The following is a 450529-nucleotide window of genomic DNA, read 5'->3' as shown; positions in this document are numbered from 1 at the left end:
TGGGCACGATGCGCGTGACCGAGTTGTGGATGCCGCCGCGCTTGCCGGTGATCTGGCTGCCCGGCGTGTTCACAATCTTCTCCTGCGCATGATACATGAACATCGAGCCTTCCTTCATCCGCTGGCTCACGACCGCGCGAGCGGTAATGACGCCGTTGCTGTTGAAGACCTCGACCCAATCGTTGTCGACAAGTCCCGCCTTCTTGGCGTCAACCTCGGAAATCCAGACGACCGGTCCGCCTCGGTTAAGGGTCAGCATCAGAAGATTGTCGGTGTAGGTGGAATGGATGCCCCATTTCTGGTGAGGGGTGAGGAAGTTCAGCACGACATGCGGCTCGCCGGCCGCGAGCGACCTCGTCGCCGCCTCGCCGACGGTCTTCAGGTCCACCGGCGGACGCCAGGTTACGAAGCCTTCGCCAAAGGCGCGCATCCATTCATGATCCTGATAGAGCTGCTGCCGCCCCGAGACCGTGCGCCATGGGATCAACTCGTGCACATTGGTCCAGCCGGCGTTGTAGCAGACGTCCTCGCTCTCGATTCCCGACCAGGTGGGCGAGGAGATGATTTTCCTCGGCTGGGCGGCGATGTCGCGGAAGCGGATCTTCTCGTCTTCCTTCACCTCCGCCAGATGCTTGTGATCGCGACCGGTCGCCTTGGCGAGCGCCTCCCAAGCCTTGACCGCGACCTCGCCATTGGTTTCCGGTGCCAGCATCAGGACCACCTCGGCCGCGTCGATCGCCGTGTCGATCCGGGCCATGCCCCTGGTCGGCCCCGTTTCGGTCACGGTGCCGTTCAGGGCCTTCAGGTGATGCACTTCGTCCCTGGTGTCCCAGGCTATTCCCTTGCCGCCATTGCCCGACTTCTCCATCAACGGTCCGAGCGCCGTGAAGCGCTTGTAGACATTCGGATAATCCCTTTCGATAGTGATATAGGAGGGAGCCGTCCGGCCCGGGATCAGATCGCATTCGCTGCGCTTCCAGTCGCGCACTGTCCCTTGAGCGATCTCGCCCGGGCTGTCGTGCTGGAGAGGCAACTGCACCACATCCGTCTCTACGCCCAGGATCTCGGGCGCGACCTCGGAGAACTTCTTTGCGATGGCCTTGAAGATCTCCCAGTCCGTCTTCGATTCGTAGGCCGGGTCCACGGCCGCTTGCAGCGGGTGGATAAACGGATGCATGTCGGACGTATTCAGGTCGTCCTTTTCGTACCAACTCGCCGTCGGCAGGACGATGTCGGCATAGACGGCGGTGGTGGACATGCGGAAGTCGATGGTGACCAGGAGGTCGAGCTTCCCTTCGGGCGCCCGGTCGTGCCACACGGCCTCGACCGGCTTGGCCCTGCCTTCCACGCCGAGATCCTTGCCCTGCACGCCGTCGTCGGCGCCGAGCAGGTGCTTGAGGAAATATTCATGTCCCTTGCCTGAGGAGCCGAGCAGGTTGGAGCGCCAGACGAACAGGTTGCGCGGCCAGTTCTCCGGCGCGTCCGGGTCCTCGCAGGACATCTTCAGCGCCCCCGACTTCAGGCGCTCGGCGACATAGTCCTTCGCGTCGACACCCGCCGCTTTCGCCGCGCGGCCGACCTCCAGCGGATTGGTCTTCAATTGCGGGGCCGACGGCAACCAGCCCATGCGCTCGGCGCGGATGTTGTAGTCGATCAGGCTCAGCCGGTCCCAGTCGCCCTTGGGTGCTGTGGGTGAAAGCAGTTCGCGTGCCGTCACCGTCTCGTAGCGCCACTGATCGGTGTGGGCATAGAAGGCGGATGTCGAGTTCATGTGCCTTGGCGGGCGCGCCCAGTCGAGAGCGAAGGCGAGGGCGGTCCAGCCAGTCTGCGGCCGCAACTTCTCCTGTCCGACATAGTGCGCCCAGCCGCCACCCGACTGGCCGACGCAGCCGCACATCACCAGCATGTTGATGACCGCCCGGTAGTTCATGTCCATGTGGAACCAGTGGTTCATCGCGGCGCCGATGATCACCATGGACCGGCCCTTGGTCTTTTCCGCGTTGGCGGCGAATTCCCGCGCGACCTGTACGATCTTGTCGCGGCGAACGCCGGTGATGCGCTCCGCCCAGGCCGGCGTGAACGGCACGTCGGCATCATAGTCGCGCGCGACATGCTCGCCGCCCAGCCCCCGGTCCAGGCTGTAGTTGGCGCAAAGAAGGTCGAAGACCGTGGCGACGAGGACCTCTTCGCCGCCGGCGAGCTTAAGGCGTTTTACCGGCAATTTGCGGGACAGCACGTCGCCGCGGCGGTCCACCGCAAAGCCATTTGTCGCCGCACCGCCGAAATACGGAAAATCGACGTCCGCCACCTCGTCATGATCCTGCTCACGGATCAGGCTCAGCTTGAGCTGGACCTCACGCTTGCCGGCCTTCTGTTCGAGATTCCACTTGCCGGTCTCGCCCCAGCGGAAGCCCACAGAGCCGTTGGGGACCACGACCTCGCCGGATGTTTCGTCGATGCCAACTGTCTTCCAATCCGGATTGTTTTGCTCTCCCAGAGAATCGTTGAAATCGGAAGCCCGCAACTGCCGGCCGGGAACCAGATGCTCGCCCTGCCGGTCGAGGCGCACCAGCATCGGCATGTCGGAATAGCGGCGGCAATAATCCTCGAAATAGGGCACCTGGCGATCGAGGTGGAATTCGCGAAGGATTACATGGCCAAAGGCCATGCCGAGTGCCGCGTCAGTTCCCTGCTTGGCGTTCAGCCATATATCGGCGAATTTGGCGGCTTCGGAATAGTCCGGGCAGATGACCGCGCTCTTGGTGCCCTTGTAACGCGCCTCGGTGTAGAAATGCGCGTCGGGCGTGCGTGTCTGCGGCACGTTCGAGCCCCAGAGCAGCAGATAGCCGGCATTGTACCAGTCGGCCGATTCCGGCACGTCCGTCTGCTCGCCCCAGGTCTGCGGGCTTGATGGCGGCAGGTCGCAATACCAGTCGTAGAAGGACATGCAGGTGCCACCGAGCAGCGACAGATAGCGCGTGCCGGCGGCGTAGGAGACCATCGACATGGCCGGGATCGGTGAAAAGCCGAACACCCGGTCGGGCCCGTATTTGCGCGTCGTATAGGCGTTGGCGGCAGCCACTATTTCGGTCGCCTCGTCCCAGCTCGCGCGCACGAAGCCGCCCTTGCCGCGGATGCGCGTGTAGCTGGCGCGCGCCGCCGGATCGTTCTGGATCGCCGTCCACGCTTCGATCGGGGTCATCGTCCTGCGCTTCTCGCGCCACAGCCTCATAAGCCGGCCGCGGATCAGCGGCGTCTTCACCCGGTTGGCGCTGTAGAGATACCAGCTGTAGCTGGCGCCACGGGCGCAGCCGCGGGGTTCGTGGTTCGGTAGATCGGGCCGGGTGCGCGGATAGTCCGTCTGTTGCGTCTCCCAGGTGACGATCCCCGATTTGACGTAGATCTTCCACGAGCAGGAGCCGGTGCAGTTCACGCCATGTGTCGAGCGCACAATCTTGTCGTGCTGCCAGCGGCGGCGATAGGCGTCCTCCCAGTCACGGCTTTCGACCGTCGTCTGTCCGTGACCCTGGGCGAATGTGTCCTTGCGCAGCGTCGTGAGGAAGTTCATGCGATCCAGAAGGTGACTCATATCTCTTTCCTAAAATTCATTCGGCGGGTACAGCGACAAGCCGCTCCCGTCCGCGTTCGATGTCATGGAGAAGTCCGCCGCGACGCGTGTAAACAACCCAGGTGACGGCCAGGCAGAGGACGTAGAAGGCGCAGAATGCCCAGAGCGCGGCGAGCGGCGATCCGGTCAAACCGATCGACGTGCCGTAGGCTTTCGGAATGAAGAAGCCGCCATAGCCGCCAATCGCGCTGGTGAAAGCGATGATAGCGGCCGCTTCGCGCTCCGATTGCCGTTGCAGGTCGACCGGATCCTGGCGAGGCGCAAACCGCGCGATCTCCTTGCGCATGATCACGGGAATCATCTGGAATGTCGAGGCGTTGCCCACGCCGGTGAAGAAGAACAGCGCCATGAAGCAGGCGAAGAAGCCGATGAAGGATCCGAGCTGGAGAAACCAGATCACTCCCAATACCGATGCAATCATCCCGACAAATACCCAGAAAGTGACTCGCCCGCCGCCAATCCTGTCCGACAGCCAGCCCGTGCCGGCGCGGCTCAGCGCACCAACCAGTGGGCCGAGGAAGACATATTGCAGCGCGTTGATGTCGGGAAAGGCCAGCCGCGACAGCAGGGGAAAGCCGGCCGAGTAGCCGATGAAGCTGCCGAAGGTGCCAACATAAAGCAGGCACATCACCCAGTTGTGCGTGCGGGTGAAGATCACCGCCTGTTCCCGGAAGCTCGCCCGGGCATCGGCTATGTCATTCATGCCGAGCCACGCGGCCACGGTGGAGGCGAGGATGAAGGGCACCCAGATGAAGCCGGCATTCTGCATCCAGATCCTGCCACCATCCGAAAGTGCCTGCGGGGCGCCACCCAGCGCGCCGAAGACGCCCGCCGTGATGACGAGCGGCACCAGGAACTGCATGACCGAAACGCCGAGATTGCCCAGTCCTGCATTCAGCGCCATGGCGTTGCCCTTCTCGGCGCGCGGGAAGAAGAAGCTGATATTGGCCATGGAGGAGGCGAAGTTGCCGCCGCCGAGCCCGCATAGCAGCGCCAGGACGACGAAGATCAGGTAGGGCGTGCCGGCATCCTGCACCGCATAGCCGATACCGACCGCCGGGATCAGCAGCGAGGCGGTCGAAAGCGTCGTCCATAGACGGCCGCCGAAGATCGGCACCATGAAGCTGTAGAAGATGCGCAGTGTCGCGCCCGACAGCGCCGGCAGCGCCGCCAGCCAGAAAAGCTGGTCCTGCGTGAAGGCGAAGCCGATGGAGGGCAACCGCGCCACGACGACGGACCACACCATCCACACCGCGAAGGCCAGTAGCAGCGCTGGGACCGAGATCCACAGGTTACGGCGTGCGATGCGTCGGCCCTTATCGGCCCAGAACCGCGCGTCCTCCGGCCGCCAGTCCTCGATCAGGTGCGGCATCACCGTCCGGTCGGGATCGTGCACGTCCTTCAGCTCCGGGAAGCCCGGCAGGCGGTCGAGCTCGGCGCCATGCGCCTGCCGCTCCATGATGCGGATCGACAGATGCATCCAGCCCAAGGAGACCAGCACGATCAGAAACAGCAGCGCGAAGGATGATGTCCATACCCCGGTCACATCCAGCAGCGCACCGAAGATGATCGGCAGGATGAAGCCGCCGAGACCTCCGATCATGCCGACGAGGCCGCCGACCGCGCCGACATGCTTGGGGTAGTATACGGGGATGTGTTTGAAGACCGCCGCCTTGCCGAGGCTCATGAAGAAGCCGAGCCCGAAGAGTGTGGCGACGAAGGGCCAGAGATCCATCTCGGTCGAGAAGGCGATCGGGCCGTCCTTCCCGCGGATCACGTAGTCCGTCGGAGGGTAGGACAGCATGAGGAGAAAGACGAGCGAGAAGCCGAAGGTCCAATACATGACCGTCCGCGCGCCAAAGCGGTCCGAAAGCACGCCGCCGTAGGCGCGGAAGACGCTCGCTGAAAGGCTGAAGACGGCGGCAGCCATGCCCGCTATGCGCACGTCGACTCCATATACCTGCACGAGATAGTGCGGCAGCCAGAGCGCCAGCGCCACGAAGCCGCCGAAAACGAAGAAGTAATAGAGGGAGAAGCGCCATACCTGCAGGTTCTTCAACGGGGCGAACTGCTCAGCCAGGCTCGGTGCCGCTACCCCGCGGGCGCGGCGAGCGGTGAGGTCCGGATCATCCTTGGCGAGGAAGTAGTACAGTACGCCCATCAGGGCGATGACCGCCGCCCAGATCTCGGCCACCCCCTGCCAGCCCCAGGCGACCAGCACGAAGGGAGCGAGGAACTTCGTGACAGCGGCGCCGACATTGCCCATGCCGAAGACACCGAGCGCCGTGCCCTGTCTTTCCTTCGGATACCATTTGGAGACATAGGCCACGCCGATGATGAAGGAGCCGCCGGCGAGTCCGACGCCCAAGGCGGCTACGAGAAAGGTGATGTAGCTGTCCGCCCAGGTGAGGGCGAATGTCGCCAGCCCGGTCAGGATCATCTGCGCCGAGAAGACGAGGCGACCGCCGAATCTTTCGGTCCACACGCCGAGAATGAGGCGGGTCAGCGAGCCGGTCAGAACGGGTGCCGCGATCAGCACCCCGTATTCGAACTCGGAAAGTCGAAGTTCGCTCCGGATCGAGAGACCGATGATCGAGAAGATGGTCCAGACGGCGAAGCATAGTGTGAAGGCGACCGTGCTCAGCCAGAGCGCTTTCTGCTGGTCGGCAGAATTGGGTGTCGTCGTCTCTGCCATGGTTCTGCTCCGGCAGTTGTTCGTTGTCGGCGCCAAGTCGCCGCCGTGACACCCCTACGCCGCCTCGCGATTCCGGGCATTGATCCAGATCAAGGAGGATGAGCTTCCCTGTGATAAGCTTCGCCATCTCGGCATCGCTCGCAAGGCGTTCCACTCATTCATGTTTGCATTGGCCGGGCACGTCTCTCGATTGATCTGGCGCGGATCATCGATTGATATTTATCAAGTGACCAAGGAATATCAGATGTACGACCATTCGATGCGAGAGCTCAGACGTCTCCCGCTGTTCAGCGAGATGATGACGCAGACCTTCGACAGCCTGATGCAGATCTCTACCTGGCAGACCGTTCCGCCGGGGCAGCAACTGATCAGCCAGGGGGATTATGCGGAGTTTCTGCATATTCTCGTCGAGGGATCCGTTGAATTGCAGGCTGACTGGAATGGTCGCGCCTCCGTCATGGGGCTCGTGCAGCCGGTTTCGACCTTCATTCTGGCTGCCTGCGTGTGCGAAGCTCCCTATCTGATGTCGGCCTCGACATTGGCGCCGTCGCAAGTCGTCATGATCCCCGCGGCGGACGTCCGTGTCATGCTGCGTCGCGATGCGGACTTCGCGATGGCGGCGATGCGGGAACTGGCGAAAGGGTATCGCTCATTCGTGCGACAGTCGAAGAACATGAAATTGCGCAGCGCGCGCGAGCGTCTCGCGGCCTACATACTCTACCAGTCACAGCTCGCCGGCGGCGCCGATGAGGTGGACTTGCCGGTGGAAAAGCGTCATCTCGCTCTCTATCTCGGGATGACGCCCGAGAATCTTTCACGCACCTTGAGAGCGCTGCAATATGTCGGCGCAAGGACCGACGGAACTCGAATCCATATCACCGATCGCACCCGACTCGTGAGCGTTGCGCTTCCGGATCGCCTTATGGACGGGGCGGATTCGCACGGCGCACAAGGCGATCAGAGCTCGGCGTAATAGCCCGGTGCGCTCGCATAGTCGAAGAAGATCGGCACCGGCCGCTCGGTGATCCAGACGGGCTGTGTCTCGCCCCGGAGCAGAGCGACAGCCCGTTCCGTGTCGGCGACGGCGCCGCCATAGAGCCGGTTGGCGAGGTTGAGCATCGCCGTCTCATGCATCGCCTGCGTGCCGCTGCCGCAGGCGTCCTTCACCAGGAGGACGCGCAGGCCGAGCGCCATGGCGTCGCGGACCGTCGCCGCGACGCAGGCTTCCGTCCATACGCCCGATATCACGAGCCATTCGATACGCGCCGCGGCCAGGAGGGGCGCCAGATCTCCCTCGCAGAAGGCGCTCGCGTCGTTCTTGTAGATGACGGTCTCGCTTGGGAGAGGCGCCACTTCCGGGCAGATCCGGGTCAGGGGGTTCGCCGCGTCGCTGAATGTTGCGCCGCCGTCGGCGCTCACCGGCTCGAATGGACGGAGCGCGCGCCGCGCATAATCGCGGCGATAGGCGGCGTGGATTATCAGACGCGGCACAGACCGCGCCGTGGCGAGCAGCCGTCCGGCATTGGCAAGCACCGTCTCGATGCCGAAGGCCTTGTACAAAGGATCGTGTCTTTGCTCCTCCTGCAGGTCGATCAGCAGGAGCGCGGTCCGCTCGGGAAGCGTCAGATTCTGTCTCATGCGCGGCTCCGCATCACATAAATACCGGCCCCGATGATCATACCGATGCCGAGAACAGTCCAGATATCGGGCACGGCGCCGAAGACCACGATGCCGAACAGGACGGCGCCGATGATCTGGGCGTAGCTGAAGGGCGCCAGGCGGTTGGCCGGGGCGAGGGCGAAGGCGCGGATGGTGAAGATCTGTGCCAGGCCGAAAGTGAAGCCGAGGGCGATCATGATGAGCCAGTTCAAGCCGGAAAGCGGCTCCCAGGCCGCGACCGCCATGGGCGTGGCGACGATGGTGCCGATGGCGAGCGTCCAGGCCAGCGTCGTTTCCGGCAACTCGCCCGCCGCACCCAGCTTGCGGGTGAAGATCTGGAAGAAGGAATAGAGGACGGCGGCGGCGAGCGGGAAGAGCGCATAGAGGCTGAGCTCACTCAGGCCGGGCCGCGCGACGATCAGCACCGCGAGGAATCCGATGCCGACACCGATCCAGGCCGACAGCCTCACCGTCTCGCTCAGCAGTGCCGGCGCCAAGGCGACCACGAGGAGCGGTCCCAGATAGAGGATGACGGTGGCCTCGGCGAGCGGCAGATAGCGCACCGCCAGCACCATCATGATGCTGATGCAGAGCGGGATGAGTCCGCGAATGATCTGGGTGCGCCGCTGTCTGGTGCGAAACAGGGCGCGCCATTCGGCGCTGGGACTGGCCCACAGCAGCACGGGAATGGCGAAGGTGTAGCGGGCCCAGACGATCTGGCCGACCGACTGCTCGGTGGCGAGGATTTTGCTCAGGCCGTCGAGCATGGCGAAGATCCCCGCCGCGGCGACCATCAGTGCGACGGCCCTGAGCCAGGACGCGTTGTCGGAGGCTGGCGTCACTCTAGGGATTTGCGCATTGCTTCGCACCTGCCGGCCTGATGCTCTGGCGATCAAGTAGCCTGTATACGGAGACGTGCGAACGTGACTCGGCGGTGAATGGCGCCCCGCTCCAATCTGCGGACCTGGTCTCGAGCTCGAAACCGGCCAGTTGAGCCATAAGGTCCAGTTCTGCTGGCCAGATATAGCGATGGGAAGAGCGCACCAAGGTTGCCTTCCGATCGTCGCCATATCTGATATGGTGCGACATGACGAGCTGACGCACTACGTCATATGTGTCCAAGCCGATGTGACCGGGTTCCAACTGCCAGACGACGGCTTCCTGGGTGGGCGGCAACTTGCGCAGCTCGGGAACCCAAAGCTCGATCACGAATCTTCCACCGGGATCGAGATGCCGCGCAGCGTTTCGAAAACACTCCACTTGCTCCTCCTGCGTCAGAAGATTCGATATGGTGTTGTAGACAAGATAGACCAGCGCATAGCGCCCTGATGCGGACGTCGTCGCCATGTCGCCCACAACGACCGAGATATCTGATTCGCCGGCCTTGGTGCGCAACTGATCGATCATCGCCGTCGACATTTCTATTCCCGTGACAGAAATGCCTCTCTCACTCAGCGGAATGGCGACACGCCCAGTCCCAATCGCAAATTCGAGAGCGCGCCCCTCGCCAGCCAGTTCGGCGAGCCGATCGACCGTAGGTCCCAGCAGTTCTGGCGAAAACATTCCAGTGCCAGGAGTGTCGTAAGCTTTGGCTGTCTCGCTGTCCCAGAGTTCGTCCGTACGCATGCGACCGTTCCGTTTCCTCCGCTGGCAGCTCCTGGCTTCTTTGCCACGAGTTCCGAGCCTAAATCACGATGAGTTTGGATCGAGTCGATCCAAACTCATAAAGGCGATCAATTCTAACAGCTACAGCATCGGCCCGAGAAGTGCGTATGGGAGCATGATCGCTGTAGGGAGGCAATCGTACTGGCCTGGCGATCAGGCCCCGCTCTGAAGCTCGGCGGCGCGCCGGCGCAGCTCGTATTTCTGGATCTTGCCAGTCGAGGTCTTCGGCAACGGGCCGAAAACGACACTGCGCGGCGCCTTGAAACGCGCCATGTTGGCGCGGCAGTACCGGATCACCGCGTCGGCGCTGAGTTCGGCGCCTTTCTTGAGGTCGATGAAGGCGCAGGGATGCTCGCCCCAGGTCGCGTCGGGGGCGGCGACCACGGCCGCCTCGAGAATGGCGGGATGGCGATAGAGAACCTCCTCGATCTCGAGCGAGGAGATGTTCTCGCCGCCCGATATGATGATGTCCTTCGAGCGGTCCTTGACCTCGACATAGCCGTCGGGATGGCGCACGCCCAGATCGCCGGTATGGAACCACCCGCCGGCAAAGGCCTTGGCGCTGGCTTCAGGGTTCTTGAGATAGCCCATCATGATGGTGTTGCCGCGCAGATAGATCTCACCCATCGTGCTGCCGTCGGCCGGACATTCCGCATCGGTCACGGGGTCGGCGACCCGCACCGCTTCGAGTGTCGGGAAGGTCACGCCTTGCCGGGCGGTGAGCCGCGCGCGATCGGCGAGCGGCAGGTCCGTCCATTCATCGTGCCAGGCGCAGACCAGCGCCGGCCCGAAGCTTTCGGTCAGGCCATAAAGATGCTTCACGCGGAAGCCGGCCTCCTCCATCGCGGCGATGATGGCGCTCGGAGGTGCCGCACCGCCGGTCAGCACGTCGACCGGACGATCTAGTCGCCAGTCCTTCGGCCGCTCGGCGCGCGCCAACATGTTGAGCACCACCGGCGCGCCGCAGAAATGCGTCACGCCGTGCTCCTTGATCTTGGCGAAGACGATGCCGGTCTCGACCTGGCGCAGGCACACATGCGTGCCACCGACCGCGGTGACGGCCCAGATGTAGCACCAGCCATTGCAATGAAACATCGGCAGGGTCCACAGATAGACGCTTGTGGACTCGAGGCGGGCCTCGAGCGCATTGCCGAGCGCGTTGAGATAGGCGCCGCGATGATGGCAGACGACACCTTTAGGATCCCCGGTGGTTCCCGACGTATAGCCAAGGCTGATCGGCGCCCATTCATTGTCGAGCGGCGGGAACTCGTCGGCGGGATCACCTCCCGCGAGGAGTTCCTCATAGGCATCGCCGATGACCACGACGGCGATCGAGCGGCCGGTTTGCGCGAGGGCGGTCTCGATCACGCCGAGGAACTGCGGATCGACGATGACGAGCTTCGCCTCGCCATGCCTGAGACAGACGGCGATGGTCGCCGAGTCGAGCCTGATGTTGAGGCAGTTGAGAACCGCGCCCGCTAGGGGAACCGCGAAATGCGCCTCGATCATCGCCGCGCTGTTCGCAGCCATGATGGCGACGGTGGAACCTGTTCCGATGCCGCGCTGGCGCAAGGCGGAGGCGAGACGGCGCGCGCGTTCTTCGAGCTCGCGATAGGTGTAAGTCCGCGCTTCGTCGATCACCGCGACCTTGTCGGGAAAAACGAGCGCCGAGCGCTTGAGAAAGGAGACGGGCGACAAGGGCGTGTAGTTCGCGGCGTTGGGCGCAAGCCCTTGCTCGTAGATATTGGTCACCTCGTCACCCTCTTGTCAGTGATCGGCAGATCTCAGCGCAGGTCATCCTAATGCGCGATCGTCGCATGGGTAAGATTTTAGTAACCGCAACCCAGAATTGCGGGAACGTTTCGCGCCGGTCTGCCTTGTCCTTACATGAACCAGATGGCAACAGATCTCCGCGCCGCCGCCGCTTCAGCACGAGCCTTCGCCGACAATGTCGACTCGTCAGAACTGCGGCACAGCTTTCTCGGCATGGCGCGCCGCTGGGAGGCGGAAGCCGACCGTTGCGACCGGCGCAATCGCGATGATGATGCCGCCAAGCCCGCAGCGGAACATGCGGGTCTCCCTACGTCAGCAAATTTAAAGCATCGGTAAGGTGGCACTGCGACGGAAATCCGGGCATTAAGCCGTCCTTGGATTGCGAGAATGGCTGAGCGCGCCTTTCGCGAAGAACGGCGCCGTACTGCGGAGAACTAAATGAAGAAGCTTTTGATGACTCTGGCCGTGGCGGCCCCGATAGCCCTGGGCTTCGGGCTTGGCGGTGCCAGCAGCGCCGAAGCCAAGACGAGCGTCAATATCTATATGGGTGTTCCCTATTATGGCTATCAGGTCGGGCCTGACTACCGGTACCGCCGGGGTTATGGCTGGTACAGGCCGGGACGCTATCCTTACAGGATGAGCTGCAGCCGGGCGCGCGATCTCGTGCGCGACAGAGGCTACCGTAATGTCAAGGCGCGTGATTGCAGCGGCCAGACTTACTCCTTCCGCGCCACGCGCAACGGACGGGGCTTCATCGTCTATGTGAATTCCCGCACCGGCGCCGTCTGGCGCGGCTGATCGGACAGCTTCGAAGAGTGAGAGGGAGCCCGCCGTCACGGCGGGCTTTCCTTATTGGCGTATAGGGTCTCCCCGGCACGACGCCCGACAGCCGGAAGGTCAGAAGCCGTAACGGATATGCTCGGCCCAGTAGTGCTCGAGGCGCTTGAGCGCCGAAACCAGGCGCTCGAGATCTTCGGCGGTAACGCCTTTTTCCTCGAGGACCGGCACGTGGCCCTCATAGATGGCGGCGACCATGGCCCGGATCTGCTGGCCCTTGTCGGTGAGGCTCAGGCGGACGACGCGTTTGTCCTGGGGGGCTCGCTCATAGTTGAGATAGCCGCCTTCGACCAGCCTGGCGATCGTGTAGCTGAGGTTGGAGCCGGTGTAATAGCCCCTGACCCGCAGCTCCGTCGCGGAGAGCTTGCCGTCGCCGATATTATAGAGGAACACCGCCTGGGCGCTCGTGACCTCTGAATCCTCGATCTGGCGCTCGAGTTCCAGCTTGATGAGTTCCAGCAGGCAGCGATGCAGGCGTTCCAATTGGCCGAGGGCACGGACGAAATGGCTCTTCAGGAGCCGGTTTTCGACCTTGGAATCCTCGCCGGGGGCCTCCGGCTTCGGGTTTTCGGGAATCGGTTTTGCTGCCATACCGTCGGCTGTAACGGTCGCTTGGTTAAGCCAACATCAATAGAATAGTTAAAATTGTCATTATCCCCAAGGAGATAAGGGTTGCCGGCCGCGGGCCGGGAGCATACTCTCCAAGGTTGCGGTGGGGCGAGACACATTGACAAATCAGGCCCAAAACCTCATCTAGACCGGGTTCGATCTATGGCCTTGCTTGGCGTTTGCCCTTTCGGGCTCTTCTCAAGACATTGCGGGTTCGAATACGGGGACATGAGACGGTCCACCGGTTTGGTCACAACTCGAAAGGTACTCCTATGCCGACAGGCAAAGTTAAGTGGTTCAACCCCCAGAAGGGCTTCGGCTTCATCCAGCCGGATGATGGCTCCAAGGATGTGTTCGTTCATATCAGCGCCGTCGAGCGCGCTGGTCTGTCGACGCTCAATGAGGCGCAGAAGATCAGCTACGAGCTCGTCACCGAGCGCGGCAAGACGAGCGCCGGCCATCTGAAGATGGTCTAAGCTTCCTTCGGAAGTTGTTTTGGTCAAGGGCCGGGACGAAAGTCCCGGCCCTTGTCTTTGGCAGCCCCCCTCTGCGGGAGCCGCATCCGCGCCGGCGCGGGAATGAGAGACAGCATCGCTGTCTTTTCTTGATTTCTTAGTGATGTTTTTAAACTGAAACGGCAGAGATAAGGCAGGGAACTCCCGTAATCAGATCGAGTTTGTTGCTTTTCCCCGTGGGTGAGAAGTTATCCACAGGGGGCATTCAATCTGTGGACGGAGAGAATCGGCATATCGACTTATGCCGCGATCGGCGTGACACTCTTCCTCACACGACGCCGATATTGTGATCCAGATCGCAGCCGGGTCCATCCAAGATATAGGCGCCGTCTCATGGCCGGACTTGCTGGCAACAGTTCGAGGCCGGGCAGCGACATGAGGCCGATGATGCCATAAACGGCGGCTAATCCGTTTGATGGTCGGATAGATGGATCGCAAGGTCCGGATATCTGGCGACCGGCAGCCAGGGTTGCAAAATCAAGGCCCGTCAGGTCGCTTCAAAGTGGAGCCCGTGGCAGGGATCATCCTCGTGATGGTCTGAAACCAATGGGCCAACTTTGAACAGGGAGGCGTGGGCACTTCGGTGTACCGCGCCTTCTTGTTATTGGCGCTGCACGTGCCAATATTGAGTGTACAGGCGGTTTTCATCATGGCGCATGTACGAGATTCCCGGAAAAATATCGAAGAGAAGCTAGACGAGGCTCTGCGCGAGACCTTTCCCGCGAGCGACCCTGTATCCGTCGGCCGCAATGACCGTCCCGGCCAGCCGGCAACGCCGCCTGCGGAGAAGCCCGGCACGGGTGATTGAAGCAACCCGTCAGCCGAAGGGCCTCAGTGAAGCAGCCAGCCGGGCGGGTGCGCGTCCTTGTCGGGGAGCGGTTCGGCCCTCCGCTGATCCAGGTCACCGTAGACGCAGACGCGGTTGCGGCCGCGCGCCTTGGCGGCATAACAGGCTTTGTCGGCTTGGTGCAGGATCTCGCTGAGTTCAGGCGAGGCGTCGCTTATCATGGTCGCGCCGATGCTGGCGCCGATGCGGAAGAGGTCGAGTTCCCAGCGGAATTCCATGCGCGATATCGCGGCGATGATCCGCTCGGCTGTGGCCTGCGCCTCGGCCACGTCGCAGTCACGGATGAGGAGGGCGAACTCGTCGCCGCCGAGGCGCGCCGGCACATCCTTCTTGCTGCAGTTGAGCGCGATGATCTTGGCGGTCTCCTTGAGGAGCGCGTCGCCCGCGGCATGGCCGGCACGGTCATTGACCTGCTTGAAAAAATCGAGGTCGATGAAACAGAGCGCATGGGTACGGTGCTCCTGGCGCGACTGCGCGATCGCGTCATTCAGCCGCGCCAGGAAAGCCGAGCGGTTCGGCAGACCGGTCAGCGCGTCGTGGAAGGCCGAATGGGCGATTTTCTTCTGGCGGGCATGGGCTTCGGTCACATCGCGGAACACCAGCACCGCGCCGATCGAGCCCTTGGTCGGGCTGCGCACCGGGGCAGCCGACATCTGAATGTCGCTGACGCCGCCGGCGCGGTTGACCAGGAACACGCCGCCGTCACGCTGATGGCAGTCATTTGTCTTCAGGCATTGGGCGACCGGATCGGCGGCTCGGTCACCCGTCGCCTCGTCGACGATGTTGAAGACGGCGGCGAGCGGCACGCCCGCGACCTCGGCCGATGACCAGCCGGTGAGCTTCTCGGCAACGGGATTCATGAAGGTGATCATGGTCTCGGCATCGGTGCAGATCACCGCATCGGCGATCGAGGCGAGCGTGATGCCGAGGCGCTCCTTCTCCTCGAATGCCCTTTCTGTCATCCGCTTCTTGTCGGTGATGTCCCAATTGGCGCCGACGGCGCGGGTGGCCCGGCCAGTGTCGTCCCGGAAGATGCGGGCGATACTGTGAATATAGCGCGTCTCGCCATCCGGACGGATGATGCGGAACTCGTCCTCATAGTGGTTCTGGCTCCTCTGCGCCGTCTCCCAGTTGCTCAGAACATGGGCACGGTCGTCGGGATGCAGGATGGAAATCCAGGAATCGAGGGTGCGGACGATGCTGCTATCGGTGCCATAGATTTCGTGCAGGCGGCTGTCCCAATGCGGAATCCCGCCCACGAGATCATAGTCCCAGACGCCGATATGACCGGCGCTGATGGCGAGGTCGAGCCGTTCATGCAAGCGCGAGATCTGCTTCTCGTAACTCTTGATCGAAGTGATGTCGGTATGGGTGCCAATGATGCGACGCGCCTTGCGGTCGGGCGTCCAGGCGACGGTGCGGCCGCGGCTGAGGATCCAGACCCAGCCGCCGTCCTTGTGCCGCATCCGGAACTCGCATTCGATCTCGTTGATCTCGCCTTCCGTGTTGCGGAGCATGACGTCGATCATCCGGTCGCGGTCGTCGGGATGGAGGAGATTTTCCCACGACTGCCGCATGTTGGGAATCTCCGCCTCGCCATAGCCGAGCATGGATTTCCAGGTCGGCGAAAAATAGATCGTGTCGGTGGCGACGTCGTAGTCCCAGACACCCTGATGGGCGCATTCCAGCGCGAAAGCCCAGCGCTGCTCGCTGAGGGCGAGCTTTCGCTCCGCCTCCTTCTGCGCCGTGATGTCGACCAGCTGTGAGACGATGAGCGGCTGCCTGCCCTCGCCGCGCAGGACGGACGTGGCGCCCTGGACATGGACGATGTGGCCGTCCTTGTGGATGTAGCGGCGCTCGAAGCTGTAACCGTCGCTTCGGCCTTCCCCGATCTCTTTGAAATTCCGCTCGATTTCGTTGACCTCGGCGGGCGGTATGAAATCGTCCAGCCGCAGCAAGCGCAATTCGTCGATGCTGCGGCCGAGCAACCGGGCATAGGCTGCGTTGGCATAAGTGATGTGGCCGTCGAGCGAGAGAATGACGATGCCAATCAGAGTGTTGTCGAAGAGGCTTCGGAGAAGCTGGTCGTCGTTGCCGGCAACGGAAGGCGGAGCGAATGGGGAGGTGGGAACCATAAGACCACTATGTTCGGTCTGCCTTAATAATGGTGGTTAATACGAATTTCAATTTTAAATAATAAGGCCCGCAGCGGAGGGATTCGCTGCGGGCCATCGACAGGGGATGCCCAGGGGGAATGGGCAGGGGACCTGGCCTCGGGTAGGCCATTGCACTGTAAACGCCGCGGTCCCCGAAAGGTTTCATGCCGCAATCGAAAAAGTTCGGGCCGACGGGCAGTCAGCGTTTTTTCCTAATCGTACCGGCGGGTTGGAACTCATCCTGGTCTAGTGTCCCGAATCCGAAGTGCGCCACAGCCAGCGCTAGCCGCCAAAGGCGATATTTCTTCCATCCTCCCAGGTCGACTCCAGATCGTCGTCACGGTCATCGACGCCGTAGACATGGACGCAACGGCGCCCGAGACTCTTAGCCGAATAGCAGGCAAGATCGGCGCGATGCAGGACGACCGCGCTGTCGGATGTGTCGTTGGTGATCTCGGTGATGCCGATGCTGGCGCCGACGCGGAAAACCATGGACTCCCAGCGGAATTCCATTGCGCTGATTGATTCAACCAGGCGTGTTGCGGTGTCGCGCGCCTCCGCCGCGTCGGCGTTGCGCAAAATGAGCCCGAACTCGTCGCCGCCAAGGCGGGCGGGGACGTCCTTCTTGCTGCAGCTCAAGGCGATGATCTTGGAGATTTCCTTGAGCAGCGCATCGCCCGCGGCATGGCCGCCGCCGTCATTCACGGTCTTGAAGCGGTCGAGGTCGATGTAGCACAAGGAATGAGGCCCGGAGCCGTTGCCGGTCTCTTCTATCGCCTGCGCCAGCTTCGACTGGAATGTGGCGCGGTTGGGCAAGCCGGTCAGCCCGTCATGCTGGGCGTTGTGGGTGATCTTTCGCTGCGCGGCGCGATGCACCGTCACGTCCTGGAAGATCACGACGCAACCGATCATCTCGCCGTCGGCGCGGCGCACCGCCGAGGCCGACAGCTGGATGTCATAGACGCCGCCCATCTGGTTCAGCATGAAGATGCCGCTGGCGCGGTATTGCGCGGCCGCATGGGCAAAACACTGGCCGACCGGATTGGGAGCGGGATCGCCGGTCGCCTCGTCGATGATGCGTAGAACATCGACCAACGGCTCGCCAATCGCATCGGCGACGGAAACGCCGGTCAGCAGGACACTGGCGCTGTTCATGAAGGTGACATTGGCAAGCGCATCGGTGCAGATCACCGCCTCGCCGATCGAGTCGAGCGTGATCTTCAGACGCTCCTTCTCCTCGATGATCTCGGCATTGAGCTGCTTGTAGCTCGAGACGTCCGAGTTAGTGCCGACGGCGCGCAGCAGCGCACCCTGGTCGTCGCGGACGAACTGCGCCAGCGCCTTGATGTGGCGGACCTCCCCACACGGCCGGACGATCCGGTATTCGGCGCTGAAATGACAGGAGTTTTCCGTTGCGCGGCGCCAATCGGCGTTCACTCTCGCGACATCGGCGGCATGGATCATGGCCATCCAGTCGGCAAGACGGCCGCTGAACGTGCCAACGGCGAGCCCATAGAGCTCGTGCATCCGCGCGTCCCAGTGGTAGTCGTTGTCGGCGAAGTCGACAGCCCATACACCGGCGCCGCTCGCCTCCACGGCAAGCTTCAGGCGCTCGTGCAAAGCGGAGTTTCGCGCCTCCGCCTGTTTCTGCGCGGTGATGTCGCTGAGCTGGATGATGGCGATGTCCGGCTCGCCCGCAACGCTGGCGCGGTGAACCGACACGGCGCCCAATGCATGCAGGATGCTGCCGTCCTTTCGGATATAACGCCGCTCGAGCTGATAACCCTGCGTTTCGCCGGCAAGAATTCGTTCAAAGCTCTTCCGCGTGGCGGGATAATCGTCGGGGTGAACCAGTGCGTCTAGGCCGCTCGCCATCAACTCGGCCTCGCTGAACCCGATCATCGCCGTGAAGGCGCGGTTGGCCCGGAGCACATGGCCGTCGAAGGTCATGAGGATAAAGCCGATCGCGGCGCTCTCCATGATATTGGTCAGGAGGGCGGCGGGGTCGAATGCCGACAAAAGATCCTTCTGGTGTTGGACGACGGCTGGCATAACCTATCGTCACATAGCCGCGTTAAAGCCGGCTGGCGGAACTCATTCAATTTGTCGCTTTATCCGCGACAGACCGAAAACACGGTCAGCGCGTGATGTTCTTTTGCAGCGCCTTGATGCGCTGTGCGAGGGAAACCACGTTTCCGGGGAAGCGCGACGGCGTCTGATGGGGGGCGGCCGGCTTTTCGGTGCGCTTGCCGGTCTTGCCTGAGCCATTCACCGGGCGTGCCGCCGGCTGGGCTTCCGGCTCGCCGGCGGTCTCGCTTTCGCTGAAGCCCAGCCCGGTGAGTTTCTCCGGCCAGGCCTGGTCCATGGCACGGATCTCGGCGGCAAGCTTGTCGCTCTGCTCGCCGGCCTCGGTGAGCCTTTCCTCGATCGGCTGGCTCTTCGTCTGCAGCTTCCAGATCTTGCTCTTCAGCCCGGCAATATGATCGGTGCGCTCGTTGAGCTCGTTGTCCTTCGCCTGCAGCTTGGCGGCGAGCATCTGGGCGGTTTCGGCACGCTGGGCGAGATCCGCCTCGAGGTCGGCGATATGCTGTTGCAGGCTGGTGATCTCGGCGAGATGGCTGGAACCGACCTTCTCGCGCAAGCTCAGATCGGCGGCGAGTATCTCGATGCGGTTGCGGTGACGCGAGACTTCGGCGGTCTGCTCGGCAAGCTTCGATTTCAATTCGCCCAAGCGCACTTCGAGCTTGCGCGCCAGCATGGCGTTCTCGGCGCGCATGCTGTCGCGCTCGGTCTGCAATTCGGAGACGGTGCCCGGCACCTTGCGCGCCATGCGGCGGGCGCCGACCCGGACGCCCGAGCGCCAGGCGGCGCGGCCCATGAAAAGGGCAATCAGGCTCGCCACCGCGAAACCCAGGCCGAACCACAAGAGCGTCTCAAGCTGAGACATGAAATCCTCTACACAGCACCGTCATCGGTCCCGCAATCATACAGGACCGTCACGCCCTACCATAGCGTGGCGAAAGCGGCGGTGCGACGGCTAATTCGCGCCGACGGGATCAGAACGGGTTCCATGTGGGCTTACTCGTATATTTGAGATAGCCGACATTGGCGCCGAGCCTCGCCCCGACACCGGTGCGAATGGGCGCCAGAATAATATCCTTGTTCTTCTGGAAATTCACACCGAGGCCGCCGACCAGATAGGCCGATCCTTCCACGCCACCGAAGCGCTCGTCATAGATGTCGCGCGGACCCGAGGAATTATAGACCAGCACCAGCGTGCGCGATCCGTTGCCGCCGAAATCGAAGCCGACCGAGGGACCCTGCCAATAGACCTTCTGGCGCGTGCCGTTCTTGTAATAGATCACACCCTCGCCATAGCGCAGGCCGCCGACAAAGGCGCCTGCGCCCTCCTCGCCGACGATATAGGCGCTGGGTTCACCTTGGCTCGAGAACACATATTCGACCGCTTCGGCGACGCCGCGCGTGGTCTTTCCGAAGAATTTCTGTCCGGCATCGACGATCTCGCCGGATGAATAGGTCTGCTTAGGCTTCGTCGCCGCTTCAGCACCGATGAGGCCCGTGACACCGACGACGAGGCCCATCCCCAGAAGCGTCAATACCTGGCGGCGGTCGATAATCCTGCTCATGTCACAACTCCTTCAGCACATCCAAAACAGGCATATCCGCGAGCGCGCCATGCTGTCCGAACTGCTTGAATCCCACCTGCTATGAAACCTTACTCTAAGACCCGCTTATGGCGGCTTTGAGTCGAGGATTTCAGCCAAATAAAGTGGCGTTCTTTTGGTTAACAGGCCGCTAAAGCGCGATGGCTTTCGAGTGCGCTACATCTTTTAGTTGCGCGGTGACCTCAGCCGCCCTTGGCGATGAAGGCGGGATTGTCATAGCCGCGTTCGGCCTTGCCGTAGAGGAGGGGCTCGCCCGTCTCGATCTCGACATGGCCGCCGGCGGCGGCAAGGACGGCGTGTCCCGCCGCGGTGTCCCATTCCATGGTGCGGCCGAAGCGCGGATAGAGATCCGCCTCGCCCGCCGCCAGGAGGCAGAATTTGAGCGAGGAGCCGGCCGAGACGATCTTCTTGACTTTCAGGCCCTTGAGATAGGCCTCGGTGCGCTCGTCGCGATGCGAGCGGCTGGCAACGACGACGGGGCCGTCCACTGCGGCCCGGCGTGTCTTGAGCGCCCGCCAGTCGCAGGCCGCGAGGTCCTGGTCGGCCTCCAGTCTTGCCTCGAAGGCGCCCTGGCCGGCCTCGCCACAGAAGATGCGGCCGATGGCCGGGGCGTAGACGATGCCGGCGATGGGCCGGCCGCTGTCGATCAGCGCGATGTTGACGGTGAATTCGCCATTGCGGCTCAGGAACTCCTTGGTGCCGTCGAGCGGGTCGACGAGATAGAAGCGCTGCCCGGTCTTGGGTATGAAGCCCGCCGCCGCGGCCTCCTCGGAAATGACCGGTGTTCCGCCATCCTGAGCCTTGAGCCCGGCGAGAATGATCGTCTCCGCCGCCTCGTCGGCCTCGGTCACCGGCGTCAAATCGGCCTTTTCGCGGGCGACGACGGGTTTGGCGTAGATGACCATGATTTCCCGGCCGGCCGCCATCGCGAGGTCGGCGAGCGCCAGGAGGCGGGGCGAGGGGCAGGTTGCGGTCGTCATCATGAGGCCGCTATGCCCTGAAGCGCACATCTCGGTCAATGCGGAATTGTTCGGTGTGATCTGGTAAAACGGGAGCACGAATCACCTTTCTCCAGGATAGTCCCCGCCGATGCAGCCCAGCCACCTGAGCGATCTCGACCTTGCCGCCCTTCTGTGCAGCCGCGTCTGCCATGACGTCATCTCGCCGGTGGGAGCCATCACCAACGGGCTTGAGCTGCTCGAGGTCGAGGATGACGAGGTTATGCGCGCGATGGCGATGGATCTGGTGCGCAAATCGGCGAAGCAGGCCTCGGCCAAGCTGAAATTCTGCCGTATCGCTTTCGGGGCCGCCGGCTCGGCCGGCGCCATCATCGACATGGGCGAAGCGGGTGACGTGGCCAAGGCCTTTGTCGGCGAAGAAAAGATCAAGCTCGACTGGCAGGTGCCGCGTGAGAACCGGCCCAAGCAGCAAGTCAAGCTCCTGCTCAACATGATGATGATCGCCATGGGCTGCATCCCGCGCGGCGGCGTGGTCAAGGCGGAGGCGGTTGAAGGCGGCTTCGCGGTCAGGGCCACGGGCGAGGGCGCCAAGATCTTCGAGAAGACCGATCAGGTCCTGAAGGGTGCGGTAGAGCTCGAGGAGATCGATGCACGCCTGATCCAGCCTTATTATACCAAGCGCCTCGCCGAAGCGGCGGGCCTGCCGCTCAGCTTCGCCCTCGACGGCGCCGATGTGGTGGTCCGCGCCATCGCCGCGGCCGAAGATGCCGCTCCCCTGGCACAAGCGGGGTAGTCGGCGCGAGAGAACGAGGCAGAGCGCCGGGGCATCCGAAGACCGCTCCGCAATTCTCGGACTCTCCAATGAAAAATCCCGGCGCCTCGCGGCACCGGGATCTGTCTTACCCCTTCTGCACGTCTAAACGGATCAGGCGCTTTCGCGGATCTCGTCATCCTGAGGCGCGCCTTCACGCAGCACATAGCCGCGTCCCCACACCGTCTCGATGAAATTCTTGCCGCCCGCCGCAGTCGCGAGCTTCTTGCGCAACTTGCAAATGAAGACGTCGATGATCTTGAGCTCGGGCTCGTCCATGCCGCCATAGAGATGATTGAGGAACATCTCCTTGGTGAGGGTGGTGCCCTTGCGCAGCGAGAGCAGTTCCAGCATCTGATATTCCTTGCCGGTCAGATGCACGCGCTGGCCGCCGACTTCGACGGTCTTGGTGTCGAGATTGACGAGCAGGTCGCCGGTGGTGATGACCGACTGGGCATGGCCCTTGGAGCGGCGCACCACGGCGTGGATGCGGGCGACGAGTTCGTCCTTGTGGAAAGGCTTCGTCATATAGTCGTCGGCGCCGAAGCCGAGACCGCGCACCTTGTCCTCGATGCCGGCGAGGCCGGAGAGAATCAGGATCGGCGTGTTGACCTTGCTGACGCGAAGCGTCTTCAGCACCTCGTAGCCCGACATATCCGGCAGATTCAGGTCGAGAAGAATAATGTCATAATCATAGAGCTTGCCGAGATCGACACCCTCTTCGCCGAGATCCGTCGTGTAGACGTTGAAACCCTCCGACTTGAGCATCAGCTCGATGCTCTGCGCCGTCGCTGTATCGTCCTCGATCAGCAGAACTCTCATGCGTATCCCCTTCATCCGCCCCGGACTGCGACGCCTCCGGCTGCGAGCCCCAAGAACCCCGCCGCGAAACGGTCAGTTAACGTTGATCGTTAACATACGCCCGGAAAGGTTAACAAAACCTAATAAACCTGACTCAAGATCACTGGACCCCCGCCGCCTGATGCCCGGCTTTACCCGGTCTTAAGGTTACGAGCCCAAGATGTGCTCCGGAGGGTCGAATCTCCAAATTAGGTGATTCGTATTCCGATGCCTAGGGAGGGCCGGGACGTTATCTCGCGCCGTCGGGCACCCGTGTGTTGTGTTTAAGAGGGTTATATGCGTTCGTCCCGTGAGACGCTTCTCAGGCTGCACCGTTTCCGCACAGAAGAAAAACGCCGGCAGGTCGCCGACATCGAGGCGATGATCGCGGATCTGATGCGCAAATACGACGATCTCGACGCGCAGATGAAGATCGAGGAACAGCGCACCGGCGTCAACGACCCGGCTCATTTCAATTATTCCATGGCGGCCAAATCGACGCGCGGACGGCGCGACAACATCCTCAAGACCGTCGGCGACCTGAAGGACCAGCAGGCGAACGCGCAGGGCCTGCTTCAGGAAGAGGAATCGGAGCTGCGCAAGCTCGAGCTCCTGGCCGAGAAGGAACTGGACCACCGTCCCACCACGCGTGGCGCACCGACCGGTTTCGCGGCGCGCCAGGCGATGAGCTGAGGCCGCCATCGTCCGCTTCGCCACCCTTGCCGACATAGCGCCGCTCGCCGGACTTCTGCGTTTGATGGATGAGCATTACCGGCCAAGCGAGGCTTTGCCTGCAATGGCGGCATATGCGGCCATTGCCGAGGCGACGATCAGGACGCAGGAAGGCACGCGTTTCGTTCTCTGCTTCGCGGATGACGAGCCCGCCGGGCTCGCCTGTTTCGCGGTGCTGCGGCCCGGACGCGATCTCAAAGGGCTGATCTTCATCAAAGACCTGTTCGTACGCGCCGAATTGCGCAGCCGGGGATTGGGTCGGGCGATGATGCGTTTCATCGCCGAATTCGCGCTTGGTCACGGAATCGGTCGCATCGATCTCGCCGCCGGTACCGACAATCCGGGCGCGCGGAAGCTCTATGAGGAGCTGGGTGGCCTGGTGCGCCCGGCTGTCTATTTCAATTTTCCCGAGGACACGCTCAGGAAGCTGGCAGGGCGCTAAGTCAACTCAATCTCCCTCCGCCGCGCGAAGCGCGGGGAGGGTGGCCGCCCATGGGGCGGACGGGTGCGGTCCCTCCGCCAACTAATGTTCATCAATGGGCGTGAACAGCTGGCAAGTTCCTTGGCTGATAGATCTCCCTTGCGGAGAGACCCCACCCGTCGCGCGTTCCGCGCGCCACCCTCCCGCCTTCGGCGGCGGAGGGAGAGTTGGTGGGCAAGTCGCTAAAGCTTGTACTGCCATAACCGCTGGTAATAAGGCCGTGCCGCTTCGGCGATCTCACCCAAAGGCGGGCTCAATTCAGTGGCGCGCATCTCAGGCTTGCCGAAGCCGGTCGAGGCCCAGACCGCGTTGTACCAATGCGGCGCCCATACCCCGTCGAAGCTTTTGGGTCCTGGGGGCCAGCTCAGCATGTGATCGTCGAAAGCGATGCCGCACGCCTCGCAGAGTTTGCCGAGCGTGCGGCGCGGATCGGCCAGCACATCATCGGCATCGATGACGGCGGGGGCGCGGCCCAGATGATCCGCAACGAGGTCGAAGATCTCCGCCTGTTCGACGAAGCCGATGTCACGCAAGGAGACGTCCGCCCATTTGCGCGTGTAGCTCGCCAGCACGCGCTCGGGCCTGCGGATCAGAAAGGCATTGGTGAGTTCGAGCAGCCAGCTGCGGTCGAAGCCCTTCAGCATGTGATGCGTCATATGCTTCTGATAAAAGACTTTCTTGCCGGCGGGCGGCGGGGCGAGGCAGGCGGTGACGAGCTTGTCCCAGTCGCTTTCATGATGGGCGATGATCTCGTCGCGCATCGGATGGTCATTGCCGTGGACTTTCAGCGAGAAGGCGTAGAAGGGCTCGTCCCAGGCGACGCAGTCGGGCCGGTTGCCGAAGGAATACATCATGGCGGTCGAGATGTTGCGCGGCCCCGACCACATGGCGATGCTGACGGGCCTGGTCACAGCGTGCGCTTCGCTTCGCGCCGCGCCAGTGCCTGATAGAGCCCGGTCAGCTTCGCCGTCATCGGGCCGATGCCTGGCCAGTCTCCCTTGGGCTCGAGCGGATGCGCCACCGGGCGTCCATCGATCTCGCGCACCGGCACGAGGCCGGCGAAGGTGCCGGTGACGAAAGCCTCATCCGCGCCATAGACGTCATAGAGCGAGAACTGCTTCTCGAAGACCGGAATGCCGTTCTCCCTGCACACGCGGATGACGGCTGCGCGGGTGATGCCCGGAATGCAATACTGCCCGTTCGACGTCCAGACCTCCCCGCGTCTGACGATGAAGAAATGAGTCGAGTTGCAGGTGGCGACGAATCCTAGGGGATCGAGCATCAGTGCTTCGTCGGCGCCGGCATTCATCGCCTGTACGCAAGCCGTGATGCAATTGAGCTTGGAGTGCGAATTCAGCTTCTGGTCCTGCACGTCGGGAGCGCCACGGCGCACATTGACGGTGTGGAGCTTGAGGCCTTTGGCCACGACCTCCGGTTTGGGTACCTTCCATTCCGGAATGATGACGATGGTGGCCGGCGATATCGTGGCGCGCGGATCCTGATAGGGCGTGGCCTTGATCCCGCGTGTGACCATGAGGCGGATATGAACGCCGTCGGTCATCTTGTTGGCGTCGAGACAGGCGAAGAGGCGCGCCACCAGCTCGTCGGGCGTCACGCCGATATCCATGAAGATCGCCTTGGCGCCTTCGTAGAGTCTCTCGATGTGCTCGCGCAGGAAGGCGATGCCGCCGTCATGCAGGCGCAGCCCCTCCCATACGCCGTCGCCGAGCACGAAGCCCGAATCGAAGACCGAAACCACGGCCTTGTCGCGCGCAAGAAGCTCGCCATTGACCGATATCAGTATGTCGCTGTTGCGCGGGTCTATCTTGAATTCTTGCGTCACGATGCGGCTTTCTCCTCATTCTCGCTCATGCTGCGCGGATCGCGCGCGGCGTCGGGCTGGGTGTCCCAGGAACGGTCGGGCATGAGTTCCGGTTGCGGGCTTTGGTCGCCCGACAGGACCCGCTCGATCTCGGCTTGCGCGGCGCGCGAAATATCGATGATCGTGTCGAGATCGCCGGCATGCCGGGCGGTGCGGCGGACCAGTTCCTCGTCGTGCTTGCGGAAGACGCGCAGGGCGCGGCTGGCTTCGTAAGGGTGCGCCCCGAGCGCCACCATGGCATCGCCGGCCAAAACGAGGGAGGATTCGTAGACCTCGCGGTAGACATGCTGGACACCGGCATTGATCAGCTCGTAGGCGTGGGTGCGGTCGAAGGCGCGCGCGAAGATCTCGAGATGGGGGAAGTGGCGCTTCGCCGTCTCGACGATTTGAACCGTCTTGTCGCGGTCGTCGATGGCGACGATGAGTATTTTGGCGTCCTTGGCGCCGGCGGCTTCGAGCAGGTCCTCGCGCGAGGCGTCGCCATAGAAGACCTTGAAGCCGAAGCGGCGCAAGGCGTCGATCTGCTCGGCATCGTGATCGAGCACCGTGGCGCGCGAACCATTGGCGGCGAGCACGCGGCCGATCGTCATGCCGAAACGCCCATGCCCCAGGATGATCGCCGACGAGCCTGAGGGATCGATGCGATCGGCCTCGCGCGCGACGACATGGCGCGCGAAGCGCGGCTGCACGATCCTGGCGTCGAACATCATCAGCAAGGGAGCGACCGCCATGGAGAGCGCCACGACGGCGATCAGCATGCTGGACTGGGTCACCGCCAGGAGTCCGAGGCCAGCCGCGAAGGAGATCAGCACGAAGGCGAATTCACCGCCTTGCGCCAGCGAGAACGAGAACAGCGAGGCGCGCGGCCGCTTCATGCGGGCAAGACGGGCGATGGCATAGAGCACAAGGAACTTGAGGGCGACGAAAGCGATGACGCCGCCAAAGATGGTGACGGGTTCCGATGCGATCAGCTTGAAGTCGATGCCGGCGCCGACGGCGATGAAGAACACCGCCAGCAATATGCCCTTGAAGGGCTCGAGGTCCATTTCGAGCTCATGGCGGTATTCGCTTTCGGCGAGCAGCACGCCGGCAAGGAAGGTGCCGAGCGCCGGCGACAGCCCCACGGTTTCCATGAGCAGCGTGATACCGACGACGAGGGCCAAAGCGAGTGCGACGAATATCTCGCGCAGACCGGTCTTGGCGATGAGGCTGAAGAGGGGGCGCATCAGGTGGCGCCCGGCGAGCACGATGAGGCCCACCGCCGCGAAGACGATGAGCGTCTGCTGCCAGGCGGGCAGGCCCGCGACGAAGGCGTCTTCGCCATGCGCCGATGCCGCGCCGCCGCTCGCCGCGAGCAGCGGCAGGAGCGCCAGGATCGGGATGACCGCGATGTCCTGGAACAGGAGCACGGAGAAGACCGCCTGGCCACCGGAGGTCTTGAGCTGGCCGCGCTCGGCGAGGCTCTGCAGCACGATCGCCGTCGAGGACATCGCCAGAATGAGGCCGATGGTCAGCGAGGTTTTCCAGGCGATGCCATAGAGGATCAAGGCGACGGCGATGCTGGCCGCGGTACCCACCACCTGCAGGCCGCCGAGGCCGAGGATCGGCCGGCGCAATGTCCACAGTTTCGAGGGCTGCAGCTCGAGGCCGACCAGGAACAGCATCACGATGACGCCGAATTCGGCGAAATGCATGACATCCTGACCCTCGCTGCCGACGAGGCCCAGGACCGACGGACCGATCAGCATGCCGGCCATGAGGTAGCCGAGCACTGAGCCAAGGCCCAGCCGCGTGGCGATCGGCACCGAGATGACGGCCGCGCTCAGATAGATGAAGGCACCGAGGAGGAAGCTGTCCAGGCTAAGTTGCATGGCGCTTCTTCTGGGACCGATGCCCCTCGAAGGCAAGCGGCAAGGTATAGCCCTTGGCAAGGCGCGTCAGCGGGTCGATATGGCCGTCGCGCAGGCCCTCGATGAGACCCTGATAATCGCTTATCCGCAAGGCGAGATCCTCGCTCGTCATCCAGTGGCCGGCGAAAACGGCGAATGGCTCGAGATAACCCATGCCGCAAAGGTGAGCCGACTGGTTGAACGGACTCAGCAGGTCGGCGATCTCGAAGCGGTTGCGGCCACCATGGTGATAGGCAGCCGCATCGCCGCCGGTCGAGATCGCATTCATCAGGAATTTGCGGTGCAGCCGGTTGCCGCCCGGGCCATAGGCCCAGCCGATCTCGAGAACGCGGTCGAGCCATTCCTTGATGATCGCCGGCGAGGAGTACCAGTAGAAGGGATGCTGCAGGACGATGACGTCGTGCGCCAGCAGGCGCTCCTGCTCGCGCTCCACATCGATCTCGAAATCGGGGTAGGCGGCATAGAGATCGTGCACGGTGATGCCGGAGAGCTCGCGCACCGCGTCATAGAGCATGCGCTGGACGAGCGAGCGGGAGGGACGCGGATGGGCGAAGAGGATGAGGACCTTCATACGGCCCGAGGATAGGGCCAAGGCCAGGGTCAAGCCAAGATCCAACCCTTTGCCGTCACCCGAGAACCCCAAGCCGTCACCCCGCTGAACGTCGGGGTCCATTGAATTCGTGCAACGCGAGCTTCACTGCTCGGGCGGAGGGGCTTTTGTGGATCCCGGCTTTCGCCGCTATCGGATTCACACATCTGATGACCGGCCTGCCGCATTACCCTCTCCGTTAAGGCGCGTCGCTGTCCAGGGAAATTGAGTCGTCCCGTGCAGGGCCTGACCTGGTTTCCCCTTCTCCCGCCTGCGGGAGAAGGTGGCCGAAGGCCGGATGAGGGTGTTCTCTCAGCTTCTTTGGAGCCGCAAGCATGCGAAAGTGTCGAAGCTTCGTCATCTCATTTTCTTGAGGAGCTCTCGTGAGCTGAACCAACACCCTCATCCGCCCTATCGGGCACCTTCTCCCGCAAGCGGGAGAAGGCGAATGATGGTGAGTTCCGAGTCTCATCATGGAGAACGCTTCTTCAATCCCAATCTTCATGTGGTTCTCTTCGACATCTCCCAAATTTTCCCCGGACATCCCTGCGCCAAAGCGGGGCGAGGGGAAGGGCGCATCCCTCACGAGATGTGTGCACGTGATAGCGTCGCAAGCCGGGATGACGGTGTGGGGCGAACAGAGCTCTCAAAACTCCCGCTGCTCGCGCTTCGCCTTGATGACGTCTTTCGAAATCCTTCCGAAAGCCCGGCTGCGGGCGCGTCGCTCGGCGAGGCTTTCATTGTTATGGGCTTCCTCGGCGGCGAGCTTGCGCCAGCGCCAGAGGCGGTCAGGATCGATCGCCCTTCGGCGAGAGCGGCGGTGACGGCGCAGCCCGGCTCGCTCTCATGCCGGCAGTCGCTGAAGCGACAGGATCGCGCCAGCGCCGTGACATCGGCAAAGACGCTATCGAGGCCCGAGGCGGCGTCGGTCAGCTGCAATTCGCGCATGCCCGGCGTGTCCATGAGCCAGCCGCCCATCGCCAGCCGATGCAGAGCGCGGCCGGTCGTGGTGTGGCGGCCCTTGTCGTCATCACTGCGGATGGCTTGCGTCTCGATGCGGCCTTCGCCGGTCAACGTGTTGATCAGTGTCGACTTGCCGACGCCGGACGAGCCGATGAAGGCGACCGTCTGGCCTCTCTTGCACCAGGGCAATAGACAGGCGGTGCTTTCGGCATCGCGCCCATCGACCGTCTCGACGAGCAGGCCGGGCAGGAGCTTCGCCGCCTCATGCACGTAGTCTTCGGGGGGCCTCGCTGAGGTCGGCCTTGGTGAGGACGACGACCGGCATGACCTGCGCCTCTGCGGCGAGCACGAGATAGCGCTCGAGGCGGCCCTTGTTGAAGTCCTGGTTGCAGGAGGACACGATGAACAGCGCGTCGACATTGGCGGCGATGAGCTGCAGCTTGCGCGCCGTGCCGGCGGCGCGACGCTTGAACAGGCTGCGGCGGTCAAGCAGGCGATGGGCGCGCTGCCGCTCGGGCTCGAGAAGCAGCCAGTCGCCGACGGTGGCCTGCGCTTCCTCGTCGCTTTCATCGGCGATGAATGGCGCGATGGTCGTATCGAGTTGGGCGCCCGTCACTTCGAGGCGGTCGCGGTGGACCGACATCACACGGACGGGACTCAGGGACGTATCGGATTCAAGTTGCGCGGCGAAAAAGCCGCTCCAGCCGAGATCGGCGAGATCGAGATTCTGGGATTTCATTTCTGCACCAGCTTCGGCGCCTCAGGAGAGGCGCGGATATAGGATCGGCTCCCGCCAAAGCGGGCTCCGGTTTGGGGCTGGGGCGCATGGAAGAAGCGACATCGGCCGTGCCGATGCGCGGTGGTCAGATCGCTTTCCGAATGGCTCCAGCCAGACGAGACATGAGGACAATCATCACGGGCCTCCTTTCGAAAAAATGCCGGCTTCTGTTTCGCCGGTCTCCACATTTCCGGATCAAGCAGTAAGATGTGGCGGAAATGAGCACTCCCCGCAAGCCCCGCGACGTCTTCCTGGCTCTGGTCAACGGCATTTGCGACGGCCGTTTCGACGATGTCGTCGAGCTCTATGCGGAGAAGGCCGACATCTCGCATCCCTTCGACCCGTTGCACGGCAAAAGGCTGACGAGCCGGGCCGAGCTTGCCGAGCATTTCTCCCGGCGTCCGGCCCGTAGCGCGCTGACCGCGCGGCCAAGCAACATCAACGTGATCGAGACGACCGATCCGGAAGTCATCGTCGCGGAATTCGCCTATGCCGTCACCAATCTGGAAACCGGCAAGACGTTTTCCTATCCGTGCATATTCGTCATGCGGGTGCGCGACGGCGAGATCGTCGAATCGCGCGATTATGTCGACCATCTGGGCTCGGCCGAGGCCAGAGGCGGCCTCGCCGGTCTCTTGCTCGAAATCGGCAAGCGTCGGTCACGCAACGAATAAAGCCTGCTGATGCAGGCTCATTCATTCCCGGAAGGATGCGTTACTGGCGGTACTGCTGGATGCGCGTGGTGCGCAGGCCGGCGAGCCCATGCTTGTCGATCGAGCGCTGCCAGCTCAAATATTCCTCGACGGTCAGCGTATAGCGATCGCAGGCTTCCTCTAGGCTCAATAGCCCGCCCCGGACAGCCGCCACGACCTCCGCCTTTCGGCGGATGACCCAGCGCTGGTTTCCGGGGGGCGGTAGATCCGCAATTGTCAGCGGACTGCCATCGGGCCCAATGACGTAATTAACGCGGGGACGCAACTGACCGTTCATCACCTTACTCGACTGGGGTACTCAAAACTCACTACAGAGGCCGAGCCTAGGGGAGTTCACTTAAAATTGGGCTAAGCAGTTCCGAACAATTTGCAAATCTGAGGCGTGGAATGCTCCAAATCAGGACAGCCATGTCAGTTTGGCGTTTACAAGCCGGGTACGAGCCGCCATCTATCCGCCCATGACCCCAACCGACACCCTGAGCGAGCATGTGCGCCAGACCATCGGCCTTGCGGGCGATCCCGGCTCGATCCGGATCGTGTGCGCCATGTCGGGCGGCGTCGATTCTTCCGTTGCGGCAGCTTTGCTGAAGCGGGCGGGCTATGATGTCGTAGGCATCACGCTCCAGCTCTATGACCATGGCGAAGCGGTCAAGCGGAAGGGCGCCTGCTGCGCCGGCCAGGATATCCATGATGCGCGCCGGGTGGCGAACCAGCTCGGCATTCCGCATTATGTGCTCGATTTCGAAAGCCGTTTCCGCGAGGCGGTGATCGACGATTTTGTCGACAGCTATGTCGCGGGCTTCACCCCGGTGCCCTGCATCCGCTGCAACCAGACGGTCAAGTTTGCCGACCTCCTTGGAAGGGCCCAGGAGCTCGATGCGGCGGCCCTGGTCACTGGCCATTATATAGAGAGCCGGCCGCGCGCCGACGGCTCGGGCCGGCGCGATCTCTTTACCCCCGCCGATATCGCCCGCGACCAGAGCTATTTCCTGTTCGCAACGACCCAGGCGCAGATCGACTATCTGCGCTTTCCGCTGGGCGCGTTGCCTAAGGCTGAGACGCGGCGCATCGCCGCCGAGATCGGCCTCGCGGTGGCGGACAAGCCTGACAGCCAGGATATCTGCTTCGTGCCGGAGGGCCGCTATGGCGACCTCATCGCCAAGCTCAGGCCCGATGCGGCCGAGCCCGGCGACATCGTGCATCAGGATGGCCGGATGATCGGGCGCCACAAGGGCACGGTGAATTATACCGTCGGCCAAAGGCGCGGCCTCGGCGTCGCCGAGGGGGAGCCGCTTTATGTCGTGCGGATAGAGCCGGAGACGCGGCGCGTTGTTGTCGGCCCGCGCGAGGCGCTGTTGCGGCACGAAATCGCGCTCGGCCAGGTGAACTGGCTGGGCGATCAGCCAATTGATTCGCAGGGACACGCGATTTTTGCTAAGATTCGTTCGACGCGGCCGCCGGTCGAGGCGGAAATCCGCCGGAGCGAGGAGGGGGTGCTTGTCGCCATTGCCGCAGGCGAATACGGGGTCTCGCCAGGACAAGCTTGCGTTTTTTATGAGAAGCCGGGCCCCGGGGCGAGGGTTCTGGGCGGTGGTTTTATATCCCGTAGTTTTCCAACGGCGGGAAATCGGCGCTTGCCAGAAGCCTTGTCCATTGTCACATAATCGGGAAACGGGAGCAGGAGAGAGAAATGCAGGGCAATGCCCGCGCGCTCGCTGAAATCGACAATCACGACGTGATGCGTGCCTATCGGCGCTGGGCGCCGGTATATGACGCTACGTTCGGCAAGGTTGTCGAAGCCGGCATCAAGCAGGCCACCTCGCTCATCAACCGCTATCACGGCAAGGTCCTGGAAGTCGGCGTCGGCACCGGCCTGTCGCTCAGCCATTACAAGCATTCGCTCAAGGTCACCGGCATCGATCTCTCCCCCGACATGCTGGCCCGGGCGCGCGAGCGCGTTGAGCGCAAGCGCCTGCGCCATGTCGAGGGGCTGCTCGAGATGGATGCGACGGCGCTGGAATTCCCCGACAAGAGTTTCGACGTGACTGCCGCCATGTTCGTGATGACGGTGGTGCCCGATCCGGTGCAGGTGATGAACGAGCTTATCCGCGTCACCAAGCCCGGCGGCCACATTCTCATCGTCAATCATTTCAGCATCGACAAGGGCCTGCGCGCGGTGGTCGAAAAGCGCCTCGCGCGATTCTCCGACATTCTCGGCTGGCGGCCGGATTTTCCGGTCGAGACGCTGATGGTCAGCGGCCAGCTCAAGCTCGAGGAACGCCGGCCCTTGAAGCCGTTCGGCTTCTTCACTTTGTTAAGGTTCCAGCGACTCACCTGATGAAGAGATCCGACCTGTTGTTCTGGCGGCGCTACCTGCGCCGCCCGCTCGGTGTTGGCGCGGTGGTGCCCAGCGGCCCCAGCCTGGCCAAGGCGATGGTGACCACATTGGCCCCCGGGCCTGAGGATATCGTGGTCGAGATCGGGCCCGGCACCGGGCCCTTCACGCGCGCTTTGCTGGCAGCCGGCGTCTCGCCGTCTCGCCTCATCCTGGTCGAGTTCGACAAGGAATTCGTGCGCCATCTGCGCCAGAATTTTCCGGGCGTCACGGTGCTGCACGGCGATGCCCAGGAGCTGCCGCGGCTCCTCAAGGAACACGGGCATGAGAAGGTGCCCTGTATCCTGTCGGGATTGCCGCTCCGGAGCATGCCGGAAGCGATCCGCACCGGCATCACGCGCGCCATGGCGGCCTCGCTGGCAGATGGCGGCAAGCTCGTGCAGTTCAGCTATTTCCGGGAGCCGCCGCTGGCCGAGGCCGAGGTCCGGGCGGCCGGCCTCACGGCGCGTCGCGCCAGGACGATCATGGCCAATGTCCCGCCGGCTTTCGTCTGGCGCTACGGGCGGGAAAGCTGACGGCGCCAGCCCGGATCAGGGCCTTCCCGCTTCATAGTCATGAGGGAAAAACGGTATCGGAGATCTGTTGCCGACAGGTATTGCAGGTGCTGGTCACACAGGGGGGCCGAACTCATGTATCGCTGGCCTCGATCTCTTTTCCGCCGGAACACTCCAGACGGCGTTAGGCGGAAATTCAGCAATATCGCAGCTGTTGTGATTTACACACAGCAGGCGAGATATTACTCCACGTTGCAAGAGAGAAACGCATGGTCCGATCGTCAATTCGTCCTCTTTGGACGGGTAGTTTTTGCGTATTCTCAATCAGTATGCTCTTCCAGGCACGCAAGGGCTGACGGCCGAAATATCCGCGAAGAGGAAGAAATCTTCCCGTGAGGCCTGGATCATCTCGGTTCATACGAAGAAAATCCATTATAATCAGTATATTACGATAAGAATGGCGACGAAAAAGGGAAATCTGACCACCCGCTCAACAGTACAATCAACACGTTATCGCCCCCCGATAGCCCTCCCGAGTCCTCAAACTGGCCTCCACTTTGGATGCTTCCGAAGTAGACGGTCTTGATGTTGCGTGACTGGCTGATAGTATCCTGCCGGGGTAGGGAGACATTCGTGCCTCGGGCGGCGCACATACTAGAGTTGGCAATTGTCACGCCGCTCCTCGATGGATGCGGTCGGCGGAAGCGGTCGCAACGAAATCGACCTGCACGCAGCGCTCCCGTCAGAGAAATTTCATTCAGTCTCGCTCAGCCGGTCTTGACGTCCTTCGGCGGCTTCGCCGCCAGACGTCAACCAATCGGTAGCGTGGGGCCCATTTCAGGGGAAATATGATGTACGGAAGGCTCAATCGGCGATCCCTTCTTGTGCTTGCGACGCTGAATGCACTTGTGGGAACCCCAGCTTCCTCGCAAGAGCCTGTGAAGCGGGTCATTCTGGATGCCGGGATGGTTAGCGCGATTGCCACCCGATTGCTTTCCGCAGCACAAGCAGTGGCGTCGAAATTCCGTGGTCGGCCCGAGTCCTCCTGGGTCTCTCAGCTTGCTGATGACGCGATGACCCTGGCGATGGTTGTCACCAAGGCCGAAAGGGTATCGAGTTTCTATGGAGAGATGCTTGCCTATGATGCGATGTTGTTGGAAAAGGCCCACATCGAAGTCGATTGGGGAAAAGCGCTCCACTATGTACGCGCCGCCTATGGTGATGTTGGCAAGAAGGTCGAGGCGCTGAAGGCCTATTCAAGCGGCGAGATTGACGTCCCTGTCGAAGTGAATACGGTCCGCAGGGGAGGGCCTGTCAACAACCTTCTCATTCACTTCTATATGAGTGGTCTGCCTGATACCCCGGCACCTTATATGATCTTCAACCGGCCAACGACGCCGACAGAGGAGCGCGTGCCGCCCGGCAGGTATTTCATCCATGTTCTCAGCAGCAATTCGAAGCTCCGACTGGTGCGAGAGGCGGATGTCGGCGGCAGCGGCCAGCTCGTAAAGATTGAGATTGCATTTCCATAATGGGGCGGGCGCCGTCGCGGTTGTGACATCTCAGCTTGTCCATTGTGAGCCTAAGCGTCTCGGTAGACACGTTGTCTCCAATCGACTGAACGTGAAAATCTGAGCTACGCTCAGGTTCGGTCTGCCTGTGACAGAGGCCGGCGGCCGGTAAGTCGGAAAAACGCGTTCGATGTCACAAGCACTTCAGGATTGGCGAGGTGGTTTTCGAGGGCTGTCACGTCACTGTCGAGTTCAGCACGTCCGATGAAGCCCTCGCTCACAAGCCTGTCTCGAACATTATTGATGAAGTCTCGAAAGATCGGCCGTCGCTCGTGACCGGGTGGGTAGATATGGAGGACAGCGTCGACGTGGATGTCGACAACACCAGCATCACGAAACAGCCTGTGCGTACGTCGGCCCACGAAGAGATCAACGCCTTGCGCTGCTGAATATGCCTTGTATGCATCCAACAGACGGGTCAAGGCGGGTAGCGGCGGATCGTAGCTAGTGCCCATGAAGTCAGCCTCGAAACTCGCTACCCAGCCGCCCGGGCGCACCAGAGAAACCATCTCACCTACAATTCTCTCAGGCTGCGGTACATTCACGAGGACGAGCCGCATGTGCGCACCGTCAAACGATCTTCGCGCCAATCTCGTATCGTACGCATTTCCTTCGCGGACCTCGACCTGTGACAGGGAGTTCACCGCGACGAAGCGGCGCGCAAGATCAACAAAATGGGGACTGCGTTCAATGCCAAGCACCGAGCCAGCGCTGCCGACGCGTTTAGCCAACAGGTGCAGGACACCCCCCGGGCCGCAACCTAGATCGACTACGCGCTCGCCTTGCTTGATTCCGATCCTGTCAAGCTGGGCATCGGAATCCGGCGCGAAATTGGCAATCTGGCGCTTAAGCCGCTCTTCTTCGGCTTCGCCGCGTCCGAGCAAATAGATGCTTTGCTCACTCACCTCTCGCTCCTCTTTCCGTAGAAGCACGAAACGAGGCCGCCACAGTGGGACAGCCGGTTCGTCAGGGCTGGAACGCCTCGGGATAGGCCACTATTCCGCTGTCGATCAAGGCTGCGGGAGCCGAGCCGGGTCGATGCGCCTCCTCGCGGCTTGGCGAAGACAACCCGGAGCTGGATTGTTGCACTGCGACTATGAAGCTTGTGTCGCAACCCCAATTTAGGACCAGAACCGATCCTCGCGTTGCTCATCGCCTTGGTACTCGCGAAACTCCACCGCCTTTCCCTCATGCAGCCGCCAGACATGGACCTCCTCAAACGACGCGGAGATCCCGTTCCGCTGCGCTCTGACTGTGGCGAGCACCACGACAAGATCCTGCTCGCTGAGGATATTCTGCAACTCGATGCCGAATGCGCCGTCGGACAGTGCCATCGTCCGCTGGAAGAAGCCTGCGACCTGGTCATGGCCCGTATAGTCGCCCGATAGCGGGCTGTGGCCGGGAACGTGCCACTTGATGGCCGTGTCAAATGCGGCAAATACCGCAGGGAAGTCTCCGTGGGCGAAATCTTCATAGGCTTTGCGGATGACCGCGTGAGAATCGTCCATCTCATCGTCCCTTCCCATCGGAATTGAAGGGGAACAAGTGGCTAGTCGTAATTTTCGGCCGATTTGAGGCGTATGTGTTATGGCGATTGACTACGGATGCCCACCGCCTTTGGGGCGCTCCTGTACTGCCATTTCGCCTGTACATTCGCAGCGTAGTTGGCAGTGGACTGTCATTCCGTTTGGTGTACGTTTTGGCGGTCCAGCATGATCTCCCGCCCCGAGCTTGGAGTTCTTTTGTGAGCACCACCGCTGTTATATCCGGAACGTGGAAACTGGAGTCCTGGCTTACAGAAGTCGTTGAAACCAAGGAGCGCCTCAAAATCTTTGGTGAGCACCCGGATGGATATATTATTTTCACCGGAGATGGACGGACATTCGCATTACTGACCGCCGAAGGCCGAAAACCGGTCAAGTCTGAAGCTGACCAGATCAGCGCCTTCAGCACAGTTGTTGCCTATACTGGTCGCTACCGGATCGAGGGCGAAACGCTGATCACGACCGTTGACGTCTCTGCCGATCCCGCTTGGGTCGGCATTGAACTCATCCGATATTTCAAGTGCGAGGGTGACAGATTGGAAATCACAACGGCACCTTTCGTCAGCACTAAACCCAACCTGGCACTTGGAGACAAGCTGCTGCAAAGCTTTCTTGTTTGGAAGCGCGATACTTCTGAACTGTAGCATATCTTATCACGCGAAGAAATTTTTCAAAGCCATGGCCTGCCCGGAACGAAGGCCTCACCGCTCGATCACCTCACCTTGAGCCTGGGAAGGGCTCGCTCGCCGGCTTCTGCCAACCACGTGGACCCGACCGATCTGCTCGGTCCACAACCGGAGATTTAGCGTGGCTATAGCCGAAAGTAGGCCATGGTAAGTTAAACGCGAACGCCGCCGGCGTGACCCTGACTAGAGCGCAGCTCTCGTCCACCTTGACTTTGGCGCGGTGTAGGTCCGATTTCCATCCTTTGCCGTCGTTAGCGTGCTTGGCTTACGATGGCTGCTCCAGCGGCCACACCTCAACGACACCGTGCGCAACGGCGCAGGGCGTTTTTGATACCAACTCTATGGCCTCGGCCAGATCGGCAGCCTCAACTATGGCAAAGCCCGCCACTGGCAAGGAAGATCTCATGAACGAGCCGTTCGCCGTTTCAACCTGAGTGGCGTCGGGATTGCGCACCTGCACTGGGGTGCCTGCAATGCCCATCAACACTCCGTCTTTCCGCAATTTCGCATCATGCGCATGGGCTGCTTCCCTGACGGCCACTGCGGTACGGTCGTACCCCTGTTGGTCGCCATATCCGATCGTCACAAATCTCGGCATGGATATTCTCCTTCAGCTTGCTGAAATCAGGGAAGTTTGTGCCCGCATAGACGGCCGCTTCCGGCCCAAATGCGGAACTTGAGCTTAAGGCTAAACGAATGGGGGACCGAGCAGTTCACTCGGGATGCGAGCAATGAATCCCGGACGTCATCCAGGCTGACGTCATTAGGCTGTTGTGCCCCCGGGGCGGGCGCGAGCCCGCTGTGCCCGACCCGCCGCTGTCGGGTATTGGACTGCTCGGACGAACACTGTCTGAACGCCCGACGTCTTCCCCCAGGTCGCGAAAAGCAGTTGACCGCGTCGCGTGGGCATCACTCTCACAGCCGCGCGTCATGTCTTGTTTCAGGATATGGACTGGGTGCCCGCCAACCATGCCCAGGCCGAGGACCGGTGCTACCGCCTCGGACAAACCAGAAGTGTTACGGTCGAATACTTCCAGGCGGCCAACTCGCTCGACGCGTATATTGCCGAGTTCCTCGAACGGAAGATTCAGCCGATCGCGGCGGTAGATGCCGACGAGCTTCCCGATGCCTCGATACTGGAGGAACTTCAGGTTGGATTGCGGACGCTCGCACCGGCAATGTTCGAGGAAGTCAGGCTCGCCCGAAGCGGAGCGACGCCTGCCGCGACCGTCGAGGCGCTGACCCGATCACTCCGACCTGGTGCGCCTGTCGAGACCGAGATCGAAGCGAATGGCTGCTGGGAATTCCCAGTTCTCGGAATCCGCGCGAAATCTATCGTGTGACCTTCGGATGCGCTGGGCATCTGGAGCGCACGTGCAAGTTATCGAGTTCCGGGGAAACTGCAAGCATGTGCAAGAGGTGCGGGCCGGGGGCAGTGCCGGCAAATGAGGCGAGAGCGCCTTATCAATCTGCTGGCTGCACACTGGCGCTGTCACAGGTTGCCGTGGCAGCGGAACCCTTCTAGGCACACCGATGCATTCCGGAATGCTGAGGCCATCGCGAATTATAGGCACAACACGCTCCCATTGTGAGGGACAGGATGCCGCGAGCGCTATACCCGACACGAGGACGGCCCAAGACCTGTGAAGGCGAACGCTGCTGTTTATAAGACCTTGCCAGACGAGCGCTGAATTTGGGCTTCTCGGCCGTTTGCCATCACATCCTCGGTGCCTCGCCAATCCTACGAACTCTGCTTTCTCGTCGTAAAGAGATTTAAGTGGGACGGAGCTTAACGTTCTCGCACCGCGCCCAAATCTGCGCCTCATCGCGACATTTCCCATTGCATCGACACCGCGAACCTGGAGACCAATCGTGGCAACATGTTCCGTGGGCGGCCTCCCTTTGTGGCGTTGGCGGGCGCCGGTCTCGGGCCCGATTGCGCTGGGCACGGCGCTCTCTTTCCTGACCTTGAGTGCCTTGTTTCTCATCATGGACATGGGGTTGGTTTAGGTGTTTACATCTCCGCCTTGATGATCATGCGGGCAAAAAAGACAAAAAGCCTACGGAGCGCCACCAAGCCTCGGCAAAAACGCGTCGGGCAGACCGACAAGCGCGTCCATCGCAATCTCTATGCCGCAATCATCGATCACAGCCTGTCGCCGGGCACCGCCCTTCAGGAGGATGCCCTGGCGACGGCTTTCGGCGTGAGCCGCACCGTCATCCGCAAGGTTCTGCAGCAACTCGCCCTCGAAAGGCTCGTCGATATTGTGCCCAATCGCGGCGCAGCGGTCGCCAAGCCCACGGCCGAGGAAGCCCGCGAGGTCTTCGAAGCGCGCCGCGTTGTCGAGCGCATCCTGGTCGAGAAGGCCGTGATCCACGCGTCTGATGCCGAGGTCGCCGAGCTGATTGCGACGGCGAAGTCGGAGCAATTGGCCTTCGATGCCGGCAACAAGCAGGAGCGCGTCAAGCTCTCGGGCGACTTCCACCGCAGGCTTGCAAGGCTCGGCGGCAATCAGGTGCTGGGCGATTTTCTCAACGAGCTCATCTCGCGCACATCGTTGATCATCGCCCTCTACGAATCGCCCGGCGCTGTCCCTTGTTCACACAGCGAGCATCTCGAGATCGCCGATGCGATGAAGCGGCGCGATGTCTTGAAGGCGGTGCAATATATGGAACACCACCTCTTGCATATCGAGGCCCAGACCGACCTCACCGACGTCGATCAGAAGGTTGACTTCCGATCTCTTTTCGGCGCTGCAGAGTAGCTATCTTGCCGGCGGCGCATAGGCCGAGAGCGCGCCTTTGTAAGGCTTGTGTAAGGGGTAAGCGAGATCCCCTTTCTTGCTGGTCCTCAAGCCCAGCCCCACCAGAGCTTCGGCGAACTTGACTGCTGCGGCAACGCCGTCGATGACCGGGACCCCGAGTTTCTTTTCCAGATGCCGGACGAGGTCCGCCATGCCGGCGCAGCCCAGGACAATGGCGCCCGACTTGTCCTCGGAAATCGCTCTTTCGCATTCCCTGAGGATCAATGCGCGGGCCTCGGACGCCGGATTCTCAAGCTCGAGGACCGGGATGTTAGTGGCGCGCACTTTTCGGCAGTGGTGTTCCATGCCGTAATTGCGCACCAGATGCTCGGCGATCACCCGCGTGCGCTCGAGCGTCGTTACGACCGAGAAGCCGGTGGCAAGGAAGCTCGCCACATGCATGGCGGCTTCGGCAATGCCGAGCACCGGGCCCAACGCGATCTCGCGCGCGGCGAGCAGCCCCGGATCGCCGAAACAGGCAATGACATAGGCGTCAGCTTTCGGGTCCTGGTTGATCGCATCGATGAGCCCGACGATGCTCATGGCTTCGTCATAATGGCCTTCTATCGAGACGGCGCCGGCCCCAGAGGTGACGGCCACTATCTCCGTGCCGGGGGCGGCAACCGCCCTCGCTGCCGCGCCGATCGTCTCGGTCATCGATGGGGTGGTATTCGGGTTGATGATTCTGATCCGCATGGCCGCCGGGGTCTCACTATTGGATCCACAATTGTATACACAGATGTTTTTTCATTGCATATTTCCGCGATCAAGTCCAACTTGATTGCCGGCCATCGCGAACGAAGCCGCGCCCTTAGCGGCGGGAGTTAAGGCCCAGGGAATGAACCCCGCGCTGTATCAGGAGGTTTCCATGTTTCGATCACACATGACCCGCCGAGCTCTCTTAGGCCCCGTCAGCGTTTTGGCCCTTGCCGTTGCCCATGGATCCGCTGCGGCGGTATACATGAAATAAATTATTGAACACGCCTTTCCACGCCCAAGGGAGCAAGTTGGGTGAAGGACGTCGCAGAAGCTGTACTTGCGGTCCGCCAGCTCAAGACCGCCTTCGAGACCCCGGCAGGGATCGCCAGGGCGGTCGACGATGTGAGCTTCTCGGTTCATCCCCATGAAATCTTGGCGATCATCGGCGAGTCCGGATCCGGCAAGACGGTGACCGCACTATCGTTAATGAAGCTTGTTCCGACGCCACCGGGCAGATATCTCGGCGGCACCGTCGAGATTGCAGGCGTAGACCTGCTCGCGCTCGATGAACGGTCGCTGGAGGATGTTCGTGGCAAGATCATCGGCATGATCTTTCAAAATCCGCGCGCCTCGCTCGACCCGTCATTCACGGCGGGGTCGCAACTGATCGAGACTCTGCAGCGGCATGAGCCTGCACTCGACCAGAATGCGGCGCAGAGGGCTGCACACGCGGCGCTTGTGGAAGTCGGCTTCGGAGATCCGGAACCGGGTGATGGCAAGCTACCCGCATCAATTGAGTGGCGGCATGTGTCAGCGCGTTGGTCTCGCCATGGCGCTGGCCTGCAAGCCGCGGTTGCTCATCGCGGATGAGCCGACCACAGCGCTTGACGTGGGTGTTCAGGCCAAGATCCTGCTGCTCCTGAAGAATCGCAGCAGGGAAACAGGCCTGCCGATCATAATCATTACCCACGACATGGGTGTCGTGCGCGCCGTGGCAAGCCGCGTGCTCGTCATGTATGGTGGTCATGTCCAGGAATCAGGTGATGTCGATGACGTGCTGACGTCGCCTCTCCACCCCTATACCCAGGCTCTGATCCACTCGATTCCGGATCCCGACGAGCCGCGCGAAACGCGAGCTCATATCCGTGGCGAGCCACCCAATCTGCTGGCCCCACCCCCGGGTTGCCGCTTCGCACCGCGCTGCGACAGCGCCTTTGCGCGCTGTCACGAGGAACTCCCCGAACAACACAGCCCGAAGCCGGGGCGTTGCGTGCGTTGTCATCTCTACGATCCGGGGATGCGCCGATGACCCCCGGCACTCTGATCGAGGTGCGCCACCTGTCCAAGACCTTCGTGGTGAGGCGCGGCGCCCTGTTCCGGCACGCGGTGGCAAGCACGAAGGCTGTCAACGATGTCAGCCTCGACATCAAGCGTGGCGAGATCCTCGGCTGTGTCGGCGGGTCAGGCTCCGGAAAATCCACTTTGGGCCGGATGATCCTCCGACTGATCGAGCCCGACAGCGGTGAGATTCATTATGACGGCACCGATCTGCGCGCGCTGTCGCATGAAGAGATGCGCGAATTCCGCAAGCGGATGCAGATCGTGTTTCAGGATCCGCTGCAGTCTCTCAACCCTCGCCGGACAGTGGCGGAGAACATCGAACGGCCACTCCTGAACTTCGGCGTGACACGCGCGACCGCTCGCCGGCGCGTCGAAGAGTTGCTGGACCTCGTCGGCCTGGATTCCGGCCAGTCCTATCGGTATCCGCATGAGTATAGTGGCGGACAGTGCCAGCGTGTCGCGATAGCTCGCGCCTTGGCGCTCGAGCCGGAATTTCTGTTCCTCGATGAACCCGTATCCGCCCTCGACGTCTCCATCCAGGCCCAGATCCTCAACCTGCTGGCCGATCTCCAGAAGAAGCTCGGTTTGACATTCCTGTTCGTTTCGCACGACCTGAAGATCGTCAAGCAGTTTTGCGATCGAACCATCGTGATGTATCGCGGCAACCTGCTGGAAAGCGGCGCCAGCGAAGCGGTATATCGCGAGCCCAAGCACCCGTTCACGCGCGACTTTTTGCGCACCGTGCTGCATGTCCATGGCGACGGAAGCTGGGAACAGGCAGCGGAGCGCGCCGAAGACCTGGAAGGGCTCGCCGCGCCATCGGGCGCATGCTGCGCCTACGCCGGCAATTGTGCGGAATGCTTCGACGACTGCCGCAACGCGCCGCCTCCGCTCTTCGACATCGGCGATGGGCGCGACGTCGCCTGCTTCCTGTATCGCGGGAAGACAGCGGAGCCGAGAAGACCGTGACCGATAACCAAAAGAAAATGCAAAACCAACAATGGAGAGGAAACATGACACAAGAACTACACCGGAAGCAGCCGTCAGCCCGTCTCAGGCTGAATCGCAGGCTGGCGAGCCTCGCATTTGCACTCGCCGCAGGTGTTGCGACATTCGCTGGCGTGCTCCCCGCTTTCGCGGCCGGCAACACCATTGTGTTCGCCGTCGAGTCAGACTTCAGCCGCCTCGACCCCCACGCGTCGCGAACCTGGAACACGTTCAAGGTCATCCGCCACATCTTCGAGACTTTCGTGGAGGAGGATCTGACCAAAGGCGGCAACGAGCCCCCCCAGATCGTGCCGGCGCTCGCCGAGAGCTGGGATGTCTCCCCGGACGGGAAATCATATACATTCCATCTGCGCAAGAACGTTACGTTCCACGACGGCACGCCGTGGAACGCAGACGCGGCGAAGTTCAACATGGACCGCATGACCAACAAGAGCTTTGAGTTCTTCCAGCCGCTATCGCCCGGTCTCATGGGCTGGATGTGGCAGGATCTCGACAGCTACGAGGTCGTCGACGAGTTCACCTTCAAGATAAACCTGAAGCAGCCGAATGCGGAGTTCCTGCGCCGCATGGCGGCGGGCGGCTCTGGCTCACCGCGCATGGTCAGTCCGACCGCGGTCAAGACTTACGGAAACGAGCAGTTCGAGCAGCATCCGATTGGAACGGGGCCGTTCAAGTTCGCGGAGCGTGTCGTCGGCGAAAAGCTGGTGATCGTGCGCAACGACAACTACTGGAATGACGCGCGCAAGCCCAAAGCGGATCAGATCATCCTGCGCGGCATTCCGGAAGTGGCGACGCGTGAGCTGGCGCTGGTGAGCGGAGAAGTCGATGTCATCGGCACGCCGTCGCCCGACTCGCTCGAGTTCCTGAAGCAGCAGGGCATGCAGATCATCACCGGCGAGAGCCCGATGTTCTATGTCATGTGGATCAACCTCAAGGATGAACATTTCAAGGACGTCAAGGTGCGCAAGGCGATGTGCATGGCCATCAACCGCGAGGAAATGGCTAAGCATCAGCGTAAGGGCCTGGCAAAACCTGCCTATGGCGTGTTGAATTTCGGCGGCCCCGGCTTCGATCCCAACTACAAAGACTGCGAATATGATCCGGAAGGGGCCAAGAAGCTGCTGGCGGAAGCGGGCTACCCTGACGGTTTCACGACGCGGCTGGACTGGACCTTTGGCGCCGGATCCGACGTCAATACCAAAGGCGACGCGGAATGGCTGCAGCGTGACTTCGAGAAAGTCGGCATCAAAGCTTCGATCGAAATGTTCGACAACAACACCTTCTGGGACATGATGTCGAAGGGCATGCGCGAGGGCACCGGCTTGACCTCCGCTTCATGGGGTGAGAGCACCTTCGCCTGGCTCGACCAAGTCCTGACCAAGGGTGCGCTTCCGCCGAGCTGCTGCAACTCGGGCTATTATGACAACCCCAAGGTCGACCAGCTTCTTTCGGAAGCTAGAGCATCGGCTACGCAGGCAGATATGGATGCCAAGCTGCATGAGGTGCGCGACATCATCGCCAACGACATGGCCTTTACCTCCTATTACACGGCGATGTCGGTCTATGCGGCGCGTCCCGAAATCAAGGGCTTCGTGTTGGCACCGCAACACTGGTTCGACCTGACCAGCATCACGAAGCAGTAACCGCCGGTTGTGTGCCGGGCCCTTCGTGGGGTCCGGCACATCCTGCAACGGAGGCTACTCTTCGTGTCAGTGCTCAACTTTATCGGTGCCCGGCTTCTCTATGCCATTCCGGTGCTCATCGGCGTGACGGTGATCGTATTCCTGTCACTCCAGCTGGTTCCGGGCGACATTGCCCTAACCCTGCTCGGCCGCATGGCCAGCGAGGCTGATCTGGAGGCGCTGCGCGAGAGACTCGGTCTCAACCAGCCGTTGATCGTCCAGTATGTGCGCTGGCTGCTTAACCTACTCCAGGGCGATATCGGCAACTCGGTGTCCCAGCAGCTGCCGGTCATGCATATCCTGGGGCCGAAGGTCGTCAATTCACTGATCCTAATGGCCGGCAGCCTGGTGCTCGTACTGGCCGTGGGCTTCATACTCAGTGTGCTGTCGTCATCGCGTTTCCGCAGCATCACGGACCGCTCGATAGTCGGTCTTACGTTGATTCTGGCCAGCCTGCCGGTTTTCTGGTTGGGCATCGTGCTGCTCTATTTCTTCGGCTTCAAGTGGAAGCTGTTTCCGATCTCCGGCATGTACAACACCATAGATCCCGGAGGGATCGGACAGCTGCTGCACCACATGGTGTTGCCGGCGATTACGACGGCGGCGTCATCGATCGCAGTGGTTACGCGCGTCACCCGATCGCGCATGATCGATGTGCTCGGCCAGCCCTACATACTGGCGGCGCGTGCCCGTGGCTTGACCCGCAATCAGGTCGTGCTGCGCCACGCGGTGCGCAACACACTCCCGACTTTCGCCAATATTGGCGGCTTGCAGATCGGCTATCTATTCGGCGGGGTGATATTCTCGGAGATCATCTTCAACTGGCCGGGCATAGGCCTTCTCCTGTTTGAAGCGATCCTGCAGCGCGATGTTCCCGTCATTCAGGGTTGCGTGCTCGCCGTGGCGGTCGTATTCGTGCTCGGCAACATGATTTCCGACCTCGTCGTGCATTTGCTCGACCCGAAGCGGCAGTGAGGTCGCGATGCGCAAGGCTTCAGCACTCGATCCGAACGCGGCGCCGGCCCGGCCCGCCGGACCCGCCCGAAGATCGAATCTCTATTTTGTCTGGCGCGGCGTCCTGGGCGACCCGGTCGCGCGCATCGCGGCATTCATCATCCTGCTTCTGGTCTTGATCGCGATCCTGGCGCCGTTGCTGGCACCCTATCCGCCCAATGAAGCGTTTTCGGATCTGCGGTTGAAGGGGCCGGGCACCAGCGGCCATCTCCTCGGACTAGACCACCAGGGGCGCGACATTCTCTCGCGGCTGATGTACGGCGCGCGCCTCACCCTCGTTTCGGGCGTGCTGCCGGTCATTCTGGGCGCGGCGATTTCCATTCCTCTCGGCCTGATCGGCGCCTGGTATCCGCGGCTCGGCGAGGTCGTCATGCGGCTGATGGACATTTTGTTCGCATTCCCGATGGCGCTGCTTGCCATCATGCTGGCAGCGCTGATGGGGCCGGGCCTCGGCAACATGATGATCGCGCTGGTGGTGACGCTCATTCCCTACAATACGCGCGTCGTCTATGCGGCAGCCAGCCAGGAACGCGAGCTCGCCTACATCGAGGCGGCGCGTGCCATGGCCACGCCCGGTCTGAAGATCCTCTTCGTGGAGATGCTGCCGAACGTGGTTGCGGCATCCGTGGTCTACAGCTGCACCATTATCGGTGCCGTCGTGATCACCGCTGCCGGCTTGAGCTTCCTGGGACTCGGTGTGCAGCCGCCGGTCGCCGAATGGGGCATCATGACCAGCGAAGGCCGCAGCTACATCTTCGTCGCCCCGCACATCTCCGCCTTCTCGGGGCTGGCGATTACGATTCTGGTCATGGCATTCAATCTCCTGGGCGACTCGCTGCGCGACTCGCTCGACCCGAAGACGCGACTTCAACTGGTCAAACACCGCGCGCAGCCGGAGACGGCGGCAAAAGGCAAGGGATAACGCCGTGCTCACCGTGATCAAAGACGCTCGCATTCTGACGCTCGATGCGAAGGACTGCGAACATGCCTCGGCCGACATCGTCATCCGCGGCGACGCGATCGAAGCCGTTGGTCCAGGGCTTGCGAAGGGAATCGACGATGCGCGGACAATCGAGGCGAGCGGATTGCTCGCCATGCCCGGGCTGATCAACGGACATTTCCATTCCCCAGGCAACTTCATGAAAGGCGCGCTCGCCAACTGGCCGCTGGAACTCTTCATGCTCTATGAGGTACCGCCGCTCATGGACAAGTTGGTGTCGCCGCGCTTCGCCTATGTGCGCACCATGCTTGGCGCCATCGAAATGCTCAAACAGGGCGTTACCGCGGTGCATGACGATTGCTTTTTCGTGCCCGAGGTGACCGACAGCGAAGTCGACAGCGTGATGCAGGCCTATCTGGATTCCGGCATGCGGGCCACGGTGACTCTCGACCAGCCGAACGTCACGGAGTATCAGAAGTATCCGTTCCTGAAGGATCTTCTGCCGCAGCGTCTGGTCGCTTCGATGGATGCCGTGCCATTGATGAGCGATCATGAGTTGCTCGAACATTACCAAAGTTTCCTTGGCAAGTGGCACGGGCGCGGTGCCGGCCGGCTCCGCTCTGCCGTATCCTGCTCGGCGCCCCAGCGCGTCACACCGGCTTATTTCCAGTCGCTTGGGCGCATCGCCAAAGAGCGTGATATCCCGTTCAACATGCATATTCTCGAGACCAGATTGCAGCGGGTTTTGGGTCAGGAAAAATTTGGCAAGTCCCTGGTCCGCTATGCGCATGATATGGGGGTGCTGAATGAGCAGGCCATGGTCATTCATGCCATCTGGATCGATGATGACGACATCCGCCTGTTGGCCGATTCAGGCTGTTCGGTGGCTCACAATCCCGTCTCCAATCTGAAAATCGGCAGCGGCGTGATGCCCTACCGGCGGTTGCAGCGCGCCGGCGTGAACATCTGCATCGGCAATGACGAAGCGTCCACTGACGATGGAGTCAACCTGTGGACGGTCGCTAAGATTGCCGGCCTTGTGCACAATGTCTGCGGCACGGACTATGACGACTGGCTCCAGCCGGTGGAAATCCTGAACGCACTGACGTCGGGCGGATCGGCGGCTATGCGCTTGCCGCGGCCTGCGGGGCGCATAGCCGAAGGCCACACCGCCGATATCATTTTGTTAGATCTCAATTCGCTAGCCTTCACGCCGCTCAACGATCTGCGCCGCCAACTAGTCTACTGTGAGAACGGCTCGTCGGTGGTAACAACGATCGTGGCCGGCGAGGTCGTCATGGAGGACCGCAAGCTGCTGACCGTGGATGAGGAGGCGCTCAAGGCGGAGGCTCGTTCCCTAGCCGAAGAATTCGCCCAATACATGGCCCGTTGCAAGTCGGCGGCGGATGAGCTCAAGCCCTACTATCACCAGATGTATCTCAAGTCGCTGGACGTTCCGGTTCCCATGCGTCGCTGGGCCGGGCCCATGAATCCCTAGACTCTCTCCTGACAGCTCAAACTCACAAGGCTGATGACATCATGACAACGACACGGGTAAAGGCGCGCTATGTCATCGGTTATGACGGCACAGGACACCGGACGCTGAGGGACGCGGAAGTCGTCTACCGCGGCGACAGCATTATCTTCGTCGGGCGTAACTATGAAGGGCCGGTCGATCACGAGATCGACGGCGGCAACGCCGTTCTTGGCCCGGGCTTCATCGATCTCAACGCATTGTCCGATCTCGATACCACGGTTCTCGCATTCGACAATCAGCCCGACTGGGCCAAGGGTCGGGTGTGGCCCGAGGATTATCTCGTATCGGGCCCGATCGAGATGTATTCGACTGAAGAACAGACCTTCAAGATGAAATATGCGTTCGTCCAATTGATCCGTAATGGCATCACCACGGCCTTGCCGATTACGTCGATGTTCTATCGCAAATGGGCCGAGACCTATGAGGAGTTCGCGCGCTCGGCCGACAGCGCGGCGGAAGTGGGCATCCGTGCATATCTCGGTCCATGTTACATGACCGGCGTCACCATCATCCGCGCGGACGGCAGCTTTATGACGCACTTCGATGAGGAGCGCGGGTTGCGGGGGCTGGACCAGGCCCGGGACTACATCAGAAATTTCGACGGCGCGCATGGCGGGCTTGTTCGTGGAATGCTGTCGCCGGACCGAATCGAGAACTGCACGCCCGAGCTCATCCGGCGCACCGCGGCGATCAGCGAGGAGTTCGATTGCCCGGTCAAGCTGCATTGCTGCCAGGGCCTGGAGGAATTCCATTCGATCGTGGAGCGCTACGACAAGACGCCGATCGAATGGCTGGCCTCGCTCAACTTCCTGTCGCGGCGCGCGCTGCTGCCGCATGGTGTGTTCATCACCGGGCATAGCGCTGTAGAGCGCAAGGGAGACGACGCCGGCCTGGTCGCGGCCGCAGGCGCGACGTTCGTCCATTGTCCTTTGGTCCTTTCGCGCTATGGCGGCGCGATGGAATCGTTCATCAAGCTGAAGAAGAAGGGGATCGCCATAGGCCTCGGCACCGACACCTTTCCGCCGGACATGGTCGAGAATATGCGGATCGGAATCGGTCTTTGCCGCGTCGTCGAGAATGACGTGGCCGCGTGCAGTTCCGCCGATTTTTACAATGCCGCGACGATCGTCGCCGCCGACGCGATTGGCCGCCCGGACCTTGGTCGGGTTGCGGTGGGCGCGAAAGCCGATATGACCTTGTTCGAACTTTCCGCATTCGAGCTTGGTCAGGTCATCGACCCGATCCAGACCATGATGCTGAGCGGCACCGGGCGCGATTTCAACACGTCGATAATCAATGGCCGGATCGTGATGCGGGATCGCCAATTGCCCGGCATCGATCTCGACGAATATCGCAAACAGGCGCAGGCGCAGTTCGAGAGGCTCATCGCCAAATATCCGATGCGGACTTGGCGTCATCCACCCGTCGAGGAAATCTTCCTGCCGTCATTTCCCTTTGGCTAGCCGAGGAGGGATATTATGGACTGGTGGCAGAGTCAGCAAATTGGGTCACCTTCGATGCCTAATTCGGTGAATGGTGACTATTGCGCGAATGGCACCGAAAATTCGAACCACCCGATGTAGGGTTCTCCGGCTTCGCGGATTTGGGCCTGCAATTGTAAGCACGCTTTGCCAGACCCGCCGCTGTCGGGTATTGGACTGCTCGGACGAACACTGTCTGAACGCCGGTGTCGCGCCTAAGTCATTGATTTTGAGAGAATTTTGGTAGCGGAGGAGGGAGTTGAACCCCCGACCCCAGGATTATGATACCGGGGTGAGACTTAGACAAACCCGGGCATTCGCTGACAAAAATCGCGAGGAAATGCCCATTCCATCGCATTTACTGCGTGATTGTCGTCGTCTGTCTACGACACTTGCGGACATACCAAGACAACCCTATGGTGTTACCCCAGCGTTCCCCCGGGAGGAGCCCAGATGCCGCGCATTTTGACGACCCGCACCCTCGAGACCATCAAACCCGGGCCCCAGCGCAAGGAAATTCCGGATCAGCGGATGCCTGGCCTTTACCTCGTGGTGCAGTCATCGGGTCACCTGAGCTGGGCGATACGATATCGCCTGGGCGGGCGCTCCCGCAAACACACAATCGGCCCGTATCCAGCCTTCGATCTCAAGACAGCCCGCGAGCTCGCGGCCAAGGCGTTGCGGGCAGTGGCTGAAGGCCGTGATCCCGGCCAAGAGAAGATTGCGGCGCGCAACGAGCGTCCGGATACCGTCGGGGTGGTGGCACAGTTGTTCGTCGAGCGACATTGCCTGCGGGTCAACAGGCCGAGCACCGTAGAATCGACGCAGCGTCTCCTCGACCTGCATGTGCTGCCGCTCTGGCGGCGTCGGCTAATCAAGGACATTACCCGACGCGACGTCCTCGACCTGCTCGACGGCCTCGTGGGGGCCGGTCGGCCGGTCGCGGCTAATCGTGCGTTGGCGGCCATTCGCAAGCTGTTCAGCTGGGCAATGGAGCGCGACATCATCGCCTCGTCGCCGTGCACCGGGGTAAAGCCGCCGACGCCCGAGCAGTCGCGTGACCGCATGCTCTCGGATTCCGAGCTGCGCAACGTCTGGTTTGCGGCCGACAAGCTTGGCGGACCGTTCGCGGCACTCGTCAAGCTGTTGGTGCTGACCGGTGGGCGGCGCGAGGAAGTTGCGCGCATGAGCTGGAACGAAGTCGACTTGACGAATCGGCTGTGGACGCTGCCGAAGGAACGCAGCAAGAACGGCAAGCCGCACGACATTCCGCTGAGCGATCCCGCTATCGCGATCCTGGAATCGCTGCCCCGGATCGGCGACACCTTCGTGCTCACCACCGACGGCAAGGCGGCATCGAGCAACTACAGCGCTAATAAGCGCCGGCTCGACGCTCTCCTGCCGGCCGACATGCCGCCGTGGTGGCTGCATGATCTAAGACGCACGACGGCGTCGGGCATGGCCCGACTCGGCGTTAGCCTGCCGGTAATCGAGAAGGTTTTGAACCATTCGTCTGGAACGTTCGCCGGCGTCGTCTCCGTCTATCAGCGCCACAACTTTACTGACGAAAAGCGCCACGCGCTTGAGCGCTGGGGCGTCCATGTCGCCGATCTGGTTTCGGGTCGTTACGGCCGGAACATCGTCAGGCTCGAGACGCGGACCTAACTCCCGTGTGGATGCCCCTGCACGAGGCGGTGGCGCGCGCCGGGACGCTTGAGGCCTTGCTGCCACATTTAAGCACCGGTCGTATCTTGGCGTGCGCGGTGGGCTTCTACACTTCGGAAGGCTCGCCAGTGCAGCAAAAAGACCGCCGAATTCCTGCGTCGTGGTGGGGGAATGCGCATGACATCGATCCCCCGACCGGCAGGGCGTATTTCAGCATGGGTCTTGCTGCCATCGATGACAAAGTTGTCACCTACGACATATTGGTGATTGGAATTAAGTTCGAGCGCGCGGCTGTCGACGCACTGTGGTCAGTCAAGCCGAAGGCACCGGGGCGCAAGCGAGGTGTGAAACCGTCCCCGATATGGCAACAGATCTTTCGCCACTTTGATCCTGTCGTCGATTGTGATGGCAGGTTTCCTAGCGTTTACAGTGCTGCTTCCACGGTGGAAGCCTGGCTGAAGAAGAACAACAAAAACCTCTCCCGTAGCGCGATCGAACGGGGAATTTCGAAATATCGGCCTGATTGGATAACCGCGTAATTCAATTACGCCGTATTACGCCGTATTACGCCGCTATTTTTTTGTAAGTCCAGCGCGCACGCTCTATCGCGAAATGTCAGCGACATGGAGCGCAAAAATGTCCACCTGGATACCGCAAAGGCGCCTCATCGGCACTCGCGCTGTTGGACAGCGCTACGGCGGTAAAAATCCGCGGACAGTCCAGCGGTGGGTGGATGAGGGCGTGCTTCCGCCGCCGGATCTGAAAATCAAAAATCGAAACTACTGGTACGAAGACGGCCTCGATCAGCACGATCGCCAACTCGTCGCCGAGCGTGCCGGTAAATGAGAAGTGCCGTGCCGTGCCGACGCGTCTGGCATCCCGCCAGACGTGAATGAGCCCGCGCGAGTTGGCGCTCGGCGGGCCCCAAAGAAGGAAAGTATGGAAATGCACGCTCCTTGTAAAGACCTCATCCTGCTTGTGCAAGACCTCGACTACGACCTCTTCCTCCTCGCACAAGACCTCTTCCTGCTAGCGCAAGATTGCGACTTGATCCACGACCGCCTGATGACCGCGCACAGCCCGAGAAGGGCTGCCGCGCGGATCAAGAAGGTCGCGGCCCGCATCGACAAGGTCAGGAATTCGCTTGAGCGTCGAGCGGAGAGTCTCGCTGCTCAAGCACCGGCGTCGCAGGTCACCGCCAACATGAACGGCGAGACGCCGGTCACTCTAACCCAAACATCAATGCTTTGATCATGGAGGAGGGCCCGCTGCGGGCGCTTCCCCGGGCCTTCCTCTCTCTTCATCGAGTATGACAAATGATTTCCGAGTCGATCCGCGCCAAGATCAAGAAGCTCTCTCTGATGCTGAGCTCGGCAGAGCCCAATGAAGTGATAGCGGCGCGCAATGCGATCGATCGTATGCTCGATAGCAATGGCTTGAGCTGGCACGACTTCGGCGAACTGATCGATTCGCCGGCACCACAGCCGCCAGAAGCACGAGAGCCATCGCGCTATGGCGGCGCTCGACCATGGCAGCAGGTGGCGGAAACCTGCCTGGTCAACGCGGCTCGTTTCAGTAGCAAGGAAGTGAGGTTTTTGCACGACATGATGCATTGGTACGCGCAGCCATCAAAAAAGCAGTTGGACTGGCTCGCATGGTTGCATCAGCGAAACCATAATGAACGGGCGGATGTATGATGGACCGATATCAAGTTCCAACCCAACACATCACCTATCTTGAGATCGTCAGCGATCCCGACTTCCACGCGGGAATGAGCGACTTCCTCAATGGTTGTTCATTACCGCCATTCAATCGCCAGTGGGGATATGAGCGCGGCCGATTGTTCGCCTGTTCATTTCTTAGGGATTGTCCTCATACATCACCGTTGAATCTGAGCCGGAAGGAGCTTGCCTCTATTGCAGCGCGGTATTTTTTATCGAGGGAGATTCTGTGATGCCGGAATTGATGCTCCCATATGCACGAGACTATGCCGCGCAAGACCTCTACGTCTTTCCATGCGCGTTCGACAAAAGCCCTATCACTAAGAACGGCTACCGGGACGGATCGAAAGACATTGCGCAAATCGAGCGATGGTGGGGCCAAAATCCATACGCAATGATCGGGTGCGTCACCGGTCCCAGGACTGACGTTATCCTTCTCGATGTCGACATCAAGCGTGGCGTTGATGGCCGCGCTTCGCTCAAGAAGCTCAGGATCGACGTCTCCGGCTGTCCTCAGGCTGTCACCCCTAGCGGTGGATCGCATTACTACTTCCGGCTTGGCGGCAAGACGTTGCGAAACAGCCAAGGAAAACTTGGCCCAGGCCTGGATGTCCGCGGTCAAGGCGGATATGCGATTCTCCCTCCTTCAACGCCCGATCCGCGCCGCCCAGGCTATGCATGGGTCAACGATATTTCACTAGCGGCGGCACCCGTCATTTCTCCTGAGCTCGAAGCGCTGCTCAAGGAAAAAACCGACGAACTTACCGCCGAATGCAACAAGATTCGCGCCGCCAAGCCCGGGGAGCGCAACGCCGTTCTCAATGCCTGCGCCTTCAAGATTGCCAAGATCGTCCTCGGTGGCCGGCTGCAGGAAGCTGGTGCGCGCGAAGCGCTCACCGAAGCCGCACTCGAAATTGGCCTCGAACGTGAGGAAATCGATAAGACTTTGAAGAGCGCGTTCGAAGCACGCGAGCGAGAGAAAGAAGGCAAAGGTGGTTCATCCGCAAGGCAGGGTCGCCGGGTCATGTTTCCCGATGTCGAGCCATGGGACACCGAAGTCGAAGGAGAGGAACTCCTCGACGAGATCGCTGCCGCAATCCATCGGCACATCATCATGAGCGATGACCAGGGACTCGCCACCGCACTGTGGTCGATCCACAGCTATTGCATCGATGCCGCCACCCACAGCCCGCGCCTGCACCTTTGGGGTCCAACAAGGAGGTGCGGGAAGACCCAACTCTGCGAAGTTCTGTATCATCTCGTCCGCAAGCCGCTGCTCAGTGAGACGATGACGATCAGTGTCTTGTTCCGCGTTGTCGATGCTCATCAGCCGACCATCATCGTCGACGAAGCGGATCTTCTTCTGAAAGACAACGACGAGCTGAGAGCTGGACTGAATGCCGGCTTCCAGCCGACCGGCATGGCGCACCGTATTGTCGGCGACGACCTCGAGCCGCGCGGATTCTCGATGTGGTCGCCGGTCGTCATTTCGGGAATCGGCAAGCTGCATCCTACCCTGGCCGACCGGTCGATCGATATCGATCTCGTCCGCAAGAAGAAGTCCGAGACGATCGGCAGGCTCGATGCTGCAGCCAAGAGCGAGCTCCTGACCATCGGCCGGCGGATCGCTCGCTGGTCTAAGGATCATCTCGATCGTCTCAAGGCGGCGCGGCCGGAATTGCCGAGCTCGATCAATGATCGGGCCTGCGACTGCTGGGAGCCACTGCTGGCGATAGCCTCGGAGATCGGAGAAGACGTCCGGCGCAAGACATTCGCGGCCGCAATCGCTCTGACGGCGGAGGATGCCGACGAGGCGGAGGCGGGAATCGTGCTGCTCTCCGATATTCGCGCTGTCTTCGATTCACGCGTGGCCAAGAACATCGATGATGCCGACAAGATCGCCAGCGCCGCTCTGGTGACCGAGCTTATCAATATGGAAGGTCGGCCCTGGAGCTCCTGGCGCAAAGGGAAGGCGATTACCCAGAACGCGATCGGTCGGCTGCTCAAGCCATTCGGAATCAGACCGGGGAATGTGTGGTTCGCCGGTAATGCTACACAGTTCAAAGGTTATCTACGGGAGCACTTCGATGAAGCATTTTCTCGATATCTGTAGGGATCCGGGGGATTCCATCCGTCCAACCGTCCAAAGCCCTGCGGAACAAGGGTTTCTCTGACTTTCAATCCGTCCAAGACAGACGATCTTTGGACGGATTGAAAATGGCAAAAACCCCGCAGCGACAACGCTTTGTACGGTTGGACGGATGAAAAGCCCCCGGAGGGTGAAGAAGACAAGATTCCCGGCAACTGCGGACAGCCGGATGCAATGTCCGCGTGCATATGGAGGACGCAGTGGCAGAGCATGAAAAGAGGGATGACGAGAAGAACACGAGACAACCGAAGAAATGGAGAATTCAAGATGACCAACGAACATGACGACGACGACTTCGATATCAAGTTCGAAGCCCAGCAGATGCGAGCAGTGAACTTCCTAGAGCCATTCCATGGAACAATTTGCAATATCGACAGGCACTGGTTCGAGTTCGGCGAGCGTATTCGCATCTGGTTTGACGAGTTCTAACGACTTCTATCTGCCTTACGACTCCGATCTCAGCAGCATCTCGCAAGGAGTCGGATCGATAAAGAAGAACACCTGGATCGGCGTTGAACTCGAGCTCACACCGACAACCTATAAGAACAAGGTCGGCGAGACGAAGCATATCTTCGTTCCCCGGGTCGTGAAGGCTCCGATTCCCAAGGCTGAAGAGTCACCGGAGTCAGACGCCTCAAAGGCGCTCGTCGAGTTCGATGACGCAGTCCCATTCTAATAACAATGAGCCTCCAGGCCGCAATCCTGGAGGACTCACCCATGAGGAGGCCACTATGCCAGACAACCCGCTCATAACAATCCGCTCCGAAATGATGAAACTGGCCCCGGAGTTTCAGGCGGCACTGCCAGCCCACATCAAGATCGAACGTTTTCAGCGTGTCATCATGACGGCGATCCAGACCAATCCGGCGCTCCTCAACTGCGACCGGCGATCACTGTGGAACGCCTGCATGCGCGCCGCACAAGACGGCCTGCTTCCGGACGGGCGGGAAGGAGCGATCGTTCCCTATCGCATCATGGGAAGACTCACGGCGCAATGGATTCCGATGGTCGCGGGCTTGCGCAAGAAGGCACGCAATGCTGGCGAGATCAGTACCTGGTCCTGCTACTGCGTCCACGAAAAGGACGAGTTCAGCTTCGAGCTCGGCGACGATCCGCATATCCGGCACCGTCCCTACCTCGGTCCCGAGCGCGGCAAGGTGATCGCCGCCTATTCGATCGCGAAGCTCAAGGACGGCGAGAGGTCCTACGAGGTCATGGCGATCGACGAGATCGACGCGATCCGCAAGCTGTCAAAAGCCGAGAAAGGTCCATGGGACACCTTCCCGGAAGAGATGATGCGCAAAACGGTATTGAGACGGCACGCCAAGTCCCTGCCGTTCTCGTCCGATCTCGACGATCTCGTTCGCCGCGATGATGAGTTGTACGACCTCAAGGAAGCACGGGAGAATCCAGGCCGCCGCCAGCTTCCTCATTCGCTCAAGGAGTTTGCCACCATGCCGGAGCCTGAGGAAGCCAAGGACCAGACGAACAGCACTCCTGTCGCATGACCGCCAACACCTTCCGGTCTGCGCAGCCTCACGCGATCTTGGCGGGCGGCACCGCCTGGAGCTTAGCGACGCATTCCTGTTCTAGCCGGTCAGCCAGGAATTCGGCTCTGAGCTTCGCCACCTCGTGCTCGAGCTCGGCGCGGTGCCTCGTCCGGTCCTGGGCCAGCACCTCTCCGACCGCTGTCATCGCGAGTTTGAGCATGCGCTGTTCGGCTGGGCACAGACTCAACCGTTTCGCGATCCTCGCGACCTACAGAACCCAAAAACCCGAAGGGCCAAGGGACGATGGGAGGGCGCTCTAGCAACCAGTAGTTTCGTTTAAGGTGACACTAAGTTTGATTATTTCGATGATTCTAGAAATATGGATTGACATCCTTTAAGTCGATCTCTTAATTATTGAGCATGAAACTTGTCGATGCTGCGGCTCAGCTCGAAGCTCTGGGCAATCCCACCCGCCTTACTATTTACCGCACCCTGGTGCGCGTGGGGGAAGTCGGTCTGTCTGTAGGGCAGCTTCAATCTCGCCTCGGTACTGCGGCCTCAACGCTATCCCACCATCTACAGAAGCTGATCCAGGTCGATCTGGTCACCCAGGAGCGGCAATCAACCACCCTGATCTGTCGGGCCAATTATCCCGTAATGGCGGCTCTGGTCGGCTTTCTCACGGAGGAATGCTGCATCGAGGAAAAGGAGAATACCTGCCGTCCCGACGCCGCATGATTTTTTTGCTCCATTAATTCGGTGATTCTAGAAATTTGGAGATATGTAAATGGACAAGACCCTTCCAATCGCCATTATCGGAGCCGGTCCGATCGGCCTTGCGGCTGCGTCTCACCTCATATTACGCGGCCAAGAAGTTCGTGTCCTCGAAGCCGCAGATCAGATTGCACCAAACTTGCGTGACTGGGGCCATGTCCGTCTCTTCTCGATCTGGGAACAATGCGTCGATGAGGCGGCCGTGGAGCTTCTGAAAAAGAATGGCTGGGTCAGTCCGCCCGCCAGCGCGTTACCGGTGGGCCAGGATCTGGTCGAGCACTATCTCGAGCCCCTGGCGGCGACGCCCGAACTCGCCCCCATCATCGAAACTAATGCGAGCGTCGTAAGAATCTCGAGGCTCGGGCGCGATCGGATGAAGAGCCGCGACCGCGAAGCCACTCCTTTCATCATCACGCTTCGCGACAAGGCCGGCAATGAGCGCGAGGTTCTCGCCCGCGCCGTCATTGACACTTCCGGCACCTGGCAAAACCCAAATCCCCTGGGCGCAAATGGCTGGCCGGCGGTCGGCGAGAGCGCGTTCAGGGATCGCATCTCCTATGGCATCCCGGATGTTTCTGGCGCAGATCGTGAAGTCTATAGCGGCATGCGGACGCTCGTCATGGGCGGCGGCCATTCGGCAGCCAACGCCCTTCTCGATCTTGCTTTGCTTGCGGAGGACGAGCCCGCAACCGCGCTTACCTGGGCCGTGCGCGGCAATTCGCTGGCCAAGGTCTTCGGTGGAGGCGCTTCCGACCAATTGCCGGCGCGTGGTCAATTAGGCGACAGGCTACGCGCTCTGGTCGAGGATAAGCGTCTCACCATCCAATTGTCCTTCGCGGCGCAACGGCTCAAGATGAATGGCAATGGTGTCCTGATCGAAGGCATCACCCCAGAGGGCATCCGCCGCATCGGTCCGTTTGACCGGATCGTCGCCGCGACCGGCCAGCGTCCGGACTTCTCCTTTGCCCGCGAATTACAGCTCGACTTGCATCCCGTCGTCGAGAGCACGCGAGCTCTCGGGCCGTTGATCGATCCCAATGAGCATTCCTGCGGAACGGTTCCCGCGCATGGCTGGCGCGAACTCGTCCACACCGAGCCGGGATATTTTGTTGCCGGCATCAAAAGCTACGGCCGCGCACCGACATTCCTCCTGCTCACAGGTTATGAGCAGGTGCGTTCGATCTCGGCGCATCTCGCCGGTGATCACGCGGCGGCCGATGATGTGCGTTTGGTGCTTCCTGAGACGGGCGTGTGCAATGCCACGCTCGACCAGGTAGCGCCGGGCGGAGCCTGCTGCACTGGTGCAGAGCCCAATGCGGAAGAGCCCTGCTGCGAAAGGCCAGCGGCGCGAAAGGGCACTACTTGCTGCGGCCCGGCCAAAGTCGATGTAGCGAAAACGATCCTTGAAAAAGCAGGAAGCTGCTGAATCTGCGCCTCAATGACTGAAAGTTCAATCACAGCAGTCGATAGAGCGTTAGATAGCAAACGCTTGATCGCCATCCCCATCATCGGCCTCGGCGTCACGCAAGTCGTGGGCTATGGGACGCTCTACTATGCCTTTGCTGTACTTGAGCCCTACATCTCGCGCGAATTTGGCTGGCCGTCATCCTGGTCCTTCGGATGTCTGTCGCTCGCGCTGCTGATCGGCGGACTCGCCGGCCCATTCGCCGGCCGGCTGATCGATGAGCGCGGAGCCCGGCTCATAATGTCCTGGGGATCGGTCGCCTCGTCCATCGCTCTCGTCGCGCTGGCGGTATCGCAAAACCTTATCACCTTCGCGCTCGCTCTCATAATCGTTGAAGTGACCTCGGTTCTTGTCCTCTATGATGCCGCTTTCGCGGCAATCGCCCAGATCACTGGGCGCCAGGCGGCCAGGCGCGCAATTACACAGATGACCTTGCTAGGCGGATTTGCCTCGACCGTCTTCTGGCCAATTACGCATTTCCTGGTCGAGACGATGGACTGGCGATCAGTCTATCTTATATTCGCCGCCATAAACCTCTCCGTTTGCCTTCCCATTCATCTCTGGGTCCTCAGCCAAACGGCGGAGCCGATTGCGAACGGCCTTATAGCGCGAGAGGACGGCGACGAACAGTCGACGCTGCCTCCTCAGGACAGAATGCGCGCGATGCTATGGCTCATCGCCTATTTCTGCCTTACCGGCTTCGTCTATTCGTCCTTCAACATCCAATGGGTCTCCGCCTTGCAGAATGCCGGCTTCACATCGGCGGTGGCGGTCGGCGTCGGCGTGCTGATGGGCCCGTCGCAGGTCGCCATCCGCTTCCTCGACATGCTGTTCGGCAAGACATTGCACCCTCTTGCCACCGGAGCGATCTCATCGCTCTTTCTGGTCGTAGCGCTTGCGGCGCTGATGTTGGCGGGGGCTGGCGTCGCCGCAGCGGTCGTCTTCGCCGTCTTGTTCGGCTTGAGCCAGGGGCTCTCGTCGATCGTTAGGGGCACGATCCCGCTCGCTCTCTTCGGACGCAGCGGATATGGCGCGAGGCTGGGTCGAATCTCCGCTATCAGCGTGGCGGTCAAATCATGCGCGCCTTTCGTCTTCGCGCTCATCTTAGGGAGTGCGGGGCCAACGACAGCATTCGCTGCCACTGCTGTGCTAGCCGGGCTTTCGCTGGTCGTGCTACGCCTTATACCACGCCCCGCCTGATCACCCCACGCGGCGCGATTCGACCACTTCGCCGTCTTCCTTGACGAAACGGCCGATATTCGGATTGGGGAGGATTTCAAGAACCACCTCCGATGGCCGGCACAGCCTAACGCCCCTGTCGGTGACGACGATCGGGCGGTTGATCAGGATCGGATGCATCATCATGAAATCAATCAGCTCATCAGATGCCCACTTGGGATCGCCGAGGCCAAGCTCGCCAAAGGGCGTACCCTTCTGGCGCAGAAGATCACGCGAGCTGATCCCCATCGCATGGATCAGTTCCTTGAGCTTCTCACGGCTCGGCGGGTTCTTCAAATATTCGATGACAACGGGCTCTTCGCCGCTCTGGCGGATCATTGCCAGCGTGTTGCGCGACGTGCCACAAGCAGGATTGTGATAGATAGTGACGGTCATGCACGAGCTTTCCGGTTTTGTGTCTTAGTATCTGGCTGCGACCGCAAGAGCCATGTCATCAGAATCATACCGATCAGGGCCCCAACAAGCTCCGCCACGATGAACCCCGGCAAGTCGATGGGACGAATGCCTGAAAATGTATTTGTGAAGGAGCGTGCTATCGCCACGGCCGGATTGGCGAAGGAGGTCGATGCGGTGAACCAATACGCGGCCGTGATGTAAAGACCAACCAGCCAAGGCACGGAAGAGTTGGCAAATTTGATGCCGGCGAGGATCGTCGCGACTAAGCCGAAAGTGGCGACCGCTTCCGCCAGCCATTGCGCGATACCGGTTCGGACGGTGAGCGATGACTGTATCGCGGACAGGTCGAACATCAGATGAGCGATGATCGTGCCGATGATGCCTCCCACAATCTGGGCTACAATGTAGGAAGCCGCGTCCGAACTGTTGATTTCACGTCGGAGCGCGAAGACCAGCGAAACCGCCGGGTTGAAATGCGCCCCGGAGATTGGTCCCAGGATCGTGATCAGCACGACCAGGATGGCGCCAGTGGGCAAAGTATTGCCCAAAAGAGCGAGTGCCGTGTCATCCGTCAACTTGTCGGCCATAATGCCCGAGCCAACGACGGTCGCAACGAGGAGGGCGGTACCGAGAGCCTCTGCGGTCAATCGGCGAGTGAGATCGTAAGTAGACATTTGTTCAGCTTCTTCCAATATCGACAAGCTTCTGCTGCAGGCTGAGTCGATCGAGCGAGCGAACTGGCAGATTAACGAAGGCGGTTATGCGGTTGCGTAGCATGCGGTAGGTCTCCGCGAAAGCAAGGCGCTTCTCGGCTTCATTTCCCTCGACCGCCGCCGGATCGGGCATACCCCAATGGGCGGTCATCGGCTGGCCTGGCCAAATGGGACAGACTTCATTCGCGGCGTCATCGCAAAGAGTGAAAACAAAATCGAGTTTCGGCGCTCGCTCCTGCGCAAACTCATCCCAGTCCTTGGAACGCAGATCTTTCACAGGGTGGTTCAGCTTGCTGATGAGATCGAGCGTATAGGGGTGAACCAACCCCTTGGGCGTGCTGCCGGCGCTATAGCCTCTGAATTTACCGATGCCTTCGCGGTTGAGAATGACCTCTCCCATGATCGAGCGAGCGGAATTGCCCGTGCAGAGGAAAAGTACGTTGAAGATATGATCAGGCATGGTGTTTCTTCTCCGGCACACAGCACGGGGTCAGACCTGAAATCAGGGGTGTGCAGATTTCGGGACGGCCGCCGCAGCAATCCTTGACGAGATAGGTCAAGGCCTGGGTCAACGTCGCGAGACTGGCTCTATAGATGATGCTGCGGCTGCGACGCTCGCCCCAAACCAGCTCCGCGCGCGTGAGAATGGCAAGATGATTGGACATCGTGTTGTGCGGTACGCCCAGGGCTTGCGCGATTTCTCCGGCCGCGAGGCCTTCTGGTTCCGCAGCCACGAGAAGCCGAAATACCTCAAGTCTTGTCGTTTGGGCCAGGCACCCTAGGGTGTCGACAACCGCTGTCTTGTCCATATGTCCGGATATAACGACACCATGTTACAGTCCTGTGACAATTGCCGTGACGGTGGATTGTGCAGCGCAACATGGGGGTCAGCCCTTCTGCGGGTCTAGTGAGCGCGGTGGAGTTGGAGCAGATCCCATCCGAGCCTAATATCCTGCCCATGCGTGATCCATCGAGCCCATTTGCCAGACGAGCCGAGACCACTCCGAAAGGGTTTTCACGTCGCGCGTTCGGTCTTGGGGTGACGGCCCTAACAGCGACCCACGCGATAAAAGCCCGGGCAACAGAGGGCACGATCAGTTTTGGATTAACTCCCGTCTTCCTCACTAATGATCTCGAATTGCTGACCAAGCTCAAATCCTATCTGGAACGCAGCACTGGTAATGCCGTTCAGCTCGTGCAAAGGCGTACCTATGAGGAGATCACTTCTCTACTGCTGTCCGGCCAACTGCAGGCGGCCTGGATATGCGGTTATCCCTTCGTCCAATATCGCGACCGCCTCTCGCTCGTCGCCGTCCCCATTTGGAGGGGAAAGCCGCTTTATCAGTCCTATCTGATCATCCCGAAGGACCGTGAGGCAACCGATTTCGAGCAGCTGAAAGGGGATCTTCATGCCTTTTCCGATCCCAACAGCAATTCGGGATATCTGGTCACTGCTGCTCTGCTAGCCCGGCAAAGGCTTCGGCCGGAGCAATTCTTCCGGCAGACCTTTTTCACTTACGGACATCGCAATGTCGTGAGAGCGGTGGCTGCTGGGCTCGCGCAAAGTGGTAGCGTCGACGGTTATGTCTGGGAAGTAATGTCTGCAATCGAACCTGAACTCACCGGCAAGACCAAAGTTTTGCGAAAATCCGAATTGCTCGGCTTCCCCCCAATTGCCTGCACCAGCGCCGAAAAAGATCGCAATGCCGTCCTGCTGATCAAACAGGCGCTGCTTGGCGTGAAAAACGATCCGGATGGCCAAGCCGTATTGAACTTGCTTCGCCTCGACGGCTTCAGCAGCGAGGATGATAGCCTTTTTGACTCCATTGCCGATGAAATGACCCTCGTGCGGAGTGTACCGGCATGAAGTTCTCCGCGTCGTCTATAGCCAGGAACCCCATCTCGTGGCCGATCACCGTCAAAGTCCCGATGCTGGTCGTTCTGCTCATGGTCATTATTAGTGCCGTCATCACCAATCGCGTACTTGCCCGCCTTGCGGACACTCAGGAACGACATCTTGAGCAGCTTGGCGCGGCATATTTGGATGGCCTGTCCGCCTCCCTTATACTGTCCGTGGTCCGTGAGGATATCTGGGAAGTCTTTGACGCGCTTGACCGATCGCGTGAACGCTATCGCGGCCTCAACGTGGAATGGGCGGTCGTGACGAACGGGAGTAACAATGTCCTTGCAGCGACCGATCCAACACGCTTTCCGTCTGACAGGCCACTCGCGCCGGAGATTCTTTCGCAGTTCTCAGATGCCGGTGTCGAACTGGGGGAGCAACTGACGACGGCGCATTTGGCTCGCCCTCTGATCTACCAAAGCCGTGAGATCGGGCATATCTATGCCCTAGCCGATATTCGCCTGCTTTTGCAGGAGCGGGCGGATGTGTTCGCTACTCTTGTTCTCACAAATATCATTCTCACTTCGGTGCTCGCGGCGATAGGCTATTTCGCCGTTCGGCGTATGGTTCAGCCGATCCGCATCCTTTCTGTATATCTTGACCGAAGCACACAGGGGCCTCTCGAACCCATTCCGCCGAATGTGCTGGGCTTGCATGGCGGCGAATTCCGCCGATTGTTCACCCGCTACAATGCGCTGGCTCGCGCGGTGAACGAAAGACAAGAGCTGGCAGCCAAACTGGCGGAGGAAGAAAAATTGGCTAGTCTGGGGCGTCTTGCTTCTGGCCTCGCGCATGAGATCAACAATCCGCTCGGAGGCATGTTCAACGCGCTCGATTCGTTGCGTCGTCATGGCAACCGCGAAGGGGTGCGGGCGACATCGGTCAGGCTACTCGAACAGGGATTAGCCGGTATCCGCGATCTAGTGCGATCGACATTGGCGGTTTATCGTGATGGCGGCGACTCACGAAGCCTCATGCCTGGCGATATCGACGATCTGAAACTGCTGATCGAACCCGAAATCAAGCGTAAGCACCTAAATGTCCGTTGGACGAATGACATTTCGACGTCAACCCCACTACCGGCCGCTCCTGTACGTGATGCCATACTCAACATCCTCTTGAACGCCTGTGAAGCCTGCGGCGAGGGAGGGGCGATCTCGCTAACAGCGCGAACTGATGGAAATAGTGCCATCTTCGAGGTGGCAGACAACGGCCCAGGGCTGCCAAGTCACTTGAAAGACTATCTGGAACACCCGGACGCGGGTTCGGCGCCAATTGGTCGACGATCAGGCTTAGGCCTATGGATGGTCAAGCGCCTCTGTCAGGAGCTGGGTGGCAGGATCTATCCACTCGACAACGAACATGGTGGCGCGCTCATCAGGCTGGTGATGCCGTTTATGGGTGAGGAGCTAAGTCATGTCGCTTGAGGGACGCGTAATCGCGCTTGTCGAAGATGATCCCATCATGGGGGAGTCGCTGGTCCAATGCCTTTCACTTGAAGGCTGCCATGTGGACTGGTGGAGGACAGGCCACGAGGCGCTGCGCGGCCTACGCAGCAGCAGTCCTGATCTTGTCGTCTGCGACATTCGTCTGCCGGACACGAACGGCGAGGTTCTTTACAGGCAATTGGCGGCAACATCCTTCGTCCCGCCTTTCCTGTTTGTGACCGCTTTCGGCAATGTTGACCAGGCAGTGTCTTTAATGCGAGCCGGCGCCGGCGACTATGTGACGAAACCTTTCGAGACCGGCGGTTTTATCGCACGAGCGCAATCCCTCATTCAGCGTCACCCGGTAGGCCGGAAGGAGGATGCTCTCGGTGTTTCAGCCGGCATGCGAGAGGTCGAAGCCGCCCTGCGGCGCATAGCCGATCTCACAATTCCCTTACTGATAACCGGAGAAACGGGCAGCGGTAAGGAAGTATGCGCTCGCTTCCTGCACGGTATCTCGGCACGGTCTAAAGAGCCGTTCATCGCGGTGAATTGCGCCGCAATACATTCGGACCGCATGGAGTTCGAGTTGTTCGGAAGCAAGGGGGCAGGTGGGCAAGGCTTCCATCGCGGCTTCGCCGAGCGGACACGTGGCGGGGTTCTCTTTCTCGATGAAGTATGCGAGCTGCCCGTCGGCCTGCAAGCGAAGCTACTTCAGCTCGTCGAAGCGCGTGAATTCCATCGCCTCGGGGGAGAGCAACTTGTCCAATTCCACGGCCGCATAATATGCTCCACCAACGTCAATCTCAAAGAAGCTGTCAATCTGAACCGATTCCGGCAAGACCTGTATTACAGGATAAACGGATTCCGCATCGAGGTCCCGCCGCTCAGGCAACGCGCCGAAGACATTCCCTGGCTCCTCGACCTCTTCTTCGATCGCTTCAAGGGCGCGGGCCAGGTTAATCTGCGCGGAATAAGCACAATGGTCCATGAGATCGCTTATGAGCATGCCTGGCCCGGTAACGTGCGTGAGCTGCGTAATCGGGTTGAGCGGGCCGTGGCGATGGCCGCGGCTGACTGGATAATGCCGGCCGACATGTTCCCCGACCTCGAATCCGACCTGCATCCCATATTAGCGGCCTTTTCCACCTTGGCAGAAGTTCGCGAATCCGCTGAACGACGGCAGATCGAGCGTGCGTTGAAGCAGACCAATGGCCAGATCATCGAGGCAGCCAAGCTTCTCGACATATCACGCACGACTTTGTGGGAGAAGATGCGGCGGTTGTATATTGCCGGCTACAACGAACCTTAGGTCCTGCCGTTCAGCTTTCCAGACCTTCGGCATCGCATCATGTTCGGATTTCCGAACATCCTTTTTGCCAAGACATTGATTTTCCGCCCGTTGCGATTTTTTGCATCGCAATAAAGATCCCCCGCTTGTGACGAGTAGCATCCTCTGATCGCGTACCCTGCGCGCAATGGGAGAACGTCATCATGAAGCGGTGTGACAAGCTAGTTGAAGTCGGGCGTCGTCGATTTTTGACTGGGGCCTTTGCGGTGGCTGCCGCTGTTCCCGCGGCGTCCGTCTTTCCGGAGAAGGCAAAAGCCGCGATCCCTGGCGCGAGAGTGGACTATCCGTCCAACCGCCTTGCCAATATTTCGGAACTCAAGCCAAACGAAGCATTGCAAGTCACTTATCCGGACGAGGACGCTCCTGGTGTTCTCCTTAAGCTCGGAAAGCACGTGCAGGGCGGCGCCGGACCCGACGGCGACATAGTTGGCTTTTCGACCGTTTGCCCGCACAAGGGCTTCCCGCTCAATTACAGCGCCGAAAGCCACACTATGAATTGCCCTGGCCACTATTCGGTCTTCGATTGCGAAGCTGGAGGCCAGGAAGTATGGGGCCAGGCGACGCAAAACCTTCCGCAATACATGCTGCGCGTCGATGGCAAGGGCGACATCTATGCCGAAGGCATCGATGAATTGCTCTACGGCCGCCTGTCCAACGTGCTCTGAGGGAGGGACCCATGGCATTCAAGAGAAACATAGATCGTTTGCCGATCATTCCCGCCGACGCCAAAAAATTCAACGTAACCTGCCATTATTGCATCGTGGGCTGCGGTTATCACGCCTATACCTGGCCCGTGAACAAACAGGGCGGAACAGCGCCAAACGAAAACGTCTTCGGCGTCGACCTGTCGAAACAGCAGGAGGCCGATACGGTCGCCTGGTATTCCCCGTCCATGTATAACATCGTCAAGCAGGACGGGAAGGATGTGCATCTCGTCATCAAGCCCGACAAGGATTGCGTGGTGAATGGTGGGCTGGGCTCCGTGCGGGGCGCCCGCATGGCCGAGAATCGCCGCTCCGACATAACGGGCACCCAGCAGCAGCGCCTCACTGAGCCAATGGTCTGGCGCTACGGCACTTGGCAGCCGACGAGTTGGAATGACGCGCTTGATCTCGTGGCCAGGGTCACCGCACGCGTTGTCGACAAGGACAATGAGAACGATCTCTTCGTTTCGATGTTCGACCATGGCGGTTCGGCTGGGGGCTATGAAAATACCTGGGGCACTGGCAAGCTTTATTTCGGTTCAATGAAAGTGAAGAACTGCCGTATTCACAACCGGCCTGCCTACAACTCCGAAGTCCATTCGACCCGCGACATGGGTGTTGGCGAACTCAACTACTGCTACGAGGACTATGAGTTGACCGATACGATGTTCCTGATCGGTGCCAACTCGCTCGAGACCCAGACGAACCTTTTCCTCAATCATATGGTTCCGGGTATGCGAAAAGGGGCCAAGGTCATCCTCGTCGATCCAAGGAGGACGGTCACGGTCAATGCCTGCGAGGTGGAAGCGGGTAAGGACAACGTCCTATACCTACAGATTAACTCCGGTACCGATCTCGCATTATTCAACACGCTCTTCACCTACATCACCGACCAAGGCTGGATCGACAAGGACTTCATCGCCAACTCGACCTTCCAGGGCGATGTGGCCCAATCTCTCGATGAAGCACACCCCGCGGCGCTCGGCGGGTTCGAAGCCGCACGTGTCGAGTGCAGGATGTCACTCGCCGATGGCGCAAAGATTTGCGGCGTTTCCGAAGCGGACATCGCGAAGGCCGCCGAATGGATCGCTAAGCCAAAGGACGATGGTTCGCGTCGCAAGTGCGTGACTGCCTACGAAAAGGGCATCATCTGGGGCAACGACAACTACCGCACCATCGGGGCGCTCGTGAACATCGCGCTCGCCACCGGCAATGTCGGCCGCGAGGGAGGCGGTGTCTGTCGTCTCGGCGGCCATCAGGAGGGATACATGCGGCCGTCTGATGCCCATGTAGGTCGCCCGGCCCCCTACATCGATCAGCTGCTGATCGCGGGAAGGGGCAAGGTGCACCACATATGGGCCAACGACCACTACAAGACCACACTCAACGCCAGCGCCTTCAAGCGGGAGTACAACCGCCGCACCAATATGGTGAAGGAGGCGATGGACGCGCGCACCGGAGCCACCCGCGAAGAGTTGGTTGAAGCCATTGTCGCAGCGATCGAGGCCGGCGGCCTCTTCTCGGTGAACGTCGACATCATACACAGCCAGATCGGCCAAGCGGCTCATGTGATCCTGCCGGCTGTAGAATCGGGCGAGATGAATCTGACTTCCATGAATGGCGAGCGACGCATGCGGCTCGTCGAGAAATACATGGATGGTCCCGGCTCGGCCAAGCCCGACTGCCTGATCGCTGCCGGTATCGCCCAGAACCTTGAACGGGTTTTGCGAGAACAAGGCCGCAACGAGTACGCCGACCAGTTCAAGGGCTTCGACTGGAAGACTGAGGAAGACGCTTTCATGGATGGCTATCATGCCAACACGGGCAAGATCGTCACCTATGAACGGCTGCGGAACATGGGCACCAACGGTGTCCAGGAGCCGGTCGTCGACTTCAAGGACGGCAAGCTGGTCGGGACGAAGCGTCTTTATGCCGACGGTAAGTTCGACCGGCACGGCCGCGACGACAAAAAGGCGTTGTTCCTTGCAGGGGCTTGGCGCGGGCTGCAGGCACCGGGCAAGGCCTCGCAGCGGGACAGCTATCCCTTCCTCATCAATAACGGTCGGTCCAATATCAACTGGCAGAACTGGTTCCTCGATAGGGACAATGACTTTGTAATTGACCGCTTTCCCTATCCTTACATTCAGATCAATCCTGAGGACATGAAAGATCTTGGACTCAAGGCGGGCGATCTGGTCGAGGTCTACAACGACGTCGGCGCGACCCAGGCCATGGTGTATCCTGAGCCCACCGCCCGGCGGAAGGAAACGTTCATGCTCTTCGGCGCCGAAAACGGCGCACAGGGCAACGTCATCAATGCCGGAGTCAACGAGCTGATCCTGCCGAACTACAAGCAAACCTGGGCGAACATCCGGAAGATTTCGGATGCGCCTGCCTCGGTGGCGGACCTTTCGTTCAAGTCCTGGAATTACGTCGCCTCGTAGCGAGGTAGTGTGCAGGCTGGCTCAGACGCCGGCCTGCATCTGATATATGTGGGTGCCAGGGAATGCCGTCACATGAATCAGATGTTACAGCCCTTTGTTGCGGCCCGTGCCGCGTCGATGATCGACTCGTTCGGCCGCCCCATTACATATTTGCGCGTTTCGGTGACCGACCGCTGCGACTTCCGCTGTGTGTACTGCATGGCGGAAAATATGACGTTCCTGCCCAAAAAGGAGCTTCTTTCGATCGAGGAGCTTGAAAGAATTTGCGGGGCATTCATCCGCCGCGGCGTGCGCAAGATCCGGCTTACCGGTGGCGAGCCCCTAGTGCGCCGCAACGTGATGTCGCTGATCGAGAATCTTAGTCGCCATGTGAAATCAGGCGCACTTGAAGAGCTCACCCTCACCACAAATGGCAGCCAGCTTGCCCGCTATGCAATGCAGCTCCACGAGCACGGGGTGCGACGGATCAATGTCTCGGTCGACACGCTGGACGAGCAGAAATTCCGCGCCGTCACCCGCTGGGGCGACCTCAAAAAAGTGAAGGAAGGCATATGCGCCGCCCGAGCCGTAGGCCTTGCCATCAAGATTAATGTGGTTGCCCTCAAAGGCGTCAACGACGATGAGATCCCCGAAATGATCCGCTGGGCCCATGGCGACGGCATGGACCTGACGATTATCGAGACGATGCCGCTCGGCGATATCGACGGCGACCGCACCGAACAGTATCTGCCGCTCTCGGTGCTGCGGGCCAGCCTCATGGACCAGTTTACACTCGAGGACATCCCCTTCAACACCGGTGGGCCAGCCCGCTATGTGAATGTCAAGGAAACGGGCGGACGGCTCGGCTTTATCACGCCTCTCACCCATAATTTCTGCGAGAGCTGCAACCGCGTTCGCCTCACCTGCACTGGGACGTTGTTCATGTGTCTCGGCCAGGAAGACGCGGCGGATCTGAGAGCCCCGTTACGTGCCTCGGAAGCCAATGATCTTCTCAATACTGCGATCGATGAAGCGATCTCGCGCAAGCCCAAGGGGCATGACTTCATCATCGACCGGCGCCACAATAAGCCCGCTCTGTCGCGCCATATGAGCGTCACCGGTGGTTAGCGCGCTTTTCGCCCTCCAAAGTAGCTGCTGGCAGGTTGCATGGTAGGGCCGCCCAGCGAGGCTGATTGATTATTGATGTATTCCCAATGGAATAGCGCCGAACTTGGGTGGAAAGAGTGTCCGCCATGCTCACGTTTTTACACGCAAGGAGGGCTTCTTCAGCTAACTCATGCTTTGAGTATTGAGGCCAAAAGGTTGAAAAGAGCCAAAATGTCCTGCTCGTCATTATACACGTGCGGCGATATCCGCACCTTACTGCCCCGCACGGTAACATAGACGTTGTTCGCCCTTAGCTGGGTCGCGAGATCCGGGGGCACGTGGTCGCCGAAATCCAGGATCGAAATATGCGGAGCTCTGAGCGGGTTCGGCTCGCGGATCAGTTCACGGCCGACCGCTTCTTTCCAGGCGAGATCGTTGAGATGCCGCAATCGGGCGAAGGTGTTTTCGACACCCCACCCGTTCAGCAACTTGAGCGACTCGATGGCGACTGGCATCACCGCGAAGTCCGACCGCTCCCCCATGTCAAACCGCCGAGCACCAGGAAGGAAGGCGGGAACCTCCACCCTGTAGAAATCGGACTTGTCACCACCGACGCGGTTCCACGAATGATGCTCGATGGGCTTGCCCTCGCCATGCCAGCGTTTGTCGGCATAAAGGAAAGCCAGGCGATAGGGGCCAAGCAGGAATTTATAAGTAGCAAAAACAAGAAAATCCGGTCGCACGGTTTTTACATCGAAGGGGAGGGCGCCGACCCACTGCGTGCCGTCCACGACCAGACATGCGCCTGCCGCTCTGCTGGCCTGGGTCACGGCTGTTAAATTGATTGCCGTTCCTTCGAACCAATGCACCATAGTTCCCGCGACCACGGCGACAGGGATGTCGCAATCGGCAATGGCCTTCACGAACGCCGCCGTCCAGTCGCCGTCCGAGGGTTTGTCGATGATCCGCACATGCGCCCGACGCTGTTCTGCGAGTTCGTGCCAGATATAACGATGCGAGGGATGCTCGTTCTCCATCAAGAGGATCGCTGATCCTGGTGGCACCGGTACGTTCCTGGCCGCGACAGCCATGCCGTAGCTTGTAGCCGCTGCGATCGCGATGTCTTCTGCGTCGGCTCCAATCAACGATGCCGCCAAGGCTCTCGCCTCTTCGACTTCATCGTAATAGGAGGCAATCGTCATCTTCCAGGGCTCGGTCTTGACCGCGGTGCCAACCTTGCCAGCCTCGAGCGCCGCCAGAGGTATGGGCGACATATAGGCTGCATCGAGATAAGCAATATGCCTCGGCAGTGCGAATTTATCCTTTTGGCAAACAAGCATGGCTATCCTCCGAACTTGACCCGGACTCCGGTACCGGACCTGGCCGCCGCTTCGTACAGGAAGTTGGCGAGTTCTATGTCCTGCGCCGGGACCCCAAGCGAGCGATACAACGTGATCTCCGACGCCGACTGACGGCCTGGTATCTTCTTCTCAAAAACCGCCCCGATCTCTCCGCAAATATCGGTTTCCTGAATGATGCCTTCCCGCACAGCCTGGATCAGCTCGGCGGCCGCCGTCAAAGCCATTGGCATGTAATCAACCCACACCCGTGCGCGCCGCAGGCATTCGACATCAATCTCCTGGCAACTTGGAACGCTGGCGCCGACCGCGTTGACGTGCGTTCCAGGCGTCAACCATTGACCAGATAGAATCGGGGTTTGGGCCGTGGTGACAGTACACACGATATCCATTCCCGACACCGCCTGGCCGGCACTTTCGCAAACCTTGGCATCAAATCCGGCTTTGCGCTGCGTTTTTGCGAAAAGCTCCGCCTTTTCGACATCCCGCCCCCAGACGCGGATGGTGCGAATTGGCCGTACCGACGCAATTGCCTCGACGTGCCTTTGCGCCTGCTCGCCATAACCGAGCAAGGCCAGGGTCGAAGACTCCGCCCGTGACAGCGCCCGCGTTGCCGCGGCGCTGGCAGCGGCCGTGCGCCACGCGGTCGCCTCGCCGCCATCCACCAGCGCAACGGGCCGCCCGCGCTGCCGTTCAAACAGCAGGATACCGCCGCGGTGCGACGGCAGTCCGTGGGCGAAATTCCCCGGGTAAACGGAAAGGACCTTGGCCCCGAAAGCAGGCAGGTCGTTGACATTCGCATACATGATCGACAGGCACCTCCCGGTCTCTCCGAACTCGAGAACACGTCGGATGTCCTGGATAGCGGTACCGTTGGATGTCTTTTTCAGCGCTCTTTCAGCGATATCAATCGATTGGCTGATATCGATCAGGGATTTGACGGCATTTGCATCGAGGATGAGAAAATCGGCTTCCTCAGGATTTTCGGCCGTCGACTGGTCCATTGCGCCCGTTCCGATAAAGCGTACCGGTGAACGCTAGCATTCCACGCTGTGGCGACGGCGGCCAAATTCATAACTGCGATGATCAAACTTGATGCCCGGCATCATAGTGGAGGGCCACCCGAAGGTGCCAGGACCAGTTCATAACTGCAGCCGATAAACGGCTCTTGTTCGGTACGTTGACTTCGAAGCCCGCCTGGTGAGTTATAGCTACGGAAAGCCCCCGGAATTGGATTGTGTGGATTACATCATGCACATAGTTGTTGTTGGATCAGGTATTGTTGGCAGCTCCGTCGCTTACGAATGTGCGAAAGCCGGCGCCAGGGTGACCATTTTCGACAGCGGGCGGCTCGCAGGTGGAGCGTCCGCCGTCAGTTTCGCCTGGACAAATGCCACCACTAAAACGCCCCGGTCATATTTTGCGCTGAATGTCGCCGGCATGCGAGCTCATCTCGAATTGAAACGCGACTTCGGCGACGTCCCATGGTTCGTGCAGACCGGAAGTCTTGAATGGCGGACGACCGCCCCCGGATTGAGTCAGCAGCGGGAGGAATTCAAGCAGTTGCAGGAATGGGGATACGCGGTCGAGTGGATCGACGAGAACGATCTTGCCCGGATAGAACCGGACATCGATGTCTCAGCCGTCGGCGGTGCTCCTGTCGCCTACTACCCGGAAGAGGGATGGGTCGATCCCGTTCTTTATTCTGCATCGCTACTGCGTAAGGCGTCCGCGCGCTGGAATACCATTGTCCGCCTCAATCAGCCTGTAGCAGCGGTCGAGACGCACAACGGACAGGTGAAAGGCGTGCGAACGGCTCCGGGTGAACTCGTTGCGGCCGACGTCGTCATCAATTGTACGGGCAGCTTTTCAGATCGCGCACTGGGCAGCGTACCGGCGGTCCCGATGGCATCGACGATTGGCGTGCTCGCCTTCACACTTCCCATGGGACTTACACTTCGCAGGCAGTTCCACGCCGATGACCTGGATGTTCGTCCCGATGGAGCCGGCAGGCTCATGATCCACAAAGTCTCGGTTGATCAGACCCTGTCGGAGGCGAAGCAGCTTCAGCCCGGTGGCGACGAGGCGACTACACTGCTCGAAGCCGCGCGCAGGGTTGTCCCGGCCTTGAATTCCGGGAGCATTGAGGCCATTCGGACCACCGTGCGTCCCGTCCCGCGCGACGGTTACACCTGCGCCGGCCCGATGCCGGATGTCGCCGGCTACTATGCCGTTGTAACCCATAGTGGTGTTACGCTCGCTCCCTTTTTGGGCCGCGCAATGGCCGATGAAATCATTCGCGGAAAGATGCGCCAGGAGCTTGAGACGTTCCGCCCCGCTCGCTTCTTTGCGCCGGATTCCGGTTTCGGCAGGAGAAAAGCTGCGAACGCCGTCCCGGCCTGAAACGAAATGACGGTAACGAACACACCGCCCGGCTGCCGAAGTTCAGTCAGGACCGCGCCAAATCCTTGATGCCAGCATCCACGGCATCAAGGTAGCTTCGCGTGCTCAGGACAAGATGATCAGTGAAGGCATCGGCAATCGTTGATGCCATGACACCCCAAGGCCGGTATACGCTAAGGCTCAGATCAAGGTGCGGATGGAAGTCCCTGATCTCAATAGGCAGGTCTTTCGCCATCCAGGCTGAGAGACGGTCAACGACTGAAACGCCCACGCCACACGCGACCAGACTTAGACAGGCACTGGACAGGCTGACGTCGACTTTCAAGGAGCGTTTGACGCCACGCTCCTCGCACAGGGCGTCCAATTGCTGGCGCACCGGGTCACCCGGCGCCATGGAAACGAAATCCAGGCCGTCGAGATCTTCAGCTTGCACCACCTTAAGCCTCGACAAGGGATGTCCGACTGGCATGACACACACCGGCGGTGTCGAGGTCAGCGTCCGCCTTGCAATCGAAGGTGTTTCTTCGGACGACGTTACTCCAATACCGATATCCAGCTGATTGCGGCCGGCTCGCTGGATTACTGTCACCGAACTGCGGATATCGAGGGAGATCGCAAGAGCGGGGTGTAGCCGTGCAAAGCTCGAAATGATCGAGGGAAGCAAGGTCAGTCCGAATGCTGGCAGCGCGCATATACTAAGCCGGCCGCGGCGCAACTCGCGGATATCCCGAGCTGCACGCGAAATGCTTCGAGCAGACTCAAAAACCCGCTTCACCTCGGCATATAGCATGTGAGCTTCCGGCGTAGGGATCAAACGCTGCCGGTTCTTCCTGAATAGCTGGAATCCGGATTTCCTGGCCAACTGAATGAGCGCCTTGCTCACCGCAGGCTGGGTGATGTTCAGGGCATCCGCCGCCCTGGTTGTGGTGGCATGCAACATGACAGCCGCGAAAATCTCGATTTCGCGCGGGGAAAGTTCAGAGTCGTGGTCTGAAAGTTCAGCGGAGCGCTCTTGAGCCGGCTTTCGCTCCTCCTTCACACGCTTTTGATTCCGCCCGGCGGTCTTGCGCATATCCATGCTCCTGGATTGGGCTGCCTAAGCCTTGGCTGGCAAAATTCTGTCTGCATTTGCTCGCACAATGTGGGCAAGGACAGCAATCAGATGCGTACTCCGTATTCTTTGCTCAAAGCGCTCCGCAGCGCAGAAAAGGTCGGTTCAATCTCGGGCACCCGACTCCCTGGACCTGGCGGATCCTTGAAACCGCAGGACGTCTGGATCGCTACAACCGGGCCTTCGAACTTCCGTCCTGCGGCAACTGCCTGCTTCACGCCGGCAAGCGCTGCCGCGGCCGAGAATTCGGGCCACAGTCCCGCCTTGCCTGATTCCGCGCACGCATCGGCGATTTCCTCATCCGAGACCGCCCGCGCAAAGCCGCCACTCCTGCTCACGGAAAGATGGCCACGCCAGGAGCTGATGGTGCAGGCAATCGCGAAAGCATTGGTCGGAGCCGCCTCAACTTCCGCGAAGTCTGCGTTAATCCCCACAGCTTTGGCAAGCGGCGCGCGCGCCGCCGGCTCGCAGGCAACGATTTGCGGAATTTCCTTGATCAGACCGAATGATTTGAGTTCGTTGAAACCCTTCCACAGACCGAAGAGCAATTCAGCATAGCCTGTCGGTGCGAAGACCGCAGCGGGTGCCTTCTGTCCAAGCTGGCAGAACAGTTCGTAGGAGATGGTCTTGTACCCTTCAGGCCCGAACGGATTACCGGTATGTCTTTCCGTCACACTGCTCACCGGCATGTAGCCCGTCTCCCTGACAACCCTGAGAAGAAGCTCGCGTCTTGTTTCGACCGGAACAGAGACGACGGCAGCGCCATAGGCGCGCATGAAAGCCTGGGCGCCAGCTGACGTCCCATTTGCCGTGATGAGGATGCAGGGAATGCCCGCACGCGCCGCATAGGCTGCAGCGGACGCGCCATGATTGCCGCTCGAGGCAACGGCAATTCCGGGCGCTCCCGCGGCCAGAGCGGCACTTATGGTGCAGAGATTGAGCCGATCCTTGTGACTGAAGGTTGGATTGCGGCTCTCGTCCTTGACGAGCACTTCACAACCTGCCCATCCGCCGAGCGACCGGGACTCAATGAGAGGCGTGCCGCCCTCGCCGAGGGAGAGTTGCGGCGCGAGCGCCGGCAGGATTTCCTGCCATTGTTCGAGGCCTGATGTGGTCTGGCGTGCAAAGTAGCCGGCCGGCAGGTTGCTTAGGTCAAACTCGATTTCGAGAGGGTAGGGACCCGGGTACTCAAGACATTCATCGCCATCCGTTTTCGGCGGATAGAGGTTGAATGGTGCGGAGCCTGGTCCAAGCGAGCGTTGCCGGCGAGCCAGAGACCTAGTGCTGTTCACCCATTCGAGCGCGTTCGTCATGACAGGGTGTGGTCCATTTGCCAATGCGTATAAATACATCTATACATATTTCGGAATAGCGGGGAAGCGTCACTTCACGGAATTGCCGCCTCAACCCGCTGGCGTGAACGCCAGAAGAAAATGGGAAACGTGGGGCATGTCGTGAAACGAAGAAAGCCGCAGTCAAAGCCTGTTAGCGGAGCCGTTTCTGAACGGATTCTGCGGGATATCGAACATCACATACTATCTGGCATCTGGGCACCGGGTCACCGCATACCGTTCGAGCATGAGTTGATGATCGAGTATGACTGCTCGCGCATGACGGTGCACAAGGTGATCAGCGCGTTGTCGACGCGTGGTCTTGTCACCCGCAGGCGGAGAGCAGGGACATTTGTCTCCGCCCCTCAGATCGAACAGTCTCTGTTGGAGCTGCGCGATTTCGAAACCCAGGCCAGGCTCGCGGGTCTCCTCTACAGGTATGAACTCATCGAGCGCAAGATTGCCCCGGCGAACGAACTGGAAGCAAAGAGCCTTGACCTTCCTGTTGGCCACAAGGCCATTAAAATAAGGGCTTTGCATCGCATCAATGAACTTCCCGTCGCACTTGAGCAGCGCGTGATTAATCCGCATGCAATTCCCAGTGCGCTGGAAGAAAGCTTCGAAGACGTTGCACCCGGCACCTGGTTGCTCAAGATGGTGCCGTGGACGGAAGCTGAGCATCTTATTGGCGCGATGCCGGCAGACAAGGCTACGGCGAAGCTTCTTCAGGTAGCAGAGGGTAGCGCCTGCCTTGTCCTTGACCGCCATACATGGCGATCGGGAATGCCGGTCACGGAAGTTCGGCTCATACATCCCGGCGACAGATATCATTTCATCGGACGATTTCAGCCAATGGCGGCAGGCGCCGTCAACCGAAATGGCAAGGAAAGGAAGACGAAGGGTGGTATCACGCGCGCTCTCCACCTAATGCGCTAGCGCGTTCAGATCATAACCAGCCCGTTGAAGATACGCAGTCTAGATTATGATCTGGGCCCGGCCGAATACGTATATGCATATTGACGCAAAATCCCGTTTAAGTAAATATTGGCCCAACGAGGCGATGGCGCACAACAGCTCCGGACAAACGCCCGAAAGAACAAAAACTGGAAGGGAAGGAAACGACGATGAGAATCACACGACGTCTATTCTTGTCAGGTGCGGCTGTGGCTTCCTTGACGGGTGTTTGCGGTGGCGCTGTTCCGGCCCTTGCGCAAGACGCCAAGGTCCTCAAGCTTCCACTGGCGCGGGCTTCCGGAAACCTGGACCCGCAGCGCTATGTTGGCGTGTTTGCTGTCCAGGACATGATCTTCGATCCGCTGGTCGATTATACAAGGGGCGGCAAGATCGAACCAGCGCTCGCCGAATCCTGGACGATCAGCGACGATGCCAAGGTATTCACATTCAAGTTGCGGCCAAACGTGACCTTCAGCGACGGCGAGCCGTGGAACGCCGATGCCATGAAGTGGAATCTGGAAAGGTGGATTCCAAAGGAGAACTATAACTGGCTTCGGATATCGGCGAACTTCGAGAAGCTCGAGATCATCGACCCGATGACAGTGGCCGTCCACTTCAAGGAGCCGACGCCGACGGGCCTGGTTGAATTTTCCTACGTTCGGCCTGTCCGCTTCCTCAGCCCGAAAGCGGTTGCCGCCGATGGCTCCTACAAGGATCCGATCGGGACCGGTCCGTGGAAAGTCGAGAAAGATACACCGGAAGGGACCGATCTGGTTCCGAATGAAAAATATTGGGGCGAGAAGCCGCAACTTGAGCGGGTGAGCCTGGTCGTCATCCCCGATGCGCGCAGCCGCATGTCGGCGCTCCGCGCCGGAGATATCGACGCGGCCGGAGGAAAGTTCATCGCGGCGGTAAGCCCGCAGGATGCAACCACGCTCAAATCCGCCGGCATGACGATCGCCACCGACGTCGGGACGGACACGATGATACTCGGATTCAACCCGCGCCGGCCCGTATTCCAGGATGCCAAGGTACGTGAGGCCATCAGCCTGCTGATCGACCGTGAGGCGATCTGCAAATCGCTGCTCAAGGGCTTCGCTACACCGACGATGAACTTCTATCCTGAAGTCATCGCACATTCCGGAAAACGGTATGACGTTCCGAAACGGGACGTCGAGAAGGCCAAGAAGCTGCTGGACGAGGCCGGCTGGACGGGCGAGGGGGTTCGCTCAAAGGATGGGCAGCCGCTCAATCTGGACCTCGTGATTTCGGAAGATGCGATCCCCGGCTCGCGCTCGCTGGGCGAAGTTCTGCAAAGCATGCTTTCGGAAGCGGGCCTCGGGATGACATTGCGCAATGTCGATCACGCGGCGAGGCACGGTGAAATCCCGCAGTTCAAATACGACATTTCCCTGTTCGTCACCAACGGAGCACCCTACGATCCGTTCAATTCCCTCCAGCAATTCTTTCTCACCACGCTGGAGCCCGGGACTGACGGGCATTTGTGGGAAGACAAAGAGCTTGATCCGCTGATTCTTGCTGCCGTCAGCGTGCCGGAAGATCAGCGGCCGGAGGCGTTCCAGAAAGTGTACGACTTCCTGCATGACGGCACGAGGATCGCTCCGCTTTATCACGAGATGAGAATCTGGACCTATGGCGACCGGATCAAGTCCTTCGTCATCCCTCCGACCGAATATGAGATGCCCCTGCCGGGCTTGTCTCTCGCTTAAGCCGCAGACCGGTGAGGGGGTGCCGCAAGGGCTCCTCCTCGCTTTTCGACGCTGCCAAGCCCATCGAGCCTGGAGAGATGGATGCTACGCATAGTTCTCAATCGAAGCATGTCGGCCGCGATCCTGATCGTCATCGCGTCGATCTTCTCATTCATGCTAATCGCTGCCTTTCCCGGCAATGTGGCCGCGCTGATAGCCGAGCTGAGGGGCGGTTTCGTTTCTCAGAAAGTCGTTGATCAGGTCGCGAAGGAATATCATCTCGATCGGCCGCTGATCTTTCGTTATGGCTACTGGCTTTCCGACGTGGTCCAGGGAGATCTGGGCAAGTCGCTGCGGACCGGCGAAGAGGTTTCCGCAGCGCTTGCCAAGCGGCTAGAGCCCACAGCCGTGCTGATCGCCGGTGGCGGCTGCGTCACCCTGATTGTGGCACTGGTCCTGGGCTTTGCCGGTGCCTTGTGGCCGGGTGGCCTCGTGGACAGGTTCATTCGCGGCGTGGCGATCGTGAACATATCGATCCCTAAATTTTTTCTGGCGGCGATGCTCATCTATGCCTTCGGCGTGGTGATGAATGTGCTGCCCACCTTTGGGTTTCGGGGTCCGCTATCATGGATCCTGCCCAGCATAGCGATCGGAGTCGTGCCGGGCGCACTTCTCAGCCGCGTCGCACGTGTCTCCCTGGAAGAAGTCATGAGCAGACCGTTCATAACGACTGCCATGAGCAAGGGGTTCGCACGCCGGCGCATATTGTTTAGGGATGCTCTTCCCAACATCGTTCCGGTCGTGCTGACGGCGTTTGGAATGGATCTGGCGTTCATGGCGCAATCGGCGCTCATCATCGAGCCGATTTTCTCTTGGCAGGGCCTGGGCGCCTATTTCGTCGAGGCGGCACGCTTTCGCGACCTCCCCGTCCTGCAGTCCTGTTTGCTGATCTTTTCCATCCTGTTCATCATCGTGAACCTGATTGTCGACCTTTTGGTCATGATCATCGACCCGCTCCAACGCCGGGCTGCAAGAGGATAAAATGGAAAGAGTCACAAAGATGATCCGCATCCTCGGGCTGCCGGCGGTCATTATCGTGAGTGCATTTCTTGTGATCGCCATCTTTGGGGCCGTCCTCCGTCCCTATGACCCGAATGCACAGAGCCTCATGAACATCAATGAATCGTTCGCCTGGGCGCATCCATTGGGCACCGATCATCTGGGACGCGACACGCTGAGCCGGCTGATTGCTGGCGCCCAGACGACACTGATCGGCGTGACCATAATCCTGATCATGGCCGGCTGCCTTGGCCTGGTGATCGGAACGATATCGGGCTATTTCGGCGGATGGATCGATGAAATCCTAATGCGTATCGTCGACTTCGGCCTGAGCGTCCCGAGCCTCGTGGTAGCTCTTGCGATCGTCGGCGTCTTCGGACCGAGCTACTGGAACATGATCATAGCCCTGGCGCTGGCTTGGGTTCCGATCTATGCCCGCCTGACTCGCGGCGCCGTGGCTTCTGCCGTAAATCAACCCCACATTGAAAGCCTCTGGGTGCTTGGCGCCAGCCGTACCCGGATCATTTCGAAGCATCTGGCACCGGTCGCCCTCGGATCAGTACTCATCTATGCGAGTGCCGATGCCGGTATGCTCGCGCTCGCCATCGCAAATCTGAGCTTCCTTGGGCTTGGCGTTCAGCCTCCGCAGGCCGAATGGGGCCAGATGCTGGTGTCGGCTCTGCCCTACCTTGAAGAATCGCCGCGCCAGGTGATCCTGCCGGGCCTGGCACTCACCATCATGGTTGTCGGCTTCAACCTTCTCGGCGAAGCGATTGCCTTGGCCAAGAACCCCAAACCGCTGAATCCGCGCGTCCTGACTGCCCGCCGCAAGCAGTTCCAGCAAGAGGCTCTGGCATGAACATCCAAAGCATCAGCCCGAATACGCTGCTTGAGGTGCAGGATTTCACCGTCACCCTCTATACGGAGAAGACGACGGTTCGCGCGGTCGATCATGTCGACTACACGGTGGACAACGGTGAGGTACTGGCGATCGTCGGCGAAAGCGGCAGCGGCAAGACGATCCTCAATCTGGCGCCGCTCTGGCTCCTGCCACGCGGCGTCAATGCAGACCTCGAGGGCAAAGTCAGGTTTGCCGGCAAGGATCTGCTGCAATGCTCCGAGCGGGAAATGCAGTCCATAAGAGGCCGCCATATCGGTGTGATTTTCCAGGATCCGCTGAGCGCCCTGAATCCCGTCAGGAAGATCGGCGCCCAGATCAGCGAGGTTGTGGAAAAGCACCTGAAGCTCACTGCCCGTGCAGCAGACACCCGCTCGCATGAACTGCTGTCCCTAGTTGGAATCCCGGACGCCCTGGGCAGGATGAAGCAGTATCCCCACGAATTGTCGGGCGGCATGCGACAGCGTGTGGGTATCGCCATGAGCATTGCCGGCGAACCTCAGCTGCTGATCGCCGATGAGCCAACCACCGCCCTTGATGTCACCGTGCAGGCCCAGATCGTCAGCCTCCTTAAAGACCTTCAAAGGCGGCTGAAGATGGCGATCGTACTGATCACCCATGACATTGGCGTCGTATCGGGCCTCGCGACAAAGCTTGCCGTCATGTATGCGGGGCGGCTGGTCGAGGTCGGTTCGGTTGACGACGTGCTTTTGCGCCCGGTCCATCCTTACACGAAGGGTCTCCTGGCCTCGGTCCCATCGCTCAACGCACCGATCGGATCGCGGTTCAGCGGCTTGCGGGGCAGCCCTCCCGATCTTTCCAGACTGATCCGCGGCTGTCCATTCGTGCCGAGATGCGACTATGCGGTGGCACAGTGCAGCGCGGACAGACCTCCGCTTGTCTCGGTTGAGGCAAATAACCGTCGCCATCGCGCTGCATGCCCTGTCGCCAGCAAGGGAAATGGCAATCTCACCAAAGTGGTAGGTCACTGATGTCCGCACTCCTGGAAATCTCGGATCTCAAGACCCATTTTCATGATCGCAAGACCGGCGCGCAGATAAGGGCGTGTGACGGCGTCGATCTGACGATTGGCGAGGGCGAGATCGTCGGGCTGGTCGGCGAGTCCGGATGCGGAAAATCGACGCTCGGCCGCAGTATCGTTGGTCTCGAGCGGCCGATCGAAGGCCGGATCGTCTACAATGGCGTGGATGTGCTCGGCCTTCGCGGCGATGCGCAGAGGGCGGCTCGAAGAAGCATCCAATACATATTCCAGGATCCCTACAGCTCGCTGAGCATCCGGCAAACGATCGGGCAGGCGATTGACGAGGCGCTACTGATCAACGGTGAAAAGTCCGCGAGCGCGCGCAAGACAAGGGTTGCCGAACTGCTCGATGCCGTGGGCCTTCCAAACCAGATCGCGGATCGCTATCCGCGAGAAATGTCCGGCGGCCAGCGCCAAAGGGTCTGCATCGCAAGATCGCTTGCGGCAAATCCGAAGGTGCTGATCTGCGATGAGCCCGTCAGTTCACTTGATGTTTCGATACGTGCGCAGATCATGAACCTGTTCCTGAAATTGCGTGACGAAATGGGAACGGCATGCCTCCTGATTGCGCACGACCTGGCGGTCGTTCGTCAGGCGGCGCAGCGAGTCTATGTCATGTATCTTGGACGGGTGATGGAGTCGGGAAAGAGCTCTGCCGTCTACAAGGCGCCATCACATCCTTATACACAATCGCTGCTGAGCGCCGTGCCCGATCCTAATCCCACGGTCGAACGGGATCGCAAGCGCATTTTGCTCAAAGGCGACGTACCAAGCCCGATCAACCCGCCGAGCGGCTGCCGCTTTCGGACACGCTGTCCGGCATCGCAGGCCGTGTGCGAAACCAATCCGCCGTTGCGAGGCCTCGGAGACGGCCATCTGGCGCTGTGCCATTTCGCCGGCGAAGTCATTCTGGCGCCGACGCAAATCTGACCATGCCGCGTCCGCCAGGGCGCGTATTGAGGCACTATTTCAAGAAGGAAAGAATATGAGAGCGATTGTCATCGGAGCGGGCGTGGTCGGAACGTCTGTCGCCTATCACTTGGCAAAGAAAGGCGTCGACGTAACCATCCTGGAACAGGATTACGTCGGTGCCGGTACATCGGGGGCGACCTTTGCATGGACCAACGCCAATCGCAAGCCGCCGCAGATGGTTGAACGTCATCACTTCCCAGAGTCCGGACCTGTTCATTCCGACGGCTCCGACTGTCGGGATGCTGATTTACACGCCGCCGACACCCACGACATTGAGCCGCCCGGTGCATGCGCCGGACGTCCACATAAGGCCGGACAACCAGGCGCATTGCGAAAACGGCTATGAGGTACAGTAATGGATCATCAAATTGATGTAACAAATATGAGCGGCATGTATGCGACGCGGTCGGGATGGAATGCCTTGCTCGAGCCCCGCGTTCCGATGCCGCCTTTGGTGGGCTCGCATGTTTTTGACTATGTGGTCGTAGGCGCAGGGTATTCCGGATTGGCGGCGGCCCGTCAACTTGCGCTCAGAGATCAGCTCAAACGCATTGCGCTGATCGAAGCAGATGTCGTTGCCGAAGGGTCGTCCGGCCGAAATTCCGGGTTCATGTCGCCATCCCGGGTTTCGGCTAAACCAGGTGCATGGGACGCCGTAGCCGAGTTCGCTCAGGCTGGCATCGATCAGGTTTGCAAGCTTGTGGAGGAACTTAAGATCGATTGCCAGCTGACCAAATCCGGCGGCTACCGCTGCAGCGTTACGGAAAAAGGTCAGGCAGAACTCAGGAATAATATTCGCTATCTCGATGAGCAGGGGACCAAATACTCAATTTTGGACGCTAATGGCCTAAGAGAACGCATTGGAACGTCCTATTACAATTTTGGTATGTTCGTCCCGGACACCTATGTGCTTCAGCCGGCCGCTCTCGCGAGGGGACTTGCCGCCAATCTACCAAGTCAGGTGACACTTTTCGAAAGGTCTCCCGTGAGGCAGATCCGACGAACGAATAAGTGGCTGGTGATCACTGAAAAGGGTGAAGTCACGGCAGATACGGTGATACTCGCGGCAAACACCAATATTCGCGTTCTGGGGCATCTGAGTGGGTATTTGATGGCGGTATATACTTATGCAGGCCTGACGACCGCTTTGAGTGAGGCGGATCTCCGGAACATGGGATCAGACGCCACCTGGGGAGTATCGCCAACATTCAAATACGGCACCACGATGCGGCGCCTGGCCAACAATCGGATCATGGTTCGCAGTCTCTATTCATACGAAAAGGAGATTGATCGCGAGACTGCGCGTATCGGCCTCGCCAAGTCGCTGCACAAGCACTTTCCTCAACTGTCGCATATACACCTCGAGCATGTCTGGGGCGGCATCCTGAGCATCACATTGGGCAGGGCACCGGTCGTCCAGGAGGTGGATGAGAGGCTTTATGCAATAGGTGGCTGCAACGGCTCCGGCATCGCGAAGTTCGCGTTGCTTGGAAAGGAATTGGCCGACAAGGTGATCAGCGATAACGAAAGCCGAAGGACTATTGCAGCCTTCGGGAAGGCGCGTTGGATGGCGCCACATCCGTTCAGAAAGATCGGTTTCGATATTGCTTCCACCTTGGGCAAGCGGATGGCCGGAAAAGACGTTTAGGTCCGGAAGTGGAACAACGCCAAGAGAGGACACCGCTGAACGTAAGCACATCGTAACAGGCCTCTCCGGAGCTAGCGCATTGTAAATGGGGCTGGCTATAAGAGTACTATTTGCATCAGTCATGCAATTGACTTGGCGACCCACCGTGAGTTCGGGAAACCATCTCGCTCCGGTAGGCTCAACGGTAGGGCAGAAGCTTGTGTAAGAGCGAATTCCATGGATTTGGGAAGAGTTTAACTGCCCAAAGGAGCGGAGAATGCCTCCGCTAAAGGATCAAGAGCCTCTAATTCTGGAGTTGCAGATTGCGGTGGCAATGCCTGATGCGAGATCGTCCGGGCGCTTCTCCCCTAACCGATGTTAGCGATAATCTCCCATTCCCCTGTCCTCTGGCACCTACACCCGCGCGATGCGCTGCAATAACGGACATTGGCGAGTTGTTACTTCTCTAGCCTACGCCTGCCGTAGACGAGTGTGCATCGCTGGGATGAACGCCGGGATACGGGCGCTCGCGATCAGCACGACTCTATCAATTTCAATGCGTTAGCGTAGAAATTGGGCTCCATCGTTTCCGCGCTGAAAGCTTCGGTCTCACTTGAGCTTAGTTTTGGTCGCTGGGAAATTGCGCCAGAAGCTGCCGGTGCCTTTCTGGATAACTTTGTCTTCAGGCAGGATTTCGAACGGAGTGTGAGTCGGCAGAGTGCGGACCTCATTGAACAAAGCGATGATATCCACCCGTTTCAGCAGATCAAACAGATCTTCGAAGCGATCGATGACGAAGTATGTCGATTGGAAGTCATCGATATAGTAGCCGGTGCGTAAGACGCGCTCAAGATCGAAGGCCAGCTGATGGGCGGAGGCATCGTGCGCCACATATTTCGCCTCGCCGAACGACGAGACGATTCCCGCGCCATAGATGCGCACTCCTTCACGCTTGCGGATCAGCCCGAACTCGATCGTGTACCAATTGAGGCGGGCGAGAAACTTCACCGCCTTCTTTTCCATCGCGTCGAGCCCGATCCGGCCATACTCGTTCATGTAGTCGGCATAGGCGGGATTAGTGAGGAGTGGTACATGGCCAAAGACATCGTGGAAGATATCGGGCTCCTCCAGATAGTCGAGCTGTTCGCGGCTGCGGATGAATGTCCCAGCCGGAAACTGGCGGTTGGCGAGCATCTGGAAAAAGGGCCGCGACGGTATGAGCCCCGGCACTGCGACAACTTCCCAGCCGGTAATTCGCCTGAGGCGCGCATTCATCTGATCGAAATTTGGCACGCCTTCGGGGCCGATCTCGAGCGCTTCGAGGCCGTCCAGGTATTCCTGCGCGACATATGCTTTGAGTGTCTGCTGCTGGCGTTCAAAAAGGGCCCGCCAGATAGAGTGGTCCTCGGCACTGTAGTGCTCCCACCTCTGATCGATGATGCAGTCTTCCACTCGTTGAGCATTCAAAACGGTATGCGCCGGCATCACGCTCACTCCTCAGTGCCTGAAAATCCTGATTCGGCTGCGAAAGGTCAATCCAGGGGTTGTGCACGAAGATCTGGATAGCGGTGTACCGCATTTTCGGCTAGGCGTGGAGCCAGAGTTCTTGAAATGGTGGACAAGACGGCAACCTACGGCCGCGAGCATAGCATGGTCCGATTGCCGCTGGATTCTAGAGGCACACGCTAGGGCTGGAATGGAATGCCATTTACCGCTGTAGTGGGTCCGCAAGGACGGCGAATTTCAGATTTTGGCTATCGAGATAACCTCCAACCAGATCGGCCGTCCTAGAGTCGTTTGCAGAACCCATGTCGGCAACCCGTCTTTCATTCTCCGCGCGCATATTCATTACCAGCAAGGATAGATGGTAACTATCATTCCGGATCGCCATCCCGCCGGACGCCGGTGACCATTACGAAGGTGGCCGGCTCAGCGACGGAATTCCTCGGCAGGTGGTGCCTGTGGCGGTTTGCCATAACCTCGGACGAAGATTTCGCGGATGGCCGCTATTCGGACCAGTTCTGGGCTTTTGGGGTCCCGGACGATGCGCAAGAGCGTGCTAATACACTCAGAACCATAAACACGGGCCGCCGCTTGGAGTTCAGCAGCGGTGTTGATAGACGTCTCAGCCTTGCGGCTAGCGGTTTATGTCCGTTTCCTAGGCATGGGCATTGCTCTGACAACCTTGGAACCATCACCGGTAAGATCGCCAAATTGCACGATCTCGACAATGATGGGCTGATCTTCGCCGCCGCCGAGCTGGGTGGGTATGACCCTACCCAAAAGCTGTGCGAATGCCCTAGGCTGGCCCCTTGCCAGAAGCCGGCAATAGCCGACAAGACCGTCAGTGCCTTCGCCATCAAGCCCGTGAAGCTCGGCTGCCGTCAAGATGGCGTACCTCAGCAAGGCAGTCGTCTTGTTGAGCGAGCCTTTCGGCCGGCCTTTACCGGCGTTACCCTATTCGGGCCTATTTTAGGCTCGCTAGGCGCTGCTCTTGTGGACATTTCAGCCCTCCGGATTGCCATGGCACGGAACGCCAGTCACCAATGCGCGCGGCTGACCTTCACCAGATAACCACAATACCCGACTTGGCCATCTTCTCCCATATCATCGGTCCGCGTTTTCGCGCGGCACACCCGCTATTCCCTGACCGGCGGTCAGCGTCCAGCCGTCCTCGGTCCTCTTAATCGCTTAGCCCGGTTGGCGGGCGAATTTTAATGATGTTTCCCAGAGGCCCTGAGGAAGCGACCAAAACGCCGTTCGCCTTCATATGATCCTCGTGCGTGGCCATAAGCCGTCCTCCGGGTCACCATGCGGCTGCGGTGCCCGCTCTCGACGAAGCGATAAACCGCAGGTAAGTATTTATGATGTCGAACCCTCGAAAACCAGCAGCGATCCGGCGCGCGGAAGGTAATCGCGGCCATCGACCTATTCCTGACGAGGTGGCCGGATTGGGAAAACCGGAGCCGCCACCGCACCTCACGGCCGAGCAACTAGCTCGCTGGCACGACATCGTCGAGTCGTTGCCGGGTGAATTGCTTTCGCGGGCGGACAACCAAGTGTTAGAGCGCATGTCCATTGCGTGGGCGGCGTTCCGGGAGACCAGTGTGGCGATCAATGAAAGCGGCCTGTTGACCCTCGGACAGAACGGCGAGCAGGTGCGCAATCCGCTGCTGTCGGTGCGGCGTCAGGCGACACAGGAGATGCACCAGTGCGGCCTAAGTCTGGGCCTGTCGCCCTACGCGCGCACCCGGCTAGCGACACAGCAAACGGAAGAGGACGACTTACTTTCGGCACTGATGGCCCGACCGATCAGGCCGTCACACAACAATTGAACCGCGTGAAGTGGAGGCTTGCTGGCTACGCGACTGTCACCAAGGGTCAGCGGCAGGAGCGGCGTGATCGAGGGACATTCGCAGGCGGTGATGGCCCACAAAAAAATAATTCAAGTGCGATTTTTCGAAAAGAATTGCACACGCCGGTAGGGGTGAAAGCGCCGTAAAATTGGAGCCAGCCCCCCGATGATCTTGTCGAATTCTACAGCAAATTTGACTCCCCGATTCGCACAGCGAGTCACTGGCGGCGTTTCAGCAACGGGCTGCCTTTGGACATAGGGTCGCCAAGGATCGCCGCCAGCGGCCGTCACAGACCCGCGCAGGCTATGCTAGTCCGCCTTTACTTCGCGCCATGGGTTTTGGGTGTAGGCTCGCCAAGCATGAAGGACGACCTCACTTGGCTTGACCATCTCAACCATGCCGCCGGGTTTTCCAGCCTCGTGACGGTTGCCGCAGCGAAAGTTGCAGATGATAAAACGCGATTGGCGCTGCTGACGACGGCGCAAGTGATCGGCCAACACATCGAAAAGGCATCGGCAAGGTCGAGGCCGAGCTCATAGAGATGGCCGGCTTCCCGCCCCGGTTAGGGCCAGCGCTGCCGGGCCCAGCCCGACCGTATAAGCTGCTTGCATTCGGTCCTATGCTTGGGCCGTCCGCCCCGCCGTTACCCTCGACGCATGCGGCCCCCCTGGAAATCCCTGCCACGGTCCCCGTCGGCGGGCCTTCTCTCGTTCGGGCGGCCGCCAAAGCGCAGGGCCCGCCGGGGCGCGGCTTTGTTAGCCCGCTGTTACCCCAGGTGTTACCCTAGAGCTTGAGCGTTGGATTGTCACTTCCCTAAGTATTTGATTTATTTGGTAGCGGAGGAGGGAGTTGAACCCCCGACCCCAGGATTATGATTCCCGTGCTCTAACCAACTGAGCTACTCCGCCCCAAGATCGTGACGGCGATATAGGGTTGGGGCGCGGGGCAAGTCAAGTCATGGACTGGTTTTTCACATCGGCTCGCGGGAGTATTCTGCGCCATGGAACCAGGACGGGCCTGGCACCGTCATGGTGAGGATTTCAGATGACAGGTTTCATTCTGATTGACAGTTCAATCAAAATTAGGACAGGCTGACGCCCGCCTGTCGAGGAAACGACGCTCCATGAACAAGCCGCATCAGCCCGCTCCGTCTTCGCCGCTCCTCGGCCACTGCCCGGCGACGCTGCCGGCCGGCGCCTATTACGATCCCGATCATTTCGCGCGCGAGTTGAAGACGATCTGGGCGCGGAACTGGATCTATGCCGGACGCGCCCATGACATGACACCGATGTCGATGCGGCGTCTTACGGTGGCGGGCGATAACCTCATCCTGGTGAAGGACGCCCAAGGCGCGTTCACCTGCTTCCATAATACCTGCCGGCATCGCGGCGCCGAGCTTTGCGCCACGCCTGAGAAGCGGCTCAAATCCAAACTCATCTCGTGCCCCTATCATGGCTGGACCTATGACCTCACGGGCCGGTTGGTGCGCACGCCTTTCGTGTCCATGACGGCCGATTTCAGGAAGGAAGAGCACGGTCTCTTCGACGTGGCGGTGATGGAATGGAACGGCTTCGTCTTCGTGTGCCTTAGCGATGGGCCCCCCGAATTCAGCGGTGTGCCTGATCCTGCGGCGGACGGGCTCAACAACTGGCCGATGCGCGATCTCGTCACCGGCCATGTCATGGTCAAGGAGATCGCCTGCAACTGGAAGATCTTCTGGGAGAACTATAACGAGTGCCTGCATTGCCCGGGCATTCATCCCGAGCTCTCGGACATGGTGCCCGTCTATGGCCGCGGCTATATGGCCGCGAATGAAGCGCCGGACTGGACCCCCGATACGCCGCCTCCGGCGCATGGCCTCAAAGACGGGGCCAGGACCTGGTCGATGACCGGCGCGCTGTGTGGGCCGCCTTTCTCAGAGCTCACGCCGGAGCAACTCGCGGCGGGTTCGACTTTCGTGACCTTGCTGCCGACGATGTTCGTCGTCGCCCATGCCGATTATGTGCGCGCCGTGTCATTGCGGCCCCTGGGACCTGAGCGCACCGAGCTTCGCGCCGAGTTCCTGTTTCCGCCTGAGACCTTGCAGGCGCCGGGCTTCGATCTCGACGATGTCGTCAGCTTCGCCACCACCGTGATGCTGCAGGACGGCGAGGCCTGCGAGATCAACCAGCGCGGTCTGCGCTCCAGCCGCTACAGGCACGGCACGCTGATGCCGCAGGAATTCGAGGTCCATCGTTTTCACGAATGGGTCCGTCGCCACGATCAGGATTGAACCAGGAGGATTTGCCCCATGAAGCCCGTCAAGCCGGAAGACCGGCGCGTCGCCAATATACACTCGGCCAAGTTCGAGCCCTTCGTCTATCCGGACGGCGAGGCGCTGGGCGACGGCATATTGCAGCTCGCCGACGATCTGCCGCTCGGCACCGGCTTCCATGTCTATCGCATGCCGCCCGGCATGACGACGCGCCCGCACCGCCACAATGGACACGAGCAGTTTCTCATCCTCGAAGGCGAATTGATCGAGAATGACGGCACTGTGTTCAAGAAGGGCGATCTCGTCTGGCTGCGCGACGGGACGGAGCATTGCTCCCACACGCCCAATGGCTGCCTGCTCGCGGTGCATATCGCCGGACCCGAATTCGCGGTGGACTGAGCGCTTGCGCATTCGTACGCGCCACTCGAAAAGTCCTCATCATCTTCCCGACGCGGCCATGGGCGCTTGACATCGTGGGCCAGATGGCAGGATTTTGGAAATATCAAGTTGAGGAGTTGCGTTCGGACTTCAACTCCTGAGTCCGACCGAACAGGCTCTTCCATCCGAACTCCGATAGGATCAAGCGAATGATTCTCGGCCTCCGAATAATCCGTGAAATCGTGCAAGCTCTGCTGCGCGTATGGAACAAGAAGGATGAGGGTAATCGCAACGGCAAGCCCGCGCTTGCAGGCGATGGAGCAGCGAGCCAATCGCCCGGAACTCCATCACAGCTGGCGAAGGTACAGACCATCCATGGCGGGCCATTGAATGCGGCCGGATTGTGTGCCGTTGAGCGCACAACACAATTGGTCTTTGGCGGAACAGGGACACATCAACGCGCCGGGAATACAAACAAGGGATCAAGTGATCCCGGAGCTCACATCAAGAAAGCTCCGCACCCGAAGAAGCAGTTGCCGGAAATTCGCTGCAAAAAGTACAGCGAAGTCATTGGCAAGGGCGGCCAGTCCAAGTCTGCTGGCAGGTGTCGCCACGTAAAATTGCGCAAGCGGGTAGGCTGTCCGGATACGAAAAAGCATATACCGGCTTTTCGCAAGAATCCCGCGCTACGGATCGATCACGTCTATGAGCTTGGAGTGATTCAACCCAAACTGATCGTGCTCTAAAGCTAGCGCCGCCGTCCGGCCGCCTTCTTCTTCGGTGCGGGTTTCTTCCGGCGTGGCGCCGTCTTGCGGCCGGACCGGAAGAAGGCGGCGAGAGCCGTGCGGTCGATGAGCCTCGGATTGTCGCCGGCCTCCTCATAAACGGTGGCGAGATCATGGGCGAGATTCTGGCGAAGAACCTCGCCGCCGAAATGCAGCCCGCCGACGCCATAGGGCGAGCGCAGACTCAGGATGGGAGAGCCCGAGCAGCCGCCGAGGGTCGTGGCGTCATGAGTGAAGGCCCAGCCGGCCGCATCGCCGACGACCGAGCCCCGTTCATTCAGGATCCTTCCGGGGCACACATATTTGACGCCGTATTCGTCGCCGAACAGCTCGAAGAAGCGATCCCAGATGGCGGTCGATACCTTGCCGGTGTCGGGATCGATAGCGGCCTCGCGGGGCGGTGGGGCGGGATAGCCGGTGACGATCAGGTTCGATTGCGGGCCGGCACCGGTCCGCATCGGCGCATGGCCTGCGGCCGCCGGCAATGCCGTGCCGGCCGTATTGGTGGTCTCGACTTCCACTATGGCGACATCGAGCTTCGTGAGGTCGACGAACGGTCCGATCCGCGATCGCCCGGCGGTCACGATGCTTTTGATCGCGAAGCGCCGCGTATCGTCGACAGCCGCTTCATCGAAGCAGATTGAAACCTCGCGGCTGAGAAGGAAACGCTGCCTGCCGCTTGCAACCGGCATCGGCTCGGCGAAGACATCGATGACATGGCGGTTCGTCAAAACCAGACCTTTGCCGATCACCGTGCCGGTGCCGACATGGACATGACCCTGCGCGGTCTTGACGTCGATGCGGCCGACGGCATCGAAGACGGGCTTCAGCGCCCGGCGGGCGGGGCCCAGATAACCGGCCCAGTCCTCGAGCTGCGGATCCTGGGGATCGATCATGCCGCCGACGATGCGCAGCGCCGGCCGGTCGGTGAGGCGAACGATCGCCTCGGTGGCGGCGCGCAGCATCGCGGCCGACCTGCCTTTGGCAGGCTCGCCGCCGGCCAGCGTCGCGATCACCTCCTCGGCGCCGGTCATGAATTCGCGGCGCGCGCCGGCGGCGGCTTCGGTCGCCGCGGCCCTGGATGTCCTGAATTCGAGGGCCCTTTCGATACGGTCCAGCGTCCGCCGGGTACCCGCCTCGGCGACCATCCGGGTGACGGCGACCTCCGGCGACGCTGCCGCCTCGGCGCCGGCCGCCAGAGAAGTTTCGGGCGTGCGCGCGCCGACAAAGGACGTGCGGGGGCTTCGCGCCGCGTACCGTGCCGCCACCGGTGCCGAGGGCGCCTTTGCCTTCCTCCCGAGGGCATCGGCAAGCGCCTGGCTCGGCCGTGGCGGTATGGCGCTTTCCAGGGCGCCGGCGCGTTCGGGGATACGGCGTTGTATGTCATCGGCGGCCAGATAGCCGGCCTCGGCGACGAAGCGCCGGTGATCTCCCGCCGCCTTGAGGATGCCGGCACCGGGATTGGCTTCGGCGGCGGGCGCCACCGCCGGGATGGCGGTGAGGGAGAGGTTCAGCAAATCGAAAGCATCGACGATGCCGGTGCCCATGGAGCTTGCGGGCCAGCCGGGAGGTTTTCTCGCGGTCTTCCTGACGGCGGCGCGGAACAGCTCATGCACCGTCGTATTGCGCCTGGTGGCCTCGTCGCGGACCGTCTGCACGCCATGCCGCGCGAGCCACAGGGCCGCCGCGCCGGCTGTCAAGGCAACGGCGAAGGACGTTCCCTGGCCTGGCTCCACCAGAGCCTTGTTCGTGTCGCTCGGCTTGTTGCGGCGCGCGATATAGACATTCTCGGCGGGCGCCGAAACATCGACCTTCGAGCCGTGGGAGGAGCCTCTCCACTTCTTGTCCTTGATGTTGACACCGGCGACGGCGATCACGTTCCTGTCCCAGCCGGGATAGACCACGAAGGGAACGCAGTTGCCCGCCGCCGCGAGCACGATCATGCCGCCATTGACGGCACGGGCGATCGCGCGCTTGAGATCGGAACCCTCGATGGGGCCGCCGAGACTCATCGTGATGATGTGACAGCCATTCAGCCGCGCATGGTCGATGGCCGATGCAACGGCGCCGCCGGCGCCGATGATCACATTGTTGATGCAGCGAACGGGAACCAGCGTCGCTCCCGGCGCGCTGCCGACGATGGATAGCGAGGCGCGGCTGATCGCGACACTCGAGGTTCCGGTGCCATGGCCGGGATTGGACATCGAGGAGGACAGTGGATCGATCGGTGGGCCTGAGCCTTTGAGGATGTCCTTGCCCTTGGCGAGATCGAGGGCGGTGTCGAGCTCGCGATGATCGGCGACGCCGGTATCGGGCTGGCCTATCAATATGCCTTCACCCTTTGTCCCGAAGGCCGCCCAGGCTTGATCGGCGCGCATCGCCGTGATGGCCCAGCGCTGTTGCCGCGGTGCCTCGGCGTGCGATTTGCAGAGCTCCCAGAAGATGTCGCCGACGGATTCGGGCGCCGGGCGCATCAGCTCGTCGTCCGGAATCCAGGCCGGATCGACATCCGGAACGCAGGAGGCCAGATCGAAATCGTCAACGAGATGTTGTGCCACGTCGAAGAGAAAGCTCGACGACTGTTGCCGTATGACACCCGGAAACTGCAGCACATAGATCAGCGGGTCTTCGCCGGGCGGCAACCGGAAGAACTGAAACCGGTCGCTGCCCATGAGCTCGCGCAACTTCCGGCGTTGCCGGGCCACATTCGGCGGGGCGGCATATTCAAAGGTGAAACGCAGGATTCCCGGTGTCAGAACCTCGGCCTTGGTCAGCTTTGCGGCTCTTGCCGCAGCGCGTAGAAATTCTCGGTACATGTCGGCCCACTCCAGTGTCGCCCTCGGTGGTGGCTATGGATTCGGCGCAGTACGGATTTTCGTCGAGTTTCTTGGCGGTCGCAGCCGGCAGACGCGGCTTCCGGCGTCGTGTCCCGAAACACTCTTTCAAGAGATCTGTCGGCTATTGAGTGTTACGCAACGATATATCAGGCGGCGGCGCTTGAAAAGAGCCGGTTTGGGGGGCGCATCGGATTGGCCAAAACCGCCGCCTGAGTGGACGGATTAATCAAAAGTTAACCGGGCGGCGACCATCGTGCCGTTGGCAGGATGAAACACGCCACCCATCGGCATCGGGAGATTCATAAAGAGCAGGGTGATGCCGCGGAGGAACCAGGGATGGTCGTAGGTCCAACCGCTTCGCGAGCGCTTGCTGCTCTCCAGCTCATCAAATCCAATATACAGACCGGCGCCGTCCCCAAACCTGTTCTGGCCAGTACCCTGGCGCCCATGGCGCAGCCGCGCCCCGGGCCCGGGGTATCCGACGCCCTCTCCAGGATCGGGCAGCCAACAGTCGGCACCAAGCTTGACGATCTTCCCGCTGATCACGCGGCGCGCCTGCGCACCTATGGAGTGGACACGGCCATTCGGGTGCCCAAGCCTTCGGTCAGTGACGAAGAGTTCGAGTCTCGTGTGATGAGCGAAATCAAGGAGAGCTGGGCGGGCCTCGACGGCTTCAGTGAAGCGCTCGCCAACGGCACGGTGAAGATAAATCGGGCAAGCGATGTGCCGGAACTCGGTTACGAGACGATCCAGTACGACATATACAAGGACGGGCACATTTTCGGCGGTACGGGTTGGAGCACGTTCAACAGGAGCTACTACGATGCCCAGGTCGCGGCAGGTGTCCGTCAGGGTGTGGGCTCAATCCAAGGCCTCGATTACTACGTAACGTGGTAGGCGGCGCATCGCCGTTTCGCCCCGTTTGAGGCATCGGCGGATGATGAGCCCCATGCTATACCGGCTCAAATCAAATAGCCCGCGCAAGAGAGCGAACGGACCTCATGACCCAGCCCTGCATCATCACCGTCGCCATCACCGGATCGGTCCCGCGCAAGGAGGACAATCCGGCAGTGCCGATCACCATTGCCGAGCAGATCGAATCGACGCAGGAGGCCTTCGAGGCGGGCGCCACCATCGCGCATGTCCATGTGCGCAAGGACGACCAGACGCCGACCTCCGATCCCGAACGCTTCGCGCGTCTCGGCGAAGGCCTGCGCAAACATTGCCCCGGCATGATCATCCAGTTCTCGACCGGCGGGCGCTCGGGCAAAGGCTCGGAGCGGGGCGGCATGCTGCATCTCAAGCCCGACATGGCGTCGCTTTCGACCGGATCGTGCAATTTTCCCACCATCATCTACGAGAACCACCCGACCCTTATCCGCGAGCTCGCCGACAAGATGAAGGAGCACGGCATCAAGCCCGAGATCGAGGTGTTCGATCTCTCGATGCTCTATCAGGCGCTGCGCCTCGCCGATGAAGGTGTGCTCAGCAAACCCCTGCATGTGCAGTTCGTCTTCGGCGTGAAGAACGCCATGCCGGCGATCCGCGATGTGCTCGATTTCCAGGTGAGCCAGCTCAGAAAGCTCATGCCCGAGGCGACCTGGACCGCCGCCGGCATCGGGCGCCATCAGCTCGAGGTCAATCATTGGGCGCTGGAGCTCGGCGGTCATTGCCGTACCGGGCTCGAGGACAATGTGCGCATCGATCGCACCCGGCTCGCGGCCTCCAATGCGGAGCTCGTCAAGCGGGTGGTGGCGCTGTGCGGCGACTATGGCCGCCGTCCGGCCACGCCTGAAGAAGCGCGGCGGATGCTGGGGCTTGCCGGCACCAGCGCCTGATCAGGAAAAGTGGGCCTCGGCTTTCCGTCCGGCCACGAAGCTTCTCCCGCGCTGCGCGCGGGAGAAGGGGAAACATGGATTCAGACCGAGAGCACGATCGCCGAGCGGTAGCGCGGTTCGCCATACCAGGCCATGCGGTCGAGAACGGAGAGGCGCACCGGCAGGTCATGCGCCTCGGCGCCCGTCTCGAAGGAGGCGCGGTCGATCCACGGATCGTTGATGAGGAACACATCGTCCTTCACCGAATGGGCGACGACCCAGTGCGGCGCGGTGTGGCCATGCGTCTCCATCTGGTCGATGAGGACGACGGCGATGGCGCCGCCGGCGACGGCGTCGCGGATCTCGGCGATGTCGAAGGCGCGCTTCTCGATGGCGATCTCTGCGGCGGACGCCCGGGCCTTGAAATCGGCCTGGACGAAACGCATCAGATCGCGTTTGGCTTCGGTATTGCCGCGGTCGAGCAGCACCGGCTCGTCGGTGCTCATGAAGAGTTTCGTTTCGTGCCCCCGCCGCGCCGCGGCGAGCGCCATGGCATAGGGATCGCAGCCGCCGGGACCTGTCAGACCGAAGACGGTCGTCGCCTCGCGCCACAGCGCGATCTCGAGATGCCGGTCGGGAACACGCCCGGGGTCGAAACCGGCGAAGCTCATGGCGAGCGAGCAGGGGCCGCAGGTGAATTCGGTCGTTTGCGCGTAAAGCGGCACCTCGCGCTTTGCCCGCATGCCGTGATTGGCGAGCCAGCGTTCGGAATAGCCGCGCTTGCCGGTGTCACGCGGCAAGCCGAGCACAAGGCGCATGTCATCCGCGATCTCGGATTCGGTTGTCTCCCCGGCGATGCGCCACGAGAGAATCCCGGCCTCGGCGGAGAGCTCCTCGAGCTTCGCGGCCAGCGCTTGGCTCGCCTCGCGGTCGCCGGCCCACATCCAGGCGACGCGGAACATCTGTGCGGTCGGGCGATGCAGAACCACGAGCACGCCGGTGATCATGCCGGACCGGCGCGCGATCAGGATCTTGCGGCCATGGACCGGCAGATAAAGCGCTAGACGTCCGGCGATGTCTTCCGGCAGGCCTGAAGGCAGGCTGGCGTCGGCAGCGAGGGTGGTCACGTCGATAGAGTCGGTCATTTCAGATCCTTGCTGATTTCGCGGCGGCGGCCTGGCGGTAAAGGGACAACAATCTATGGGTTCGCGGCGCATGCGCAAGCGCCGCATCCGAAGCGGAAGCGGGCGTGATCTCGCTCAAACGATGACAGGCGACCTCGGCGCCGGCATCCGTCGCCGTCAAAGCGGGCACATCCGTCCGGCAGCGCGGAATCGCAAAGGGACAGCGTGTGTGGAAGCGGCAGCCCGAGGGCGGGTCGAGCGGGCTCGGCACATCGCCCTTGAGCGCCACCCGGATGCGCTCATGTCCCGGACGCGGCACCGGGGCCGAGGCGAGAAGCGCCTGCGTATAGGGATGGCGGGCGCCGCCGAAAATCTGCTCCTTGGAGCCGATCTCGACGATGCGGCCCAGATACATCACCGCGACGCGATGGCTGATATGGCGCACCACCGACAGGCCGTGCGAGATGAAGAGATAGCTCAGGCCGAACTGACTTTGCAGATCCTGCAGCAGATTGACGATCTGGGCCTGGACCGAGACGTCGAGCGCCGACACCGGCTCATCGCAAATGATCACCTGGGGCTTGACGGCCAAGGCGCGGGCAATGCCGAGCCTTTGCCGCTGGCCTCCCGAGAACTGATGCGGATAGCGGTCGGCATGGGAGGGCGAGAGACCGACCTTGCCGAGAAGCTCGGCGACAAGCGATCGGGCGCTCGCCCGGTCGGCGAGACCGTGCAGCAAGGCCGGCTCCGCGATCAGTTCGCCCGCCGTCATGCGCGGATTGAGCGAGCCGTACGGATCCTGGAAGACGAACTGCAGCTTGCGCCTGAGGCCGTTGCGATCGCTTTTCGAGAAGGTCGCGATATCGCGGCCCTCGACCAGGATGCGCCCTGCGCTCGGCGTCGTCAGCCCTGCGAGCATCCGCCCGGTGGTGGACTTGCCGCAGCCACTCTCGCCCACCAGCGACAGGGTCTCGCCGGCCTGGAGCGTGAAAGCAAGACCGTCGACGGCGCTCACGGGGTGCTTGCGCCACGGCCAGCCGCCGCGCAGCGGGAAGCTCTTGCTCAAGTCCGTGACTTCGAGAAGCGGCGCCGTCATGTGAGATGATCCAGGAGGGGCGCGCGCCGGCAGGCCGAGAAATGCAGTGGCCGGATCTCGCGCAAGGCCGGCTCCTCGTCTTCGCATTGCGCTTCGGCGAAGGGACAGCGCGGCGCGAAGCGGCAGCCCTTGGGAAGGTCGAGCAGGTTGGGCAGCGCGCCGGTGATCGGCGCCAGTCGCCCCTCCGCGCCGGTCATCGACGGCATGGAGCTCAGAAGGCCCACCGTATAAGGGTGCTCCGGACCTTCGAAGAGCTCCGCCACCGGCGCCGTCTCGACGATGCGGCCCGCATACATGACGCAGACGCGGTCGGCCATTTCGGCGACGACGCCCAGATCATGCGTGATGAGGATGACGGCCGCTCCGGTTTTCGTCTTGAGATCGCGCATCAGGTCGAGAATTTGCGCCTGGACGGTGACGTCGAGCGCCGTGGTCGGCTCATCGGCGATCAGGAGCTTCGGCCGGCAGGCCAGCGCCATGGCGATCATGGCGCGCTGGCGCATGCCGCCCGACAATTCATGCGGATAGGCCTTCACGCGCTCGGCGGGCGAGGGAATGCCGGTGAGCCTCAGCATCTCGACCGCGCGCGCCATCGCCTCTGCGCGGGTCGCATTCTCATGCAGCAGGACGGCCTCGGCGATCTGATCGCCGATCGTGCGCACCGGATTGAGCGAGGTATTGGGCTCCTGGAAGATCATGGCGATGCGCCCGCCGCGGATCCGGCGGATCGCTGTGGGCGATTTCGTCAGGAGGTCGTCGCCTTCGAAGACGATCGCGCCCTTGGCGATGTGGCCGGGTGGCTCAGGAATGAGGCGTAGCAAGGCCAGCGACATGACGCTCTTGCCCGACCCCGATTCACCCACCACTGCCAGCGTCTCGCCTTCACTTACATGAAAGCTCGCCTCATCGACGGCCGTGATCGTTCCTGCCTCGGTCGTGAAGGAAACGGTGAGATCGCGGACATCGAGAAGGGGAGAGGTCATGATCAGCGCCGCAGCTTGGGATCGGTGAGGTCGCGGAAGGCGTCGCCCAGCATGTTGCAGGAGAGCACGATCAGGAAAATGAGCAGGCTCGCGGCGGTCGAGACATGCGGCGCCAGGAAGATGAAGCTGCGGCCCTCCGACGCGATGCTGCCGAGCTCGGCGATCGGCGGCTGCAGGCCGAGGCCCAGAAAGCCCAGGCCGGCGGCGAGCAGGATGGTCTCGCCGAACTGCAAGGTGCAGTAGACGATGATCGGGGCGGCGCAATTGCGCAGGAGATAACGGTGGATCAGCGCCGCGTCGGAGAGGCCGATGACGCGACCCGAATCCATGTATTCGGCCTGCATCACGCTTGCCGCCGCGGCGCGGGCGACGCGCGCGATGGGCGGGGCGGCGGACAGGCCGAGCGCCACTACGAGGCTGTTCATGCCGATGCCGAGCATCGTGGCGAGCGCCAGGCCGAACAGGATCGAGGGGAAGGACAGCATCACGTCGACCAGCCGCATCAGCGGGCCGTCCAGCCGTCTGTAGAAGGCGGCGAGAAGCCCGATGAGACCGCCGAGCACGGCGCCCGTAATAACGCCGGCGAAGCCGAGCGCCAGCGTGGTGCGGGCGCCGTAGAGAAGGCGGGTCAGGAGATCGCGGCCTTGCGTGTCGGTGCCGAGCAGATATTCGCCGCCCGGCGGGCGCAGGCGCATGCGCAGATTTGTCTCATAAGGATCGAAGGGCGAGATGAGAGGGGCGAAAAGCGCCGCGGCGACGATCAGAATCATGAAAACCAGGGCAACCGCCGCGGTGCGGTCCCTTGCCAGTCGACGGAGAAGGATGGTCAAGGCCGCGCTCATTTCGGCCCGCTCCGGACCCGGGGATCGAGCACGCCATAGAGCAGATCGACGATGAAATTCACGATGATGAAGCCGAGCGCCATGAGCAGGATGGTGCCTTGCGCCATAGGGAAGTCGCTCGACACGATGGCGCCGACGGCGAGCCGGCCGATGCCCGGCCAGGCGAAGATCGTCTCGGTGATGACGGCGCCGCCGAGCAGCGAGCCGATCTGCAGGCCGATCAAGGTGACGATGGGGATGAGGGCGGCGCGCAGCGCATGGCGTGTGACGACCTGGAATTCGCCGGCGCCCTTGGCGCGGGCGGTACGCACGAAATCGGCATTGAGCGCCTCGACCACCGTGGTGCGCGTCATGCGCGCCACCGGGCCGATGAACATGACGCCTAAAGTGATGGCGGGGAGGGCGATATGCCTGAGGCCGGCGAGTGTCCAGAGCGGGCCGCCGCGTCCCTGCAGGGGAAAGAGCTGCCAGCGGAAGGCCGCGAATTGCAGAAGCAGAAGGCCGATCCAGAATACCGGCACCGAGACACCGGCCACCGAAAGCGCCATCACGGCGCGGTCGAAGAGGCGGCCGCGCCTGGTCGCGGCGACGGTGCCGAGCAGAATGCCGAGCGGCACCGCCCAGACGAGGCTCATGAACATCAGCTCCAGCGTCGGCACCATGGCCGTCATCAATTCACGCGCCACCGGCGCGTTGTTGATGATGGAGCGGCCGAGATCGCCTTGCGCGACGCGAGAGACATAGAGCCAGAATTGCACCCAGAGCGGCTGGTCGAGGCCGAGCTGGCGGCGGATGACGGCGATCTCCTCCGCCGTGCCGGTTGGTCCCGAGATGACCGTCGCGGGATCGGTCGGGATGACCTGCAGCATCGCGAAGCCGATCAGCAGGACGCCGAACAGCACCGGGATGGAGGTCAACAGCCGCTGAAAGAACTGGCGGATCATGACTGATACGCTCCAGCGGCCGTCATCTCGTCGTGCGGAATGCTCAATTCGCGGCTTCGAGATCGAGTCCGTTGTAGAATGCGGCGCCGCTGACGCCATGCGGCTTGAAGGGCTTCAGGCGGCCGGTGGCGATGACGGTGAGGCGCTCTTCGACCAGCGGCTTCCACAATACCGCGTCATGGATGATCGCCTGGGCCTTGGCGAAGGCCTCATAGCGCGCTTGCGCGTTGACGGCTCCGTTGCCGGCCTTGATCAGCCGGTCGGTCTCGGGATCGTTCCAGTTCATGCGATTGGGGGTCGGCATGTTGGCCGAGAGGAAATAGAGATTCATCGCGTCGCCGGCCGAGAGATAGGGATAGTCCATCTGGAAGAGGTCGAAATCCTGCGTCTTGAGCTTGCCCCACACGATGGTGGCGTCATAGAGCTCGACCTTCATGTCGACGCCGACCTTGCGCAGGTCGCCCTGCATGGTTTCCGCCGTCTGGCGCGACACATTGCCGGTGAAGTCGTAGAAGGTGAGCGACAAGGGCACGCCGTCCTTGGCGCGCATGCCGTCGCCGCCGGCCTTCCAGCCCGCCTCGTCGAGCAGCGCCTTGGCGCGCTCGGGATCGTAGCGGAAGGCATCGAGCTTCATGTCCGCATTGAAGTCGAGCGCCGCCTTAAAAATAGGAAGTCGCGGCATCGGCCTCGCCGAAGAAGATGGTGTCGGCGATGGCGCTCTGGTCGATGGCCAGGCTGATCGCCTCGCGCACGCGCTTATCGGCGAGCTGCGGCCGGGTGATCTTCATGCCGAGATAATGGGTGCGGAAAGCCTGATCGGGATTGAGCTTCTGGATCCCCGGCGTGGCGGTGAGCTGGTCCATCGCCCAGGACGGCACCGCATAGGAGGCGTCGCCTTCGCCGGTCTGGAGTGCGGCGACGAGGGTCGCGTCCTCGGGCACGATCTTCCAGACGACGCTCTCCGCCTTGGCGGGACCCTGCGTGGCCGAAAAGACAGGTCCCCATTTATAGGCGTCATGGCGTTTCAGCACCGTCTCGGTGCGCGGCTGCCAGGACTGGAAGCAGAAGGGACCGGTGCCGTTGAATGCGGTGACGCCAAAATCATCCTTGAGCGCAGCCGCCTGCTCGGGATCGATGATGACGAAGTTGAACTGCGCCGTCTGGTAGAGGAGCTCGGAATAGGGCTGCTTCAGCCGGTATTCGACGGTGTAGTCGTCGACTGCCTTGACGCTCTCGACCTCGCCCGCCTTCCACTTGCTTACTCCCGGGAAATCGGGATTGAGCCAGCGCTCGACGGTGCCGACCACGGCCTTGGCGGTGAAAGGCTTGCCGTCGCAGAAGGTCACGTCCTTGCGCAGGCGGAAAGTATAGAGGAGGCCGTCCGGACTCACCTCCCAGCTCTCGGCGAGGCCGGGGCGAATGGTCTTCAGGTCGCGGTCGACCGTCACCAGCGTGTCGCCCACCATGTAGAGAATCTCGGCGGCGGCCAGCGTGGGGGAGCGCTGCGGATCGTAGCGATCGGCGTCGCTGCTGCGCAGGATGGTGATGGTACCAGCCGTTTGAGCGAAAGCAGGCGCCAGAAGGGCGGTACTCAGGGCCACGCCAAGAGCCAGCGGTTTGAACATCGTGGTTTCCTCCTCTTGCATCACGATCGTCCCGGGTCGTGACGCCCCGAAGAGACGATTGTGATCGAATATTTTTCATTCAACGCATGGCGGTGAGGAGGACAGGTAGCCTGCTTCTCCTGACCGCGCACCGGGTCGGCCGCTTGTCAACAACCCCGCCGCAACGCATCGCCTGATCCCGCCAAGCGCTTGCGCGCCCGACGACGGATGATCGGGTTGTCGATGTTATGAAGGGGCCGATTGGCAGCGGCCAGAGAGTCAACCTTAGCGACGCCCTGCGGGCCGCCCAAACGACTTAATCGCATGATTTCATTCCCCGGCGGAATGAAGTGTCGGTTTACGGCGACGGCGCTGCGGCAGGCCGCCGGACATGGTCGGGACGCCTGCCACTTCGTTCAGCACCCAGTGACGGAAGGCCCGGACGGCGGGTAGATGCTGCTTCCGTTCCGGATAGACGAGATAGTAATGCTGCGGGCTCTTCATCGGCCGGCCGAATGGCATGACGAGGCTTCCCGCCGAAAGCTCCGTCTCGATCATGAAACGCGGCACGATGGCCATGCCGAGGGCGCTCACCGCCGCCTGGATGATCATTTCGAACTGCTCGAAGCGCAACCCTCGGAACGGATTGATCCGCGTTTCGCCGTGAGATTACAGCCAGTCCTTCCAGGCGCGCGGCCTGGCGCGGTGATGCAGAAGCTCGACGTCAGCGATGTCCTCGATGGCGCGCAACGGTCCCGCCGGTGACACCAGCACCGGCGCGCAGACCGCAATCACTTCGTCCTCCATCAGCCGGTCGGATGGGCCGCCGGGCCACGGGCTTTCGCCGAAATAGACGGCGACATCGACATTCTCCTCGACAAGATCGAAGGGCCAGGTGCGCGCACTGATATAAAGGGTGATGCGCGGATGCTGCGCCATGAAACGGGAGATGCGCGGGGCGAGCCAGCGCGTGCCGAATGTCGGCAGCGTGGCGATATTGAGGATGCCGTCCTCGCCTTGCGCCGCGAGCGCTTCCATCGTCGCCGACTCCATGATCTCGAGCGCCTCGCGCACCTTGCCGAGATAGAGCTGGCCGACCTGGGTCAGCACGATGCGCTGGCGCACGCGCTCGAAGAGATGGAGACCTAGGAAATCCTCCAGAGCCCGCACCTGCTTGCTGACCGCACCCTGCGTCATATTCAGTTCTTCCGCAGCGCGCGTGAAGCTCGAATGCCGCGCGGAGGCTTCGAAGATGGTGAGAGAGGGCAGTGAGGGCAAAACGCGGCGCATGGATCAAGCTCTATTGATATCGCGACCAAATGCAAGACGGCGCGTAGCGTCGCCTCGCGCTTACCGACCTCTTCAACTTTAGCGGGTTGTGCTCGAATTGATCAACGGAGACGGCTTCATCCGCCGCGATTCTCATCGCTCTTCTTACCGTCGGTCCGCGCGGCTTTCAGATGCTGCTTGAGCCGGGCAATGTCGTCGGCCGTCCAGCCCGGCGCGCCGGTGACCTCGATCCAGGCGTCGACATAGTGCTCGGGCGCGTAGACATGGCCGAAGCCCATGGGTGTCGTCGTCGCGACAGCCATGTCGAGCGCCAGCTGCAGCATGGTGACGAGGGGATACCAGGTGAGCTCGGGCGAGACGTCGGGGCCGCGCGGGCGCTCCATCCAGGCGGGTGAGCGATAGAGGTCGCGAAAATCGAAGAAGGTAACGGCATCGCTCGCATATTGCAGATAGACGATGCGCATCGGGCCCCAGGGCGCCGCGGGCGTAGCGCCCAGCCCGTTCTGGTTCATGAAGCGCACGAAGGAGCCGTCGCGGAATTGCGGCAGCCAGGCGGGCGATCCGGCGTTGCGCAGGTCGGTCACCGAGCGCCAGCCGCGGCTCGCGAAGGGCGGCCCGCTCCACAGGGCGCCGTCGATGGGATCGCCGATCATCTCGAAGAGCTGCGCCGATTTCTCGGAGTTCATCGCGCCGAGGCTCAGGCCATGAAGATAGAGGCGCGGCCGCCGGTCCTTGGGCAGCGTGGTCCAATAGGCATAGACCTCGCGGAAGAGCGCGCGGGCGGCCTCCTCGCCATATTCGGGCTGCACCAGCAGGGAGAGCGGGCTCGACAGATAGGAATATTGCTGGGCGACGCTCGCCACATCGCCCTCATGCAGATATTCGAGGCTGTCGAGCGCCGAGGGATCGATCCAGCCGGTGCCTGTCGGGGTGATGACGACCAGCAGCGAACGCTCGAAGGCGCCGACGCGCTTGAGTTCGGCCAGCGCAAGCCTGGCGCGTTGCTCAGGGCTTTCGGCGGCATTGAGCCCCACATAGACGCGGATCGGCTCGAGCGCGGCGCGTCCGGTCAGTGCGCTGATCGCCGCTGCCGTGGGACCCGAGGCCACGAATTCGCGTCCCGCGCGCCCGAGATCGGTCCATCTGACGAGCGAGGCGCTGCTTCCGGTCTTGACGGCAAGCGTCGGCTTGGGACTGTCCGGCTCGATGAGCGCGTCAAATTCCCGGAAGCTCGAATCGGCGGCCTGGATCGCCAGACGGAAAAACATGTCATTGGCCAGAAGCCAGAACAGCAGCACGGCCAGAACGACGCCGATCACGTTGGCGACGCGCCTCGGCACGATGCGGCGCATCCTCGCCGCGACGAAGCGGGCAACCTGGCGGAACAGCCGCGCCAGCACGAGCAGTGTGATGAAGGTGAGAAGCGCGATCAGCGAGAGCTTGGTCGGATGGGCGCTGGTCACCGGCTCCATCTGCATCAGGAGGCGGATGGAATTCTGCCACTCCGCCGCGCGCCACAAAAAATAGACTGCCACGGCGGCGCAGAGAATCGCGATGACGGTATTGGCGATCAAGCGGAAGCGCTCGCGGGGCTCGGGCAGCTCCAGATAGGCCCATAGCCAGCGCCAGAAAACGCCGATGCCGTAGCCCAAGGCGAAACAGGCGCCCGACAATACACCTTGCGTCAGAAATGTGCGGGGCACCAACGTAGGGGTCAAGGCGGCGGCGAAGAACAGCGTGCCGAGGAGCAAACCTATGCCTGAGAGAGAGTGCCAAAAATCGAGCCAGCGGCGTCCCATGCGCTATTCCCCGGGGTGAGTAATCCCTCCATTATATCCACCCTCTCCCGCAAACGGCAGGGCTGCTCCGGGAAAACTCGGCGAACCTCAGGGAAGGCCCGGTGAGACGCGCCAAATTCGCCACCCGAAACTAAAACGGCAAAATCAAACCGTCATCCCGGCGAAAGCCGCTATCGTATGCACACATCTCATCAAGAGATACGGCTCTTCCCCTCGCCCCGCGGGAGCGGGGAGAGGGAGGGCCCATTGCGAAGCAATGGGAAGGTGAGGGGCACCCGGCCTCTTGGCGCAATGACTAACAGATCTATCGCGATTGCTGAGTTAGCTAGAAAGAAGGGTAACAAGGATGCCCCTCACCCTCCCAACGCTGGCGCGTTGGGCCCCTCCCTCTCCCCTCTTTGAGGGGCGAGGGGTGACCTGCATCTCTCGTGAGATGTGGGAATGTGATAGCGGCGAAAGCCGGGATGACGACGCTGGGAGAGCTTGGGCGCGCTCCTCACATTAAAATGAGTGACAGCTCAGCGCCCAAACAAGAAGGGCGCCTTGCGGCGCCCTTTTGTTCAGCCTGCGATCGCGTCGATCCATTTGTTGAGCGCGTCGTCATAGTGATCGGCATACCAGGTCTCGTCGCGGATGATCTGCTTGGCGAGATTGGCGGGGAAGCCGGGGTCGATGCGCTGCTGTTCGGGGGTGAGGAGCGCCGAAGCGGCCGGATTGGACGGCGAGTTGCCGAGCTTGTCGAGCAGCACGATCTGGCGCTCGGGCGTGAGCGTCGAGGCGATGAACTGCTGCACCTTGGCGCCGGCCGGATTGCCCTTCGGCACCACCCAGGCGCCGGGGCAGTAATTCGCACCTTCCCAGACCCAGCTGACGCGCTTGTTGGTATCGCGCTCCAGCACGCTGGCGCGGGTGGAATAGATGCAGCCCATGACGATCTCGCCGTCGAGGAACATCTGCTGCGACTCAGCACCTGAGTCCCAGAAGATCAGATGGTCCTTGATGGTCTTCATCTTGGCGATAGCGCGGTCCATATCGAGCGGATAGAGCTTGTCGGCCGGCACGCCATCGGCGAGGAGAGCGCCTTCCGCGGCACCCATCATGTATTTCCACATGGCGCGCTTGCCGGGATATTTCTCGACGTCGAAGAAATCGGTCCAGCCGGTGGGCGCGTTGCCGCCCATTTTCCCGCTGTCATAGGCGATGACGAAGCTGAAGCCGTAATTGGCGATGCCATGCTCCCAGGCCCAGCCCTCGCGGATCATCTTCTTGTCGACGACCGAATAATCGATCGGCTCGAGATAGCCCTTGCGGCCGAGATCGATGGCGATGAAGCCATCGGCGTCGCAGACGTCCCAGATGACGTTCTTCTCGTCGACCTGGGCGCGGATCTTGCCGGGAAGCGGCGCACCGCCGATCACACTGACCTTGGTGCCGGTGTCGGCGGTGAAGGGGGCTCCCCAGGCTTCCGCCATGAAGGTCGCGGCGTCGCCGCCGAAATTGGAGACGACGATCTCGTTCGCCTGCGCCAGAACGTCGTCGGCGCCGAGGCTCAGCTTGGCGAGCGGGGCGGCGAAGCCGAGGGCGCCTAAGAGCTTGACGAAGCCGCGGCGGTCGATGCGGCCGGCTTTGAGATCGTCGATGCCGATCTGCAGGCGGTCGAGCTTGAATGCGTTGCGGGACATGATGGTGCTTCCACTTTTGTTGTTATCTATGATCTTTGGAATCGCCGCGCGTGACATGCGGCGTGATGCGGATGGCGCCGAATGCGTCGCGGGTGAAGCCGCGCACGCCGGCAAAGGAGATGCCGTGGCGGTCGAGCAGGGCGACGGCGTCATCCTCGAGACCTTGCGGCACATAGAGGAAGAAGTGGCGGTTGCCGGTCTCGGTCAGATTGTCGGCGCAGAGCGAGCAGGTCTTCCAGATCGGCGCCTTGGTCTCGTCGAGCGCCTCTTCGACCTCGCCGATCTCGCGCACCTCGCCCCTGGTGTTAACGATGACGATATCGGGGAAGTGCTCAGCCCCTTCATAGGGGATCGAGCGGGTCGGACGCTCGACATTGGTGAGCGTGACATAATCGGCCGGCCAATCCTTCTGGTCGTGGAAGGGGAAGCGCGTCCTGGCGATGTAGTTGACGACGGCGTCGTGCTGTTCACGAGTCATGAGTACTCTCTGATGCGATTGATTACTGGTGGTCGTAGCGGTCGCCACGGGTGAGATAGGGCGTCACCTTCACGTCATCGCCGGCGATCTCGTATTCGCGAAGTCCCGCGAAGGAGATCGCGTTGCTGTCGAGTGCCGCCAACGCTTCCGCGGCGAGACCCTTGCGCACATACACGAAGAGATTTTTCACTCCGGTTTCGTTCATCGTGTCGGTCACGTCAGAACAGAGCTTCCAGCGGGCGATGGCCTCATCGTCCACCTTGTCCTCGACCTCGCCGAGGCGGCAGGGCTCGCCTTTCTCGTTGAGGATGACGATGTCGGGCCAGTGCGGCCCATCCGGTCCTTCGACCGGATGAGTGCGCTTCGTGCCGTTGGTGAGCGTCTGGTAGCCTTCCGGCCAGTCGGTCTGGCCGGGGAAGGGGAAGCGGTTGGCCGCGATATAGGTGATGACGCGGTCCTGGTCGTCCTTCTGCATGATCATACGCCTCAGACCGCGTCGCGGATGAGCGGCGCCGTCGAGCAGTGCGGGCCGCCGCCGCCCGAGCAGACTAGATCATAGGGAACGGTCAGGACCTCGACGCCACGAGCGCTCAAGCGATCGAGCGTGTAGTTGGAGGCGCCCTCGGTCATGATCACGCGGCGCGGCGCCACCGCGAGACCGTTGATGATCCACGGATTGTCCTCGTGATGGACCTCCACCGTCTCGATGCCGAGCGCTTTGAGCTTCTGCAGGAAGGGGAAGGGCGTTTGCGCCGGATTCACCAGGGCCAAGTCGGGAGCGATCATCAGGAACAGGCCGTCGATATGGAGACGGTAGCCGGTGAGATCGATCTGGATGAGCTCGACGCCCTGCGAGCGCAGCACTTCCTCGATCTGGCGGCCGCCTTCGTCATTGCCGCGCGAGGAGCGCGAGAAGACGGCGGTCTTCTCATTGAGCCAGGCGAAGCTGCCGCCTTCGGCGATCGCGGTGCCGGAGAGCGTGCGCAGGATCGGGCAGCCGAGGCGGGCGAGCGTGCGTGTCGCCTGCACTTCCTCGCCACGGCGGATGCGCGGGCCCATGCGGGTGATGATGGCGCCACCGCCGACGCCGATGACGACGTCGCGCGTGTAGACTGATTTCATGCGGCCGGGGCCGGCCTGGTCGAGCATGACGATCTCGACGCCTTCATCCTTCAGGATCTTCACATAGGCGTCGTGCTGGCGCTGCATGCCGGCGAGATCGGGGCCCTGATTGCCACGCCAGTACCAGCCTTGCTGGATGTCGCCGAAGGCACCCATTTCGAGGCGCTTCGAGGTGTCGACGACGTTCACTTCCGGGCCGGGACGGTGCATCAGCACAACGCGCAGGCGGCCGACATCATTGGTGCAGCCCCAGGAGCGGCCCCACCAGCGCTTCAGCAGATCCGCATCCTCGAAAGCGGGTTCCGCTTCCGACGGGAAGATCTTGATCAGCTGGTTGTAGCGCCATTCATTCTCGGTCATCACGCTCATGGTGACATTTCCTCTTCTTGGGTTTTCGTAATCAGATGCCGACGATGGGATCGCCGCCATTGGGGCAGAGAAGCTGGCCGGTCATGTAGCCACCCTTGGGTCCCACGACGAAAGCGATCCAGTCGGCGATTTCTTCGGGCTCCGCCCATCTCTTGACGAGATTGAGCGCGGCCTCCTCCTCGAGCGCGTCCTGGCCGTAGCGCAAGGTCATGCCGGTGCGCACGACGCCCGGCGCCAGTGCGTTGACGAGGATGCCATCGGCGGCGAATTCGCGCGCCCAGGCCTTGGCGAAACCCAGCACCGCCGCCTTGGCGGCGGCATAGTGGCTCGATCTCTCGAAGCCGACCTGGGCGCGGTTGGAGGAGATGTTGAGGATGCGGCCATAGCGCTTCGCCTTCATCTCCGGCAGCACGGCGCGGGTGGCGGCGAGCGTGCCCCAGACATGGATGTCGAACAGGCGCTCATAGGCGGCCTTGTCGATATCCTCGATGACGGCGTTGAAGCCGGGCACGCCGGCATTGTTGATCAGAATGCTGACGCCGCCAGCTTCCACCGCGCTCTTGCGCAGCGTCGCCTCGTCGGCGACGCTGTAGACGGCGGGCAGCGCCTGGCCCTTGGCGTCGCGGATGGCCGTGACGACCGCGTTCACGCGATCTTGATCGACGTCCTGCACGATGACGCGGGCGCCTTCGGCGGCGAGCTTGACTGCGGTGGCGCGGCCTATGCCTGAGCCCGCTCCCGTCACCAAAGCGGTCTGTCCGGTGAAATCACTCATGCTGTTGCTGCTTTCTTCCTCTTGGAGGTTTTGGCGATGACGCCGGTGAAGACGAGGTCGAGATGCTCTTCGACCGTCACGCGCAGCTCCTCGATGGTCATCGTGTCCGACGAGATGAGCCGGCTGAAATGATATGTGCCGATCGCGGTGATGAGATCGGCGAACAATCGGATATCGACATCCTTCTTGATGCTGCCGCGCTTCTGGAAGCCGCCGAGCAGCTGGATGTAGTGGCGTTTGATGATGCCCTGGAAGCGCCGCGACAGGCGATGCTGGGGGCCGTCGGGCTCGCGATAGGGAGCCGAGAAGATGACGCGCCAGCATTCGCGGTTGAGGGTGCGTAAAGCCTGCTCGGTAAGGAGTTTCTCGAAGGCGTAGATCGCCTCGATCGGATCGTCGGGCGGGTTGCGCACGAGGTCGCGCCGTTCCGGATAGGCGGCACGCACATGGCGCACGGCGAGCGCCATCAGGATATTCGGCTTGCTGGTGAAGTAGTTATAGACGGTGCCCGGCGCCACCTGGGCGCTCTCGGCGATCTCCTCGATGCGGGTCGCCTCATAGCCCTGCGAGGCGAATAGCTCGGCGGCGACGTTCAGCATCTGATTGAAGCGTGTTTGCCTGTGCAGAGCGCGCAGCCCGGCCATGCGGAGTGCCTCCCGGTGAGATCGATGGTCCGGAATGATAATCACATCAAATTTGAAGTCGACTCCTTTTTTTTACTTGACTTAAAATTTAACGGAGGGAAACCTAGGGCATCGGCACGAAGGGCGCCTGGCGGTTTTCGGACCAGCCGATGCGAAGACTGAGAACAGGTGGCGGCCAAGAGGTGAAAGCCCTTGCCGCGCCGCGTACATGATGAGAGAAGCACGCCGCAGTTGAAGGCGGCCGCTACCGCAAGGAGAGGATACAAACATGAAGAAACACAGTTTTCAGGCTGATCTCGTCGAGATCGCCGCACAGGAGGTCAAGGCCGGCAGGCTTCATCGCCGCGACTTCCTTACGCTCCTGGCCGCGGCGGGTGCCGCACCCGCGCTCGGCGCCGTGCTCGGCTCCAATCCTGCTTCCGCGCAGGCCAGTGAGATCGTGCTCGCCAATTTCGGTGGCGACGCCATCAACGGCATGAGCGAAGCCTGGGGCAAACCCTTCACCGCCGATACCGGCATTCCGGTGCGCGTCGACGGCGGCAGCCCGCTCGCCGGCAAGATCAAGGCGATGGTCGAATCGAAGTCGGTGATCTGGGACGTCTGCGACGGCGACGGCTTCCTGTGCAATCAGCTCGGCAAGCAGGGCCTGCTCGACGAGGTCGACTATACCATCGTCGACAAGTCGAAAGTGCGCGAAGGCTGGGCCTGGCAGCACGGCATCGCCAACTACACCTACAGCTTCGTGCTCGCCTATAAGAAAGAGCTGTTCCCGGACAAGCCGCCGACCTATGCCGATTTCTTCGACACCAAGAAATATCCGGGCAAGCGCTCCATGTGGAAATACCAGATGGGCGCCATGGAGGCCTGCCTGCTCGGCGACGGTGTGGCGCGCGACAAGCTCTATCCGGCCGATCTCGACCGCGCCATCGCCAAGGCGAAGTCGCTCGGCGACGATGTGATCTATTGGGAATCGGGTGCCGAATCGCAGCAGATGTTCCTCGACGGCGAAGTCGTCATGGGCAACATCTGGAACACCCGCGCCAGCATTCTCGAGCGTGACACGCAAGGCAAGGTGACCTGGACCTGGGAAGACGGGCTCTACTGCCCCTCATCCTTCGTGATGCCCAAGGGTCATCCGGCGCCGAACGAGGCGGTGCAGAAGTTCCTGGCCTCGATTCTCGATCCCGAGCGGCAGATCAAGCTGCTCTCGATCCTCGGCAACGGCCCGACCAACCCGGCCGCGTCCGCTATGTTGCCGCCCGAACTGCGCCGCATCGACCCAGGCTATGGCGACAACGTCAAAGCACAGGCGATCCGCAGCGAGGAGTGGTATGAGATGAACTACGACGCCGCTGTGGAAAAGTGGATCGACGGCATAGCCGGCTGATCATGGCGGCGGGCAGCGCGCTTCCCGCGAAAGTTGCTCGACTTTCGCGACAAGGAAGCGCTCCAAATGTAAGAACCGGTCACGTTTATGGGTTTGGATTGACTCAATCCAAACTCACCGTGATCTAGGATATCCATTATGAGACAGCCTTATATAGGGTTCCTGCTGCCCGCCGCTTTTCTCGTCTGCGGCCTCTTCCTGGTCCCGGTGGGCCAGCTGATCATCCTGTCCTTCGACGGCTTCGCCGAGCCGTCGCTGCGCTGGTACGCGCAGATTCTCGAGACCGGCAGCATCCAGCGCATCCTGTGGACGACCTTCCGCATCGTGACCATCACGACGCTGATCGCGGTGCTGCTCGGCTATGCGGTGGCTTTCGCCATGGCGCATATGGGCCCGCGGCAGCGACTCCTGCTTTTGCTCTGCGTGCTGGTGCCGTTCTGGCTGTCGGTGCTGGTGCGGGCACTCGCCTGGCTCATCCTCTTGCGCAATAACGGCCTCATCAACGAGGGCCTGCTCGCCACCGGCCTCATCGGCGCGCCCTTGCCGCTGGTGCGCAACGAATTCGGCGTGATCATCGGCATGGTGCATTATCTCGTGCCCTATGCGGTCTTCCCGATCTTCGCCACCATGCAGAACATGGACGGCCGTCTGATGATGGCGGCGCGCAGCGTCGGCGCCTCGCCGCTCAGGACCTTCATCGACGTCTATCTGCCGGTGACGCTGCCGGCCGTCTTCGGTGCCGGCCTCCTGGTCTTCGTCTTCGGCCTCGGCTTCTTCGTGACGCCCGCCATTCTGGGCGGCGGTCGCGTCGTCATGCTCAGCGAATATGTCTCGATCTCGGTGCTGCAGACCTTGCGCTGGGGCCTCGCCGCTGCTCTGTCGGTTGTCCTTCTTGTCGCCACGCTCGCCTTGCTATGGATCGTCAGCAAGGTCGTCGGTGTGCGCCGTCTCCTGGGGAACGCGTGATGGAACTCAAAGGCTGGCCCCGCTTCGCCGTTTTCACGCTCGCCTGGACGGTGGCGCTGTTCCTGCTGCTGCCGGGGCTGGTCGCCATTCCGGTCGCCTTCAATGACAGCCGCTTCATCGCACTGCCGACCACCGGCCTGTCGCTCAGGCATTTCGAGACGCTGTTCAGCTCGGGTGGCTGGCTCGCCAGCATCGGCGACAGTCTGGGCATCGCGCTCGCCTCGACGGCGATCGCGGTCTCCCTGGGCACGCTGTGCGCGGTGGGCCTGTGGCGGGTGACGCCGTGGCTCGCCGGGCTCGTCGCGGCGCTGCTGCTCGCGCCGATGATCTTCCCGCCGATCGTCAGCGCGCTGGCGCTCTATCGCGCCTGGGTGGCGATCGGCATCTACGATACCTGGATCGGCGTCGTCCTCGCCCATTCCATTCTCGCCATTCCCTATGTGATCATCACGGTGACGACCTCGCTGAGCCTGCTCGACGGCAGGCTCGAGCAGGCGGCGCGCAGCCTCGGCGCCTCGCCGCTGCGCACGCTGGTCGACATCGTTCTGCCCAATATCCGCACCGGCGTCGCCACCGCGGCGGTCTTCGCCTTCATCGTCTCCTGGGACGAGATCGTGGTGACCATGTTCGTCTCGAGCCGGGCCGTCTATACGCTGCCCCGGCGCATGTGGGACGGCATCCGCGAGAATGTCGACCCGACGGTCGCCGCGGTCGCGACCGCGCTGATCGCTGTCACCGCCATCGGCGTGCTGCTCGCGGTGATGAGTTCCTGGCGCCGCGGCGGCGCCAAAGCGACATGACAGGAAATTCGAAGGACCCCATGCTGCCTCTGATCAACAATCCTCCACCATGGCCGAACGGCGCCCGTTGCGCGGTGTGCTTCTCCTTCGACATGGATGTCGAGAGCCTGCTGCATCTCTATCAGCGCGAGGCCGCTCCCTCGCGGCTCGCCACCTCCTCGGCGCTGCGCTATGGCCCCTTCGTCTCGATCCCGCGCCTCATCGACATCTTCAAGCACTACGGGCTGAAGCAGACCTTCTTCGTGCCGGGCTGGTGCATAGAGACGTACCCCAAGGCGATCGAGGCGCTGCTCGCGGCGGGCCACGAGATCGGCCATCACGGCTGGCTGCACGAGAAACCCTTCACGCTCTCAGCCGGCGATGAAGAACGCGTGCTCGACCGCGCCTTGCAGGCTTTCGACAAGGTCGTGGGCTCGCGCCCGAAGGGCTATCGAGCGCCCGCCTATGCGCTTTCTGAGCACACGCCCAATCTCCTGGTCGAGCGCGGCTTCACCTATGATGCCTCGCTGGTCGGCGACGACATTCCCTATATGCTCAAGGCCGACAAGGGCGCGCTCGTCGAACTGCCGTCCGATTTCGCGCTCGACGACTGGGTGCAATATGTGAACATGAAGGAATTCGGCTTCATGATGCCGATCCAGGCGCCGGAGCGGGCGATGGAGGTGTTCCGCGCCGAATTCGACGCCGCCTGGAATCACGGCGGCCTGTGGATCTCGGTCTGGCATCCCTTCGTATCGGGCCGCCTGGCGCGCGCCGAGGCGATCGTGCGTCTCATCGACCACATGCTCGCCAAGGGCGATGTGTGGTTCGCGCCGATGAGCGAGATCGCCGATCATGTGAATTCGCTGATCAAGACGGGTGTCTGGACGCCACGCACCGATCAGGTGCCGTTCTGGACGGAGCCCGTCGATCATCTCGTGACCGCCAGCCGAGGGTGACATGAAGCAAGCTCAGGAAAAACCGCCGATCGCTCTGTCGATCCGCAACCTCACCAAGAAATACGGCAAGGTGGCCGCGATCGATAATGTGTCGCTCGACATCGCGTCGGGCGAGTTCCTGAGCCTGCTCGGGCCGTCGGGCTCGGGCAAGTCGACCATCCTGATGGCGATCGCCGGCTTCGTGGCGCCGGATTCGGGCGAGATCCTGCTCAACGGCCAGAAGATCGACGCGCTGTCGCCGGAGAAGCGCAATTTCGGCGTGGTGTTCCAGGGCTATGCGCTGTTCCCGCATATGTCGGTGCGCGGCAATATCGCCTATCCGCTCAAACTGCGCGGCATCAAGGGGAGCGAGCTCGACGCCCAGGTCGAGCGCACCATCGATCTCGTGCATCTCTCCGCCTTGGCCGACCGCATGCCGCGGCAATTGTCGGGCGGCCAGCAGCAGCGCGTGGCGCTGGCGCGGGCGCTTGTGTTCGATCCCGCCGTCGTGCTGCTCGATGAGCCGCTGTCCGCCCTCGACAAGAAGCTCCGCGCCGAGCTGCAGTTCGAATTGCGCAGCCTGCATCAGCGCCTCCGCACCACCTTCGTCAATGTGACGCATGACCAGGAGGAGGCGATGACCATGTCTGACCGCATCGTCATCCTGCGCGACGGCGCGGTGCAGCAGATCGGCGCGCCTGACTCGCTCTACAACCGGCCCTCGACCCGTTTTGTCGCCGACTTCCTCGGCCGCGCCAATTTCCTCGAAGGCGCGATATCTTCGGTCAACGGCACCGAGCTCAAGATCGATGTGAAGGGCATCGCGGTGCGCCATGCCAAGGGCAGGGACGCGGCGGCCGCCGGCGAGAAGACGCTGCTCGCGCTGCGGCCCGAGCGGATTTCAGTCGTCTCTCCCGATGCCGCCAAGACGAGCCTCAACCGCATCGAAGGCAATGTCACGACCTCGGCCTTCGTCGGCAGCCAGTATGTTTATGTGGTGGAGACGCCGCTTGGGGTCCTCGAAAGCCAGATGCCGGCCTTCGAGGCAGGCCCGTTGCGCCAGCCCGGAGCTCAGGTTGCGGTGACCTGGTCGCCGGAAGCGGGCGTGCTCGTCAAGGATAAGTGACGATTTCCCTCACCCAGAGGTGCGACCCCGGCCTTGAGCCGGGGGAGCCTCGAAGAGTATGCTGCGGCGTGGGCGCTTTATCCTGAGGGGCGCTTCGAGGCCCGCCTTCGGCGGGCACCTCAGCGTGAGAATAGGAGCATGCTCCCCGTTGTTGTCTCAGCCACGCCGCGCCTTCTCGATCGCGGCGACGTCGATCTTCTTCATCGTCATCATAGCGTCGAAGGCGCGTTTTGCTTCCGCACCGCCGGCGGCCATGGCCTCCATCAGGACCCGCGGCGTGATCTGCCAGGACACGCCCCATTTGTCCTTGCACCAGCCGCATTCGCTTTCCTGCCCGCCATTGCCGACGATCGCGTTCCAATAGCGGTCGGTCTCTTCCTGGGTTTCGGTCGAGATCTGGAATGAGAAAGCTTCGTTATGCTTGAAAGCGGGGCCGCCATTGAGGCCGATGCAGGGAATGCCGGCCACGGTGAATTCCACCACCAGCGCGTCGCCCTTCTTGCCGCTGGGATAATCACCGGGTGCGTGATGCGTGGCGCCCACCTTGCTGTCGGGAAAGACGCCCGCATAGAAGCGCGCCGCGTCCTCGGCGTCCTTGTCGTACCACAGGCAAATCGTGTTCTTGGCCATTGCTTGTCCTCTTCGTCATCCGGATGATGATTTAGCGTCTGTGCTAGCCCCGCCACATTCGATGAAACGTCCAAATGCTGGAGAAAGTTCCGGAAGCCGGCGATCCGGTTCCCACCATGCGAGTGTAAGGACTAAAGCTCCTTCTCCGCAAGCTCCCGGAAATCATCGGGGACCGAACGCGGTGGCCCAAGAGCAACTGAAGCATAACCGACTGCTTCCCAGCCGAAGCGCTGGCGCACTTTGTCGATGGCGCGATCGGCCAGGAAACGAGCCATGCCCGGCCTGGCGCCGGGCAGGCGCTTCTCGTCGGCAAGACCGAAGGGCAATTCGAGTTGAAGCCAGGAGCGGTCATCGAGATGCGATACCGAGATCGCCAGCAGCGAGATGACCGTTTCCCGCGGATGATCGGCCAGCACGCCGCGCATCAGATCCTCGGCGATCTCGGCGAGGATCGCGGTCGCCGATACCGGAGCGTCGAGCGTCACCGAGCGCGTGACGGAGCGCAGATCGGCGAAGCGGACGCGCACCGTGACCGTGCGGCCGGGACGCGATTTTGAGCGCAATCGCGTGGCGACCCGGTCGGCGAGATGGCGCAAAGTTGGGCGGAAGACACGCTCCTCGGCGGGCTTCCTGCCGAGCGCCGATTGGGCGCCGGCTGACTGGGCGCGGTGGTGCGTCCTGATCTCGCGCGGGTCACGGTTCCAGGCGAGTGCGGTGAGTTTCTCGCCCGCGGCAGGCCCGAGCAAGCGCACCAACGCGCCTTTGTGCGTGTTGGCGAGCGCGCCGATCGTCGTGATCCCGAGGCTTGCGAGCCGCGCCTGTGTGGCCGGTCCCACTCCCCACATCAGCTCGACCGGCAGATCATACAGGAAGGCGAGCTCGGCGTTGGGATCGACGATGACAAGCCCATCGGGTTTCGCCACTTGCGAGGCGATCTTGGCCAGATGTTTGGTGCGCGCCACGCCGACCGATATGGGAAGACCCAGCTCCAGGCGCACGCGCCGGCGGATCGCCTCGGCGATCTCGGCAGGGGGGCCGAAGAGATGCGTGCAGCCTTTGACGTCGGCGAAAGCTTCATCGATCGAGATCCGCTCGACGAGCGGCGTGAAATCGCCGATCACGCGGATCGCAGCGTCGCCCAGCCGCTGATAATCCTTGAAATGGCCGCCGACGAAAATGAGACCGGGACAAAGTTCGCGGGCCTTGCGTCCCGGCATGCCGCCCCTCACCCCGAAGGCTTTCGCTTCATAAGAGGCCGCCAGCACCACGCCGCCGCCCACCGCGACCGGCTTGCCGCGGAGCGACGGGTCGAGCAGTTGCTCCACCGAGGCGTAGAAGGCATCGAGATCGGCATGCAGGATCGTGGCGGGACTTTCCATTCCTGGAGCCTTCGCAGCGCTGAGTCAAATTGGAACATAATGAGAACAGATGGAATGACTGTCAATCCACTTCGTCGAGCCGTCGCATGAGGGCACAAGCGCTCACTGCGCAGCCTGCGGAGATCAAGGTCCTGATAACCGGGCTTTCCGGAAACCGACCCAGGTCTCCCGGCCCCTTGTCGGCGGCCTTATTTCCGATCCTGCCTGGATTTGCCCACTTCGACACCGCCGCGCGCCCGTGTTATTTTCGCCGGAGCCACTGCTGCAACAGGGCGATGCAGACATGATCGCTAACCGCCGATTGGTCGCGATTCTGGTTGCCGACGTTGTCGGTTACAGTCGGCTCATGGAGGCGGATGAGTCAGGAACGCTAGCGGCGCTTCTGGACTGGCAAAAGGCAATACTCGAGGTGGTCTTGCGCCGGCACGATGGCCGGCTTGTCAAGCTCATGGGCGACGGTGTCCTCGTCGAGTTCGGGAGTGCCGTCAATGCGGTCGCCGCGGCGCTAGAGCTTCAAGGAAAAATGGCGGAAGCCAATGAGAACGTGGCTGGAGACCGGCAGATCGTCCTTCGGATCGGTATAAATCTCGGCGACGTCCTCGATGAGGGGGAAGACATCTATGGCGACGGCGTCAATATCGCCGCGCGTCTCGAAACGCTATCGGAGCCAGGTGGAGTCGTAATCTCTCGTGCCGTTCATGAGCAGGTGCGCGGCAAGATCGACGCCACGTTGGACGATCTCGGCGAACATTCCCTCAAGAACATTGCCAAGCCGGTAAGGGTGTTTCGAGTAAGTGCCGGGAAGAGCGCCGCACCTTCATTGGGAGCTCGTCCCTCTTCGTCCGAAAGGCCCACCATCGCCGTTCTCCCCTTCTTTAACATGAGCCGTGATCCCGAACAGGACTATTTCAGCGACGGAATCACCGAAGACATCATCACTGAACTCTCGCGCTTTCACGAGCTGTCGGTCGTGGCGCGCAATACGTCATTCCAGTATCGCGGGAAAGCCGTCGATGTGAAGCGCGTCGGCCAGGCCCTGCGCGCACAATATGTTGTTGAAGGGAGCGTCCGAAAATTCGGCAGCTATACTCGCATTACCGCGCAACTCATTGACACGGAGTCCGGCAACCATCTTTGGGCTGAGCGATTTGACCGGGATCAGGAGGATATTTTTGTCGTCCTGGATCAAGTTATCAGTTCGCTGGTTGGCACTCTTGTCGGGCGCCTTGAGGCTATGGGTGCGGGGCAGGGCAAACGGCAATCCACCAGCATGAGGGCGTATGACTTCTTCCTGCGTGGACTGGCGTTGCCCGCTGGAGACATCGCCGCAGAGCGAGAAGCACGCATATTGTTCGAAAAGGCGATCGAGCTCGATCCGAGATTCGGACGAGCTTACGCCATGATCGCTTATCTGCTTGCTCAAGATTGGTTCCGTGAGCCCGCCGATTCGAAGGCAACGCTCGAACAGGCTCTCGAAGTGGCCAAGACAGCGGTACGGCTCGATGATACGAATGGTCACAGTCATCAGATCCTTTCCTGGGTCTACCTGAATCTTCGCGAACTCGAGTCGGCCGAGCATCACTACCGACGCGCCATGGAGCTCAATCCAAACAGCGCCGCGAATCTCACTGGGATGGGAGATCTGCACATCTTTTGGAGCCGAACCCAGGAAGGATTCGAGTGGTATCGCCGGGCAAAGATCGTCGACCCGCATTTCAATCCCGCTTGGTGGTGGCGAATGATCGGTGTCGCGCATTTCAATGCCCGTCAGTATGATGAAGCCGTGACCGCATTCAGTCGGGCGCCTGCCTTACCGGCCTGGGCCCACGCTTATGTGGCCGCCTGTCACGCGTATGGGGTCCGGAACGAGAAGGCGCACGCTTCGGCCGCAGAGGTGCTGAGGTTGTTTCCCGAGTTTTCGGCGCGTCGGCTTGCGGATAAAGAGGCCTACAAACTCCCTAACGACAGGGAGCATCTGCTCGCGGGGCTGCTCAAAGCCGGGTTGCCAGAGTAATTTGGGGAAGCATATGCGGCGGCTGTGGCTACCTTAAATCGCTGGCTCATCTCACAGGTGATCGCGCTCCCTATTTCACCCTCTGGATCAGCGACATCGCGGCGGCGGGCGCCTTGGGCTTGAAGCCGTTGATCATGAAGACGAAGACGTCGCGCGATTTGGGCGGTTTCGCTTCCGGCTTGGCGATGGTTTCGAGATCACCGGGTGCGCCACCCTCGGCCCATGATTTGGCGCGCTTCGCCCAGTCGTCGAGCGCCTTGGGCGCATAGCCGGTCTCGATTGTCTCCGACATGCGCTGCAGGCGGGCATAAACGAAAGGCGCCGTCACATCGGCGATCTCGGGGAAGCTCTCCTTGTCGGTATAGACTGTCGCCACCTTGTATTTGCGCAACAGCTCGATGAATTCCGGCACCTTGAAGCTTGGATGGCGCACCTCGACCACATGGCGCAAGGGCAGACCGTCCTGCGTGTCGGGAAGAAACTTGAGGAATGCCTCGAAGTCGTCGGGCTCGAACTGCTTGGTCGGCAGGAACTGCCAGTTGATGGGACCGAGCTTCTCTTTCAACTGGGTGATGCCGCTGGTGATGAAACGTTCGACCGACTGGCCGGCCTCGGCCAGCACGCGGCGGTTGGTGCTGAAGCGCGTGCCCTTGACCGAAAAGACGAAGCCCTCGGGCGTCTCGTCGCGCCAGCGCGCGAAGCTCTCCGGCTTCTGGCTGCCGTAATAGGTGCCGTTGATCTCGATCGCGGTGAGCTGCCGGCTTGCATATTCGAGCTCGCGCTTCTGCGCCAGGCCTTTGGGGTAAAAGCTGCCGCGCCAGTCCTCGAAGGTCCAGCCGCCGATGCCGACGCGGATCTTTCCGGTGGGGGACTTGGCCATGCGATGATCTCCGGGACTGGGAACGGGCGGTGAGACTACAACAGGATTTTAGAGGTGTCTGCTGTCAGTGTCTGGCAGCAGTCTTGCCATAGGCCTTGAGGAAGGTGTTGACCGCCTGGGTAGCGGCGGCGCGGATCTGCGCCTCCGTCGGCTTGTCGCCCAGCAGCGTGCCGACATAGAGATCGGCATTGACGAGAGCCTGAAACTGGCGCGCCGCGATGTCGGGATCCTCGATTTCGAGATAGCCCAGATGATGCAGTTTGGCGAAGCGGGCACCGATTGCCGCCCAGGCCCGCTCGGGGCCGAGCGTGCGCCAGGGCGCGAAGAGCTCGGGGTAACGTTCGCCCTCGGCCTGGATCAGCTTGCGCAGAATGATGCAGTCGCGGTTGCACAGGCAGTTGGAGGCGAGCTTCGCCGCGAAATCGACAAGTTCAGCGGCCAGATCCACCGGCCGCTCGGGGAAGGCGGCGAGAGTGGCGAAGAGAGTGGCGTTGGCGCGTTCGGTCATGTCCTTGACCACCGCGGTGAACAGCCTCTCCTTGTCCGTGTAGTGATTGTAGATGGTCTGGCGCGACACGCCCGCCTCGGCGGCGATCGTCTCGATGCTGGCGCTGGCGAAACCATCCCGGCAGAAGACCATGGTCGCCGCGTCGAGAATGGAGAGCCGCTTGGCGGCATGGGTTCGGGGCGAGGAGCCTGCGATGGTGCTGACCAGTTCTGTCATGTCGCAGGGATAATAGGGGGGCTTGACAGTTTTGACAACTCTGTCCAATAATTTAGGCTAATCTGTCTTGCGAAGTCGCGCCCACTTGCCCCGACTCCTCGCGCGACCGTGATTTCTGATTGAATTCAATAACTTCGAGGTTGCGCCGGCCTGCCGGCGCGGCCCGCGACGGGGGATCTCTACGCCATGCAGACGCATTTCATCCGCAATGCCGTGATTCTGGGACTGCTTTCGGCGATCGGGCCATTTGCCATCGACATGTATCTGCCGGCGCTGCCCACCATCGGACAGAGCCTCAATGCCGATATCACGTCGGTGCAGCTGAGCCTGATGCTGTTCTTCATCTCCTTCGGCGCCTTCCAGCTCGTCTTCGGCCCGCTCTCCGATATGTTCGGCCGCAAATTGCCGCTCTATATCGGGCTCACGCTCTTCGCCGTCGGCGGCATCGGCTGCGCGCTGGCACCCGACATCACCACGCTCAACATCTTCCGCTTCATCCAGGGGATCGGGGCCTGCGCCGGCATGGTGATCTCGCGTGCGGTCGTGCGCGACCTCCATACCGGCATCGAGGCGGCGCGAATGATGTCGCTGCTCATGCTCGTCTTCAGCATCTCGCCGATCCTGGCGCCGCTCACCGGCTCGATCGTCATCGGGCTCGCCGACTGGCGCGCCGTGTTCTGGGTGGTGACGGTGGCGGCGATCCTCGGCATCGTCATGATCGCGACCATGCTGCCGGAGACGCGGCCGCAGGCACAACGCGTCGAAAGCGGCGTCGGTAGCGCGCTCGCGGCCTATCGGCTGCTGTTTGCCGACGGCAATTTCCTGGCACTCACGTTCATCGGCGGCTTCGGCATTGCGAGCTTCTTCGTCTATCTCGCCAATTCGCCTTTCGTGCTCATCGATCATTACGGCCTCACGCCAACGCTCTACAGCGTCTTCTTCTCGATCAATGCGGTGTCGTTCTTTGCGGTGTCGCAGATGACCGGCAGGCTCGCCGACCGTTTCGGTCTGACACGGGTCGTGCGCGTGGCGGTCGTCGGCTATTTCGTTTCCATTGCGGCCCTTTTCACTTTGTTCGCTGTCGGGGTCGATCGCCTCGATGTGCTGGCGGTGTTGATGTTCATCGGCTGTGGCTTTCTGGGCCTTGTTATTCCGACCACGGCGGTGCTGGCGCTCGAGGATCATGGCGAGATCGCCGGCACCGCTTCGGCGCTCATGGGCACCTTGCATTTTGCGGCGGGCGCCGTTGCTGTTGCCCTTGTCGGCCTCTTCGTTGATGGAACGGCATTTCCGATGGTGGTGGGCATCGCCGCCTGCGCCCTCATCACCTTCGTCCTGACCGAGGCGATCCTGCGGCAACGGAGGGTCGTCGATGTTCCCGCCGAATGAATTGTGCCTCCGATGGGAACCAATACCACTTGGAGCTGTTAATTCAGCAGTCTCGGCAACAGGAGCCGTCCCCCAGCTGAGGCGAGGGTCGCTCCAGGGATGACAAATCCCTGAAGCGACCCTTTGATTTTTGGCACCCCTGAGCACCCTTTTGACAAATCCCCGAATATCGCGAAGCTTGGGCCCTTGAATCACTTCGGGAACCCTCATGCGCGCCAAATCCAAAGCCATCATCACCTGTGCCATCACCGGCTCCATCCACACGCCGTCAATGTCGCCGCATCTGCCAGTGACGCCGTCCGATATCGCCAGCCAGGCGGTCGAAGCCGGCAAGGCCGGGGCGGCGATCCTGCATCTCCATGCGCGCGACCCCAAGGATGGCCGGCCGTCGCCGTCGCCCGATCTGTTCATGGATTTCCTGCCGCGGATCAAGCAGGGCACCGATGCGATCGTGAACATCACGACGGGCGGCGGGCAGGGCATGTCTCTCGACGAGCGCCTTGCGGCGGCGGAGCGGGCGTCGCCCGAAATGACCTCGCTCAATATGGGCTCGATGAATTTCGGCCTGTTCCCGATGCTCGGACGCTACAAGGAGTTCGCGCATGACTGGGAGCGCCAGCATCTCGACCGCTCGCGCGACTTCATCTTCCGCAATACCTTCGGCGACATCGAGCAGGTGCTGCAGCGTCTGGGCGAGGGGCATGGCGTCAAGTTCGAGTTTGAATGCTACGATGTCGGCCACCTCTACACCCTGGCGCATTTCCTCGACCGCAAGCTGGTCAAGCCGCCGCTCTTCGTTCAGACGATCTTCGGCATATTGGGCGGCATCGGGCCCGATCCGCAGAATGTGCTGATCATGCGCGACACGGCCGAGCGCCTGTTCGGCGATCAGTATCACTGGTCGGTGCTGGCGGCGGGGCGCTTCCAGCTCCCCTTCTGCACGATGGCGGCGACCATGGGCGCCAATGTCCGCGTCGGCCTCGAGGACAATCTGTTCCTCGGTAAGGGCAAGCTCGCCAAGTCGAATGCCGAACTCGTCGCCAAGATGCGGCATATATTGGAAGAGCTGTCGATCGATGTCGCGTCCCCTGACGAGGCGCGGCAGATGCTCGAACTCAAAGGTGCTGCGAATGTGAAGTTCTGACCGAGGCGCCGGGCGCCGCCTCAAGTTCAGTGAAAGTTCCAAGAAGCGGAAAGCCCTGATCTTTCGATCAGGGCTCTCAACACTGCTAGCAAGCAAGGAGTTTGCTTCATTGCTGTCTAGCGGCATTGAGTCAATTCAGAAGTCGCCCAATGGTTCCAGACGTCCGGCAGTTTTTCGCCGATCTGTCAAAGCGACGCACGTCCCTGGTTATGGCGGAGCGACCGGCGGGAACTTGGATTTCAGTCACGCATTAAACGATGGAGAGTGACGGAAAGGCGTTGAATTGCCGAAGAAGAGACGATTGACAAAGACCGCACAGCTGGAGCGGCAGATAAAGCGTGCGCGCAAGCTCGCGCTCACGTCAACAGGCCCGGTTGCAGAGCTCTATTTGCTGCATGCCGATATCTGTGAGCGAAAGCGACAGCAATTTCGCCGGCGTTGAATCGGCATCCGGAACTGGGGTCTTCGCATAGCAAGGGATTGCGATTCGACTCGATCGGTCGCCGGGCCGTTCATGTCTGGGCAGATATGCAGTTGCGATGGATGCTCAATTTGAAAGGAACAAACTGGCGCGCGATTTGTTTCCGCTAGTCACTATCCCCCAAACAGGAGTGAAGACATGAATCGCGATCAAGACAAGAAACAGCATGGCCAGGCCGGACAGCAGCAGCAGGGCAATCCGTCTCAACGTCCGGGCCAGGACCAGCAGGGCGGCGGCACGAAGAACCCGGGTCAGCAGCAGCAGCAGAACCCGAATCCTGCTCGTCGTGACGACGAAGAAGATGACCGCACCCCCGGCGGTCAGAACAAGTAGGCCCTAGACGGGAAGCCCGTCTGATCGACGGGCTTCCTGTCGCTCATGAGGCTCCATCGCGCGTGCGAGTACCTGGAACAGATTGCTCGTGGGCGACTGTTCCCCTAGGCAGAGATCCACCGCATGGACCCGCATTTTCTGGAAGTCATCCTCCGGTTGGGTAGCGCGACCGCGGTCGGCGTGGTTATCGGGATCAATCGCGACCTCAACAACAAACCGATCGGGATGCGCACGCTGGGATTGGTCGCACTGGGAGCGGCAGTGATCGCGCTCGCGTCGATCGAGATGGGTGACATGCATCTTCATCCCGACGCGCTGAGCCGCGTCGTGCAAGGCGTGATTCAGGGAGTTATGGCCGGTGTGGGCTTCATCGGCGCCGGCGTCATTCTGCGCGACCCTCAGGCGCAACGCGTGGAAGGAATAACCACCGCGGCCAGCGTCTGGGTCACGGCGGCGCTGGGCATCGCCTGCGCTTTTGCGGCATGGCGGGTTGTGGCGGTGGGCCTCGTCATTGCGGTAGTGCTTCTGGTGGTGCTCGCCTGGATCGAACACTACTCATCGCGCTAATCGGAGTCGTGCCGCCGGTTGCAGGGACTGCAACGTCCGCGCGTTCCGTGTGCTCCCCCAAGACGACATGGAAATGAGTGGCCCGCCGGAGCTGGGGGTTGGGGCGCGCTCCTGGCGGGCCTGGTCGAGCCTGCTATGCGCAGGCGATAGGAAATTCACGAGCTTTCGATTTGTTCCAAATCGGCTTCTTGCCGAGCTTGCTCTGCGATGTGGGGCCATGGTCCAATAGAAGTCCGTCAGCCAGTATGCCTATGCTTAATTGTCCTCAGGTCCCCGGACCTGAGAATAAATGTCATAGGTTTGCGATTTTGGCGCGGAATGACAAGAACTTTTGCTCGCCACGCGCTGGAGTGCCTGCAGGGGTATCCCTTCGTCCGAAACACTTTTGAGAGAAGGCAACTGATGAGGCTAATTCACCACGCCCGGCACGCGCTGCTCGGGGTCATCGCCTTGATCTGCGCATATGGCACGGCGACCGCCCAGGAAGGCCTCGGCGCCTTCATGCCGCATGAGGGAGCCACGGTCACCACCGCCTGGGCCAATGCCTACGGGCCCGATGCGGAATCGTGGATGCGCTTCGCCAATGTCGGGCCCCAATCCTTCGACATCAACTATTCCAGCTCGCGCGGGACAGTTGCGGTGCGGCGGATCTTCGTCTCCGACCGGATGAACGGGCGCACTCTCGTCCTGGGCTACAGTGCGAAGATGCCTCTGGTCATGTCCGGCACAACTACACTCGGCACTTCGGCGGCGGTGCTCGAGGAGCAGCGCTCGAGCGGGCAGGCCTCCTCTAACCTCATGTACAACGCGGCCATGGCGACCATGCCCGGGACGTTCACACTGGTTGAAAAAAGCAAGATGTCCGTCAATCTCGACGGCAACCCGGTGGATGTGCCGGTGATCCATGCCAACGGCAGATTCCAGGATGGGCGGCAAAGCGCCGTCGGCGATTTCTATTTCCTCGACAACAAAAACAATCCGATGCTGCTGCAATACAGTGTCCAGTTCAAAGGAGAGAAGACGCCGCGCAGCGAACGCTATGTCCTGGTGACGCCTTCGGCGGATGAGCGGGCCAAAATGGAGCAGGCGCTTGCGGCCCGCAAGGCCTATACCACCTACGGCATTCACTTCGATTTCGACAAGGCAAGCGTCCAGAACTCCTCGCTTCCGCTCTTGAAGCAGATCGCCATTGCGCTCCGCAATAATCCGCTGTGGACGCTGTCGATCACCGGGCACACGGATTCGATCGGCGACAAGTCATATAATCTGAAGCTCTCCAAGGCCCGGGCAGAATCCGTGAAGGCTAGGCTGGTGAAGCTCGGCGTCGATCCTGGCCGTCTGAGCACCGCGGGAGCAGGCGCCGGCCAGCCTGTCGCGACAAACAATACCTTGCAGGGACGCGCCCTCAACCGCCGCGTCGTCCTTGAGCGTACCGACCGATAATGCCGAGTCCTATGAGGAGTTCATCGAACATGATTCAGGCGACACGTCTTCTACTGGCCGGGCTCGCGCTCTGCGCTCTGGCGGCAACCGCCTCTGCCGCCGATAAAATCGGCAACTGCGAAGTGACAGGCGCCAAGGGCTCGATCCCACTTGCCGCGCCGGCGGTTCCCGGACAGCTGACAGTGGCGGTCTCGCTGCCGGCGCCGGTCTGGTGGAACGGCGATACCGCGGACACGATCAAGGACGGCATGGAATATTGCATGGCGGCCGAAATCGCTTGGCGCGCCGGCTATGACAAACTCAAGGTGGTGCCGGTCGAATTCGTGCCGCTCGTCCAGGGGGAGGTCAAGGACTTCGACCTGGCGCTGTCCGAGATCTCGATCACCAAGGCGCGCAAGAAGGTCGTCGACTTCTCCGTTCCCTATTTCAACTCGGACATAGGGGTGCTGACGCGGACCGACGCGCCAGTCGACCGGAAGTCGATCAAGAAGGTCACAGTCGGAATCCAGCAGGGCACGACCGGTGCGGCCTTCGCGCTCGATGTCCTGAAAGTGACCGACTACAGTGTCTATGCCGAGCGCGCCGATCTGCTCAAGGCGCTCAGCGATGAGGACATACAGGCGGTCCTGACTGACACCTCGATCACGCTTTCCGCCGAAGCGGGCAGCGCCGGAAAAACCAAGGTCGTGGGACAATACAAGACCGGCGAAATCTACGGGGCCCTCTACCCCAAGGGCAACGCAAACAACAAGACACTGGACAAGATCATGCAGGCGATGATCGACGACGGCACGCTGAAGAAGCTTGCCGCCAAATATCTGGCCTCGGCATGGGGCAGGGATCCCGCCAGTATACCTTACTTCAAGCCCTAGATCACGGTCAGCTCAGGTCGGTTTCGACCTGAGCTGATAAATATGATCAAAATCGCAATTTTGGCGCCGCCGGTTGAGTTCCCGGCGGTGGGGTCCTATGAGTGGGCGCCATGGACACCCAAGCCACATCATTGATTTCCCCAACTCGCCACCGGCCCCATTCCGCCAAGGCGGCGCCGTTCCTGCCGATGTCTCGCGCCGAGATGACGGCGCTCGGTTGGGACGCCTGCGACATTGTGCTGGTGACGGGCGATGCCTATGTCGATCATCCGAGCTTCGGCATGGCGATCATCGGCAGGCTGCTCGAAGCCCAGGGCTTCAGGGTCGGCATCATCGCGCAACCCGACTGGCAGTCGGCGGAGCCCTTCAAGGCGCTGGGCAAGCCGGCTCTGTTCTTCGGCGTCACCGGCGGCAACATGGACTCGATGGTCAACCGCTACACGGCGGACCGCCGGCTGCGCCATGACGACGCCTATACGCCGGGCGGCGAGGGCGGCCGGCGGCCGGACCGCTGCTCCATCGTCTACTCCCAACGCTGCCGCGAGGCGTACAAAGACGTGCCGATCGTGCTCGGCGGCATCGAGGCGTCGCTGCGCCGCATCGCGCATTACGACTACTGGTCTGAGAAGGTGCGCCGTTCGATCCTGGCTGACGCCAAGGCGGATCTGCTGCTCTACGGCAACGCCGAGCGTGCCGTCGTCGAGGTGGCGAACCGGCTCGCCGCCGGTGCTGCGCCGCGCGAACTCGACTCCATCCGGGGCGTGGCACTTTTCCGCCGCGTGCCGGATCACTACACCGAACTCCCTGCCGACGATCTCGACTCCGCCGATGAGGGTGCCGCCCGCCAACCCGGCGACACCGTGATCCGGTTGCCGTCGTATGAGCAGGTCGAGCAGGACCGCGAGGCCTATGCCCGCGCCTCGCGCGTGCTGCACCGGGAGAGCAATCCCGGCAATGCGCGCGCCCTCGTCCAGCGCCACGGCGACCGCGACCTGTGGCTGAACCCGCCGCCGATCCCGCTGACCTCGGAGGAGATGGACGCCGTCTACGATCTGCCCTATGCGCGAGCACCTCATCCGTCCTACGGTGACGCCAAGATCCCGTCCTGGGACATGATCAAATTTTCGGTGATGATCATGCGCGGCTGTTTCGGCGGCTGTACCTTCTGCTCGATCACCGAGCACGAGGGGCGCATCATCCAGAACCGTTCGGAAGGTTCGATCCTGCGCGAGATCGAGCTGATCCGCGACAAGACGCCGGGTTTCACCGGCGTGATCTCCGACATCGGCGGGCCGACCGCCAACATGTACCGGATGGCGTGCAAGGATCCCAAGATCGAGGCGGCGTGCCGGCTGCCTTCCTGCGTGTTCCCCGACATCTGCCCGAACCTGAACACCTCGCATGACGAATTGATCCGGCTCTATCGCAAGGTTCGCGAGGTGAAGGGCGTCAAGAAGGTGATGGTCGCTTCCGGCCTGCGCTACGACCTCGCGGTGAAGAGTCCCGAATATGTCAAGGAGCTCGTCACCCATCACGTCGGCGGCTATCTGAAGATCGCGCCCGAGCACACCGAGCGAGGCCCCCTGGACAAGATGATGAAGCCGGGGATCGGCGCTTACGACCGCTTCAAGGAAATGTTCGATGCCGCCGCGAAGCAGGCCGGCAAGAAGTATTATCTGATCCCGTATTTCATCGCGGCGCATCCGGGCACGACCGACGAGGACATGATGAACCTCGCGCTCTGGCTCAAGAAGAACCGCTACCGAGCCGATCAGGTGCAGACATTCCTGCCGTCGCCGATGGCGACTGCCACGGCCATGTACCATACCGGAGTCAATCCGCTGCGGGGCGTCAGGCATGGGGCGAGCGACAAGGTCGAGGCGGTCAAAGGGCTTCGGCAGCGCCGGCTGCACAAGGCGTTCCTGCGCTACCACGACCCCGACAACTGGCCGGTTCTGCGCGAGGCCCTGAAAAAGATGGGTCGCGCCGATCTGATCGGTTCGCGCCCCGACCAGCTCGTGCCCGCCCACCAGCCGCCCGGCACCGGCAAGGCCGCCGGCACGCCACGGCCGATGCGGCGCACCGGCAGGACGCAACGCTTCACTACGAAGGGCGTTCCACTCCCATGAACGTGTGAATGCGTGAGCGCGGGTCACGCGGTCTGATGGGTTCGCTGCCCACCACCCTCACCCTGAGGCGCCTGCCGAAGGCGGGCCTCGAAGGGTGGTAAGCGGCAAGACTTTTGTGCCTGGATAATGCTTCGAGGCTCCCCCGGCTCAAGGCCGGAGTCGCACCTCAGCATGAGGGTAAAGTCATCGCCATCCGTGGTTAATTCGATGTATTGGCCTATCTGGGCATCGCTTCTGACACACTCGAGACGGCGTTGCGCAGTATGTGCCGCTACTCGAGAATATTCTCTGAGGCCCTCCAGGCCGATCTCACGCTTGACGGCAGTTCGGGCACGCTGAGTTCACACCCCAGCAGAGATCACTTGCCGAATATCCGTCAGGTAGCCGAGTTCAGACACGGTATCATCAGCGCGAGGGAGATCAGAAAACTGGACGATCTCGACAATTATAGACTGATCCCCGCCTCGGCGATCTGGGTTGGAATAACCTTGCCGAAGAATTGAGTGAACGCCCGGGGTGGGCTTTGATCTTGGCAACGAGTGGCGTGAAATACTTGCGGGAAATATCGGTCGACGGCCCGCCGATGATGCTCAGCGAGCAGCCCAAAGAAGCCCGCGTTTCAAAATCGTACGCATTTCAGGAACTTGAAACTCTTTACTTGCATGACCCAGGGAAGAGTAAAACACTCGCCCCTGACCATGACGATGCTTCCACACCACTGGCATCACGACGCCTTTGGTCCAGGGTGCGTATTGGCCGGAGAACGTCGTGGTGGCGAGTACCTCGATCGAAGGATCGACGTGCAAATAATACTGTTCGGACCGATATGGAAAATCCTTTATACCCTTCATGATCGGATCATTGGGCTTTGTAATATTGACTGTATAGTCGACATTGTAGTCGTTTTTTGGATCGCCCGGATGGCACACCCACTGTCCTCCGCACATGAATTGATAGTCGACCGCTTCGCGGAAGGCGTCACCCATCCCGCCGTGATAGCCACCAAGGCCTACTCCGCCTTCTACCGCCTTGCTTAGATTATCAACCTCCTTCTTCTCAATCTTTGACTGCGTATAGATTGGTACTATCAGACTGAGTTTCGAGATTGCCGGATCCGCAAAGGCTTCGGTGGAGGACTCCAGGCGTACCTTCATATCCTCTTCTTCGAGCATCTCTTTGATAATGCGAGCGCATGTTTCCGGTTCGTGACCAGGCCATCCACCCCATACGATCATGACTTCACGCATTTGGCTTTCTCCCAATTACTCCAAGTTCAGGACTTATGGGCATCGCTTCCGGTCTTAGTGGTCGGCTTTCAATCATGATGTGCATACCGCGGTCAGACGAATGCTGCAATGCTTCCATCACCTCAAGAACGTGGAACGCGAGTTCACCACTGGCACGGTGGGGGTGATCCGATCGAATGGCATGCGCCATGTCGGCAACCCCAAGTATTCGATAGTTTGCATCCGAATACGCATGTTCGGTAGCAACTGGGGACCACTTACCCGACCCGGTGGAAATTTCTATTTGGCCTCCGAATGTATTGGGATCGGGAACGCTCAGTGAGCCATCGCTTCCATATAGTTCGATATGCCGATGACCGTGGGACACGACGTCAAAACTCATCGCCAGGGTAACTATGGCCCCCGTCGCAAATTCTAGAATCCCCGCAACATGAGTTTGAATCTCCACCGGAATTCTAGTGCCCTTCAGCGGTTCACTTTTTACTGTTCGCTCGTTTCGCGTCCGTGACGCAATCGCAGTGACTCGATTGATTGGACCCAAAAGATTGACCAGGCTCGTAATGTAGTAGGGCGCCATATCGAGTACCGGCCCACCCCCAACAGCATAGTAAAAGGCGGGGTTTGGATGCCATTCCTCGTGGCCCGGGCACATGAAGAATGCCGTTCCGGCTATGACTTGGCCGATAGCGCCATGGTCGACAAGCTTGCGGCAGGTTTGCTGTGCGCCACCAAGAAATGTGTCCGGCGCACAGCCGACCCGAAGTCCCTTTGCTGTCGCCAAATCGATCAGGCGAGAGGCTTCAGCGACCGTGATTCCGAGGGGCTTCTCCGAGTAAACATGCTTTCCAGCAGCGATGGCCTGAAGACCTACTCCGACATGCGCTTTGGGTATGGTGAGATTAATTACGATTTCGATATCGTCATTGTGAAGAAGATCATAAACGCTTTTGGCCGGAACGCCGAATTGATCTCCACGGGCTTTTGCGACTGCGGGGTCGATGTCGGCGACAGCACGTATATCCAGAACAGGGAAATTTTTCGACGCAGAAAGGTAAGCCGAACTGATATTGCCACAGCCGATAAAACCGATTCCGACGGGTCGCATTCCGTTATCCCATACTAATCGATCATATACACTGGCATGAGTGCACTGGAGAGAAAAGGACTAATATCCGTCACCGGTTGCGTGATATTTCGCAGTTACGTCCCGTGCGGCTCCTAGCACCTCACACCCCCGCCGCTGCCTTCACGCAATATGCCGGTGAGCTGCTCTTGAACCGGCCCTTCCCCATCGTCCACCCCCTTCTCAAGTGACCTGCCCCCCCTTTCGGACCAGTTTGCGGGGCTCAGGTCAGTCGCCAGAATGACCGTTATCCATCTAAAAATGGGTCCGGGGGGACTCCATTGAATTCGAGAGTGTTCGGATGGTAGATTGAAGTCCGTCGATATTGGGGGCAACAACCGATTGCCACTCCTAATCTGTGTAAGGACAATCACGAGCTCAGGAGGAATCGATGAGACTTGATCGAAATAGCATCCTGTGGGCCACAACGAAGGCTATAGTAGTGGCTGTGACCGTATTGCTTGCGATCGCGCGCGAACCGGCAGTTTCGAAAGCGGATCCAATCGATATTGTCATGTGGAACAACCCGGTCTCAGAATCCTATACGAAGTTCTGGAAGAACTATGTCGACGAGTTCACAAAGTCGCACCCCGACATCCACATCAATTATGAGGAATTCGATACGGAGACTATGAAAACCAAAGTCCGCGCCGCTCTCCTTGCGGGCACCGAGCCGGACATTTGGTTTTTCAATCCTGGCGAGTTTACGACGATCAATCATCGCCAAGGAAAGATTCGCGGCCTCAACGATATTCTCCCGGTTTCTGACTACACCAAGGGCGGTAGGTCCGCGTGCGGCGATGGCGACGAAATGATCTGCATACCGCTCTACCTCGCCCCGAGTGGTTTCTACTACAACAAAGCCCTATTCGCGAAGGCGGGCGTGGATCCCAGTTCTTGGTCTGACCCAGGCCGTCCAACGCTCACGGAGTTCAATGCAGCTGTTGACCGCCTCCTCGCGGCCAACATTCAACCCATAGCGATGGCGAACTCGGCAAAATGGCCTTTTATGTTTTTCTATTGGGCGGCGCAAAACCGCTACGGCGGAACCAAGGCACTCAGTGACGCGATTTTTGGCCAGAATGGCGGATCTTTCAAAGATCAGAGCTTTGTCAAGGCGGGACACTTTCTTCAGGACCTTGTCAAGCGATCTGCGTTCGGTACTGGTTTCAATGGAATGGCCGAATCTGAGATTTATTCGCAATTCAGCCAAGGAAATGCTGCCATGATCTACATGGGCCCATGGGCTGTTTCCATTACTGGAGAGCAGGCTCCATCGGGGTTCGAATACGACCTATTTGACTTCCCAAGCATTGAGGGCGGTGATCCGGACAGCCAGGGCGACATGATGGCAGGTGTCGATGCGCTTTTCGTATCGAGTTCCACAAAACACCCTAAAGAAGTCGGGGAATTCCTTTCTGGGTTCAGCTCACCAGGTATCGCGCGCCAATTTATGATTGAGACCGATAGTATTTCCACCATCAACGGGGTGCTTGAAGATGTTGTCAAATCTGGCAAGGCCAACGCGAAGATTGCCCGCCTCGCAGAGCAACTTGCGAAGGCAAAGCACACATATCAGTGGTGGGATTGGGCGCTTCCGCCGGCTCCGGCGGAGGAAATGCTGAACCTGTCGCAACCACTTGGCGAGCTTAGTGTGACGCCTGAGGAGGCCGCCGCGCGGATCGAGAAAGCCGCTCGTCCTTGATTGGTTTAGGAACCGGTCGCGGGAGGGACCTTGGAAGGCAGCAATTTGTTGCGGCCGCGCTTTTGAATCTGCCGGCGCTTGGTGTCCTCGCCTTTTTCTTTCTGCTTCCGGCGGCAATAAGCCTGTGGTTTTCTGTCCGCGATTGGAACGGCCTTACCGATCCAACCTTCATAGGACTACAAAATTTCCGAGAGCTTTTACATTCCGCGCGATTTTGGCACGCGTTTTGGATCAACGTGGCTCTGGCCGGTTTCACTTTGATTACTCAAGTACCCCTCGCATTTTTTGTGGCCCTGATTCTCTTTAAGCGCCGTCACCAAACGAAATTGCTACGCTCGCTTGTGTTGTTTCCGCAAGTTTTGTCAATCGGTGCAGCCAGCCTGCTATGGCTTATGATCTACCATCCGACGAGAGGCCTCCTGAACAACGCTCTCACTTTCATCCTGCCGATAGACGTAAAAATCGCCTGGCTCGGCTCATCTTACACAGCCTTGGGTGCCGTGATTTTCGCTACCAACTGGTACTATTTCGGTCTACACACTTTAATTTTCATGGCCGGGATGTCTGGGATTCCTCGAGAATACTACGAGGTCCTCAGATTGAGTACGAACCGCCTTCGTGACGAGCTAATTCATGTAACGCTTCCCCTTTTGCGAGAGCAGTTTTTGGTATCATTTGTGCTCGTCATTGCCGGATCGTTCGGCCACGTGCTCGGCTTTGTATCTATCCTTACGAACGGAGGGCCAGCCGGTAGCACCGAGTTGCTCGGTCTTTACGCCATTGAAATGGGATTTCGAGCCGGACGGTTCGGTCTTGCGAGTGCAATCACCGTCGTGATTCTTGCCGTCGTGCTGTCGATCGTTATTTGGCCCATCGTGCGAATTGCGCGAACTAGGCTCGAATACGCATGAGCCGAGCAGTCACGGCTAGCAGGTTCCCGATCGCTGGCCGTATCGGGAGTGTCGCGTTCACGATTGCGCTTGCGCTGATGACCATCGGGCCGGTCATTTGGCTTTTCTCTGTCTCCGTGAAGAGCAAAAGCGAGTACGCAGCTTCTCCATTCGGCGTTCCGACTTCGCTCAGATTTGACAATTATCTATTCATCCTCACCAACTCTGAATTCCTTCGCTTTGCGTGGAACAGCTTGCTCGTAACCTCCAGCTCAGTGTTCATCATTCTCGTATTGTCGACTCTTGCTGCTTACGCGCTTGCGCGGCTTGATTTTGCGGGAAATCGCCTGCTTTTTGTTGCGTATCTGTTTGGTGAAGTTATCCCGCTCTTCCTGATCCTGCTGCCCCTTTACGTGCTGCTTGCGAATACCGGTCTCGGGGGGACGCTCCTCTCGCTCATTCTCGCCTATACTGCTGCCAGTCTCGGGATATCAATCTTAGTGTTGAGAAGCTATTTCCGGTCAATTCCCACCGAAATCGAAGATGCGGCTCGGATCGATGGCTGCAACACGTTATTGGTGATCTGGCATGTCATTATCCCTCTCACGAGGCCGGGCATTGTTGTAGTCGCGGTCTTCAATACATTCAATCTTTGGAATGAGTATTTGCTCGCGGCATTCCTCTTGCCGAGCCAGAAGTTGTTCACTTTGCCCCCGGGCTTAGCTGCAAGCTTTGTGGCTCAGTATGCAACCAATTGGCCAGCGATGGCAGCGGGCATTTTGCTTTCAGCAATTCCGCTGATTGTTATATTCGTGTTCGCGCAGGACAAGATCGTCGAAGGCTTTTCGTTTGGTTCGAAATGAATTGCAGCTGTCATGCGAAGAGAGGCAGCGGCGTTATGATGGCAAGATAGGCCCGGTGGGTTGGCTTGGCGATAACCAGGCAAAGGGCGCCAAGGAGATAAAGCGCCAGTAAGATGACGCCGCCCAGCAGGCTATCGGCGCCGCCCTGGGTGCAGGTCCCCAAATTGAAGGGCAGGACGCCGTTGAGAGCCGCCAGATACAGGAAGGCAAAACCTGTGAAGGCGAGCATCGCTGCGGCTCCTATGTTTCTATGATCGGGATCTGCGGCGCCGCCTCGCGCGGCATGTGGCCGGTCAGGCGCGGATCGGGATGGATTTCGATCGCCGTCTGATAGGGCGTGAAGCCCGAACGGCGATAGAAGGAAAGGGCGGCTGGGTGATCAAAGCTGCACGTGTGCACCCAGAAGCGCTTGATCGGTTTGGCCCAGGCAAGTCTTATGGCTTCCGACATCAGGAAGCGGCCGGCACCCTTGCCGATCTCCGCCGGCACCAGGCCGAAGAAGGTCAGTTCACATTCGCCGGCAGTGCGGAAGTCGATCTCGAGGAGACCCGCGACGGCTTCGCCGCGGAAGAGGCGATAGAGCCCGATATCGGGATGCTTGAGGATTTCGGCGAGCTTCTCATCCGCCATCATCAGGCGCGAATACCATAGCCATTCCTCGCCGATGGTCTTGAAGAGCGTGCGGTAAGCGGCGAGATCGGGATCGCGCCAGGGCTTGAGAGCAAGCTCCGGTGCGAAGATATGCGGCGGCCGGTGTGCCGGCGGCGCCGTCATTTCGAGGAAGGTCGCCACATTGGCGACGTGACCGGGCGGAACGGCCGAATAGCCTTCGGGCAGGGGCGGACGAGAGAGCGACATGCCGCGTAACCAGCCTGTGCCGCACGAAATGTCAAGTCGAGCAAATCCCGCCAAAGTTTGGCGATAAGGATTTGCTCCAAGATAATGATTTGGCGCGAATCCTTTTCGGCGAAGTGATTTCACTTCGCCGGGATGCGCGCTAGAGACTGACCGACAGTCCGCCATCGACGGCCAGAACATGGCCGTTCACATAGGAGGCGGCGTCGGAGGCGAGGAACACGACCGCGCCGCCAAGCTCCGAGGGCTTGGCCCAGCGTCCCGCCGGGGTGCGGCTCTCGACCCATTGGGTGAAGGCCTTGTCCTCGAGGAGAGCGGTGTTCAACTCGGTCGCGAAATAGCCGGGCGCGATGGCATTCACCGTGACGCCGTGCCGGCCGATCTCGGCGGCCATCGAACGGGTGAGGCCATGGAGACCGGCCTTGGCCGCGGCATAGGCATGGATGGTCGGGCGGCCGAGGATCGCCGCCACCGATCCGGTATTGATGATGCGCCCATATTTATTGGGCAGCATGAGCCGTGCCGCATCGCGCGCGAGCCTGAAGCAGGCGGAGAGATTGACGGCGACGACGCGGTCGAAATCGGCATCCTCCCAGTCGATCAGCGGGCGGCGGTGCTGGATGCCGGCATTGTTGACGAGGATGTCGAGCTTGCCGTGGTTGGCGACGATGTTCGCCAGTGCCTCATGGCATTGCTTTGGGTCCGTCACATCGAAAGCGAGATGTCCCGCTTTCAGCCGGTCCGCCGCCGCACGCAAGGAGACCTCATCGCGCGCATTGAGGATGACTTTGGCGCCATGCTCGCTCAGGGCCTCGGCCATAGCGAAGCCGAGCCCGCGCGAAGCGCCGGTCACCAGCGCCACGCGGCCTTGGAGGGAAAAACGATCGGTCATGTTCTTCTTTTGAGACTAGCGCCTTTCCCGTTTTGATCGAATCAATAGATTCGATCAAAACGGGACAAAAAGGCTCGATTACATATATCTGGAGCGCTTCCTTCTCGCGAAAGTCGAGTAACTTTCGCAGGAAGCGCTCTAGGTGGGAAGAGCAGGCGGGACTAGCCCGCCTGCTCATGAGGCGCGATTATTTGCCGATGCAGGTGTCGGCGGTGTCCGGCGTGCAGACATCGAGGCCGGTATAGGTCGGGTCGGTCGGATTGCCCTTGCCGTCCTTCATATCCTTGAAGAACATCATGGTCTTGTAACCCATCTCGAAAGGCCGCTGACCGACCTGGCCCTTGGACAGGCCTTCCTTCATCAGCTCCATCTGAACGGGAAGCGTGTCGGCGACGACCAGCGCCAGCTTGCCTGAATCGATACGGTCCTTGTATTTGGTGACGGTCGCTCGATAGGCGTCGGGGATGAATTGCGGGAAGCCGCCGGTCGGCACGAAGGCGTCGAGGTCGGGAAGCTTGCCGAGCGTGTCCTCGAGCTGCTGCACCGAGCGCGGGAAGTCATCGTCCGTATAGAGCGGGCAGCCCGGCGCCTCGGTCCAGCCATTCTCACCCTTGAGCGGATCGCCGGGCGACGCCGCCGACTTCTTGCCGGAGAGCGTGTCGCGGATACCCTGCATGCGTTCATTGTGATTTGCGGCGGCCGCACCACCCGACTGGATGCAGATCGTGCCACCCTTGGGCTTCAGCTGCTGCACGATCTTCGCCAGATTGACGCCGATATCGTAGTTCTTGGTGCCGACATAGGCGATGCGCAGGTCCTTGTTCTCGGGCAGCACATCGGAGTCCCAGGTGAACACCGGAATTCCGGCTTCCTTCGCCGCCTGCAGCGCAACGGCCATGGCCGCCGCGTTGGAGGGCGACACGGCAATGCCGTCGACCTTCTTGGCAACGAGATCCTGCACGATCTGCACCTGCTCTTCGCCGCCGCCATGCTCGCCGGGGCCGATATACATGCATTCGAAGGCGCCGTTCGATTCGGACTCGGCCTTCTTGCAGCCGTCGCGCGCCTGATCGAAGAACGGGTTGTTCATGTTCTTTGGCACCAGCGCGAAAGTGAGTTTCTGTTGCGCCATGGCGCCTGCGGCGCCGACAGCGAGAAGTCCGGCGATGATCGCCGTACCAGTCAGGTATTTCAACATTCGGGATCCTCCACTTGCTCTTGCTGAGTTATGTCAAACCCGACGGTCCGTGTTTTCTCTCCTTCGCGAACCGTTGTTCTAGCGGTGCTTCCGGGGCAGAATTTTCTCAAACGTGGCGGCGATCAGGGATTTGCCGCCGCTTTGCATGCCGAGAAGAACCGCGAGAATGATGAAGGCGCCGACAAAGGCTCCTTGCCAATTGGAATCGATGCCCGCCATGAGAAGCGCGTTGCGGATGACTTCGAGCAGGGCCGAGCCGATCACCGCGCCGAAGGCCGTGCCCGCACCACCCATCAGATTGGCCCCGCCGATGACGGTGGCGGCGATGACGCGCAACTCATAGGACTGGCCGAGCGCGTTGATGGCCGAGCCACTATAGCCGAGGATCAGGAGCGAGGCGATGGAGGCGGTGAAGGCAGAAAAAACATAAGCGAGGAACTTGATGCGATCTACGGGCACGCCGGTGAGGCGGGCTGCCTGCTCATTGCCGCCGATGGCGAAGAGGTGGCGGCCCCAGGCCGTGAAATTGAAAGCGAAGCCGGCTGCCAGCGCGAAGACGACCATGGTCCAGAAATGCGAGGACAGCTGCGGGATCCAGGTGGGCAGCCAGCTGTCGGCGGTATGCAAGGGCCAGCGCCATTGGCCGATCGCCTTCACGATCGGGGCGTCGGGACCGAATTTGTAGAGCATCTGGTTGCCGGAAATTACGATCGCCAGCGAGCGCGCGATCGCCATCATGCCGAGCGTCACCACAAAGGAGGACATGCCGACATAGGCCACGAAGAAGCCGCTTACGGCGCCGCAGATCAGACCGGCGGCGAGGCCGGCGCCGAAGGCGACGTACCAGGGATACTCCCAGGTGAGGAAAAGCCCGGCGACGATGGCGACGAGGCCCATGATCGAGCCGATCGAGAGATCGATGCCGCCGGTGATGATGACCACCGTCATGCCGATCGCCATAATGCCGAAGGGCGCGAAATTGCGGGTCATGTTGGCGAAGTTCTCGACCGTGCCGAAGGCGTTGGGCTCGTAGAGCGCCATGCCGATGTAAAGGATAGCGAGCGCCACCGAGACCCAGAAGGACTGGCTGGCGAAGAGCTTGTTCAGCCAGGTCTGCTCGCGGCTCTCGGCGACATCAGAGATCGCGGCGTGGTCGGTTTCGGCGGTGGCTTGAGCGGTTTTAGGCGACACGGATCGCTCCCGTGATGAGGCCGGTGATCTCTTCCGGCGAGGTGTCTGACGTGTGCTTGTCGGCGACCTTGGCGCCGCGGCGCAGAACGATGATGCGGTCGCTCACCGCGAAGACGTCGGGCATGCGGTGGCTGATCAGCATCACCGCCACGCCTTGCGATTTCAAGCGGCGGATCAGTTCGAGCACTTCCGCCACCTGGCGCACCGAAATGGCGGCGGTCGGCTCGTCCATCAGAACGAGCTTGGCCCGGGAGAGCCGGGTGCGGGCGATGGCGACCGCCTGCCGCTGTCCGCCCGACATCTTGCGCACCAGATCGCGCGGTCGGGTCTCGGATTTGAGCTCCTGGAAGAGGGCGGCGGAGCGCTCGATCATCGCCTGCTTGTCGAGGACGCGAAAGGGCCAGACGCCCTTCTTCACCTCGCGACCCAGGAACACATTCTCGGCGGCGGTGAGATTGTCGGCGATTGCCAGGTCCTGATAGACGACCTCGATGCCTTTGCCGCGCGCCTCGATCGGCTTGTGGAAATGGCAGACCTCGTCCTCGACCGCGATCTCGCCTTCGCTTGGCGGGAAATTGCCGGCGATGAGCTTGACCATGGTGGATTTGCCGGCGCCATTGTCGCCCATCAAGCCCACCACCTCACCCGGCTCGAGCGAAAAGCTGACCTCGCTCAGGGCCTGGATGGCACCGAAGTTCTTCGACACGTCACGTATGTCGAGCAAAGCCAAGGGGACCTCCCATCGTGCCTGCTCTGGCGGCCGGCTTCACGAAAAACTACCCGGCCGGGATTTTGCATAGCTTCGACGGGCTTGTCGAGCGCCTTCACACGCGATAGGCATATTTGTCATACTAAAGGCAATCCTTAAGATTTTCCCATCAATCCATCAGCCATTCGGATGAGGCTTCGGACATGCTGAAGTTCGCGCTTTTTGGAGCAGGGCGCATCGGCGCCATGCATGCGGCCAATATCGCCGCCAATCCGCAGGCGGAGCTCGCCTGGGTATTCGACGTCAACAAGGACGCGGCGGAAAAAGTGGCATCCCGGCATGGCGCCAGGACGGCGGCGAGCATCGAGGCGGCTCTTGCTGATGCGTCCGTGGGCGCCGTGCTGATCGCGTCCTCGACCGACACGCATGTGCCCCTGATCACCGCCTCCGCCAGAGCCGGCAAGTCGATCCTGTGCGAGAAGCCGATCGATCTCGACATCCGGAAAGTGGAGCAATGCCGCCGGGATATAGCGGGAAGCAAGGTGCCGGTGCAGATCGGTTTCAATCGGCGCTATGACGCGACGCATCGCGCGGTGCGGCAGGCGGTGGCCGCCGGCGAGATCGGGACGCTCGAAGTGCTCATCATCACCAGCCGCGACCCGGAGCTGGCGCCCATGCCGATCCTCCAGGGCTCGGGCGGCATTTTCCGCGACATGACCATCCATGATTTCGACCTGGCGCGCTTCATCCTGGGCGAGGAGCCGGTGGAGGTCTCGGCCACCGGCAGCGTGAAGGTCGATCCGGTGGTCGCCACGCTCAACGACTATGACACTGTCATGGTGACGATGAAGGCGCAGTCCGGCGCGCTTGTCCACATCAACAACTCGCGGCGCTGCGTCTATGGCTATGACCAGCGGGTCGAAGCCTTCGGCTCGAAGGGCATGGTGCAGTCGGACAACCCGATGCCCAATATGCTGAAGCGCAGCGGTGCTGCCGCGACCCAGGCGCTCGGACCGCTCCATTACTTCTTCATCGAGCGCTATATGCAGGCCTATCTCGACGAGCTCAATGAATTCATAGACCGCACCAACAAGGGCCTGCCGCCGACGGTCGATTTCGAGGACGGCCGCAAGGCGCTCATCATCGCCGATGCGGCCTTCGGATCGATCCGCACCGGTAGGACGGTGAGCGTGAATTACGGACCCACATAGTCGCTATCGGATTCACACATCTTGTGTCGGGTGCGTTTATCTCCTCGCCGCCAACGGGGGAGAGGGAGGGACCCGATGCGAAGCATCGGGAGGGTGAGGGGGAACTGACGGCAATCGTTCCGACATCGCATCAAGATTGTGCCGCTGGTTCCTCCTCACCCTAACCCTCTCCCCCGCTGGGGGAGAGGGATCCTCAATAGCCGTCTCGTGGTCCGACAGCTCCAGATGCTTCGCGATGGATTCTCGCCGAGGCACGGGTGATTTCGGAGGATGAACCGCATTCCCTGGTGGAATGAATTCATGCCTATAAGTCGTTTGACGGCCTGGAGCGGACCCCACTATTTCTGCCGCTTGGTAATACGGGGGCGCTGGATGAATGCGACGACTGGTCGGTCCGGCCACAAGGACGCGAGGATGGCGAAGTCCGTAATTGTCGTGCGACATTCTGATGGCCAGGAAGTCTCGGTCCCGGCGACAGTGCCCGCAGCAGTGAGGGCACGCTTGGCGTCAACGCTATCGGCACGCGGTCGACTGGTCTGGACGGCGCTTGAGGGGGCCGTCGTCGTCGGCTTGATTGTAGGATGCCGACGTCGCACGACCACGATGCTCAGGATCGCCTGCGTGTGGATCAATCCAGATGATGCCGAGGGTGGCATCGCGTGACAACGACGTCCGGGTGTGGCGCATAAGCTCGGATACCAAGGAAGACGACGTTCCGGAGAGCTTTCGGTCGCTCATTGGGATCCCTCCTGCGGCGCCGGGAGCGGTGTATTCCCAACGCTCGATCGGGGACTACAAATCGACGGCAAACTCCGTAGTGCCGATTTATACGCAGTCGACGGGTTTTACCTGCGGACCGGCATGTCTGATGATGGCTTTCGCCAGCTGCAGCAGTGCCGTGGCCATGGACCGATCCCTGGAATTGGCGCTTTGGCGCGAGGCGACGACCATAGCGTCGTCGGACGGGCCCGGTGGGTGCGATCCATATGGTCTGGCCATTGCCGCCGCATCTCGTGGATATCGATTGCACATGCTGATGAGCACCGACGATCCTGTCCTTATTGAGCGGGACGACACGGAAAAGGACCGCGAGCTGATCGGATTCGTCCAGTCTGAGTTCAAGCGGCGTGTATTGGCCGCGGGCGTCAAGGTGGATATTCGTGCGTTCGCGATCGCCGAGTTGAGGCAAACGATCGAGAGGGGCTCGACCGCCATCGTCTTGATTGATCAGATGGAGACACACGGTCGGGTGGTACCCCATTGGATACTGGTACATGCAGTGGATGGTGACCACTTCATCGTCAACGACCCTTGGTTCCAGCCTGACGGGCTTGAAGCTCCGGTCGATGTCGTTGATCTGCCGATCCGGGATTCCATGCTTGAACGAATGTGCTGGTATGGCGAGACGCCGTATCGGGCGGCTCTCATCATAGACAGGTTCCCAGGCTTGTCTCGATGAGCGAACAACGCGAAATCATGTCAGGATGGCGTTGACCACTATGCGTCGGCAGCCTGAATAAGCAGACGGCTCCGCGGCTCCAGAAGTCTGCTTCCCCATCGGCAGCACCCATCAAAAGCACGAGCCCGAGGTTGTTTTTATACAGAACTGACAAGCCTACCACGTAAAGCCGCGATCAGCGGCTGAACAGAACACAGTCGGCAGATTGGGCAGAGAAAGCTCGGGCGCCGGTCGAGAAACGGGGAGCCGATGACTGATATCCGGCCGACCGCAGCCCATGGCGGCGCCATTGGCATGCGCGGCGTCAAGAAATGTTTCGACACTTTCCAGGCCGTCAACGACGTGACGCTGGATATCCACTCGAACGAATTCTTCACTCTTCTTGGTCCATCGGGCTGTGGAAAGACCACCCTTCTGCGGATGATCGCTGGCTTCGAGCTGCCTACCGAAGGGCAAATCCTGCTCGACGGAACCGACATTTCCGCCCTTTTGCCGAACCAGCGCCCGGTCAATACCGTCTTTCAGAATTACGCTCTCTTTCCGCATCTGACGGTCGCCGAGAATATCGGCTTCGGCCTCAGGATGCTCGGCAAGCCGAAGGCGGAGATCGATGCTGCCGTCAAGGACATGCTGAGGCTCGTGCATTTGGAAGGGCGTGGGGATAATCCGGTGACTCAGCTTTCCGGCGGCCAACAGCAGCGCGTGGCACTGGCCCGCGCGCTCGCGCCGCGGCCGAAAGTGCTGCTGCTCGACGAGCCGCTTTCTGCGCTCGACCTCAAGCTGCGCAAATCCATGCAGATAGAACTGAAGCGACTGCAGCTCGAAACAGGAATCACCTTCGTCTTCGTCACGCATGACCAGGAGGAAGCCCTCGCCATGTCCGACCGTATCGCCGTCATATCGGCGGGAACGGTTCGCCAGGTCGGGACGCCCTGGGATATCTATGATCGTCCGGCCGAACGCTTCGTCGCCGAGTTTATCGGCGAGACCAATTTCCTCGAGGCTGAAGTCCTCTCCGTCTCCGGCAACAAGGCTCGCCTGCGGCTCTGCTCCGGCGCAGTTATCTGCGCGACCTATCCGGATGACCTCACACCGAAGGGCAAAGTCGCCATCGCCATTCGCCCGGAGCATGCACGTCTCGGCCCGCCGGGCTCGGGCGTCCTGGAGGGCGTGCTCGACGATCTCGTTTATCTCGGCACGGACAACCATTTCCACGTCAAAGTCGATGGCGGCGGCACATTCATCGTGCGCCAGCAGAACGCCAAGAGCGGCCCATGCGGATTCTCCAGGCAGGAACGCGTCGGAATCGCCGTCAATGACGACGTCGCACGGATATTGAAGGACTAGTCATGTCGATCAGGACCGAGAAAGTCAGCGAACGACGGAAGAAGAAGGAAATCCGGGATCGTTGGCTTCTCAGCGCGCCTGCCCTTCTCCTCATCCTGGCGGCTGGTGCCGGCCCCCTGGTCATCGTGGTGGTCTATTCCTTTCTCGCGCCGGGCAGCCATGGCGACGTGAGGTGGGAATTTTCGACGAAGGCCTGGTTCGACGTCCTCTTCACGCGCGATATATTCGACGGCACGGTCTCGATCGCAGACGCGCACTTCTCGATCTTCTGGCGCAGCGCCAAGCTCGCCTTCGCCACGATGATCCTCTGCCTCGTCTTGGGATTTCCGACAGCCTATTTCATCGCGACACGCGCCCCACGCAGCCGCTCTCTATGGCTGTTCCTCATCACCATCCCCTCCTGGACGAACATGCTCATCCGCACTTTTGCGATCCAGGAAGTGATCCGCGCGGAAGGCATCATCAATACGATCCTGATGAAGCTCGGCGTCACTTCGGCGCCGATCCAGATGATGTTCACCGACTTCGCCATCATGCTGGGAATGACCTATGTGTTCTTGCCGCTCATGGTTCTGCCGCTCTATGCCAGCCTTGAAAAACTGGACTTCCGTCTGATTGAGGCCGGGTATGATCTCTATGCGTCGAGTTTCGGCGTGCTATGGCGGATCATCATTCCGCTGGTGAAGCCCGGCATCATCGCCGGCTCCATCCTTGTATTCGTGCCGGCGCTATCCTCTTACGTGATCCCGCGCGTTCTTGGCGGCGGCCAGGGTCTCATGGTCGGCAATCTGATCGAACTGCAGTTTGGCCAGGGACGAAATTGGCCGCTCGGCGCGGCGCTATCGATTACCCTTGTCATCATCATTCTCGTCGCGATGCTCCTCTATGTCCGCAATACATCGAGGTCCGGAGGTGGCGCCCATGGCTGAATCCTTCCTGATAAAGCGCCAGCCGGGCTTCGCGACGATCGCAGTGTTCTGCTTCTTCCTGTTGTACCTTCCTATCGCTACGCTTGTCGTCTATGCCTTCAACTCGAGCGCGTCGATCGCTGGTTGGGAAAGCTTTTCGCTTCGCTGGTTCGAGAGCGCCTGGAACAATCAAAAGGTCATCGAGGCCTCGCTGCGCTCTCTCCAGATAGCTTCCGTCGCCGCGGTTATCGCCACGGCATCCGCGACGCTGGCGGCCATCGCCACCACCCGAACCGCTCCCTATCGCGGCCTCACCTTCAAATATTCGATGATCAATATACCGCTTCTGGTGCCGGAAATCGTAACGGCGGTGGCGCTGCTGATCCTCTTCTCGCGCATCAAGATATGGACCGGCTATTCCGGACTTGGCTACCTCATCATTGCCCATTCGGCCTTCTGCGTGCCCTTCGCCTATATGCCGATCCGCGCGCGCCTCGAAAGCATGGACCTCTCGCTGGAAAGGGCGGCGGCCGACCTTTACGCGTCGTCCTTCCAGATACTCCGCTACGTGACGCTGCCGCTGCTCTGGCCGGGCATTCTCGCCGGCCTGATGCTCGCCTTCGTCGTCTCGCTCGACGATGTCGTTATCACGGAGTTCGTCAAGTCGGCCGGTCAGGACACGCTGCCGACCTATATGCTGGGGCAAATGCGACGCGTGGCTACACCGGAGATGAACGCCATAGCGACGGTCTTTCTCGTCCTGTCGCTGGCGATCGTCACCATCATCTTCTTCCTGAGCTACACGCCCCGGAAGGGCAAAAACTAGAAAAGGAGTGCGACTGATGAAAACGAAACTAGGACTGTGTACGCTTGCCGTCGGCTTGCTTGCCTCTCCCGCCATTGCCAAGGCGGAGGGAGAGCTCAACATCTTCAACTTTGGCAATTATACGAGCCCCGAATTAGTCAAGAAGTTCGAGGATACCTACAAGATCAAGGTGACAATCACCGATTACGACTCGAACGACACGGCGATCGCCAAGGTCCGGCAGGGCGGACACGGCTTCGACGTCGTGGTGCCCTCGGCCAGCGTCATGCCGGTCTGGATATCGGAAGGCCTCCTGCTCGAATCGCGTCCCGACCAGATGGAGAACTTCAAGAACGTCGATCCCCAGTGGGTGGGCGTGCCCTTTGATCAGGGTCGAAAGTACTCGGTTCCGTGGCTTTGGGGGACGGCGGGTGTCGCCGTGAACACTAAAGTCTACAAGGGCGACATCAACACTTCGTCAATCTTCCTTGATCCACCGGCCGAGCTCGCCGGCAAGATCAATGTCGTTCCGGAAATGGCCGACGTGATGCATATGGCCGTGACCTATGCTGGCGGCGAGCCGTGCACGGGCGATCTCACTGTGCTGAAGAAGGTGCGCGACACTCTCGCTGAAGCCAAGCCGAAGTGGATTTCCATAGACTACGGGAGCATCGAGAGATACGCGAAGGGCGACTATTCGGCTGGCTTTGCCTATAATGGCGCGACGTTCCGCTACCGCCTGGCGAACCCCGATGTCCGCTTCGGTTATCCGAAGGAGGGCTATCCAATCTGGATGGACAATGCGGCGATCCTGAAGGATGCAAAGAACGTCGATAACGCCAAGCTTTTCCTTAATTTCATCATGGCTCCGGAGAATGCGGCATTGCTGTCCGGCTTCGCGCGCTACGCGAACGGCATCAAGGGCTCAGAGGCCTTCATGCCGGAAGATATGAGGGGCGCGCCGGAGATCGTTATTCCGGAAGAGCTGAAGGCAGCAGGCAAATTCAACCTCACCTGTCCGCCGGACGTTCAGGAACTCTACACGAAGCTTTGGACCGAACTGCTGAAGTAGGGCAGTGCCAGGTTCAAGTTCGTTCTCGTGGTGACACGCTTTTGGAGCGCGACGCAGGCAGGGCGTAGCCCGACCGGAGTTGCGCTCCATAAGCGCGGACGAAGTTCATACCGCTGCGCGTGTCTGCGCTGCCGATTCCCCGTCACCTGCCGCATTACCCTCTCCCCGCTAAAGCGCATGGCTGTCCGGGGAAATTCAGTCGACCCGTGCAGGGCCTTACCTGGTTTCCCCTTCCCCCGCCTGCGGGAGAAGGTGGCCGAAGGCCGGATGAGGGCGTTCTCTCAGCTTCTTTGGCGCCGCAAGCATGCGAAAGTATCGAAGCTTCGTCATCTTATTCTCTTGAAGAGCTTTCGTGAGCTGAACCAACACCCTCATCCGCCCTATCGAGCACCTTCTCCCGCAAGCGGGAGAAGGCGAATGGTGGTGAGTTCTGAGTCTCATCATGAAGCGCGCTAGCCCGGACGACGTGCCGGGGCTGGAACTAGTCGTTGTCCGACAGCTTTTCCAGATTCTGGTCGGCGCGGCGCGTGGCCGCCTCGAAGCGCTCTTCCATCGTCTGCATGTTCTTCTTCGGCTCCTGATAGTAAGCCGTGAGCTTCAGAAGCGAGACGAAGCTCTTGTTGAGCGCGCGGCCCCAGAACTTCATCGGCCGGTCGAAGTCGAACAGCAGGATGACGCGTTCCTCGTCGGTGTCGTTCCACACCTCATGCTCATAGGTGTCGTCGAACACGAAGATCTCACCCGGGCGCCAGACCTGGATCTTGTCGCCGACGCGGAGGCGGCACTTTTCGGCGTCTTTCGGAATGATCAGGCCCAGATGGGCGCGCAGGATGCCCTTGGTTACGCCACGATGCGCCGGGATATGATAGCCGGGTCCCAGTATCGAGAACCACGCCGTCTGCAGATTGGGAATGCTCTCGAGGATCTTGGTGGTGAGCGGCGCCTGCTTGCAGTTCTTCTCGAGCTTGTCGCCAAACCCAAAAAGTATGAAGGTGCGCCAGTTGTTGCCTTTGGCGATGCGCATCTGGTCCGGCGAAACGTCCTGGAACAAAGGCACCGCCTCGCGATGCTTGAGGATCTCGACCACCTCGGCGCGCATGCCCTCCCAATTGTCGACGAAGGGCTTGAGGAAGGGGAAATCCTTATTGTCGTGGACGGGCATATCGCCCACCAGCGACTGGCGGCCGAGAAAGTTCGCCAGGCCGCGGATGAAATTCTTGCCGAACCGCTTAACCTTCTTTCGGCGTTCCTTCTTGAATTTTTCGCCGAGCGACATCTCGGTGTTGGCCATCGCAGTCCTCTTTAACCAATAACGGTAACCTAACGGATTCCCCGCCTATAACATACCGTCCCGGAATATCACCTTATCTCGTGTAACGGATGTTGGCACGGGCTGGCGTCGTGCTGGCTCTGGCGCTAAGGGATGTCCGTTGACGAAGGGTATTTAGGCAAATGTGGGTCAGAACGCAACTCAAGATCGGATGGGGGGATCTCCTGGCGGGAGCCTGGAACTGTTTTAAATCGAACGACCGCGAGGCCCTGCGGTGCTCGGTGGAAGGCTTCTTTTCCGATGCCGATGACACGATCGCCGCCTATTCGGTACGCTCCGGCTTCGATCTCCTGATCCAGGCGCTCGAGCTCAAGCCCGACGATGAGGTGATCTTCTCGGCCCTCAATGTCCGCGGCATGGTGCGGGTGGTGCGCGATGCCGGCCTAGTGCCGGTTCCGGTCGAACTCGATGTGGGCTCGATGGGCCCGAGCCTCGCAAGGCTCGAGAAGGTCATTACGCCGCGTTCACGTGTTTTCGTCGCTGCGCACCTCTTCGGGGCCAGGCTCGATCTCGATCCGCTCTTCGACCTCGTGCGGGTCAAAGGCATTGTCGCGGTCGAGGATTGCGCACAGGCCTTCAACGGCAGGGCCTATCCGGGCAGCGACAAGGCCGATCTGAGCCTGTTCTCCTTCGGCCCGATCAAGACCTCGACCGCGCTGGGCGGCGCCCTGATCCGGGTGCGCGACGACAAATTGCGCGGCCGCATGCGGGCCATCCAGGCCACTTATCCGCTGCAGCCCGACAAGAAACATCTGAAGCGCATCCTGCAATTCATGGGGCTCAAGCTGGTCACGTCGCGGCCGGTGCTGGGCGCCATCTACAAATATTACAATGCGCGCGGCCAGGACTATGAGGATTCGCTCGCCGACCGGGTGCGCGATGTCGCCCCGCTCAAGACGGCCAAGAACCTGCGCTTCCAACCCTCGACCGCGATGCTGGCGCTGCTCAACCGCAGGCTCGAGGAATTCGACATCCAGGATATCCGTGTGCGGACGAGCAAGGGCGAGACGCTGCGCGATCTGATCGGCGGCGCTGTGGCGATGCCGGCGCAGGCCAATGTGCATCACGACTACTGGGTGTTCCCGCTCCTGGTGGAGGAGCCGCGCAAATTCATCGACGGGCTCCGGGCCGAGGGCTTCGATGCCGCCGACCTGCCGCGCTCGCAGCATATCGCGGCGCCCAAGGACCGGCCGGAACTCGAGCCCAGGACGGCGGCCGGTGTGATGCGCGATCTCGTGGTCATTCCCTGTTATGACTCGATGCCGGATGCGGAACTCGTCCGCCAGGCAGAGGTCATAAAGCGGCTCGCGGAGAAGCCGGTCGCCCCTGAATTGATCGAATCAAAACAGTAATTTAGGAAGATTTGCGCAGGTTTCGCATGAGCTTTGCGGCGCATGCGCATGATCCGGAAAAGTGGGAAGCGGTTTTCCAAAAAGATCATGCGCAAATAAGAAGATAAAGCGTGATGGCGACTCAAGCCATCACGCTTGAACCTGTCAAATCCCGTGCGTCTTCTGTCAAGCCGCTCCGAGGCCTGAGGGCCTAAGGTCCCATCAGGCAGAATCCCTTGGAGCCCCGCTCGATGAGCAAGGAAAAAGACGACTTCATCGCCCGGTCGAAGCAATTCTGGAATCCCGGCAAGACCTCGGAATGGCAGCGCATGGGTGTCGATCTGGTCATCGACCGGCGCGAGGCCTATTACCTCTGGGATGTCGACGGGCGCCGGCTGATCGACGTCCATCTCAATGGCGGCACCTATTCGCTGGGCCACCGCAATCCCGAAGTGGTCGAGGCGGTGCGCGAGGGCATGGCCTATTTCGACATCGGCAATCACCATTTCCCGTCGATCATGCGCACTCATGTGGCCGAGATGCTGGAAAGGCTGACGCCGCCGGGCCTCAAGCGCACCATCTTCGCCTCGGGCGGCGCCGAGGCGATCGACATCGCGCTCAAGAGCGCCCGCAACGCCACCAAGCGCCGCAAGATCATCTGCATCGAGCGCTGCTATCACGGCCATACGGGCCTCGCGGTCCAGGTGGGCGATGATCGTTTCTCCAAGCTGTTCCTGTCCGAGGCGTCGAACGAGAATGTGGTCAAGGTGCCGTTCAACGATCTCGAGCGTATGCTCGAAGCCATCGCGGTCGGCGATGCGGCCTGCGTGATCATGGAGACGATCCCCGCCACCTATGGCTTCCCGATGCCGAAGCCCGGCTATCTGACCGCCATCAAGGCCGCCTGCGAGAAGGTCGGCACGCTCTATATCGCGGACGAAGTGCAGACCGGCCTCATGCGCACCGGCGAGATGTGGGGGATCGAGACCTATGGGGTTAATCCGGACATCCTGGTCACCGGCAAGGGGCTGTCGGGCGGTATCTATCCGATCGCCGCGGTGGTGGTGAGCGAGAAGGCCGGCCAATGGCTGAGCGAGGACGGCTTCGGCCATATGTCGAGCTTCGGCGGCGCCGAGCTCGGCTGCCTCGCCGCGGCCAAGGTACTGGAAATCTGCGCGCGCCCCGAAACGCGCTCGCAGGTCCATTACATCTCGGCCTATCTCGCCAATGGCCTGCGCCAGGTGCAGGCGAACTATCCCGATTTCTTCACCGGCATCCGCCAGCGCGGCATCGTCATGGGGCTCGAATTCAACCATGACCAGGGTGCGGTCTATGTGATGAAGCACCTTTATCAGAACGGCATCTGGGCGATCTTCTCGACGCTCGACAAGCGGGTGCTGCAGTTCAAGCCGGGTCTCCTGATCGACCGCGAAATGTGCGACGAGATCCTGACCCGCCTCGACACCTCCGTCGCCCAGGCGCAGGCTGAGGTGTTCGGCGGCCGGGCAAAGAGCTACATGACGAGCTCCAAGCCTTCCCATTCGCGCCAGTCGGCGGCCTGATACATGTCATCATCGGATACGCTTACCCATCGGGAGAAGCTCGCTCAGCTGCAGCGCATCGCCGATGCGGCGCTCAAGACCTATGACCTGCCGGCCGGCGCCCGGGCGACGATGATCAACCTGTCGGAGAACGCGACCTATCGCGTCGATGCGGGGGAGAGAAATGGGCCCTGCGGGTGCACCGCGAGGGCTATCACTCGAAGGCCGCCATCGGCTCCGAGCTCGCCTGGCTTCAGGCGCTGCGCCGGGATGGCGCCGTGACCACGCCGGTGCCGATCAAGGGCCAGGACGGCGAGATCATTCAGAACATAACGCTGCCGGGCCTCGCTGAGCGGCATGCCGTGTTGTTCGACTGGGAAACGGGCGCCGAGCCCTCCGAAGCCGAACTGCTCGGGCCCTTCGAAGTGCTGGGTGCTGCGACCGCGCGCATGCACCGGCATGCGCGGCAGTGGCAGAGGCCAGTGAGCTTCGAGCGCCTGACCTGGGATTTCGACGGCGCCTTCGGCAAGGTACAGCATTGGGGTTCGTGGCGCGACGGTATGGGACTCGATGCCGGGAAGGCCCGGCTCTTTCAGCGCACCGTCGATCTCATCGAGAAGCGGCTTCTGGCCTTCGGCAAGGGGGCCGAGCGCTATGGCCTCATTCATTGCGACATGCGTCTCGCCAATCTGCTGATCGACGGTGATGAGACGAAGGTCATCGATTTCGACGATTGCGGCTTCAGCTGGTATCTCTATGACGGCGCGACCGCGCTTTCCTTCATCGAGCACCGTCCCGACGTGCCTGAGCTGATCGCCGCCTGGGTCAAGGGCTATCGCAGCGTGGCGACGCTGTCGCCTGAGGACGAATACGAGATTCCGACCTTCGTGATGTTCCGCCGGCTCCTGCTGGTCGCCTGGATCGGGTCGCATGCCGAAACCGATCTCGCGAAGTCGATGGGCATTGCCTATACGCAGGACACTGTCGCCCTGTGCGAGGACTATCTGCGGAAATTCAGCTAGCTAGATTTCCCTTACGTTATATGTAATGCTAGCCGTTCTTCGGTCGGGTGGACCGGGATAAAACGCCACGAGACGGCATCATGAGGGGTCTGATCAGCCGGAGATCGTTTGCTCTGCTCGCAGCGAGTCTGGCACTCGCGAGTGAACGCGCGTTTTCTCAGGGAAAGCCGGATCTTATCGACAATGAAACCCTGTCCCAGATCACAGCTCGTCTGACAGGTGCCGCCCAAGAGCTCCTGCCGCGTTTCGCCGATCGGTCTGAGAGTGGATGGATCAAACAGCTCGGCGATGACATTAGCCGACTTGTCGGCTACCTGCCTAAATTCGAAGTCTCAAAATTCTACGGCGAGATGCTCGACTATGATGCGGCGACGCTCCGTAAAGCCGCCACTGAAGAAGACATGGACAAGGCTACGGACTATATCCGGATCAGCCATGAGGACATCAAGATCAAGCTCTGGGGCATTGAATTTCAACTGCAGCGCGGCGAAACGAGCACAGACGTTGCCGTTGAGGTGAATACGATCACTTCCTACGACAGAAAGCCGGTCAACGGCCTCTACATTCAGTTTTATATGCTTGGCACCGGCGATTCCATCCCGCCCTTCAGGGTCTTTCCCAAGCTGACCACGCCGACGCAGGACTTCATGCCGCCCGGCTACTACATCATTCATGTCCGCACCGCCAAGGACGCGCTGGTGATCAAGAACAGATGCACGCTCCTGGGCCGGCAACCCGTCGAGAGAATCGAGATCGGAATTCCATGAAGTGGCTGGCCATCTGGAAGGGGGCTTATGCCGTTGCTGTGGCTGCCGTGGCGATTGCCACACCTCTTATCTACACACCGCCGGGACATTCGCTGGAAGGCAGCGCGCTCAACTGGAAGCTCCTGGCGACAATTGCAGTTGCCGCTGCTCTCCTGGCCAGGTTAATCCCGAGCAGCAGTCGGGTTGCCATCTTCGGGCCGTTCATCCTGGGTGTGGTGCTGCTCATCATCTATTTTTACCTGTCGCAGGTCTGGTCATGCGAGGTCGGACCCGGCCGGGTCGTCATCGGTTCGGTGTTGAAATCAGAAGCTGCCACGGTCCTCGCCACAAGCCCGAGCGCCACCTGCACCGACCTGCTGCTCAATTTCGCCAGCGATCCGAGGCGCGTCTATGAGGAGACCGCCATCTATTTGCGCGAAACAGTGCTGGGGGCGCTTTACTTCGTAATGATCGTCCTGTTCTCGGCCGGCCTGCTGGGCCTGACGCGGGGCACCAACCCCAGCACTCCATAGGACAAGTCCCGACAGTCAGGCCTTCTCAGCCCGGTAATTGCGCGGCGACGTGCCGGTCCAACGGTGGAAGGCGCGCGAGAAGGCGGAGAGTTCCGAGTAGCCGAGCAGGAAGGCGATCTCCGAGAAGGGAAGCTCGCGCTGGTTTACATAAACGAGCGCCAGGTCGCGGCGCGTCTCCTCGACCAGGTCTTTGTAATTGAGATTGTCGCGCGCGAGCTCGCGCTGGATGGCGGCGGGCGAGGACTTGATGGCCTCCGCCACCGCTTCGAGGGCCGGATAGCCCTCGGCGAGGCGGGCGCGGACGGCGGAACGGATCTGGTCTTTCAGCGTCTGGCGCGGCACCGGCCGGGTACCGACGCTCATCAGGCACATGCGGGTGATTGACAGAAGCTTCAGGTCGGGCGCCGGCATCGGACGCCCGAACAGCTCGCGCTTGAAGACCAGCGCATTGGTCGACTGGGAGAAATAAACGGGCGCGTCGAAAGCGCTTTCATGCTCGCGCCAGGCCTCGGGCTTGGGGTGCTCGAAATGCACTTCCTCCGGCGCCCAGCTGGCGCCCAGGCATTCGCGGATGATGTTGAGGAACATGCCGAGCGAGAGCTCGGCGTCCTGGCGGCGCGCCAGGATATCGGGCATGCGGATCTGATATTCGAGGCGGGCGAGGCCATTGCCGGCATCGGCGATCGCCATATGGGTCGACTGCTGGTGGAGCCCGAACAGGCCGACGAAATTCTCCAGCGCCGCGCCAAGCGTCGGGGAGGAGACGGCCGTATAGCCGATGAGGCCCAGATCGCGCGGCTTGAAGCTGTTGCCGAACCAAAGGCCAAAATTGGGATTGCGGGTATCGCGGGCGGCTTCCTCGAAGAGGGAGCAGAAGGCGGCAAGCTCGAGACTCAAAGTGGGCTGCCCGACGCAGGCTGGATCGACGCCCGCCGCACCGCAGACCCGGTCGATATCGCCGCCCCAGCGCGCGATATGATCGGCGATGCCGGTCGCTGCCGAGGCCAGGATCCCCGGATTGGCGCTTTCTTCCCTAGGCCGCATAAGACGCCCTTATTTTTCTTTGGGCGGCAGCGTGACATGGAAAAAGCGGCGAGGCAACTTCTCAGAGGTCTGCGCGTTAAAATCAGGGACACCATAGAGTGGAGGAGCGTCCTCGGGTACCTACTTTATCATGTCCCTAATTTAATTTCCGAGAACTGATGTCAAGCTGGCCGGGTTTGGTGTCAAGCCGCGCCTGGCGCGATGCCGTAGCCTCCTTGCATGGCCATACATCCCCTTCTCGAAGATAGAGGCTTCACCAGCTTTCACGCCAAGCAGATGGTGGAAAAGGCGCGCTGGGCGGCCGAAGCCTTTTCCGGCCTCGACCGGGCTGCGGTGTTGCGGATCGCCAAGGCGGCCGGTGAGGCGGGCTATGCCCAGGCCCAGCGTTATGGCCAATGGGCGGTGGAGGAGACGGGCTTCGGCGTCGCCGAGCACAAGCTGATCAAGAACCAGGCCTGCTCGCGCGGCCTCTATGAGCTCTACAAAGACCAGGACTTCACCGGCGTCAGGCTCGATGCCGCGCGCAAGATCCTGGAGATCGCGCGGCCGGCGGGCGTCGTCTTCGCGCTGACCCCTTCGACCAACCCGGTCGCCACCGTCTTCTACAAGATCATGCTGTGTCTTATGACCCGCAACGCCATCATCATCTCGCCGCACCCGATGGCGAAAGGCTGTTGCGCCGACGCGGCCAGGCTCCTCGCCAAGGCGGCCGAGGATGCCGGGGCGCCCGACGGCATCATCCAGGTCGTCGACGAACCCTCGCTGCCGATCGTCGAAACAGTGATGAAGTCCGACCGCATCGACGTGATTCTCGCGACCGGCGGCACGCCCGTGGTGCGCGCCGCCTATAGTTCCGGCAACCCGGCCATCGGCGTCGGGCCCGGCAATGTTCCGTCCTATGTCGACGAGACGGCCGATGTGGCCGAGGCCGCCAAGGCGATCGCCGACTCGAAGTCCTTCGACAACGGCATTCTGTGTACCAATGAAAGTGCCATCATCGCCCATGGCGCCATCGCCGATGGACTCGCCCACGAGCTCAAGCGCAATGGCTGTCATATCTGCAGCGAAGAGGAGCGCGATCTGCTTGAGAAGACTCTGTTCCCGAAGGACAAATTCGACATCTCGCTAATCGGCAAGCCGGCCGAGCTCATCGCGCAGAAAGCCGGCTTCCGGGTGCCGCCGCGCACCCGGGTGCTGGTGGCGCCGCTCGCCCGCATCGGCGACGACTATCCGCTGTCGCGCGAGAAGCTGTGCCCGGTCATCGGCCTCTATGTGGCGGCGACGCGCGAAGCCGCGATGATCGCCTGCCGGGCGATGACCCGGCGCTCGGGCGGCGGCCATTCGGCCTCCATCCATGCGCGCGATCCGCAGATCATCCTGCGCTATGGCGAGGAGATGAATGTGCTGCGCATCAGCGTGAATGTCGGCAACAGCCTCGGCGCCTCGGGCTTCGAGACGCATCTGGCGCCGACCATGACGATCGGCACCGGCTATTTCGGCAGGAGCTCGGTGGCGGAGAATGTCGAGCCGCGCCATCTGGTGCAATGGGTGAAGATGGCGTGGAACAAGGACGACCGCATCCAGATGCCGTCCTTCCAGGCGACCGATCGCATCGAGAAGCCCAGGATCGGCGTGCCGCCGCGCGGCGAGATCGATTACGATTTTGGCAATCACCCTGACAGCGTCGTGTCTTCACCGGCGCCGGCACGACAGGCAACGCAGGATGCCGATATGCGGGCGGAAATCCGCCGCATCATCCTTGAAGAACTAAAGGAAATGACGGCGCGCTGATGGCCAAGCTTCGCTCCTATATCTTCATCGATCAGCTGCAGCCCGGCACCATGTGCTATCTCGGCACGTTCTGCCGGGGCTTCCTGCCGCGCGCCAATATGGCGGCGATCGTGATCGAAGTGGCGCCCGGCCTCGACATCGAGCCCCTGACCGACATCGCGGTGAAGACGGTCGACGTGAAGCCCGGCATCCTGGTGGTCGAGCGACAGTTCGGCTATCTCGAATTCCACTCGCATTCGACGGCGGCGGTGCGCGCGGCGGGCGATGCCATCATGGCCGAGCTCGGCACAAGTGAGAAGGACGCGCTCAAGCCGGAAATCCTGGCATCGAAGATCGTCAAGCGGGTTGACAATTATCACGCGCTGCTGATCAACCGGAACAAGTCGGGCTCGATGATCCTGCCGAGCGAGTCGCTGTTCGTGCTCGAAATGCAGCCCGCCGCCTATGCCATCCTCGCCGCCAATGAGGCAGAGAAGGCGGCCAATGTCAAAGTGGTCGACTACCGGATGATGGGCGCCACCGGGCGCGTCTATCTCTCGGGCGAGGAGAGCAATATCAGGGCCGCTGCCCACGCGGCCGAGCAGGCGCTCGAGATGAGGAGGGCGGCATGAGCGGCTTGTCCTCGACCGAGATCCGGCAACTGGTGCGCGAAGCCTTGCGTGAATTGCTGCCGGCCGTCAGATCGAGTCCCGCGACCGGGGGCGGGGGCTCGCTCCTGTCGCGGCTGCGCTCGGCTCTTGTCGAGCCGAAACCGGCGCCGGTGGAGATCAGGATCGAGACCGCCGGCGATCTCAATACCTTCGCGCGCGATCTGCTGCAGGCGCAGGAGGACGTCAGAACCGGCGTTCTGTCAGGCAAGATCCAGTTCGGCCTTGCGTCGCGTGCTGGCGGCACAGCGAGCGTCGCGGCGTCCGCCACGCCGCGCAGCCCGCATCAGATTTCCAAAGGCGTGGTGACGGAGATCATGGTCACCGAAATCGGCAAGAGCCATGACCGGCTCCTTATCGGCAAGGGCGTCGTGGTGACGCCGCTGGCGCGCGACAGAGCGCGCGAGGTGAAGCTTGAAATCGTGAGGGATCGCTCATGAAGACAGGAATCGTCGTCGGAAAAGTGTGGGCCACCAAGAGGCTCGACGAACTGCCGGGCGGGGCGCTGCTCGAAATCGCCATCGAGGAAGAAGACGAGATGGACGAGCGCATGGTGGCGTTCGATCCCCTGGGCGCCGGCGTGGGCGAGCGGGTGCTGATCACGCAAGGGTCCGTCGCCAAAGCGTGGTTCAAGGACGGAAAAAATGTCGTCGATGCGCTGGTCATCGGCATTCTCGATGAGCAGAGCGCTCCGGCCAAATCCGGCAAGAAGAGTTGATTGGAATAGTCAGGTTGCGAAAAGGAGGACATCATGTCTAACGCAATTGGTTTTGTCGAAACGCGTGGTTTCGTGGCGGCTTTCGCCGCGGGCGATGCGATGGTGAAGGCGGCGAATGTGACCATCATCGGCCGCGAGCAGGTCGGCGCCGGCTTGGTGTCGGTCGTGGTGCAGGGTGACGTCGGCGCCGTGAAGGCGGCGACGGAAGCGGGTGCCGAAGCGGCGCGCAATGTCGGCGAAGTGGTGTCGGTGCATGTCATCCCGCGTCCGCATCCGGATGTGCTCAAGCATTTCGGCACCGCGAAGTAACAGCCTGCCGTGGCCGAACTCCGCGTCTATTTGAAGCTCGAATCCTTAAGGCGGCAGTTCGCCGCCTATATGGGATCGCCGACCCGCGCGCGGGGCTATGTGCCGCTGGAAGGGATGCATTCGCTGATTATCGAGATCGCGCCTGCGCTCGCCATTCATCATGTGAGCGATGTGGCGTTGAAAACGGTGCCCGAAGCCGAGCCCGGCATTCTCTATACCGAGCGGCAGTTCGGCATTCTCGAGCTGCATTCCTTCGATATGGATCATGTCGACCGGGCCGGCGCGGCGGTGCTGAAGGCGATCGGCCAGAAGGCCGAGGACCAGCTCAAGCCGCAGTTGCTCTTCGCCGAGATCGTGCCGGAGGTGACGGACAGCCATGCCGTCATCCTCAATCGCAACCGCGAGGCGTCGATGATCCTCCCCGGCGAATCGCTGCTGCTGATCGAGATGATGCCGGCTTTGTTCGCGGCCTATGCGGCGAACGAGGCGGAGAGAATCGCGCCCGGCGCCACGCTGGTCGACTGCCAGATGATCGGCGCCTCGGGACGACTGTTCATGTCGGGCGAAAAAAGCGAACTTGAAAAGGCGCGCGACCATATCGTGGCGCTGCTGAAGACCGTCAAGGGAAGAGGGTAGTCTGCATCGTCGATAGGGCGTGACAACAATAGTCTCGGATCGGGAACGCGTAACATCTTTGTGCATTGCCCTGTAAGCCACCGGCTTGCGAAGCTTTGCCGTGATGGACATAACCCGCAGGACATTCGTGAAGGCCCTGGCATCGGGCACGGCTTTCGGCCTGGCCGAAAGCGCGCTCGGCGCGACACAGCCGCCCGCGATGCGGGCCATCCCGTCCTCAGGGGAGCAGCTTCCCGCCATAGGCCTCGGCAGCTGGATCACCTTCACTGTCGGCGATGATCCGGTGCCAAGAGTGTCAGCACCACAGAATCCGTGAACAGCAATCGGCCACCTGGTCGAAGCAATCGGCTCCATGCCGACAGTGCGGCAAACCGATCTCCAAGATGAGAGATCGCGTCAATGCAGACAGCGAAGTCAAAGGATTCGTCCTCGAAAGGCAAACGGTTACGGCAATCACACACGACAAAATGCGCTCTGTCGGCGAGACCGCGCTCTAGGGCCAGGCGTTGCGCATATTCAATACCCGGGGCCTCGATATCGACGCCTGTGAGCTTACATCCAGTGCTGGCCACCAACGCTAACGAAGGTCCACCGGACCCGCAGGCGATATCAAGGACATCACAAGACGAGGTGCCGATCAGCTCAGCGATTTGAGCCTGCTCATCAAGTGTTCGCCAACCCTGCTGGCCGAGGTCCTCTCCATAAACCTCACGCCATATTTCGGCTGCAGTATCGGTTCCAAGGCGCGCGTATTGGGCGGAGTAGAATTCGAATCGATGATGAATTCGATCCTCGGCCATACCGTTCATCTCACTCCTAAGTTTCGACAGTAGGTGTCGGTGGACTTTTTATTAGAGGAGCATTACGTCAGGCAGCTGTCCAATCAATCCAGGTCAACCTGCGCGCTGCATAGCATGCTTTAAATCGCTTGATCGATTATTGCGGCTTGAACGCCAATTCTCAAACCCAACTCGGCTATCACGCAGCAACGCTGCATGTCGATGCGCAGATACGTACCAGTTGCCTCTTTGGCCAAATGATCCGCTTCGGGTCATTCGCTACCGGGCCGATCCAGCAGCCAAGTCGAGCCATGTCAGCTATGCCCCGATAGCGACTAAATCCCGCAGAGCCGCGAAGTGACGCGATGGGCCACAACCGGCCGTGAGCAATCGCAGCAAAGCAACACTCTCATTCGATCACCTCGTTGGCCAGGAATTGCGTTTGAGTTGGGGACCGAGAGCCCCAGTGCTTTGGCGGCCTTGAGGTTGACCACGAATTCGAACTTGGTCGACAGCTGCACCGGCAGGTCGGCCGGCTTCTCTCCCCAGATCACCCGCCCGGCGTAGATGCCGCACTGGCGGTATGAATCCCTGAAGTCCGTGCCGTAGCTCATCGGGCCGCCGGCGAGGGCATAGTCACGTGTGGGATACAAGACGGGGATTGTGCCGCGTGCGGCGAGATCGACGATCAGCTTCTCCTGTGTGCCCAGAAGGAGACATGGCCTGCCCAAGAGTTCAAAGCCCTTTAACTCCGAGCAACCTCGACCTGGGCGCCATAATCCGCCTGACCGACCGAAAACGGAAACAAACTGAGCGCGTCTCCGGTCAGAACCGGATCGCCACATGTGAGGTGATTGAGCCCGACCCATCCATCGCGAATCCAGACCACACCTGGGCGCACGTCGTCAGTAACGTGGGCCTTTGCCCGAAACTCTCCCCGCTGATTGTAAATCTTGATCGCGTCACCGTCGGAGAGCCGACGCGCATCTGCGTCGAACCTGGATATCCAAAGTTGTGGGGCAGCATTGTGCTTTACCAGCGACGGCAGGGCTTGTCCCTCGTCGTAGAACGAATGGAAGTGTGTCAGTGTCCTTCCGAAGCTCAACGCCAGCGGATACGGGGAGCCTTGGTCAACCTTGTGCACCGGGAGTGGTGGTAACCCCAATCTCTCCGCTTGAGGCGAGTAGAATTCGATCTTTCCGGACGGTGAATCGAATTTTCGATCTGCATAAGCGACAGCGGGCACTCTGAGCGGCACGAAGCCGCCGGCGGCGCGCAGAGATGCTACCGTCGCATGCCCGGTTGTAGAGTGATCCAAGATGGCATCGAGTACCTCTTCTAACGACCCCCAGGGAAAGAAATCAGTGAGTCCCAGGGAATTCGCGAGTGATCTGAGGATTTCATGGATCGGACGCGTCTCACCCTCTCGCTCGAGGGCGCGCTCCATGAGATAGAGGTGCGTGTTTGTTACCTTGAAACCCAACTCCTCGAGCCAGGCGGTCCCAGGCAGTACGACATCCGCGAACCGCCGAGCGGTCTCATTCATGAACAGATCAACGCAGACCACCGTGTTCATCCTGTCGAGGCCATCGGCGACTTGTCCGGCATCGGCGAATGACGACAGCATGTTAGTACCCAGAAGTAACAAGACCTTCAGCCGCCCGTTGGACAGCGCCTCTGCAATATCGACCATTTGGTTCGGAATGTAGTTCCCCGGTGGACGCTTTTGACCTTCGTTCAGGTTCCGCAAACCTGCGCTCTGCGCGCCATGACGTGGGCCAAGTCCGCCACCCCGAAGCCCGAAATCGCCAGTCAACGCCGGCAGACAGCTGATTGCGCGCGCAGCATGCCAACCGTTGGCACCCTTGTGCATGGAACTGCCGCCGAGCAAGATCATGGCTGGCCGCGTGGAGGCGTACGCCCTGGCGAACGAGATGATTTGGTTTGCTTCAACGCCCGTTTCTTCTGCTCCCCAAGTGGGGGTGAAGGGCAGAATGTGCGTCGACAATTCCTCAAATCCAGTGGTGTGAGATCCAACGAACGCCGCATCATAAAGCTTTTCGGTGACGATGACGTGCATGACGACCAACGCGAGGGCAGCGTCGGACCCGGGCCGGATCAGCAAAACTTCATCCGATTGAGCAGCCGCCTCCGTTCTCCGTACATCAATCGTAATGACTTTGGCACCGCGACGCCGCGCCGAGATGATGTGTCGGGCTGTGTTTGGTTGACTGGAAATGTTTGAGCCCCAAAGAACGATCATTCTTGCGTTCTCAGCCATATCCTCTTTCGTATTGACCTTGAGCGCGCCCGTCAGGCCCACGCCGAACCCGCCGAGCCCCCAGCAGATCATTGCTGGGTGCCAAGCCTGACAGCCGTAGATATTGGAGAAGCGCTGCATCATCTGAATTGTGACTGCGCTACCCGGCGTGAAGCCGCCATGGCCTGCCCACAGGCCCACACTGCCGGGTCCGACTTTCTGCATGCGCCCCACGATGAAATCCAGCGCCTCATCCCAGCTCGCGCGGCGCCAGGCATTCGTGCGGCGGTCATCACGAATTTGGGGGGTACAGCAATCGTTTCGGATTGCCAAAGATCTCGTTGGTGCTGCGGCCGCGCACGCAAAGAAAACCCTGACTGTCTGGATTATCCTTATCGCCGCTGATAGTGTTCAGCTTGCCGCCTTCCACCTCGACCAACATTCCGCAAAATGTTGGATGGCAATTCATGGGACACATAGTCCGCACGACTTTAGCATCGCCAGCGGTCATGGCCATCTCCGCCTTAGGCACTGTCGGGCAATGATCTTACCAGAGATGAGCTGCTTCCGAACGAAAAGAATAGTACACAGGGGATTGCTGCGCTGCGGCATTTCAATCCAGCTTATGTCGCAGATGGGTCAGTCTCTACCGGGTCGAGCCAGGCAACAACTCCGGTCATGTCAGGTTTGCCCCGTTAGCGGCCAAATCCACAGCGTAGCGCAATGGCGCGATGGGCTATGAACGGTCTTTCGCCCTTCTGAGGTACTGATACCTACCGGCTTCTGTTCGCTAGAGGTTGATGATATTTTCGACTGCCGCGGCTCTTTCCAAACGCGACAATAAACCCTGACAGGGGACGGGATATGCCAATTCAGGTGTCGAACCAGCCGGACGCCTTTCGAGACTTTGAGCGAAGCGGATGGAACGCGGTGTCCGAGGGTTACGAAGCTGTCTTTGGTCCGCTGACCGCGCAGTCGGTTGATGCCACACTCGATGCAGCTGGGGTCATTGGCGGATGTGACGTGCTCGATGTCTGCACAGGACACGGCGTGCTGGCCCTAGCTGCCACCGAGCGCGGTGCGAAAGTATCCGCTATCGACTTCTCGGAGGCCATGGTTGCCGCTGCCCGTCGGAACGTTCCGTCGATGGATTGTCGCCAAGGGGACGCGCAAGATCTGCCATATCCCGATAATACGTTCGATGCCGTCGTTTGCGGCTACGGCATTCTCCATGTGCCCGAGCCGGACCGCGCTTTGGCGGAAATGCGTCGAGTTCTTCGTCCCGGCGGCCGTGTGGCGATCAGCGTTTGGGAACGACCCTCACCAGCCAATGGCTTCGGCCTTCTCTTGGGGGCGGTGAAAGCTCACGGGCGTGTTGACGTTCCATTGCCGCACGGGCCCGATTTCTCCCAGTTCAGCGATCAGGAGGATATGAAGGCCGCGCTTACGCAAGCGGGCTTCTCCGATGTCGCTGCAACTACTGTGGCTCAGACGTTGCTGCTGAAAACTGCGACCGGATTGGTCAATTTGGTGTTGCAGGGAGGAGTAAGGTTAAGGGCCCTTTTGCTTGCACAAGATAGCGCAGCTCTCTCGGCGATCAAGGTCGCCGTCGCTGAAGGAATGGATCAGCTATTCCGAAAGGGGGACCACTTCCAGGTCCCCATGCCTGCCACTCTCGGAAGTGGGGCCAAACCGCGGCAGTAAATAGGTCCCACGCCGATTCGCTTGGCAGGTATTTGACCGTTGAGACTTTAACGGCCTACCGCTGACTGCTTTGGGTCATTTGCTACCAGGTCGAGCTCGCGGTAAGTCCGACCAGGTCAGCGATACCCCGATCGCGACTGAATTCTGACTCGCCGCGAAATGACGCGATGGGCCAAGACCGGGCGTCGCAATTGTGTCGCTCTGGGAGCGTGAACCAATATGCTACAAAGTGCCCTAGTTGTCGCTTTCAGCAAGAATAAGCGCTATTCTCGATGTTTCGGGGAGAACGTCTGTGAACCGCCGCCTCGCCGCCATTCTCGTTGCCGATGTCGTCGGCTACTCGCGCCTCATGGAGGCGGATGAGGCGGGAACGCTTGCAGCCCTCAAGGACCGCCGAAGAAAGATCGTCGAGCCGCTGGTCGGCCAGCATGCCGGCCGTATTGTGAAGTTCACAGGTGACGGGGTGCTGGTCGAGTTCGCAAGCGTGGTGAATGCACTTAAGGCGGCACTTGAACTTCAGGGCAGGTTCGCCGAAGCCAACGAAGCTCTTGCCGACCACCGTCGCATCTACCTGCGCATCGGCATCAATCTTGGCGACGTCATCGGTGAGGGTTCGGACATCTATGGCGATAGCATCAACATCGCGGCGCGGATTGAGAGCCTGGCGAAGCCAGGCGGCATCTGCATCACCGGCAAGGTGCACGAGGAAGTGCGGGGAAAGCTTGATTTCGCTGTCGAAGACCTGGGTGAGGTTGAACTCAAGAACATCGCCCGGCCGGTGAAGGCCTACTGGGCCCACGCTGGGGTCAGTTCGAGCATCAGCGATACCCCAACCCTCCTGCCATTGCCTTCAAAGCCATCGATCGCGGTCCTGCCCTTTCAAAACATGAGCGGCGATCCCGAGCAGGAGGTACTTTGCCGATGGCATGGTGGAGGAGATCATCACTGCGCTGTCGCGCATGCACTGGCTATTCGTTATCGCCCGCAACTCGACTTTCACCTACAAGCATCGGGCTGTCGACGTGAGACAGGTCGGACGCGAAATGGGAGTTCGTTATGTACTCGAAGGAAGCGTCAGGAAAGCTGGAAACAGGATTCGCATAACTGGGCAGCTGATCGATACGACGACCGGCGCTCATCTGTGGGCTGAGCGATTTGATAGCGGACTGGAAGATATCTTCGGTCTGCAGGATCAGCTGACCGCAAGCGTGATCTCCGCGATCGCACCCAAACTTCAACAAGCGGAAATTGAGCGGACAAGGCGTAAGCCAACCGAAAACCTCGATGCCTATGACTATTATCTTCGCGGCCTAGCCGCTACCCATCAGTGGACGAAGGAGGCCAACGCTGAGGCAGTCCAGCATTTCTACCGGGCAATTGACCTTGATCCCAACTACGCCGCAGCCTATGGCATGGCGGCCCGCTGTTATTCGCAGCGCAAGGTTGGTGGCTGGGAACTCGATCGGTTATTTGAACGGGCCGAAGCCGAGCGACTGTCACGCCGGGCAGTCCAACTGGGCCCAGACAATGCCGTGGCCCTGGCCACGGCTGGGATTGCTCTGGGCTTCGTTGTCGGCGATTTGGATGGTGGTCGCGACCTTGTCGATCGGGCTACCGCCATTGATCCGAATATGGCCTGGGCATGGCTCTTCAGCGGATGGATACGAACTTGGCTCGGACAACCGGACTTGGCTCTTGATCACTTCGGGCGGGCAATCCGGCTCAACCCGCAGGACCCTTATAGGAGCAGCATGCATGCAGGTATGGCGTGCGGGCATTTCTTCAACGGTCGCTATGAGGAGGCTTTATTATGGGCAGAACGCTGTGTGCGGGGGGGAACAGAGCGGTTTCGCCAACTCGATTTCGATGGTTGCGGCAAGCGCCGCCCTGTTGGGTGATCTTGGCCGGGCGCGCGAGGGGATCGAGAAACTCACTCGAATGGACCCGACAATGTGCATCTCAAAGCTGCAGAACTTCTTCCCTTTGCGACGACCAGAGGATAGGGCCAGATTTTCTGAAGGGCTGCGCAGGGCCGGGCTGCCCGAATAGCCGCTTTGGGTCACTATCGCTATCAGGTCGCGCCTGTCGGCTATGCCCCGATAGCGGACCAAATTCCGCACCGCAGCGAAGCGACGCCAAGGGCCATGTGTGGACGGCTCCGGGCTGTCAAGGTTCTTTTGCATGTCGCAGCGCTGGTCGTAGCAGCCATGTGTTCGGCCTTTGAGCGCGGCTCATAGGGCCGCTGGCCATAATGCCTTCCGCGGATCAGGTCCCGGTCAAAAGCTCGCATTCGACAATGCTGTGGCCCATGTGGGTTGTCCTGATCGCCGGATCGACCGGTTCTGCGTTACCTGCTGTCAGTCCTTTCCAGCCTTCACATCACGCCGTTGCCGGCGCGATCTCGTCCAAAGTCGCCGTGCCCTAGCGAGCCAGCGCGACGGGTTCCCTGTAACGCTCGCCCTTGGCCATCATCGCCCAGGCCATGCGGGCAATCTTGTTGGCGAACGCGATCGCGGCCACCTTTGTCGGCCGCCGCTCCAGCAGCTTGGCAAGCCATGGCCGATGCTTGGTGCCGTGGATTTTCGCGTATCGGATCACCGCCAACGCGCCAGCACAGAACAGCGAGCGCAGGTATCGATCGCCCTGTTTGGTGATATTGCCAAGCCTCTCCCTGCCTCCACTGGAGTTCTGCTTCGGCACCAGCCCAATCCAGGCTGAGAAGTCGCGTCCCGAGCGAAACGCCCTCGGATCGGGAATACTGGCGACCAGCGCGGTTGCCAGCGCCGGACCGACCCCGGGGAGTTCGTCGAGCCGACGGCTGGTCTCGTTTGAGCGATGCCAGGCGTTGATATGCTGGTCGAACGTCAGGATCTGCCGCTTCAGCTGCCATAGTTGACGGCCCAGTGCCTCCAGGCACTCGCGCGCAATCTCGGGCACGCGTCCATCGTCGGGATCGGCAACCACATCGAGCAGCTTCTCGACGCCATTGCGGCCGACTGGTGCGACAATGCCAAACTCGGCAAGGTGGGCGCGGATCGCATTGATCAGCGCAGTCTGCTGGCGAATGAACAGATGCCGCGTACGGTGGAGCATCAGACAGGCTTGCTGGTCGGGTGTCTTGGTCGGCACGAACCGCATGCTTGGCCGCTGCACCGCCTCGCAAATGGCCTCGGCATCGGCCGCATCGTTCTTCTGGCGTTTCACATACGGCTTCACATAGGCCGGCGGCATCAATCGAACCGTGTGCCCGAGTGCCTGCAACTCGCGCGACCAGTGGTGCGAGGACGCGCATGCCTCGATACCAACCACACAAGGCGAAAGCTTCCTGAAGAAACCGAGAACCCGTGACCGCTTGAGACGCTGGCGAATAACCCCCTGGCCGTCTGCGTCAATGCCGTGAACCTGGAAAACAGACTTCGCAATGTCGAAACCGATTGTCGTCACCGCTTGCATATCGAGCTCCTCCGAATCGTGGTCACCTTTTGGCCACCAATCCTATGGCACTTGCGCACCAGGTGGAGGAGCCGTCCACAGCATCATGAGCGGACCTTCGGCTGACGAAAGAAACGTTAGAATTTTGGTGCTCGACGGCGTCGCGATTGTATGACGCGATGGGCCATGTGTGGACGGCTCCGGGCTGTCAAGGTTCTTTTGCATGTCGCAGCGCTGGTCGTAGCAGCCATGTGTTCGGCCTTTGAGCGCGGCTCATAGGGCCGCTGGCCATAATGCCTTCCGCGGATCAGGTCCCGGTCAAAAGCTCGCATTCGACAATGCTGTGGCCCATGTGGGTTGTCCTGATCGCCGGATCGACCGGTTCTGCGTTACCTGCTGTCAGTCCTTTCCAGCCTTCACATCACGCCGTTGCCGGCGCGATCTCGTCCAAAGTCGCCGTGCCCTAGCGAGCCAGCGCGACGGGTTCCCTGTAACGCTCGCCCTTGGCCATCATCGCCCAGGCCATGCGGGCAATCTTGTTGGCGAACGCGATCGCGGCCACCTTTGTCGGCCGCCGCTCCAGCAGCTTGGCAAGCCATGGCCGATGCTTGGTGCCGTGGATTTTCGCGTATCGGATCACCGCCAACGCGCCAGCACAGAACAGCGAGCGCAGGTATCGATCGCCCTGTTTGGTGATATTGCCAAGCCTCTCCCTGCCTCCACTGGAGTTCTGCTTCGGCACCAGCCCAATCCAGGCTGAGAAGTCGCGTCCCGAGCGAAACGCCCTCGGATCGGGAATACTGGCGACCAGCGCGGTTGCCAGCGCCGGACCGACCCCGGGGAGTTCGTCGAGCCGACGGCTGGTCTCGTTTGAGCGATGCCAGGCGTTGATATGCTGGTCGAACGTCAGGATCTGCCGCTTCAGCTGCCATAGTTGACGGCCCAGTGCCTCCAGGCACTCGCGCGCAATCTCGGGCACGCGTCCATCGTCGGGATCGGCAACCACATCGAGCAGCTTCTCGACGCCATTGCGGCCGACTGGTGCGACAATGCCAAACTCGGCAAGGTGGGCGCGGATCGCATTGATCAGCGCAGTCTGCTGGCGAATGAACAGATGCCGCGTACGGTGGAGCATCAGACAGGCTTGCTGGTCGGGTGTCTTGGTCGGCACGAACCGCATGCTTGGCCGCTGCACCGCCTCGCAAATGGCCTCGGCATCGGCCGCATCGTTCTTCTGGCGTTTCACATACGGCTTCACATAGGCCGGCGGCATCAATCGAACCGTGTGCCCGAGTGCCTGCAACTCGCGCGACCAGTGGTGCGAGGACGCGCATGCCTCGATACCAACCACACAAGGCGAAAGCTTCCTGAAGAAACCGAGAACCCGTGACCGCTTGAGACGCTGGCGAATAACCCCCTGGCCGTCTGCGTCAATGCCGTGAACCTGGAAAACAGACTTCGCAATGTCGAAACCGATTGTCGTCACCGCTTGCATATCGAGCTCCTCCGAATCGTGGTCACCTTTTGGCCACCAATCCTATGGCACTTGCGCACCAGGTGGAGGAGCCGTCCACAGCATCAAATGCGGACATTGTCCGTGCCCTGGCGCTAACCGTCAATGGTATTACCGTGAAGGTGCCGGGGGGTAGGGAAATCGACGAACCAAGCGTCATCCTTGCTTTGAGTGTGCGGGGCGGACAGTTTTGTCATCAATACGCGTGCGGAGGCATCCCGCTTTATTCCGGCAGGCCAGCCAGTCGCAGCCCCTCCGCCAGCCTGGCGAGGTCTTCCGGTCGCCTGAGAGGAAAAAGGAACTGTAGGTTGGATGCATTGAGGGAGGGGTCAAGTTGATGCACTCGTCCCATGGCTCTCCTCGCGTCTGCAATGCGCCCCGCTAGCGCACTGCTGGCCGCTGCCATGCAGCCGGGGAGAAGAAAATCGGGTTTCTCGCGCACCGCCATTTCCGCCCAGGATAGAGCTTCTGTAAATCGGCCGGCAAAGAAATGGGCATGCGCCAGGGCGCCGTACATACTATAACTGTGAGGGTCGGTTGGGTTCAAACGCAGGGCGCGGGACACGCGATCGATGGCCGCCTCGGGCTCGCCAAGCCACATTCGGATCCAACCGCTCCAAAGCCAAGCCCATGCCGAGTTGGGGTTGAGTTCTATAGCTCGATCCGTGAGGACTTTGCCCTCTTCGTGGTTACCAACCATGAAGGAAAACGCGATCCCTGCAGTGCTAAGCGCAACGGCATCATCCTTGCCCAACTGGGCTGCTCGCCTTGCCAATCGAACCGCCTCGGCAACTTCAGCCTCGCGATCCGCAACCCATCCACTCCCCTTTCGCAGAACAAAGGTCCGCGCTGCCATGCCATAAGCGGCCGCGAAACTAGGATCAATATGGATAGCGCAGTAGAAATTCGACAGTGCCTCTTCGCAACTCTGTCTGGTCCATTGATGAACACCAGCCAAGCCGCGCAGATAGTAGTCATAGGCGTCCAGGTTCTCTGTCGGCTTGCGCTTGGCCCTCTCGATCTCGGCCTCCTCCAATCTCGGAGAAATCGCGCCAATTACACTTGTGGTCACCTGATCCTGAAAATCGAAGATGTTCTCCAGTCCCCCTTCAATCCGGTCCGCCCAGAGGTGCGCTCCGGTAGAGGTGTCGATGAGTTGCCCGGTGATCCGAACCTTGTCGCCTGATTTGCGGACGCTGCCCTCAAGGATGTAACGGACGCCCAATTCGCGCCCGATCTGCTTTACGTCCACGGCTCGGCCCTTGTAAGCAAAACTGGAGTTCCGCGCGATGACGAACAACCAACGCATACGTGTCAGGGCGGTGATAATCTCTTCAACTATGCCATCAGCGAAATAATCTTGGTCGCGATCGCTGCTCAGGTTGTCGAATGGCAAGACGGCGATCGATGGCTTGTCGGGCAGGGCCAAGGTAGGTTGTTGAAATGCGGGTGCGCGATCGAGTTGTACCTGGAAAACCCGTATCGGATGGTCGATGTTCTTGAGCGTATGCTCGCCCATGTCATGAAACTGGGCGTCAAGGCGATTACCCAGGTGGTCGCGAACCGTCCCCGACACTACGACCCCGCCGGGAGGTGCCATCCCCTCAAGCCTAGCCGCCACGTTTACCCCGTCGCCGAAGATGTCGTCGGCCTCGATTATTACGTCTCCAACATGGACTCCAATGCGCAAGCGAATCGCGCGGTCCTCGGGCAGTTCGGCGGTGCGCGAATGCATCCCGCGCTGGATGTCAATGGCGCATGCAACTGCGTTAACTACGCTCGGGAACTCCGCAAGCAAGCCGTCGCCGGTCGCCTTGAACACGCGGCCCTTGTGCTCGGCGATCCTGGGATCGATCAACTCGGCTCGAACGGCCTTTAGAGCTTGCAGCGTGCCAGCCTCATCCTGGCCCATCAGCCGGCTGTAGCCGACAACGTCGGCGGCGAGAATTGCTGCGAGTTTTCGCTCCATGCTGGCTCCGGACGCAGAGCGACGCCTAGTCAATGATAAGGGAATATCACGTTCGGGCCTAGAGCGGGTCTAGATCGGCTAGACCGGGTCTAGGTCCGCTATGGGTCATTCGCGACCGGGCCGAGCCAGCAGCGAGTCCAGCCATGTCCGCTATTCCCCGATAGTGGCCAAATTCCGCAGCGCAGCGAAATGACGCGATGGGCCATCAGTAGACATCGCTCGAAGCAAAAGGATGCGACGGGCGATGGGCAGCAATATTGGTGCTAACGCCGCGCGTCAGGGCACTGCTTCACCGTACGAGTTCGATCTCACTCGGGCGCCACTCTTTCGTGAAGAATGGTTCTTTCAGCATCGCCAAATCAAGCGCGCACCGCCATATCTGAGTTTGTGCGTCTGTTACCGAACGCCGGTTAGAAGCCTTGCGGTGAATGGCCAGCGAATCTAAGGGGTTATCATCTCAGCGACGCATTGATGCGCTCGAGGACGTCCGAACCGGGGCAAAGATCGCCATCGATCAGTGCGTTGAGGGGCTTGATGACGGTGCCGTAGCGCTCGTGCAGATCCTGCGCCTCAGGATCGAGATAAAGAAGCCCCGTTACGATTTCGCCCTTCGCTTCATGCTCCTGAAGCAGCGTGCGGGCCGCACGCTTGTCGGTGGGATCATAGCCGCTTTCGATCTTGCGCAGTCTGAGATAGGAGCCTTCATGCTGGCGGATGATCACGACCGAGCCCGGCGCGTAATCGGCCACAACCGGCTCCCGACCTTTGACCCCGTCGAAGCTCGGCGCGCCACGGCCATTGGCTGGCATCGGTCATTCTGCATAGAACTGACCAACTGGCGGGGCACTCCCGAGCAACCCGGCCTGATGATGGCGCTAGATCGAGGCGGTCGCTGTAGTGGTATGGCGTTTCGGTTGTTGGATGACAACCGCTTGGCTGAGCTTAAACGAATGGTGCGCCGTGAGATCCTGGCCCGAGAAGATGTGGGCATGGTGCGCTGGATTAAGCTGCAGACTGAAGCAGGAAGGCTCCGGGCACTTGTCTTTTGGGCCGGTCCAAAAGGCGACGGTATTTCGCTGAAGCTCCCGCTGGATAAGGTCGCATTCGTGCTTGCAAGAGCTTGCGGGCACGGCGGATCGTGTGCGGAGTACCTTTACAACACGGTCTCGCACCTCGAAGCGCTTGGGATACGGGATCCTAATCTCTGGCGACTGCAGCAGCTCGTAGCTGAGGAGATTGCCCGGATATACAAGATACCAACGCCTATCGTCAGCCGAGGGATAAGCGCATAGTTTCCGGTGGCTCGGTCACCCGGCGGTTGGCGCTCATTCCGGCAACCCCGCCTCCCGTAGACCCGCCTCAATTCTGGCGATATCTTCGGGTCGCCGAACCGGTATAATGTAGCGCAGATTAGATAGCTTGAAATTGGGATCCACTTCGTGGATCCGTTGGATCGCCTGCGCTGCTTGCTCTTTCCTTCCCATCAAGGCGTGGGTTGCTGCCAACACTCGCAAAGCGGCAGGATGATTGGGCCGATCCCGGAGCGCAGCTTCTGCCCATGATAGCGCCTCGGGGTAACGGCCAGCAAAAAAATGAGCATAGGACACGGCACCCTTCATGTTAAAACTGTGAGCGTCATAAGGGCTCAAGCGCAATGCTCGACCAGCCCGATCCAGGGCCGTCTCCAATTGCCCGAGCCAGATCTTTGCCCAAGCACCAAAATACCAAGCCCAGGCCAGGTTGGGATTTAGATCGAGCGCCTTATCGATCATCGCATTACCGCCCTCAATATCGCCAACGACATAGCCTAGCGCAAAACCCGCGCTGCAAAGCGCTACCGCGTCGTCCCGTCCCTGATCAGCTGCGCGGCTGACCAGCTCAGCGGTCTGGGAAATTTCGCTTTCCGCAATCATCCAGCCACTGGTTTTTCGTTGAGCCATACAGCGCGCTGCCATGCCATAGGCGGACGCAAACGTTCGGTCGTTCTCGATGGCCCGATTGAAACAATCAAGTGCCTCTTGGTTCGCCTCTTTCGTCCATTTGAATAGTGCCGCCATTCCGCGCAAATAGTAGTCGTAAGCATCGAGATTTTCGGTCGGCTTGCGCTTGGACCGCGCCATCTCTGCCTGCTCAAGCTTCGGGGCAATGGCACCGACAACGCTCGCGGTGACCTGGTCCTGGAGTTCAAATATATCTTCGAGGCCACCTTCAAAGCGGTCACCCCAGAGGTTCGCTCCTGTCGTAGTATCAACCAGCTGTCCCGTGATGCGTACTCGGTTGCCGGCTTTACGGACGCTGCCTTCGAGCATGTATTGCACGCCGAGTTCCTGCCCAACCTGCTTCACATCAACGGCGCGACCCTTGTAGGTGAAACTCGAATTCCGGGCGATGACGAATAGTGCCTTAAAGCGTGAGAGTGCGGTGATGATCTCCTCTACCATGCCATCGGCGAAATACTCCTGCTCAGGATCGCCACTCATATTTTGAAACGGCAATACAACGATCGACGGCTTATCGGGAAGTGCCAATGCAGGCTTGGTCAGCACCTTTTGTGCGCCAGCCTGAACCCGAGAAACGCGAACTGGCATGGCGATGTTTTTGAGTTGCTGCGTACCCGCATCTTCGAAAATAACATCTACTTTTCCGCGAACTTGATCATGCACGGCGCCCGAGATCACTACCCCACCGGGCTCCGCCAGTGGCTCCAGCCGCGCCGCGATATTGACGCCATCGCCATAGATGTCGGAACCCTCGCCGATAACATCGCCAAGATTGATGCCGATGCGCAACAGAATGCGGCGCCCCTCGGCCACCCCTTCATTTGCCTCTGCCATCTTCTTCTGGAGTTCAAGCGCTCCCTGAACCGCATTCACGGCGCTCGCAAATTCAACCAATACCCCATCGCCCATGACCTTGACGATCCGACCGCCATGCGCCTTGACCACGGGCTCCAGTACCGCCTTTCGTCTCTCTCGTAGCGTCGCCAGCGTCCCTGTCTCGTCAGCCTCCATCAATCGCGAGTAGCCGACGACGTCGGCTACCATGATCGCGGCGAGGCGGCGGTTGGTGGTCATTGGGGGGAGCCCTCCAAGCACCTCTTGTGACGATAATGGACAAACTTTGACGTGTACAGAAAACCCTCTCGAAAATCCCTGAGCCAGGCCGAGGCAGATCAAAGGCTTACGAGATCGTTATTGACTGTACAATAAACGGTATCTGAAGCGGGCCATCGTCGCTCAGATTGGGCTCGGCGCAAACCTCCCGGAGGATGCGATCTACCCCCTGAACCTTGGTGATGAGACAAGCAAGCCACTCAAGGGAGCCAACAAGTACATACTTCACTTCGAGCAGGCCGGCCTCCCGCCGGTGAACGCATTTTAGTCGGTGACGCTGTACGATCTCGACGGCTTCCAGGTACCCAACGAGCTCAACCGCTTTGCCGTTAGCAGTTGGATGCCGTTCAAGTTCAATGCCGATGGCTCGCTCGACCTCTACTTCCAAAACGAGAGCCCGGGAAAGGATTTGGAGGCCAACTGGCTGCCAGCTCCGACCAGCGGGTTCAACCTGACCGTGCGGCTCTACAGCCCGAAGGCGGACGCTCTTACCGGCAAATGGAACCTGCCGCCCGTGACACGTGTCCACGCGGTGCCAGCCTTGGTCGTGGAGTAGCGCGGGGACTAGGACGAGGGGCGGGCGGCCCCGAAGAGAGCTATTCCCCGCCATTTCTGCAAGGCAACGCAGAGCCATTCCTCTTGTGACTTTGCCCACAGCGCTCTCCAGCATCACGCCTTATGATCTATCCGTTTTCGAAGTCTTGAAATGGAGACTGTCATGCTCAAGCATCTGGCAAATCTCACCATATTCAGATCGATGACCCATAGCGCGATTTGGCACTTCCGTCCGGCATTCAAATGCTGGAGCTGCGCGTCTGTGGTAGCCGCTTTTCTAGTCGCCCCCGCTTTTCTGTCCCCCGCCTATGCCCAACAGAACGGGCTCTTTGAATTCCGATTTGAATTCAAGAAGGACACTGCCGTAAGCAGCAAGCCTCCCAAGGGGACCGCCAAGAAGAAATCGGGGCAGAAGACGGTTTCGAAAAAGGGGCCGCCGCCAGCTTCCACTCCTGGCATTGAGTGGTCCTTTGGCTGGAACTCCACGGGAGCAGCCAACAACAACGGCAACAGCAACAACAACGGCGACAGCAACAACAGCGGCAACAACAGCAATAACAACAAACCTAGGCCTAAGCACTCCAAGTCGCTCACGATCAAGAAGGGCCCGTTGAATTTCATTCTGACCGACGGTATCAATCCTGGACAGTGAACGAAGAAACCAGTGTCGGATGGCAAATTCGTCGGCTGGTGGCTTCTCGCATGAGGGTGCCCCGTCAGCAGCCTCGGTCAGCATTATGGACACCTGGGCAGCATTCTGCGAGCCGAAGACTGCCGGCAAGATCGTGCCCATGAAAAAAGGCGAGATGACCCTTTCTTCGCTTGCGGATTGCGAAGATAAATTCTCAGTTTGTCCGCCAGCGGTCTCTTGCGCTTGCTAAAATCCACCCCTGTACAGATAATCAGGACTTGCGCCGGGTAGACTACTCGTGCGTTGCATGGGATGATCAGGAGCGTTCTTCCTGTTCAAGGCATGTTTGCGGAGAGAAAAGAACATGTCGAGCGGATGACGATATACGGCGACAACCGTCACACCGTCCCAGACGGGAAAGCCATCTGCCGGTGTATGGGTTTTCACCACCCGGCGACCGCGTTGCCGCGCGAGGGCGCTCGCCACCTCTTCCGCGTCGCCGAGCGCCGCATCTACCCAAGGCGAGATCGCGTGAACATGGTCTGGTATATTTCGTCCGCCGTGAAGGAGCATTGCAAGGATCGTCTGTGTCCACGTTGTGCCGCATTTAAGAGGAGTACAGACCACAATGTCGCCTTTTCGCGGCTCCCATGTGGACCAACGCTCGGGCGTTATCACATCTCCACGGTAGTCCGCGGTTGCAGATGCCAAAACAACGGCTCGCTCGCCATTCATCGCTCCCAGTCCCTGTTTTTGCCGGTGGCCCGAGTCAACCCAACGGAATGCTACGTCAAAGTACAAAACGAAGCGAGACCCAGGCAAATTGATGCAGATTGATCGCTTGGGGATGAACGGACTATGTCCGCTATGGGTCAGATTCGGACTTCATGATTATGTCCGCTGCACGGCAGCTTTCCCCTCAAAACCCGGCATGGCAATTGATAACTGGGATGTCGCCTTATAGGGCCATTTCCACACCTTCGAGGGATCCTAACAGGGGCTCGTCCACGCCTTGTCTTTGGCTGGGCCTGCCATCCGCCGCTATTGCTAACTCTTTCCGCTCGTGGATAATTGGCACGGATTTGCCACCGAAGGATCGCCCCCCATGGTCCGTAAAATCGCCCGCAAGCCATCGCAACGCGCCGCCGTGAAATCGCTGATCGCCAATCCCTTGCCCTGGCCGAATGGAGCACGATGCGCCGTCGCCATCACCTTCGACATCGACACCGACAGCTTCCTGCATCTCGAACAGCCCGAGCAGGCGCCGAAGATGCTCTCTGCCCTCTCTTGGTTGCGCTACGACGAGATTGCGGTGCCACGCATCCTGGAGGTGTTCCGGCACTACAGCCTGAAGCAGACCTTCTTCTATCCGGCCTGGTGCATGGAGCGCTACCCGCACCTGGTCGAGATGATCCTGAAGGACGGACACGAGATTGCCGCCCACGGCTACCTACATGAGGAGCCGAACAAGCTGACGCGCGAGCGCGAACACTACTGGCTGCGACGCCAAATCGACGTCATCGCCAAGATGACGGGCAGGCGTCCGCGCGGCTGGCGGGCACCGGTCTACAAGGCCTCGCAATATTCGCCCGAGCTGCTGGCCGAGGAGGGCCTCGTCTACGACGCCAGCCTGATGGGCGACGATGTGCCCTATGTCCTGCGGACGAAAAACGGAGACGTCGTGGAGCTGCCGTCCCATGTTGCGCTCGACGATTGGCCGCACTTCGTCCACTCCTTCGACATCGACTATCGGATGCCCGTGAAGTCTCCCGACGAGGCCTTCGCCTGCTATTGGGCTGAATTCGAAGCGGCCTATGACCACGGCGGCCTATGGATCGGCGTCTGGCATCCATTCGTGACCGGCCGATTATCGCGCTGCGTTCGCATGGCCCGCATGATCGAGGACATGCTAACGAAGAAGCGCATCTGGTTCGCCCCTATGGAGGAGATCGCACGGCACGCCCAGGCCTGCATTGCCGAGGGAACCTGGCAGCCGCGGATCGACCGGATTCCCTACTACGAGGACACAATTCCCGAATTGCGGGACGCCGCGGAATAGGCCGCGTTGTCGCGGCGCGGACCGCTTCGGGTCAGATTCGGACTTCATGACCATGTCCGCTGTACGGCAGCTTTCCCCTCAGAACCGGGCATCGCATTTGCTAGCTGGGATGTCGTCTTAGGGCCACAACCGGACCACAGCGACCGCGGAGCTGAGGCTACTCCGGAAGCCCCGCTTTGCGCAGTCCATCAAGCAGGTGATCGCCCAGCGCTTTGTCGGCATAGCCCAGTTTCTTTGCCACAGAATCGAGCGACGCTTTCGGCCTAGCCTCAAGAAAGTCACCCAGCTCGCGCCGCGCCTCTGTTTCTTGCCCCAGTTGAGCGAACGCTGCGGCCCGAAACATTGGCGTCCAGAAGTGCTTGCCGTGCATCCGCCGGAGCGAGGCGATCGCCTCTTCGTGGCGCCTCAGAAAGTACTGCGTCTGACCGCGCACCTCCCAGATGTAGGTCGGAGGATAGGAATCGCGCTGCAGGAGATCACCCAGATAACCCAGTGCATCATCCAATCTGTTCACATACATCAGCCAGTTGGCCCAATCCACTGCCATGCTCACGTCATGCGGGCTGAGGTTGACAGCCTGATCGAAGTGTTGGCCGGCGAGATCGAATTCCCTCCTCCGAAGGGCAGCCCATCCCATGCTGTTGTGCGCGTATGCATCATTCTCATTGAGTGCCAACGCTCTCTGAGCGTGTACTGCCGCCTCCTCGATCGTCTCCGGGCTTTCGTCGAGCAAATAGCGGAAGCACAACTGACTGGCCAACCAGGCATGAGCCTGGGCGAAGTCGGGATCGAGCTCAGTGGCGCGCCGGAACAATTCGACAGATTGTTTGAGATCGTAGTGATAGTCACAGTTCCGTCCCTGCAGGAAGTAGTCGTAGGCGACCCAATCCTTGGTCGGCTTGTGACGGGAATACTCGGCCCCGATGGTTAAGAGGCGGCCAAGCAACGTTGCCACAATCGCGCGGGTCACTTCGTCCTGGACGGTGAAAATATCCTGAATATTGCGATCATACCGCTCTGCCCAGAGATGGCTCTGACTCACAGCATCGATCAGCTGTGCTGTTACCCGAATGCGATCTCCCGTCCTGCGCACGCTCCCTTCGACGATGTATCGCACGCCGAGCGCTCGTCGTACTGCAGCGATGTCCGCTGCAGGGCCCCGAAATTGGAAACAGGCGTTACGCGCAATGACGAGCAGTGAGCGATCGCGCGCCAGCTCAGTAATGATGTCCTCGGTGATGCCATCGCTAAAATACTGCTGCTCTGGATCGCCCGACATGTTGGTGAACGGCAGCACGGCAATCGAGAGTTTATCTGGTACAGACTTCGGTGCCGCGACTTCGATTGTCGGAGTGTTAGTGACGCGATAGGCGCGCACCGGCTGGGCGATGTTTTTCAACGTCTGCACGCCCATATCCTTGAAGCCGACCTTGATCTTGGTCCCGACATGGTCATGGACTGCGCTTGAGACCAAAATACCGCCCGGCTCGGCGACGGATTCCAATCGCGCCGCGATGTTAATACCGTCGCCATAGAGGTCGCTGCCTTCGACAATTACGTCGCCAAGATTTACGCCTATGCGCAGGACGATGTGGTAATCCTCGGGTTTACCGCTATTGGCAATAGCCATCCCCTGTTGTAGCTCGACGGCGCATTGCACGGCATTGACAGCGCTGGCGAACTCGATCAGCACGCCATCCCCGGTGGTTTTGAAGATGCGCCCCTGATGCTTGGCGACCAGTGGGTCCAATACGTCTTTGCGCCGGACCTTGAGCGCGGCCATGGCGCCGGACTCATCGGCTCCCATCAGCCGGCTGAAACCGACCACGTCGGCAGCGAGGATTGCGGCAAGACGGCGCTGAGTGCGTTCTTCGACCATATGGCGCGACTGATTTCAGAGACCGCAGTGGAATCGATTGTATAGACGCCACGGTGGCGAGTCTATCGTGACTCATGGCCGCTACGGGTCGTTCGCGACCGGATCGAGCCAGCAGCATGTCTCGCCATGTCCGCTATTCCCCGATAGCGGCCAAATTCCGCAGCGCAGCGAAATGACGCGATGGGCCATCAGCAGACATCGCTCGAAGCAAAAGGATGCGACGGGCGATGGGCAGCAATATTGGTGCTAGCGCCGCGCGTCAGGGCACTGCTTCACTGTACGAGTTCGATCTCACTCGGGCGCCACTCTTTCGTGAAGAATGGTTCTTTCAGCATCGCCAAATCAAGCGCGCACCGCCATATCTGATTTGTGCGTCTGCCACCGAATGCCGGTTAGAAGCCTTGCGGTGAATGGCCAGCGAATCTAAGGGGTTATCATCTCAGCGACGCATTGATGCGCTCGAGGACGTCCGAACCGGGGCAAAGATCGCCATCGATCAGTGCGTTGAGGGGCTTGATGACGGTGCCGTAGCGCTCGTGCAGATCCTGCGCCTCAGGATCGAGATAAAGAAGCCCCGTTACGATTTCGCCCTTCGCTTCATGCTCCTGAAGCAGCGTGCGGGCCGCACGCTTGTCGGTGGGATCATAGCCGCTCTCGATCTTGCGCAGTCTGAGATAGGAGCCTTCATGCTGGCGGATGATCACGACCGAGCCCGGCGCGTAATCGGCCACAACCGGCTCCCGGCCTTCGATCACGTCGAGGAAGTTCATGGCCTCGTTGTGAGCTCGCACATAATCGTAGCTCTTGGTCGACTCGGGATGATTGTTGAAAGCGACGCAAGGGCTGATGCTGTCGATGAACGCGGCGCCTTTATGCTCGATCGCCGCCTTGATCAGGGGAACAAGCTGCGCCTTATCGCCGGAGAAGCTGCGGCCGACAAAGGTTGCGCCGAGCAGGATCGCGAGGCTCACGAGATCGATCGGCGAGTCGCGGTTGGCAGCGCCTCTCTTCGATTTCGATTCCCTGTCGGCGGTCGCCGAGAACTGGCCTTTGGTCAGGCCGTAAACGCCGTTGTTCTCGACGATATAGGTCATGTTGACGCCGCGCCTCAGGCAATGGGCGAACTGGCCGAGGCCGATCGAAGCCGAGTCGCCGTCGCCGGAGACGCCAAGATAGATGAGGTCGCGATTGGCGAGCGCAGCGCCGGTCAGCACCGATGGCATGCGGCCATGCACGCTGTTGAAACCGTGGCTCGCACCAAGGAAGTAGTTGGGAGTCTTTGAGGAGCAGCCGATGCCTGAGAGCTTGGCGACGCGGTGTGGCGGGATCGATAGCTCGAAACAGGCCTGGATGATGGCGGCCGAGATCGAATCATGACCACAACCCGCACACAGTGTCGAGACCGCACCTTCATAGTCGCGGTGGGTTAGTCCCAGCTCATTTTGCGAAAGCTTGGGATGCTGGAGCCTGGGTTTGGCGAGGTAAGTCATTCCGCCGCTTTCTGTTGATGTTCGCCGGCACGGACAACGAAATGCCGGGCAATCTCCTCTGTGATGTAACGCGCGGTGATGGGCACGCCGCTATAGTGAGTAACAGGAATAAGGCGCGCGGGATCGAGGGCGCATTCGTTACTCAGTAGCGCCCGCATCTGGGCGTCGCGATTCTGCTCAATGACGAAGACCTGATCGTGCGAGAGGATAAAGTCGGTCACCTCCTCCGAGAAAGGAAAGGCGCGCAACCGCATGTGGTCTAAATAGATGCCCCTTGCTTCAAGCGCGGCGATCGCTTCTTCCATAGCTGCTGACGTCGATCCGAAAAAGATCGCGCCCATTGATGCGGGCTGGCCAGCGGGTCGCATGACGGGTTTCGGAACTAGTGACTTTGCGGTTTCGAACTTGCGTGCCAGGCGCTGCATGTTATCCGTGTAGACCGAGGGCTCCTCGCTGTAGCGGGCGTAGCGATCGTGCGAGGTGCCGCGGGTGAAGAAGGCGCCTTTCGCCGGATGGGCGCCCGGATAGGTCCGCATAGGAATGCCGTCGCCGTCGACGTCAAAATAGCGACCGAAATCGCGACTCGCTTCGAGTTCTTCTGCCCTCAACACTTTGCCACGATCCATACGGCGCCGATCGTCCCAAGCCAGTGGCTCGCACAGCCATTCATTCATCCCGATATCGAGGTCGAGCATGACGAACACCGGCGTCTGGAGCCGGTCGGCTAGATCGAAGGCGAGGCTTGCAAATTCGAAGCACTCTTTCGGATCTTCCGGGAAGAGCAAAACATGCTTCGTGTCGCCGTGGGAAGCATAGGCAGTGAGCAGAATGTCCGACTGCTGGGTGCGTGTCGGAAGGCCCGTTGAGGGTCCACCGCGCTGGACATCGAAGATGACTGCCGGCACTTCCGCGAAATACGCAAGGCCGAAGAATTCCTGCATCAACGATATGCCGGGTCCCGACGTCGCGGTGAATGCTCGAGCACCATTCCATGAAGCACCGATGACCATGCCGATGGCGGCGATCTCGTCTTCGGCCTGCACGACGGCGCAGCGGCTGAGGCCGGTCTCGGGTTCGACGCGGTAGCGCCTGCAATACTTCGCGAAGGCTTCCGCGAGCGCGGTTGACGGTGTGATCGGATACCAGGCGGCGACGGTTGCCCCCCCATAGACCGCGCCCAGCGCCGCGGCATCATTGCCGTCGATGATGATGCGGTTGCCCACGGCATTGGCGCGCTTCACCTTGAGGCCGGACGCTCCCACAAGATGGGCAGCGGCGTGGTCGTGGCCCATATGTAAGGCCTCGAGATTGGCAGGGATTAGCTTGTCCTTGCCCTTGAACTGCTCGGCAATGAGGTGCTCGGTCTCGGCGATATCGATGCCGAGAAGCTCGGCAAGTGCTCCGACATAGATGATGTTTTTGAAGAGCTGGCGCTGGCGCGGGTCGGAATAGTGCTCGTTGCAGATCGCAGTGAGAGGCATGCCGATAACGTTGATGTCGTGACGGAACTTGCTCGCCGGGATCACCCGTGTAGAATCGTAGAAGAGGTAGCCCCCCGTTCGATCTCCCTCATATCCTGGTCCCAGGTCTGAGGATTCATCGCCACCATGAGGTCGATGCTGCCGCCGCGCCGACCGCGGTAGCCGGCCTCGGTCACCCTCACTTCATACCATGTCGGCAGCCCCTGGATATTGGAGGGAAAGATATTACGCGAAGCGACCGGCACGCCCATGCGTAGGATCGAGCGGGCAAAGAGGCGGTTGGCGGAAGCTGAACCCGAGCCATTTACATTGGCGAACTTTGCGACGAAATCGTTGGTAGCGGTGAGCTTCACGATCGACACCCGCCATTCTCATAAGCAAGCCGCATGTCGAGCAGGAATCGCTGCATGTCCCAGGCGCCGGTCGGGCAGCGCTCGGCGCACAATCCGCAATGGAGACACAGGTCCTCGTCCTTCACCATGACGCGGTGGGTCTTCAGGGTGTCCGAAACATAAAGGTCCTGATTCAAGTTCGTTGCCGGCACACGCAGGCGCGAGCGCAGCTCCATCTCCGGCCCATTTTCGGTGAAGTTGATGCAGTCGACCGGGCAGATGTCGACGCATTCATCGCATTCGATGCAGAGCTCGCGGGAGAAGACCGTCTGCACATCGCAATTGAGGCAGCGCTGGGTCTCGGCAAGCGCGCGGGCGCGATCGAAGCCGAGTTCGACCTCCGCCTTGAGGTCTGAGAGTGTCACCTTCTGGTCGCGCAGCGGCACCTTGTAGCGCCGGTCGAGGGAGATCTCGTTGTCGTAGCTCCATTCGTGGATGCCCATCTTCTGCGAGACGAGATTGACCATGGGGGGCGGGCGTTCGGTCAGCGGCATGCCCTGACAGTATCGATCGATGGAGATCGCCGCGTCATGGCCATGGGCGACGGCCCAAATGATGTTCTTGGGGCCGAAGGCCGCATCGCCGCCGAAGAAGACGTTGGGGAGGCTCGACTGCATGGTCTTGGAGTTGAGGCGCGGCAGGCCGGCACGGTCGAATTCGAGACCCACATCACGCTCGATCCACGGAAACGCATTCTCCTGGCCGATGGCGACCAGCACATCGTCACATTCGATGTGGACATCGGGCTCGCCCGTTGCGACAAGCTGCCGCTCGCCGTTCAGTCCCCATTGCGCAGCAACTTTTTCGAAGAGGACGCCGGTGAGGCGGCCACCGTCGTGGGTGAAGGCCTTGGGCACGTGATAGTTGAGGATGGGGATGCCCTCGTGGGTAGCATCCTCCTTCTCCCAGGGTGAAGCCTTCATCTCCTCGAAGCCCGAGCGCACCACCACCTTGACGTCTTCGCCGCCTACCCGCCTGGCGGTACGACAGCAATCCATCGCGGTGTTACCACCGCCGAGAACCACCACGCGGCTCCCGATCCGCTCGCTATGGCCGAATGAGACATTGGCAAGCCAGTCGATGCCAATATGGATGTGCTCCGCTGCCTCGCGGCGGCCCGGAATATCGAGATCGCGGCCGCGTGGCGCGCCACTCCCCACGAAAATCGCGTCGAAGCCTTGCGAAAGCAGAGTCCGCATGCTGCTCACCGGTTCGCCGGTGCGTATTTCGATATGGCCCATATCGACGATGTAGCCAACTTCCTCGTCGATCACCTCCTCAGGCAGGCGAAAGCGGGGAATTTGGCTGCGGATCATGCCGCCCGTCTTCTGCTCGCCGTCGTAAACGATGAGCTCGTAACCAAGCGGAGCGAGATCACGGGCGACGGTCAGCGACGCGGGCCCGGCTCCCACCAATGCGATGCGCTTTCCGTTCTTCTGGCGCGGAGCCTTGGGCAGTACAGTACGGACATCACCCTTGTTGTCGGCCGCTACGCGCTTCAGTCGGCAAATCGCAACCGGCTCCGCCTCAACCCTTCCGCGCCGGCAGGCCGGCTCGCAGGGCCGGTCACAGGTGCGCCCCAGAATGCCGGGGAACACGTTCGAATACCAATTTACGAGATAGGCATCGCTGTAGCGGCCGGCGGCGATAAGGCGAATATATTCGGGCACCGGCGTATGCGCCGGGCAGGCCCATTGGCAATCGACGACCTTGTGGAAATAGTCCGGATTCGAAATATCGGTTGGCGGCCGTCCGGACTTGGCCTTCGCCGCATCGGACGGTGCTGTTTCAGCGTCTTGCGCAATCTCCATCGCCGTCTCGCCGCCGTTTTATCATGCAATTGTAAGCCGTTGAGAACTTTTTGCAAGTTAAGGTAATTTCGACCCGCTAGAAAGCCGTTTTCGCAACCTCAAGGCGGTCTTCAGAAGACCAGGGAGTACGCGCTCTGACCAACAGAGACGCGCGGCAACATTTGCCGATTGCCTGGTTGCGGGTTTTCTTTGTCCGGTGTGGGTCATTCGCGGCCGTGGTCGCGCCAGCAACAATTCCGGCGATGTCAGCTATGCCCCGATAGCGACCAAATTCTGCAGCAAAGACCGGTCTGCCTGTTTCTTCACGAGAAGTAATTTCCGGCATTTTCCTCTTGCAGTTGTGGGCCGGGTCGTGGTGTTTGGAAATGTCAGGGTCCGGAATGTGTCTCCGATCTTTGGATTGTGGCGGGCACGCGTCGCCGAACAAATCCTTTCCCGAATATTCGCCACGTAAATATTCATGACCCGGCGCGGTTCGCTTCAAACCCACAAAGGAATCTCCGAGATGAGCAAGAACGCTGGCGAACCAGGGACGCTCCGCCACTTGGTCGGGCAATGGACAGCACAGATCGGGCGGAGCCTGGAGGCGATCGTCGCGGTCATCATGATGCTGGTGGACAATATGCTCGGCACATCAGGCGGCGTGCGGCCTCATGGAACGCAAGCCCGGCGCATGCCACAGGTGCCCGCTCGCCTGTCGCGGCCGATGGTAGCGAAGCCCCCAAGCCATGGCGCGGCCCGCGAACTCTCCGTTGGTGATCGGCGGGCGAGGACGATGCTCACGCTCATGCCCGTCGGTCCCTTGTCTATCGTTTCGATCCTTCAATTGGGCCGCGACGAAACCCGATATCCGAAGGATGATTATATCGCCACGTAAACTTCCTTGAAGAGAAGGTGATGGTGAATGAGAACATCACCCTCCGTAGGATCAAGCCTGATTGATGGCCTCGATCGACTCGGGCACGATCTGGCCGCCATCGACGATGATCGTCTGGCCGGTCACATAGCCCGCTTCCTTGGTCGCGAAGTAGAGCGCCGCATAGCCGATATCCTCGACCTTGCCGAGGCGCTTCAGCGGGATCGAGGCGGCCATGGTCTTCTCGTAATCGGGGCCAAGACCGGCCAGGCCTTCGGTGGCGATATTGCCCGGCATGACGGCATTCACGGTGATGCCGAACTTGGCGAGCTCCATGCAGGCGGTGCGCATGAAGCCGAGCTGGCCGGCCTTGGTGGCGCCGTAATGCGTCCAGCCGGGGAAGCCGGTCACCGGACCGGTAATGGACGAGGTGATGATGATGCGGCCCTCGCCGCTTCTCTTCAGCGCCGGCAGGCAGGCTTTCACCGACAGAAACGTGCCCTTGAGATTAGTGTCGACGGTCACGTCCCAGGTCTCGTCCGACATGTCCTCGATCTTCACCTGCGGGAAGATGCCGGCATTGGCGCAGAGCACGTCGAGTCCGCCATGCGTCTTGACCGCGAAGTCGGCCGCCTTCTGCATGCTTTTGTAGTCGGTGACGTCAGCGGCGAAGGCGGCGACGGTACCTCCGCCTGCGCTCAGTTCGGCAGCGGCGGCCTTGGCCACATCCTCATTGCGTGCGGTGATCAGCACCTTGCAGCCGGCCTTGGCGAAGACACGCGCAATGCCCTTCCCGATGCCCTTGCTGCCGCCGGTGACCAGAACCGATCTGTCCTTCAATGACGAAAACATGAATGCATTTCCTCTCTCGTTTTTTCATGATTGTGCGCGCCGGTGCAGGGTGACCAGCCAGTAGCCGCCCAGCAGAAGAAGGGCCGCGCCGAAGGTCGATACGGTGCCGAGGACCGGAACACCCGGCGTGTAGCCCGCGACCATCTTGGCGTAGAGATATTTGGGGATGGTCACGTCGGCGCCGGTCGTGAAGAGCGACAGAGGGAAGTTGCCCCAGGACAGAAGGAAGGCGAAGAAGGCGCCGGAGACGATGCCCGGCAGGAGGACGGGCAGCGTCACTTCGCGGAAAACCTGGAAGCGCGAGGCGCCGAGATCGAATGCCGCCTCCTCGAGCGCCGGGTCGAAGCTATAGACCTGGATGGAGATGACCAGCGTCACCACCGGGATGATCCATACGAGATGGGCGAAGATGGCGGTCATCCAGGAGGTCTGGATGCCGAGGGCGTTGAACCAGAGGAGCAGGGCGAGGCCCAGCACGGATTGCGGGAAGAAGATCGGCAGCAGCACGATCTTCTGGAAGGTGGTGCGGCCTTTCCAATTGTAGCGGGCGAAGGCCAGTGCCCCGAAGAAGGCGATGACCACGGCGATCACCATGACGCAGAAGGCGATGGTGATCGAATTGGCGAAGAGCTGGCGGATTTCGAGCGACTCGAAGGTCTTGCGCCACCAGTCGAGTCCCCATTTCTGGATGGGGAACAGAAAGTAGCGGCTCGAGGTCAGCGAAGCGAGCAGGATGCACAGCGCCGGCAGATAGAGAAAGACCAGGACGGCGAGCGTCCAGGTCCAGATCAATGCGCGGCGGCCACGATCAGTCATGGCTCACCTCCGCCCCAGAATGGCGTCGAGATCGAACCGCTTGAGCACCAGCATCACCAGCGTGCCGACGACGAGCATCAGGAGCACGGCCAATGCGGCGCCCAGGGGCCAGTTCTGCGCATAGGTGAAGGCGATCTCGATATCATGGGTGATCGGTATGATGGTCTGGCCGCCCAGCACCTTCGCCTCGGCGATGGCGCCGACGGCGAGCACGAAAGTGAGAAGGAGGCCGATCATGATGCCGGGCATCGACAAAGGCAGATCGACCTCGCGGAAGACCTGGAAGCGGGAGGCGCCAAGATCGCGTGCGGCCTCGCGGGTCTCGTTCGGCACCATCGAGACGCCGAGCGTCATCGGGAACAGCATGAAGGGGAGATAGACATAGACCATGCCGAGCAGCACCACGCCCGGCGTAAACAGAATGCTTTCCGGCTCGATGCCGAACCAGGATTTGAGCGTGCCCAGGAGCACCCCGTTCTTGATGAAGAAGAGGATCCAGCCATAGAGGCGGACATTCTCCGACACGAAGAGCGGAATGGTGAAAAGCAGCGTCAGGATCGGCGACCAACGGCCGAAGAGACACGCCAGGCCGTAGGCGATCGGGTAGCAGATCACCGCCAGAATACACACGGTGAGGGCGGCAAAGAGCATCGACCAGCCGAAGGAGATATAGCTGTTGCTGGTGAAAATATCGGCATAGTTGGCGAGGGTCGGCGTGTGGGTGAGGCCGAAGGAACGCGGCGGCATGAAGCTGTAGGCGATCACCGCGAGGAGGGGGGCGGCGAAGCCCAGGGCCATGAAAATCATCACCGGCAGCGCATTGCACGCGCCCTGCGAGAGGATTTTGCCGTTCTCGTGAAGGGCCGCCATCAGCCTGTCACCAGGATGGAATCCTTCGCGTCCCAGCCGATAAGCACGGTCTGGTCGCGCTGGAGACTGGAGGATTGCTGGCGCAGCTTCTCGACGATGAAGACATTGTCGCCGACGCGCACCTGGTACTGGATGCGCGAGCCCAGCGCATATTCGTTATAGAGCTTGCCTTCCAGCACATTCTCGGCGTCCTTCGCCTGGTCGACGAAGCGGACGAATTCCGGCCTTATGACGAGATGGCCCTTGCTGAAGGACGGCGGGATGGCGGCGACATTGAAGGTCTTGTCGAACGTGTCGGCGGTGATCGTCCGGCTGCCATTCATGTTCACCGGGATGACATTGACGTCGCCCATGAATTCGGAGACGAACTTGTCCTTGGGCGCGGAATAGATTTCGTTCGGAGTGCCGACCTGCACCAGCTTGCCTGAACGCATGACGCCGATGCGATCCGACATCACCATCGCCTCTTCGAGGGAATGGGTGATGTAGACGAAGGTCTTGCCGGTCTCGCGGTGGATGTCCTTGAGTTCCTTCTCCAGCGTCTTGCGCAGCTTGTAGTCGATCGCCGACAAGGGCTCGTCGAAGAACAGGATCTTAGGATCGAAGGCGAGTGCCCGGGCGAGCGCCACGCGCTGGCGTTCGCCGCCAGAGCAGCGCAGTACGGACTTGTCGTAATAATTCTGCGGCAGGCGCAGCTGATCGAGCAATGCCAGCGCGCGCGTTTTGCGGCTGGCCGGATCGACGCCTTTGATCTTGAGCGGAAACTCGATGTTCTCGCCGACGGAACGGTGCGGAAAGAGAGCGAGCGACTGGAACACCATGCAGGTGGGGCGCTTGTTGGCGGGCAGGTCGTTGATGCGCGTGCCGGCCAGGATGATGTCGCCGCCGGTCGCCTGCTCCATGCCGGCGAGCATGCGGATGAGGGTCGTCTTGCCCGAGCCCGAGGGGCCGACAATGGTGAAGAACTCGCCCTCGGCAAAGTCGAGATCTATGCCGTCCACGGCGTTGAAGGTGCCGAAGGACTTGGTGAGGGACCTAAGCTGCAAGATGGGCGGGCGCTTTGACATGCAATCCTTGGGAGCATCTTAAGAAGATTTGGCCCCTCCGGCTCGAGCGGGAGGGGCCTTGCTGGGCGTGACGATCCGGTTCAGCCGGCGGACGCTTCCTTCTTCGCCGCCGTCATGATGTCGAGCAGCTTGTCGTAGTCGGGGACGATGTCGTACTCGACCGAGCGCGCCACTTCCTCCTCGAGCGAATCCCACTGGATGGCGTCGAGCTCCTCCTTGCTGAAGAGTTCGAAGCACGCCTTGTTGCCCATCTGGGCGACGGGATTGAAGGTGCCTTCGGCGAAGGCGACGGTATGGGCGACTTTCGGATCCTGCACATAGTGCAGGAACTCGGTGGCGAGCGGCGACAGCTCCGGATTGTTCACCGGCGAGGTGATCTCGATCCAGACGATGCCGCCCTTGCCGCCTTCCATGGGGCCGGAATTCGGCGTGATGCCGCGGATATTCGCAGCACCGTCGGCGCGCGCCGGCGAGGCCGAATAGGTGCCGCCGGTCATATGGAAGTCGATCTCTCCCGACACCAGTGACTGGTTCATGGTGGCGATGTCACCGACGACCTTGGCGCCCTTGAAGACGCGCTTCGCCGTTTCGGTGAACTTGGCGACCTCGTCGTCGGTATGTACCTTGAAGGGATCGAAGCCGGCGATGCAGCAGAGATTGAAGACATTCCAGTCGTCGGATTCGAGAACGCCGTATTTCTTCTCGTTGGCCGGGTCGTTCCAGAGATTCCAGCCCTGATCCTCGGCGGTCTTGCGGCTCACCTTGTCGGTGTTGACGACGAAGCAATAGGGTCCGAAGCGTTGCGCCATGCCGATGAGCTGCTCGCCCTTCTCGTCCATCGCCCATTTATAGGGGGCCTTGAAGGCCGGCATCATCTTGTCGAAATAGGGTTCGAAGGCGGTGCGATCGAGCGGCTTGATCAGGCCTTCCGGCGCCATGATCTTGCGCGCCCAGGGATTGTTGACGTTGATCAGGTCCCAGATCTTCGTTTCACCGGCGCGCAGCCGGTTGACCATGGTCGGATCGTTGGTGAGGGATTCCGCCTTGACGGTGGCGCCCTTCGACTGGCGGAAGGGGTCGAGTACCTGGGCCGAGTTGTAGCCTTCCCAACACAGGATGTTCAGTTCTTTCTCACGCGCGGCATGAGCCGCGGTGGTGGTGAATTTTGCGCCGGCTGCCATCGCTGCCGCGAATGCGGTCGAGCGTTGCATGAAATTCCGGCGCGACAGGGGTGTCTTCAGCATACGACTTCCTCCGTTGTTGTTTTACCCATCACTTATCGTGGGCTTGGTTCTGGCGTTTCCCATTCGACAGCCTAGGACAGGTCCCTGGCAATCGCTTGACTTTCGAGCGTCCCGATTTGACACCCTCCTTTCCCGACAGGGCTCATTGTAGCTTTCATAGGCCAGACCGCGCACTGTGGAAGACGCGGTATGGCCGGTAAAAATTCCGGCACACGGGGTGTGGCTGATGCCCAGATCAGACGCGGCCTGTTTTCGGTGACGGCGATCTCGTTCGCTGCTGGCGTTAATTGAGGGACAAGTTGAAGCCAGGCAAGGTCGATCGCCGCCCGTTCAGACGTTCCTACAGCATAGACCGGCCGGAAAGATTTCTTCCAACTCATGCCATCTCCCTACGGAAATAGCTTGCGCCATCCATGTTAGATATGCAACATATTTGTTGTGGGTACAACATATAGAGTGGCGACATGGATTTCATCTTCATGCTGACGCATCACGACAAAACGGTCCAGAACTGTCTTGACGTCTACGATACCCTCTCCGGCATCGGCCTCAAGCATGTGGGCTTCAAGGATGTCGGCGTCGACAAGGCCACCCTCAAGGAACTGACCCGGCGCATCAAAGCCGATGGCTGCATCGCCTATGTCGAAGTCGTCAGCCAGACGCCGGAGAGCATCCGCCAGTCGATCACGACCGCGGCGGAGCTTGGTGTCGACAGGGTGCTTGGGGGGCAGGACATCAAGCTCGCCATGGACACTTTCAAGACCGGCGGCCCGTCCTATTATCCCTTTCCCGGCAAGCCCACCGGTCATCCGACAAAGCTCGGCGGCACGGCAGCCGATGTCGAGACGGACTGCCGCAACGCCGTCGCCTCCGGCTGCCCGGGGGTCGACCTTCTGGCCTATCGCGCGACCGACGCCGACCCGCTGGACCTCATTCGCGCGGCGCGGCGGGGCGTCGGCGACGACGGCTATCTGATCGTCGCGGGCAGCATCGACTCGCCCGCCCGCATCAAGGCGGTCGCGGCGGCGGGCGCCAACGCATTCACGATCGGATCGGCGGTATTCGAGGAGGTATTCGCGCAGGGCATCAAGGGCGTGCGCGATCAGTGCAAGGCGGTGCTGCGCGCGGCCGGTGCATGAAATGGACAATCTGAGGAAGCTGCTGGCCGGCGCCTATCGCGATCCCGATACGGGCGAAACCCTCCGCGTGCCGATGAAGGCGCTGGTGATCGAAGCAACGCTGGCCGGACGCGAGGCGGAACTCGTCAAGGCGCTCGATCTCCCGAAGCCTTTCGCGATCCTGTCCGACGACGACACATATGCAGCCCTGGGACAGCGGGTCGAGACGGCGCTCGCCTCCCTCGGCGAAATCATCCCGATCAGACTCGGCAAGCGGCCACATCCCGATGACGAAACCGCGGCGCGCGTGATGCGCGAGGGCGAGCGGGCAGGGGCCTATATCGCGGTGGGCTCGGGCAGCATCTGCGATCTCGCCAAATATTCCGCCGCCCGGCAAGGCAAGCGCTGCGCGGTCTTCGCCACGGCGCCGTCGATGAACGGCTATACATCGGTCAATGCGGCCATCACCGTGCGCGGACACAAGAAGTCGCTCGCCGCGATCTCGCCCGATGGCGTCTTCGTCGATCTCGATGTGCTCGCCAAGGCGCCGAAGCGCCTCATTCAGGCGGGTTTCGGCGATGCGATCTGCCGATCGACGGCGCAGGCGGACTGGCTGATGTCGAGCCGCCTTCTGGGCCAGACCTATCGCACCGTACCCTTCGCCTTTATCGCCGACCTCGAGAACCAGCTCGTCACCGATCCGGGCGCGTTGCTGAAGGGCGATCGCGCGGCGCTCAGCTGCCTGATCCAGATACTGCTTCTGTCCGGCTTCGGCATGACGATCTGCGGCGGCTCCTATCCAGCGAGCCAGGGCGAGCATCTGATCAGCCACCATGTCGAGATGATGCCGCCGCAGGGTTGGGAGCCGGCGCTGCATGGCGAGCAGATCGCCGTCACCACCATCGTGATGGCAAAGCTCCAGGACCAGCTCCTGGCGCGCGACCGGGCGCCTCATCTCGAGGCGAGCAAGCTCAGCGCGGCGGCGCTCAAGTCGCATTTCGGCGACGAGGTCGGCGCCGCCTGCTGGCAGGACATCCAGCCCAAGCTCGCCGACGGCGCCAAGCTGGCAGGCCTCAATGAGAGGCTGCAGGCGATCTGGCCGGGCCTCAAGAGCGAGATCGAGCTGGTGCGCCGGCCCGCGGCCGTCATCGACAAGGCGCTGGCCCAGGTCGAGGCGCCACGGCGCTACCCGGCGATCGGACTTCCCCGGGCGTTCTTCAAGAACGCGATCCTGCATGCACGGGAAATCCGGAATCGCTATACCTTCCTCGACCTCGCGGCCGATTCAGGCCTGCTGGAACCGGAAAGGCTGATCGATTGACGACCTCGCTTGCGCCGCTCGCTTCCTGCCCCTCAAGTGAGCTTAGGGCGGTGAAAGCGGTCCTCACCGATATCGACGACACGCTGACCCTGCATGGCCGCTTGCCGGCGATCGCCTACCAGGCGCTGGAGGATCTGCGCGCCGCCGGGCTCGTCGTGATCCCCATCACCGGCCGGCCGGCGGGATGGTGCGATCACATTGCCCGCATGTGGCCGGTGGATGGCATCGTCGGGGAGAACGGCGCCTTCTATTTCCGCTACGACGACAAGGCCCGCAAAATGTTACGCGTCTATGGCCAGCCGGCCGAGGAGCGGCGGGCCAACAGCGAGAAGCTCGGCAAGATCGGCGCCCGCATCCTCGCGGATTTCCCCGGCACCGCCATCGCGTCCGACCAGGCCTATCGCGAAATCGATATTGCCATCGACTTCTGCGAGGATGTTCCGGCCTTGCCGCTCGCCACGGCCGAGCGCATCAGGCAGGCATTTGAAGGCGAAGGGGCGGTGGCCAAGGTGAGCTCCATCCATGTCAATGCGTGGTTCGGCCGCCATGACAAGCTGACCATGAGCAAGCGCCTGCTCCAGGAGCGTTTCGGAATCGATACAGAAAGCGAGCGCCGGCATATTGTCTATGCGGGCGACTCCCCCAATGATGCGCCGATGTTCGCCTTCTTCCCGAATTCGGTGGGCGTCGCCAATATCAAGCCCTACAAGGAGATCATGGCGCATTTGCCGCGCTATGTGACCGAGGCCGAAGGCGGGGAGGGCTTCGCCGAACTCGCCAAGGCTCTGCTGGAGGCCCGTCATGGATAAGCTGTCGAAGCGCGAGAGACAGGACCGGATCGTCACACGCCTCAACACGACGGTGGCGGTGCGCATCTCCGATCTCGCCGAGGAATTCGACGTCACCACCGAAACGATCCGGCGCGATCTCGACGCCTTGGCCGAGCGCGGCCTCCTGGCGCGCACCTACGGCGGCGCAGCGATGCGCGCGCTTACCGATGAGCCCGGCATCGCGGCGCGCGCCCAGACCTATGTCGCCGAGCGCGAACGCATCGCCCAGAATGCCGCGCAACTGGTCAAATCCGGCGACGTCCTCATCATCGATGCGGGCTCGACGACATCGCATCTGGCCAGGGTCCTGGCGCAGCTACCGATCGAGTTCAAGGCGATCACCAACTCGATCGGTGTGGCGCGCATACTGGGCCACTCCGACACCGCGTCGGTGCTGCTCTGCCCAGGCGATCTGCGGCTCACCGAGGAGGGCGTGTTCGGTCCTGAAACGCTTGACTTCCTCGACCGCTATCACGCCAATATCGCCTTCATCGGCGCCGGCGGCTTCACGGCGAACGAGATCAGCGATGCGGATGCGGCGGGTGCGGCCGTCAAGCGCAAGATCATCGCGCGGGCGGAACGCGTATATCTCCTGGCGGACCAGACCAAGGCCGGCATCACGCAGTTCGCGACGATCTGCGCGCTCGGCGCCATCGACGGCCTCGTTACTGACGCGCGGCCCGATGAGGCGCTGGTCGAGGCGCTCGCCGAGGCGCAAGTCGATCTGCGCATCGCGGAACAGGGGAAGACCGGCATCGCCGCATGATCGTCGGCATCGACATCGGCACGCAAAGTCTGAAGGCGGTCGTGCTGTCGCCGGACATGAAGATCATCGGCCAGCATGCCATCCCCTACGCCCCCTATTTTCCGCAAGCCGGCTGGGCGGAGCAGGATCCGCGTCAGTGGGAAGAGGCGCTGGGTCCGGCTATTGACGGCGCGCTCGCGAAAGCCGGGCGCAAGGCCGACGAGGTGACGGCGCTCGGATTCGGCGGCCAGCTCGATGGCTGCGTCGCCATCGACCGGCATGGCAAGCCCCTGCATTCCTGCCTGATCTGGATGGACCGGCGCGCGCAGACCGATGGCATCGACGCCGACGAGGTGCATCGGCGCTGCGGCGTGGTGCTCGATGCGACCCACCTCGCCGCCAAGATCAGATGGCTCAAGCGGCATGCGCCCGCCGTCACCCAGGCGGTGAAATTTCATGTGCCGGTATCCTATCTGGTCTCGCGTGTGACCGGCTCTCATGCCATCGATCATGCCACCGCCTCGACCAGCATGGTCTACGGGCTCAAGGAGCGCTCGTACGACGAGGGCTTGCTCACGGCATTCGGAATCGGCGCCGATGAACTGCCGGCGGTGCTGGATATGGCCGACAGAGCCGGTCATTTGTCGGGGGAGGGAGCGGCGTTGACCGGCCTTCCCAAAGGAATCCCGGTCGCGACCGGCACGGGGGATGATTTCTCCTCGGCACTGGGAGCAGGGCTCGTGACACCCGGCCGCTTCATCAATGTGCTGGGCACCGCGGAGGTGACGGGCGCGCTGCATCCCGTGTCCGTCATCGATCCCGGCCGGCTGGTTGAAACGCATGCCTTTCTCGACGGTCATTATTTCATCGAGAATCCGGGCTGGCTCTCGGGCGGCGCCTTGGTCTGGTTTCGCGACACGTTCAGGCTTGCGAGCTTCGACGAGCTGACGGCGCTGGCGGGGCAGGTCCCGCCCGGCGCCGAGGGCGTGACCTTCCTGCCTGCGCTATCGGGGGCCATGGCGCCCGAATGGATCGCTTCGGCGCGCGGCGCCTTCTATGGTCTCACCCCCGCGCATGGGACGCCGCATCTGGCGCGGGCACTCCTCGAGGGGCTCGCCTTCGCCATGCGCGACGTCTTCGAACGCGTACATGCGCTCGGTGTCGAAACGCAGGCTTTGCGCATCGCCGGCGGCGGCGCACGCAGCGTTTTATGGCGGCAGATCCGCGCCGATCTCATCGGGCTCCCGGCGGAAACGCCGCTTCATACCGACACGTCCGCCATCGCCGCGGCGGTGCTCGCCGGAAAGGCGGCCGGGCAGCTTGAGGATGTCGGCCGGACGGTAAGCGACCTCAATCCTGTCGCGGATGTGACTTTGCCGCTTGTTCGGCATCGGGAAGCCTATGACAATGCGTATCGGCGCTATCGTCAGCTCTTCGAGTCATTGAGGCCTTTGTTCTGATCCGTATCCTTTTCACGTTTGCCTTGGGTGCCTTGGGCGGCGCCCTCTTCGCCTATCTGCATCTGCCGGCCCCGTGGCTCGCGGGCAGCATGATCGTCGCGATCGTCGCGGTGCTGTCCGGCGTCAAGCTCTCGGTGCCGCATTATCTGCGCGTCATCGCCTTCATCATCCTCGGCGTGCAGATTGGCAGCAGCGTCACACCGGAGACGCTGGCGACAGCGGCGCGCTGGCCCTTGAGCCTGGCGATGCTGTTGCTGACGGTCGTGGCGGTGACGGCCGCCTGCTATGTCTTCTACCGGCGGGTGCGCGGCTGGCCGGTGCCCGATGCGCTGTTCTCGAGCGTGCCGGGTGCCCTCGCCATGGTCGTCGTCATGGCCGACGAGGCCAAGGCCGACATGCGCCGGGTCATCATCGCCCAGAGCATCAGGCTGTTCTTCCTTGTCGCGGCCCTGCCGCTCGTCGTCACCAGCCTGTCGCCCGGGACGGCGCCCCGAATGACAAGCACAGCAATCATCTGGTGGGAGATCGTCCTCGTATTCGTGGCGAGCGCCGCGGCGGCGCTGCTTCTCGAACGTCTCAGATTTCCCGCCGGGCTGTTCATCGGTCCCATCCTGGTGAGCGCCGGCTTCTTTCTCGGAGACATCGCCCATGGCGTCCTGCCGTCACCCGCCTTGATCCTCGCCAATGTGATCCTCGGCACATCGATGGCCAGCCGATTCCAGGATTTCAGTCCGGGCGAATTGTTTTACGGCCTGGCCGACGGTCTGGCGGGCTTCGCCATCGCGCTGGCGATCTCGATCCTGGGCGCCGTGCTCGCCAGCCTCCTGGCCCATCTGCCCTTCACCTTGACGCTTCTCGCCTTTTCACCGGGTGGGCTCGATGCGATGGCGATCATCGCGCTCGCCCTCAATCTCGATCCGGCCTATGTCGGCGCCCATCAATTGGTGCGCTATTTTGTCATGAGCCTCGCCATCCCGCCCCTGGCCGCCTATATGCTGCGCCCAAGACTGCCGCCGCCGTCCGGCGAATAGCGATTCCGGCGAATCGACTCGCGCTGTATACGGCCACCGTTCCGCCTCATTGGGATGGTGCAAGGCGGAAATCGATGGAGTTGAAGTATGTCGATACGGCCCATGCGCGAGATTATGGTCCAGCTCCTGGCGACGGTCATGATCCCGCTCACCGTGGCGGGCACCGGCCTCTATTACACGCGCTGGCAGCAGAATCTTGCCGACCTCAAGACGATGATCGATCTCGTCAGCGACGAGAATGCCGAGAAGCGCAAGTTCGGTATCGCCATGCTCGAATATTTGCTCAAGAACGACAAGGTACCGGTGGAATTCGTAGCGGCCCAGCTCGATTACGCCAATTCGTCCGCCGACAAGCAGATGCTGCCCTTGATGGAGGCTGCTCTGATGAAGGCGTCGGACGAGAATCCGGCGGTCGCCGAGACCTTCCGAAAGGCGCTCGAACGCCTGCCGAGCCGGCTTTTCGTCCACGCCATGAACGACCAGCAGCGCGCCTGCATCGCCACCATGCTCCTGTCTCTGAAGGACGCCGACCGCTCGCAGATCTCGGTGCCGCTGATCGCCCAGGTGAATTGGGACGGTAAGCAGCATGAATTGCGGGTGCTGAAGGACAGCGACGTGGAGCGCGGCCAGGGCATCGCCAATATGTTCGGCGCGCTCGGCCTCGAGCTCAAGGTCATCAACCTGACCACCATCTGGGACGGCGCCAAGAAGGTCCGTCCCAATACTTTCGAATTATGGTTCGGCAACGCGCCACTGCCGACGGTCTGCGGCGGGACGGCGCAGCCGGCCAAGACTCAATAGACGTTGATCGTCTCGGCGCCGGTCTTGGCGCGCAGCTCCTCAGGGGAAAGGCGCATCACGCAGTGCGGTGTGCCAGCCGCCGTCCATACGCTCGCGAAAGCGAGCAGATCGGCATCCATGTAGGTCTTGAGCGGCACGTCATGGCCGAAAGGCGGGATGCCGCCGATCGCATAACCGGTCGTGCCGCGCACATAGGCGGCATCGGGGCGTGCCAGGCGTTCGCCGATCACATCCGCGGCCTTGCGTTCATCGACCCGGTTCTTGCCCGAAACCAGCAGCAAATAAGGGGTGCCCGACTGGGCGCCGCGAAACACCAGGGACTTGACGATCTGGGCGACCGTACAACCACAGGATGCGGCTGCCTCCTCGGCTGTTCGCGTGCTGTTCGCCATGGTGACGATGTGCGGGGAAAGGCCCAGGAGGCGGGCCGCATCGGCGACGCGCCGGGCGCTGGAAGGCAGTGGATTGTCCAAATCGGTCATGGCCTTGCTGGTGCGGGAGTTGCAAGATATGGAGATAGCTGAAGGAACGACTCTTTTCTCGGACTATTTTGGCACAACCGATTCATAGTTCAGGAGTATTTTAGTGGTTTCCCCCCGGTCGACAAGATTGCCAGGAGAGCAGGGTCTGAACGGGGCGCTGCGCCAGGCCCGTCTTGCGGAAGCCGCCCATTTCGAGGCCGTTCTGGAAATCAGGGATGCCCAAACCTTAAGGTTGCAGGTCCTGAAAGACGACCTCGTGCCGATTGTCGCCGGCGGCAGTGCCGCCACCTCCTTCATCGATCTGGCTCTTGTGCCTGGCGATCCGCCGCGTCTGTGGGTGGATCTCATCACCTCGGTGGTGATGGCGCCGGATCCCCGCACCTATCGGTTGGTCCAGGATAGTCCGGCGGGACGCCAGACGCTTTTCGAGACCGCCGATCGGGCCGAGATGGTCGAGCGCGTCACCCAGCACATTGCCCATCGACTTGTCGCGCGTGAGCGTGAAATGACCGCAGTCTCTACCCTAGCGGCAGATTCTAAAGCCGCGATCACAGGCTATTCCACAGGCGCTCTCATCCTCGCCTGGGTTTCCGGCTTCTCCGTCGGGGCATTGGCGCTTTTTGTCGCCGGAATACTGATTTCCCGGCTTATCGGATAGCCTCGTTAATAATCTGAAATACCTTTTGATTTTAAGCTTCCCCCTCTCGCTGATAGCTAAGGGCAGGGGATTTCAGCGAGTCCTGCCCGGTTGCAGGATGCAATCAGTAAATTCGAAGAAGGTTGGATCAATTGCACGGCACGGTGATCAAAGGCGGTTTGAGGCAGAGCGCGGCGGAGTTCGCGCTAACGCCCACGCCCCATCATAACCCGGTGCTGGCGAAAGTGCTTGGTGGTTTTGCAACACTGAGCGCGGGTCTCGACTATGCCGCGCGGGGTGTGACGGGCTTCAATTTCTATTCGTCGCGCGGCCAGCTAGAGCATGTGCTCACCTACCGTGAGTTGCGGCTCAGGGCGCTGAGCACGGCGCGCAAGCTTCTCTCGACTGGCCTGAAGCGCGGTGATCGCGTGGCGGTTGTTGCCGAAACAAATCCCGATTTCATGGCGGTCTTCTTCGGCTGCCAATATGCCGGCCTGGTGCCGTGCCCCATGCCCTATTCGATGTATATCGGTGGCAAGGAAGCTTATGTTTCACGCATCGCCGGCATGCTGAAGACGGCGCGCGCCGGCGCGGTCATCCTGCCGGGCGATCTCATTTCGCATATCGGTGAAGCGGCGAAACTCGCCGACACGGCCATCGTCAAGACGTTCGAGGAACTGGCGGCGCTGCCCGAGAGCATCGACAAGCTCAAGCCGTTCGATGTCGACGATGTGGCCTATATCCAGTATTCCTCCGGCTCGACCTCGAGCCCCAAGGGCGTGCTCATCACCCAGAAGGCGATCGTCGCCAATACGCGCGGCATTCTGCGCGACGGGCTGCGCATCACCAACGAGGATCGCGCCTTCTCCTGGCTGCCGCTCTATCACGACATGGGGCTCGTCGGCTTCTGCCTGTCGCCGATGATGGGCCAGGTGACGGTCGATTTCCTGTCGACCCCGTCATTTGCCCGTCGCCCGGCGCTGTGGCTCAAGCTGATGTCGGAGAATCGCAGCACCATCTCCTACTCGCCATCTTTCGGCTTCGATCTCGCGGCGCGCCGGATCAACGGCGAGGCGGTGACGCTCGATCTGACGTCGTGGCGCGTCGCCGGTATCGGCGGCGACATGGTGCGGGCCGATATCCTGAACAATTTCGCCGAGAAGCTCGCGGTCGCGGGCTTCGACGCCAAGGCTTTCACGCCTAGCTACGGCATGGCCGAATCGACACTTGCCATCACTTTCGCCGACCTCAGCAAGCCGGTGAAGGTCGATACCGTCGACCGCCTGCATTACAAGTTGGCGCAGCGCGCGGTCCCGGCAAGTGAGCAGCTCAAGCAGAGCCCTGAGCGGGTGCGCAGCTTCGTCGTGTGCGGCAAGCCGATCACCGGCCATGACATCGTCATCCGTGACGATGCCGGCCAGGATCTGGGCGACCGCGAGATCGGCCATATCCTGTTCAAAGGCCCGAGCCTGATGGCCGGTTATTTCGAGAATATCGAAGCCACCCAGGCGATCATGACCGCCGATGGCTATATGGACACCGGCGACATGGGCTACTGGCTCGATGGCGAAATCGTCATTACTGGCCGCGCCAAGGACCTGATCCTCCATAATGGCCGCAATATCTGGCCGCAGGACATCGAATGGGCGGCCGAGCGGATCGAGCCCCTGCGCAGCGGCGACGCCGCGGCCTTCGCAGTCGAGGGCGAGGATGGCGAGGACGATGTCGTCGTTCTCGTGCATTGCCGCCTGGCGGATGGCCCGGAAATGGAAGAATTGCGCCGGAATATCGCCGCCGCCGTCCATCAGACGGCCGGTGTCGAGTGTGCTGTCGTACTCGTCGCGCCGAAGAGCCTGCCCTTTACCTCGTCCGGCAAGCTGTCCCGCGCCGGCGCGAAAGACGGCTATCTGGCGGGCGACATCGCCGAGATTTCGCCGTTGGCGCGGCTGCCACGTCCCCTTGACGAGACGCGGCTCGAAGCTGCCCAATAATCCGCGATTGGCTGAGGCCGATGCGAGGCCCGATTGCACTTACAGGAAGCACCGGTTTTGTCGGCAGGCACCTCGTCGCGGCGCTCGATGAGGCAGGATTCTCCCTGAAGCTGCTCGTGCGCGAAGGGCCGCGCGACTGCGGCTTCGGCCGGGCGGAAACAATCATCGGCACCCTCGACGACGAAGCGGCACTCGCGCGGCTGGTTGCGGGAGCAGGGGCCGTCATTCATCTGGCCGGCGCGATCGCCGCGCCTGATCGCGCCAGCTTTTTCGCCATCAATGCGCAAGGAACGGAGAAGCTTGCCCGCGCCGCGATGTCTGCCGGCGTCGAGCGCTTCATTCATGTTTCAAGTCTTGCCGCTCGGGAGCCTCAACTCTCCGACTACGGGGCAAGCAAGCTTGAGGCCGAGGAAAAGCTTCTCGCTCTCGCACCGCTAAACCTCCTCATCGTCAGGCCGCCTGCGGTCTATGGGCCGGGCGACCGCGCCACCTTGCCGCTGATGGCGCAGCTCACCCGGCGTCTTGCCGTCATTCCGGCCAACCGTGAGGCGCGCATCTCGCTCATTTATGTCGAGGATCTGGCAAACTACCTGATCGCACGCCTGGCAGACGATATGGCAGGCCTGCACGAGATCGATGACGGAAGGCCCGGCGGCTATGGCTGGCCGGACCTCTTGAAGAGTGCGGCCGAAACGGAAGGCCGTGAGGCGCGGGCGATCTTCCCGCCGCAATGGCTGCTGCATGGCCTGTCCTATCCGGTGGGGATGCTGGGATCGGCGCTCAAATTGCGGGTTCCGCTGACGCCCGGGAAGGTGAGGGAGCTGTATCACAGCGATTGGGTCGCGCGCGGCGACGGGGTGGTGAATGCCAGGCAGTTCGCCGAGGGTTTCCGCCTTACGATCGCCTGGTATCGCGAACAAGGATGGTTGCCGGCCAGGAGCGCGGTCGATAGAAGGCAATCGCCTAAGTTTTATGGAGAGAGCAGAAAATGAGCGTGAGCGAGGACACATTCAATACACTGTGTCAGCTGCTTGAACCGTTCAACACGGCCAAGATCGCCCTGAAGCCCGACACGGATATCTCAGCCGATCTCAATATCGATTCCGTAACGGTCATGGATTTCGTCATGGAAGTAGAGGACCGCTTCAACATCGACATTCCTCTCAATGTCCTTTCCGAAACACGCTCGCTTGGCGACCTTGTAAAGGTCGTCGATGCCCGGCTGGCAAAGGTGTGAACAGATGACCGATCTATTCGACAAACATCGCGCGATCGCCGAACGTCACGAACGCATGCTCTCGCTCGGCGTCAACGCGGTCAGCCTGACCAATGACCGTATCCTTTCGCCGACACGTGCCATCATCGATGGCCGCGAGACCGTGCTGGCGGGCACCAACAACTACATGGGCATCACCTTCGATCCCGACTGCATCGCCGCCGGGCAGGAGGCGATGGCTCTCTATGGCACGGGCACGACGGGTTCGCGCATCGCCAATGGCTCATATTCCATGCATCGCGATCTCGAGAAGGAACTCGCGGGCTTCCTCAACCGCAAGCACTGCATCATGTTCACGACCGGCTACCAGGCCAATCTCGGCATGCTGGCGGGCCTCGCGGGACCCAAGGACACGATCTATCTCGACGCCGACTCGCATTCTTCGATCTATGACGGCTGCACACTGTCGGGCGCCAAGCTGGTGCGCTTCCGCCATAATGATGCTGGCGATCTCGACAAGCGTCTGGCGCGTTCGGAAGACGAAGGCGGCCGTCTCGTGGTGCTCGAAGGCATCTATTCGATGCTGGGCGACCGCGCGCCGCTGGCGGAGTTCGTCGAGGTGAAGAAGAAGCACGGCTTCCAACTCCTCGTCGACGAGGCTCACTCCTTCGGCGTCCTCGGCAAGAACGGCAGAGGACTGGCGGACGAAGCCGGACTTGAGGACGATGTCGATTTCGTCGTCGGCACCTTTTCGAAGAGCATCGGCGCCATCGGCGGCTTCGGTGCCGGTAACCATCCCCTGTTCAACATGCTGCGATATGCGTCGCGGCCCTATATGTTCACCGCCTCGCCGTCGCCCGCCACGGTGGCAACCGCGCTGGCCGCGATCCGCAAGCTCAGGGCCGAGCCAGAGCGGCGTGAGCGTCTGTCCGTCAATTCCGCCCGACTGTTCAACGGCTTCAAGTCATTGGGGCTGGCGCTCGGTTGCGACAGCGTAAGCCCGATCGTGGCGGTCCATTGTCCCGACGAAGTGTCCACCATCTCAATGTGGAATGCACTTCTCACTGCCGGTGTATATGTGAATATCGCCCTGCCACCCGGCACGCCCGGGAAACAGTGCCTGCTGCGCTGCTCGGTATCGGCGGCGCATACATTCGAGGAAATCGACCGGATCATCGCCCTGTTCGGCGAAGTCGTCGCGCAAGGGCTCTACAAGAAGGCGGTTTAGACCGCCACGGGATCGGCTCGGTGCCCCCGTCTCTTTGATTTGCGCATCGGGTTCTCCGAAAACCGCGCCGCACTTTTCGGCCCGATGCTTATGCACTGACCTCGCGCATGCGCGCCGATGCGCGGGCTGCCGCCGAGTCCCATTTCTCAATCAGGGCCAGGCAAGCGAGCTGGTTCACCGGTTTGCTGTACAGATAGCCCTGCCCATAGAGGCAGCCCAGTTCCTGAAGCTCGATCGCCTGTGCCCGGCGCTCGATCCCTTCGGCGGTGGTCGCCAGGCCGAGGCTTTGGGCGAGGCCCAGCATGGAACGCACGATATTGGCATTCTGCCGCGGATCGGGCGTGGGGCGGATGAAAGATTTGTCGATCTTGATCTTGTTGATCAGCAATTCGGAAAGATGCTGCATGCTCGAATAGCCGGTGCCGAAGTCGTCAAGGGCGATGGAGACGCCGAGGGCTCGCATATCTGCCAGCGGCTGGCGCACCGAGTCGAAGTTGGCGGCGAGGGCATCTTCGGTGATCTCGATCTCGAGCCTGTTGGGCGCGATGCCCGCTTCCATCACGATGCCCCTTATCCGCGCGGATATGTTCGGATTGGCGAGCTGCGTCGGCGACATGTTCACCGACACTGAAAGATGCGACGGCCATAGCCGCGCATTGGCGCAAGCCTGCCGCAATATGGATAGAAACAGTTCGTCAATGAGACCGGCTTCCTCGGCGACGGAGATGAAGCAGTCGGGACTCATCAGGCCTTCGTCGGGGTGCTCCCAACGGGCCAGCGCTTCAAAGCCAACCAGTCGGCCAGTTGCTAGCTCCACCACGGGTTGGAAGTAGGGCAAGATCAGGTTGCGGTCGATCGCCGCCGGCAACTCGGTTTCGATCCGCGCGCGCGATCTGATCCGATCCTCCATCGACACGTGGTAATGGACGACCATGCCGGACTGCTCGCTGCGGGCGTGCTGGAGCGCGATGTCGGCCTTTCGATAGAGCGATGACGGATCGGTCGCATCCTGGGGCGCCTTGGCGACGCCGAGCCTGGCATTGAGCGATATGGTCCCGGAAGCCGCCGCGATCGGCTTTTCCAAAAGCCTTATGAGCCTGTCGCATTGCGCGTCGAGATCCTGTTCGTCGGTGAACTCGGTGAGGATCACGAATTCGTCGCCGCCGACGCGGAACGTATTGGCGGAGCCGGTCTGGTTGGACAGAAGCCGCTTGGCCAGGGCGGCAAGGATCGTATCACCGGCGACATGACCATAGAGGCTGTTCACCTTCTTGAAGCCGACCATATCGAGCGAGATCAAGGCAAGCTTCCTGCCGCCGGTGATCATGCCGTGCAGCCTGTCGCTGAGATGGTCACTGAGGGCGCGCCGGTTGGCGAGGCCGGTCAGTTCGTCATGCATGGCGAGGTAGCGGATATTGGCTTCGGCCTCGGTGAAGACATCTTCCGAGCGGCGGAGATTGCGATAGAGCGCCCACCACAATATTCCAAGGCCGATCAGCACGAGGCAGAATTTCGACAGCTCCGAGAATCTCGAAACCGACCCGAAGTCCGAGCGCAACTGGTCGCGGGTGGCTTCGACGAGGCGATTGGTCTCGCTGGTGAGGCGCGCCTTCTCCATTGCATAAGTGCGTGAATCCAGAATCGCCTCGGCCTCGGCCTTCTGCCCATTCCGTATGAGGTTCAGCGCCTGGCGCTCCATATTGAACGTCGTCTCATGCGACTTCTTGCCATAGGCCGTGAAGCGCCGGGCGGCGTCTTCCGGCGCCATGGCGATTGCGTCGGCAATCGAACGGTCCAGCAGGGGGACAGTGTTGTCGTAGCGGGTAATCCAGCGCCAATCGCTGCTGGACACGGCCATATGGGCGAACATGGCGAGGCGCTCATCGAAGAGCGCAATCTGATTGGCGACCAGGCCGGCACGCTGCAGCCGGGTGTCGATCCGGTGCGACCAATTCTCGAATATCGACCGTTCGAACATTCCAGCGACCGTGAGCAGGAATGCGCCGAAGAGCGCGATCATGACGCTGCGATGTGCGACCGAGATCGCCCGCCTGACGATCGACTGCTTCATTATCCACCGGACGCTTATTCTTGATGATTACTTATGCCGAGTCGCCCGAAAGGAGAGGCTAACACACGCTATGCAGTATCAGTGTGGCAAATAATCCGTTAATCCTTCGGGCGAGGTGAGCGCATGCCATCGTTTCACTTAATGGCGCCTCGCCACAACAATCTCGGCAGCAGCAGGAAACCGGCGAGAACGGGGTGGCGCCGCTGCCACGGCGAAAGCACGATTTTCTTTCCGCTGTGCCGCTCGATCTTCCATGCCGCGTAGGATGCGCCACCCTCGAACGTAAAAGCGGCCTTCAGCAGTCTTGCGACGGAGAGCGCCTTGCCTTCCCAGCGCCGTTTCGACCATGACACCGGCGGGACATCCGGGTGGCCGATCATCTGCGCCACCGCGTCATAGAAAGAGGCATTCGCGGCGACGAGCTCGCCGGCGCGACCCCCGGATTCGGGACGCAGTTCGGTCAGATAGGTCTCCTCGAAGCCGCTACGCCAAGTATCCGCCGGTGTGCTGTCGCGAGGCGCTGTGGCGATGGCGGCGCGATACATGGTGATGACCGCCTGGGTCACCGCCGCTATGACATGCGCGCGGTTCACGTCGGTCGAGGCGTGCAGAAGTGCGGAGGGTTGCGCAAAGCGTGCCCAGAAGTAGGGATTCGTCGTCTCCGGGCGCATGCGCGCGGCGAAGACCGACAGAGTCACAACGGCATATTTGCAACGCAAGGTTCGGCCCTCATGGAGCGTCTCGGCATAATAGACATTCGGCGGCATGAGGCGGGCGCCCAGACGGCTCAGCACATTCGTGCTCACATCCTCGTCGCGCTCCAGGAGAACATAGAGATCAATCAGCGATTCATCGGTGCCGACCCCGCGCAGGCAGGAACCGTAAGCGAGGATGGCGGCGGCCTTCGCATGCCGGCTGAGCACGTGGTCGGCCATTGCCCGGACATCCGGGGAAAGCGGACGATCAAGCGTCCTGGCGATGAGGCTCGAGAGGTCGGCGGGCGGAGTGGCCATCATCCGCAAACATAGGTGAATTCTGGACCGGTTTCGAGCCTGAGCGGCCCCTCGACCGGCCCTTCGAAGAATTCACCGTCGATGACAAAGGGTGTCTTCGAGGCAATCTCGAAAACCTGACCGGCATAGCTACGGGCGCCTTCGGGCACGCCGCGGTCTTCGCCGCCATACATCAAGGGCAGCAGCCAGCGCACGATGCTGGGGATCGGATAGGGGATGGTCGAGACCCGGATCGGGCCGCTCTTGCCGCCCCAGAAGGGCCTGGTGCCGAGAATGAGCTTGTCGAGTGTGGTCGCGAGAAGGAGGAGATGCTGTCCGTCCAGGACCGCGGCGCCGTCGCGGGCAAGCCCGATGGGATAAGGCCGATCAATCCGCTTGTGATCATGGGGATCGGCGCGGATGAACAGCGCCTTGCCGACTGCCGCTGCCAAGGTTGCAAAGGTGGCGAAATCACCCTTCAAGCCGGTGCCATGGACGACCTCCTGGCAGAAGACGGTGGCCTGCCACACGGCGCCGGTTCCCAGGAACATGCCGTGGCGGACCCGGCCATCCCTGGGGTTGGCGGCGCGCAATGTCGGGCGCGCGACGATCGCGCGCGACTCCCGGTTGGCGATGAAATCCGCCTGGACCTCTACGCTTCGGTTGCGGAAACCCAGATCGGCCGCCGTCATATTGGTGGTGCCGTGCGGCAGAAGCGACAAGCGCGGAAAGAACTTCGGCGCGTGACGTTCGGCGATCTCGGTCTGGATCGCCTGCACGGTGCCGTCACCCGAGCTGATGAAAAGATCGGTCACACCGGCTTCGGCCATTTCCGCAACGAAGGGGTTGAGCTGGGCGAAATTCTCGAGCACCCGGACCATGACATGCGGATGCGCCTTGAGCAGCGAGGCCAGCTTCAGGCCCTTGCCGCTCGCCTTGCCGGATAGCGGGTTGACGATGAGACCGCGGATCATCAGCTCTTCGCCATCCAGGATTCGAGCGGTCCGGCGCGCCTAGCGGCCAGGCCCTGCGCGAGTTGCAGCCCGTGCAGCACGAGACAGATCACCGTCCACCACGCAACCGCGATGAGCCCCCAGTCGGGGCGGCCCCCCAGAGTGAAGGCCGTCAGGATCACGAGATTGGGATTGCGGCGTGCGGTGATCTGGCGAAACACCGTGTCGATCTTGCGCCAGATATGGATCTCGAGTCCAAGCCACTTGATGGATATGCCTTCCATGATCCGCTGCAAGACATAGCCGCCGAGAATAGCCGCGATGACGGTCCAGAGTGTCGTTGCATCGAGGGGATGGCCGGAATGAGCGAGCCCTATGCCCCAGGCGACATACCAGAAGGGTGGGTGGATGAGGTCGAGGCCGTGATCGAAAACGTCGCCCCATTTGCTCGAGGTCAGCGTCGTGCGGGCGAGCTTGCCGTCGACCGTGTCGAGGAAGGTCATGAGCCAAGCCGCTGCAAGGCCCAAGGCATACTGGCCCTGCATGAACAACCAGAAAGCCAGGAAGACCATGACCGCGCCCACCAGCGTCACCATGTTGGGCGTGATGCCGCGCGGCGCCAGCCACCGCGTGACCGCGAAAGCGGGCCGCGGCCAGACATGCTTGGTCACCAGATCGGTGGCGCCCTTGTAAGTGCCCATGAACATCCGCCATTCGACATCCGGCTGGTTGTCGGCCGTCAGGCGGAAGGCATAGGGCGTCTCACGCTTGCGCAGGGCCTTCCAGAATTTGGCATCGAGCTGGTCGGGCGTGCGCGCGAGGAGCTGCAGACCGGACGCCGGCTCGATACCCTCCAGCAATATCTCGGCGATCGCATGGCCATGATGGCCTGGAGCCTGGACCGCCAGCGCCGTTGAGGCTTGGCCGGTGCTGCCGATGATCAGCACATTGGGCCTTGTGACGAGGATAGGGATCAGAGGCTGGTCCAGCACCGCGTCGGCGCGGATGTAGATCACCGGTCCGTTGTGCCGTCCGGCTTGGGCGAAGGAAATCTCCTGCCGCACGCCCTCACGGGCGAACTGGCGGCGAAGGCGCTCGACCGGCGTCAAGGACCATAGGCGGATATCGCTCGAGCCCACGAAGCAAAGCACCGGGCTTGCAGCCTGCCCTGATGCCGGTCGGTCTGGAGCGGCGTTCATTGTCACGTGTTCCACGGTCATAGGCGCTCAGTGCGGAAGGTTATGAAGCCGGCGATCGCCGATAGGCCCAGGATCGGAGCCCAGGCAGCGAACCAGGGGGTCACAAAGCCCAGTTCGCCCATAGTGAGGGCAATGCCGTCGGTGATAAAGAAGAGGAAGCCGAGGCCGATGCCGACGGCGAACATCACCCCGATGCCACCGCCGCGGCGGAAGCGGGCGGCGAGAGGAATGCACAAGGCGACCATAGCGAAGGCGGTGACGAACAGCGTAAGCCGCTTGTGCCACCAGGTCTGATAGACCCAGGCCGGTCTGATGCCGAAGCCTGAATTCTCGACGAAATAGCTCAGATCGCTCATGCTCATCTCTTCGGGATCGCCTGAGCGCGCGCCGGCGGCAGCCGGGCGAAAAGAGCCCGAATAGATCATCTGATCGAGGCGATTGGGCGGAAGATTCTCGCGGTAATAGACGAGCACGTTCGACAGATGCCAGCGATCCTGGTTGAGCACGGCATGCTTCGCCATGATCTGCTCACGCAGGAGTCCCGCCTCGTCGCGGCGGAAGATGATGACGTCATCGAGCTCGGTCGCCTGCGGATTGGCGCTGCCGGCCCTGAGAATGTCGCGGCCGGCACGCATCCAGATCGGATCACTTTCGCCGCCGACCTTCAGCTTCTTCTCGTCATAGTCGCCGATGCCCCACAGGCGCAGCGTGGGCGCGGCGCGCGGCACGGCCTGGTCGTTGAGAAGGAAATGCAATCCGCCGGCCATGATGGCGAAGGGCATCAGCATCATCATGATACGGAAGGGCGAGATGCCGGACGACCAGATCGCCGGCAATTCGTTGCGGTAGCTCAGCTCGATGAGGACCAGGAGCATCGCGATCAGCACGCTGATTGGCAGAAAGGTCGAGAGCGTGCCGGGGGACCGCATCAGGACATAGGTGAAGACCGCTTGCAGACCGCCATCGCCGATGGCCAGGATCTCCTTCGAATAAGCGACGATGTCGAGGGTTATGACAAAGATCGAAATGCCGAAGAGAATGAAGACGAAGCGTATGAGAACCATACGCGTGAGCATCCAGCCGATTATGTTCATACCGCCTCTCCGCGCGAGAAAAGCGTTCGCACGCTGCTGAAGAAGCGCCTTATCAGGGTGGCGAACCGGTCGATGAGGCGGTCGAGCTGATCGGGCTGCAGCGCGAAGCTCACCGACCAGAATCGCCAAGCGGCAAAGGCCGTGACGGCCAGGAAGGGCAGCCACATTGTTAGCCAGGGCGAAGCGCCGTTCGAGCGCGTCGCGATGGCGCCTTGCTCGATGACCTCGTGCAACGCAACGAGCAGGATGAGCGCCACGCCGAACCGGTAGGTCCGCTGGTTGCGGCGTCGGCCGAGCGCGAAAGGCACGGCCAGGAAGGGCAGCATCGGCATGGTCAGCATCGCGATGAATCGCTTGTGCAGCTCGGCTCGCATCTGATCAGGTTCGGCACCCGGGGGCGGATTGCCCTGAAGCGCGATCAGCTCCGGAAGCGTCAACTCCCGTTCATCATTGCCGCGCGGCCGAAATGTCTTGTCCGCCACTTGTCCGAGCGGCGTGTCGGCGGCCTCGAAGTTGCTGACGGTCGAGTTGGGTGGCGGCTGATCGGGGGCGAGGTTCGGCATGCGGTCGATCTGCAGGCGGTGGCCGTTCTCAAGGCGCAGAACTGGCAAGCGCGTGTCGGTATTCTCGATCAGCCGGCCATTCGAGGCGGTCACCGTCTCAATTCCGCGATTGCCGCGATTGTCGAAGAGGAAGATGCGCTCGAAAGTCCCGGCGGAGCGATTGAGCTTGTCGAGGATGAAGGTGCGGGTCCCGGCCTGCATGAAGATGCCTTCCTCGGCGAGGTAGAAGACGTCGACATTCTTCACGTCGAAAAGGACGGCGCGATAGGCGTAGCGGGTATGCGGCTGCAGCCAGCCGACGATCAGGACGGAAAGAGCAGCCAATATGAGTGACAGGATCGCCACCGGCTGGGCAATGCGATGCAGCCCGATTCCCGAAGCCAGAAAGGCATCGATCTCACTGTCGCGCGACATCTTGTTGAAGCTGAACAGAAGACCGAGGAACAAGGCGGCGGGCAAAGCCACGCCCAGATAGTGCGGCACCAGATAGGCGAGCATCTCGAAGACGACGCCGATGGAATTCTTCTTACCGAGCGTCGTGTCGAGCAGTCGCACCATCCGCTCGGCCAGAAGCACGAGCAGACCGATGATAACCGAAGTGATCAGCGGCTTGGCGAGCTGGCGCAGGACATAGCGGTCTACGATGCGAAACACGACGGATCAGTCTCTCGGCCAGTGCTGGCGCACCGCGTCGCGCAGACGCATCTGGGTCTCGGGCGGCAAGGTGGTTGCCCCGGCCATGTTGGGCTGGCCCGGCCAGGCAACATCTGGAAATTCCAGATCCTCGAAACGCCGCGGCGTGGCGTAGCGGGGAATGACATGGAAGTGGACGTGCGGGTCGACCATCATAAGCATCAGGTAATTGATCTTGTCATAGGCATTGAAATTCTTGAGGCCGGTCTCGAGACAACGGGTTACGTGGGCCAATTCCGCAAATGCCTCAGGCGGAATTTGGGAGAACGCCATCCACTCTCCCTTTGCTCCCAATATGAGGGATCCCAAAGTGACCTGCGCCGGACGCAGCATAACAGTCCAGTGCTTGTAGTCCGCGATCAGGGTCGCGGGAAGGCCAAATTTGACGAGCGTGGCATTCGACATAATTTGTAACATGCCCTAGCGTAATTTTGAGAAGGATATTGCCGTCCTTCTACAGGGTAAAACTGCTGTGGGCTACAAAGGCGCCCTTCCGGCCGTCCCAGCTGCGGATATTCACCGTGGTCGACCAGGCCCCCTCCTGGCGGCGGATCTTATATAGGTACCAAGCGGCGGCATCATAGGTGCCATGTCCCGGAGAGGTGGCGGACGGCGCCCCGACAATATGGGCCGCGCCAAAGCGGGTCTGCAGCGAGCTCCGGCCATGGCGATGATTGTGGCCATAAAGGACAAGATCGGTGCCCTGGTCCTCCAGCACCTGCTTCAATTCCTGATCGTCGTCGAGGGCGCGGCGTCTGGGGGTGAGGCCGGGCACCGGCGGGTGGTGGATCAGCACGACCCGGTAGAAGCCACGCTGGCGCAGATCCTCCAGGGTGGCGGCGAGCTCGCTGCGCTGATCGGCGCCCAGACGTCCGCCGGCCCGGAACAGTGATTGCGGAACCGCGCTGGACAGGCCGATCAAGGCGATGTTCCGGCGCTGGCGCACAAAGGGAAAGACCTGCTCGGCCCCCGGGGCGGCGCGTGCCGCGCCCGGCAGCCTGATGTCGCCCGTCATATAGTCGGCCCACAGGCCGGCACCTTCTGCCCACGGGAACGGGCGATAGGCGTCGTGGTTGCCGGGCACCACGGTGATCCAGTCAGGCGGGCCGAAGGCCTTGAGCCATAGTGCCGCCTCGATGAACTCCTGCTTCAGCGCGATATTGATGAGATCGCCGGTCAAGGCGACATGATCGGGGGCGTGCGCCCGGATATCGGCGATCATGGCGCTGGCGATCACCGGATCGTGCAGGAACCGCCGGCGGCGATGCCAGCTGAGCTTGCCCAGCGTCCGCTTGCCCAGATAGTCGCGCCATGATTCCGCTTTGGGCAGTGGCCCGATATGAACGTCGGAGAGATGGGCAAGCGTGAACATGGAGCCTGGACAGTTTCGTTGACTTCCGTCGAATCGGGTGCGATTGAGATTTGCCGTTCATAGAGCCTTTCCGCAGCGGGTCGAACCTTTTTGATTCGGCCCGGATAGGAAATCGGCTCGAAAGCGGGGGTGATCAGCGAGTTCGAACATCGTGAAAGTTATCATTCTTGGCGCCGGGCAGGGGAAGCGACTCCTGCCTTTGACCGCCGAAGTCCCCAAGGCTCTCCTGGATATCGGCGGGCGGTCGCTCATCGGCCGACAGATCGATGCCTTTGTCGCGTGCGGCGTCAGCGAATTCGCCGTTGTCACCGGTTACGCGGCGTCGCGCATGGAAGAAGCGCTGGCGCGCATCGCACACGACAAACGGATCAAGATCAAGACCATATTCAATCCGTTCTTCAGCGTGGCCGACAATCTCGCAAGCTGCTGGATGGCGCGTCAGGAAATGAAGGGCGAGTTCATTCAGGTCAATGGCGACAACCTGTTCAAGGCGGATCTGGTCAAGATCCTGCTGGCGGCGCCCCCGGCACCGGTGACGGTCGCCATCAATCATAAGCCCGCCTATGACGCCGACGACATGAAGGTCATGATGGATGGCGACCGGCTGACCGAGATCGGCAAGACTTTGCCGGCCGAAACCGTCAATGCCGAGGCCATCGGCTTCTACATCTTTCGTGGTGATGGCGCGAAAGCCTATGTCGAGACCCTGGACGGCGCCATGCGCGAGCCGTCGGGCCTTAAGCAATGGTTCCCGGCGGCGGTCGGCATGCTTGCCAAGCGCATCCCGATCGCGACCGTGGCCCTCGACGGGGTGCAATGGTGCGAAGTGGATTTCCCGGTGGATCTGCAACAGGCGCGCCAGCTCGTATCAGGCTGGTAAGGCGCGTCTTTCGGCGAGAATCTTCTCGGCGAGTTCCTTGTCTTCCGGCTTGTCGACATCGACGGCCGCTTCCGCGAAGGGCATCAGCACGGGCCTTGCAGTGAGGCGCAAGCGCCGCGAGGCGAGCGCGAAGGCGCTTTCCAGCGTCAGCATGCCGGTCGCGAAACGCAGCAACGCCACTGGCCCAAAGGCGCCGATTAGACGCCAGGGCTTCTTCCTGTTCTTCTCGAGATCATGCCAGAAGGCGAGGGCCGCGAGGGCGCGATCCGACGTCAAGGCGAAGAGATTGCAGCCGGAAACGCGATCGCGACCGAATTTCAGGAACGTCCGCTTCGCCTCCGGAAAACGCGCCAGTATGGTTTCGGCGCTGGCGAGCCCCGCCGAGAGGTCGGCATCATAACCCGCGGCCTCGGTGAAGAAATAATCCAGCATGTCGGTGGTCAGGAGGGGGTGATCGCCGGTGGTGATGAGCCAGGGGAACTGCGGATCGCCTTTTACCGCGGCGAGCGCCGAGCGCGCGGCACTCTCCTGCGGCGACAAGAAACTCACTTTGCCGGCAAGCGGGCCCAAGGCTTCCACGAGCAACTCGCGCGTTTCAATCACGACACCGATCGACTTGACCGCGGGGTGCGCGTCGAGCGTTCGCACCACACGCGCAAGCATCTTTTCCCCACCCACCTCGACCAGGCATTTGTGCGTGACCCGATAGGCCTTCGCCATCGGATCGTCCGGTCCGCGGCCGGCGGCGAGGACAACGACATTCCAGGCGGCCGCCGTCACGTCAGGCTCTTCTCGTAGATGCGATAGGTCTTGTAGGCCGTGCCGCCATTCGACTCGATAATGCGCCGCATGGGCAGGTTTTCCTCCAATACCCAGGAGAACTCGGCGCGGACGGTGCCGCGGCTGATATGATAGGCTCTGACGCTGTCGACGACAGCAAGCGTCAGCGCCGAGCCGAGTGTCGTCCTATGATATCGGCGGCGAACTCCCATCAGCGGCATGCGTACGGATTGTGGCGGCGTCATCATCAGCCGCCAGGCGAGCTTCGCCCAACCCAACGGCAGAAGCCTGCCGTTCAGATCCTTGATCCAGTCGTTGAGGTTGGGAAGGGTGATGGCCATGGCGGCCGGCTCATCCTTGTAGCTCGCGATCGAAATGTACTCTTCGTTCACAAGCATCTTCAAATTCTTGCCGAGTGCTACGATCTCCTCGTGCGTCATCGGTACGAAGCCCCAGTTTTCCGACCAGGCATCATTGAAGATGTCGATGATGATGGCGAGGTCGCGATCAAGGTTCTTCTTGCTCAGAGGCCTGATCACAAGATTGCCGCGCGCCTTGACCTTTTCGAGCAAGGCCCGCAGCATTTCGGGCATAGGCTGAGCTTCTTCATAATCATAGGCCAAGACGTCCTTGGCTTTGACATAGCCTTGCGATTCGAGATGGCGCGCATAATAGGGCAAAGCATGCCCCATCATCATCGAAGGCGGCGTGTCGAAGCCCTTGATCAGAAGTCCCATCTCGTCATTGATCGAGAAACTGAACGGGCCATGCGTGGCCTTCAGGTCTCTCTTGCGGAGCCAATCCTCAGCGGTTCCGAGAAGTGCTGCAAAGACCCGAGCGTCGTCGACGGCGTCGAGGAAGCCGAATTGTCCATAGCCGTCGCGATGGTGCTCGAGGCGTAGCCGATCAAGCTGAGCGGAGATCCTGCCGACCGGCCTGTCGCCGTCATAGGCGACGAAAAGCTGAGCTTCGGCGTGCCGGAAATAAGGGTTCTTTCTGGGGTCGAGGTGCTCCCGGCGCTCGAGATCGAGCGGGGCGACCCAGTTGGGATCGCCGGCGAAGACCAGATGAGGGACGCGCAGGAACGCCTTCCTGTCCGCCGCCGATCGGACTTCCGCGACCCTCAGGCTCATGCGGCGCTGCCCTCTTTCGTCGTGCTGGATACTGTCGTCTTGATCATGCCGCCACGCTCGACCTTGTAGAGATCGGTCGCCACCTCCGTCCAGGCCGGACGATGGGTGATCGCGACCGTGGTGTATTTGCCGCGCAAGGCCGAAATGTTTTGGCAGATGGCCAGCTCGGATTCCGGATCAAGCGCGCTCGTGACCTCATCGAGGATGAGCAGTTTCGGCTTGACGACCAAGGCGCGGGCCAAGGCAATGCGCTGGCGCTGGCCGCCCGACAGCTTCGAGCCCATGACCCCCACTTCAGTGTCGACGCCGTTGGGCATCGCCATGATGAAATCGCGCGCCCCCGCCTGATCGAGCGCCTCCATCAGATCCGCGTCGCTGATCCCGGTGTCGCCGAGGACGATATTCTCCCTGATCGTCGTGTGGAGCAGACTGAGCTCCTGCGGCACATACCCGATCGACTGCCGCCACTGCTTCATGTCGATGTCCGCGAGCGAAACGCCATCCAGCGTAATCAATCCCTTATCGGGCGTATGGAGGCCGGTGAGCAGGTCTATCAATGTCGTCTTGCCGGCGCCGGATTGCCCCTGCAGCACGGTTATGGAGCCCTTCGAGATGGTGAAGCTGACATTCCTGACCACCGGTGTCTTTGCATGAGCGAAGGTGACGTTCTCGAAGCGGCATTCCTTCTCGAGGATAGGGGGGAGCGTTCCGATGTGCGTTTCGCACTGAGCATTCGCGCTGTTGATGAGCTGCTCGGTGCGGATATAGGCGCCTTCAAATTCCGCCGCCTGCTGCGTGAGCTTCTGCAGCTTGTTGGTGATGTTGATCACCTGGGAGAAGACGACAGCGAGAACGACAAGCTCCGCCAGTGAGAGGTTGCCGACGGTCACCGCGAGATAGACACCGATGCCAAGGGCCAAGGTAATGAGCAGGTCGCCGCCCTGAGTGAGTCCCTGACGGGCGACTTCCCGGGTGACCAGGGCCTTGCGCAAGCGCCTGAGGATAAGCCCCATCTCGCCGACCAGGCCGTCATAGCGGTCCATCGTCTTCAAAGGCTTGATGTTGTTCATCAGGTCGGTGATGAAGGTCGTGAGTTCGGACGTCCGGTCGGCCCGCTTGTAGCCGGCTTTCTTGGCGATCGTCACCAGCCAGCCGAGCGAGCCGGCAATGGCTGCTCCGACGACCAGGCCGAGAACGGCCAGCCTCCAGTCGATCATCAGGGCGACAATCGTGTAGATAACGCCCTGGATGGAAAAGGCCATGATCTGGGCCGCGACGTAATAGGCCATGCCGGCGATGCCGGCATCTCCGCTCATGATGTTGGCGACGCGGCCGGCTTGCAATTGCGTGTAGAAGCTCCAGCGCGCGCCAAACAATGCCTTGATCAGCCGCCGTCGAAGTCCGGTGGAAACGCGGGCGATCGTATAGCCGGCGTAAGACAAGGCGACGAAGGACAGGATCGTCTTCAGCGCGAAGAATACCAAGACGACGAGAATGAGATTGGGAAGATTGGGTGTAATCCCCAGCGCCGACATGAAATTGTGAATGAAGGACATGGCCAGTGAGCCGCCGCCGGACTCAATTCCCTGACTGGCAATCGTCTGGATCGTGGGCAAAAGTGCGGTAATACTGACCGCCTCGGCAAAGCCGGACAGAAGCAGGCACAGCAATACCGCCCAGGGCCGGGCGCCTTCGGCCGACAGAAAGATGCGAAGTATCTGTTTCATTATGCGGCTGGCTTTACTGTGATTGCCCGCCCGACTCAAGGACAGCCCATGTTAAGCCGAATCCTCCTCCTTATGATGCAGCCCTGGTTCAGGCTCAGCCGGGGCATGACGCTAGGGATACGGGCCGCGGTCATCGATGGCGAGGATCGCGTATTCCTGGTGCGGCATGGTTACGCCCCGGGCTGGCTATTTCCGGGTGGCGGGGTCGAGCGAGGCGAAACGGTCTATGACACCGTAAGGCGAGAACTCGCCGAAGAGGGCGGCATCATTCTCGGCGAAAAGCCCGTGCTGCATGGCCTTTTCTCGAACGAGGACAAGTTCCGCGGCGATCATATCGCCTGCTTTGTGATCCGTAATTTCAGCCGTCAGGACTGGGCGCCATCGCTCGAGATCAGAGAGGCCCGCTTCTTCCCGATGACGGATCTTCCTGACGGGACGACAGGTGGCACGCGCCGGCGCGTACAGGAGATCATGGAAGGCAAGGCTCCGCCGGCCGACTGGTAGGTCAGGGGCGCCGCTCTATCTCCCCGATTTGCACGCTGAATCCCCCAAAAGCCGCGCGATTCCGACGAGTTATCTGTTTACGGCAGGTCCGCCCTGTGTTATGGGCGCGGCCATGAAGCGGATTCTGCATATCCTCGGCCATTTGCGACGACGAGAACGATCGGCGCTCGCGCGCGTTTGAAATCGCTCCGGCCGGCGGGTGCTTCCGTTGCCTGGGGCTCATGCAGTCTCACTCCTTCGGAAATCACCATGACCACCATCACCGTCGAAGCGGCGCTTGCCGCCGATCACGCCGCCACGGAAAACCTGCTCGACCTGACCTTCGGCCTGACCCGCTCGACCAAGACCTCATACCGGCTGCGCGAAGGTAATACGGCCATTGCCGGCCTGTCGCTCGTGACGCGCGAGGCGGGCCTTGGATTGACCGGCGCCATCAGCTTCTGGCCGCTCAAGATCGGCACGGCCGGCACCGACGCCTTGCTGCTCGGGCCGCTGGCGGTGCATCCGCAGCGGCAGAATATCGGCATCGGGCGCGCTTTGATGCGCGCCGGCGTCGACAAGGCCAAGGCGCTCGGCCATCCGCTCGTCATTCTGGTCGGCGACGAGCCCTATTATGCGCGTGTCGGCTTCAAGCGCGTGCCTGACGGCCAGCTCGAAATGCCGGGCCCGGTCGATCCCGACCGGCTGCTCTATCTGGAGCTCGTCGAGGGCGCGCTGGCCGAGGCGCATGGCCTCGTGCTGCCGCCCTATCGTTTCGCCGAGCTCTCAGCGGCCTTCGCGGTACCACATGGCGGCAAAGGCCATCAGCAGCAGGCCCAGGCTGCCCAGGGTTGAGAAGAGCGGCACCTCGTGCACGGCGCGGATGCGATGCGCGTCATTCGCCTTGAAAGCGAGCCAGCCTGAGCCGGCCATCTGGCGGCCGGCATCGGCTTTCACGAGGCGTGGCAGGCCCGAATAATCCTCGAGCCAATAGAGGCCACCACCGGTCGCCCGGGTGACCGGAGCGAGCTTGTCTTCGGTCGCGACCGGATCGGCCGTCTCCTTGGGGTCGGCGCTGCCGATCGCCACCGCGGCGGTCAGCTTGCCGTCGGCAAGGCGATGGATACCGGGCTCGGTCACTGGCAGGCTCGCGCGCCACACGCCGGGGGTGACCTGCTTGAGCTCGACCTGCCTGGCGGTTCCGGAGGGCAAGGTCACCGTCACCGGCTCGGCCGTATCGGCCATGGTGCGGCGCTCGATCACAATATTGTCGTTATCCTGCTTGCCGCTCAGATATTCCTCTTCGAGATCCGGCTCCTTCATCAGCCAGTGGGCAAGGCGGCGCAGCAATTCGGTCTGCGGCCCACCGCCTTCATAGCCGCGCGCCCACAGCCAGCCGTGGTCGGAGAGCAACAGCGCCAGGCGGCCCTGGTCCTCGCGCGAGAGGACGAGCAGCGGCTTGTTGTCGAGGCCGGACATGACGACCTCGCCCGATTGCGCCTCGGCGTCGATCAGCCGGAACCAGCGGCCCCAATTGGTCGTCGTCCCTTGCGCTCCCGGCAGGCCACGCGTCACCGGATGGCGCTGGCCGCGCTCGGTGACCTCGGGCTTGAACCCGCCTTGCAGTATCTGGCCAGACGGTACGACCTGCAGGACCGCGTTCAAGGGGGTGTTATAGAGACCATCCTCGGCGGCGAAATCGGGGCCCGCAGCAATCAGCACAGCCCCGCCGCGCTTCACATACTCCGCGATATTGGCGAGATACATCATCGGCAGGATGCCGCGCCGCTGATAACGATCGAAGATGATGAGGTCGAATTCGTCCAGCTTCTCCACGAACAATTCGCGGGTGGGGAAGGCGATCAGCGACAATTCCTTGATCGGCGTTCCGTCCTGCTTCTCGGGCGGGCGCAGAATGGTGAAATGGACGAGATCGACGGAGGCGTCCGCTTTGAGGAGATTGCGCCAGGTGCGTTCGCCCGGATGCGGCTCGCCGGAAACCAGGAGAACCCGCAAGCGGTCGCGGATGCCTTCGATGATCGAGATGGCCCGGTTGTTCTGCGCCGTGATCTCGCCCGGCAAAGCGTCGGCGATGATCTCGGTGATGTTCTGGCCGCCATGGTCGACGAGAACGGGAATCGAGACGCTCTGGCCGGGTTCGACCTCAACCGAATGCTCTTCGCCATTGTTGGTGCGAATGGTGACTCCGATCGGCCCCGGCGCAGCTCCCGTCTCCTCGACGCGGAAGCGGACAGTCTGCTCCTTGCCGACAATGCCGAAACGCGGCGACTGCTCGATGACGATGCGGCGGTCGATCTCCTTGCGGCTGCCGGTGATGAGGCCATGGATCGGCGCGTTGAGGCCGAGCTTGCCGGGTGCTGCCGGCACGTCATGCACCTGGCCGTCGGTGATGAAGACGGCGCCGGCAAAGCGCTCGGGCGGGATTTCGGAGAGAGCTTCGTTCAAGGCGGCGAACAGGCGTGTGCCGTCATTCTCCGCCGAGGCGTTCGACGCGACGGTGACAACACGCAATTCCGTATTGCCAAGGCGCGCCACCGCCTGCTTGAGATCGTTCAAGGCGCGCTCTGTCCTCGCGGTGCGGTCGCCGAAGCTCTGGCTGCGGCTCTGATCGACGACGGCGACGGCAATGTCAGACAGTGTTTCTCGGTCCTCGTTGCGCAGGCTCGGATTGACGAGTGCGGCCAGAAGCAGAGCCAGCGCCACCGCCCGCAGAACCCAGCCGCGTCCGCGTATGAAGACGGAGATGGCGATGAAGGCGAGACCGGCCAAGGCGAGGCCCGCGAGCAGCGGCCACGGCAGAAGCGGCTCTATGGCGAAATCCCACCCCATGTTATTGGCCAAGCCTTTCGAGCAGCGCCGGGACGTGGACCTGATCGGCCTTGTAATTGCCGGTCAGCGCATACATCACGACATTGACGCCGGTGCGGTAAGCGAATTCACGCTGGCGCTCGCCGCCCGGCATCGTCGCATAGAGTGGCTGGCCGCGGCTGTCCTGCGCCCAGGCGGCGGCATAGTCGTTAGCGCCTATGATGACAGAGGTCACGCCGTCGGCATTGCCGGAATTCGCTTGCCCGCCTTCGCCCGTCTCCACCCAGAGCTGGCCGCGCTCGTAGCGACCGGGGAAGGACTGCAGCAGGTAGAAGGCTTTTGTCAGCACATGGTCCGGCGGCACCGGCTCGAGCGGCGGGATGTCGAGCTTTTCGACGACGCGGCGCAGCGCTAGGGTCGCGCCTGAGACCTCGCCCGACAGCGTGTTGAGATCGGTGCCGTCCTCGCGCGTGTCGAAGAAGATCGTGCCGCCATTCTTGATGTAGGTGTTGAGTTTGGCAAGTGCGGCCGGCGACGGCGCCTGCGCATCCGGCAGGATCGGCCAGTAGAGCAGCGGGAAGAAGACGATCTCGTCGCGATCGAGATTGACACTGACCGGCTCGCCGGGCTCGACCGAGGTGCGCTCGACGAGAATGTTGCTGAGGCCGACAAGACCCTGTCGGCTGATCTCGTCGACCTGCGCGTCGCCGGTCTCGACAAAAGCGAGCTTGGTCTGCAAGGTGCTGTCGAGCGCGAACTGATCGGCGGCGGCATCCTGGGCGCGGCTGACGCCGGGCTGCAGCGGGCCGGGCATCAGAAGCGCCAGAGCCAGGATAGCCGCCGTGCCGGCGCGCCGCGCCTTCAGCCGTTGCCAGCTGCCGGCGATCCAGAGCGCGGCGATACAATCCAGAAGGAAGAGGAGGGCCGCCAGCCCAAAGAGATAGGGCGCCAGTGGAATGGCGGGCGCGCGTTCCAGTCCACGCAGGGTGGCGCCGGCAGGCAGCGCCGCCATGGGGGTCAGATCGTCTTCGCCCATGGTGAGATTGATGGCGCGCTCGAGGCTGGCGCGATTGTAGAACCCCGCCGGATGCTGCGGCGTCGGTCTGGCGGCATCGATATCAGCCGCAGCGATGGGTTCCGCATCGGGCGAAGGATCGGCGAAATCGCCGCTTCCGGTCAGCACACGGCGCGGCGTGAAGGCGGCCTCGCTGGCCGCCTCACCGGAGGCCGTGCCGGCGCCACTGCCGGCGCCCGGGGCGAGATCGAGTATGCGCCGCAACATCTCCACGAACATGCCAGACAAGGGAAGATTCGACCAATCGGCATTGGCGGTGACATGGAACAGCACGATCATGCCTTTTCCGCGGCGGTCGGCGGTGACGAGCGGCGTGCCGTCAGCAAGGCTCGCCCAGACCTTCGGGGTGAGATCGGCAGCGGGCTCGGCCAGCACCTGGCGATTGACGAGGACGGAGCTGTCGAGCGCCAGCCCGGCAAAGGGACTCGATTCGGCAAAGGGCTGGAGCGCCTGCGGCGTCTCCCAGGAGAGGGCCGAACCCAGAGCGCGTCCGCCCTCGCGCAAGGTGACCGGGATCAGCGGATCCTGGGCGGCCGCCATGCGGGGACCGGCAAAACGCAAAAGCAGGCCGCCGCGCTCGACCCAGGCCTCGATCATGTCCTGCTCGTCCTGAGGCAGTACGCCGATATCGGCAAGCGCCAGAACCGAGAGGCCGGCATCGAGCTGGTTCTTGAGGTCGGCAGCTTCTTTTGGCTCGGAGACCTCGGCATACGGCTCGAGAGCGCGGGAAACATAGTATAGCGGCGAGAGCAGCGGCTGCGCCGTTTCGAACGAACTGCCGGTCATGAGACTGACCGTTTTGCGGCGCCAGCGGTCGTCGAGGAGATAGATGGCACCGGCGCTGCGCTCATTCGACAATTCCACGCGCTCGACCTCATTGCGCAATTCGAGCGGCAGGTCGATGAAACCTTCCGCGCGCCTCACCCCTGCGGGGAAATTCAGTGCCGTCGCGGCGAGGCTGCGGCCGTTGCCGGCGAGCGCTTTGGCGACGACATTGTTGGCCGGCGATGAAGGGGCGCGCAGAGCCGTCACCTTCATGCGGCCACTATCGATTTCGGGGGCGGCGAGGGCAAGCGGCAGTCCGCTCGCCGGGGCCGCGATCACGTCCAGCACGGCGCGGCCGCCATTAAGCCCCAGCAGCCCCTGGGCGAAGTCGCGGGCCGATCCATGATCGAGGCCATCCGACAGCCATACGATGTTGAGGCCAGTTGTGTCGCGATAAGCTTGCCGCAAGCGCTCGAGCAGCGCCATGCGATCGGGCTGCAAAGCCTTCGGCGTGAGCGCGGTGATCCGGCTCAAGGCCTCGCGTGCGGCTTGCGGAAGAAGATCGGAAGGTCGCGCCACCGGCGCGGTCGAAGCCACTGCCACCGGAGCGCGCGCCTGCTCGGCCGACGCGGCCACATCCTGCAGCACGGCGAGACGCGTGTCCCAGTCCTTGGCCGCCGCCCAGCTGTCATCGACGACGATCAGCACCGGATCTCCAGCGAAGCGCGTGGCGTCACTGGGACTGAGCAAAGGATGCGCCACGGCCAGGATCAGCAAGGCGGCAAGCGCGAGACGCAGCAGCAGGAGCCACCAGGGCGTCTTGTCCGGCTGCTCCTCGCGCGGGATGAGGTCGAGAAGCAGGCGCAAAGGCGGAAAGCGCACATGCTGCGGCTTAGGCGGCGTGAAACGCAACAGCCACCAGATGACCGGCAGCGCGGCGAGGCCGGCCAGCGCCCACGGTGTGAGGAAGGTCAGACCCTGCAGCATCAGAAAGTCCGCGCGCCGCGGGCGCGGCTCTTCTCGCCGCCGATCAGGCCGTGCAGCGCATGCAGAATGCGCAGCGGCGGCTCGTCGGTGCGATGCACGGCGAAGCTCCAGCCGATGCGCCGGGCAATGTCGCGCACTTGCGCGCGCTGTGCCTGGAACTTCTCCTGATAGGCCTCGCGCAGGGCTTCGGTCTTGCCGGCGACATAGCGTAGCGGGCCGGCCATCTCCTCGAACTGCACGCGGCCGGAATAGGGCAGCGTCTCTTCCGCCGGATCCGAGACCTGCACGACATGGCCGGCGACGCCATGGGCGGCGATCGAGCTCAGGGAGCGGGCGATGTCCTGCGGCGGCTCAAGGAAGTCGCCGAACATCAGGACGGTCGAGAATTTCGGCAGCCTGATCACGTGCGGCAATGCCTGCGTCGAGGGCTGGGCAATCAGCATCTGCGCCAGCCGCATCAAAGCGGGCCGCGAATGTGCCGGAAGCATGCCGGTGCCGAGCAGCGAGACGCGCTCATTGGCGCGCACCGCAAGACTGGCAATAGCCAAGGCGAGGAGCTTGGCACGATCCGATTTGGTCACACTGGCGAGATGCGACTGGAAGCCCATGGTGACCGAAGGCGACACCCACAGCCACAAGGTATTGGCGGCTTCCCATTCATTCTCGCGGATGAAAACGCGGTCGGAGCGGGCGGAGCGGTGCCAATCGATCTGCTGCGCCGTATCGCCGAACGAATAAGGACGATACTGCCAGAATGTCTCACCCGGCCCGGCGCGCTTGCGGCCATGTACGCCGATGATCACGGTCGCGGCGATCCGCTGCGCCTCGACGAGAAGCGCCGGCAATGCGCCCGACAGGGTCTCGGCGCGATCATTGAGGGCGAGTGCGGCCCGGTCCAGCATCCGAGGATCAGCTCAGTCGCGACTTGAGGCGGTCGATCACGCTATCGATCGTTTCGCCATCGGCGCGCGCCGTGAAAGTGAGGGCCATGCGGTGGCGGAAGACCGGACCGACAAGGGCCAGCACATCGTCGATCGATGGCGACAGCCGGCCGCCAAGCAAAGCGCGGGCGCGGGCGCCGAGCATCAGGGCCTGGCTGGCGCGCGGCGAGGGGCCCCAACCGATCGTCTTGTTGACGAAATCGTCGGAGTCGGGTCCCGGACGCGCGGCGCGCACGACACCCAAGATCGCCTCGGCGACCTGCTCGCCGACCGGCATCAGGCGCACCAGATGCTGGATCTTTATGAGCTCGCCGGAGGTAAGGATGGTCTGGGGCTCGTCTTCCTCGGCACCGGTGGTGGCGAACAGCATGCGCCGCTCGGCATCGAGGGCGGGATAGGGCACGTCGATCTGAACCAGGAAGCGGTCGAGCTGGGCTTCCGGCAAGGGATAGGTACCTTCCTGCTCGATCGGATTCTGTGTCGCGAGCACGTGGAAGGGACGCGGCAGATCGTGGCGCGCGCCAGCGATGGTGATGTGGTGCTCCTGCATCGCCTGCAGCAAGGCCGATTGGGTGCGCGGGCTGGCGCGGTTGATCTCGTCCGCCATCAGCAACTGGCAGAAGACCGGCCCCGGCACGAAGCGGAACTGCCGGCGTCCATGCTCGCTCTCATCCAGCACTTCTGAGCCCAATATGTCGGCAGGCATGAGATCGGGGGTGAACTGGATGCGTTTCTCCTCGAGGCCGAGCACGCGGCCGAGCGTGGTGGCGAGTTTGGTCTTGGCGAGGCCCGGCGCGCCGACCAGCAATCCATGACCTCCGGCCAGGATGGCGGTGAGCGACAGCTCGATGACATCGGATTGGCCGAAGATCACCTTGCCGATGGCCTCGCGCACCTTCTCGAGGCGGCCGGCCATCTGGTCGAGTTCGGAGACGATATGCTTCTCAGCTTCATTGATGCTTGCCATGGGGCTCACTATAGTTTGGGCCTGATCCGATGCGAAACCAAATCTGGTAGCCCAAGTGCCGATTCCGTTAATGAAATCCTTGTGAACAAGCATGGCCTTATGATGACCAAGCCGGAGCGCGACGCGGGCACCCCCCTGGCCGGCCTCAAGGAGGCCGAACGGGCCTCGGGGAAGAAAGGCCTGCCGCCGGTCCATTTGTGGAATCCGCCCTTTTGCGGCGATATCGACATGCGCATCGCGCAGGACGGGCTGTGGTACTACATGAACTCGCCGATCGGCCGCAAACCCTTGATGAAGCTCTTCGCTTCGGTTCTGCGGCATGACGAGGACGGGAAATATTATCTCGTCACCCCTGTCGAAAAATGCGGCATCAGGGTCGATGACGCGCCCTTCCTCGCCATAAGGATGAGCGTCGAGGGCAAGGGCCGCGATCAGGCCATTACCTTCGAGACCAATACCGACGATCTTGTCACAATTGACGCTGCGCATCCCCTGCGGGTGGCCGTCGAGGAAGGAACCGAGGGTCTCAAGCCCTATGTGCTGGTGCGCGGGCGGCTTGAGGCGCTGGTCGCGCGCGCGCTCTTCTACGATCTGGTGGCGCTGGGGATGGTCGAGGGCGAATGGTTCGGCGTCTGGTCATCCGGCCGCTTCTGGCCGATGCAGCGCGCCGCCGAGATCGGCGCGGTCGCCTGATGGAGGAATTCCGGTTCGATGAGGCGGAGTTTCGAGCCCGCGCCGCCACGAGGCTCCTGCACGAGCCGCCGCAGGACGTGGCGCGCGGCGACGACGATCTCAATCCCGAGCTCAAGGCCATCGATCCGCTCAAGCCTCGCCGCGCCGCAGCCGTACTGGTGCCGATCGTTCTGCATGAGCCGGAACTCACCGTGCTCCTTACCCGGCGCACCGACCACTTGCCGAGCCATGGCGGGCAAGTTGCCTTTCCAGGCGGCAAGATCGAAGCGAAAGACGAGAATGCGCTCGCCGCCGCCCTGCGCGAGACGCGCGAGGAAACGGGGCTCGAGGCGAGCTATGTCGAGCCCGTCGGTTTCCTCGACGCCTATCTGACCAGGACCTCCTTTCAGGTCGTTCCGGTGGTGGCGCTGGTCAAGCCGGGCTTCGTGCTTTCCCCACATGAAGACGAGGTGGCAGATATCTTCGAGGTTCCTCTTCGTTTCCTGATGAGCCGGGAGAACCATGTGCGCCACAGCCGCGAATGGCAGGGGAAGGCCAGATATTTTTATGCCATGCCCTATAACGACAGGTATATCTGGGGCGCCACCGCCGGCATGATCATGAATCTGTTCGATCGTCTCTATCGCGCCCCATGACGAAACTGCCTTCGCTCAGCTCCGAGGCCTGGCTCAATGATCCAGCGCTCCGCCGCATCTTCGCGGCGCTCGCCGCGGCGGGGGGCGAGTCGCGCGTCGCCGGCGGAGCAGTGCGCAATGCACTGCTGCGTGAGCCGGTGAACGATATCGACATCGCGACCACGCTGCCGCCCGAACGCATCATCGTGGCCGGCGAGAAGGCGCGTCTCGGCGTGCATCCGACGGGCATCGCGCATGGCACCGTCACGCTGGTCTCCGGCGGCAAGCCCTTCGAGGTGACGACGTTGCGCATCGATGTCGAAACATACGGCCGCAAAGCGCGGGTCGCCTTCACCGACGACTGGGAGGCCGATGCCCGCCGGCGCGATTTCACGATGAATGCACTTTATTGCTCAGTCGACGGAGGGATCTACGATCCTGTTCAGGGATACAAGGACATTCTGGGCGGCAAGGTCAGGTTCGTCGGCGAGCCCGCGGCGCGCATCAAGGAGGACTATCTGCGCATCCTGCGTTTCTTCCGCTTTCATGCGCGCTATGGCCGCGGTGCGCCTGACCGCAAGGGGCTGGCCGCCTGCATCACATACAAGGCCAAGCTCAAGCAGCTGTCGAGCGAGCGTATCCGTCAGGAGCTGTTCAAGCTTCTGGAGGCGAAGCGGGCGAGCGACACGGTCAAGCTGATGGCGGCGCGCAACGTGCTGAAGGTCCTGTTCGCGCCGGCAGCCGATCTGATGCCGATTGTCCGCATGGCGAAGATCGACGCTGCGCAGGGGCTTGCGCCCGACGCGCTGCTGAGGCTCGCGCTCATCGCCAAGGCGCCGCACAGCTTGCGCGAGCGCCTGCGTCTCACCAATGCGGAGATGAAACGCCTCGAGGTTATCGGCAGTCATGTGACCCCGCATCCTAGCTTGCGCGACAAGGAGCGCCGCGCGGTGCTCTATCGCGTGGGGGCAGAGGCCTGGCGCGACATGGTGAGGCTCGCCTGGGCGCAATCGAAGCAGCGGCTCGGCGACAAGGCCTGGCGCGAGCTTCTGGCCTTCGCCGATCAGTGGACCATTCCGCGCTTCCCGCTGTCGGGACAGGATCTCCTGGCATGTGGCTTCAAATCGGGACCTGAGCTCGGCCAGGAACTGATCCGGCTCGAGGACTGGTGGATCGCGTCGGATTTCACCGAGAGCAAGGTTGCGCTGCTGCGCCGGCTGGAGACGCGAGCGTGACGATTGGCGAAGCCAACGGCCGACTGTCAGGCCGGAAGGACCGCCTCGACAAGACGGATACAGCCTTCGAGGCCATTGTCGACCGCTTCCTGGCTCTGACGCCGTTCCCAGTCGAGCCAGAGGCCGTCCAGCGTCGCCATAATGGTGTCGGTAAGGAGGGGAACCTCATCTACACTGCGGCCGCGCTCGGCCGCGATCGTCGACAGGATCAGCGCGAGGTGCTCCCGGTAGCGCTGGTAAAGGACAAGTTCCGTGTTTGAGATCTCTTCGTGAGAGAGCGCGGCTGACCAGAGATCGACACGGACACGGATATAGTCCTTCTTCAGGATGCTCGGCGTGAAGCCGGCGCGAAGGAAAGCCCGCAGCCGAGCCATCGAGGTCTCTGGCGCTTTGCCGAGATTCTCCATGGTCGCCTCGTACAGGGTACGTGAGGCGTATCTGTATGTCTCGACGAGGACCTCGTTCATGTCTTTGAAGTTATAGGTGATGTGGCCGAGCGATATGCCGGACGTCTCGGCGATCTTGCGGGCCGTGAGCTTGGCGTAGCCGAACTCCTGGAGGCACTTGAATGCCGCTTCGACGATTTCGGCGCGCCTGTCCTCTGCCGAAAGATAAGCGCGGGTTCCCCTTCTTTTCCTGACCAAGACTTTTCTTCCAGATGGGGCCAATTTCAAAGACATAGCTGGTCTATTGCCGAATTCAAACCGTTCCGTCGGGCCGTCCACAATCTGGCCGGCGAAAACCGTTGACAACGTGAATTGGTCGTTTGTACAACAAATAGTACATCTGTACAAAACTATCGACAATCACACTAACAAGTCTGGAAACGCAATATGAATAATGGGAACGGGGAGGCGTTTCGTCTCGCTTTGACGAGGCGATCAGCGCTCAAGGGAATGATGACGCTGGGCGCAGGAGTGGCGCTCGGAGGAGCGTTCGGATTTCCGGCGCTGGCGGCCGAGGAGGCGGTGAGGGGCGGTACGCTGACCATGGGTCTTGCGGGCGCCAACACGAGTGACAGCCTCGATCCGGGCCTCGCCTGGGACGACTTCATGATATCGTTGAGCTATGGGGGCCTGAGAAATAATCTGATCGAACTCGACCCTGACGGAAACCCGGTCGCTGAACTCGCGGAGAGCTGGGAATCCACGGCGGACTCCAAGACCTGGATCTTCCGTATCAGGAAGGGTGTCGAGTTCCACAACGGCAAGACGCTCGGCGTCGATGACGTGATCGCATCGATCAACCATCACCGCGGCGAGAAGACGACGTCGCTTGTGAAGAGCATCTTCTCGCAGATCGCAGACGTTACTGCCGACGGCACAGATGCCGTCAAAATCACGCTGCAGTCGGGCAACGCGGATCTCGCGGTTCTGCTGAGTGACTACCATGTCGCCATCATGCCGGCGAATGCCGACGGCACCGTCGACTGGGCGTCGGGTGTGGGTACCGGAGGCTACAAGCTCGAAAAGTTCGAGCCTGGCGTATCGGCGGCTGCAACACGTTTTGCCAATTACTGGAAGAGCGGCCGGGCCCATGTCGACGCAGTGGAGGTGTTGGCGATCAACGACGTCACCGCCCGCCAGAACGCCCTGGTCACCGGCCAGGTCAAGTGCATAAACCGCGTCGACCTCAAGACCATCAATCTGCTCAAGCGTCAGGGCAAGCTGAGGATCGACGAGGTGAAGGGCTACCAGCATGCCACTCTTCCGATGATCGTCGACGCGAAGCCATTCGGCGACGTCAACGTCCGGCGCGCTCTCAAATACGCCATTGATCGCCAGAAGTGGGTGGATATGCTGCTGAACGGACACGGCACCGTCGGTAACGATCATCCGATCCCGGCAAGCCAGAAGTATTTCGACGCCTCTCTTGAACAACGGACCTACGACTCGGATAAGGCGAAGGCCTATCTGAAGAAGGCCGGGATGGACAGTCTCAAGGTCGATCTCAGCGCTTCCGAAGCCGCATTCGCGACGGCCGTGGACGCGGCCGTGCTGTTCAGGGAAACCGCGGCGGCGGCGGGCATCGACATCAACGTCGTGCGCGAGCCGAACGATGGATATTGGTCGAACGTCTGGGCAAAGAAACCTTTCTGCACCACCTACTGGACGGGCCGCTCGACACCGGACGCGGTGTTCTCGATGATCTACGCCAGGGGCGCATCCTTCGGCGACACCCGGTGGGATAATGAGCGCTTCAACACGCTTCTCTTGGAAGCCCGTCCTGAAAAGGACGAGGCGAAGCGGAAGGAGATGTATGGCGAGATGCAGAGGGTCCTGAACGAGGACGGCGCAACGATCGTGCCGATGTTCATGAACTACGTCAACGCGATGGCCGAGAATGTGCGCACGCCGGAAAGGCAGAACGCCGACCTGCCGCTCGACGGCATGAAGGCGATCGAGCGCTGGTGGATCGCCTGAACCGACAGCGTAGCGCGCCCGGCGCGCTACGCTCATTTATCATGGAGATGAAAGATGCCCGAGATCGTGTGGCAGACCGCCGCCGATTGCGATCGGCGTGCGTTCCGAGACATGCTCGGTTCGTTCATGACGGGCGTGACCGCTGTCGCTGCCAGGGCCGCGGATGGATCGACTCGCGCATTTACGGCGAACTCGTTCACGTCGGTTTCCCTTGATCCACCGCTGATCCTGGTGTGCCTCGCCAAGGCGTCGTTGAGCTACGACGTCTTCTCGACGGTACCTGAGTTCAGCGTCAGCATTCTGGGCGACTGGCAGCGCGAGTTATCGAGCGTGTTCGCGACGCGAAGCGCGGCGAAGGAGGAGGCCCTGCGGTTGCTTGCCGTCGACGGCTCCCCCTATGTCAACGGGGCTCTCGCGGTGATGCTCTGCTCACGCCATGAGCTGATCGACGCGGGCGATCACGTCATTCTCCTGGGCAATGTGACCAAGTTCACCACGGGTGCCGGGCTGCCCTTGGGCTTCTTCAAGGGCGGATATGTCTCCTTTGGTCTCGTGGAGCGCCAGCTCGAGCGGTTGTCTTCTCCGCTTGTAGTTGGCGGACTGCTCGACGTCGACGGTCAGGTCCTGCTCTGCCGGCGGCCAGGTTCTCCTCACTGGGAGATACCCCGGAGGGCGGCCGCGCAGGGGGAGCCGCACAGCAAGCTGCTTGAAGACCTCTTCACCAGGCTCGGCGCCTCCGCTCAGTCGTCCTTCCTGTACTCCCTTTTCCAGGAATTGGGTGACCGCCACATGACCCTGATCTTCTCGATGGAGAGCGCCAGGGCCGACCTGCGGCAGGCCCCGGAGGAGGGAGTCGAGGTCGGTTACTTCGGCGAGGCCGACGAGCCCTGGAAGCTGGTGCGGGGCGCGATGAGCGAAGGCTTGCTCCAAAGGTTCTTCCGCGAGCGCGCCGCCGGCTGTTTTGGTCTCTACTACGACACGTCAGATGGTGGCCGCGTGTCACCGCTCGGCGGAAAGGCAATGCATTGGACCCAATGGCTTCCCGAACCGTCGGCCACGCCGACCTACTCCGCAACACGACAAGGATTCTGAAAAGATGCACTTCAACCATTTCCTGTCCAGTTATCTGCCCGACCCCGCCTACGGCGGTACCCGCCTTTACAAGGATATGGTCGAGCAGGCGGTGCAGGCCGACACATGCGGGTACCGCGGGATCTCGATTCCCGAGCACCATCTGATCAATATTCTGCTGGTGCCTTCGCCGCTGCAGATGGCCGTAAAGGTCGCTTCGGTGACGAAGTCGATCGAGATCGTCACGTCCATCGCTGTCCTGCCGATCCGCGACATGCGAGTCTTTGCGGGCGAGGTGGTGCAGGCCGCTATCCTCTGCGAGGAAAGGCTTGTGCTTGGCGTGGGCCGCGGAGCCTTCGCCTATGAGATCGAACGGCTGGGAGTGCCGATGACCGAGCTCAAGCGAAAATTCGCGGAATCGTTCGCTGTTCTGGAGGCGCTTCTCACCCGCGAGGACGTGTCCTGGGACGGCGAGTTCTACAAGTTCGAGCCAATCACCGTCATGCCGCGACCTGAACGGCCGGTCGAGCTCATGCTGGCCGTCATGGTGCCCGAAGGCATCTACCATACGGCGAAGAAGGGCTACCATGTGCAGACGACGCCGCTCGGCGCGTCCCACGAGGTTCTTCTGGAACAGACGAGAGCTTTCCACCGCGGCAAGGCCGAGGGAGACAAGAATGCCGCGAACCGCTTGTCGCTCCAGCGTGGTGTGTTCCTCGCGAAGAACGCGGCGGACGCCCGGGAAAAGCTCGAGCGTGCTCACGACTACTACAGCCGTTTCGATAATGTCTGGAGTGGGCCGGGAATCGTCGAGAAAGGGCTTATCAAGGCGATTCCGCGCAAACAGACGATAGAGGAACTGGGGCGCAGTCTGCTGATCTGTGAAGCCGGGGAGATGGTTGACCGACTCGGCACCTATGTGGAGGCCGGGATCGACGAGGTCATCATGACCTCCAACTTCGGCCAGAGTCAGTCCGACACGCTGGACATGATGGAGCGCTTCGCCGTGCAGGTGATGCCGCACTTCACGGACGCGCGCCGGAAATTCGTTGCTTAATCAAGACAAAGGGAAGTCGAATGCCAGTTATCAAGGTTGACATGTTCAAGGGGCGCACGGTCGAACAGAAGCGCCAGCTCGCGAAGGTCCTGACCGACGGGTATGTCCAGGTCTGTGGCGGCAAGCCCCAATCGGTCTGGATCATTTTCGAGGATACCGACAAGTCGAACTGGTCGATCGGCGGCGAACTCTGCTCCGATCTCTATCCCGACCAGCGGGCGCAACCGAGCAAGTGAGGCGCCGCCATGGGTAATGCGATTGATTGCGCCTATACCGTCGAGGGGAAGGGGCCCGCCCTGTTCTTCATCCACGGCATTGGCGCCCGAAAGACCGCCTGGAGCAAGCTGACCGAGCATTTGAAGGGCGACTTCACCTGCGTCGCCTACGACCTCCGCGGCCATGGCGAGTCGCCGTTGCCGGGGAGCCGGTTTGGCCTTGATGAGCTGGTCGATGATCTCGAGGCGCTGCGCGCGAAGCTCAGTATAGAAAAGGCGCATTTCGCTGGCCACTCGCTCGGTGGCATGATTGGTCCGGCCTACGCCCGGCGATACCCTGATCGTGTCCTGTCGCTCGGCCTCTATTCGACGGCCGCCTTCCGCACGGAGGACGACAGCGCCAAGGTCAAGGCGGTCGTCGCCGCGATGCGCGAGAAGGGTATCGGCCAGGTGCTCGACACTCTGACTGCACGCTGGTTCACCGACGAATTCGCGGCGGCGCGGCCAGACGTCATTGAATGGCGCAAGCGCCAGGTCATGGAGACCAATCCGGACGTCTTCCTCAATGTCTTCGACATCTACGCGGAGACGGAGATGGAGCCCTGGCTGCACGAAGTGACGGCGCCGTCCCTGGTGCTCACCGGCGAACTGGATGGAGGCTGTAATCCCCGCCTCAACAAACAGATCGCCGCGGCGCTCCCGGATTCGGAGCTGGTCATCCTCGACGGCCTCAAGCACGCGATCCTGATCGAGGCCACCGAGCGGGTCGCCCCGCCGGTCAAGGCCTTCCTCGAACGCATTGGATAACCCATCCGTATCGCGGCGCGCTTGCAGCGCGCCGCGTCCCGGCCGATAACATGAACACGATCGCCAAACTCATCGCGACGAGAATCGCCTCGGGCATCATCACCCTTTGGCTTGTCTCGCTGATCATTTTCCTGGGCGTGTCGGCGCTGCCGGGAGACATCGCAACCGAGATTCTCGGGCAGTCGGCAACACCCGAGACGATCGCCGCCTTCCGCGAGCGGCTCGGCCTCGACCTGCCCGTGGTGCAGCGCTATCTGGCGTGGCTGTCGAGCATCGCGCAGGGCGATCTTGGCGTTTCGCTCGCCAACAACCGACCGATAGCCGAGCTGGTCTCGCTGCGCCTTATGAACACGCTTTCGCTGGCGGCTCTCGCAGCGGCCATGTCGGTGCCTTTGGCGATCGTTTTGGGCATCGCTACGGCGCTGTTCCGGAACGGAAAATTCGACCGCGGTGCCAACCTGGCGGCGCTTACCTCGATTTCCTTCCCCGAGTTCTTCGTAGCCTACATCCTGATCCTGTTCTTCTCGGTGCAGTTGGGCTGGTTTCCGAGCCTCGCACGGGTCGACGTTACGTCGTTTCCTCAGTGGCTGCAAAGCATGTTCCTTCCGGCTCTGACGCTCACTCTGGTGGTCGTCGCCCATATGATGCGGATGACGCGAGCCGCGCTTCTCGGGGTGCTGTCCAGCCCGTACATCGAGATGGCGAAGCTCAAGGGGGCAGGCCGTCTCCGCATCATGACGCGCCATGCGCTGCCGAACGCGCTTGCGCCCATCATCAACGTAGTTCTCATAAACCTCGCCTACCTGATCGTCGGCGTGGTCGTTGTCGAAGTCGTCTTCGTCTATCCGGGCCTTGGCCAATTGATGGTCGACAGCGTGGCGAAGCGGGACATTCCGGTCGTGCAGGCATGCAGCCTGATCTTCGCGACGACTTACATCACGTTGAACATTCTCGCCGATGTGTTGGCCACAGTGACCAACCCGCGTCTGCTGCACCGTTGAGGAGCGTCGATGGAAGAACTTGGAATGTCATTCAAGGAGCCGGCGACGCGCGCAAGAAATGTCGCACAGGCCGCCGTCCAGCAGAATCGCAAGCTTCGGCGCTGGCTATCGGCTCTGTCAAAGGCGCCATGGAGCGCCAAGCTTGGACTTCTGGTGATCGCGCTCTACGTCTCGGTCGCCGTGTTCGCTCCGTTCCTGGCTCCATTCAAAGAAGGCCAGATCGTCGCCAGGGAGTTTGAGCCTTGGGGAGCGCAGTTCCTTCTCGGCACCGACAACCTCGGCCGCGACATGCTGAGCCGTCTGATCTATGGTGCGAGGAACACGATCGGAATCGCCTTCTTGTCCACGATCCTGGCTTTTCTGATCGGAGGCCTGCTGGGTCTCCTTTCCTCAGCGGCCGGCGGCTGGATCGACCACATCCTGTCTCGCTTTGTCGATGTCCTCATGGCCATTCCGCAACTGATCTTCGCCATGTTCCTGCTCACGATCTTCGGCATGTCCATTCCTCTTCTCATCGCGGTGATAGCCGCGCTCGACGCGACACGCGTCTATCGCCTGTCACGGGCGCTCGGCATGAACGTCGCGGTGATGGAATTCATCGAGGCCGCGAAGTTGCGTGGGGAACGGCGCTGGTGGATCATCCGCAGGGAAATCTTGCCGAACATCATGGCGCCTCTGGTCGCCGAGTTCGAGCTTCGCTTCTGCTTCGTGTTCCTGCTGATCAGCGCGCTCAGCTTCCTCGGTCTCGGCATCCAGCCGCCGAGCGCCGACTGGGGATCGATGGTGCGCGACAACGCAACCCTCATAACCTACGGCGACATCACGCCACTGCTTCCTGCGGCCGCGATCGCGATCCTGACGGTGGGCGTCAACTACGTCGTTGACTGGTTCCTCGACCTATCGAGCGGGCTTCGCAATGATCAGAAGTAACTTCGACAAGAAACGGCAAGCTGACAGTCCGTTGCTTGTCGTCGACGGCTTGCGCATAGAGGGCGAGAGCTCCGGCGAATGGCGCGAGATCGTCAGGGGAGTGAGCTTCACGCTCAACCGCGGCGAGGTCATCGGCCTCATCGGCGAATCGGGAGCCGGCAAATCGACGATCGGCCTCGCGGCTCTCGGCTATGCGAGGCCCGGATGCCGATTCAGCGGCGGGCGTGTTCTCTATGATGGCCAGGACCTGCTCACCATGCCGAGCGGACCACTACGTGCGCTCAGGGGCATCAAGATATCCTATGTGGCGCAGTCGGCGGCAGCTTTTTTCAATCCGGCGCACCGTCTGATTGATCAGTTCGTGGAAGTCTTCACATGCCACGGAAGCGTGAATCGCGAGGTGGCGAGGCGAAAGGCCGAGCAGCTGTATGAGCTTCTCGGCATGCCCGATCCCAAGTCCTTCGGGAACCGCTATCCACACCAGGTCTCCGGCGGCCAGCTCCAGCGCGCGATGATTGCGATGGCGATGGCGGGCGATCCCGACCTCGTCGTCTTCGACGAACCGACCACCGCACTCGACGTCACAACGCAGGTTGGCGTATTGCTCGCCATCCGCAATGCGGTGCGGGCGCTGGGCACCGCCGCCCTCTATATCACCCACGACCTTCCTGTGGTGGCGCAGATCGCCGACCGGATCATCGTGCTCAGGCATGGCGGCATGGTCGAGGAGGGCGAAACCAAGGCCATGATCTCCGGCGCGAAGGCGGACTACACCAGGCGTCTGCTCGCCGCCGATCCGGAACAACGCCCGGAACGCGAGGGGAAGCCGCCGATCCTGACGGTGAATTCGGTATCCGCCTTCTACGGCCGCAAGCAGATACTTCACGACGTTTCCATATCCGTGCCCTTGGGACGCACGACCGCGATCGTCGGTGAGTCGGGTTCGGGCAAATCCACGCTGGCACGTGCGATAACCGGGCTTCTCAAGTCGATGAACGGCGAAGTCGTCTTCGAAGGCGCGCTCCTGGCGAAACGCCTTGATATGCGAAAGCTCGATACGCTTCGTCGCATCCAACTCATTTACCAGTCGCCGGACACCGCGCTGAACCCCCGGCATACGGTAACCGAGATCATCGGCCGGCCGCTCCAGCTCTATCACAATCTGAAGGGCCCCGAAATTGGAGCACGTGTCGGCGATCTGCTCGAACAGGTGGAGCTGGCTCGCGACTTGGCTGATCGTTTCCCATCGGAACTGTCGGGGGGCCAGAAGCAACGGGTTTGCATCGCAAGGGCGCTCGCGGCCGAACCGGACCTTGTGATCTGCGACGAGATCACCTCCGGTCTGGATCCGCTCGTGGCGAAGGGCGTGTTAAACCTGCTCGCCCGCCTTCAGGAGCGATCGGGCACAACCTACATATTCATCACGCATGATCTGAAGATCGTGGCCGCGATGGCCGACCAGATCGTAGTGATGAAGAACGGCCGCATCGTCGAGGCCGGACGTCGCTCGGAGATCATGTCGCCCCCGTATGTCGACTACACCGAAACCCTCCTAAGCGCTGTTCCCCAGCTCGATGTCACCTGGCTCGATGGGCTTGTCGCGCGGCAAAAGCTGGACCGGACTGCGAATGTCCAATCAAATACGGCTGATGAATGCCTTTCGGCCCGGCGCCTGCAGTTAACGGGCTAAGGGCCCTGTCAGGTCTTGCGATGGCGGGGATATGCTGAAGCGAAATGGGCATTTTCTCGAATTTCGCTGTATCTACCCTGTATTTGCGTCAGGACCAGTTCGGGCGCGCGGGTTTCCCACTATCTCGGTGCTCCACCTTGGTGGGCGCTTGCGGGGGAAAACGCGCCGCACGCGGTCGAATCGGCGAAGTTGGGCTATGACACTCAGGAATCAGCCAATAAGAGGAGATCAGAATGGCCGACATCATCGTCATGAAAACCACCGGCAAGGCGGCGCCGAAGGTTGAGAAGGGGCAGGGCAGCGGACCTTCGCTGATCAAAGGGCCGTACAAGACCAAGACCTGGAACCACTTCAAGGGTGAGAAAGGCCGGCTCTATTCGGGTATCTGGGAATCGACGCCGGGCAAGGTGAAGGTCGCCTACAAGGAGTGGGAATTCTGCCACTTCATCGAAGGCAAGGCCGTTCTCACCAGCGACAAGGGCAAGAAGTGGACGCTCAAGGCGGGCGACGGCTTCATCATTCCGGCCGGCTTCAAGGGGACCTGGGAAACGGTCGAGAAAGTGCGCAAGCACTATGTGATCCTGATGCCCAAGTAAGGGCAATCGGGCGGTGCGTGCGCCGAAACAACAATATTTGTGAGGTGGCACCGGTCCCTGCAAGGACCGGTGCCACACAAATTTCTGTGTGGCCCTTACTGGACGGAATGGGACTTCCCCCTATATGTGACCCTGCGACATTCTGTCAGGAGGGGACCAGATGGCCGACGCCGCGAAGCCTAAACTTCAGCAGAAGACTGACGTTTCCGATGTCCTGACCACCGCCGTGCGGGCGCGCCAGGCTGAGAGCAAGGCGGCCAAGACCGAGGCCAGCGCCGATCCACGCTTCGCCAACATCGCGGCCAACAGCTTCTTCAAGGTGATGTTTGCCGAGAACACCAAGCCCGAGGCGAAGCGGGCGGAAGTCGCCAAGATTCTCACCTTCGAAGGCACGAAGGAGCAGAACCGCGAGCGCATCAAGGAATTCGAGCTGTTCAAGGAGTATCTCCAGAGCCAGCGCGAGGAAATGGCGCAGGAGATCATCCGGCTCACCGATACCGGTACCTTCGCGGAGCTGAAACAGGTCTATGACGATCTCAACAGCTCGTTGATCCAGTTCGACGAGAGAATGCAGCCGCTGACCGACATCATCGATGCGGTCTACACGCTGCGCACCAACGGGCTCACCCTCGACGCCTTCCAGGAGATCCTGCGCGACAGGAAGCGTGAGGAGGAGCTTCTGCGTCTCAAAGAGGAGAAGCAGCAGGAGTTCGGCCAGCTCAAATCGAAGGTCGAAGCCATCCATTCCGATATCGCGGCGCTGGGCGAGCAGCGCAGCTTCTTCGGCCTCGGGGGCGTCAAGGAGGAGGCGCGCATCGCGATCGCGCGCAAGAACGAAGAGCTGAAATGGGTCGTCGACTCGCTCGACACTCTTTCGGACGAGATCCATCAGCTGGACGAGCAGACGCCGACGGAGAGCGAGCTCGGTGAATATGTGGAGCAGAAGAAGAAGCTGCGCGAGCTTCTCGACATCAGCGCCGACGACCACAAGCAGCGCCAGAAGGATCTGGTCGATGCGGCGGTGAATTTCGTGACCACGGCGAAGACACGCGTCGGCTCGGTGCGCGAGCATCTGTCCAAGATGAACGATCAGGTCGAGAACCTGTTCGACGCCAACAATATGATGGGCACGGTCTATGCCATCATGAATGAAGGGATCAAGGAGGCGGCCGACGCTAATCTCAAGACCCGTGACACGCTGCAGCCACCCGCTCAGGGCACTGAGGACATGATCGCGCAGATGGCGCGAGAGCAGAAGAAGATGGCGGTGGAGCAGCACATCACCATGCTCGATGCCTCCGCCGCCGACACGATGGCGACCTATGCCGACCTGACCTCGGGCGCCATCCGCATCAAGACGATGAAGGACGCGGTCGACCAGCAGACGATCAAGGCGCGCGCCATGCACAGCCAGGGCATTTCGGGCGTCGCCGACCGCCTGAGCGTCGTGCTTCAGGCGGTCTCCTCGGCGGCACTCGGCGAAGCGTCGGCCATGGCCAAGGACACGCTGCAGCAGATGGCGGCCAACACCAACAAGGTGGCGCAGAAGGAAAGCATCCGCATCGCCATGGGCATCGAAGAGCAGAACAGCGATCTCTCCAAGGCGATCGACGATCTCGGCGCCTATGGTGAGGTGGTGCGCGCTGCCACCAGCATCACGCGCGAAGGCCTCACCGACATGCGCGCCAAGCTCGACGAACTGAAGAAGCTCGCCGAGGATGTGCAAGGCGACGTGCATGTTGCGATCGCGGTCCATGCCGATGTGGGGCGCCCGCAAAGGGTGGACGTCCAGTCTGATGTCTCAGGCGCCACGCCGTCACCCTTCAAGCTGGGCCAGCATTAGAGAAACGCGGGAGCAGGAGGGCGATGAGTTTTCTCACCCGAGGGGAAGACTATCTGGCCAAGGCGCCGAAATTCCGCCTGGTCGGACGCGCCAGCGAGCTCAAGAAGCTCTCCTCGATCCTGGTCCGCAACATGGCAAATTCCGTGTTGCTGGTGGGGCCGGGCGGGGTCGGCTGCACCGCCCTGTGCATGGGCCTGCAAGCCAGCAAGCACGATCCGGATGCGCCATTCGACATCGTCAACAAGCGCTTCTTCTGGCTCGACACCGATGCGCTGTTCTCCTCGGGCGACCCGGTCGTCATCCGGGATTCCTTCCAGCGGGTGATGGGCACGCTCGACCGCACTCCGGATTCCGTCCTGATCATCGAGGATACGCGCGACTTCATCGAGGCGGCGCGCAATATCGGCACGCTGCATTTCATCAACGCGCTCTGTCTCGCCATCAAGTCGAAGAAAACGCAAGTGATCCTCGAGGCGCGCGATGAAGATCTCGACATCATCCTGAAGAGCCATTCGGACTTGCGGGAGCTGTTCACGCTCGTCGACCTGGGGGAGCCCGAGGGCGACGCCTTGTTCGAGATCGTCTGCGAGCGGGCCGAGCATCTGAATGAATTTCACCGGATCAGGATCGCCGAGAGCGCCATCCGCACCGCCATCGAGCTCACCTCGAAATACCGCTCGCGTGATGCCGGCATGAGCCGGGCGCAGCCCGAGCGCAGCGTGTCACTGCTCGACCGGGCGCTCGCGACCTACAGGCTCGGCGCCCATCGCAAGGCGCATGGCCTCGCCGAGGCGGAAGCCGCCAGAAAGCTGGCCAAGAGCGCACAGCAGATCGCCGAAGCAGAGGCCGCGATGGCACAGGCGCAGGCGAGCTGGTCGGAAAGCCAGGAGAGGATCAAGTCGCTGTACAAGCGCCAGCGCGACGGTGAGATCGCCGTGCTCGAGCTCGAGGAGGAACTCGACAAACAGATGGCCTCCGAAGCGGAGGCACGGAAATTGCCCGAAAACCAGGTGAGCGAAATCACCGGCCGCATCGCCAAATTCGCCAGGCTCGCCACTGGCGCCGGGATCGAATCCGACGAGGTGCGGGGCCTGCGCGACCGCATCGGGAAGTTTCAGAGCGAGATCGCGACCAACCGCGCGGCCTTCGACGCCCTCACCAAGCAGCTGAACGACCATCTCGAGCTCTCGCGCGACATCGTGCTGCGCGAATTCAGCCAGATCTCCGGCATTTCGGTGAGCAAGCTCAACGAGGATGAGCGAGAGAAGCTGCGCAACCTCGAAGCCGAGCTCAAGAAGCGGATCTTCGGCCAGGACCATGTGGTGCGCGTGCTGTCCAATGCGGTCAAGACCGCCCGGGTGGGTCGGCGCAACGCGGATAAGCCGCAGGCCTCCTTCATGTTCCTGGGACCTTCGGGTGTCGGCAAGACCGAGATCGCCAAGGCGCTGGCCGCGAGCCTGCTCGACGACGAGAAGGCGCTCACCCGCTTCGACATGTCTGAATACATGGAGAAGCACGCCGTCTCGCGGCTCATCGGTGCGCCGCCCGGCTACGAAGGTTTCGAGGCGGGCGGCATCCTGACCAATGCCATGCGGAAGAACCCGCTGCGCATCCTGCTCTTCGATGAAATCGAGAAGGCGCATCCAGACGTCTTCAACGTCTTCCTGCAGATCCTGTCGGACGGGCGATTGACCGACAATGTCGGGCGCACCGTCTCCTTCTCCGACGCCATCATCGTCATGACGACGAATATCGGCCAGCCGCATTTCCTCGATCCGAAGCTCACCGCCAAGGAGGCGAATGCCGAGGCGATCCGGGAGATCGAGAAGACCTATCGCTCGGAATTCCTCAACCGCTTCGCCGGCCGCCAGAACATCATCTGCTTCAGCAAGCTGGATCTACCCTCCATCGAGAAGATCGTGCGGCGCGAGTTCGACAGCATCGACCGCACCTACACGCAGGAGGGCATCAAGGTCACGGTGCCCGAGGCCGACCTCAAGGCCTTCTGCAAGGATCACTACGACCCGGCGATCGGCGCGCGCGGCCTGCCGGGCTTCATCCAGGCGAATATCGAGCCGATCATCGTCAATATGATCCTGGAGAGCGATAAGCGCGGCGCGCTCGACCTGACCTACAATCCGAAGCACCGGGCCTTCGAGATCAAAGAGACATGAGCAACCTGCGCGACGAGGTTGAAGCACTTAAGAAGAAGCTCGAGGAACGGGCGGATGAGCGGGCAAAAGTGCACTCGCGCTCGTGGACGGGGCGTACGCAATACAATCTGACCGCATTGCATAGGTTTCTGTTCCAGTTCGTGCAGGCCGTGGGCTGGATCTATGCCCATATTGTGAGACCGGCCGCGCGTCTCCTGTTCAAGCCCGTCTCCTGGCTCTGGCATCTCTACCGGCTTCTGTGGGACAAGGCCGTCTATTACGAGGATGAGCGGCAGGAGCGGCAGTTCTCCAAGACACGTGGCGGCATCTTCCTCGCTTTGTCTGCGGTCTTCGCCTGGTACCTGTTCATTCCGGCGGTCGTCTTCCTCTTTCACGGCATCCTGTTCCTCACCACCGTCAAGCGGGGCGAAGTCGTCTATCTGACCAATTCGCAGGAAATCCTGCCGCATGAGAACGAGCATTCGGTGCAAGGCTGCCACGCGCTGCCCTGCACCGACCAGAACAGCATGTATTTCCGTATCCGGGCCAGCAATTTCAACGAAGTCTGGTCGTTGTTGAGCGGCCGTGGCCTGTTCTTCCCGGATTATGTCGCGGCTTCGGTGCCGGTGGCGGTCAGCCGCTGCACGATCACCTCCTATGGCCTGCGCATCAAGCTCCTGATGCGCGGCTTTGACATCTATCCCGATCTGCTCCAGACAGAGTGCTCTCCGCTCAACGAGCAGCCGTGAAGGTTCCTGACTACGCATGACTGAACGACGCGACTTTGCCGGCGCCGTCCTGATCACCGGCGCGGCGCGCCGGATCGGGCGGCGCATCGCCCTCGATCTCGCGCGCGACGGCTGGGCTGTCGCGATCCACTGCAATAGCTCGCTGGAGGATGCGACGACGCTCAAAGTTGGGATCGAGGCCGAGGGTGGCCGAAGCGCCATCGTCCAGGGCGATCTTGCCGAGGCGTCGGTGCCTGAGCGGCTGGTCGCCGAGGCGACGAAGGCGCTCGGACCCTTGACCTGCCTCGTCAACAACGCCTCACGCTTCGAGCCCGATGAGGCGGGGTCGGTGACGCTCGACAGCTGGGCGGCCCATCTCGATACCAATCTGAGGGCGCCGGTCTTCCTGTCGCAGCATTTCGCGGCTCAGCTGCCGACGGGCGCGCAAGGCAACATCATCAACATCATCGACCAGCGCGTCTGGAAGTTGACGCCCAAATTCTTCTCCTACACGGCAAGCAAATCGGCATTGTGGACGGTAACGAGAACGCTCGCACAGGCGCTCGCGCCCCGCATCCGCGTCAATGCCATAGGGCCCGGGCCGGCGCTTCCCAATGTGCGGATGGACGAGCAGGATTTCGCCAGGCAGGCGCGTCTCACGCTTCTGAAGCGCGGCACGTCGCCCGAGGAGATCTCCGCCGCCGTGAAATACATTCTGTCGGCGCCGGCGATGACCGGCCAGATGATCGTGCTCGACGGCGGCCAGCATCTCTTATGGCAGACCCGTGATGTCACCGAAGTGGAAGAATAGGCAATGAGCGACGAAGCCAAGATCACCCATCATGTGGCGAGCGGAAAAGCGCGACTGCGCCATGTCTTCGTCAAGGACCTGAAAGTGGACGCGCTGCTCGGCATCTATCCTGAAGAAAAGACCACGCCGCAGAAGATCGTGGTCAATATCGACCTTTCGGTGAAGGAGGGAGACGATCCCCTGAGCGACGACATCAAGAATGTCGTGAGCTATGAGATCGTGGTGCGCAAGGTGGAGGAGATCGTGGCGGCGGGCCATGTAGGCCTGGCGGAGACGCTGGCCGAGCTCATCGCCGCGGCCTGCCTGCGCGACAAGCGCGTAATGGCGGCCAGGGTCCGCATCGAGAAGCCGCATATCATCCCCAACGCCCGCAGCGTCGGCGTGGAGATCGAGAGGCTGCGGGATTAGAGCGCGCCTACAGCCCGCGGATGCGCGGGCGCCAGCGGGCGATGATGTCGCTCATCTCCTTCGCCTCGCCGGACGAGTTGGCGCTTCTGTAGACATCGACGGAGATCCCGCGCCCGCTGAGATTGGCGACGGCTCCCGCCATCACCGCATTGACGATAAAGGCGCCGGAGATCGTCGACGTCGAGCCCATGCGCTTGTCGGAATGGGGAATGCTGAGGCAGGCATCGCCATATGGCGCCTGATTGTCGATGACGAGGTCTGCGACATCGGCGAGCATCTTGCCGCTCTGATGGCGCGAAGTGACACGCGCCGCATGGTCGGCCGAGGTGATGGCGATCACCTTGGCGCCCTTCTCGCGGGCGTGCAGCGCCGCCTCGATCGGAAAGGCGTTGCGGCCCGAATTCGAGACGACGAACAGGACATCCTTCGGGCCGATCGGATAATCATCGAGCACGATCTCGGCGTAGCCCTCGAGCCGCTTCGAGGACGGTTGAGCGCTGGGCGCCCTGATGCAGCATGAGGGCAGGGTCGAGGATCGCCTGCACCGCCGCCGCCCCACCGGCGCGGTAAAAGACTTCCTCGGCGATCATATGGGAATGGCCGCTGCCGGTGACATAGACGAGTCCTCCTTGCGCCAACGCTTCCGCGACCCAGTCCTGGGCGCTCGCCAGGGCGCCGCGCTGCGTGGCGACAAGCTTCTTCAACATCCCCGTGATGTTGTCGCAATATTCGTCGATCAGCGTCGTCATCAAGTCACCCTGTTATTTCAGCAATATATTCATAGCGGTCGCCCCGGTACCAGCTCATGGCGTCCTCGAGCGCATTGCCTTGCACGCCATATCCGATGCGGTGGATCGCGAGCACCGCGGTGCCCGGTTTCACGCCCAGATGGCGGGCGATGTCTTCCGGCGCACCGGCGGCCTTGAGGCTCTGTAGGATGCGGCGAGGCCGTCCACCTCGCGCGTCCATGCGGGCATAAAGCGAGCCGGTGCCGTCGAAATCGGCGCCTACGGCCTGGACGGGGAAGATGGAGCGGTCATAGCCCATCACTTCGCCATCCGCCTGGCGCAAGCGTGTCAGCATCATCACTTCGGTGCCGAGCGGCAGACCGGTGCGAAAGGAAATCTCGGGCGGCACCGGCATCACCTTGCAGCCGAGGATTTGAGAGGAGGGCTTGAGGCCGCGGCTCAGCATGTCGTCGGTGAAGCCCGTAAGCCGGGTGATGGGCTTCAGGATGCGCTGGGCGACGAAGGTGCCGGCACCCGGCCGGGTCGCCACATAGCCGTCCTTAGCCAGCTGTTCCAGACCCTGGCGCAAGGTCGAGCGCGAGACGCCGAGGTCGGCCGCGAAGTCACGCTCCGCCGGCAGAGGCTGCCCGGGCCCCAGGGTGCGATCCTCGATCGCCGAGGTCATCGCCATCACGAGGCGGACGCCCAAGGGGCCCGTCAGGCGGTCCATACGGCGGCGGATTTCGTGGGTTTCAGTCATCGGCACCTAAGTGAGATTCGGGGGCCACCTTAATCTGGCCGGCTGGGCAAGACAACACTGGTATGAATTTGGCGTGCATGCAGGAGGTGTTATGATGAGATGTATTTCTAACCTAATGTAATTTTGTGATGGTAGTAAAATCAATATTTTAAGTCCAGATTCAATTTTCGAGATTATTTATGGATAAGGCGTCGCACCCACTGGACGGTTATCCAACAGTCCGATACCATGCCAAAAACATACCAAAATGGAGGTCGTGATGCCGCTCAGGACAAACGTGTTGACGCGCCGTGCTTTCTCTCTCCTGGCCCTGAGTGCGGCGGCCTGGGGCAGCGCGTCACTCCCGTCGGCGGCGGCACCTACCGAGGTGCGCATCACCCATTCCATGACGGGTGGCGCGCAGAAGGAAGTCTTCGACGCCATTGTCGCCGCCTTCGAAGCGGCGCATCCCGACATCAAGATCAAACAGATCGTCTATGACGACGATCTCTATTCCGACACCGGCCTCATCACCCAGCTCAAGAGCTCCTCGCCGCCCGAGATCTATTTCCAATGGGCGGGCGCTCCCATCCAGCGCGACGCGCGCGAGGGCTTCGCCATGGATCTCTCAGAGGCGCTCGGCACGGACGGCTGGAAGGACAGCTTCATCGCGCCCGCCTTCTCGCAGCAGATGGGCGTGCTCAGTGACGGCAAGCCCTATCTGGTGCCCATCACGCTCGATGTCACCAATGTCATCTGGTACAACAAGCAGATCTTCAAGGACGCCGGCGTAACGCCGCCCGCGAACTGGGCCGAGCTCATCGATCTCACCAAGAAGCTCGCCGGCGCCAATCAGACGCCTTTCGTCATCGGCAACCAGGAACTCTGGCCGCTCGGCAACTGGGCATCCCATATTGCCTCGCGCGTCGTGCCGCCCGGTGACTATGAAGCGGCCTTCCGGCTCGAGAAGCCCTTCAACACGCCCGATTTCGAGAAGGCGCTGATGCTCATCGACGAAATCCGCCAGGCCGGCGGCTTCAACAAGGATATCGCCGGTCTCGGCGCCGATCCGGCCATGAGCACCTTCTTCCAGGGCGCTGCCGCCATGCATCCGATCGGTTCGTGGCTCGTCTCCTCGGCGGCGGAACTCGCCGAGAAGGACTTCGACTATGACGAGTTCAACACGCCGCTCATCGACCCGGCGCATCCCCTGAAGGATAGCGTCATCGGCACGCTCACCGGCTTCGCGGTGAGCCCCAAGAGCCAGAATCCGCAGCAGGCGATTACCTTCCTGCGCTTCTTCACCAGTCCCGAGAACCAGGTCAAATGGGCGGAAGCCGGCAGCTTCAGCCCGGTGAAGGGCGCAATGGAGAAGGCCAAGCTCGATCCCAAGACAAAGGCGATGGCCGATCTTCTCAACAGCGCCAGCTCGCTGGTGCCGCCGCCCGACACGACCTATCCGGTCGAAGTCGCGGAGGCTTATTACCAGGCCGCCGCCTATGTGGCGGGCGGCGAGAAATCGCCCAAGGACGCGCTTGTCTGGCTCGACGACCGCGTCAAGTCCATGCGCAAGCCGTGACGATGACGGTCGGCGCAGCGAAAGTTTCGAATTCTGCAGGTGCGACAGGAGCGATAAGGGCCGGTGCGACGGGGTTGATCTTCGTCGCGCCGGCGCTTGTCCTTTATGCCGCCTTCGTGATCTGGCCGCTCGCGTCTTCAGTCTATTTTTCGATGACCGACTGGGACGGCATCAGCCAGGCCCGCTGGATCGGTTTCGCCAATTTCGAGCGTGCTTTCGCCGACAAGATTCACCTCGCCTCCTATCTGCATGTCACGCTCTACATACTGGGCACTCTCGTCTTCGAAGTGAGTTTCGGCCTCTTCATGGCGGTGCTGCTCAACAGCGACAGGCCCGGTTTCGCGCTACTCAGGGCGCTGTTCTTCTCACCCGTGGTGCTGTCGATGTCGGCGGCGGGCGTGCTGTGGACCTTCGTCTTCGACTATCGCACCGGCATCATCAATGCATCGCTGAAAGGACTGGGACTCGCCGACTGGGCACAGCCGTGGCTGTCACAGCCGGCTACCGCGCTCCTCTGTGTCATGCTGGTGTCGGGATGGAAGTTCGCCGGCCTCTATATGATCCTGTTCTTCGCGGCGCTCCGGCGCATTCCGCGTCATCTTTATGAAGCGGCGCGGCTCGAGGGGGCGGGCGGTATCTGGTGCTTCTTCAACATCACGCTGCCGCTCCTCAAGCAGAATGTGCTGGTGGCGGTCCTGCTCGCCGTCACGGGCGGCTTCGCCGGCTTCGATCTGTTTTTCACCATGACCAACGGCCAGCCCTATAATTCGACGGAAGTGCCGGCGACCTGGATCATGAAACAGGCCTTCGACAATGATCAGCTGGGCTATGGCATCGCGCTCACTGTGATCCTCACCAGCGTCGTCTGCCTCATCTCGCTCATCTATCTGCGCTATGCCGAGCGAAGCCATGTCGTCGAATATTGACGTAAAGCCCAGAACGCCGGGCGAATGGCTGCAATTCGGGGCCGGATCGGTCATCGTCGCGGTGATGTGCTTCCCGGCGGTGTGGATGGTGTACTCCGCCTTCAAGTCGAACCGCGAAATCTTCCGATCGCCCTTCGGCCTGCCGGCGGAATGGCGCTGGGAGAATTTCGGCAAGGCGTGGATCGAGGGCGGGCTCGGCTCGCTGTTTCTCAACACCATCATCGTCACCGGCGTCGGCGTGGCGCTGTCGGTCCTCTTCGCCAGCATGGCCGCCTATGCCTTCACCAGACTCGAATTCCCGGGCCGTCGGCTCCTGTCGCGCCTGTTCCTCGTTGGTCTTCTCCTGCCGCCCCCCGCCGTCGCCATCGCGCTCTTCACGCAACTGAGCGCGCTCGGCCTCATCAATACCTTGTGGGCGCTCATTCTCACCAATGGCGCCTGGACGATCGCGCTTACGACCTATCTGCTCGGCGGCTACTTCCGCTCGCTCAAGCGCGAGATGGAGGAGGCGGCCTTGCTGGAAGGCGCCAATCGCTTCCAGGTCTTCTGGTATGTCGTGATGCCACTGGTGAAGCCGGCGATGATCACCGTCGCCATCCTCAATGCCATCAATATCTGGAACGAGCTGCTCTTCGCGCTGCTCTTCATCAGCGACGACGACAAACGCACGCTGCCCGCCGGCATTGTGCGATTCTCGGGCTACCACAGCACCGACTACAGCCTGATCTTCGCGGCGCTGACCATCACCACCATACCGATCATGATCTTCTATTTCATCTGTCAACGCCATGTCATGCGCGGCCTCACTGCCGCGGTCGCCGAATAGCGGAGCTCAAATGTTCTACAGCGGAGTCATCGAAGGCTTCTACGGCAGGCCCTGGTCGGCCGCCCAGCGCATCGAGATGCTGGACTGGATCAGCCAAGCCGGCATGAAGCTCTTTGCCTATGCGCCCAAGGACGACATCAAGATCAGGGCGCGCTGGCGCGAACTTTACGATTGCTGGGAAAGCCGCAGCCTCGTCAATCTCGCCAGCGAGGCGAAAACGCGCAACGTGACGCTCATGGGGGCGGTCTCGCCCTGTCTCGATATCCGCCATTGCGATCCGAGCGAGACCGTGGTGCTCAAGCGCAAGCTGCAGCAACTCGACGACATCGGCATGAGATCCTTCGCCTTGCTCTTCGACGATGTCCCGAGCATCCTCGGGCCCGAGGATGGCAAGCACTTCTCGACCTTTGCGGAAGCACAGGCGCATGTCGTCAACGAGATGCAGGACTTCGTGAAGGCTTTAGGCTCCGATCGCAGGCTGTTCTTCTGCCCGACCGAATATTGCGGGCGCATGGCCGGCGGTGACGTGCGCAAGTCGGCTTATCTCGCAGAGATCGGAGAGAGACTCGCTCCTGGTGTCGAGATCTTCTGGACGGGACCTGAGATCGTCTCGGAAGAGATCACGGCGCAGTCGCTCAGGGAACTTGCCCAGGTGCTGAGGCGCAAGCCGGTGATCTGGGAGAATTTCCACGCCAACGATTATGACATCAGGCGCGTCTATGCCGGGCCGCTCGGCGGACGCAAAACCGAAATCGTGGCGGAGGTCTCAGGCTTCATCACCAATCCCAACAACGAGTTCGAGGCCAATTTCTCCGCCGTCCACACTCTCGGCTGTTTCCTGTCGGATGCCGGCTATAATGAGGCGGAAGCGCTCAAGGCCTCCTGCCGCGACTGGCGGCGGCGCTTCGTCTATGCCTCGAGCGAGCGGCAGCTCGAGCTCGACCAGGTCGAGCTTCTGGCTGATCTCCTCCACCAGCCTTTCCGCCTGGGCCCGCAATCGGCGGCGATCGTCGCGGAAGCGCGCCGGCTTCTGCTGCAGCCCATGGGAGCAGGCTTTGCCGAAGGTGTCGAGCGCATCCGCCATTTCCTCAACCGCGTCTCGAAGCTCTTCGACGACCTCACCGAGATCGGCAACCGTGATCTCTTCTACACGTTCCAGCCTTATCTCTGGGAATGCCGCGAAGAGCTTCTGACCACCGTCCACTATCTCGACTGGCTGGCGACCGGCCCGGAAGCCGGCGCCCGCTTCCCGCATGAAGACCGCATACCCAATACTTATCGACAAGGCTTTGCCGTGGCTCTCCAGCATCTCCTTCCGCGCGACGAGACAGGAGTTTACCGCCATGTCACTTGAGTCCTACCTATTGCGCCACGCGACCCCCGACGACCTGCCGGCGCTCTACAGGGTCTGCCTGAAGACCGGAAATTCCGGCAGGGATGCGACCGCCCTGCAGGACGATCCCGATATCCTGGGCGAGGTCTATGTCGGACCCTATGTAGTGCTGGAGCCGGATCTCGCCTTTGCGCTCGACAGTCCGCATGGACCCATCGGCTATCTGCTCGGCGCCCTCGATACGGTCAGGTTCAATGACCGGCTCGAGCGGGAATGGTTGCCGCGCCTGCAGAAGGCTCACCGCGATCCCGGCGGCGATGCCAAGACCTGGCGAGGCAGCGACTGGGTGCGCCACGTCCTGCATCATCCCTTCCTCGAGGTTCCCGCCGTTCTGGCACCCTACCCCTCGCATGCTCATATCGATCTTCTCATCGAAGCGCGTGGGCACGGGATCGGCCGTCATCTGATGCAGACCATGATGGAGCGTCTCACCGAGCTCGGCTCGTCCGGCCTTCACCTGCAGGTGAGCCCGAAGAATGAAGGCGCGCGGGAATTCTATCACGCCCTTGGCTTTGAAGTGCTCTCTTCACCGGACTTGCCGGGCGACACATTGTTCATGGCGCGCCACCTCGGGGAACTGCATGGCGCGAATTGAATTCGAGCATGTCCACAAGAACTTTGGCGACACGCCGGTTCTCCACGACGTCACACTCAGCATCGAGAGCGGCGAGCTCTGTGTCTTTGTCGGCCCTTCGGGCTGTGGCAAGTCCACGCTCCTGCGCATGGTGGCGGGGCTCGAGACCGTTACCGCGGGCGAGATCAGGCTCGATGGCAGGCGCGCCAATGACTTGCCGCCGCCTGAGCGCAATGTCGCGATGGTGTTCCAGACCTATGCCCTGTTCCCGCATATGACGGTCGCCCAGAATATGGGCTTCGGCCTCAAGATCCGTGGTGTCGCAGGCTCGGTACGAACCGCCAAGATCGCTGAGGTCTCCAGGACCTTGCAGCTCGACGGTCTCCTCCACCGTCGGCCGGCGCAGCTGTCGGGCGGCCAGCGGCAGCGCGTTGCCATCGGGCGCGCCATGCTGCGCGATCCCGCCGTCTATATGTTCGACGAGCCGCTCTCCAATCTCGATGCAGCGCTTCGCATACAGACCAGGCTCGAGATCGCCAAGCTTCACCAGCTGTCCCGGCGCAGCATGATCTATGTCACGCATGACCAGATCGAAGCCATGACGCTCGCCGACCGCATCATTGTCCTCAATCGCGGCCGGGTTGAGCAGGTCGGCTCGCCCATGGAGCTTTACGACCAGCCGGCGAACAAATTCGTGGCGAGCTTCATCGGCGCGCCGGCGATCAATCTCATCGATGCGATTGTCACGGAGAAAGGGCTCGATATAGGGCCAGGGGTCCTTGTCCATCCCGGCATCGCGGCGGCGCCAGGCGCGAAGGTCACCATCGGCATCAGGCCCGAACATCTCGCCATCGCCCGCAGCGAAGGCGAGGCGGCCTTCATCTCGCAAGTCTCGCTCGTCGAAAGGCTGGGGGGCGAAACGCTGATCTATGCGCAAGCGCCGACGGGCGGCGATCTCCTCATCCTCAAGATCCAGGGCAAAACCAATCTCAAGGCGGGAGAGCGGATTGCGCTCGCCGTCGATCAAACGCATCTGCATTTCTTCGGCGCCGACGGGAACAGGCTGTCCTGATCCTCGCTGCAGCTTCAGACATAAGCGATCGAGCGCCCAGCAAGGACTGCCAGAATCCAGATGCCGGCGGAAAAGGCGGCATGATAGCGGGCATTGGCGGGAACCGCCGGCTGCAAGACGGCGCGCCGTTCACCCCAGTGATAGAGGCCGAGATTGGTGAAGCCGGCGGCGATGAAGGCCATTTTGGCCAGAAATACCGGATTCTGTCCGAAGGCTGTCGCCTCGGCGCTGAACATGACGGGCCCACTGAGAAGGAGAAGGATGAGGCCTGTCGCCGCGACGCCGAGTGCGGTCGGCGCTATGGCCGTCGCCATGTGGAAACGCCGGCGCAGAAGTAGAAGGTCGAAGACGAGAATGGCGCCGACGAGCAATGTCGCGCCGACGACATGGGCGAGATTGGCGAGGGGATATAGCCAGACGGATCCCCGCGCGGCAAAGCCGAGACGCGAGAATTCAAGACCCTGGAGGAATGAGTCCCACATCAGCGGTCAGCGCATCTCATAGACCTTGCCGGCGACGGTGACTCGCTCCGCCCGCATTTCATGCGCGCGCCGGGTCGAAGGATATCCTTCCGCTATGATGATAGTTCCGGTCTTCAGCATATCCTCTGTCAAACCCCGGTTCTGCATCCGCGAGATCGGCGCCAGAGTGATTTCCCAGGTCGCGTTGTCGTATTTCAGCATCACGTGGGCGTGCGGGTTTTGCCAGGCGATCATCTCGACCGGCGCTTCGATGGAGAACTTCTTCGCCGAGTCGTAACTGCCCCAGCCGTGATGGGCCGAGGCGACGGCGGTTGCGCCGACGAGGAAGGCGAGGGCGGTGATCAGTCTGTTGCGCATGGCAGTCCTCCTGAAGCCGTCCCCGTCGAGCTTAAGGGCTGAGGCCGCCGGGACAATGCCGGAGAGCGGAGCTCCCGGCATTGTGATGAGGCTTGCACTTCTCATAAGTATGTACTTATATGATTGCCATGATCGAATCCGAGGTTTTTCGCGCGCTGGCCGACCCCACCCGGCGTGCCGTGCTGGAGCGGGTGGCGGCGCGCGAAATGAGCGTCGGCGAGCTGAAGAGCCATTTCGCCGTATCGCAGCCGGCCATCTCGCAGCATCTGGCGGCACTCAAGGGAGCGGGCCTGGTGCGCGAGAGACGCGAAGGCCGCTTCGCCTATTACCGCGCCGATCCGAAGGGGATCGCGCCGCTGTTGAGTTGGGTCGAGCGCTACCGGGCTTTCTGGCCCGAGCGGATCGAGAGACTGAAGGATGTTCTCAAGGGAATGGAACCATGAGCAGCGACAACAAGCCGGAAAATGCAATCATCACCGAATGCGATCTCCATGAGGGACCCGACAAGGTCTGGCGGGCCTTGACCGAACCCGATCTCGTCGCGCGATGGCTGGTGCCTGACGATATCGACTGCCGGGTGATGGAGGCCGATCCCGAAAGGCTGCTGCGCTGCTCATGGAAGAGCCGAGAAGATGAGCGCGACAGCTTCGGCCAAAGCCTCGACACCGTCGTCACATTCGAACTCACCCCGACCCAGGCCGGAGGCACACATTTGCGCATCGTGCATGAAGGCTTTGCCCGTGCCGCGCTTGATGCCGCCAATGACAATCAATCACTGATGATGAGGGCGGCATGAGCAATTTCGTCCCCATCGTCGTCGAGCAGTCGAGCCGGGGCGAGCGCTCCTTCGACATTTTCTCCAGGCTCCTGCGTGAACGCATCGTCTTTCTGAACGGTCAGATCGACGACAACATGTCGGCGCTCATCTGCGCGCAGCTGCTGTTCCTCGAAGCCGAGGGGCCGGGCAAGGAGATCGCCATGTACATCAACTCGCCGGGCGGGGTGGTGACGAGCGGCTTCGCGATCTACGACACGATGCAATACATCAAATGCCCGGTCTCGACGGTGTGTATGGGATTTGCCGCCTCAATGGCGTCGTTTCTTCTGATGGCGGGCGCTCCGGGCAGGCGCATCTCACTCCCCAATGCGCGCATCCTGCTGCACCAGCCCTCCGGCGGCTTCCAGGGCCAGGCCTCCGACATCGAGCGCCATGCCCTGGATATCGTCAAGATGAAGCGGCGGATGATCGGCCTCTATGCCAAGCACTGCAAACGCAGCCTGGAAGAGGTCGAGCGGACCCTCGACCGCGATTTCTTCATGACGGCGGAAGAGGCCAGGGAATGGGGCCTCGTCGATCATGTCTACGAGGTGCGGACCGGCCAGGCGGCTTAGAGCAAAACCCGCCAAAGTTGAAGACTTTGGCGATAAGGATTTGCTCCAAGATATTGACCTCGCGCCGAGTCCTCTTCGGCCGGGATGCGCGCTTAGATCGCTATCTGACGAGGCGTCCTGCCAGTTCCGGGCGGGCCATCGTGCTATTTGCGAAAAGACCGCAGAATCACGATATTGGGCCCCATGGAAGAACCGGAAGACATCATCGCGGATGAAGGCGAGGAGGGTGCAAGGGAAGGTCCCGGCCCGCATGTGATTCGCGCCCATCTAAGGACGCTGCCCAACCGGCCCGGCGTCTATCGGATGTTCGACGCCAAGGGCGACGTGCTTTACGTTGGCAAGGCGCGCAGCCTCAGGAACCGCGTGTCGAATTATGTGCGGCTCGGCGGCCACAGCAACCGCATCGCCGCGATGATCTCGCTGACCGCGAATATGGAGTTCGTGACCACCGAGACCGAGGCCGAAGCGCTGCTCCTCGAGGCCAATCTCATCAAGAAGCTGCGGCCGCGCTTCAATGTCTCGCTCAGGGACGACAAGTCCTTCCCCTATATCCTCATCCGCAAGGACCATGAGGTCGCCCAGATCGTCAAGCATCGGGGTGCGCGCTCGCATAAGGGCAGCTATTTCGGGCCTTTCGCCTCGGCAGGGGCCGTCAATCGCACCATCAACGCCTTGCAGAAGGCCTTTCTCCTGCGCTCCTGCGCCGACAGCGTCTATGAGAACCGCACAAGGCCCTGTCTCCTCTACCAGATCAAGCGCTGTTCGGCACCCTGCACCGGCGAGATCGAGCCTGCGCCCTACACCGAGCTGGTCAAGGAGGCGGAAGCATTCCTCAACGGCAAGAGCAAGACGGTCAAGGCCGAGCTTGCCAAGCTGATGGAGGAAGCCTCCGAACGGCTCGATTTCGAGAGCGCGGCGCGCTATCGCGACCGCATCCAGGCGATGAGCTTCGTGACCTCGGAACAGGGCATCAATCCGCAAGGAGTAGAGGAAGCCGATGTCTTCGGTCTCGCTCAGGAAGGCGGGCAGATCTGCATCCAGGTGTTCTTCTTCCGTGCCGGACAGAATTGGGGCAACCGACCCTATTTCCCGCGCGCCGACAAGTCTCTGCCGGTGGCGGAGGTGCTGGGCTCCTTCCTGGCCCAGTTCTATGACGATAAGCCCATTCCGCCCCTGATCCTCCTGTCGCAGGAGATCGAGGAGACGGCGCTGCTCGAAGAGGCGCTTTCGACCCATGCCGGGCGCAAGGTCGAGATTGCGGTGCCGCAAAGGGGTGAGAAACGGGCGCTGATCGAGCATGCCGTCACCAATGCGCGCGAGGCCATGGGCCGCAAGCTCGCCGAATCGTCCTCACAGGCGAAGCTCCTTGCCGGGGTGGCCCGCGTCTTTGGTCTTGGCGAGCCACCGCGGCGTATCGAGGTCTATGACAACTCCCATATTCAGGGCGCCCAGGCGGTCGGCGGCATGATCGTGGCCGGCCCCGAAGGCTTCCTCAAATCGCAATATCGCAAGTTCAATATCAGGGCCGAGGACCTCACCCCCGGCGACGATTTCGGCATGATGCGGGAAGTACTGACTCGGCGCTTCTCCCGTCTGCTCAAGGAACATGGCGAGCGCGTGCCTGCCGGCGAGACGAATCCCGACCAGCCGCAGGCCTGGCCGGATCTGGTCCTCATCGACGGCGGGCAGGGCCAGCTCAATGCGACGCGCGCTGTGTTGGCCGATCTCGGGATCGCCGATCTCTGTATCGCCGGCGTCGCCAAGGGACCGGACCGCGATGCCGGGCGCGAGCATTTCTATGTCCCGGACAAGCCCTCCTTCATGCTCGAGGCGCGCGACCCCGTCCTTTACTATATCCAGCGGCTCCGGGACGAGGCGCACCGCTTCGCCATCGGGAGCCACCGAGCCAAGCGGGCCAGGGCGATAGCGCTAAATCCGCTCGATGAGATCGCGGGGATTGGCCCGACTCGCAAAAAAGCCTTATTGCAAGCCTTTGGATCGGCCAAGGCGGTGGCGCGGGCCAGCCTTGCCGATTTGGCAAAGGTTGAAGGGGTGAATAACGCTTTGGCCCAGGCTATCTATGACCATTTCCACGAGGGCGCTTTATGAGCGACGCGGTGACAAAATTGGCTCAGAAGGAAAGCCAGCGGCACGCACTGAGCCTGCCCAATATGCTGACCTATGGGCGACTTGTCGCGGTGCCCGTGGTCGCCGGCCTGATCCTGTGGGGCGGGGACGCGGCGCGCTGGACGGCGCTCGCTCTCTTCATCGCGGCCGCCATCACTGATTTCTTCGACGGCTACCTGGCCCGGCGCTGGGGCCAGCAATCGGCGCTTGGGCGCATGCTCGATCCCATCGCCGACAAGGTCCTGGTGGCGGTGGTGCTCCTGGTGCTCACCACCGACCGCACCATCGATGACGCGCATATCTGGGCTGCGATCATCATCCTCACGCGCGAGGTGCTGGTGTCGGGTCTGCGCGAATTCCTGGCGGAACTGCGTGTCTCGGTCCCCGTCACCAAGGTCGCCAAGTGGAAGACCACCGTGCAATTAATTGCAATCGGCTTCCTGATCGCCGGGCCTGCCGGCGACAAGATCCTGCCCTATGTCAGCGAGTTCGGACTGTTCTGCCTGTGGATCGCCGCAGCTCTCACCCTCTATACGGGCTACGATTATTTCCGTGCCGGCATCGGCCATGTGATGGAAGACAAGTGACGAAACTCCTCTATTTCGCCCGCATGCGCCAGATCATAGGCAAAGGGGAGGAGGAGATCACTCTCCCGGCCGAAGTCACCACCGTGAACCTGCTGATCGACTTTCTGAAGAAGCGCGACGAGGCCTATGCCGCGGCTTTCGCCGACCCGCGCATTATCCGCGCCGCAATCAACCAAGCGCATGCGCCCCTCGACGCGTCTATTGCGGGCGCGCGCGAGATTGCGTTTTTCCCGCCGGTAACCGGCGGGTAGGCCGATGCCGGACCAGGCCGTTCTCTTGCAGGAGGCTGTCCGGCAGTTTGGCGAGGCTTGGGCGAGTGGCGATCTGCGGACGCTCGATGCACTGTTGTCGCCGACCTACAGCCATTCGGATGCCTTTGGGAAGCTCTATGACCGTGCCGGCTGGCTTGCCTATGCCGCCGCACGCGCCGGGCGCGGCACGCAGATATCATTCCGGGAAGTCGAGACACGGTATATCGGTGACATTGCCGTGGTCACCGGTGTCAACGATCTCACGGGCGGCGGCATTCGCAATGCGGGAGATCAAACGGACCTGTCCATCCGCTTCACGCAAGTCTGGCTCTTGCGCGACGGTAAGTGGCTGCGGGAGGCATTCCAGGCCACGCCGATCCAGGAGGATTCAAACGGTGCGTGAGATAAAAAGAGGAGCGCGCGGGGAATGAGCCCGCGCGCGACTGGTCGTCAGATGTTCAGAGCGTTCAGGCGGCCTTTTTCTTCGGCTGCACTTCGTTGAGATAGTCGGCCCGCAAGCTGCGGGAAATATCGCCGACGGCGAACTTGTAGGGGCCGATCTCGCCGACCGGCGTCACTTCGGCCGCGGTGCCGACGATGAAGCATTGCTCGAAGCCCGCGAGCTCTTCCGGCATGATGGCGCGTTCGATCACCTTGATCTGGCGCTTCTGGGCGAGACCGATGACGGTGCGGCGCGTGATACCGTCCAGGAAGCAGTCCGGGGTCGGCGTATGGATTTCACCGTTCTTCACGAAGAAGATATTGGCGCCGGTGCATTCGGCAACCTGGCCGCGCCAGTCCAGCATCATGGCGTCGGCATAGCCTTTGCGCTCGGCCTTGTGCTTGGAGATGGTGCAGATCATGTACAGGCCGACCGCCTTGGCCTTGGACGGAGCGGTCAGCGGGTCGGGGCGTCGGAACTCCGCGATATCGAGGCGGATGCCCTTTTCGAGCTGGGTCGGATCGAAATAGGACGGCCACTGCCAGATGGCGATGGCGACATTGATCTTGGTATTCTGGGCGGAAACACCCATCATCTCGGAGCCACGCCAGGCGATCGGCCGGACATAAGCATCGGCGAAGCCCTGACGCTTCAAGGTCTCGCGGCAGGCGGCATCGATCTCGGCCACGGTGTAGGGAATCTTCATATCGAGCATCTCGGCCGAATCGAACAGGCGCTGGGTATGCTCGGTCAGCTTGAAGATCTCGCCGCCATAGGCGCGCTCGCCCTCGAAAACGGCGCTGCCATAATGCAAAGCGTGGGTGAGGACATGGACCTTGGCGTCCTTCCACGGCACGAATTCGCCATTCATCCAGATGACGCCGTCGCGCTGGTCAAAAGGAACGATCGACATGGCTTGTCTCCCATTTATTCGGCTGCCCGGCATTTTTGCACGCAGCCTCGGTTCGGCCTATATGTCATCACGGCTGTCCGAATGTTCAGCCACGATGACGCAACAAGGTTTCTTGCGATTGTGATGTCTTGTAACAAACTTCGGAAAATACGTCAATATGGCTGACATAATTTCTGAGCGCGATGTGAGCGATGAGGATATCGTCAGCCTGATCGAGCTTCTGTTCTTCGCATATCGCGATTTCACCTCCGATCCCGATGCGATATTGGCGGAATGGGGCTTCGGGCGGGCGCATCACCGCGTCGTGCATTTTGTCGGCCGCAACCCTGGCATGACGGTGGCGCAGCTCTTGAGCATCCTAGGGATCACCAAGCAGAGCCTCGGCCGTGTGTTGCGCGATCTCATCGAAAAGGATCTCGTCTATCAGCGTGCTGGCGATACGGACCGGCGGCAGCGGCTTTTGTTCCTGACCGAGGAAGGTGAGGCGCTACGTCTCAAGCTGATGGCGCCGCAAGCCGAGCGCATCATCCGCGCCCTCGGCGAGGCAGGCGATGAGGCGGAGCCCAATTACAGGAAGGTTCTCTATCACCTTATCAGTCCGGAGAACCGTCGCTCGGTGAGCGAATGGCTCACCAGCCGCAGCGCGCGGGGCAAGTAGAGATGAGCGAAGAGAAGCCGCATATACTGGTGATCGACGACGACCGCCGCATCCGTGAGCTGCTGCACTCCTATCTGGCCGAGAACGACTTCAGGGTCACAGTGGCGGCGAGTGCGACGGAGGCGCGCGACAAGATGCGCGGGCTAGCCTTCGATCTCCTCATCCTCGACGTGATGATGCCAGGTGAATCCGGAACGGCGTTGGCGCAGTCCCTGCGTGGCGCGAAGGAGCGCATACCGATCCTCATGCTCTCGGCGCTGTCGGAGATCGAGGATAGGATCAACGGACTGATGGCAGGCAGCGACGACTATCTGCCGAAGCCGTTCGAACCGCGCGAGTTGCTGCTGCGGGTGCAGAATCTCTTGCGCCGTTCCTCCTCGCCGCCCGATCAGCGTGTCGATGTTCGCTTCGGCGCCTGCCAGTTCAACATGACGCGCGGCGAACTCCGGCGCAATGGCGAGCTCGTCAAGCTGACCACGCGCGAGCGCGAATTGCTGCGTCAGTTCGTGCAGAATGCCGGCCAGTCCATCACCCGTGCGGAACTTTCACCCGAAGGGACCGAGGACAATGCCCGCACCGTCGATGTCCAGATCAATCGCCTGCGCCAGAAAATCGAGGAGGATCCCTCCAATCCGGTTTATCTGCAAACCGTGCGCGGAGCGGGCTATACTCTGCATCTCGATTGACAGGACAACGGCATGAGCGTCGCCAGCGAGAGCGAACCCAAAATAGAACATCCCACGCTTTACTGGCGCTTCAACCGCTTCCTCGAGCGCTACCTGCCGGGCGGACTCTATCAGCGATCTCTGATCATCGTCGTGGCGCCCATCGTGCTGCTGCAGAGCATCATGGTCGGCGTCATTCTCGACCGTCACTGGGACAATGTGACGAGAGTGCTCGCCCGTTCGCTGGCACGCGACATTTCGCTGGTCATCGAGCTTTACGGCAAGACGGAAAAGTCGCCCGCCGCGATCGCCAATTTCACCGAGATGGTGAACCGGCGCCTGCGCCTCAGGCTGGAAATCCAGGACAATGCTTCTCTGCCGCCGCCCAAGCCGGCGCCGTGGCTGTCCATTGTCGACACACGGCTCAGCCGTTATCTCGATAACGAAGGCTTGCCGGCCTGGATCGACAGCACCAGCAGCCCTGGCTATGTCGAAATTCGCGTCGAGGCCGGGGGAGGAACCGTCTTTCGCTTTTTGCCGAATGACGAGCGGGCTTTCGCGGCCAATACCAATTCATTGCTGCTCTGGATGCTGGTATCGTCCCTGGTGCTCCTGGCCATCGCCATCGTCTTCATGCGCAAACAAATCAAGCCGATCATCGAGCTCGCGCATGCGGCGCGCAGCTTCGGTCTCGGCCATGATGTCAGTCACTTCACTCCGCGCGGCGCGACGGAGGTTCGCCAGGCGGCGCAAGCCTTCCTCAACATGAAGGAACGCATCGAGCGGCATGTCGAGCAGCGCACGGCAATGCTGGCGGGGGTCAGCCACGATCTGCGCACCATCCTCACCCGTTTCAAGCTCGAGCTCGCTTTCCTCGGCGACAGCGCCAAGGTGAAAGCGCTCAAGGGCGATGTCGAAGAAATGCAGACGATGCTCGAAGCCTATATGAATTTCGCGCGTGGCGCCGGTGGAGAGAAGGCGGAAGTGAGCGATATCGCGCAAATGGTCGCGAGTGCTGCGAAAAGCGGCTCGCGGCCGCGTTCGCAGGTGAAGGTCGACGTGGCGCCGGATCTCGTCGCCAAGGTAAAGCCCAATGCCTTCCGGCGCCTCATCCTGAACCTGGTCGCCAATGCGGCGCGTTTCGGCCAGGAGATCGCCGTGAAAGTGAAGATCAAGGGCAGCCGGCTGGTCGTCACCGTCGATGACAATGGGCCGGGCATTCCGGCCAATATGCGCGAAGATGTGTTCCGGCCCTTCTTCCGGCTCGATGAGGCGCGCAATCAGGACGAGCCGGGAACCGGGCTCGGTCTGTCAATCGCCCGCGACATCGCGCGCGCTCATGGCGGAGATATCAAGCTGGAGGACAGCCCGCTCGGAGGCCTGCGCGCGGTGGTCACGATCCCGGTATAGTTCCGGGTATCCTGATAGAAACCCCGCGCTCAGCGCATATCCTTGCGCTCGACCATCACCTTACCATCGAAGGCGAAGACCAGCTCGCCATTCTGATTGAAGCCTTCGCTATGTTTCGTGGCGAGGCCCCAGCGCGGCCGCGACACCATTTCGCGCTTCGCGGTGATCTCCATCCAATAGGTAACGGTGTCGCCCGGATAAACCGGTTTGATCCATTTGAGATTGGTCACACCGGGCGAGGGGCCATGCTCCGGCAGGACGTCGCCGCGCGCGACCCGCACCTTGCGGGCGGCATCGTCGGCTTCGACATAGCAGCGCATCCAGGCCGACGCGGTATGCCAGCCGGACGCCGCGAGCCGGCCGAAATGGCTTTCAGCCGCCGCCTCGTCGTCGATATGGAATACCTGCGGATCGTAGGCGCGGGCGAAGCGCAGGATCGCTTCCCGGGTGAAATGATAGGCGCCGAGCTGCCATTTCTGCCCGATTTCCGCTTCTTCAAAGTACAGCCCCATCATGGCGCGCGCACCTTGATCAGATTGACGCCGGTCATGTCGATTTTCGCCTCGCCTGCGACGGAATGCGCCTCCCAGCGCATAGTGACGAGCCCCATATCCGGGCGGCTCTTGGACTGACGCTTGGCGAGGACTGTCATCCGTCCGCGCAAGGTCTCGCCCGCGTAGACGGGCTTCAGCCACTTGATCTCATCAAGCCCGGGCGAGCCCATGCCCGCGGTGCGGGCCAGATAGCCGTCGACCATCATGCGCATGAGCATGCCGCAAGTATGCCAGCCCGACGCTGACAGCCCTCCGAGCACGGAGGATTTCGCTCTCTCTTCGTCGAGATGGAAGAATTGCGGGTCGAATTCGCTGGCGAAGGCCTTGACCTCCGCAGCCGTCACTTCATAGGTGCCGAGATCCAGACTCTCTCCGACGGCGAAATCCTCAAAGTGGAGAAGCTCGGCCATCGCACCGCCTCAATTCGCGAAGCGGAAATGCAGGACGTCGCCATCCTGCACGACATATTCCTTGCCCTCGAGCCTGAGCTTGCCGGCATCGCGCGCACCCGCCTCGCCATTGAGGCCGACATAATCGTCATAGGCGATGGTCTCGGAGCGGATGAAGCCCTTCTCGAAGTCGGTATGGATGACGCCGGCGGCCTGCGGCGCGCGGGTGCCCTTGGTGACGGTCCAGGCACGCGCTTCCTTGGGGCCCACGGTGAAATATGTCACAAGGTGGAGAAGCTCGTAGCCGGCGCGGATCACGCGATTGAGGCCGGGCTCGGCTAGTCCGATCGTGTCGAGATAGTCCTTCTGCTCGGCCAGGGGGAGAACGGCGATCTCGCTTTCGATCTTGGCCGACACCACCACCGCCTCGGCGCCTTCCTCCTTGGCACGATCGATCACTTTCGCCGAATAGGCGTTGCCCTTATCGGCGGAAGCTTCCTCGACATTGCAGACATAGAGGACCGGCTTGGAGCTCAGGAGGCCCAGCATCTGAAAGCTCTTCTCCTCCTCCGGCTTCCGCTCGACGAGGCGGGCGGGCTTGCCTTCCTGCAGGAGCACGAGGGCGCGCTTGACCAGGTCATACTGTTCCTTGGCTTCCTTGTCGCCGCCGCGCAGCTTCTTCTCGAGATTGACGGCGCGCTTCTCCAGGCTGTCGAGATCGGCCAGCATCAATTCGGTCTCGATCGTCTCGATGTCGCGGATCGGATCGACGCCGCCCTCAACGTGAGTGACGTCACCGTCCTCAAAGCAGCGTACCACATGGGCGATGGCGTCGACCTCGCGGATATTGGCGAGGAACTGGTTGCCGAGGCCTTCGCCCTTGGAGGCGCCGCGCACCAGGCCGGCAATGTCGACGAAAGTCAGTCGTGTCGGGATGATCTGGCCGCTCTTGGCGATGGCGGCCAGACGCTCGAGGCGCGGGTCGGGAACGCCGACATCACCGACATTGGGCTCAATCGTGCAGAAGGGATAATTCGCCGCCTGCGCCGCCGCCGTCTGGGTCAGGGCGTTGAACAATGTCGATTTGCCGACATTCGGCAGGCCGACAATGCCGCATTTGAAACCCATTAGTCAGTCTCCTTTTTGCCCGGCTTCGGTTTTTCCGGCTCGGGATTGAGTGTCAAATGCACCCTGTTCTGGAAAGTCGCAAAATCGCGTTTGGCGAGCAGGTCGGCATTGTCGGCGAGAGTATCGATCAACGGTTCGAGCCAGAGCTTGTCGGCCTTGCTGAAATCGCCCAGCACATGGATATGCGCCATGCCTTTCACGTCGAGCTTACCGACACCCAGGCGCACGCGGTGATAGCCGTTTCCGATATGCGCGTCGATCGAGCGGATGCCATTGTTGCCAGCGCTGCCGCCGCCGGTCTTCACCCGCACCTTGGCCGGCGGCAGGTCGATCTCGTCGTGCAGCACCACGACATCGTCGGGAGTCAGATTGTAGAAGCGCATGGCCTCGCCGACGGCGCGCCCCGATTCATTCATGTAGGTGAGCGGCTTGAGGGCGAGGATGCGCTCGCCAGCGAGCGTGCCTTCCGAAGTCTCGCCCTGAAAGCGCTTGCGCCAAGCGCCGAAACCATGGCGGCGCACTATGGAGTCCACCGCCAGGAAGCCTATGTTGTGCCGGTTGCCGGCATATTTGGACCCGGGATTGCCGAGGCCCACGAGAAGAAGCATCGAGCCCTCCTGGATCACGATCACTTCAGGTCGGCACGACCTGAAGTGATGTATGTGATCGGAATCCTGAAATTAACGCGTGACCGGATGGAAAACCGGTGCCCATTTTTCCTGATCACGCGCTAAAACTTCCCGCGCCGTTCCTGGACGCGGGAAGCGAAGGGTTACTTCTTCTTGTCGCCTGCCTTGGCAGCCGGCGCAGCGGCGGCCTTGGCGTCCTTGCCAGCGGCAGGGGCGGCACCCGGAGCGGCGGGAGGCGCCTTCTGGGCGGTGGCCGGAACTTCCGCGGCCGGCGCTTCGGCAGCGGCGGTTTCCTCTTCCTTGAGGCCGGCGGGCGCAGCGATGGTCGCGATGGTCAAGTCGCGCTCGCGGGCGGCCGGGGTCACGTTCTCGGGCAGCTTGATCGCCGAGATGTGAACCGATTGGCCGATCTCGAGGCCGGTGAGGTCGACCACGATCTGGTCCGGGATGAAGTCGGCCGGGCAGTAGAGTCCGATCTCGTGGCTCACGATGTTCAGCACGGCGCCCTTCTTGATGCCGGGCGATTCAGCGTGGTTCGTGAAGTGGACCGGGACTTCGACGAGGATGCGGGCATTCTTGCCGAGGCGCAGGAAGTCGACATGGGTGATGAAGTCGCGCACCGGCTCGAACTGGATGTCGCGCGGAATGGCGCGCACGACCGCACCGTCGACTTCGAGGTCGACCAGGGTCGACATGAAGCGGCCGGTATTCACATGCGGCAGCAGCTCGTTATAGGCGAAGGAGATGTTCTGGGGCTCCTTCTTGTCACCGTAAACGACGCCAGGGATACGGCCTTCGCGGCGGACAGCACGGGCGGCCCCCTTGCCGGCCCGGCCACGCGCCGTGGCCTGAAGCTTAATGATCTTGGACATTCTAATCTCCGATTGGATATGGATTGCGCGGACCTTCCTCCAGGGGTGACCGGCGTCCGCGCGCGGGCGGATATACAGACTTAACCCCCGGGACGCAACCCGGGGCGAATTTTGGGATTAATGTCCTTGGCGGCCGACGGAATGGCCTCGGCTCTAATCGAAGAGGCTCGACACCGATTCTTCGCGCGAGGTGCGTCCGATCGCCTCGCCGATCAAGGGTGCGATCGATATGACCCGGATATTGCGGGCGACCTTCACCGCTTCGGTCGGCTGGATCGAATCGGTGATCACCAGCGATTTGAGCTTGGACGAGGTGATGCGCGCCACGGCGCCGCCCGACAGCACGCCATGAGTGATATAGGCAGCGACATCCTTGGCGCCCTGGGCGAGCAGGGCCTCGGCGGCGTTGCACAAAGTGCCGCCGGAATCGACGATGTCGTCGAGCAGGATGCAGGAATGGCCTTTGACATCGCCGATGATGTTCATGACTTCCGATTCACCCGGACGGTCGCGGCGTTTGTCGACGATGGCGAGCGGGGTGCCGATGCGCTTGGCGAGGGCCCGGGCGCGGACCACGCCGCCGACATCGGGCGACACGACGACGGTATTGCGCAGGTCGTAATGATCCTTGATGTCGCGCACCAGCACGGGGCCGGCGAAGAGATTGTCGGTCGGGATGTCGAAGAAGCCCTGGATCTGGCCGGCATGGAGGTCAAGCGTGAGAACGCGGTCGGCGCCGGCACGGGTAATGAGATTGGCGACGAGCTTGGCCGAAATCGGCGTGCGCGGACTGGATTTCCGATCCTGGCGGGCATAGCCGAAATAGGGGATGACGGCCGTGATGCGGTGGGCGGAGGAACGGCGCAGCGCATCGATGATGATGAGCAACTCCATCAGATGGTCGTTGGCCGGGAACGATGTCGACTGGACGACGAACACATCCTGGCCGCGCACATTCTCCTGGATCTCGACGAAGATCTCCATGTCGGCGAAACGCTTCACCACGGACTTCGCCTGCGGCAGGTTAAGATAAGAGGAAATGGCTTCGGCGAGCGGCCGATTGCTGTTTCCGCTGATGATCTTCATGTAAGGGCCGGCCCTCTTTGGGGAAGTGCTGTGCGGGCTCTATATCAACAGGGCGGGCTTGGTGCAAAGGGCCGCGCGCGGATTTTCATCAACAGTCCACAGGAGCCGGGAAGGACTTGAAATCGCGCCGGAATCCCGGGCGAGTGCGCAGAAATGCCGCGGCGCGGGACGCCACGAACCGAAATGTGGGGTGATCAGCGATATTGCGTCACCAGATCGGAGATTCCCCGAGCGGCCGCCTGGGCGGCGAAAACGGCATTGTTGCCAAAGCCCGCCGCGAGCGAGCCCGAAGGGACGCTGTTGGCCTGGCGGACGGTGCCCAGAGTCTTTCCATCCGGAGACTTGACCTCCCAGGCCAGGTCTACTTTCTGTGTTTTCCCTTCGACCGGACCGAGCTTGACGAGGCCGGCAATGATAAGCGCGTCGTGGCGCGGCTTGGACAGGACCGGCCAGCCGGCATCCTGCAAGGTCTCGCGCATCGCCTGGGTCAATTCGGCATTGCCCTTGCCCGGCGCGCCCTTGACGGGGATGACCGCGACGGCGGCGATCTCCTTGCGGTCTGCGGCATCGGACTTAGCCGGTTTTGCCGTAGCGGAAGCCGCCTTTTCGTCCGCGGGCTCGTTGTCGGCTGCATCGGCAAGGGACAGTTGCTTGTCGGATAGCGGCGCCGGTTCAGCGGTACCGGGAACCGGTGCCGGAGCCGCGCCAGCCACCGCGACGGTTGGCGCCGCGGGCGGCTGCATCGGTCCATTGAGGGTCTCGTAGTCGATCTCCTTGTCGGCATTCGGGCCAGCGCGGGCGTAGGTCTCGATCGGCGGCGGCAGGCCGCCGACCTCGGTCGCGTAGCCCAGCTGCGACAGCCGGCTCGACAGGCTTTCGGCCGTATAGGCGGCGACACGCTGGAGCACCGCGGGGGTGACCTGCGCCCAGGGATCGACTCCGGGCAGGCCCGGGGCCACTTCCTCGGCCGAGATCGTGTGCAGGACGGTGCCGTTGGGATCGGTCAGGGTCCAGTTATAGCCGAGCCGCACGGCCGACGTGTCCGGTATGATGTGGAAGTTGCCCCTAAGCGACAGAGTGCTGGCGTCGAGCCGGCTGTCGAGTATGGCCATGTCACGCTTGCCGGCAGAAATGGCCAACGCGTCCCGCAATTGCGGCAGCTTGGTGGCGGGGAGACCGGTCACCTCAGCCAAGGCGATAGGCGGCACGGTCTTGCCGCTGGGGCCGGGTGTGCCGCCCGATTTGGCAAAAGGCTGCGAGCCGCCGCCGCTGCAGGCGGCAAGCGTCAGGAGGCAGAATGCCAGAAAGGCAAAGAATGTCCCGTGCCGCAGGGAGCTAAGACTTATGGTGCGACCTTCGCCCATGGATCAGCGCAGAATCATCCCCAATGGATACTTCGACAACGGCTCAAGTTTAGCATGTCCGATGATGTAAGTCCTGCCCAGGCTGAAGGCATGGCCACTCTCGCTGTCCATCAGGATCATGTGCAGGAAGAAGACCTGGTTCGCGGCTAGTTCCGTCCGATTGCCGGTGAAGAACATCGGATAATCCATCCAGCTTGGCGTGAACTTGGCCCCCAGAGCATAACCGCAGGCATTGTAGCGATGCGCCCTCATGCCATGATCGTCCATCACGCGGGCATGCGCGTCGAAGACATCGCTGGCCACCTTGCCGGGCCGCAGTTCCGCCTCGCAGGCGGCAAGCGCGGCACGGCAGGCGGCATCCATCCTCTCATGCGCCTTGCCGGGCTTGCCGATGATGACGGTGCGCATGAGGGCAGCGTGATAATGGCGGTAGACGCCGGCGAATTCGAGAGTGAGCTGATCGCGCCTCGCCAGCCGGCGCCGGCCGGACTTGTAGCGGCTGAGCAGCGCGTCGGGGCCAGAGCCGATAATGAATTCATTGGCGGGATAATCGCCGCCGCCGGCGAAGATCGCCGCCTGCTGCGCGGCAAGGATGCGACCCTCGTCAGCGCCGGCGCGCGTCTCGGCAATGCCGGCCTCGAGCGCCAGGTCGGCGAGCTTGCCGGCCTTGCGCACATATTTGAGCTCGGCGTCCGATTTCACGAGCCGAAGGCGGTCGACGAGATTTGTCGCTTCGCTCAGCGTGCAGAAGCCTTTGAGCGCCGCGTCGACCGCCTTGCCGTTGAAATGGGTCAGGCCGTAGGAGTTGGTCTCGATCCCGAGGCGCTTGCCCTTGGCGCCGACGCTCGCCAGCAAGTCGCGCAGTTGCGTCGCGGGTTTGGCGCCGGCCTGGTCGGTCCAGATGCGTATGTCTTCGATTATGGAGGTGTGCTGTGCCTGACGCAGATCGGGGGCGCGGGTGAGAAGCGCCAGCTTTCCCTCGGCGCCCAGATACAGGCACTGGAAGAAGCAGAAGCCGAATGTGTCGTAGCCGGTGAGGTAATACATGCTCTCCTGCTGGAACATCAGGAGACCGTCAAGTCCTTCGGCTTCCAGCGCGCCGCGCGCCTTCGCGATGCGTGACTTGTATTCGCCTCTGTCGAAATGAAGAGCCATGTCGCTAATCCGCGTTCAAGACGATCGCCGAGATTTGCCGGCCATAGTCCTGCTCACGGCGATGGGTGGCGCGGCGATAGCTGTAGAACCGATCCTCGTCGGAATAGGTGCAGAGCCCTAGATCGACCACCTTGCCAATCCCCAGTCCGGTCATGCGCCGGGCGAGATAGCCGGGCAGATCGAACATGTGGTGGCGCGCCGTTCCGGACGAGGCGAAGAAATCGGCATTGTCCGCATCCTGGGCGAGGAAGGGCGCCGGGAATTCCGGGCCGACCTCGTAAGCGGGCTGCGAAATTGTCGGTCCGATGATCGCGGTGATGCGCCGGCGCCGTGCGCCAAGCTTCTCCATGGCGGCAATGGTCGCATCGCTGACGCCGGCGAGCGCGCCCTTCCAGCCGGCATGGGCAGCGCCGATGACGCCCGCTTCCGTATCAGCGAAAAGGAGTGGCGCGCAGTCGGCGGTGAGCACCGCGACCGCAAGGCCGCGTTTCGCGGTGACGATGGCATCGCCTTTGGGCGCTGCCAGCGGATCCCATGGCGCATCGGCGACGATCACGTCGGGGCTATGCCATTGCCACACGGTAAGCAGGTGACTCGCGGAAACACCGAGCGCATCACCCGCGGTCGCTCGGTTCCGGGCCACGGTCGGCTTGTCGTCGCCCGACCCGAAGCCGCAATTGAGGGAGGCGAAGAGACCCGCCGAGTGGCCGCCCTGGCGGGTGAAGAAGCCGTGGCGCAGGCCGGTCGAGGATTTGAGGTCGGAAGCTTCGATCATCGCGAACCAAAGGGATAAGGGGTGGAAAGTCCGGGCGAAGTGGCCGCCATGACCTTGAACAGGTTACCCATTTGATTGTCCCCGGCAAGCCGTTCGACGGCGCGGCCGATGACCTTGCGTTCATTGAGCTTGGCTCTCTGGCTAAGGAGGGAGGCGCGCGCTTCGAGTCCCATGCTCAGCAGGAACTGCCGCTGGGTGATGGGGCCATGCGTGACAGCGCCGCCTTGGGCAAGGGCGTTCCGCAGACTTTCGAAGTCGACGTGCGAGGTGAGATCGGCTTCGCCCGGGCGGTCGAGGATGCTGCAGAATTTGTGGCGGCGGACCGCCTGCAGCGTGTCGCCGAAGCCGGAAGCGACATGGCCGTAATCGATAATGAGCGCGGCCCCCGGCCCGGCGACGAAGCGAGCGCCAAGTTCCCGGGCGATGTCGTCACGCGAGGAGCCCATCTCAAGGATCGTTCCGTCGGCGGCCGGCGGCCGGTCGAGCTGTTGCGCCGCAAGTCCGACGACCATACCGCCATCGGCGCCGAGACCGACACGACGTTCCATCCATTGTCTATCGCGGGCCTCAAACTGGCGAATCGGCAGCGCGTCGAAGAACTCGTTGGCGATGACGATCGCCGGGCCCTCGGGGAGGGTCGCAATGCTCTCATGCCAGATGACTCCGGTACCGAGCCTATCGGCCTGCTGTTTGCGCAAGGCGGGGCTCGTCTCGACGAGATGGATGCGTGCGGCGTCGCGGAAGCCGGGCATGACATGGCTGGAACGTAGGATGTCGCTCATCAGCGTGCCGCGACCGGGACCGAGCTCGACGAGGTGAAAGGCTGCGGGGGCGCCCAGGGCCTGAAAGGCGGCGGCGGCCCAGATGCCAATGAGCTCACCGAAAATCTGCGAGATTTCCGGCGCGGTGATGAAGTCGCCCTCAGGGCCGAAGGGATCGCGCGACATGTAGTAGCCATGGACCGGATGGCCGAGGCAGAGCGCCATGTAGCGATCGAGCGGCATCGGCCCGTCCTCGCGGATCATCGCGATGATGAGAGTCTCGAGCGGTGTCGGCTTTCTCATGTCCGACGCGAGCGCACGAGCAGCCAGATGCCGATGGCGACCAGCGGCAGGGACAGGATCATGCCCATGGTGATGAAGCCGCAGAAGTACCCAAGCTGTGCGTCGGGCTCGCGGAAGAATTCCACGATGATGCGCGACAGGCCGTATCCCAGGGCGAAGAGGCCGGAAGCGCGGCCCGGATGACTCAGCGCCTGATAGCGATGCGTGGCAATGCGGATGACGAGGAAGAGCACCAGGCCCTCGAGGGCCGCCTCATAGAGCTGGCTTGGATGGCGCGGAACCTGGAGCGGATCATTCGGGAAGATCATCGTCCAGGGCGCACTGCCCGCCCGCCCGTAGAGCTCACCATTGATGAAATTGGCGAGCCGTCCGAGGCCCAGGCCAACCGGTGTGGCAGCGGCGCCGAGATCGAGAAGGCGATCGAGCGTCATGCCATGCTTCTTGCCAAAGGCGTACAGCGCCACGACCACGCCGAGAAATCCGCCATGGAAAGACATGCCGCCTTCCCACATGCGGAAGATGTCGAGCGGATTGGTGAGGAAGTGCAGCGGATTATAGAAAAGCACATAGCCGAGCCGGCCACCGAGGATCACGCCGAGCGCGATCCAGACAAAGAGGTCATCGATCTGGGACGGCGTGGCGGTCGGCTGGCGCCCAGCCCATAGTGCCTGGGTGCTTACGAGCCGCTTGGCATACCAGATGGCGAAGAGGAGGGCGGCGATATAGGCGAGCGCATACCAGCGCACGGCAAAAGGGCCGATGGAAAAGGCGACGGGGTCGATATTGGGGAATTCGAGCATGGCGGGTGAAACTGGCCGTCCGGCAGTGATTGGTCAAGCCACCCTTGAATTGCGCCTCGCTCACACTTAATTGAAGGGCCACAGGAGCGTGACCCATGACCACGACATCATCCCGGTTCTTCGATGAGCTCGCCAAGCTCGCGACCAATGCGGCCGGCGCCGCGCAAGGTGTGCGCCGCGAGATCGACACGCTGGTGAAGGCTCAGGTCGAGCGCGTGCTCAACGATGTGGGCGTCGTCAAGCGCGAGGACTTCGAGGTCGTGCGCGAAATGGCGCAAAAGGCGCGCGAGGAGAATGATCGCCTCAATGAGCGCATTGCGGTGCTCGAGGCGCGACTCGGCATTGAGCCGCCGACGGCCAGCTCCGCGAAGGAGCAATCCGGCGATAGCGCGGCCGCTGCTCACTAAAGCTATCTCGCATCGGTCTATCCGAAAACCGCGCACAATTCTCGGGCGGATGCCTCGAACGAGCGTCTATCAATGAAATCCGCTGTGGAGGAATCACCTCCATGGTTAATGCCATCTTGATGCGACTCAAACGCTTGGGCACGGTCTCCCAGGGACCGACGAGTTGATTCGTCACTGGGAAATAATGATGGCGAGCCTGCAATCGCTCTTTAAGGATACGTCCAACCCGCTCGACCGTGTCGAGCAGATCGCACATGGCCATGAATGGTTCATCGACCGGTCGGCGGAAGACGAAGTGAACATGATCGTCGCCGCCACCTGGGGCGACATGAGCATCTCGATCCATTGGCGCGAGGATTTCGAGAGCCTGCATATCGCCTGCAGCTACGACCTCAAGGTGCCGCCGCCGCGGCGCGAGGAAATCGGCCGGCTCCTGAATCTCGTCAATGAGCAGCTCTATTTCGGCCATTTCGATATCTGGCGGCAGGACGGCTCGGTCCTGTTGCGAAACAGCCTCATGCTGGCGGGTGGCGCTCATGCCACCGACGCGCAATGCGAGGCGCTTATCCGCGTCGCCATCGAGACCTGCGAGCGCTATTTCCCGTCGCTGCAATTCGTCATCTGGGCCGGCAAGAGCGCCGAGGAAGCGCTCGAGGCGAGCCTTCTCGACACGATGGGTGAGGCATGAGCATTTCCCTCACAGGCACACTGGTGCTGGTCGGCTGCGGCAAGATGGGCGGCGCCATGCTGGAAGGGTGGCTCAAGAGCGGCGTCAGGCCCGAGCAGGTGGTGGCGCTCGATCCGGCACCGCCCGCCGAGATCCTGGCGCTGCTTCAGAAGCATGGCATCCGGCACAATCCGGCGGTCGCGACGATCAAGGACGCCGAGGTCGTGCTCGTCGCGGTCAAGCCGCAGATCATGGAGGACGTGCTGCCGGGCGTCGCGTCGCTGAAGGCCTCACGACCGCTGGTCGTCTCGGTGGCGGCGGGCAAGACCATCGCTTCCTTCGCCCGCCATTTCGGCGCCGATGCCGCGATCATCCGCACCATCCCGAACACGCCGGCGGCGGTCGGGCGCGGCATCACCGCCATGGCGGCCAATGAGAATGTGTCTGCGGCCCAGATCGCGCTCGCCAGGGAATTGCTGTCGGCGATCGGCGAAGTGGTGACCGTCGACGACGAGGCGCTCATCGATGCGGTGACAGCGGTGTCGGGCTCGGGCCCGGCCTATGTCTTTTATCTCACCGAGTGCCTGGCGAAAGCGGGCGTCGCCATGGGCTTGCCGGAGGACATCGCGACGCAGCTGGCGCGCGCCACGGTCGCGGGCTCGGGTGAGCTCATGCGGGTGAGCGGGCTTCCGGCCGCAACGCTGCGGCAGAATGTGACCTCGCCCAAGGGCACCACCTATGCGGCCCTGCAGGTTCTGATGGCCGAGGACGGTCTTTCTCCCCTGATGGAGAAGGCCGTCGATGCGGCAACCCGCCGCTCGCGTGAATTGGCAAGCTGACGGCGGCCCAAGGCTCCGCTACACTCGCTTTATGAGCACTGAGACGCGCGATCTCATCGTCGACGCAGCCCTTCGCCTGGCGGCCGAGCGGCCGTGGCCGGAAATCACGCTCGGCGCCATCGCCGAGGCCGCGGGCGTGAGCCTCGCCGAGCTGGCGCGCCACGTATCCGGGAAGCCCGACATACTGGACGCCTTCGCGCGCCGCCTGGACAGCCAGCTTCTCAGCTCGCTTGCCGCCGATCCGGTCGAGGGCGACGCGCATGACCGGCTCTTCGACATCATGCTGCGCCGCTTCGAATTGCTGGCGCCTCACAAGTCGGCGATCGCCAGCATCGTGAAAGCGCCGGCTGATGGTCCAGTCGAATGGCTGGCGCTCCTGGCGTCGTCGCTGGTCACCCAGGGCTGGATGCTGGCAGCGGCGGATATAAAGCTCTCCGGTTTCAGAGGTGATGCGGCGCGGCTGGGGCTCGCCAAGATCGCCGCCGACACGCTGATGATATGGCTCAAGGATGACGATCAAGGACTCGCGCGCACCATGGCGGCGCTCGACCGCAAATTGCGCGACGGCGAGGCGCTGATGAAACGGCTTGAAACGCCGGTCGCCCTGTGCTCTGGCTTCGCCCGCGTCTTCCGCAGCTTCAGGGAAGAGCGGACAACCAAGACACAGGCCCATGACACAGCCGACTGACAAGCCAGCGCCGATCAGCTTCGACGATTTTCTCAAAGTCGATATCAGGGCAGGGACCATCATCGAGGTGGAGCCCTTTCCGGAAGCACGCAAGCCCGCCTTCAAGCTGAAGATCGATTTCGGCCCCGAGATCGGCGTAAAGAAATCCTCCGCTCAGATCACCAGACATTACAAACTCGATGAGCTGGTGGGGCGACAAGTCGCGGCGGTGATCAATTTCCCGCCACGGCAGATCGGTAAATTCATGTCGGAAGTTCTGACGCTGGGTTTCCCAGATGGCGATGGCGAGGTCGTGCTCGCGGCGATCGAACGCCCGGTACCGAATGGCGGCCGACTCTATTAAGTTTGGATTTTCATAGAATATTCCGTTGTCGCTAATGAGCGACAGAACGTCACGCAAGTGAGAGGAATCTTGTGTAGCCTAGCCGGCAGGATCATACTCCGCTTCAAAAGGAGAAAGCCATGACTGCATCCGCGCGGCGTACTCTTGGATTAAAGGCTCTCGTCGTCGATGACGAATTATCTGAGCAGAGCGCCGCCGGCAGTGCCGTGCGAGGCCTTGTAGCGGAACTCGAACGCAGGGATGTCGAGGTCGTCACCGCCACGGCCGCCGATGATGCCATTGCGATCATCCGCTCGGATCCCGCTTTGCAATGCATTCTTCTCGACTGGGATCTGGGTCCCGAAGGACACGATCTCTCGGCCTCTGTCGTCGAGGCTGTGCGTCAGCGTAACGCCACTATCCCGGTCTTTCTCCTCGCCGACCGCAGCGTCGCCTCGACCGTGCCGGCCAGCATCATGTCAAAGGTCAGTGATTTCGTCTGGATGCTCGAGGACACTGTCGATTTCGTCGGTGGGCGGATCGAGGCGGCGATCCTGCGCTATCGCGGCACCGTGCTGCCGCCGATGTTCGCCGCACTCGCCAAATTCGCGACGGTGCACGAATACTCCTGGCACACGCCAGGCCATACCGGGGGCACCGGCTTTCTCAAGTCACCGCCTGGGCGCGCCTTCTTCGAGTTCTTCGGGGAAAGGCTGCTGCGCTCCGATCTCTCGATCTCGGTGGGCGAGCTCGGCTCGCTTCTCGATCATTCGGGCCCCATCGGCGCCAGCGAGAAATACGCCGCGCGCGTGTTCGGCTCGCATCGCAGCTATCACGTCACCAACGGCTCATCGACCTCGAACCGGGTGATCCTGATGGCGAGCGTCAGCCGCGACCAGATCGCGCTGTGCGATCGCAATTGCCATAAATCGGCCGAGCACGCGATGACGATGTCGGGCGCGATCCCGACCTATCTCGTGCCGACGCGCAACCATTACGGCATCATCGGGCCAATCCCGCCGGAACGGCTCACCGCCGTCGCGATCCGGCAGGCCATCGATGCCAATCCGCTCACCGCCGGCCTGAAAGATCGGCAGCCGAAGCACGCCATCATCACCAATTCGACCTATGACGGCCTTTGCTACAATGTGACGCGGCTCGAGGAGTTGCTCGGCGCCAGTGTCGACCGCCTGCATTTCGACGAAGCGTGGTACGGCTATGCCCGCTTCAATCCGATCTATCGCGACCGGTTCGGCATGCATGGCGATCCGCGCGATCACACTGCCGACAAGCCCACGGTGTTCGCCACCCAGTCGACGCACAAGCTGCTGGCGGCACTGTCGCAAGCCTCCTTCATCCATGTGCGCGACGGAAGGCGCCCCATTCCGCACGGGCTCTTCAACGAGACGTTCATGATGCACGCCTCGACCTCGCCCTGCTATCCGATCATCGCGTCGAACGACGTCTCGGCGGCGATGATGGACGGGCCGGGCGGCCAGGCGCTGACCAGTGAATCGATCGAGGAAGCGGTGGCCTTCCGCCAGATGATCGCCCGGCTCAACAACGAGTTCGCCGACAAGGGCGAGTGGTTCTTCGATTGCTGGCAACCGCCTAAGGTGCGCGATCCCAAGACCGGCCGCACGAGCCTGTTCCACGAAGCTTCGGCCGAGGCGCTGACCACTGACCCGTCCTGCTGGGTGCTGAAGCCAGGCGAGCCGTGGCATGGTTTCGGTGAGATCGAGGACGGCTATTGCATGCTCGATCCGATCAAGGTTTCGATCGTGACGCCCGGTGTCGCACCGGGCGGCGGGCTGATACCGGTCGGCATTCCGGCCAGCGTCGTCACCGCCTATCTCGACGCGCGCGGAATCGTGGTGGAGAAGACGACCGATTTCACCATCCTGTTCCTGTTCTCGATCGGCGTCACCAAGGGCAAATGGGGTTCGCTGGTCAGCGCGTTGTGCGACTTCAAGCGCGACTACGACGCCAATCAGTCGCTCGAATTCACCATTCCCTCGCTCGTCGCCGATCATCCCGACCGCTATACGGGAATGGGGCTCAGGGACCTCGCCGACACGATGTTCCAGGCGATGGACCAGCTCAAGACCACGGCCAACATGGCGGCCGGATTCTCGGTCCTGCCGCGTCCGGATATGAGCCCGGTAAACGCCTATGAGCGACTGGTTCAGGGCGATGTCGAGCAGGTGACGCTCGCCGGACTCGCCGGCCGCACCGTCGCCACCGGCGTCGTGCCTTATCCGCCTGGAATTCCACTGCTGATGCCCGGCGAGAATGCCGGCGCCGCCGACGGGCCCCTGCTTGGCTATCTGAAGGCGCTGGAATCCTATGATCTGCGCTTTCCGGGCTTCACCCACGACACGCATGGGGTCGAGGTGGAGAATGGCGTTTACCGCATCTACTGTCTGCGCTGAGGCGGACTGACGAGAGGGGGCAGGGAATGAGCGTATCAAAATCCAAGATGAATGTCTGGCAGCTGACCATCCTGACAGCTGTCAACATGATCGGCTCCGGCATCATCCTGCTGCCGTCCAAGCTCGCCGAAGTCGGCACGATCTCGCTCTATTCCTGGCTCGTGACGGCCGGCGGCTCGCTCGCTCTCGCTTACGCCTTCGCGCGCTGCGGCACGCTCAGCCGCAAGCCGGGCGGCATGGGCGGCTATGCCGAATATGCCTTCGGCAAGGCCGGCAATTTCATGGCGAACTACACATACGGTGTGTCGCTGGTCATCGCCAATGTCGCCATCGCCATCACCGCGGTGGGTTATGGCATGGTGCTGTTCAATACCTCGCTCACGCCGCTGCAGACCTGCCTCTGGACGATCATCCTTCTCATCGTGACGACAGCCGCCAATTTCGGCGGCGCGCGCATCACCGGCCGTATCGGCGCGGTCACGGTGTGGGGCGTCATCGGGCCTGTGGTCGCCGTGGCGATCCTCGGCTGGTTCTGGTTCAGCGGCACCACCTGGACGGAGGCCTGGAACCCGCGCAATCTCGACTTCCTGCCCGCGGTCGGCAGCTCGATCTCGATCACGCTTTGGGCCTTTCTCGGTCTCGAATCGGCCTGCGCCAATGCCGATGCGGCGGAGAATCCGGAGCGCGACGTCCCGATCGCGGTGCTCGGCGGCACGATCGGCGCGGCGATCATCTACATCGTCTCGACCAATGTCATCGCGGGCATCATCCCCAATGCCCAGCTCGCCCAATCCAACGCGCCCTTCGGCCTCGTCTTCTCCACCATGTTCTCGCCGCTGGTCGGGCAGATCGTCACCACGGCCATGGTGATCGCCTGCATCGGTTCGCTGCTCGGCTGGCAGTTCACTGTGGCGCAGGTGTTCAAGAGCTCGGCCGATGTCGGCTATTTCCTGCCGATCTTCAAGATGGCGACCAAGTCCGGCACGCCGATCGTCGGCATGCTTGTCCTGCTCGTCGCACAGATCGCCTTGTCGCTGATGACGATCAGTCCACAACTGAGCAGCCAGTTCCAGAAGATCGTGGACTTCGCGGTGGTGACCAATCTGGTGCCCTATGTCATGTCGATGGCGGCCCTCATCACCATCCAGAAGATCGCGCGGGTGCCGGCCGGCCCCGCGCTGGTGACCAACATCATTGCCATGATCGCCACCGCCTACAGCTTCTACGCGCTCTACAGCTCGGGCGAGCAGGCGCTGATGCTCGGAGGCCTGTGCGTCTTTGCCGGCTGGACGCTGTTCGGCTTTGTCAGCGCGCGCTTCTACCAGGCCGAGGTCGATGCTGGCGTCAAGAACCCGGGACTATCACTCCAGGAGTGAGAGCATCGGCCCGAAAGGCCGTTGCCGGGTTCGGGCCGGCCAAATGATTCATCTCTGAAGTGTCTCGATAAAGTCGATCAGGCCTTCTATGCGTTCCTGCACGGTCGCATTGTCGCCTTCGACGCCGCCCATCCCCTGTTCGGCATCCAGCTTGAAAATCTGCCCCCAGACCGGCATCTCCCGGTCGACGTGAGTCTTGATATCTTCGCGACCATCAATGATGCGGCGCAGTCTCTCGCGCGGGAACACTCCCTTGTTGTGTGCCGTCAGGGTCGTCAGGTCCGGCGCCTCGACACCGAGGCCGAAGGCCTTCGAACCTCCGCCTCGTCCGTCTTCGCCGTGACAACCCGAACAGGAGAAGCCGAAGTCCGCTTCCGACGACAGCGTGGCGCCAGCGACTACAGTCGTCCCAATGGAATACGAAAGGAGCAAAGTGGACAGAACCGCAAGGCAGTTTCTGTGAGAGAAAGCCGACATCCAAAACCTCTTCGCGGTGCCCGCCATTCAAGTGTTCGGGCACCCGCCTTTTCGTTTAACGGACTCCGTCCCCCAGGTCTTTGACCGAAATCAATCTTCCTCTGTGGATGCGCCAGGCGCGTCAGCCATTGACGAGCTTCAAGCCCTCGTCGGTGTAGCGTTTGCCGGCTACGGCCTCCTTTGGCACGGCCGCCGCGATCATGGCGAGCTCCTTGGCCGTCAGCACGACATCGACCGCCGCGGCGTTGTCCTCAAGGTGATTGATCTTACGGACGCCCGGGATCGGCACGATGAAATCGCCCTGATGCAGCACCCAGGCGAGTACCAGCTGCGCGGGCGTGATCTTCTTGCCGGCGGCGATGCTTTCGAGCGTTTCGACGAAAGCGAGATTGGCCTTGATGGCATCGGCCTGGAAGCGTGGCTGCGTGCGACGCCAGTCATTGTCGGCCAATTGCTCGACCGAGCGGATGGCGCCGGCGAGAAAGCCGCGCCCCAACGGGCTATAGGGCACGAAACCGATGCCGAGCTCGCGACAGGCGGGCAACACCTCCGCCTCCGGATCGCGCGTCCATAGCGAATACTCGCTCTGCACCGCGGCAATAGGGTGTACCTTGTGCGCCCGGCGGATGGTCGCCGCACTTGCCTCCGATAGCCCGATAGCCTTCACCTTGCCCTGCCTCACGAGGTCGGCCATCGCCCCGACCGTGTCCTCGATCGGCACATTGGGATCGACACGGTGCTGGTAGTAAAGATCGATCTGGTCGATCCCCAGCCGCTTGAGCGAGGCCTCGGCCACTTCCTTCACATGCTCGGGCCGGCTGTCGACACCGGTGATCGGCGATGAGCCCGCGCCGGCCGCCCCGAAGGTGAAGCCGAATTTCGTCGCGATCACCACTTTGTCGCGCATGTCCTTCAGGGCCTTACCGACAAGGACCTCGTTCTCGAACGGCCCGTAGGCTTCCGCGGTGTCGAAGAAGGTGACACCGAGTTCGACGGCGCGCCGCAAGGTCGCGATGGATTTCGCCTCTTCCTGGCCGCCATAGGCATAACTCATGCCCATGCAGCCGAGGCCGATGGCGGAAACGGTGAGCTTACCGAGCGTGCGGTGTTTCATGGGATTCTCCTTTTCTCGAAATGGCGGGCGAGGCGTGGACGATACTCGATCTCGCGCAGGAGTTTCAGGCGCATCGTTTCGGCGAAATCCTCATAGTCCCTGACCGCCATCACGAAGCTTTCGGGCCCCGCCTGGACATTGCGACGATAGTAATCGGCAAGATCGCCGACTTCGTTCTGGATCGCGAGGCCGTTGATCACGACACCGCGGCTCAAGGCCATTGCGCGCGCCTGGTCGACGAGGACCGTATATTCGCGCGCCACCGACTCGCGCCCGTCACCCGACACGTCGACAACGGCGCGTTGGGACACGATGTCATTACCGTCGATGGCGCGCAGCGCGGCGGCGATCCCTTCGCCGATCGCCGTCGCGCCGCTCTGTCGGCGCGGGAAGGACTCGACCGTGACGGCGAAGCGCTCGGCGTCCTCATCGGACGCGATGACGAACCAGCCGGTCGTGTCCTTGGGGACCTGCGGTTCCGCCCAGACGAGCAGATCGACGGCGATACTCTTCGTGGGGCCGGAGCGAATTGCCCGACGCACCGCGGCGTCGCGAAAACTTCGTGCGATGCCCTTGAGCTGCAGCGCATATTCCCGGTCGTCGACGCTGCCCGAGGCATCGACGGCCAGAACGATTTCGAGGTCGGTGGTCATGCCACAGGCTGCGTCCGCGAAGGGAAGGCTCGCGGCGAATAGCAATACGGCCAGCAGGTGACGCATGGTGCGCCAAGTGTACAGACCCTCAACGGGGTTGAGAACTTCTCACCGCCGAAATTTTGCCGCGCCGTTGCGGCAGAAGGTGGCATTGGCTACAAAGTCTCGAAATATCCCCGTCCTTTCAAGGAAATCCCATGCGCAGTCAGGCTCGTGTTGTCGTCATCGGCGGCGGTGTCGTCGGGGCGTCGGTGCTCTATCACCTCACCAAGCGGGGTTGGAAAGATGTCGTGCTGATCGAGCGCGACGAGCTTACGTCGGGATCGACCTGGCACGCGGCGGGCGGTTTCCACACGTTGAACGGCGATCCCAATGTGGCGAAGCTGCAGGAATATACGATCAATCTTTACAAGGAGATCGAGCAGATATCGGGCCAGGCGACCGGCGTCCATCTGACCGGCGGCGTCATGCTGGTTTCCAACCGCGACCGCTGGGACTGGCTCAAGATGGCGCATGCGCGCAATCGCTACCTGGGCGTGCCGACCGAACTGATCCCGGTGAAAGAGGCGAAGAAGCACTGGCCGCTGTTGGACGAGAAGCAGTTCATCGGCGCCATGTTCCATCCACTCGAAGGCCATCTCGATCCCTCCGGCACGACGCATGCCTATGCCAAGGCGGCGCGCATCCAGGGCGCCGAAGTCATCCGCAAAACCAGAGTCACCGATACGGTGCAGCGCCGGGACGGCACCTGGGACGTCGTCACCCAGGGGGGCACCATCCAGGCCGAACATGTCGTCAATGCCGGCGGCCTGTGGGCGCGTGAGGTCGGCCGCTTCGTCGGCCTCGAATTGCCGATCCTCGCGATGGCGCATCAGTATCTCATCACGGAAGAGATCCCTGAAGTCGTCGCCTTCAACAAAGAGACCGGCCGCGAGATGCTGCATTGCATCGATTTCGACGGCGAGCTTTATATGCGGCAGGAACGCTCGGGCGCGCTGGTCGGGACCTACGAGCCGAACGGACGGCCGTGGTCGCCGAAAGCGGCGCCATGGGACTTCTCGACCGAACTCCTGCCACCCGATCTCGATCATATCTCCGAGAATCTCGAGCGCGCTTTCCAGCATCATCCGGCACTCGCCAAGGCCGGCATCAAGAATGTCATCCACGGGCCCTTCACTTTCGCGCCGGACGGCAATCCGCTGGTCGGCCCGATCCGTGGCCTGCACAATTATTGGGTGGCTTGCGGGGTGATGGCGGGCTTCAGCCAGGGCGGCGGTGTCGGTCTCGCTCTTTCGAACTGGATCGTCGACGGCGATCCGGGCTTCGACATCTGGGCGATGGATGTGGCGCGCTACGGCTCGTGGGCGAACATGTCCTATACTTCGAAGAAGGTGATCGAGAATTACGGTCGACGCTTCCGCATCACCTTCCCGAATGAAGAACTGCCAGCGGCGCGGCCCTTGCGCACCAGCCCGCTCTATGACCGGTTCAAGGCCATGGGCGCCTTCTTCGGCGCGAGCTACGGGCTCGAACAGGCGCTGTGGTTCGCGCCCAAAGGCAAGAAGCCTATGGAGAAGATCACCTTCCGCCGTTCCAACGCCTTCCCGATCATCGGCGAGGAGTGCCGCGCAGTGCGCGAGCGCGTCGGGGTGATCGAGATCACCGGCTATGCCAAATATGAGATCACCGGGACGGAGGCAGAGAGCTGGCTGTCGCATCTCCTCGCCAACCGCATTCCCGCAAAAGGCCATCTGGCGCTGACGCCGATGCTCAACGAGGCGGGCAAGCTCATCGGCGACTTCACCGTCGCCAAAGCGGATGACGAACGCTTCTACATCTTCGGTTCGGGGCCGGCCGAGAACTACCATATGCGCTGGTTCGAGGCGCGGCTGCCGAAGGACGGCAGCGTCGTGGTGCGCCCGCTCACCGTGGAGCTCACGGGGCTTTCGATCGCCGGTCCACGCGCCCGCGCGCTTCTGGCGAAGCTCACCGATGCGGATGTCTCCAACGCGACGCTGCCCTTCATGGCCTTCCGCGAGATGGATCTGGGCCTCGTGCCGGCCAAGGTGGGACGCGTCTCCTTCACCGGCGATCTCGGCTACGAAATCTGGGTGCGCTCGGACTATCTCGCCGCTCTGCATGACATGATCGTCGAGGCCGGGCGTGAGCTCGGGCTTGCCCATTTCGGTGGCCGGGCTCTGATGTCGCTCCGGCTCGAGAAGTCCTGGGGCACCTGGGCGCGCGAGTACCGCCCCATTTATGGCCTGCTCGAGGCTGGGCTCGGACGCTTCGTCTCCTTCAAGAAGAACGACTTCATTGGCCGCGACGCCGCGCTGCGCGAAAAGGATACGGGCGGCAAGCTCAGGCTCATCACCTTCACCGTCGAGACCAAGGATGTCGATGTCATCGGCGACGAGCCGATCTGGCACAAGGGCGAAGTGGTGGGATGGATCACATCCGGCGGCTATGCCCATTATGTCGGCCGGTCGGTGGCGCTCGGCTATGTGCCGAAGGAAGTTGCCGGTGAGGAAGAAGGCTTCGAAATCGAGATCATCGGCAAGCGCCACAAGGCCAGGCCGCAGCGCGAGCCGCTGTTCGATCCCAAGGGCGAGCATATGAGGAGATGACATGACGGTTACGGACGGGGGCAGCCGTCTCATCCCTAAACGCATATTCCAGACCTGGAAATCAAAGACGGAGTTGCCGGCGAACTTCGCCTATTGGCGGAGCTCGTTCCTCGACAAGAATCCCGGTTATCAGTTCGATCTCTGGGACGATGCCGACAACCGCGCTTTCATCGCCAGATACTTTCCCTGGTTCCTTATGACCTATGACGCTTATCCGGCCGAGATCTATCGCGCCGACATGGTGCGCTACTTCTATCTCTATGTGTTTGGTGGATTCTACGCGGATCTCGACACACAATGCCTGAAGCCGCTCGATCAGGTCCTCGACCGTGGTGGTGTCCTGCTGGGGAGGATGAAAACCGAACCGGCTTCCGTGCATCATTCCATTCCCAATGCCATCATGGCGTCGACGCCGCGCGAGGAATTCTGGCTCTATGTCATCGCTTATGCCGCGGCATTGTCCGAACAACTTGTGCGCCCGGAGGAGATCACCGGGCCTGTGCTTCTGAGGAAAGCGCTTCTCGCCTATGGAGGCGGTCGTCCGCGGCCCGCCGATGTAATCGGCGAGATGCGGCGGCTGCTCCGCCACGATCTTCACCCCAAGCCCGGTTGGTCGGCGATCCACGTCCTGCAACCGGAGGAGTGGTATCCCGTCAGCTGGGACGACGAGCAGGGGCAGGCCATAAGGAAGAGCATTCTGCGTGGCGACCTCCTGAGTCCGTCGCAAGCCGGAGAACTCTTCCCGAGTTCCTCACTCGTCACCTACTGGACCGGCAGCTGGTTTGTCGGTCCGCATCTGCGCTCGTCCACGTGACAGCGCCGATCATCCCTCTGATCGTCTGCGGCGGATCGGGGAGCCGGCTCCAGCCGCTGTCGCGCGACGGCCGGCCGAAGCAATTCCTGCGCCTTATCGGCGAGCATTCGACATTTGAGGAGACGTTGCGTCGTGTCGCCGATGCGAGCCTCTTCGGCCCGCCGATGATCGTCACCCATGGCGATTACGAGGCCGATGCGCGTGTGCAGCTTTCAGCCTCAGGCATGACAGGAGAGATCCTGCTCGAACCGGAAAGGCGCAATTCCGGACCGGCGATTCTCGCCGGCGCTTTGCTTGTAGTCGAGGCGTTTGGCGAGAATGCGCTGGTCCTCGCGCTCGCGGCCGATCACTGGGTGAGGGACATCGAGGGCTTCCGCGAGAGCTGCCGTCGAGGGCTTGCTGCGGCCGAAGCCGGCGCGATCGTCACCTTCGGCATCGTGCCCGATCACCCGGCGACCGCCTACGGCTATATCGAGCCGGGCGAGCGGGCGCACGGGGACGCCCATGAGGTGCGCCGTTTCGTCGAGAAGCCGGATGCGGAAAGTGCGGCCAGCTATATGCAAGAGGGGCTGCTGTGGAACAGCGGCAACTTCCTGTTCCGGGTCGCAACTCTCTTAGCGGAGTATCGGGCATTCGATGCGGCGACGGCCGACACTATCACACAGGCGGTGAAGAATGCCCGCCGCGCGGCGAATGCGCTTCATCTGGAAGATACCGCTTTCGGCCGGGCCGCGAGCCGGTCGATCGATCATGCCGTCATGGAGAAGACGACACATGCCATGGTCGTCAGAGCTTCTTTTGACTGGGCGGATATCGGCTCCTGGCGGACGCTTCATCGGCTTCTCGAGAGTCAGCGGCGGGCACAGGGCCGGCTCAGAAGCTTCACCATCGAAGCGCGCGGCGCCATCACGATCGCCACCCGCCGGCCGGAGCATTGGATCGTGGCGGAGGGCATCGCGGCGTTTGACGGCGCCGAATTACGCGCGAATGAGTTCGTCCGGCTTCAGCCGGGAGAGACGCGCCGGATCGAGAATATGGGTGAGAATGAGCTTCGCTTGATCGCCGTCACGGATGAGACGTGATCACGTCCTTTTTCCGTCGCGCTCGGCCCATTCGATCGCGAGCCACGCCGCGACGCCCAGTCCAGCGAAGCCGGCAACAAGCGGGATGACCGTGCCGTCATAGAGCCGGCCGATCGGCGTGCCGGTGAGGACGGCGATAAGATTCGAGAGGGAACCCACCACGGCTGCGGCGACGCCGGCGATATGGCCCATAGGTTCCATCGCGAGCGCGCTGTAATTGCCGAATTGCAGTCCGTTGCAGAAGAACAGGACCGTCATATAGGCCATGAAGACCCAGAAGGGGGGATGGCCGCCGAGCAGAAGCGCTACGGGCAGGAAGCAGAGCGAGGTCAGGCAGGAGGTGCGCAGTGCCCATTTGGACAGATTGCGCATGCCGAAGCGCATCACCAGGCGGGCATTGGCGAAGGAGGCGATGCCGATTCCAGCGGCCAGTATGCCGAAATAGAGACCGAACAATTGGCCGGTGTCATATTGTTCCTGGAATATCTGCTGGGCAGTGGCGAGATAGGAGATGACGGCGCCGAAGATGAATCCGGTCGCCAGCGTGTAGCCCAGTGTGCGGCGGTGCGACAAGGCCTCCCAGGCCGAGCGCAGGATGCGCGTGATCGACAAGGGCACGCGATCCGCCTTGGCCAGCGTCTCGCGCTGGCGCGTGGCGAGCCACAGGAAGTCGAGGACGCCGACGATCGCCAGCGACAGGAAGATCATGCGCCAATCGGCGACGAGGAGAATAAGCTGGCCGATGGAGGGGGCGAGGACAGGCACCAGGATCAGCACCGTCATGACGAAGGACATGATGCGCGCCATGGAGCGGCCGACATAGAGATCGCGCACCATGGCCATGCCGACGATGCGGGGGCCGGCGGCGCCGAAGCCCTGCAGGATGCGGCCGAGCATCATCACGGTGAAGTCCGTGCTGAAGGCGCAGATTAGGCCGCCGGCGATGAAGCAGACGATGCCGACATACATCGCGGGCTTGCGCCCGGTGCTGTCAGAGATCGGGCCATAGATGAACTGTCCGACAGTGAGGCCGGCGAAGAAAGCGGTAAGCACCAGCTGACGGTCATTCGGATCGCCGGCGCCGAGGTCATGCGCGATCTCGCCCAGCGCGGCAAGCATCCCGTCGATCGACATGGCGATCAGCGAGAAGGTGAGCGCCATCAGCGTGATGAACTCGATGCTCGAGCGGGCAGGGGCAGGTTGTGTCATGCCGGTGATCAGCTGGGCGTGATCACCCGTTTGGGCCGGCCGCGCTCGGCCCATTCGGTAAGGAGGAAGGCCGCCACTTCCATGCAGGCGAAGCCGGCGACGAGCGGGATCACGGTGCCGTCATAGAGCCTGCCGATCAACGTGCCGGCGACGACCGCGATGAGGCTCGATCCGGCGCCGATCACCGCCGCGGCGACGCCGGCGATATGGCCCATGGGTTCCATGGCAAGCGCGTTGTAATTGCCGAAGAGGAGGCCGTTGCAAAAGAACAGGACGACCATGAAGACAAGGAAGAACCACAGGGGCGGATGGCCGCCGAGCAGGAAAGCGATCACCAGGAAACCGAGCGACCACAGGCAGGCGGCGCGCAGCGCCAGCTTGGACAGTGTCCGCATGCCGAAGCGGGTGACGAGCGTGGCATTGGTGATGGAGGCGCAGCCGATGCCGGCGGCGAGCACGCCGAAATAGACGGCGAAGAGCTTGCCGGCGTCATACTGGTCCTGGAATATCTGCTGCGAGGTGCCGAGATAGGAGATGAAGGCCCCGAAGATGAAGCCGGTGGCCAGCGTGTAACCGAGGGTGATGCGGTTGGAGAGCGCCTCCCTGGCGGAACGCAGGACATTCCTGAGCGAGAGGGGGGGCCCGGGCGGAGGGCTCGAGTGTTTCGGGTCGGCGCCTCGCCAGCCAGATGAAGTTGATCGCGCCGACCAGGACGAGGCCATAGAAGATGCTGCGCCAGTCGGCGACGAGCAGGATGAGCTGGCCGATGGACGGCGCCAGGATCGGCACCATGATGAACACCGCCATGACGAAGGACATCACTTGCGCCATGGCGCGGCCGGCATAGAGATCGCGCACCATTGCCGTGCCGACAATGCGCGGGCCGGCGGCGCCGAAGCCCTGCAAGGCGCGACCCAGGATCATCACGGTGAAATCGGTCGTGAAGGCGCAGACGAGGCCGCCCAGGATGAAACAGCCGAAGCCCGCATACATTGCGGGCTTGCGGCCGGTGCTGTCGGAAATGGGGCCATAGACGAACTGGCCCAGCGTCAATCCGGCGAAGAAGGCGGTGAGCACGAACTGCCGGTCATTCGGGTTCGCGGCGCCGAGATCGCGCGCGATGTCGCCAAGCGCCGGCAGCATCGAGTCGATCGACATCGCGATCAGCGAGAAGGTGAGCGCCATGAGCGCGATGAATTCGGCGCCGGCGCGGCTGGGACTGGTTGTCATAAGGGGCTTTCGCGGATGGAGCGGACAATAACCGCGAACCGCTCCCCTGTCACCCTTGGTACCTATGCAACAAGCGCATCCTCACGTGACGAAATTCAGCATCCGTAATATGTCGAAATAATCCGTGGTCGCGAAGCGTATGGTCCGGTCGCCGCTGTGGCTGGCGCCCGGATACCACTGCATCCGATAGGCGGTCACCGGATTGGCATAGGTGATTTCGAGCGTGAACTCCTTGGGCAGCGGAATGAGGGCATCATCGAGCTTGCCCTTGAGGGACGTCTCGGCTCCGGAGCGGATGGCCGTAACGGCGGCCTTCGGCGTGAGGCTGGCGGTCGACTGGCCGATGCCGCGCTTGACGGCACAACGGCCGATCGCCTTGTTGGTGCCCGCCACCTCCGCCATCAGCGCCTCGTCGCCGGTCACGAAGACGGTCGGCACGCCCAGCAGGCTCCCTGCCAGAGCGTGGATGTAGAATTCGGAAGCCGTGCGGCCATTGATACGGATGAGATGCGGCTTGAGGGAAAGCGTATGAGCGAGTGCATTCGCTTCGGAGCCCGCCGCTGCGTGATAGCCGACCATCATCACCGCATCGAAGCTTTCATCGAGCTCCTGCACCATGCAGAGCGGATGGCCGGCCCAGGAGCGGATGAGCCTGATATTGGCGGGCAGCATCGAGGTGATGAGATTGCGGCCTGAAGCATGGGCGTCCTTGACCCAGATTTCGGTGGCGCCGGCGGCCTCGGCGCCCTCGATGGCGGCGACCGCCTCGCGTGTCATCTGCTCGCGGAATTCGCCGTAATCGGCGTGGTTCTTCTGCGCCTCGTCCCAATGGGTAATGCCCGCCACGCCTTCGATATCGACACTGATATAGACTTTCATGATATGCCTTCGGGGTCCCTGCAACGTAGATTGGTCTTGATGAAAATCGACACGACGAACCGAAGCCTCAGCCTCGATCCGCGCGATCCGGTATTCTTCAATGATCCATATCCCATTTACCGGCGCCTGCGCGAGAGCGTTCCGGTCTTCAAATGGGAGCAATATGGCTATTGGTGCTTCGCCCGGCATGACGATGTGGCGGCGCTGCTGCGCGACCGGCGCTTCGGCAGGCAGATATTGCATGTGATGACGCGGGAAGAACTGGGCTGGCCCGAGATCCCTCGACGGCTCAAGCCGTTCTATGATTTCGAGCGGCATTCGCTGCTGGAGACCGAGCCGCCGGTTCACACCAGACTGCGCGGTCTCGTTAACCGGGCTTTCTTGTCACGCACGGTGGAAAGGCTCAGGCCGCGCATCACTTTGCTTGCCCATGAATTGATCGATCACTTCGCCGACAAGCGTGAGGTCGAGCTCCTCGAGGCTTTCGCGACGCCAATCCCGATCACCATTATCGCCGAGCTTCTCGGTGTGCCGGTGGAGACGGGGCCGCAGCTTCTCGCCTGGTCGCATGACATGGTGGCGATGTATCAGGCCCGCCGCGACACGCAGGTCGAGCGCAAGGCGGTGGCCGCAACCCTGGCGTTCAGCGACTTCATGCGCCGCTATGTAAAGGAAAGACGGGCGGCGCCGGGCGATGATCTCCTCTCGCAGCTGATCGCCGCCGAAGCCGAGGGCAGATCGCTCAGCGAGGACGAGCTCATCACCACGGCGATCCTGCTGCTCAATGCCGGCCACGAAGCGAGCGTCCATGCCATCGGCAATGGCGTCAAGGCGCTGGTCGAGACGGGGCAGGCGGGTCCAGGCTTCAGCGAAGGCCATGCCGAGGAGCTGTTGCGCTTCGACGCGCCGCTGCATCTCTTCACCCGCTACGCGCTGGAGGATGTCGAATACAATGGTCTCCGGCTGAAGAAAGGCGAGACGGTGGGGCTTCTGCTCGGTGCGGCCAATCGCGACCCGGTCCGTTTCCCGGAACCCGACCGGTTCGATCCCTCCCGCGCCCCAAATCCGCATGTGAGTTTCGGGGCCGGCATCCACTTCTGCGTCGGAGCGCCCCTGGCCCGGCTTGAGCTCAACGTGGCCTTGCCGATCCTGTTCGAGCGCCTGCCGGGACTGAAACTCGCCCGGCCGCCCCGTTATCGGGATGCCTATCATTTCCACGGGCTGGAACGCCTCGATCTGGCCTGGTGAAGGCGGACAAACCGCGACGTCGTTTCCGGGCCATGCCTAGACGGAAATGCGCCGCCCTGCCGACCCTGTTGAGCGTATCACCCGGGGAGGTGAGATGATTTCAACGGTGTGACGATGTCCGAAGCCCAGACCCTTCCCTCAACCGGCGGCCGCCGGGCCCGTGGTGGTGCGGAGGCGCGCCGGGCGGCGCGCTCGGGCGGCACCGCCAAGCAGCAGGGCTTCATCCGCCGCAATGTTCCCCTCTACGAGCCCTTCACGACCGAACAGCTCGAGCTCATCGAGGCCAATGCCGAGACCGTGCTGCAGGAGATCGGCATAGACTTCCGCGACGATGCCGAGGCTTTGTCGATGTGGAAGGCGGCCGGCGCCGATGTGAAGGGCGACCGCGTGCGCTTCCCCAAGGGCCTGGTGCGCGCGCTCCTCAAGACGGCGCCGCGCGAATTCGTGCAATATGCGCGCAACCCCGAGCGTTCCGTCACCGTCGGCGGCAACAGCACCATCTTCGCGCCGGTCTACGGACCACCCTTCATCCGCAATCTCGACGAGGGACGACGCTATGCCACGATCGAGGATTTCCGCAATTTCGTGAAGCTCGCCTATATGTCGCCGTCGCTGCATCATTCGGGCGGCACGGTGTGCGAGCCGGTCGACATTCCGGTGGCCAAGCGCCATCTCGACATGGTCTACAGCCATATCCGCTATTCCGACAAAGCCTTCATGGGCTCGGTGACGGCGCCCGAGCGGGCGGAGGATTCCGTCACCATGGCGAAGATGGTGTTTGGCGACGACTTCGTCGACCAGAACTGCGTGCTGATCAATCTCATCAACGCCAATTCGCCGCTCGTCTTCGACGGCACCATGGTGGGGGCGCTCAAAGTTTATGCCCGCGCCAATCAGGCGACCGTCGTGTCGCCCTTCATCCTGTCGGGCGCCATGTCGGCGGTCACGGTTGTCGGCACGCTGACGCAGATCCTGGCCGAGGCCTCCGTCGGCATGGCCTTCGCGCAGCTCTGCCGTCCCGGCGCCCCGGTGGTGTTCGGCACATTCGCAAGCTCGATCTCGATGCAGTCAGGAGCGCCGACATTCGGCACGCCGGAGCCGGCGCATGTGCTGTTCGGCGCCGCGCAGCTCGCCAGGCGGCTGGGCGTTCCCTTCCGCTCCGGCGGCGGATTGTGCGCCTCAAAGGTCACCGACGCCCAGGCGGCGCATGAGACGGCCAACACGCTGTGGCCGGCGCTCTTGGGCGGGGTCAATTTCATGCTGCATGCGGCGGGCTGGCTCGAAGGCGGCCTGGTCAGCTCCTATGAGAAGTTCATCATCGACGCCGACCAACTCACCATGTTCCAGCGCTTCTCGGAAGGTGTCGACTTCTCCGAGAACGGGCAGGGCCTGTCGGCGATCCGCGAAGTGGGGCCAGGCTCGCATTTCCTCGGCTGCGCCCATACGCAAGCCAATTTCGAGACCGCCTTCTGGCGCTCGACCATCGCCGACAACAATTCCTTCGAGCAGTGGCGCGACGACGGCGGCAAGGATATCAGCCAGCGCGCCAACGATACCTGGAAGCGGATGCTGCGCGAATATGAAGCGCCGGCGCTCGATCCCGCCCTCGACGAAGCGCTTCAGGCCTTCATGGCTAAGCGCAAGGAAGGTCTGCCGGATAGCGTGGCGTGAGGTGACACCTTCGAAAGAATTAAGGCCTGCTTTGCCGAGACTTCATCTTGGGCCGCCATAACGATGAATCCTGGGTTTGTGTTCAAGTTGCGTGAGCGTCTGGACGAAATCTCTGAGTTTTCCCCCCTTCGGGGGGACGCATGCCTATTGAGTCGGGACAGCGCATTTGTGATGCTCGCTAGACCACGGTCGGTATTCCTCTTCTCAAAGCCTCCACGATGACTTACTTCCGAAGTCTGCCGCGCAGGTGCCGCATTGGCATCGTCGCTATTTGCCATGGCTCCGAATGCCCCAGCGGTTGCGGCAACGGCTCCCGCCGGTACTCCAAACGGAACGCCGTTAAACTGGATAACTTTTGAAAAGAACGGATGGGTGTTTAGCGCCCGTATCGCAGCTGCCGCTTTGGGAGCCATCGTCTTCATTGTATTGGGCCCCGTTGCGTATATGCGAAATGCTTCCGCAGCTCGTTCGCGCGGTGCGATATGAGGTGCATAGCCGCGATTGTCAGGCAATAGATAGGGTGGCCCAATTCTTCCCGTCGAATGAGCGCTATAGAGAGGGATGAGTTCATCGTCTATTCCGTGCACCGAAAGGTTCCTAGCGATTATGTCGAAGACGTGTCCCAATTCATGGGCAATTGTGACATCCTCCTGATCAGCTGGAAGCTCGTTCCAGACGGCAATCTCTGCGAGTCGGCCATCCTTCGGATCGATGCTCAAGTGGCCAATCGTATTTGGCTTGAAGTAGTTTTTTGGCGCGGAAACTAAGTCAAGCCCTAAATCGTCTTTAATAATCTCAACCATGTCACCCGAATCGAGTGCACGGTCGCTTTTGCCTAGTTCATTTCGTCCTATAACGATTCTCGCGGTTAGGGGCCTCCCTTCTATGTCAAATAGGATTCTTCCCTGAGCATCGGTCGGCGGATCCTCCGGATAGTCGAGACGAAACGGCCGACGTCGCATTGTCATTGGCGGATATTGTGCAACCCACGGAGAGGAGCGCTGTTTCCAGTGTCGGGGTAGCGTGAAGTTGATTTCGGGCTCCTTCATGGGTTGGGGCCAAGGAACAAGTGTGGGTATGAACGAATCGCCCCTCTTTGCTTCATGGGCATCGCGACCGATCGGCCAAGCGATATACGGCCTCGGCACCGCTAAGCTGGTATCCGGCCGGATGATATGTGGCTTGGCTACTACCAAGGCGGTGTCCGACGGTATGATTGTTGGGGCGGTCAGATCACTTTTTGCCGGTGCGGTTGTTTGCGGGAGATGAACTTGTTGAAGCCGGGTGTCAGGCATCGACATTTCATGTGATCTCTGAAGCGAGCGCTTGTCGAGATTGCTCTCGAAAGTAGGGTCCGATACCTCTTCCAAATCACCAGTTTCGCCTCCGAGGCGCGCATTCGGGAATGCTTTGACAGCAGTTTTGATAATCTTCCCCGCCCATGGTGCTGCAGCGGTGATCGCGGGCAGCATTGCGTCCGTGTACCGTCCCTCACTGACCGCACGCGTGGCGTCGTATGTACCAAATGGCGTGCCGCCCAAAAAGTCCACACGCTGCATCATGTTGGCAATGCGAGCCCTTGCCTCGGGGTTATATCCATAGATGTCATGTAAAGCGCCGATCAATTTGTCGCGTGGCGTGGGTTGGTAGTTCGAGAGCGACCCGATACCGCCTATGTGAGTTCGGTTCCTTCCCTCGAAGGTTCGCGGCCATTGCATGCGAGCAACAGATGGGGGAAGAAGTTTTGAGAATTCGTTGTCGGCCATTTCATGTCCTTTTCAAACGCCGACGGAATAAATATGTTTCTTCCGTGCAATGAATCAAGAGAAATAACTTGGTGCTGATGCCTTCCGTCAGTTCTTCGCCCCAGGCAAGCCTTCAGTCACCGGCGCCCTAGCACGCGAGACGACTAACACGCTGTGGCCGGCGCTACTCTATGTCGTCAGGGTCATGCTGCGTGCTCCGGGCTCGCTCGATGGCGGCTTGGTCAGCTCTCCGCCGCCGGCGCTCTGGCCGCCCTTGCATCCGACCAGGCATAGAAGCCGACGCCCAGGATGATCAGCGTGGTGCCGATCGCGTCGGTAAAGGTGAACTCCTCGCCCAGGAAGATCACCGCGAGGAAGATCGTGACCAGCGGCGAGATGGTCGAGATCATCGAAGAGGCTTGCGGCGAGATACGCCCGAGCCCGGCGTTGATGAGGAAGGAGGGCAGCACCGTCGCGAAGATGGCGCAGCCGGCGACGAGGCCGATATAGTTCCAGGACACGCTCGGCCCGACGCCATGCGAGGCGACCAGATAGTGGATCACGCAGGCGACTGAAGCGGCCGACATGGCGATGGCGGTGAAGAGCGTGCTGCCGATGGCCGAGATCAGGTTCTTCGCGAGCAACTGATAAAGCGCGAAAGCGATAGCCGCGCCCAGCACCAGGAGCGTGCCGAGAAGGGTGGACCAGCCGTCGGTGGTAAGGCCGAGCGAGAAGATGAGGGCCAGACCCGAATAGGTGATGGCGGCGCCGATCAGGCCATTCATCGTGATGCGGCCTTTGAAGAACAGCCAGCCCAGCAGCATCACGAAAACGGGATAGGTGAAAAGCACCAGACGCTCGAGCTGCGCGGTGATGTAGACAAGGCCGGCAAAGTCGAGATAGGCGGCGATGTAGTAGCCGATGAAGCCGATGAGCGCGGCCATGGCTACCAGGCGCGGGCTCGGATAGGGCCTTCCGGCGCGGCTATGCAGATAGAGCGCATAGAGGCCGACGGCCACGAAGAAGGGCAGCGACATCACCATGCGCAAGGCGAGCATCATGGCCGCGTCTGCTCGTTCGAGATAAGCGAGCTTGATGAAGATGGCCTTGGACGAGAACAAAGCGGCGCCCAGCGCCGTGAAAACATAGCCAAGCCACGGGACCGTGGCCGCCGGGGCGGCCGAAGCGCTCTCGGCGGTTGTGTCGCTGCTCATTCTGTCCGCTTACACGCAAGCATTTGCGCCGGCCTCTGGCGGATCGACATGCCAGCCGCGCCAATCCTGCAGGTCACTCGCGGCGGCGGATGCAGGGATTTGCAGGGTATTGCAGGGAATTTTTCGCAAATTGGGACGGCACCTCAGATATTTCAATGCGTTAACTCTTCCGATCACTCCGAAGCAGGGAATTTTCCCGGATCGGGCCAGCGCCCGATTGCCTGCGCCGAGGGTAGCGATCTATTTCTCATGCGGCCCGGCCCACAAGTGCAAGCCGCAAGCACCAACGCCTCAATGACCCTCGAAGGAGACCAGCGTGTGGATCTTGACGCCTTTGTCGCGCAGGAGCTGGCTGCCGCCGATATCGGGAAGGTCGATGACGAAGGCGGCGGCCACCACTTCGCCGCCCGACTTGCGGATAAGGTCGATGGCGGCGTTCGAGGTGCCTCCGGTGGCGATCAGATCGTCGATGAGGAGGATGCGGTCGCCGGCCCCGATCGCATCGGCATGAATCTCGATCGTGTCGACGCCATATTCGAGCGCATACTCCTGGCCGATCACCCGGTAAGGTAGCTTGCCCTTCTTGCGGATGGGCACGAAGCCGCGGCCCAGCACATGGGCGACGGCTCCCCCTAAGATGAAGCCGCGCGCCTCGATGCCGGCGACATAGTCGATGCCGCCCTTGAGGAATGGCCATGCTAACTCGTCGACGGCGGCGCGGAAGGCATGAAGATTGGCGAGCAACGTGGTGATGTCGCGGAACAATATACCCTTCTTCGGATAGTCCGGGATGGTCCGGATGTAGCGTTTGATGTCGAAGCCATTCCGCAGATCCATGCTCATCCTCCTTGCGAATGTCGGGCTTAATAAGTCAGGGCCACTTCACTTCCGGCGGCATCGAGGAGAGGATCGACTCCACATTGCCGCCGGTCTTGAGCCCGAAGATGGTTCCGCGATCGTAGAGCAGATTGAACTCGACATATCGTCCGCGGCGGACGAGCTGTTCCTCCCGCTCGGCCGCGGTCCAGGCCTCTTTCATATTGGCGCGCACGATCGGCGGATAGGCGTCGCGGAAGGCGCGGCCGACATCCTGCACGAAGGCGAAATCGGCATCCCAGTCGCCCGAATCCAGATAGTCGAAGAAGATGCCGCCAATGCCGCGCGGCTCGCCGCGATGCGGCAGGAAGAAATAGTCGTCGCACCATTTCTTGTATTTGGCGTAATCGGCGATGCGATGCGTATCGCAGACCTGCTTCATCGCGGCATGAAAGGCGAAGCTGTCGCGATGTTCCTGGGTTCGCCGGATGTCGAGGACCGGTGTCAGGTCGGCGCCGCCGCCGAACCAGCTCTTCGAGGTCACCACGAGGCGGGTGTTCATATGCACGGCCGGGACATGCGGATTGCGCGGATGGACGATGAGCGAAATGCCCGAGGCCCAGAAGCGCGGATCCTCTTCGGCGCCGGGGATCTGCTTGCGGAACTCCGGCGAGAACTCGCCATGCACGGTCGAGCAATGGACGCCCGCCTTCTCGAACAGGCGGCCATGGATCATCGACATGACCCCGCCGCCGCCCATGGCGCCGGTGTGGTCCTTGCGGGTCCAGTTTTTGCGCACAAAGCGGCTAGGCGGTTCGGTGCCGCCCACCTCATCTTCCAGTTTCTCCAATTCGGCGCAGATCTGATCGCGCAGGTCCTCGAACCAGGCGCGCGCAAGGGCTTGTTTTTCTTCAAGTGTCTTCATGATGCGGCGACTCTGGCGAAAGTTCCCGCGGAAGACAAAGCGATTTGTCGACACACCCTCGCTTACGTGGCAGGAAAGCCCGCAGTCTGGCGCAGGGCCTCACCGGTCATCATGGCGCAGGCCATGGCCACATTGAGCGAGCGCAGGCCGGCGCGCATCGGGATCAGAAGCCGGGCATCGGCCGCATCGTGAACCTCAGCCGGAACGCCCGAGCTTTCGCGGCCCATCAGGAGGATGTCGCCGCTGCGGAAGGCAAAGTCGACATAGGGGATGGCGGCCCCGGTCGAGGCGAGAATCAACCTCTGGCCTCTCGTGGCCTCCCGGAACGCTGTCCAGGACGGGTCACGGATGACCAGCGCGTGGTCGAGATAGTCCATGCCGGCGCGTTTCAAGGAAGAATCGGACCAGGTGAAGCCGGCCGGCTCGATGATCCTGACCTTGAGGCCCAAGCAGGCCGCCATGCGCATGATAGTTGCCGCATTGGGCGGTATGTCGGGCTGGTAGAGAGCTATTTCAATCATGGATTTCAGCTTCTTAGCCGCTGGCGGCGAAAGTCGCAAAGTAACATCTCACTGCGACACTTGATGGCTAGACAATCCGGAACCCCAATGCCAAAAACACACCAATTCGTGTGCCGGCCGGTTTCGCGGGCCTACCGGTATGCCTTTTGCGAGAGGAAACTCAAGTGTCCACAGCCGAACATGCCGATCCGAACCGGCGCGACTTTCTCTATATAGCCACCGGCGCGGCCGGTGCGGTGGGCGCGGCCCTGGTGGCCTGGCCGTTCATCGACCAGATGAATCCTGACGCCTCGGTGCGCGCTTTGGCCTCGATCGAGATCGATCTGGCGCCGATCGCCGAGGGCCAGAGCATCACCATCAAATGGCGCGGCAATCCGGTCTTCGTGCGGCACCGCACCCCGAAGGAGATCGAGGAGGCCCAGGCTGTTCCGGTCTCCGACCTCCCCGATCCCGTTGCCCGCAACGCCAATGTGAAGGAAGGCGATCCGGCCACCGACGTAAACCGCGTGGTCGACGGCAAGGAGAAGTTCCTGGTCATGATGGGCGTATGCACCCATCTCGGCTGCGTGCCGCTCGGCCAGCAGGGTGATTACGGCGGGTGGTTCTGCCCCTGCCACGGCTCGCATTACGACACGGCCGGACGCATTCGCAAAGGCCCGGCGCCGCAAAACCTGCCGGTGCCGATCTATGCATATATCTCCGATACCAAGATCCGTATCGGCTAACAGAGGGCACGCGATGGGCGGACATTCGACTTACCAACCCAAGAGCGCCGCGGAGAAATGGCTCCATGAGCGCCTGCCGATCGTCGAGCTGGTCAAGAGCTCGGCTCTCGATTTCCCGACGCCGAAGAACCTGAACTACTGGTGGACCTTCGGCGGCATTCTCGCCCTCATGCTGGTGGTGCAGATCATCACCGGCATCGTGCTGGTGATGCACTACACGCCGCATGTCGACTTCGCCTTCAATTCCGTCGAGCACATCATGCGCGACGTGAACTACGGCTGGCTGATCCGCTACATGCATTCCAACGGCGCGTCGATGTTCTTCATCGCCGTCTATATCCACATGTTCCGCGGCATGTATTACGGCTCCTACAAGGCGCCGCGCGAAGTGCTGTGGATCATCGGCGTCCTCATCTATCTCGTGATGATGGCCACCGCCTTCATGGGCTACGTGCTTCCCTGGGGCCAGATGAGCTTCTGGGGCGCCAAGGTCATCACCAACCTGTTCTCGGCCATTCCGTTCTTCGGCGAACCGATCACGACCTGGCTGTGGGGCGGCTATGCCGTCGACAATCCGACGCTCAACCGCTTCTTCTCGCTGCACTATCTGTTGCCCTTCGTGCTCGCCGGCCTGGTCGGCCTGCATATCTGGGCGCTGCATGTGCCGGGCAACAACAACCCGACCGGCGTCAGCGTGAAGTCGGGCCAGGACACCGTGCCCTTCCATCCGTACTATACGATGAAGGACACGTTCGCGATCGTCCTGTTCCTCATGTTTTTCGGCGTGTTCCTGTTCTTCATGCCGAACTATCTCGGCCACGCGATCAACTACGAGCCGGCCAACCCGCTCGTGACGCCGGCGCATATCGTGCCCGAATGGTATTACCTGCCGTTCTACGCGATCCTGCGCGCCATTCCGGACAAGCTTGGCGGCGTCGTCGCGATGTTCGGCTCGATCGCCATCCTCTTCGTGCTGCCCTGGCTCGACACGTCGAAGGTGCGTTCGGGCAACTACAGGCCCCTGTTCAAGGGCTTCTTCTGGATCTTCGTCGCGGTCTGCATCGGCCTCGGCTATCTGGGCTCGAAGCCGCCTGAGGGTCTGTATGTCACCTTCTCGCGCATCCTGACCTTCTACTACTTCTTCCACTTCCTGGTGATCCTGCCGCTGCTCGGCCTGCTCGAGACGCCGAAGCCGCTGCCGTCGTCGATCTCCGATGACGTGCTCGCCAAGAAGAAACCCGCCTTGCCGCAAGGCCAGGCCATGCCCGCCGAGTGATTGGAGAAAGACACATGAAACTCTTCAAGATACTCGTCGCGGCCTCCCTCGTCCTTCTCGCCGTTCCGGCTTTTGCCGCCGAAGGCCAGAGGGATGCGAAGGACATCTCCTTCTCCTTCGAGGGACCGTTCGGCACTTTCGATCGGGGCCAGCTGCAGCGCGGCTACAAGGTCTACAAGGAAGTCTGCGCGGCCTGCCATTCGATGCGGCTCGTCTCCTTCCGCAACCTCGCCGACCCAGGCGGACCGGGGTTCTCTGAGGAGCAGGTCAAGGCGCTCGCCGCGACCTTCACGGTCAAGGACGGACCGGGCGAGGATGGCGAGATGTTCGACCGGCCGGGCATCCCGGCCGACCGCTTCCCGTCGCCCTTCGCCAATGAGCAGGCGGCGCGCAACGCCAATGGCGGTGCGCTCCCGCCCGACTTCTCGCTCATCACCAAGGCGAGGGCCGGCTGGTACGGTACGTTCAACCAGCTCATCAACGGTGTCGGCGGCCCGCAATATGTCTATTCGGTGCTGACCGGCTTTGAGCAGCCGCCGGCGGAAGCGGCCAAGGACGCCCCTGAGGGCAAGCACTTCAACCCGTATTTCGTGAACGGCCACTGGATCGGCATGGCACCACCGCTCACCGACGGTCAGGTGACCTTCGATGACGGGGCGCCCAATACGGTCGACGCCATGGCGCGCGACGTTTCGGCCTTCCTGGCCTGGGCCGCCGAGCCCAAGATGGAGGAGCGCAAGTCGCTCGGCTTCGCCACTCTCATCTATCTCGCCATCTTCGCCGTGCTTCTCTATTTCGTGAAGCAGCGCGTCTGGGCCAAGGTCGAGCACTGAACTCAGTTGATACCCAAAGAGAGAAGGCCGGGAAACTCCCGGCCTTTTTCTTTTGCGGGCGGCTTCATTGCCATGAATTAATCAAAAAGCCACCCCAGCGCCTGAATCGTAAGCCACCTGATCAACAGGAGGCTTACAGCCCATGGATCGCCAACGTTCGCTCCGCCGTGAGTTCCTGAGTGTGCTGATCGAGACATCGCGGCATCTGCGCCACTTCGTCGACCAGCGTGCCCGGCGCCTGGGCCTCACCGGCGCCCAGTTGCGGGTTCTGGCCAAGCTCAGCCGGAGGGAAGGCGCTACCCAGGCGGAACTTGCGGAGGAGATGGAAGTCCGCCCCATCTCGCTCTCCGGCCTCATCGACAAGCTGGCCCGTCAAGGGTTGGTCGAACGGCGCGGCGACGCCCGTGACCGTCGCATCAACCGCATCCACCTGACGGCGGCGGGACGGGCGATGTCCCGCAAGATCGACGGCTTCCGCGAAGAGATCGCCGGCGAAGTCCTGCAGCAGGTGAATGACGCCGCCCTGATGCAGGCATCAGGCGTGCTCGATCGGCTGAAGCGGCAGCTGAAGGCCGACACCAGGATGGCGGCGGAGTGAGCTCATGAGACGCATCGTCCTCATGCTCTGTTTCGTTTTGGCGGTCGCCGCCGCATGGGCCGGCTACTGGCATGTTAGCGGCGTCAGGGAGCGGGTCGCCGATGCCAAGGCCACACCGACACAGCGGGCGGAAAAGGCTGTCCCCGTTGTGCTGGCCGCGGTCAAGCGCATGACGCTGCCGGTCAGCTTCGCGACCATCGGCACCGTCCAGCCGATCGCCTCGATCGCCGTGACCTCGCAAGTATCAGGCATGGTCTCCAAGCTCTCCGTCACGGACGGGGCGGATGTGAAGGAGGGCGACATCCTGATCGAGCTCGATACGCGCCTGATCGATACGCAGATCGAGGAGGCGCAGGCGGCACTGGTCAAGGATCAGGCGAATATCGACAAGGCCGGGCGCGACCTCGCGCGCATCGACAAGCTGCTCGCCGGAAAATTCGAAACGCCGGAAAATGCCGCCGATGCGCAAACGACCATCGACCTCGATAAGGCGGCGCTGCAGACCGACCAGGCGATGCTGCATAATCTCGAGGTTCAGCGCGAATATTACACCATCCGTGCGCCGGTCAGCGGGCGCATCGGCACCGTGCCGGTGAGACCGGGCTCAACCATCGTTTCCGGCCAGCAGGCCAGCCCTATCGTGACGATCAATGTTTTCGATCCGATCTATGTGACGGTAGGAATCCCCCAGAAAATGGTCGCCGATCTGGCGGAGGACAAGGCGCAAGGGCTCGCCAAGGTCAGCCTCACGGTGCCGGGGCGGAGCGAGAAGCGCGAGGGCGCCGTCACCGCGATCGACAATGCCGCCAATCCGGCGACCGGCCTGGTCACCGCCTATGCCAGCATCGGCAATGCGCCCGCCCTTCTGTGGCCGGGCGAGATCGTCAATGTCGATGTGATCTTCCGCGACCAGCCCGACCAGCTCACCGTGCCCGATGAGGCGGTCAGGACGAACCAGCAGGGATCCTATGTCTATGCGGTCGATGCCCATCAACGCGCCCATCTGAAGCCGGTCGTGGTGGCGCGCAATGTCGAGGGCCTGACGGTCATCGGCAGCGGCCTCGAGGACGGTGATCAGGTGGTGACCGACGGACAGCTACTGCTGTCGGACGGCGCCCTGGTCCAGGTCAAGCAGGCGATGAAGGGAGGCTAGTCATGGGACTCTCCGAGCTCTGCATCAGACGGCCTGTAATGACGGTGCTCCTGATGTTGTCGCTCGTCGTGCTCGGCATTGCGGGCTTCCGCCAGTTGCCGGTGGCGGCCCTGCCGCGCATCGATTTCCCGACCATCCAGGTGAGCGCCTCGCTGCCCGGCGCCAGCCCCGACTCGATGGCGTCCTCGGTAGCCGAGCCGCTGGAGCAGCAATTCTCGACCATTCCCGGCGTCACCTCGATGACGTCTACCTCGATGCAGGGCTCGACCACCATCGTACTGCAGTTCGATCTCAACCGGGATATCGACGCGGCGTCTCTCGACGTGCAGTCGGCGCTCAGCATCGCCGAGCGGCGCCTGCCGCCGCAGATGACCACGCCGCCCAGCTTCAGGAAGGTCAACCCGGCCGATCAGCCGGTATTGCTGCTGGCACTCGCCTCGAGCACGATGCCGCTCACCGATGTCGATGAATATGCCGAGACTGTGCTGGTGCCGCAAATCTCGCAGATCCTCGGTGTGGCGCAGGTCTCGATCTTCGGCCAGCAGAAGCGGGCAGTCAGGATCGAGACCGATCCCAGGCTTGCCGCGAGCCGCGGTCTCAGCATGGCGGACCTCGCCACGGCGGTCACCGCCGCCGATTCCTATGTGCCGGTCGGCGGTCTTGCAGGCCAGAGCCGGAATCTCACGATCAACGCGCCATCGCAGCTGATCAAGGCCGAGGATTACCGTCCGCTGGTGGTCGCCTGGCGGGACGGCAAGCCGGTGCGACTCGGCGATGTGGCGGCTGTGCGCGACGGCGCCCAGAACGAGCAGACGGCGAGCTGGTACAACGACCAGCGGGCGGTGGTGCTGGCGATCTTCCGCCAGCCCGGCGCCAACACGGTCGATGTGGTCGACCAGGTGAAGGCGCATCTCGCCGCCTATCGAAGTGCGTTGCCGGCGGCGATCTCGCTCGACATCACCAATGACCGGTCGGTATCTATCCGCAACGCGGTCGCCGATGTTGAGTTTACCTTGCTGCTGGCGGCCCTGCTGGTGATCCTGGTCATTTTCGCCTTCCTGAAATCGCTGAGAGCGACCCTCATACCGGTCCTGGCCTTGCCGGTGTCGCTGATCGCCACCTGCGCCGTGATGGCGGTGCTCGGATTTTCGATCGACAATATGTCACTGCTCGCCATCACGCTCAGTACCGGCTTCGTGGTCGACGACGCGATCGTGATGCTCGAGAACATCGTGCGCCACATCGAGGCGGGGCAAGAGCCGTTCGTCGCGGCGCTCGAGGGCGCGCGCGAGATCGGCTTCACCATACTCTCGATGACCGTATCGCTGGTCGCCGTATTCATCCCGGTGCTGTTCATGGGCGGCGTGGTGGGGCGCATCTTCCGCGAATTCGCAGTCACCATCTCAGTGGCGATCCTGGTGTCGGGCTTCGTCTCCCTGACTCTGACGCCGATGCTCTGCGCCAGACTGCTCAGCGCCGAGAAAGGGGACAAGCCGAAGAGCCTGATAGCGCGCGTCTCCGACACGGTCTTCGCCCGGATGGAGAGCTTCTATTGCCGCACGCTCAATCTCGCTCTGCGCTTCCAGGGATTGATGCTCGCCGTGACCGTGGCGACGCTCGGTCTTTCTATCTGGCTCTATGTCGTGGTGCCCAAAGGCTTCTTTCCGACCGAGGACACGGGATATCTCACCGCGACGATCGAGGCCTTGCCCGAGATCGGCTTCGCGGCGATGGCAGCGAAGACGCAGGCTACCAGCGCCATCGTCCGTCAGGACAAGGCGGTCGCCTATGTGCTTTCGACCGCTGGCGGCGGCAACAACGCGGCCAATACGGCCCGGCTCTTCATCGCTCTCAAGCCGCAAGGGCAGCGCGACAGCGCGGAGGATGTGGCGCGGCGGCTGAGGCGCGAAACCGCGGTCATTCCCGGCATCGATGCCTATTACCAGGCGGTGCAAAATATCCAGATCGGCGGCCGCTCGGCCAAAGCCGATGTCCAATACACCCTGCAGAGCGTCGATCTCGATACGCTCATCGGCGCCGTGCCGGATCTCGTCGATCGGCTCAAGAAACGCGCCGAGCTTCGCGATGTCACGACCGACCTCGAGCTCAGCAATCCGGAACTTATCGTCGATATCGATCGCGACCGCGCGGCAGCGCTTGGTGTCAATGTCGACGATATCCGCTCGACGCTCTTCAATTCCTTCGGCGTGGCGCAGGTCGCCACCCTCTACCGTCCGTCCAACGACTATCCGGTGATCCTGGAAGTAGCGCCCGAGCTGCAGAACGATCCCAATGTGCTGTCCCTGATCTCGGTGAAATCGGCGAATGGTGCGGCGATCCCGCTCGACCAGGTGACGGTGACGCGGCGGGATTCGGGGCCGTTGTCGATCAATCATCAGGCCCAGCAGCCTTCGGTCACCATTTCGTTCAACGTAGCGCCAAATGTGGCGCTCGGCGCGGCAATCGATGCGGTGAACCAGGAAACGGCAGCAGCGCATCTGCCGAGCGGGATCTCCGCCAATTTCGCCGGCACGGCGCAGGTCTTCGTCGCCGGGCTTGCGGGGCAGGGCTTCCTGCTGCTCGTCGCGGCTTTGGTGATCTACATCATCCTCGGCATTCTCTATGAGAGCTACATCCACCCGCTGACGATCCTGTCGGGTCTGCCGTCGGCCGGGGTCGGCGCGCTCATTGCGCTCATGCTGGCAGGCATGGATCTCTCAGTCATCGCCGTCATCGGCATCGTGATGCTCATCGGTATCGTGAAGAAGAACGGCATCATGATGATCGACTATGCGCTGACGCGCCAGCAGGCCGGAGTCGCCGCCGCGGAAGCGATCCGCGAGGCCTGCATCAGGCGGTTCCGACCCATCATGATGACGACATTCGCGGCCATCCTCGGCGCCCTGCCGATTGCGCTCGGTTTCGGCGCCGGCTCGGAGCTGCGCCGGCCGTTAGGCATCGCCATCGCCGGCGGCCTCCTCGTCTCGCAACTCCTGACCCTCTACATTACGCCTGTGATGTTCCTCGCGCTCGAAAGAGCACGGATGCGCTTCCGGCCGGCGCCGCAGAGTGAGGCGGGAGCGAGTGTAACCATATGAATTTATTTAACTAAAACAGAAACTTGGAAGACGCTGGAGAATTCGCTGCGCCAGGGCCATTTCAGGATAACTTGCCTACCGGTATGCTGCTCTGCTAGGCCCCGCCAAGCATCGGCGAAGGGAAAGCGTTCATGACGAAATCAGTGCTCGGCATCATCGGCGGTTCGGGCATCTATGACATCGAGATGGAGGGCGCGCGCTGGGAAACGGTCACCTCGCCATGGGGCGAGCCATCCGACCAGCTTCGGCGCGGCGAGATCGGCGGCCTGCCGGTCGTCTTCCTGCCTCGCCATGGGCGTGGCCATCGCTACTCACCGACCAGCATCAACTATCGCGCCAATATCGACATATTGAAACGCGCCGGGGTGACAGATGTCGTCTCGCTGTCAGCCTGCGGATCGTTCCGCGAGGAACTCGAGCCGGGGCGTTTCGTGCTCGTCGACCAGTTCATCGATCGCACCTTCGCGCGCGAGAAGAGCTTTTTCGGCACCGGCTGCGTGGCGCATGTGTCGCTGGCCTATCCGATCTCGCCGACGCTCCAGGATCTGGCCGAAGCGGCGCTCAAGGCCGAGAATATTCCGCATGCGCGCGGCGGCACGTATCTGGTGATGGAGGGGCCGCAATTCTCGACGCTGGCAGAATCGCATCTCTATCGCTCATGGGGCTGCAGCGTTATCGGCATGACCAACATGCCGGAGGCCAAGCTCGCGCGCGAGGCCGAACTCAGCTATTGCACCGTCGCGATGGTGACGGATTACGATTCATGGCATCCGCATCACGGCGAGGTCGACATCACCTCGATCATCAAGGTGCTGAAAGGCAACAGCGAGAACGCGCGCAAATTCGTGACACGGCTGGCGCGCGATTTTCCGCGCGAGCATCCGCCCTGCCGGGTGGGTTCCGACAAGTCGCTCGATTTCGCCATCATGACGCAGCCGGAACTGCGCGATCCGGCCTTGCTCACCAAGCTCGATGCTGTCGCCGGACGCGTGCTCAAACGGCCCCAATAAAGCCATGTGACAGCCCCATTCGCGGTGATTTGGGGGACTAGAACGCTTCCTGCCAAAGTTGCTCGACTTTGGCGATAAGGAAGCGTTCCAGATTGTATGTTTTTCGAGCCCTTTTTCCCGTTTTGATCGAATCGGACCGATTCGATCAAAACGGGAAGGGCTCTATGTGAACTTACCGGACGCCTGCGCGTTAAAGGCAAGATAGAAATCGCGGACGGAGGGTCAACTTGGTTCATCATATCTCACGGCGCTCATTTCTCGGCGGCCTGTCGTTCGTCGTTTCGGCATTCGGACTCGCATCGCGCTCCGGGTTCGCGCAGGAAACCATGGATACGACCGATGGAACTATCGATCCGTTTCCGATCGCGCAAGTCGACCTGCGCAAGATTCCGGAACAATTCCGTCGCCAGACGGTGGAATATCTGGGCCACGAATGGCCGGGGACTATCGTCGTCGACACAAAAACGAAACATCTGTTCAAGATCCTCCCCGGTCAGCAGGCGATCCGGTATGGCGTCGGCGTCGGACGGGAAGGGTTCTCATGGTCAGGCGAGGCGCAGGTAGGCGCCAAGCAGATGTGGCCGAAATGGAACCCGCCGGCCGAAATGGTGGCGCGTGACCCCAATGCGGCGAAGTGGGCCAATGGTCAGCCCGGAGGGCCCGAGAATCCCCTCGGCGCGCGGGCGCTCTATCTGTATCAGGACGGCAAGGACACGCTATTTCGCATCCATGGCACCAACGCGCCGAAATCAATCGGCAAGGCGATGTCGTCCGGTTGCATCCGCATGTTGAACCAGGATGTGGTCGAACTCTACCGAATGACGCCGATCGGCACGCGCGTCACCGTGCTGCCTTCCGATCCGCAGCAGATCTTCGAGGAAGACGCGATCGCCGCGCAATAGGCTACCGGCCCGAGCGCATTGTCTAGAGCGCCGGGCGTTCTCATGGAATCACCTCGGCGCTCTATCTCCTTGATTTTGCGCATCGGCTTGTCCGAGAACCGCACGCACTTCTCGGGCCGATGCTCTAATTGATCTGCGCGGCCGCCTTCTTGCGCTTCTTCCCGACGGCGAGCTTGACAGGCTTGTTCGGCTTGCTGTTGTTGACCAGCACCATTCTCACGAATGGCTGCCTAGCCAGTCTTTTCTGTTCAGCGGCGTCGAATGCGGCGTGCTTGCTCAGGCAGGCGTTCTGCACCTGATCGCGAATTTCCTGCGCTTTCTCGTCGAGCTCCGCACAGGTGTGAGTGCGCAGGGCGCGTATCCTGGTTTCGATCTCCCTGGCGCAGCTCATCCAGATCGAACGATGGGTCTCTTCATGCTTGACCAAAAGGCGTGAGAATCTGTGCCACTGCTCGAGTGTCCCGGCCGAGAGGACCGTCTCGTCAGTGAGCTTTGGCAAGTGGATAGTGAAGTCCGTCCGATACTGATAGTCGATGACGCGGCAGCTGCGGGTCAGTTCCAGCTTGCCGCGCTCAGACGGCAGCGCCGAAGTGGCCGCATAAGCGCTCGCGCCATTCACTTGCGGCCCACGCTTGAGCATCGAGATATAGACCCCGGTGGCGGTGTCGCCGGTCACGTCATAATAGACATATCTGGTGGAGAAGGCCGGTGCCGCATCGGCCGCCTTCCCACCCAGTGCAGACAGCAAAATCGCGGCAGCGGCCGCCGCACCTCTGATTGCCCGCATCGACGCCTCTCGAAGTTGAGCTGAAAAACTAGGGCAGGGCAGCCTGTCCCGCAAGCTCCAAGACGCGATCGGTGGCCACCAAATGAGCCTTGCCGAGAAACCAGCCTTGCGTCATAGTCCCGCGCCGGACTGCAGAGATGCGGGTCCGGTCGGGCAAAGCATTCGAACCCGGTGAAGACTGATCTCGGCGCATGGGGGCATGTGTCCGCTGCCGCCTTTTCCGCTGTTTTGACGAGCTGTGCCTTCCTGTAAGCGGAAGCTCACATTCCGTAGACAGGTCAGTTGAGGAAACGGGAAAAGGAGCAATCCTCGCATGCGCCAGAATGGCACTATCAAATTTTTCAACCAGGCCAAGGGATATGGATTCGTGTCGCCGGAAGGCGGCGGCAAGGACGTGTTCGTACATGTCACCGCCGTCCAGCGGTCGGGCATCCCCGAGTTGAACGAAGGGATGAGAATCAGCTTCGAGGTTCAGCCGGACAAGCGCGGCCGCGGCCCGCAGGCGGTCGAACTGCAGCTGCTTTAGACTTCCCAAAGAAGCGATTTCCGCGGCGGCCCGGCCTGTGCTAGGCTTATGGGCATGGGGTAGGTCGCGCTTATCTCCTTACGGTCGCCCTGGCGGTTGCCGGGGCGACAGGCATGGCCGGGCAGGCTACGGCACATAGCTGTACCTGCCGGGCCAACGGCCAGGCTTTCGCACAGGGGCAGATCGTCTGCATCCGGGGCAAGCTTTCCCAATGCCAGATGAATCAGAACGTGCCCACATGGCAGACAATCGCCGACACATGTCCAGAAGCCGACCTCGCGCCCCCAAGATCCACCATCGCGGCTCTCGTCTCGCGGCCTTCCTTCTCGCCGGCCTCATCGCGCTTGCAAGCCTCGCGCTAGCGCCCGCCGTTCAAGCGCGCGGGCCGGTCCCGGGCCAGTTCGACTACTACACGCTGAGTCTCTCCTGGTCGCCGACCTATTGCGCCTCGCAAGCCGGCCAGAACGATCGCCAGCAATGCGGCCTCGGCCGCGCCTATGCTTTCGTGGTGCACGGGCTGTGGCCGCAATATCAGCAGGGCTGGCCGCAGGACTGCACCTTGCGGGAGAAATGGGTTCCGGACGACCTCATTGCGGGGATGCTCGACATCATGCCGTCGAAACGGCTCATCATCCACGAGTGGAAGAAGCATGGCGGTTGCTCGGGCCTGAGGATGCGCGCCTATTTCGACCTTACGCGCAACCTGTTCGCCAAGATCCGCATCCCGGCCCGCTATCTCGGGCCGCAGCAGCCCGTCGTCACGACGCCGGAGCAGCTCGTCACCGATTTCGTCAAGACCAATCGCGATCTCACCAGCGACATGCTGTCGGTACAATGCGGCAATTCCCGCGGCGCGGCGCGGCTTGCGGAGTTGCGCATATGCTTCGGCAAGGATGGCGCGCCGCAGTCCTGCGGCTCGAATGAACGACGGCAATGCCGGGCGGAAAGGCTGGTGCTGCCGCCGGTACGTGGGGGAACGCAATGAAGAAGGCGCTGATCTTCCAGCATATGAACCACGATACCCCGGGACGCTTCCTCGACTATTTCGTCGAGGACGGCATTGCGCCCCATGCCGTGAGGCTGTGGGAAGGGCAGACGATTCCTTCGCTCAAAGGCTACGACCTGATGTTCGTGCTGGGCGGCGCCATGGATGTCTGGGAAACCGATGAAAATCCCTGGCTCCTCGCCGAAAAGCAAGCGATCCGCGAATGGGTGGTGGATCGCGGCAAGCCCTATATCGGCCTGTGCCTCGGCCATCAGCTGCTGGCGAACGCTCTGGGCGGAGAAGTCGCCCCGGCGCAGGAAAGTGAAGTCGGCGTGCATGAGGTCAAGGTCAATGGTGCGGCCGAGGGGCATCCGCTTTTCACCGGGCTCGGCGGATCCCACAAGGTCATGCAGTGGCACCACGCGGAGGTGAAGACGCCGCCCAGGGAGGCGACGGTGCTCGCCTCGTCGCCACGCGCCGAGGTGCAGGCGATCGCCATCGACAACCATGCGCTCGGCATGCAGTTCCATGCCGAGTTCTCGCCGCAGACGGTGGCGAGCTGGGAATCGCTACCGGCCTATGTCGCTGCGCTCGAGCGCGAGCTGGGGGCCGGGGCCTATGCCCAGGTGAGCGCGGACGCCTATCCGCTGATGCCGCAAATGGGCGCCATGACGCGGCGCATCTACGACAATTTTAAACGCGCCTCCGGGCTCGTGCGCTGAACGAAGCGCGACCCGCAATGACGAGAATGAAACCGGCGAAGACTACGGCAGTTGCATAGGGCAGGCCGTCCGGTCCGAAACGATCCATGGCCCAGCCGCCGATTAGCGCGCCGATGAGAGCGCCGGCGCCCCACATGGTAGAGAATGCCGCTGTTCCCGCGACAAGCTCATTGCCCGAGAAGCGTTCGCCCAATTCGGCCAGCGCCATCGTGTAGATGCCGGCGGAGGCGGCTCCTGTCACGACCAGCACGGGCCAGATCATCCAGGTGCCGAAGGCGCTCGGGATGAGTGCGCTGCCGATTACAGTGGTGAAGGCGCAGACCACCATCATGCCGCGCTTGCTCCAGTGGTCGGCGATCCAGCCAATGGGGAGTTGCAGCACAGCATTGCCGACGATGAAAGCGGCCAGCATCAGGGCGGCCATTTCCTGACTGAGCCCTTTCTTGACGCCATAGACAGGCATGAGGCCGAGATAAGCCGCATCGATGACGGCGAAGAGGGCCACCGCGCCGATCAGGATGGGTGCGAGGCGGGAAAAACCCAGGATGGAAAGCTGGCGTTCTCCAGGCTCGGTCGCGAAAGCTCCCGTCGAGCGATAGAAGAACATCGGGATCATGCTGGCGACCAGGAAGCCCGCACCGATGAGGAAAGGCAGGATGGTATTGACGCCGGTGAAGCTGATCAGCACCGGCCCCAGGCCAAAGCTCAAGGACAGGACGCCTGTATAAACGCCCATGATGCGCGACCGCGCCGGTCCCTCGGCTGCTTCAACCACCCAGGCTTCGCTTACCGTGAAGAGAGCTGCGACGGCAAAGCCCTGGATGAAACGCATCACGAACCAGGCCCAGTAGATCGGCATGAAGGGATAAGCGAGAATCATCGTTGCGGTCAGGAGCGCGGCGGCGATCGCCACCCGCTTGGTCCCGAAGCGGGCCGTCAAATGCGGCACGAAGAAACCCGCGACAAGGATGCCGAAGGGATGCATCGCGGTGTTGTAGCCGATCGTCTGCGGCGGCACGCCGTGCTTCTCCATGACGAGGGAGAGCAGCGGAAACATGAGGCCGAGCGCGAAGCCGAAAACGGTGATCGCGGCGATGGCGGCGAAGAGATTGATCCAGCGCTGCCTATCCATGCGCGACCCCTTGCACGAGCCGGCCGCGTGACAGAACGAGGCCTGCCAGCAGGATGATGTAGATGAGGGTGACGGTCACCGGAATGGAGACGATGCCGAAGGCGTCGGTCGCAGCTCCGGCGATCGGCGGGCCCAATATGCCGCCAATGCCCCACATGGCGGCGAAGGCAGCGCTTCCGGCGATGAGATCGGGCCCCTTGAAATGATCACCGAGAATGGTCAGGGCGATGGTGTAGATGGCATAGGCCGTGGTGCCCAGAATCAGCATGACCGGCCAGATCAGCCAGGACTGGATCGTCCAGATCAGCGACAAAGAGAGCACCGCGGTAATGATCGCCGAGGAGAGGATCACACCGAGCCTCGACCATTTGTCGGCGAGGAGCCCGATCGGGAGTTGCAGCAATGCATTGCCGATGATGGAGACGCCGAGAATGGTGGTGACCTGTTCGACCGGCAGTCCGGAGCGCAGGCCGAAAATCGGGAAGAAGGACAGCATGACGGCATCGAAGAAGGTGAGGGTGCCGACGGCAAAAAGCAGAAGCGGCGCGCGGCGCACGAACGCCCAGAATCCGCCACCACCGCCTTCTTCATGCCGGAAGGTGTCCTCCGAGATGCGCAGGAAAGCGAGCGGCACGGCGCTCATACCGACGCAAGCCATGCCGATCAGCCAGGGCAGCCAGCCGTCGATGCCGGTGAAGGGAATGATCAGGGGGCCGACCGAAAAACTGATCGCCAGAACGCTCGTATAGAGCCCCATGGCGCGGCCGCGATTGCCATGATCGGCGCCACTCATGATCCAAGCTTCGCTCACCGTGAACAAGGTGCCGGCCGCCAGGCCGAAGACGAAGCGGATGGCGAACCATGCCCAGATGCTGGGAAACAGCTTGAAGGCGGCGAGCGTCGCGATGGTAAGCAGGATGCTGACGTAGACGACGTGCTTGGAACCGAAGCGCGACACGATGCGCGGCAGGAAGGGACCGGCCAGCATGATGCCGAGCGGCGACATGGCGGCGTTGAGCCCCATGATCCAGGCCGGAACGTGATTTTTCTCCATGAGGAGCGGCAGCATCTGCAAGGTGAGACCCATGGCGATGTCACAGGAAGCGACGGTCGCGATCGCGGCGACAATCGTCCGGTAGCGCTGCGCGAAAGGCAAAGGCGCCGACATTGCTGATTCCTGAAAGGAATGGTTGCTCCGGCCGATCCTCTAGCGGTTCCGATTGGACTTCCGCAAGAGGAGCCCCCTGCCTTGCGCATAGCGTCCGGCGCCGCTATGCACTGTGGCCATGACAAGACCCAAAATCATGATCATCCCCGTCACTCCCTTCCAGCAGAACTGCTCGCTGGTGTGGAACGAGGACACGCGTATCGGCGCCGTCGTCGATCCCGGCGGCGATGTCGAGGTGATCCTCAACGCCATCGAGCAATCGAAAGTCGTGGTCGAGAAAATACTGCTGACCCACGGTCACATCGATCATGCCGGCGGCGCGGCCGAATTGCGCGATCGGCTCAAGGTCGCGATCGAAGGTCCGCATACGGAAGATGCTTTTCTGCTCGACGGCCTGCCGAAATCCGGCGCCCAATATGGCTATGAAGCGCGGGCCTTCACGCCCGACCGCTGGCTCAAGGAAGGTGACAGGATCACCGTCGGCGCACTGGATTTCGCGGTTCTCGAGTGCCCCGGTCATACGCCGGGCTCGGTGGTGCTGTTCAACAACGCGCATCGCTTCTGCTTCATGGGCGACGTGCTGTTCCAGGGATCGGTCGGCCGCACCGATTTTGCCTATGGCGACCATGAGACGCTTGTCGCCTCGATCCGCGACAAGCTCCTGCCGCTCGGCGATGATGTCGCCTTCCTGCCCGGTCATGGCCCGGCCAGCACCATCGGTGAAGAGCGCCGCAGCAATCCGTTCCTCACCGGATCGAGCTGAGATCTCCTGCAATATCGGGCTGGATTGTCCGGAGCCTACAAGCCCCGGCAAGGAGGCCACGCATCGCGATGGCGGCGATGCGCTGCACCGGTCTACACGCCCTCGGCGAGGACCACGACCCGCGAGCCGATCGGGGCGCGGCGATAGAGCTCGATCACGTCTTCATTGATCATCCGGATACAGCCCGACGACAGGGCCTTGCCGATCGATTCCGGGGCATTGGTGCCATGCAGGCGGTAGAGCGTGTCACGGCCGTTCTGGAAGAGATACAGCGCCCGCGCACCCAGCGGATTGTCGGGACCACCCGGCATGCCGTCCTTCCACTTCGCCGCATTGGGGTCGCGCTCGACCATCTCGGGCGGGGGCGTCCAGCGCGGCCACATGACCTTGCGCTGGACATCGGCGAGGCCGGCCCAGCGGAAGCCTTCGCGGCCGACGCCGACGCCATAGCGGATGGCCTGGCCGCCATCGAGAATGAGATAGAGATGCCGCTCAGCGGTGTTGACGATGATCGTTCCCGGCCAATGCCGGCCCTCATAGGGCACGATCTGGCGGCGGAATTTCTTCGGGATCTTGATCAAGTCGGTCGGCGGGAAGGTGATCAGATCGTTGTAGTCTTTGCCGGGCCGGAATTGTTCCAGTTGCTGCTGGGCTTGTGCCGCCTTTGCCACAAGTCCAGCCAGTGCCGCGCCGCCCGCCGCCAGGAGGCGCCGCCTGTTCATGCCGCTTCTCATGAGGTCTCCTCTTTTATCACGATCACTTCAATTCGTTACGCACCGAAGTGATAGGAGTGATAAACGTGATCGCTTTTCAAGTTAAGCGCGTCAGACGGGAATCCGACAGCTACGTGCCCCGATCACGCGCTGGTGATCGTCAGCTGCCGACAAGGCGGATCTTGCCGACATGATAGGCATCGCCCGTGCTCTTGAACTGATTGCATTCGGTCGGCTGGCCGACAATGCTCTGGCACAATTCACCCTGCGTCGCCGACCACGTACCGCGGCCCTCGCCCTTGACGTCGTCCTGGTAGTTGAGCGAGCCGTCGGCATTGTAGGTGATGAAGCCGCTCGATTCGGGGCGGGTATATTGCCAGCTCTTGCCGATCAGAGTGGAGCGGATCTCCTCGGCGGAGAGCAGGCGGATCGGCTCGGGCTGCGCAGCGCCTGCCGCGGTGGGCGTCTGGGTGCTATTGAGGATCTTGATCCCGCTCTTGTCCGGCGAACTGCAGGCCGTCAAAACCAACATGGCGGCCACGACCAGGCCCCATCTCGAAATATCAGTCATTCCCAATTCCTTCACCCCTGCGCCGGGCGCCATGTCTCATAAATGAGCCCAGAGGGCAAGATTGACGGAGAGTGACGCTCGGATGGGGCGAAAACAGGGCAGGTCGCGGCCGCCTCACCTGGCCTCGCGGATGATATCCATGAGCTCGCCCAGATGTTCGATATGGCGGTACCGCCGATGTCCGCTCGGGGCTTCGTCCTGCTCGAGCGCCCAGGTCAGGCTGTGCGGCACATAGACGCCCCAGCAACCGGCCTTGATGGCGGGGACAATGTCGGATCTGAGGGAATTCCCTACCATCATGGCGCGTTCGGCGCCGTCGCCGTGGCGGGAGAAAATCCGTTCATAAGTCGCCGCCGACTTGTCACTGACAATCTCGACCGCATTGAAGAAATCGCCCAGCCCCGACTGGGCCAGCTTGCGCTCCTGGTCGAACAGATCACCCTTGGTGATAAGGATCAGGCGATAGCTGCCGCTCAATTGCTCCAGCACGGCGCGGGCATGCGGCAAGGGCTCGATCGGGTGGCTGAGGAGGTCGCGTCCGGCATCCACAATCTGGTGGATGACGCTGGCGGGTACACGGCCTTCCGTCACCTCGATGGCTGTCTCGATCATCGACAGGGTGAACCCCTTGATGCCGAAGCCATAGGCTTTGAGATTGCGCGTCTCGGCCTCGAGCAGACGGCTCGACAGAGCCTCCGGCTCGGCATAGTCGGCAAGCAAGGCGGCGAAGCGCTTCTCCGTCAGCCGGTAGTACTGCTCATTCTGCCACAGCGTGTCGTCGGCATCGAAGCCGATGGTCGAGAGTGTGGCCGCTTCGGGAGGCATTGTGAGCTCGCTCGAAATGTTACGGGGCGGCGCAGGATATGCCCGGGCGCTGTGCCTGTCCAACCTGTCCGTCCTTGCTCACCGAAGGAAATAACGGCTGTCGACGAAAAAGGCATCCCGAACGCCTTCAGTTCCACCGCGACAAGAGAGTTACCAATTAGCTTGGCTAAGCCTACCTTCCGCTCTTCTTGAACGTACGCGTACCCGGCCGGCCGCCCTTGGAGCCGGGTCGGCGCGCCGGCTTCGGATCGGGCCAGGCGGCGGTGGCAGGCTTGAGGTTGGATCTGCCGCGGCGCGGCTCGTCCATCGGATCGCGCGCCAGCGGATCGTCCAGCACAGCGAGTTCGACATCGCGCAGGCGCTTGACCTCGTCGCGCAGCCGCGCGGCTTCCTCGAATTCGAGATTGGCGGCGGCCTCGCGCATGCGCTTTTCCATGTCGGCGATGACGCGCTCGAGATTGTGGCCGACCAGCGGGGCGCCGTCCTCGGCGAGGCCCGAATCCACGGTGACGTGATCCTGCTCATAGACCGACGACATGATGTCGGCGATGTTCTTCTTGATGCTCGCAGGCGTGATGCCGTTCGCCTCGTTATAGGCCTGCTGCTTCTCGCGCCGCCGATTGGTCTCGGCCATGGCGCGCTCCATCGAGCCCGTCACACGGTCGGCATAGAGGACTACCTTGCCGTCGACATTGCGCGCGGCGCGGCCGATGGTCTGGATGAGCGACGTCTCCGAACGCAGGAAGCCTTCCTTGTCGGCATCGAGAATGGCGACGAGCGCGCATTCCGGGATGTCGAGGCCTTCGCGCAGAAGATTGATGCCGATCAATATGTCGAAGACGCCGAGGCGCAGATCGCGGATGATCTCGATGCGCTCCAGCGTGTCGATGTCGGAATGCATGTAGCGCACGCGGATGCCTTGCTCATGCATGTATTCGGTCAGGTCCTCGGCCATGCGCTTGGTGAGCACAGTGACCAAAGCGCGATAGCCCTTCTTGGCGATGTCGCGGCATTCGGCGATGAGATCGTCGACCTGGTTCTTCACCGGACGGATCTCGACCGGCGGGTCGATAAGGCCGGTCGGACGAATGACCTGCTCGGTGAAGACGCCGCCGGTCCGGTTCATCTCCCATGAGCCGGGCGTGGCCGAGACATAGACCGATTGCGGACGCATCGCGTCCCATTCCTCGAAGCGCAATGGCCGGTTGTCGATGCAGGAGGGCAGCCGGAAGCCGAACTCGGCGAGGGTCGCCTTGCGGTTGTAGTCGCCGCGGAACATGCCGCCCAATTGCGGGATGCTCACGTGGCTCTCGTCGACGAAGACCAGTGCGTTGTCGGGCAGATATTCGAACAAGGTCGGCGGCGGCTCGCCCGGCCGGCGGCCGGTGAGATAGCGCGAATAGTTTTCGATGCCGGCGCAGGAGCCGGTCGCCATCATCATTTCGAGGTCAAACAATACGCGCTGCTCGAGGCGCTGGGCCTCGAGGAGGCGCCCGGCCGCGTTGAATTCATCGAGCCTGATCTTGAGATCGGTCTTGATGCGCGCGGCGGCCTGTTCGAGCGTCGGCTTCGGCGTCACATAATGCGAATTGGCATAGAGCTTGATCTGCTCGAGCTCCGCCGTTTTGTGGCCGGTCAGCGGATCGAATTCGGAGATGCCCTCGACCTCATCGCCGAAGAGCGAGATCCGCCAGGCGCGGTCCTCGAAATGCGACGGGAAGACCTCGACGGTATCGCCACGCACACGGAAGGTGCCGCGCACGAAATTGCCATCATTGCGCTTGTAGTGGAGGGCCACGAGATCGGCGAGAAGCTGGCGCTGGGCGATGCGCTCGTTCTTCTTCACCGTGAAGGTCATGGCGGAATAGGTTTCGACATCGCCGATGCCGTAGATGCACGACACAGAGGCGACCACGATGACGTCATCGCGCTCGAGAAGGGACCGCGTCGCCGAATGGCGCATGCGGTCGATCTGTTCGTTGATCGAGGATTCCTTCTCGATATAGGTGTCGGTGCGCGGAACATAGGCTTCCGGCTGGTAATAGTCGTAATAGGAGACGAAATATTCGACGGCGTTGTCGGGGAAGAAGCTTTTGAACTCGCCATAGAGCTGGGCGGCCAATGTCTTATTGGGCGCCAGCACCAGCGCCGGACGCTGTGTCTGTTCGATGACCTTGGCCACCGTGAAAGTCTTGCCCGAGCCGGTGACACCCAGCAGCACCTGATCGCGATCCGCGGAATTGACGCCGGCGACGAGGTCGCTAATGGCCTGCGGCTGGTCGCCGCGCGGCTCGAAATCGGAGACGATCCTGAGCGCATTGCCGCCTTCCGATTTCTCCGGCCGCGGCGGGCGGTAGGGGGTGAATACCTCGTTCGGCACGAATTCCGGGCGGAGGACTTCAAGCCCGACCCGGGGGCCCGTCATATCGGCACGGGGATCCGGGCGCTGGCGCAAGGCGTCAGCGGTCGGTATTTCGGGGAAGCCTTCCAGCGGCTTCTGCGGGGCTTCCGAGAAACCGCCTTCCTGTCGTGAATGTCCCATGATGGATCCAATATAGGATGGCCGGAGGCCGGCCGGAAGGGCAGGCGGCGGCCATTGCTGACAGCATTATGGCAGCAGCAGCATCCCGCAAGGATAGGTCCTGAGGGCTGAGCCGTCAGCGATTCGGACAAGGGCGCTCCGGCCGTGGGCCCTCATCCGCAAGCTCGGCCTTACCTGTTTCGCGCTGTTCGGGATCGTTGCGGCGATGAGCCATGTGCCGCATCCGGCCAATCTGCCGCATCCGGCGATTGGCGGTTTCGCAGCCCATGCCGGTTTTGTATTGTCGGCGCGTCATGACAAAATTGCGTAAGACCAAGCGGGCACTCCTGGCGCTGGCCATATTCCTGGCGGCGCCCGTGGCCTATATCGGCCTTGCCTGCCAGGGCACTTCCGACGGCGGCAGCAGCGTGACGACGCCGGTGATCGAGCCGGAGACGCGGGCCAAGCTCGATGACCTGCCGGGCTACCGCTTTCCGGAGGAAATGTCCTATCTGAGCTTCCCGGAATGGTACACTGTCTACACGTCCCAGGATTTCGCCGATTATATCGGCAGGAACTATCCCAGCGGCTTCAGCTATTTCCGCTCGGTGGGCGAATTCTGGACGAGCTATTGCGCCGTGAACAGCCTGGTGGCGCCGCGCTATGAGTTCAGCCTCGGCACCCATCTGATGATCTATGTGATCGGCATCGGCCATACCGTCGAATATCTCGTCAAGGGCATCTACGAGAACACGATCGGACGGCTGAGCGAGTTCGTGGCACCTTCACCGCCCACCGGCGAAGACCTGTTTGCGCGCAAATACGCCCATGACTATGGCCAGTGGCTCAATACGGTGCCCTGGTATGAATTCGCCTTTGCCGAGAGACTCCACGAATTCTGGAAGATGGTGCCGTTTGCGGGGCCGGGTCCCGTCCGCAAGGCCGAGCGTCGTTTCGCGGTCTCGGCGGAGCTCGGCGTGAAAGGGGCGGTTGGCTGGCTGATGAGAGGCGGTACCGACACGGCCTATGAGCCGGCGCCCCTCGAGATCTACGCGCTGATGCGCGGGCTTCCCCCTCGACACGGCGCCGATAGACCGGCGCATCGAGCTGGTCGGGTCCTTCCGGGACGGGAGCCAGCTGGTCAAATTCCCGCGCTCTCAGCCCTTCACCGAGATCGTGCAGAAGCTCAGCGCCACCGACGCCAGCTTCCTGGAGATCGGCGGCAACAGCAACATCCTGATCTCGCTCAGAGCGCCGGAGAGCTGGACGCCGCCCGACGACGTGCCGCCGATTCTGTTCGAGACAAAGAATCTCGCCGGCCTGGGGGGCAAACGCGTCGGTTTGTCCGTTCCGGTGGCGATCCTGAGCGATGTCGTGCGCAGGCTCGGCCCGAGTGGCGCGCAGCTCGAGCATGTCTACGTCTATTGACAAGGTTCGGCGCGAAATCCTTGTCGGCGAAATCATTCCACTTCGCCCGGATGCGCGCAGAAGCGTGATGGCTTTAGGACGAGTCGCCATCACGTTTTATCTTCTTGTTTGCGCATGATCTTCTCGGAAAACCGCTTCGCACTTTTCCGGATCATGCTTTAGAAGACACCGATGAACTACCGCCACGTCTATCATGCCGGCAACCACGCCGACGTTCTCAAGCATATCGTGATGATGCGGGCCTTCCTGCATCTCAAGAAGAAGGACAAGCCCTTTCTGTTTCTCGATGCGCATGCCGGCACCGGTCTCTATGCGCTGTGGGGTGACGAGGCGCTCAAGACCCTGGAATGGCAGGACGGGGTGGGGCGCTTCTATGACCCCTCGGGCAACGCCGTTCCGCTCGCGACGGACTGCGAGGCCTTGATCGCGCCCTGGCGCGACGCGATCGCCACGGTCAATGCGGTGGGCCAGCCGCTGTCGCACTATCCGGGATCGCCCGCTTTTGCGCTTCATATCCTGCGCAAGACCGATCGCATCCTGTTGAACGAGCTGCATCCGGAAGATCACGGCAAGTTGGCCGATTTTGCCGCGCGCGATAAGCGTGTGTTCCTGTCCGCGGGCGACGCGGCAATCGCGGTGAAGGCCCATCTGCCGCCGCCCGAGCGGCGCGGCTTCATCCTCATCGACCCGCCCTATGAGCGAGAGGACGAGGCGGACCGCGCCATCCGGATGCTGCGTGACGGCTACCGCCGCTTCGCCACCGGCGCCTTCGCGCTCTGGTATCCGGTGACGGGCGATGGATTGTCGGATCGTCTCGTGAAGGAGGCGCAGGCGCTGGCATTGCCGAAGATGCTGAAGGCCGAGCTTCTGGTGCGCCAGGTGTTGCCCGAGGGCGGACTCGCAGGTTCGGGGCTCATTCTGATCAATCCGCCCTGGCCGCTGGCGGAGGAACTCGCCGTGCTCGGGCCCGAATTGTGCAAGCGTATGCGCCAGACCGACGGCGCCAAGTGGTCGCTCGATTGGCTAAGTTAGCCGCGGGCGCCTCGGCGCTCTATCTGTTTGATTTTCAGCATCGGCTTGTCCGGGAACCGCGCGCATGGTCGGGTCAAGCCCGACCACAAGCTTCTCGGGCCGATGCTTTAGCGCTTTGCCATCATGGCGAGATGGGCGAGAGCGCCGAGGGCCGCGCAGATCGCCAGGGTCCAGTAACCGATCATGAAGCTTTGGTCCTGCAACGAGCCTACCCCCTGCGAGATCACCGCACTCACGCCCATCTGCAGGAAGCCGAGCAGTCCCGCCGCGGTGCCGACCAGCATGGGGTCGGTGCTGATGGCGCGGATCGTGCCGTTGGGAATGGTGAGGCCGTTGCCAAGCGCGCAGAGCAGCATAGGCGCGAAAAGGGCAACCGGCGTCAATATGCCCATGAGCGCCAGAAGCAGGCACAGGCTCGCGCCCAGAAGCGTCATGAGATTGCCGAACAACACCATGCGGTCGTTGCCGATCAGCTCGGAATAGCGGCCCGACAGGAAGTTCCCCACCATGTAGCCGAGCGACACGAGAATGAACCACAGGCCATATTCGACGGCCGAGCGGCCCATGATATTGACCGTGAGGAAGGGTGCGAAGGCGAGGAAGGTGAAGAACACCGCGCTCGCGAAAGCGAGCGACGTTGCATAACCGCGAAACTGGCGTGACGCGAAGATCCGGCCGTAGTGTGCGCTTTGCCACAGACGACCGTCGCTGCGGCGGTTGAAATGGGTCTCATGCAGAGTGAACCAGGCAACAACCAATGTGATTGCGCCGATGAGCGCCAGCAGCACGAAACTCGAGCGGAAACCCCAAAGCTGATCGAGATAGCCGCCGATCGCCGGCGCGATCATCGGCGCCAGCACCCAGGCCATGGTGATGTAGCCGAGCACGCTCGCCGCCTTCTCGCCCTGATAGAGATCGCGCACGATGGCGCGCGACAGGACGATGCCGGAAGCGCCGCCGAGCGCTTGCACAAGACGCGCCGCGATCAACGTCTCGATCGATGTGGCGAGCGCCGAGGCGATGCTGGCGATGACGAACAATGCGAGGCCGGCGAGGAGAAGAGGCCGCCGACCGTAGCGGTCCGACAACGGCCCATAGAAGAGCTGGCAGACGGCGAGGCCGATCAGATAGAGCGTGAGCGTGAGCTGGACCGTGCCGTAGGAGACGCCGAAGGTCGCCTGCAGTCCCGGCATCGACGGCATGAAAATGTTGAGCGCCAGCGGGCCGATCGCGCTCACCGCGACCAGAATCAGGAATGGCGGCCGACGCGCGGCCAATGACGCGGAATTATCTGACATGGGACCTTTCGGGAATAGAGTTCCTCTTATAGGCACAGCCGCAACTTGTCCCATGCCGTTAACGATGGTGGACATGAAATTGGTGCATGGCGTGGCTTGACAGGCGGACGTAGCGAGCGAGAATTGAGAAGAGAGAGGAAAAGCCTTGAGCACACAGCAAGCACGTGCCTTGCGGCCTCGTATGCTTCTTCCCGGAGACGGCGCGGCCTGCGCCCGCCTGATGCGCAAGATCACGGCTCTCGATGAGAGGCTCGACCGGAACCTCGCTGAAGTCATCAATGATCTTCTCGAGGAGGATCGGCTCGTCGGTGGGCTGATCGAGGACTGTGACGCGACGGGAGAAGGCACCATCATCGCGGCGACGCTGTCGGCTTTCGTGTCAGCGGAGTTTCAAAAGTCCTATCTCGCCAAGCCCTGGCCGTGCCTCACCAACTGGCTGCTCAAGCGCTGCCTCGAGGGGGCCACGGATATCTTCCTCGATCGGGCCCGGCAAGCGCAGGGCAATCTCAACCGTGGGCTCGATCTGGTGATGCTGGATTACATTCAGACGCCGATGGATTTCACCTCGCCCGAGGGCCGTCGAATCATGACTGTGTTCTTGCCCTTCTTCCTGTCCATCCATCGCGGTTACAATCTCAACTCGATGATCGTCGAAGCGGGTATCATGTATGAGCAGATGGCGCTGAGCGCCGGCTTCCGCCGCTACAAGGGTATCGACCTCGACGCCGAGCCACCGGCGGAACCGGTGCCGGCGGGCGCGGCATCGAAGCGCGCGGTCTATTGCTTCCAGCGCGAGATGGTCGCCGACACGCCGCCTTCGACGCCGGTCTCGGCCGTCTTCACGTATCTTCCGCCGCGTTTCCGCTTCACCGCCAGCGAGCAGCGCATGCTGGTCAGGGCAATCGACGGCCTGACTGATGAGGAGATCGCCGGGACACTCGACGTCTCGCGCGATGCGGTCAAGCAGACCTGGCGATCCATCTACGATCACGTCACCCAGGTGATGCCGGATCTCGTCGAGCGTGGCCAAGCCAGTGGCGGGGAAGGGGCGCGCGGCCAGGAAAAGCGGCGCCGCATCGTCGCCTATGTGCGAGACAATGCGCAGGAACTGCGCCCGCATTGTCTCCGGCGCGGGTGAGCCGCCGCCAATCGGGGCTCAGGCATCATCTTCACCCGCGGCGAAGAGCTTCTCGGCCAGCACGCCGAGGACGATCGCCAGCGCCAGAACGAGGATCATGAAGGCCGCGAGGGTCACGAAGCCCGAGGCCTCATAGGCCGATACCGCCAGATGCGCGCCCGGCCAGATCAGCAGAACGGCGATGAAGGCGGAGGAATAGAACGCGAGTTCCGTGAGAGAGGGCGTTTGGAACTCGCGTCTTACACCCAACGCTCCGAGAAGCATGAGTGGAAGGAAAAGAATGGCGCTGCCGAAAGGCAGGGCGAACAACCTGGTCACCAGGATGCCAAGGCCCGCCGCAAGAGTAAGCATGGCCACAAATTGCAGATGGCGCAAAGCGAAGCGCAGTGCCGGTCTAGGTTGTGGCAGGCGATGCATCGACTACTCCCGGCCTCATGGGCGCGGTCACAAAACCGCGCCGCCGGGTTTTTCCCAGCTCGCACATGGGGTTAGTTAGAATCTCAGCCCTCTAATTACGATCAGACTGACGTGATACGGAGGCGCTCACAATCCCCATTTTGGGGAGGGCAACAGACAATTGGCAGGTACAACAAAGCGGGCGCCCTGCCCTAGGGGCGCCCGCTTCGATTCCTACGCGTGCCGCTCAGTTCACGCCGCCATCGATATGTTCGGCGAGTTCCTGATACTCCTCGCAGGTGGTGCCGCAGCGATTGGCGATCTCGATCAATTGCGATTTGGCGAGATCGATGCGGCCGGCAGCCACATAACCCTCACCCAGATATTCGCGCGCCAGGACGAAATTGGGGTCGATCGCGATTGCCTTGTGATAGTAGCCGAAAGCCTCGTCCAGGCGTCCGGATTTGCGATGGCTGTAGCCTATATAATTGAGGACGCGCGGATCGTTCCTGTTGCTGACGGCGCCGAGCACGATCAGCGCCCAGTCATATTCGCCGGCCTGCGCCAAAGCGCGGCCCTGCTGATAAAGATCCTCATCGGGCAATACGCCGGAAGTTGCCTTCACGCATTTGCCGCTCTTCACCACTTCGCCCTTCTTGCATTTCTTGACGGTGGAGCTGGTTCCGCTGCTGTTGCCGCCGTCGCCCATCGCGTAGGCCGGCACGAAAGAGGCGACGCCGAATGACAGGGCGGCGATCGCGGCCAAGGCAAGATGAATCTTCATAGTCTGTCCTCCAGGGAACGAATACGAGCTTATTACGTCCCGGGGTGAGTTTCCATTCCCCTGTCTCGTCATCAGAAAACTTGATTGCCGGAGTTCCATCGGTTCCGCGGTGAATTTGCGATGAACCCGCCAGCTCACGGCCGGCCTGCCATCTTCCCGCCATCGATCGGACATGATCGTAACCGTCGGAGGTAAATAGTGACGAAACCCTCCCGCTCAGGCTTAAAGCCAGGCGAGCCTCGTTCCGCGAGGCCCTCCGTCTATCTGGTGGTGTTCCGGTGCTCCAGAAGCTTAACCGCGAGGATGGCGAGGAAGACCAGGGCCACGGTGGCGACCAGCAGCGTGTCGCTCGACGGCACCAGGGTGACCAGGTTCTTGGCCTCGGCGGCGAGGAAGCCTGCTTGCGAAGGAACGGCGCTCACGATCATCAGCACGATGATCGCGGCAACGAGGCCGAAAGCGAAGAGGCCCATCGCGAAATGCGTGCGCGCCGCGAAATCGCGATAGCGTTCCATGATCTGTCTTACCCGCATGCCCGTCATCCGTTGGTCGAAGCCGTTCGAGGCCGCTCATATGCGGGATGTTTGTGCGTCCTTCGGGCCCGACCTGTGGCGAAATGGTGATCTTCCGTTAACGGAGGATTAAGCGGCGAGCGGATCGAAGTCGTAGACCCAGGCCAGGCGCTTCAGAAAATCACCTGGATCGGTCATGCGCAGAACGAGGTTGCGCGCAATCCGTAGCGGGCCAGCGGCATGGTAGATGTTGCCGAGCTTGCGCGATTCCCGGACGATCCGCTCGGTACGCGGCATGCGCAAGACCTGATAGGCACGGAAGGCGTCGGCCAAGGTGCCGTTCCGCTCGATGCTCACGCAGAGCGTCACCGCATCTTCGAGCGCCATGGCCGCGCCTTGCGCCAGATAGGGCAGGGCGGCATGGGCGGCATCACCGATCAGAGCCACCCGGCCGCGCGACCATGTCGAGGCTGGCGCGCGGCTGGCGGCCGCCCATTTGAGCCAGCCGGAAGGGAGCGCCAGCGCGTTTCGCAGATCCTCGTGTATATCCGGAAGATGAGCGAGGACTTCCGGGCTCAACGCCGGGAGCGACCAGCCCTCGCCGGACCAGCGGGCTTCCACGGCGGCGACAACGAGATTGAGGGCGGTTCCGCCGCGCACGGGGTAATGGACGACATGGGCGCCTCGGCACAGCCAAAGCGTTATGGCGGCGAGCCGACTGTCCGTCCCGGCGTCGATGGAAGCCAGCGCGCGAAACAGGCTCTCGGGATGACGGACCGGGTTTCCATCGCCGACAAGCTCGCCCCGGATCGTCGAACGAACGCCGTCGGCGCCCAGCAAGGCTTCGCCCGGGATTACCGCCGCCTCGGTCTCGACCTCGACATGGCCGCCGCGGTCCACGAAGCTCTTGACGTGTGTGCCGGTCGCAAGCGCGATGCCGGAATGGGATTCGGCACGCTCGACCAGTCCCGCCAGCAGGTCGGCCCGGTGGATGACCCGATAGGGTTCACCGAACCGCCGCTCAAAGCCGTTCAGGGGAATATGCTGAAGGACGCGGCCGCTATGGCCGTCCCGGATGACAATGGCGGGCGGCGCGAAACTCGCCGGCGCGACGGCGTCCCAGGCATCCAGATACTTGAGCGCCCTGACGGCGTTGGGACCGATCTGGAGACCGGCGCCGACGGTCTCGAAGGCCGCCGCCTGTTCGAGAAGGCTGGCTTCGCGGCCGATCCGGGCGAGACCTAGGGCGCTCGCAATTCCGGCTATGCCGCCGCCGGCGATGAGAACAGGGTAGGGGGCCATCTGGCTACATATCGCCGATCAGTCCTGCCAATCCAACGCGGATCTCGTAGTATCAGGTGGACAAGACCGCGCAACAGGATGAGCTCCCATGCAGGCAGCAGAACTCAAGGCCCTTCAGGCTCCCCTCAAGGAGCTCTACAGACAGGACGGCAACGCCGCCCTCATTACGCTCAAGGCAGAGGGACGCATCGGCGAAGGCGTCAGCTGTTCGGTCGCGACCGCGCAGGCTCTGGTCGAGGCGGGGCTCCATCCGGCAACCGGAGGCACGGGTGTGCATGCGTGCTCTGGCGACATGCTGCTCCAGGCGCTCGTCGCCTGCGCCGGGGTCACCCTCAATGCCGTGGCGACGGCGCTCGGCCTCGATATCGGGGAGGCCACCGTCAGGGCGGAAGGTGACCTGGATTTTCGCGGGACATTGGGGGTCGCCAAGGACGCACCGGTCGGCTTTCGCGACATCCGCCTGACCTTCGACATCCCGGGCAGGCTGGACGACGACCAGAAAGCCAGCCTCATCAAGCTCACCGAGCGATATTGCGTCGTTTATCAGACCCTCCGCAGCCCTCCACCTATCGTGGTGAACGCCCGTTGGGCCTGACCGGGGGAAATGTCGCTATGACAATGGAACCCTTGCGGACGGGCGGTCGCGGCGCTACCAGATGCCCGCGCCAAAATCAGGGATCATTGGAATGGGCTTTATCTCAGACTCGCTGAACCGCATCCAGCCTTCGGCCACCATCGCCATCTCGAGCAAGGCGATGGCACTCAAAGCCGAGGGCCGTGACATCATCGGCCTGTCGGCCGGCGAGCCCGATTTCGACACGCCCGACAATATCAAGGAAGCGGCCATCGCGGCGATCCGCAAGGGCTATACGAAATACACCAATGTCGACGGTATCCCCGAGCTCAAGAAGGCTATCGTCGCCAAGTACAAGCGCGAGAACAATCTCGACTACAAGGTGTCGCAGGTGTCCGTCGGCACCGGTGGAAAGCAGATTCTTTTCAATGCCTTGCTGGCGACGGTGAATCCGGGGGATGAAGTCATCATTCCAGCCCCCTATTGGGTGAGCTATCCCGACATCGTCATGCTGGCCGGCGGCAAGCCGGTCTTCGTCGAGACGACACTCGAGCATGGCTTCAAGCTGCAGGCCGACGAGCTCGAGCGCGCCATCACGCCCAAGACGAAGTGGTTCGTCTTCAACTCGCCGTCCAATCCGAGCGGGGCGGCCTATACGCGCGAAGAGCTGAAGAAGGTCACCGACGTGCTGATGCGGCATCCGCATGTCTGGGTGCTGACCGACGACATGTATGAGCATCTCGTCTATGACGATTTCGTCTTCACGACCCCGGCCGAGGTCGAGCCCGCCCTCTATGAGCGGACCTTGACCATGAACGGCGTGTCCAAGGCCTATTGCATGACCGGCTGGCGCATCGGCTATGGCGCCGGACCCGAAGTGCTCATCAAGGCGATGTCCAAGCTCCAGTCGCAGTCGACCTCCAACCCGTCCTCTATCGCGCAATGGGCGGCGGTCGAGGCGCTCAACGGGCCCCAGGACTTCATCCCGGCCAACAACAAGGTGTTCAAGGAGCGGCGCGACCTCGTGGTGTCGATGCTCAACCAGGCGAAGGGCCTGTCCTGCCCGACGCCGGAAGGCGCCTTCTATGTCTATCCTTCCTGCAAGGGAGCCATCGGCAAGTCCGCGCCGTCCGGCAATGTCATCAAGAATGACGAGGACTTCGTCACCGAGCTTCTGGCCGCGGAAGGCGTTGCGGCCGTCCATGGCGCGGCCTTCGGCACCTCGCCCTTCTTCCGAATCTCCTATGCGACGGCGACCGATGTGCTCGAGGATGCCTGCCGGCGCGTCCAGCGTTTCTGTGGCAATCTGAGGTAAGCACCATGATGTATGACGCGTCGATTCCGGTTTTCGCTCACTTCCTCAACAACCTCGCGGCGCTCCTGCGCAAGACCGAGGCACATGTGCAGGCCAAGAAGCTCGATCCAGATGCCTTCCTGACCGCCCGGCTGTTCCCGGACATGTTCACCTTCACCAAGCAGGTGCAGCTCGCCTGCGACTTCGCCAAGGGAACGAGCGCACGGCTCGCCGGCGTCGCCAATCCGAGCCATCCGGACGACGAGAAGAGCTTCGACGAGCTTCAGGCGCGCATCCGCAAGACCGTCGATTTCCTGCGCAGCCTCAAGAAGGAGCAGTTCGCCGACGCCGCCGAGCGCGCGATCACCTTCAAAGTCGGCGGCAAGGAACAGACGCTCAAGGGAGCCGACTATCTCTCCAGTGTCGGCCTCCCGAACTTCTACTTCCATGTCACGACCGCCTATGGGCTGCTGCGCCATAACGGGCTCGAGATCGGCAAAGCGGATTTCATCGCCCGCTTCTGAGCTCGAGCAAATCCCGCCAAAGTTGAAGACTTTGGCGATAAGGATTTGCTCCAGGATATTGATCTGGCGCGGATCCTTTTCGGCGAAGTGACTCCACTTCGCCGGGATGCGCGCTGAAATCCGCGAGTCATTTGAATCTGTTGGGCCTGTGCCTTAAACAGATGGATGATGACGCATATCGTGCTGGAACTGCCCGAACAGCGCGCCCAAGTGCTGGCGCTCAACCGGCTTGCCTTTCAGGGCGAAGAAGAGGCCCGGATCATCGAGGCGCTGACCCGCGATGATCTCGTCGTGCTGTCGCTGGTGGTGACGGAAGGGCCGAAAGTCACCGGCCATATTCTGTTCAGCCGGCTCGAGGTCGAAGTGGACGGTCGCCCGGTCAAGGCCGTTTCCCTGGCGCCCATGGCGGTGCTGCCGGATCACCAGAACAAAGGGATAGGCTCGACGCTGGTCAAGCGCGGACTCGACCTCCTGGCAGCGCGGGGCTTCGAGGCCGTCCTGGTGGTGGGGCACACTGAATTCTATCCGCGCTTCGGATTCGCTCCCCAGACGGTCCGGCACATCGCCTGTCCGTTCCAGGGTCATGACGCCTTCATGGGGCTGGAGCTCAAGCCCGGCGCGCTGGCCGGCGAGAGCGGAGAATGTCGCTACCCGGCTGCCTTTGGACTCTGAATGCGCGCGCGTGATCAGGAAAAGTGGGCACCGGTTTTCCGTCCGATCACGCGCCAACTTAAGATTCCGATCACGTTTATCACTTCAGGTCGAATCGACCTGAAGTGATCGTGATCTAGCCCGCCAGCGATAGAAAAACGGCCCGACAAAGACCAGAGCGGCGATGATCAGGAGCGCCAGCGACAGCGGGTGGGTGAAGAACACCGAGGCGTCGCCCTGGCTGATGGTCAAGGCGCGGCGGAACTGCGCTTCGGCAAGTCGGCCCAGAATGAGGCCGATGATGCAGGGTGCCACGGGGAAATCGTAGCGGCGCATCAGGAAACCGAGGATCCCGACCAGGAACAAGAGGATGAGGTCGAAGGTCGAGTTATTGAGACTGTAAACGCCTAGCGTCGAGAAGAGCAGGATGCCGCCATAGAGCAAGGGCTGCGGAATGGAGAGCAGGCGCACCCACAGGCCGGCAAGCGGCAGATTGAGGACGAGCAGCATCACATTGCCGATATAGAGGCTGGCGATCAGGCCCCAGACCAGCGTCGAGGAGGACGAGAAGAGCAGGGGGCCGGGTTTCAGATTATATTGCTCGAAGGCGGCGAGCAGGATGGCGGCCGTCGCCGAGGTCGGCAGGCCCAGCGTGAGGAGCGGCACCAGCACGCCCGCCACCGCGGCATTATTGGCGGCTTCGGGGCCCGCGACGCCTTCGATGGCACCCTTGCCGAATTCCTCGGGCTTCTTGGAGATGCGCTTCTCGAGGAAATAGGACAGGAAGGTCGGGATCTCGGTCCCGCCCGCCGGCAGGGCACCGAAGGGGGAAACCCAGAGCCGTGCCGCGAAGCCACGGCTTCCAGGACCGGCGCCACTCCTCGGCCGTCATGAAAATCGACCCGCGAATCGGCACGAGCTCGGTGGCGCGCATATCGGGCCGCGACGCCATGTAGAGAGCTTCCCCGACGGCGAAGAGGCCGACCGCCACCACCACGACGTCGATGCCGCGAAGCATGGCCAGTATATCGAAGGTCAGGCGCGGCTGGCCGGTCAGGACGTCGGTGCCGACGAGGCCGATGGCAAGGCCTAGCAGCAGGCTGGTCAGGCCGCGCGCGAGCGACAGGCCGAGAAGCGCCGAAACCGTGGTGAATGCCAGCACCATCAAGGCGAAATACTCCGCCGGTCCGAACAGCAGAGCGAGCTTGACGAAGAGGGGGGCGAGAAAAGTGATGGCGATCGTGCCGAGCGTGCCGGCGACGAAAGAACCGATCGCGGCGGTGGCGAGTGCCGCCGCGCCGCGACCGTTCTTCGCCATCACATTGCCCTCGACCGCGGTGATGATGGAACCGGATTCACCCGGCGTGTTGAGCAGGATGGATGTGGTCGAGCTGCCATACATGGCGCCGTAATAAAGACCGGCGAACATGATGAAGGCGCCGGTCGGATCGAGCTTGGCGGTGATCGGCAGCAGGAGCGCGATGGTGAGCGCCGGACCGATGCCCGGCAGGATACCGATGGCGGTGCCGAGTGTCGTGCCGAGCAGACACCATAGGAGATTCATCGGCGTGAGCGCCGTGGCGAAACCCTGCAGGAGGGAAGAGAGTACGTCCATGGCTACAACAGACCCGCGAGGATGCCGGACGGCAGCTGCAGGCCCAGGCCATGCGTGAAACCGACATAGGCCACCACAACCAGGATGGCGCCGACAATGCCGTCGCGCAGGAACTTGCGACTGCCGAAGGCGAAGGCAACGCACATGAAAAGGAACACGCCGGAAATGACGAAGCCCAGAGGCTTCAGGATATTGAGATGGATAAGAAGGCCCGCGCCGATGATGAGCAAAGCGCGCCAGTCCGTGTCAAATCCCTCCGCGACGACCTCACGCCTGGCGGCGGGCGCCCAGGAATTCCAGGCGAAATAGGCGCCGACGACCGCGAGGCCCAAGGCGATGAAATAGGGGAAGGCCTGTGGACCGACCTTGGCGTAGGTCGGCGGTATCTGCATCTGGGCGGCATCGTAGAATATGATTCCAGCGAGCAGAATGAGGCCGAAGCCGATCGCGAGACCGGCTCCGGAAACGGGTGTGTTGTCGCTCTTCACACCGGCCCTACTGGACGAGGCCGATGCCCTTAAGGACCTCGGTGACGCGGGCATTCTCCGTGGCCACCAGCTTGACGAAATCGTCGCCCGGCAGATAGAGGTCGGTCCAGTTCTTGGCCGCAAGGACCTTCTTCCAGCTGTCACTCTTGACCGCTGCATCGACGGTGGCGAGGAGCGCCTTCTTTTGCTCGTCATTGAGGCCGGGAGCGGCCACGATGGCGCGCCAATTGGCGAGCTCGACATCGACGCCCTGTTCCTTCAGCGTCGGGATATCGATGCCGGCGACGCGCTCGGGCGCGGAGATCGCCAGGGCGCGCAACTCACCGGATTTGATCTGTCCTTCCCACTCGCTGTAGCCGGACACGCCAGCGACGACATGGCCGCCCATCACCGCGGCCAGCGCTTCGCCGCCACCCGAGAAAGGCACATAGTTGAGCTTCGTCACATCGGCGCCCGCCGCCTTGGCGATGAGTCCGGCCAGGATGTGATCGGTGCCGCCCGCCGAGCCGCCACCCCAGGCCACGGCACCCGGATCGGCCTTGAGCTTGGCGACGAGGTCGGCCAGCGTCTTGATCTCGGAAGCGCCCGGAACGACGATGACCTCATATTCGCCGGTGAGGCGGGCGATCGGCGTGGTGTTCTCCAGCGTGACCGCGGATTTATTGGTGAGAATGGCGCCGACCATGACCAGGCCGTTGACCATCAGCACATTGTCCTTGCCCTGCTCCTGGCCGGCAAGCTGGGCCAGGCCCACGGTGCCGCCGGCACCCGGAATATTCTCGACGGTCACCGCCTTGACGGCGCCGCCCGACTGGATGGCTTCCTGCATGGCGCGCGCCGTCTGGTCCCAGCCGCCGCCCGGCGAGGCGGGGGCAATGATGCGCAGCTCTTCGAGTGCGAAAGCGGGCGTGGGTGCGAGATTCAGCGAAAGGCCGCCGGCGAGCACGAGGGCTACGGCACTAGCGATGAGAGTTCTACGATTCATCGGGTTCCTCCACTTGTATCGATGACGATCCTCGGCCATCTGTTGTGGCCTAGCGGAAGGGCGTTTAAGCTTAAATCCTGTCATGAAGCTGTCATTGCCACAAGCGCCTTTGCGCGCGGTTTTCCTCAGCCGATGCGCGTTCTGATCGTCGAGGACACGCCCGATGTCGGCGAAGCGATCGTCACCTGGCTGTCGCGGGTCGGCTATGCGGTCGACTGGCAGATGACAGGCGAGGGTGCCCGCGACGCGCTCAATGTGCAGGGCTACGACCTCATCATCCTCGACGTGATGCTGCCCGATGTCGACGGCTTCACGCTCCTGGGCGAGATCCGGGCGCGCAAAATCGATACGGCCGTTCTGGTTCTCACCGCCCGCTCGCAGGTGGACGATCGGGTGGGCGCGCTCGACCTCGGCGCCGACGACTATCTCGTGAAACCCTTCGACTTCCGCGAGCTCGAGGCGCGCGCCCGCGCTTTGGGGCGGCGACGGCATGGCGGCGCGGTGAGCCGGCTCACGGTAGGCGATGTCGTGCTCGATCAGGCGGCGCGGCTGGTGACGGTCGCGGGCGAGCGGGTCGATCTCACGCGCCGTGAGGTGGCGCTGCTCGAAGTGCTGATGGCGCGGCCGCAACGGGTGTTCAGCAAGGCGGAGCTTCTGAATCAGATTTTCGGCTTCGGCGAGGATGCGGGCGAGAACGCCATCGAGCTCTATGTCGCGAGGTTGAGGCGCAAGCTTGGTGCCGCCGGAATGGAGATCAGGACAGTACGGGGCGTCGGCTATCAGGCGGGATCGGCCGATGAAAAGAGGTAGGTCGTCACTGTTCTGGCGCCTCACGGCGCTGATCTCGGCGGTGTTGCTGGCCGGCGCCGCGGTGCTCGCCATCGCCGCGTCCAACTACGCCCGCACCGCCGCCGACGATGCCTATGACCGGGTGCTGCTCGGCGCGGCGCGCCAGATCAGCGAGACGCTTGCCGCCGAGAATGGCGCGGTCGAGGGCGGCATTCCGGTATCGGCACTCGAAGCCTTGTCGGCCTCGCGCACGGCACGTGTCTATTATCGTGTCGCCATGCCGGCGAAGAGCGAGGTCACGGGCTATCAGGATCTCCCTTTGCCGGCGGGTTCGGAAGCGGGCGGGACTGGCCCTTATGTGAGCAACACGGAATTCAAAGGTCGCCCGATCCGCATCGCCGCGGTTGGACGCTACTTCGCCGAGGCCAATGGCTGGGTGATGACGGTGGTCGGCCAGACGCTCGAAGCGCGCGACGCGCTGGCCCGCGACCTCACCCTCAAGGCGATGGTGCTGGTCGGCCTGATGAGCCTCATCGCGCTCACCGGCGTGATCGTCGCCATTAAACTGGCTCTGCGGCCGCTCACCACCATCGAGGCGGCGTTGCTCGGGCGTCCACCCAATGTTCTGACGCCGCTGGATGTCGAAGCGCCGGCCGAGATCGCGACGCTCATCTCGGCGATCAACAACTTCATGGAGCGTCTCGCCGGGCGGCTCGAGGCGATGCAGCGCTTCATCGCCGATTCGGCACATCAGATCCGCACGCCGCTGACGGCGCTCGTCGGCCAGGTGGAGCTGCTTTCAGGCGAAACCAACGCCGCAAAGCGTCAGCATCATATCGAGCGGGTCAGGACGCGTACCGCGGAACTGGCGCGCCTCACCAATCAGTTGCTGAGCGACGCGATGATCAGCCACCGCGCCGAGACCATGGGACAGTCGGAAGTCGACGTGGCGACGCTGGCGCGCGAGGCGCTGGCAGGCGCGGTTCCGGTGTCGCTCGACCGCGACATCACCGTCGCTTTCGATGCGCCGCAGGGCGCGGTGACGATGCGGGGCGATGCGGTCAGCCTGCGCGAGGCGTTCAAGAACGTCATCGAGAACGCCATTCAGCACGGCGCGCGCTCCCTGCTCAGGGTCAGCGTGCGCCGGAGCGGCGCCGGCATCGAGGTCGAGGTCGGCGACGACGGACCGGGAATTCCCGAAGCGCTGTGGCCGCAGGCGCCGCAGCGTTTCTTCCGCGGCCGGTCCGGCGGCACGGGCTCGGGGCTGGGACTTGCCATCGCGCGCGACGTCGCCGCCCATCATGGCGGCGAGCTCAGCTTCAAATCGGAAGGGGGAATTTTCTCGGTGCTGTTCACATTCAATGGGGCGAAGGCGTCATGACCGCGTTGCTCCGATATCTGGCGCGCATCGGGCTTTGCCTCGTGGCAATGGCGGGCTTTGCCGCGGCCAAGGAGAACTACCGCTTTCCGGCGGTCGGCCAGGAGAGCGCGGTGCTCACCATTCATGCCTCCGCTGATATCAGCGCCATCGAGCCGATGATCCGTGATTTCCAGCAGGCCGAGCCCGGCATCACCGTCGATTTCACCGACTATCTGACCAACGAACTCTACGATCTGCTCTCCGCCCAATGTGCCGGCGGCGAGAAGATGGCGGATATCGTCATTTCGTCCTCGGTCGACCACATCGCCAAGCTTGCCAATGACGGCTGCGCCCAGGCCTATGACTCGCCCAACACCAATCGTATCCCCGACTGGGCGAAATGGCGCAACGAGGTCTTCGGCTTCACTTTCGAGCCGGCGGTGATCGTCTACAATCGCAATCTCGTGCCGGCGGCGGACATACCCCGGACCCATCACGATCTGGCCGAGCTTCTGCGGGCCAAGTCCGAGCTCTATGACGGCAAGATCGGTACCTATGACATCGAGCGTTCAGGCATCGGCTATCTCTTCGCTTTTTTCGACACGCAACAGTCGAACATCTTCGGCCGGCTGCTCGAGAGTTTCGGGCGGTCGCGGGCGACGCTGCGCTGCTGCACCGGCGAACTGCTGTCGCGTATCGAATCGGGAGAGTTGCTCATCGGATATAATCTGATCGGCTCCTATGCCTATGGTCGCTACAAGGCCGGCGCGCCGATCGGTATCGTGATGCCGCGCGATTACACGCTGGTGCTGAGCCGCACGGCAATGATCCCGGCGAAAGCCGGTCGCACCGATCTCGGCCGAAAATTCCTCGATTATCTTCTGTCGAGTCGCGGACAGTCGGTGGCGGTGGAGAAATCCTTCTTCTTCTCGTTCGACCGGCCGGTACCGGAGGGTGTCGACGCCGTCGATCCGGGGGCGGGTTCGGGCGTCTATCGGCCGATCATGATCGGCCCGGCCTTGCTCGCCACGCTCGATCAGCAGAATCGCCAGCGCTTCCTCGCCGAATGGAAGGCGTCGATGGAGCGGGATTAACGTTGCTGCCTCTGGCGCGCATCCGGGCGAAATAAATGTCTAGAGCAAATCCTGTCGCCAAAGTCTTCAACTTTGGCGGGATTTGCTCGAGGTGGAATTGCCGCTGCGCACACGCCATATTGGGGGGAGACGTTTCAGAGCGCCATCCGGACCTTCGCGGCCCGGACCGGAAAGGCTCCAGGCATGAGACTGGTGCATGTGGCTCTCTTTACGGCCGCGCTGGCCGTTGCGGCGCTCGCCTTCCTCATTCCGAGTTGGGGTGAGACGGGCGAAGGCTCCCGGATTGCCCTTCTGATCGAAATCGACGGCGCCATCGGCCCGGCCACCGTCCGGCAGGTGAGGGAGGGCTTGGCCAGTGCCCATGAAAGAAATGCCGAGGTCGTCATCCTGCGCCTCAATACGCCGGGCGGCCTTGCCACCAGCATGCGCGAGATCATTGCCGATATACTGGCGTCGCCGGTCCCCGTCGTCGGCTTTGTCGCACCCCCGGGCAGCCATGCGGCGAGCGCGGGCACCTATATCCTCTATGCCACCCATGTGGCGGCCATGGCGCCCGGCACCAATATTGGCGCCGCAACGCCTGTCGAGATCGGCGCGCCCTTCCCGGGACTGCCGGGGGAGGCGACCAGAACCCCGACGACAAGAGTGCGACGCCGCAGGCGCCGTCCCAGGACACGATGACGAAAAAGGTGACGAATGATGCCGTGGCGCTCATCCGCAGCTTGGCGGAACTGCGTGGGCGCAATGCCGACTGGGGCGAAAAGGCGGTGCGCGAGGCGGCGAGTCTTTCGGCGCAAGCCGCGCTCGATGCGCACGTCATCGACTTCGTCACGGGCGACACGGCCAGCCTCCTGCAGGCGATTGACGGCCGCAAGGTCACGACGACGAGCGGTGTGAAGAGCCTCGCGACCAAGGGATTGCCGGTCGAGACAATCGAACCCGGCTGGCTGATCAGGCTTCTCTCGGTGATCACCGATCCCAATATCGCCGTCATCCTCATGCTCATCGGCGTCTACGGGCTCATCTTCGAATTCATGAGTCCGGGCGCGGTGGCGCCGGGCGTGATCGGCACTCTATGTCTCGTGCTCGGTCTCTATGCGCTCAATCTCTTGCCCATCGATTATACCGGCCTTGCGCTGATGCTGCTGGGCCTCACCTTTTTGACCGTTGAGGCCTTCTATCCGACGGTCGTTCTGGGCGCCGGCGGAGTAGCCGCCTTTCTTCTTGGCGCCGCGATGCTGTTCAAGGTCCAGGCGCCCGGCTATCGGTTGTCCTGGATCGCAGTGCTCATCGGGACAGCTCTGATCTCAACGCTCCTGCTGCTCTCCGGCCGCTTTCTGTGGCGAGCCCGCAGCACCCCGGTTCGCATCGGCCGCCGGGCCATGCTCGGCTTGCCGGCCGAGGTCCTGGACTGGTCGGGAGGTGCTGGCCATGTGCTCGCCGAGGGCGAGCGCTGGAATGCCCGAAGCGGCGATAATTTCGTGGCGGGCGAGCGGGCCGAAATCGCGGGCATCGATGGGCTCGTCCTCACTTTGCGGCGTAAGCGGGAACTGGGTCCAAGCTTGGGAGAACCTCCATGATGATCGATTATGTCGCCTATCTGGTGCTGGCCGCGATCGTGATTCTGTTCTTCACCTCGGCCATCCGGATCCTGAGGGAATATGAACGTGGTGTCGTCTTCACGCTCGGCCGTTTCACCGGCGTGAAGGGGCCCGGACTCATCATCCTCATTCCCTTTGTGCAGCAGATGGTGCGGGTGGATTTGCGCGTCGTGGTGCAGGCCATTCCGCCGCAGGATGTGATCTCGCGCGACAATGTCTCGGTCAAGGTGAATGCCGTCCTCTATTTCCGCATCGTCGATGCGGAGCGTGCGATCATCAAGGTCGAAGACTTCATGGCGGCGACCAGCCAGCTCGCCCAGACCACCTTGCGCTCGGTACTCGGCAAACATGAGCTCGACGAGATGCTGGCCGAGCGCGACCGGCTCAACAGCGACATTCAGGAAATCCTCGACCAGCAGACCGATGCCTGGGGCATTAAGGTGACCAATGTCGAGATCAAGGATATCGATCTCAACGAGAACATGGTCCGCGCCATCGCCAAGCAGGCCGAGGCCGAGCGGTTGCGCCGGGCCAAGGTGATCAATGCGGAAGGGGAGCAGCAGGCGGCGGAGAAACTGGTGGAGGCCGGCAAGATGCTCGCCGCCGAGCCGCAGGCGATGCAGTTGCGCTACTTCGCTGCCTTACATGACATAGCAGGCGAACGGTCCTCGACCGTGGTCTTTCCGCTTCCGGTGGACTTGCTGGCGCATTTTCAGCGCCCACGGGGCGAGGCCAAGTGATCCGGGGTCAAGCCTCAGCCGGTTCCGAGCGCGATTTGAGCCAGTAGCCGATCGCCACTACGAGGACGGCGCCAATGGCGGCCGCGACATAAACCGGGGTCGAATGCGGCTCGATTTCGAAGTGGGTGGCGATGATGGGATCGGTGGCAAGCATCTCGCCGGCGATCCAGCCGAGCAGCGCCGCTCCGGCCCAGACGATGATCGGGAATTTCTCGATCATCTTCATGATGAGCTGCGAGCCGACCATGATGAGCGGGATGGACAAAGCCAGGCCGAAGCCGAACAGCCAGGGATTGCCTTTCGACACGGCGGCGATGGCGACGACATTGTCGAGGCTCATCACCGCATCGGCGAGGGCGATGGTCCACACCGCCTTGTAGAGCTTGTCGGAGGCGGCGATAGCCTTCTCTTCGACTTCCTCACCCTTGGCGAGCTTCACCGCGATCCACACCAGGAGCAGGGCGCCAACGAGCTTCAGGAAAGGGATGGCGAGGAGGTGGGAGATGATGAGCGCAAAGATGATGCGCAGCAGGATGGCGACGCTGGCACCAAGGATGATGCCCCATTTGCGCAGATGCGGGGGCAGCGAGCGGCAGGCGAGCGCGATGACGACGGCATTGTCACCGGACAGGAGGAGGTCGATCCAGATGATCTGGAGGATGGCGACCGAACTGGCGAGGATATAGTCCATGCCTGCCGATATGAGCGAGTTTTTGGGCCGATGCCAAGAGCTAAGCGTGTTTCAGGCGAAAATCCTTGAGCACGGCGCGGGCGGCATTGTGGCCCGGAGCCCCGGTGACCCCGCCCCCCGGATGGGTTCCCGAGCCGCACATATAGAGGCCGGAGAGAGGGCTGCGATAATCGGCATAGCCGAGCATGGGACGCGCCGAGAAGAGCTGGTCGAGCGACAGGGCACCATGGAAGATGTCGCCGCCGATGAGTCCGAAAGTGCGCTCGAGATCCAGCGGTGAATTGATCTGGCGGCCAAGGACGCTTGCCGCGAAGCCCGGGGCGTAGTCATCGACGGTCTTGATCATGAGATCGGCTACCTCGTCGCGATGCTCGTCCCATGAGGCGCCGTCGGGCAGTTCGGGTGCCACATGCTGGCAGAACAGGCTCGCGACATGGGCTCCGTTGGGGGCGAGCGAGGGGTCGAGTGTCGAAGGGATCAGCACCTCGACGATCGGCCGGCGGCTCCAGCCGTGTTCACGCGCATCGTGATAGGCGCGGTCCATATAAGAGAGCGTCGGCGCGATGATGATGCCCGACGTATGGTGATCGCCGACGCTGCGCCCCGGCAGGCAGGTGAAAGAGGGCAGTTCTGCGAGTGCCACATTCATGCGGAAGGTGCCGGAGCCGCATTTCCATCGCCTGATGCGGTGGAGGAAATCGGCGGGCAGGGCATCCTCGGGCACAAGGCGGCCGAACAGGAGCTTGGGATTGAGATTGGAGACGACTGCCCGGGCCCTGTAGCTTCTGCCATCGGCGAGGACGACGCCCTGCGCGCGGCCCTTTTCCACCATGATCTCGCTCACCGCCGCGTCGGTGATAATCTCGACGCCCTTGTCGCGGCACGCCTTGGCCATGGCCTGGGTGATGGCGCCCATGCCGCCCAGCGCATGACCCCACACGCCCTTCTTGCCATTCACCTCGCCAAAGCAATGATGCAGCTGCACATAGGCGGTGCCCGGCGTCTTCGGGCTGGCAAAGGCGCCGACGATCGAATCGAAGCCGAACACGGCCTTCACCACGTCGGACTCGAACCAGCCGTCGAGGAAGTCAGCGGCCGACTGCGTGAAGAGATCGTAGAGCACGCGCTTGCGCTCCAGCGAAAGCGAGCCCAGCCGCCGTGCGAGAGCGCCGGCCTTGAGGAGCTCGGGCAGGCTCGACAGCAGCCCACCCTCGACCAGATTGGGCGGCGGCTTCAGCACCAGGTCGCGCAGTACGTCGGCGATCGCATCAATCTCGTCGGAGTAGCGCGGATAGGCGGCAGCGTCCTTTTGCGAGAATTTGGCGATCTCGGCTTCGGTCCGCCCAGGGCCGGTCAGCAGATAGCGCCCGTCGGGCTGCGGCAGGAAATTCGAGGCGCGCCGCTCGACCACGGTCAGTCCGTGTGCTGACAAATTCATGTCGGCAATGACCTTGGGATTGAGCAGGCTTACCGTATAGGCGGCGACCGAGTTGCGGAAGCCCGGATGGAACTCTTCCGTCACGGCGGCGCCGCCTACCACGGCACGCCGTTCCACGATCTTGACTTTCAATCCGGCAGAAGCGAGGTAATAGGCGCAAACCAAGCCGTTATGACCGGCGCCGACAATGAGGATATCCGTCGTCATTCAATGCATCTCCCGTTCCATGCTTTTTGACTCGCGTCTTCGCGCCACGTCAATGGCGGGTCGCATTAGAGACACATTCAGCGCTAGGATTCGGCTTGCTTACAAACAAAAGGATAACAGGAATGCGTAAACTCGCTTTGGCCGCGGCTGCGGTTGCAGCGCTCGGCCTCTCCGCTCCGGCGGCAGATGCGAAAACAGGGGTGAAGATAGGGGTGCTGACCTGCTCGATCGAGGGCGGGGTGGGCTTGATTCTGGTCTCATCGAAGAAGATCAACTGCGTCTATCAGCCGTCGGGCGGCGGGCGGGTGGAGCGCTATGAAGGGCGCATCCGCAAGCTCGGTGTCGATATCGGGGTGACCCACCAAACCATCCTGGCCTGGGCGGTTTTCGCGCCCGGCAAGACCAAGCGGGGCGCGCTCGAAGGAACCTATGTCGGGGCGACAGCCGAAGCCACCGTGGTGGCCGGACTTGGCGCCAATGTCCTGATTGGGGGATTCAAGAAAACCATTTCTCTCCAACCGCTTAGCGTGCAGGTGCAGACCGGTCTGAACGTCGCTGCAGGCGTCGCCGGGCTTTATCTGGATTTCGTCCGCCGCTAAGCCTATCGCTAGGAAACTGTTGCCTATTTGCCGCAGCGCGCAAGAAAAATGCGCGTCTGCGGCAAATTACTTTTGGGGGATTGATACCTGGAGTTAGTGTCTTCCTGACTGAACAGTGCGGGGCGGCCTTGTACTGACGAGGCAGGGGGCATGATTCGAAGGAAGGCCTGGCTTACGGGAGCCGCTCTAACGGGCACCGTGGTCATAAAGGGCTTTGGCGGCGCCGCCTTTGCGGCCGATGTCGTCGAGCCTGGCTGCACGCCGGCTGTTTCATCCTTGAATGGAAAGATCGAAGGCGGCGCCGGCTATGCCGACAAGGAAAACGAGGCGGGCGATTTGGCCGGAGAGGCCGGCGGCTTGCTGAGCCTTCCGCTCGGCTGTCTGTTCGGCTTCCAGGCGGATATCGGCGTGAACGACATACTCGCAACACACAATATGGCGCCGTCGGCCATTTATTCATCCGCGATCCGGAAACCTATCTCTTTGGCGTCACCGGCGGCGCGACCGACGGCGATGATGCCACGCACTATGCGGTGGGTCCCGAAGCCGAGCTCTATCTCGGCAATATGTCGCTCGAAGCCTGGGGCGGGTATCTCAATATCGATTCGGATGATGGTGACGGCAAGGATACCGGTTTCATCATCGGCGATGTCGCTTACTATATGACCGACGACTTCCGGGTGTCGGTCGGCGGCAAGGTCATCGATAATTATGAAGGCCTGCGCGCCGGCTTCGAATATCAGTTCGGCGGCATGCCGATGTCGCTCTACAGCAAAGCGGAGTATGGCGACAGCGAGTTCTTCTCGCTCCTCGGCGGCCTGAAATTCTATTTCGGCGCCGAGGACAAGACCCTGATCCGCCGTCATCGCGAGGATAATCCGCGCAACCGCACGCTCGATCTGTTCACACCGGGGGACGACAAGAACGACAATGGTGGCTATGCCGGTGGCGGCAGCCAGCCCTGACCAGTCGGGAGCTCGCGCACACCGAGCGGCGGGTTTCCGCGGCTCTTCGCATTTTGATCGGTGTGCACCGACTCGATGACACACAACTCTGCTTCTTAAAGTTGCAAGTAGGCATATTCACAACTTATGTGAGTTGCGTGTTCCGCTGAGGGAAAATTGGATCGCAACCTTTGATTTAATCCTTCGTCGCGCTGTCTCCATCCGACGTTGAATTACGTTGCGATATTGTTGCTAAGTTGCCGCAGGTCCATTGAAATTTCCCTGACGTGCGCATTTTCGTTTGTGCGTTTCAACATGCGCGGATAGACGATCAGGCGGGGCAGCTACCAAGTTGAGGCAAATAATGATCAGAAAGAGAGCATGGCTTTCCGGGGTCGCGCTTACGGGCACGGTCGCCATTACCGCTTTCGGGGGTACGGCTTTCGCCGCTGATGTCAGCGCGCCCGAATGCGCCGTCTCGTCGGTCAATGGCAAGATCGAGGCCGGCGGCGGGTATGCCGATATGAAGGACGAGAATGGCGACTTCGCCTGGGAAGCCGGCGGCTCCCTGTCGTTCCCGCTCGGCTGCATGTTCGGTTTCCAGGCCGACCTCGGCGTAACCGATCGGTTCGGCGATACCCAGTTCGGTGGCATCGGTCATTTCTTCGCGCGTGATCCGGAAAGCTATCTCATCGGCATCGCCGGCGGCGCCGTCGATGGCGATGACGCCACGCTCTATGCCGTGGGTCCGGAAGCCGAGCTCTATCTCGGCAATTTCTCGCTCGAAGCCTGGGGCGGTTATGTCAATGTCGATCGGGACGATGGTGACGGCAAGGACTCGGGCTTCCTCATCGGCGATGCGGCCTATTACATCACGGATGATTTCCGCGTGTCGGTCGGCGGCCGGATCATCGACGACTATGAAGGCGTGCGTGCCGGCTTCGAATACCAGTTTGGCGGCATGCCGATGTCGCTCTACAGCAATGCCGAATATGGCGACAACGACTATCTGGCGGTTCTCGGCGGCCTGAAGTTCTACTTCGGCGGCGAGGACAAGACCCTCATCCGTCGTCACCGCGAGGACGATCCGCGCAACCGCGCGCTCGATCTCTTCTTCAAGAGCGGCAACGGCGACAATGACAGCGGGGGCTATGGTGGCGGCGGCGAGGAGCCGCCTCCGACCTGATATTCTCCAGAGAATATAGATGGAAAAGCCGCGGTGTTCCGCGGCTTTTCTTTGGTGCATCGGCTGATCCGGGAAGCTAGTCTCGTCACCGGTGAACGGGGCGGTGGGGAAATACATGCGGCGCGCCAGGCATGTGCTTTTGTGCTGGGAGTTCGGCGGCGGTCACGGCCACGTGCGCCGGCTCAAGTCGATCAGCGACCAGCTTCAGGCGCGCGGCTTCACGACCGCCTATGGCCTCCGGCGCCCGGAAGCCGGGCTGGCAATCGGCATCGCACTGGAAACGATCCGGCCGGCACCCAATTGGCCATTGCGGCCAGCCGCTGCCGGAAGGGGCATGACCAGCGCCACCTATGGCGACTATCTCGCGCAACTGATGCTGCGGCCTCACGACGATCTGGATGAGCGTTTCCGGCTCTGGCACGATCTCATCGAGAGGGAGCAGCCCGATCTCGTCATCGCCGACTATGCGCCGAGCGTGTCGCTCCTGTGCCATGAGCGTGTTTCCGTTGTGGCGATCGGCGACGGCTATACCCTGCCACCGCCCACGCTCGACAGCTTTCCGCGCCTCATCGAGGACGTGCCCATTGAATATGATGAGAGTGATGTCGTGCGCCGCATCAACGCCGCGCTGAGCACCTATGATCGGACACCGATCACCCGCTATCCGCTGATCAACCGGGCGGACCAGCATCATCTTCTGACCTTTCCCTTTCTCGATCCTTATCGGGATCAGCGCGCCGGCGGCTGGCTCGGGACCGCGGACACAAGAGGGATCATCCTGCAGAACGAGGCCCCCAGGCGTCTCTTCTCATATTTCCATGAGAGCCGGCAGACCGACGCGCGGCTCGTCGACGGGCTCGTCCAGTCGGGCCTCCCCGGCAAGGCCATCTTCTCATCGCCATTGCGGCGAACGGTGAAAAAACTCGAGGCGGCTGGCATCGAGACCCCTGACGGTCTTGCCGATCTCGCCACAGAGCTGGCGGCGTCGGGGGTGCTCGTTCATCAGGGCAGCGGCGGCATGACCATGGCCGGCATCGCCGCCGGGCTGCCGCAGGTCATGCTGCGGTCCGACCTGGAGAAGACACTCAATGCGAAAGCCATCGTGGCGCGCCATGCCGGCATCGTCCTCGGCTGGAGCAGCTTCGTGGCGCAGGACCTCGCCAGGGCGATCAGGGAGGCGGCCGAGAGCCCGGCCATGCGAGACGCCGCGCGTCAACTCTCGCGTGAGAACGAGGCCTATCTGCAACTCGATGCGGCGGCGGAAATCGCCAATGCCTGCGAGAGTTTACTTGCCGGATAGTGGACTTCACGCGATTGCCACTTGTCATCATCGCAAAACAGCGCAAGCATAGAGGCCGAGGAGCCGCCCCGACGGGGTTTCCTCGCAAGACGGGCGGACCCGGACGGCATTGGCGCAGTCAGAGGGAGGTCCCGGAAATGAGCAGCACAAATGGCAGAGAACGTCAGGGTCCGCGGTGCATCGCACTCGTGGGGCCCTATCTGAGCGGCAAGACAACGTTACTCGAAGCCATTATGTTTCGCCTCGGCGCCATTCAGCGCCAGGGCAAGGTCTCCGATAAGACCAGCATCGGCGACGCGGCGCCGGAAGCCCGTGCGCATGGCATGAGCATCGAGCTCAACGCGGCCACCGGCTCTTTCATGGGCGAGACGTTCACTTTCATAGATTGTCCGGGCTCGATAGAGTTCGGCCAGGAGGCGCGAGCCGCCCTTGCCGGTTGCGATGCAGCCGTCGTCGTCTGCGAGCCCGACGACAAGAAAGTGCCTGCCCTGCAATTGATCCTCAAGCAGCTCGACGATCTCAATATCCCGCGCTTCATTTTCATCAACAAGATCGAGCGCACCGAGAGCCGGCTGCGCGACGTCCTGACCTATCTGCAACCAGCCAGCGCCACGCCTCTGCTTCTGCGCCAGATTCCGATCTGGAAGGACGATATCGTGCGCGGCTTCGTCGATCTCGCGTTGGAGCGCGCCTTCATCTATCGCGAGAACGCGCCGAGCGAGGTCGTCGACATGCCCGCCGACATCCTCGACCGCGAGAAAGAGGCCCGCTTTGCGATGCTGGAAAAGCTCGCCGACTATGACGACGAGCTGATGGAGCAGCTGCTCTCCGACATCGAGCCGCCGCGTGACCGCGTCTTCACGGATCTTACGCGCGAATTGGCGGAAGGATTGATCACGCCGGTGCTGTTCGGCTCGGCGGAGAACGGCAACGGAATTCTGCGGCTCATGAAGGCGCTGCGCCACGAGGCGCCGGGCGTCGCTGTGACCGCGAAGCGGCTCGGCCTCAGCGCCGGCAACGGCAGCGCCAACGGAACAGCCGCGCTGCAGATCCTCAAGACCTTCCACACGGCGCATGGCGGCAAGCTGTCGCTGTCGCGGGTGCTCTCGGGCGCGATTGCCGACGGCGCCACGGTCTATGGCGGCAAGGGCCAGGATGCGCGCGTTGCCGGGCTCTTCACGCTGATGGGGTCCACGCCGCAGAAGATCGCCAAGGCGGAGGAGGGCGATACGGTCGCGCTCGGCAAGCTCGACAATATGGCGACGGGCGAGACGATCTCGACCGCCAAAGCCGCCGCGAAGCAGCTGGCCACGCTCAATGTGGCGCCGGGTGTCTATGGGCTCGCCATCTCGGTCGCCGACCGCAAGGATGAAGTGAAGCTCACCAGCGCCATCGCCAAGCTCATTGAAGAGGATCCATCACTTTCGCTGGATCAGAACTCGAGCACGCATGAGATGGTCCTGTGGGGCCAGGGCGAGATGCATCTGCGCGTGGCCTTGGAAAAGCTGCAGGGCAAGTTCGGTGTTCAAGCCATTTCGCGGCCTCGGCGCATCGACTATCGCGAGACGATCCGCAAATCGGTTCAGATCCGCGGCCGGCACAAGAAGCAGTCGGGCGGCCATGGCCAGTTCGGCGACATTGTTGTCGAGATCAAACCGCTAGCGCGCGGCTCCGGCTTCGCCTTCACCGACACGATCACCGGCGGCGTGGTGCCGAAGCAGTATATACCGGCGGTGGAGACCGGCATACGCGACTGGATGGGCCAAGGTCCGCTCGGCTTTCCCGTGGTGGACTTCACCGTCAATCTGAGCGACGGCTCCTATCATGATGTCGATTCCTCGGAGATGGCGTTCAAGACCGCGGCCCGCATTGCGATGAGCGATGGTATGCCGCAATGCTCTCCGGTCCTGCTCGAACCGATCGTCGCGGTGGAGGTGCATGTGCCAAGCGAGGCAACCTCGCGTGTCAACCAGATCGTTTCCGGCCATCGCGGTCAGCTTCTGGGCTTCGACGGACGTGATGGATGGCTCGGCTGGGACACCGTGAAGGCGCATATGCCGGAAAGCGAGATGGGTTCGCTCATCATCGAGCTCAGATCGGCGACATCGGGTGTCGGCACCTTCGTGTTCAAGCACGATCATATGTCGGAACTGACGGGCCGGCTCGCCGATCAGGTGGTGACCAACCGGAAAGCGACGCTCGCCGCCTAGCGTGGGATGGGAAAAAGCGGACGCCGGTTTTTCGCAAGTATCCCGCGCTGAAATATTGGAATCGATCACGGTTATGAGTTTTGATTGACTCAATCAAAACTCATCGTGATCTAGTGTCCCGAATCCGAAGTTCGCCACTGCCAGCGGGACCTCCCGAGCGAACTTCGGATTCGGAAGGACACTAGATTACCTAATGATTCTAGTGTGCTTTTGAACGCGAAGTTCTTGTCGGTGCAAACCGTCTGATATCAAGAACTTCGCGTTCAGCACACTAGCGAGGCTCAGGTCAGGTAGCGGATCAGCATCGACGCCAGCATCAGCATGGAGCCCATGCTGACGATGTCGGTCACTGTCGTCAGGATGATGCTCGAGGCGGTGGCGGGGTCCGCGCCCAGTTTCTTGAGCGCGATCGGCACCGATGCGCCGGAGAGTCCGCTGACCAGGACGGAGAGGATGGTGGCGACGAAAACGATGAAAGCGAGGACCAGCGGTCCTTTGTCGCCCTGTATCATCGCGACGACATAGATCACCAGCCCGACGAGAATGCCGGTGACAATGCCGTGCAGAATGCCCAGACGTATCTCCTTCCACAGTGCGATGGAGTAGAAGTCGGTCGTGCCTGTGCGCTCCAGGGTGCGCAAGGTGATGGCCAGCGCCTGGGCGCCCGTATTGCCGGATTGACCGGCGAGCACGGGGAGAAAGGCGGCCAGCAGCACGACGCGGTCGATCGTATCCTGGTAATTGCCGACCACCAGGCCCGCCGCAAAAGCGGTGACGAGATTGATCATCAGCCAGGGCAGACGGGATCTGACCGAGGCCACGAAGGGGGTCGCAACGGTCTCGCCTTCATCGACACCGACCATTCGGCCGGGCGTTGCGGTGAGACGCGCCTCCTCGATCTCATGCAGCTTGGCCGCGCGCACCACGCCACGCAACTTTCCGTTGCGGGCGCAGACGGGGTATTCCGGAATCTCCCTGCCCTTGATGCGGCTCAGGGCCTCGTGCACGTCGAGGCCCTTCTGCAGGGAGACGATCTTCGTCAGCATCACGTCGGCGATCCTGGCTTTGTCATCCGCCAGTATGAGATCGCGCATTACGCAAAGTCCCATCAGCCGGCCCTTCTTGTCGACCACCATCGGATAGGTGAAGAGCCGGTTGCGGGGGATGGCGCGGATAGCCGAGATCGCCTGGGCGACCGTATCGCCGGGTGCCAGCACCAGAACCGGTTCCTGCATAATGTCTTGAATGGCCGTCATATCGAGGCACCCCTTCGGCTTCTCCTGCCCACCACAAGCGGGCGAAGTTTTCCGTTAATTATGCATTTACGCGATTCCCCGGCCATCCCGATGCTATGGGCGATCACGCGAATTTGCCAGATGTTGCAGAGGGGCGCCGGCGTGGAGGTTGTAGAGTAAATATTTAGCAATGATTTCAATATCCTGGGTTGAAAATACGGAAGAGGATATTGCGGTTTACGCTCCGAGAGAGCAAGATGAGTTCGAGGGCGCTACCAGCTGGGGATTCGTATTATGGCTTATGTTGCGCGGCTCGCGGGCGCAGGCGTGATTTGCCTCTATGCCCTCACCACACCGATCCAGGCCGCAACTCCCATCGGCAAGATCTTCGCCAAATCCGGATCGCCGAACGCGACTGGACCGGGAGGATCTCGTTCTCTCAACCAGGGAAGTCCGATCTATGAGGATGACAGGGTGCAGACCGGAAACGGCAATGTGCAGATCATCTTTATCGATGACACCAAACTCGTGGTCGGTCCCAATTCGACTCTCGTCATCGACCGCTTCCTCATGCGCGGTGGGAACAAGGCGCGGAAATTCTCGATCGACGCGCTGCGTGGTACATTCCGCTTCATCAGCGGCAACAGCGCCAAGAACGCATATGATATCAAGACCGCTAACGCCACCATCGGCATCCGTGGCACCGGTTTCGATTTCTCCTCCGGCCGCGCGACCCTCGTCGCCGTTCATGTGGGCCGCGTCAAGCTGTGCGCCTACGGCAATTGCGAAACCGTCGATGACCGCTGCGGCGTCGGCCGCGCCGCAGGTAGAGATGTGGAGGAGCTGGGCGGCAGGGCAAAAGGAAGTGCCATCAGGAGTCTCCCCTATATCCTCAATCAAGCGCCGCTGGCGCGTCCGTTCCGGCTCAATACCTCGTCCTGCCGGTCGGTTGCGAGCTTGTTCCAGAATTTCTTCGGTGGCGGCACGCAAGGGACGGATCGCGATCGCGAGCGCACGCCACCTACCTCCACTCGCACCAGAGACGGTGGCGGGTATGGTGAATGACCGGAGCGGGCGCGCGCAAGACCTGGGCGGGTGTCGCGGTCGGCGTCGCGGTCCTCATCGGCTTGATGCTGTTACGCGGTTACGATCCACCACTCCTGCAATATATGCGCAATGCCGGCTTCGATCAGCTGCAGAGGATCTGGCCGCGCGAAAAGCCGCGCGATCTGCCCGATGTGGTGCGTGTCGTCGACATCGACGAGCGCTCTCTCGCCGAACTCGGACAATGGCCATGGTCGCGCAAGGTGCTGGCCCGATTGGTCGATGAGCTCAGTAGTTTAGGGGCGGCAGTCATCGCCTTCGACATCATTTTCCCGGAACCCGACCGATTGTCGCCGAGCCGCGTTGCCGGAGATCCCGATCTGGTTTCAGGACTGAGCCCCGCGGCACGCCAGGAAATCTCCGCCACCTTTCCCGATAATGACGAGATATTCGCGCAAGCCATAAGAGGCCGTCCGGTTGTCCTCGCCTTCTCCAATGCGCCGGGCAATGTGCGCAAGACGGCGCCGCGTGTCGCCGGCTTTGCGCAGACGGGCCTCGATGCGAGCAAGGCTCCGCCCTGGATACAGAGCGTGGCCGCCAATATTCCGAAGCTCGAAGCGGAGGCGGCGGGGTTCGGCGGTATCAATCTCGATCTCGCCCGCGAGCAGGGCATTGCGCGGCAGACGCCCATGCTGTGGACGGACGGCACCGGCTTCTATCCGAGTCTCGCGCTCGAGGCGTTGCGCGTGGCGCAAGGGGCATCGACAATCATCGTCAATGCCTCGGATACGACCGAGAATGCCATCGACAGCATCCGCGTCGGCGATTTCGACATCCCAGTGGCGGAGGATGGGCTGTTCGCGGTGCGCTACCGGCGGGATTCGCCCGATACCTACGTGTCGGCGGCGCGGATCATTTCGGGCGTCGAGCGTGATGCTCTGGCGCCGCTCATCAGCGGCAATATCGTGTTCATAGGCACGTCGGCGGCCGGGCTTCGCGACGTGCGCATGTCGGCGCTAGGCGAGGCCATACCGGGTGTCCTCGTCCACGCCCAGGTTGTCGAGCAGGTTCTGAGCAACGATTTTCTCACCCGGCCACAATGGGCGGCGGGCGCCGAATTGGTTGCGATGGCCGCTCTCGGGCTTGCACTCATCGCCATCCTCATGTTCTGGACGCCGATGATCGGCGCGGTGGCCGGCGTCGCTGCGATCGTGTTCATGGCCGCCGCCTCTGCCTACGCGTTCAGATCGCTCGGCATCCTGGTCGATGCGACATTCCCGGTCCTGGCGATGATCCTCACCTACCTGGCGACGCTGGCCTTCCGTCTCCTCGTCACCGATAGCGACCGGCGCATGCTGAGGAGCGCGTTCGGGCATTTTGTCTCGCCCGACGTCCTGGCCGAGATCGAGAAGAATGCCGATGCGCTGAAACTGGGCGGCGAGGTGAAGAACATCTCGGTGCTCTTCGTGGACATCCGAAAATCCACGACCTTGAGCGAAAAACTTCCGCCCGACGCGCTCGTGTCGCTTATCAACACGTTGCTCGACCGGTGGAGCAATTCCATCATCGCGCAAGGCGGAACGATCGACAAATTCATCGGCGATGCGATCATGGCCTTCTGGAACGCGCCGATGTCGAAGTCGGATCATCAATTCTATGCCGCGAAGGCGGCGCTCGGTATCCGCAAGGCGACGGCGGAGATCAACGCTGACGCGGGAGTCAGTGGCATCCTGAAGGAGCGCGGCCAGTGGCCGTTGCAATGCGGTGTCGGCATGTCCACGGGGCCGGCTTGCGTCGGCAATATGGGATCGCAGACGCGTTTCGACTATTCGGCCGTCGGCGAGACGGTGAATATCGCGGCGCGCACCGAAACAGCAAGCAAACGCGCCGATTTCGACATCGTCATCGCCGGCGAGCTCGATCCCGTAACCAGGCGGCTGGCCATCCTTCCGGCGGGGCACGTCGCGATGGCGGGCCTTTCCCATGAAATGCTGATCTGGGCAGTGGTGGGGGATGAAGCCACGGCACAATCGGCCGCCTTCGCAGAACTCAGCGCGGCACATGCGACGCTGCTCGACGATCTCGCCCATAAGCAAGAGAACCGGCTCTCCGAGATTCTCGAGAAATGTGTGGCCCTGTCCCGCGAGGTCGAGCCACGACTCGCCGCGTTCTATGCCGCCATTCCAGGCCGCAAAGGTGACTTCGCGTGACGACAAAAAGTGGTTTCCCTCGCGAACCCATTTCGGGAACGTCCCCGGCTCCGTGTTAGATGAACGACTATTCAATGAAAAAGCCGTTCAAGAATTCGCTAGCGACACCGGATAGGAATTGACGATCATCCACAGTTGAATTAACAGCGATGACATCGTTCAAACGGGAGAGGGGGCTATCCCGATGTCAGATTCTGATGTCATTTCCATTAACTGTCCACATTGCGGAACAACCACGGTCAAGACCTTCCCGTGGGCGATGACGCACTTCACCACCCGCTGCACCAGCTGCCGCAAAGCCTACCTGATCGATCGCGCATATCTGCTGCGCAATCTGCAGCGGCTTGACGCCGCCACCAAGGCGTCCGTGGCCGATTGAGATCACCGCGCAATTTCGGCTGCTGTCCGCTCCGCGGACCGATATGTTTCCCGACGCGTATGTCAGGCAGTATCCGTGATCGCTTCGCGGTACCGGAACTGATCGCTTTCAATCATCAGCTTATGCTCACGCCGATCAAATTTCCGAACAGGCGTTCCTTTGCCTGTAACTCGGTGCTCCTCCTCAGCGTATAAGGGGTATGGCCAGCCACGGGCGGGCAAGCCCCTCGCGGGAGCGTGAATTGCCCTGACCGGAGCCGCGGCCTAGTATGCCGGATAGCGGCTGTCGGGCTTTGCCGCCCCCGTGATCCGGATGGCGAAGGCTTGAGGACACGCACTATGCTGATCAAACGAAAAATCGGGTGGGAACTTCCAGAACGGCTGGTGACGCCCGAACCGATCTTCCTGAACCGTCGGGCACTCCTCGCCGGCCTCGCGGGGGCCGCCATGGCCGGTTTCACGGATAACGCGCTCGCCGACAGCGACCCGTCCCAGGGGCTCTATCCGGCACCGCGCAATCCCGCTTTCAAAGACGCCGGGCGTGCCGTCACGGACGAGAAATACAATACGAACTACAATAATTTCTACGAATTCGGGACTTCGAAGACGATTGCCTCGGAGGCGGAGAATCTGCGGATCCGTCCGTGGGAGATCGCGGTCGACGGGGAGGTCGAGAAGCCCTTCACGATCGGCATCGATGATCTGCTGAAGAAGATGACGCTCGAGGAGCGCATCTACCGCCATCGTTGCGTCGAGGCCTGGTCGATGGTCGTGCCCTGGTCGGGCTTCCCGATGCGCAAGCTCGTCGAGATCGCCAAGCCCAAAGCGGATGCCAAATATGTCCGCTTCGAGACCTTCAACGATCCGGAGATGGCCTCTGGTCAGCAGCCCGGCCTTTTCGGCTCCATGCCGTGGCCCTATGTCGAGGGACTCACCATGGCCGAGGCGATGCATGACCTGACCTTCGTCGTTACAGGGGCCTATGGCAAGCCGGTGGCCAAGTCGATGGGGGCGCCGATCCGCATCCACATGCCGTGGAAATACGGTTTCAAATCGATCAAGTCGATCGTCAAGGTGAGTTTCGTGACCGAGCGTCCCATCGGCCTCTGGGAGCAATTACAGGCCTCCGAATATGGCTTCTGGGCGAATGTGAATCCCGATGTTCCGCATCCGCGCTGGAGCCAGGCCTCCGAACAGGTGCTGGGAACCGGTGAGCGGGTCCCGACGCAATTGTTCAACGGCTACGGCGAGTTCGTCGCGGCACTTTATACCGGGCTCGAAAACGAGAAGCTCTATATGTGAGTGCCCTGGGTTGAGCCGAGGCTAGGAGCGGCAACTTCCCGCTGTATCCGGTGTCTTTCGTGTCGAAAGAGCAACAAAAGAAAAGGCCGGACAAAGCTGTCCGGCCAAGGATATGGGCTTGTCCCGGTGAAGGGACGTCTCCGGTCCGGGTGAGGGTGGTCCGGAAACATCAGCGGAGCGATACAAGGGGAGGGAGTAACTTCCGCTGCTCGCGCATTCCCAATGAATGCGACGATGTGAAGATGCTTCATTTGCTTATGTCAGACAAGCTGACACATCTCATGGGTGGCATGCCGTACTCGCATGGCATTGATTTATAAGGACTTTGGACAACCATCCAACAAACTCGCGAAGTTGATCGATTCCAAGGAGTTGGGATATCGAAACGGGCCGGAATTCTTGCGCACGGCACAGAAACGCATGGCAGGCCTTGGCTCGACATATAAGCGAAATGAGATCACAACTAGGTCATGGGATTTGACCTATTTTGGGCCCTGCTGATCTTCACCATTGTGATGACGTTCACCCCGGGCCCCAACACGATGATGCTGCTCGCCTCGGGCGTGAATTTCGGCTTCCGTGCAACCGTGCCGCACATGGTTGGAATTACGCTGGGAATGGGCCTGATGACAATTCTCGTTGGCCTGGGACTGGGCGAGCTCTTCCAACTCTACCCGTCGATCTACACGCTGCTTGGCTATGCCGGGGCCGCTTATATGCTGTTTCTGGCCTGGAAGATCGCAACCGCGACATCGATTGGAGAAGGCCGCTCGTCCGGCCGGCCGATGAGCTTCCTGCAAGCAGCCGCCTTCCAATGGGTCAATCCCAAAGCCTGGGTGATGGCGGTCACGGCAATCACCACCTATTCCATTCCCGAATCCCATCTTTTCTCGGTGGCACTTCTCACGCTGACTTTCATGGCGGTGAGCGTGCCCGGCTGCTCGACCTGGATCCTGTTCGGGACGGGGCTTCGGCGCTGGCTCGAGGATAAGAGGCGGCTGCGCATCTTCAACGTGACGATGGCGGTGCTGCTGGTCCTGTCGCTCGTGCCAGCCTTCTGGCATGGGTGAGCGGCTGGCCTTCATATCAGTCAATTGGTTGCAGGTCTGCGCCGCTCTTCTCCATCAAAAGCAGCACCCAGTCTCTGAGTTCCCTGCCGGACCAGCGTTCCACGACGTGATACTTGCCATCCCTCACACCTTCGACGATCCATTGGTCGCCATCAAATCCAGACGGGAGGGCATAGGATGCGAGATCCCAGAAGTTGGTTTGCTCGAGGAGCTCAAGCAGTATCTCTGTTTCCCTTTGACTGATTTGCGTTCTCTTGTTTATCGCCAGTGGACCAAACTCGGAGCGGCGGTATCTGCTTGATTTCTTGGTGACCAGTTCCGCTGTGCGATCCGGGGCAATTGTGAGCCGCAATGACATCCACCGATCCAATTCGCTCAGCCAGACAAACCGGTAGGTCTCCGCCTTGACGTCGGCCACTGACAGCGAAGGTTCGCTCATTTCCTTCAGACGCCGGGAATACCAATCGCCGATGATGTCGTTCATGTATTGATTGCCGTCTAATGCTCGTCGGAACGTAGTGTTCTTTCGCTTCTGTCAGGCCGATGCCGGACATTGCCAGCAAAAACAATGCATATAGGCATTATTCTTCCTTGAACTCTTGTTCAGGGTGGATCTCTATAGAATCTCGCCCCAATCGCGGCGGCGGGCTGACTTGAATAAGGCGCCGTCGCGTTTGCTGATCGTGCGCTCCTGCAACACGCCGTCTTGCTCGCAGAGTTTGAGGTCGATGCGGCCTTTGCCTGCCCGCGGTGGCGCAACAATGCGGGCTTGGGCGATGAGACCGGCCTGGCGCGAGGCGGCGAGATAGATGAATTTTTCGTCCTCCCAGGGGACGTCCGCCTGTTTCGACAGCCGATGCAGGCGCGAGCGCGCCACGCGCCGGGAGAAGTGGCACCAGTCCGGAGCTTTGATCGGGCAGGGCAAATGATGCGGGCAGGGGGCGAGGAGACGGGCGCCTTGCGCGATCAGCCGGTCGCGCGCCGCGAGGATGCGCTCCCAGCCCTTAGGCGTGCCGGGCTCGACCAAAAGCAGGACATCGCCGGTCAAGGTCCAGAGATCGTCGATGAGCCTGGTCCGAGTTTCGGGGGCGAGCTCACTCAGCACATAGGTGAGGGAAACGAGATCGGCCCGGTCCTGGGCCGGGATGCCCTTGGCCGCGTCGCCCGACTGCCAGGTGATATCGGCGACCGGGCACGCTTCGGCGAGCGTCTCGCCCCATTTGCGGATAGCGCCAGAGGCTTCGAAGAGTCGCGCCGAGGCGAGGCTGGGCCAGGAATCGGCGGCGGCCCACAGCGCCGTGCCGGGGCCGGCGCCGACATCGAGCAGGCTCCTCGGTGCGAAGTCCGGCCGTCTTGCCGCAAGCTCGGTCAACGCCGCGCGGATCGCGGCATAGGTGGCGGGGAGGCGGGTGGCGAGATAGGCCTTGGCCGCGAGATCGTCCGAGAGATGCAATCGCCCATCCCGGGTTTCGCCGCGATAGCGCTCCGACAGAGCAGCGGCGGCACGCGTCAGCTCAGGCAACGCCACACCCTCAAGCGCTTGGTCGACGGCCTGGCGCAGGAGAACCGGAAGCTCCATCGAAAGCTAGAAGCTCCACTCCTTCGCCTTCGACACGAGGAAGTCGCGGAAGACGGTGACGCGCTTCGAGTCCTTCAATTCTTCAGGATAAACGAAGTAGGTGTCGAATTGCGGCGTCTCGACGGGCAGATTGACCTGCACCAGACTAGAATTGTTGCCGACGATATAGTCGGCGAGCGAGGCGATACCGACGCCGGCCTCGACCACGCGCCGCAAGCCATAGGCATTGTTCACGCGCAGGAAAGGCCGCCTGACGTCGCCATCCGAGCGGCCGGCGGTCTCGAGCCAGTTGATCGAGGTGAGATAGGTCGGCGCCTGGCCGAAGGTGACGATCCGGTGATTGTCGAGATCCTCGACCGACTTCGGCATGCCGAACTTCTTTATATATTCCGGCGCCGCATAGATGTGGTGATGCACCGTGAAGAGCTTGCGCTGGATGAGGTCGGGCTGCACCGGGCGGCGCAGCCTGATCGCCACATCCGCCTCGCGCATCGCGAGATCGAGCTCGCGGTCGTCCAGCATCAAGGTGACCTGGATCTGCGGATAGAGGTCGGTGAATTCGGTCAGATGCGGGGTGAGCCACACCGAGCCCAAGCCCACCGTGGTGGTGATGCGCAATTCGCCGGTCGGCTTATCCTTCGAATCCATGAGACGCGTCTGCGCCGCGGCGAGCTTGGCGAAGACGTCATGCGCGGTGCGGAAGAGCACCTCGCCCTGTTCGGTGAGGATGAGGCCCCTGGCATGGCGGTGGAATAGCGCCACGTTCAGATCCTGCTCGAGCGAGCTGATCTGCCTGCTCACCGCCGATTGCGAAAGCCCGAGATCGTGGCCGGCATGCGTGAACGAGCCGGCTTCCGCGACCGCGTGAAATATTCTGAGCTTGTCCCAATCCATTGCCATGCTTCTTCATTACCGCAGCGCACGCGTGCGCGGTGTATTGGATGTTCTTATCGTTACTCGGCCGCCTCGCGCAGATGCTCCTGAGCGGCGAGCCAGCGCTCCACTTCGAGCGCGGCCATGCAGCCCATGCCGGCCGCCGTCACCGCCTGGCGGTAGACATCGTCGGTCACATCGCCCGCGGCGTAGACGCCCGGAATGGCGGTCGCGGTAGAGCGGCCTTCCGTGATGAGGTAGCCGCCGGCATTCAGCGGCAGCTGGCCGACAAAGAGCTCGGTCGAGGGCTTGTGGCCGATGGCGATGAAGACGCCTTCCACGGGTAGCGTCTGAACCGCTCCCGTCTTTACGTTCTTGATCTTCGCCGCGGTGACGCCCTTAGGATCATCGGCGCCTTCGACCTCCTCGAGCACCGCGTCCCAGATGACCTTGATCTTGGGATTGGCAAAAAGACGGTTCTGCAGGATCTTCTCGGCGCGGAAATGGTCGCGGCGGTGAACGACGGTCACTTCGCTCGCGAAATTGGTGAGGAAGAGGGCCTCCTCGACCGCGGTATTGCCGCCGCCCACGACCATCACCTTCCTGTCGCGGTAGAAGAATCCGTCGCAGGTAGCGCAGGCGGAGACGCCGAAGCCCTGGAAGCGCTGCTCGGAGGGCAGGCCCAGCCAGCGCGCCTGAGCGCCCGTCGCGATGATCAGCGCGTCGCACGTATAGACCTGGCCCGAGTCGCCCTTGAGCCAGAAGGGACGCTGATTGAGCTTCACCTCGACGATGTGGTCGGAGATGATCTCGGTGCCGACATGACGGGCCTGGGCCTCCATCTGCTGCATCAGCCAGGGGCCCTGAATGACGTCGGCGAAACCCGGATAGTTTTCCACATCCGTGGTGATCGTCATCTGTCCGCCGGGCTGGATGCCTTGAATCATCAGCGGCTTCAGCATGGCGCGCGCCGCATAGATCGCGGCCGTGTATCCGGCTGGCCCTGACCCAAGGATCAGGACACGGGCATGACGGTCAGTCATGGCTTGCTCCTCTTCACGAACGCTTCCTTCGCGAAAATCAGGCGGGGCTGAAAGCGCTCTGGTGGTATGACATTACAGCATAGCTTATTTGGGGCCTTTCTCAACCCTTTGACCATGAGTTGTGCATAGCTAGGCACAAGTGCAATGCCCCCGCGCAATCGCGGGCGACCGGACGCTGAGGCGTAGGCGAATCGCCTGCCTCGGAAGTATAGGAAATCGATCATATTCTTCCCCGATGAGAGGGGATTGTGGCCTATTGAAATTTTATTGCTATAGTCCGGCGCATGACGGTCACGGGGCAGCTTGACGCCATAGATTGGAGGATACTCAAGACCCTCCAGGACAATGGCCGTATCACCAATGTAGAACTGGCTGAAAAGGTGGGACTTTCCCCGCCGCCCTGCCTGCGTCGGGTGAGGGCGCTGGAGGAGGCTGGCTACATTTCCGGCTACCGGGCCGTGCTCGATGCCGAAAAGCTCGGCTTCGAGATCATGGTCTTTGCCATGGTCGGGCTCAAAAGCCAGGCCGAGGCCGAGCTTGCGGGCTTCGTCGAACGGGTGAGGACCTGGCCCCTGGTACGCGAATGCTATGCGGTCTCGGGCGAGGCCGATTTCATGCTCAAATGCGTGGGGGCAAATCTCCACGCGATGCAGGATTTCATCATCAAGGACCTGACCGCCGCCGCCAATGTCGACAGCGTGAAGACAACGCTCATACTCCGGCGCGAGAAATACGAACCCGGAATTCCCATTGCATGAGCGACATCACCGAACCGATGCGCGGGACCTCCGCCAAGGGCTGGTTCAGCCTGACCTCTTCGGCGCTTACCGCCGTGGTGGTCGGCTTCACGTCGACCATCCTCCTCATCATGGAGGCCGCCGACGCGGTCGGTGCCAGTGCGGCCGAGAAGGCGTCCTGGGCGGCAGCTCTTTGTATCGGCCAGGCGGTCACGACCCTGATCCTGAGCCGGCGCTACAAGATCCCGATTATCACCGCCTGGTCGACGCCAGGCGCGGCGCTCATCGCCACAAGCGCCGGCGCCGGCATCGACTATCGCAGCGCCATCGCCGCCTTCATCGCCGCCGGTGTCCTCATGTGCGTCACCGCACTGTTCAAGCCGGTGGCGCGGCTCATCGAGAGGATTCCGGCCTCCATCGCCGCCGGCATGCTGGCGGGCGTTTTGCTGCGCTACACGATGGGCGTGCCGGGGGCGGCGATCGAGCTTCCCTATCTGGTGCTGCCGCTGGTCGTCATCTTTTTCGCCCTGCGCGTCTGGCAGCCGCTTTTCGCCGTTCCGGTCGTTGTCGCGGTCGGGATCGTTCTGGCGGCATTCTCAGGCACATTCGGCCAGGATTGCTGCTCCCTGAGCATCACCCAGCCGGTATGGACCACCCCGGCCATCAACTGGCCGGTGATCGTGGGGCTCGGCCTGCCGCTCTATCTCGTGACCATGGCATCGCAGAATCTGCCCGGCTTCGCCGTGCTGAAGGCGTCCGGCTATCAGCCGCCGGTCACCGGCTCTTTGTGGGTGACCGGGCTCGGCTCGATCGCCTTTGCACCTTTCGGCGCGCATCAGGTCAATCTCGCGGCGATCACTGCCTCGATCGTGACGGGGCCCGAGGCCCATCCCGATCCGGCCAAGCGCTGGCTGGTCGCCTGGCCCTATGCCATCCTCTATCTCCTGGTCGGCTTCGCCGCGGCGAGCTTCGTCGACATATTGGGAAGCCTGCCCAAGCCGCTCATAATCGCGATCGCAGGGCTCGCTCTCTTCGCGCCGCTGTTGGGCAGCGCCACGGCGATGTTCAAGGAGAAGAACGAGATAGAGGCGGCGCTCGCCACCTTCCTCGTCTCGGCTTCCGGCATCACGATTTATGGCGTCGGCGCACCCTTCTGGGGACTGGTGGCAGGCCTGGTCCTTTATGGCGCGCGCTATCTGCAATCGATGAGGACGTCCAATGGCTAACGCCCATGATTTCACCTTCACGCGGCTCTCCGGCGAGACGCTGCCGCTCAAGGATTTCGCCGGCAAGGCGATCCTCGTCGTCAACACGGCGTCGGAATGCGGATACACGCCACAATATGATGAACTCGAAAAGCTCTGGCAGGCCAACAAGGACAAGGGCCTGGTGGTGCTCGGTGTGCCCTGCAACCAGTTCGGCGGGCAGGAGCCGGGCTCCGAAGCCGAGATCGGTGCCTTCTGCCGTAAGAATTACGGCGTCACCTTCCCCCTGACCGCGAAGAGCGATGTGAAAGGCAAGGCCACGCATCCTTTCTACAAATGGGCGAATGAGGAAGTGGGCCTGCTCGGCCGGCCCAAATGGAACTTCCACAAATATCTGATCGGTCGTGACGGCGCCTTCGTCGACTGGTTTTCGAGCCAGACCAAGCCGACAGGCCCCAAGATCGCCAAGGCGTTGGCGAAGCTCCTGGGATAGGCCTGGGAACCTCACTTTTTCCGCATTTCCCCTGTGGCCCGATCGCGACAGATGACGTCCATGAGGACGCTGGTCATCGCTGGGGCGTTCGGCTACGGAGAAAAGGGGGGCCCCGCTTTTGTTGACGGCAGTTAATATGACGCACTGGCAGAGGTACCCTGCAAGCTGGTCCAAGCTCGTGCCGCCTTTGCGGCCCGACGCGCAAATCGTCGCCAAGGTCAAAGAGCTCATCGGCCCGGTCACCGGGCCCGTCCTGCTGCTGGGCGTCACGCCGGAACTAGCGCAGGCCTTCGAAAATGTGCTCGGCGTCGACAAGAACAAGGCGATGATCGACCGCACCTGGCCGGGCGATACGGAGACGCGCAAGGTCTTGCCTGCCGACTGGCTGGATCTGAATGAGCCCAAAAACCATTTCGCCGCCGCCGTCGGCGACGGCAGCCTGAACGCTGTCAGCTCCTTGCGCGAAGTGCGGCTGCTCTTCGAACGCGTCGTCGATCTCCTGGCGCCCGGCGGACGTTTCGCCTGCCGGCTCTATGAACGGCCCATGCAGCCGTTCACGCAGGATCAGCTTCTCGACCTGGGCAGCCGTCGCGCCAGCCTCAATTTCCATGCGTTCAAATGGCAACTGGCCATGCATCTGGCCGAGACCTGCGGGGCGGCGCTGCCCGTCGTGCTCATTCGCGAGCGCTTCAACGAACTCTTTCCCGATCGCGACCGGCTTGCCCGCGATACCGGTTGGCCGCGCGAGATCATCGACATGATCGATATCTATCGGGGCTCGCCGACCCTCTATGTCTTTCCCAGCCGCCAGGAATTCCTGAACGCCCTGCCGGGGGGCATGTCCAATGTCCGCTTCGAGCCCAGTGGCCGCTATGATCTGGCCGAGTGCTGTCCTATGCTCGCCTTCAGCAAACACTAGGGTTGGGCGCATCTGAAGAACGCTCCGCAAAGATCGGATGTCGAAGGGGCGCTCTGGCCCCCGATCAGAATGGGCGACAATGCCGTTCTGACGGCGCTCCTTGCCCAGCTCGAGGCGACGCAATGGCTGGAGCCGGCGACTCTGGCGGAAGGCCAGGCGCGCCAGCTCAATGCGCTCAGCGAGCACCATAAGACGCATTCGCCAGCTTTCGCGGCGCGGCTCAAGGCATCGGGCCTCAGCCATCTCAACAGCCTCAAGCGCCTGCGCCAGCTCCCACCGATGTCACGGCGCGATGTGCAGGCATTGGGCGAGGGCTTTTTCGCGCAGCAGGTGCCTTATCGTCATCTGCCGCTCGGTATGGCCAAGACTTCAGGCTCGACCGGCGAGCCGGTCAGTGTCCGCAAGACCGCGATCAACCGCCTGTACTGGTCGGCATTCACGATCCGCGATCATCTGTGGCACAGGCGCCAGTTCAGCAGCCGCATGAGCTCCATCCGTGCGAATGTCGGCAAATATGTCGAGATGACGGATTGGGGCGCCCCGACGCGCGATCTGTTCACGACCGGCCAGGCGCAGGGCATTCCGATCACGACCGACATCGGCGAGCAGTTGCGTCTGCTGCGACGATTTCGTCCCGAATTCCTCATCGTCTATCCCAACAATCTCGCCGCCTTTGCGGCGGTCTGGGAGAGCGAGGGCTTCGATCTCGGGGGCCTGCGCCATATCAAGACCATTGGTGAAACCGTGCCGGCCGCGCTGCGCGCCCGGGTGAAGGTCATCACCGGCCTCGAGATCGAGGACAATTATTCCTCGCAGGAGGTCGGCACGATCGCCATCCAATGTCCGGTGAGCGGGCTCTACCATGTCATGTCGGAGGCGCTCATCGTCGAAGTCCTCGATGAGCACGGGCGGCCTTGCCAGCAAGGCGAGATCGGCCGCGTGGTGGTGAGCGATCTCGTCAATCTGGCAACGCCGCTCATCCGCTACGAAATCGGAGACTATGCTGAGGTTGGGGCGGCTTGCGCCTGCGGACGCGGCCTTCCGACGCTCAGGCGCATCATGGGACGCGAGCGCAATCTCGTGCGGCTGCCCGACGGAGCACGCAACTGGCCGCTGGTCGGCTTCCACGCGTTCGACAGTGTGGCGCCGGTCCGGCAATATCAGCTGATCCAGACCGGGCTTGATCATATCGAATTCAAGGTCGTGACGGATCATGAGATCAGCAAGGAGCAGGAGGACGCTCTTGTCGAGATCGTTCAGAAGGCGCTGCAATATCCCTTCCGGATGACGGTCCTTCAACTCCGCGACCAGCTGCGACCGGGCGCCAACGGGAAGTTTGAAGAGTTCGTCTGTAGAGTTTCATAACGCGCAAATCTGATCATGCGCCGAGATCGGTCGCTTCCTCTTCCAGGCGCTCACGGTCGAGGATTTTGACCCCGCCGCGATGCAGCGCGACAATGTTCTGGCGTTTCCAATCCTGCAATTGCCGATTGACGGCCTCGCGGCTGGCATTGACGAGACTCGCCAGCTGTTCCTGAGAGGAGGGGATGTCGTCGCCGAAATCCTCGGCGAGTGTCAGCAAACGGTGAGCGAGGGCGGCCGCCAGGGGCAGCAGCGCGGTTTCCCCGATCCGGGCCTTGATCTCGCGCAGCTTGCCGCACAGATAACCGATCACATGCACCGCGACTTCCGGATGGGCATGGATGAAGGAGAGAAAAGCGGTGCGCGGCAGGCGGAAGATCTCGCACGGCTCCAGCGCCGTGGCGGTCGCCATGCGCGGCCCCCCATCGAGAAAGCCGACAAGACCGAAGGTACCTTGCGGGCCGAACAGGTTGAGCGTCATCTCCTTGCCGTCCGGCCCCAGGATCGCGGTACGCACGCGGCCGCTCTTGATGCCGTAGAGCGCGTCGCCCGCCTCGCCCATATTGAAGATGATATTGCCCTTGGCGTAGCGCTGCATGCGGCACAGGCTTGCGAGCGATTGCCGGTGCGGATCGGAAAGCTCCGAAAAGGGCTCGGTGCGCGCAATGATGGCAAATACGGGGTCGCTCTTGAGCATGGTCTCGGCGCTCATATGGTCTTTTTCCTCAGGATGGTCTGTGCGGCAGATCACAGTCATGAAGCTGGCATAGGTGCAAGATTAGCACAAAGCGAGCGAGGCTGAAGATGGTCAGATTTCTGAATACGACGGCACGGCGCGGGGAAAAGACTAGAGTATCCGGTCTGGTCAGTTGGCTGAGCGTTCTGTTCGGACGCCATCGCCTGAGCGGGATATCTCACCTGAATGAGCGCATGCTGCGCGATATCGGTCTTGCCGACGCGCGGCTCTCAGAGCTTCGAAAGGTCAAGCGCTTCCGACGGCCCTAGCCAGATCACGTGATCGGTGTGGTCCTTGATCTCGTCGCCCGACAGAGCATGGGCGAAGATGGTGAAGCCGCCGCGGTTGGCGATCAGCCACTGAATGACATCGGAGAATTGCTCGGGGCTGACGGTGAGCTGGCATGAGCCGCGTGGATGCGGTCCCACCGCTTGATCGTGGAGCCGGCCCATGGCGATGCTGAAACGGTCGCGCACGGTTTCGCAGAGGCGTTGCGCCTCGGCGCGCTGCGGGGCGTCGTAATAGACATGGGCGTGATAGCCGGTGATCATGATGATTTCCTATATCACCGCCAGTCTACACAGGAAATCCATTCCATTCCGATTGAGGACGCAAGATCATGTCGCCATAATTTGAATCCCGGTTGGGCGGCTGCTTCAGAATGGCAATCGCAAAAGATTAAGGCCGGGCAGGGGCCCGGCCTTGAAAACTTCGATCTGCTCTGATCAGTGCTGTCAGCTGTATCTGACCTGCAGGATCTCGTAGCTCTTGCCGCCACCCGGGGTTGCGACCTCGACCGAATCACCCTTGCGTTTGCCGATGATGGCGCGCGCGATGGGCGAGCTCACGGAGATGAGGCCCTTCTTAACATCGGCCTCGAATTCGCCGACGATCTGATACGCGGCCTCGTCCTCGGTATCCTCATCGACGAGAGTGACCCGGGCGCCGAATTTGACCGTGTCGCCGGACAGCTTCGTGATGTCGATCACCTCGGCCCGGCTGAGCTTGTCCTCGAGCTCGGCGACGCGGGCTTCCGTCCAGCCTTGTTGTTCCTTGGCGGCATGATACTCCGCATTCTCCGACAGGTCGCCGTGCGAGCGTGCCTCCTCGATCGCGCGAATGATGCGCGGGCGCTCCACCGACTTGAGGTGCTTGATCTCGTCCATCATGGCGGCATGTCCTGCCGCGGTCATTGGAATCTTTTCCATGGCGTCGTAATTCCGTCAGTTCAATTCTTTCCGTCGGGGCGATCAGCCCGCGCCGGGGTAAATCATATCCGTGTGAGCGGAAACCAACTTCCCCGTAAACGGTCCTGAAGGGCCGTCACAGGGAACAGCCCACAAAGATGGCTTAAGGCGGCGAGGAATTCAAGAGTCCCGTTAAGTCGTTCGCGTGCCTGACTAATTCGGGTTGGACGCAGCGGCTGCGGCCAGCGGTTTCTGACCTCGCACCGCTTCTGCCCTATTGTAAGGGGTGGTTTGATGCGCGCCGAACGAACTTCTGCCCCACATGACCGAAGTCATGCGGGGAGAGCGTCATTGATAGTCCTGCAGCGGACGCACGTCGAGCGTTCCGGCCTTCAGCGCGGCGATGGCCTTGGTCACGGCCAGGATACCGGGCAGCGTCGTGTAATACGGAACCTTCTGCAGAAGCGCCGTCTGGCGGATCGGCTTCGAGTCCGATTCGGAGGATCTCGATTCCGTCGTATTGAGCACGAGCTGGATCTCGCCGTTCTTCAAGGCGTCGACGACATTGGGCCGGCCTTCCAGAACCTTGTTGACCTTGGCGCAATCGAGCCCCTTGGCCTCCAAATAGCGCTGGGTGCCTCCCGTGGCGCAGACGCGGAAGCCCAGATCGAGAAGTTTCTTCACCGCGGGCAGGATGCGCTGCTTGTCGGCATCCCTCACCGAGATGAAAACCGTGCCGGCGAGCGGCACGCGCATTCCCGCACCCAGCTGACTCTTGGCGAAGGCCATGTCGTAAGTCTTGTCGAGACCTATGACCTCGCCGGTCGAGCGCATTTCGGGGCCCAAGAGAATATCGACGCCCGGGAAACGATTGAAGGGAAACACCGCTTCCTTGACCGCGACGTGAGTGAGCTTCTTCTGCTTGAGCTTGAAGCTCGCGAGAGTCTCGCCCGCCATCACGCGCGCGGCGATCTTGGCGACCGGCTCGCCGATCACCTTGGCGACGAAGGGCACGGTGCGCGAGGCGCGCGGATTGACCTCGAGAATGTAGATGTCGTCGCCCTTGACGGCAAACTGCACATTCATAAGGCCGGTCACATTGAGCGCGAGGGCGAGCTGGCGCGCCTGCTTCTCGATCTCGGCGACGATCGGCGCTTTCAGCGAATGGGGCGGCAGCGAGCAGGCGCTGTCGCCGGAGTGGATACCGGCTTCCTCGATATGCTCCATCACGCCGGCAACGAACACGTCCTTGCCGTCGGCAATGACATCGACATCGACCTCGATGGCGTTGGATAGATAGGAGTCGATGAGCACCGGACTGTCGCCCGAGACGACGACCGCCTCGGTTATGTAGCGGGAGAGCTGCGCGTCGTCGCGCACGATCTCCATGGCACGCCCACCCAGCACGTAGGACGGGCGGATGACCACCGGGAAGCCGATGGACTTGGCGATCTTGAGCGCCTCGGCGGCCGAGCGGGCGATGCCGTTCTTCGGCTGGCGCAGCTTGATCTTCTTCAGAAGCTTGGCAAAGCGGTCGCGATCCTCTGCGAGATCAATCGCGTCGGGCGTCGTACCGAGGATGGGCACGCCGGCGCTTTCCAGCGCATGGGCAAGATTGAGCGGAGTCTGGCCGCCGAATTGAACGATGACGCCCTTGAGCGTGCCGTTCGACTGTTCGGTCGCGATGATCTCCAGCACGTCCTCGGCAGTCAGCGGCTCGAAGTAAAGCCGGTCTGACGTGTCATAGTCGGTCGACACGGTCTCGGGATTGCAATTGACCATGATCGATTCATAGCCCGCATCATGCAGCGCGAAGCACGCATGGCAGCAGCAATAGTCGAATTCGATGCCCTGGCCGATGCGGTTGGGCCCGCCGCCCAGGATGATGACCTTTTGCTTGTCTGAGGGCCGCGCCTCATTGCCGTCGTCGCCGGCAAGTCCCGTCTCGTAGGTCGAGTACATGTAAGCGGTCGGCGAGGCGAATTCGGCGGCGCAGGTATCGATGCGCTTGAAGACCGGCCTGACGCCGAGCTTGTGGCGATGGGCGCGCACCTTGTCCTCGCTCATGCGGATGAGCTCGGCCAGCCGGCGGTCGGAGAAGCCCATGGATTTGAGACGGCGCAGGTTGACCGCGTCCTTCGGCAGGCCGCGTTCGCGGATCGTCTTTTCCATCTTCACGATGCCGTCGATCTCGCGGATGAACCACGGATCATACTTGCAGGCGGCATGGATCCAGCCGACCGTCGCGCCCAGGCGCAAGGCCTGCGCCACTTTGAGGATGCGATCGGGGCGGGGGGCGGCCAGAGCGGCGCGGATGGCGTTCCTGTCGTCATCTTCGCCCAGGCCGTCGATCTTCACTTCGTTGAGGCCCGTCAGACCGGTCTCGAGACCACGCAAGGCCTTCTGCAGCGATTCCTGGAAGGTGCGGCCGATGGCCATGACCTCGCCCACAGATTTCATCGCGGTGGTCAGCGTCGGCTCGGCGCCGGGGAATTTTTCGAAGGCAAAGCGCGGGATCTTCGTCACCACATAGTCGATGGTGGGCTCGAAGGAGGCCGGTGTCGCACCGCCCGTGATGTCATTGGCGAGTTCGTCAAGCGTGTAGCCGACGGCGAGGCGCGCCGCGACCTTGGCGATCGGGAAGCCCGTCGCCTTCGACGCCAGTGCGGAAGAGCGCGACACGCGCGGATTCATCTCGATGACGACGAGGCGGCCATTCTCCGGATTGACGGCGAATTGCACATTCGAGCCGCCGGTCTCGACGCCGATCTCGCGCAGCACCGCGATCGAGGCGTTGCGCATGATCTGATATTCCTTGTCGGTCAAGGTCAGCGCCGGCGCGACGGTGATCGAATCACCCGTATGGACGCCCATCGGGTCGATATTCTCGATCGAGCAGATGATGATGCAATTGTCGTCGCGATCGCGCACCACCTCCATCTCATATTCTTTCCAGCCGAGCACCGATTCCTCGATCAGTACTTCGGCGGTGGGGGAGGCGTCGAGGCCGCTCTCGATGATCTCGAAGAATTCCTCACGGTTATAGGCGATGCCGCCGCCGGTGCCCCCGAGCGTGAAGGACGGGCGGATGATGCAGGGGAGCCCGATCTCGAGCATGGCCTCGAAGGCTTCGACCATGGCGCGGTTGCGGTAGCGTTTGAGCCGCTCTGGCTCGGTCGCCGCCCATTGCCGCTCATAGGCCTCGACATCGCCGCCTTCGGCCTTCAGCCGCTCGATCTCGGCGGCGAAGGTGTCGCGGTCGGCCTCTTTCAGGGCCGAGGCATTGGCCAACATGGATTTCGGGGTTTCGAGGCCGATCTTCTTCATCGCCTCGCGGAATTGCTCGCGGTCCTCGGCCTTGTCGATGACATCGGCCTTGGCGCCGATCATCTCGACGCCGTATTTCTCCAAGACCCCCATGCGGTTGAGGGACAGGGCGGTGTTGAGCGCGGTCTGGCCGCCCATGGTGGGCAGGAGCGCGTCCGGGCGCTCCTTTTCGATGATGCGGGCGACGACCTCGGGCGTGATCGGCTCGACATAGGTGGCGTCCGCCAGATCGGGGTCGGTCATGATGGTCGCCGGATTGGAGTTGACCAGGACGACCCGATAGCCCTCGGCCTTCAGCGCCTTGCAGGCCTGAGTGCCGGAATAATCGAATTCGCAGGCCTGGCCGATAATGATCGGCCCCGCCCCGATGATGAGGATGGATTTGATATCTGTGCGTTTTGGCATTGCGAGGGGGTTCCCTACACGGGGAATCTCGCCAAGCCAAGGAGAATCAGCCCGAGCGGGTGATCAGGAAAAGTAGGTACCGGTTTTCCGTCCGATCACGCGCCAAACGTGAGATTCCCATCACGTTTATCACTTCAGGTCGACTCGACCTGAAGTGATCGTGATCTGGGGCGCCGCAGTTGAAAAGTCAGGAAAATCAGGGCTGCTCGGAAAACAGGCACCCCAGGAGATTGGCTTCTTTGTTGTTTTCGACGGCCAGGACCATGGCGTCTCCGAACTGGGATACTCCGATCAGAAGGGTCGTGGTTCCCGTGCCTCCCCATAAATCTATATTGCGGCCCACAAATGCGTCGCCGGTCCATTCGAGCTTGTGCCGAAAGCCCTTGCTTGGGTCGAGCTTGTGACCCGCCTCAGGTCTCATCACAAGAGCTATGATCATCTCCGTTGCGGTCAGGCGTTCGACAAAGGCTGCGTAGGGCATGTAGGTTTTATTCGTAAGCCTTAGGGCCCATCGACCCTGGTACATCCTAATTTGAGGGGGCACATCGCCGACGATCTCCGTCTCAGTTATCAGGGCTGGAGGAACGACGGCGTCTTTCAGGTCCAGAGGAGCGGTCTCCTTGGGATGACGGCCGGATGCGGATTTAGGGTTCTGATCAAGAGCGTAGCTGAGGCAGCTCTCGAGAAGCTTGTTGTCGCTGATCTCCGAAGGTGTGGGTTCTGTCCTTGGCACTGGAGGAGTGCCAGTTTCGCCCCAAACGGAGACACCCGTCGATGCAAGGAGCAGACAGGAGAACAATGAGAGTCGGGTAAGATTTCGCATCGGCCATCACGCAATGGTGGCCGTGAGTTTTCAGTTGCGATCAGGGCGGGATTACGGCGTGGCGCTTTCCGGATGCTCGGCCGTGGCGGCGACGGCCTGCTCGCGGCTGATGCATTTGATCTGGCGGAAGACCTTCGACTTGTCGGCAGTAAGAAGCCGCTCGAAGACGAGCGCCTCGCCGAAGCCATGCTCGCGGCACCAGGCGTCGGCGGTGGGCTTGCCGCAGCTGGCGCGGTCCGACATGCACAGAGCGACCGGCTTGCCGTAGACCTGCGGGTTGAAGAATGTGCGCAAAGTGGAATCCGCCTGGGCCGGAAGCCCGGAGAAGCAGGCGAAACTCACGGCGGCGGCGATCAAAATGGGACAACGATTCGACATGGCGGTACTCCAGCGTGACCAATTTGCCACAGCGGCGGAAAATCAACCCTGAACAGGCCGTTCATCTGCCGTTCATCTACAGCGCCGGCTTGACGGCCGGGGGGCGTGCGGCGTTGAATCGGATCAGGCTTGGCTTACTGGGGCGGGACAGAATGCTGAAGTCACTGGGAGTTGCGGGAATCGCTATTGTTGCGGGACTGGCTTTGTTCGCGCCATCCGCCAAGGCGGAACGGGATGCGAATGCCTATTCCGCGGTCAAGACGAATTTCACGGTCGGCCCCTGGTCCTACAAGCCCAATCCCAAATACAAGCGCAAGGAAGTGGATTATGCCTCGGCCGAGAGCCCGGGTACGATCATCATCGAGACGCGCAAGCGCTACCTCTATCTGGTGCTCAATAACGGCAAGGCGCTGCGCTACGGCATCGGCGTCGGACGCCAGGGCTTCACCTGGAAGGGCAGCGAGCACATCAGCCGCAAGGCGGAATGGCCGGATTGGCGCCCGCCCGCGGAAATGCTGGAGCGCCAGCCCGATCTGCCGGAATTCATGGAAGGCGGCCCCAATAATCCACTGGGTGCCCGGGCGCTCTATCTGGGCGGCACCGAGTACCGCATTCACGGGACAGCACAGCCCTGGACCATCGGCCAAGCCGTCTCGTCAGGCTGTATCCGCCTCACCAACGAGGATGTGATCGACCTCTATGGCCGGGCCAGGATCGGCGCCAAGGTCATCGTGAACTGAGGTTGCCGGCGAGCGCTTTCTCAAGCACCGCATAGAGCCGCGCATCGCGCGACTGGGCCACGTTGAAGCGCATGTAGCTGCCGGCCGTTTGCGACAGGCTGAACACATTGCCGGGCGCGAGGACGACATTCTCGGCAAGAGCCCGGCGCGCGAGATCGGCCGAATCGACGCCGTCCGGAAGCCTGCACCACAAGAACATGCCGCCCTTGGGCACGATCCACGAGGTGAATCCCAGCGACTTGAGGCGTGCCAGGGTCTCGCCCATGGCTTGCGCCAGCCGCCGGTGCAGACTGTCGAGATGCTTGCGGTAGCCGCCATCGCTCAAGACGGTGAAGACGAGCTCGGCCGAGAAGGGATCGCTGCCGAAGGATGTCGCGAGCTTGAGGTCGATGAGCCCGTCGATCCAATCGGGACGCGCGGCGATGTAGCCGCAGCGCGAGGCGGCGGACAGAGTCTTCGAAAAGCTGCCGATATGGACAACGCGCTCAAGCCCGTCAAAGGCGGCAAGACGCGGCGCCGGCTCGGCCTCGAGATCGGCGAAGATGCTGTCCTCGATGATGGTGAGGCCATGCGCCTCAGCGAGCTTGAGTAGGCGATGGGCATTGGCGGGGGCCAGGGAGGCGCCGGTCGGGTTATGCAGCGCCGAATTGGTGATGTAGAGGCGTGGCCGCTCAACGGCGAGGATCTTCGCGAAGGCGTCGAGATCGGGACCAGAAGGCGTGTAGGCGACGCCGACGACACGGGCGCGATGGGCGCGCAGCATGGCGAGGAAATTGAAATAGCACGGATCATCGACCAATACGGTGTCGCCGGGCTCGAGCAGGAAGCGGCAGAGAAGGTCGATCGCCTGAGTGCCCGAATCCGCGAGAAGAATCTGGTCGGGCTTCGCTTCGATGCCCTGGTCGGCGAGGCGGCGTGACAGCAACTGCCGTAATGGCGCCAGCCCGCGCGGGCGATCGTAGTCGATGAGATAGGGTATGTGCTCTCGCCGGCTCAAGGAGCGGATGGCACGGCGCAGTGCCTCTTCCGGCATCCAGGACCCGGGTAACCAGCCGCAGCCGGGCTTCAACATCCTGTCGCCCGCCTCGAGCGATTGGCGCGACACCCAGAGCGGGTCGATGGCGCGGTCAAGGCTGGGCCCGACATCGGCCAAAGCCAGGGGCGGCATGGGGCCTGAGACATAGAAGCCGGAGCCCCGGCGCGAGGCGATCGTGCCGTCGGCGACCAGGCGGTCATAGGCCTCCACCACCGTAGACTTGGAGACGTTTTGACTGTCGGCGAAAGCGCGAATGGAGGGGAGCCGGGCGCCCGGCGTCAGAAGACGGCGGGCGATGCGGTCGCGGATGGCCGCGATGACCTGGTCCACGCGCGTGGCCGGTGATGGCGGCGACGGGACGCCCTGATCCATCTGTATTGCTCCTGTCACCAGTACAGTTCAGCCTGATTGTACTCGTCTGTCTCTGGAGCTTCCAGAGGCCATCGGCCACAAGACGCCGCCATGGACAGAACCGCCATCGGCTGGATCAACGGGTTTCTCGGCGTGGTTATCTTCAGCGGCTCGCTGCCGGCGACGCGCGCGGCGGTGCTCGATTTCGATCCGCTCTTCCTCACGGTGGCGCGCGCCACCATCGCGGCCCTTCTGGCGGGGGCTCTACTTGTCCTGTTCCGCCAGCAGCGACCGGAGAAAAGCGACATCGTTCCCTTGATCGTCACGGCATTCGGCGTGGTCGTCGGCTTTCCGCTGCTGACGGCGCTGGCCCTCCAGCACGTCACCGCCGCCCATTCGATCGTTTTCATCGGCCTGCTGCCGCTCGCCACTTCGATCTTCGCGGTGATTCGGGGCGGTGAGCGGCCGAAGCCGGCCTTCTGGCTGTTCTCGATTCTGGGCAGCGCCCTGGTGGTTGGCTTCGCGCTGGCGCAAGGCATTGCCGCAGCACCGATCGGCGACATGCTGATGCTCGCCGCCATCATCGTCTGCGGGTTGGGCTACGCGGAAGGCGCTCGCCTCTCGCGCAAGCTTGGCGGCTGGCAGGTGATCTCCTGGGCCCTCGTCATCGCGCTGCCCGTCATGGGCGCCTTGCTTCTCGCCTTCTGGCCGCAAAGCTGGAGTGGCATCGGCATGCCGGCCTGGCTGGGTCTCGTCTATGTGTCGGTGTTCAGCATGCTGGTGGGCTTCATCTTCTGGTATCGCGGCCTAGCGCTCGGTGGCATTGCGGCCGTCGGCCAGCTGCAGTTGCTGCAGCCCTTCATGGGCCTCGTCATCTCAGCGGCGCTGCTCGGCGAATATGTCAGCCCGGCAATGATCGCAGTCACGATCGGCATCGTGGCCTGCGTGGCGGGCGCGAAGCGTTTCGCGTGATGCGGAAGAGAGGAACCGGAGGGCGACAATAGCGGGATCGAGAGGGGCGTTGGTCCGCATCGGCGCCCTCCGGCCTAGCCCTGACTTTGGCAAGCCAGGGGATCAAAATCCGTGAGGCGTGGAGGATCAGACGCCGACACAGGAGGCGATCGAGCAGGGTTCCATCGTCATCTGGCTGCGCACCGGCCAAGCCTGATTCTTGCTCATGACGGTGACATTCGTATCCACGACGGTCCGGGCGCGCAGATAAGCGCGATTGTCACTGGTGAAAGCCCCGGCATTGAGCAGCACGGCAGCTAGCAGTGTCGTCGTTAAGATACGCATCGCAGGCCCTCTCGAAACTCACTTTCAGCGTTGCAAGGACAATGCCACGGGCTGGGAGAACTGATCCTGAATAGGCCATTCATCTGGCGTTAATCTCCTAAAACCTTGTCCATGTTCAAAAAAAGCGCCCGGAAAAGAAAATGGGCCCCCGACAGGGGGGGCCCTAGTTGAGCGGCTCTTCGAGGGGATCAGGGGGGACAGTGAGCCGCTGGGGAGGAAGGTTCCGGAAGACAGAAACACAATCTGCGAGAAGGGCGGGTGTAAGACCGGGCAACCGCCTTCCGGAATTCGGGAAATCAGTGGTTCGGCGTCTTCGCCTCGTGATCTGGTGCGATGGTCATCTCTGGCTCTCCATCATCTCGTCTGCGTTGTTGGAGAGGACATTAGGCGATGGCAGCGTAATCGATCCTGAACATGACGTTCATCTGGCGTTTAGGTTTCCGGGCCTGCCTGCACCCCAGATTGGCTCTGGCCCGTAATGGGTTCCATGGCTATCCTGATCACTTTCATGCCTTTGGCTGCAGGAATGATGGACAGCGATCTGAGGCAGTTGCTGGCGCAAGTGGCGCAAGGCGACCGCGCCGCCTTCGGGCAACTCTATGACGTTGTTTCGGGCCGTCTTTTCGGCATCATCGGGCGCATTCTGCCGCGCCGCGAGCTGGCCGAGGACGCGCTTCAGGAGACCTTCATGCGCATCTGGCAGCGGGCTCGGACCTATGACGAGACGATCGCCAGCCCGATGGCGTGGATGGCGACCATCGCGCGTAACCAGGCGATAGATCTGAAACGCCGCTCGGCGGAACGGCTCGCCGCCGCGGCGAGCGAACTCGACGAGACGATGGCGGACGAATCACCCGATCCCGAATCGCTCGCCGGACAGGCGGGCGAGCTGCGCCGTCTCGGCGACTGCATGGAGGGCCTGCCGAAGGAGCGCCAGCAGTTGGTGCTGCTCGCCTATCGCCAAGGCTACAGTCGCGAGGAACTGGCCGAGCGCTTCCATCGGCCGGTCACCACCATCAAGACTTTGCTGAGGCGCAGCCTGATCGCGCTCAAGGAGTGTCTCGATGGCGCTCGATGAGGACCTTGAAAGTCTGGCCGGCGAATATGTGCTGCGTACGCTCCCGGCGGAGGAGCGCCTCCATGCGCAGACGCTCATCGCCGAGGATACGGAGTTCGCCGCTGCGGTCGACCGGTGGACTCAGCACCTGGCGCCGCTTCTTCTTGGCACCCGCAGTATCACGCCGCCTCCCGAATTGCGGGACCGCATCCTGGCCGGCGTCGAGAATCTCGGCGGTGCCAGCAGCAATGTGGCCGCCCTTCGCAGGCGTCTCAGTTTCTGGCGCGGCCTCTCGCTGGCGGCCTCGGCCATCGCTGCGGCCCTGGCGCTGTTCATCATCTTCAAGCCTACGTCGCAACCGGCGCCCGGCAACTATGTCGCGGTGCTGCAGCCCGAAGGGCCCGGTCCTGCTTTCGTCGCCGCGATCGATCTCAAGGACGGCACGATCAGCGTGAAGCGGCTCGGCGCACAGGCCGAAGCCGGCAAGTCCTACGAATTGTGGGCGGTGGGCGGCGGGCGCGCCAATCCGCAGTCGCTCGGCGTGATCGATGCGAGTCTCAGGATCCCGGCGAGCCAGCTCGGCAAGGTCGATCCCGCGACATTGGGCGAGACGGTATTCGCCATCAGCCTCGAGCCACAAGGCGGATCGCCGACGGGCGCGCCGACCGGGCCGGTCCTCTATACCGGTAAGCTCGTCGCCACCGAATGACTGCGGCCAGATAGCGCGTATTTGATTTGCGCATCGGATTATCCGAAAACCGCTTCGCACTTTTCGGTCCGATGCTCTAAGCTTTCAAGAAACGGGAGGGGACATGGCTGATGATCTCAATTGGCTGAGCGCGACGCAGCTCGTCAAATCCTACAAGAAGAGAAAGCTCTCTCCCGTCGAGGTGACACGCGCCTGCCTGGCCCAGATCGCGCGGCATGACGGTGCCATCAACGCGATGTGCCTCGTTGATGAGAAGTCGGCGCTCAAGCAGGCGAAAGCGAGCGAAGCGCGCTGGCACAAAGGCAAGCCCCTCGGCGCCGTCGATGGCGTGCCGGCGCTGGTCAAGGACCTCATCCTGGTCAAGGGCTGGCCGACGCTGCGCGGCTCGAAGACAATCGAGCGCGACCAGGCCTGGAATCAGGACGGACCGGCGGTGGCGCGTCTGCGTGAAGAGGGCGCGGTGCTTCTGGGCCTCACCACGACGCCGGAATTCGGCTGGAAGGGCGTCACCGATTCGCCGCTCACCGGCATCACGCGCAATCCGTGGGATGTGACGAAGACGCCGGGCGGATCCTCGGGTGGCTCCTCCGCCGCGGTCGCCGCAGGTTATGCGCCCTTGGCGCTCGGCACCGATGGCGGCGGCTCGATCCGCATCCCGGCCGGCTTCTCGGGGATATTCGGACACAAGCCATCCTTCGGCCGCGTGCCGGCCTGGCCGCTCTCCCCCTTCGGCACCGTGGCGCATACCGGACCGATGACGCGTCGCGTCGCCGATGCAGCGCTGATGATGAATGTCATCGCCAAGCCCGATGCACGCGACTGGCATTCGCTGCCCTATGACGGGCGCGACTACGTCAAGCAGCTCAGCAAGGGCATCAAGGGACTGCGCATCGCCTTCAGCCCGGCGCTCGGCCATGCCGAGGTCGATCCGGAAGTGGCGCAAGCGGTCGACAAGGCGGTCAAGGTGCTGCGCTCGCTCGGCGCCAGGATCGACAAGGTCGATCCCGGATTTGACGATCCAGGCCCGATCTTCCGCGTGCTGTGGTGGTCGGGCGCGCGCGCATTGCTCGGCCGGCTCCCCGCCGAGAAATTGGCCTTGCTCGATCCGGGGCTTGCCGATGTCGTGAAGCAGTCGATGCAGATCACGCCCGAGGATTATTTCGACGCCGTCAAGGCCCGGGGCGCGCTCGGTACGCAGATGCGGCAGTTCATGCAAAAATACGATCTCCTGGTGACGCCGACCTTGCCGATCCCGGCCTTCGAGGCGGGCAAGCTCTCGCCCGCCGACGATGGCACCGGCAAATGGGTGAACTGGACGCCTTTCAGCTATCCCTTCAACCTCACCCAGCAGCCGGCGGCGAGCGTGCCGTGCGGCTTCACGAAGGCCGGCCTGCCGATTGGTCTTCACATCATCGGCCGCATGTTCGATGATGACGGCGTGCTCAGGGCCGCCGAGGCCTATGAAGCGGCAACCGACTGGCACAAGCAGAGGCCGGCGCTCAAGGGATAGCGATGCAAGCAGGGAGTTTCATCAGCGCGGTGCGGCGGGGAAGGGCCAACTGGTCCGTTCTCATCCTCTATGCGTTGCTGCTCCCGATCATCCTCGGTCTCTTGCCCAAGCCCGCGGCGACGCCTGAGTTCCTGCTGTCGCGCGATCTTGCGACGGCCGAGATCTGTTCCATGGTGGGCGCCACCCGGGTCCCCGGCCAGCCGGTGCAGCATCAGCCAGACTGTATCCTCTGCGCGACGGCCTGCCCGTTCGGCGGGCCAATGGCGGCGACATCGCCCGCGCATGCGACATTCGAACCGCATCCGCGCCGGCAAATGTCGGCGCCGACATCGCCCAAGACCTTCGCCCTGTCGGCCTTCGGCCTCTTCTCCTCGGATATCCAGTCACGCGGCCCGCCGGCCTGAAGCGGAAACCTTTTCCATCCGTAGTGATCAATTGACGGCGCCATAGTTGGCGCGGTCGGCCATGTCCCATGGAGAACTTTTATGTCCGTTGCCGAATTGTCGCGGGAAACCGCGGCGCCGCCGGCCTTCGCACTCTATCGCGCGATATGGCGGTGGCATTTCTATGCGGGACTTCTCGTCCTGCCCTTCCTTTTTTCGCTCGCCGTCACCGGCAGCCTCTATCTGTTCAAGGACGAGATCAACGCGATCGTCTATGCGAAAGAGCTTACGGTCGCGCCGAGCGATGCGGCGATGCTCGCGCCGTCGGAGATCGTGAAACGAGCGCAAGCTGCGGTCCCGGGAACGGCATTCCGCTACGCGCCGCCGGAAGCGACCGATCGCAGCGCCGAGGTCGGCATCGACAGCGGAAGCCAAGGCAGGCTCTCGGTCTTCGTCAATCCCCATACGGGCGAAGTCCTGGGACAGTTCGCTGATTCAGGTTCATCGCGCACGCCTTTGATGCAGTTCATCAAGAAGATCCACAGCCTCGACTATTTCGGCTGGCTGCCCAACCGCGTGATCGAGATCGTTGCCGGCTGGACGCTCGTGCTCGTCATCACCGGCTTCTATCTGTGGTGGCCGCGCGGTCAGCGGGGCGGGGTGATGAGCATCAGGCAGCGTCCGCCGCAACGGGTCTTCTGGCGCGACCTGCATGCGGTCACCGGCGCACTCGCCGGCGCGCTCATCTTCTTCCTCGCCATCACCGGCCTGCCGTGGTCGGGCTTCTGGGGCGCCAAGCTCAACAGCCTCGCGGACCAGTATGGGCTCGGCTATCCGGCGCAATTCTTCGCCGAGGTGCCGAAGTCCGACGCGCATGCCGCCCATATGGGCAAAGCCATGACGCAGACTTCATGGTCGCTCGAAAACGCGCCGATGCCGCAGAGCGGCGCCACGATGGGCGAGCCGATCGGCCTCGACACAGCTGTGGCAATCTTCGATGGGCTCGGCATCAGCAAAGGCTACATCGTCGACCTGCCGCAGGATGGCGAGGGTGTCTATTCAGCCTCGGTCTTTCCCGACCAGGTTGCCGGCGAGCGCGTCATCCATCTCGATCAGTATTCAGGGGCGCCGCTGTTCGACGGCGGCTTCGCCGAATTGGGGCCCGTCGGCAAGACGATCGAGTTCGGCGTCAGCGTGCATCAGGGCCAGGAATTCGGCCGCGTCAATCAGCTGGTGATGCTCGCGGCCTGCCTCGCCATTATCGCGATGTCGGTGTCGGCCATCGTGATGTGGTGGAAGAGGCGGCCCAAGGGCACGCTCGGCGCGCCGCGCTATCCGCAGGATATGCGCATACCGCGCACCATCCTCATCATCGCCTGCGCCGTCGGTCTCATCTTTCCGCTGGTCGGCCTGACGCTCCTTTTGGCGCTGGCCGCCGATATCTTCGCTCCGAAACTCTTCGCATGAAGGATCTTTCATGAAACTCTTCAAGGAACTCATCGTCGCCGTCTTGCTCGCCGCCGCGCTCTTTGTCACGCCGGGTGCCCAGGCGCATGACTACAGAGCGGGCAGTCTGGTGATCAATCATCCCTGGACGCCCGAGCCGCCCGTGGGCGCCAAGGTCGCAGCAGGCTTCTTCAAGATCACAAATGACGGCGCGCAAGACGACCGGCTCGTTTCGGTGTCGGCGGAAATCGCCGGCAAGAGCCAGATCCACGGCATGAAGATCGAGAACGGCGTCATGTCGATGTCCGAACTCGAAGGCGGTCTCGTCATTCCAGCCGGCCAGTCGGTCGAGCTCAAATCCAAATCCACTCACGTGATGTTCATGGACCTCAAACAGCGGCCGACCAAGGACACGCGCTTCAAGGCGACGCTGACTTTCGAGAAGGCGGGAGCGGTCGCGGTCGAGTTCAAGGTCGAGCCGATGGGTTCGGGCCATGAGCATGAGGGGATGTGAGCATGCTGAAGGTTCTGCGTGTCTTCCTTTGGGCTGTGGTGGTGACCGTGCTTGCCGGCGCTGCGGCCTATGTCTATCTTGAGCGCCAGCAAGGCGGTGCCACGCAGCCCATGGTCGCGATCGGCGGGCCGTTCAAGCTCGCCGCCACGTCGGGCGGGACGATCGACAGCGCGACGATGAAGGGGAAGCCCTTCGCGGTCTTCTTCGGTTTCACGTATTGTCCGGAAGTGTGTCCGACGACGCTCTATGAGATGTCGAGCTCGCTCGGCAAGCTCGGCGAAGACGCCAAGGACCTCAAGGTCTTCTTCGTCACCGTCGATCCCGAGCGCGATACGCTCGACTTCATGACGAACTATCTGACGAGCTTCGATCCGCGCATTATCGGGCTCAGACCAAGTCCCGAGGAGCTTGCTCAGATCGCCAAGTTCTATCGCGTCTTCTATGAGAAAGTGCCGACGAGCGACGGCGGTTACACGATGAACCACACGGCGCTCGTCTATCTCATGGACCGCGAGGGCAGGTTCTTCGGCACGCTCGATTACGAGGAGACACCGGAGATGCGATTGACCAAACTGAAACGCCTTCTGAAAGACGGCTGATCATTTCCGATCAAGGTAACGAAGGAAGAGCCAGGTGCCGGCGGAAGAGAGCAGAGCGGCGGCGGTCGCGAACCAGAAGCCGCCATGCATTCCCGACCAGGGGATTCCTTCGAGATTCATGCCGAACAGGCCGCCGACGAGAGTAGGCGGCAGGAAGAGGGCGGTGAGGACGGAGAGGCGGTAAAGCTGCCGGTTGGTCTCGGAGGCGAGCTTGGCGTCGATCTCGTCGTGGAAGAGACGGGCGCGCTGCTCGATCTGCTCGAATTCCTGGTCGAGATGGGCGTGGAGATCGAGCAGGTCGGAAAGATCGGCGGGAAAGCGCGGGACCGCGCGTTGCGTATCGGCGAGCACGCGGCGCAGGCTGCGCTGCTGACGGTGCAGCATGGCGGCCTCACGGCGCACGATCACGGCGCGCCGGCGCTCATCGGTGACGCGCTCGTCGAGCACGCGGTCCTCGATGAGCTCGATCTCGGCGGCGAGGTCATGCAGCACGCTTTCGATGCCTTGCGCATAATGGATGAAGAAGGCGAGCAGCAATTGCGCGGGCGATGAAACGGGCCGTCCCGCCTCGAGATGGCGGCGGACGAGCTCGGCCGAACGCACCGGCTTCGCCCGCATCGTGACGAGTATGCCCTCGGCGAGAAGAAACTGCAGACGACAGGTCTCGTGCGTCTCGCCGGTGAAGTCGCGGCGGAGATCGGCGACGCTGCCGGCGGCGTCGGCGGGGAAACATTCGATGAGCTGATAGGCGGGGATGTGCTCGATGAAATCGATGGCGGGCGACGAGAAGCGGCCCGATCGGGCGAGCCAGCGGGCGCAGCGCTGGTCGATGGAATTGAGATGGATCCAGAGCCACTGGCCCTCGGGACTCGAAAGTGCTGGATCGATGTCGGTCTCGATGAGCCGCCTTGCCGACCCGTCAGGGCCGAAGCGGTAGGCGCAGACGAAGCCCGGCACATCGGCGGGCGAGACGAGGGACTGGGTATTGTCCGGCATCGCTTCTGAAGCACATGCCTGTGTGACAGTCATGTAACGGTGCAGGTCGAGATGCAGGGATTTGCAGGAGTGTTTGCAGCGGAATTTACAGCGGATTTGCAGGGATTTGCAGGGAATTCGGCGAGAAGAGGGGAGTCCTCAAAGCCATCCGGCGGCGTGCACCGTGGCATTTCCAACCTGGTTTGGCCCACGGTTGCAAGAGGGGGCGAACGGCGATGAGTGCGCCGGACATTCTCATAGGGTCTGTCGGCGCTCCATCTCTTTTCTCGGTCCCATGCTCAGCCCTTCGCCTTGTCCATCTGCTCGACGAAGCGCTTGAAGAGATAGTGGCTGTCCTGAGGGCCGGGCGAGGCTTCCGGGTGATACTGCACCGAGAACACCGGCTTGCCTTCGATGGCGATGCCGCAATTGGAGCCGTCGAAAAGCGAGACATGGGTCTCGACCACGCCTTGGGGCAGCGTCTCGCGATCCACGGTGAAGCCGTGATTCATCGAGGTGATCTCGACCTTGCCGGTGGTGAAGTCCTTGACCGGATGATTGGCGCCGTGATGGCCCTGATGCATCTTGCGCGTCCTGGCGCCGAGCGCCAGCGCCAGCATCTGATGGCCAAGGCAGATGCCGAAGACGGGCTTGCCGGAGGAGACGAGCTTCTTGATCTCAGGGACCGCATATTCGCCGGTGGCTTCCGGATCGCCGGGGCCGTTCGACAGGAAGATGCCGTCCGGATTCATGGCCAGGATATCCTCGGCCTGGGCGGTGGCCGGCACGACGGTCACCTCGCAGCCGGCAGCCGTGAGGCAGCGCAGGATATTGCGCTTGAGCCCGTAATCGACGGCGACGACCCTGTGGCTGGCGCCATTGGTATGCTGGTAACCCGCCTTCCAGTCCCAGGTCGTCTCGTCCCAGTCCAAACGCTGGGTCAGCGACACGTCCTTGGCGAGATCCATGCCGACCAGGCCCGGCCATTCGGCCGCCATGGCCTTGAGTTTCTTCAGATCGAACTTGCCCTTGGCGTTGTAGGCGATGACGCCGTTGGGCATGCCCTTCTCGCGGATGAGATTGGTCAAGGCACGGGTGTCGATACCGGACAGGCCAACAATGCCCCGGGCCTTCAGCCACTGGCTGAAATGGCGGTGGCTGCGGTAATTGGCGGGGTCGGTGACGGACGCCTTGACGACGCAGCCGCGCACGCCCGAGGTGGCGGCGAGGTTGGTCGTCTCGATGTCGTCCTCATTGGTGCCGACATTGCCGATATGGGGGAAGGTGAAGGTGACGATCTGGCCAGCATAGGAGGGATCGGTCAGGACCTCCTGGTAGCCGGTCATCGCCGTGTTGAAGCAGACTTCACCGACGGCGTCGCCCTCGGCGCCGAATCCCTGGCCCTCGATGACGGTGCCATCGGCCAGAACCAGGAGCCCGGTAATACGCGGCGTCTCCCAGTCCGAGAAGGACGGGCGCGCAGGTTTCTTCGCCGCCCTCGGTTTCACCGGACGGGCAGGGGCTTTCTTGGCCATGGACTCGCATCTCCTGAATTTGCGTTCTCTTATTGGCCCGGGCCGGGGCCGTCAAGGTTGCGCCGCCGGCTGTCCCGGCGTATCTCAAACCCTTTCACCGGTAAGGATATTCCCATGGGCCTGCGCGACCAGATCAATGACAGCCTGAAAGAGGCGATGAAATCGGGCGACAAAAGGCGCGTCTCGACGCTGCGCCTCGTCAATTCCGCCATCAAGGACCGCGACATCCTGAACCGCACGGCCGGACCCGACGCCGGCGTCAATGACGCGCAGATCGTCGAGGTCATGGCCAAGATGGTCAAACAGCGCCAGGAGAGCCTGGAGATCTATGAAAAGGCCGGGCGCGACGAGCTTGCCGCCCAGGAGCGCGAGGAGATCGCGATCATCCAGGACTACATGCCGAAGCAGCTTTCGGACGAGGAAGTGAAGGCGGCGATCGCCCAGGTCATCAAGGACACAGGCGCCACGTCGATCAAGGACATGGGCAAGGTGATGGGCGCGCTCAAGGCCAAATATTCGGGCCAGATCGATTTCGGCAAGGCCGGCGGCGTGATCAAGGGGCTTTTGGGGAGTTGAACTCGACGCGCTCCAGAGACGTCATTGACACCGACGGCACGGTTCGCTATCCGCACATCATGACCAGGACCCTTTTCGTCACCGGAATGTATTACGCGCCGCTTCATTAGCGGCGGGGTGCTTTGTCGTCCTTCAACCGCTGCTTGGCCAGCGGTTGTGTTCCGGTAGACAGCTCTGGCTCGGCAGCCTGCCAGCGGAGCTTTCCGAATGCCTGCCCTCCAAGATGCGTCACATCGGCCTCATCGCCGACTTTCGCTTGGCCTCATCGGCTTCGGCGCCTTCGGGCGTCTGGCCGCCTGCCACCTTTCGCCCCATTTCGCTCTCCATGTTTTCGATCCAGCCTTTGCCGGGAGCGCGGGACTGGCCGAGACGGCCGGGTGTCAGATTGTGGTGATCGCTGTTCCCGTTGCGCGCATGGCGGACACGATAAGGGCCATCGCCCCCCATGTCAGACCCGGCGCGTTGGTTCTCGACGTCGGATCGGTGAAGGTCGAGCCTGCGCGTCTCATGCGAGAGCTGCTTCCGCCCTATGTCGACATTGTTGCGACGCACCCGCTGTTCGGACCACAAAGCGCCCGCAGCGGCGTGCGAGGCCTCAAGATCGCGCTTTGCCCGGTAAGGGGACGCAGTCACAGGCGCGTCGCCGCTTTCCTTCAGATCGCGCTCGGACTCAAGGTGGTCACAACGACGCCTGATGTACATGATCGGGACGCCGCCCTTTCGCAGGGGTTGACCCATCTCATCGCGAAGGTGCTCGTCAAAATGGAGCCGTTGCCGGATCTGATCACGACGCGCAGCTTCGATCTGCTTTACGAGGCTGTCGAGATGGTACGCCACGACCCGCCCGAACTATTCGATGCGATCGAGCGCCTGAACCCCTATGCCCTGGAGGTGCGGCGCCGCTTCTTCGATCTTGCCTCGGCTCTCGACGCCGACTTGCATCAATCCCCAGTTGAACTCCGCCGTCCGCCTTTGGCGAGGAGAAGCGGTGACCTTCGCGCTTTGAGCGGCGTGTCGGGAAACATCAGCCCGCCACCGGCATGAGCAGAGGTCGTGGCTGACCGATTTTCCCCTTCGCCCGTTTGCCTTGCGGGAGAAGGTGCCCGAAGGGCGGATGAGGGTGTTGGTCAATCGGGCGGCAGCTTGGCTAGCGCGGGATGCGAAAAAGTGGATACCGGTTTTTCGCAAGAATCCCGCGCTAACATATAAGAATCGATCACGTTTATGAGTTTGGGTTGATTCAACCCAAACTCATCGTGATCTAGGGAATGCTGTCGAGTGAATTTATGACCGTGAAGGCGCTGCCCGCGCAGGCCCAACCACAAACGGGACTCCGCGGATGTCTAGTTGCGGCGCAGACTGGGCGCCTGGGTCAGGCATTTCGACTCAATGACGCGCGTTATCATTGCCTTAAGGAACACCCTCATCCGGCCTTCGGCCACTGAAGGCCTTCGCTTGCGCTCCGGCGCTCGTCGCTCAAAAAGGTCCACTGGACCTTTTTGTCAGCTTCGCTACCGCGTCTCGCCCCGCAGGCGGGAGAAGGGAAGCATGAGAGAGCGCTCAACCCTGGGCTTTCAGACGCATTTCCGGTAGGACCAGGCCGCCGCCGGCATGAGCACAGGTCGCGGCGGCGACCTGCATCGCTTCGGTCAAGCACAGACGCCAGTCTTCGGCATTGCCAGGCATGCCCTGGCGCAGGATGAAGGCGATCACCGTGGCGAGCGTCGCATCGCCGGCGCCCATCGTGTCGACGATTGGTTTCATCGGCGCGGCGACCGGAACCGAGACCGACAGGCCGGAACGGGTGTGGAGGCTTGCGCCTTCACTGCCATGTGTGAGCAGCAGCGCTTCGACGCCGAGGCCGAAGAGGCGGCCGATGGCGGCGTCACGATCGCCGTCATAAAACAAGCCCGCGTCCTCGTCGCTGAGCTTGACGAGCGCGGCTTTGGCCATCGCACGCTCGGCGCCGGCGCGATAGGCGGCCATGTCGTGAATGAGGCGTGGACGCGGATTGGGATCGACGACGATCAGGCCTATTGCAGGAGAGAGTGCTTCGACCAGAGCATCGGTCTGACTCGTATCGTCGAAGGGGAAGGAATTGACCGCAATCGAGGCGGCGTTTTCGATCGCGATCATCACGTCTTCGGTGAAGGCGATGCGGCGACGATACATTTCGGGCGTGAATTCGTAAGTCGGCTCGCCATTGCGCCGGCGTGAAAAGGCCACACCGGTGAAATCGACATTGGGCGCGTTGAAGATGCGCACCCCTTCCTCACGCAGATAGCGCTCGATCAGGAACCCGTAGCGGTCGAGGCCGAAGCGCGTCACCAATTGCGAAGCGAGCCCCAGCCGCGCGAGGCCGACAGCGAGATTGAGCCCCGCCCCGCCTGGGAAATTCTCGACATTGCCGGGCGAAAGCTCGACCGCGTCGATGATGCCGTCGCCGATGCTGAGGACGGCAGGCGTTTCAATCATTTCCCTTCTCCCGCTTGCGGGAGAAGGGAAATTTCGTGGGCGAGTGAATTAGCATTGCCTCACTGCAGGTTGGTGTGGCGATGCAGCATGATCTTGTGCGCGTCCGGCATTTCGCGCGCGAGGCTCAATATGACGCCGTCGAGCAGCAGGAGACAGGATTGCTCGAAGAGGCTGCCGCCGAACTGCTCGGTCGTCTCGACCGGGACGGCGAGCACGATATCGGCGATGCCGGCAAGCGCGCCTTTGGGTTTATGGGTCAGCGTCACGACCTTCGCACCTTCCTCTTTCGCGATGCGGGCGAAGCCGACGCTGACCGGCGTTTCGCCCGAGCCCGATATGACGAGCAGCGCATCACCTTTGCGGATCGATGGGGCGGAGACTTCGCCGACGAAATGCACCGTGCGACCAATATGCATGAAACGCATCGCCGCCATCTGGGCGACGAGCCCGGAACGGCCTTGGCCTGAGAAGAACCAGCGCTGCCCGGGATCGCCGAAGGCGCCAACCACCTTCGTGAAGGCGCCGGCGTCGATACGGGCGAGGAGCTCCGCTATTTCCTGTCCCACGGCCAGCCACGGCCGGGATCGGGCAGTCTGTCGCGGATCCATTGTAACACCTCTTTCGGATTGGCGGCCTCGGTGATGGCGCTGCCGACGACGACGATCTCAGGATTGACGGCGATCACCGCATCGAGCGTCGCAGGGCCGATGCCGCCGGCGAGCGATACGCGGAAGCCTTTGTCGTGCACCTGCCGCACCGCATCGATATGCGCGGTCGATGTGTTGCCGGCGAGGCGGGCATCGGTCGGCGAATGGACGGCGACATAGCCGAAGTTTTCCGGAAAGGATGCGCCCTTGGGCAGCAGCTCCGCTTTGCCGGATTCGGTGATGGTGTCGACGATGACCGTCGCGCCGAAGAATTGCGCGCGCCGGCCGACTGTCTCATGGGTCGCGGTGGAGGCGCAGGAGAGCACCGTCATGAAGGCGGCGCCGGCGCCGAACACCATATCCGCCTCGAACTGGCCGCCATCGACGGTCTTGGTGTCGGCGAGCACCAGCACATCGGGGCAGAGCTCGCGCGCGGTGGTGATGGCCGCAACGCCGAAGCGCTTCAGAAGCGGCGTGCCGATCTCGATGATATCGGCATAGGGCTTGACCAAAGGCAGGAGGGAGAGATGTTCGGGCTTGTCGAAGGCGATCTGCAAGAGCACGTGTTTCCCCCAAGGCCATTCTTATTTTGAAGAGTTAAAGCGTGAGATCAATTCGTCCCGTCACCCTCACCCTGAGGTGCGACCCCGGCCTTGAGCCGGGGTAGCCTCGAAGGGTGTCATGAAGCATTCTGGCTCTATCCTGATGGATGCTTCGAGGGCTGCTTCGCGGCCACCTCAGCATGAGAGATTTTGAGAGGTTTATGTCCGAAATCATCAAGCACCAAGGGTTAGGACAAAACCGGCCGTGGCTCAAGCCATGACACGCTTGCGGCGCTCTTCCAGGAAATCCCTGACCGCCGGATCGGCTTCGAGGCCGATGGCGCGCAAATAGGCGTCATTGGCGGCCGCTTTGTCGGACAGGCGCGCCAGGAGATCGGCGCGCGCCGCCCAATAAGGCTGGTAGTCGGCGAGGCGCTTGTCCTGCGCCAAGGCATCGAGCACTTCGAGGCCTTCCTGGGCGCCGCGTGTTTCCGCAATGATGACAGCACGATTGAGTGCCACGACGGGCGAGCGGGTGAGTTCGTAAAGCCGGTCATAAAGCCGCTCGAGCGCAGCCCAATCGGCGCGGCCGGTGCGCCTCCTGATCGCATGGGCCGACTGGATCGCCGCTTCGAGCTGATAACGCCCGATGCAACGGAATGTGCTGGCCCTGGAGAGGAGGGCATCGGCCTCCTCGATCATGCCGCTGCGCCAGCGGGCCGGATCCTGCTCCATCAGCGGAATGAAGCGTCCGAAATCGTCACGGCGGGCGAGGCGGCGCGCGTCGATATGGAGCAGCAGCGCCAGGAGGCCCAGTGCTTCGGGCTCCTCCGGCAAAAGTTCGACAATGAGGCGGGCGAGCCAGATGGCCTCATCGGCGAGGCCTTTCCTCTGAGCATCAGCGCCCATCGGATCGGCCCAGCCGGCACTGAAGGTGGCGTAGGCGGCGGCCAGCACCGCCTCGAGGCGCTCGGGCAATTCATCGCGCGCGGGGATGCGGAAGGGAATGCCGGCATCCTTGATCTTGGCCTTGGCGCGCACCAGGCGCTGGCTCATCGTGGCGGGCGCGATCAGAAATGCCCGGGCGATATTTGCCGCATCGAAGCCCAGCACGGTCTGCAGGATGAGCGGTGCGCGCATGCGGACATCGATCGCCGGATGGGCGCAGGCGAACATCAGGCTGAGCCGTTCATCCGGTATGTCATGCGGCGCCTCGCGCAGCTCTTCCGAAAGCAGCGTCAGATGATCGATGCCCCGCTCGGCTGTCATGGCGCGCCGCGCCTGATCGACCAGCTGCCGCCTTGCGACGGTGAGGAGCCAAGCTTCCGGGCTGTCCGGAATGCCGCTTTTCGGCCAGCGGCTAAGCGCCTCGAGAAAGGAAAACGCGAGAGCGTCCTCGGCCTTGGCGACATCACGCGTGCGGGCCGAGAGATAGGCGACCAGCTTGCCGTAGCTCGCCCGCGCGACATGCTCGACGGCGGCAGGCGACAGGCTGGCCGCATCGCTCATTTGGGGGGCGGCATCGACCACAGCGGACGGACCTCGACGCTGCCTTGCGTGGCCCCGGGACAGCGCGCCGCCCATTTCAGGGCTGAATCGAGGTCGGGCACATCGATGATGTAGAAGCCGCCCAATTGCTCCTTGGAGTCGGCATAGGGTCCGTCGAGGACCGACGTCTCGCCGTTCACCTGGCGCACCGTGGAAGCGGTTTCGACCGGCTGCAGGCGGTCGCCGCCGGCCAGCACGCCGGCGCCCATCAAGGCCTGCGTATAGGCGATGTAAGGGGCGGACATGTCAGTGTCCGTCTTCTTGAAGCGGCTTTCGTCACGATAGAGCAAAAGCATGTATTTCATGGTTCGTCTCCTGAGGGCTTCAGTGGCGATCGGCTCGATCGCTGAACCATAGTCGTTTGGGCAGAAGTCCGATCGACATCGGAAACGAGATTTTTGATCTCCCCTCGCTCTCTAGCTTTCCCCCTCTCCCGCTTGCTTGCGGGAGAGGGTGCCCAATAGGGCGGGTGAGGGTGTCGGCTGGGATATCGTGCTCTATGAGATTCCGATCACTCGGCGAGATACACCCTCATCCGGCCTTCGGCCACCTTCTCCCGCAAGCGGGAGAAGGGGAGGTATGGGCGAGAGCCCGGTCACACGACCGTGGTCGTGACCTGGACATTGCCCTTGGTGGCGTGGCTGTAGGGGCACACGACATGGGCCTTCTTGACGAGGTCCTCGGCCTTCGCCTTGTCGATGCCCGGCAGGCTCACTTCGAGCGCCACGACGAGGCCGAAGCCCTGCTTGTCGTCACGTTCGCCGATGCCGACATTGGCCGACACTTTCGCCGCGTCGGAGATTTTCACATTCTCCTTGCCGGCCACGAATTTGAGCGCGCCCAGATAGCAGGCGGAATAGCCGACCGAGAACAGCTGCTCCGGATTCGTGCCGGTGCCGGAGCCGCCCATCTCCTTGGGCAGCGTCAGCTTGACGTCGATCTTGCCGTCATCGGTGCGGCCTTGTCCGTCGCGACCGCCGGTTGCGCTGCCATGAGCGGTGTAAAGTGCTTTCATCTTCGGGACCTCCTTGAAATGGGGACGGGGACTATCTCACGCCGACCGGCGGCTCGCAATCGCGACGCCGATCGCGGCGATGCCCATGCCGAGCCAGGCCAAGGGCGGCATCGCTTCGCCGAGGATCGGCCAGGCCATCAGCGTCGCGACCGGTGGCACAAGATAAAAGAGAGACGAAACGCGCGAGACCTCGCCGGCCCGGATCATCGCCAGCAGCAAGGTCATCGAGATCAGCGAATTGGCGATCACAAGATAGGCGAAGGACGCGTAGAATTCCGGCGAGGTCCAGTCGACGGCGAGCGTTTCGGTGGCGAGCGCCAGGGGCAAGGTGCTGGCGAGGCCTGCCACATATTGGACCATGTTCGACACGATCGGATGATGGCTGACACCGAAGCGCTTCTCCCACAAGGTGCCGGCTGTGATGCCGATGAGCGCGCCGATGGAGCACAGGATGCCGAAGATGCTTTCCGCCTTGACCGCCGACTGGCCGAGAATAACGGTGGCCGCGCCGGCGAGCCCGAGGACGAGGCCCAGCCAGCGCAGCGCGCTGACGCGTTCACGCGCGAAGTAGGGCGCGATCAGTCCGACCAGGATCGGCTGCAGGCAGACGATGATGGCGACGGTGCCGGCGGACGCACCTGCATTGAAGGCGAGATAGCAGAGGCCGAAATAGACGCCCTGGATCAGGAAGCCGACAAAAGCGATGTGGAACCATTGCGCCGGCTTCGTCGGCCAGGCGGGCTTCATGGCGATGGCGAAGGGCGCCAGGATGATCAGCACGGCGGCGTAGCGCAAAGCGAGGAAGGTCAGCGGCTCGGCATGCAGGATGCCGAGCTTGGCGATGCTGTAGCCGCCCGACCAGAGAACGAGAAAGATGGCGGGCGCGAGCAGCAGCCAGAGCGGGCGGCCCGACGCAGAGGATGTCTCATTCATGAAGGGCGCACCGCGATATGGTCGGCATAGACGCTGTTGGAATATTCCGCCAACTGGAGCGCGAGCCGGGCCTGCTCGTCACAGGCCGCGACTTCGGCCGCAACACCGAAATCGGCGCCGACCTGTTTCAGATCATTGTCATGCCAGCCGAGTCTCTGCATGCGCCATGGTCGCAGAGCGGCGCTCGGCAAGCCAGAGCAGGGAGCGGGCGGATAGCATGCGCCCGCCGCATGGGTCGTGGGGTCGCACATTCACGCATCTCATGACGAATGCGCTTCTACCCTCGGCCACACAGGTGCGAGGATAACGCAATGTCCCTCCGCCGCGCGCAGCGCGGGGAGGGTGTCCGCCCACAGGGCGGACGGGTGCGGGCTCGCCGCCGACACGTGTTCATCAATTAGTCTGAACAGCTTGCAATCATCTTGCTTGAAAGATCTCGCTTGCGGAGAGACCCCACCCGTCGCGCGTTCCGCGCGCCACCCTCCCGCGCTTCGCGCGGCGGAGGGAGGATTGGTGTGCATGCATTCGGATCTGAGACTCACTATATTGTCGGCGGTTGAGGAGTGATGGCCATGACACCTTTCGATTACGCGGTTTCGATCGCCCTCGGCGTCGGGCTCGCCTCGGGGGTGGGCTTCCGGGTCTTCCTGCCGCTTCTCATCACCAGCGTCGCCGCCTATGGCGGATATATTCCGATCAGTGACGGCTTCGCCTGGCTCGCGAGCCCGGCCGCCGTGATCATGCTGGGTGTCGCCGCGCTCGCCGAGATTCTCGCTTTCTATATTCCGGGCGTCGACAATCTGCTCGACACGATCGCCACACCTACGGCCCTGGTGGCCGGCACGCTGGTTTCCGCCGCCGTGATGGCGGATCTGCCCCCTTTGGTGAAATGGACGGCCGCCGTCATCGCGGGTGGCGGTGCGGCCGGCATCACGCAAGGTGTCACCGCCTTCATCCGGGCCAATTCCACCGTCTTCACCGGCGGGCTCGGCAATCCGGTGGTGGCGACCGGGGAACTGGGCGGGGCGGCGCTGGTGTCGTTGCTGGCGCTGGCCGTGCCCTTCGTGGCGCTCGGCGTCGTGATCCTGTTCTGCTGGTTCGCGGTGATGACGATTCGCAGGTTGCTACGACGTCAGCCCAAGCCTGAAATCCAGGGAAGTGGGTAGCGTCTTCCCTCGTTGCCCTTACGAAAGCCGGGGCCGTTTCAATACGCACAAAACGGCTGGTGCTGGTCGTGTGGCAGGAATTTAGTGAGCCCCGGCTTTTGCCAGGGCGACGATCTATCTGGTTTCTCCCTTTGTTCGCCGCTTTTATGTTGAAAGGCTGTGCATGGGCGGATTTGGCTTAACGCTTCGCCCCGACATATGTGGTCATTGGTAGGCTATGAGATTTTCCCCCACCTTCCTCGACGAGATCAGGGCCCGCGTGTCGGCGTCCACGGTGGTGGGCCGGCATGTGCAATGGGACCGGCGCAAGTCCAATCCGGGCCGGGGCGATTTCTGGGGCTGCTGTCCCTTCCACAATGAGAAGACGGCCTCCTTCCATGTCGAGGATCGAAAAGGGCGTTATCACTGCTTCGGCTGCAAGGCGTCGGGCGACATCTTCACCTTCCTCACCGAAAAGGAAGGGGTGAGCTTCCCGGAAGCCGTCGAAAGACTGGCGCAGGAAGCCGGCCTGCCGATGCCCAATGTGTCGGAAGATGATGAGCGGCGCGAAAAGCTGCGCACCAGTCTTTATGACGTGATGGAACTCGCGGCGAAGTTCTTCGAGGAGATGCTGCAATCGGCCAAAGGCGCCAAAGCGCGCGGCTATCTTGCCGATCGCGGCCTCACTGCCGCCATCCAGCAGGAATTCCGCTTGGGCTACGGACCCGACGACCGATCCGCCTTGCGCAGCCACCTCGCGGACAAGGGCGTGACCGTCGAGCAGATGGCGGAAGCAGGCCTCGTCGTCACTGGTGAGGATATCCCGGTCGCCTATGACCGCTTCCGCGACCGGGTGATGTTCCCGATCCGCGATCCGCGGGGGAGGGTGATCGCCTTTGGCGGCCGGGCGCTGTCCAAGGATGCGCTCGCGAAATATCTCAATTCGCCCGAGACGGCGCTCTTTCACAAGGGCTTCGTCCTCTACAATCTCGACAAAGCGCGCGCACTCGCCCACCAGGCGGGCGAGATCATCGCGGTCGAGGGCTATATGGATGCGATCGCGCTGCATCGCGCCGGGATCGGCCATGTGGTGGCGCCGCTCGGGACCGCGCTCACCACCGACCAATTGGCCCTCCTGTGGCGGATCGCGCCGTCTCCCACCCTCTGCTTCGATGGTGATGCGGCGGGGCTCAAGGCCGCCTATCGGGCGCTCGATCTGGCGCTGCCGCTCCTCAAGCCCGGCCATTCGCTCAAATTCGCGCTGCTGCCGGAAGGCCAGGACCCGGACGACCTCCTCAAGCACGAGGGCGCCGAGGCCCTGAAAAACGTGATCGCCGAGGCCCGACCGCTCGCCGAAGTGCTGTGGAACCGCGAGGCCGATCAGGCCCGGATCGATACGCCGGACGGGCGCGCCTCCTTCGAGGTGAGGCTCACGAGCCTGGTGCGCGAGATCGGCGATGAGACGGTGCGCAAATATTATGGCGAGGATTTCAAGGCGAAACTCGCCCGGCATCTGGCCCCCCAGGGCGGGCCCTCTCAGCGCGCCTTCGGCCGGGGACGGGGCAAAAATGCGCTGCCAAAGCCCCTTGTTCAGGCGCGGCGGGGGCCCCGGGCCCGGCCGCTCCCGCATGATTATTCCGCTCCCGCCAGCGCCGGCTTGCGGTCGAGCCCGCTGGCGCAACGCAGCAGCCAGCATGAGCAGGAGCGCCGGGAGCGGCTTTTACTCCTGGCAATTATCAATCATCCCGAGCTTCTGCATGATTTCCTGGATGATTATGCCGCAGCGGAATTCGTTTCACACGAGCTTGACTCGCTCAAGCGGCAAATCATAGATATGGCCGCCCTGAGAGAAGGTCTTGACGGATCGTCTCTCAAGGACCACCTGAACGATAAAGGTTTCGGCCCGGTTGTGGCCCGCCTTGAAAGCCAGGCTGTACGTCTGAACGAATGGTTCCTGAACCCCGGTGCTGCGTCTGCGGACGCCCGGACAGCGCTTCGTCAGATGTTCGCCCTGCACAGGAAAAGCGTAACTCTGGATCGGGAGCTCAAGGCTGCCGAGGCACAATTCGCCGCCGATCCGACGGAGGAGAGGCTCGTCGCGCTCAATCAGATCCGCGAAGAGCTGGCATCCCACGTCGGAATGGAAGCCCATATCGAAGGGTTTGGCGAGGCCTCGGGGCGCAGCGCGAACGCTGTCTAGGGATGTACATCGATCAGGCGCGATCGGAGGGAACCGATATCCGTCCGAAGCGCGTGGGGTAAGGTTAGGAACGGGTTAACGGGCCGGCGGGTACAACCTCGCACGGCCCCGAATCAGTTGAGACGAGAAGGATAGGCGACGCATGGCCCGAGCCCAGATGCGCGAACCGCAGACCGAAGAAAACGAAGCCCAGCCCGCAGCCGAAGAGCAGGAAGCCCAGGAGACTCCGGGCGAGGGCCAGGATTCCCCCGTTCTCGATCTCACCGATGCGGCCGTCAAGCGCATGATCCGGGCTGCCAAGCAGCGCGGTTATGTGACGCTCGACGAGCTCAATTCCGTCCTCCCCTCCGAGGAGACGAGCCCCGAGCAGATCGAAGACATCATGTCGATGCTCAACGAGATGGGCATCAATGTCGTCGAGAGCGAGGAAGAGGGCAACGACACCGTCAAGACGGCCAAGGACGAGGAAGAGCCTTCCGAGAATCTTCCCATCAAGGTCGAGGCCGAGAAGCTGCCGGCCGACCGCACCGACGATCCCGTCCGTATGTATCTGCGCGAGATGGGCCAGGTGGAGCTTCTGTCGCGCGAGGGCGAAATCGCCATCGCCAAGCGCATCGAGGCCGGCCGCGAGGCGATGATCCAGGGCCTGTGCGAAAGCCCGCTGACCTTCCAGGCGATCATCATCTGGCGCGACGAGCTGAACGAAGGCAAGATCCTGCTTCGCGACATCATCGATCTCGAAGCGACCTATGCCGGCCCGGATGCCAAGAACAAGCAGCCGGTGATGTCGGACGAGAAGCTCGCCGAGCCCAAGAAGCCGGAGCCGATCAAAAAGCCGGAACCGCGCCGCGCCATGCGCCGCGACGACGAATATGGCGACGTGCTGTCGCCGGAAGATTTCGACAAGCCGCAGGTCGAAGAGGACGACGAGGAGGGCGACGATGATCCGGGCGTGTCGCTCTCGGCGATGGAAGCCGAGCTCAAGCCGCAGGTTCTCGAGACCTTCGACCGCATCGCCAAGACCTACAAGTCGCTGCGCAAGCTGCAAGATCAGGAAGTCGGCGACAAGACCGCTCTCTCGCCCTCGCAGGAGCGCCGCTACAAGAAGCTGCGCGATGAAATCATCGTCGATGTGAAGTCGCTGTCGCTCAACAATGCGCGCATCGAGGCGCTGGTCGACCAGCTCTATGACATCAACAAGCGGCTCAACGCCCTTGAAGGCCGCCTGATGCGCCTCGCCGAAACCTACAAGGTGCCGCGCGATGTGTTCCTCAAGGAGTATCAGGGCGAAGAGCTCAATCCGGAATGGCTGCGCCGCGTCGGCCGGCTCGCCAAGTTCGGCTGGAAGAAATTCGCCAATGACGAGAAGGAATCGATCCGCGTCATCCGCGAGGAGATCCACGAGCTCGCCACCGCCACCGGCCTGCAGATCCCGGAATTCCGCCGCATCGTCGCCATGGTGCAGAAGGGCGAGCGCGAGGCCCGTATCGCCAAGAAGGAGATGGTCGAGGCGAACCTGCGTCTTGTGATCTCCATCGCCAAGAAATACACCAATCGCGGCCTGCAGTTCCTGGACCTCATCCAGGAAGGCAATATCGGCCTGATGAAGGCGGTCGACAAATTCGAATATCGCCGCGGCTACAAGTTCTCGACCTACGCCACCTGGTGGATCCGGCAGGCGATCACCCGCTCGATCGCCGACCAGGCGCGCACCATCCGCATCCCGGTGCATATGATCGAGACGATCAACAAGATCGTGCGCACCTCGCGCCAGATGATGCATGAGATCGGCCGCGAGCCGACGCCGGAAGAGCTGGCCGAGAAACTCTCGATGCCGCTCGAGAAGGTGCGCAAGGTGATGAAGATCGCCAAGGAGCCGATCTCGCTCGAAACGCCGGTGGGCGACGAGGAAGACTCGCATCTGGGCGACTTCATCGAGGACAAGAACGCCATCCTGCCGATCGACGCGGCGATCCAGGCCAATCTGCGCGAGACGACGACGCGGGTTCTGGCCTCGCTCACGCCCCGCGAGGAGCGCGTGCTGCGCATGCGCTTCGGCATCGGCATGAACACCGACCACACGCTGGAAGAAGTCGGCCAGCAGTTCTCGGTGACGCGCGAACGCATCCGCCAGATCGAAGCCAAGGCGCTGCGCAAGCTCAAGCATCCGAGCCGAAGCCGGAAGCTCAGGAGCTTCCTGGACAACTGATTGCAAAAGGCCGGCGAAAGCCGGCCTTTTCGCTTTCTACCGCGCTGCCTCGGTTACGAGGCGCGAACGTAGTTCTCCCATTCGTCATGGCCGGGCACCGACCCGGCCATCGAGCCTCGACACCAGACATCTGCTGGGTGGATAGGCTGGATGGCCGCCGCGAGGGCGGCCATGACGAATGGGTAAAGTCCGAAAGAGGTCCCTACTACCCTCACCCTGAGGCGGCCGCCGAAGGCGGGCCTCGAAGGGTGTGTTGCAATGCTCTCACACTCTCCTGGGGGATGCTTCGAGGCTTCGCCTTCAGCGAAGCGCCTCAACATGATGGGTGTTTCATTCGTCCGGCATTTCGATGAAGGTCGCGTGATACTGGGCGCTGTCGACGGCCGATAACCATGAGGTGGTGAAGAAGACGACCAGCAGCACCGGCGTGTCACCGCGGGCATCGGGCGGCGCGATGATGTCGCTGATCCAGATGGCGACCGGACAATCATCCTTGGCGATCGGCCAGGAATAGGTCTGTTCCTTCGTCGCCACCGTCTTCGTCTCAGGGTATGTGCGGTCGGCTGTGACCGCGAAGGTCACCGGCAGATCGCGCGCTGGAGGGGCGGCATTCGCACAATCGGCGAGCGTGTCGGTGAATTTCGTCTCGATCGAGTAAACAAGCTGCTGGTCCGGTATGGCGCTCGGAATGGTCGGCCAGACGACGAATTTCAGCGGCACGCCTTTGCCGTCGACCGGGGATCTCTGGGTCATCGGCACGCCGGCGAGACGGCGGCCCGCAATGCCGATCTCCAGCGCGACAAGCTTCGCCGTCGCTTCATCGCGCACCATTTTCCGGAGCTTGCCGAGATCAGGCTCGCCGTCTTCGGCCCTGAGGCGGTCGAGATCGATATCCGGCCGGTTCGCGTTGTCTGGTTGATCCGCAATGAAGCCGAAGGGGAATCCCTCCACCGTTTTGTTGGTCTCGCGGTCGATGATGAAGATCGCGGCGTCGAGCGCGCCGCTCGCCACGTCGTAGCCATATTGCTCATAGGCAAAATAGCGCCCGTCGGGAGAGAAGCCGATAATCTCGATGTCGGGCGCGTCCGACTGCTCGCGCGCGACAGCGGGACCGGCGGCGAGGAGGAGGGCGCAGAAGAAAGCGAGCAGCATTTGGCGCATTAAGAAAGCTCCGAGTTGGGACGCCTACAGATGCTGTTCAACATCCATGCTCTTATGCAGGAGGCGAACAACGATAAGTGTGCTTGACGCGAACCTGTAGTAGATGATGTGCGAAGCGACGGGAAACTTGAACAGGCCTTGCCCGATGTCGCTGGCGCTCCGGCCCAGTCGCGGATTCGCCCTCAGTAAATTCAGAGCTTGGTTGATCGCCCGCAAATAGGCCTCGGCCTGATCCAGATTCCAGTTTTCGGCGGTATAGTCCCAAATGCCGTCGAAATCGGCACGGGCGCGCGGTGTAAATCGCAGCGCGATCATCGCGCCGCTTTCTTCTTCTCCGCGATAAATTCCTCAATGTCGAAAGGCTCAGGCTCGCCGCTGGCGTCACCTTCGTTTATCGCCGTACGCAACCGCTCCATCCGCAGTTCCTGCTCTTCGAGCAGTTGCAAGCCGGCGCGCACCGCCTCGCTCGCCGAGCCGAAGCGGCCCTTGCGCACCTGCTTCTTGATGAAAGCCGTGTGCTGCTTGCCAAGCACAACCGATGTATTTTTCATATGCGACTTCTCGACCGGCCTATGATCTATTGGTACCACGGTATCGCCGCCCCGCCAATATGTGATAGAATGTCGGCCTGTCCGCCTGGGCGTTGCAAGCGGTAGAACCTTGGTCCAATCTGCAGTCCACGCAATCACGAGGAATCTTATGTCATTTCTGAAATCCCTGTTCGGTCTGGGTGGCGGCAAAGCGGGGGGCGACGGCCCGGTCGCGGCGGCGAAGGAGGCCGAGCACAAGGGCTTCATCATCCGCGCCACGCCGTACAAGGAAGGCGGACAATTCCAGACCGCCGGCACGATCTCTAAGGAGATCGACGGCGAGATGAAGGAGTACAAATTTGTGCGCGCTGATCGCTTCTCGACGCTCGAGGAAGCCGCCGACCTGTCTCTGTCGAAAGGACGCCAGATCGTCGACGAGCAGGGCGACAGGATGTTCAAATAAGCGCATCCGGTCGTCCGGAAAGTCAGCGTCGGTTCGGCTTGATGCGCGATGGAGAGTTGCATGAGTGCTCGGGGTTTCTCACGCCTTGCCGCCGTCATTTTCGCCATCGTGGCATTGGCGCATCTGCTGCGCGCCGCGGCCGGGCTCGATATCGCGATCGGCGCGGAGAGCATACCTATCTGGGTGAGTTGGGTGGGCGCGGTCGTGGCGGGCTTTCTCGCTTATCTGGGATTCACGGCGAGTGGTTAGGGAGGTTTCGTCGCCAGTTCGCTTTTGGCCCTCGCCCCCCTTCGAGGGGCGAGGGGAAATGTCACGCGGCTTCGAGGGCCTGGCTGAGCGCATCGCCAAGTGTGGCGATGTCCATGCCGGTGAAGTTCTTCGGTACCTCGGCGGCGACGGTCTTTCTTAGCTCATCGCTCATGGCCTTGCGCAAGGCCCCCAAGGATGTGGGTGCTGCCGCCACGATCAATGTCGAGAATTTCCGTAGCCGCAGATCCTCGGCCAAGGCATCCGCCACTTCCTTCATCAGGCGGTCCTCCGCCTGCTGATGCAGGTCGGTCGGCTCGATGGCCGCACGGCCCGGGCCCATTCCTGAATGCGTGCGGCCCGGCTTGTCGGTGCCCAGATCGCGCGTCGGCGGCACATTCTGGTCGTGCTTGCGCAGCATTGTGAGCTTGGGTTGCGCTGTCGTACCGTCATTGCGCAAGATCAGCGCGCGTCCACCATCGGTGGCGACAATCCAGTCCTTGTATTTGAGGCGATCGACGGCCATTCAATCCTCCTTATCGTACATCCCATGATGTAACTCACAGCATCAGCAATGGTTTCCCAGATGCGCCAGCTTCAGGACGAGATCGCGATCACTACCCGAGGTCAAGGTTTTACCGAGATCACCGGGGAGGCTCGGCATTTCGTCAAGGTGAGCGGCATCCTGACCGGCCAGCTCACGCTCTTCGTGCAGCATACATCGGCTTCGCTGCTTATCCAGGAAAATGCCGATCCCGATGTGCGCCGCGATCTCGGCGAGTTCTTCCGCAGGCTGGTGCCGGAAGGGGCGAGCTGGATGATCCATCGCAGCGAAGGGCCCGACGACATGCCGGCTCATATCAAATCGGCGCTGACGCAGGTGTCGCTGACGATCCCGATCAGTGCTGGCGAGCTGGTTCTCGGAACCTGGCAAGGCATCTATCTTTTCGAACATCGCGACGCGCCGCACCGGCGCCGGGTGCTGCTGCATCTGATCGGCGAGTGACTCACGCGCCGAGGCGGGCGGCGCGCTTCAGGTCTGTGATGAACTTGCGATATTCCTCTGCACGAGAAGCTGCGTCAGGCACGCGCAGCAGAAAGGAGGGATGCACGGTGACTAGGCCCATATGTCCTTGGAACTCAAGCGTTTCGCCCCGCAATTTCGAGATGGTGACGGTACGGCCGCTGAGTGCGCGCGCCGCGGTGGCGCCAAGCGCCACGATGAGCTTCGGCTTGATGAGCCTGATCTCGGCATGGAGCCACCAGCGGCAGGCTTCGATCTCGCCGCGATCGGGGCGCTTGTGGATGCGCTTCTTGCCGCGCGGTTCATATTTGAAGTGCTTCACCGCATTGGTGACATAGGTCTCTTCGCGGTCAATGCCAGCTTCAGCGAGGGCTTGGTCGAAGAGCCGCCCCGCCGGACCGACAAAGGGCCGACCCTGACGATCTTCCTGATCGCCCGGCTGCTCGCCGACAAACATGATCGCGGCGCGGGGTGATCCCTCGCCGAACACGGTCTGAGTGGCGTTCTTGTAAAGCGCGCAACGGCGGCAGGACTGAGCTTCGCGGCTCAATTGTGCAATCGTCCGCGCCGCAGGACTGGATGGCTTTTCGACAGTATCGGCCATGAATAACAACGCCGCTCCGGCGAAAAGGTGCCGAAGCGGCGTTTTTGCAGGCGCATCAGCTTATCCGAAAAGTCTGCAACTTTTCGGGCTGATGCTTAGGGCCTCGTCAGGCGGCGACGGCGGCGGCGGGATGGGGATTTCCTGCCGCCAAGGCCAGTTGAGTGACCCGGGCCGTCGCTTTCTTCAACGCGGTGTCAGCGGCCTCCGGGCCCATGGCAACACCCTCGATGCGGACGATCTCGACATCGGTCAGACCGATGAAGGCGAGCGCCGTGCGCAGATAGGGGATCGCATGATCAAATTGAACGGCAGCACCTTCCGAATAGACTCCGCCGGACGCCAGCACGATATAGACCTTCTTGCCGGTGAGATGGCCCTTGGGGCCGCTCTCGCCATAGGAAAAGGTGCGCCCGGCGCGGGCGACATGATCGATCCAGGATTTCAGCGTCGAAGAGATGCTGAAATTGATGAAGCCGGTGGCGAGGATGATCGTGTCGGCGGCGGCGAGTTCATCGACCGCGGCGTCGGAGGCGCGGACCAGTTCGGCCTGGCGGGCATTGCGCTTCTCAGGCGGCGTGTGGATGCCCGACGCATAGTCGGAATCGATATGGGGCAGCGGATGGGCGGCAAGGTCGCGCAGCACCAGTGACGCCGAAGGGTCGGCTTCCTGGAGCTTATGGGCGAGCTCCGTGGCGATGCGGGTCGAATGCGAGGCGCTGCCGCGGGGGCTGGACGTGACGAGGAGGATGGACATGGTTTTGACTTTCGCGTTGAAGGGGAACTGACGCTGTCAATATGTGCCTGGCCATCCATCTGGAAAACTGGTATAATTTCCATACAATCCATCTATTATTTAGATATATGCAGCCAAATCCCACGCTGGACCAGCTTCAGATCCTGCTCGCCGTGGCCGAGACCGGGAGCTTCTCGGGTGCCGGCCGCAAGCTCAATCGGGCCCAGTCCGTCATCAGTTACGGCATCGCCAATCTCGAGGCGCAGCTCGGCGTGAAGCTCTTCGAGCGCGAAGGCACGCGCGAACCGCAGCTCACCGAGATGGGCAAGGCGATCCTCGAGGATGCGAGGCGCATGGCGGGCGTCATGCAGCGCATCCGTGCCCGCGTCGAAGGTTTCAATCGCGGACTTGAAAGTGAGGTCGCCGTCGCCATCGATCCGGTGCTGCCGGCGCCGGTGCTGATCCGCACACTGAGAGCTTTCGCGCAAGAATTCCCAACTGTGGGCCTGCGCCTCAATGTCGGCTCGCTCGGATCTATCGTCGATCAGGTGGTGAAAGGGGAGGCGGATATCGGCATCGGCGCCGTTCCGGGAGAGGCGGATGTGCGTCTCATCGAGATCGGGCTCGTCACCATGGTGCCGGTGGCGTCACCTGACCATCCGCTCGCCCGCCTGAAGGGTCCGGTGCCGCTCGAGGATCTGCGCGAGCATACGCAACTCGTCGTCACCGACCCGTCGCAGCGCACGCGTGGACGGGATTTCAGCGTCTTCGCTTTCCGCATCTGGCGACTCACCGACATGCATACGAAGCATCTCATGATCCGGGCCGGCCTCGGCTGGGGTGGCCTGCCGGGCTGGATCATCGCCGAGGATCTGCGTCAGGGCCTTCTGGTCGAGCTCGATCTCGAGCCTTACGGCCAGGTGCAGGGGCCGTTCTTCGCCATGCACCGCACCGACCGCCAGCCGGGGCCAGCCGCTTCCTGGCTGATCGATATATTCAAAAGCAAGCTCGGCTGCTTCAACGAGGCCGCCCCCGACGGCCTCCTGCCGGCCGACCTTGATGGCGACGTCACACGAGATTAGAGGGATATGAAAGACAGGAGATGGGCATGCAATATAGCGGCGGATGCCATTGCGGACGGATCGCCTTCGATTTCGAGACCGATGCGCCGGTTGCTGAAGTCATTGAATGCAACTGTTCACTGTGCGCAAAGCGCGGCCATCTGCTCGCTTTCGTGCAGCGCGACAAGCTCACTTTGAAGACGGCGGAGAAGGATCTCGCCACCTACACCTTCAATACCCATCGCATCCGCCATCATTTCTGCGCGACCTGCGGCGTCGGACCTTTCGGCGAGGGCAGGGCGCCCAATGGCGCCGCCATGGCGTCGATCAATATGCGCTGTGTCGAGGGCTTCGCGCCTGAGCAGGTCACGATCAAGAAATTCGACGGGCGCAGCAAATAGGCGGGTAAATGGACGTTCCGGTTCTGGAGACGCCGCGGCTCAGGCTGCGCGCGCATGTGGTCGGTGATTTTCCCGCCGTCATGGCGATGTGGTCCCAGGATGCGGTCATCCACTATATCAGCGGCAAACCGATGCGGCCGGATGAATGCTGGACCCGGATCCTGCGATATCGCGGCCTGTGGCCGCTGGTCGGCTTCGGCTATTGGGCGGTGGAAGAGAAGGACAGCGGGCGCTTCGTCGGCGATGTCGGCTTCGGCGATTTCCACCGCATGATCGAGCCGCCGATCCATGGTTTTCCGGAGGCAGGCTGGGTGGTCAGCCCTGACTTCCACGGCAAGGGCTATGCGTCTGAAGCCGTGGCGGCGGCGCTCGGCTGGCTCGATGCGGCGGGCAAGGGCCGCAGCGTCTGCATCATCGACCCCGAAAATACGCCGTCTTTACGTATCGCGGCCAAGAACGGTTTCCGCGAATATCAGCGTACAACCTTCATGAGCAGCGAGGTGATCCTGCTCGAAAGGGTTTAGGGGAGCCAAACAGTCACAGGGCTATTCCCCTTCCGCAGCAGCGCCTTTTTGCGTTAGCCTCGCCCTATGTCCAAGCTCTTCCCGCATCTCTACACCCCCTATCAGGTCAAGAAAACCGAATTCCGCAACCGGATCTTCTCGACCGGGCACGACACCTACCTGCCGGAGAACTACCTGCCGTCGGAGGCGCTCACCGCCTATCACCTGGCACGCGCCAGAGGCGGCGCCGGGCTCATCGTGGTGCAGGTCGTCGGCGTGCATGAAACGGCGCGCTACACGGACGATCTCCTGATGGGGACCGAGGACAGCTGCATCAAGCCCTTCGCGAAGATGATCGATGCCATTCACAATGAAGGCACCAAGGTTTTCGTCCAGCTCTTCCATCCGGGCCGCGAATTGCTGGGCCGGCCGGAAGGGGTGGCGCAGGCGGCATTCGCGCCGTCCTTCTCCCCCTCCGAACGCTTCCGGACCGCGCCCCGGCCGATGTCGCTGGCGCTGGTCGAGGAGATCATCGAAGGTTACGGCCAGGTGGCGCGGCGCATGGCGGAAGCGGGAGCCGACGGCGTCGAGATCGTCGGCAGCCACGGCTATCTGCCGGCGCAGTTCCTCAATCCGCGCGTCAACCGCCGCGAGGATCGCTTCGGCGGCACGCTCGAGAACCGCATCCGCTTTGTCAAGGAAGCGGCGCAACGGGCACGCGCTCTGGTGCATGATGATTTCATCATCGGCATGCGGCTGTCCGGCGACGAGCTCGATGTCGACGGGCTGCAGGAGGATGAGACGCTCGCCGCCTGCCGTCTCCTCAAGGACGATCTCGACTATTTCAACGTCATCGCCGGCACCTCGGCCTCGCAAGGCGGCGCCATTCATATCGTTCCGCCGATGCTGATCGAGAATGCCTATGTGGCGCCCTATGCGCGCAAGCTCAAGCAGGCCATCGGCAAGCCGGTCTTCGTGGCGGGGCGCATCAACCAGCCGCATGAGGCGGAGAAGGTGATCGCCGAGGGGGCTGCCGATATGTGCGGCATGACGCGGGCGATGATCTGCGATCCCCAAATGCCCAACAAGGCCAAGGCCAGCGCCACCGATGACATCCGCGCCTGCATCGCCTGCAACCAGGCCTGCATCGGGCATTTCCAGCTCGGTCTGTCGATCTCCTGCATCCAGCATCCCGAGACCGGACGCGAGCTCGCCTATGGCAGCAAACCGAAAGCGGCGATGCGCAAACGCGTGATGGTGGTCGGCGGTGGACCCGGCGGGCTCAAGGCGGCGGCGGTGGCGGCGGAGCGCGGCCACGACGTGACGCTCTATGAGAAGGAGACGCAGCTCGGCGGCCAGGCGCGCTTCGCGCAGTTGCTTCCCGCGCGCGCCGAATTCGGCGGCATCATCACCAATCTGACCCGCGAGGCGGAACGCGCCGGGGCCCGCATTGTCAAAGGCAAGGCGGTGACGCCGGACTTCCTGAAGAGCGAAGCTCCGGATGCGGTCATCCTCGCTTCGGGTTCGCTGCCGCAGCGGCCGCCGGCCGAGATCGGCGACGATGCGCATGTCGTGTTTGCGGTCGACGTGCTCAAAGGCGCCAAGACCGGCGCGCGTGTCGTCATTTATGACTGGCTGTGCGATTGGATCGGCCTCGGCGTCGCCGAGAAGCTCGCCAGCGAAGGGGCCGATGTGCGGCTCGCCGTCAACGGGCTCAATGCCGGCATGGCGATCCAGAACTATACGCGCGATGCGCATCTGGCGCGGCTCCATCGGGCCGGGGTAAAGATCCTGCCGATGATGCGGCTCTATGGCGCCGATGCAACCACCGCCTATTTCGTCCATACGACAGCGCAGGAGCCGGTGGTGCTGGAAGACGTCGACACGATCGTGCTCGCCTGTCCGAACGCGCCCGAGGATTCACTCACCGAGACGGTGCAAAGCTTCGAGCATTATCTCATCGGCGACTGTCTTGCCGCGCGCACCGCGGAAGAAGCTGTCTATGAGGGGCTCAAAGCGGGCATGGCGGTATGAACCTCAACGAGATCAGCCTGCCGACGAAGGATATCAAGGTATCGATCGCCTTCTATCAGACGCTGGGCCTGAGGCTGATCGTCGAGACCGAGATCTATGCGCGCTTCGAAATGCCGGATGGCGAGGCGACGATGTCGCTGCACAGGACGGATGCGAAGCTCGGCGACGAGGGCGTCTATGTCTATTTCGAATGCGTCGATCTCGATGAGCGCGTGAAGGCGCTCAAGGCCCGGGGCATCATCTTCGAGAATGATCCGAAGGTTCAGCGCTGGTTATGGCGCGAAGCATGGCTGAAGGACCCCGCCGGCAATCGCCTATGTCTCTATCGGGCGGGCGAGAACCGCAAGAATCCGCCCTGGCGGATCAAGGGGTAGGCTGATTATAGGAACCGAACTCCTTATAATCTCGCCGTCAGTGCGCGAGGACGACACATGGCCAGTTCTTATCCCGAAATCACCCTGGTGCGGCATGGCGAGACCGAATGGAGCGCCAGCGGCAAGCATACCGGGCGCAGCGACATTCCGCTCAACGCCAAGGGCGAGGATGCCGCGCTCGGGCTCGGCGAAAGGCTGCGCGACAGACGCTTCGCCGCGGTCTGGTCGAGCCCATCCATGCGCGCCCGCCGCACCGCGGAGCTGGCCGGTTTCGGCGCTGTAGCCGAGGTGAAGCCCGATCTCGCCGAATGGGACTACGGCGCCTATGAAGGTCTGAAGACGGCAGAGATCCTCAGCGCGCGTCCCGGCTGGAGCCTGTTCCGTGACGGCTGCCCGGACGGCGAGAGCGTGGCCGCGGCCCAAGCCCGCGCCGACCTCGTGGTGGCGGCGTTGCGCGCGGTCGGCGGCAATGTGCTGGTGTTCTCCTCGGCGCATTTCCTGCGCACCCTTACCGCGCGCTGGCTCGGCCTTGCCGCCGCGGACGGCGCGCTGTTCGTGCTGGAGACGGCAAGCCTATCGGTGCTCGGCTACGAGCATGACATGAGCGAGCCGGTGTTGCGGCGATGGAACGATACCTGAAGTGTTACAACGAGCGCCCCTGACAGGTTAAGGCCTGCGGCGGTGCCTCTCATTTTCCCCCTCTCCCGCGCTTGAGCGGGAGAGGGTGGCCGAAGGCCGGGTGAGGGGTCTTCGATCCAGAATGCCTAGTGCTTGCAGATTCTGCACGTGCGTCACGAACACCCTCATCCGCCCTTCGGCCACCTTCTCCCGCAAGCGGGAGAAGGGGAAAATGCGGGTGGGTCAAGTCACCTGCGGCGCATATGTCCCGAAGCACCAGATGTGGCCTTCCGGGTCCTTGCAGATGAAATCGCGGCTGCCATAGGGCTGGTCCGACAGGCCCATCACGATCTCGGCCCCCGCCGCTGTCGCTGTCGCATGCACGGCATCGGCATCGGGCACGGCGATGTAGATGGCCTGGCTGTTGGCGCCGAGCTCGTTGGGTGGGCGCACCAGTTTGCCCAGCACGCCGTCGTCGCGCTGGCTCGCCATCATCAGGATCGACTTGCCGAAGACCATCTCGGCGTGAACGATCTTGCCGTCATCGCCCGTATAGGCGGCATGCTTCCTGAAGCCAAAAGCGCGTTCGAGCCAGTCGAGCATCTTCGGCGCATCGCGGTAGCAACACACGCCGGCATAGACGATCGGCGTGTCGGTGGTCGGTATCTTGTCCATGATCGTTCTCCATTCAGTGTGAGACGATCATGGACTCCTGCTGCTCTTCCGTCTTGAAGAAATGTGACCAGGATGCTCTTAAGCGAACCACCAGCGATCGGCGGCGCGCCCGCCATCCATATTGAGATTGCCGGCGACCGTGCCCGTCGCGATCTTGTCGGAGGTGGCGTCGATCACCGCCGGGAACAACGGAATGATGGTGCCGCCTTCCTCATTGAGGATGCGCTGCATCTCACCATAGATCTCCTTGCGCTTGGCCTCGTCGAGCTCGGCGCGGCCCTGCTTCATCAGCTCGTCGAAGCGCGCATTGGACCAGAAGCTCTCATTCCACGGCGCGTTGGTGCCATAGGCCAGCGAGAATATCCCATCGGGGGTGGGCCGCGCCCCGAAATAGCTCTTGCAGAAGGGCTTCTTCTGCCAGACATTCGACCAATAGCTGTCCGCCGGTTCCTGGACGATCTCGATGTCGATGCCGGCCTTGGCGGCGCTCTCGCGATAGAGCGAGGCGGTGTCGGAACCGATATCGAGGATGACATTGGAGGCGCTGAGCTGCACGCTGAGCTTGTCGAGACCGGCCTTCTTCAGATGGAAGCGCGTCTTCTCCGGATCGTAGGCGCGCTGGGGAATGTCGGCGGCATAATAAGGGCTCGAGGGCGGGATCGGATGGTCATTGCCGACCACCGCATTGCCGCGCAGAAGCTTGTCGACCAGCTCCTGGCGGTCGAGCGCATATTTCAGCGCCTGGCGCACGTCGTTGTTGTCGAAGGGCGCGACATTGACATGCATCGGCAAGGTCATATGGGCGCCGCTCTGCACCTTGATGACCTTGATGGCCGGGTTGCGCTCGATTAATCCCAAGGTCTTGAGATCGACAAACATCACGGCATCGAGATCGCCGGTCGAGAGCGCATTCATGCGCGCCGTGCTGTCGGAAATGGCGAGGCATTCGACCTCGTCGAAATTGCCATGGCCCTCCTTCCAGTAATTGGCGAAGCGCGTGCCGGTGCAGCGCACGCCCGGATCGAACGCCTTCATCACATAAGGGCCGGTGCCGATGCCGTCGTTGAAATTCGTCGTCCCCGCGGGCACGATCTGGGCGTGATAATCGGCGAGCGCGAAGGGAAAGTCGGCATTCGGCTCCTTGAGCGTGATGATCAGCGTGTCCTTGCCGTCGGCCTTCATGTCGGCGATGCCGTCGAGCGTCGGCTTGATGGAGGACTTCGAGTCGGGCCTTGTGTGAAGGCTCAAGGAGAAGATTACGTCCTCGGGGGTGAGCGACTTGCCATTGTGGAATTCTACGCCCTTGCGCAATTTGAACACCCATTTGCGCGCCTGGTCGGTGCCTTCGAAGCTTTCGGCCAATTCCGGCTTGAGCTTGAGATCGGCGCCGAGCTCGACCAGATTGCTGCGGCTCTGCCAGCTCATCATGCCGGGCGCGATATCGGCGAAGGTCGAGGGATCGAAAGCGTCAGATATGGAAGCGCCGACGATGGCATATCTGAACTTGCCGCCCTGGCGCGACGCCTGCGCGTGTGTCGGCATGCCGTGCAGGAGGCCCGCCGCTGCGAAGGCCGACATGCCGGCCAGAAGCTGGCGGCGGTTCGTCAGGATGCTGTTGGTCATTCTATCCTCCCCAGTTCTATTTTGATTATTCAGGTTCAGTCGGGATTGCGGCGCAATTCATGGCAGGAGCAATGCACGCCGCCGCCGCCCAGCGCGAACATGTCGTAGTCGACGGCGACGACGTCGAAGCCCGCCTCTTTCAGCTGGCGGTTCACATTGACATTGTGGCTCATCGACAGAACACGCTTTCTGCCGAGACTCACCACATTGCCGCCGAGCTTCACACAGTCGGCATAGGAAACCTTGATCACCTCGATCTTGTGCTTCTGCTTGATGTAGTCAAGGCCATAGGGCGGCAGGGCGTCCTCGCAGACCAGCGCCAGTCCCTTTTCCAGCATCACCACCACCGCATCCATATGCACGAATTGCGGCGGGATCGGCACGATGGCCACTTCCCAGGACTTTTCGCGCAGCCAGCCGGCGACCTGTTCGGCGCCTTCCTTGGTCGAGCGGTCGCCCGACCAGCCGAGCAGGGCGACGCCGGGCTTCAGGATGACGAAGTCGCCGCCCTCGAAATGGCCGGCCGTCACCCATTTCCAGATCGGGATGCCGGCGTTGCGGTAGAACTCCGAGGCGACGGCATAATCGCGCCGGCGCGGTGGCGTCTGGATCGAGGTGATCACCGCGCCCCAGGGCGTCATGAAGCTCGAGTCGCGGGTGAAGACGCTGGAGGGCAGGCCCTCATCGGCCTCGGCGAAATGACAGCGCACGCCGGCTTTCTCATAGGCGTCGACCATCAGACGGTGCTGACGCATGGCCTTCTGCTTGTCGAAGCGGTGGCCCATCTGCTCCTGATTGGCGAAGGTCACGGCCGAGATGGAGTTGAGCGGCACCCAGCGGAAAAAATCAGGTTTGCCCAGAAGAACGTCGGTCAGCTCACCGGTCTGCGCCGCGACACCCCAGGGCACCGCACCATTCGATCCGCTCATGCCTTGCATCCCTTTTTGTCCGTTGACGGAGCTATGGTCTCACCCGGGCTTCGCATTGCAAAACGAGAAAACTTCTGCGCTAATGTGAGCTTTGTTCACAGTGGGCCTACCAAGATGCCGCCCTCGATCTCGCGCAACCGACTGCCGCTCAATGCGCTGCGCGCCTTCGAGGCGGCGGCGCGGCATCGCAATCTGGTGCGCGCGGCGGAGGAACTGGCGGTGACCCATGGCGCCATCTCGCATCAGATCCGGGCGCTGGAAGAGCAATTGGCGAGCCCTCTCTTCGACCGTGGCCAGCGGCCGATGGGGCTGACGCCGGCGGGGGCGCAGCTGCTGGCGGCGGTGCACGAGTCCTTCGAGCGCCTGACGCGGGCGGCGAGCGCCATCAAGAGCGGGGAGATCGAAGGTGAGATCACCTTGTCCTGCGTGCCGGGGCTCGCCGCCAATTGGCTGGTGCCGAGGCTCGGTGAATTTCTTTCACTTCATTCCAATGTCGCCGTCCATGTGGTGACCGAATATTGGCGTCATCCCAAGATCGCCGACCGGGCCGATCTGGCGATCGCCTATGGCAGCGCCGAGCATCCCGGCAAACGCGTGGTGCGACTGAGCCATGCCGAGTTCTTTCCGGTCTGCAGCCCCATGCTCAAGCGGCGCAAGCCGGGGCTCAAGGCGCCAAAGGATCTCCTCGATCTCACGCTGCTGCATGAATATAGCGACGAGGCATGGTCGCGCTGGTTCGCCGCCGCGGGTCTCACACCGACGGGCTCGACCCGCGGCGTCTATTTCGACAGCGCGCATCTCTCCCTCGAGGCAGCACGCGCCGGCTATGGCGTGGCGATGGGAGACATGGCGACGGTGCGCGACGATCTCGCGAAGAAGCGCCTCGTGCGGCCCTTCCGACTCTCGGTGCCGGCGGCCTTTCCCTATTATCTGATCGCACCGCCGGAGACGGAGCAGGCGCCGGCGGCACGGGCGCTCGAGCAATGGCTCATTGCAGCGTTCGCGGGTCAGTCAACCCGCTCGATCCTGGCCCCTAAGGCGCGCAAGCGCTCGTCAAGCTTTTCATAGCCGCGATCGATCTGCTCGACATTCTGGATCTCGCTCTGGCCTTCGGCGCAAAGTGCCGCGATGACGAGCGCCATGCCGGCGCGGATATCAGGGCTCGACAGGCGTTGGGCAAAAAGCGGCGAGGGGCCCACCACCACGGCGCGATGCGGGTCGCACAGAATGATGCGGGCGCCCATGGAGATCAGTTTGTCGACCCAGAACAGGCGGCTCTCGAACATCTTTTCATGGATCAGGATGGTGCCGGCGGCCTGGGTCGCAATAACGAGCGCGATCGAGACGAGATCGGCTGGGAAAGCCGGCCACGGGCCGTCATCGATCTTGGTCAAGGCGCCATGCATGTCCTCGCGGATCTCGAGACGGGCGTGGCGCGGAACGTAAATGTCGTTACCGCGCACCTCCCATTCTATTCCGAGCCGTCCGAAGGCAATTGCCGTCATGCGGTGCTCGCGTGGCCGGCAATTGCGGATCAGGAGATCGCCGCCGGTCGCGGCGGCGAGCCCGATGAAGCTGCCGACCTCGAGATAATCGGGGCCAATCTCATGGGTGGCGCCATGCAGAGAAGGGACGCCTTCGACGGTCAGCACATTGGAGCCGACGCCTTCGATGCGCGCCCCCATGGCGATGAGGAGGCGGCACAGGTCCTGGATATGGGGCTCGCTGGCGGCGTTGTGGATATGGGTCGTGCCGGGGGTCAGCACCGCGGCCATGAGGATATTCTCCGTCGCCATCACGCTCATCTCGACGAGGAAGATGTCGGCGGGCTTGAGGCCTTTGGGTGCGGTGAGGCGATAGCTGTCGGGCGAGATCTCGACCTCCGCCCCCATTTCCTGGAAGGCGAGGATATGGGCGTCGAGCGGGCGGCGGCCGATGCGGTCGCCGCCGGGGCGCGGCAGGATAGCGCTGCCGGTGCGGGCGAGGAGCGGACCCGCCAGAAGGAAGGAGGCGCGGATCAGCTGCGACAGCATAAGGTCGGGCGCCGAGTGATGGATGGAGGCGGCCTTGAAGGTGCAGCGGTTGCCGCAGATGCTGCTGACGCTCGCTCCCATCTCCTGCACCAGATTCGCCATCACACGCACATCGGCGATGTCGGGAAGGCGGGTCAGGGTGACCGCTTCGTCAGTGAGAAGGGTGGCGGCGATGGCGGGCAGGGCGGCATTCTTGCTGCCTTTGGGCTCGATCGCCCCCGAGATCGGCTGGCGTCCGTCGATCAGGAAACGGGTCACTGCGGCTCCTTGTTGCGTAAACGGGGTCGAATCAAGAGATTCGGGCGGGAATGGAAGGGTTAGAGCCTATTTTATTGCTCAAGAATACCGGTCTCGGCGCGGTCACGGCGCAACAATTCCTGCGGCGTCAGGCCCGACAGATCCTTGAATTCGCGGGCGAGATGGGCCTGGTCGGCATAGCCCGCCGCATAAGCGAGATCGGCCCAGCCGAGGCGCGGCACCTTATGCGCCAGATCGCGCGCATGCTCGAAACGCAGGATGCGCGCCATGGTCTTCGGCGTGGCGCCGATCTCGGCGCGGAAGAGTTTCGCCAGATGGCGGCGGCTGATGCCGCTCGTCCGCGCGAGGGCGACGATCGAGGCTGTGCCGTGGCTCGCCGTCAAGGCCCGCCACACCTCGCGCACATTGGCGTCAGGCTCGCGCGCGGCGAGAATGCGCCTGGCGATGAAATCATCGAGCAAAGCGAAACGCTCGGGCCAGCCGGGCGCGTCGTGAAGCTCGGCGATGAGGCTGCGGCCTTGCGCACCCAAAAGGTCGTCCAGAGAAACGGTGCGGCTCTCGAGCTCCGACTGCGAGAGACGGAAGAAGCGCCAGGCGCCGAACGGGGTGAAGTTCACTTGCACACAGAAGGCGGCACCGCGCGAGCCGACGATCACCGCCCGCGTATAGACGCCGGCGGTGAAGCTCGTCTGGGTGGCCGGGCTGCGCGGGTCGTCGCGGAAATGGAAGGCCGGGCCGAAATTGATAATCAGCGGCACGAAGCTGCAGGGCAGCTCGCGCCGCCAGATCTCGGAGCCTTGCGTCTCGCGATAACCCGAATAGTCGATGACATAAGATTTGAGCGCTTGATGGGGATGGGTGCGCAACATCTCCCACTGCCCGGCCTCGCCGTCATAGGCGAGGTGGCGGATGACGCGGTCGCCCGATCCGGCCAAGGATGCTGTCATGGCGGCAGTCTGCCATGGGCGGTGATTGACGTCACCACCTGTCCATGCCACCAAATAAGGGGTGGACCAGCTCTATCATTTCGAGTCCAAAACCCATCCACTCGCCCCGCGGCGCGTCTTCTTCCTGCGCCAGGCGCGCAATATTCTGTGGAGCTTGGGCCTCATCATCGTCTGGCTCATCATCGGCATGGCCGGCTATATGGGATTCGAGGGCATGAGCAGTGTCGATGCCTTCGTCAATGCGGCGATGATACTCTCCGGCATGGGGCCGATCGGCACATTGGCGACCAATGCCGGCAAGATCTTCGCCGGCCTCTATGCGATCTTCTCGGGCATCTTCGTCTTCGGCATTGCCGGCCTGGCGCTGCTGCCGGTGTTCCACCGCACGCTGCATCGCTTCCATTTGCAGGCGGAGGCCCAGGCCAGCCGCCCTCGTCCCGCGCCCAAGACGCCTAAGAAGTGACCGCAGCCTCGCGCTTGCGCGCCGGGATGGTCATGGCGGCGACGCCCAGGACCACGCAGACGAGACCGATCCAGGCGGTGTCGCTGAGCTGCTCCCCCAGGAACCAGGCGCCAATGGCGACGCCGATCGGCACCCGCAGATAGGCCTGCGCCGTGGTGCCGACCGAGCCCAGCGTGTGGACCAGGCGGAAGAAAATGCAGAAGGCGAGTGCCGTCGAAAAGACCGCGAGGGCGAGCAGCGCCAGAAGCGAGTCCACCGACGGGGTGAGCGTCCAGGGCTGGTCGACGACTAGGCTCGCCGGGATGAGGATCAGGGCGCCGCAGAGCATCGAGCCGGCCGCCGGCATCATCGGGTCGAGTTCCTTGAAGTTGCGCCCGAAGATGGCGGCGATGGCATAGCTGAAGGTGGCCAGCAGCATGGCGAGCTGCGACAGGAGCTCGCGGCCGAGACCGTTCAGGGCCTCGACGCCGATGATCAGGCAGATGCCGGCGAGGCCGGCGAGGACGCCGAGGAATTTGCGCCACCCGGCCGGCTCGTGTCGTGTGATGGCGATGGTGATGAGGAAGGTGAAGATCGGCGTGGTGGAATTGAGGATGGCGGCGAGGCCGGCATCGATGGTGAGCTCGGCCCAGGCGATGAGAGTGAAGGGCATGACGCTGTTGATGGTCGCCTGGATGGCGAAGCGCCGCCAGGTCGCCTTGTCGCGCGGCAGGCTGAGACCCCTGAGCCGCAGCACCGCGAGAAGGATGAGCGCGGCGATAAGGGTGCGCGCCGCGATGAAGGTGATAGGCGGAATGGTGGCGACGCCGATCTTGATGAAGGTGTAGGACGCACCCCAGAGAGTGGCGAGCAAGGCCAGGAGCAAAAGCTCAGGGGTCAGGGAGCGGGAAGCGGTCATGGCGGTCATCCTAACTTTTGCGATGGCCGCGATCTGTGACATGGGTCACGCGCCCTTGTCGCCCGCGAATGCTTCGGCCGCGGCCGTAGCATTTGCAGGCGACCGGCAAGGTGCCAGAGCGTATAGTCGGCCCATGAGCAATTTCGTTTCCGGCAACAGCCTGGCCGAAGTGGCGGCCCTCATCGGCGATCCGGCGCGCGCCAATATCCTGCAGGCACTCGCCGACGGCCGGGCCCTGACGGCGGGCGAGCTCGCCTGGCATGCCGGGGTGAGCGCCCAGACGACGAGCGGACATCTCGCCAAGCTGACCGAGGCTCAGCTCATCGCGCTCGAGAAGCAGGGAAGGCACCGCTATTTCCGCCTGGCCTCGCCCGAGGTCGCCGAGGCGATGGAAGCGCTGATGCTCGTCGCCGCCAACGGCCCGAAGCGCCACCGGCCGGTCGGGCCCAAGGACCAGGCGCTCCGGACGGCGCGCACCTGTTATGACCATCTCGCCGGATGGCTCGCCGTTTCCATGGCCGACAGTCTGAGCGCCCGCCGGCTCATCGTGCTCTCCGACGGGGCTGCCGCGGTCACCGAGGAGGGGCATCGCTTCTTCAGCGATTTCGGCCTGGCGCTCGATGACCCCAAGAGCTCGCGCCCGCTTTGCCGCACCTGCCTTGATTGGAGCGAGCGGCGCTCGCATCTGGCGGGACGGCTGGGGGCGGCGCTCTGCCAGCACTGCCTCGATCTTGGCTGGATAAAACGCGGCCGCGACAGTCGCGCCGTCACCTTCACACCGAAGGGCGTCGAGGGTTTCCGCACGACCTTCGGCATTACGTTGCCTTAGCCTGGCGCAGCGGCTAAAGCGGCCTTCGACTTACATTCGAAGGAGTTCCAAGTGACTGCCGCCCAGACCCGCAAGCTCGTCCAGACCTATTATGCCGCCTTCAATAGCCAGGATGTCGAGGGCATGCTCGCCTGCCTCGCCACCGGCTTCGTCCATGAGGTGAGCCAGGGCGAGCGCCGCAAGGGCAAGCCGCTGTTCAAGGAATTCCTCCTTCACATGAACAAGAGCTACAAGGAGACGCTCTCCAATATTGTCGTCATGACCGACACCACGGGCGCAAGGGCCGCGGCCGAGTTCGATCTCAAGGGCAAGTATCTCGCCACCGATGCGGGTCTGCCCAAGGCCAAGGGCCAGACCTACAAATTGCGCGTCGGCGCCTTCTTCGAGATCAAGAACGGCAAGATCGCGCGCGTCTCGACGCATTACAATCTCAAGGACTGGACGCAGCAAGTGCTGGGAAAGTGAATTTGAGAGAATGATTCAGGCGATTGCCGCAAGTCATTGAAACAGAGTCGGAAAATGGCCCTGTGGATTGACATGAAGTCGTAACGGAATCGTCATCCCAGCTCCATCTGCGCCAGCAAGTTTGCAAGTCCCAAGGCCAGCAAACCCAGGAGGCGCAGATGACCCGCCACGATCGCGACCATATCCGTTCCAAATCCGGCTCGCCCAATTTCCGGAGCGTGCTCAGGGAGCGCCTGTCGCGCCGCGACATGCTGAGGGGCGGCGCCGCGCTTACGGCGGCCTCCGCTATCGTGCCGGGCTTCACCGGCTCGATCTTCGGCGGCGAGGCGATGGCGGGTGGCACGCAGTCATCGCTTACCTTCACCGAACTCAAGCGGGTCTATGACCAGACCCATCACGTGGCACCGGGCTACACAGCGCAAGTGCTACTGCGCTGGGGCGACAAGCTGGCGGCGGACGCAACCGACTTCGACCCCACCCAGCAGTCGGGCACGGTACAGGCCCGCCAGTTCGGCTACAATAACGACTTCGTCGGCTATCTGCCGCTGCCCTTCGCCTCGGCCTCATCGGAGCGCGGACTGCTCTGCGTCAATCACGAATATCCCAATCCGCATATCATGGTCCCGGGTTTCATCGCCAAGGACGACGAGACGCTCGGCAAGGCGATGACGGCGGAACTGGTCGAGATCTGCAAGTCGGCCATGGGCCACAGCGTGGCCGAGATCGAGAAGAAGGACGGCAAGTGGTCGCTGGTCGCCAATTCGCCGCTCAACCGGCGCATCACGGCCGAAACCGAGATGACGATCTCAGGACCGGCCGCCGGCCACGCCCAGCTCAAGACCTCCGCCGATCCGACCGGCACCAAGGTCAAGGGGACGATGGCCAATTGCGGCGGCGGCTACACGCCCTGGGGCACGATCCTCACCTGCGAGGAATTCGCCTATGAGTTCTTCGGCGGCGATGCGGCCAAGACGCCCAACAAGGAGATCATGGAGCGGATCGGCTATGAGCCGGCCGACTATTACGGCTTCGCCCGCTTCGACGACCGCTTCAATGTCGAAAAGGAACCCAATGAGGTGAATCGCTTCCAATGGGTGGTCGAGATCGACCCCTATGAGGCGGGCTCGGTGCCGGTGAAGCGGACGGCCCTCGGCCGCATGGGCCATGAGGGCGCGACCGTCGTCGTCAACAAGGATGGCCGCGTCGTCGTCTATATGGGCGATGACGACCACCAGGAATATCTCTATCGCTTCGTCTCCGCCAAGGCCTTCAATCCGAATGACCGCAAAGCCAATATCGGCCTTCTCGACGAGGGCGAACTGTCAGTCGCCAAATTCGATGCCGACGGCACGCTCACCTGGCTGCCGCTCGTCCATGGCCAGGGCCCGCTCACGCCGGAAAACGGCTTTGCCGATCAGGGCGAAGTGCTGATCAAGACGCAACTCGCCGCGGACAAGCTCGGCGCCACCGGCATGGACCGGCCGGAGGATTTCGAAACCAACCCGATTTCGGGCCGCGTCTATGCGGTGCTTACCAAGTCGGCCAAGCGCAAGCCGGACAAGGTTGATGCCGCCAATCCGCGGCCTGAAAACAAATGGGGCCATATCATCGAGATGATCCCGCCGGGCGATGGCAAGGACGCCGACCACACGGCGGCCCGGTACAAATGGGACATCCTCATTCTGTGCGGCGATCCCTCGAAGCGGGAAACCGGCGCCAAATTCCATCCGGAGACGACGGCCGACGGTTTCTTCATGACGCCCGACAATATCGCCTTCGATCCCAAGGGCCGCCTGTTCGTGGCGACCGACGGCATGAACGACTTCGACCTCGCCGACGGCATCTTCGCCGTCGACACGGACGGCCCGGCGCGCGCGTTGCCCAAAGCGCTGTTCTGCTGTCCGACCGATGCCGAAGCGACGGGTCCGGCCTTCACGCCCGACGGCACCACGATGTTCGTGTCGGTGCAGCATCCGGCGGAAGGCTCGGAGACGATCGAGAAGCTCACCACGCGCTGGCCCGACTTCAACGACAAGATGCCGCCCCGGCCTTCGGTCATGGCGATCACCCGCGACGGCGGCGGGCCGATCGGTGGCTGATCCTCGCAAAATGATTCAAGTGACCGGCTCAAGTCATTGAAATCAGATTCGAAACGGAAATGTCCGAAAGGTGACATCGGCCTGTCGTGAAAGCAGGCGATGATGCCCGGGACTTCAAGAGAGCCCTCGTTTCGCGGCAGGTTTGCGTAGCGACTGCGGAATGAGGGGCAGGATTGCAGAGCGTCGCCTGACCAGAGCGACGCTTTGCTTTTTTGGCGCATCGGCTTTGTCCGAAAAGTCTGCAACTTTTCGGGCCGATGCGGTGCTTGCAGCACCCGCACTTTTGCTTTAGCTCGCCACCTGAGATGAGCGGGATCACCACGGAAATACTGACGGGCGCCAGGCTCGAAAAGGGGCTTGACGCGGTGGTAGGTCTGCGGATCGAGGTTTTCCGCGCCTTTCCCTATCTCTATGAAGGCTCGCTCGACTATGAGCGGCGCTATCTCACCAAGCTGGCGGCGGCACCTGGGGCGGTGATCGTCGTGGCGCGGGACGGCAAGCGGATCGTCGGCGCCTCGACTGGTCTGCCGCTCGCCAACGAGCATGACGAGTTCAAGGCGCCTTTCCTCGCCCAAGGCTTCGACATCGCGACCATCTTCTATTGCGCCGAATCCGTGCTTTCCGCCGAATATCGGGGGCGGGGCCTCGGGCACGCCTTTTTCGATTCCCGCGAGGCGCAGGCGCGCAAACTGGGGCACAGCCGCTCGACCTTCTGCGCCGTCGTGCGAGCAGAGGACGATCCGCGCCGGCCGGCCGACTATCGCCCGCTCGACGGGTTCTGGACAAAAAGGCAATACCATCCTGTAAAGGGACTGGTTACGGCCTATCGCTGGACCGAGATCGGTGCCGAGACCGAGAGCGAGCAGACACTGCAATTCTGGATGAGGGATCTATGAGCCGAAGCCTGACGATCGCTGCCGCGCAATATCCGCTCGATGCCCTGGGCTCCTTCGCCGAATACGAAGCCAAGATCACGCGCTGGGTCGAAGATGCCGTTGGGCAGGGCGCCGAGCTCCTCGTCTTCCCGGAATATGCCGCGATGGAGCTGGTGGCACTGGAAGGCCCGGAAGCGGGCCATGACCTCAAGCGCTCGATCGATGCCGTCTCGATGCGCCTGCCCGAAGCCGACCGCGTCCATGCGCGGCTCGCGCGCCTTCATGGCGTTGCGATCGTCGCGGCGAGCGCGCCCGAGCGCCAAAGCGACGGCTCGACCCTCAATGTGGCACGCATCTTCGGTCCCTCGGGGGCCATGGGCCGTTATGCCAAGCTAATGATGACGCCCTGGGAGCGCGATCCGTGGAAGATCGCGGCCGGGCGCCAGCTCACCGTCTTCGATATCGGACCCGCCAGAGTGGGTCTCGTCATCTGCTACGACATCGAGTTCCCGCTCCTGTCGCGGGCCCTCGCGGAAGCGGGTGCCGAGGTCATCCTGGCGCCTTCCAACACCGAAACCGAGCATGGCTACTGGCGGGTGCGCACCGGCGCCATGGCGCGCGCCCTCGAAAACCAGGTCTATACCGTCCATTCGCCCACCGTCGGGCCGGCGCCCTTCTGCAGCGCGGTCGAGAACAATTGCGGGTCGGCCGGCATCTTCGCGCCGTCGGATCAAGGTTTTCCACCGGGCGGCGTCATCGCGCTGGGCGAACTCAACAGGCCGCAGTGGGTCACCGCCAAGGTCGATCTCGATCTTCTGAAGAAGGTGCGCGAGACGGGGGGCGTGCAGACCTATCGGCATTGGGGCGAGCAGCCGGGCGCCGGCGCCTTGCCGCGCGCCGGTCTTGTCGATCTTTCAGCCAAGGTGGCGGAGGCAGCTGAATGACGATCAACTTTCCGCAAAGGCTGCTCGAGGGTTATGCCAGCTTCCGCGCCGGACGCTATGCGTCCGAGGCCGAGCGCTACCGGCGGCTCGGCGAAGGCCAGCAGAGGCCGACCATCATGATGATCGCCTGCTGCGACTCGCGCGCGGCACCCGAGACGATCTTCGATGCGGGACCGGGCGAGATCTTCGTCGTGCGCAATGTCGCCAATCTGGTGCCGCCCTACGCGCCGGACGGGCGGCATCATTCGACGAGTGCGGCGCTCGAATTCGCGGTGCTGCAGCTGGGCGTCCAGCATATCGTCATTATGGGTCATGGCCGCTGCGGCGGCATCAGGGCGATCACCGAGCCGGGCGATCCGTTGAGCACCGGCGACTTCATCGGCAAGTGGCTGGCCAGTGTGCGCGACGTAGTGGCGACCGTAGATGACGAGAAGCTCAGCGCGGCGCAAAGGCTGACGCTGGTCGAGCAGGCTTCCGTCGAGCATTCGCTCGCCAATCTGCGCACTTTTCCGTGGGTGCGGGCGCGCGAGGGCAAGGAGCAGATCACGCTACATGGCGCCTGGTTCGACATCTCACTGGGCGAGCTCAATGTCTATGACGAGACTGTGCGGCGCTGGACGGTGGTGTAGGATGATCCTCGAACATGCGCTGCTCGAGGTGAAGCCGGGTCTCGATGACGAGTTCGAGCAGGCGATGCGCGACGCGCTGCCGCTGATCCAGGCGACGCCCGGCTTCATCAGGCTCAGCGTCAGGCCGTGCCTCGAGAGCCGGGGCAAATATCTTCTGCTCGTCGAGTGGGAAACGCTCGAAGCCCATACGGAGGGGTTCCGCGGTTCGGAGCGCTATGCCGAGTGGAAGCGACGGCTGCATCATTTCTATTCGCCGTTCCCGCTCGTCGAGCATTATGGCAAGGCGGTCGCTCAAGCGTGATGGCTTTAGAACGAGTCGCCATCGCGCTTTATCTTTTGGTTGCGCATGATCTTTTCGGAAAACCGCTTCGCACTTTTCCGGATCATGCTCCAGGTGTAATGCGTCATGCGGCGGGCAGCGCCGGCTTGCGTATCACATGGCCGGCGAGACGTCCCTCGAGCCTGGCGGCATAAAGCGACAGGGGCCAGCACAAGGCGAAATAGATCACCGAGACCGTGCCGAACACCATCACCGGCTGAAAGGTGACGGTGTTGACCTGTGTCGCGGCGCGTGCGAGCTCGGTGAGCCCGATCAGCGAGGCGACCGACGTTGTCTTCACGATCTGCGCCATGAAGCCGACGGTGGGCGGCAGCATGAGCCGCATCGCCTGCGGAATGATCACCAGCCGCAAGGTGCGCAGGAAACGAAAGCCGAGAGTTGCCGAAGCTTCCCACTGGCCCTTGGGGATGGCGGTGATCGCGCCACGAAATATCTCGCCGAAGAAGGCCCCGGCATTGAGACAGAAGGTGAGCGCGGCGGCGAACCATGGATCGGGCCGGAACCCTAGGAGCGAGGCGCCGTAATAGGCCATGAACAGCTGGATCAATATCGGCGTGCCCATGAAGAACTGGATGTAGCCCAGGGCCAGCCAGCGCAGCGGCCGCGCCGGCGCGATGCGGGCCGCGGCGATGACGAGACCGAGAGCACCACCACCTACGAAGGCGATCAGCGCGAGCATGATGGTCCAGCGCGTCGCGAGAAGCAGGAACATCAGTTCGTTGGGGCCGAAATCGCGCAGGCTCATGATGATTTCCAGCGGAACAAAAGGCGGGCGATGCCGGCGAAGACGAGGCTCGCCAGCTGAACGAGGGCGAAATAGATCACGGCGATGAGGATGTAGACCTCGAAACTGCGGAATGTCTGCATGACAAGGTTGTTGGCAATCGCCGTCAGTTCCTCGGCGGCAATGGCGCCGACGATCGAGGTGCCGAGCAGCTGGAGGATGAATTGCGCGGTCAGTGCGGGATAGACGGCGCGGACTGCCGGCGCCAGCACGACATGGCGAATGATGCGGTAAGGACCGAGGCCCAATGCCTTGGCCGCCTCGATCTGGCCTTGCGATATGGAGGCGATGCCGGCGCGCAGGATCTCGGTCGCATAGGCGCCCAGATGAATGGAGAGCGCCACGATGGCCGCCATGTTGCTCGAAAGCTTGAGCCCGAAGAGCGGCAGCGAGAAGAAGACGAAATAGAGCTGGATGAGCAAAGGCGTGTTGCGGATGATCTCGACATACGCGCCGACGAGCCAGGACAGCGGGCGCGGGCCGAAGCTGCGCGCGACGGCGCCCAATACGCCGATGACAGTGCCGAACAGGATGGAGAGGACGGCGAGTTGAAATGTATAGGCAAGGCCCAGGAGCAAGAGGTCGAAATGCGCCAGGATCGGGCCGAACTGCAGGGTGCTTTGCATGGACATGCCTCGAAAGATAGGAGAAGCGGGGCGCTATCGGCCCCGCTTCATGAGGAGAATCAGAACACCGGCAAAGCGGGCAGTGGCTGATTGCGGTATTTCATCGACATGGCCTCGAGCGTGCCGTCGGTCTTCATGCTGAATAGCCAAGTATTCACCCACTGGCGCAGATTGTCGTTGCCCTTGGCGACGCCGATGCCGAAATAGAAGGTCTTGAGGATGTATTTCTGCTCGAAGTCGTCGCCCTTCTCGCTCTTCTTCAGATAGATCTCGCCGTAATCGCCGCCGCCCATGGCGTCGATCTGGCCGGAGACCATCGCCTGCAGCAATGAGGAGTAATCGTCGAAGCGCAGGATCTCGATGCCGGGATTGGCCTTGGCCGCGGCGGTCAGGAGTCCGTCCTCACCGGTGCCGCGGGTCAGCCCGATCTTCTTGCCGACGAGATCGGCGTGGCCCTTGATAACGGTGCTCTTGGGCGCGATCACCACCGCCGATTGTCCGGCATAGGGGATCGAATAGTCGATCTGGATGGCGCGCGCCGGCGTGATCGAGAAGATCGAGATCACCGCGTCGACCTGTTTGGTCAAGAGCGCGGGAATGCGGCCGGGGGACGTGACGGTTACGAATTCGACGGGAACGCCGAGCGCTTCGCCCATCTTGTTGGCGACCTCGATGTCGAAACCCGTCGGCTTCAGTTCCGCGTCCAGAAATCCGTAGGGTGGCGTGGTGGTATCGATGGCGACAATGAGCTTGCCCCGGGCGATGATCTCATCGACGGTCTGCGCCGAAGCCATTGTGCCCAGCCCAAAAGCCATGACGATCATGAGCCCCGAGGCCATCAGCCATTTCAGCAATATCCGCATGTTTTCCTCCCATGCATCGAATGCGCCATTGTTGAGCGTCAGCGTGCGGGCGCAGGTCACCCGTTGACGCGTCATGTCCAGCCTCGCGGGTTAATAGCTAGCCCCTGAATGCCGGCAGAGTGAGTCCCTTGACACCGACATCGAGCGCGAAGAGTCCGCCTGGATTTTTCTGGCCCTTGAAATGCCCGGGTGGACGCCGGAGAACGGCGGAGGTGACATAGAGGATGTCGAGATTTTCGCCGCCGAATTCGCAGCAGGTCGGCAGATCGGTCGGCAGCATCACCGTCTGCATCAGCTTGCCCTTTGGGTCGTAACGGCAGACCTTGCTGGTGACGGGGATAGTGACCCAGTAGCAACCCTCCGCATCGACGGTGGCGCCGTCGGCGACGCCGCCGGTGACGGTCATGTCGATGAAGGTGCGGCGGTTCTCGATATCGCCGGTGGCGGGATCGAAATCATAGGCCCACACGGCGCCGGCATGGCTGTCGGAAAAATACATTGTGCGGCTGTCCGGACTCCAGGCGAGGCCGTTGGAGCAGCCAATGCCCTCGATCATGCGATGGATCGAAAGATCATGATCCATCCGGTAGAGGGCGCCGACGAACTCTATCGGTCGGCCCGGCACCTCGAACATCGAACCCGACCAGAAGCGGCCCTGGCGGTCGGGCTTGCCGTCATTGAAGCGCGTCTCGGGCATATGGTTCTCGGGATCGGCGATCGCCGTGAACCTGCCGGTCGCGGGATCGAAGAAATGGAAGCCGTCGGCCATGGTGAGCACCAGGCCACCCTTCTCGCGCAGGCCCAGGCAGCCGAGATAATGGGGCGCTTCGAAGGTTTCATCTCTGCCGGTGCGCGGGTCGTAGCGATGGATCAGCTTGCTCCAGATATCGATCCACCACAGGACGCCGGCCTTGGGATCCCACAGCGTGCCTTCGCCCAGTTCCGCCTTGGCGTCGACGACGCATGTGATGTCCACCATGTCAGCTCTCCTTCTTGCCTTTGTTGTTTTCGCTGCCGAAAGCGCGCGCGAGACCGGTGAAGACCTCGCTGCCGATCGTGACCGTGATGAGGATCACCGCGCCATAGACGATGAGCAGCGCACCGCTCGACAGATTGAGCGCCGGCAGGAGACCGGTGAGGATCGTCAGGACAAGCGCGCCCGCGATGGTGCCAAGATAGTGCCCGCTGCCGCCGAGGATCGAGGCGCCGCCAATGGCGACGGCGGCGACCGAGGTAAAGAGATAGGCATCGCCCATGCCGAGATAGGCCTGTCCCGAATAACCGGTCAGCAGCATGCCCGCCGTTGCGGCGGCGAGGGCGGAGATCACATAAGTGAGCAGCGTGGTGCGGGCCACCGGGACGCCGGAGAATTCGGCGACCGTGCGGTTGCAGCCGACGGCATAGAGATGACGGCCGAAAGCGGTCTTCGACAGCAGCAGCGTGGCGAGGAGTGCCAGAAAGATCCAGATGAAGGCGATGACGGGAAAGCCGCCGATGCGCCCGACGGAGAGGAACTTGATCAAATCGGGAGCCGAAGGCGTGGGCGAGCCACCGGTGACGACCAGAACCAGCCCCTGCAGAATGACATTGGTGGCGAGCGTCATGATGATCGGCGGCACGCCGAAATGCGCTACGCCGATGCCATTGATGAGGCCGATGCCGGCGGCGCCGGCGAGAACCAGGGGCGCCACCCAGAGAAGCGGCGTGTCCTGGCCGGCGCAGAGCAGGGTCATGATGATCGCGGCGGCATTCAGCACCCAGGGTACCGAAAGGTCGATGCCGGCGCCGATGATCACCAGAGTCTGGCCGAGCGCGACGATCCCGATAAAGGTGGCAAGCACCAGCGTTGAGCTCATATTGGCGGCGGAGAGGAAGCCAGGCGAGAACAGCGAGGTGACGAGCAGCAGGACCGCCATGCCGGCATAGGCCAGCACGATCGACCGGTTGCGGATGAGGAACGCGCTCATGCGCCGCGCCCACGTGCGGCCTTCTCGGCAAGTGAGCTCGCCAGGACCGACAGAAGGAGAATCGCGCCCGAGGCCACGGGCTGCCAGTAGCTCGAGATCTTGAGCACGAAGACCAGATTGCCGATGAGGGTGAGGATGAAGGCGCCGATGAGCGTGCCGGCGAGATGGCCGCGCCCGCCGAACAGGCTGACGCCGCCGATCACCGCGGCGGCGACTGACGGCAGGATGTAGTCCTTGCCAATGGTCGGAGAGCCGGCTCCCGTCTGGGTGGTGAGATAGAGAGCGGCACCCGCCGCGAACAGACCGGACAGGCCATAGGTGACGATGTTGACCCTGGTGATCGAGACTCCGGACAGGAAGGCCGATTTCTCGTTGGAGCCGGTGGCCTGAATGGTGATGCCCATGCGCGTGGCGCGGAACCAAAACCAGAAGAGGATGAGCGCGATCAGCATCCAGACCGGGCCCGACAGGCCGAGGAAATGCATATAGCCGAAGCCGAGCCACCAGCCCGGCACGCTGCCGCCGTCAGTCGGCAGGATGAGCATGGCGGTGCCGCTCAGGATCGACCAGGTGGCGAGCGTCACCAGGAAGGGCTGGAGCTTCAAGGCGGAGATCATCAGGCCGTTCAACGCGCCGATGGCGAAGCCGAGGGCGAGGATGAGCAGCGACCACAGCACCACCTGGGCCGGGTCGTCGCCGAAACGGGTCGCGGCGATCACCGTGCCGAGGCTGATCATGCCGCCGATCGACAGATCGATGCCGCCGCGCAAGAGCACGATCGTCTGGCCGGTGGCCGCCAGCATCAAGGTCATCGCCGCGGCGGTGTCGAGATTGAGCTCATCGAGCGTGAAGACACCGGTCTGATAGCTGCCATAAATGAGCACGATGACGGCCAGCATCAGGCAGGCGACCAGGAAAGGAGCCCGGTCGAGCAGCCGGGCGCGCCAGTCGGCGAGCGACGGGCGGGGGCCGATGCCGGCCATCCGGCTCAAGGGTTCGGCCATCACGCCGCCTCGCTGTCGAGCATCGCCGCACCGAGAATGCCTTCCTCGGAAATAAATTCGCCGGAAAGCGTCGCCGCGATGCGGCCGTTGCGCATCACCAGCACGCGGTCGGCGACATGTACCAGCTCGGACAAGTCGCTTGAATGGAAGAGGATGGCGTAACCCTTGGCGGCGAGGTCGCGCATCAGCTGGAAGATCTCGCTCTTGGTGCCGACATCGACGCCGCGCGTCGGATCATAGAGCAGGAGCACGCGTGCTTCCGTCAGAAGCATCTTGCCGAAGATCACCTTCTGCTGATTGCCGCCCGACAAGGTGCCGGCGAGCTGCTCGGGCGTCTCGGCCTTGATGCGCAGGAAATCGACCATCTCCTGGACGAGGGCGGCTTCCTTGCGGCGGCTGAGCAGACCCTTCTCGGTGAAGCGCCGGATGACGGCCAAGGTCAGATTTTCGCGCACGCTCTTGGCGAGAAGCAGTCCCTGGCCGCGCCGGTCCTCCGGCACGAGCGCAATGCCGTCGCGTCCCGTCAGGGCCGCGCGCGGGCTCGTGAGCGAAGCAGGCTTGCCCCAGAGCTCCACCGTGCCGCCGGCTTTGGCAGCGCCGAAGAGCGCCTGGAAGAGCTCACGCTGGCCGTGGCCCTGCAGGCCGCCGACACCCAGGACCTCGCCTTCGCGCAAGTCGAACGTGATGCGGTCGAGTCTCGTTCCGCTCGACAGATTCCGCACACTCAGCGCCAGGCGGTCCGTCGCGGTGGCGACACGCTCAGGGTAGAGCCGATCGATATTGCGGCCGATCATCTGGGTGACGATCTCGGCGTCGGATACGGCGTCCGCCTTGTGCGCGCCGACGGTGCGGCCATTGCGGAAGATGGTGAGCCGGTCGGCGATGGCCCGGATCTCGGTCATGCGGTGCGAGATAAAGATGACAAGTCGGCCTTCGGCGGCCAGTTGGCGCGTAAGATTGAGCAGCCATTCCGCCTCGCGGGCGGGCAAGGCCGAGGTGGCTTCGTCGAGGATCAGGATACGGGGCTCCTTGGCGAGACCTTTGGCAATCTCGACGATCTGGCGCTCGGCGAGCGTCAGGTGGCGCAATTCCTGGCCCGCCCGCAGCTCGGGAAAGTCGTATTTCGCCAGAAGCTTCTCGGTTTTGCGGCGCATCACGCGCTTGTCCACGGTGCGCAGCACGCCGCGCGGCTCCTGGCGGAACCAGATATTCTGCTCGACGGTGAGATCGGGGATCAGCGAGAGTTCCTGGAACACCGCTGCGATGCCGCGGGCGCGGGCCGCGTCGGGGTCGGCGGGCCGATAGTCGCGGTTATCGATCAGGATCGATCCGGCATCGTGTCTGATGGCGCCGGAGAGAATCTGGATGAAGGTGCTCTTGCCGGCGCCATTCTCGCCCAGAAGCGCGTGCACCTCGCCGGCGGCGGCGCTGAAAGCGACCTCGCTCAGCGCGACGATGCCGCCAAAGCGCTTGGACAGGCCGGTGGCTTCAATGAGATCCATGGGCATCCCAGGCGACGGCCCTCCGGACCTGACTCCGAAGGGCCCAATTTCACAGGCCGGTTATTTGGTGCCGGCTGCTTCTGCGGCGGTGATCTCGACCCAGTCGGGAGTGATCGGCAGCGTCAGGCCGGGCGCCTGATCGGGGAACGCATTCTCGCCGATAGCGATCTTGATCATCTTCGTGCCCGGATAAAGCTGCGACTCGAAGGGATCGGTGGTCACGAAATCACCCTTGACCGACACCGAACGCTCGGCGGGGCGGTTTCCGGTGTCGAGGATATCGACAGCGAGCTTGATCGCCTCGGAGGAGAGATAGGCCGGATTGGAGCCGAGTATGCACTTGGCGCCCTCCGTCTGGGCACAGGTGACGGCCGACACATTGTAGGAGAAGGCGATGACGGGAACGATCGGGCGGCCGGCGTCCTTGAGCGCCTGAATGGCGCCCGAGCCATAGCCCTGGGTCAGAACGCCGTCGACTTGCGGATTGGCGGCGAGGAGGGCGGCGACGCCCGACTGTTCGGGTCCCAAGGCGTAGTCGCCGTTGTAATAGCCGACGACCTTGATGTCGGGATATTTGGCGAGGACCTTCTCATAGCCCTGCTGGAGCTGCGCCGAGATCGGCGCCCCGGCGAGGCCGCGGTCGAGAATGACATTGCCCTTGCCGCCGAGCTGCTTGACCATCCACTCGGCCATGACGGTGGGGATGCGGTCCCAGTCGGACGCGACGGCGAAAGCGCAGGGTTCGGTGACGACCTGATCGAAGCTGATGACCAGGATGCCGGAGTCGCAGGCCTTCTTGATGGTTGGATTGAGGGCCGAGTCAGAGCCCGCATCGACAAGGATGGCGTCGGGTTTCTGGCGGATGATGTTGTTGAGCGAGTTGATCTGCGCCTGGACGGTGTTCTCGACATTCTCGATCCTGAGATCGACGCGGCCCTTGAGCGGGCCCTTGTTCACCGAGACGACGGCGACGCGCTCCATCTGCTGGCGCCAGTCATTGGCGACGAAGTTGTTGGAGAGATAGATGACATAGGGCTTCTTGTCCTGCGCCACCGCAGGCGTGACCGTCGCGGATGTCACGACGGCCGCGAGCGCGGCGAGCCCCGCGCAAATATTCCTCAGCTTCATGGTGTTCCTCCCTGCTTGCGTTTCCTGGTTCAGCTTCATGCGGACTTCGCCGTCTTGCCTCGAAGAAGGGGCTATTTTTGATACCGGTACCAATTCTCCTTGTCAATTTTCGACCGGCGGCGGAGCGTCCATGGCTCAATAACGATCCTTGCTCGGCCCGGGTTAGATACCTGCAACAGGCAGCATGCCCTCGAGCCAGCTATCATGCTATTATAATTTTATGGCCTTGTCCATGCGTCTGCTGCGGCGGAGGTGGTGTCGACCAACATTTCCCTTCCCCCGCTTGCTTGCGGGAGAAGGTGCGCGAAGCGCGGATGAGGGTGTTGGTTCAGTATGCGACTGCGATTCCGAGAAAGCAAAACTCATCGCGCTCATTCAGGTTGAAGGACACCCTCATCCGGCCTGTCGGCCACCTTCTCCCGCAGGCGGGAGAAGGGAAGAACTGGAGGCCCTGAGATATTGTCGACGAAACTCGCGGCGCATCTCGCGTGTCCCCCTCAAGCGAGGTCGTTGGGGGCGTCGTAGGTGATGCTGAACAGGCTCGCGGGATGGCGGGCAATCGAGAATTCGATGTTTCTCTGATCTGCCGATTGATAAAGCATCTCAACCGTCAGGATGGCTTCGCCGGAGGAGATGTCGAGATCGGCGGCGAGCGCATCATCGGCGATCTCGGCCCTGACCGTCACATGCGCGACAGTGAGGCGCAGTCCCAGATGCTGCTGCACCGAGCGGAAGATGAGGACGTCGGAGAAGTCGGCGCGCTTGAGCTTCGCGCCGATATCGGGCGGGAAATAGGTAGTGATCTGCGCCTTCTTCTGCGCGCCGACGGACAGGATGCTGCGCAGGCAATAGCCCGCCTCGTTCTTGCGCATGTCGAAATGGCGCTCCAGCACCGGCGAGACTTCCCGGCGATAGGAAATGATCTTGAGCTGCGCGTCCCTGGTGAAGGCCGCCATATCGGCGAAATTCTTGAAGTTCCAGCCAAGATTGGGCGGCGGATTGCGCGCGGCGACGATGGTGGGCTTGGCCGAGCGCTTCCTGACGAGGCCGTCGGCCTCGAGATCGCGCAAGGCCTGGCGCACGGTGATGAGGCTGACGCCGTAATGCTCGGCGAGGGCGGCTTCCTTGGGCAGCTCGGCGCCTATGGCAAGCGTGCCGTTGGCGATCGGCTCGCGCAGCACATCGGCCAGTTGGCGGTAGAGCGGCCCATTCTTCCGGGCGAGGTTTCGCTTGGGAAGAAAGCCTATATTGGACACCGGTCAATCCACATGACAGCCACGCATTGTGAGGCCTTATAATAGCTTCGCGAAGTCGAGGCCAGCCTTTTGCCGCTTGGTCACCTTAGAAACTCGCCGTTGATGCAGTTGGTCAGTCGCCCGTCGGCGAGATAGGCGCGCACGACCTCGATCGCCTTGAGCCTGAGATCGCGCATGGCGGCGGGGCTGTAGAATGCGGCATGCGGCGTGACGATGAGCCTGTCGGCGATCCAGGGCTCGCGCCGGCGCCATGCAGCGATGAGCGGGTGATCAAGATCGCCGGGCTCGTTCGGCAATACGTCGAGCGCGGCTCCGGCCGCGTTTCCCTGGCGCAGCGCCTTCTCCAGCGCGTCGAGCTCGACGATAGGGCCGCGCGCCGTATTGACGAGCACGAGGCCGGGCTTCGCCGCCGCCAGTGCCGCGGCGCCGATCAGGCCGCGCGTCTCCTCACTCAAAGGCGCGTGAATGCTGACGATATCGGACAGCTGCATGAGATCGGCGAGCGCGTGGACGCGTTCATAACCGGTCGAGAGATCGACGCCCGAGAGAAGATGCGGATCATAGAAGATCACGCGCATGTCGAAAGCGGCGGCACGGCGCGCCGCCGCAAGCCCGATGCGGCCGAGCCCGACAATGCCGAAGACCGCGCCCTTGTGGCGCCGCAGCAGCGGCGCCTTGGCGAAATGCCAGCCCGAGGCCCCATCGCGTGCGATCTCATTGGCATAGGTGAAGGTGCCGCGGGTCAGCGCCAGCGCCAATGCCAGAGCGTGATCGGCGACCTCGGTGGTGCCATAATCGGGAACGTTGCAGGCGGGGATTCCGCGGGCGCCCCAGCCAGGGGCGTCAATATTGTCGAAGCCGACGCCCGAGCGCACCGCGATCCTCACATTGGGAAAAGCGGCTGCCGGGGCGGCGATATTGTGGGCGGGTGAATAGTTGATCACCGCATCGGCGGCCTGACACATCGCGGTGGAAATCTCGGCCGGCCTGTCGTTCGTCGAGCGGGCGAGGATGAAGTCGATGCCGGGAAAGTGCTCACGTTCGAGCTCGGCATCATCATCCGCCTGCCAGTTGGCGCACAGGATCTTCATGGGTATGCTCTTTCCTATTTTCTGATGCCGCCGATACGCCCGCCCATCGGCACGACGGCGCCGACCGGCTGATCGATGCGGTGAAGCGTGCCGGCGGACGGGGCTTCGATTTCGACGACGGCCTTGTCGGTCTCGATCTCGGCGATCAGCTCCCCCGCCTTGACCGCATCGCCCACCGCCTTCAGCCAGCGCACCACCTTGCCTTCGCTGACCGTCAAGTCGCCGAAGGGCATAGTGACCGGCTCGTCGTCGGACGGCGTTGCGGGAATGGGTGCGAGAGCAGGCGCCTGCGGCGCCGGACGGGCAGGGGCGGCCGGCGCTATCGTCCCGCTCCTGAGTCCGGTGACGTACCAGTGATCGGGCACGGGCGGCGTGCCGGCGATGACATCGAGGGCGCCTTGCTCGATGCGGCCCGAGTCGATGAGCATCGCGCGCTCGAGCACCGGCGCGAAAGGATGCGATGTCGGCGCGGTATGGAGCCGGCCCGGCGGCGCATCGAGCTCGTCGAAAGCGAGCTCGTTGATGGCCTGGGCGATCTCGCCGCCGATGCCGCACATGGCCCAGGCCTCGTCGACGACGAGAAGGCGATGCGTCTTGCGCACGCTGGCGACGATCGTCTCGATATCGAAGGGCATGATGGTGCGCGGGTCGATGACTTCGGCCTCGACGCCCCTGGCGTGGAGCGCGTCGGCCGCCTCGAGGGCGCGCTGCACCATCTGGCCGGCGGCGACGATGGTGATGTCGGAGCCTTCGCGGGCGATGCGGGCGACGCCAAAGGGCACGTAATGATCGCCCACCGGCACCTCGCCCTTGGAGGCGAAGAGCGCCTTGGGCTCGAGCAAAATCACGGGATCCGAAGCGCGCAGCGCCGTCTTCATCAGGCCCTTGGCGTCGGCCGGGGTGGAGGGGACGCAGACGACGAGGCCCGGCATCTGGGCGAAGAACGGATGATAGATGCCGCTGTGATGCGGCCCGGAACTCCGTAACGCGCCGGCGCCGGCGCGCACCACCATGGGCGCGCTCATCTGGCCGTTGCTCATGTAGCGCAATTTCGCCGCCTGAAGGATTATCTGACCGGCGGTCTCGAAGGCGAAATCCGCGAACATCAGATCGGAGACGGTGCGGGCACCGGTCGCCGAAGCGCCGATCGCGGCGGCAGTGAAGCCCTGTTCGGAGATCGGCGTGTCGACCATCCGCTCGGGCCCGAATTCCTGCCAGAGATTCTTGGTGTGGGCGAAGCTGCCGCCGCGCTCGCCGGTGCCCTCGCCGAAATAGAGGATGAAGGGATTGGCGCGCATCTCCTCGGCAATGCCGTCGCGCACCGCCTCGAGCCAACCCTGCAGGCGCGTCTCGCCGGTTACCCTGGGGGCAAGGGCCTCGGGCGGGTTGATCGGATCGGCAAAGACATGGCGGCGCACGCTGGCAGGATCAGGCTCGGGCGACGCGCGGGCGAAGTCCAGCGCGCCGGCGACGATCATTTCGATACGATCCTCGATGCCGGCGAGCGTTTCGGCATCGGCGATGCCATATTCCCCGATGAGGCGCTGGCGGAACATGTCGATCGGGTCTCGCCTGATCCAGGCGTCGAGTTCCTCCTGGCTGCGGTAGGTGCCGATGACCGGATCACCCTCGTGATGGCCGACTGTGCGATACGTCTTTGCCTCGATCAGCGTCGGGCCCTTGCCGGCGCGGGCGCGTTCGGCGGCCTCCTTCATCGCGAGCCACACCGCGAAGACGTCATTGCCGTCGACCGCGACGCCCGGCATGCCATAGGAGGCGGCCTTGGTGGCGATCTCCGGATTGAGGGTAATGGATCTGAGCGGCGTCGCCGTCGCATAGAGATTGTTCTCGCAGACGAAGACGGCGGGAGCCTTCTGCACCGCCGCGAAATTGAGCGCCTCATGGAAGCCGCCATGATTGGCCGCGCCATCGCCGAAGAAGGCGACGCCGATATCGTTGCTACCACGCCGGCGCGCGCTCATCGCGATGCCGACCGCGTGGCCGATGCCCGCGGCGACGATGCCGTTGGTGCCGAACAGGCCGACGGAGCGGTCATAGAGATGCATGGTGCCGCCACGCCCGCCGCAGATCCCATCCACCTTGCCGAAGAGCTCCGCCATCACGCGGCCGGGATCGGCGCCCTTCGCCAGGGCATGACCATGGCCGCGATGGGTCGAAGTCACCCAGTCGGTGGGACGCAGATGCGCGCATATGCCGGTGCCTGTCGCTTCCTGACCCAGGTAGAGGTGCAGGAAGCCCGGCGTTTCACCCTTGCGGCAGGCGATCTGAGCGACGCTCTCGAAGCGGCGCAGCAGGACCATGCGCTCGAAGAGATCAAGCAGGACCTGCCTGTCGGGCAGATTCTGCTGGCCCGTGGAATAGAGACTGCGCGCCGCCGGAATGGACACCAAAAACTCCCTTGCCGCCCGCTTCCCGCAGGCTTGTTCTGTCCGCCACCGGTGCAATGATATATTATAATAGCATAATGTCTATAGGCGTACAAAGGTTCTTCGGCGCTCCGCACAATGTATTCAGACACCTTCCGGACTTTTGCCGACGACAATGTAAGGAGTCACCGGCCGGCGCAAGTTTCGGAAAGCCAAACATGCGGCGCAATGGGAGATGACCTGGGCGATGTATATCTCGAAGCTGCACGGCGGTCGGCCGAGGTTACTCTCCGACTTTCTTCGCGGTCTTGTTCATTGCATCCTCTACGGCCTTCTTCATGCTCAACGTGTCGGCACCCTGGCGAGGTGGATAGTCAGCAAGACTCTTAAGGTGGATCTGCAAGAACGGGCCGGCAGCTGTCGGCGCCCACAGTTTCGAGGCAACAAACTTGCGCCCGATGTAACCCCATTCGTGCGATTCAGGATCCATCTTCTCCATCGGATCCATCTTCAGGTTGAAGACATAAGGAACGCTGGGGTAACTCTTTTCATTCCACCATAGACCGTCCTTCTTCACGCCGAAGGCGAGTTTCCACGCATCCACGCGGATGGCCATCAGATCCGTCTCGTCATAGTAGAAGTATTCGCGACGTGCCGACTTCTGCGACTTGCCGGTCCAATGATCGAGATTGTCATAGCCATCTAGGTGGACCTTATAAGTTGTTGATCCGAGCTCGACGCCGGTGAGTGCTTTTTCCTTGAGATCCGGCAGTCCAGCGGCAGATGCAAGGGTCACATAGACGTCTTCGTGACTCTGGAGCTCGTTGGACACCTGGCCAGCTGGAATCTTTCCGGGCCACCGGACCATGCACGGCACCCGAACGCCGCCCTCCCACGTGGTGCCCTTCTCTCCGCGGAAGGGCGCGTAACCTCCGTCCGGCCAAAACAGCAGCTCGAAGCCGTTATCGGTGGAGTATATGACGATGGTATTATCGGAAACGCCGAGATCATCCAGCTTCTGCAGCAGCTTGCCGACATGCTCATCGTGCTCGATCATCTTGGCGCGCAGGACGTCTTCTTCAGCACGGCCCTCGTCTACCGCCATCTGGATGTATTTCTGTGGCGGGTGCGACCAGATGTGGACAGCAGTGGTGTTGAACCATACAAAGAGTGGCTTGTCTGCCTTGCCGTTGGTATCCAGCCACTTCAATGTCTCATCAAGCACCTCGGCGTCGATAGTTTCCATGCGCTTGCGCGTCAGGGGACCGGTGTCCTCGATCTTTTGTTTGCCGACCCGGCCGAATTTCGGATCCTCGCTTGGATCATCGATGTCGATCACGCTAACGCGAAGAACGCCACGTGGCCCAAACATCTTTGTGTATTCCGGATTCTTCTGGCCGGGATAGTCAAGCTCTTCAGGTTCTTCCTCTGCGTTGAGGTGATAGAGGTTGCCGAACCAGTAGTCGAAACCATGGGCGGTCGGCAGATGTTCATTGCGATCGCCGAGATGGTTCTTGCCGAACTGGGCGGTGGCGTATCCCTGACTTTTCAGCACCTCGGCCAGAGTTGGGTCTTCCTTCTGTATTCCTCGCTTCGACCCTGGTATTCCGACCGTGGTCATGCCTGTCCTCACGGGCAGTTGACCGGTGATGAAGGCCGCGCGTCCCGCGGTGCAGCTCGGTTGACCGTAGTGATCCGTGAAGATAATCCCTTCCTTGCCGATCCGGTCAATGTTCGGCGTTTTGCCCATCATGCTGTTGCAATACGCACCGACGTTCCACATGCCGATGTCATCACCCCAGATGACAAGGATGTTGGGACGTTTCACTTGGGCCATTGCTTTCCTGATCGGCGATACACTTCCGTCACCAAGGGCGGTCACTGCGGCAAGCGTAGTGCCGGCCAGGAGAAGATTGCGCCGGCTGAGGCTGCGGGGGGCTGGGAACGGTCGGGGGCAACACTGTTGCTCATCACCGTGCTCCTTCGGTCGTAAGGCACCATGTGGTGCGGCCTTCCCGGATGATTCCAAACAAAATTACGGGGCGCTACTGTGCCTTGGACCAGTGGACCTTGGACCAGGATCAGCCCGATACCGCCCACGATAAACCCGCTGGGGTCCCTAGGGGACGACGCCACTGGTATTCATTGAAGTCTTCGGATCGCGTATGATGGGCGTGGGTATCATCCCGGCCAGTAGGGTGACATGCGGGTCCGCCGTCGTTCTCTTGCCCTTAGCGTAGAGCGCGCGCTCCGCACGTTCGCCGAGACCCGGCTGTCGGTCTTTGCATCTCCTTGGTTTGGCTCAATTAAATGCGCGGGTGCACCCCGGCGACGCATACATTCGCCGAATGGCGCTCACAAGGCATCTCTCATCGTTTTAGCTTTTGCGATCAACTGTCTTACGGCGATCGAGGCCCATGCCGAGGCGGATAGCCGTCAGCCGAACGTACTCATCGTCTTTTCGGCCGACTCCGAGCTGCCGGCCATGCAACTTGTTGCGCGCGGACTGCGATCGGGATTTTCTGAAAGCTCCACTGTCCGTCTTTACACCGAGTATTTCGATGAAATGCGCTTCCCAAAGATTTGGACGTCCGGCAATTATTCCCGATACCTCCGCGACAAGTATCGGGATCTCAAAATTGACCTGATGATTGGGATAGCGGACGATGCAATCATGCTACTGAGTAGGGAACGGAGCACGCTCGCCCCCGAGGCACCGATCATCTTCACCCAAGTCCCCCCTGACGATCCGTCCATTGCAAACCTATCGAACAGTACTGGAATTCTGAGCGAGCTCGACGTTCGAAAGGTAGTCGAACTTGCCAGGCGGCTGATGCCCGACGCGATGGATATCGTCGTCGTGAGCGGTGCCGCCGAGTTCGACCGTAACTGGAAAAAAACTGCGCACGAAGCGTTCAAGCCTTTCGAGGATCGCTACCGCGTGACCTATCTTGCCGGACTTCCAGTCGGGGAGCTGCTCGATAAAATCAAGGCGCTGCCGCCTCAGACCATCGTCATTTATCTCAGCGTGTTCGAAGATGGCGCAGGTAGGCAATTCGTACCTCGCGATGTCCTCCGTATGCTTGCCGAGGTCTCGCCGGCGCCGATCTTTGGGCCCTACGATTCCTTCCTTGGCACCGGAGTTGCTGGCGTTTATGCCGATAGTTTCGAGGCAGTGGGACAAGAGACCGCACGACTAGCCCTGCGCGTGCTCGGCGGCGAGAAAGCATCCAGCATCCGGCCCTATATCGGGGATACCAGTCACAATGTCGTGGATGGAGCCGTATTGGAACGTCTGTCGCTGTCTTTCGCGAACCTTCCCGAGGGCAGCGACATCGTGAATTGGTCGCCACCCGCCTGGAAGCAATACCGCTGGCACATCGCGGCTGCCGCAGCGCTCATCATCGCACAGACATTCCTGATTGCCTACGTTCTCTTTCAGAACCGCAGACGACGACGAGCAGAAAACGAAGCGGCAGCGCAACGCCAGGAGCTTGCGCATCTGACCCGTATCTCCGCGCTAGGCGAGCTCTCGGGCGCGATCGCCCATGAAATCAACCAGCCTCTCACTGCAGTCCAGTCGAACGCCGAAACAGGGCTCGATCTGCTGGCGGAGAACTCGCCGGACCTCGGCGAGGTTCGCGGTGTTCTCGAGGATATCGTTCACGACAATCGCAGGGCGAGCGAAGTCATCGAGCGTATGCGCAACCTCCTGAGAAAGAGCGAAAGGAAGTTCGAAGAGGTCGATATCAATGATACGATCAAATCAACCCTCGCATTGCTTCACAGCGAGTTGATCAGCCGCAGGATCAATGTCAAGCTTGATCTCGCAGACGCCCTTCCGGTGACCTTCGGCAATCCGGTCCAGCTGCAGCAGGTCCTCCTGAATCTCATCATGAACGCAATGGATGCTATGGCCTCCACACCCCAGGAGCGGCGGCTCGTCATGCTTTCGACGCACGCGGCTGGAGCTGGGAGGGTTAAAGTGCTTGTGAAGGATTGCGGTACTGGTATCCCCCTTTCGGAGCAGGGCCGATTGTTCGAGCGGTTCCATACCACCAAGCCTCATGGTCTTGGCCTCGGCCTGACCATCTGTTCAACGATCGTTCGGGCTCATGGCGGAAGTCTGGCACTTTCGAACGATGTGGCTGGCGGGGCGGTCGCAGAACTGTCGCTGCCGACCGAGCAAATGTTCGCGACGGCTAAGTGATGGAAAGGACGTTCACGGTATTCATTGTCGATGATGACGCCAGACTGATCAAGGCGTTGTCACGACTGCTGCGTACCAAGGGGTATCATGTTCAATCATATACCTCGCCTCACGAGTTTCTCGCAGACCACGATGCGACGATTCCAGGGTGCGCCATATTGGACGTCGCCATGCCCGGCCTCGACGGTCTCGAGCTCCAGCAGGCATTGACCATAGGCGGATCGCATCGACCAGTCATTTTTCTCAGCGGAAAGGGCGATATTCCGATAACTGTACGCGCGATGAGGGCCGGCGCCATCGATTTCCTCACCAAACCCATGAGCAACCAGGACTTGTTGGCAGCGATAGCCCGCGCCCAGGAAGAGGATGCGAAGACTCGTCAGATGGACACCGAACTGGCATCGATTGCAGCGAAGATTGCGACTTTGACTCCTCGTCAACGCGAGGTCTTCGCCCACGTTGTCGCCGGACGTCTCAATAAGCAAATCGCCGGCGATCTTGGCACGGTCTTAAACACCATCAAGTTGCACCGCGGTGCCGTGATGAGGAAGCTGGGGGTGAGGACAGTTGCCGAACTCGTGCGAATGGCGCAAAAGGCCGGCATTACAAAATAGGAGGAGATGGAGCCTACTGGTCCAAGGATCAGATCGACATCCCGGATAGAGCAGCCGCATAATCCGGCTTATGGCGAAGGCTTCCGGTTGGATCGCTATTGTCGATGATGACCCGTCCGTGTTGAAGGCTCTGAGACGCTTGCTACGTGTTCGCGGAATTCAAGCGAAGACGTATGCTACAGCGGAGGAGTTCGTCGCCGCGCTGCCGGATGGGTTGCCGAGATGCGTGATTATCGATCTGCAGCTGCCCGGGATGACGGGCCTCGAACTCCTTCAGCATCTGAAACTCACGAGTGTGGAAGTCCCGGCGATCATCATTACTGCGCGCGGCGATGCCGGAACACGAGAACGTTGCGAAGCTGCCGGTGCCATTGCATTTTTTTCGAAACCGTTCAGCAACGCGGCGTTGCTTGCGGCCATTGATGCCGCAAAGTAGATGGAGCCCTCACCCCGACTTCGGCCAAATTGGGAGAGGGGATCACAGCGCGGTCTTGCGGACCGTTGCATCCGATCTTCGGAACAGCTCCGGCTTGAGGCTGAGGCCAAGGCCCGGTCCTTCCAAAGGCGCCACTTTTCCGGCGGTCACAACCGGGATGTCGTCGGTGATCTCGCGGTACCAGCCGGTGTAATAAGCGCGCACCGCTTCCTGGTAATTTACATTAGGCAGCGTGGCGGACAGGGCGCAACTCGCGGCGTAGACGACGGGCCCGGTGCAATCATGCAAGGTCACCGGAAGCTCGCTCGCTTCGGCCATGTTGGCGATCTTGCGGGCTTCGGAAAGGCCGCCGCACCAGGCCAGGTCGATCATGATCACCGAGGCGCCGCGCCTGTCGATCAGCTGCTTGAACATCTGGCGCGTGGCGAGCCGCTCGCTCGCGGCGATCGGAATGGTCGTGTGGCGGGCGAGCTCGGCCAAGGCGTCGAGCTCGTTGTAGCGGATCGGCTCCTCGAGCCATGCCACGTCATAGGGCTTCAGCGCTTCGGCGATGCGCAGAGCGGGCGGCAGGGTCCACAGGCCGTGGAGCTCCACCATGATCTCCATCTCGCGGCCGACGGCCTCACGAATCTTCGCGAAGGGCGCGAGCGCCTTGTCGAGATCGGCCAGCGACAGGCGCGTGCCGTTGGACGCCTCGGCGGCGATGTCGAAGGGCCAGATCTTCATGGCGCCGATGCCTTCGGAAAACAGGCTCTTGGCCAACTCGCCGGCATTGTAACGCCAGGCCAGAAGATCCTCGTAAGGCCCTTCGGCCGAATCCCCGGGCTTCAGCGACCAGTCCTCGGTGCGCTCGAAGAGAGCGTTGCGCTTCGTCGCCCTGACATGACCATAACCGGCGCAGGTGTTGTAGATCGGGACACTATGGTGGGTGCGCCCGCCGAGCAGGCGCCAGACGGGCTCGCCAAGCGCCTGGCCGTAAATATCCCAGAGCGCGATATTGACGGCCGAATTGCCGCGCAGTTCGGCGCCCGAGTCGCGGGCGCCGACATAGACGCTGGCCAGCGTGCGATCATGCAGCTCGATGTCGCGCGGATCCTTGCCGAGGAGATAGGAGGCGACATGATCGTGAATGTAGCTCGCCACCGGCCCCGGCGCCCAGAAGGTCTCGCCGGTGCCGACGATACCGGCATCGGTATAGAGCCGCAGCCAGAAGAGGAAAGGAAACTCCGCGATCTGCACGGTCTCGATGGCGACGATCTTCATGTTTTCCCTCTCCGAATGCGTCGCCAATGATAGCGAACCTTGCAGGATGCGCGACCTCTCCGTTGACAGAGATTTATGGTACCGGTATCAGTCATCGTCAAGATGACCGACAAACCGAAGAATGAGACGCGCCCACGGGCGCTCGTCACGGGCGCCGCCGGCGGGCTCGGCCGCGAAGTGGCACTGCAACTGGCAAGGCGGGGTGCCGCCGTCGCCATCACCGACATCAATGAAGCCGGCATCGCCGAGACAGCGCAACTCGTGCGCGCTGAAGGGGCCGAGGCGGAGGCGATCGTCAGCGACTTCACCCGTGAGGGCGCGCCCGAGGCCGCGGTGGAGAAGGTCGTCACGCGCTGGGGCGGCATCGATATCCTCATCAACAATGCGGGCTATGGCGCCATCGAGCCCTTTCTCGAGTCCACCTTCGCCTGCTGGACGCGCACCATGGCGCTCAATGTCACGGCACTCGCCATGGCCTGCAAGGCGGCGGGGCGGGTGATGCGTGATCAACGTTCGGGGCGCATCGTCAATATCACCTCGCCCGGCTCGCGCATGGCATTGCCCGATTATACGGCCTACACGGCGAGCAAGGCTGGCGTCGATTCGATCACGCGCGCGCTCGCCGTGGCACTCGCGCCCTATGGCGTTCTGGTCAACAGCCTGGCGCCCGGCATGATGGACACCGACATGCAGCGCTCGACCGAGGTCGAACTCGCCCGCATCAACGGCCGCGACGATCTGCAGGCCTTTCTGGACGAGCGCACCCGGCGCATTCCGCTCGGCCGGCGCGCCGAGATCGGCGAAGTGGCGAAAGCCGTCGTCTGGCTGGCGCTCGATGCGCCCGCCTACATGACCGCCGAGCGGCTCAATATGTCCGGCGGACTCGACAAGGACTGATCTCATGGCACGCAATTCTCCACCCGGCGACGCCGATGTCGCAGATCTCAAGCGGCGCGCGACCAGCCTGCGCCGCCACATGCTCACCATGGCGCGCGGCCAGGGGCAGGGCTATATCGGCCAGGGGCTCGGCATCGCCGATCTCCTGGCGGCGCTCTACTTCCATGAAATGCGCTATGACGCCGGCAATCTCGACTGGGCGGACCGCGACCGATTCCTGCTCTCGACCGGACATTATTCGATCGCCTTGTGGGCGGCCCTCGCCGAAGCGGGGATCATCCCGCTCTCCGAGCTTTCCACCTATGGCGCCGATGACAGCCGGCTCGAAATGTCGACGCTCGACACGACGCCAGGCGTCGAGGTGATCGGCGGCTCGCTCGGCCATGGTCTCGGGCAGGGCGTAGGCCAAGCCCTCGGCGTCAGGCTGTCTGCTTCCGACGCGCGCGTCTTCGTCGAACTGTCGGACGGTGAGATGCAGGAGGGCTCGACCTGGGAGGCGGCGATGGCGGGAAGCCATTTCGGTCTCGACCGCCTGGTCGCGCTGATCGATTGCAACGGCATCCAGGCGGACGGGCCGATGGTGCTCGACATGGAGCCGGTCGCCGACAAATGGCGTGCCTTCGGCTGGGAGACGATCGAAATCGACGGCAACGACATGCAAGCGGTGAGCGATGCCCTGGCGCGCACGCGCAGCCGCAACGGCAAACCCAAGGCGATCGTGCTGCGCACCAAGCCCGGCAAGGGTGCGGCGCGCATCGAGGCGAGCCCGAAATCGCATTTCTTCAGTGTCGATGTGGCGCAATGGGACAGCATCATCGCCGAATTCGAAGACAGCGTGAGGGGCTGAGCCATGAGTGCACCAACGAAACAGGCCGGCCGCACCCTCGCCATGGGGCAGGACGAGGCGACCGGCGGCGGACGGCAGAACATCACCGCGCCCTTCGGCCAGGCCCTGGCGAAGCTGGCCCAGACGCGGCCGGAGATCGTCGGCCTCACCGCCGATCTCGGCAAATATACCGACATCCATCCGTTCCGCGACGCCTTCCCGGAGCGCTTCTTCAATGTCGGCATGGCAGAGCAGAATCTCGTGGCGGTGGCGGCAGGACTGGCGCGGGCCGGCAAGCAGCCTTTCGCCACCACCTATGGCGTCTTTGCGACCCGGCGCGCTTATGATTTCGTGGCCATAGCGCTCGCCCATTCCAACCTGAATGTGAAGATCATCGCCGGCTTGCCGGGGATCACCACCGGCTATGGCGGCACGCATCAGGCGATCGAGGATCTGGCGCTGATGCGGATGATCCCCGGCCTCGTCGTCATCGATCCCTGCGATGCGACCGAGATCATGGCGGCGACGGCGGCGATCACCGATCATCCGGGCCCCGTCTATATGCGGCTGCTGCGCGGCAATGTACCGGTCGTTCTCGATCCCGGCTATCGCTTCGAAATCGGCAAGGCGCGCAAGCTGCGCGAAGGCAAAGATGTCGGCATCATCGCGACGGGGTTGATGACGGAACGCGCGCTCGATGCGGCGGCGGAGCTCGAAAAGCGCGGCATCAGCGTCGGCGTCCTGCATGTGCCGACGATCAAGCCCTTCGATCACGACGCCGTGGCGGATTTCGCGGCGCATGTCGATCATCTCGTCACCGCGGAGAACCATGTCGTGGCGGGCGGGCTTGCGAGCCTCGTCGCCGAGACCCTGTTCGACGCCGGCGTGGCGCGCAAGATCACCCGGATCGGCCTGCCGGACCGCTATATCGAATGCGGTGCGGTACCGACGCTGCAGGCGCGCTACGGTTTGACGACGGCGGCGATCGTCGAGAAGATCACTGCCGTGAGATAGGAAGCTTGCCATGAAGATCACGGAGATCGAAACCTTCACCGTCGGCGCCGGCTGGAAGAACTGGCTGTTCGTGAAGGTCCATACCGACAAGGGGATCCATGGCGTGGGCGAGGGAACGCTCAACGGTTTCATCAAGACGACCGAAGCGGGGGTGCATGAGCTCAAGCACCTGGCCATCGGACAAGATCCGCGCCGCATCAATGCGCTGGCGAAGCGCCTGCTCGACAGCGTGTCGCTCGACGGCGGCCACATCCATCGCACTGTGATCGCCGCGATCGAGGTCGCCAGCTGGGACATTCTCGGCAAGAGCCTCGGCGTGCCGATCCACCAGCTTCTGGGCGGGCGGATGCGCGACGCGGTGCTGGGCTATGCCAATGGCTGGTATCGCACCGAACGCACGCCGGAAGCCTTCCTGGAAGCGGCGAAAGCTGTGATCGACAAGGGCTTCAAGGCGCTCAAGCTCGATCCCTTCGGTGCGGCGCAGGGTTTTCTGTCGCGCGAGGAGCTCGAGCTTTCCTATGCGATCTGCCGCAAACTGCGCGACGGCCTGCCGGGCGACACGCGGATCCTTATCGACGTGCATGCGCGCTTCACCGAGATCGCGGCGCTTCAGGCGGCGGAGCGCTTCGCCGATCTCGACATCTATTGGTGGGAGGAGCCGACCTCACGCGACCGGCAGGAGACGGTGCACGAGGTAGCGCGTCGCTCGCCCATTCCGGTGGCGACGGGCGAGATGTATGACACGGTCGGGCAGTTCTACACCCTGGCGGCGGGCGGCGGCGTCAATATCTTTCAGCCCGAGCCGATGTCGCTCGGCGGCATCGCGCCGAGCCTGCAAGTGGCCAATCTGGCCTTCGCCCATGGCAGCCATATCGCGCCGCATCAGAGCGGCGGGCCGGTAGCGACCGCGGTCTGCCTGCAGCTTGCCGCCGCGGTGCCGAATTTCCTGATCCAGGAGCATTTCGACGCCTTCAACGATCCCTGGACGCGCGATCTCGTCACCTGGCATCCCGGGATCGATCCGGCGAACGGCCATCTGTCCTTGCCCGATGCGCCAGGCCTCGGCATCGATCTCAATATCGATGAGATCGACCGGCATCCCTACGATCCCAACGCCTATCTCAATGTGCATGAGGGAGGCTGGGAAAGGCGGCTGGGGCGGCGGGAGAAGTGAAACTTCTGTGACGTTCCCTACCTGCGAGCTGTCTCAAGTATTCCCCCTCTCCCGCTTGGCGGGAGAGGGTGCCCGACAGGGCGGGTGAGGGTGTTGTCTCAATAGTGCGGCTTCTTCAACGACCTTCGTTTCGCTTCGCAAAGTACACCCTCATCCGGCGCTTCGCGCCACCTTCTCCCGCAGGCGGGAGAAGGGAAAATTAAACGAGTCTGGGGCCCGTTTCACGCGCTGTCGCGGTCGACGATCTCGAAGCCGATGCTGGTGACGGTCGGCACCTTGGCATCGCCATTCAAACGGGCCAGGAGCTGGCGCACGGCGCGCCGTCCCATCTCGTAGCGGTCGACCCTGACCGTGGTGAGAGGCGGGAAGAGCTGCGCGGCGATGTCCATGTCGCCATAGCCGGCGATGGCGATACGTCCGGGCACCGCCCAGCCGCGGCGGTGGCATTCCTGCACCGCGCCCACAGCCAGCGTGTCGCTTGAAAAGAAAATGGCGTCGATATCGGCATGGCGCGCGATGAGCTCGAGCAAGGCGTCGGCGCCGCCCTTGGCGGTGATCGGCACCTCGACTTCCATGTCGTCATGGTTGGCGATGCCGAGCTCGGCCAGTGCGGCATGATAGCCGGTGCGGCGCTGGCGCAGGCGGTCATTGCCGTGGATCGGGGTCGAGACGAAGCCGATGCGCTTATAGCCCTTGGCCGCCAGATGCATGGTCATGGCATAGGCGGTTTCGAAATTGGACACGCCGACCGCCATGTCGATCGGCTTGCGGCCCTTGATCTCGGAGATCTCGACCACCGGCGCGCCGCCGCCGGCGAGCAAGGCGCGCGCCGCGGCACTTTGCACAAAGCTCTGCAGGATCATGCCGGCGGGGCGCCAGCCGAGCAGGGCGCGGATCGCCGTCTCCTCGGCTTCCTGGGTGAATTCTCCCTGGACCAGCAGCATCGAATAGCCGCCTTCGTGGCATTCGTCCGACATGCCCTGCACCTGATCGGCAATGCCGGAATTGATGAGCGGCGGCACGACGGTGCCGATCATGCGGCCATTGCCGCGCATGCTCGAGGCGAGACGGTTCGGGACGAAACCGGCCTTGTCGATGGCGGCGAGCACCTTGGCGCGGGTCTCGGGCGAGACCATGTCGGGATTGGACAGCGCGCGCGACACCGTCATCGGCGCCACGCCGACGCGCTTGGCGATCTCGCGCACCCCGAGCTTGGCCGTGCCGCGTTTGCCGTTTTTCTCCACCATGGCTCGCTTGTAGCCTCATCACGACGGCGCCGCCAAGCGTGATGAAGGTTAGAAGTTACGCCCGTAGCCGGCGCTCCAGCCGCCGTCGACGGCGAGCATCTGCCCGGTCGTATAGGTGTTGAGCGGATCGCAGAAAAACAGGATCGCCGCCACGGCCTCGGCGATCGTGCCGGGGCGGCCCTGCGGTATATGGCTGAGCTGGGCCGGATCGCCCGCAATCAGGGTCTCTTCCGCGATCGGGCCGAGGCCCACCGCATTGACGAGGACGCGGGGCCCGAATTGCATCGCGAGGCCGCGCATCAAAGCCAGTATTCCGGCCATCTCGGCGCCATAGAGGGGATGGCGGCGCATGGGCAAGGCGGCGAGCGCCGGCAGCAGGAACAGGATGCGGCCATGGTCGCGCGCGCTCATCGCGGTCGCGGCGGCCCGCGCGTCCCGCAGCAGCGCAGAGAGATCGCCTTGCGGTGCGGCGGCAACAAGCGGACAGGAGACGAGCAGAATGTCGGCGCGCGGCGCGTCCGCGACGATCCGGCCACCATTGGCGGTGAGGGCCGCGGTCGCGGCGCGTGCGATGGCATTGTTTTCACCCAGAACAGCAATCGCTGTATCCAGAAGATCGATCTGCATGGCGGCGGTCACATCATATATCCCGCCGTCCAGCCGCCATCGATGGCGAGGACCTGGCCATTGACGTAGCTCGCACCTGGGGAGGCGAGAAACAAGATGGTTTCGGCGATCTCGCGCGGCTCGGCGGGGCGGCCGAGCGGTACATGGGCCATGAAATCGCGCGCCCGGCTCGCGAACTTGCCGTCCTCGCCATAAAAGAGCTTTGCCGTGAGCTCGGTAAGGACGGAGCCGGGTGCTATGGCGTTGACGAGAATGCCGCGCGATCCGAGCTCGAGCGCCATCGAACGGGTGAGATGGATGATGCCGGCCTTGGCGGCAACAAAGGGACTTTGCAGGCGCATGGCGGCGAGACCGACGACGGAGGCGATATTGACGATGCGGCCGCCGCGCCCGGAGGCGAGCATGGGTTGCAGCGCCGCGCGGCTCATCACATAGAGGCCGTCGAGATCGATGCCGGTGATGCGCTCCCACTCTTCGGGCGGGAATTCGTCGATGGCGACGCGGTGGCTCAGCGTGTTGACCCCGGCATTGTTGATAAGGATGTCGAGGCGGCCGAAGCGCTCGAGCGTGGCGGCGACAGCGCGGTCGGCGGCAGTGCCGTCGCGGATATCGACAGCGACCGCCAAGGCGTCGGGGAGGCCGGAAGCGATCTCTCGGGCGCCGTCGCCATCTATGTCGGCAATGACGAGGCTGGCGCCATTGTCGGCCAGCCGCCGTGCCGCGACGCGGCCGATCGCACCCGCGCCGCCGGTGACGAAAGCAACCTGGCCGCTCAAATCACAGCGCATGAAGCGGGCTCCTCCCCGAGAGTCCTTATGCTATTATAATACTTGTGCCGTCTGTTCAACCGGCCAGTTGTCCTCGGCGGGGACGTGCAGGTCCTCCGCCGGAAAGGCCTTGGCGAGAAGCCGGCGGGCGGCGAAACCCATCTCGCGATCATGTGCATTGATGATGGCAAGGCGGAAGCCGCCCGGCGGTGCGGCATGGTCTTCGGCCGGCTTCGTCTCGTGAAAGGTGATCTGTACGCTCGATATTCCGGGCATGGCGCGCACCGCGGCGACGCTTGCCGGCGAGGGGTGGCGGTGATTGCGGCCATGGCGGCCGAAGAGCACGACGGAATAGCCGTCGCGCCGCTCGCCTTCCTCGGGGAAAAACCAGCGCTTCTCCGCATAGAGTCTGACCAGCGCGGCGACCCAGCCCGGACCATAGAGGTCGGGCCATTGATCGGCGAAACGCAGATGGGCGTCGATGATGCGGCCGCCGATGGTCTCGACATTGAGCATGCCGGTGTAGCGGTCGAGATGCTCGCCGGCCCAGCCGCGAATATAGGCTTCGAGGTCCCCGCGGTCCGCGGCATGGATGGTCCAGTAATCGAACATGCCATTATCGCCGAAGGGCGTGCCGGTCGTGTGCCTGATCCAGCGGATGTCGCCCTTGACGATGGCGCAATCGGTCGAGACATGCTCGCCGGTCAGAAGTGCCGTCCAGAAATGGCCGGGTGTGTAGCCCCTCTCATAGTCGGAGAGAGAGCGAAACGCGCCGCTCGCCACCCCCATGCCTTTCAAATTGATGATGGGCTTGGAGAAGACAGGGAAGCGCTTCGGCATGACGCCGTGCGGCCCGCAATCGAGCCCCTGGCTCTGCGCCACGCATAACTTGTCGTAGATCCAGTTCTCGCGCGGATTCCAGATCCAGGCGTCGCAATCCTCGGTCGGGATATTGACATCGGCCGGGCAAGGGACGTTCTCGAAATATTGCAGGCGCCAGGGGTCTGCTTCACAGACGGGCATGAGGGGGCTCTGCGCTGGTTGAGCGGAAGGCGAAAGAGTTATCCCAATTCAGTGACAAGACAAGTCAGCAGCGGTAATCCTGTTCCGTATAGAATTGATGCTCAATCCCACGTCATGAAGGAGCGGCCATATTTGCCGCAGATGGGCGGCGTGCGGCCATAGACCTGGTAATAGAACAGGCAATCATCGGTCCAGCCGGCATTCGGCTCGCCAGGACGCGGCGCCCCGAAGTTCTTCTTTACCTGCGGCTCCGCAGTCTTCTTAGGCGCCGGCTTCTTCTTCTTTTTCTTGGTGGTGGTTTGCGTCGCGGCCTGGGCCGTGTCGGAAAAGACCGGCACCGCGACCGGCATGAAGGCTGCGAGCATCGCGCAGATGATCAAGTGACGGATAGCCATGATCTACCTCCTTGAACGGCCCGGCCGGGACGCCTCCCGGCCGATCCGCAATATCCGAGTCAAATCAACGGTCTATTACCGTTACTTGATCTCCCATGTGATGTTCACATCCGCGGCGACGGTCAGCTCGCCGGCGGCGACCGGAACATTGCCGGCGGAATCCTGGCGCACCGCCTTGCCGTAGAATACGGGCTGCGGCGGCTGGAAGTTGCCTTCGCTCACCGACATGATCTGGCCGAGCGTGACTCCGACAGTCGCGGCATAGAGCTTGGCCTTGCGCTCGGCGTCGGCGACGGCGAGTTTGCGCGCCTCGTCCTGAAGCTTCTCGTCATCGGAAATGACGAAGCCGATGCCGTTGATCTGGTTCGACCCTTCACTCACCATCGTGTCGAGCACCTGACCCAAAGTGTCGAGTTTGCGCACCGACACCGAGACCATGTTGGACACATCATAGCCTACTACGCGCGGCGGCTGGGCATTATTCTGATCGTACTGGTAACGCGGATTGACGTTGAAATTCGAGGTCTGGATGTCCTTGTCCTCGATGCCGGCGGCCTTGAGGGCGGCGAAGATCTTCTGCATGGCCGCGGTGTTCTCGGTCAGCGCCTCGCGCGCGGTCTTGGCCTGCGACATGACGCCGACATTGACGACCGCCATGTCGGGCTTGGACTTCACCTCGCCGTGACCGGTGAGGGAAAAACGCGCGGCATGGTCTTGGACTCCTGGGCTTGGGACGGGGTGGCGAAAGTTGCGGCGGCTACAAGGCCGGTAAGACCCAGAGCAGCGAGCGAGCGGCGATCCATGAAGAAACTCCTGGTATGAACCGGCTCATCACATGGGGACCGATTACGGCGGCGCTATGGCGACCGATCACGATCACTTCACGTTGCCTCGATCTGAAGTGATCGTGATCGGAATCTCAAGTGAGGTGCGTGATCGGACGGAAAACCGGCGTCCACTTTTCCTGATCACGCACGATTTTACGCAGCGGCGACGGCCGCGATCGTCGCCTTGCCAATACGCTGGTCGTGCTTGTAGCCGTGCCAGGGATCCGCCTTCAGCCGCTTCAACCGTTTGAGCATGGAAACGGTGTCGAAGGCATTGGCGCCGCCCAGCCGGGCGAGCTCCTTCCAGCCGACGGGTGCGGCGACCGGGGCGCCCTTGCGGGCACGCGGCGAATAGGGGGCAATCGCCGTGGCGCCGCGCTCATTGCGCAGCCAGTCGATGAAGATGCGGCCTTTGCGCTTGGCCTTGCTGGCGGTGGCGACGAAACGATCGGGTTCACGGTCGGCAAAGCCCTGGGCGATACCTTGAGCGAAGGTCTTCACCTCGTCCCAATCATTGCGGCCGGAGAGCGGGGCGATGACATGAATGCCCTTGCCACCGGTGATCATGGCGAAGCTCTCGAGATCGGCGGCGGCGAGCACGTCATGCAGATCACCCGCCGCCGTCCTGACTTCGGCGAAGGGGAGCCCTTCATCCGGATCGAGGTCGAAGACCAGGCGGTCGGGGTGCTCGAGATCGTCCTTCGGGGCGCCCCAGACATGCAGCTCCAAGGCGCCGATCTGGGCGGCGCCGACGAGGCCCGCCGTGTCGTCGATATAGAGATAGTCCGCCTTGCCGCCGTCCTTCTCGCGAATGCTCACCATCTTGAAGCCGCGCGGCATCCTGGCGCTCAGGTGCTTCTGGTAGAAGCATTTGTCGCCGATGCCATCCGGGCAGCGCACCAGACTCAAAGGGTGGTTCGCGGCGTGGGACAGCAACGGCTTCGCGACCGCGGCCAGATAGGCGGCAAGCTCGCGCTTAGTGAGCCCGACCTCGGGATAGAGAACCTTGTCGGGATGGGTGAGGGTGACGCCCACAATGACGGCTTTCTCCTCGCTCATGTCTCCGCTTCCTTTCGATCGACGCCGGTCACCTCGCGCGCCCGCTTGTCGGCGCGCAGCCCCAGAAAAACAGGATGGCGCAGGATGCCGTCGCGGGTGCGTTCGGTGAAGGAGATCTCGGCAACGAGATCGGGTTTCACCCAGCGGGCGCGACCGCGAATGGCGCGGGGCACTTCGAGGAAAGGCGGCTTGGCGATCTCCCGCGCATTGAGCTTGGCGCCGAGCGAGCGCAGGATCGCCTCGTTGTAACCGGTGCCGACACGGCCGCGATAGAGAAGCCGGCCGCCTTTGTCATATTCGCCGACGAGCAGCGAGGCGAAGCTGCGTTTCTTGTCCGAGGGGCGATAGCCGCCAATGACGAATTCGGAGCGTCCGAGGCACTTGCTCTTGATCCAGGTCAGAGCGCGCTGCGTCACATAAGGGCTGGTCTTGTCCTTGGACACGAGGCCCTCGACGCCGAGACGGCAGGCCTCGCGCAGAACCTTGTCGCTGTTGCCGGTAAGGTGGTCGCCATAAAGAAGCGGCGCTGTCCTCCTGCCGAAGAGGACCTTCAGCTTCTTCTTGCGATCGCTCAGGGGCTGACGGCGCAGATCTTCGCCATTCAAAATCAAGAGATCGAAGACCACATAGCGCAAGGCCGCGTCATCACCCTCCGACAGAGCCTGCTGAAGGGCGGAGAAGCTGGTGCGTCCGCTCGCGCCGAAGACGACCACCTCGCCGTCGATCAAGGCCCGCACCTTCAGCTTCCGCAAGGCATCGGCGATGGCAGTGAATTTGCGGGTCCAGTCCTGGCCGCTGCGGGTATAGAGACGGACCTCGTCGCCAGCCACCGCGGCGAGAATGCGGTAACCGTCATATTTGATCTCGTGGATCCACTGCTTTCCTTCCGGCGGCCGCTCCTTAAGAAAAGCGAGCTGGGGTGCGATGAAAGGCGGAAGGATAGATGCCGAGGCTTCCAGCGGGCCGCCGGTCTTGCGCTTGGCCTTGCCGGCGATACCGGCCATGCTGCGCCTGGTCCTGACGCTGGTCTGCCAGGCCTTTACCGGGTCGAGCTTCGCGTCGGCCTCATCGTCGCGCTGCTTGATCAGAAGCCAGTTCTCGCGTTTGCCGCCGGCGCGGTCCTTGCGCATGCGCACCAAAGCGAAGCCGCCTTTGAGCCGCTTGCCATGCAAAGTAAAGCTGAGCTTGCCCTTGCTGAGACCAATATGGGGATCGCCTTCGGGCTCCCATTCGCCTTCGTCCCACAGCATGACAGTGCCGCCGCCATACTGACCCTTTGGGATCGTGCCTTCGAAGGCGCCATAGTCGAGAGGATGATCCTCGACGCGCACCGCCAGGCGTTTCTCCTCGGGATCGAGGCTCGGGCCGCGCGCGACCGCCCAGCTCTTGAGGACGCCGTCGAGCTCGAGACGGAAGTCGAAATGGAGGCGCGAGGCATCATGCTTCTGAATGACGAAAGAGCGGCCCTTGCGGGGTGAGATGCGGCCGCGCGGCTCTGGCGTCGCGGTGAAATCGCGCTTGCGGTGATAGACCTTCAGCGTATCGGGGCTTAGCGGGGACATGGTCAGCGGCGCGCTTTCTTTTTCGCCGCCGCTTTACGCGGTTTCGGCGCGCCGGCGCCCTTGCCGCCAATGCTCTTCTTCAAGGCCTCCATCAGATCGATGACATTATCGCCCTTGGGTCGCGGCGCTTCGTCTTCTTCGGCATCGGTGACCGTGCCATGCTTGCGCTTCTCTGCCACCAGCGCCTTGAGCGCCGCGCCATAATGATCCTTGAAGGCGGTGGGCTTGAAGGGGCCGGATTTACGCTCGATCAGCTCCGTGGCGAGCTCGACCATCTCCTTGGCCGGACGCTTGCCCGGAACGTGAGAGAAGACCTTGTCGGACTTCTTCAGTTCATCGGCGTAGCGCAAGGTTTCGAGCAGAAGCCCGTCGCCACATGGCCGGACAGCGACCAGGTTCTCCTTGCCGCGCATGGCAATCTGGCCGATGCCCGCCTTCTTCGCGGATTTCAACGCTTCGCGTATGACGACATAGCCCTCCGCCGACACGTCGTCGGCAGGAGTGAGATAGTAGGGCCGCTCGAAATAGCGCGGATCAATGTCGCAATAGTCGACGAACTGCACAAGATCGATGCTGTGCCTCGTTTCGAGCTTGATCTTGTCGAGCTCTTCGGGAGTCAGGATCACATGCTTGCCGGAACCGAACTCGAAGCCCTTCACTATGTTTTCATCATCGATCTTGCCCTTGCCCGGCACGATCTTCTCGTAGCGGATGCGCTTGCCGGTCTTCCTGTCGATCTGATGCAGGCTGGGACGCGCCGAAGCTTCCGTCGCCGTGTGAAGCTCGACGGCGATGGTGACGAGGGATAGACGCAGATGTCCCTTCCAGAATGCACGCATACAGGGAAACGGCAGAGCGCGCAGTTGGTTCCCGGGCGGGTGGTTCTTACGCCCGATCCCTGGCTCCGATCGTCTGGACCGCCGCGCGAGCGGCACGGAACGTGTCGTGCCATGCGCGCGGGACGGGGCGCGGCTGAAGAAGGCGACCTTTTGGTGGCCGCACGATCTCCGCGCCGGCGCCGCGCGCCGCCAGCTGCGCGCATCCGAGCGCGGTGAGCTCCGGTTCGTCGGAAATTCGCAAGCGTCGGCCAAGCACATCGGCCAGAAACTGGCAGAACCAGGGATTCCGGCTCATGCCGCCGTCTATGCTCACGGGAACGGAGGCCGGAGCCGCAGTCGACATCGCGGCCATCACCTCCGCCATGCGAAACGCGACGCCTTCCAGCACGGCCTGCGCCATGTCGCTGCGGGTCGTCGCAAGCGACAAACCCATCCAGGCGCCCCGCGCGGCGCGGTCCCAATGCGGGCAGGCGAGACCGGCGAGCGCCGGAACGAAGACAATGCCGCGCGAGATGGCAGGATCGGCCTCGAAATGATTGATTTCTTCGAAGTCTGCAAAGAACCCAAGCTGGCGCGCGAAGTTGACGGCCGATGAAGCAGCATAGACGCCACCGTCCAGCGCATAGACGGGCGGCATTCCGTCCTCCGCCCAAGCGATTGTGGGCAGGACCCCGGCAGGCGAAGCCGGACTGTCCGTCAGGACAAGGGCGAAGGCGCCTGTCCCGAATGTGATCTTGGCATCTCCGGCTTTGCGTGCGCCGTGGCCATAGAGAGCTGCCTGCTGGTCCACCATCGAGGCGGTCAGCCTGCAGCCGCCCGGCAGCGCTCCCAGATCACCCGTCGTCGGCCGGATTTCCGGCAAAACTTCGATCGGAACGCCGAACAGGGCGCAAAGCTCGGGGTCCCAGACTCCCGTGGCCAAGCTCAGCAGGCTGGTGCGGGAGGCTGTGCTGGGATCGGTCGCAAATGCTCCGGTCAGCCGGTCACGAAAGAAGGCATCCGTGGTGCCGAGCCGCAGGTGTCCCGTCTTCAGCAACGAACGGGCCTCCGGAACATGTGTCATGATCCATCCGAGCTTCGATGCAGAGAAATAGGGATCGAGCGGCAGGCCGGCGCGGGACAGGGTCAATGCTTCGGCCCCGCTGTTTTTGAGGGAATCGCACGTCGCCGCCGTGCGGGCATCCTGCCAGACGATCACCGGGGTGATGGGATTGCCGGTCGAACCATCCCATGCAAGACAGCTCTCACCCTGATTGGCCAGCCCCACGCAGTCGACGTCAGGTGCCGCGGCAAGACATGCGATCACATTGGCGATGATCTCTGCCGGATCATGTTCGACGTGGCCCGGGGCCGGAAAGCTCTGACGGTGTTCGACGGTGTGGACCGCCCTTGCGCCACTCTCGTCAACCAGCAGAGCGCGTGTCGACGTAGTGCCCTGGTCGATGGCGAGCGCCCTCATCTTTCCTCCAACACGATTTCCAATGGGCCGTCCCTTGGCGGCAAAGGCAGCGTGATGCGCCGCTCGGGACGGCTGGAGATTCTACGGGATGCATATTCCGACCCGGCCACGCGTAGTGAAAGGCGCCCTGATACCGGGCGGCTGACACGCATCTGGAAGCGACCGAGAGCAGCGCCGTCATGCGCGAGCACGGCATGCGGAAGGACCCAGTCGATCGCATCGCCGACGAGCCTGACACGGTGGCGCTCGCCATCCGGAAGCTTACCTTCCAGGCCGGCACGCATGGCCTTTCCAATGGCGACGCCCTCGGCCCAACTCCAGCCGGCTGTCTCCACCGGGCGCAGCATGTTGCCTGCGGCGAAATAAGAGGGATCCGTGCAGCGCCCGAAGTTGTCGACCACGGGGCCGCCGGTCGCCGGGTCGCGCTCCAGATGACTGGCGTCCAGCAACGTTGCTTCGGGGCGGAAGCGGCCGGTGACGATCACGCCGTCGGTGTCGAGGATACTTTCGCCACGCGGGCCTTCGAGCACGACACGCTCCACATGCTCATGGCCCTCGATACGTCGGATCCGGGTCGATAGATGAACGGGCACGCGTTTGAGCCATGGATAGATCGATGCCGGCCATCGCGCGGTGATACTGCGATTGGGCTCGATCATGGCGACCGGCCGGATGCCGGCGTGAAGGCATGTCATAATCGCCGAGAAGGAGACAAGCTCGGTTCCCAGGATAACAGGGCGGCGGAATGGACGTCTGCCCTCGAGGTAGACCAGTCCCTGCAGCGCGCCGGTCGCCAGGACGCCGCCCGGCTTTTCCCCGCCGATCAGGCGCTGGGCGCGCGAGGTTTCCCGCACGCCTGTTGCAAGGAGCACGAGCCGCGCTCTGATCTCATGCAGCCCTTTGTCGGAAGTCACGGTCACACGGGGCCCCGGATGAAGTCTCACGACATTCACGGCCGTCTCGATCCGCACTCCCGAAGCTTCGGCGCGGGCAACGAGGGCGCGCGCATAGTCGGGTCCCCTCATCAACCTGCGGAACTCGCGAAGGCCAAATGGAAAATGCCCGCAGTGCCGGGGGATGCCGCCGGCGGCGCTTTCGCGGTCAAGGACGAGCACGCGGGCGGCTGACGCGAGCATCGTCGCCGCGGCGAGGCCGGCGGGGCCCGCGCCGATCACCACGACATCGACTTCATCCGGCAGACTCACTTGGCCATCTCCGCCATTGCGCGATCGAAACGGTCCTGCGTCAGTCGAGACAATTCCGCCGTGCAGAAGAACCCTTGGCAGCGCCCCATCGTCACCCGCGTCCGCCGTTTGAGCCCGGCCAGCGAGCGAGCCGCCAGGGGCCCCTCGAGCGCTGCGAGGATTTCGCGTCTCGTCACCATCTCGCAATGGCAGGCCACGCCACCGTTACCCTCGCGCTGCCAGTCACGGGCCGCATGCTCGCTGATGTTGGGCACCGTCGGCCAGACAGGTGCTACTGGCGGCGTCAGCGCCAAGCCGGCGAGACGCTCGACATGAGTGGCGATGCCCAATGCCGCGGAAAGCCCGGTCGAGCGTATGCCGCCGACGGTTATGTAGCTCAGCCCGTCATGGGAACGGATCTGGTAGTCCTTGAATTCGGTCGCTGGCCGCAGGCCGGCATAGATGGCGGTAACGACATGATCCTTCAGGCCCGGCAGGATCTCCTCGCCGCGCCGTTGCAGTAACGCAAGCGTCTCGGAAATCAGGACGGCGTGCTCGCGATCATCCTGATCTTCGGCAGTCGGGCCCACCAGCAGGTTGTCGAAGGCGGTGCGGCAGACGACCACCCCCTTTGTCACCTTGGTGGGGACCGGCAGGATGATATGCGATGCGAGCGCCGCCGCGGGCTTATCGTAGACGATGAACTGGCCCTTGCGTGGCTTGATGTGGAAGTCCCGGCGCCCGATCAGTCTCTCATCGAGGAGATCTCCCCAGAGTCCGGCGGCATTGATGACCAGTCCCGCCTGCACCGGTCCGCGCGTCGTTTCCAAATGCCAGTCGCCGTCACGCCGTCCTCCGATCACTTCGGCGCCGCGCAGGATCTCGGCGCCGTTCTCGCAAGCCTGCAGGAGATAGGCGAAAGGCGCCGACCATGGATCGATCAGATATTCGCGTGGTATGCGAAAGCCGCTGCGGGCCCGTGAGCTCAGTCCCGGCTCGGCAACGCGCAAGGAGGTGCCGGACAGGAATTCGACGTCTTCTATCCGGTTCTGACGGGCCTGCTCGATCAGTGCAGGCAGAATCGCTTCCTCCTCTTCGGTCCAGGCGACCACAATCGCGCCGGAGCGGATAAGCGGCAGCCCGAGCCGCCCGTGGATCGACAGATATTCCTCATATCCGGCGGCAATACAGCTTTGCTCAAGCGAGCCGACCGGCGCGTCGAAGCCCGTGTGCAGGATCGCTGAATTGCCCTTGGAGGCGCCGTCAAGAATGTCGATCGCCTTTTCGATAACGGCGACACGGGCACCGGCAAGCGCTAAACGCCGGGCGATCGCGCAACCGATGACGCCGGCGCCGATGACGGCGACGTCGAAGCGACCCGACAATGCTGGCACCTGATGGGGCATGAATGCGCTCTGCGCGTGACCGGATGATCAGTATCTCGGCAAAGCTGCCCATATTGTCAATGATGCCAGGCAATTGACCGTGCCGGCTCTGGCCAATGCGCCCTTATCTGAAGGGCGGCTCGTCGAAGCTCCTGAGCTTGCGTGAATGGAGCTGCTTCAGCTCGCCGCGCAGGAGATCGATGGCGGCGAGGCCAATCATCATGTGCTCGCCGACGGCGCGGTCATAGAACGCGTTGGCCGCGCCCGGCAATTTGATCTCGCCATGCAGCGGCTTGTCGGAGACGCAGAGCAGGGTGCCATAGGGCACGCGCAGGCGGTAGCCTTGTGCGGCGATAGTGCCCGATTCCATGTCGACGGCGATGGCGCGCGAGAGATTGATGCGGCGGCGCTCCTGC

General features: G+C 62.0%; 435 protein-coding genes, 1 tRNA gene and 13 pseudogenes (2 of these 449 only partly in view). 239 read left to right on the top strand and 210 right to left on the bottom strand.

Going from position 1 to position 450529, the window contains the following annotated elements; all coding sequences use genetic code 11:
* Both G5V57_RS02415 and G5V57_RS02410 read right to left on the bottom strand, forming a co-directional pair.
* Positions 1-3589 carry the 5' portion of a nitrate reductase subunit alpha gene (locus tag G5V57_RS02415; protein WP_165166031.1) on the bottom strand. Its footprint begins 161 nt before the window's first position, so only the first 3589 of its 3750 coding nucleotides appear in the window; the start codon lies at positions 3587-3589; its stop codon lies off the left edge, out of view.
* Between the two features lie 16 nt (positions 3590-3605).
* The gene (locus G5V57_RS02410; RefSeq protein WP_165166030.1) at positions 3606-6323 is read right to left on the bottom strand and encodes an MFS transporter; all 2718 of its coding nucleotides are present in this window, start codon (positions 6321-6323) and stop codon (positions 3606-3608) included.
* 244 nt (positions 6324-6567) lie between these two features.
* Here G5V57_RS02410 and G5V57_RS02405 point away from each other — a divergent pair, with 244 nt between their 5' ends.
* The gene (locus tag G5V57_RS02405; protein WP_165166029.1) at positions 6568-7296 is read left to right on the top strand and encodes a cyclic nucleotide-binding domain-containing protein; all 729 of its coding nucleotides are present in this window, start codon (positions 6568-6570) and stop codon (positions 7294-7296) included.
* Here the strand turns inward: G5V57_RS02405 and G5V57_RS02400 are convergent.
* The 4 genes from G5V57_RS02400 to G5V57_RS02385 form a co-directional block, all read right to left on the bottom strand.
* Positions 7281-7961 (bottom strand): isochorismatase family protein, encoded by a 681-nt coding sequence (locus tag G5V57_RS02400; protein ID WP_165166028.1) that lies wholly within the window; start codon positions 7959-7961, stop codon positions 7281-7283. The genes G5V57_RS02405 and G5V57_RS02400 overlap by 16 nt on opposite strands.
* Positions 7958-8824 carry a DMT family transporter gene (locus tag G5V57_RS02395; protein WP_165166027.1) on the bottom strand — a complete coding sequence of 289 codons (867 nt, stop codon included), beginning with the start codon at positions 8822-8824 and terminating at the stop codon, positions 7958-7960. Before G5V57_RS02395 ends, G5V57_RS02400 begins: the two co-directional genes overlap by 4 nt.
* Before the next feature lies 1 nt (position 8825).
* A complete protein-coding gene (locus tag G5V57_RS02390) occupies positions 8826-9608 on the bottom strand; it encodes a bifunctional 2-polyprenyl-6-hydroxyphenol methylase/3-demethylubiquinol 3-O-methyltransferase UbiG (RefSeq protein WP_165166026.1) in 783 nt (260 codons plus the stop codon).
* 192 nt (positions 9609-9800) lie between these two features.
* Positions 9801-11399 carry an AMP-binding protein gene (locus G5V57_RS02385; protein WP_165166025.1) on the bottom strand — a complete coding sequence of 533 codons (1599 nt, stop codon included), beginning with the start codon at positions 11397-11399 and terminating at the stop codon, positions 9801-9803.
* A gap of 459 nt (positions 11400-11858) precedes the next feature.
* On the opposite strand from G5V57_RS02385, the gene G5V57_RS02380 reads away from it, so the two are divergent.
* Positions 11859-12218 (top strand): hypothetical protein, encoded by a 360-nt coding sequence (locus G5V57_RS02380; RefSeq protein WP_165166024.1) that lies wholly within the window; start codon positions 11859-11861, stop codon positions 12216-12218.
* Positions 12219-12317: 99 nt separating this feature from the next.
* Here G5V57_RS02380 and G5V57_RS02375 read toward each other — a convergent pair whose 3' ends face one another.
* On the bottom strand, positions 12318-12848 hold the full coding sequence (locus tag G5V57_RS02375; protein ID WP_165166023.1) for a MarR family winged helix-turn-helix transcriptional regulator: 531 nt from the start codon (positions 12846-12848) through the stop codon (positions 12318-12320).
* A gap of 290 nt (positions 12849-13138) precedes the next feature.
* Here G5V57_RS02375 and G5V57_RS02370 point away from each other — a divergent pair, with 290 nt between their 5' ends.
* Together G5V57_RS02370 and G5V57_RS02365 are read left to right on the top strand one after the other, a co-directional pair.
* A complete protein-coding gene (locus G5V57_RS02370; RefSeq protein ID WP_137858178.1) occupies positions 13139-13342 on the top strand; it encodes a cold-shock protein in 204 nt (67 codons plus the stop codon).
* Between the two features lie 610 nt (positions 13343-13952).
* The gene (locus G5V57_RS02365; RefSeq protein ID WP_165166022.1) at positions 13953-14189 is read left to right on the top strand and encodes a hypothetical protein; all 237 of its coding nucleotides are present in this window, start codon (positions 13953-13955) and stop codon (positions 14187-14189) included.
* A gap of 23 nt (positions 14190-14212) precedes the next feature.
* On the opposite strand, the gene G5V57_RS02360 is transcribed toward G5V57_RS02365, so the two are convergent.
* From G5V57_RS02360 to cysQ, 5 genes are all read right to left on the bottom strand, one after another.
* Positions 14213-16363 carry a PAS domain S-box protein gene (locus G5V57_RS02360; RefSeq protein WP_165166021.1) on the bottom strand — a complete coding sequence of 717 codons (2151 nt, stop codon included), beginning with the start codon at positions 16361-16363 and terminating at the stop codon, positions 14213-14215.
* Positions 16364-16666: 303 nt separating this feature from the next.
* The gene (locus G5V57_RS02355) at positions 16667-18436 is read right to left on the bottom strand and encodes a diguanylate cyclase domain-containing protein (protein WP_165166020.1); all 1770 of its coding nucleotides are present in this window, start codon (positions 18434-18436) and stop codon (positions 16667-16669) included.
* An 85-nt stretch (positions 18437-18521) separates the two neighbouring features.
* Positions 18522-19331, bottom strand: coding sequence for a hypothetical protein (locus G5V57_RS02350; RefSeq protein ID WP_165166019.1), 810 nt, complete (start codon positions 19329-19331; stop codon positions 18522-18524).
* A 109-nt stretch (positions 19332-19440) separates the two neighbouring features.
* Entirely contained in the window at positions 19441-20031 is a 591-nt protein-coding gene (locus G5V57_RS02345) for a DUF1134 domain-containing protein (protein ID WP_165166018.1), read from the bottom strand.
* A 221-nt stretch (positions 20032-20252) separates the two neighbouring features.
* A complete protein-coding gene (cysQ, locus tag G5V57_RS02340; protein WP_246737493.1) occupies positions 20253-21053 on the bottom strand; it encodes a 3'(2'),5'-bisphosphate nucleotidase CysQ in 801 nt (266 codons plus the stop codon).
* Positions 21054-21159: 106 nt separating this feature from the next.
* On the opposite strand from cysQ, the gene chpT reads away from it, so the two are divergent.
* Positions 21160-21822 carry a histidine phosphotransferase ChpT gene (gene chpT / locus G5V57_RS02335; protein ID WP_165166017.1) on the top strand — a complete coding sequence of 221 codons (663 nt, stop codon included), beginning with the start codon at positions 21160-21162 and terminating at the stop codon, positions 21820-21822.
* Between the two features lie 132 nt (positions 21823-21954).
* On the opposite strand, the gene ctrA is transcribed toward chpT, so the two are convergent.
* Entirely contained in the window at positions 21955-22662 is a 708-nt protein-coding gene (ctrA, locus tag G5V57_RS02330) for a response regulator transcription factor CtrA (RefSeq protein ID WP_165166016.1), read from the bottom strand.
* 315 nt (positions 22663-22977) lie between these two features.
* Here ctrA and G5V57_RS02325 point away from each other — a divergent pair, with 315 nt between their 5' ends.
* Positions 22978-23373: a flagellar export protein FliJ gene (locus G5V57_RS02325; RefSeq protein ID WP_165166015.1), complete on the top strand. Its 396-nt coding sequence runs from the start codon at positions 22978-22980 to the stop codon at positions 23371-23373.
* Positions 23374-23476: 103 nt separating this feature from the next.
* Complete coding sequence (locus G5V57_RS02320; protein ID WP_165166014.1) at positions 23477-23854, top strand: GNAT family N-acetyltransferase; 378 nt, start codon at positions 23477-23479, stop codon at positions 23852-23854.
* A gap of 221 nt (positions 23855-24075) precedes the next feature.
* Here the strand turns inward: G5V57_RS02320 and G5V57_RS02315 are convergent, their stop codons facing one another.
* The 5 genes and pseudogenes from G5V57_RS02315 to rsgA all read right to left on the bottom strand — a co-directional run bounded on the left by G5V57_RS02315 (position 24076) and on the right by rsgA (position 29976).
* On the bottom strand, positions 24076-24804 hold the full coding sequence (locus G5V57_RS02315) for a hypothetical protein (RefSeq protein WP_206530182.1): 729 nt from the start codon (positions 24802-24804) through the stop codon (positions 24076-24078).
* Positions 24801-25736 (bottom strand): aminotransferase class IV, encoded by a 936-nt coding sequence (locus G5V57_RS02310; RefSeq protein ID WP_206530181.1) that lies wholly within the window; start codon positions 25734-25736, stop codon positions 24801-24803. The genes G5V57_RS02315 and G5V57_RS02310 overlap by 4 nt, the downstream gene beginning before the upstream one ends.
* Complete coding sequence (locus tag G5V57_RS02305) at positions 25733-27646, bottom strand: monovalent cation:proton antiporter-2 (CPA2) family protein (protein ID WP_165166013.1); 1914 nt, start codon at positions 27644-27646, stop codon at positions 25733-25735. Before G5V57_RS02305 ends, G5V57_RS02310 begins: the two co-directional genes overlap by 4 nt.
* Positions 27636-28289 (bottom strand): NAD(P)H-dependent oxidoreductase, encoded by a 654-nt coding sequence (locus tag G5V57_RS02300; RefSeq protein ID WP_206530180.1) that lies wholly within the window; start codon positions 28287-28289, stop codon positions 27636-27638. Before G5V57_RS02300 ends, G5V57_RS02305 begins: the two co-directional genes overlap by 11 nt.
* 631 nt (positions 28290-28920) lie before the next feature.
* Positions 28921-29976: pseudogene (rsgA, locus tag G5V57_RS35070) on the bottom strand (ribosome small subunit-dependent GTPase A).
* A gap of 257 nt (positions 29977-30233) precedes the next feature.
* Between rsgA and G5V57_RS02290 the strand changes: the two are divergent.
* Positions 30234-30689: a nuclear transport factor 2 family protein gene (locus G5V57_RS02290; protein WP_165166012.1), complete on the top strand. Its 456-nt coding sequence runs from the start codon at positions 30234-30236 to the stop codon at positions 30687-30689.
* A gap of 40 nt (positions 30690-30729) precedes the next feature.
* Here the strand turns inward: G5V57_RS02290 and G5V57_RS02285 are convergent, their stop codons facing one another.
* Positions 30730-31005, bottom strand: a complete 276-nt coding sequence (locus G5V57_RS02285) for a DUF1153 domain-containing protein (RefSeq protein ID WP_137858205.1) — start codon at positions 31003-31005, stop codon at positions 30730-30732.
* 181 nt (positions 31006-31186) lie between these two features.
* Here G5V57_RS02285 and mnmA point away from each other — a divergent pair, with 181 nt between their 5' ends.
* The 4 genes from mnmA (at position 31187) to G5V57_RS02265 (ending at position 35149) form a co-directional block, all read left to right on the top strand.
* Complete coding sequence (gene mnmA / locus G5V57_RS02280; RefSeq protein ID WP_165166011.1) at positions 31187-32392, top strand: tRNA 2-thiouridine(34) synthase MnmA; 1206 nt, start codon at positions 31187-31189, stop codon at positions 32390-32392.
* A 26-nt stretch (positions 32393-32418) separates the two neighbouring features.
* Entirely contained in the window at positions 32419-33066 is a 648-nt protein-coding gene (locus G5V57_RS02275; protein ID WP_165166010.1) for a class I SAM-dependent methyltransferase, read from the top strand.
* Positions 33066-33638 (top strand): class I SAM-dependent methyltransferase, encoded by a 573-nt coding sequence (locus tag G5V57_RS02270; RefSeq protein WP_165166009.1) that lies wholly within the window; start codon positions 33066-33068, stop codon positions 33636-33638. Before G5V57_RS02275 ends, G5V57_RS02270 begins: the two co-directional genes overlap by 1 nt.
* Positions 33639-34555: 917 nt before the next feature.
* Positions 34556-35149, top strand: coding sequence for a hypothetical protein (locus tag G5V57_RS02265; RefSeq protein WP_165166008.1), 594 nt, complete (start codon positions 34556-34558; stop codon positions 35147-35149).
* Positions 35150-35259: 110 nt separating this feature from the next.
* Here the strand turns inward: G5V57_RS02265 and G5V57_RS02260 are convergent, their stop codons facing one another.
* Positions 35260-36093, bottom strand: coding sequence for a methyltransferase domain-containing protein (locus G5V57_RS02260; protein ID WP_206530177.1), 834 nt, complete (start codon positions 36091-36093; stop codon positions 35260-35262).
* 216 nt (positions 36094-36309) lie between these two features.
* Complete coding sequence (locus tag G5V57_RS02255) at positions 36310-36696, bottom strand: nuclear transport factor 2 family protein (protein ID WP_165166007.1); 387 nt, start codon at positions 36694-36696, stop codon at positions 36310-36312.
* Between the two features lie 236 nt (positions 36697-36932).
* Between G5V57_RS02255 and G5V57_RS02250 the strand changes: the two genes are divergently transcribed.
* Positions 36933-37376, top strand: a complete 444-nt coding sequence (locus tag G5V57_RS02250) for a lipocalin-like domain-containing protein (RefSeq protein WP_165166006.1) — start codon at positions 36933-36935, stop codon at positions 37374-37376.
* A 307-nt stretch (positions 37377-37683) separates the two neighbouring features.
* Here G5V57_RS02250 and G5V57_RS02245 read toward each other — a convergent pair whose 3' ends face one another.
* Entirely contained in the window at positions 37684-38016 is a 333-nt protein-coding gene (locus tag G5V57_RS02245; protein ID WP_165166005.1) for a YciI family protein, read from the bottom strand.
* Positions 38017-38374: 358 nt separating this feature from the next.
* Here G5V57_RS02245 and G5V57_RS02240 point away from each other — a divergent pair, with 358 nt between their 5' ends.
* On the top strand, positions 38375-38761 hold the full coding sequence (locus G5V57_RS02240) for a hypothetical protein (protein ID WP_165166004.1): 387 nt from the start codon (positions 38375-38377) through the stop codon (positions 38759-38761).
* A 693-nt stretch (positions 38762-39454) separates the two neighbouring features.
* Positions 39455-40183 carry a GntR family transcriptional regulator gene (locus G5V57_RS02235; protein ID WP_165166003.1) on the top strand — a complete coding sequence of 243 codons (729 nt, stop codon included), beginning with the start codon at positions 39455-39457 and terminating at the stop codon, positions 40181-40183.
* Here the strand turns inward: G5V57_RS02235 and G5V57_RS02230 are convergent, their stop codons facing one another.
* The gene (locus tag G5V57_RS02230; RefSeq protein ID WP_165166002.1) at positions 40184-40918 is read right to left on the bottom strand and encodes an aspartate/glutamate racemase family protein; all 735 of its coding nucleotides are present in this window, start codon (positions 40916-40918) and stop codon (positions 40184-40186) included.
* A gap of 315 nt (positions 40919-41233) precedes the next feature.
* Between G5V57_RS02230 and G5V57_RS34110 the strand changes: the two are divergent.
* The 16 genes and pseudogenes from G5V57_RS34110 to G5V57_RS02150 form a co-directional block, all read left to right on the top strand.
* A pseudogene (locus tag G5V57_RS34110) lies at positions 41234-41741 on the top strand (ATP-binding cassette domain-containing protein); the annotation flags it as partial.
* A 9-nt stretch (positions 41742-41750) separates the two neighbouring features.
* The gene (locus G5V57_RS34105) at positions 41751-42230 is read left to right on the top strand and encodes an ABC transporter ATP-binding protein (protein WP_165166000.1); all 480 of its coding nucleotides are present in this window, start codon (positions 41751-41753) and stop codon (positions 42228-42230) included.
* Positions 42227-43231 carry an ABC transporter ATP-binding protein gene (locus tag G5V57_RS02215; RefSeq protein ID WP_165165999.1) on the top strand — a complete coding sequence of 335 codons (1005 nt, stop codon included), beginning with the start codon at positions 42227-42229 and terminating at the stop codon, positions 43229-43231. Before G5V57_RS34105 ends, G5V57_RS02215 begins: the two co-directional genes overlap by 4 nt.
* 44 nt (positions 43232-43275) lie before the next feature.
* A complete protein-coding gene (locus tag G5V57_RS02210; protein WP_165165998.1) occupies positions 43276-44913 on the top strand; it encodes an ABC transporter substrate-binding protein in 1638 nt (545 codons plus the stop codon).
* Positions 44914-44976: 63 nt separating this feature from the next.
* On the top strand, positions 44977-45927 hold the full coding sequence (locus G5V57_RS02205; protein WP_246737492.1) for an ABC transporter permease: 951 nt from the start codon (positions 44977-44979) through the stop codon (positions 45925-45927).
* A 7-nt stretch (positions 45928-45934) separates the two neighbouring features.
* Positions 45935-46888, top strand: a complete 954-nt coding sequence (locus G5V57_RS02200; protein WP_165165997.1) for an ABC transporter permease — start codon at positions 45935-45937, stop codon at positions 46886-46888.
* A gap of 4 nt (positions 46889-46892) precedes the next feature.
* Entirely contained in the window at positions 46893-48404 is a 1512-nt protein-coding gene (locus tag G5V57_RS02195; RefSeq protein ID WP_165165996.1) for an amidohydrolase family protein, read from the top strand.
* Between the two features lie 41 nt (positions 48405-48445).
* Positions 48446-49906: an amidohydrolase family protein gene (locus G5V57_RS02190; protein ID WP_165165995.1), complete on the top strand. Its 1461-nt coding sequence runs from the start codon at positions 48446-48448 to the stop codon at positions 49904-49906.
* Between the two features lie 471 nt (positions 49907-50377).
* The gene (locus G5V57_RS02185) at positions 50378-51589 is read left to right on the top strand and encodes a site-specific integrase (protein WP_165165994.1); all 1212 of its coding nucleotides are present in this window, start codon (positions 50378-50380) and stop codon (positions 51587-51589) included.
* A gap of 5 nt (positions 51590-51594) precedes the next feature.
* Positions 51595-52128: a hypothetical protein gene (locus G5V57_RS02180; protein WP_165165993.1), complete on the top strand. Its 534-nt coding sequence runs from the start codon at positions 51595-51597 to the stop codon at positions 52126-52128.
* Positions 52129-52225: 97 nt separating this feature from the next.
* Positions 52226-52435 (top strand): hypothetical protein, encoded by a 210-nt coding sequence (locus tag G5V57_RS02175; RefSeq protein WP_165165992.1) that lies wholly within the window; start codon positions 52226-52228, stop codon positions 52433-52435.
* A 93-nt stretch (positions 52436-52528) separates the two neighbouring features.
* Positions 52529-52840, top strand: a complete 312-nt coding sequence (locus G5V57_RS02170) for a hypothetical protein (protein WP_165165991.1) — start codon at positions 52529-52531, stop codon at positions 52838-52840.
* A 65-nt stretch (positions 52841-52905) separates the two neighbouring features.
* Entirely contained in the window at positions 52906-53286 is a 381-nt protein-coding gene (locus G5V57_RS02165) for a hypothetical protein (protein ID WP_165165990.1), read from the top strand.
* 169 nt (positions 53287-53455) lie between these two features.
* Complete coding sequence (locus G5V57_RS02160) at positions 53456-55423, top strand: DUF3631 domain-containing protein (protein ID WP_165165989.1); 1968 nt, start codon at positions 53456-53458, stop codon at positions 55421-55423.
* Between the two features lie 303 nt (positions 55424-55726).
* Positions 55727-55888 (top strand): hypothetical protein, encoded by a 162-nt coding sequence (locus G5V57_RS02155; RefSeq protein ID WP_165165988.1) that lies wholly within the window; start codon positions 55727-55729, stop codon positions 55886-55888.
* Between the two features lie 302 nt (positions 55889-56190).
* On the top strand, positions 56191-56967 hold the full coding sequence (locus G5V57_RS02150; protein ID WP_165165987.1) for a recombinase RecT: 777 nt from the start codon (positions 56191-56193) through the stop codon (positions 56965-56967).
* A gap of 28 nt (positions 56968-56995) precedes the next feature.
* Here the strand turns inward: G5V57_RS02150 and G5V57_RS02145 are convergent, their stop codons facing one another.
* The gene (locus G5V57_RS02145; protein ID WP_165165986.1) at positions 56996-57169 is read right to left on the bottom strand and encodes a hypothetical protein; all 174 of its coding nucleotides are present in this window, start codon (positions 57167-57169) and stop codon (positions 56996-56998) included.
* Between the two features lie 200 nt (positions 57170-57369).
* Here G5V57_RS02145 and G5V57_RS02140 point away from each other — a divergent pair, with 200 nt between their 5' ends.
* The 3 genes from G5V57_RS02140 (at position 57370) to G5V57_RS02130 (ending at position 60388) form a co-directional block, all read left to right on the top strand.
* Positions 57370-57687, top strand: a complete 318-nt coding sequence (locus tag G5V57_RS02140) for a helix-turn-helix transcriptional regulator (protein ID WP_165165985.1) — start codon at positions 57370-57372, stop codon at positions 57685-57687.
* 49 nt (positions 57688-57736) lie between these two features.
* Positions 57737-59149: an NAD(P)-binding domain-containing protein gene (locus tag G5V57_RS02135; protein ID WP_165165984.1), complete on the top strand. Its 1413-nt coding sequence runs from the start codon at positions 57737-57739 to the stop codon at positions 59147-59149.
* A 63-nt stretch (positions 59150-59212) separates the two neighbouring features.
* Positions 59213-60388, top strand: a complete 1176-nt coding sequence (locus G5V57_RS02130; protein WP_165165983.1) for an MFS transporter — start codon at positions 59213-59215, stop codon at positions 60386-60388.
* On the opposite strand, the gene arsC is transcribed toward G5V57_RS02130, so the two are convergent.
* The 4 genes from arsC to G5V57_RS02110 are packed head-to-tail and all read right to left on the bottom strand — an operon-like array spanning position 60389 to position 62345.
* Positions 60389-60802 carry an arsenate reductase (glutaredoxin) gene (arsC, locus tag G5V57_RS02125; RefSeq protein ID WP_165165982.1) on the bottom strand — a complete coding sequence of 138 codons (414 nt, stop codon included), beginning with the start codon at positions 60800-60802 and terminating at the stop codon, positions 60389-60391.
* Complete coding sequence (locus G5V57_RS02120) at positions 60799-61497, bottom strand: MIP/aquaporin family protein (RefSeq protein WP_165165981.1); 699 nt, start codon at positions 61495-61497, stop codon at positions 60799-60801. The genes arsC and G5V57_RS02120 overlap by 4 nt, the downstream gene beginning before the upstream one ends.
* A gap of 4 nt (positions 61498-61501) precedes the next feature.
* Entirely contained in the window at positions 61502-61996 is a 495-nt protein-coding gene (locus tag G5V57_RS02115; protein ID WP_165165980.1) for an arsenate reductase ArsC, read from the bottom strand.
* Positions 61989-62345 (bottom strand): helix-turn-helix transcriptional regulator, encoded by a 357-nt coding sequence (locus G5V57_RS02110; RefSeq protein WP_165165979.1) that lies wholly within the window; start codon positions 62343-62345, stop codon positions 61989-61991. Before G5V57_RS02110 ends, G5V57_RS02115 begins: the two co-directional genes overlap by 8 nt.
* A gap of 71 nt (positions 62346-62416) precedes the next feature.
* On the opposite strand from G5V57_RS02110, the gene G5V57_RS02105 reads away from it, so the two are divergent.
* The 6 genes from G5V57_RS02105 (at position 62417) to moaA (ending at position 70472) form a co-directional block, all read left to right on the top strand.
* Entirely contained in the window at positions 62417-63403 is a 987-nt protein-coding gene (locus G5V57_RS02105; RefSeq protein WP_371744709.1) for a PhnD/SsuA/transferrin family substrate-binding protein, read from the top strand.
* Positions 63400-64866, top strand: coding sequence for a sensor histidine kinase (locus tag G5V57_RS02100; protein ID WP_165165978.1), 1467 nt, complete (start codon positions 63400-63402; stop codon positions 64864-64866). The genes G5V57_RS02105 and G5V57_RS02100 overlap by 4 nt, the downstream gene beginning before the upstream one ends.
* Positions 64856-66178, top strand: a complete 1323-nt coding sequence (locus G5V57_RS02095) for a sigma-54 dependent transcriptional regulator (protein WP_165165977.1) — start codon at positions 64856-64858, stop codon at positions 66176-66178. Before G5V57_RS02100 ends, G5V57_RS02095 begins: the two co-directional genes overlap by 11 nt.
* A gap of 182 nt (positions 66179-66360) precedes the next feature.
* Positions 66361-66882 carry an arsenate reductase (azurin) small subunit gene (locus G5V57_RS02090; RefSeq protein ID WP_165165976.1) on the top strand — a complete coding sequence of 174 codons (522 nt, stop codon included), beginning with the start codon at positions 66361-66363 and terminating at the stop codon, positions 66880-66882.
* Between the two features lie 11 nt (positions 66883-66893).
* Positions 66894-69365, top strand: a complete 2472-nt coding sequence (locus tag G5V57_RS02085) for an arsenate reductase (azurin) large subunit (RefSeq protein WP_165165975.1) — start codon at positions 66894-66896, stop codon at positions 69363-69365.
* Positions 69366-69437: 72 nt separating this feature from the next.
* Complete coding sequence (gene moaA, locus G5V57_RS02080; RefSeq protein ID WP_246737491.1) at positions 69438-70472, top strand: GTP 3',8-cyclase MoaA; 1035 nt, start codon at positions 69438-69440, stop codon at positions 70470-70472.
* Positions 70473-70639: 167 nt separating this feature from the next.
* Here moaA and G5V57_RS02075 read toward each other — a convergent pair whose 3' ends face one another.
* Positions 70640-71791 (bottom strand): aminotransferase class V-fold PLP-dependent enzyme, encoded by a 1152-nt coding sequence (locus G5V57_RS02075; RefSeq protein WP_165165974.1) that lies wholly within the window; start codon positions 71789-71791, stop codon positions 70640-70642.
* Between the two features lie 2 nt (positions 71792-71793).
* The gene (locus G5V57_RS02070) at positions 71794-72813 is read right to left on the bottom strand and encodes an ornithine cyclodeaminase family protein (protein WP_165165973.1); all 1020 of its coding nucleotides are present in this window, start codon (positions 72811-72813) and stop codon (positions 71794-71796) included.
* Positions 72814-73048: 235 nt separating this feature from the next.
* Between G5V57_RS02070 and G5V57_RS02065 the strand changes: the two genes are divergently transcribed.
* Positions 73049-74212 (top strand): FAD-binding oxidoreductase, encoded by a 1164-nt coding sequence (locus G5V57_RS02065; RefSeq protein ID WP_246737490.1) that lies wholly within the window; start codon positions 73049-73051, stop codon positions 74210-74212.
* Positions 74213-74258: 46 nt separating this feature from the next.
* Here G5V57_RS02065 and G5V57_RS02060 read toward each other — a convergent pair whose 3' ends face one another.
* Together G5V57_RS02060 and G5V57_RS02055 are read right to left on the bottom strand one after the other, a co-directional pair.
* On the bottom strand, positions 74259-75284 hold the full coding sequence (locus G5V57_RS02060) for a LysR substrate-binding domain-containing protein (RefSeq protein ID WP_165165972.1): 1026 nt from the start codon (positions 75282-75284) through the stop codon (positions 74259-74261).
* Between the two features lie 86 nt (positions 75285-75370).
* On the bottom strand, positions 75371-76636 hold the full coding sequence (locus G5V57_RS02055) for a pyridoxal-phosphate dependent enzyme (RefSeq protein WP_165165971.1): 1266 nt from the start codon (positions 76634-76636) through the stop codon (positions 75371-75373).
* A 141-nt stretch (positions 76637-76777) separates the two neighbouring features.
* Between G5V57_RS02055 and hutC the strand changes: the two genes are divergently transcribed.
* From hutC to G5V57_RS02015, 8 genes are all read left to right on the top strand, one after another.
* Positions 76778-77590 carry a histidine utilization repressor gene (gene hutC / locus G5V57_RS02050; RefSeq protein ID WP_246737489.1) on the top strand — a complete coding sequence of 271 codons (813 nt, stop codon included), beginning with the start codon at positions 76778-76780 and terminating at the stop codon, positions 77588-77590.
* Between the two features lie 188 nt (positions 77591-77778).
* The gene (locus tag G5V57_RS02045; protein ID WP_165165969.1) at positions 77779-79338 is read left to right on the top strand and encodes an ABC transporter substrate-binding protein; all 1560 of its coding nucleotides are present in this window, start codon (positions 77779-77781) and stop codon (positions 79336-79338) included.
* A gap of 81 nt (positions 79339-79419) precedes the next feature.
* Entirely contained in the window at positions 79420-80358 is a 939-nt protein-coding gene (locus tag G5V57_RS02040; RefSeq protein ID WP_165165968.1) for an ABC transporter permease, read from the top strand.
* A gap of 1 nt (position 80359) precedes the next feature.
* Positions 80360-81235, top strand: coding sequence for an ABC transporter permease (locus G5V57_RS02035; RefSeq protein WP_165165967.1), 876 nt, complete (start codon positions 80360-80362; stop codon positions 81233-81235).
* Positions 81232-82266, top strand: a complete 1035-nt coding sequence (locus tag G5V57_RS02030) for an ABC transporter ATP-binding protein (protein WP_165165966.1) — start codon at positions 81232-81234, stop codon at positions 82264-82266. Before G5V57_RS02035 ends, G5V57_RS02030 begins: the two co-directional genes overlap by 4 nt.
* Positions 82266-83246, top strand: coding sequence for an ABC transporter ATP-binding protein (locus G5V57_RS02025; RefSeq protein ID WP_165165965.1), 981 nt, complete (start codon positions 82266-82268; stop codon positions 83244-83246). The genes G5V57_RS02030 and G5V57_RS02025 overlap by 1 nt, the downstream gene beginning before the upstream one ends.
* Before the next feature lie 55 nt (positions 83247-83301).
* The gene (locus G5V57_RS02020; RefSeq protein ID WP_165165964.1) at positions 83302-83634 is read left to right on the top strand and encodes an FAD-dependent oxidoreductase; all 333 of its coding nucleotides are present in this window, start codon (positions 83302-83304) and stop codon (positions 83632-83634) included.
* Positions 83635-83643: 9 nt separating this feature from the next.
* The gene (locus G5V57_RS02015; protein ID WP_165165963.1) at positions 83644-84936 is read left to right on the top strand and encodes an FAD-binding oxidoreductase; all 1293 of its coding nucleotides are present in this window, start codon (positions 83644-83646) and stop codon (positions 84934-84936) included.
* Between the two features lie 588 nt (positions 84937-85524).
* Here G5V57_RS02015 and phhA read toward each other — a convergent pair.
* On the bottom strand, positions 85525-86400 hold the full coding sequence (gene phhA, locus G5V57_RS02010) for a phenylalanine 4-monooxygenase (RefSeq protein ID WP_165165962.1): 876 nt from the start codon (positions 86398-86400) through the stop codon (positions 85525-85527).
* Between the two features lie 420 nt (positions 86401-86820).
* On the opposite strand from phhA, the gene G5V57_RS02005 reads away from it, so the two are divergent.
* The 3 genes from G5V57_RS02005 (at position 86821) to G5V57_RS01995 (ending at position 88810) form a co-directional block, all read left to right on the top strand.
* Positions 86821-87489: a hypothetical protein gene (locus G5V57_RS02005; protein ID WP_165165961.1), complete on the top strand. Its 669-nt coding sequence runs from the start codon at positions 86821-86823 to the stop codon at positions 87487-87489.
* 290 nt (positions 87490-87779) lie between these two features.
* Positions 87780-88250, top strand: a complete 471-nt coding sequence (locus G5V57_RS02000; RefSeq protein ID WP_165165960.1) for a phage terminase small subunit P27 family — start codon at positions 87780-87782, stop codon at positions 88248-88250.
* A gap of 380 nt (positions 88251-88630) precedes the next feature.
* Positions 88631-88810 (top strand): hypothetical protein, encoded by a 180-nt coding sequence (locus G5V57_RS01995; RefSeq protein WP_165165959.1) that lies wholly within the window; start codon positions 88631-88633, stop codon positions 88808-88810.
* A gap of 292 nt (positions 88811-89102) precedes the next feature.
* Here G5V57_RS01995 and G5V57_RS01990 read toward each other — a convergent pair.
* Positions 89103-89179: transfer RNA gene (locus tag G5V57_RS01990), tRNA-Met, on the bottom strand.
* A 215-nt stretch (positions 89180-89394) separates the two neighbouring features.
* On the opposite strand from G5V57_RS01990, the gene G5V57_RS01985 reads away from it, so the two are divergent.
* The 3 genes from G5V57_RS01985 (at position 89395) to G5V57_RS01975 (ending at position 91649) form a co-directional block, all read left to right on the top strand.
* A complete protein-coding gene (locus G5V57_RS01985; RefSeq protein WP_165165958.1) occupies positions 89395-90543 on the top strand; it encodes an aromatic ring-hydroxylating dioxygenase subunit alpha in 1149 nt (382 codons plus the stop codon).
* An 18-nt stretch (positions 90544-90561) separates the two neighbouring features.
* The gene (locus G5V57_RS01980) at positions 90562-90924 is read left to right on the top strand and encodes a cupin domain-containing protein (RefSeq protein ID WP_206530176.1); all 363 of its coding nucleotides are present in this window, start codon (positions 90562-90564) and stop codon (positions 90922-90924) included.
* 188 nt (positions 90925-91112) lie between these two features.
* Complete coding sequence (locus tag G5V57_RS01975) at positions 91113-91649, top strand: hypothetical protein (protein WP_165165957.1); 537 nt, start codon at positions 91113-91115, stop codon at positions 91647-91649.
* Between the two features lie 2 nt (positions 91650-91651).
* Here the strand turns inward: G5V57_RS01975 and G5V57_RS01970 are convergent, their stop codons facing one another.
* A complete protein-coding gene (locus G5V57_RS01970) occupies positions 91652-94504 on the bottom strand; it encodes a S8 family serine peptidase (RefSeq protein ID WP_165165956.1) in 2853 nt (950 codons plus the stop codon).
* Positions 94505-94861: 357 nt separating this feature from the next.
* On the opposite strand from G5V57_RS01970, the gene G5V57_RS01965 reads away from it, so the two are divergent.
* On the top strand, positions 94862-95422 hold the full coding sequence (locus tag G5V57_RS01965) for a hypothetical protein (RefSeq protein ID WP_165165955.1): 561 nt from the start codon (positions 94862-94864) through the stop codon (positions 95420-95422).
* A gap of 104 nt (positions 95423-95526) precedes the next feature.
* The gene (locus tag G5V57_RS01960) at positions 95527-96363 is read left to right on the top strand and encodes a 3-keto-5-aminohexanoate cleavage protein (protein ID WP_165165954.1); all 837 of its coding nucleotides are present in this window, start codon (positions 95527-95529) and stop codon (positions 96361-96363) included.
* 80 nt (positions 96364-96443) lie between these two features.
* Here G5V57_RS01960 and G5V57_RS01955 read toward each other — a convergent pair whose 3' ends face one another.
* The 15 genes and pseudogenes from G5V57_RS01955 to G5V57_RS01890 form a co-directional block, all read right to left on the bottom strand.
* On the bottom strand, positions 96444-97487 hold the full coding sequence (locus G5V57_RS01955) for a peptidase C39 family protein (protein ID WP_165165953.1): 1044 nt from the start codon (positions 97485-97487) through the stop codon (positions 96444-96446).
* A gap of 1 nt (position 97488) precedes the next feature.
* The gene (locus G5V57_RS01950; RefSeq protein WP_165165952.1) at positions 97489-98562 is read right to left on the bottom strand and encodes an ABC transporter ATP-binding protein; all 1074 of its coding nucleotides are present in this window, start codon (positions 98560-98562) and stop codon (positions 97489-97491) included.
* The gene (locus tag G5V57_RS01945; RefSeq protein WP_165165951.1) at positions 98559-99545 is read right to left on the bottom strand and encodes an ABC transporter ATP-binding protein; all 987 of its coding nucleotides are present in this window, start codon (positions 99543-99545) and stop codon (positions 98559-98561) included. Before G5V57_RS01945 ends, G5V57_RS01950 begins: the two co-directional genes overlap by 4 nt.
* Before the next feature lie 2 nt (positions 99546-99547).
* Positions 99548-100375 (bottom strand): ABC transporter permease, encoded by an 828-nt coding sequence (locus G5V57_RS01940; protein WP_206530175.1) that lies wholly within the window; start codon positions 100373-100375, stop codon positions 99548-99550.
* Between the two features lie 8 nt (positions 100376-100383).
* Complete coding sequence (locus tag G5V57_RS01935; RefSeq protein ID WP_165165949.1) at positions 100384-101331, bottom strand: ABC transporter permease; 948 nt, start codon at positions 101329-101331, stop codon at positions 100384-100386.
* 43 nt (positions 101332-101374) lie between these two features.
* Positions 101375-102013 (bottom strand): ABC transporter substrate-binding protein, encoded by a 639-nt coding sequence (locus G5V57_RS35065; RefSeq protein ID WP_206530174.1) that lies wholly within the window; start codon positions 102011-102013, stop codon positions 101375-101377.
* Positions 101991-102956, bottom strand: coding sequence for an ABC transporter substrate-binding protein (locus tag G5V57_RS35060; protein WP_206530173.1), 966 nt, complete (start codon positions 102954-102956; stop codon positions 101991-101993). The genes G5V57_RS35065 and G5V57_RS35060 overlap by 23 nt, the downstream gene beginning before the upstream one ends.
* 309 nt (positions 102957-103265) lie before the next feature.
* Positions 103266-104225: pseudogene (gene gcvA, locus G5V57_RS34095) on the bottom strand (transcriptional regulator GcvA).
* A gap of 116 nt (positions 104226-104341) precedes the next feature.
* The gene (locus G5V57_RS01920; protein ID WP_165165948.1) at positions 104342-106024 is read right to left on the bottom strand and encodes an alpha/beta-hydrolase family protein; all 1683 of its coding nucleotides are present in this window, start codon (positions 106022-106024) and stop codon (positions 104342-104344) included.
* Positions 106025-106584: 560 nt separating this feature from the next.
* On the bottom strand, positions 106585-107706 hold the full coding sequence (locus G5V57_RS01915; protein WP_165165947.1) for an ABC transporter substrate-binding protein: 1122 nt from the start codon (positions 107704-107706) through the stop codon (positions 106585-106587).
* Between the two features lie 22 nt (positions 107707-107728).
* The gene (locus G5V57_RS01910) at positions 107729-108184 is read right to left on the bottom strand and encodes a hypothetical protein (protein ID WP_165165946.1); all 456 of its coding nucleotides are present in this window, start codon (positions 108182-108184) and stop codon (positions 107729-107731) included.
* Between the two features lie 22 nt (positions 108185-108206).
* On the bottom strand, positions 108207-108659 hold the full coding sequence (locus G5V57_RS01905) for a hypothetical protein (protein ID WP_165165945.1): 453 nt from the start codon (positions 108657-108659) through the stop codon (positions 108207-108209).
* An 11-nt stretch (positions 108660-108670) separates the two neighbouring features.
* Complete coding sequence (locus G5V57_RS01900) at positions 108671-109675, bottom strand: dimethylarginine dimethylaminohydrolase family protein (protein ID WP_165165944.1); 1005 nt, start codon at positions 109673-109675, stop codon at positions 108671-108673.
* Positions 109676-109706: 31 nt separating this feature from the next.
* Positions 109707-110450, bottom strand: coding sequence for an SDR family NAD(P)-dependent oxidoreductase (locus G5V57_RS01895; protein WP_165165943.1), 744 nt, complete (start codon positions 110448-110450; stop codon positions 109707-109709).
* A complete protein-coding gene (locus tag G5V57_RS01890) occupies positions 110447-111094 on the bottom strand; it encodes a TetR/AcrR family transcriptional regulator (protein WP_165165942.1) in 648 nt (215 codons plus the stop codon). Before G5V57_RS01890 ends, G5V57_RS01895 begins: the two co-directional genes overlap by 4 nt.
* Positions 111095-111362: 268 nt before the next feature.
* Here G5V57_RS01890 and G5V57_RS01885 point away from each other — a divergent pair, with 268 nt between their 5' ends.
* The 5 genes from G5V57_RS01885 (at position 111363) to G5V57_RS01865 (ending at position 116290) form a co-directional block, all read left to right on the top strand.
* The gene (locus G5V57_RS01885) at positions 111363-112481 is read left to right on the top strand and encodes an ABC transporter substrate-binding protein (protein WP_165165941.1); all 1119 of its coding nucleotides are present in this window, start codon (positions 111363-111365) and stop codon (positions 112479-112481) included.
* Between the two features lie 138 nt (positions 112482-112619).
* Positions 112620-113447, top strand: a complete 828-nt coding sequence (locus G5V57_RS01880) for an ABC transporter permease (protein ID WP_165165940.1) — start codon at positions 112620-112622, stop codon at positions 113445-113447.
* Complete coding sequence (locus tag G5V57_RS01875) at positions 113447-114247, top strand: ABC transporter permease (protein ID WP_165165939.1); 801 nt, start codon at positions 113447-113449, stop codon at positions 114245-114247. Before G5V57_RS01880 ends, G5V57_RS01875 begins: the two co-directional genes overlap by 1 nt.
* Before the next feature lie 20 nt (positions 114248-114267).
* Positions 114268-115185 (top strand): polysaccharide deacetylase, encoded by a 918-nt coding sequence (locus G5V57_RS01870; RefSeq protein ID WP_206530170.1) that lies wholly within the window; start codon positions 114268-114270, stop codon positions 115183-115185.
* A gap of 1 nt (position 115186) precedes the next feature.
* Positions 115187-116290 carry an ABC transporter ATP-binding protein gene (locus tag G5V57_RS01865; RefSeq protein WP_165165938.1) on the top strand — a complete coding sequence of 368 codons (1104 nt, stop codon included), beginning with the start codon at positions 115187-115189 and terminating at the stop codon, positions 116288-116290.
* 156 nt (positions 116291-116446) lie between these two features.
* On the opposite strand, the gene G5V57_RS01860 is transcribed toward G5V57_RS01865, so the two are convergent.
* Entirely contained in the window at positions 116447-116920 is a 474-nt protein-coding gene (locus G5V57_RS01860) for a VOC family protein (protein ID WP_165165937.1), read from the bottom strand.
* Between the two features lie 131 nt (positions 116921-117051).
* Positions 117052-118299 (bottom strand): DNA polymerase IV, encoded by a 1248-nt coding sequence (gene dinB, locus G5V57_RS01855; RefSeq protein WP_165165936.1) that lies wholly within the window; start codon positions 118297-118299, stop codon positions 117052-117054.
* Between the two features lie 283 nt (positions 118300-118582).
* On the opposite strand from dinB, the gene G5V57_RS01850 reads away from it, so the two are divergent.
* A complete protein-coding gene (locus G5V57_RS01850) occupies positions 118583-120313 on the top strand; it encodes an adenylate/guanylate cyclase domain-containing protein (RefSeq protein WP_165165935.1) in 1731 nt (576 codons plus the stop codon).
* A 70-nt stretch (positions 120314-120383) separates the two neighbouring features.
* Here the strand turns inward: G5V57_RS01850 and G5V57_RS01845 are convergent, their stop codons facing one another.
* Both G5V57_RS01845 and G5V57_RS01840 read right to left on the bottom strand, forming a co-directional pair.
* Entirely contained in the window at positions 120384-121193 is an 810-nt protein-coding gene (locus G5V57_RS01845) for a DUF72 domain-containing protein (protein ID WP_165165934.1), read from the bottom strand.
* Between the two features lie 64 nt (positions 121194-121257).
* Entirely contained in the window at positions 121258-121917 is a 660-nt protein-coding gene (locus tag G5V57_RS01840; protein ID WP_165165933.1) for a TetR/AcrR family transcriptional regulator C-terminal domain-containing protein, read from the bottom strand.
* A gap of 186 nt (positions 121918-122103) precedes the next feature.
* Here G5V57_RS01840 and G5V57_RS01835 point away from each other — a divergent pair, with 186 nt between their 5' ends.
* From G5V57_RS01835 to G5V57_RS35055, 8 genes are all read left to right on the top strand, one after another.
* Positions 122104-123306, top strand: a complete 1203-nt coding sequence (locus G5V57_RS01835; protein ID WP_165165932.1) for a multidrug effflux MFS transporter — start codon at positions 122104-122106, stop codon at positions 123304-123306.
* A 208-nt stretch (positions 123307-123514) separates the two neighbouring features.
* Positions 123515-124450, top strand: a complete 936-nt coding sequence (locus G5V57_RS01830; protein ID WP_165165931.1) for a 3-keto-5-aminohexanoate cleavage protein — start codon at positions 123515-123517, stop codon at positions 124448-124450.
* Positions 124451-125069: 619 nt separating this feature from the next.
* The gene (locus G5V57_RS01825; protein WP_165165930.1) at positions 125070-125264 is read left to right on the top strand and encodes a hypothetical protein; all 195 of its coding nucleotides are present in this window, start codon (positions 125070-125072) and stop codon (positions 125262-125264) included.
* Between the two features lie 123 nt (positions 125265-125387).
* On the top strand, positions 125388-125831 hold the full coding sequence (locus G5V57_RS01820; RefSeq protein ID WP_165165929.1) for an MgtC/SapB family protein: 444 nt from the start codon (positions 125388-125390) through the stop codon (positions 125829-125831).
* A gap of 402 nt (positions 125832-126233) precedes the next feature.
* Entirely contained in the window at positions 126234-127274 is a 1041-nt protein-coding gene (locus G5V57_RS01815) for an OmpA family protein (RefSeq protein WP_165165928.1), read from the top strand.
* 29 nt (positions 127275-127303) lie between these two features.
* Positions 127304-128146: an ABC transporter substrate-binding protein gene (locus G5V57_RS01810; protein ID WP_165165927.1), complete on the top strand. Its 843-nt coding sequence runs from the start codon at positions 127304-127306 to the stop codon at positions 128144-128146.
* A gap of 110 nt (positions 128147-128256) precedes the next feature.
* Positions 128257-130275, top strand: coding sequence for a YgiQ family radical SAM protein (locus G5V57_RS01805; RefSeq protein WP_165165926.1), 2019 nt, complete (start codon positions 128257-128259; stop codon positions 130273-130275).
* Between the two features lie 212 nt (positions 130276-130487).
* Complete coding sequence (locus G5V57_RS35055; RefSeq protein ID WP_165165925.1) at positions 130488-130778, top strand: AraC family transcriptional regulator ligand-binding domain-containing protein; 291 nt, start codon at positions 130488-130490, stop codon at positions 130776-130778.
* 87 nt (positions 130779-130865) lie between these two features.
* Here the strand turns inward: G5V57_RS35055 and G5V57_RS01795 are convergent, their stop codons facing one another.
* Together G5V57_RS01795 and G5V57_RS01790 are read right to left on the bottom strand one after the other, a co-directional pair.
* Complete coding sequence (locus G5V57_RS01795; RefSeq protein ID WP_165165924.1) at positions 130866-131522, bottom strand: ThuA domain-containing protein; 657 nt, start codon at positions 131520-131522, stop codon at positions 130866-130868.
* A complete protein-coding gene (locus G5V57_RS01790; RefSeq protein WP_165165923.1) occupies positions 131515-132627 on the bottom strand; it encodes a Gfo/Idh/MocA family protein in 1113 nt (370 codons plus the stop codon). Before G5V57_RS01790 ends, G5V57_RS01795 begins: the two co-directional genes overlap by 8 nt.
* Before the next feature lie 409 nt (positions 132628-133036).
* On the opposite strand from G5V57_RS01790, the gene G5V57_RS01785 reads away from it, so the two are divergent.
* The 3 genes from G5V57_RS01785 to G5V57_RS01775 are packed head-to-tail and all read left to right on the top strand — an operon-like array spanning position 133037 to position 136103.
* On the top strand, positions 133037-134350 hold the full coding sequence (locus G5V57_RS01785) for an extracellular solute-binding protein (protein WP_165165922.1): 1314 nt from the start codon (positions 133037-133039) through the stop codon (positions 134348-134350).
* A complete protein-coding gene (locus G5V57_RS01780; protein ID WP_165165921.1) occupies positions 134347-135261 on the top strand; it encodes a carbohydrate ABC transporter permease in 915 nt (304 codons plus the stop codon). Before G5V57_RS01785 ends, G5V57_RS01780 begins: the two co-directional genes overlap by 4 nt.
* Positions 135258-136103 (top strand): carbohydrate ABC transporter permease, encoded by an 846-nt coding sequence (locus G5V57_RS01775; RefSeq protein ID WP_165165920.1) that lies wholly within the window; start codon positions 135258-135260, stop codon positions 136101-136103. The genes G5V57_RS01780 and G5V57_RS01775 overlap by 4 nt, the downstream gene beginning before the upstream one ends.
* Positions 136104-136113: 10 nt before the next feature.
* On the opposite strand, the gene G5V57_RS01770 is transcribed toward G5V57_RS01775, so the two are convergent.
* The 6 genes from G5V57_RS01770 to G5V57_RS01745 all read right to left on the bottom strand — a co-directional run bounded on the left by G5V57_RS01770 (position 136114) and on the right by G5V57_RS01745 (position 140969).
* Positions 136114-136332, bottom strand: a complete 219-nt coding sequence (locus G5V57_RS01770) for a hypothetical protein (RefSeq protein WP_165165919.1) — start codon at positions 136330-136332, stop codon at positions 136114-136116.
* A gap of 11 nt (positions 136333-136343) precedes the next feature.
* Positions 136344-136961 (bottom strand): GNAT family N-acetyltransferase, encoded by a 618-nt coding sequence (locus G5V57_RS01765; protein ID WP_165165918.1) that lies wholly within the window; start codon positions 136959-136961, stop codon positions 136344-136346.
* A 139-nt stretch (positions 136962-137100) separates the two neighbouring features.
* Positions 137101-137850, bottom strand: coding sequence for an SDR family oxidoreductase (locus G5V57_RS01760; protein ID WP_165165917.1), 750 nt, complete (start codon positions 137848-137850; stop codon positions 137101-137103).
* Between the two features lie 187 nt (positions 137851-138037).
* Complete coding sequence (locus tag G5V57_RS01755) at positions 138038-139048, bottom strand: substrate-binding domain-containing protein (protein ID WP_165165916.1); 1011 nt, start codon at positions 139046-139048, stop codon at positions 138038-138040.
* 78 nt (positions 139049-139126) lie between these two features.
* Entirely contained in the window at positions 139127-140191 is a 1065-nt protein-coding gene (locus G5V57_RS01750; RefSeq protein ID WP_246737763.1) for an ABC transporter permease, read from the bottom strand.
* Between the two features lie 37 nt (positions 140192-140228).
* Positions 140229-140969 carry an ATP-binding cassette domain-containing protein gene (locus G5V57_RS01745; protein WP_165165915.1) on the bottom strand — a complete coding sequence of 247 codons (741 nt, stop codon included), beginning with the start codon at positions 140967-140969 and terminating at the stop codon, positions 140229-140231.
* A gap of 182 nt (positions 140970-141151) precedes the next feature.
* On the opposite strand from G5V57_RS01745, the gene iolG reads away from it, so the two are divergent.
* The 6 genes from iolG to G5V57_RS01715 all read left to right on the top strand — a co-directional run bounded on the left by iolG (position 141152) and on the right by G5V57_RS01715 (position 147750).
* The gene (gene iolG / locus G5V57_RS01740) at positions 141152-142159 is read left to right on the top strand and encodes an inositol 2-dehydrogenase (RefSeq protein ID WP_165165914.1); all 1008 of its coding nucleotides are present in this window, start codon (positions 141152-141154) and stop codon (positions 142157-142159) included.
* A 649-nt stretch (positions 142160-142808) separates the two neighbouring features.
* Positions 142809-143618: a peptidase C39 family protein gene (locus G5V57_RS01735; protein ID WP_165165913.1), complete on the top strand. Its 810-nt coding sequence runs from the start codon at positions 142809-142811 to the stop codon at positions 143616-143618.
* A gap of 249 nt (positions 143619-143867) precedes the next feature.
* Complete coding sequence (locus G5V57_RS01730; RefSeq protein ID WP_165165912.1) at positions 143868-144965, top strand: ABC transporter ATP-binding protein; 1098 nt, start codon at positions 143868-143870, stop codon at positions 144963-144965.
* A gap of 2 nt (positions 144966-144967) precedes the next feature.
* Positions 144968-145894: an ABC transporter permease gene (locus tag G5V57_RS01725; protein ID WP_165165911.1), complete on the top strand. Its 927-nt coding sequence runs from the start codon at positions 144968-144970 to the stop codon at positions 145892-145894.
* Positions 145887-146699, top strand: coding sequence for an ABC transporter permease (locus G5V57_RS01720; protein WP_165165910.1), 813 nt, complete (start codon positions 145887-145889; stop codon positions 146697-146699). Before G5V57_RS01725 ends, G5V57_RS01720 begins: the two co-directional genes overlap by 8 nt.
* Positions 146700-146715: 16 nt before the next feature.
* The gene (locus tag G5V57_RS01715; protein ID WP_165165909.1) at positions 146716-147750 is read left to right on the top strand and encodes an extracellular solute-binding protein; all 1035 of its coding nucleotides are present in this window, start codon (positions 146716-146718) and stop codon (positions 147748-147750) included.
* 481 nt (positions 147751-148231) lie between these two features.
* Here G5V57_RS01715 and G5V57_RS01710 read toward each other — a convergent pair whose 3' ends face one another.
* The gene (locus tag G5V57_RS01710; protein WP_165165908.1) at positions 148232-149041 is read right to left on the bottom strand and encodes an aspartyl/asparaginyl beta-hydroxylase domain-containing protein; all 810 of its coding nucleotides are present in this window, start codon (positions 149039-149041) and stop codon (positions 148232-148234) included.
* A 161-nt stretch (positions 149042-149202) separates the two neighbouring features.
* Between G5V57_RS01710 and G5V57_RS01705 the strand changes: the two genes are divergently transcribed.
* The 6 genes from G5V57_RS01705 (at position 149203) to G5V57_RS01685 (ending at position 154253) form a co-directional block, all read left to right on the top strand.
* A complete protein-coding gene (locus G5V57_RS01705) occupies positions 149203-150432 on the top strand; it encodes a DegT/DnrJ/EryC1/StrS family aminotransferase (RefSeq protein WP_165165907.1) in 1230 nt (409 codons plus the stop codon).
* Between the two features lie 230 nt (positions 150433-150662).
* Positions 150663-151973: an aspartate aminotransferase family protein gene (locus G5V57_RS01700; protein WP_165165906.1), complete on the top strand. Its 1311-nt coding sequence runs from the start codon at positions 150663-150665 to the stop codon at positions 151971-151973.
* 3 nt (positions 151974-151976) lie between these two features.
* Complete coding sequence (locus tag G5V57_RS34090; RefSeq protein ID WP_246737775.1) at positions 151977-152234, top strand: hypothetical protein; 258 nt, start codon at positions 151977-151979, stop codon at positions 152232-152234.
* Entirely contained in the window at positions 152150-152974 is an 825-nt protein-coding gene (locus tag G5V57_RS01695) for a phosphotransferase enzyme family protein (protein ID WP_246737488.1), read from the top strand. Before G5V57_RS34090 ends, G5V57_RS01695 begins: the two co-directional genes overlap by 85 nt.
* A gap of 80 nt (positions 152975-153054) precedes the next feature.
* On the top strand, positions 153055-153741 hold the full coding sequence (locus G5V57_RS01690; RefSeq protein WP_165165905.1) for a hypothetical protein: 687 nt from the start codon (positions 153055-153057) through the stop codon (positions 153739-153741).
* Positions 153738-154253, top strand: coding sequence for a hypothetical protein (locus tag G5V57_RS01685; RefSeq protein ID WP_165165904.1), 516 nt, complete (start codon positions 153738-153740; stop codon positions 154251-154253). Before G5V57_RS01690 ends, G5V57_RS01685 begins: the two co-directional genes overlap by 4 nt.
* A 15-nt stretch (positions 154254-154268) precedes the next feature.
* On the opposite strand, the gene G5V57_RS01680 is transcribed toward G5V57_RS01685, so the two are convergent.
* Positions 154269-155297, bottom strand: coding sequence for an AraC family transcriptional regulator (locus tag G5V57_RS01680; protein ID WP_165165903.1), 1029 nt, complete (start codon positions 155295-155297; stop codon positions 154269-154271).
* Between the two features lie 219 nt (positions 155298-155516).
* On the opposite strand from G5V57_RS01680, the gene G5V57_RS01675 reads away from it, so the two are divergent.
* The 7 genes and pseudogenes from G5V57_RS01675 to G5V57_RS35050 form a co-directional block, all read left to right on the top strand.
* The gene (locus G5V57_RS01675; protein WP_165165902.1) at positions 155517-157088 is read left to right on the top strand and encodes an aldehyde dehydrogenase family protein; all 1572 of its coding nucleotides are present in this window, start codon (positions 155517-155519) and stop codon (positions 157086-157088) included.
* Positions 157088-157699 carry a BMC domain-containing protein gene (locus G5V57_RS01670; protein WP_165165901.1) on the top strand — a complete coding sequence of 204 codons (612 nt, stop codon included), beginning with the start codon at positions 157088-157090 and terminating at the stop codon, positions 157697-157699. The genes G5V57_RS01675 and G5V57_RS01670 overlap by 1 nt, the downstream gene beginning before the upstream one ends.
* A complete protein-coding gene (locus G5V57_RS01665; protein ID WP_165165900.1) occupies positions 157696-158175 on the top strand; it encodes a hypothetical protein in 480 nt (159 codons plus the stop codon). The genes G5V57_RS01670 and G5V57_RS01665 overlap by 4 nt, the downstream gene beginning before the upstream one ends.
* Positions 158172-158453: a EutN/CcmL family microcompartment protein gene (locus G5V57_RS01660; RefSeq protein ID WP_165165899.1), complete on the top strand. Its 282-nt coding sequence runs from the start codon at positions 158172-158174 to the stop codon at positions 158451-158453. Before G5V57_RS01665 ends, G5V57_RS01660 begins: the two co-directional genes overlap by 4 nt.
* A gap of 33 nt (positions 158454-158486) precedes the next feature.
* The gene (locus tag G5V57_RS01655) at positions 158487-158762 is read left to right on the top strand and encodes a BMC domain-containing protein (RefSeq protein WP_137857231.1); all 276 of its coding nucleotides are present in this window, start codon (positions 158487-158489) and stop codon (positions 158760-158762) included.
* 9 nt (positions 158763-158771) lie between these two features.
* On the top strand, positions 158772-159398 hold the full coding sequence (locus tag G5V57_RS01650; protein WP_165165898.1) for a microcompartment protein: 627 nt from the start codon (positions 158772-158774) through the stop codon (positions 159396-159398).
* A 103-nt stretch (positions 159399-159501) separates the two neighbouring features.
* A pseudogene (locus G5V57_RS35050) lies at positions 159502-159684 on the top strand (aldo/keto reductase); the annotation flags it as partial.
* Here the strand turns inward: G5V57_RS35050 and G5V57_RS01645 are convergent.
* The 4 genes from G5V57_RS01645 to G5V57_RS01630 form a co-directional block, all read right to left on the bottom strand.
* The gene (locus G5V57_RS01645; protein ID WP_371744852.1) at positions 159662-160198 is read right to left on the bottom strand and encodes a cyclopropane-fatty-acyl-phospholipid synthase family protein; all 537 of its coding nucleotides are present in this window, start codon (positions 160196-160198) and stop codon (positions 159662-159664) included. The pseudogene G5V57_RS35050 and the gene G5V57_RS01645 sit on opposite strands and share 23 nt — an antisense overlap.
* 314 nt (positions 160199-160512) lie before the next feature.
* On the bottom strand, positions 160513-160908 hold the full coding sequence (locus G5V57_RS01640) for an ABC transporter substrate binding protein (protein ID WP_206530354.1): 396 nt from the start codon (positions 160906-160908) through the stop codon (positions 160513-160515).
* 14 nt (positions 160909-160922) lie between these two features.
* Positions 160923-162770 (bottom strand): molybdopterin-dependent oxidoreductase, encoded by a 1848-nt coding sequence (locus G5V57_RS01635; protein ID WP_165165895.1) that lies wholly within the window; start codon positions 162768-162770, stop codon positions 160923-160925.
* Positions 162730-162948, bottom strand: a complete 219-nt coding sequence (locus G5V57_RS01630; protein ID WP_165165894.1) for a hypothetical protein — start codon at positions 162946-162948, stop codon at positions 162730-162732. Before G5V57_RS01630 ends, G5V57_RS01635 begins: the two co-directional genes overlap by 41 nt.
* A 353-nt stretch (positions 162949-163301) precedes the next feature.
* On the opposite strand from G5V57_RS01630, the gene G5V57_RS01625 reads away from it, so the two are divergent.
* Together G5V57_RS01625 and G5V57_RS34085 are read left to right on the top strand one after the other, a co-directional pair.
* Positions 163302-164141 carry a class I SAM-dependent methyltransferase gene (locus tag G5V57_RS01625; RefSeq protein WP_165165893.1) on the top strand — a complete coding sequence of 280 codons (840 nt, stop codon included), beginning with the start codon at positions 163302-163304 and terminating at the stop codon, positions 164139-164141.
* Positions 164142-164433: 292 nt separating this feature from the next.
* Entirely contained in the window at positions 164434-165291 is an 858-nt protein-coding gene (locus G5V57_RS34085) for an adenylate/guanylate cyclase domain-containing protein (RefSeq protein ID WP_246737487.1), read from the top strand.
* A gap of 1271 nt (positions 165292-166562) precedes the next feature.
* Here the strand turns inward: G5V57_RS34085 and G5V57_RS01615 are convergent.
* The 4 genes from G5V57_RS01615 to G5V57_RS01600 form a co-directional block, all read right to left on the bottom strand.
* On the bottom strand, positions 166563-167594 hold the full coding sequence (locus G5V57_RS01615) for an IS110 family transposase (RefSeq protein WP_165165892.1): 1032 nt from the start codon (positions 167592-167594) through the stop codon (positions 166563-166565).
* 442 nt (positions 167595-168036) lie between these two features.
* On the bottom strand, positions 168037-169068 hold the full coding sequence (locus G5V57_RS01610; protein WP_165165892.1) for an IS110 family transposase: 1032 nt from the start codon (positions 169066-169068) through the stop codon (positions 168037-168039).
* Between the two features lie 241 nt (positions 169069-169309).
* A complete protein-coding gene (locus G5V57_RS01605) occupies positions 169310-171055 on the bottom strand; it encodes an adenylate/guanylate cyclase domain-containing protein (protein ID WP_165165891.1) in 1746 nt (581 codons plus the stop codon).
* Between the two features lie 452 nt (positions 171056-171507).
* Positions 171508-171864: a hypothetical protein gene (locus tag G5V57_RS01600; RefSeq protein WP_246737486.1), complete on the bottom strand. Its 357-nt coding sequence runs from the start codon at positions 171862-171864 to the stop codon at positions 171508-171510.
* Here G5V57_RS01600 and G5V57_RS01595 point away from each other — a divergent pair.
* Positions 171814-172347 (top strand): annotated as a pseudogene (locus G5V57_RS01595) (gamma-glutamylcyclotransferase); the annotation flags it as partial. The gene G5V57_RS01600 and the pseudogene G5V57_RS01595 overlap by 51 nt on opposite strands.
* Positions 172348-172380: 33 nt before the next feature.
* Here the strand turns inward: G5V57_RS01595 and G5V57_RS01590 are convergent.
* A complete protein-coding gene (locus tag G5V57_RS01590; protein WP_246737485.1) occupies positions 172381-174129 on the bottom strand; it encodes an adenylate/guanylate cyclase domain-containing protein in 1749 nt (582 codons plus the stop codon).
* Between the two features lie 124 nt (positions 174130-174253).
* On the opposite strand from G5V57_RS01590, the pseudogene G5V57_RS01585 reads away from it, so the two are divergent.
* Together G5V57_RS01585 and G5V57_RS01580 are read left to right on the top strand one after the other, a co-directional pair.
* A pseudogene (locus G5V57_RS01585) lies at positions 174254-174724 on the top strand (DUF1214 domain-containing protein); the annotation flags it as partial.
* A gap of 162 nt (positions 174725-174886) precedes the next feature.
* Positions 174887-175375 carry a hypothetical protein gene (locus G5V57_RS01580; protein WP_165165888.1) on the top strand — a complete coding sequence of 163 codons (489 nt, stop codon included), beginning with the start codon at positions 174887-174889 and terminating at the stop codon, positions 175373-175375.
* Between the two features lie 225 nt (positions 175376-175600).
* Here the strand turns inward: G5V57_RS01580 and G5V57_RS35045 are convergent, their stop codons facing one another.
* Complete coding sequence (locus tag G5V57_RS35045; protein ID WP_165165887.1) at positions 175601-176089, bottom strand: sulfotransferase domain-containing protein; 489 nt, start codon at positions 176087-176089, stop codon at positions 175601-175603.
* Between the two features lie 370 nt (positions 176090-176459).
* On the opposite strand from G5V57_RS35045, the gene G5V57_RS01570 reads away from it, so the two are divergent.
* Positions 176460-177413, top strand: coding sequence for a polysaccharide deacetylase (locus G5V57_RS01570; RefSeq protein WP_246737484.1), 954 nt, complete (start codon positions 176460-176462; stop codon positions 177411-177413).
* Between the two features lie 157 nt (positions 177414-177570).
* Here the strand turns inward: G5V57_RS01570 and G5V57_RS01565 are convergent, their stop codons facing one another.
* From G5V57_RS01565 to G5V57_RS01545, 5 genes and pseudogenes are all read right to left on the bottom strand, one after another.
* Positions 177571-179292, bottom strand: coding sequence for an adenylate/guanylate cyclase domain-containing protein (locus tag G5V57_RS01565; RefSeq protein ID WP_165165886.1), 1722 nt, complete (start codon positions 179290-179292; stop codon positions 177571-177573).
* A 434-nt stretch (positions 179293-179726) separates the two neighbouring features.
* Positions 179727-180782 (bottom strand): 2-oxoacid:ferredoxin oxidoreductase subunit beta, encoded by a 1056-nt coding sequence (locus G5V57_RS01560; protein ID WP_165165885.1) that lies wholly within the window; start codon positions 180780-180782, stop codon positions 179727-179729.
* Positions 180779-182625: pseudogene (locus tag G5V57_RS01555) on the bottom strand (2-oxoacid:acceptor oxidoreductase subunit alpha). Before G5V57_RS01555 ends, G5V57_RS01560 begins: the two are co-directional and overlap by 4 nt.
* The gene (locus tag G5V57_RS01550; protein ID WP_165165884.1) at positions 182613-184466 is read right to left on the bottom strand and encodes an FAD-dependent oxidoreductase; all 1854 of its coding nucleotides are present in this window, start codon (positions 184464-184466) and stop codon (positions 182613-182615) included. Before G5V57_RS01550 ends, G5V57_RS01555 begins: the two are co-directional and overlap by 13 nt.
* Before the next feature lie 76 nt (positions 184467-184542).
* Complete coding sequence (locus G5V57_RS01545) at positions 184543-184956, bottom strand: hypothetical protein (RefSeq protein WP_165165883.1); 414 nt, start codon at positions 184954-184956, stop codon at positions 184543-184545.
* A 15-nt stretch (positions 184957-184971) separates the two neighbouring features.
* On the opposite strand from G5V57_RS01545, the gene G5V57_RS01540 reads away from it, so the two are divergent.
* Positions 184972-185343 (top strand): hypothetical protein, encoded by a 372-nt coding sequence (locus G5V57_RS01540; protein ID WP_165165882.1) that lies wholly within the window; start codon positions 184972-184974, stop codon positions 185341-185343.
* 51 nt (positions 185344-185394) lie between these two features.
* Here the strand turns inward: G5V57_RS01540 and fabG are convergent, their stop codons facing one another.
* The 5 genes from fabG to G5V57_RS01515 form a co-directional block, all read right to left on the bottom strand.
* On the bottom strand, positions 185395-186174 hold the full coding sequence (gene fabG, locus G5V57_RS01535) for a 3-oxoacyl-ACP reductase FabG (RefSeq protein ID WP_165165881.1): 780 nt from the start codon (positions 186172-186174) through the stop codon (positions 185395-185397).
* 24 nt (positions 186175-186198) lie between these two features.
* Complete coding sequence (locus G5V57_RS01530) at positions 186199-186990, bottom strand: ABC transporter permease (protein ID WP_165165880.1); 792 nt, start codon at positions 186988-186990, stop codon at positions 186199-186201.
* 3 nt (positions 186991-186993) lie between these two features.
* The gene (locus G5V57_RS01525) at positions 186994-187860 is read right to left on the bottom strand and encodes an ABC transporter permease (protein WP_165165879.1); all 867 of its coding nucleotides are present in this window, start codon (positions 187858-187860) and stop codon (positions 186994-186996) included.
* Positions 187860-188927 (bottom strand): ABC transporter ATP-binding protein, encoded by a 1068-nt coding sequence (locus G5V57_RS01520; protein ID WP_165165878.1) that lies wholly within the window; start codon positions 188925-188927, stop codon positions 187860-187862. The genes G5V57_RS01525 and G5V57_RS01520 overlap by 1 nt, the downstream gene beginning before the upstream one ends.
* 80 nt (positions 188928-189007) lie before the next feature.
* Positions 189008-190171, bottom strand: a complete 1164-nt coding sequence (locus tag G5V57_RS01515) for a PotD/PotF family extracellular solute-binding protein (protein ID WP_165165877.1) — start codon at positions 190169-190171, stop codon at positions 189008-189010.
* Between the two features lie 464 nt (positions 190172-190635).
* Between G5V57_RS01515 and G5V57_RS01510 the strand changes: the two genes are divergently transcribed.
* From G5V57_RS01510 to G5V57_RS01480, 7 genes are all read left to right on the top strand, one after another.
* Complete coding sequence (locus G5V57_RS01510; RefSeq protein ID WP_165165876.1) at positions 190636-191310, top strand: hypothetical protein; 675 nt, start codon at positions 190636-190638, stop codon at positions 191308-191310.
* A 1-nt stretch (position 191311) separates the two neighbouring features.
* On the top strand, positions 191312-192610 hold the full coding sequence (locus G5V57_RS01505) for an iron-containing alcohol dehydrogenase (protein WP_165165875.1): 1299 nt from the start codon (positions 191312-191314) through the stop codon (positions 192608-192610).
* Positions 192611-192660: 50 nt separating this feature from the next.
* On the top strand, positions 192661-193419 hold the full coding sequence (locus G5V57_RS01500; RefSeq protein ID WP_206530169.1) for an HAD-IIB family hydrolase: 759 nt from the start codon (positions 192661-192663) through the stop codon (positions 193417-193419).
* Positions 193412-194206: a DeoR/GlpR family DNA-binding transcription regulator gene (locus tag G5V57_RS01495; protein ID WP_165165873.1), complete on the top strand. Its 795-nt coding sequence runs from the start codon at positions 193412-193414 to the stop codon at positions 194204-194206. The genes G5V57_RS01500 and G5V57_RS01495 overlap by 8 nt, the downstream gene beginning before the upstream one ends.
* A complete protein-coding gene (locus G5V57_RS01490; RefSeq protein WP_165165872.1) occupies positions 194203-195645 on the top strand; it encodes an FGGY-family carbohydrate kinase in 1443 nt (480 codons plus the stop codon). Before G5V57_RS01495 ends, G5V57_RS01490 begins: the two co-directional genes overlap by 4 nt.
* On the top strand, positions 195627-196676 hold the full coding sequence (locus G5V57_RS01485; protein ID WP_371744851.1) for an AbrB family transcriptional regulator: 1050 nt from the start codon (positions 195627-195629) through the stop codon (positions 196674-196676). Before G5V57_RS01490 ends, G5V57_RS01485 begins: the two co-directional genes overlap by 19 nt.
* A gap of 87 nt (positions 196677-196763) precedes the next feature.
* Positions 196764-197477 carry a hypothetical protein gene (locus G5V57_RS01480; protein WP_165165870.1) on the top strand — a complete coding sequence of 238 codons (714 nt, stop codon included), beginning with the start codon at positions 196764-196766 and terminating at the stop codon, positions 197475-197477.
* Here G5V57_RS01480 and G5V57_RS01475 read toward each other — a convergent pair.
* Positions 197471-197959: a YbaK/EbsC family protein gene (locus G5V57_RS01475; RefSeq protein ID WP_165165869.1), complete on the bottom strand. Its 489-nt coding sequence runs from the start codon at positions 197957-197959 to the stop codon at positions 197471-197473. The genes G5V57_RS01480 and G5V57_RS01475 overlap by 7 nt on opposite strands.
* A gap of 103 nt (positions 197960-198062) precedes the next feature.
* On the opposite strand from G5V57_RS01475, the gene G5V57_RS01470 reads away from it, so the two are divergent.
* From G5V57_RS01470 to G5V57_RS01450, 5 genes are all read left to right on the top strand, one after another.
* Complete coding sequence (locus tag G5V57_RS01470; protein ID WP_165165868.1) at positions 198063-198617, top strand: hypothetical protein; 555 nt, start codon at positions 198063-198065, stop codon at positions 198615-198617.
* 122 nt (positions 198618-198739) lie between these two features.
* Entirely contained in the window at positions 198740-200587 is a 1848-nt protein-coding gene (locus tag G5V57_RS01465; RefSeq protein ID WP_246737483.1) for a fatty acyl-AMP ligase, read from the top strand.
* Between the two features lie 20 nt (positions 200588-200607).
* On the top strand, positions 200608-201579 hold the full coding sequence (locus G5V57_RS01460) for an NAD(P)-dependent oxidoreductase (protein ID WP_165165867.1): 972 nt from the start codon (positions 200608-200610) through the stop codon (positions 201577-201579).
* The gene (locus G5V57_RS01455; protein WP_165165866.1) at positions 201576-201824 is read left to right on the top strand and encodes an acyl carrier protein; all 249 of its coding nucleotides are present in this window, start codon (positions 201576-201578) and stop codon (positions 201822-201824) included. Before G5V57_RS01460 ends, G5V57_RS01455 begins: the two co-directional genes overlap by 4 nt.
* Before the next feature lie 4 nt (positions 201825-201828).
* The gene (locus G5V57_RS01450) at positions 201829-203031 is read left to right on the top strand and encodes an aminotransferase class I/II-fold pyridoxal phosphate-dependent enzyme (RefSeq protein WP_165165865.1); all 1203 of its coding nucleotides are present in this window, start codon (positions 201829-201831) and stop codon (positions 203029-203031) included.
* Positions 203032-203119: 88 nt separating this feature from the next.
* Here G5V57_RS01450 and G5V57_RS35040 read toward each other — a convergent pair.
* The 9 genes and pseudogenes from G5V57_RS35040 to G5V57_RS01410 form a co-directional block, all read right to left on the bottom strand.
* Positions 203120-203842 (bottom strand): annotated as a pseudogene (locus G5V57_RS35040) (EAL domain-containing protein); the annotation flags it as partial.
* A gap of 141 nt (positions 203843-203983) precedes the next feature.
* A pseudogene (locus tag G5V57_RS35035) lies at positions 203984-204430 on the bottom strand (GGDEF domain-containing protein); the annotation flags it as partial.
* A gap of 806 nt (positions 204431-205236) precedes the next feature.
* Positions 205237-206037, bottom strand: a complete 801-nt coding sequence (locus G5V57_RS01440; protein ID WP_165165863.1) for a hypothetical protein — start codon at positions 206035-206037, stop codon at positions 205237-205239.
* Between the two features lie 77 nt (positions 206038-206114).
* Entirely contained in the window at positions 206115-207068 is a 954-nt protein-coding gene (locus G5V57_RS01435; protein WP_165165862.1) for a diacylglycerol kinase family protein, read from the bottom strand.
* Entirely contained in the window at positions 207068-208246 is a 1179-nt protein-coding gene (locus G5V57_RS01430; protein WP_165165861.1) for a CDP-alcohol phosphatidyltransferase family protein, read from the bottom strand. The genes G5V57_RS01435 and G5V57_RS01430 overlap by 1 nt, the downstream gene beginning before the upstream one ends.
* Positions 208247-208263: 17 nt before the next feature.
* The gene (locus G5V57_RS01425; RefSeq protein WP_165165860.1) at positions 208264-209340 is read right to left on the bottom strand and encodes an LptF/LptG family permease; all 1077 of its coding nucleotides are present in this window, start codon (positions 209338-209340) and stop codon (positions 208264-208266) included.
* Positions 209337-210557 carry an LptF/LptG family permease gene (locus tag G5V57_RS01420; protein ID WP_165165859.1) on the bottom strand — a complete coding sequence of 407 codons (1221 nt, stop codon included), beginning with the start codon at positions 210555-210557 and terminating at the stop codon, positions 209337-209339. The genes G5V57_RS01425 and G5V57_RS01420 overlap by 4 nt, the downstream gene beginning before the upstream one ends.
* Before the next feature lie 6 nt (positions 210558-210563).
* Positions 210564-211001 (bottom strand): HIT family protein, encoded by a 438-nt coding sequence (locus G5V57_RS01415; RefSeq protein ID WP_165165858.1) that lies wholly within the window; start codon positions 210999-211001, stop codon positions 210564-210566.
* A 49-nt stretch (positions 211002-211050) separates the two neighbouring features.
* Complete coding sequence (locus G5V57_RS01410) at positions 211051-211968, bottom strand: metallophosphoesterase (RefSeq protein ID WP_165165857.1); 918 nt, start codon at positions 211966-211968, stop codon at positions 211051-211053.
* Positions 211969-212119: 151 nt separating this feature from the next.
* On the opposite strand from G5V57_RS01410, the gene G5V57_RS01405 reads away from it, so the two are divergent.
* On the top strand, positions 212120-212848 hold the full coding sequence (locus G5V57_RS01405) for a sugar phosphate nucleotidyltransferase (RefSeq protein WP_206530168.1): 729 nt from the start codon (positions 212120-212122) through the stop codon (positions 212846-212848).
* Here the strand turns inward: G5V57_RS01405 and G5V57_RS01400 are convergent.
* From G5V57_RS01400 to G5V57_RS01390, 3 genes are read right to left on the bottom strand one after another with little or no spacing between them, the layout of a single operon-like run.
* Positions 212837-213628 (bottom strand): nucleotidyltransferase family protein, encoded by a 792-nt coding sequence (locus G5V57_RS01400; RefSeq protein ID WP_165165856.1) that lies wholly within the window; start codon positions 213626-213628, stop codon positions 212837-212839. The genes G5V57_RS01405 and G5V57_RS01400 overlap by 12 nt on opposite strands.
* Complete coding sequence (locus G5V57_RS01395; RefSeq protein WP_165165855.1) at positions 213625-214761, bottom strand: N-acetyltransferase; 1137 nt, start codon at positions 214759-214761, stop codon at positions 213625-213627. Before G5V57_RS01395 ends, G5V57_RS01400 begins: the two co-directional genes overlap by 4 nt.
* Positions 214758-216488: an ABC transporter ATP-binding protein gene (locus tag G5V57_RS01390; protein WP_165165854.1), complete on the bottom strand. Its 1731-nt coding sequence runs from the start codon at positions 216486-216488 to the stop codon at positions 214758-214760. Before G5V57_RS01390 ends, G5V57_RS01395 begins: the two co-directional genes overlap by 4 nt.
* 48 nt (positions 216489-216536) lie before the next feature.
* On the opposite strand from G5V57_RS01390, the gene G5V57_RS01385 reads away from it, so the two are divergent.
* Together G5V57_RS01385 and G5V57_RS01380 are read left to right on the top strand one after the other, a co-directional pair.
* Positions 216537-216992: an NUDIX domain-containing protein gene (locus G5V57_RS01385; RefSeq protein ID WP_165165853.1), complete on the top strand. Its 456-nt coding sequence runs from the start codon at positions 216537-216539 to the stop codon at positions 216990-216992.
* Between the two features lie 249 nt (positions 216993-217241).
* Positions 217242-217826 (top strand): GNAT family N-acetyltransferase, encoded by a 585-nt coding sequence (locus G5V57_RS01380; RefSeq protein WP_165165852.1) that lies wholly within the window; start codon positions 217242-217244, stop codon positions 217824-217826.
* On the opposite strand, the gene G5V57_RS01375 is transcribed toward G5V57_RS01380, so the two are convergent.
* Genes G5V57_RS01375 through G5V57_RS01360 form a run of 4 tightly spaced genes read right to left on the bottom strand, consistent with a single transcriptional unit; the run spans position 217758 to position 224535 of the window.
* Positions 217758-219821 (bottom strand): hypothetical protein, encoded by a 2064-nt coding sequence (locus G5V57_RS01375; RefSeq protein ID WP_165165851.1) that lies wholly within the window; start codon positions 219819-219821, stop codon positions 217758-217760. The genes G5V57_RS01380 and G5V57_RS01375 overlap by 69 nt on opposite strands.
* A 1-nt stretch (position 219822) precedes the next feature.
* Complete coding sequence (locus G5V57_RS01370; protein ID WP_165165850.1) at positions 219823-222627, bottom strand: DUF4159 domain-containing protein; 2805 nt, start codon at positions 222625-222627, stop codon at positions 219823-219825.
* The gene (locus G5V57_RS01365) at positions 222627-223529 is read right to left on the bottom strand and encodes a DUF58 domain-containing protein (RefSeq protein ID WP_165165849.1); all 903 of its coding nucleotides are present in this window, start codon (positions 223527-223529) and stop codon (positions 222627-222629) included. The genes G5V57_RS01370 and G5V57_RS01365 overlap by 1 nt, the downstream gene beginning before the upstream one ends.
* Before the next feature lie 7 nt (positions 223530-223536).
* The gene (locus tag G5V57_RS01360; protein ID WP_165165848.1) at positions 223537-224535 is read right to left on the bottom strand and encodes a MoxR family ATPase; all 999 of its coding nucleotides are present in this window, start codon (positions 224533-224535) and stop codon (positions 223537-223539) included.
* A 135-nt stretch (positions 224536-224670) separates the two neighbouring features.
* Here G5V57_RS01360 and G5V57_RS01355 point away from each other — a divergent pair, with 135 nt between their 5' ends.
* The 3 genes from G5V57_RS01355 to G5V57_RS01345 are packed head-to-tail and all read left to right on the top strand — an operon-like array spanning position 224671 to position 227077.
* Positions 224671-225228: a DUF1285 domain-containing protein gene (locus G5V57_RS01355; RefSeq protein ID WP_371744850.1), complete on the top strand. Its 558-nt coding sequence runs from the start codon at positions 224671-224673 to the stop codon at positions 225226-225228.
* The gene (locus tag G5V57_RS01350) at positions 225228-225863 is read left to right on the top strand and encodes a CoA pyrophosphatase (protein WP_165165847.1); all 636 of its coding nucleotides are present in this window, start codon (positions 225228-225230) and stop codon (positions 225861-225863) included. Before G5V57_RS01355 ends, G5V57_RS01350 begins: the two co-directional genes overlap by 1 nt.
* On the top strand, positions 225860-227077 hold the full coding sequence (locus tag G5V57_RS01345; protein WP_165165846.1) for a CCA tRNA nucleotidyltransferase: 1218 nt from the start codon (positions 225860-225862) through the stop codon (positions 227075-227077). Before G5V57_RS01350 ends, G5V57_RS01345 begins: the two co-directional genes overlap by 4 nt.
* 26 nt (positions 227078-227103) lie before the next feature.
* Here the strand turns inward: G5V57_RS01345 and G5V57_RS01340 are convergent, their stop codons facing one another.
* Positions 227104-227721 (bottom strand): TetR/AcrR family transcriptional regulator, encoded by a 618-nt coding sequence (locus G5V57_RS01340; RefSeq protein ID WP_165165845.1) that lies wholly within the window; start codon positions 227719-227721, stop codon positions 227104-227106.
* Between the two features lie 189 nt (positions 227722-227910).
* Between G5V57_RS01340 and G5V57_RS01335 the strand changes: the two genes are divergently transcribed.
* The 14 genes from G5V57_RS01335 to folB all read left to right on the top strand — a co-directional run bounded on the left by G5V57_RS01335 (position 227911) and on the right by folB (position 242810).
* On the top strand, positions 227911-229500 hold the full coding sequence (locus G5V57_RS01335) for an ABC transporter substrate-binding protein (protein WP_165165844.1): 1590 nt from the start codon (positions 227911-227913) through the stop codon (positions 229498-229500).
* A gap of 54 nt (positions 229501-229554) precedes the next feature.
* The gene (locus G5V57_RS01330; RefSeq protein ID WP_165165843.1) at positions 229555-230592 is read left to right on the top strand and encodes a flavin reductase family protein; all 1038 of its coding nucleotides are present in this window, start codon (positions 229555-229557) and stop codon (positions 230590-230592) included.
* 4 nt (positions 230593-230596) lie between these two features.
* The gene (locus tag G5V57_RS01325) at positions 230597-231628 is read left to right on the top strand and encodes an LLM class flavin-dependent oxidoreductase (RefSeq protein WP_165165842.1); all 1032 of its coding nucleotides are present in this window, start codon (positions 230597-230599) and stop codon (positions 231626-231628) included.
* Complete coding sequence (locus tag G5V57_RS01320) at positions 231616-231864, top strand: 4-oxalocrotonate tautomerase family protein (protein WP_371744849.1); 249 nt, start codon at positions 231616-231618, stop codon at positions 231862-231864. The genes G5V57_RS01325 and G5V57_RS01320 overlap by 13 nt, the downstream gene beginning before the upstream one ends.
* 9 nt (positions 231865-231873) lie before the next feature.
* Complete coding sequence (locus tag G5V57_RS01315) at positions 231874-232650, top strand: alpha/beta fold hydrolase (protein ID WP_165165840.1); 777 nt, start codon at positions 231874-231876, stop codon at positions 232648-232650.
* A gap of 50 nt (positions 232651-232700) precedes the next feature.
* Positions 232701-233651, top strand: a complete 951-nt coding sequence (locus tag G5V57_RS01310) for an ABC transporter permease (RefSeq protein WP_165165839.1) — start codon at positions 232701-232703, stop codon at positions 233649-233651.
* Positions 233652-233660: 9 nt separating this feature from the next.
* Entirely contained in the window at positions 233661-234581 is a 921-nt protein-coding gene (locus tag G5V57_RS01305) for an ABC transporter permease (RefSeq protein WP_246737482.1), read from the top strand.
* Positions 234568-236271, top strand: a complete 1704-nt coding sequence (locus G5V57_RS01300; RefSeq protein ID WP_165165838.1) for an ABC transporter ATP-binding protein — start codon at positions 234568-234570, stop codon at positions 236269-236271. The genes G5V57_RS01305 and G5V57_RS01300 overlap by 14 nt, the downstream gene beginning before the upstream one ends.
* A 233-nt stretch (positions 236272-236504) precedes the next feature.
* Positions 236505-236867: a cupin domain-containing protein gene (locus tag G5V57_RS01295; RefSeq protein ID WP_165165837.1), complete on the top strand. Its 363-nt coding sequence runs from the start codon at positions 236505-236507 to the stop codon at positions 236865-236867.
* Between the two features lie 160 nt (positions 236868-237027).
* Positions 237028-238710, top strand: coding sequence for a hypothetical protein (locus G5V57_RS01290; RefSeq protein WP_165165836.1), 1683 nt, complete (start codon positions 237028-237030; stop codon positions 238708-238710).
* A 23-nt stretch (positions 238711-238733) separates the two neighbouring features.
* Positions 238734-240884 carry an AAA family ATPase gene (locus tag G5V57_RS01285; protein WP_165165835.1) on the top strand — a complete coding sequence of 717 codons (2151 nt, stop codon included), beginning with the start codon at positions 238734-238736 and terminating at the stop codon, positions 240882-240884.
* Complete coding sequence (locus G5V57_RS01280) at positions 240881-241612, top strand: hypothetical protein (RefSeq protein WP_165165834.1); 732 nt, start codon at positions 240881-240883, stop codon at positions 241610-241612. Before G5V57_RS01285 ends, G5V57_RS01280 begins: the two co-directional genes overlap by 4 nt.
* 16 nt (positions 241613-241628) lie before the next feature.
* Positions 241629-242402, top strand: coding sequence for an SDR family oxidoreductase (locus tag G5V57_RS01275; protein WP_165165833.1), 774 nt, complete (start codon positions 241629-241631; stop codon positions 242400-242402).
* A gap of 3 nt (positions 242403-242405) precedes the next feature.
* A complete protein-coding gene (folB, locus tag G5V57_RS01270) occupies positions 242406-242810 on the top strand; it encodes a dihydroneopterin aldolase (RefSeq protein WP_165165832.1) in 405 nt (134 codons plus the stop codon).
* Between the two features lie 7 nt (positions 242811-242817).
* Here the strand turns inward: folB and G5V57_RS34740 are convergent, their stop codons facing one another.
* The 3 genes from G5V57_RS34740 to G5V57_RS01255 are packed head-to-tail and all read right to left on the bottom strand — an operon-like array spanning position 242818 to position 244298.
* On the bottom strand, positions 242818-243264 hold the full coding sequence (locus G5V57_RS34740) for a sugar isomerase domain-containing protein (RefSeq protein ID WP_165165831.1): 447 nt from the start codon (positions 243262-243264) through the stop codon (positions 242818-242820).
* Positions 243254-243559 carry an SIS domain-containing protein gene (locus G5V57_RS34735; protein WP_165165830.1) on the bottom strand — a complete coding sequence of 102 codons (306 nt, stop codon included), beginning with the start codon at positions 243557-243559 and terminating at the stop codon, positions 243254-243256. The genes G5V57_RS34740 and G5V57_RS34735 overlap by 11 nt, the downstream gene beginning before the upstream one ends.
* A gap of 4 nt (positions 243560-243563) precedes the next feature.
* Positions 243564-244298: a GntR family transcriptional regulator gene (locus G5V57_RS01255; RefSeq protein WP_165165829.1), complete on the bottom strand. Its 735-nt coding sequence runs from the start codon at positions 244296-244298 to the stop codon at positions 243564-243566.
* A 259-nt stretch (positions 244299-244557) separates the two neighbouring features.
* Here G5V57_RS01255 and G5V57_RS01250 point away from each other — a divergent pair, with 259 nt between their 5' ends.
* Genes G5V57_RS01250 through G5V57_RS01225 form a run of 6 tightly spaced genes read left to right on the top strand, consistent with a single transcriptional unit; the run spans position 244558 to position 250647 of the window.
* Entirely contained in the window at positions 244558-245856 is a 1299-nt protein-coding gene (locus G5V57_RS01250) for an ABC transporter substrate-binding protein (RefSeq protein WP_165165828.1), read from the top strand.
* A 2-nt stretch (positions 245857-245858) separates the two neighbouring features.
* A complete protein-coding gene (locus G5V57_RS01245; RefSeq protein WP_246737761.1) occupies positions 245859-246782 on the top strand; it encodes a carbohydrate ABC transporter permease in 924 nt (307 codons plus the stop codon).
* Positions 246766-247608 (top strand): carbohydrate ABC transporter permease, encoded by an 843-nt coding sequence (locus tag G5V57_RS01240; RefSeq protein WP_165165826.1) that lies wholly within the window; start codon positions 246766-246768, stop codon positions 247606-247608. The genes G5V57_RS01245 and G5V57_RS01240 overlap by 17 nt, the downstream gene beginning before the upstream one ends.
* 10 nt (positions 247609-247618) lie before the next feature.
* Complete coding sequence (locus tag G5V57_RS01235; RefSeq protein ID WP_165165825.1) at positions 247619-248962, top strand: beta-N-acetylglucosaminidase domain-containing protein; 1344 nt, start codon at positions 247619-247621, stop codon at positions 248960-248962.
* Entirely contained in the window at positions 248952-249596 is a 645-nt protein-coding gene (locus G5V57_RS01230) for an N-acetyltransferase (protein ID WP_165165824.1), read from the top strand. The genes G5V57_RS01235 and G5V57_RS01230 overlap by 11 nt, the downstream gene beginning before the upstream one ends.
* Complete coding sequence (locus G5V57_RS01225) at positions 249583-250647, top strand: ABC transporter ATP-binding protein (protein ID WP_165165823.1); 1065 nt, start codon at positions 249583-249585, stop codon at positions 250645-250647. The genes G5V57_RS01230 and G5V57_RS01225 overlap by 14 nt, the downstream gene beginning before the upstream one ends.
* A gap of 14 nt (positions 250648-250661) precedes the next feature.
* Here the strand turns inward: G5V57_RS01225 and G5V57_RS01220 are convergent, their stop codons facing one another.
* On the bottom strand, positions 250662-251129 hold the full coding sequence (locus G5V57_RS01220; protein ID WP_165165822.1) for a hypothetical protein: 468 nt from the start codon (positions 251127-251129) through the stop codon (positions 250662-250664).
* Positions 251130-251135: 6 nt separating this feature from the next.
* Entirely contained in the window at positions 251136-251486 is a 351-nt protein-coding gene (locus tag G5V57_RS01215; RefSeq protein WP_165165821.1) for a DUF6152 family protein, read from the bottom strand.
* Positions 251487-251614: 128 nt separating this feature from the next.
* On the opposite strand from G5V57_RS01215, the gene G5V57_RS01210 reads away from it, so the two are divergent.
* The 7 genes from G5V57_RS01210 (at position 251615) to G5V57_RS01180 (ending at position 256246) form a co-directional block, all read left to right on the top strand.
* Entirely contained in the window at positions 251615-251929 is a 315-nt protein-coding gene (locus G5V57_RS01210) for a helix-turn-helix transcriptional regulator (protein ID WP_165165820.1), read from the top strand.
* Positions 251926-252282, top strand: coding sequence for an SRPBCC domain-containing protein (locus G5V57_RS01205; protein WP_165165819.1), 357 nt, complete (start codon positions 251926-251928; stop codon positions 252280-252282). Before G5V57_RS01210 ends, G5V57_RS01205 begins: the two co-directional genes overlap by 4 nt.
* Positions 252279-252878 (top strand): ATP-dependent Clp protease proteolytic subunit, encoded by a 600-nt coding sequence (locus G5V57_RS01200; protein ID WP_165165818.1) that lies wholly within the window; start codon positions 252279-252281, stop codon positions 252876-252878. The genes G5V57_RS01205 and G5V57_RS01200 overlap by 4 nt, the downstream gene beginning before the upstream one ends.
* Positions 252879-253061: 183 nt before the next feature.
* Entirely contained in the window at positions 253062-254987 is a 1926-nt protein-coding gene (uvrC, locus tag G5V57_RS01195) for an excinuclease ABC subunit UvrC (protein ID WP_165165817.1), read from the top strand.
* Positions 254984-255592, top strand: coding sequence for a CDP-diacylglycerol--glycerol-3-phosphate 3-phosphatidyltransferase (gene pgsA, locus G5V57_RS01190; RefSeq protein ID WP_165165816.1), 609 nt, complete (start codon positions 254984-254986; stop codon positions 255590-255592). Before uvrC ends, pgsA begins: the two co-directional genes overlap by 4 nt.
* Positions 255589-255843, top strand: coding sequence for a molybdopterin converting factor subunit 1 (gene moaD, locus G5V57_RS01185; protein WP_165165815.1), 255 nt, complete (start codon positions 255589-255591; stop codon positions 255841-255843). Before pgsA ends, moaD begins: the two co-directional genes overlap by 4 nt.
* 4 nt (positions 255844-255847) lie before the next feature.
* Positions 255848-256246, top strand: a complete 399-nt coding sequence (locus G5V57_RS01180; RefSeq protein WP_165165814.1) for a nuclear transport factor 2 family protein — start codon at positions 255848-255850, stop codon at positions 256244-256246.
* 64 nt (positions 256247-256310) lie between these two features.
* Here the strand turns inward: G5V57_RS01180 and G5V57_RS01175 are convergent, their stop codons facing one another.
* A complete protein-coding gene (locus G5V57_RS01175; RefSeq protein WP_165165813.1) occupies positions 256311-257198 on the bottom strand; it encodes a branched-chain amino acid aminotransferase in 888 nt (295 codons plus the stop codon).
* A gap of 157 nt (positions 257199-257355) precedes the next feature.
* On the opposite strand from G5V57_RS01175, the gene G5V57_RS01170 reads away from it, so the two are divergent.
* Genes G5V57_RS01170 through G5V57_RS01160 form a run of 3 tightly spaced genes read left to right on the top strand, consistent with a single transcriptional unit; the run spans position 257356 to position 259931 of the window.
* Positions 257356-257856: a MarR family winged helix-turn-helix transcriptional regulator gene (locus tag G5V57_RS01170; protein ID WP_165165812.1), complete on the top strand. Its 501-nt coding sequence runs from the start codon at positions 257356-257358 to the stop codon at positions 257854-257856.
* 2 nt (positions 257857-257858) lie between these two features.
* Entirely contained in the window at positions 257859-258542 is a 684-nt protein-coding gene (locus G5V57_RS01165) for a response regulator (RefSeq protein ID WP_165165811.1), read from the top strand.
* Positions 258543-258554: 12 nt separating this feature from the next.
* Positions 258555-259931 carry an ATP-binding protein gene (locus G5V57_RS01160; RefSeq protein WP_165165810.1) on the top strand — a complete coding sequence of 459 codons (1377 nt, stop codon included), beginning with the start codon at positions 258555-258557 and terminating at the stop codon, positions 259929-259931.
* A 29-nt stretch (positions 259932-259960) separates the two neighbouring features.
* Here the strand turns inward: G5V57_RS01160 and G5V57_RS01155 are convergent, their stop codons facing one another.
* From G5V57_RS01155 to lgt, 11 genes are all read right to left on the bottom strand, one after another.
* Positions 259961-260446 carry a MaoC family dehydratase gene (locus G5V57_RS01155; RefSeq protein WP_246737481.1) on the bottom strand — a complete coding sequence of 162 codons (486 nt, stop codon included), beginning with the start codon at positions 260444-260446 and terminating at the stop codon, positions 259961-259963.
* Positions 260443-260895, bottom strand: coding sequence for a MaoC family dehydratase (locus G5V57_RS01150; RefSeq protein ID WP_165165809.1), 453 nt, complete (start codon positions 260893-260895; stop codon positions 260443-260445). The genes G5V57_RS01155 and G5V57_RS01150 overlap by 4 nt, the downstream gene beginning before the upstream one ends.
* Positions 260896-260904: 9 nt before the next feature.
* Entirely contained in the window at positions 260905-262002 is a 1098-nt protein-coding gene (gene ychF / locus G5V57_RS01145) for a redox-regulated ATPase YchF (protein ID WP_165165808.1), read from the bottom strand.
* Complete coding sequence (pth, locus tag G5V57_RS01140; protein ID WP_165165807.1) at positions 262002-262610, bottom strand: aminoacyl-tRNA hydrolase; 609 nt, start codon at positions 262608-262610, stop codon at positions 262002-262004. The genes ychF and pth overlap by 1 nt, the downstream gene beginning before the upstream one ends.
* Before the next feature lie 164 nt (positions 262611-262774).
* Complete coding sequence (locus G5V57_RS01135) at positions 262775-263503, bottom strand: 50S ribosomal protein L25/general stress protein Ctc (RefSeq protein ID WP_165165806.1); 729 nt, start codon at positions 263501-263503, stop codon at positions 262775-262777.
* A 153-nt stretch (positions 263504-263656) separates the two neighbouring features.
* Positions 263657-264589 (bottom strand): ribose-phosphate pyrophosphokinase, encoded by a 933-nt coding sequence (locus tag G5V57_RS01130; RefSeq protein ID WP_165165805.1) that lies wholly within the window; start codon positions 264587-264589, stop codon positions 263657-263659.
* A gap of 194 nt (positions 264590-264783) precedes the next feature.
* Positions 264784-265953 (bottom strand): hypothetical protein, encoded by a 1170-nt coding sequence (locus tag G5V57_RS01125; protein WP_165165804.1) that lies wholly within the window; start codon positions 265951-265953, stop codon positions 264784-264786.
* Positions 265954-265956: 3 nt separating this feature from the next.
* Entirely contained in the window at positions 265957-267108 is a 1152-nt protein-coding gene (locus G5V57_RS01120) for a Xaa-Pro peptidase family protein (protein WP_165165803.1), read from the bottom strand.
* A 4-nt stretch (positions 267109-267112) separates the two neighbouring features.
* Entirely contained in the window at positions 267113-267883 is a 771-nt protein-coding gene (gene pgeF, locus G5V57_RS01115; RefSeq protein ID WP_165165802.1) for a peptidoglycan editing factor PgeF, read from the bottom strand.
* Complete coding sequence (locus tag G5V57_RS01110; protein ID WP_206530165.1) at positions 267880-268947, bottom strand: class I SAM-dependent methyltransferase; 1068 nt, start codon at positions 268945-268947, stop codon at positions 267880-267882. Before G5V57_RS01110 ends, pgeF begins: the two co-directional genes overlap by 4 nt.
* Positions 268944-269747 carry a prolipoprotein diacylglyceryl transferase gene (gene lgt, locus G5V57_RS01105; protein WP_165165801.1) on the bottom strand — a complete coding sequence of 268 codons (804 nt, stop codon included), beginning with the start codon at positions 269745-269747 and terminating at the stop codon, positions 268944-268946. Before lgt ends, G5V57_RS01110 begins: the two co-directional genes overlap by 4 nt.
* 95 nt (positions 269748-269842) lie before the next feature.
* On the opposite strand from lgt, the gene G5V57_RS01100 reads away from it, so the two are divergent.
* The 7 genes from G5V57_RS01100 to potE all read left to right on the top strand — a co-directional run bounded on the left by G5V57_RS01100 (position 269843) and on the right by potE (position 276478).
* Entirely contained in the window at positions 269843-270154 is a 312-nt protein-coding gene (locus G5V57_RS01100; RefSeq protein ID WP_165165800.1) for an accessory factor UbiK family protein, read from the top strand.
* 184 nt (positions 270155-270338) lie between these two features.
* Positions 270339-270842 carry a YbjN domain-containing protein gene (locus tag G5V57_RS01095; protein ID WP_371744706.1) on the top strand — a complete coding sequence of 168 codons (504 nt, stop codon included), beginning with the start codon at positions 270339-270341 and terminating at the stop codon, positions 270840-270842.
* Entirely contained in the window at positions 270839-271660 is an 822-nt protein-coding gene (gene proC / locus G5V57_RS01090; RefSeq protein ID WP_165165799.1) for a pyrroline-5-carboxylate reductase, read from the top strand. The genes G5V57_RS01095 and proC overlap by 4 nt, the downstream gene beginning before the upstream one ends.
* Before the next feature lie 31 nt (positions 271661-271691).
* Positions 271692-272348 carry a TetR/AcrR family transcriptional regulator gene (locus tag G5V57_RS01085; RefSeq protein ID WP_165165798.1) on the top strand — a complete coding sequence of 219 codons (657 nt, stop codon included), beginning with the start codon at positions 271692-271694 and terminating at the stop codon, positions 272346-272348.
* Entirely contained in the window at positions 272332-272691 is a 360-nt protein-coding gene (locus tag G5V57_RS01080; RefSeq protein WP_165165797.1) for a tRNA-binding protein, read from the top strand. Before G5V57_RS01085 ends, G5V57_RS01080 begins: the two co-directional genes overlap by 17 nt.
* Before the next feature lie 119 nt (positions 272692-272810).
* Positions 272811-275102 (top strand): Orn/Lys/Arg decarboxylase N-terminal domain-containing protein, encoded by a 2292-nt coding sequence (locus G5V57_RS01075; RefSeq protein ID WP_165165796.1) that lies wholly within the window; start codon positions 272811-272813, stop codon positions 275100-275102.
* Positions 275103-275128: 26 nt separating this feature from the next.
* Positions 275129-276478 carry a putrescine-ornithine antiporter gene (potE, locus tag G5V57_RS01070; protein ID WP_165165795.1) on the top strand — a complete coding sequence of 450 codons (1350 nt, stop codon included), beginning with the start codon at positions 275129-275131 and terminating at the stop codon, positions 276476-276478.
* A gap of 48 nt (positions 276479-276526) precedes the next feature.
* On the opposite strand, the gene G5V57_RS01065 is transcribed toward potE, so the two are convergent.
* From G5V57_RS01065 to G5V57_RS01055, 3 genes are all read right to left on the bottom strand, one after another.
* Positions 276527-276955 (bottom strand): c-type cytochrome, encoded by a 429-nt coding sequence (locus G5V57_RS01065; protein WP_165165794.1) that lies wholly within the window; start codon positions 276953-276955, stop codon positions 276527-276529.
* A 121-nt stretch (positions 276956-277076) separates the two neighbouring features.
* A complete protein-coding gene (locus G5V57_RS01060; protein ID WP_165165793.1) occupies positions 277077-278069 on the bottom strand; it encodes an aldo/keto reductase in 993 nt (330 codons plus the stop codon).
* Entirely contained in the window at positions 278066-278722 is a 657-nt protein-coding gene (locus G5V57_RS01055; protein ID WP_165165792.1) for a DUF1194 domain-containing protein, read from the bottom strand. Before G5V57_RS01055 ends, G5V57_RS01060 begins: the two co-directional genes overlap by 4 nt.
* 197 nt (positions 278723-278919) lie before the next feature.
* Between G5V57_RS01055 and G5V57_RS01050 the strand changes: the two genes are divergently transcribed.
* Genes G5V57_RS01050 through G5V57_RS01040 form a run of 3 tightly spaced genes read left to right on the top strand, consistent with a single transcriptional unit; the run spans position 278920 to position 283245 of the window.
* Positions 278920-281349 carry an FAD-dependent oxidoreductase gene (locus tag G5V57_RS01050; protein ID WP_165165791.1) on the top strand — a complete coding sequence of 810 codons (2430 nt, stop codon included), beginning with the start codon at positions 278920-278922 and terminating at the stop codon, positions 281347-281349.
* Between the two features lies 1 nt (position 281350).
* A complete protein-coding gene (locus G5V57_RS01045; protein ID WP_165165790.1) occupies positions 281351-282163 on the top strand; it encodes a glycosyltransferase family 32 protein in 813 nt (270 codons plus the stop codon).
* Positions 282160-283245, top strand: a complete 1086-nt coding sequence (locus G5V57_RS01040) for a sugar phosphate nucleotidyltransferase (protein WP_165165789.1) — start codon at positions 282160-282162, stop codon at positions 283243-283245. The genes G5V57_RS01045 and G5V57_RS01040 overlap by 4 nt, the downstream gene beginning before the upstream one ends.
* Here G5V57_RS01040 and G5V57_RS01035 read toward each other — a convergent pair whose 3' ends face one another.
* The 4 genes and pseudogenes from G5V57_RS01035 to G5V57_RS01025 all read right to left on the bottom strand — a co-directional run bounded on the left by G5V57_RS01035 (position 283246) and on the right by G5V57_RS01025 (position 286563).
* The gene (locus G5V57_RS01035; protein ID WP_165165788.1) at positions 283246-284454 is read right to left on the bottom strand and encodes a multidrug effflux MFS transporter; all 1209 of its coding nucleotides are present in this window, start codon (positions 284452-284454) and stop codon (positions 283246-283248) included. It abuts the gene before it with no gap.
* 8 nt (positions 284455-284462) lie between these two features.
* Positions 284463-285176, bottom strand: a complete 714-nt coding sequence (locus tag G5V57_RS34730) for an MFS transporter (RefSeq protein WP_371744705.1) — start codon at positions 285174-285176, stop codon at positions 284463-284465.
* Positions 285124-285639, bottom strand: a pseudogene (locus G5V57_RS34725) (MFS transporter); the annotation flags it as partial. The gene G5V57_RS34730 and the pseudogene G5V57_RS34725, both read right to left, overlap by 53 nt.
* A gap of 126 nt (positions 285640-285765) precedes the next feature.
* Positions 285766-286563: a M55 family metallopeptidase gene (locus tag G5V57_RS01025; RefSeq protein ID WP_165165787.1), complete on the bottom strand. Its 798-nt coding sequence runs from the start codon at positions 286561-286563 to the stop codon at positions 285766-285768.
* A gap of 39 nt (positions 286564-286602) precedes the next feature.
* Here G5V57_RS01025 and G5V57_RS01020 point away from each other — a divergent pair, with 39 nt between their 5' ends.
* Positions 286603-287811, top strand: a complete 1209-nt coding sequence (locus tag G5V57_RS01020) for a cytochrome P450 (protein ID WP_165165786.1) — start codon at positions 286603-286605, stop codon at positions 287809-287811.
* Between the two features lie 114 nt (positions 287812-287925).
* Entirely contained in the window at positions 287926-289482 is a 1557-nt protein-coding gene (locus G5V57_RS01015; protein WP_165165785.1) for a trimethylamine methyltransferase family protein, read from the top strand.
* On the opposite strand, the gene G5V57_RS01010 is transcribed toward G5V57_RS01015, so the two are convergent.
* The 5 genes from G5V57_RS01010 to G5V57_RS00990 all read right to left on the bottom strand — a co-directional run bounded on the left by G5V57_RS01010 (position 289431) and on the right by G5V57_RS00990 (position 294703).
* Positions 289431-291248: a hypothetical protein gene (locus tag G5V57_RS01010; RefSeq protein ID WP_165165784.1), complete on the bottom strand. Its 1818-nt coding sequence runs from the start codon at positions 291246-291248 to the stop codon at positions 289431-289433. The genes G5V57_RS01015 and G5V57_RS01010 overlap by 52 nt on opposite strands.
* A 221-nt stretch (positions 291249-291469) precedes the next feature.
* The gene (locus G5V57_RS01005; protein WP_165165783.1) at positions 291470-292441 is read right to left on the bottom strand and encodes a DMT family transporter; all 972 of its coding nucleotides are present in this window, start codon (positions 292439-292441) and stop codon (positions 291470-291472) included.
* Between the two features lie 291 nt (positions 292442-292732).
* Positions 292733-293278 carry an adenine phosphoribosyltransferase gene (locus G5V57_RS01000; RefSeq protein ID WP_165165782.1) on the bottom strand — a complete coding sequence of 182 codons (546 nt, stop codon included), beginning with the start codon at positions 293276-293278 and terminating at the stop codon, positions 292733-292735.
* A 34-nt stretch (positions 293279-293312) separates the two neighbouring features.
* Positions 293313-294182: an oxygen-dependent coproporphyrinogen oxidase gene (gene hemF, locus G5V57_RS00995; protein ID WP_165165781.1), complete on the bottom strand. Its 870-nt coding sequence runs from the start codon at positions 294180-294182 to the stop codon at positions 293313-293315.
* A 62-nt stretch (positions 294183-294244) separates the two neighbouring features.
* Positions 294245-294703: a tRNA (cytidine(34)-2'-O)-methyltransferase gene (locus G5V57_RS00990; protein WP_165165780.1), complete on the bottom strand. Its 459-nt coding sequence runs from the start codon at positions 294701-294703 to the stop codon at positions 294245-294247.
* 164 nt (positions 294704-294867) lie between these two features.
* Here G5V57_RS00990 and petA point away from each other — a divergent pair, with 164 nt between their 5' ends.
* From petA to G5V57_RS00950, 8 genes are all read left to right on the top strand, one after another.
* A complete protein-coding gene (gene petA, locus G5V57_RS00985; protein WP_165165779.1) occupies positions 294868-295428 on the top strand; it encodes a ubiquinol-cytochrome c reductase iron-sulfur subunit in 561 nt (186 codons plus the stop codon).
* A 13-nt stretch (positions 295429-295441) separates the two neighbouring features.
* Positions 295442-296704, top strand: a complete 1263-nt coding sequence (locus G5V57_RS00980) for a cytochrome b/b6 (RefSeq protein WP_165165778.1) — start codon at positions 295442-295444, stop codon at positions 296702-296704.
* 14 nt (positions 296705-296718) lie between these two features.
* Positions 296719-297537, top strand: a complete 819-nt coding sequence (locus G5V57_RS00975) for a cytochrome c1 (RefSeq protein WP_165165777.1) — start codon at positions 296719-296721, stop codon at positions 297535-297537.
* Between the two features lie 142 nt (positions 297538-297679).
* Positions 297680-298135, top strand: a complete 456-nt coding sequence (locus tag G5V57_RS00970; protein WP_165165776.1) for a MarR family winged helix-turn-helix transcriptional regulator — start codon at positions 297680-297682, stop codon at positions 298133-298135.
* Between the two features lie 4 nt (positions 298136-298139).
* A complete protein-coding gene (locus G5V57_RS00965) occupies positions 298140-299288 on the top strand; it encodes an efflux RND transporter periplasmic adaptor subunit (RefSeq protein ID WP_165165775.1) in 1149 nt (382 codons plus the stop codon).
* Positions 299289-299290: 2 nt separating this feature from the next.
* On the top strand, positions 299291-302386 hold the full coding sequence (locus G5V57_RS00960; RefSeq protein ID WP_165165774.1) for an efflux RND transporter permease subunit: 3096 nt from the start codon (positions 299291-299293) through the stop codon (positions 302384-302386).
* Between the two features lie 131 nt (positions 302387-302517).
* On the top strand, positions 302518-303396 hold the full coding sequence (locus G5V57_RS00955) for an S-methyl-5'-thioadenosine phosphorylase (RefSeq protein WP_165165773.1): 879 nt from the start codon (positions 302518-302520) through the stop codon (positions 303394-303396).
* A gap of 326 nt (positions 303397-303722) precedes the next feature.
* Positions 303723-304298, top strand: a complete 576-nt coding sequence (locus G5V57_RS00950) for a L,D-transpeptidase (protein ID WP_165165772.1) — start codon at positions 303723-303725, stop codon at positions 304296-304298.
* Between the two features lie 124 nt (positions 304299-304422).
* Here the strand turns inward: G5V57_RS00950 and G5V57_RS00945 are convergent, their stop codons facing one another.
* The gene (locus G5V57_RS00945; RefSeq protein WP_165165771.1) at positions 304423-305085 is read right to left on the bottom strand and encodes a DUF922 domain-containing protein; all 663 of its coding nucleotides are present in this window, start codon (positions 305083-305085) and stop codon (positions 304423-304425) included.
* Between the two features lie 313 nt (positions 305086-305398).
* Here G5V57_RS00945 and G5V57_RS00940 point away from each other — a divergent pair, with 313 nt between their 5' ends.
* From G5V57_RS00940 to G5V57_RS00930, 3 genes are all read left to right on the top strand, one after another.
* The gene (locus G5V57_RS00940) at positions 305399-305611 is read left to right on the top strand and encodes a cold-shock protein (RefSeq protein ID WP_119389527.1); all 213 of its coding nucleotides are present in this window, start codon (positions 305399-305401) and stop codon (positions 305609-305611) included.
* A gap of 259 nt (positions 305612-305870) precedes the next feature.
* Positions 305871-306596, top strand: coding sequence for a ribonuclease T2 (locus tag G5V57_RS00935; RefSeq protein WP_165165770.1), 726 nt, complete (start codon positions 305871-305873; stop codon positions 306594-306596).
* Positions 306593-307318: a type 1 glutamine amidotransferase gene (locus G5V57_RS00930; RefSeq protein ID WP_165165769.1), complete on the top strand. Its 726-nt coding sequence runs from the start codon at positions 306593-306595 to the stop codon at positions 307316-307318. Before G5V57_RS00935 ends, G5V57_RS00930 begins: the two co-directional genes overlap by 4 nt.
* Here G5V57_RS00930 and G5V57_RS00925 read toward each other — a convergent pair.
* Together G5V57_RS00925 and G5V57_RS00920 are read right to left on the bottom strand one after the other, a co-directional pair.
* On the bottom strand, positions 307290-308450 hold the full coding sequence (locus tag G5V57_RS00925; protein ID WP_165165768.1) for an MFS transporter: 1161 nt from the start codon (positions 308448-308450) through the stop codon (positions 307290-307292). The genes G5V57_RS00930 and G5V57_RS00925 overlap by 29 nt on opposite strands.
* A complete protein-coding gene (locus tag G5V57_RS00920) occupies positions 308443-309618 on the bottom strand; it encodes an MFS transporter (protein WP_165165767.1) in 1176 nt (391 codons plus the stop codon). Before G5V57_RS00920 ends, G5V57_RS00925 begins: the two co-directional genes overlap by 8 nt.
* 118 nt (positions 309619-309736) lie before the next feature.
* Here G5V57_RS00920 and G5V57_RS00915 point away from each other — a divergent pair, with 118 nt between their 5' ends.
* Positions 309737-310381: an MBL fold metallo-hydrolase gene (locus tag G5V57_RS00915; RefSeq protein ID WP_165165765.1), complete on the top strand. Its 645-nt coding sequence runs from the start codon at positions 309737-309739 to the stop codon at positions 310379-310381.
* A 92-nt stretch (positions 310382-310473) separates the two neighbouring features.
* Here the strand turns inward: G5V57_RS00915 and G5V57_RS00910 are convergent, their stop codons facing one another.
* The 4 genes from G5V57_RS00910 to uvrB all read right to left on the bottom strand — a co-directional run bounded on the left by G5V57_RS00910 (position 310474) and on the right by uvrB (position 315032).
* Complete coding sequence (locus G5V57_RS00910) at positions 310474-311103, bottom strand: L,D-transpeptidase (RefSeq protein ID WP_165165764.1); 630 nt, start codon at positions 311101-311103, stop codon at positions 310474-310476.
* Positions 311104-311254: 151 nt separating this feature from the next.
* Entirely contained in the window at positions 311255-311665 is a 411-nt protein-coding gene (locus tag G5V57_RS00905) for a DUF995 domain-containing protein (protein ID WP_165165762.1), read from the bottom strand.
* Positions 311666-311779: 114 nt separating this feature from the next.
* Positions 311780-312490 carry an HAD family hydrolase gene (locus G5V57_RS00900; RefSeq protein ID WP_165165760.1) on the bottom strand — a complete coding sequence of 237 codons (711 nt, stop codon included), beginning with the start codon at positions 312488-312490 and terminating at the stop codon, positions 311780-311782.
* A gap of 172 nt (positions 312491-312662) precedes the next feature.
* Positions 312663-315032 carry an excinuclease ABC subunit UvrB gene (gene uvrB / locus G5V57_RS00895; RefSeq protein WP_305849378.1) on the bottom strand — a complete coding sequence of 790 codons (2370 nt, stop codon included), beginning with the start codon at positions 315030-315032 and terminating at the stop codon, positions 312663-312665.
* 293 nt (positions 315033-315325) lie between these two features.
* Here uvrB and G5V57_RS00890 point away from each other — a divergent pair, with 293 nt between their 5' ends.
* Both G5V57_RS00890 and G5V57_RS00885 read left to right on the top strand, forming a co-directional pair.
* Positions 315326-316507: a hypothetical protein gene (locus G5V57_RS00890; RefSeq protein WP_165165758.1), complete on the top strand. Its 1182-nt coding sequence runs from the start codon at positions 315326-315328 to the stop codon at positions 316505-316507.
* Positions 316508-316610: 103 nt separating this feature from the next.
* Entirely contained in the window at positions 316611-317471 is an 861-nt protein-coding gene (locus tag G5V57_RS00885; protein ID WP_165165756.1) for a 23S rRNA (adenine(2030)-N(6))-methyltransferase RlmJ, read from the top strand.
* A gap of 107 nt (positions 317472-317578) precedes the next feature.
* On the opposite strand, the gene G5V57_RS00880 is transcribed toward G5V57_RS00885, so the two are convergent.
* Positions 317579-318769: a multidrug effflux MFS transporter gene (locus G5V57_RS00880; RefSeq protein WP_165165754.1), complete on the bottom strand. Its 1191-nt coding sequence runs from the start codon at positions 318767-318769 to the stop codon at positions 317579-317581.
* 181 nt (positions 318770-318950) lie between these two features.
* Between G5V57_RS00880 and G5V57_RS00875 the strand changes: the two genes are divergently transcribed.
* Positions 318951-319907 carry a hypothetical protein gene (locus tag G5V57_RS00875; protein WP_165165752.1) on the top strand — a complete coding sequence of 319 codons (957 nt, stop codon included), beginning with the start codon at positions 318951-318953 and terminating at the stop codon, positions 319905-319907.
* An 18-nt stretch (positions 319908-319925) separates the two neighbouring features.
* Here G5V57_RS00875 and G5V57_RS00870 read toward each other — a convergent pair whose 3' ends face one another.
* The 4 genes from G5V57_RS00870 to G5V57_RS00855 form a co-directional block, all read right to left on the bottom strand.
* Positions 319926-320324, bottom strand: coding sequence for a hypothetical protein (locus G5V57_RS00870; protein WP_165165750.1), 399 nt, complete (start codon positions 320322-320324; stop codon positions 319926-319928).
* A gap of 226 nt (positions 320325-320550) precedes the next feature.
* Complete coding sequence (locus tag G5V57_RS00865; protein ID WP_165165748.1) at positions 320551-321087, bottom strand: M48 family metallopeptidase; 537 nt, start codon at positions 321085-321087, stop codon at positions 320551-320553.
* 260 nt (positions 321088-321347) lie between these two features.
* Complete coding sequence (locus tag G5V57_RS00860; protein WP_165165746.1) at positions 321348-321620, bottom strand: hypothetical protein; 273 nt, start codon at positions 321618-321620, stop codon at positions 321348-321350.
* A 108-nt stretch (positions 321621-321728) separates the two neighbouring features.
* A complete protein-coding gene (locus G5V57_RS00855) occupies positions 321729-322901 on the bottom strand; it encodes an FAD-dependent monooxygenase (protein WP_165165744.1) in 1173 nt (390 codons plus the stop codon).
* Positions 322902-322989: 88 nt separating this feature from the next.
* Here G5V57_RS00855 and G5V57_RS00850 point away from each other — a divergent pair, with 88 nt between their 5' ends.
* From G5V57_RS00850 to G5V57_RS00835, 4 genes are all read left to right on the top strand, one after another.
* The gene (locus G5V57_RS00850; protein ID WP_165165742.1) at positions 322990-323496 is read left to right on the top strand and encodes an OsmC family protein; all 507 of its coding nucleotides are present in this window, start codon (positions 322990-322992) and stop codon (positions 323494-323496) included.
* Positions 323497-323587: 91 nt separating this feature from the next.
* The gene (locus tag G5V57_RS00845) at positions 323588-324790 is read left to right on the top strand and encodes a pyridoxal phosphate-dependent aminotransferase (protein WP_165165740.1); all 1203 of its coding nucleotides are present in this window, start codon (positions 323588-323590) and stop codon (positions 324788-324790) included.
* A 5-nt stretch (positions 324791-324795) separates the two neighbouring features.
* On the top strand, positions 324796-325293 hold the full coding sequence (locus G5V57_RS00840; protein WP_206530163.1) for a DUF1993 family protein: 498 nt from the start codon (positions 324796-324798) through the stop codon (positions 325291-325293).
* A 165-nt stretch (positions 325294-325458) separates the two neighbouring features.
* The gene (locus G5V57_RS00835) at positions 325459-325965 is read left to right on the top strand and encodes a GNAT family N-acetyltransferase (protein WP_206530162.1); all 507 of its coding nucleotides are present in this window, start codon (positions 325459-325461) and stop codon (positions 325963-325965) included.
* An 84-nt stretch (positions 325966-326049) separates the two neighbouring features.
* Here G5V57_RS00835 and G5V57_RS00830 read toward each other — a convergent pair.
* From G5V57_RS00830 to G5V57_RS00820, 3 genes and pseudogenes are all read right to left on the bottom strand, one after another.
* Positions 326050-327559, bottom strand: a pseudogene (locus G5V57_RS00830) (tripartite tricarboxylate transporter permease).
* Between the two features lie 2 nt (positions 327560-327561).
* Positions 327562-328047, bottom strand: coding sequence for a tripartite tricarboxylate transporter TctB family protein (locus tag G5V57_RS00825; protein WP_165165738.1), 486 nt, complete (start codon positions 328045-328047; stop codon positions 327562-327564).
* A 7-nt stretch (positions 328048-328054) separates the two neighbouring features.
* Entirely contained in the window at positions 328055-329032 is a 978-nt protein-coding gene (locus tag G5V57_RS00820) for a tripartite tricarboxylate transporter substrate binding protein (RefSeq protein WP_165165737.1), read from the bottom strand.
* 132 nt (positions 329033-329164) lie between these two features.
* On the opposite strand from G5V57_RS00820, the gene G5V57_RS00815 reads away from it, so the two are divergent.
* The 6 genes from G5V57_RS00815 (at position 329165) to G5V57_RS00795 (ending at position 334616) form a co-directional block, all read left to right on the top strand.
* Positions 329165-329842, top strand: coding sequence for a response regulator transcription factor (locus G5V57_RS00815; protein ID WP_165165736.1), 678 nt, complete (start codon positions 329165-329167; stop codon positions 329840-329842).
* The gene (locus G5V57_RS00810; RefSeq protein WP_165165735.1) at positions 329829-331202 is read left to right on the top strand and encodes a sensor histidine kinase; all 1374 of its coding nucleotides are present in this window, start codon (positions 329829-329831) and stop codon (positions 331200-331202) included. The genes G5V57_RS00815 and G5V57_RS00810 overlap by 14 nt, the downstream gene beginning before the upstream one ends.
* Positions 331199-332275 (top strand): ABC transporter substrate-binding protein, encoded by a 1077-nt coding sequence (locus tag G5V57_RS00805; protein WP_165165734.1) that lies wholly within the window; start codon positions 331199-331201, stop codon positions 332273-332275. Before G5V57_RS00810 ends, G5V57_RS00805 begins: the two co-directional genes overlap by 4 nt.
* A gap of 183 nt (positions 332276-332458) precedes the next feature.
* The gene (locus G5V57_RS35030) at positions 332459-332956 is read left to right on the top strand and encodes a hypothetical protein (protein ID WP_371744704.1); all 498 of its coding nucleotides are present in this window, start codon (positions 332459-332461) and stop codon (positions 332954-332956) included.
* Positions 332953-333855, top strand: coding sequence for a nodulation protein NfeD (locus tag G5V57_RS35025; protein ID WP_371744703.1), 903 nt, complete (start codon positions 332953-332955; stop codon positions 333853-333855). Before G5V57_RS35030 ends, G5V57_RS35025 begins: the two co-directional genes overlap by 4 nt.
* Complete coding sequence (locus tag G5V57_RS00795; protein ID WP_165165733.1) at positions 333852-334616, top strand: slipin family protein; 765 nt, start codon at positions 333852-333854, stop codon at positions 334614-334616. The genes G5V57_RS35025 and G5V57_RS00795 overlap by 4 nt, the downstream gene beginning before the upstream one ends.
* A 7-nt stretch (positions 334617-334623) precedes the next feature.
* On the opposite strand, the gene G5V57_RS00790 is transcribed toward G5V57_RS00795, so the two are convergent.
* Positions 334624-335307 carry a TerC family protein gene (locus G5V57_RS00790; RefSeq protein ID WP_165165732.1) on the bottom strand — a complete coding sequence of 228 codons (684 nt, stop codon included), beginning with the start codon at positions 335305-335307 and terminating at the stop codon, positions 334624-334626.
* 40 nt (positions 335308-335347) lie between these two features.
* A complete protein-coding gene (locus G5V57_RS00785; protein WP_165165731.1) occupies positions 335348-336952 on the bottom strand; it encodes an NAD(P)/FAD-dependent oxidoreductase in 1605 nt (534 codons plus the stop codon).
* A gap of 122 nt (positions 336953-337074) precedes the next feature.
* On the opposite strand from G5V57_RS00785, the gene G5V57_RS00780 reads away from it, so the two are divergent.
* The 5 genes from G5V57_RS00780 (at position 337075) to G5V57_RS00760 (ending at position 343191) form a co-directional block, all read left to right on the top strand.
* A complete protein-coding gene (locus G5V57_RS00780) occupies positions 337075-337551 on the top strand; it encodes a DUF992 domain-containing protein (RefSeq protein ID WP_165165730.1) in 477 nt (158 codons plus the stop codon).
* A gap of 533 nt (positions 337552-338084) precedes the next feature.
* The gene (locus tag G5V57_RS00775; protein WP_165165729.1) at positions 338085-338516 is read left to right on the top strand and encodes a hypothetical protein; all 432 of its coding nucleotides are present in this window, start codon (positions 338085-338087) and stop codon (positions 338514-338516) included.
* Between the two features lie 343 nt (positions 338517-338859).
* The gene (locus G5V57_RS00770; protein ID WP_165165728.1) at positions 338860-339681 is read left to right on the top strand and encodes a hypothetical protein; all 822 of its coding nucleotides are present in this window, start codon (positions 338860-338862) and stop codon (positions 339679-339681) included.
* Between the two features lie 115 nt (positions 339682-339796).
* Positions 339797-340981: a glycosyltransferase family 1 protein gene (locus tag G5V57_RS00765; protein WP_165165726.1), complete on the top strand. Its 1185-nt coding sequence runs from the start codon at positions 339797-339799 to the stop codon at positions 340979-340981.
* A 137-nt stretch (positions 340982-341118) separates the two neighbouring features.
* The gene (locus G5V57_RS00760) at positions 341119-343191 is read left to right on the top strand and encodes an elongation factor G (RefSeq protein ID WP_165165724.1); all 2073 of its coding nucleotides are present in this window, start codon (positions 341119-341121) and stop codon (positions 343189-343191) included.
* 281 nt (positions 343192-343472) lie between these two features.
* On the opposite strand, the gene G5V57_RS00755 is transcribed toward G5V57_RS00760, so the two are convergent.
* Positions 343473-344447 (bottom strand): magnesium transporter, encoded by a 975-nt coding sequence (locus G5V57_RS00755; RefSeq protein ID WP_165165722.1) that lies wholly within the window; start codon positions 344445-344447, stop codon positions 343473-343475.
* A 273-nt stretch (positions 344448-344720) separates the two neighbouring features.
* On the opposite strand from G5V57_RS00755, the gene G5V57_RS00750 reads away from it, so the two are divergent.
* From G5V57_RS00750 to G5V57_RS00730, 5 genes are all read left to right on the top strand, one after another.
* Positions 344721-345491 (top strand): FecR domain-containing protein, encoded by a 771-nt coding sequence (locus G5V57_RS00750; protein ID WP_165165720.1) that lies wholly within the window; start codon positions 344721-344723, stop codon positions 345489-345491.
* On the top strand, positions 345488-347680 hold the full coding sequence (locus tag G5V57_RS00745) for a CHASE2 domain-containing protein (RefSeq protein WP_165165718.1): 2193 nt from the start codon (positions 345488-345490) through the stop codon (positions 347678-347680). Before G5V57_RS00750 ends, G5V57_RS00745 begins: the two co-directional genes overlap by 4 nt.
* Positions 347681-347864: 184 nt before the next feature.
* The gene (locus G5V57_RS00740) at positions 347865-348059 is read left to right on the top strand and encodes a hypothetical protein (protein ID WP_165165716.1); all 195 of its coding nucleotides are present in this window, start codon (positions 347865-347867) and stop codon (positions 348057-348059) included.
* Positions 348060-348397: 338 nt separating this feature from the next.
* Positions 348398-349360 (top strand): protein-methionine-sulfoxide reductase catalytic subunit MsrP, encoded by a 963-nt coding sequence (gene msrP, locus G5V57_RS00735; protein ID WP_165165714.1) that lies wholly within the window; start codon positions 348398-348400, stop codon positions 349358-349360.
* Between the two features lie 470 nt (positions 349361-349830).
* Positions 349831-350430: a LysE family translocator gene (locus G5V57_RS00730; RefSeq protein ID WP_165165712.1), complete on the top strand. Its 600-nt coding sequence runs from the start codon at positions 349831-349833 to the stop codon at positions 350428-350430.
* Positions 350431-350446: 16 nt separating this feature from the next.
* Here G5V57_RS00730 and G5V57_RS00725 read toward each other — a convergent pair whose 3' ends face one another.
* From G5V57_RS00725 to trxB, 4 genes are all read right to left on the bottom strand, one after another.
* Complete coding sequence (locus G5V57_RS00725; RefSeq protein WP_165165710.1) at positions 350447-350914, bottom strand: hypothetical protein; 468 nt, start codon at positions 350912-350914, stop codon at positions 350447-350449.
* Between the two features lie 132 nt (positions 350915-351046).
* Positions 351047-352009 (bottom strand): small ribosomal subunit Rsm22 family protein, encoded by a 963-nt coding sequence (locus G5V57_RS00720; RefSeq protein ID WP_165165708.1) that lies wholly within the window; start codon positions 352007-352009, stop codon positions 351047-351049.
* 6 nt (positions 352010-352015) lie between these two features.
* The gene (locus tag G5V57_RS00715) at positions 352016-352903 is read right to left on the bottom strand and encodes a LysR family transcriptional regulator (protein ID WP_165165707.1); all 888 of its coding nucleotides are present in this window, start codon (positions 352901-352903) and stop codon (positions 352016-352018) included.
* 59 nt (positions 352904-352962) lie between these two features.
* On the bottom strand, positions 352963-353925 hold the full coding sequence (gene trxB / locus G5V57_RS00710; protein WP_165165705.1) for a thioredoxin-disulfide reductase: 963 nt from the start codon (positions 353923-353925) through the stop codon (positions 352963-352965).
* A 284-nt stretch (positions 353926-354209) separates the two neighbouring features.
* Between trxB and G5V57_RS00705 the strand changes: the two genes are divergently transcribed.
* The 5 genes from G5V57_RS00705 (at position 354210) to G5V57_RS00685 (ending at position 358644) form a co-directional block, all read left to right on the top strand.
* Positions 354210-354683 (top strand): Lrp/AsnC family transcriptional regulator, encoded by a 474-nt coding sequence (locus G5V57_RS00705; protein WP_165165703.1) that lies wholly within the window; start codon positions 354210-354212, stop codon positions 354681-354683.
* Positions 354680-355888 (top strand): benzoate/H(+) symporter BenE family transporter, encoded by a 1209-nt coding sequence (locus G5V57_RS00700; protein ID WP_246737480.1) that lies wholly within the window; start codon positions 354680-354682, stop codon positions 355886-355888. Before G5V57_RS00705 ends, G5V57_RS00700 begins: the two co-directional genes overlap by 4 nt.
* The gene (locus G5V57_RS00695) at positions 355881-356360 is read left to right on the top strand and encodes a glutathione peroxidase (protein ID WP_165165701.1); all 480 of its coding nucleotides are present in this window, start codon (positions 355881-355883) and stop codon (positions 356358-356360) included. Before G5V57_RS00700 ends, G5V57_RS00695 begins: the two co-directional genes overlap by 8 nt.
* Before the next feature lie 136 nt (positions 356361-356496).
* Positions 356497-357279 carry a class I SAM-dependent methyltransferase gene (locus G5V57_RS00690; RefSeq protein WP_165165699.1) on the top strand — a complete coding sequence of 261 codons (783 nt, stop codon included), beginning with the start codon at positions 356497-356499 and terminating at the stop codon, positions 357277-357279.
* A 69-nt stretch (positions 357280-357348) separates the two neighbouring features.
* Positions 357349-358644 carry a phenylacetate--CoA ligase family protein gene (locus G5V57_RS00685; protein WP_165165697.1) on the top strand — a complete coding sequence of 432 codons (1296 nt, stop codon included), beginning with the start codon at positions 357349-357351 and terminating at the stop codon, positions 358642-358644.
* Between the two features lie 13 nt (positions 358645-358657).
* On the opposite strand, the gene G5V57_RS00680 is transcribed toward G5V57_RS00685, so the two are convergent.
* The 6 genes from G5V57_RS00680 to G5V57_RS00655 form a co-directional block, all read right to left on the bottom strand.
* Positions 358658-359353: a Crp/Fnr family transcriptional regulator gene (locus G5V57_RS00680; protein WP_165165695.1), complete on the bottom strand. Its 696-nt coding sequence runs from the start codon at positions 359351-359353 to the stop codon at positions 358658-358660.
* A 254-nt stretch (positions 359354-359607) separates the two neighbouring features.
* Positions 359608-359928, bottom strand: coding sequence for a DOPA 4,5-dioxygenase family protein (locus G5V57_RS00675; RefSeq protein ID WP_206530160.1), 321 nt, complete (start codon positions 359926-359928; stop codon positions 359608-359610).
* A gap of 183 nt (positions 359929-360111) precedes the next feature.
* Positions 360112-360585 carry a transcription elongation factor GreA gene (greA, locus tag G5V57_RS00670; RefSeq protein ID WP_165165694.1) on the bottom strand — a complete coding sequence of 158 codons (474 nt, stop codon included), beginning with the start codon at positions 360583-360585 and terminating at the stop codon, positions 360112-360114.
* 327 nt (positions 360586-360912) lie between these two features.
* Positions 360913-364296, bottom strand: a complete 3384-nt coding sequence (gene carB, locus G5V57_RS00665; RefSeq protein ID WP_165165692.1) for a carbamoyl-phosphate synthase large subunit — start codon at positions 364294-364296, stop codon at positions 360913-360915.
* Between the two features lie 196 nt (positions 364297-364492).
* Entirely contained in the window at positions 364493-365119 is a 627-nt protein-coding gene (locus tag G5V57_RS00660; RefSeq protein ID WP_165165690.1) for a hypothetical protein, read from the bottom strand.
* A gap of 51 nt (positions 365120-365170) precedes the next feature.
* Complete coding sequence (locus G5V57_RS00655) at positions 365171-365497, bottom strand: hypothetical protein (RefSeq protein WP_165165496.1); 327 nt, start codon at positions 365495-365497, stop codon at positions 365171-365173.
* Between the two features lie 152 nt (positions 365498-365649).
* Between G5V57_RS00655 and G5V57_RS00650 the strand changes: the two genes are divergently transcribed.
* Positions 365650-366237 (top strand): L,D-transpeptidase, encoded by a 588-nt coding sequence (locus tag G5V57_RS00650; RefSeq protein ID WP_206530159.1) that lies wholly within the window; start codon positions 365650-365652, stop codon positions 366235-366237.
* Here G5V57_RS00650 and G5V57_RS00645 read toward each other — a convergent pair.
* Positions 366224-367645, bottom strand: coding sequence for a PLP-dependent aminotransferase family protein (locus tag G5V57_RS00645; protein WP_165165686.1), 1422 nt, complete (start codon positions 367643-367645; stop codon positions 366224-366226). The two genes, G5V57_RS00650 and G5V57_RS00645, sit on opposite strands and share 14 nt — an antisense overlap.
* A gap of 90 nt (positions 367646-367735) precedes the next feature.
* Here G5V57_RS00645 and G5V57_RS00640 point away from each other — a divergent pair, with 90 nt between their 5' ends.
* A complete protein-coding gene (locus G5V57_RS00640; RefSeq protein WP_165165684.1) occupies positions 367736-368596 on the top strand; it encodes a DMT family transporter in 861 nt (286 codons plus the stop codon).
* A gap of 126 nt (positions 368597-368722) precedes the next feature.
* Here G5V57_RS00640 and G5V57_RS00635 read toward each other — a convergent pair whose 3' ends face one another.
* Positions 368723-368920 carry a hypothetical protein gene (locus G5V57_RS00635; protein WP_165165682.1) on the bottom strand — a complete coding sequence of 66 codons (198 nt, stop codon included), beginning with the start codon at positions 368918-368920 and terminating at the stop codon, positions 368723-368725.
* A gap of 487 nt (positions 368921-369407) precedes the next feature.
* Here G5V57_RS00635 and G5V57_RS00630 point away from each other — a divergent pair, with 487 nt between their 5' ends.
* The 7 genes from G5V57_RS00630 to G5V57_RS00600 all read left to right on the top strand — a co-directional run bounded on the left by G5V57_RS00630 (position 369408) and on the right by G5V57_RS00600 (position 375138).
* On the top strand, positions 369408-369998 hold the full coding sequence (locus tag G5V57_RS00630) for a sigma-70 family RNA polymerase sigma factor (RefSeq protein ID WP_206530158.1): 591 nt from the start codon (positions 369408-369410) through the stop codon (positions 369996-369998).
* Entirely contained in the window at positions 369985-370686 is a 702-nt protein-coding gene (locus G5V57_RS00625; RefSeq protein ID WP_165165680.1) for an anti-sigma factor domain-containing protein, read from the top strand. Before G5V57_RS00630 ends, G5V57_RS00625 begins: the two co-directional genes overlap by 14 nt.
* Positions 370687-370789: 103 nt before the next feature.
* Positions 370790-372196: an amidase gene (locus G5V57_RS00620; protein WP_165165678.1), complete on the top strand. Its 1407-nt coding sequence runs from the start codon at positions 370790-370792 to the stop codon at positions 372194-372196.
* 2 nt (positions 372197-372198) lie between these two features.
* Entirely contained in the window at positions 372199-372600 is a 402-nt protein-coding gene (locus tag G5V57_RS00615; protein WP_165165676.1) for a hypothetical protein, read from the top strand.
* An 81-nt stretch (positions 372601-372681) separates the two neighbouring features.
* Complete coding sequence (locus G5V57_RS00610) at positions 372682-374046, top strand: PepSY domain-containing protein (RefSeq protein WP_165165674.1); 1365 nt, start codon at positions 372682-372684, stop codon at positions 374044-374046.
* 10 nt (positions 374047-374056) lie between these two features.
* Complete coding sequence (locus G5V57_RS00605) at positions 374057-374539, top strand: copper chaperone PCu(A)C (RefSeq protein WP_165165672.1); 483 nt, start codon at positions 374057-374059, stop codon at positions 374537-374539.
* 2 nt (positions 374540-374541) lie between these two features.
* Positions 374542-375138 carry an SCO family protein gene (locus G5V57_RS00600; protein WP_246737479.1) on the top strand — a complete coding sequence of 199 codons (597 nt, stop codon included), beginning with the start codon at positions 374542-374544 and terminating at the stop codon, positions 375136-375138.
* Here the strand turns inward: G5V57_RS00600 and G5V57_RS00595 are convergent, their stop codons facing one another.
* Both G5V57_RS00595 and carA read right to left on the bottom strand, forming a co-directional pair.
* A complete protein-coding gene (locus tag G5V57_RS00595) occupies positions 375139-376134 on the bottom strand; it encodes a CorA family divalent cation transporter (RefSeq protein WP_165165670.1) in 996 nt (331 codons plus the stop codon).
* 278 nt (positions 376135-376412) lie between these two features.
* Positions 376413-377648, bottom strand: coding sequence for a glutamine-hydrolyzing carbamoyl-phosphate synthase small subunit (carA, locus tag G5V57_RS00590; RefSeq protein WP_165165668.1), 1236 nt, complete (start codon positions 377646-377648; stop codon positions 376413-376415).
* 114 nt (positions 377649-377762) lie between these two features.
* Here carA and G5V57_RS00585 point away from each other — a divergent pair, with 114 nt between their 5' ends.
* Positions 377763-378224 carry a GatB/YqeY domain-containing protein gene (locus G5V57_RS00585; RefSeq protein WP_165165666.1) on the top strand — a complete coding sequence of 154 codons (462 nt, stop codon included), beginning with the start codon at positions 377763-377765 and terminating at the stop codon, positions 378222-378224.
* 207 nt (positions 378225-378431) lie between these two features.
* Complete coding sequence (locus G5V57_RS00580) at positions 378432-379268, top strand: prephenate dehydrogenase/arogenate dehydrogenase family protein (RefSeq protein WP_165165664.1); 837 nt, start codon at positions 378432-378434, stop codon at positions 379266-379268.
* A gap of 83 nt (positions 379269-379351) precedes the next feature.
* On the opposite strand, the pseudogene G5V57_RS35020 reads toward G5V57_RS00580, so the two are convergent.
* From G5V57_RS35020 to G5V57_RS00535, 9 genes and pseudogenes are all read right to left on the bottom strand, one after another.
* Positions 379352-379555 (bottom strand): annotated as a pseudogene (locus G5V57_RS35020) (hypothetical protein); the annotation flags it as partial.
* A gap of 229 nt (positions 379556-379784) precedes the next feature.
* Positions 379785-380699, bottom strand: coding sequence for a PfkB family carbohydrate kinase (locus tag G5V57_RS00570; protein WP_165165660.1), 915 nt, complete (start codon positions 380697-380699; stop codon positions 379785-379787).
* Between the two features lie 59 nt (positions 380700-380758).
* Entirely contained in the window at positions 380759-381265 is a 507-nt protein-coding gene (locus G5V57_RS00565; protein ID WP_165165658.1) for an SIS domain-containing protein, read from the bottom strand.
* Positions 381250-381909, bottom strand: a complete 660-nt coding sequence (locus G5V57_RS00560) for an orotidine 5'-phosphate decarboxylase / HUMPS family protein (RefSeq protein ID WP_165165656.1) — start codon at positions 381907-381909, stop codon at positions 381250-381252. Before G5V57_RS00560 ends, G5V57_RS00565 begins: the two co-directional genes overlap by 16 nt.
* Before the next feature lie 249 nt (positions 381910-382158).
* Positions 382159-383397: an RNA polymerase sigma factor gene (locus G5V57_RS00555; RefSeq protein WP_165165654.1), complete on the bottom strand. Its 1239-nt coding sequence runs from the start codon at positions 383395-383397 to the stop codon at positions 382159-382161.
* Complete coding sequence (locus G5V57_RS00550) at positions 383394-383741, bottom strand: YciI family protein (protein ID WP_165165652.1); 348 nt, start codon at positions 383739-383741, stop codon at positions 383394-383396. The genes G5V57_RS00555 and G5V57_RS00550 overlap by 4 nt, the downstream gene beginning before the upstream one ends.
* Positions 383742-384031: 290 nt before the next feature.
* Positions 384032-384451, bottom strand: a complete 420-nt coding sequence (locus tag G5V57_RS00545) for an organic hydroperoxide resistance protein (RefSeq protein WP_165165650.1) — start codon at positions 384449-384451, stop codon at positions 384032-384034.
* Between the two features lie 36 nt (positions 384452-384487).
* On the bottom strand, positions 384488-385384 hold the full coding sequence (locus G5V57_RS00540) for a DMT family transporter (protein WP_165165648.1): 897 nt from the start codon (positions 385382-385384) through the stop codon (positions 384488-384490).
* The gene (locus G5V57_RS00535; protein WP_165165646.1) at positions 385381-385635 is read right to left on the bottom strand and encodes a hypothetical protein; all 255 of its coding nucleotides are present in this window, start codon (positions 385633-385635) and stop codon (positions 385381-385383) included. Before G5V57_RS00535 ends, G5V57_RS00540 begins: the two co-directional genes overlap by 4 nt.
* A gap of 321 nt (positions 385636-385956) precedes the next feature.
* Here G5V57_RS00535 and G5V57_RS00530 point away from each other — a divergent pair, with 321 nt between their 5' ends.
* From G5V57_RS00530 to rpoD, 3 genes are all read left to right on the top strand, one after another.
* Positions 385957-386550, top strand: coding sequence for a DUF4126 domain-containing protein (locus G5V57_RS00530; RefSeq protein ID WP_165165644.1), 594 nt, complete (start codon positions 385957-385959; stop codon positions 386548-386550).
* Positions 386551-386767: 217 nt separating this feature from the next.
* Entirely contained in the window at positions 386768-388729 is a 1962-nt protein-coding gene (gene dnaG, locus G5V57_RS00525; protein ID WP_165165642.1) for a DNA primase, read from the top strand.
* Between the two features lie 157 nt (positions 388730-388886).
* Positions 388887-390938 carry an RNA polymerase sigma factor RpoD gene (gene rpoD, locus G5V57_RS00520; protein ID WP_165173690.1) on the top strand — a complete coding sequence of 684 codons (2052 nt, stop codon included), beginning with the start codon at positions 388887-388889 and terminating at the stop codon, positions 390936-390938.
* A gap of 330 nt (positions 390939-391268) precedes the next feature.
* Here rpoD and G5V57_RS00515 read toward each other — a convergent pair whose 3' ends face one another.
* Genes G5V57_RS00515 through G5V57_RS00505 form a run of 3 tightly spaced genes read right to left on the bottom strand, consistent with a single transcriptional unit; the run spans position 391269 to position 392650 of the window.
* On the bottom strand, positions 391269-392099 hold the full coding sequence (locus G5V57_RS00515) for a hypothetical protein (protein ID WP_165165640.1): 831 nt from the start codon (positions 392097-392099) through the stop codon (positions 391269-391271).
* A 24-nt stretch (positions 392100-392123) separates the two neighbouring features.
* Positions 392124-392414 carry a type II toxin-antitoxin system RelE/ParE family toxin gene (locus G5V57_RS00510; RefSeq protein ID WP_165165638.1) on the bottom strand — a complete coding sequence of 97 codons (291 nt, stop codon included), beginning with the start codon at positions 392412-392414 and terminating at the stop codon, positions 392124-392126.
* Complete coding sequence (locus G5V57_RS00505; RefSeq protein WP_165165636.1) at positions 392411-392650, bottom strand: type II toxin-antitoxin system ParD family antitoxin; 240 nt, start codon at positions 392648-392650, stop codon at positions 392411-392413. The genes G5V57_RS00510 and G5V57_RS00505 overlap by 4 nt, the downstream gene beginning before the upstream one ends.
* 148 nt (positions 392651-392798) lie before the next feature.
* Between G5V57_RS00505 and G5V57_RS00500 the strand changes: the two genes are divergently transcribed.
* Entirely contained in the window at positions 392799-393092 is a 294-nt protein-coding gene (locus tag G5V57_RS00500; RefSeq protein WP_165165634.1) for an HlyU family transcriptional regulator, read from the top strand.
* Between the two features lie 60 nt (positions 393093-393152).
* On the top strand, positions 393153-393341 hold the full coding sequence (locus G5V57_RS00495) for a hypothetical protein (protein ID WP_165165633.1): 189 nt from the start codon (positions 393153-393155) through the stop codon (positions 393339-393341).
* A 61-nt stretch (positions 393342-393402) separates the two neighbouring features.
* On the opposite strand, the gene G5V57_RS00490 is transcribed toward G5V57_RS00495, so the two are convergent.
* Positions 393403-393864, bottom strand: coding sequence for a host attachment protein (locus tag G5V57_RS00490; protein ID WP_165165631.1), 462 nt, complete (start codon positions 393862-393864; stop codon positions 393403-393405).
* Positions 393865-393924: 60 nt separating this feature from the next.
* On the opposite strand from G5V57_RS00490, the gene G5V57_RS00485 reads away from it, so the two are divergent.
* Positions 393925-394344, top strand: a complete 420-nt coding sequence (locus G5V57_RS00485) for a secondary thiamine-phosphate synthase enzyme YjbQ (protein WP_165165629.1) — start codon at positions 393925-393927, stop codon at positions 394342-394344.
* Between the two features lies 1 nt (position 394345).
* Here G5V57_RS00485 and G5V57_RS00480 read toward each other — a convergent pair whose 3' ends face one another.
* Positions 394346-394966 carry a UdgX family uracil-DNA binding protein gene (locus tag G5V57_RS00480; protein WP_165165627.1) on the bottom strand — a complete coding sequence of 207 codons (621 nt, stop codon included), beginning with the start codon at positions 394964-394966 and terminating at the stop codon, positions 394346-394348.
* 106 nt (positions 394967-395072) lie between these two features.
* Positions 395073-395720 carry an FMN-dependent NADH-azoreductase gene (locus G5V57_RS00475; RefSeq protein ID WP_165165625.1) on the bottom strand — a complete coding sequence of 216 codons (648 nt, stop codon included), beginning with the start codon at positions 395718-395720 and terminating at the stop codon, positions 395073-395075.
* Between the two features lie 107 nt (positions 395721-395827).
* On the opposite strand from G5V57_RS00475, the gene G5V57_RS00470 reads away from it, so the two are divergent.
* From G5V57_RS00470 to G5V57_RS00445, 6 genes are all read left to right on the top strand, one after another.
* Positions 395828-396781 carry a LysR family transcriptional regulator gene (locus G5V57_RS00470; RefSeq protein ID WP_165165623.1) on the top strand — a complete coding sequence of 318 codons (954 nt, stop codon included), beginning with the start codon at positions 395828-395830 and terminating at the stop codon, positions 396779-396781.
* Between the two features lie 26 nt (positions 396782-396807).
* Complete coding sequence (locus G5V57_RS00465; RefSeq protein ID WP_165165621.1) at positions 396808-397161, top strand: GFA family protein; 354 nt, start codon at positions 396808-396810, stop codon at positions 397159-397161.
* Positions 397162-397169: 8 nt separating this feature from the next.
* On the top strand, positions 397170-397685 hold the full coding sequence (locus G5V57_RS00460) for a GNAT family N-acetyltransferase (protein WP_165165619.1): 516 nt from the start codon (positions 397170-397172) through the stop codon (positions 397683-397685).
* A 66-nt stretch (positions 397686-397751) separates the two neighbouring features.
* Positions 397752-399698, top strand: coding sequence for an FAD-dependent oxidoreductase (locus tag G5V57_RS00455; RefSeq protein WP_165165617.1), 1947 nt, complete (start codon positions 397752-397754; stop codon positions 399696-399698).
* Positions 399695-400072, top strand: coding sequence for a VOC family protein (locus G5V57_RS00450; protein WP_165165615.1), 378 nt, complete (start codon positions 399695-399697; stop codon positions 400070-400072). Before G5V57_RS00455 ends, G5V57_RS00450 begins: the two co-directional genes overlap by 4 nt.
* A gap of 57 nt (positions 400073-400129) precedes the next feature.
* Complete coding sequence (locus tag G5V57_RS00445) at positions 400130-400711, top strand: histidine phosphatase family protein (protein WP_165165613.1); 582 nt, start codon at positions 400130-400132, stop codon at positions 400709-400711.
* A gap of 222 nt (positions 400712-400933) precedes the next feature.
* Here the strand turns inward: G5V57_RS00445 and G5V57_RS00440 are convergent, their stop codons facing one another.
* From G5V57_RS00440 to G5V57_RS00430, 3 genes are all read right to left on the bottom strand, one after another.
* Positions 400934-401365, bottom strand: coding sequence for a VOC family protein (locus G5V57_RS00440; RefSeq protein WP_165165611.1), 432 nt, complete (start codon positions 401363-401365; stop codon positions 400934-400936).
* A 78-nt stretch (positions 401366-401443) separates the two neighbouring features.
* Positions 401444-402988 carry an ABC transporter substrate-binding protein gene (locus G5V57_RS00435; RefSeq protein ID WP_165165609.1) on the bottom strand — a complete coding sequence of 515 codons (1545 nt, stop codon included), beginning with the start codon at positions 402986-402988 and terminating at the stop codon, positions 401444-401446.
* A gap of 35 nt (positions 402989-403023) precedes the next feature.
* Positions 403024-403917: a dimethylarginine dimethylaminohydrolase family protein gene (locus G5V57_RS00430; RefSeq protein WP_165165607.1), complete on the bottom strand. Its 894-nt coding sequence runs from the start codon at positions 403915-403917 to the stop codon at positions 403024-403026.
* A 114-nt stretch (positions 403918-404031) separates the two neighbouring features.
* Between G5V57_RS00430 and G5V57_RS00425 the strand changes: the two genes are divergently transcribed.
* Positions 404032-404985 carry a LysR substrate-binding domain-containing protein gene (locus G5V57_RS00425; protein ID WP_165165605.1) on the top strand — a complete coding sequence of 318 codons (954 nt, stop codon included), beginning with the start codon at positions 404032-404034 and terminating at the stop codon, positions 404983-404985.
* On the opposite strand, the gene murA is transcribed toward G5V57_RS00425, so the two are convergent.
* Positions 404925-406208: a UDP-N-acetylglucosamine 1-carboxyvinyltransferase gene (gene murA, locus G5V57_RS00420; RefSeq protein WP_165165603.1), complete on the bottom strand. Its 1284-nt coding sequence runs from the start codon at positions 406206-406208 to the stop codon at positions 404925-404927. The genes G5V57_RS00425 and murA overlap by 61 nt on opposite strands.
* 71 nt (positions 406209-406279) lie before the next feature.
* On the bottom strand, positions 406280-407155 hold the full coding sequence (locus G5V57_RS00415) for a helix-turn-helix domain-containing protein (RefSeq protein ID WP_165165601.1): 876 nt from the start codon (positions 407153-407155) through the stop codon (positions 406280-406282).
* Positions 407156-407216: 61 nt separating this feature from the next.
* Between G5V57_RS00415 and G5V57_RS00410 the strand changes: the two genes are divergently transcribed.
* Complete coding sequence (locus G5V57_RS00410; RefSeq protein ID WP_165165599.1) at positions 407217-407618, top strand: hypothetical protein; 402 nt, start codon at positions 407217-407219, stop codon at positions 407616-407618.
* On the opposite strand, the gene G5V57_RS00405 is transcribed toward G5V57_RS00410, so the two are convergent.
* Complete coding sequence (locus G5V57_RS00405; protein WP_165165597.1) at positions 407608-408516, bottom strand: DMT family transporter; 909 nt, start codon at positions 408514-408516, stop codon at positions 407608-407610. The genes G5V57_RS00410 and G5V57_RS00405 overlap by 11 nt on opposite strands.
* 133 nt (positions 408517-408649) lie before the next feature.
* On the opposite strand from G5V57_RS00405, the gene G5V57_RS00400 reads away from it, so the two are divergent.
* From G5V57_RS00400 to G5V57_RS00370, 7 genes are all read left to right on the top strand, one after another.
* On the top strand, positions 408650-409345 hold the full coding sequence (locus tag G5V57_RS00400) for a helix-turn-helix transcriptional regulator (RefSeq protein WP_165165595.1): 696 nt from the start codon (positions 408650-408652) through the stop codon (positions 409343-409345).
* A 51-nt stretch (positions 409346-409396) separates the two neighbouring features.
* Complete coding sequence (locus tag G5V57_RS00395; RefSeq protein ID WP_165165593.1) at positions 409397-409810, top strand: ketosteroid isomerase-related protein; 414 nt, start codon at positions 409397-409399, stop codon at positions 409808-409810.
* A 158-nt stretch (positions 409811-409968) separates the two neighbouring features.
* A complete protein-coding gene (locus G5V57_RS00390; RefSeq protein ID WP_165165591.1) occupies positions 409969-411909 on the top strand; it encodes a PhoX family phosphatase in 1941 nt (646 codons plus the stop codon).
* Between the two features lie 305 nt (positions 411910-412214).
* On the top strand, positions 412215-412805 hold the full coding sequence (locus G5V57_RS00385; protein ID WP_165165589.1) for a GNAT family N-acetyltransferase: 591 nt from the start codon (positions 412215-412217) through the stop codon (positions 412803-412805).
* A complete protein-coding gene (locus G5V57_RS00380) occupies positions 412802-413728 on the top strand; it encodes a carbon-nitrogen hydrolase family protein (RefSeq protein WP_206530157.1) in 927 nt (308 codons plus the stop codon). Before G5V57_RS00385 ends, G5V57_RS00380 begins: the two co-directional genes overlap by 4 nt.
* Positions 413725-414357, top strand: coding sequence for a carbonic anhydrase (locus G5V57_RS00375; protein ID WP_165165587.1), 633 nt, complete (start codon positions 413725-413727; stop codon positions 414355-414357). The genes G5V57_RS00380 and G5V57_RS00375 overlap by 4 nt, the downstream gene beginning before the upstream one ends.
* A gap of 1 nt (position 414358) precedes the next feature.
* Positions 414359-414658 (top strand): antibiotic biosynthesis monooxygenase, encoded by a 300-nt coding sequence (locus G5V57_RS00370; protein WP_165165585.1) that lies wholly within the window; start codon positions 414359-414361, stop codon positions 414656-414658.
* Between the two features lie 103 nt (positions 414659-414761).
* Here the strand turns inward: G5V57_RS00370 and G5V57_RS00365 are convergent, their stop codons facing one another.
* The 12 genes from G5V57_RS00365 to G5V57_RS00310 all read right to left on the bottom strand — a co-directional run bounded on the left by G5V57_RS00365 (position 414762) and on the right by G5V57_RS00310 (position 429142).
* Positions 414762-415442 carry an amino acid ABC transporter permease gene (locus G5V57_RS00365; protein ID WP_206530156.1) on the bottom strand — a complete coding sequence of 227 codons (681 nt, stop codon included), beginning with the start codon at positions 415440-415442 and terminating at the stop codon, positions 414762-414764.
* The gene (locus tag G5V57_RS00360; protein ID WP_165165583.1) at positions 415439-416107 is read right to left on the bottom strand and encodes an amino acid ABC transporter permease; all 669 of its coding nucleotides are present in this window, start codon (positions 416105-416107) and stop codon (positions 415439-415441) included. The genes G5V57_RS00365 and G5V57_RS00360 overlap by 4 nt, the downstream gene beginning before the upstream one ends.
* A gap of 59 nt (positions 416108-416166) precedes the next feature.
* Positions 416167-417045: a transporter substrate-binding domain-containing protein gene (locus G5V57_RS00355; RefSeq protein WP_246737477.1), complete on the bottom strand. Its 879-nt coding sequence runs from the start codon at positions 417043-417045 to the stop codon at positions 416167-416169.
* A gap of 22 nt (positions 417046-417067) precedes the next feature.
* Positions 417068-417949, bottom strand: a complete 882-nt coding sequence (locus G5V57_RS00350; protein WP_165165581.1) for an SMP-30/gluconolactonase/LRE family protein — start codon at positions 417947-417949, stop codon at positions 417068-417070.
* 1 nt (position 417950) lies between these two features.
* On the bottom strand, positions 417951-418937 hold the full coding sequence (locus G5V57_RS00345) for an ABC transporter permease (RefSeq protein WP_165165579.1): 987 nt from the start codon (positions 418935-418937) through the stop codon (positions 417951-417953).
* Positions 418934-419941 (bottom strand): ABC transporter permease, encoded by a 1008-nt coding sequence (locus tag G5V57_RS00340; protein WP_165165577.1) that lies wholly within the window; start codon positions 419939-419941, stop codon positions 418934-418936. The genes G5V57_RS00345 and G5V57_RS00340 overlap by 4 nt, the downstream gene beginning before the upstream one ends.
* Positions 419941-421443: a sugar ABC transporter ATP-binding protein gene (locus G5V57_RS00335; RefSeq protein ID WP_246737476.1), complete on the bottom strand. Its 1503-nt coding sequence runs from the start codon at positions 421441-421443 to the stop codon at positions 419941-419943. The genes G5V57_RS00340 and G5V57_RS00335 overlap by 1 nt, the downstream gene beginning before the upstream one ends.
* Before the next feature lie 60 nt (positions 421444-421503).
* Positions 421504-422571, bottom strand: a complete 1068-nt coding sequence (locus G5V57_RS00330; RefSeq protein WP_165165573.1) for a substrate-binding domain-containing protein — start codon at positions 422569-422571, stop codon at positions 421504-421506.
* Positions 422572-423068: 497 nt separating this feature from the next.
* Positions 423069-423827 (bottom strand): GntR family transcriptional regulator, encoded by a 759-nt coding sequence (locus tag G5V57_RS00325; RefSeq protein WP_165165571.1) that lies wholly within the window; start codon positions 423825-423827, stop codon positions 423069-423071.
* Positions 423828-423907: 80 nt separating this feature from the next.
* On the bottom strand, positions 423908-424918 hold the full coding sequence (locus G5V57_RS00320; RefSeq protein WP_165165569.1) for an NAD(P)-dependent oxidoreductase: 1011 nt from the start codon (positions 424916-424918) through the stop codon (positions 423908-423910).
* A gap of 14 nt (positions 424919-424932) precedes the next feature.
* Positions 424933-427326, bottom strand: a complete 2394-nt coding sequence (locus tag G5V57_RS00315; RefSeq protein WP_246737475.1) for a thiamine pyrophosphate-dependent enzyme — start codon at positions 427324-427326, stop codon at positions 424933-424935.
* 262 nt (positions 427327-427588) lie between these two features.
* Positions 427589-429142 carry an arylsulfatase gene (locus G5V57_RS00310; RefSeq protein WP_165165567.1) on the bottom strand — a complete coding sequence of 518 codons (1554 nt, stop codon included), beginning with the start codon at positions 429140-429142 and terminating at the stop codon, positions 427589-427591.
* 366 nt (positions 429143-429508) lie between these two features.
* Between G5V57_RS00310 and G5V57_RS00305 the strand changes: the two genes are divergently transcribed.
* The 3 genes from G5V57_RS00305 (at position 429509) to G5V57_RS00295 (ending at position 432565) form a co-directional block, all read left to right on the top strand.
* A complete protein-coding gene (locus G5V57_RS00305; RefSeq protein WP_165165565.1) occupies positions 429509-431515 on the top strand; it encodes an ATP-binding protein in 2007 nt (668 codons plus the stop codon).
* Complete coding sequence (locus tag G5V57_RS00300) at positions 431515-432129, top strand: response regulator transcription factor (RefSeq protein ID WP_165165564.1); 615 nt, start codon at positions 431515-431517, stop codon at positions 432127-432129. The genes G5V57_RS00305 and G5V57_RS00300 overlap by 1 nt, the downstream gene beginning before the upstream one ends.
* A 70-nt stretch (positions 432130-432199) precedes the next feature.
* The gene (locus tag G5V57_RS00295; RefSeq protein ID WP_165165562.1) at positions 432200-432565 is read left to right on the top strand and encodes a response regulator transcription factor; all 366 of its coding nucleotides are present in this window, start codon (positions 432200-432202) and stop codon (positions 432563-432565) included.
* Positions 432566-432607: 42 nt separating this feature from the next.
* On the opposite strand, the gene G5V57_RS00290 is transcribed toward G5V57_RS00295, so the two are convergent.
* Complete coding sequence (locus tag G5V57_RS00290; protein WP_165165560.1) at positions 432608-433828, bottom strand: mandelate racemase/muconate lactonizing enzyme family protein; 1221 nt, start codon at positions 433826-433828, stop codon at positions 432608-432610.
* Positions 433829-433930: 102 nt separating this feature from the next.
* Here G5V57_RS00290 and G5V57_RS00285 point away from each other — a divergent pair, with 102 nt between their 5' ends.
* Genes G5V57_RS00285 through G5V57_RS00270 form a run of 4 tightly spaced genes read left to right on the top strand, consistent with a single transcriptional unit; the run spans position 433931 to position 437739 of the window.
* A complete protein-coding gene (locus G5V57_RS00285) occupies positions 433931-434725 on the top strand; it encodes an SDR family NAD(P)-dependent oxidoreductase (protein WP_165165558.1) in 795 nt (264 codons plus the stop codon).
* A gap of 4 nt (positions 434726-434729) precedes the next feature.
* Positions 434730-435572 (top strand): transketolase, encoded by an 843-nt coding sequence (locus G5V57_RS00280; protein WP_165165557.1) that lies wholly within the window; start codon positions 434730-434732, stop codon positions 435570-435572.
* A 3-nt stretch (positions 435573-435575) separates the two neighbouring features.
* The gene (locus tag G5V57_RS00275; protein WP_206530154.1) at positions 435576-436565 is read left to right on the top strand and encodes a transketolase family protein; all 990 of its coding nucleotides are present in this window, start codon (positions 435576-435578) and stop codon (positions 436563-436565) included.
* Positions 436566-436575: 10 nt separating this feature from the next.
* Complete coding sequence (locus G5V57_RS00270; protein ID WP_165165556.1) at positions 436576-437739, top strand: mandelate racemase/muconate lactonizing enzyme family protein; 1164 nt, start codon at positions 436576-436578, stop codon at positions 437737-437739.
* A gap of 221 nt (positions 437740-437960) precedes the next feature.
* On the opposite strand, the gene G5V57_RS00265 is transcribed toward G5V57_RS00270, so the two are convergent.
* From G5V57_RS00265 to G5V57_RS00210, 13 genes and pseudogenes are all read right to left on the bottom strand, one after another.
* On the bottom strand, positions 437961-438986 hold the full coding sequence (locus G5V57_RS00265) for a LacI family DNA-binding transcriptional regulator (RefSeq protein WP_165165555.1): 1026 nt from the start codon (positions 438984-438986) through the stop codon (positions 437961-437963).
* A 48-nt stretch (positions 438987-439034) separates the two neighbouring features.
* Positions 439035-439625, bottom strand: coding sequence for an SDR family oxidoreductase (locus G5V57_RS00260; RefSeq protein WP_246737474.1), 591 nt, complete (start codon positions 439623-439625; stop codon positions 439035-439037).
* Entirely contained in the window at positions 439622-440401 is a 780-nt protein-coding gene (locus G5V57_RS00255) for an SDR family NAD(P)-dependent oxidoreductase (RefSeq protein ID WP_165165554.1), read from the bottom strand. Before G5V57_RS00255 ends, G5V57_RS00260 begins: the two co-directional genes overlap by 4 nt.
* A gap of 33 nt (positions 440402-440434) precedes the next feature.
* Complete coding sequence (locus G5V57_RS00250; protein WP_206530153.1) at positions 440435-441403, bottom strand: hypothetical protein; 969 nt, start codon at positions 441401-441403, stop codon at positions 440435-440437.
* Positions 441404-441504: 101 nt separating this feature from the next.
* The gene (locus G5V57_RS00245) at positions 441505-441798 is read right to left on the bottom strand and encodes a hypothetical protein (RefSeq protein ID WP_165165553.1); all 294 of its coding nucleotides are present in this window, start codon (positions 441796-441798) and stop codon (positions 441505-441507) included.
* An 81-nt stretch (positions 441799-441879) separates the two neighbouring features.
* On the bottom strand, positions 441880-442473 hold the full coding sequence (locus G5V57_RS00240; RefSeq protein ID WP_165165552.1) for an SIMPL domain-containing protein: 594 nt from the start codon (positions 442471-442473) through the stop codon (positions 441880-441882).
* Complete coding sequence (locus G5V57_RS34720; protein WP_256378634.1) at positions 442470-442601, bottom strand: hypothetical protein; 132 nt, start codon at positions 442599-442601, stop codon at positions 442470-442472. Before G5V57_RS34720 ends, G5V57_RS00240 begins: the two co-directional genes overlap by 4 nt.
* A gap of 177 nt (positions 442602-442778) precedes the next feature.
* Positions 442779-445246: pseudogene (ligD, locus tag G5V57_RS35015) on the bottom strand (DNA ligase D).
* 2 nt (positions 445247-445248) lie between these two features.
* On the bottom strand, positions 445249-446085 hold the full coding sequence (locus G5V57_RS00230) for a Ku protein (protein WP_165165551.1): 837 nt from the start codon (positions 446083-446085) through the stop codon (positions 445249-445251).
* A 46-nt stretch (positions 446086-446131) separates the two neighbouring features.
* Positions 446132-447544: an FGGY family carbohydrate kinase gene (locus G5V57_RS00225; protein WP_165165550.1), complete on the bottom strand. Its 1413-nt coding sequence runs from the start codon at positions 447542-447544 to the stop codon at positions 446132-446134.
* Complete coding sequence (locus G5V57_RS00220) at positions 447541-448749, bottom strand: NAD(P)/FAD-dependent oxidoreductase (protein ID WP_206530150.1); 1209 nt, start codon at positions 448747-448749, stop codon at positions 447541-447543. The genes G5V57_RS00225 and G5V57_RS00220 overlap by 4 nt, the downstream gene beginning before the upstream one ends.
* Positions 448746-450134 carry an NAD(P)/FAD-dependent oxidoreductase gene (locus tag G5V57_RS00215; protein WP_165165549.1) on the bottom strand — a complete coding sequence of 463 codons (1389 nt, stop codon included), beginning with the start codon at positions 450132-450134 and terminating at the stop codon, positions 448746-448748. The genes G5V57_RS00220 and G5V57_RS00215 overlap by 4 nt, the downstream gene beginning before the upstream one ends.
* A 103-nt stretch (positions 450135-450237) precedes the next feature.
* Positions 450238-450529, bottom strand: partial view of an AMP nucleosidase gene (locus G5V57_RS00210; RefSeq protein ID WP_165165548.1) — the end only. It continues 1187 nt past the right edge of the window; only the last 292 of its 1479 coding nucleotides appear in the window; the start codon falls outside the window, past its right edge — the gene reads right to left on this strand; it ends in the stop codon at positions 450238-450240.

It is taken from the genome of Nordella sp. HKS 07 (assembly GCF_011046735.1).
In the GTDB taxonomy this organism is placed as follows: domain Bacteria; phylum Pseudomonadota; class Alphaproteobacteria; order Rhizobiales; family Aestuariivirgaceae; genus Taklimakanibacter.
Note: the sequence above shows the minus strand (reverse complement) of the source record. Positions and strands in the feature narration are given on the sequence as shown.

Excerpts from the sequence above, each read along its gene's own strand:
- G5V57_RS00650 (WP_206530159.1), top strand. The coding sequence starts at position 365,650 with ATGCTGAAGTCACTGGGAGTTGCGGGAATCGCTATTGTTGCGGGACTG.
- G5V57_RS00265 (WP_165165555.1), bottom strand. The coding sequence starts at position 438,986 with ATGGTGGAGAAAAACGGCAAACGCGGCACGGCCAAGCTCGGGGTGCGC.
- G5V57_RS00400 (WP_165165595.1), top strand. The coding sequence starts at position 408,650 with ATGAGCAATTTCGTTTCCGGCAACAGCCTGGCCGAAGTGGCGGCCCTC.
- G5V57_RS00500 (WP_165165634.1), top strand. The coding sequence starts at position 392,799 with ATGTCATTTCTGAAATCCCTGTTCGGTCTGGGTGGCGGCAAAGCGGGG.
- G5V57_RS00630 (WP_206530158.1), top strand. The coding sequence starts at position 369,408 with ATGGCTATCCTGATCACTTTCATGCCTTTGGCTGCAGGAATGATGGAC.
- G5V57_RS01660 (WP_165165899.1), top strand. The coding sequence starts at position 158,172 with ATGAAGACAGGAATCGTCGTCGGAAAAGTGTGGGCCACCAAGAGGCTC.
- G5V57_RS02360 (WP_165166021.1), bottom strand. The coding sequence starts at position 16,363 with ATGGTTCCCACCTCCCCATTCGCTCCGCCTTCCGTTGCCGGCAACGAC.
- G5V57_RS01885 (WP_165165941.1), top strand. The coding sequence starts at position 111,363 with ATGAAGAAACACAGTTTTCAGGCTGATCTCGTCGAGATCGCCGCACAG.
- G5V57_RS00455 (WP_165165617.1), top strand. The coding sequence starts at position 397,752 with ATGTCCAAGCTCTTCCCGCATCTCTACACCCCCTATCAGGTCAAGAAA.
- G5V57_RS02320 (WP_165166014.1), top strand. The coding sequence starts at position 23,477 with ATGGCGGCATATGCGGCCATTGCCGAGGCGACGATCAGGACGCAGGAA.
- G5V57_RS00245 (WP_165165553.1), bottom strand. The coding sequence starts at position 441,798 with ATGGCTATCCGTCACTTGATCATCTGCGCGATGCTCGCAGCCTTCATG.
- G5V57_RS02055 (WP_165165971.1), bottom strand. The coding sequence starts at position 76,636 with ATGACGAACGCGCTCGAATGGGTGAACAGCACTAGGTCTCTGGCTCGC.
- G5V57_RS00465 (WP_165165621.1), top strand. The coding sequence starts at position 396,808 with ATGCAATATAGCGGCGGATGCCATTGCGGACGGATCGCCTTCGATTTC.
- G5V57_RS02085 (WP_165165975.1), top strand. The coding sequence starts at position 66,894 with ATGGCATTCAAGAGAAACATAGATCGTTTGCCGATCATTCCCGCCGAC.
- G5V57_RS02165 (WP_165165990.1), top strand. The coding sequence starts at position 52,906 with ATGATTTCCGAGTCGATCCGCGCCAAGATCAAGAAGCTCTCTCTGATG.
- G5V57_RS00785 (WP_165165731.1), bottom strand. The coding sequence starts at position 336,952 with ATGACGACGGATATCCTCATTGTCGGCGCCGGTCATAACGGCTTGGTT.
- G5V57_RS35065 (WP_206530174.1), bottom strand. The coding sequence starts at position 102,013 with ATGCCGCGACTTCCTATTTTTAAGGCGGCGCTCGACTTCAATGCGGAC.
- G5V57_RS01965 (WP_165165955.1), top strand. The coding sequence starts at position 94,862 with ATGGTCGTAGGTCCAACCGCTTCGCGAGCGCTTGCTGCTCTCCAGCTC.
- folB (WP_165165832.1), top strand. The coding sequence starts at position 242,406 with ATGAGCGACGAAGCCAAGATCACCCATCATGTGGCGAGCGGAAAAGCG.
- G5V57_RS01710 (WP_165165908.1), bottom strand. The coding sequence starts at position 149,041 with ATGGCCAACACCGAGATGTCGCTCGGCGAAAAATTCAAGAAGGAACGC.
- G5V57_RS00935 (WP_165165770.1), top strand. The coding sequence starts at position 305,871 with ATGTCCAGAAGCCGACCTCGCGCCCCCAAGATCCACCATCGCGGCTCT.
- G5V57_RS00780 (WP_165165730.1), top strand. The coding sequence starts at position 337,075 with ATGCGTAAACTCGCTTTGGCCGCGGCTGCGGTTGCAGCGCTCGGCCTC.
- G5V57_RS01370 (WP_165165850.1), bottom strand. The coding sequence starts at position 222,627 with ATGCTGCAGGGTCTGACCTTCCTCACACCGTGGGCGCTGGCCGGCCTC.
- G5V57_RS00605 (WP_165165672.1), top strand. The coding sequence starts at position 374,057 with ATGAAACTCTTCAAGGAACTCATCGTCGCCGTCTTGCTCGCCGCCGCG.
- G5V57_RS01130 (WP_165165805.1), bottom strand. The coding sequence starts at position 264,589 with ATGAAGATCATCAGCGGAAACAGCAATCGGCCGCTCGCCGAAGCCATT.
- G5V57_RS00540 (WP_165165648.1), bottom strand. The coding sequence starts at position 385,384 with ATGAATGAGACATCCTCTGCGTCGGGCCGCCCGCTCTGGCTGCTGCTC.
- G5V57_RS02355 (WP_165166020.1), bottom strand. The coding sequence starts at position 18,436 with ATGCCAGCCGTCGTCCAACACCAGAAGGATCTTTTGTCGGCATTCGAC.
- G5V57_RS01670 (WP_165165901.1), top strand. The coding sequence starts at position 157,088 with ATGGCCAAGCTTCGCTCCTATATCTTCATCGATCAGCTGCAGCCCGGC.
- G5V57_RS02285 (WP_137858205.1), bottom strand. The coding sequence starts at position 31,005 with ATGAACGGTCAGTTGCGTCCCCGCGTTAATTACGTCATTGGGCCCGAT.
- G5V57_RS00390 (WP_165165591.1), top strand. The coding sequence starts at position 409,969 with ATGACCCGCCACGATCGCGACCATATCCGTTCCAAATCCGGCTCGCCC.
- G5V57_RS01345 (WP_165165846.1), top strand. The coding sequence starts at position 225,860 with ATGACGAAACTGCCTTCGCTCAGCTCCGAGGCCTGGCTCAATGATCCA.
- G5V57_RS02375 (WP_165166023.1), bottom strand. The coding sequence starts at position 12,848 with ATGGCAGCAAAACCGATTCCCGAAAACCCGAAGCCGGAGGCCCCCGGC.
- G5V57_RS00715 (WP_165165707.1), bottom strand. The coding sequence starts at position 352,903 with ATGGATTGGGACAAGCTCAGAATATTTCACGCGGTCGCGGAAGCCGGC.
- G5V57_RS00300 (WP_165165564.1), top strand. The coding sequence starts at position 431,515 with ATGGAAAGGACGTTCACGGTATTCATTGTCGATGATGACGCCAGACTG.
- G5V57_RS00330 (WP_165165573.1), bottom strand. The coding sequence starts at position 422,571 with ATGAAGCTGAGGAATATTTGCGCGGGGCTCGCCGCGCTCGCGGCCGTC.
- G5V57_RS01170 (WP_165165812.1), top strand. The coding sequence starts at position 257,356 with ATGGCTGACATAATTTCTGAGCGCGATGTGAGCGATGAGGATATCGTC.
- G5V57_RS01835 (WP_165165932.1), top strand. The coding sequence starts at position 122,104 with ATGCAGACGCATTTCATCCGCAATGCCGTGATTCTGGGACTGCTTTCG.
- G5V57_RS01135 (WP_165165806.1), bottom strand. The coding sequence starts at position 263,503 with ATGTCCAAGATCATTAAGCTTCAGGCCACGGCGCGTGGCCGGGCCGGC.
- G5V57_RS01360 (WP_165165848.1), bottom strand. The coding sequence starts at position 224,535 with ATGGCAAGCATCAATGAAGCTGAGAAGCATATCGTCTCCGAACTCGAC.
- G5V57_RS00615 (WP_165165676.1), top strand. The coding sequence starts at position 372,199 with ATGCAAGCAGGGAGTTTCATCAGCGCGGTGCGGCGGGGAAGGGCCAAC.
- G5V57_RS00820 (WP_165165737.1), bottom strand. The coding sequence starts at position 329,032 with ATGAATCGTAGAACTCTCATCGCTAGTGCCGTAGCCCTCGTGCTCGCC.
- G5V57_RS00770 (WP_165165728.1), top strand. The coding sequence starts at position 338,860 with ATGATCAGAAAGAGAGCATGGCTTTCCGGGGTCGCGCTTACGGGCACG.
- G5V57_RS00225 (WP_165165550.1), bottom strand. The coding sequence starts at position 447,544 with ATGAGGGCGCTCGCCATCGACCAGGGCACTACGTCGACACGCGCTCTG.
- G5V57_RS02035 (WP_165165967.1), top strand. The coding sequence starts at position 80,360 with ATGGAAAGAGTCACAAAGATGATCCGCATCCTCGGGCTGCCGGCGGTC.
- G5V57_RS01100 (WP_165165800.1), top strand. The coding sequence starts at position 269,843 with ATGACCACGACATCATCCCGGTTCTTCGATGAGCTCGCCAAGCTCGCG.
- carB (WP_165165692.1), bottom strand. The coding sequence starts at position 364,296 with ATGCCAAAACGCACAGATATCAAATCCATCCTCATCATCGGGGCGGGG.
- G5V57_RS00705 (WP_165165703.1), top strand. The coding sequence starts at position 354,210 with ATGACGGTCACGGGGCAGCTTGACGCCATAGATTGGAGGATACTCAAG.
- uvrC (WP_165165817.1), top strand. The coding sequence starts at position 253,062 with ATGGAAGAACCGGAAGACATCATCGCGGATGAAGGCGAGGAGGGTGCA.
- G5V57_RS02100 (WP_165165978.1), top strand. The coding sequence starts at position 63,400 with ATGAAGTTCTCCGCGTCGTCTATAGCCAGGAACCCCATCTCGTGGCCG.
- G5V57_RS01165 (WP_165165811.1), top strand. The coding sequence starts at position 257,859 with ATGAGCGAAGAGAAGCCGCATATACTGGTGATCGACGACGACCGCCGC.
- G5V57_RS00900 (WP_165165760.1), bottom strand. The coding sequence starts at position 312,490 with ATGCCTCCCGAAGCGGCCACACTCTCGACCATCGGCTTCGATGCCGAC.
- G5V57_RS00625 (WP_165165680.1), top strand. The coding sequence starts at position 369,985 with ATGGCGCTCGATGAGGACCTTGAAAGTCTGGCCGGCGAATATGTGCTG.
- G5V57_RS02040 (WP_165165968.1), top strand. The coding sequence starts at position 79,420 with ATGCTACGCATAGTTCTCAATCGAAGCATGTCGGCCGCGATCCTGATC.
- G5V57_RS00445 (WP_165165613.1), top strand. The coding sequence starts at position 400,130 with ATGGCCAGTTCTTATCCCGAAATCACCCTGGTGCGGCATGGCGAGACC.
- G5V57_RS34090 (WP_246737775.1), top strand. The coding sequence starts at position 151,977 with ATGTCATCATCGGATACGCTTACCCATCGGGAGAAGCTCGCTCAGCTG.
- G5V57_RS02150 (WP_165165987.1), top strand. The coding sequence starts at position 56,191 with ATGCCAGACAACCCGCTCATAACAATCCGCTCCGAAATGATGAAACTG.
- G5V57_RS00750 (WP_165165720.1), top strand. The coding sequence starts at position 344,721 with ATGGCTTATGTTGCGCGGCTCGCGGGCGCAGGCGTGATTTGCCTCTAT.
- G5V57_RS01765 (WP_165165918.1), bottom strand. The coding sequence starts at position 136,961 with ATGTCGCTCTCTCGTCCGCCCCTGCCCGAAGGCTATTCGGCCGTTCCG.
- G5V57_RS00275 (WP_206530154.1), top strand. The coding sequence starts at position 435,576 with ATGAGTGCACCAACGAAACAGGCCGGCCGCACCCTCGCCATGGGGCAG.
- G5V57_RS00610 (WP_165165674.1), top strand. The coding sequence starts at position 372,682 with ATGTCCGTTGCCGAATTGTCGCGGGAAACCGCGGCGCCGCCGGCCTTC.
- G5V57_RS01385 (WP_165165853.1), top strand. The coding sequence starts at position 216,537 with ATGTTAAGCCGAATCCTCCTCCTTATGATGCAGCCCTGGTTCAGGCTC.
- G5V57_RS01305 (WP_246737482.1), top strand. The coding sequence starts at position 233,661 with ATGGAAGAACTTGGAATGTCATTCAAGGAGCCGGCGACGCGCGCAAGA.
- G5V57_RS01945 (WP_165165951.1), bottom strand. The coding sequence starts at position 99,545 with ATGACCTCTCCCCTTCTCGATGTCCGCGATCTCACCGTTTCCTTCACG.
- G5V57_RS00860 (WP_165165746.1), bottom strand. The coding sequence starts at position 321,620 with ATGCGGGTAAGACAGATCATGGAACGCTATCGCGATTTCGCGGCGCGC.
- G5V57_RS01865 (WP_165165938.1), top strand. The coding sequence starts at position 115,187 with ATGAAGCAAGCTCAGGAAAAACCGCCGATCGCTCTGTCGATCCGCAAC.
- potE (WP_165165795.1), top strand. The coding sequence starts at position 275,129 with ATGAGCGTATCAAAATCCAAGATGAATGTCTGGCAGCTGACCATCCTG.
- G5V57_RS00370 (WP_165165585.1), top strand. The coding sequence starts at position 414,359 with ATGATCCTCGAACATGCGCTGCTCGAGGTGAAGCCGGGTCTCGATGAC.
- G5V57_RS01770 (WP_165165919.1), bottom strand. The coding sequence starts at position 136,332 with ATGCTCGCCTTCACAGGTTTTGCCTTCCTGTATCTGGCGGCTCTCAAC.
- G5V57_RS00450 (WP_165165615.1), top strand. The coding sequence starts at position 399,695 with ATGAACCTCAACGAGATCAGCCTGCCGACGAAGGATATCAAGGTATCG.
- G5V57_RS34720 (WP_256378634.1), bottom strand. The coding sequence starts at position 442,601 with ATGGATCGCCGCTCGCTCGCTGCTCTGGGTCTTACCGGCCTTGTAGCC.
- G5V57_RS01955 (WP_165165953.1), bottom strand. The coding sequence starts at position 97,487 with ATGACCGACTCTATCGACGTGACCACCCTCGCTGCCGACGCCAGCCTG.
- G5V57_RS01530 (WP_165165880.1), bottom strand. The coding sequence starts at position 186,990 with ATGACTGATCGTGGCCGCCGCGCATTGATCTGGACCTGGACGCTCGCC.
- G5V57_RS01150 (WP_165165809.1), bottom strand. The coding sequence starts at position 260,895 with ATGGCCGAGCTTCTCCACTTTGAGGATTTCGCCGTCGGAGAGAGTCTG.
- G5V57_RS01590 (WP_246737485.1), bottom strand. The coding sequence starts at position 174,129 with ATGACCACCAACCGCCGCCTCGCCGCGATCATGGTAGCCGACGTCGTC.
- G5V57_RS01605 (WP_165165891.1), bottom strand. The coding sequence starts at position 171,055 with ATGGAGCGAAAACTCGCAGCAATTCTCGCCGCCGACGTTGTCGGCTAC.
- G5V57_RS34105 (WP_165166000.1), top strand. The coding sequence starts at position 41,751 with ATGGCGCTGGCCTGCAAGCCGCGGTTGCTCATCGCGGATGAGCCGACC.
- G5V57_RS34735 (WP_165165830.1), bottom strand. The coding sequence starts at position 243,559 with ATGACGACGCTGATCGACGAATATTGCGACAACATCACGGGGATGTTG.
- G5V57_RS02190 (WP_165165995.1), top strand. The coding sequence starts at position 48,446 with ATGACAACGACACGGGTAAAGGCGCGCTATGTCATCGGTTATGACGGC.
- G5V57_RS01235 (WP_165165825.1), top strand. The coding sequence starts at position 247,619 with ATGTTCTACAGCGGAGTCATCGAAGGCTTCTACGGCAGGCCCTGGTCG.
- G5V57_RS02025 (WP_165165965.1), top strand. The coding sequence starts at position 82,266 with ATGTCCGCACTCCTGGAAATCTCGGATCTCAAGACCCATTTTCATGAT.
- G5V57_RS00975 (WP_165165777.1), top strand. The coding sequence starts at position 296,719 with ATGAAACTCTTCAAGATACTCGTCGCGGCCTCCCTCGTCCTTCTCGCC.
- G5V57_RS01290 (WP_165165836.1), top strand. The coding sequence starts at position 237,028 with ATGGCCGACGCCGCGAAGCCTAAACTTCAGCAGAAGACTGACGTTTCC.
- G5V57_RS00950 (WP_165165772.1), top strand. The coding sequence starts at position 303,723 with ATGGATACGACCGATGGAACTATCGATCCGTTTCCGATCGCGCAAGTC.
- G5V57_RS00570 (WP_165165660.1), bottom strand. The coding sequence starts at position 380,699 with ATGATTGAAACGCCTGCCGTCCTCAGCATCGGCGACGGCATCATCGAC.
- G5V57_RS00870 (WP_165165750.1), bottom strand. The coding sequence starts at position 320,324 with ATGCATCGCCTGCCACAACCTAGACCGGCACTGCGCTTCGCTTTGCGC.
- G5V57_RS00940 (WP_119389527.1), top strand. The coding sequence starts at position 305,399 with ATGCGCCAGAATGGCACTATCAAATTTTTCAACCAGGCCAAGGGATAT.
- G5V57_RS01435 (WP_165165862.1), bottom strand. The coding sequence starts at position 207,068 with ATGATCCGCGGTCTCATCGTCAACCCGCTATCCGGCAAGGCGAGCGGC.
- G5V57_RS01295 (WP_165165837.1), top strand. The coding sequence starts at position 236,505 with ATGGCCGACATCATCGTCATGAAAACCACCGGCAAGGCGGCGCCGAAG.
- G5V57_RS00515 (WP_165165640.1), bottom strand. The coding sequence starts at position 392,099 with ATGCGCCAAATGCTGCTCGCTTTCTTCTGCGCCCTCCTCCTCGCCGCC.
- G5V57_RS01480 (WP_165165870.1), top strand. The coding sequence starts at position 196,764 with ATGTCGATACGGCCCATGCGCGAGATTATGGTCCAGCTCCTGGCGACG.
- G5V57_RS02105 (WP_371744709.1), top strand. The coding sequence starts at position 62,417 with ATGGGGGTCAGCCCTTCTGCGGGTCTAGTGAGCGCGGTGGAGTTGGAG.
- G5V57_RS01675 (WP_165165902.1), top strand. The coding sequence starts at position 155,517 with ATGGCCATACATCCCCTTCTCGAAGATAGAGGCTTCACCAGCTTTCAC.
- G5V57_RS01375 (WP_165165851.1), bottom strand. The coding sequence starts at position 219,821 with ATGGGGTGGGATTTCGCCATAGAGCCGCTTCTGCCGTGGCCGCTGCTC.
- G5V57_RS01460 (WP_165165867.1), top strand. The coding sequence starts at position 200,608 with ATGCGAGGCCCGATTGCACTTACAGGAAGCACCGGTTTTGTCGGCAGG.
- pgeF (WP_165165802.1), bottom strand. The coding sequence starts at position 267,883 with ATGATCGAAGCTTCCGACCTCAAATCCTCGACCGGCCTGCGCCACGGC.
- lgt (WP_165165801.1), bottom strand. The coding sequence starts at position 269,747 with ATGCTCGAATTCCCCAATATCGACCCCGTCGCCTTTTCCATCGGCCCT.
- G5V57_RS01730 (WP_165165912.1), top strand. The coding sequence starts at position 143,868 with ATGACTGATATCCGGCCGACCGCAGCCCATGGCGGCGCCATTGGCATG.
- G5V57_RS01120 (WP_165165803.1), bottom strand. The coding sequence starts at position 267,108 with ATGGCTCTTCATTTCGACAGAGGCGAATACAAGTCACGCATCGCGAAG.
- G5V57_RS00345 (WP_165165579.1), bottom strand. The coding sequence starts at position 418,937 with ATGAGCGCGTTCCTCATCCGCAACCGGTCGATCGTGCTGGCCTATGCC.
- G5V57_RS35025 (WP_371744703.1), top strand. The coding sequence starts at position 332,953 with ATGACGAAAAAGGTGACGAATGATGCCGTGGCGCTCATCCGCAGCTTG.
- G5V57_RS00510 (WP_165165638.1), bottom strand. The coding sequence starts at position 392,414 with ATGATCGCGCTGCGATTTACACCGCGCGCCCGTGCCGATTTCGACGGC.
- G5V57_RS00835 (WP_206530162.1), top strand. The coding sequence starts at position 325,459 with ATGATGACGCATATCGTGCTGGAACTGCCCGAACAGCGCGCCCAAGTG.
- G5V57_RS01125 (WP_165165804.1), bottom strand. The coding sequence starts at position 265,953 with ATGGGCGAAGGTCGCACCATAAGTCTTAGCTCCCTGCGGCACGGGACA.
- G5V57_RS00460 (WP_165165619.1), top strand. The coding sequence starts at position 397,170 with ATGGACGTTCCGGTTCTGGAGACGCCGCGGCTCAGGCTGCGCGCGCAT.
- ctrA (WP_165166016.1), bottom strand. The coding sequence starts at position 22,662 with ATGAGAGTTCTGCTGATCGAGGACGATACAGCGACGGCGCAGAGCATC.
- G5V57_RS00355 (WP_246737477.1), bottom strand. The coding sequence starts at position 417,045 with ATGACGCGTCAACGGGTGACCTGCGCCCGCACGCTGACGCTCAACAAT.
- G5V57_RS02060 (WP_165165972.1), bottom strand. The coding sequence starts at position 75,284 with ATGCGCAAGACCGCCGGGCGGAATCAAAAGCGTGTGAAGGAGGAGCGA.
- G5V57_RS01110 (WP_206530165.1), bottom strand. The coding sequence starts at position 268,947 with ATGAGAAAGCCGACACCGCTCGAGACTCTCATCATCGCGATGATCCGC.
- G5V57_RS01010 (WP_165165784.1), bottom strand. The coding sequence starts at position 291,248 with ATGGCCGACAACGAATTCTCAAAACTTCTTCCCCCATCTGTTGCTCGC.
- G5V57_RS01510 (WP_165165876.1), top strand. The coding sequence starts at position 190,636 with ATGGATTTCATCTTCATGCTGACGCATCACGACAAAACGGTCCAGAAC.
- G5V57_RS01690 (WP_165165905.1), top strand. The coding sequence starts at position 153,055 with ATGAGGGGTCTGATCAGCCGGAGATCGTTTGCTCTGCTCGCAGCGAGT.
- G5V57_RS01625 (WP_165165893.1), top strand. The coding sequence starts at position 163,302 with ATGCCAATTCAGGTGTCGAACCAGCCGGACGCCTTTCGAGACTTTGAG.
- phhA (WP_165165962.1), bottom strand. The coding sequence starts at position 86,400 with ATGCCGGCGCATACCGTTTTGAATGCTCAACGAGTGGAAGACTGCATC.
- G5V57_RS01935 (WP_165165949.1), bottom strand. The coding sequence starts at position 101,331 with ATGATCCGCCAGTTCTTTCAGCGGCTGTTGACCTCCATCCCGGTGCTG.
- G5V57_RS02135 (WP_165165984.1), top strand. The coding sequence starts at position 57,737 with ATGGACAAGACCCTTCCAATCGCCATTATCGGAGCCGGTCCGATCGGC.
- G5V57_RS01725 (WP_165165911.1), top strand. The coding sequence starts at position 144,968 with ATGTCGATCAGGACCGAGAAAGTCAGCGAACGACGGAAGAAGAAGGAA.
- G5V57_RS00795 (WP_165165733.1), top strand. The coding sequence starts at position 333,852 with ATGATGATCGATTATGTCGCCTATCTGGTGCTGGCCGCGATCGTGATT.
- G5V57_RS01080 (WP_165165797.1), top strand. The coding sequence starts at position 272,332 with ATGACACAGCCGACTGACAAGCCAGCGCCGATCAGCTTCGACGATTTT.
- proC (WP_165165799.1), top strand. The coding sequence starts at position 270,839 with ATGAGCATTTCCCTCACAGGCACACTGGTGCTGGTCGGCTGCGGCAAG.
- G5V57_RS00910 (WP_165165764.1), bottom strand. The coding sequence starts at position 311,103 with ATGAACAGGCGGCGCCTCCTGGCGGCGGGCGGCGCGGCACTGGCTGGA.
- G5V57_RS01525 (WP_165165879.1), bottom strand. The coding sequence starts at position 187,860 with ATGGCGGCCCTTCACGAGAACGGCAAAATCCTCTCGCAGGGCGCGTGC.
- G5V57_RS01685 (WP_165165904.1), top strand. The coding sequence starts at position 153,738 with ATGAAGTGGCTGGCCATCTGGAAGGGGGCTTATGCCGTTGCTGTGGCT.
- G5V57_RS02045 (WP_165165969.1), top strand. The coding sequence starts at position 77,779 with ATGAGAATCACACGACGTCTATTCTTGTCAGGTGCGGCTGTGGCTTCC.
- moaA (WP_246737491.1), top strand. The coding sequence starts at position 69,438 with ATGAATCAGATGTTACAGCCCTTTGTTGCGGCCCGTGCCGCGTCGATG.
- G5V57_RS01330 (WP_165165843.1), top strand. The coding sequence starts at position 229,555 with ATGCCCGAGATCGTGTGGCAGACCGCCGCCGATTGCGATCGGCGTGCG.
- G5V57_RS02370 (WP_137858178.1), top strand. The coding sequence starts at position 13,139 with ATGCCGACAGGCAAAGTTAAGTGGTTCAACCCCCAGAAGGGCTTCGGC.
- G5V57_RS00545 (WP_165165650.1), bottom strand. The coding sequence starts at position 384,451 with ATGAAAGCACTTTACACCGCTCATGGCAGCGCAACCGGCGGTCGCGAC.
- G5V57_RS02070 (WP_165165973.1), bottom strand. The coding sequence starts at position 72,813 with ATGGACCAGTCGACGGCCGAAAATCCTGAGGAAGCCGATTTTCTCATC.
- G5V57_RS00435 (WP_165165609.1), bottom strand. The coding sequence starts at position 402,988 with ATGACCAACAGCATCCTGACGAACCGCCGCCAGCTTCTGGCCGGCATG.
- carA (WP_165165668.1), bottom strand. The coding sequence starts at position 377,648 with ATGGCCAAGAAAGCCCCTGCCCGTCCGGTGAAACCGAGGGCGGCGAAG.
- G5V57_RS01570 (WP_246737484.1), top strand. The coding sequence starts at position 176,460 with ATGGTCCGTAAAATCGCCCGCAAGCCATCGCAACGCGCCGCCGTGAAA.
- G5V57_RS00580 (WP_165165664.1), top strand. The coding sequence starts at position 378,432 with ATGCCTGCCCTCCAAGATGCGTCACATCGGCCTCATCGCCGACTTTCG.
- G5V57_RS00305 (WP_165165565.1), top strand. The coding sequence starts at position 429,509 with ATGCGGGTCCGCCGTCGTTCTCTTGCCCTTAGCGTAGAGCGCGCGCTC.
- G5V57_RS02325 (WP_165166015.1), top strand. The coding sequence starts at position 22,978 with ATGCGTTCGTCCCGTGAGACGCTTCTCAGGCTGCACCGTTTCCGCACA.
- G5V57_RS01515 (WP_165165877.1), bottom strand. The coding sequence starts at position 190,171 with ATGCTGAAGACACCCCTGTCGCGCCGGAATTTCATGCAACGCTCGACC.
- G5V57_RS00470 (WP_165165623.1), top strand. The coding sequence starts at position 395,828 with ATGCAGCCAAATCCCACGCTGGACCAGCTTCAGATCCTGCTCGCCGTG.
- G5V57_RS01700 (WP_165165906.1), top strand. The coding sequence starts at position 150,663 with ATGAGCAAGGAAAAAGACGACTTCATCGCCCGGTCGAAGCAATTCTGG.
- G5V57_RS00720 (WP_165165708.1), bottom strand. The coding sequence starts at position 352,009 with ATGGAGCTTCCGGTTCTCCTGCGCCAGGCCGTCGACCAAGCGCTTGAG.
- G5V57_RS00970 (WP_165165776.1), top strand. The coding sequence starts at position 297,680 with ATGGATCGCCAACGTTCGCTCCGCCGTGAGTTCCTGAGTGTGCTGATC.
- G5V57_RS02290 (WP_165166012.1), top strand. The coding sequence starts at position 30,234 with ATGAGCACTCCCCGCAAGCCCCGCGACGTCTTCCTGGCTCTGGTCAAC.
- G5V57_RS02345 (WP_165166018.1), bottom strand. The coding sequence starts at position 20,031 with ATGAGCAGGATTATCGACCGCCGCCAGGTATTGACGCTTCTGGGGATG.
- G5V57_RS01055 (WP_165165792.1), bottom strand. The coding sequence starts at position 278,722 with ATGACCACCGACCTCGAAATCGTTCTGGCCGTCGATGCCTCGGGCAGC.
- G5V57_RS02145 (WP_165165986.1), bottom strand. The coding sequence starts at position 57,169 with ATGCTCAAACTCGCGATGACAGCGGTCGGAGAGGTGCTGGCCCAGGAC.
- G5V57_RS01610 (WP_165165892.1), bottom strand. The coding sequence starts at position 169,068 with ATGCAAGCGGTGACGACAATCGGTTTCGACATTGCGAAGTCTGTTTTC.
- G5V57_RS01600 (WP_246737486.1), bottom strand. The coding sequence starts at position 171,864 with ATGCCAGCCAATGGCCGTGGCGCGCCGAGCTTCGACGGGGTCAAAGGT.
- G5V57_RS00480 (WP_165165627.1), bottom strand. The coding sequence starts at position 394,966 with ATGGCCGATACTGTCGAAAAGCCATCCAGTCCTGCGGCGCGGACGATT.
- G5V57_RS01615 (WP_165165892.1), bottom strand. The coding sequence starts at position 167,594 with ATGCAAGCGGTGACGACAATCGGTTTCGACATTGCGAAGTCTGTTTTC.
- G5V57_RS01720 (WP_165165910.1), top strand. The coding sequence starts at position 145,887 with ATGGCTGAATCCTTCCTGATAAAGCGCCAGCCGGGCTTCGCGACGATC.
- G5V57_RS00290 (WP_165165560.1), bottom strand. The coding sequence starts at position 433,828 with ATGAAGATCGTCGCCATCGAGACCGTGCAGATCGCGGAGTTTCCTTTC.
- G5V57_RS02000 (WP_165165960.1), top strand. The coding sequence starts at position 87,780 with ATGATGTCGAACCCTCGAAAACCAGCAGCGATCCGGCGCGCGGAAGGT.
- G5V57_RS00695 (WP_165165701.1), top strand. The coding sequence starts at position 355,881 with ATGGCTAACGCCCATGATTTCACCTTCACGCGGCTCTCCGGCGAGACG.
- G5V57_RS00980 (WP_165165778.1), top strand. The coding sequence starts at position 295,442 with ATGGGCGGACATTCGACTTACCAACCCAAGAGCGCCGCGGAGAAATGG.
- G5V57_RS01300 (WP_165165838.1), top strand. The coding sequence starts at position 234,568 with ATGATCAGAAGTAACTTCGACAAGAAACGGCAAGCTGACAGTCCGTTG.
- G5V57_RS01155 (WP_246737481.1), bottom strand. The coding sequence starts at position 260,446 with ATGATGGGGCTGTACTTTGAAGAAGCGGAAATCGGGCAGAAATGGCAG.
- G5V57_RS00535 (WP_165165646.1), bottom strand. The coding sequence starts at position 385,635 with ATGTGCGACCCCACGACCCATGCGGCGGGCGCATGCTATCCGCCCGCT.
- G5V57_RS00280 (WP_165165557.1), top strand. The coding sequence starts at position 434,730 with ATGGCACGCAATTCTCCACCCGGCGACGCCGATGTCGCAGATCTCAAG.
- G5V57_RS01095 (WP_371744706.1), top strand. The coding sequence starts at position 270,339 with ATGATGGCGAGCCTGCAATCGCTCTTTAAGGATACGTCCAACCCGCTC.
- G5V57_RS01490 (WP_165165872.1), top strand. The coding sequence starts at position 194,203 with ATGATCGTCGGCATCGACATCGGCACGCAAAGTCTGAAGGCGGTCGTG.
- G5V57_RS01790 (WP_165165923.1), bottom strand. The coding sequence starts at position 132,627 with ATGCGACCCGTCGGAATCGGTTTTATCGGCTGTGGCAATATCAGTTCG.
- G5V57_RS02075 (WP_165165974.1), bottom strand. The coding sequence starts at position 71,791 with ATGCTTGTTTGCCAAAAGGATAAATTCGCACTGCCGAGGCATATTGCT.
- G5V57_RS02270 (WP_165166009.1), top strand. The coding sequence starts at position 33,066 with ATGAAGAGATCCGACCTGTTGTTCTGGCGGCGCTACCTGCGCCGCCCG.
- G5V57_RS01045 (WP_165165790.1), top strand. The coding sequence starts at position 281,351 with ATGACGGTTACGGACGGGGGCAGCCGTCTCATCCCTAAACGCATATTC.
- G5V57_RS02400 (WP_165166028.1), bottom strand. The coding sequence starts at position 7,961 with ATGAGACAGAATCTGACGCTTCCCGAGCGGACCGCGCTCCTGCTGATC.
- G5V57_RS02140 (WP_165165985.1), top strand. The coding sequence starts at position 57,370 with ATGAAACTTGTCGATGCTGCGGCTCAGCTCGAAGCTCTGGGCAATCCC.
- G5V57_RS02185 (WP_165165994.1), top strand. The coding sequence starts at position 50,378 with ATGCCGCGCATTTTGACGACCCGCACCCTCGAGACCATCAAACCCGGG.
- G5V57_RS00440 (WP_165165611.1), bottom strand. The coding sequence starts at position 401,365 with ATGGACAAGATACCGACCACCGACACGCCGATCGTCTATGCCGGCGTG.
- G5V57_RS00365 (WP_206530156.1), bottom strand. The coding sequence starts at position 415,442 with ATGAGCCTGCGCGATTTCGGCCCCAACGAACTGATGTTCCTGCTTCTC.
- G5V57_RS01415 (WP_165165858.1), bottom strand. The coding sequence starts at position 211,001 with ATGTCGAATGCCACGCTCGTCAAATTTGGCCTTCCCGCGACCCTGATC.
- G5V57_RS00230 (WP_165165551.1), bottom strand. The coding sequence starts at position 446,085 with ATGCGTGCATTCTGGAAGGGACATCTGCGTCTATCCCTCGTCACCATC.
- G5V57_RS01015 (WP_165165785.1), top strand. The coding sequence starts at position 287,926 with ATGTCCGAAGCCCAGACCCTTCCCTCAACCGGCGGCCGCCGGGCCCGT.
- G5V57_RS00805 (WP_165165734.1), top strand. The coding sequence starts at position 331,199 with ATGACCGCGTTGCTCCGATATCTGGCGCGCATCGGGCTTTGCCTCGTG.
- G5V57_RS01890 (WP_165165942.1), bottom strand. The coding sequence starts at position 111,094 with ATGGCCGGGCTGCGCGCTCTGCACAGGCAAACACGCTTCAATCAGATG.
- G5V57_RS01630 (WP_165165894.1), bottom strand. The coding sequence starts at position 162,948 with ATGACCGCTGGCGATGCTAAAGTCGTGCGGACTATGTGTCCCATGAAT.
- G5V57_RS01655 (WP_137857231.1), top strand. The coding sequence starts at position 158,487 with ATGTCTAACGCAATTGGTTTTGTCGAAACGCGTGGTTTCGTGGCGGCT.
- hemF (WP_165165781.1), bottom strand. The coding sequence starts at position 294,182 with ATGAAGACACTTGAAGAAAAACAAGCCCTTGCGCGCGCCTGGTTCGAG.
- G5V57_RS01520 (WP_165165878.1), bottom strand. The coding sequence starts at position 188,927 with ATGTCAAAGCGCCCGCCCATCTTGCAGCTTAGGTCCCTCACCAAGTCC.
- G5V57_RS00810 (WP_165165735.1), top strand. The coding sequence starts at position 329,829 with ATGAAAAGAGGTAGGTCGTCACTGTTCTGGCGCCTCACGGCGCTGATC.
- pth (WP_165165807.1), bottom strand. The coding sequence starts at position 262,610 with ATGCTTCTTCTCGTGGGCCTCGGCAATCCCGGGTCCAAATATGCCGGC.
- G5V57_RS02175 (WP_165165992.1), top strand. The coding sequence starts at position 52,226 with ATGTCCACCTGGATACCGCAAAGGCGCCTCATCGGCACTCGCGCTGTT.
- G5V57_RS01760 (WP_165165917.1), bottom strand. The coding sequence starts at position 137,850 with ATGACCGATCGTTTTTCCCTCCAAGGCCGCGTGGCGCTGGTGACCGGC.
- G5V57_RS01645 (WP_371744852.1), bottom strand. The coding sequence starts at position 160,198 with ATGGCCGAGGATCGAATTCATCATCGATTCGAATTCTACTCCGCCCAA.
- G5V57_RS01580 (WP_165165888.1), top strand. The coding sequence starts at position 174,887 with ATGCTCAAGCATCTGGCAAATCTCACCATATTCAGATCGATGACCCAT.
- G5V57_RS01220 (WP_165165822.1), bottom strand. The coding sequence starts at position 251,129 with ATGTGGGACTCATTCCTCCAGGGTCTTGAATTCTCGCGTCTCGGCTTT.
- G5V57_RS00920 (WP_165165767.1), bottom strand. The coding sequence starts at position 309,618 with ATGTCGGCGCCTTTGCCTTTCGCGCAGCGCTACCGGACGATTGTCGCC.
- G5V57_RS00340 (WP_165165577.1), bottom strand. The coding sequence starts at position 419,941 with ATGGCCGAACCCTTGAGCCGGATGGCCGGCATCGGCCCCCGCCCGTCG.
- G5V57_RS01205 (WP_165165819.1), top strand. The coding sequence starts at position 251,926 with ATGAGCAGCGACAACAAGCCGGAAAATGCAATCATCACCGAATGCGAT.
- G5V57_RS02405 (WP_165166029.1), top strand. The coding sequence starts at position 6,568 with ATGTACGACCATTCGATGCGAGAGCTCAGACGTCTCCCGCTGTTCAGC.
- G5V57_RS00505 (WP_165165636.1), bottom strand. The coding sequence starts at position 392,650 with ATGAAAAATACATCGGTTGTGCTTGGCAAGCAGCACACGGCTTTCATC.
- G5V57_RS01565 (WP_165165886.1), bottom strand. The coding sequence starts at position 179,292 with ATGGTCGAAGAACGCACTCAGCGCCGTCTTGCCGCAATCCTCGCTGCC.
- G5V57_RS01665 (WP_165165900.1), top strand. The coding sequence starts at position 157,696 with ATGAGCGGCTTGTCCTCGACCGAGATCCGGCAACTGGTGCGCGAAGCC.
- G5V57_RS01200 (WP_165165818.1), top strand. The coding sequence starts at position 252,279 with ATGAGCAATTTCGTCCCCATCGTCGTCGAGCAGTCGAGCCGGGGCGAG.
- G5V57_RS01850 (WP_165165935.1), top strand. The coding sequence starts at position 118,583 with ATGATCGCTAACCGCCGATTGGTCGCGATTCTGGTTGCCGACGTTGTC.
- G5V57_RS01175 (WP_165165813.1), bottom strand. The coding sequence starts at position 257,198 with ATGTCGATCGTTCCTTTTGACCAGCGCGACGGCGTCATCTGGATGAAT.
- G5V57_RS00660 (WP_165165690.1), bottom strand. The coding sequence starts at position 365,119 with ATGCGAAATCTTACCCGACTCTCATTGTTCTCCTGTCTGCTCCTTGCA.
- G5V57_RS01020 (WP_165165786.1), top strand. The coding sequence starts at position 286,603 with ATGAAAATCGACACGACGAACCGAAGCCTCAGCCTCGATCCGCGCGAT.
- G5V57_RS00475 (WP_165165625.1), bottom strand. The coding sequence starts at position 395,720 with ATGTCCATCCTCCTCGTCACGTCCAGCCCCCGCGGCAGCGCCTCGCAT.
- G5V57_RS01875 (WP_165165939.1), top strand. The coding sequence starts at position 113,447 with ATGGAACTCAAAGGCTGGCCCCGCTTCGCCGTTTTCACGCTCGCCTGG.
- G5V57_RS02275 (WP_165166010.1), top strand. The coding sequence starts at position 32,419 with ATGCAGGGCAATGCCCGCGCGCTCGCTGAAATCGACAATCACGACGTG.
- G5V57_RS02305 (WP_165166013.1), bottom strand. The coding sequence starts at position 27,646 with ATGCAACTTAGCCTGGACAGCTTCCTCCTCGGTGCCTTCATCTATCTG.
- G5V57_RS01680 (WP_165165903.1), bottom strand. The coding sequence starts at position 155,297 with ATGCGGCCTAGGGAAGAAAGCGCCAATCCGGGGATCCTGGCCTCGGCA.
- G5V57_RS01275 (WP_165165833.1), top strand. The coding sequence starts at position 241,629 with ATGACTGAACGACGCGACTTTGCCGGCGCCGTCCTGATCACCGGCGCG.
- dnaG (WP_165165642.1), top strand. The coding sequence starts at position 386,768 with ATGAGATTTTCCCCCACCTTCCTCGACGAGATCAGGGCCCGCGTGTCG.
- G5V57_RS00620 (WP_165165678.1), top strand. The coding sequence starts at position 370,790 with ATGGCTGATGATCTCAATTGGCTGAGCGCGACGCAGCTCGTCAAATCC.
- G5V57_RS02255 (WP_165166007.1), bottom strand. The coding sequence starts at position 36,696 with ATGGACGATTCTCACGCGGTCATCCGCAAAGCCTATGAAGATTTCGCC.
- G5V57_RS01410 (WP_165165857.1), bottom strand. The coding sequence starts at position 211,968 with ATGTTCACGCTTGCCCATCTCTCCGACGTTCATATCGGGCCACTGCCC.
- G5V57_RS01905 (WP_165165945.1), bottom strand. The coding sequence starts at position 108,659 with ATGCAGAAGGACGACCAGGACCGCGTCATCACCTATATCGCGGCCAAC.
- G5V57_RS00685 (WP_165165697.1), top strand. The coding sequence starts at position 357,349 with ATGGGCGACAATGCCGTTCTGACGGCGCTCCTTGCCCAGCTCGAGGCG.
- G5V57_RS01310 (WP_165165839.1), top strand. The coding sequence starts at position 232,701 with ATGAACACGATCGCCAAACTCATCGCGACGAGAATCGCCTCGGGCATC.
- G5V57_RS01430 (WP_165165861.1), bottom strand. The coding sequence starts at position 208,246 with ATGAACGCCGCTCCAGACCGACCGGCATCAGGGCAGGCTGCAAGCCCG.
- G5V57_RS00405 (WP_165165597.1), bottom strand. The coding sequence starts at position 408,516 with ATGACCGCTTCCCGCTCCCTGACCCCTGAGCTTTTGCTCCTGGCCTTG.
- mnmA (WP_165166011.1), top strand. The coding sequence starts at position 31,187 with ATGACCCCAACCGACACCCTGAGCGAGCATGTGCGCCAGACCATCGGC.
- G5V57_RS02245 (WP_165166005.1), bottom strand. The coding sequence starts at position 38,016 with ATGCCGAGATTTGTGACGATCGGATATGGCGACCAACAGGGGTACGAC.
- G5V57_RS01705 (WP_165165907.1), top strand. The coding sequence starts at position 149,203 with ATGTGGGTCAGAACGCAACTCAAGATCGGATGGGGGGATCTCCTGGCG.
- G5V57_RS02380 (WP_165166024.1), top strand. The coding sequence starts at position 11,859 with ATGAAGAAGCTTTTGATGACTCTGGCCGTGGCGGCCCCGATAGCCCTG.
- G5V57_RS02120 (WP_165165981.1), bottom strand. The coding sequence starts at position 61,497 with ATGTCTACTTACGATCTCACTCGCCGATTGACCGCAGAGGCTCTCGGT.
- G5V57_RS00485 (WP_165165629.1), top strand. The coding sequence starts at position 393,925 with ATGCGCCAGCTTCAGGACGAGATCGCGATCACTACCCGAGGTCAAGGT.
- G5V57_RS00675 (WP_206530160.1), bottom strand. The coding sequence starts at position 359,928 with ATGATCACCGGCTATCACGCCCATGTCTATTACGACGCCCCGCAGCGC.
- G5V57_RS01900 (WP_165165944.1), bottom strand. The coding sequence starts at position 109,675 with ATGAGCGTGATGACCGAGAATGAATGGCGCTACAACCAGCTGATCAAG.
- iolG (WP_165165914.1), top strand. The coding sequence starts at position 141,152 with ATGCTGAAGTTCGCGCTTTTTGGAGCAGGGCGCATCGGCGCCATGCAT.
- G5V57_RS00730 (WP_165165712.1), top strand. The coding sequence starts at position 349,831 with ATGGGATTTGACCTATTTTGGGCCCTGCTGATCTTCACCATTGTGATG.
- G5V57_RS01560 (WP_165165885.1), bottom strand. The coding sequence starts at position 180,782 with ATGACTTACCTCGCCAAACCCAGGCTCCAGCATCCCAAGCTTTCGCAA.
- G5V57_RS00530 (WP_165165644.1), top strand. The coding sequence starts at position 385,957 with ATGACACCTTTCGATTACGCGGTTTCGATCGCCCTCGGCGTCGGGCTC.
- G5V57_RS01250 (WP_165165828.1), top strand. The coding sequence starts at position 244,558 with ATGCCGCTCAGGACAAACGTGTTGACGCGCCGTGCTTTCTCTCTCCTG.
- G5V57_RS01440 (WP_165165863.1), bottom strand. The coding sequence starts at position 206,037 with ATGGCCGACCACGTGCTCAGCCGGCATGCGAAGGCCGCCGCCATCCTC.
- G5V57_RS02235 (WP_165166003.1), top strand. The coding sequence starts at position 39,455 with ATGCGGGCAAAAAAGACAAAAAGCCTACGGAGCGCCACCAAGCCTCGG.
- G5V57_RS01255 (WP_165165829.1), bottom strand. The coding sequence starts at position 244,298 with ATGACTGAAACCCACGAAATCCGCCGCCGTATGGACCGCCTGACGGGC.
- G5V57_RS00310 (WP_165165567.1), bottom strand. The coding sequence starts at position 429,142 with ATGGCCCAAGTGAAACGTCCCAACATCCTTGTCATCTGGGGTGATGAC.
- G5V57_RS00755 (WP_165165722.1), bottom strand. The coding sequence starts at position 344,447 with ATGACGGCCATTCAAGACATTATGCAGGAACCGGTTCTGGTGCTGGCA.
- G5V57_RS02155 (WP_165165988.1), top strand. The coding sequence starts at position 55,727 with ATGACCAACGAACATGACGACGACGACTTCGATATCAAGTTCGAAGCC.
- G5V57_RS01505 (WP_165165875.1), top strand. The coding sequence starts at position 191,312 with ATGGACAATCTGAGGAAGCTGCTGGCCGGCGCCTATCGCGATCCCGAT.
- G5V57_RS01550 (WP_165165884.1), bottom strand. The coding sequence starts at position 184,466 with ATGGAGATTGCGCAAGACGCTGAAACAGCACCGTCCGATGCGGCGAAG.
- G5V57_RS01715 (WP_165165909.1), top strand. The coding sequence starts at position 146,716 with ATGAAAACGAAACTAGGACTGTGTACGCTTGCCGTCGGCTTGCTTGCC.
- arsC (WP_165165982.1), bottom strand. The coding sequence starts at position 60,802 with ATGACCGTCACTATCTATCACAATCCTGCTTGTGGCACGTCGCGCAAC.
- G5V57_RS00250 (WP_206530153.1), bottom strand. The coding sequence starts at position 441,403 with ATGCCCGTCTGTGAAGCAGACCCCTGGCGCCTGCAATATTTCGAGAAC.
- G5V57_RS01755 (WP_165165916.1), bottom strand. The coding sequence starts at position 139,048 with ATGTTGAAATACCTGACTGGTACGGCGATCATCGCCGGACTTCTCGCT.
- G5V57_RS01775 (WP_165165920.1), top strand. The coding sequence starts at position 135,258 with ATGAGCCGAGCAGTCACGGCTAGCAGGTTCCCGATCGCTGGCCGTATC.
- G5V57_RS00635 (WP_165165682.1), bottom strand. The coding sequence starts at position 368,920 with ATGCGTATCTTAACGACGACACTGCTAGCTGCCGTGCTGCTCAATGCC.
- G5V57_RS00945 (WP_165165771.1), bottom strand. The coding sequence starts at position 305,085 with ATGCGGGCAATCAGAGGTGCGGCGGCCGCTGCCGCGATTTTGCTGTCT.
- G5V57_RS02020 (WP_165165964.1), top strand. The coding sequence starts at position 83,302 with ATGAGAGCGATTGTCATCGGAGCGGGCGTGGTCGGAACGTCTGTCGCC.
- G5V57_RS35030 (WP_371744704.1), top strand. The coding sequence starts at position 332,459 with ATGAGACTGGTGCATGTGGCTCTCTTTACGGCCGCGCTGGCCGTTGCG.
- G5V57_RS01815 (WP_165165928.1), top strand. The coding sequence starts at position 126,234 with ATGAGGCTAATTCACCACGCCCGGCACGCGCTGCTCGGGGTCATCGCC.
- G5V57_RS35060 (WP_206530173.1), bottom strand. The coding sequence starts at position 102,956 with ATGTTCAAACCGCTGGCTCTTGGCGTGGCCCTGAGTACCGCCCTTCTG.
- G5V57_RS00425 (WP_165165605.1), top strand. The coding sequence starts at position 404,032 with ATGCCGCCCTCGATCTCGCGCAACCGACTGCCGCTCAATGCGCTGCGC.
- G5V57_RS02015 (WP_165165963.1), top strand. The coding sequence starts at position 83,644 with ATGGATCATCAAATTGATGTAACAAATATGAGCGGCATGTATGCGACG.
- G5V57_RS01085 (WP_165165798.1), top strand. The coding sequence starts at position 271,692 with ATGAGCACTGAGACGCGCGATCTCATCGTCGACGCAGCCCTTCGCCTG.
- G5V57_RS02210 (WP_165165998.1), top strand. The coding sequence starts at position 43,276 with ATGACACAAGAACTACACCGGAAGCAGCCGTCAGCCCGTCTCAGGCTG.
- G5V57_RS00865 (WP_165165748.1), bottom strand. The coding sequence starts at position 321,087 with ATGAAGATTCATCTTGCCTTGGCCGCGATCGCCGCCCTGTCATTCGGC.
- G5V57_RS00375 (WP_165165587.1), top strand. The coding sequence starts at position 413,725 with ATGACGATCAACTTTCCGCAAAGGCTGCTCGAGGGTTATGCCAGCTTC.
- G5V57_RS00925 (WP_165165768.1), bottom strand. The coding sequence starts at position 308,450 with ATGGATAGGCAGCGCTGGATCAATCTCTTCGCCGCCATCGCCGCGATC.
- msrP (WP_165165714.1), top strand. The coding sequence starts at position 348,398 with ATGCTGATCAAACGAAAAATCGGGTGGGAACTTCCAGAACGGCTGGTG.
- G5V57_RS01180 (WP_165165814.1), top strand. The coding sequence starts at position 255,848 with ATGCCGGACCAGGCCGTTCTCTTGCAGGAGGCTGTCCGGCAGTTTGGC.
- G5V57_RS01910 (WP_165165946.1), bottom strand. The coding sequence starts at position 108,184 with ATGACTCGTGAACAGCACGACGCCGTCGTCAACTACATCGCCAGGACG.
- G5V57_RS01390 (WP_165165854.1), bottom strand. The coding sequence starts at position 216,488 with ATGAAACAGATACTTCGCATCTTTCTGTCGGCCGAAGGCGCCCGGCCC.
- G5V57_RS02390 (WP_165166026.1), bottom strand. The coding sequence starts at position 9,608 with ATGCGTACGGACGAACTCTGGGACAGCGAGACAGCCAAAGCTTACGAC.
- G5V57_RS01880 (WP_165165940.1), top strand. The coding sequence starts at position 112,620 with ATGAGACAGCCTTATATAGGGTTCCTGCTGCCCGCCGCTTTTCTCGTC.
- G5V57_RS01210 (WP_165165820.1), top strand. The coding sequence starts at position 251,615 with ATGATCGAATCCGAGGTTTTTCGCGCGCTGGCCGACCCCACCCGGCGT.
- G5V57_RS01425 (WP_165165860.1), bottom strand. The coding sequence starts at position 209,340 with ATGAACATAATCGGCTGGATGCTCACGCGTATGGTTCTCATACGCTTC.
- G5V57_RS01820 (WP_165165929.1), top strand. The coding sequence starts at position 125,388 with ATGGACCCGCATTTTCTGGAAGTCATCCTCCGGTTGGGTAGCGCGACC.
- fabG (WP_165165881.1), bottom strand. The coding sequence starts at position 186,174 with ATGTTTTCGTCATTGAAGGACAGATCGGTTCTGGTCACCGGCGGCAGC.
- G5V57_RS01315 (WP_165165840.1), top strand. The coding sequence starts at position 231,874 with ATGGGTAATGCGATTGATTGCGCCTATACCGTCGAGGGGAAGGGGCCC.
- rpoD (WP_165173690.1), top strand. The coding sequence starts at position 388,887 with ATGCGCGAACCGCAGACCGAAGAAAACGAAGCCCAGCCCGCAGCCGAA.
- G5V57_RS01285 (WP_165165835.1), top strand. The coding sequence starts at position 238,734 with ATGAGTTTTCTCACCCGAGGGGAAGACTATCTGGCCAAGGCGCCGAAA.
- G5V57_RS02030 (WP_165165966.1), top strand. The coding sequence starts at position 81,232 with ATGAACATCCAAAGCATCAGCCCGAATACGCTGCTTGAGGTGCAGGAT.
- G5V57_RS01395 (WP_165165855.1), bottom strand. The coding sequence starts at position 214,761 with ATGAGCCTGAGGGTCGCGGAAGTCCGATCGGCGGCGGACAGGAAGGCG.
- G5V57_RS01160 (WP_165165810.1), top strand. The coding sequence starts at position 258,555 with ATGAGCGTCGCCAGCGAGAGCGAACCCAAAATAGAACATCCCACGCTT.
- G5V57_RS00680 (WP_165165695.1), bottom strand. The coding sequence starts at position 359,353 with ATGAGCGCCGAGACCATGCTCAAGAGCGACCCCGTATTTGCCATCATT.
- G5V57_RS00415 (WP_165165601.1), bottom strand. The coding sequence starts at position 407,155 with ATGACAGCATCCTTGGCCGGATCGGGCGACCGCGTCATCCGCCACCTC.
- G5V57_RS01335 (WP_165165844.1), top strand. The coding sequence starts at position 227,911 with ATGAATAATGGGAACGGGGAGGCGTTTCGTCTCGCTTTGACGAGGCGA.
- G5V57_RS01350 (WP_165165847.1), top strand. The coding sequence starts at position 225,228 with ATGGAGGAATTCCGGTTCGATGAGGCGGAGTTTCGAGCCCGCGCCGCC.
- G5V57_RS00495 (WP_165165633.1), top strand. The coding sequence starts at position 393,153 with ATGAGTGCTCGGGGTTTCTCACGCCTTGCCGCCGTCATTTTCGCCATC.
- G5V57_RS00595 (WP_165165670.1), bottom strand. The coding sequence starts at position 376,134 with ATGCCGGACAATACCCAGTCCCTCGTCTCGCCCGCCGATGTGCCGGGC.
- G5V57_RS01810 (WP_165165927.1), top strand. The coding sequence starts at position 127,304 with ATGATTCAGGCGACACGTCTTCTACTGGCCGGGCTCGCGCTCTGCGCT.
- G5V57_RS00955 (WP_165165773.1), top strand. The coding sequence starts at position 302,518 with ATGACGAAATCAGTGCTCGGCATCATCGGCGGTTCGGGCATCTATGAC.
- G5V57_RS00600 (WP_246737479.1), top strand. The coding sequence starts at position 374,542 with ATGCTGAAGGTTCTGCGTGTCTTCCTTTGGGCTGTGGTGGTGACCGTG.
- G5V57_RS01920 (WP_165165948.1), bottom strand. The coding sequence starts at position 106,024 with ATGGGACGCCGCTGGCTCGATTTTTGGCACTCTCTCTCAGGCATAGGT.
- G5V57_RS01225 (WP_165165823.1), top strand. The coding sequence starts at position 249,583 with ATGGCGCGAATTGAATTCGAGCATGTCCACAAGAACTTTGGCGACACG.
- G5V57_RS02215 (WP_165165999.1), top strand. The coding sequence starts at position 42,227 with ATGACCCCCGGCACTCTGATCGAGGTGCGCCACCTGTCCAAGACCTTC.
- G5V57_RS02230 (WP_165166002.1), bottom strand. The coding sequence starts at position 40,918 with ATGCGGATCAGAATCATCAACCCGAATACCACCCCATCGATGACCGAG.
- G5V57_RS00555 (WP_165165654.1), bottom strand. The coding sequence starts at position 383,397 with ATGAGCGATGCGGCCAGCCTGTCGCCTGCCGCCGTCGAGCATGTCGCG.
- G5V57_RS00965 (WP_165165775.1), top strand. The coding sequence starts at position 298,140 with ATGAGACGCATCGTCCTCATGCTCTGTTTCGTTTTGGCGGTCGCCGCC.
- G5V57_RS01005 (WP_165165783.1), bottom strand. The coding sequence starts at position 292,441 with ATGAGCAGCGACACAACCGCCGAGAGCGCTTCGGCCGCCCCGGCGGCC.
- G5V57_RS01915 (WP_165165947.1), bottom strand. The coding sequence starts at position 107,706 with ATGTCCCGCAACGCATTCAAGCTCGACCGCCTGCAGATCGGCATCGAC.
- G5V57_RS02200 (WP_165165997.1), top strand. The coding sequence starts at position 45,935 with ATGCGCAAGGCTTCAGCACTCGATCCGAACGCGGCGCCGGCCCGGCCC.
- G5V57_RS01805 (WP_165165926.1), top strand. The coding sequence starts at position 128,257 with ATGGACACCCAAGCCACATCATTGATTTCCCCAACTCGCCACCGGCCC.
- G5V57_RS00385 (WP_165165589.1), top strand. The coding sequence starts at position 412,215 with ATGAGCGGGATCACCACGGAAATACTGACGGGCGCCAGGCTCGAAAAG.
- G5V57_RS01060 (WP_165165793.1), bottom strand. The coding sequence starts at position 278,069 with ATGAAACACCGCACGCTCGGTAAGCTCACCGTTTCCGCCATCGGCCTC.
- G5V57_RS02350 (WP_165166019.1), bottom strand. The coding sequence starts at position 19,331 with ATGTCTCAGCTTGAGACGCTCTTGTGGTTCGGCCTGGGTTTCGCGGTG.
- G5V57_RS02410 (WP_165166030.1), bottom strand. The coding sequence starts at position 6,323 with ATGGCAGAGACGACGACACCCAATTCTGCCGACCAGCAGAAAGCGCTC.
- G5V57_RS01035 (WP_165165788.1), bottom strand. The coding sequence starts at position 284,454 with ATGACACAACCTGCCCCTGCCCGCTCGAGCATCGAGTTCATCACGCTG.
- G5V57_RS02095 (WP_165165977.1), top strand. The coding sequence starts at position 64,856 with ATGTCGCTTGAGGGACGCGTAATCGCGCTTGTCGAAGATGATCCCATC.
- uvrB (WP_305849378.1), bottom strand. The coding sequence starts at position 315,032 with ATGGGACATTCACGACAGGAAGGCGGTTTCTCGGAAGCCCCGCAGAAG.
- G5V57_RS01845 (WP_165165934.1), bottom strand. The coding sequence starts at position 121,193 with ATGGCCAAGTCCCCCACCGGAAAGATCCGCGTCGGCATCGGCGGCTGG.
- G5V57_RS01825 (WP_165165930.1), top strand. The coding sequence starts at position 125,070 with ATGAATCGCGATCAAGACAAGAAACAGCATGGCCAGGCCGGACAGCAG.
- G5V57_RS02110 (WP_165165979.1), bottom strand. The coding sequence starts at position 62,345 with ATGGACAAGACAGCGGTTGTCGACACCCTAGGGTGCCTGGCCCAAACG.
- cysQ (WP_246737493.1), bottom strand. The coding sequence starts at position 21,053 with ATGATGACGACCGCAACCTGCCCCTCGCCCCGCCTCCTGGCGCTCGCC.
- G5V57_RS00765 (WP_165165726.1), top strand. The coding sequence starts at position 339,797 with ATGCGGCGCGCCAGGCATGTGCTTTTGTGCTGGGAGTTCGGCGGCGGT.
- G5V57_RS01240 (WP_165165826.1), top strand. The coding sequence starts at position 246,766 with ATGTCGTCGAATATTGACGTAAAGCCCAGAACGCCGGGCGAATGGCTG.
- G5V57_RS00960 (WP_165165774.1), top strand. The coding sequence starts at position 299,291 with ATGGGACTCTCCGAGCTCTGCATCAGACGGCCTGTAATGACGGTGCTC.
- G5V57_RS01245 (WP_246737761.1), top strand. The coding sequence starts at position 245,859 with ATGACGGTCGGCGCAGCGAAAGTTTCGAATTCTGCAGGTGCGACAGGA.
- G5V57_RS00905 (WP_165165762.1), bottom strand. The coding sequence starts at position 311,665 with ATGACTGATATTTCGAGATGGGGCCTGGTCGTGGCCGCCATGTTGGTT.
- G5V57_RS00990 (WP_165165780.1), bottom strand. The coding sequence starts at position 294,703 with ATGATTGAAATAGCTCTCTACCAGCCCGACATACCGCCCAATGCGGCA.
- G5V57_RS01215 (WP_165165821.1), bottom strand. The coding sequence starts at position 251,486 with ATGCGCAACAGACTGATCACCGCCCTCGCCTTCCTCGTCGGCGCAACC.
- G5V57_RS00745 (WP_165165718.1), top strand. The coding sequence starts at position 345,488 with ATGACCGGAGCGGGCGCGCGCAAGACCTGGGCGGGTGTCGCGGTCGGC.
- G5V57_RS00855 (WP_165165744.1), bottom strand. The coding sequence starts at position 322,901 with ATGGCCCCCTACCCTGTTCTCATCGCCGGCGGCGGCATAGCCGGAATT.
- G5V57_RS00930 (WP_165165769.1), top strand. The coding sequence starts at position 306,593 with ATGAAGAAGGCGCTGATCTTCCAGCATATGAACCACGATACCCCGGGA.
- G5V57_RS00490 (WP_165165631.1), bottom strand. The coding sequence starts at position 393,864 with ATGGCCGTCGATCGCCTCAAATACAAGGACTGGATTGTCGCCACCGAT.
- G5V57_RS34730 (WP_371744705.1), bottom strand. The coding sequence starts at position 285,176 with ATGGCCTCGTCCTGGTCGGCGCGATCAACTTCATCTGGCTGGCGAGGC.
- G5V57_RS00550 (WP_165165652.1), bottom strand. The coding sequence starts at position 383,741 with ATGAAATACATGCTTTTGCTCTATCGTGACGAAAGCCGCTTCAAGAAG.
- G5V57_RS01830 (WP_165165931.1), top strand. The coding sequence starts at position 123,515 with ATGCGCGCCAAATCCAAAGCCATCATCACCTGTGCCATCACCGGCTCC.
- ychF (WP_165165808.1), bottom strand. The coding sequence starts at position 262,002 with ATGGGTTTCAAATGCGGCATTGTCGGCCTGCCGAATGTCGGCAAATCG.
- G5V57_RS00815 (WP_165165736.1), top strand. The coding sequence starts at position 329,165 with ATGCGCGTTCTGATCGTCGAGGACACGCCCGATGTCGGCGAAGCGATC.
- G5V57_RS00885 (WP_165165756.1), top strand. The coding sequence starts at position 316,611 with ATGAACTACCGCCACGTCTATCATGCCGGCAACCACGCCGACGTTCTC.
- G5V57_RS00335 (WP_246737476.1), bottom strand. The coding sequence starts at position 421,443 with ATGGATCTCATTGAAGCCACCGGCCTGTCCAAGCGCTTTGGCGGCATC.
- G5V57_RS01960 (WP_165165954.1), top strand. The coding sequence starts at position 95,527 with ATGACCCAGCCCTGCATCATCACCGTCGCCATCACCGGATCGGTCCCG.
- G5V57_RS01970 (WP_165165956.1), bottom strand. The coding sequence starts at position 94,504 with ATGTACCGAGAATTTCTACGCGCTGCGGCAAGAGCCGCAAAGCTGACC.
- G5V57_RS02115 (WP_165165980.1), bottom strand. The coding sequence starts at position 61,996 with ATGCCTGATCATATCTTCAACGTACTTTTCCTCTGCACGGGCAATTCC.
- G5V57_RS00295 (WP_165165562.1), top strand. The coding sequence starts at position 432,200 with ATGGCGAAGGCTTCCGGTTGGATCGCTATTGTCGATGATGACCCGTCC.
- G5V57_RS00840 (WP_206530163.1), top strand. The coding sequence starts at position 324,796 with ATGATGTATGACGCGTCGATTCCGGTTTTCGCTCACTTCCTCAACAAC.
- G5V57_RS01050 (WP_165165791.1), top strand. The coding sequence starts at position 278,920 with ATGCGCAGTCAGGCTCGTGTTGTCGTCATCGGCGGCGGTGTCGTCGGG.
- G5V57_RS00725 (WP_165165710.1), bottom strand. The coding sequence starts at position 350,914 with ATGAACGACATCATCGGCGATTGGTATTCCCGGCGTCTGAAGGAAATG.
- G5V57_RS00850 (WP_165165742.1), top strand. The coding sequence starts at position 322,990 with ATGCAGGCAGCAGAACTCAAGGCCCTTCAGGCTCCCCTCAAGGAGCTC.
- G5V57_RS01985 (WP_165165958.1), top strand. The coding sequence starts at position 89,395 with ATGAACAAGCCGCATCAGCCCGCTCCGTCTTCGCCGCTCCTCGGCCAC.
- G5V57_RS01795 (WP_165165924.1), bottom strand. The coding sequence starts at position 131,522 with ATGCGTGAAGTCATGATCGTATGGGGTGGATGGCCTGGTCACGAACCG.
- G5V57_RS00655 (WP_165165496.1), bottom strand. The coding sequence starts at position 365,497 with ATGTCGAATCGTTGTCCCATTTTGATCGCCGCCGCCGTGAGTTTCGCC.
- G5V57_RS00320 (WP_165165569.1), bottom strand. The coding sequence starts at position 424,918 with ATGAAGATCCTGTGCGCCAACTGGCAGGCGGATGATGATGCCGAGCTC.
- G5V57_RS02090 (WP_165165976.1), top strand. The coding sequence starts at position 66,361 with ATGAAGCGGTGTGACAAGCTAGTTGAAGTCGGGCGTCGTCGATTTTTG.
- G5V57_RS01495 (WP_165165873.1), top strand. The coding sequence starts at position 193,412 with ATGGATAAGCTGTCGAAGCGCGAGAGACAGGACCGGATCGTCACACGC.
- chpT (WP_165166017.1), top strand. The coding sequence starts at position 21,160 with ATGCAGCCCAGCCACCTGAGCGATCTCGACCTTGCCGCCCTTCTGTGC.
- G5V57_RS00585 (WP_165165666.1), top strand. The coding sequence starts at position 377,763 with ATGGGCCTGCGCGACCAGATCAATGACAGCCTGAAAGAGGCGATGAAA.
- G5V57_RS01450 (WP_165165865.1), top strand. The coding sequence starts at position 201,829 with ATGACCGATCTATTCGACAAACATCGCGCGATCGCCGAACGTCACGAA.
- G5V57_RS01860 (WP_165165937.1), bottom strand. The coding sequence starts at position 116,920 with ATGGCCAAGAACACGATTTGCCTGTGGTACGACAAGGACGCCGAGGAC.
- G5V57_RS01230 (WP_165165824.1), top strand. The coding sequence starts at position 248,952 with ATGTCACTTGAGTCCTACCTATTGCGCCACGCGACCCCCGACGACCTG.
- G5V57_RS01280 (WP_165165834.1), top strand. The coding sequence starts at position 240,881 with ATGAGCAACCTGCGCGACGAGGTTGAAGCACTTAAGAAGAAGCTCGAG.
- G5V57_RS01475 (WP_165165869.1), bottom strand. The coding sequence starts at position 197,959 with ATGACCGATTTGGACAATCCACTGCCTTCCAGCGCCCGGCGCGTCGCC.
- G5V57_RS00875 (WP_165165752.1), top strand. The coding sequence starts at position 318,951 with ATGCTTCTTCCCGGAGACGGCGCGGCCTGCGCCCGCCTGATGCGCAAG.
- G5V57_RS00430 (WP_165165607.1), bottom strand. The coding sequence starts at position 403,917 with ATGAGCGGATCGAATGGTGCGGTGCCCTGGGGTGTCGCGGCGCAGACC.
- G5V57_RS01980 (WP_206530176.1), top strand. The coding sequence starts at position 90,562 with ATGAAGCCCGTCAAGCCGGAAGACCGGCGCGTCGCCAATATACACTCG.
- G5V57_RS01025 (WP_165165787.1), bottom strand. The coding sequence starts at position 286,563 with ATGAAAGTCTATATCAGTGTCGATATCGAAGGCGTGGCGGGCATTACC.
- G5V57_RS00880 (WP_165165754.1), bottom strand. The coding sequence starts at position 318,769 with ATGTCAGATAATTCCGCGTCATTGGCCGCGCGTCGGCCGCCATTCCTG.
- G5V57_RS00380 (WP_206530157.1), top strand. The coding sequence starts at position 412,802 with ATGAGCCGAAGCCTGACGATCGCTGCCGCGCAATATCCGCTCGATGCC.
- G5V57_RS01840 (WP_165165933.1), bottom strand. The coding sequence starts at position 121,917 with ATGACAGAACTGGTCAGCACCATCGCAGGCTCCTCGCCCCGAACCCAT.
- G5V57_RS01995 (WP_165165959.1), top strand. The coding sequence starts at position 88,631 with ATGAAGGACGACCTCACTTGGCTTGACCATCTCAACCATGCCGCCGGG.
- G5V57_RS02170 (WP_165165991.1), top strand. The coding sequence starts at position 52,529 with ATGGAAATGCACGCTCCTTGTAAAGACCTCATCCTGCTTGTGCAAGAC.
- G5V57_RS00270 (WP_165165556.1), top strand. The coding sequence starts at position 436,576 with ATGAAGATCACGGAGATCGAAACCTTCACCGTCGGCGCCGGCTGGAAG.
- G5V57_RS01380 (WP_165165852.1), top strand. The coding sequence starts at position 217,242 with ATGACCACCATCACCGTCGAAGCGGCGCTTGCCGCCGATCACGCCGCC.
- G5V57_RS35045 (WP_165165887.1), bottom strand. The coding sequence starts at position 176,089 with ATGAATGGCGAGCGAGCCGTTGTTTTGGCATCTGCAACCGCGGACTAC.
- pgsA (WP_165165816.1), top strand. The coding sequence starts at position 254,984 with ATGAGCGACGCGGTGACAAAATTGGCTCAGAAGGAAAGCCAGCGGCAC.
- G5V57_RS00760 (WP_165165724.1), top strand. The coding sequence starts at position 341,119 with ATGAGCAGCACAAATGGCAGAGAACGTCAGGGTCCGCGGTGCATCGCA.
- G5V57_RS01870 (WP_206530170.1), top strand. The coding sequence starts at position 114,268 with ATGCTGCCTCTGATCAACAATCCTCCACCATGGCCGAACGGCGCCCGT.
- G5V57_RS00360 (WP_165165583.1), bottom strand. The coding sequence starts at position 416,107 with ATGCAAAGCACCCTGCAGTTCGGCCCGATCCTGGCGCATTTCGACCTC.
- G5V57_RS00255 (WP_165165554.1), bottom strand. The coding sequence starts at position 440,401 with ATGCGCTGTGATTTGAGCGGCCAGGTTGCTTTCGTCACCGGCGGCGCG.
- G5V57_RS00740 (WP_165165716.1), top strand. The coding sequence starts at position 347,865 with ATGTCAGATTCTGATGTCATTTCCATTAACTGTCCACATTGCGGAACA.
- dinB (WP_165165936.1), bottom strand. The coding sequence starts at position 118,299 with ATGGAAAGTCCCGCCACGATCCTGCATGCCGATCTCGATGCCTTCTAC.
- G5V57_RS01975 (WP_165165957.1), top strand. The coding sequence starts at position 91,113 with ATGATTCTCGGCCTCCGAATAATCCGTGAAATCGTGCAAGCTCTGCTG.
- G5V57_RS01365 (WP_165165849.1), bottom strand. The coding sequence starts at position 223,529 with ATGCTGGACCGGGCCGCACTCGCCCTCAATGATCGCGCCGAGACCCTG.
- G5V57_RS01075 (WP_165165796.1), top strand. The coding sequence starts at position 272,811 with ATGACTGCATCCGCGCGGCGTACTCTTGGATTAAAGGCTCTCGTCGTC.
- G5V57_RS00700 (WP_246737480.1), top strand. The coding sequence starts at position 354,680 with ATGAGCGACATCACCGAACCGATGCGCGGGACCTCCGCCAAGGGCTGG.
- G5V57_RS00690 (WP_165165699.1), top strand. The coding sequence starts at position 356,497 with ATGACGCACTGGCAGAGGTACCCTGCAAGCTGGTCCAAGCTCGTGCCG.
- G5V57_RS01895 (WP_165165943.1), bottom strand. The coding sequence starts at position 110,450 with ATGAGTGATTTCACCGGACAGACCGCTTTGGTGACGGGAGCGGGCTCA.
- G5V57_RS00790 (WP_165165732.1), bottom strand. The coding sequence starts at position 335,307 with ATGGACTATATCCTCGCCAGTTCGGTCGCCATCCTCCAGATCATCTGG.
- G5V57_RS01950 (WP_165165952.1), bottom strand. The coding sequence starts at position 98,562 with ATGACGGCGCCGCTTCTCGAAGTCACGGACTTGAGCAAGAGCTTCCCG.
- G5V57_RS01785 (WP_165165922.1), top strand. The coding sequence starts at position 133,037 with ATGAGACTTGATCGAAATAGCATCCTGTGGGCCACAACGAAGGCTATA.
- G5V57_RS01000 (WP_165165782.1), bottom strand. The coding sequence starts at position 293,278 with ATGGATCTGCGGAATGGCTTCGACATCAAACGCTACATCCGGACCATC.
- G5V57_RS00915 (WP_165165765.1), top strand. The coding sequence starts at position 309,737 with ATGACAAGACCCAAAATCATGATCATCCCCGTCACTCCCTTCCAGCAG.
- G5V57_RS01325 (WP_165165842.1), top strand. The coding sequence starts at position 230,597 with ATGCACTTCAACCATTTCCTGTCCAGTTATCTGCCCGACCCCGCCTAC.
- G5V57_RS00845 (WP_165165740.1), top strand. The coding sequence starts at position 323,588 with ATGGGCTTTATCTCAGACTCGCTGAACCGCATCCAGCCTTCGGCCACC.
- G5V57_RS00350 (WP_165165581.1), bottom strand. The coding sequence starts at position 417,949 with ATGGTGGACATCACATGCGTCGTCGACGCCAAGGCGGAACTGGGCGAA.
- G5V57_RS01065 (WP_165165794.1), bottom strand. The coding sequence starts at position 276,955 with ATGTCGGCTTTCTCTCACAGAAACTGCCTTGCGGTTCTGTCCACTTTG.
- G5V57_RS00215 (WP_165165549.1), bottom strand. The coding sequence starts at position 450,134 with ATGCCCCATCAGGTGCCAGCATTGTCGGGTCGCTTCGACGTCGCCGTC.
- G5V57_RS01540 (WP_165165882.1), top strand. The coding sequence starts at position 184,972 with ATGAGCAAGAACGCTGGCGAACCAGGGACGCTCCGCCACTTGGTCGGG.
- G5V57_RS00645 (WP_165165686.1), bottom strand. The coding sequence starts at position 367,645 with ATGGATCAGGGCGTCCCGTCGCCGCCATCACCGGCCACGCGCGTGGAC.
- trxB (WP_165165705.1), bottom strand. The coding sequence starts at position 353,925 with ATGACTGACCGTCATGCCCGTGTCCTGATCCTTGGGTCAGGGCCAGCC.
- G5V57_RS00890 (WP_165165758.1), top strand. The coding sequence starts at position 315,326 with ATGACAAAATTGCGTAAGACCAAGCGGGCACTCCTGGCGCTGGCCATA.
- G5V57_RS01455 (WP_165165866.1), top strand. The coding sequence starts at position 201,576 with ATGAGCGTGAGCGAGGACACATTCAATACACTGTGTCAGCTGCTTGAA.
- greA (WP_165165694.1), bottom strand. The coding sequence starts at position 360,585 with ATGGAAAAGATTCCAATGACCGCGGCAGGACATGCCGCCATGATGGAC.
- G5V57_RS00640 (WP_165165684.1), top strand. The coding sequence starts at position 367,736 with ATGGACAGAACCGCCATCGGCTGGATCAACGGGTTTCTCGGCGTGGTT.
- G5V57_RS00285 (WP_165165558.1), top strand. The coding sequence starts at position 433,931 with ATGACCGACAAACCGAAGAATGAGACGCGCCCACGGGCGCTCGTCACG.